The organism is Bradyrhizobium symbiodeficiens (assembly GCF_002266465.3).
GTDB classification, from domain to species: domain Bacteria; phylum Pseudomonadota; class Alphaproteobacteria; order Rhizobiales; family Xanthobacteraceae; genus Bradyrhizobium; species Bradyrhizobium symbiodeficiens.
In genome coordinates this window covers 4,231,383-4,673,992 of sequence record NZ_CP029427.2, presented here as the reverse complement: position 1 = coordinate 4,673,992, position 442,610 = coordinate 4,231,383, and the positions used below count along the sequence as shown (strand labels likewise).

The window sequence follows — 442,610 nt, the reverse complement described above, 5'->3', positions numbered from 1 at the left end:
GGTAGGCCAGCATGGGGTCCGGCTCCTTGTCGGCCGCCGGGATGACAGGCGCGAGGATGTTCTCCGTAAACTCCCGCGCAAACTTCTGAATCTTCCGCTGCTCCGGTGACATCGTGAAATCGATCGCCATTCGTGCTCTCCGTTGATTGCTCGTTACAGATCGTTGGAGGCGAGGCCGGCCGGGCTGCTTCAACGCTCCAATCATGGGACGTCGGGACAAAACGACAAGAAGATAGTTTAGGCAGTTAAATCTGTTTAAAGTATCTCAAGCGCTTTTGGCGCGTGCAATCTGTCGGCGTTTTGTGCATGATGTGATTGAAATTGACGCAGCGCCGGTCCGTTTCTTCGGATACATCTGGCGATGCAGCCGTAACTGGAGGCTTTGCGTGATCGTCGGCGATACCCAGCAAAAGCTGCTGGCCAAACTTCTGGAAGCCAAGGCCGGACTGACGGTGGACGAACTTGCCGGCGAGGTCGATCTCACGCGCAGCGCGGTGAAGCAGCATCTTTCGGGGATGGAGCGTTCCGGATACGTGCAGCACACGTCTTCGAAGAGCGGAGGCCGGCCACGCTTTCTATATACCTTGACCGAAAGCGGTATTGATCTGTTTCCGAAGCGCTATTCCTGGTTTTCGCGCGTCATGTTCGAGAGCTTGCGGAAGAAGATCGGCGCGTCGAAGTTCGGCGCCTACATGTTCGAATTGGGTGTGGACATGTCGGCGGCGGCGATTCCCCGTCTGGTGGGAAAGACCCGGGTCGAACGCGTCGTCGAGATCGTGAAGATCATGAACGAGACCGGGTTCGCGGCCCGCGTCACTTCCCCTGGCAAGGGTGAGAAGCTTCCCCGCATCGAATGCAAGAACTGCGTATTCCACGATCTTTCGAAGGACTACACCGAGGTCTGTCAATTCGACCTCGGCTTTCTGTCGGGCCTGATGGGCGCGCCCATCGAGCATCAGGAATGCATGCAGCGCGGCGGTCAGGCCTGCCGCTTCAGGTTCCTGCCGACGGCTTGAGTATCTGGCGGGGGCGCCTGCTTTCCGAAGGGCGTTGCAGCCGAGGCCGCGATGGAGCGCGGGTCGAAGGCGGGATCGGCCATGACCGCACAGATCTTCCGCATCTGCATGCCGACATTACCGGCGTCATAGAGCGGGAAAACCGAGGCTTCGCGGAGATAGCGCCCGAGAGGATTGGACGTGTCCAGTGCGTTGACGCCGACGACCTTCATCGCCTGAAACACGGCGTTGAACAGCATTTCGCTGCAAAACACCTTCGACATAGGGCCGATCGCATGACCGTTGGCGTCGTGAAGGTCGTGATAATGGGCCGCCTTCCAGGCGAACGCGCGTCCGGCCTCGACCTTCATCGCGACCTCCGCCAGCGTGTAGGCCACGATCTGGTGGTTGATGATCGGCTTGTCTCCTCCGCCGGTGTATTTTTTAGACCACGATAACGCGTATTCGTAGGCGGACCGCGCTACACCGACGGACGCGATCGCGGCCACGGGTCCCGACCAGGTAAAGGCCTTGTTGACGACGAGATCGCCGTTTCCTACCGCGAAGGCGTTTTCCTCCGGCACGCGGCAGTCCGAAAACACCACGGAATTATTTTGGCAGATGCGGTGCCCAAGTTTGCTGATCGGCGGCTCGTAGGTGACGCCAGGGGTCCCGCGTGGAATGATGATGGCGCTCAGCGCGCGAGATCCTTCAGCCTCGGGCGTGGTCCGAACGATGCAGACATTGACGTCTGCGCCCTGCAAATCCCAACCACCGGCATTTGCCGGCCAATGCTTTCGTCCGTTGAGGATGTACTCGCCGTTTTTCTTGTCGTGCACAGCGGTCAACGCGATGCCGGCGGGAAGGGACGCCGGGCCGTCGAAATTCGCCGTTCCCCCGGGGGTCCCGGCTGCTTCGCTCACGGTCCATCCGGCCAAATATTCACCGCGCGGATCGCTGGTCGCGGGCACCAGCCATTGTTGCTTCTGCCGTTCGTTGGCGAACCAGACCAGCGGCATCAAGGCCAGTCCGTTCACGAGCAGGATGGTAGCGAAGCCGGGATCGACTGCGCAGAGTTCTTCTACCACGATCTGGAGATCGACGTTTGAGATGCCGCCGCCGCCGTACTTCTTGGGAATGAACCCGGTAGCGAAGCCGAGTTTGTAGCTTTCGACGTAGGCGCCCTTGATCGACTGGAAAGCCTTCTGCGGATCGGCATTTTCGTCGGCCGGGCGCACCAGCGGGGCAAGGATCTCGTTGGCGAACTCGCGGGCCATCCGTTGCAGGCGCCGCTGATAAGACGTCAGCGTAAAATCGATCGGCATCATCGCCTCCGTCAGTTAAAACAGTTTTACATATCTAAAGTCCTCGCGGTTGTTCTTATTGTGGGCAACCCTGACCTATTGAAAGGCACGCGAGAAGGAGTCCGGGCGAAGCAGTCGGCCCGGCAGTGCACGTTCCCGGTGATCCGCGTTGTTCGCACCGGAGACAGAGGTTGGATTTCCGTAGCCCGGCTAGGGGGCCTAATTGGGCCTACTAGAATTTGACTCCCTGTCGGGCAAAACACCCCATCCATGGGTCGATACGGATCGGCAAAAATATTCCACTTTACCGAATTTCGGAAAGAGCGCATGTATCGCCTCGACCCGGCCCAAGGAAGAGGGGCGTATCGCGATCGTCACGAACGCGGGCCGGGCGGCGGTGGACGCAGATGACATCGGCGCGAAGGGTTTTGCAGGGCGGGCAACCGTGAGCAAGGCGCCTCGCGCACACGACCGGTGTGATCGGCGTACGGCAAAATCGTGTGGTCCTGGCGCCCGGGGTCTGTGCGCCAAGTCTTGTGGTGATGCATGTCGTCCAACCGGACGCACGCGTCAGCCATCCGCAAGGCGACGGGGGCAATAGCGCAACGCTCCCCGGGGAGAGCACGACATAAGCCGTAAAGCCACTGCGCAGGGAAGGCCGGGCTGTCCTGGCTACACCTGTATGCCGCTGTGCAGTTTCTCGTTACGCAGAATTCGCACAGTGGACCGCGGGTGCCAGCCGGCGCCCGGTCTTCCCTGCGCCCTCTTTCATTCGAGGGTGAAGCGATCAACAAAGCTCGGGCGAAATGCGCCGCGAGGATGATCAATCATGTGTGTCGTTGACCAAAAGTCTCGTGCCCCGGACGCGGCGCAGCGTCCCTTCGGCTCTGCGCCGCAACGCGAAGGGCGTTGCAGCGCGTCCGGGACAGAGAGACGCGCGTCCAAATTCGAGCGCACACACCCGAACGCATCCCTTCGTACGACCGTCACAGTCTCTAACACCCACTAACCAACACCTGACTTAAAACTGTCATAATCACCGAATGGAACCCGCGCCTGCGACCTTTTTACAGGTCGTTAAGCGCAGCTGCATTGGATGCAGCGGGAAAGTGCGTTGGGGACTGCCATGAATGCCGCGAAGAAAGTGTCGGGAAAACCGGCCGCCGAAATGTTCGACGACATCCCGGTGCTTCAGCGCAAATGGCGTGCCGCGCTGAAGCCGGGCGATCGGCTGCCGCGCTATGAGGACGTGATGCTCGGCAGTCTCGGACGGCTCGCCGATCACATTGCGCTGCTCAGGAACGACGGCACGCTCGAACGGTCGCGCAGCGGACGCTACGTGCAAAAATGGCTCGGCGAGGAGCGCTGGGACATTCCCGTCGCCGAATTGTCGCCGGATTGCGCCACCGCGCTGTCGGAAGCGGCAACGTCCGCGCTGGCCAATGGACGACCGCATCGGGCCAGCGCGCATTGCGTGCGCGACGGCATGGTGCGGACCTACGACGTGCTGGCGCTGCCGACGGCCTCGCGCTGGGGCGCCACGCTGGTCGGCGCTTACATCAACGAACGCGGCACGCAGTACAATCTGCTGGACGCGATCTTCGCCTCGACCGACGACGCGGTCATCTCGCTGGCGATGCTGCGCGATGCCGGCGGCAAACCATCCGATCTGCAGGTCGTGCACCACAACAGCAGCGCAAGCGCGCTGCTGAAGGTCGCGACCGGAAGCCTGTTGTGGCGGCGGATCGGCGAAGGCAGCACGTTGCTGGCCTTGCCCGAGATCATGAACTTCCTGCTCAGGGCCGTCGCCGGCGGCCGCGGCGAGCAGCTCGAGATCGAGAGCGAGGGCCGCCATCTCCGGCTCAGCGCGACGGCCTTCGCCGACGTGGTCTCGCTGACGATCTCCGACGTCACCGCGTTGAAGCGGCGCGACGCCTCGTTCCGCCTGCTGTTCGACAACAACCCGATGCCGATGTGGGTGTTCGACGCGCAGACCAGGGAGTTCCTCGGCGTCAACGACGCCGCGGTCCAGCATTACGGCTACAGCCGCACCGCTTTCCTGCGCATGAAGCTGCACGAGATATGGCCGGAGGACGAGTGGGACAGCCACGCCGAGGCACTCGAACGCCTCGGCGAGGCCTATCACTCCTCGCGCAACTGGCGGCATTTGCGCGCCGACGGCAGCGAGATCGAGGTGCTCACCTTCGGCCGCCGCGTCCCCTTCGACGATCGCGACGGCTATCTGGTCGCGGTCGTCGACATCACCGAGCGGCGCAAGGCCGAGGCGCGCATCGCGCACATGGCGCACCATGACGGGCTCACCGACCTGCCGAACCGCGAATATTTCCAGGAGCGCCTGAAGCAGGCGCTGGACCAGGCCGGCGACAAACGCGTCGGCGTGCTCTATATCGATCTCGACCTGTTCAAGAACATCAACGATTCCTTCGGTCATCCCGTCGGCGACCGCCTGCTCAAGGAAGTCGCCGAACGGCTCACCACCGCGGTCCGCGGCGGCAATCTGGCGGCCCGCCTCGGCGGCGACGAATTCGCGGTAATCCTCGCCGCCGACGTCTCGCCGAACGAGGCCAGCGCCTGCGCTGGCCTGCTGATCGACATGCTGAAGGCGCCCTATGATCTCGACGGTCAGGAGATGGTGATCGGCGCCAGCATCGGCATCGCGCTGTCGCCCGGCGATGGCACGACGCCGGAAGAGCTGATGCGAAATGCCGACATGGCGCTGTACCGGGCGAAGTCCGACGGCGGCGGCGTACACCATTTCTTCGAGCGCGCGATGGACCTGCGAGCGCAGAAGCGCCGCGCCATGGAGCTCGATCTGCGCCGTGCGTTCGCCAATGGCGAGTTCGAGCTGCACTACCAGCCGCTGGTGTCGATCGCCTCGGACCGAATCTCCGGCTTCGAGTCGCTGCTGCGCTGGCGTCATCCGGACAAGGGCATGATCTCGCCGGCGGAGTTCATCCCGGTTGCCGAGGACATCGGCCTCATCATCCAATTGGGAGAGTGGGTACTGCGCGAAGCCTGCGCCGAGGCCGTCAAATGGCCTGCCGACGTCAAGGTCGCGGTCAATCTGTCGCCGGCGCAATTCCGCAGCCGCAATCTGGTTCAAATCGTGATCTCGGCGCTGGCGCAGTCCGGCCTGTCGCCGCGGCGGCTCGAGCTCGAAATCACCGAGTCGATCTTCCTCGCCGAGACCGATGCCAATCTCGCCATCCTGCACCAGTTGCGCGAGCTCGGCGTCAGCATCTCCATGGACGATTTCGGCACCGGCTATTCCAGCCTCAGCTATCTCAGGAGCTTCCCGTTCGACAAGATCAAGATCGACCGCTCGTTCGTGAAGGATCTGGCAGAGCGGCCCGATTGCGGCGCGATCGTGCGCGCGATCTCCGGGCTCGGCCGCAGCCTCAACATCACCACGACCGCCGAGGGCGTCGAGACCGAAGACCAGCTCGACTGGCTGCGCGCCGAAGGTTGCAACGAGGTGCAGGGCTTTCTGTTCAGCGCGGCACGGCCTGCCGACGAGATCGCGAAGCTGCTCGCCGATTTCGGCCGGCGCGCCTCACGGGCGGCGTAGCCCTTCGGGGTAGCAATCGTAGACCAGCGCCTTGAAGGCGGGGGTGATGCGGCTGCGCTCGTTCTGGGTCTGCTGCATCATGAGATAGACCATGTCGAGCTTGGGATCGACGCCGAAATAGGTGCCGCTGCCACTGTCCCATTTCAATTCGCCGAGCGAGCCTGCCGGCGGCGGCTTCGCATTGCCTGGATCGGTACGCACACCAATGCCGTAGCCATAGCCGAAGCCGTCGCCCGGGAAATAGAAATAGTCGCGTCCGACGCCGGACCCGGGCCCGACATGATCGGTCGTCATGGCCTTGAAGGCGGCCGGGCTGAGGTAACGCCTGCCCTCGAACGCGCCGCCATTGAGCAGCATCTGGGAGAAGCGTTCATAGTCGGTGATGGTCGAGAGCAGCCCGCCGCCGCCCGACTCCCATTCGGGATGGGCGAGGCGGTCGCGCTCGCCTTCGAGCAGGATCAGGTCGCTCGGCAGCGGTCGCGCCATCCGCGCACGCTCCTCCGGCGTCTTCAGCACGAACTTGGTGCTGCTCATCCCGAGCGGATCGAGGATGCGTTGCTTGAGGAATTCGTACAGCGTCTGTCCCGAGATGATCTCGATGATGGCGCCGAGCACGTCGGTGGAATGGCCGTAGCGCCACAGCGTCCCCGGCTGGCGCGTGAGCGGCAGCCGGGCGATACGGTCGGCGAATTGCCTGTTGTTGAAGGGCCCCTCGAATATGTCAGCGGCCTTGTAAACCTGCATCACCCAGGGGGCGCCGATATAGTCGTAGCTGATGCCGGAGGTCTGCCGCAGCAGATCCTCGATGTTGACAGGGCGGATTGGCGGCTCGAGCTGGAGCTTCGAGGTGCCGTCCGGCTCGAGGCCCACCTTGGTGTCGGCAAAGAGCGGGATGTATTTCGACACGGGGTCGGTGAGCGCGAGCTTGCCCTCGTCGATCAGCATCATCGCGCCGAGGCAGGTGATCGGTTTGGTCATGGAGTGGATGGCGAAGATCGTGTCCGGCGTCATCGCAAGGCCGGTCCTGGTATCGCGCACGCCGAAGGACTTCAGATAGACCGGCCTACCGTGCTGCTGCACCAGGATCACCGCGCCCGGCAGGCGGCCGCTTCCGACTTCGTCGTTGAAATACGCCGTGATGCGCTCGAGCCCGTCCGGCGAGGGGGCGGGGATGTTGGCGGCGCGGCTTCGCGCCATCGTGCCGGCGAGCAGCGCGGCCCCGACCAGAAAATCACGACGTCTCATCAGGGCTTCCTCCCTCGGCGGGATCAAAGCCGCAAGACGCCGGGGGCGTCAACAAGCGTTGGATTAAAAACGCGTCACGATTTCCGAAAGGAACGGTCGCGGACGGTCTTCGCTCGGTTTGGTCGGCGTGCCCACGTGGATGAAGCCGGCGAGTTTTTCGTCCGGCTTGAGGCCGAGGCCGTCGAGCACGTCGCGGTCGAACGAGAACCAGCCGGTCAGCCAGCAGGCACCGTAGCCGAGCGCGGTCGCGGCCGTGACGATGTTCATGGCGCTGGCGCCGGCCGACAATTCCTGCTCGAACGCCGGCACCTTCGGATGCGGCCTGGTGAAGCTGACGATGGCGATCACCAGCGGCGCGTCCATGAAACGCTTGCGTTCGGTCTCGACGTCGGCCGCGGGCGCGCCGGGATTCTTCCGGGCGAACACCTTCGCGATCACCTCGCCGGCGCGCTGGCGGGCGTCGCCCTCGAAAATGATGAAGCGCCAGGGCGCGAGCTTGCCGTGGTCGGGCACGCGCGCGCCGATGGTGAGGATGGTCTCGAGCTCGGCCGCCGAAGGGCCGGGCCCGGTCATCTCGCGCGGCTTGACCGAGCGGCGGGTCTTCAGGAGTTCGATGGCGTCGGGCACTGCGATATCCTCTTCAAATGGTCGTCGGGCGTGCCATGCCGAGATAAGCATGCACGCCCGCGACCGGAAGCGAATTTAGATCGATTTCAGGAATCAGGCGATGCCGCGCGCCCGCTTGACGTCGGGCGGCGTCGCCTCGTCGACCAGGGCGGCGATCGCCTCCTCGGTCGTCATCACCTTCTGGCCGTCGCTGCCGAGCCGGCGGACCGAGACCGAATGCGTTTCGGCCTCTTTCTTGCCGACCACGAGCAGCGCCGGGATCTTGGCCAGCGAGTGCTCGCGGACCTTGTAGTTGATCTTTTCGTTGCGCAAATCGATCTCGACCCGAAGCCCTGCGCGCCGTGCCTGCTCCATCACAACCTTGGCGTATTCGTCGCCTTCCGAGGTGATGGTGGTGACCACCGCCTGCACCGGCGAGAGCCAGAGCGGGAAGTTGCCGGCATAGTGCTCGATCAGGATGCCGATATAGCGCTCCATCGAGCCGCAGATCGCACGGTGCACCATGACAGGCGGTTTCTTGCCGCCATCATGGTCGATGTAGAATGCGCCGAACCGCTCCGGCAGGTTGAAGTCGACCTGCGTGGTGCCGCACTGCCAGTCGCGGCCGATGGCGTCGCGCAGCACATATTCGAACTTCGGCCCGTAGAAGGCGCCTTCGCCCGGGTTGATCTCGGTCTTGATGTGATTGCTCTGCGACTGGATTTCGCGCAGCACGGTGGCCATCACGCGCTCGGCGTGATCCCACATCTCGTCGGTGCCGACGCGCTTTTCAGGCCGCGTCGACAGCTTCACGGTGAGGTCGCCGGTGAAGCCGAAATCAGCGTAGGTCGACAGGATGAGATCGTTGATCTTCAGGCATTCCTCGGCGAGTTGATCCTCGGTGCAGAAGATGTGCGCATCGTCCTGGGTGAAGCCGCGCACGCGCATCAACCCGTGCATGGCGCCGGAGGGCTCGTAGCGATGTACCACGCCGAACTCGGCGAGGCGCAAGGGCAGGTCGCGGTAGCTCTTCAGGCCGTGCTTGAAGATCTGGACGTGACCCGGGCAGTTCATCGGCTTCAGCGCAAACCAGCGCTTGTCCTCGGCCTCGTCGCCGGCCGACTGCGCCGCGAACATGTTCTCGCGGTACCAGCCCCAATGTCCCGATGTCTCCCACAAGGACTTGTCGAGGATCTGCGGCGCGTTGACCTCGCTGTAGTCGCCGGTCAGGCGCCGGCGCATATAGGCGATCAGCTGCTGGAAGATGGTCCATCCCTTGGCGTGCCAGAACACGACGCCCGGGCCTTCCTCCTGGAAGTGGAAGAGGTCGAGCTCGCGCCCGAGCTTGCGATGGTCGCGCTTTTCCGCTTCCTCGATCTGCTTCAGATAAGCGTCGAGGTCCTCCTGCTTGGCGAAGGCGGTGCCGTAGATGCGGGTCAGCATCGGATTGTTGCTGTCGCCGCGCCAATAGGCGCCGGCCACCTTCATCAGCTTGAAGGCGTTGCCGACCTTGCCGGTCGAGGTCATGTGCGGGCCGCGGCACAGGTCGAACCAGTCGCCCTGGTAGTAGATCTTGATCGGCTCGTTGCCGGGAATGGCATCGACCAGTTCGACCTTGAAGGCCTCGCCCTTGTCGCGGAACACCTGTTTGGTTTTCTCGCGGTCCCAGACTTCCTTCGTGAAAGGCTTATCGCGCGCGATCAGCTCGCGCATCTTTTTCTCGATGGCCGCAAAGTCGTCCGGCGTGAACGGCTCGTTGCGGAAGAAGTCGTAATAGAAACCGTTCTCGATCACGGGACCGATGGTGACCTGGGTGCCCGGCCACAGCGCCTGCACGGCTTCGGCGAGCACGTGCGCGCAGTCGTGGCGGATCAATTCCAGCGCGCGCGGGTCGTCGCGATTGACGAACTCGATCTTGGCATCGGCCTCGATCGCATCGTTGAGATCGGAGACCACGCCGTCGAGCGCCATCGCAACCGTGCGCTTGGCCAGCGACGGAGAGATGCCCTTGGCGATGTCGAGACCGGTGATTCCGTAGTCGAACTGGCGCTGGGCGCCGTCCGGGAAGGTGAGGGTGACTTTGGCGGCGGGGGTCACGGGCTTCAGATTGCTGAGGGAATATTGGAAGCCGGATTCGGATTTAGGCTCGGTCATTGCTTTTCTCCTGAGGCTCACTCCTGCGAACGAGCGCAGGTAAGCGGGAACGAGCGATATATCAGGCGATTCGGCCTGCGCAATCCGGCATTTCCAAGAAAGTGACGCGCAAAAGCCGGGGCGGCGCTTCAACTATTTCGAGCCGCGCCCTTTAACTGGTCACGGGGCTGTTCTACATGCATTTGCATGGAAAATCCGCCCGCCGCCGGCCGTTTGGCGCCGACCGCCTTGATGCTCGGCAATCTCGTCACCGGATGCTCGGTACTGGCCCCGGCGGGCATGCTGCCGGAGTTGGCGAGCGGGCTCGACGTCAGCATTCATGCGGCCGGGCTCCTCGTCACCTTCGGCGCGATCACGCTATGCATCGGCTCGCCGCTGACGGCCTGGCTGACCAGCCGCATCGATCGGCGGACGCTGCTCACGACAACGCTGGCGGTGCTTGCCTTCGGCAATCTCGCCTCCGCCTTTGCGCCCGATTACACGAGCCTCCTCGTCATCCGTCTCGTGATGCTCGCGGTCGGTGCGCTCTATACGCCGCAGGCTGCCGGTACCGCGGCGTTGATCGTGCCGGCCGAGCGGCGTGGCAGCACCATCGCCTATATCTTTCTCGGCTGGTCGCTCGCTGCCGCCGTCGGCCTTCCGCTGATCACCTTCATCGCCAGCCGCCATGGCTGGCACGCCGCCTATGGTGCGATCGGCGCGCTCGGTTGTGTCAGTTTCCTCTTGTTGCTGCTGCGGCTGCCGGCGGGCCTGAAGGGCGCGCCGGTGGACCTGAAGACCTGGCGCGATGTCGGCCGCAACAGCACGATCCTGCTGTTGCTGGCGATCACCATGCTGCAGATGTCGGGGCAGTTCGCGGTGTTCACCTTCATGGGCCCGCTGCTCAAGAAGCTCACCGGCGCCGGTCCCGATGCGATCGGCATGGTGTTCGCGCTCTACGGCGTCTGCGGCTTCCTCGGCGTCGTCGTCGCCACCCGCATCGTCGACACCTCGGGACCGTACCGGACCTCGTTGCTGTTCACCTGCCTGCTGCTCGCGGGCGTCACGGGCTGGGCGCTCGGTGCCGGCACGCTTGCTTTCATGACAGCCGGAGTCGCGATCTGGGGCCTCGGCTTTGCCTCGACCAATTCGATGCAGCAAGTGCGGCTGGTCGCGGTCGCGCCGCCGCTGGCATCGGCAACCGTCGCGCTCAATACGTCCGTCCTCTATATCGGCCAGGCGGTCGGCTCCGCCGTCGGCGGGCTGCTGTTCGCCCACGAATTCCTGCATGCGCTGGGCTTCGTCGCGGTCGGTTTCGTCGTGCTGGCGCTGATCCTGGTGGTCATGACCCGGCCCCGGCCTGCGGCCGCAACGGCCTGAATCCCGCATTTTCTTGTACGCAAGGTGCTTGGCAAACCGCGCGCTGGAGCGCTAGAAGGCCGGTCATGGGGACCAAAGAGAGTTGACTGAAATGAGGATGATTCTGGCGGTTGCCGCGGTGCTCTATTCAGCCTCCGCGTTCGCTCAAGCCGACAAGCCACCGATGGTGGGGGACAAGCCCCTGGTGCAGGTCAAGCCCAAGGGGACGAAAGAGGCAGCGGCCAAGCCGGCCGCAGCGCCGAAGGGTAAGCCGCAATCGATCGCGGTCCGGCTCCAGGCCTGCCTCGAACTCGACGACGGCACCAAGGACCGCCTCAACTGCTACGATGCCATCATCCCGCCGACGCCGAAGCCGAAGCCGGCGAAGGCCAAGGGCTACGCCGATTGCCGTTTCCTCAAGGAAGAGGACGAGCGGCTGGCCTGCTTCAACGGCTTTGCCGAGAGCATTCCGAAGCTGCCCAAGAGCTGAGACTTACAGGAGCTGATCGTGAACGATCTGAGGCTCAGTCGCTGATCCGGCTCAGCACCGCTCGGAAGGTAACGCCCGGCGCCTGCAGCGCGTTGCCCTCGAATTCCGCGGTGTCGCCGTCCTCCCGGCCGGCGAGCGCCAGCGTGATCCGATCGGCGCCGAACAGCCCCTTGAAGGACGGGTCGTCGTTATAGCGCTGGGTCGAGATCTTGACCTTGATGCTGCAGCCTTCGCCCGTGTAGGTGCCGATGAAGGCGAAAGCGGAATTGCCTCCGCGCATCTTGCCGTTCGTCACATAGACGACGCCGCAGCCCGTTCCATGAACGGTGTGGAAGTCGACCTTGTACAATCCCTGACGCACCGCCTGTCCCCACGCAATTCGAAACGCAACTCGGCCGCAAACTATGAGCTCCGCCGGCGGAAGCAATCCGGTGGCTTGCGGGGATGCCGGCCATCAACATCACATTTTGATCAGAGCCTGAGACAATTGCAGGCAGTGCTGTCAAATGCCGGCTCGCGCAATATCGGTTAGCGGCTCGATGCCGACGGGTTGGTCGCGGCGACGCGCGTCAGCGCCAACGCGGGCGTTGCCGACATCTTCACCAGCACGTCCTTGAGTGGATCCCGCGTCCAGGCGCGGGTGACATAGTCGCGATGGGTGATGCCGTCGGCGGTCTCGACGAACACCACGCTGCCGGGACGCAAGGGACCGTCCATGTCCTCGGCGACGCTGATGCCCTTCTGCCGCAGCATGCTCATCAGCTCGCGGTCGCGCCGCGCCGTGCCGCGGGTGTAGGCGCTGACGAAGAAGCCGGAGCGGTGGCTCTCGATCCAGGACGCGAACTTGTCCATCTCGCCATAGACGGCGTCGAGCAGCACGACGCCGCGGACGCGGTCGCTGATGCCGCCGACCTCCAGGCTCCACGCCGTCGGCAGGAAGCCGCCGCTATAGCCGACGACCACGATCGGCATGTTGGCGAAGGCGCGAGCGCTGTTGGGATCACCGGTGGCGCGGGCGAGGTGGTCGGCCGATTCCGCCATGAAGCGCTTGAAGCCGCCCGGCTGCCAGAACTTGCCGGCGCTGGAATCGGCGGCATCGACCGCCAATTGCGGGGCAAGCAGCACGGCATTGGCGCCGGAATCGGTGATCTGCTTCGGCACCAGCTGGCGATCACGCACGTCGCGTTCGAGCGTCGCGCCGTTGCCGTGGAAGAACACCACGATCACGCCCGGCTTGCGGACGTCGAAATGCTCGGGCACGTGCATCAGCACGCGGTTGTCATTGTAGGTCTCGTCCTGCCAGAACACGCGACCGGAATAGCTGCGGTGGCCGCGGCGATCGCCCTTGGAGATGTTGAGGAAGGGCGCGTCGGAGGCGGGGTTGGTGCCGAAATAGGGAAAGGCCGACGACTTCATGCTGACGAGGGTCGTCAGGTCGTCGCGCGGCGCGCGCTTGTAGGGGAGCTGCGGCTCGAGCGAAGCGACCTTGTAGGGGGCCTGCTCCGGCGACGGCTGCTGGACTGCGCGCTTCGGCGAGAAGTCCGACATCTGCCGTTGCAGGAAACTCTCGTTCGCCGAGGGGAAGCGCTCCCTGAATTGCGGAGCGGGGAAGCGATCCTCGAACGTGTCGCCGCTCGCGACTTGGGTATTGGTTTTGGCGACCATCTGAGTGCCGCCGTGGACATTGGCCTGCGAGTTCGCCGCGAGCGCCGCCGGGTTTGGCGCTTGGCCGCATTGAACCAGTGTCAGCGACAGCGGCACCAAGGCTGAGATCAGGCCGATCCGGAGCGCACGACCGCGCGCACCGGACGTCGTCCGGTCGGCACGCATGTCAGCTCTCGGTTTCGGAACGGCCCCGACCATCCACGCATGACCCCAAAGTCACGTCCATCGGCCTCTTCAAATGAGCCGACTGGCGTTTAGGCGACGTTAAGTGTCCGGAGAAACTTCCCCACATCCGGAACGCTCAAAAGGACCATGCAATCGTGTCCTGATTGTGGGGAAGCGGAGCGGGACTTCCCGGGTCTGACGCAGCTTTTTCATCCGGCAGCGGGAATAAGCGGTGCTGCAGTACCCGTTTCCCCCGCCTCATTTAACCCTTGTTAACCCTGCTTGAATTGACTGGGCGAAACTGCACGATGACCGGGCAGGCAAGGCGCCTGAGGCTAAGGACCCGGATGACGGCATCAGATGCGGGAACCGCACCCTGGACGAGCCGACTGCCAGGCAGCGGGACCGGGGTCTCGGTTCTGGTCGCAACCGCCATCGTCGTGGCCGACATGATCGGGGTCGGCGTCTTCACCAGCCTCGGCTTTCAGGTCAAGGACATCCCGTCCGGCTTCTCGATCCTGCTGCTGTGGACCGTGGGCGGCATCGTCGCGCTGTGTGGGGTGTTCGCCTACAGCGAGCTCGGGGCGATGTTTCCGCGCTCGAGCGGCGAGTACAATTTCCTCGGCCGTGCCTATCATCCCGCCTTCGGTTTTCTCGCCGGCTGGGTCTCGGCGACGGTGGGTTTTGCAGCGCCGGTCGCGCTGGCGGCGATGGCGTTCGGCGAATACGCGAAATCGGTCGTGCCCGATCTGCCGCCGATCCCGCTCGCGATCGCCGTGGTGTGGCTGGTCTCGCTCGTGCAACTGACCGGCGTCAGGCACTCCTCGACCTTCCAGCTGATCGCGACGATCATCAAGGTCGTGATGATCATAGCCTTCCTGGTCGCGGGCTTCGTCATCGGCGTGCCGCAGCCGATCGCCTTCACGCCGCAGCCGGGCGATCTCGCCCACATCGTCAGCGCGCCGTTCGCGATCGGGCTCGTCTTCGTGATGTATTCGTTCTCGGGCTGGAATGCCGCGACCTACATCATCGGCGAGATGAACATGCCGCAGCGGGATCTGCCGCGCGCATTGCTTTCGGGCACGCTGATCGTGCTCGTCCTGTATGTCGCGCTGAACGCGGTGTTCCTCTACTCCACGCCTGCAGGTGCGCTCGCCGGCCAGCTCGACGTCGCCAGCGTCGCCGGTAGCGCCATCTTCGGCAGTCTCGGCGGCCGTATCGTCGGCGCGATGATCTGCGTCGGCCTGATCTCCTCGATCTCTGCGATGATGTGGATCGGTCCGCGCGTGATGATGACGATGGGGGAGGACATTCCGGCGCTGCGCGTCTTCTCGAAGCGATCGACCAGCGGCGCGCCGGCCTATGCCATCCTGTTCCAACTCGCGGTCGCAAATTTGCTGCTGTTCACGCGCAGTTTCGAGGCGGTGCTCGACTTCATCCAGTTCGCACTCCTGTTCTGCTCGTTTTTCACGGTCGCCGGCGTCATCAAGCTGCGCATCACGGATCCCGATTTGCCCAGGCCCTATCGCGCCTGGGGATACCCGTTCACGCCGCTGCTGTTCCTGCTCGTGACGGGGTTCATGATGTACTACCTGTTGACCGAGCGTCCCCTGCAGTCGCTCGCGGGGATGCTCGTCATGCTCTTCGGCTTGTTGATTTATGCTGTTTTCCGCAGGCGGCCGGTCGCCGCTGGCAATTCACACGATCGCGCGTAGACATGCTTCACCCCTTTAGAATTGCGGCCGTTGCTCTCGCCCTGCTGGCTGCGGCCGTCTCGCCCGCGCATGCCGCCGAGGTGACTTTTGACGACACCGCGCGCTTCCTTGCGGGCATGCAGCCTTCGGCGGACTCGCCGCTGCTGCCGCTGACGAAGGATCCGGGCTGGCAGCGTCATGCAAAATTCTTCGACGGCGCCTTTGCCCAGCTCGAACAGCGCCAGCTCTCCAGGATTCGCGATTGGGCCGATGTCAATCTGGCCGCGCCCCGGCCGACCATGTTCTACATGTTCAGCGGCCCCGATTTCCTCTACGCCAACGCCTTCTATTCCAAGGCCAGCACCTACGTGCTCGGCGCGCTGGAGCCGGTCGGCGCCGTGCCCGATCTGACCCGGCTGCCGCGCGGCTCGGTCGGTGCCGCGCTCTACAATGTCGAGCGTTCGCTCGGCTCGATCCTGAGCTTTTCCTTCTTCATCACTAAGCAGATGAAGGTCGACCTGCGCGCCAACCAGGTCAACGGCACTTTGCCGATCCTCTATGTCTTCCTCGCGCGCTCCGGCAAGACTATCCGCAACGTCGAGATGATCGCGCTCGACGACAAGGGGGGCTTGCATGTCGGCAACGACAATCCGGGGCGTAACGCAGTGCGCGGCGTTCGCATCACCTTCGCCGGCAGCGATGGCGAAGCGCGCACGCTGTATTATTTCTCGACCGACCTCTCCAACGCCGGCGCGCGCAACACCGGATTCCTGAAATTCTGCGAGACGCTGGGGCCCGGCAACAGCCTGCTCAAGAGTGCATCCTATCTGCTGCACAAGAGCGACTTCGCGGTTGTCCGCAACTGGCTGCTCGCCAACAGCGCCACCATCATCCAGGACGATTCCGGCATTCCGCTTGCGAATTACGGCGCCCGGCAATGGCGGTTCTTCCCGTTCGGCCGCTATCTCGGGCCGATCGGGGAATTCCCCGGCCGCTACCAGGAGCGCTACGCCGAGTTGTTCACGCGGGCCCAGCCGATCGATTTCGGCGTCGGCTATCGCTGGCGGATGCATGAATCGAACTTGCTGCTGTCGGTGAGGGTGCCGGGCAGCGAGACCGCACCGGCGCCGGAGACAGTTTCGTCCGCCGAGCCGGCGCCGAAGCCGCGTCCGAAACGGCCGCGTCCTCCCGAATCCGTCCCGCCATCATCCGGACGGTCTTTCTGGTTCCGCTAGGATGCGCCGAAGCTCGACCGTCAGGTCGGGGTCTGGGCCACGACGACCAGCACTTCCGCCTTCTGCCGGCCGAGGCTCCTGACCTCGTGCGGGGTCTCGCCTGAAAAATACAGGCAGTCGCCCTTGCCGAGGGTGAGCTCCTCGCCGTCGAGCTTGATCGCGATCTTGCCGTTGATGACGAACAGTAGTTCCTCGCCCGCGTGCGAGGCACGCGTCGCCGCCTTGTGCGGCGGGCTCAGCAGGAACGGCTCCATCATCTTGCGGGTGCGGCCCGTGACCAGCGGGACCACGCCAAAGGTGTCCTGGAACAGGGGCACATTGCCGCCTTCGCGGCGGAACAGCGTGTAACGCGGTGCGGGCTCGGCGTTGGGGTCGAAGAAGTTCGCGACATTGACCTCGAGGGCCGCGGCCATCCGCAGCAGTGCGGCGAGCGAGGGGACCTTGAGATTGCGCTCGACCAGCGAAATGTAGCCGCGCGTGAGATCGCTCTGCTTCGCAAGCTGGTCCAGCGTCAGGCCCTTGGCGATCCGCGCCTGGCGGATATTGGCCCCGACTGCTGTCGCTTTGCTGACGTCAAGCACGCATGAGTCTCCCGAACGCTGAGGCTCCTTTTGCAACAGATGCGGCCGAACTGCCAGCCCGGCGCCCTGGATCGGGCGATCCGGCAGCTCGCAGGTGTATTCCAAAGGAAAACTTATGCGCGGAAATATAGAGCATGGTCGCGGATAATGTGAGCATTCTTGCTGGTATATCGCGCAAAATCGCTAAAGAATGGTGCAATTCAAGCTGCGTGCCTCGATCGTCGGCATTTGCCGCGTCTCGCGGCGTTGATTTCCAGTAGTAAACATGATCGATTTTTACCGTCCGCATTGGCCGATGGGCTCCGCGGACAAAGCCAAAAGCTTCCCCGTGGTGCCGGTGCCTTTCTGGAGAGATCGATGACCGTAGCAGACGACGTAACCCTGAACGTAGCGCCGGACGAGGCGGCGAGCTTGCGGCGGATCCTGTGGTCGAGTGTGATCGGCACCGCGGTCGAGTGGTACGACTTCCTGATTTACGGCGCGGCGACCGCGCTGGTGTTCAACAAGGTGTTCTTCGCCGCCGGCAACCCCACGCTCGCGACCATCGCGGCCTTCGGCACCTATGCCGTCGGATTCCTGGCGCGGCCGCTTGGTGCGGCGATCTTCGGTCATTACGGCGACCGGGTCGGGCGCAAGGCGATGCTCGCGGTCACCATCATGGTGATGGGGATCGGCACTTTCCTGATCGGCCTGCTTCCGACCTACCAGCAGATCGGCATCGCCGCACCGCTGCTCCTGATCGGCTTGCGCTTCCTCCAGGGCATCGGCCTCGGCGGCGAATGGGGCGGGGCGGTGCTGATGGTGGTGGAGAATTGTCCGACGCATCGTCGCGGCTTGCTCGGCAGCATGGTGCAGGTCGGCAATCCGATCGGCAATCTCGCGGCGATCGGCATGTTCGCGCTGGTAGCGAGCCTGCCGGAGAGCGACTTCATGGCCTATGGCTGGCGCATTCCGTTCCTGCTCTCGATCCTGCTGGTGGGCGTCGGCCTCTATATCCGCCTCAACATGGAGGAGACTGCGGCCTTCCGTCAGGTCCAGGCGAAGAAGGACGTTGCGAAACTGCCGGTGATCGAGATCTTCAAGCACCATCGCAGGCCGTTCTTCACGGCGGTCGGGCTGAAGATCTCGGAGATCGCCTATGCCAGCATCGGTGGGGTGTTCGTGATGTCCTACGCCACGGCCAATCTCGGCCTGTCACGCACAGTGGTGCTGAACGGCGCCTTCACGGCCTCCTTGGTCGCGCTGTTCGCCATTCCGCTGTTCGGCTGGCTGTCCGACCTGCTTGGCCGCAAGACCATGTTCTATGCGAGCTGCGCGTTCTCGGCGCTGTTTGCCTTCCCGCTGTTCTGGCTGCTCGACACCCGCGATCCCACCATTGTGATCTGCACAATCGTGGTTGCGATCACCTTCGGCCAGATGGTGATGTTCGGTATCGGCGCGCCCTGGTACTCCGAGTTGTTTTCCGCGCGACTTCGCTATAGCGGAGCCTCGCTCGGGTTTCAGGTCGGTGCCGCGATAAGCGGCGGGTTGACGCCGCTGATCGCGGCGTCTCTGATGGCATGGAGCGGCGGTGCCACCTGGCCGGTCTCGCTGCTGCTGATCGTCTGCGCTGCCATCACCGCGACCGCGACCACGTTCGCGCCGGAGATGGCGAACAAGGAACTGACCTGATCCCCGGGCGCGCCGCCTCCGGCGGCGCGCCATTGTTTCTCACAAGGATTTTGTCATGCTCGACACCACCATCGGCGCCGGGTCGGCGCAGGGCGCAACGCAACTCGGCTGGACCGGGGTGGTGCGCTTCCTTCACTTTACCCCGCGCGCGTTCCTGCCAATGCGCGCCGCGGAGGCAATCGCCCTCGTCGCCGGTCGAGGAATCGAAGGCGATCGCTACATGATCGGCAACGAAGAGGGTTTTTATTCGCACAAGCCCGAGGAGGGCCGGCAGGTCACCCTGTTCGAGCTCGAGACGCTGGTTGCGCTCAAGCGCGACGCCGGCATCGAGCTTGGCCCGGAAGAGCACCGGCGCAACGTGACGGTGGAGGGCGTGCCGCTGAACCACCTCGTCGGCCGCCGTTTCTGGCTGGGGGAGACCCTGCTGGAAGCGACGCGGTTGTCGGTGCCATGCCGGCACATCGAGGAGATCACCGGCAAGGCGATCTTCGATCCCCTGATCAACCGTTCGGGCCTCAATTGCAGGATTTTGCAAGGTGGCATCGTGAGGGTCGGCGACACCGTGCGGAACGCGGCATGACCGCGCGCCCGATCACCACGGTCAAGACGATCGTCACCGGCATCGAGGAGGCGGGAGCAGGCACAAAACTGTTCACGCTGGCCGATCCCGACCAGTGGGAACTGCCGCCGTTCAAGCCCGGTGCGCATATCGATCTGCATCTGCCGAACGGTCTCGTTCGCACCTATTCGCTGTGCAACGAGCCTGCCGATAATGCGCGCTATGTCATTGCGGTGAAGCGCGAGGCGGAGGGGCGCGGCGGTTCACGTGCGCTCCACGATGATGTCAGGGTCGGTGAGGTCATCGGCGTCTCGCTGCCGCGCGGCGGACTCGAGGCCGGAGCGGACATCGCACGCTGCGTGTTCGTGGCCGGCGGCATTGGCGTGACGCCGTTCCTGTCGATGGCGCTACACCTCGCGCGAACGAAGCAGGCCGACTTCAAGCTGCATCTGATCGTGCGCGAGGAGGTGCCGCTCGCCGCGCAGCTCGGCCCCCTGATCAAAGAGGGACGTGTCGTCGTGCATCGAACGTCCCGGACCGGGCGTCCCGATCTCGCGGCGCTCGTCGGAGAGGGCGGATCGGCGACGATGGTCGCCTGCTGCGGACCGGAAGGCATGATTGACGATTTCGAGCGGGTGACCGCCGCGTGGCCTGCGGCCAATGTTCATATCGAGCGCTTCATCGCCGCTGCGCCCGTGCTCGATCCCGACGCACAGCCCTTCACGTTGTCGCTGTCGCGCACCGGCACCGAGATCCAGGTCCGCGCCGGCCAGACCATGTTGGCGGCATTGCAGGAGGGAGGCATCGACATCGCGACCTCGTGCTGCGGCGGCATCTGCGGCGCCTGCAAGGTCGGCTGGCTCGAGGGCAAGCCGGTGCACCGCGACCGCATCCTGTCGCCGTATGAGCGCGAGCGCTATCTCATGGCTTGCGTGGCCGGATCAGATGCGGACCGGCTGGTGCTGGATCTCTGACGTCCAGCGCTACCAGTGCACGCTCTGGCTCGGCACGATAAACGCCGTCGTAGCCGGCGCGGTTGCAAGGCTCGTCGCCAGGTACCAGCCGGAGCCCAGCACGAGCGCCAGCAACGCGACGATCGCGAGCAGGTCCATGGTTCTGGGGTCATGCTGCCGCCTGGCGCCGGGCGTTGGCCCAGGCCTGACATGAAGATGTCTGACGTGAAGATGAGGGCTGATTTTCCAGCGCATTGTTGTTTCCTCCCGGGGGAGCGTCAAAACAACGCGGTAAGAAGGCTTGCGGTTCCGCTCAGGTCACCGACGCGCAAAGCACCGCAGCAATCTCACGATGCATTGACGCCGCGCCAGCGGGCGTAGCGCCATGGCAAATACCAGTGCGCGCCGGGTGGCGCGGTGAGCGGCACATTGTCGATGCCCGAGGTGCCAAACGGATTGCAGCGCAGCAAGCGGGCGAGCGTCATCCAGCCGCCCGCCCAGAGCCCGAACCGCTCGATCGCCTCGTCGCCATAGACGGAGCAGGTCGGCAGATGACGGCAATTGTAGCCGACCAGGGGCGACAGCGTGTGCCGGTAGAGCCAGATCAGCGCACGGCCGAATCTGCGCGGGAGCCGAAGCGCCCCTTCGACCGGACTGGAACAGTGCCCGCAGGCTGAATGCTTCATGTGCGATGTGCTGCGACGTTAGGCGAGGTGTTGTACGGTTCCGGCGCAGGGAACCGTAAGCTGTTGTTTGGGCGCCATATTATTCATGCTTTTTGGGAGCAGCGCAGCAAGTACCTATGGACGATCTGTATTCCCCCGGATACCATTTTTATGACGTCCATGTGTAGATTCATCGGACGCGAAACGGGGCGTGCCTGAATCGGCTTTGGCTAAGTGCTTGGGGCTTGGGGAAGGGACCAGTTTGAAAGTTCTGACGTCGCTCAATCTTCGCGGCTGGTTGCTGGTGGGAACCGCCGTCTGTGGAGTCGCGCTGGCTGGCGCCCTTGCGACATTCGGATCGTCGGCCCGCGCTGGTGCTGCTCTCGAAGAGCGCAAGCTGCCGATGAAGTTCAACTGGATCGCCTGTGAGCCGAACTGCCGCGGCTGGGTCAGCGCGGTCGGCATCATCACCGCGGACACACCGAAGGATTTCGAGGAGTTTTCCCGCGGACGCCAGCTCGGCGGCGCCACCGTGGTGCTCGATTCCAGCGGCGGTTCCGTCAACGACGCGATCACCCTCGGCCGGCGTTTCCGCAATCTCGGACTCCTGACCACGGTCGGCGTGAGTCTGCGCGGCGGGCAGTCGGCCCGTCCGGCGGTTGCGTCTGAGGCCTATTGCGAATCCATGTGCGTCTTCCTGCTGCTGGCCGGCAAGAAGCGTTACGTGCCGGAAGCTGCCCATGTCCGCGTGCACCAGATCTGGATGGGCGATCGCGCCGACGATGCCAAGGCGGCGAGCTACAGCGCGCAGGATCTGATGATCGTGGAGCGCGACATCGGCCGGCTCGCCAAATACACCTTCGACATGGGCGGTGCCGGTGACCTGCTGTCGCTCGCGCTCAGCGTGCCGCCCTGGGAAGACCTGCATGAGCTGGATTCCAGCGAACTGAAGCTCACCAATCTCGTGACGACCGACCTCGTTGCCGACGTGCTGCCGCATGTGGACAGCTCTGCGCCGGCCATGGCGCAGCTTGCGCCGAAGACGCAGGCGAGGTTCGGCGCGGAACCGGAACAGTCGCAGCCTGCCAAGTCGACCAAGACGGCGGAAGCCCTGGTGCCGACCGGCGGCGTGGCCCCACCGGCCCTGGCGACGCAGAAGTAAGCTCCTAAATCCTGGCGGTCACTGCCGGCGCGCGCGTGGCGCGAACCCGGCCTCAGCCCTGTGCCGCGGCCGGCTGCTTGGCCTCGGTCTTTGCTTTGGCTTCGATCTGGCCAATGGCGTCGACCACGGCATCGAAGGTCAGCAGCGTCGAGGCGTGCCGCGCCTTGTAGTCGCGGACCGGCTCGAGGAACTTGATCTCCTCCCATTTGCCTTCAGGAGGCGCACCGTTCTCCTTCAGCATCTTGCGAACAGTTTCGCGTAACTCACGGAGTTCGCTCGCAGTCGAGCCGACGATGCGACTTGCCATGATGGATGAAGAAGCTTGTCCGAGCGCGCAGGCCTTCACGTCATGGGCGAAGTCGGTGATCCTGTCGCCTTCCATCTTCAGGTCGACCTTCACGGTCGAGCCGCACAGCTTGGAGTGGGCGGTGGCGGTGGCGTCGGGGTCCGGCAGCCGCCCGAGGCGCGGAATATTGCCGGCCAGTTCGATGATCCGCTTGTTGTAGATGTCGTTCAGCATGTGAGGGAGTCCAACACGTCCACACCCATGTCCGGCCGGATCGGCCTTGGCGGGCGACGTCCAGGGTCCTATATAGGAGTGGAACTGGCGGAAAAACAGTCCAGCAGTGCGGTGGCGGTGATCCAGATCGGTGCTGCCCGCGTTATACCGCCAGGACCTTTTTCGCTGAAACTGTTCTCTACAGGCGTCCGGCGGCATTGCCGCCCCGTCTGCCGGTGACACTCCGGCCGCAAGGCCGTCGAACGGAGTCGACATGGACGCTACCATCAAAGCCATCCGCCCCAACAAGCCCTCCGACCGGCAGCCCGAGAGCCGCCCGGCCGAGCTTGACCCTGCCGAATTCCTCGCGGCCGCCGTGCGCGCCGATCAGCCGCGTCCCGCGCGCGCCGAGGCGGAAGCGGCGGTGAAGACGCTGCTCGCCTATATCGGCGAGAATACCGAGCGCGAGGGCCTGCTCGACACGCCGCGCCGCGTGGTCGAGGCCTTCGACGAGCTCTATCAGGGCTATCACCAGTGCCCGGCCGAGGTGCTCGACCGCACCTTTGGCGAGACCGCGGGCTATGACGATTTCGTCCTGGTGCGCGACATCGAATTCACCTCGCAATGCGAGCATCACATGATGCCGTTCTACGGCAAGGCGCACATCGCCTATACGCCGGTGGAACGCGTCGTCGGCCTGTCCAAGCTCGCGCGCCTCACCGACATCTTCGCCCGCAGGCTCCAGACCCAGGAGCATCTGACGGCCCAGATCGCGGCGGCGATCGACGAGGTCCTCAAGCCGCGCGGTGTCGCGGTGCTGATCGAGGCCGAGCATACCTGCATGTCGGTGCGCGGCGTCGCCAAGCACGGCGCCTCCACCTTCACCAGCCGCTTCACCGGCATGTTCCGCGACAATCCGGCGGAGCAGGCCCGTTTCCTGTCCCTGGTGCGAGGCCTGCAGCGCTGACCTCGCAAGTGTCTTAAGCGAGGTCGCCGTGTCCGCTCACTCCCACGAGATCGAGGAGGGTCTTGCCTTCCTCCCCAAGTTCGATGCTGCCGGTCTCGTGACGGTGGTCGCGACCGACGCCGCCACCGGTGACGTGCTCATGGTCGCGCACATGAACGACGAAGCGCTGCGCAAGACGATCGCGACCGGCGAAGCCTGGTACTTCAGCCGTTCGCGCAATGCCTTGTGGCGAAAAGGTGAGACCTCGGGTCAGACCCAGCGCGTGGTCGAGATCCGCACCGATTGCGACCAGGATGCCGTCTGGATCCGCGTCGAGCAGATCGGCGCGGCCTGCCACACCGGGCGAAGGTCGTGCTTCTATCGCAAGGTCGAAGCCGAGGGCGGCGGAGCCAGGCTCGTCTTCACCGATGCCGAGCGGCTGTTCGATCCCAGCGACGTCTATAAGAAGTAGCCCTCCGTCATTCCGGGTTCGCGATACGCGCGCCCAGGAATGGCCGAGAAGGCCGAATTAACTCCGCATTAACCATACCTGTCCCACGGTGAGACGATAGGGCGTCCGAATTGACGGCGCCGCTCAACGCCGCGCGGGGCGGGCACTTCATCATGTCGGTCGACAATTCCAGTGCCTCTCAGACGGCGGTTCTCGATCCGTCGCGGGCGCGCGTCGCCGGTGCGATCAAGCAGGCCTCGAACATCACCGGCGTCAGCTTCCAGTACATGCTGACCACCGCCAAGATGGAATCGGATTTCGATCCCGCGGCGGGCGCCACCACGTCGTCCGCGCACGGGCTCTATCAGTTCATCGACCAGACCTGGCTCGGCACGGTGAAGGAGGCGGGCCCCCAGCTGGGCTATGGCAATTATGCCAACGCGATCTCCAGGACGACCTCGGGCGGCTACACCGTCGACGATCCCGCGATGAAGCGGTCGATCATGAAGCTGCGCGACGATCCCGAGGCCGCCTCCAGCATGGCCGCGGCGCTGACGCAGTCGAACAGCTTCAAGCTGACGGGCCTGCTCGGACGCAGGCCGAGCGACAGCGAACTCTACATGGCGCATTTCATGGGCGTCGGCGGTGCCGCCAAACTGATCGCCAATGCCGAGGACAATCCGCAAGCCGTCGGCGCGCGGCTGTTTCCCAATGCGGCCTCCGCCAACCGCTCGATCTTCTACGCCAAGGACGGCCGCGCCCGTAGCGTCTCCGAAGTCTATTCGGTGCTGGACGCGCGCTATGCCAGCGCGGCCAATTCGAAAACGACCCGCAGCGCGATGGCGATGTATGGCGGCACGCCGTCGACCACCGAGGTTGCGAGCGCGACCGGCTTGCAGCCCACCGCGCCTGTCATCGACAACGCCGCCTACCTCCAGACCTTCCCGAACACGCGCGCGGTGACACCCGTCAGCGCGACATCACCGACGACGGTCGCGGACAATGCCCCGACCACGCCGGTGTTTCGTTCGATCTATCAGCCTGGCGATGCCACGCAGCCGGTCTCGACCACGGTGCAGCAATTGTGGGGCGACAACGCCTCGCTCACGTCGGTTGCATCGGCGACGCCGGATGTGCGTCCGCCGCAGCCGCTCGATCTGTTCAGCGATCGCAGCGGCACGTTCTCGAGCTAATACTCGCTCTCGTGTCCCGGACGCGCTGCAGCCTGAAACGTTGCTGCGCAGACCCAGGACCCATGCCGCGAACGCCTCTCGAAAATTCTGGGTCCCAGCTCAGCGACGCATCGCGCCGGACGATGCTTTGCATCGCCGGGAGCGCTGCGCCGCGTCCGGGACACGGCTTCCAAGCCCCTTTGTTCCCTTAACAAATCCTCAACAAAACCAGCCAGTTATGGTGAACGCTTTGTTAAGCGTCGTGGTTTATTTTGTGTTGCAGGTGACGAGCCGTCACCATTTTCGTTTGTTTGTGTAAGCCGGAAGCAGCATGATTGTTCGGCAGTTCATCAATTGGATCAGGACGGCGCCTGCCGGCGACCGGGCCGAGGCCACACGGGCGTTGGCCCGGGCCTGGCTGATCTCAGATCTTTCCCATGACGACCGCATCGCCGCCGAAGGCGCGCTTCTGATGCAGCTCGACGATCCCTCGCCGCTGGTGCGGCAGGCGATGGCTGAGGCCTTTGCGCGCAGCACGGATGCGCCGGCCTCGATCGTGCGGGCGCTGTCGGCGGACCAGCCGACCGTCGCGCTGCCCGTGCTCGAACATTCCCCGCTGCTGATCGATGCCGATCTCGTCGACATCGTCGCGACCGGCAATGACGAGGTGCAATGCGCGGTTGCCCGCCGTATCGCGCTGCCGGTCTCGGTCTGCGCCGCCATTGCCGAAGTCGGCTGCGCGGCGGCGGCGCTGGAGCTGATCGAGAATCCTCACGCGGAACTCGCGCCGTTCTCATGGCACCGCATTGTCGAGCGTCACGGCCATCTCGCTGCAATCCGAGAGGCGATGCTGGTGCTGGACGATCTGCCGGCCGCAACCCGCGCCGCGCTGGTGGCCAAACTCTCCGAGACGCTGGCGCAATTCGTCGTGGCGCGAAACTGGCTCAGCGCCGACCGCGCCGAACGCATCGCGCTCGAGGCACGCGACCGCTCCACCATGAATATCGCGGCGCGCTCGCGCGGCGAGGACATGCAGGGCCTGGTGCTTCATTTGCGCGTCACCGGCCAGCTCACCGCCGGCTTGATCCTGCGCGCGCTGCTGTCCAGCAATCTCGATTTGTTCGACGCGGCGCTGGCCGAGCTAGCCGACCTGCCGCTGGCGCGCGTCTCCGCGCTGCTGCACGACCGCGGCGGCAACAGCCTGCACGCGGTGCTCCGCCGTGCCGGGCTGCCCGAGGCGACATTCGCGGCGTTCCAGGTCGCGCTCGACGCGTGCCACGAGCAGGGCTTCGTCGACAGCGACGACGGCGCGGTGCGGCTGCGCCGGCGCATGGTCGAGCGCGTGCTCACCCATTGCGAGACCGACCGCGGGGCCACCGAACCGCTGATGGTCCTGCTGCGCCGCTTCGCCACGGAATCCGCGCGCGAGGAGGCGCGGCTGTTCTGCGACGAGCTGGTCGCGGATGATGCGATCGATGCGGAATATGACGATCTGATCGCGGCGTAACGAGCTGCCGTAGGGTGGGCAAATCAACGGCGCTCTTGCGCCGTGCCCACCACCTATCAGTATATTCGGGAATGAATCGTGGGCACGCTTCGCTTTGCCTACCCTACGAGATTGATCGTGGTGATAGAGACGGGCCTCTCGACACCGTTCTCGTAACGACGAGGAGAGAGCGGCCGACTATTCCGCCGGCACGATGCTCGGCGCCAGGATCACCTCGAGATGCTCGGGGCGGTCGCGGTTGACGTGGGCGAGATAGTCGTCGGCGACCTTGCGCAGGCGGCGGCTGAGCTCGGCGGAGACACTGATGCTGTCGAGCCTGGTATTCTCGTGCAGGATAGCGAGGATGGCGTTGATGTGGTGCGTGAACAGTTCGGCCGGGACCTTCTCGAGATCAGGCGCGTGCTCGATGACGCGGCACAGGCTCTCTGCAATTCCCGCCGCGGCCGGATAGCCGAATGTCACGGCGTCGCCCTTGATGTCGTGGGCGGCGTGGAACAGCTCGTCGCGCCGCTCCTTGGTGAAGCCGTCGTTGCGGATGGCGGCATAGGCGGCCGACAGGCGGTTGACCTCGGTCGTCATCCACTCCTTGAACTCGCCTGACAGGCTCGCGAGCGCCTGTTCGGCGCGGGCGACCGGATCGTCCGTGTCCTTTTCATCGACCCGGCGCAGAACCTTCCGCAGCGGGTTCGGCTGCGTGATGATCTGATGCGTGGCGAAGGCCGTGACCTCGATGTCCCTTGCGCTGTTCTTCGCCATGATGCCTGCCTCGCCTGAAGACGTTGCGCTAGATGGAAGAGCGGGCCTTGTCGAGCAGCGAGGGCTGCTGCAGCACCTCGTGCTTTTCGCCGACGCGGCGCTCGGGACCCATATAGGCGGAATTGGTGTTGCGGCGCCGGTCCGGCCCGAAATAGGTCTTGGTCTTGATGAAGGGGCGGGGATTGGCGACCACGTTGAGGATGCGCTGATAGAGCCCCTTGGCCGAGATCGGCTTGGCCAGGAATTCGGTGACGCCGGCATCGCGCGCCACGGTGACTCGGCGCTTTTCGGAATGGCCGGTCAGCATGATGATCGGCGCGTAAGGATTGCCCTTGGATTCCGGCTGCCGGATCATCTGCGCCAGTTCGAGGCCGTCGAAGATCGGCATCGCCCAGTCGGCGATGACGATGTCGGGCACGTAATGGCTGTACATTTCCAGCGCAGTGGCACCGTCCTCGGCCTCGTAGACTTCGCGCGCCCCGAACGAATGCAGCAGCGTCCGCAGGATGCGGCGCATATGCGGATTGTCGTCGCAGATGAGGAAGCGCAGCTTGTTGAAATCGATGCGGAACATGACGCCTGGGCCAGAGCGGTCAACCTTCGTTAACCATATCGCGGCGGGGGTTAACGAAGCGTTGCGTCCGAAGCTGCGGCGGCTGGCGGGAAGGCGGCTTCAGTAGCCGAACTGCTCGCGCAGGATCCGCTCTTCCAGGCTATGGCCGGGGTCGAACAGCATGCGCATCGAGATGCTCTTGTCGGAGAGGATCTCGACGCGCCGGACCCTGCGTACCTCCTCATGGTCGGCGACGGCCGCGACAGGGCGCTTGTCGTCCTCCAGCACCTCGATCACGACATAGGCGGTGTTGGGCAGCAGGGCGCCGCGCCAGCGCCGCGGGCGGAAGGCGCTGATCGGGGTCAGCGCCAGAAGGGCGGCGTTGATCGGCAGGATCGGGCCCTGCGCCGATAGATTGTAGGCCGTCGAGCCGGCCGGCGTCGCCACGATGATGCCGTCGGCGATCAGCTCGGGCATGCGCTCGCGCTCGTCGATCAGGATCCGGAGGTGCGCGGCCTGCGAGGTCTGCCGGAACAGGTAGACCTCGTTGATGGCGTGGTGCAGGTGGACGTGGTCGTTGATGTCGGTCGCGCGCATCAGGAGCGGATTGATCTCGGATTCATGCGCCGTCTCGAGCCGCGCGCGCAGATCGTGCGGCGAGTATTCGTTCATCAGGAAGCCGACGGTGCCGCGATGCATGCCGTAGATCGGCTTTCCAGTGTGCATGTTCTGGTGCAGCGTCTGGAGCATCAGCCCGTCGCCGCCCAGCGCGACCACGATGTCGGCCTCCTCTAGGTCGCAATTGCCATAGTCCCTGGTGAGCTGGCCGAAGGCGGCCTGCGCCTCGCTGCTCGGGCTGGCGACAAAGGCGATCCGGTCGTAGCGCGCTGGCTTGGTCATGGCTTCCGGGCAGGGCCGCTGGCTCGAGAAAGTTCCGCCGGGCTCGTCTATACACCCGGGCCTGCATTGTCGAGGATGACCGGGTCTCAGGGCAAACGGCTGATTGTCGACCCGGAGAACAAAACGGGTTGATTTGAGCCAGCCCCGGCGGCGCCATCGGACCGATGATCCCGCAAACCGTCGCAATTCCTCGCTAGCTTGGATGCGCGCCGGCTGTGACAGTCGGGCAGGGAGACCGATCATGCTCACGATCTTGCCGAGGCTGCGACGAACCGGGCTGGTGCTGGCCGTGTCCGCGATCGCGCTCACAAGCGTTGCGCGCGCGGAAGATGCGCCGCAGCCGCGTTCGGAGGCGGCATCACCGGCGGCACAGAAGGGTGGGCGCGCAGGCAGCGCTCAAAGCGCGACGCAGGCCTCGCCGTCCGCGGCCGAGCCGCACCGTCTCCCGCCGGATTCAACCACGAAGCAGACGCTGGATCTGCCCGGCCGCAGCCTCAACTTCACCGCGACGGCCGGCTCCATCCGGGTGTTCGACGGCAAGGGCGAGCCGCTGGCCGACATCGCCTACACGTCCTATCAGCTCGACGGCGCCGACCGGGCCACACGCCCGGTCACGTTCCTGTTCAACGGCGGGCCCGGCGCGTCCTCGGCGTGGCTCCAGTTCGGGGCTGCCGGTCCGTGGCGGCTGCCACTCGACGGCGAAGCGCTGTCGCCGTCAGCCTCGCCCGAGGTGAAGCCGAACGCGGAGACCTGGCTCGATTTCACCGATCTCGTTTTCATCGACCCCGTCGGCACCGGCTACAGCCGCTTCATCGCGAGCGGCGAGGAGGCGCGCAAGTCGTTCTATTCGGTCGATGGCGACGCCAACAGCATCGCGCTGGTGATCCGCCGCTGGCTCGAGAAGCACGACCGGCTGACCTCGCCGAAATACGTCGCGGGCGAGAGCTATGGCGGCATTCGCGGACCGAAGGTCGTGCGCCAGTTGCAGATCCAGCACGGCGTCGGCGTCAAGGGCCTGATCCTGGTGTCGCCGCTGTTGGATTTCCGCGAGTTCACCGGCACCAGCCTCCTGCAATATGTCGCGACGCTGCCGAGCTATGTGGCGGTGTCGCGCGAAGCCAAAGGACCGGTCAAGCGCGCCGATCTCGCCGACGTCGAGGCCTACGCGCGCGGCGAATTCCTGACCGACCTCGTCAAGGGCGAGGCGGACAAGGAGGCGACCAATCGTCTCGCCGACAAGGTCGCCGCGCTGACCGGCATCGACCAGGCGGTGAGCCGCAGGCTCGCCGGCCGTTTCGACGTCGGCGAATTCCGCCGCGAATTCGACCGCAAGAACGGCAAGATCACGGGACGCTACGACGCCTCCGTGCGCGGCTTCGATCCCTATCCGGATTCGAGCAGCTCGCGCTTCGGCGACCCCTCGGGCGATGCGCTGCAGGCGCCGCTGACCAGCGCAGCGGTCGACGTGCTCACGCGCAAGCTCAACTGGCGGCCTGACGGCTCCTACGAAGTCTTGAACGGCGCCGTGGAAGGTCACTGGGATTTCGGCCGTGGCATCAACCCGCCGCAATCGGTGTCCGATCTGCGCCAGATCCTCGCCACCGATGCCAAGCTGAACGTGCTGGTCGGGCACGGCCTGTTCGACCTTGCGACGCCCTATTTCGGCACCAAGCGGGTGCTCGATCAGATGCCGGCCTTCGCGACCCAGCGCGTGAAGTTGGTCGTCTATCCCGGCGGCCACATGTTCTATTCGCAAGGCGGCTCGCGGCAGGCGTTTCGCAGCGAGGTCGAGGCGCTGATCAGGGAGTAGGCCGGCGCTTGCGTGGCTTGTACCGACGGGCGATCTCTTTCGCGACGACGCCTGCAGGCTTGACGTTGGCGCCCGCGATCCAGATGTCGCTGATCCTCCCGCGCTTGTCGCGGATCCGGCGCACGGGCTCGCCATGGCTGGAATAGCCGGCAGCCCAGGCGATCTTGCCGGTGTCGCGGCCGGTGACCTCGATCTCGGCGGCATCCATGAACGGATTGATGAATTGCGGATTGGCGACGAGCACGCGGTTGCCCGCGGGCACGAGGTCGGTCGCGCCCCAGATCGTCCACCAGCGGCCGGTCCAGTCGCGCAGGCGGCGGTCGGCCGCGCCGCGCGTCTTGAACACGCGCAGGATCTGCATCGCGCCGTCCATCCAGAACGGCGCCCCACCGTCGATGGAGTTGCTGAGGATGCTGATCGTAAGCTCGCAAGCGGGAATGGCGCAGGTCCGGGAGATGTAGCCCTGGAAGCCGCCGCTATGGCCGAACCAGTCCCAGCCATCGGTCTTGCCGGCGTTGACGCCCAGGCCGTAATAGGCCTCGAAGCTTTGCGGGATGCGCCAGTGATGCCGCGTCATCTCGCGGCGGCTAGCGACCGAGAGCACGCTCTTCTTCGCATTGGGCGCAAGCTGCGCGAAGAAGCGCGCGGTGTCGGCGGCAGTGGCGGCGAAGCCGGTGGCTGACGCCATCGCCTGTGTGGGATTGTCGCCGGGGATCACGCAGCGCACGCCGAGCGGCAGCCGCCGCGTGTGGCCGCGCGCGAACGGCGCGCCCTTGGGGAGCGGCGCATCCGGCGCGGTCTCGCGCAGGCCGGCGGCCTCGATGATCTCGCGCTTGATCCAGGCCGGGTAGGGTTCTTTCGTTACGGCTTCGATGACGAGGCCGAGCAGGCCGAAGCCGTGATTGGAATATTTGAAGCGGATGCCGGGCTCGATCGCGGTCTGCAGCTGCAATTCCGCGAGCAGCTCCTTGGCGTCGAGATAGGGACGGCGGTCGATGAACTGGCCGGAATCGGCGCCGTCGCGCGTCAGCCCGGCGCTGTGCGACAGCACCTGCGCGAGCGTCGTCTCGGCGACGCGCGGATCGAGGCCGCCGACATATTGGCCGATCGTGTCGTCGAGCCGGAGCTTGCGTTGTTCGCGCAGCTTCATGATGCCGGCCGAGGTGAAGCTCTTGGAATGAGAAGCGATGCGGAAGCGGTGGCGCGGGGTGAGCTTCTCGCCGGTGTCGAGATTGGCGAGGCCGAACGCATGCTCGGCGACGATTTCGCCGCGATGGGCGAAGGCGACGATGACGCCTGGCTGTTGGATCGTCGTCAGTTGGAATTCGATCCAGGAGCCGATGTAGTCGATCGCGGATCGCAGCCACGGGTCCATTGCACACCAATTTGCTGGGAAAATCGATGCGAGAGGCTAGCCGAGAAAGCCGAACGGGCACAACCGAAAGGTTGTGCCCGTTCGCGAGGTTGAAGATGCGATTCTCAGTAGACGAGCGTCGCGCCGGTCGGCTTGTCGAGCGCCGTGGCAAGCGAGCGATACTCGGAGCTGTCGGTGCCGGCGAGCGAGGCGATCTTGTTCAGATGATACTGCGCCTGTTCGCGGTTGCCCTGCTCGAGCTGCCAGAGGCCGTAATACTGCCAGGTGCGGACGTGGTTCGGATCGTCCTTCAGCGCCAGCTCGTAATAGACCTTCGACGACTGGTAGTCGCCGAGCTTGCGATAGGAGTAGCCGATCAAATTGGCGACGTCGGCGACGTCGTCGCGCTTGAGGGACTTCAACTGACCGATCGCGCCGCTGTAGTCGTGGTTGTCGTAGATCGCCGTGTAGGCTGTGCGATAGGCGGCGAGGAATTTGGGATCGCTGACGGAAGAGCTCTTCTTCTTGCCCTTCTTGGATGAGGAGTCCGACTTCGGCGGCGACGAGGGCTCGTCACTGCCGGCGGCATAGGCGCTGGACAGCACCGGCGCGGCCGCCAGCGACATGGCGACCAATCCCGGCACGACAAGCATTGAGAGTTTGCGCATCTGAATTCTCCCGTATGGAACGTGGCGATCCTACACGATTGCCCGAAGACCTGAACACCCGTCTGCCGAAAACATTCCCGCTTCGCACGATCCATTCGCCCGGCACGGATGACAAACGCGTCATCGAGATGAACGGGAGCCTGCAAGGGGCTTCAGATCGGGTTCACCGCGCCGTCCCTAGGCTCCACCCATGATCGAAGGGTGGCGAGAGGGCGCCGCCTCGAGATCCTTCCAAGAGGAGACCTGCCATGTTGAAGACCATTTCCGCAGCCTTGCTCGCCGCTTCCGTGATCGCAGCCCCGGCCTTCGCTGCCGAGGCCGGCAAGACCACCACGGCCCCGGTGATCAAGGCCGACCAGAGCCAGACCAAGGCCTCGACCACCGCCGCGAAACCGGACGCCGCCATCAAGGCCGATGCCAAGATCGATGCCAAGACCGACACGAAGGCTGGCGACGTCAAGCCCGCCGACGTCAAGGCGGACGCCAAGGTCGACACCAAGTCGAAGGCGATGAATGCCAACGCCGCGGTCACCGCCGACGAGCACAAGACCGTGCACACCCATCGCCACCACCGCAAGCATCTGTCGGCGAAGAAGCTGAAGGCTCAGCCTGACGCGACCAAGCCGCTGTCCACCGAGAAGCGCAGCTAACGGTTGATCCTTACGCGGCGGCATCCATTGCCCGCCGCCGGGTGAGGACTTCAGGCCCGGCCGGCGTCCGTGCGAAAGCGCGGGCACCGGCCGCGGTGCGTTGCGCAGCAAGGCCTGCCGGCAGGACCGAATTCCCTTTGCGCGACCTTGCGGCTAGAACGTCCCTCGAGTCTGTTCGAGCGGGAGCGGGACCTGTGGGCCGATTGGCGAAACGTGCGGCGAGCTTGGCATCGGTCCTGGTATTGCCGCTGATGCTCGCGGCATGTTTCGGCAGTGACGGCGACCGTCCGACCATCATCGGTGGACCGCAAGCCGGAGGGCCGCAGCCGTTTCCCGACAATTTCCGCGGCGACATCCTGGCGCTGATGCGCACCTATTTGAACAACCCGGTCGGCGTGCGCGAGGCCAGCATGGCCGAGCCGGTCCAGCGCGAGGTCGGCGGCCGGCAGTTCTACGTGAGCTGTCTCCACTTCACCCCGCGCGAGACCGACGGCAGCTACAAGGCCATGCGGGAGCGCGCTGTGATCTTCGTGAACGGACGGGCGGACCGCGTCGTGGACCGGACGAGCGACCTCTGCGCCGGCGCGGTTTACGTACCCTTTCCGGAACTCGAAAAGATGACGCGGTAGCGCAAAGCCCGCTTTCATCTCGGGGTGCTAGACCCAGGGCTGCCGGAGCCGTTGGATCACATTTCGGGGAGCTTTGAACGGGGCGGTTTGACCGCGCGACAGATTGTTACGGCAGGTTCCGCGCAGGCGAAAAAAGCAGCCGGTGCAGGCAATTTGACGGAACAAAATCGCGTTGTTGCCACTCCGTCACAGTTACGAACGATCGACGTTCCCGGCATCGCCGCGAAGCAACCCAATTCACGCCACGTTGTTTCCTGAGTGTCGTAGATGAAAGAACGGGGATGATCATGAAATCGATTTTGCTGGGTGCAGTCGCTCTGCTTGCATTGGCAGCGCCAGCCGCAGCTGCGGACATGCAGGCGCGCACCTACACCAAGGCTCCGGCCTATACACCGCCGCAGGTGATTTATAACTGGACCGGTTTCTACATCGGCGGCCATGTCGGCGGCGCGTTTGCCGGCGACAGCAGCTTTCAGTCCAGCGACGCCCGCTTCCTTGGTGGCGTGCAGGGCGGTTTCGACTACCAGTTCGCGCCCAATTGGGTGGTGGGCATCGAGGCCCAGTATTCCTGGCTGCCGACCAACAACAACGGTGTCACGTTCCCGCTGGGCACGCAGGTGACCTCCAACACCGACCAGCTCGGGTCGGTGACCGGCCGCATCGGCTACACCTGGGGTCCGGCGCTGCTCTACGCCAAGGGCGGTTACGCCTGGCGCAATGGCGGCCTGGGCGTCAACATCGCAGGCGTGCCACAGGGCTTCACCACCACCGGCAACAGCAAGGACGGCTACACCGTCGGCGCCGGCCTCGAATACATGTTCGCGCCGAGCTGGTCGGCCAAGGCCGAGTACCAGTACTATAATTTCGGCAGCACCACCTTTACCTCCGGTCCGGCCGACATCGTCGGCGTTCGCGGCCGGGAGGACGAGCATACCGTCAAGGTCGGTGTGAACTACCGCTTCGGCTGGGGCGGTCCGGCAGCCTCGCGTTATTGACGCTCCACCGCGACCACGCTCTGACAAAGGCCGGCTTCCCGCCGGCCTTTCGTTTGTCAGCATCCCGCCTGCCGGCCCGATCTTTCCTTTGTGTGAACCATCTGGCGCGTCATTTGCAGGAAAACATTCCGGCACGCGCCTTCTCACGCGCGTCATGGGACTTGGATAAAGCAAAAATAATTTTTGCTGCTTACGGAACTCGCGCTCCGGAAAGCGTTATATGAAAGTTATCGGGCTGGTGGGACGACGAACATGCGTATCTTGGTGTCGGCAGTGTTGCTCTCTTGCTTCTCTGGCCTGCCGTGCTCTGCACAGACAATCCTCAAATCCGAGCCTCTGATGCTGGCACCTTATGAGGTGGCCTTCGTCAAGGATGCGTCCTGCCCGTCGGGCAAGGTGCTGAAGGTGACAGGCGCGATCCGCGGGCTGCATCGCCGCAAGGCCTGCGTGCCCATGCCGGGTGAGCAAGCCTCGCTGGCGGCCGCGACGCCCTGATCGCTTCGCGGCTTCCGCCGGCAGACCTCACGAGTTCAGCTCAAGCTCCATCTTCGACTGGCGGTCGGCCTCGGCCTTGTTCCTGGCGGGGTCCTCCCCCTCGGCGACCCGGCAGGGCTTGATCTCGTAATCGTTGTCGAGCACCCGGCGCGACCCGGGACGCTCCTCGTCGGCGCTGACATCCACGACCAGGCCGCTCCGATGCGCCAGTTTCCAGACGTCGGATTCGCTCGGATAGGCTTTGCTGATCTGGGCGTCGTTGCAGAACAAGGCGTAGGGCATTCTTCCCGCTCCAGGAAAGCCCGTTAACGACCTCATGGGCCGGCGGTTCCGGTAGGCGGGCGATCACGGGGCCGTGATCGGAAGGCCGGGCCCTTGAGTCCTTAACGAGTCCTGAATCGCGAAAAAAAGAATCCTTGGGACTCATTTGGCGGAATCAGCGGATGTTTTCGGCCATGACGAGCGACCTGAACACCTCCTGCGGGCACATGCTCCTGCCGCTGACTTTGGCGCTGGTCGGCGCCTGCGCGGCCAATCTTTGGCTGGTGTGGTCCTGGCTGTAAGCCCCTGACGGGGGGCGGCCTACTTTCTGACCGGTGGGCCGGAGGCGTCGCGGATGGCGGCACGCAATCTGGTCAGGGTTTCGGCGCAATATTCCTCGCGTTCGCGCTCGAACCGCTCCTGATGCTTGCGGAAATTGGCGATGCGGGCCTGCATCTCGTTGCGGAAATCGCCGATCGGGCGCGATGGCGGCAGGGGAGCGGGCGGGGGCGGCACCGGGGCTTGCGTCAGCGCGATCTCGACAGCGGCAGCCTCCACGGCAACGATCTCGAGCGCGACGGTCGTGGCAGCCGTTGTCCCATCCGGCTGAAGGACATCATCCTTCCCGCCGGTCACCGATTGGACGAAGGCCAGTGTCTGCGCGATCAGTGCGTCGCGTTCCCTGATCCATGTCATGATCCACCTCAGCAGCCCCCATTCCAGCAAAGCGGCTGCTTCGAATCAAGCAGGTTCGCAAGGGGGTTGCATATTTTTCCCGGTCGCCCGACATAAGGCGGATGGATTCCGGAACAGAACGATCGGACGAAGTGGAAGGCCTGAGGCTCATCCGCGCGTTCCTGTCGCTGCCGCCCGACAAGCGGGCGGAGGCGATCGCGTTCGTAGAGGGATTGGCGCTTGCGCAGGGCCGCCCCGAGAGGGGTACGGAGGCGTCGCCGAGGTGAGCGCTATCGCTCGCGCGGATTGACGTTGGGCTCGAACGGCGCGCCGACCACCCGAACCGGCGTTAGATCCGACGTCCGGGCGGCGTCGATCGTCGCTCTCTCGGCGACCAGCCTTTCGGGCTGCGGTCCAAGCATCGGGTCAAACAGTGTCAATGTGCCGGCCACGGCGCCACAGCACAGCGTCACCGACGCCAGCAGAAACATATTTCGGTTTTCTTCGCTGATGCGCATGGGTCGACAACGGCTGAGGCAAGCCTCGGTTCCGTGCCCGTCTTGACCGCGCCTCATGCGGCAGCAACGGGCCGCGCGAACGCGAACAGCATGGCCGTCATGACGATGCCGGTCACTGCGCCGGCGACGATCCTGGCTGTCTCTTTTCCGGTGGTACGGCGCATGAGACCTGATGAGCAGAGCAGATTCACTCGCCGGCATGTTCGCGACGGTCAATTGGCGGTAAATTGCGTGGTAGCGCCGGAGCTACGACCATAGATTTTGTCCGATGATCACCAATCGTCCTGCCGTGCTCGCCCACCAACGTTTCGTCGCCGACCGCAACAGCTTTGCCGGCCTCGATCTCGCGGCGCGGTTCGAGCGGATCGAGCGGACGAACCTCTGGGGCGCGGCCGGCTCCGTGTCCGGCCTCGGCTCGGAGGACCCTGCCACTGCCGCGATCCGGGACGCGCTTCCTTCGCTGCTGCGGCGGCTCGGCGCGCGCGCGCTGCTCGATGCGCCCTGCGGCGACGCCGGCTGGATCGGCCGCATCGAGCTCGCGCTAAATTACATCGGCATCGACATCGTGCCGTCGCTGATCGAGGCCAACAACGCGCGTGCGGCGCGCGGCGAACTGGCCGGCCGCTTCCTGGTGGCCGATATCACGCGCGATGCACTGCCGCGGACCGATCTGATCCTGTGCCGGGACTGCCTGGTACATCTGAGTTTTCAGAACATCGCCCGCGCTATTGCCCGGTTTCGCCAGAGCGGCGCGCAATTCCTGCTCGTCACGACGTTTCCGGAATTCGAGGACAATTGTGATTGCGAGGACGGCGACTGGCGCGCGCTCAACATGACGAAGGCCCCGTTCGACTGGCCGGCGCCGCGCGAATTGATCGACGAGCGCTGCGAGGAGGGCGATGGCGGCTGGCGCGACAAGAGCCTCGGGCTCTGGCGGCTGGACGAGTTGCCGGATCGCGTCCGCACCGCCACGGATGTGTGACAGAAGCGGGCGGAACGTCGATTGCGTCCCTGATCGTCCCGGCGATAGACTTCAGGTTGTGCCGAGATCTCCCGTCGCATGCCGGAGCCCACCATGAGAGCACGTGCTGTCCTGGCCGCGTTGTCGATCTGGTGCAGCGTGCCGGCGCTGGCACAGCAGGAGGGCGCCGCGCTCTATGCGACGCATTGCGCGCAATGCCACGACGGTGATGCGCAGAGCCGCGTGCCGGGCCGCGGCGCCATGCAGGCGATGTCGTTCGACCATGTGCTGGCGGCGTTGACCTCCGGCAGCATGGCGGCGATGGCAAAGGACCGCAGCGACGCGGAACGCCGCGCGATCGCGTCCTTCGTGACCGGCAAGATCGCGACTGGCGGCGTCGCGGCCGACGCGGAAGGCCGCTGCGCGCAGCAGGTGAACGGCTTTCCGCAATCCCTCGACGGCCCGCGCTGGAACGGATGGGGCGTGGACACCAACAACAGCCGGTACCAGCCCGCCGACATGGCAGGGCTGACGGCGGAGCAGGTGCCGCGCCTGCGGTTGAAATGGGCCTATGCATTCCCCGGCGCCTCGCTGTCGTTTGCGCCGCCGACCATCGTGGGCGGAATCCTGTTCATCGGCGGCACCGATCGCAAGGTGCACGCGCTCGACGCGCGCAGCGGCTGCACGCTGTGGACGCTGGCGATCGATGCGGCGGTGCGCGCCGCGATCAGCTTTGCGCCACTTCCAGGCTCCGACCAGTTCGCGATCTTCTTCGGCGATTTGCGCGCCAACGCCTATGCCGTGAATGCGCTGACCGGCGCGCTGATCTGGAAGACGAAGGTCGAGGAGCATGCCGCCGCGCGCATCACCGGTGCGCCGACGCTGCATGCCGGCGTGCTCTACGTGCCGGTGTCCTCGATCGAGGAAGCCGCCGGCTCGCAGGCCAGTTACGAATGCTGCACCTTCCGCGGCAGCGTGGTGGCGCTGGACGCCGCGACCGGCAAGCTGGTGTGGCAGGCCTATACGATTCCGGAAGTGCCGCACCCGACCGGCAAGAATGCCAGGGGCACGCAGCTGTTCGGTCCGTCCGGCGCTTCGATCTGGTCGGCGCCGACGATCGATGCGAAGCGCGGCGCCGTGTATGTGGCGACCAGCAATTCATATTCGAACCCGCCGGCGGCAACCGCCGACGCGGTCCTCGCTTTCGATCTCGCGACCGGAAAGTTGCTCTGGAAACAGCAGGCCACGCCGAAGGATGCCTTCGTCGTGGCGTGCTTCACTGCGGACAAGTCCAATTGTCCCGAGGATCACGGACCCGATCATGATTTCGGCCAGTCGCCGATCCTGGTGACCTTGCGCGACGGCAGGCGCATGCTCGTCATTGCGCAGAAATCCGGCGTCGTGCACGCGCTCGATCCCGATGACGGTGGCAAGTTCCTGTGGCAGACCCGGATCGGGAAGGGCGGTTCGCTCGGCGGCAGCGAATGGGGCTCGGCCGCGGACGGCGAGCGCATCTATGTCGCCAACTCCGACGTGCGCTTCATGCGTGACGGCACGCGGCGACTCGATTCCACGCAAGGCGGCGGCCTGTTCGGCCTCGACCTCGCGACCGGCAAGATCGCCATGGAAGTGCCGCCGGTCGCTTGCGGCGACCGCCGCCAGTGCAGCCCCGCGCTCTCGGCGGCGGTGAGCCTGATCCCCGGCGTGGTGTTCTCCGGCGGCGTCAGCGGTTTCCTGCGCGCCTATGCCACCGCCGATGGCAAGCTGCTCTGGGAGTTCGACACAGCGCAGGATTTCAAGGCCGTCAACGGCGTCCCCGCCCATGGCGGCGCGATCGACGGCCCCGGGCCCGTCATCGCCGGCGGCATGCTCTACACCAATTCCGGCTACGGCCAATGGAGCGGCGTCGCCGGCAACGTGCTGCTGGCGTTCGAAGTCGGGACGGAGTGAGGCTCGTCACCGAGGGCACGGCAGGACCAGCACCATCGTCGCCGGTTGCCCGACGACGCTCTCGACCGCGTCCGCGATCTGCGTGCTATATTCCGCACTGATGACGGCCGCCATGTACTCGCTGCGCGCATAGGCAATCACGACACCGCCGGACAATTCCGTGCAACGAAACCCTTGAAGGTATGTGTCGTATGCCTGCGCCCCCAGGCTGAAGTTGAGCTTGGCTTGGACGGCGAGATCCTCGTCGGCAGTTAAAACAATCATGCATGCTCCGAATCCAGCCCATTGAGATACGGAGCGAGGAGCGAGGCGTTGTGCATGAGGCCATGCTGAAATGGGACGGAACGAAACGCCCGAACGTTAAGGATTGCATTCAATGATCGAAGCCAGATGCAGCTGCGGTGCGCTTTCGCTGTCGCTGCCGGGACCATCGCAGCTCGTCGTCGCCTGTCATTGCCTCGACTGCCAGCGACGAACCGGCGCGCCGTTCGGCGTCGGTGCGTTCTACCCGGTGGAGGCAGTGACGATCTCAGGAACGCCGAATCCGTACGTCCGGACAGCCGCGAGCGGCGGCAAGGTCCGCAGCTATTTTTGTCCCGACTGCGGCTCGACGGTCTATTGGCAGGCCGACAATCTGCCCGCGATGATCGGCGTTGCCGTCGGCGCGATCGCCGATCCCGATTTTCCACCGCCGGTCAGGTCGGTGTTCGAGCAGTCGAAACATGGCTGGGTGGAGATCGAAGGTGCCGAACACTTCCAGCAAGGCAGCGTTCGCGCGGAGGTCTGAGCGTCAGTTGCTGGTGCCGGCTGAGGGGATTGAACCCCCGACCTTCGGTTTACAGAACCACTTTGCGGTACGTGCACCGTGATGCTTTCAAGCTTAGCGCCTCCGGCATCGGCAGCCGTTGGGAAGCTCTTGAGTGCGGTTGCTCACAGATGGCTCGATTGCCTCATGGCACTGATGTCCAACTCTCAAAAGGGGACGGCAATGAGCCACGACTGGACGATTCGGTGGAAGGGCCTGATCTTTGCTGGCCACGGCGTGATGCTTGCACTTGTCGTGAACAAATTTGTTTTCGACGGACCAGATTGGAGCAAGTTCTTCGTGATGCTCTTCCTTGCGGTCGTCTTCGGCGCGATCGGCCATCGCATTGGACGGAAGAAAATGCGCGATAATTTTTGACGTATGCGCTTTATCTCGGCAATCTTCACGGTAAGGCGGTGAGCATGCACCCTTGCCGCCCGACCATTGGGCGCCACACTCTAGGCCGCTGGATGCGCGCGAAGGGCGTTCCCAAGTGGGAGGTGCAAGGCCAGCTCGGCCACGGCAAAGGCGTCACCGAGCTGTATGCGGAGTTCGACCCCGCAGTCCCAGAAACAGGCTACTGCCGCCATTGAAGCATTCTGGCAGAAGGCTGCAGCGTGCGGGGGACAGTTTCGCCGACTATCTGGATAATGACTGGTAAGTTCTTGATTTCCGGCGACGAATGGTGCCGGCTGAGGGGATTGAACCCCCGACCTTCGGTTTACAAAACCGCTGCTCTACCGCTGAGCTAAGCCGGCGACGCCTTGAGGCGGGCAGGACCGGCATGGGCCGGCTGTCCACCCGTTGCGCGCCGCAATACCAGACTTGATCGGAAAGTGCCAGAACCGGAAAGGCGGTCGCCGCCGACATGAATCAGGCGGCCCGGAGGCCGCCTGATTGCTCGCATCGATTTGGATCGGCTTACTGGCAGATGTGCCGGCGGCCGTCTTCGCCCTTGAACCAGGTGCCGGGCGTGCAGACGAAGCCGTTACGCTGGGCGTAGGTGCGGGTGTCCCAGCCACGATTGTCCCAGCCGCGGTTGTCCCACGAATTGTTCCAGCTGTTGTCGGAAGCGTAGGAATTGTCCCAGGCGCGGAACGGCGCTGAGGCAATCGCGCCAGCGGTGCCGATCGCGGCGCCGGCTACGCCGGCCGCGACGTCGGTCGGCCAGAAGCTGGTGCGGCTCCTGTTCCAGTCGTTATTCCAGTCGCCATTGGTCTGACGATAGGACGCGCGGCGATGGCGGTATCCACTATCGGTGTAGGGATTGCCGGGGCCGAGGTTCTGGCAATTGGCATTGGGGAATTGGGCGCTGCAACGGCCCGGTTCATTGATGACCGCTTGCGCGTTGGCCGCGCCTGCCAGCATGGTCACTGCAATCGCCGTCGCTCCGAGAAGCTTGATGTTCATGATTGTTTGTCTCCCAAATTCTTGACGATGGCTAAACGCTGGCGGCGCCGGACGTTCCGCGAAGACTGACGATTTCGAGAGTCGGATGGTCACACCGATGTGAGCACGGTGCGGTTCCACCCTGGCTCGGACGCGCGCCGTTAACGCTTCACTGATAGGCTTGGCGGCATTTGAACGCCGCGCAATCCCTACACATTAGGCTTACCGGAAATTGGTGAGCGCGCCTTAACCCTCTTGTCGCCGCGGTCGGGTAGGTTGCCGGCGCATAACCGGGGTCCCCTGATGCGTGCTGTGGCGCTCGCTGCCTTTCTGATCGGACTGCCCGCGACGGCGTTTGCCGGCAGCGGCTTCGATATCGTCGTTCCCGGCCGGCCCGGCGTGCCGATCATCATCAACAATATCGACGCGTCCTATGCCGTGGTCGAGGGTGTCTGGGGCCTGGGCAAGAACCAGCAGGTGCAGCCCACGATCTATGGCGGACGCTATGTCCCCGAGCGGCAGCCGGCCGACGTCGGCCATTATTATCCGACGATGGGCCTGCGGCCCGGCTACGGCCGGCTCGAGGTCGAGCCGCCCACGAACCGCAAATTGCCGAAGCCCGCCGAGAGCTATTACCAGAGCTGGGGCGCGCAATCGGCGCCGCTGCCGGCGCAGATGAATGCGCCGGTCGACGCACCGCCGGTGATCCTCGCGCCCGAGATCAACGATCGTCCGCGGCCACCGCGCCCGCGGCCGCATGTCCAGGTGCCCGGCAGGCCGCCGGGTTAAGAAACGTCAAAATCCAACAAACGGAAATCAACAGGAGAGAGTAATGCGTCAGATGATTTCGGGACTGGTCGCGGCAGCTGCCGCGATGTTCGTCGCCACGGCACCCGCCGCGGCGTGCGGCTTCAATCCTTGCCAGCCGGTCGCACCGGTGTATTCCGGCTGCAACACCGGTTGCGGCGGCTACGGCTATGGTGCGGGTTATGGTTACGGTGCCGGCTACGGCTATGGCGCCTATGAGCGTCTCGCCGAGCCGACCACGCAATATTATCACGTCAACCAGGGCCCGACCTATACCGGCCCGGGCGCCTTCGCGCCGTATCCGACCTACCGTGAAGATGCGGTCGTCGCGCCCGCCAATTACGGCTACGGCTATGGCCGTGGTTACGGTTATGGAAACGGCTACGGCTATCGTGGCGCGGCGATTGTCGCTCCGGGCGCCTATCCCTACCGTCGGCCGTACTATCGCCCGTATCGCTACGGCTACGGTCCGCGCCACGGCTATCTGCCCCGCACGCATTACGGCTACGGCCCGCGCTATGGCTATGCCCACCGCGCCGCGCCGTACTACGGCGGCCATCGCGCGATGCGCCGCTATCACTGATCTCTGATCGGTCGAGCTGACGAGACGCCCGTTCGCGCGATGCGGACGGGCGTTTTGCTTTTTCGAATTACCGCTTCATCAGCCCCAGCCGGCTCGCGCCGACATAGAGCGAGAGCGCGGCGGCGTTCGACACGTTGAGGCTCTTGATCTCGCCGGGCATGTCGAGCCGCGCCACGACGCTGCAGGTCTCGCGGGTCAATTGCCTGAGGCCTTTGCCTTCGGCCCCCAACACCAGTGCCAGCGGCTCGCGCAGCGCGACCTCCGAGAGATCCTCGCTGCCTTCGCTGTCGAGGCCAACGGTCTGGAAGCCGGTCTCGTTCAGCGTGGTCAGGGCGCGCGCGAGGTTCTGCACGGTGATAACAGGCACCAGCTCCAGCGCGCCCGAGGCGGCCTTGGCGAGCACCCCGGTCGCTTCGGGACTGTGGCGCGCGGTGGTGACGATCGCTTTCACCGCGAAGGCTGCGGCCGAGCGCAGGATGGCGCCGACATTGTGGGGATCGGTGATCTGGTCGAGCACCAGCACCATGCCTTCCTGCGCCAGGTCCTCGATGTCGGGCGAGGGCAGGGGATCGGCCTCGGCGAGCAGGCCCTGGTGCACGGCGTCCGGCGAGAGCAGGCGGTCGATCTCCTGGGGACGGACGATTTCGGGGGCGACGCGGGTTGCGATGTTCTCGTCGGCGAGCCGCTTGGCTGCATTCTCGGTCAGCGTCAGCTTGCGGATCTGCCGCGCCGGATTGGCCAGCGCCAGGGTGACGGTGTGCCAGCCATAGAGGATGACCGGCCCGTCGGGGTGCGAATCGCGGTCGCGCCAGGCCGGCCGGCCGCCCGATTTCCCGGTTCTGTTGAAGGGCTTAGCCCCGCCGCGGGGGCCCCTGGGGGTGAATTTCTTGTCCTTCATGGGCTCGCTTGTGTCACGGGTCCCGGAATATGGCAATTTGGGTGGCTTCGGCGGCGATTTTAGCTGTTCGCCTCGGTTGACTTTACCCCACCGCTTCGCCGATAACCGCGCCCGGTCGCGCCCCCATCCGGGCTGTCGCGGCCTTCACGTTCCATGGCCGTCTTCGGTCGCCGGCAAGGTCCGGCCCGATTGTGCTGCCGTCGAGCGGGGGAGTGTCCCGAGTGGCAAAGGGAGCTGACTGTAAATCAGCCGCCTCATGGCTTCGCAGGTTCGAGTCCTGCCTCCCCCACCATCCTGCTTCGCGCTGACGCGCTTCGCAGGATTTGCAGCCTCCAGCTGCGCGAAGCAGGATGCCCTCCGAAGCCTTGGCGAAGGAGGGCGGCATCCATGCATTATGTCTATCTTCTGGAAAGCGAAGTGTTCGTCGGCCAGCGCTACATCGGCCTGACGACGGATCTTAGGCAGCGCCTGCGGGATCACAACGCAGGAAAATCGTCGCATACATCCAAATACGGACCGTGGCGCCTGGTCACGTACGTGGCCTTTTCAGATATTGAGAAAGCACGAGCTTTGGAGCGCTACCTGAAATCTGGTTCAGGTCACGCTTTTGCGAAGAAGCGACTTTGGTAGTCGATGGCGACAGATCGTCCCGTTTCTTTTGCTCCCCTCTACTTCCCATGCTCTTCCCGCTCGTGGATCACGTTCGCGCGCCCGACCAGGAGATCGTCGATCATGCCGACGCGTTTGCTGTCCTTGCCGGCATAGGGCATCGCATGAAGCACGTAGCGCATGGCGTTGAGGCGGGCGCGCTTCTTGTCGTCGGACTTGATGACGATCCACGGGCAGTCCGCCGTATCGGTGTGGAAGAACATGGATTCCTTGGCGCGGGTGTAATCGTCCCATTTGTCGAGCGAGGCGAGGTCGATCGGTGACAGCTTCCACTGCTTCAGCGGATGGCCTTCACGCTCCCTGAAGCGCCGGCGCTGCTCCTCGCGGCTGACCGAGAACCAGAACTTGATGAGGTGCAGGCCGCTGCGCGCGAGATTGCGTTCGAACTCGGGGACCTGACGCAGGAATTCGTCGTACTCTCCAGGCGAGCAGAAGCTCATCACGCGCTCGACGCCGGCCCGGTTGTACCAGCTGCGGTCGAACAGCACGATCTCGCCGGCGGTCGGCAGATGCTGCACGTAGCGCTGGAAGTACCACTGGCCGCGCTCGACCTCGCTCGGCTTTTCCAGGGCCACGACACGCGCGCCACGCGGATTGAGATGTTCCATGAAGCGCTTGATCGCGCCGCCCTTGCCCGCGGCGTCGCGGCCTTCGAACAACAGGACGACGCGCTGCCGGCTTTCCTTCATCCAGTTCTGCAATTTCAGCAGCTCGGTCTGAAGGACGAACTTCTGCTCCTCGTAGTCGCGGCGATACATTCGCGACTTGTAGGGGTAACCGCCCAGCCGCCAATCGTCGGCCAATTCGTCGCTGGTGGTGCGCCTTGCACGCTTGGCTTCCTTGCCGGCCAGCAGCGCCTGAAGACGCTCGGCATCATCAGGCGCCGCGCCGGTCAGAATGGCCTGAACCGGCTCGCTGTCCGGCGAAAGGGCGGGCGGCCCCTTCAGCACGCTGTCGAGCGCCGCCATCTCGGTTTGCAGCGCGGCCGAGGAAGACTGCTCGGCAAAAGACCTTTCGACCGCCGTCAGCTCGATCGCGCGCGTCCGCGCGCTTGCCGACTTGACCTGCGCTGCCGGTTTGCCGGGGGCCTTCTGGCGGCGCGCTTGCGGGGACTTCCTGGAAAGAGGTGCCATTCGCCTTGCTCGTCCTGATGCACGGGAATCCTCTTCTAGTGCGGAAACCCGATCGCGCGATTTGACGTGGATCAAGCGGCAAGCATCTCCCGCACCATCGGCACCACCTTGCGCCCGTAGAGCTCGATGCTCTTCATCAGCTTCTCGTGCGGCAGGGGCCCGGCCGAATATTTCAGCTGAAACCGCGAAATGCCGAGCGTCTTCGCCGTCCTGGCGATCTTGCGTGCCACCGTCTCCGGCGAGCCGGCATAGAGCGAGCCGTGCTCGACCTCGTTGACGAACTCGTCGCGGCCCATCGGCGGCCAGCCGCGCTCCTTGCCGATGCGGTCGCGCATCGCCTTGTAGTCGGGCCAGAGCTCCTCGCGCGCTTCTTCATCCGTCTCGGCGACATAGCCGGGCGAGTGCACGCCGATCGGCTGCGCGGTGCGGCCGAATTCCTTGGCGGCGCGGTGATGCAGATCGACGAAGGGCGCAAAGCGCGCGGGATCGCCGCCGATGATGGCGAGCATCAGGGGCAAATCGTAATGCGCGGCGCGCACCACCGATTGCGGGCTGCCGCCGACGCCGATCCAGGTCTTGAGCGTGCCGTGCTCGACCGGCGGATAGACCAACTGATCCCGCAGCGGCGGACGCAGCTTGCCCTCCCAGCTCACCGGCTTCTGCGGCAGGAGCGCGGCGAACAGGTCGAGCTTCTCTTCGAACAGCTCTTCGTATTTGCGCAGGTCGAAGCCGAACAGCGGAAAGGACTCGGTGAACGAGCCGCGGCCGAGGATCACTTCCGCGCGTCCGTTCGAGAGGGCATCCAGCGTGGCAAAGCGCTGGAACACGCGGATGGGATCGTCCGAAGACAGCACCGTCACGGCCGAGCCGAGATGGATGCGCTTGGTTCGCGCTGCGATCGCCGCGAGCACGGTCTCCGGCGAGGAGATCGCAAAATCGGCGCGGTGATGCTCGCCGAGGCCGATGAAGTCGAGGCCGAGCTCGTCGGCCAGCACGGCTTCGTCGACGACGTTGCGGATCACCTGCGCGTGCGGAAGCATGGCGCCGGCGGCGTCCTTCGTCACGTCGCCAAAGGTGTCCAGTCCGAATTGAAGCGGTGCGGTCATCGATCAGATCTCTGCGGGGAGGGATTGTCGAGATCTAATGGGTGGTTGCCGGGCGACAAGGCTGCATTCCGGAAATGCTCGGTTTCCGTTTGTGAGGTCTATCGCGCGATCCGCACCACCATCTTGCCGAGTGCTGCTCGCGTCTGCATCGTCTTGAACGCCTCGCGAAAATCTTCGAGCGCGAAGACGCGGCCGACCGCGGGCTTCAGCTTGCCGTCGGCGAGCCAGCCGATCAGCTCCGACATCAGACGCTTCTGAACGTCGGGCTCGCGGGTGGCTATCTGCGCGAGGTCGACGCCGAGCAGGGCGCCGCCCTTGAGAAGCGGCAGATTGAACGGCAATGCGGGAATGGCGCCGGCGGCAAAGCCGACCACGAGATGGCGTCCGCGCCAGGCGATGGACCGAAACGCCTGCACCGAAATTTCGCCGCCGACGGGATCGAAGATCACGTCGGCGCCGCGTCCGTCGGTCAACTCCTTGAGCGTGTCGCGCCAGCCGGTCTGCGTGTAGTCGATCACCGCGTCGGCACCGTGCGCCCGCGCAAAATCGCGCTTCTCCGGTGTCGATGCGGCCGCGATCACGCGGGCGCCGAGCAGCTTGCCGATCTGCACCGCCGCGGTTCCGGTGCCGCCGGCCGCACCCAGCACCAGCAGCTGCTCGCCGGCGACCAGCGAGGCGCGCGCGCTCAGCGCATAGAGGGCGGTGAGATAGTTGGCACGAAACGAGGCGGCGACTTCGGCCGCGACGCCGTCGGGCAGGCGATGGAGCGCTTCGGGTCTGACGACGATCTCCTCGGCCAGCGCGCCCGACCGCGTCATTCCCATCACGCGCATACCGGCTTGATAGCCGCCGGGTGCGCCGGGCGCGTCCGTCACCATGCCCGCGAATTCCGTGCCGGGAATGAAGGGCAGGGGATCTTTGGTCTGGTAGCGTCCCTCGATCTTCAGGCCGTCGACGAAGCCGATCCCGGCGGCCTCGACCTTGATGCGCAACTGCCCGGGCTCTACGCGCGGGGACGGAATGTCCTTCAGTTCGATCTGATCGATGGGCGCGTATTGCTCGACGACGACGGCTTTCATTCCGGACCTCTGTTGTTCCAGTTATCCTGACAGGTCCTGCGACGAGCCTCTTGCGTCTACCGCCACATCCCGCGCATCCGCGCCCCGATGTCGACCTTCGGGCCCTGTGCCGCGGTGCGGGCAGCGCCAGCGCCGGCCTTCGGCCAGGCGGTGCGCTCGAACAAATAGACCAGCTGCTCCGGGATGAAGCGCGTGCGCGAGGCGTAGACGTGGCGGTCGCCCTTGGCGGCCTGGCCGTGGGTGAAGAAGCGCTGGGGCACGACGAGGTGCAGATCGTCCTTGGCGCGCGTCATCGCGACATAGAGCAGGCGGCGCTCCTCTTCGAGCTCCGCGGAGGTGCCGGCGCCGAGATCGGACGGCATGCAGCCGTCGACGACGTTGAGCACGAACACCGATTTCCACTCCTGGCCCTTGGCGGAGTGGATGGTGGAGAGGATCAGATAGTCCTCGTCGCGCAGCGGTGGCCCGGATTTGTCGCTGGTCGCATCCGGCGGGTCGAGGGTGAGCTCGGTCAAAAACTTTTCGCGGCTGGCATAGCCGCTCGCGATCTGCTCGAGCTGCATCAGATCGGCGCGGCGCGTCTCGGACTCCTCGTGGAGGCGATCGAGATGCGGCTCGTACCACAGCCGCACGCGTTCGAGATCGACCGGCCATTCCGAGTAACGCAGATTCTCGACGGTGCGGACGAAGTCGGTCCAGTCGGCGCCGGTGCGTGCCGGCACCGGAAGCTGGCCGAGCACGGCAAGCGGGTCGGTGCTCTCCGCCATCTGGTCGAGCACGCGCTGCGCGGTCGCGGGCCCGATGCCCGGCAACAGATGCAGGATGCGGAAACCGGCGACGCGGTCGCGCGGATTCTCGGCAAAGCGCAGCAGCGCCAGCACGTCCTTGACGTGCGCGGCATCGAGGAATTTCAGCCCGCCGAACTTCACGAACGGAATGTTGCGGCGGGTCAGCTCGATCTCGAGCGGGCCGGAATGCGAGGAGGTCCGGAACAGCACGGCCTGGTGCTTGAGCAGCGCGCCTTGCTCGCGGTTCGCCAGCACCTCCTCGACGATGTAGCGCGCCTGATCGGCCTCGTTATGCACGGTGACGAGCTGCGGCTTGTGCGAGGCGGCTCGGTCGGTCCAGAGGTTCTTGGTGAAGCGTTCGCGCGCGAGCCCGATGACGCCATTGGCCGCCGCCAGCACGGTCTGCGTCGAGCGGTAGTTGCGGTCGAGCGTGATCATCTCCGCGCGCGGCGAGAAGCTCTGCGGAAAGTCCAGGATGTTGCGGACCGTGGCGGCGCGGAACGAATAGATCGACTGCGCATCGTCGCCGACCACGGTGAGCCCACGGCCGTCGGGCTTGAGCGCCAGGAGGATCGAGGATTGCAGGCGGTTGGTGTCCTGGTATTCGTCGACCAGCACGTGATCGAAGCGGCCGCCGATCTCCTCGGCGATCAGCGCATCGCTCATCATCTGCGACCAATAGAGCAACAGATCGTCGTAATCGAGCACGTGCTGGGCCTGCTTGGCCTCGACGTAAGCCGCGAACAGTCCCTTCAACTCGGCAGCCCAGCCCGCACACCAGGGATAGTGGAGCCCGAGCACCTTCTCGATCTCCAACTCGGCATTGACGCAGCGCGAGTAGATCGACAGGCAGGTGCCCTTGGCGGGGAAACGACTTTCGGTCTTCGACAGGCCGCGCTCGTGCCGGACCAGGTTCATCAGGTCTGCGGAATCCTCGCGGTCGTGGATGGTGAAGGCGGGATCGACGCCGATCCGTTCGGCATATTCGCGCAACAGGCGCGCGCCGATGCCGTGGAAGGTGCCGGCCCAGGTGAGAGCATCGCGCATGATCGCGGCGTTGTTCTCCCCTAACACCTTGCGGGCGATACGCTCGACCCGGCCGGCCATCTCCGCCGCGGCGCGGCGTGAGAACGTCATCAGCAGGATGCGGCGCGGATCGGCGCCGGCGACGATCAGATGCGCGACGCGATGCGCCAGCGTGTTGGTCTTGCCGGAGCCGGCGCCGGCAATGACCAGCAGGGGGGCGCCCACGGTCGCACCATCGGCCACGCCATGCTCGACGGCGCGGCGCTGCTCCGCATTGAGCGTGTCCAGATATGTCGCCACGAATCGCCCCGGTGAAAGGGCGAGAGTCGGCTATTGCCGCGCGAATCGCAATGCGGCTGGACGAAACTCGATTTAACACCTAGGGAAAAGAAGGTCCAAGGTTCCAGCCCGAAAAGCGCACAGCCGGCATGACCGACCCCAAGTTCGAGCCCAAGGCCGAGCCAAAGCCCGAGCAGTTCGAGATGCGGCGGCTGGAGTCGCTCAGCAACACCATCTTTGGCGTCGCCATGACGCTGTTGGCCTATGACCTGCCGAAGGCGGCTGTGTTTACCGGCGCCCCCGACTGGAACGATCTCGCCCGGGTCTATTCGGGCAAGCTGATCGGTTTCGCGCTCAGCTTCATCATTGCCGGCGTATTCTGGATCAGCCATCACCGGCGGCTGGCGCGTCAGCCGGTGGGCAGCCGCGGTGCGGTGATGCTCAATCTGTTTTTCCTGCTCTCGATCGTGCTGCTGCCGGTTACCAACGGCCTCTACACCAACTATCCCCTAAGCAGCGCGGTGGCGGTGCTCTATGGCCTGCATCTGAGCGCGATCGCCGGCCTCAACGCCTGGCTATGGTGGAGGATATTGGGCGGCTGGAGCCATGAGATCATGGCCTCGCTGTTTCCGCTGCTCGTGTTCATTCCAGGCACGATCGTGGCGGCCTTTGCGCCGCACGCCGCGCCCTTCCTGTGGTTCATCGCCTTCGGCGGCCTCCTGATCCAGCGCTTCTACGGTGCGCGGACCGGGCCGGGCGCGTGAGGCTGAGCCTCACCCGGACGTCGCGCCGAACCCATCGGCCGGCACGTAAAGCTTGACCGGGCGGATTTCGTAGACCGCACTCGGGTTGACCGCACGCAGCTTTCGCGCCGCCGCGATCGCCTCTTCTTCGGTGGCGCATTCCATCAAATGGAAGCCCAGAAGCTGCTCCTTGGTCTCTGCAAACGGGCCGTCCAGCACCATCCCCGGGCCGGGGCCGCGCAAGGTGCGGGCCTTCCGGGTCTCGTCCAGCCGAGCGGCCGGCCCGAACTGCCCGCTGGCCCGCAAGGGGGCCTGAACTTCGATGACCTTGGCGACGACCGCGGCGTCCTGCTCTGGCGTCCAGGACAGGATTTCGTCTTCCACATGGTAGGCCAGGATGGCGTACAGCATCGTCACCTCGTTGTCTTTCTGCACCGATCTCAAAGGACGTAGCACCGCAGGCGATGCCGACAATCCCCGCACATAAAATATTGCGTTGCCTTGCCGCGACGAAACCGTCCTGAAACCCGATTGCGCACCCGCCGTATGAACGCCGCCGGAAGTGGTCGCGACTGATGACCACAACAACAAGATTTCTGCTGGAGGCGGCAATGTCGAGTCATATCAAGATCATCTGCGACGCACGTCGGGCCGGACAATCTCAGGCGGCCGATCTGCACGACCAAAGCGGCCATCACCGCTATTACGGCAGCTCGGCCGAGAATGGCGGCGAGCGCATCGTCGAAAGCCGGCGCGGCAAGCGCCCGCGCGCGCTCGGTGTTTGCGGCTTCTGAAGCCTCGCGACCGATGACCGATATGGACGTCCTTCAAATATCGATCGCGGCGATGCCGTTCCTGCTCGCGCTGACGAGCCGCACGGGCAGGGCAATCGTGCCGTGCCTGCTGACGAGCATTGTCACGGTGCTGCTCGGCGCGGAGCCTCACCGCGCAGTCGTGGCCTGGTGCGTCGGCCTGCTGATCGCCGCCGTCGCGCTGCGCGAGCGGCTTCGCACGGGCTGACCTGGTTTTCCGATCCCAGGCATCTCAAGAAAAAGGCGCGGCGGGGAAGCCCCGTCGCGCCCGATTTCTTGCTCGCTGGTCCAGGGCTGAGAGCGCCCCGATGCCAGGCCCTTATTCAGAGCTTAGCGGGCGATCCCAGCGAGGTGACAGCGCTTGGTAAAAGACACTGGATCACCTCCTTTCGTTGGTTGCGGAAGACCTCAATATAGGCCGCATCGGCGCCGCTGTTAAGAGGCGGCGGCTCCGGAGGAACCGGGGCGGGTCGCAAGGCCGGGGAGACGCTGGAAAGCGACCTCCTGAGCAGTTGAGACCGCCGCCCGGCCGTGTTAGGGAGCCGGTAACGCGGGTGTAGCTCAATGGTAGAGCAGCAGCCTTCCAAGCTGAATACGAGGGTTCGATTCCCTTCACCCGCTCCAGTAATTTCAATGGCTTGCACCAGCCTCCCATTTTCCGTTCGGACAAGCACGCTGTTGCTCACTCGGACAATTGTCCGCCTTTCGTTCGCACCGCTCGCCTCTTCTTCGTCCCGGTCGTTATCTGCTTGGTGGTTCGTTTGACGTACTTGGGTAGCACCTTGACCGTGGTGTGCCGGCTCTGCGCCAGGATCTCACGATCGGTTAGCTCTGCGTCGCCGGTCTCCGTAAGTCCGCCGTGTCGGAAAGAGGTGAACGACAGCTCGTCGTGCAAGTTAGCGCGCCGAACGACCTCCTTAACCTTTCGACTCAGGTGTGTGAAATCTGGCATGTCGGGTTTCGGCCACGTGGGCCACGGCAGGCGTCCCCCCCAGTCGCGGACCAGCATCAACCCGCCAATCCGCTCCTGCTTTATAGCGTCGAGCTCGATCATCAGTTCGGGATAGAGGGCCATCCCGTCGTCGTCGAAGAGCGGCACCCAGCCTTCGGCGCGAGTCTTTTCATCTATGACTCGAACCATATCTGGCTTGTCTTTCGGTGTGTAATGCGACACGTCGAAGGTTGCAAAGATATCGGTTTCGCGTTGAAGCCACTCCCATCCGATCAACGCGGCGGTCGCTAGGGAGGAAAGGCCCATGCTGAGCGCCGAGCTTGTCGACGTTCTTAATCAGTTCGGCGTTCAGTCGCTCTGTACGGACAATTGCCTGGCGCGCGTTGTCGTGCGCGAGAAAGCCGAAGATAGCGAGGGCCCGTGCCCCGTCGACACCCAATGGCGATAGGTACTCTCGTCATAAGGCTGACCATTGTCCTCGTTGACCACGAACTCGGGTGGTACCTTATCCAGTTGAAGCCGAAGCTTGAGTTCCTTTATCGTGCACGCGAGGCATTTAGTCGTGCGCTGAGTTGTGGCGCCTCCTTGATGTCGACAAGCTCACCAGTCTTGCTCTGCCGAAACGCGTGCCGGCCCTCGACGTCGCTCTCATTGCGCATAACACCGACGCCCGCATCGTGAATGGACGCGAGGTCGGAAGTTGCTGCCCTCCGGTAAGAGAACAGCGCCTCCGCAGTAGTGGGTTTAGCCATGTAGTGGTCTAGTGACTCGAACCCCCGACCCCTGGCCTACGTCGGTCCGGTTGGATGTTTCATTGTAAGCCGTTGATCTGCAATGAATGGATTTTGGCTTAGTTGGAAAAATGTCCTTGAGAATAGGATGTCTCTTGATCAGCGGGTCCCAGGTTCGAGCCCTGGTGCGCCCACCACCCTAGACTCTAGGCGGTACAGGTCGATGACCCACCTGGAATCCATGCCGCCGACGACCCGGTCGGCTGAACCAGGAGGTCGTGCGTACAGCTGATTCCAGGGGCGCCATAACTATTTGTAGTTCGGGGTTTCCCGTCGCTGAGATGAACGCGGACGCGAAGAGACGGGATCACCGAGCAATTCCGAGAGCAGGCTTGTCAGAGCTGCAGCATCTGATGCGCCCAGCCTGTCCAGGATGTCCCGCTCGATGGACGAGATCTGCGGACCGATGTCCTCGAACTGCGTTGCTCCTTTGCGCGAGAGGAAGATGAGGACCCTGCGTCGGTCGTTCGGATCAGGGCCGCGATAGACCTCGGCCGCTTCGACCATCCTGTCGATGATCTTCGTGAGTGTCGGGCCATCGACAAACAGTCGGATGGCCAGCTCTCCCATCGGCAGTCCATTCCGTTCAGTCAGCGCCTCAAGCACGCGATACTGGTAAAGAGATGTTCCGCTTGGCTTGAGTTTCGCCTCGAGCGCCTGCTCGAGTCGGCGGTTCACGCCTCGGATGAGGTCGGGCAGCTGCACTTTGTTGGCCTTAACGAGATTATTTGATATTTCAATATTTGCCTTGGAATATAAAGTCGGACAAGTGGAAAACGCAGTCATTCCAGATTGCCCAATGAAGGGGCTGATTTGGCGACCGGCGCCGGAAAAAAAGGCAACCCTCCGGCCGAACTGAGCGCTTTCACTGCAAACCGGCCGTGCCGGGGCCCGGTTTGCCGCTGGCACGATTCGTGAGTGGTGTGTCCGAAAGTGCGGAGGCACCACTGTTGCGCAGTATTCGAATTTGCCTGCTCATACCGCGGAGTGGAGCAGCGGGGCTCTGGGCCCCGTCTGCCGAGGCCTGCGGTCGCTTGGCTATCGATGAAATCAACCGGATTTCCGGTATCCTGCGCCGTCCGGTTGAACTGCGCATCGTGAACGCCGGAGAGACCGGCGCCACCGCGGGCCGGGCCGCGCGCGACGCCATCGAAATTGACGGCGCCGACGGCATCGTTGGAATGCTGCCCAGTTTCGCGCGCGACTCCGTGGCGCGCGCAGCCCGCGGCCGCGTTCCTTTCATATACACGCCGCAGTTCGAGGGCCACTCTACGCTTGACGTCATGGCGACCGGAGAAACCGCCGAAGAGCTTCTGGTACCGGCGATCCAATGGCTTTCGGAAGAAAAGCGGGCGCGCCGCTATTTCCTGTGCGGCAACGACTACGTATGGCCGCGTGCATCCCACCATATCGCGCGCGCATTGATCGCCCGCTTTGGTGGAACCGTGACTGGCGAGTATTATCTACCCGTCGGCCAGCATGATTTCGACGAGATACTGGACCGGATCAAGGTCACGCGTTCGGACGTCGTTCTTCCTTATTTCCTCGGCAGCGACTGCATCGCATTCAATCGGGCCTTCTGCGCGGCGGGACTGAGTTCGCGCGTGCTGCGCTTTTCCTCGGCCATCGACGAGACCGTTGCGTACGGACTCGACGTGAACGAGACCGAAAACATCTACGCGACCTCCAGCTACTATGCGTCGATCCGCTCGCGCAACAATGGCGCGTTCCTGGAGCGTTACCATACGGCATTCGGCGATAGCCCCCCGCCCGTGAATGCCTTCGGTCAATCCTGCTACGAGGGCATTCATTCGCTCGCGGCCCTGATCGAGGAAGCCGCTTGCCTGGATGCGCGCCAGTTGACGCGGCTTTACGGCCGAACCTTCCAGCAGCGCACAGCGCGAGGCGATCAAGCACGATCCGTGGTCGGGGGACGGCACCCCATCCATCTCGCCCAAATCGACGGGTACGATTTCTCGATCATCTCGGGTCGATAAATTGCTTGCTTTTTCAAATATTGTATTATTAATATTTTCCATATCAAGAACACATGGGGACGTCTATGTCTTTCTCTCGTCGCCGCTTCCTGCGGCACTCGGCCCTCGCTACGACGACATTGATCGCGGCACCCGCGGTTTTCCGCTCCGGTGCGTATGGCGCCGAGAGCCCGATTGTCATCGGCAGTCTGCACGATCAGTCTGGTCCGATCGCGGCCTCCGGCACGCCAATGGTCTACGCACTGCAACTTGCCGTGGATGAACTCAATGCCGGTGGCGGATTGCTCGGCCGGCCATTGAAGGTGATCCATTACGACACCCAGTCGAACATCCAGATGTATTCGCAGTTCGCCCAGCAGCTTGCGGTGAAGGACAAGGTCGACGTCGTTCACGGCGGCATCACCTCGGCGTCGCGCGAAGCGGTGCGTCCGACCTTCGATCGCTTCAAGGTGCTATACTTCTACAACGTGCTCTACGAAGGCGGCGTTTGCGATCGCAACACTTTCTGTACCGGCACGACGCCGGCGCAGACCGTGGAGAAGCTGGTTCCGAGCGCGATGAAGAAGTCCGGCAAGAAGGCCTACATCATCGCTGCCGACTACAATTACGGTCAGATCACCGCGAAGTGGATGACCAAATACGTCAAGGACAATGGTGGAGAGGTGCTCTCGACCGACTTCTTCCCGCTCGACGTCACCAATTTCGGCACGACCATCTCGAAGATCCAGGCGGCGAAGCCCGACATCATCCTGTCGGCGCTCGTCGGCGGAAACCACACCGCCTTCTACCGTCAATGGACCTCGGCCGGCATGAAGGGGAAGATTCCGATCGCGTCGACCACCTTCGGCCTCGTCAACGAGCCGAGCACGCTCGATGCCGCCGAGAGCGATTCCATTCTCGGCGCCTACGGATATTTCGAGGAGCTCACCACGCCGGCCTCGAAGAGTTTCGTCGAGAAGATCAAGAAGGCGCATCCGGACACGCCCTACATCAGCGAACTCGCCGCCTGCACATACGAGGGTGTCATGCTCTGGGCGGCGGGCGTCAAGAAGGCCGCCAGCATCGATCGCATGAAAGTCATTGCGGCGCTGGAGGACTCCGTCGCGTTCGATGGCCCGAGCGGCAAGGTTTCGCTCGACAAGGCGACACATCACACCACGCGCAACGCGTTCCTCGCGGAAGTGAAGGACCGGAAATGGTCGGTGTTGGAGAGCTACTCCGACGTCAAGCCGGCTGATACCGCGAGCGTGTGCGACCTCGTCAAGAACCCGAACGATACCAAGCAGTACATCATCAATCTCTGACGTGGACCTGGCCCCGCCCACGGGCGGGGCCATTGCATCGACGGCCCGAAAGAATCTGAAGAATGGCGATCTACTTAATCGTCGCGCTCGACGTCCTGAACGGAATATCCTCGCTGTTCCTGCTGTGTCTCGGGCTGGCGATCATCTTCGGCATGATGAAGATCATCAATCTCGCACATGGCGAGTTCATCATGCTCGGTGCTTACGCGACGGTCATTTCGGCCAATGCCGGCGTCAACATCTGGATCGCGATGCTGGTGGTCGCGCCGCTCTTTGTCGGTCTCGTCGGCCTGGTCATCGAGCGATGTCTCATCCGCTTCCTCTATGGACGTCTCGTCGATTCGATGCTGGCGACATGGGGTCTGAGCCTCCTGATCATCGGCATCATCACGACGATCTATGGCAACACCCAGCAGGGCGTGCCGACGCCGCTCGGCGGATTTTCGATCGGATCCTATCAATCGAGCTATTATACGCTGTTCCTGGCCGGCATGGCGATCGTGATGATGGCGTTGGTCTACGGCATCATGAGCTTCACCCGCCTCGGCCTGATTGCCCGCGCGACGATGCAGAATCCGGCGATGGCGGCCACGCTCGGCGTCAATCCGGCGCGAGTCTATATGTGCACGTTCGCCGTGGGCGCGGCGGTCACGGGTCTCGCCGGCGGCCTGCTGGCGCCGGTGTCCGGCATCACTCCCGGCATGGGCGGCGCCTATGTCGCGAAAGCCTTCATGACCGTGGTCGGCGGCGGCGCCGCCATCCTGTCGGGCACGATGTCGGCGGCGAGCCTGTTCGGCGCGGTCAATCAGATCGGCGCGTATTTCACGACGCCGGTCTATGGCGAAGTCCTCGTGTTCACTGCGGCGATCGTCCTCATCCGGCTGCTTCCGCAAGGTATCTCCGGCCGCTTCTTCAAGGGGAATTTGTAATGCCCTTCCGCTTTCGCCTCGCGGCCCAGGCGGTAGCCGTCGTTCTCGCGATTGTCGCGATCGCGGTGATTCCGAGCACGATCGAGTTGTTCGCGATGATGCAGCTGACGCTGTTCGCCTCGATGGCGGTGTTGGCGCTCAGTCTTGCCTTCATCTGGGGTTTCGGCGGCATTCTGTCGTTTGGGCAGACGGCTTTCTTCGGCCTCGGCGGCTATGCCTACGCGATCGCCGCGATCAACTTCCAGGATTCGACGCCGTCGATCCTGCTCGCCATAGTCGTTCCCGCGGCATTTGCCGCGATTCTCGGCTATTTCATCTTCTTCGGCCGCATCTCCGACGTCTATCTCGGCGTCATCACGCTGACCGTCACCTTGATCCTGTTCAACTGCGTCAACTCGACCTCCGGCGACGAGTACAGGATCGGCAAGGCGCTGCTTGGCGGATTCAACGGCATGCCGGCGGTGCCGACATTCAACGTGCCGTTCTACCCGGATCAGGTGCTCTCGCCGGAACAGTCCTGGTGGGTGACGGGTGGAGCGTTGTTGGGAACGTTCCTGTTGCTGCGTCTCGTGCTGTCTCTTCCGGCCGGCCGCATCGTGGTGGCCGTGCGCGAAAATGAAGTCCGAGCATCCTTGCTCGGCTATGACCCGCGCAAGGTCAAGCTGCTCACATTCATTCTGAGCGGCGCGATCGCTGGACTGGCCGGCGCGCTCTACGTCAACTGGGGCGCGTTCGTCGGGCCGACCATCTTCAGTTTGTCGCTGTCGGCCGAGATCATCATCTGGATCACGGTAGGCGGTCTCGGGACCTTGCTCGGACCGATCGTCGGCTGCGTCCTGATCGAATACATCGTTGCCTATATCGGCTCGCAGCAGGCGATGAATTCGAACCTCGTGCTCGGTGCCGTGCTGATCGTGTTCGTGCTGCTGCTGCCCAAGGGCCTGGTGCCGACGGCGCGCGATCTGCTGATGCGGCTCGTGCCGGCGCCGAAGCCGAAGCTCGCGGACGAGCAGGTGCCGCCATCGGCGGCGGCCTCGCACATGGCCGGAGCGGAGTAACCATGGCGGACCTTGTCCCACTGCTCAAGGCTGAGCACCTCACGATGAGATTCGGCGGCGTCGTTGCCAACGACGACATCACCTTCACGCTGGAGGAAATGGAGCTCCGCTGCCTCATCGGCCCGAATGGAGCCGGCAAGAGCACCTTCTTCAAGACGCTGACGGGACAGCTCGTGCCGACCTCGGGCGCGATCTCGTTTCGTGGGCAGCCGATCGCCGGCAAGCTGTCGCATGAAATCGCCCGGATGGGGATCGGGATCAAGACGCAGGTGCCCAACGTTTTTAACGGTCTTTCGGTTCGCGAGAACATCTGGCTCGCCGTCCGCCGCAAGGCAACGCCGCGCGCTCAGGCGCCCGCAGTCAATGCCGTGCTCGAAATGATCCGGCTCACCGATCGCGCCGACCGCGTCGTCGCGACGCTGTCCCACGGCCAGCGCCAATGGGTCGAGATCGGCATGGTGCTGGCGGCCGAGCCGGAGTTGATCCTGCTCGACGAGCCAGCTGCGGGCATGACCGATGAGGAGACCTTCCACACCGCGGCGATCATCCGCGAGATCAACCGTGACCGGGCCATCATCGTCGTCGAGCACGACATGGAGTTCATCAAGCAGATCGCCAAGAAAGTGACCGTGTTCCATCAGGGACGCGTGCTGGTCGAAGACACCGTGGACAGGGTGCTGGCGGACCAGCGCGTGCGGGACGTCTATCTCGGTAAGAAGGTGGCGGCATGAGTACGCTCCTCGAGGTCAAGAATCTGCGCTCCGGCTACGGCCGCATTCCGATTCTGTTCGGCATCGACATGACGATGCAGGACGGCGAATATCTCGGTATTCTCGGCCACAACGGCATGGGCAAGACCACGACTCTGCGTGCGCTGATGGGGCATCTGCCGACGACGGGTGGCACGGTCAGCTTCGCCGGAAGGGACATCACCCATCTCAAGCCGCATGAGCGGTCCCGGCTCGGGATCGGGCTCGTGCCGCAAGGCAGAGAGATATTTCCCGACCTCAGCGTTCTCGAGAATCTGAGGATGGGCCTTGCTGCGGCTCCAAGGGAGGACCGTTCGGTGATCGACACCGTGCTGCAGGACTTTCCGCGCCTGTTGCGACTTCTCGACCGGCGCGGCGGAGCCTTGTCGGGCGGAGAGCAGCAATTGCTCGCGCTGGCACGTTGCCTCTGCACCAAGCCGCGGCTGATCCTGCTGGACGAGCCGACCGAGGGCATCCAGCCATCGATTATCGAGGAGATCATCGAGACTTTGCTGGTGCTGAAGAAACGCTGGAAGATGTCGCTGATCGTGGTCGAGCAGAATCTCGAGTTCATCACCTCGCTGTCTGACCGCGTACTCAACATCCAGAAGGGGCGCATCACCGAAGAGCTCGATCAAGCGAGCCTTCTGGCACGGGACGCCGCCATGCATCCGACCTAGCCTGAAATTCCGGCGCGGCTGCGCCGGACGTTACGATCGCCTGTTTTTATCTGCTGCCAAGCTTGTCCTAATAAGGAAGGATGACTCATGTCCATCAAACGCCCGAACGCCGAAGACGTCGCCGAGCTCGCTGCGAGCCTGCACATGAATATGTCGATCGAGGAGGCTGGAGAATATCTGTCGCTGATGGGCGGGATGTTCGATGCCTATGACGTCATCGACGAACTGCCGAACCCGCTGCCGCCGGTCAAATATCCGCGCACGCCGGGCGCAAAGCCGATGCCCAAGGACAACAAGTACAACGCCTGGGCGATCAAGACCGAGGTCAAGGGCGCATCGGACGGCAAGCTCGCCGGACGCACCGTCGTGCTGAAGGACAACGTCGCGCTGGCCGGTGTCCCAATGATGAACGGCTCCACGACACTCGAGGGCTTCATCCCCGCAGCTGACGCAACGATCGTCACCCGGATACTCGATGCCGGCGGCACCATCGTCGGCAAGGCCGTGTGCGAACATTTCTGCCTCTCCGGAGGCAGCCATACGTCCCATCCCGCGCCTGTCCACAACCCCTTGAAGATGGGCTATTCGGCCGGCGGCTCGTCATCGGGGAGCGCTGCACTGGTGGCTGCGGGCGAGGTCGACATGTCGATCGGCGGTGACCAGGGCGGCTCGATCCGCATCCCGGCATCCTACTGCGGCATCTACGGCATGAAGGCGACGCACGGCCTCGTGCCCTACACCGGCGTGATGCCGATCGAATCCACCATCGACCACACCGGCCCGATGACGTCCAACGTCGCCGACAATGCGCTGCTGCTGGAAGTGCTCGCCGGCGCCGACGGATTTGATCCCCGCCAGTATGCGCCGAAGGTCACGAGCTACACGGAGATGCTCGGCAAGGGCGTGAAGGGCATGAAGATCGGCATCCTCAAGGAAGGCTTCGCCGTGTCGAACATGCAGGAAGGCGTCGTGGACAAGGTCAAGGCCGGCGCAGAGCGCTTTGCCAAGCTCGGCGCCAGCGTATCCGAGGTGTCGATACCGGAGCACTTGCACGCGCTCGCAGCCTGGAATCCGATCACGCTGGAGGGCTTTCTGGTCCAGATGATGATCGGCAACGGCATGGGCTTCAACTGGAAGGGTCTCTATGACGTCGGCCTGCTCGATGCCCATTCCAGCTGGCGCAACCGCGCCGACGATCTGTCGGAAACGCTCAAGCTCACCATGTTGGTCGGGCAGTGGGGCGTCACTCATTATCGCGGCCGCTACTATGCCAAGTCGCGCAACATCGCGATTGCGGCCAAGGCCGCCTATGACGCGGTGTTCGGATCGTACGACCTGCTGCTGATGCCGACCCTGCCTTGCGTTGCCACGCCGATCCCGGCCAAGGACGCGCCGCTGTCCGAGATCGTCCAGCGCGCCTTCGAGATGACCGCCACCACCAGTCCTTTCGACGTCACCGGTCATCCCGCGATGACCGTCCCCTGCGGTCTTTCCGACGGCCTTCCTGTCGGTCTGATGCTGATCGGCAAGGATTACGACGAAGCGGCCATCTATCAGGCCGCCAGCGCTTTCGAAGCCGACGGTGACTGGAAGAAGTTCTGATGATCACCATCACGGCTGTCATCAAGGCGAAGTCGGGCAGCGAGGTTGCGATGCGCGATGCGCTCCTCGCTGTTGCCGCTCACGTCGCCGCCAACGAACCCGAGACGATCGGATTCTTCATTTCGCAGAGCGAGGATGACCCCCGGGTCTTCACGACCTACGAACGTTTCGGCGATAAGGCTGCGATGGATCGCCACAACGGCTCGGCAGCCGTCGCCACCTTCTTCGGGATCGCCAAGCCGATCCTGGATGGCGATGTCATCCTGGTGACGTCGAAGGAGGTCTCGGCGACGCTTCGCTAGATGTTCGGCTGGCGCAGCGGTTTCGACGGCAATGGCGGGAGGGCATCATGACGATGCGGATTCATGGCATTCTGGGGAGATCCGGCGACGCGGCCTTTGCCCGTCAGCTGCATCACCTCGAGCATCATGATGGTATCGAGCTCTTGTTCATCCCTCCCGCTGATGTCGGCCGCAAGCGCTTCCGGCTGACGACTGATCGCGGCACCGACTGCGCGGTGAGCCTTGACCGGGACGAGGAACTGACCGACGGCGCGGTGCTGTTTCTCGCAGCCGACCGTGCGATCATCGCGCGCTTCGGCGAGCAGGAGAGCTGGCGGCTGGCGCCGGTCGATCAGGCCGCGGCACTCAAGCTCGGATGGAACGCGGGCAATCTGCATTGGCGGGTGCGGTTCGAGGGCGATACTCTCGTCGTGCTCCTCGATGGACCGCTCGACGCCTACCGGGCGCGTATCAGGCCGCTGTTGGAGTCCGACGAAGTGGTGGAGTGCGATGCTGTTCGATAGGACGCAGGCGCTCACGCTGCTGCAGCTCGGGGACAGCGCCTATCCGGCCGGCGGCTTCGCCTTCTCCTGGGGGATCGAAGGTCTTGCGGCAGACGGCATGCTTGCCGACCGCAAGGAGCTCGACTGCACCATCGCCGATCAGCTCGTGCGACGCTGGGCGACGATGGACCGCATCCTGCTGCGCAGGGCCTTCCAGGCGAGCAATTGCGATTCGATCGCCGAGGTCGATCGCCTCGCCGAGGCCGGAACACCGTCCGCCGAGATGCGGGACGGCTCGCGCCGCGCGGGCAGGGCGCTGCTCGGCGTCTGGGTCAGGCTCGAAGGTCCGCTGTCGATTGAATATCGCGAGCGGGTCTCCACGGATGCGCGACTTGGTCATTTGCCAATCGTCCAGGCCGTCGTCGGCCGGGATGCGGGTTTCAGCCTGGACGCGGCCGAGCTGGTCTCGGGCTGGACGCTGGTGACCGGCCTCGTCAGCGCGGCCGTGCGCCTCGGGATCATCGGTCATATCGAGGCGCAGCAGAGCCAGGCTGCCGCGCGCGGCCTGCTCGCGGAGTTGCTGGCGGACACGCCGGGCGCCGATGCCGAGCCGGCGAGCTTTACGCCCTTCATCGACATCGCGGTCTCGCGTGGGCCGCTTCGGCACGTTCGCATGTTCACGACCTGAGAGAGGTGACCTCGCCATGATGAATCTGTCGCCGACGGAATTGGATCGTCTCGTGATCTTCAACGCTGCGCAGATGGCGCGGCGCAACCGGTCGCTGGGGATCAGGCTGAGCCACCCGGAGGCGGTCGCCTACATCACCGACGAGGTTATGACGGCGGCACGCCGCGATATTCCCTACGCCGAGATCCGCGATATGGCCGGCCGTCTCCTGACGTTGGACGACGTCGAGCCGGGCGTCCCGGGGATGATTCCGATGCTCTACATCGAATGCATGTTCGCCGAAGGCACCAAGGTGATGGCCGTGTTCGAGCCGATTGCGCCAGCAGATGCCGCCGAGGATATCGTCCCTGGCGAGATCATCCCAGGCGGCGACGATATCGAGCTGTTCGCCGACCTGCCGGCTATCACGATCGATGTCGTGAACACGGGCGATCGCGATGTTCAGGTCCGCAGCCACACCCATTTCTTCGAGGTCAACCGCGCGCTGCGCTTCGATCGTGCTGCTGCCTGGGGGATGAAAGTCGACCGGCCGGCCGGTGCTGGCGTGCGCTTCGAGCCGGGTGTCGCCAAGTCGGTGCGTCTGGTTCCGATTGCGGGGGCCCGGGTCGTGCATGGGCAGGCCGGTCTCGTGAACGGTCCGCTCGACGCGCCGTCGGCGCTGGAGCGGGCGCTCAAGCTCGCGGCCGACCGCGGCTATCAGGGAGCTTGAATCCATGGCTACACTCACGCGTCGCGCCTATGGTGAGCTCTACGGTCCCACCAAGGGCGATCTGGTCCGGTTGGCCGACACTAGCCTGCTTGCCGAGATCGAGCACGACTACACCACGTACGGACATGAATTGCTGGTTGGGGCCGGAAAGAACCTGCGCGACGGCGAGGGAGTCAATGCTTACCGGACTTCGTCGCACAAGGCCCTCGATGTCGTAATCAAGAACGCGACGATCGTCGATGCTGTCACCGGCATCGTAAAGGCCGACATCGGCATCCGCGACGGTCGCATCGTCGGCATTGGCAAAGCTGGCAATCCCGACGTGATGCCGGATGTCCATCCCGATATGGTCGTGGGTCATTCGACGGCGCCGATAGCCGGAGGACCCTTCATCGTCACAGCCGGGGCGATCGAGTCGCACGCCCATCTGATCTCACCGGAGCAGTCCGACCATGCCCTGGCCGGCGGGACCACGACGCTGGTCGGCAACGGATCAGGTCCGGTCTTCGATGTCGGCAGTGGCGCGGCCGCAGCCTTCGGGCGGTTTCTTCAGGCGATCGAATTCTCGCCTCTCAACTACGCCCTGTTCGGACGCGGAGGGTCCAATCCCGAGGCCGTCGAGGAGGCCGTGGCCTCTGGCGGCATGTCTGTCAAGATCCACGAGGATTTCGGCGCAGCTCCCGACGTGATCGACAAGAGCCTGGTTGCGGCTGATCGCAACGATTTCGCCGTCCACCTCCATACCGACTCGATCAACGAATACGGCTTCTGCGAGGATACAATGGCGGCCGTCGAGGGCCGCACGATCCACATGTATCACGTGGAAGGCGCAGGCGGCGGTCACGCCCCGGACCTGCTCAAGGTCGTGTCGTGGGATAACGTCATTCCATCCTCCACCAATCCGACCAATCCATACACCTCGTACGGCATGGAAGAGGGCGTGCCGATGACGATGATCTGTCATCAGCTCAACTATAATGCGCCGGAGGACGTCATGTTCGGCGAGGCGCGGGTGCGCGCCCAGTCGATGGCGGCGGAAGATTTTCTGCACGATATGGGGGCGATATCGATATTCGGAACGGATACGCAGGGAATGGGACGCCTTGCCGAGAACGTCGCCAAGTGCTGGCAGCTTGCCAGCGTAATGAAGGATCGGATCGGCCGTCTGCCTGAGGAAAAAACGCTGCGTGCTGATAACGAGCGCATCAAGCGTTACATCGCCAAGCTTACCATCAATCCAGCCATCGCGGTCGGCATCGACCACATGGTCGGCTCGATCGAGCCGGGCAAGATGGCCGATCTCGTTCTCTGGCCGCGCGCCTCCTTTGGCATCAAGCCTTATATGGTGATCAAGAACGGCTTTGTCGTCTGGGCTGCTATGGGGGACGGCAACGGCAGTCTCGGGCTGTCGGAACCTATGATTCAGAAGCGGATGTGGGGCGCGCTCGGCGCCGCGCCGCAGAGACTGGGCGTCAACTTCATGTCGAAGCTTGCGATGGAGGCCGATGTGAGCCGCAAGCTCGGCCTGTCTCGTGACCCCGTCCAGATCAAGAACGTGCGAAAGCTGCGCAAGTCCGACATGGTGCGCAACGCCGCGACGCCACATGTCGAGGTCGACCCCCAAACCTTTGAGGTCCGCGCCGATGGAAAGCTTCTGATGTGCCCACCTGCAACCAGGGTCCCGCTCGCTAGGCGGTATATGCTGCGATGAACAGGCTTTCGCTGAACGGTCCGACGGTCAACTCGCGCATTGCGGCCGCGCGCGTCGGGATCGGCGGACCGGTTGGCTCGGGCAAGACAGCGCTGGTCGAGCGCCTGATCCCGGCCCTCCTGAAACGCGGCATCGACATCGCCGTCATCACCAACGACCTCGTGACGGCGGAGGACGCCGAGCGGATCAGGCGCTCCGGGCTGATCGACCCGGCCCGTGTCTCAGCGGTCGAAGCGGGCGCATGCCCTCACACCGTCATTCGAGAGGATCCGACGCTCAACATCGAGGCCGCGGACGAGCTGGAGCGTCGTTTTCCCGGAGTTGAATTGATCCTGCTGGAAAGCGGCGGCGATAACCTCGCCTCGACCTTCTCGCGCGACCTGACCGACTTCTGGATGTTCGTCATCGACGTGGCCGGCGGTGACGATATCCCGCGCAAGCGCGGTCCGGGCGTCATCCGTGCCGATCTGCTTGTGATCAACAAGGTCGACCTCGCGCCGCATGTCGGCGTTGACCTGGCGCGCATGCATCAGGAGGCATTGAAGGTTCGGGACAACCGCCCGGTTCTGCTCACCAATTGCCGTCGCGGCGAAGGGATCGATACCGTGGTCGATCTGCTCGAGCGCGAGGTCCTTTTCAGGACATGAGGGCGTTGCGGCGGGAGAGCGTGCATTGTTCGATCTGAGCTTCGTCCGCCGCGGCGGGCGTACCGTGATCGACCGGCGCCTGTTTGCCTGGCCGTTTGTGCTGACGCGCAGCTTTCACATCGACCGGGACCGGCCGGATTGCCTCACCGTGATCGTCCAGACGGGAAGCGGGGCGGTTCATGGCGGGGACAATCTCGCGCAGCGCCTCACGCTTGGGCCCGGAACGGCCGTATGCCTGGTCAGCCAGGGCGCGACATCGGTGCATCGAGCGGCGCCGGCCACTCGCGCTACGGAGAGCGTTAACCTTCATGTGGAGAACGGCGCCAGCCTCGAATACCTGCCTGAGCCGCGCATTCTGTTTCCCGACGCGGCCTTGTCACAAACCATCGAACTGGACTGCGCGACCGACGCTTATGCGTTAATCTTCGATGCTTTCACGATGCACGACCCTATTGGTATGGGGCGTGACTTCCGCGAGTTGGCTTCGACGTTCTGCCTGAGGAGATCAGGTAGCGAGCCGCTGCTGATTGAGCGGACGCGTATATACCGACCCGAGCGTAGCATCTTTCGCGGCCATGGAGCTTTTGGATCAGCATTCATGGTGCTGCCCCCCGGTCATGATCTGGCGGATCTCCAAGAGAAGTTGACAACAGCGCTGGAGGGGATCCGAGGGCTCTATGGGGCAGCGACCACGTCGCCCGCGCAGGCAGGGCTCGGGATCCGTCTCGCCGCCCTGGAGCTGAGGTGCATCCGTCAAGCTTTCGAGAGCGTCAAAGTGATCTACCGGGAAACGCTACCAAGATCGTTGAACAAGCTCTCCCTATAAGATTCCATTCTCCATCGCGGTACCGTCGTGGGACGAGGTGGTCCGAAGTCGGGCTGGACGAAAAACTCTTTGATTAGATCAAACTTGCCCATGACGGATTGGACCGACGCGAGGGCGTGCCTCTTCTTTTGATCGACAAGACAAGACATGCCACCGACCACCGGTTGACCACCGAAACCCATGACCAAGCTGCGAAAAGGTGGTCAATGAAGCGCCAAGTTCATTTTTTTTGATCTTTTCGATCGTTATACTTACGTTATGAGCGGACGGCTCGTAGATGGGATGGTACGTCACGTGCAATATAGCTGGGTTGGCTACGCGCCTTTTTGCATTTCTCAGTGCGGTCGACCACGATAGGATGGGTCGCCGCAAACGAAGGGGACGATTGACTGATAAGGTTCGGTCGCAAAACGGAGTCAGCGCATCGACTGATAAGGTTTCATACGAAAGCTTATCAGTCGCCAAGGCTTGCCTGGAATGGCCGTCTCCTAGGCGCTGGGCGACTCTCTCCCCGTCGACGTGGCTCGCGATCGAGCTCGTCACGGTTTGGGGCACCTGCCTACCGAGTTGCGCGATCTGGATGTCGGTCTGGCCCTATGCTGACAACACCGGGAGCTGATCAGACGGACCACTGAGACGTCGCGCGCGATCACGGAGCGGTATGCTTCGACGGTCGCATCCATCTGCCAGCAGCGCAGCAAAATCACTTTAGACGATCTCAAGGCGGCGTGAGCGCCCTCGCCAATTCGCAGAACTCCTTTTCCCACGACTTGCCGGACAATCCCAGATCGCGACTAAACGCCGGCCGGAAGGGACAGAGAGACAAGGAAAGTCGCCTCAACAGCGCCCCTCCTCCAAACTCGATCCGCTTCTACCGTCGGCGTGTCGGGATGTCACTCGAGGACGTTGGCAAACTCGTCGGAGTGACCCGAGAAACCATTCGCCGTCTTGAGGAGCGCGATACCTGGCTCGATACCGATCGCGCCGACCAGATCGGCAAAGCCGTCAGTGTTCCGCTGGAAGTCTTGGGTTTCAGTTACGCTACAGACGCCTACAGCTCGGCCGCAAAGACCGTCCCGGTGGTAGGTTCGATCACCTCGGACGACAAGGTCCAGTTTGAGCAGACGGGTCGCCGCGTCGCTGGCGGCGCCCACTTGCCGGCCGGCTCAGTCGCGCTCGACATAAACCAAGGTAAGATGCGCGGTTGGCTTCTCGTATATCGGGAAGAGGCGATGGAGCCGATCAGTCAGTATGTTCTGCTTCGACAAGGCCAGAACGAGAATTTCATCTCGCATCTAGCCGACGGCACAACCTGGTGGCGACACATCAAGCCCGCTGCCAAGCAAGGCTTCTATCACCTCAACTCGCGCTATCTAGAACCGCTCGACGACGTTCAAATGCTGGATCTCGGAGTACTGTCAGAGCTGGGATGACAGCTTCGGGGTGTATTAGCTGGGAATCAACGCGGATAATGCTTCCATCGGAGTACTGGTAGCCAACGCCGTTTTCTTTGAAGCGGATGTTCAGTTCTGCGATTGCATCCTTACAAAGCTCCTCGTTGTTCCGGCGAGGGGATATGTAGTCGTGACGTGAACAAACTCGCTCGATCTTCCTGGCAGTTAGTTCAATCGCGTCCAAGACTCGATCGGTGTTTCCCTCCGTAAGAAACCATAGCTTCAGTTCATCGAAGGCATGTCGATCTTCGTCTGGATCCCGGTTGGTCTCTGTCAAAGTAAATACACGGTATTCACGCCGCAGAATTTTGGCGATCTGCTGATAGGTCGATTGAATTTTTTGGGTTGTTCCGCTGGGGCCAGAGGTGACATACGGAATACCGATGGTATCTCCCCAGATATGTACGACCTGAGTTCGAAGCCCCTCAGGAATTTCATCATAAGTGTAAACGTCATCAACTTGCCACCGCTCTCGCGCGCGGCGCTTCGAATACAATCGTAGACTGGCATCCCATTCCCCCGCGTTGCGTCGGCGCGACGCCAATTGCTCAAATATGAGCTACAATACAACCTGAGATCAACAATCAACGAAGCATCATGACTCCGATGGGGTACATCGATGGCAAGCCAGTATTCTGGGAAAGTAAGATAGAGCATCAGTCTGGTTTCTAGAGTATCGCGCCAGACAATTTTCCTATCCCAGCGGTGATGCCGAGTGCCAATGCTCCCCAGAACGTGACCCGGATCGTCGCGCGAAGGATATTCGCACCGCCTGCCTTTGCGCCGACCGCGCCGAGAAACGCAAGAAAGCCCAGGGACGCCGCTGACGTAACCGGGACCAGCACGTTCGAAGGTGACACGACGACCATCAGCAATGGCATTGCTGCTCCTACCGAAAATGTCAGGGCCGAAGTTACAGCTGCTTGCACGGGCCGTGCGGTGGTCATCTCTGAAATGCCAAGTTCGTCGCGAGCATGGGCGCCGAGCGCATCCTTCTTCATCAGTTGCGCTGCAACTCGCCGGGCAAGGTCAGCGTCGAGCCCGCGCCGGACGTAGATCTCTGCAAGCTCACCGAGTTCGCCGTCGGGATTACTGCGCAGTTCGCTTCGTTCTCTTGCGACATCCGCTCTCTCAGTGTCGGACTGCGAACTCACAGAGACATACTCGCCTGCGGCCATGGACATGGCGCCGGCGACCAGTCCCGCGACCCCTGCAATCAGCACGTCGTTCTGCTTCGCCGCAGCTGCCGCTACTCCGACAATCAGGCTAGCGGTTGATATGATTCCGTCGTTGGCGCCAAGCACCGCGGCCCTGAGCCATCCTATGCGATCGACCAGGTGGGTCTCGTTGTGGCGGGGACGGCTCATGGGTGTCTCCCTCAGCGTTTGGATCAGCCGTTTTGATCCGTCCAGAGCAAATCTGCGCTCGCCTGATGTTACGGCCGCAGCCCGGGTGTGTCTTGATTCCGATCAAGCTTGTGGCCGTTGCCAGACGCTAGCCAAAGCAGATCGGCATGACCTTTACGAAGAAGCAGATCGTGCTATCAAAGTCTGGTCTCTGTCTTTCCAGATGCACTGCCGCGAAGCGCTGGAACTTGCCTACCCACCGATCTGGTCTAGCGCCAGCAGTAGCGATGCGGTTGGCCGAAGCAGTCCACTCGGCGATCGCCCCAGAGCTGTCGGTAATCCAACTGAAGGCGCCTTGGACGACGACGAATGCCGCGGCGGCCTGGACGACCTCGCCGAGGGTCATCGTTCCGTCGATGTACTTTGGAGCGCAAAGCAGCAAGGCAATTAACGGAGTCAGCAGAAAACTCATGTGAGTAACCACCGTCATGCGCATCAGTTGCCAAAAGCAAGTTCTCCAAACTCAGTGCGTTTCACGCTTGATCGGCACCCGCCGCAGCTTGGGGAGTCTGCGTGAGTCCGGTCCGGATAGGCGTCCCTTGGCTTCCTTGATCTGTCGCAATGGATTCGCCGCGAAGCCTGCGATTATCCCGGTTCGCTCGTTGCATTGCAGCGGCCAGAATGGAGTCTGAAATGGCGATCAATGACATTGGCCCGAAGCCGCAATCGTTCAACATTGAACACGCGACGAAGGAAAATACAGATTATCGCGCGGTCGCTTGGAGCGGGCGCTATCTGCAAGTGACGCTGATGTCGATCCCCGTCGGCGGAGATATTGGCCTGGAAGCGCATCCGGAGACGGACCAGTTTCTGCGCCTCGACGCTGGCCACGGCCGGGTGCAGATGGGAGCCGCGAAAGACGAACTGACTTTTGAAAAGGAAGTCTCGGACGGTTGGTGTGTGCTTGTTCCGGCGGGGACCTGGCACAATATCACCAACGTAGGCGCAACGCCGATGCAGGTTTATGCGATCTATGCGCCCGCCCATCACAAGCCCGGCAAAGTGCAGGCGACCGCGGCAGCGGCCGAAGCAGACAAAGACGACGAGCCAGCCGCTTGGTCAGTGCAGCCAAAACATGCACAAGATAAGCATGGGTGACGGTAGAGCTGCTTCGATGGCATTTCATGTTTAGCCGGAGACCTGAAGTCTCACGGAACAACGGTCGCCTGAAAAGTCGGCATTACTCGGCACGTTTGAACTGACATCGCGATCCCTCAAAGGTCCGCCTTTAACAGGGGACCAATGCAAATTGCTTCGCGTCGCGCTCGCCCCGAGGATGGCAGATCCCAGGCTGATCCAGGTCAATGCCGGCGGTACCCGATGGTCTATCCATTGGTTGCAACTGCGGGAGAACCACGACATGACCGACAAGCCGATCGACTGGACGCCGGATCTCACGCTGCCGACCTCCAAATCCACCGTCCAGCACTTCACCGCAAATGCCGGCGGTGACCGCCTGGAGATCGACACTACGCCTTGGGGCGAAGCCGATCTCACGGTCAACGGTCAGTCGTTTGCTCACCTCGCGGCGGCGCCAGGCGCAGGGGATGCGTTTCGGACGCTGGAGGCGATCGCGGAAGATTTCGAGGCCGGCAAGGATGCGCGGCGCGACCAGGCGATCGAGGACGACGAGGTCCGCGAAAGGCTGGGTCTGCGGCGCAGCTAGGAACCATCGTCCCGCGCACGGGTTGGCAATCGGGCAGGACCGATAGTCACACGAGGCCAACCGTGCGAGACGACGTGCGCGTGCGCACCACCGCTGAGATCGCGGGTCATCCCATTCATCCGATGCTGGTGCCGATCCCGATCGCGTGCTTCATCGGAGCGCTGCTGACCGACATCGCCTATGTCGCCAGCGCCGAGATCATGTGGGCGGATTTTTCTGCGTGGCTGCTCGTTGTCGGCGTCATCTTTGGGGTAGTGGCGGCGATCGCGGGCCTGACCGATTTCCTCGGCAATCGCCTGGTGCGGGCGCAGACGCCGGCTTGGCCGCATCTGATCGGCAATGCGGTGGCGCTGGTCCTGGCGATCGTCAACACGCTGATCCACACCCGCGACGGCTGGACTTCGGTGTGGCCCATCGGCCTTGTTCTTTCACTCCTCACCGTCCTGATCCTGCTCGTCACCGGCTGGCTCGGTTGGGCCATGGTGTATCGTCACGGCGTGGGAGTTGCGCGATGATGTCGAAGCTTTCCCGCGCGCTCCTCTGCTCCTCCGTGCTGCTCTTGGGCGGCTGCGACGACGGCAGCGGTGATCCCAAAGTGCAGATCGGCGCCAAACCGAAACTCCCCGAAATCCAGCAATATCTGCTGCCGCCCATGCACATCGCGCGCATCGTCGGCTGGAAGAAAGACGAGACGCCTGATGTGGCTGAGGGCCTGCAGGTCAAGGCCTTCGCGACCGGCCTGCAGCATCCGCGCTTCATCTACGTGCTGCCCAATGGCGACGTGCTGGTCGCGGAATCCAAGGCGCCGAAGGGTGCCGGGATCAAACGCCCCAAGGAGATCGTCATGGGCTACATCGAGTCCTGGGCGACCTCGGGCGGCAACGATACCGGGCCGGGCAATCGCATCACGCTCTTGCGCGACAGCAATGGCGACGGCGTGCCGGATACGCAAGGCGTCTTCCTCGACCATCTCAATTCGCCGTTCGGCATCGCGCTGGTCGGCAACGAGCTCTACGTCGCCAATGCCGATGCGATCGTCAGATATCCCTACACCGAGGGCGACACCAGGATCACCGCGCCGGGTACGGTGCTGACGCCGCTGCCGGGCGGGCCGATCAACCACCATTGGACCAAGAGCCTCGTGGCCAGCCCCGACGGTTCGAAGCTCTATGCCGGCGTCGGCTCTAACAGCAACATCACCGAGAACGGCATGGAGGCCGAGCACAACCGCGCCGCCATCCTCGACGTCGACCGTGCCAGCGGCCGCTGGCGCGTGTTCGCAAGCGGCCTGCGCAATCCCAACGGGCTCAGCTTCGAGCCGCAGACCGGTGCGCTGTGGACGGTGGTGAACGAGCGCGACGAACTCGGGCCCGATCTGGTCCCCGATTACATGACCTCAGTGAAGGACGGCGGCTTCTACGGCTGGCCCTACAGCTATTACGGCCAGCACGTCGATCCCCGCGTCAAGCCGCAACGGCCGGATCTGGTCGCCAAGGCGATCATGCCGGATTATGCCCTGAGCTCGCACGTCGCTCCGCTCGGGATGGTGTTCTCCGCCGGCACGAGCCTGCCCGCCGCCTATCGCGGCGGCGCCTTCGTCGGTGAGCATGGCAGCTGGAACAGGCAAGTGCTGAACGGCTACAAGGTCGTCTACGTCCCGTTCGAGGGCGGCAAGCCCTCAGGACCGGCGCAGGACGTCGTCACCGGCTTTCTCAACAAGGACAATCAGGCGCGCGGTCGTCCTGTCGGCGTTGCGCTGGACAAGAGCGGCGCGCTGCTGATTGCCGACGACAGCGGCAACACCGTCTGGCGCGTCACCGCCGCGCATCCCCAACTCACGCAGCGTCAGGAGTGATCAATGAGCCTTGCACAATATGCCATCGTTTCCGTCGAGGACGAGTGGGGCGTGCTTCACGACGGCGATGTCAAGAACCGGTATGCCACCAAGGAAGCGGCGTTCGAGTCCGCGGTGTTGGCCGCGACGCTGGCGATTCGGCAGGGACATGAAGTTCACGTCAGCGTGCCCGGCCGCGAGGAGGGCGAGGGCACGCTCGGGTTCAAGGCGGCCCCTTAGCGGCGTGACCGAACAAGGAGAGTAACGCGATGACCAAGTCCCCTCAGCCGAACGGCGTCGAGCCATCCCGTTCCGAGGACGACATCCAGCGCGAACAGCTGGGTCCCCGCGGCGTGCCCGGTGCGCCCGATCCGGCCAGGATGACGCCGCAGCGCGAGAAGAAGACGCCGAAGCACGTCGATCCCGGACATACGGCGTGAGGACGGCTGCTCTGCGGCGGACGCAGCAGTGCCCATCCGGACCGACATTCCCGTGACCTCGATCTGCAGGTAAGACATGCTTGCCGGCGCGATCTGCGCCGCCGGGCAGGCGACGTTTGGAATGCGGTTCTTGAAATCTGACAGCAGGCTGATCGGCGTCCTGCTGGTGCTCGCGATCACCCAGCTCATTGGATGGGCTACGATTAGCCTCCCGGCCGTGGTCGGCCGCGACCTTGCGGCCGATCTCGGCTTGAGCCTGCCGGCCGTGTTCGCGGGCAATTCGGTGTTTTATGTCACGATGGGGCTGTGCGCGCCCTGGCTCGGCAAGGCTTTTGTGCGGCACGGCGCCCGCAACGTGATGATGGTCGGTACGGTCGTTATGGTGCCCGGCTACGTCGTCCTGTTCTTCGCGCACGATCCGATGCTGTATTTCGCTGGCTGGGTCATTCTCGGCATGGGCGGCAGCGCCACGCTCTCGACGGGCGCCTACATCTTGCTCAACGAGATTGCCGGGCGACAGGCCAAGAGTGCCATCGGTGCCGTGATGCTGGTGACGGGCCTGTCCAGCAGCGTCTTCTGGCCGACCACCTCGTTTCTCAGCGGCCATTTCGGCTGGCGCGTCACTTGCCTCGTTTATGCGGCGATGCTGATCCTGATCTGTCTGCCGCTGTTTGCCTTTGGCACGCCGCGCCAACGTGTGGTGAAGGAAGGCGCCGGAGTGGCGTCCAAGCTGTCTAAGCCGTCCAAGGCCGCCGCGATTCCGCGAAGCACGTTCAACCTCGTCGTCAGCGCGATCACGCTCAATGCCTTCGTCCAGTTCGGCCTCGGCGCGATCCTGATAGAGCTGTTGCGGGCCGAGGGGCTGGCGCCGGCGCAGGCCATCGCCTTCGGCTCGATGCTCGGCGTGATCCAGGTCAGCGCCCGAGGGCTCGACTTCCTCGGCGGCGGGCGGTGGGACGGCATCACGACCGGGCTCGTCGCGGGCACGGCGTTGCCTGTCGCCATGATGCTCCTGATCCTGAGCGAAGGGGCGATCTGGGCGGTCGCGGTCTTCATCCTGCTCTACGGCGCCGGCAGCGGCGCCATGGCGGTGGCGCGAGCGACCATCCCGCTGGTTTTCTATGACCAGACCGAATTCGCCAAGGCGTCGTCGATGATCGCGCTGCCGCTCAATCTCGCGTCCGCGCTCTCTCCACCTCTTTTGGCCGGTCTGCTCACCCAGTTCGGCGGCCGCGGCGCGCTTGGTCTCACCTTTGTGTTCTCCTGCGCGGCAGTGCTGATCCTGGTCTTGCTCGGTCGGCGGCGGCCGAGGGTGGCGGTCGCGGCGGCGACCTGAATCGATATTCGCGGCGCGGAATTCGGCCGCGATGCGCGCTTCCGTCGCGGCCGGGATAGCCGCATGAGCGGAGTGCAGTGCTCAGGGCGCCAAAATGGTGTATCCGCTGGGGAGCGCGGCCCCGCGATCGTCGCCGCGCCAAGATCAGTTCTCCGGAGGAAATCGACATGTCGGCCCTGCCGCTTTCAGGCATCAAGATCCTTGACCTCACCCGCGTGCTTGCCGGGCCCTTGTCGGCCCAGATGCTGGGTGATCTCGGCGCGGAGGTGATCAAGATCGAACGGCCGGGCACCGGCGACGACGCGCGCGCCTTCGGGCCGCCTTACCTCACCGATCCCGAGGGCAAGGCCAACAACAATAATTCGTTCTACCTCTGCGCCAACCGCAACAAGAAGTCGGTCACCGTCAACATCGCCAAGCCCGAGGGGCAGGCGATCATCCGCGAGCTTGCCAGGGACGTCGACGTCTTCATGGAGAACTACAAGGTCGGTGACCTCAAGCGCTACGGCCTCGACTACGAGACCATCAAGGCGATCAACCCCGGCATCATCTATTGCTCTGTGACCGGTTTCGGCCAGTCCGGGCCGTATGCGCCGCGCGCCGGCTATGACGCCATCCTGCAGGCGATGGGCGGCCTGATGAGCGTCACCGGTCATATCGACGGCGAGCCCGGCGAGGGTCCGATGAAGGTCGGCCCGTCAATCGTCGACTACATGACCGGCATGAACACCTCGATCGGCATTCTCTCCGCGCTCTACCATCGCGACGTCAATGGCGGGCAGGGACAGCACATCGACGTCTGCCTGTTCGACACCGTCATCGCCTCGCTGTCGCACTGGCTGCAGATCTATCTCGTCAACGGCAAGACGCCGCCGCGGCGCGGCACCTGGGGCAACGGCGGCATGCCGGCCGGCGTGTTCCGCTGCACCGACGGCGAGCTGATGCTGGTGGTCGGCAATGACGGCCAGTTCCAGCGCACCTGCGCCGTGCTCGGCGCGCCGGAGCTGGCGACCGATCCGCGCTTCATCAAGAACAACGACCGCGTCGTGCACGGCAAGGAGATCATGGCGATCTTCGCCGGCCTGTTCCTGAAGCAGAAGGTATCCTACTGGCTGGAGAAGCTTGAGGAGGCCGGCGTGCCCTCGGGCCCGATTAACAATTTCGAGCAGGTGTTTGCCGATCCGCACGTCCAGTCGCGCGGTATGCGGGTGAAGACCGAGCACAAGTTCGAGCCCGAGCTGTCGCTGATCCGCAACGCGCTGACCCTTTCGGGCACCCCGATCACCGAATATCGCGCCCCGCCGCTGCTCGGCGAGCACACGCAGGAAGTTCTCGGCGGCAAGCTCGGCTATGACGTTGGGAAGATCGAGGAGTTGAAGAAGCAGGGGATCATATAACCTCATGACCGGCAAAACCATCATCACCTGCGCCATCACCGGCAATCTCACCAAGCCCGAGCAGTCGCCCTATCTCCCAATCACGCCCGAGCAGATCGCGACCTCCGCGCTGGAAGCCGCCGAAGCCGGCGCTGCCATCGCCCACATCCATGTGCGCGATCCCGCCACGGGGCGTTCGTCGATGGAGATCGGCCTCTACCGAGAAGTGGTCGAGTTGATCCGCGCCCGCAACAAGAGCCTCGTCATCAATCTCACCACCGGTCCGGGCGGGCGCTTCGTGCCCTCGGTCGAAGACCCCCGCGTCGCCGGCCCCGGCACCACGCTGCTTCAGCCCGAGAAGCGCGTCGAGCACATCGAGCTGCTCAAGCCCGACATCTGTACGCTCGATCTCAACACCATGAATTCCGGCGGCGAGGTCGTGATCAACACCCCCCGCAATGTCCGCATCATGGCCGAGCGGATGAAGGCGGCCGGCGTGCTGCCGGAAATCGAGCTGTTCGATTCCGGCGATTGTCACTTGGCGCGCGACCTGTTCGCCGACGGCACGCTGAAGGGGCCGGGCCTGTTCTCGCTCGTGCTCGGGGTGAAGTACGGTTTCTCGGCGACGCCGGAGACGATGTTCTACGCCCGCAGCCTGCTGCCGCCGGGTGCGGTCTGGTCCGGCTTCGGCATCGGCCGCGCCGAATTCCCGATGGTGGCGCAGACCTTTTTGCTCGGCGGCCACGTCCGCGTCGGCATGGAGGACAATCTCTATATGTCCAGGGGCGTGCTGGCGAAGACCAATGCCGAGCTGGTCGCGCATGCTGCAGGCATCCTCGGGAGTCTCGGTGCGAGTGTTGCGACTGCGAACGAGGCGCGCGTGATGCTCGGCCTTGCCTGAGGCTTGCGCGCCATCCCCAGATAATCCCGGTCCGTAGTCGCACAGGCTTCCGCTTCGCGCCCGACTCTGATTCGATCTCTCCGCGAATGTCGGGAGGGAAGTGAATGTCCTACACGATCGGGTTTCAGGCCAAGAACCAGAAGGCAGTTCTCGCGACCGAGGCGGCAACGGCCAATCAAGCCATCGCCATCATTGCCGCGCTGCGGCAAAGCTCGGACGAAATAAAGTTCATCCGCTCGCCGCAGGAAGGCGACATGGGCATCGAGATGCTGCTCCTGCTCGCCAAGGAAGAGGCAGAGGAGATGCCGCAGCGGGCCTGAGCCCGCGGCTCCAACTACACTTCGACGAAAAGCGAAGCGTGCCGGCTGCAGCATCGTGTAGTCAGGCGTCGTTCCCGCTCGAACCGAAGGTGGCCGCCCATGAAACGCGAAGCGCTCCGCGTCGAACCGATCTCGTCCTTTCTCGATCGCCGCAACGCACCGGTCTCGCCGGTGACGCGCGCCGGCAACATGATCTTCGTCGCCGGCCTGCCGCCGTTCGACCCGGAGACGGGCGAAATCGCGCAAATGCCGATCGAGCGCCAGAGCGAGATCGTCATGGAGCAGATGAAGCTGTGCCTCCAGACGGCCGGAGCCTCGCTCGACAACGTCATGAAATGCAACGTCTATTGCACCTCGACGAAACATTTCGCCGCGTTCAATGCGGTTTACGCCCGCTATTTCCCCAACGATCCGCCGGCGCGGATCTTCGTCTGCACGCCGGAATGGTTCGGCCCCTTTGACGTCGAGATCGACTGCATCGCGATGATGTGACTCGCCCCAACAGCCCCTGGCGTCCTTGCCGCCATCCTTCGAGACGCCCGCCGGGGCGGGCTCCTCAGGATGAGGCCGGAGTGCGCGGCGACAGACTCCAGGAGCGACAAGGCTGGTTTCAGCCTCATCCTGAGGAGACCGCGAAGCGGTCGTCTCGAAGGACGAGGCGTGCGCTCGCTGTCAGCGCGCGTCCCTTGCCAGCGCCCTTGCCGGCGCCTTCGCCTCACTCCGTCCCGCCGTCAGCGCCATCGTCGCGACGCTGACGACGCGCGCGACCACGTCCTCGACGTCGTCGAGGTCGCATTTGCCTTCCGACAGCTTCGTCAGCCGCTCGCTTTCGCGGATGGTGTGGTGTGCCATCGCGAGCGCGAAGTTGAGGCCCCAGTAGATATCGACGTCGCTGCGGTCGGGCAGGGCGCGGCGCATCGCGCCTGCGAATTTGCGCAAATGGTCGATCTCGCGGTTCTTGATGCGGCGGATCGGCGGCACGGATTCGATCGAGGCGCGGATCATGAAGCGCGCCGCGGTCGAGCGCTGGTTCTCGGGGCCGAGGCAGCCGCGCAGCGTCGGCCCGACGAGGGCGTGCAGGATCACCTCGATCGGCGCACGGCCGCCGCCTTCTTCTTCCGCCGCCTTCAATTCGCGCAGGCGCTCGCGGTTGGTGGCGATCGAGCGAGTGACGAATAATTCCGCGATCAGTTCATCCTTCGAGCCGAAATGATAGTTCACCGCGGCGAGGTTGACACCCGCCTCCGCGACGATGTCACGCAGCGTCACGTCGCCGAAACCGCGATCGGCATAGAGCCGTTCGGCGGCGGCGAGAATGGCAGATCTCGTATGATCGCTGGCCATGGATGCCCCTGAGGGGAGGGAGTTGCAATTCAAACAGTTGTATGAAACTATCGTTTGAAGGCCGGAGATGTCAATCCGCAATCGGGACTCGTTCGCAACTCGCGAACAGGTTCCGAAGCGTCCGCAAGGCTCGCGCGTCAACGCACGCGCATTCGCTTGCGGGCCGCGCGCGGCGGGAGGACAGTTCGGTCAAAACAGCTTTGCAAAGAGAGACCGAGGAGCGTCCCATGGATTTCGATCTGTCCCCCAAGCAGAAGGAATGGCTCGACCGCGTGCAGTCGTTCATGACCAAGCACGTTCGTCCGGCGGTGCCGATCTATAACGAGCAGGACAAGGCCGGCGAGCGCTGGAAGGTCATCCCGGTGCTGGAAGACCTCAAGAAGAAGGCCAAGGCCGAAGGTCTCTGGAACATGTTCATGCCGCCGAACGAGCATGAAGACGATGAATTCCGCGGCGCGGGACTGACCAATCTCGAATACGCGCTGCTGTCGGAGCAGATGGGCCACATCTCCTGGGCCTCGGAAGTGTTCAACTGTTCCGCGCCCGACACCGGCAACATGGAAGTGTTCATGCGCTACGGCTCCAAGGAGCAGAAGCGCAAATGGCTGCGGCCGCTGATGGATGGCGAGATCCGCTCGGCCTTCCTGATGACGGAACCCGCTGTCGCCTCGTCGGACGCGACCAATATCGAGACCAGCATCGTGCGCGACGGCGATCACTACGTCATCAACGGCCGCAAATGGTGGTCGTCCGGCGTCGGCGATCCCCGCTGCAAGATCGCGATCCTGATGGGCAAGACCGATTTCAAGGCGGCCAAGCACCAGCAGCAGTCGCAGATCCTGGTTCCGCTCGACACCCCCGGCATCAAGGTCGAGAAGATGCTGCCCGTGTTCGGCTTCGACGACGCGCCGCACGGCCACGCCCAGGTGCTGCTCGAGAACGTGCGCGTGCCGAAGGAGAACATCCTGCTCGGCGAGGGCCGCGGCTTCGAGATCGCGCAGGGCCGCCTCGGTCCGGGACGCATCCATCACTGCATGCGCACCATCGGCAAGGCCGAGGAAGCGCTGGAGAAGATGGTCAAGCGCCTGATGTCGCGCACCGCGTTCGGCAAGAAGATCGTCGAGCACTCTGTGTGGGAGCAGCGCATCGGCGAGGCCCGCACCAACATCGAGATGACGCGCCTGCTGTGCCTCAAGGCCGCCGACATGATGGACAAGGTCGGCAACAAGACCGCGCAGGCCGAGATCGCCATGATCAAGGTCGCAGCGCCCAACATGGCGCTGAAGATCATCGACGAGGCGATCCAGGCCTTCGGCGGCGCGGGCGTCTCGGACGAAGCGGGTCTGGCCAAGGACTACGCCGGCATCCGCACGCTGCGGCTCGCCGACGGTCCGGACGAGGTGCACAATCGCGCCATTGCCAGGCTCGAGGTTCGGAAGTATGCCAACTCTCCCAAGCACTAAGAGCGTTTTAAAGCGAAGTGGATACCGGTTCGCGCTAGAAAACGCGTCAAGACAAGAATCCAGGGATTCCGTTCCGATTTATCGGAACGGAATCTTTGGGAGGGAGAGCCCGGCGGCGCTCCCGGCCTGAAGAAACGACAGGGCATGGTCCCATTCGGAATGACCGCTTGACGCAAGTGCGTCAGCGGTTACCGATTAGGATCATGCTCGACCTGAAATGGTCAGGACTGAAGAGGGAGCGTCACCGTGGCTGACGGCGTCAGGAAAGACGAAGAATTCTCCGGCACCAAGCCGGTCGAGGAGCGGCATCGTATCGACGAGATGCGGCTCGAAGCCTGGATGCGCGACAACGTCGAAGGCTTCGAGGGGCCGCTGGTCGTGCTCCAGTTCAAGGGCGGCCAGTCCAATCCGACCTACCGGCTAAACACGCCGAAGCGTTCCTACGTGATGCGCAGGAAGCCGTTCGGCAAATTGCTGCCCTCGGCGCACGCGGTCGATCGCGAATATCGCGTGATCGCAGCGCTCGGCAAGCAGGGTTTCCCGGTCGCGCACGCCTATGCGCTGTGCCAGGACGACGGTGTCATCGGCGCTGCCTTCTACATCATGTCGATGGAGGAGGGCCGGGTGTTCTGGGATCCGACGTTGCCGAGCCAGACTCCGGAAGATCGCCGCAAGATCTTCACCAGCAAGATCGAGACGCTGGCGAAACTCCACATGTACGACCCCACGGCGATCGGCCTCGGCGAGTTCGGCAAGCCCGGCAATTATTTCGCGCGCCAGATCGACCGCTGGACCAAGCAATATCGGGCGTCCGAGACCCAGCACATTCCCGAGTTCGAGAAGGTCGCCGAATGGCTGCCGCGCACGGTGCCGGAGCAGGCCCGCGTCTCCGTGGTGCACGGCGACTATCGCCTCGACAACATGATTTTCCATCCGACGGAACCGCGCGTGCTGGCCGTGCTGGACTGGGAACTGTCGACGCTCGGCGATCCCATGGCCGACTTCACCTATCTGCTGATGCAGTGGGTCATGCCGGGCCTCGACGGTGCCGACCTCAAGACGCTCAACATTCCGAGCGTGGAAGAAGCGGCGCAGATCTATTGCAACGTTACCAAGATGACGGTGCCCGATCTGAACTGGTACTTCGCCTACAATCTGTTCCGCCTCGCCGGCATCACCCAAGGCATCGCCGGCCGCGTCCGTGACGGCACCGCGGCGAACGCCAAGGCGCTGGAGTCAGCCAAGCGCACCGTGCCGCTGTCGAAGGCGTCATGGGAATACGCGCAAAAGGCGGGCGCGGTGTAAGTGCTCTTGTAGGGTGGGCAAAGGCGCGAAGCGCCGTGCCCACCATCTTTCCAGATCTATGGCGCAATCGGTGGGCACGCTTCGCTTTGCCCACCCTACCGGCATCATCGCCTACGACGCCGTCTTCACACAATGCGCGATCAGCTTCTCCACGAACCCCGCGCACTTCTCCAGCTCCGCCATCTCCACGAACTCATCCGGCGTATGCGCCTGCGCGATCGAGCCCGGGCCGATCACCACTGACGGCACATCGGCCATGCTGGCAAACAAGCTCGCTTCGGTGCCGAACGCGACCTTGGCGTGGTCGTTGCGCCCCGCGAGGCTCTTGGCGAGCGTGACGATCGCCGCGTCGGCCGCGGTGTCGAGCGCGGGGTAGTCGAGGATCTCCTCGAAATCGATGCCGCAGTCCGGATGTCGCGCCTTCATCGCCGGCTCAAGCTCGGCCTTGGCCCAGGCCACGATCGCATCCGTCACCTCCCGCGACTCGGTGATGCCGATGCCGCGGCATTCGAAATCCACCGTGCAGGTATCGGGCACGATGTTCAGTGCGGCGCCGCCATGCACGATGCTGGTGAGCAGCGTCGAGTGCGGAACGTCGTAGAGGCTGTCGGTTGCGCGCACGGCCGCAAGCGCCACGGCGCGGCGGCGGATCTCGACGATCAGCTCGGCCGCGTATTCGATCGCGTTGACGCCGTCGGGCGCAATCGAGGAATGGCGGGCGAGCCCGTGAAAGGTCGCGCGCACGCCGTGCTTGCCCTTGTGGCCGATGATGACCTTCATCTCGGTCGGCTCGCCGATGAAGGCGCCGAGCGGTTTGATCCGTTTCTTCGCGACCTCGCCGAGCATCGGCCGGACGCCGACGCAGCCGATCTCCTCGTCATAGGAGATGGCGAGATGGATCGGCGTCGTGAGCTTGGCCTCGACCATCTCCGGCACCATGGCAAGGCACACCGCGACGAAGCCCTTCATGTCGGTGGTGCCGCGGCCGTAGAGCTTGCCGTCGCGCTCGCCCAGCTTGAACGGATCATGGCTCCAGTCCTGGCCCACCACCGGCACGACGTCGGTATGGCCCGACAGCACCAGGCCCGGGCGGTCCGCGGGGCCGATCGTGACCCACAGCGAAGCTTTTTGCCCGGTTGCGTCCACAAAGCGCTCGCCCTTGATGCCGAACCCGGCGAGATAGCTCTCGATGTGTGCAATCAGCGGCAGGTTGGTGCGATCGCTGACGGTGTCGAAGGCGACGAGGTCGGCGAGGAGTTTTCGAATCCGGTCGGGTCTTGAGCTCTGCATTGTCTCGTTCTGTCAGGGGATGGAGGCCCAGTGCTTGCAGGAACCATACCAACGTGAGGGCCGGGCGGGCAAATCAACATAGGCCCAGAGACCAGTAGCCCGGGTGAGCGGAGCGATACCCGGGACCGCTCGTGCCGCGAATCCCGGATGTCGCTTCGCTCATCCGGGCTACAATCCCTTGCGTTGCCCGACGGGCAAAACACGCCATGGATCGGTCAACGCTCACGCCGAAAATATTCCACTTTACCGAAATTCGGAAAGGGCGTATGTGTCGCCTCAACCCGGCCCAAGGAAGAGGGGCGTATCGCGATCGTCACGAACGCGGGCCGGGCGGCGGTGGACGCAGATGACATCGGCGCGAAGGGTTTTGCAGGGCGGGCAACCGTGAGCAAGGCGCCTCGCGCACACGACCGGTGTAATCGGCGTACGGCAAAATCGTGTGGTCCTGGCGCCCGGGGTCTGTGCGCCAAGTCTTGTGGTGATGTATGTCGTCCAACCGGATGCGTGCGTCAGCCATCCGCAAGGCGACGGGGGCAATAGCGCAACGCTCCCCGGGGAGATCACGACATAAGCCGTAAAGCCACTGCGCAGGGAAGGCCGGGATGTCCTGGCTACACCTGTATGCCGCTGTGCAGCTTCTTGTAGCGCAACCTTCGCACAGTGGACCGCGGGTGCCAGCCGGCGCCCGGTCTTCCCTGCGCCCTTTTCCAATCGAGGGCGAAGCGATCAGGCAAAGCTCGGGCGAAAAGCGCCGCGAGGATGATCAATCATGTGTGTCGTTGAACAAAGGTCTCGTGCCCCGGACGCGGCGCTGCACGAAGTGATGTGCGGCAGAGCCGGGGCCCATGCATCAGCGGGTGCCGTGGCCTGCTGGGTCCCGGCCGAGCGCAGCAGCGTAAGTACGCTGCAGCGCGTCCGGGACACGCGAGTGTCAAACCGGCTTGCCCGTATACGGCATCGACGCGGTGAGGCCGCCGTCCACCGGGAACGCCTGGCCGTTCACATACGAGGCTTCGTCGCTGGCCAGGAACAGGCCCATCGCCGCGAGTTCGTGCGGCTGGCCGGGACGCTTGAGCGGATTGAGCTGGCCGATCTTGTCCTGTGTGCCGCGCTCCTTGGCGCGGTCGAAGATTGGCTTGGTCATGCCGGTTTCGATCAGGCCCGGGCATACCGCGTTGATGCGCACGCCGGTGCCAGTGAGCGAATACGCGGTGGTCTGCACCAGGCTGATGACGCCGGCCTTGCTCGCGGCATAGGGATGTCCGCTGGCGCCGGCCTTGAGGCCCGCGACGGAGGCTGTCAGCACGATTGCGCCGGACTGCTGCTTCACCATGTGCGGCATCGCATGCTTCACGGCGAGGAACGGCCCGATCAGATTGATGCGCAACACCTCCTGCCACTGCTCCACGGTCTGCTCGCCGAGCGGAACGAGCCCGCCGGAGACGCCGGCATTGGCCCAGATCACGTCGAGCCGGCCATGCGTCTTCACCGCCTTGTCGATCACGGCCATCACGTCGGTTTCGGAACCTGCGTCCGCGATCATGGCTTCCGCGATGCCGCCGGCCTTTTTCACCTCGTCGACGGTCTCCTTCACCGCCTCGGTGCGATCGACTGCGATCAGCTTGGCGCCTTCCCGGGTGAACAGCAGCGCGGCGGCGCGGCCGATGCCGCTGCCGGCGCCGGTGATGATGACGGATTTGCCTTGCAGGCGGCCCATGCGTTTCTCCCTCTGGTGGCTCGCGCGACGCTTGCCGCGCGACGGAATTTCAAACAAGATTTCAAACGGTAAAGTGTCTTGAGACACGTTCACACCTGACGTACAGCGACATCACACGGGATGGAAGGGTTTCGATGGCAGGCGCAGACAAGCCCAATGTGGTCACGACACGGTGGTGGTGGGTTCGGCACGCGCCGGTACGCAATGACGGTGGCAATATCTACGGGCAGAGCGATCTCGCCTGCGACACCAGCGACACCTACGTGTTCAATGCCGTTGCCAAGGTGCTGCCGCGCAAGGCGGTCTGGTATTCGAGCAATCTGATGCGCACGCACCAGACCGCGGCAGCGATCTGGGCGGCCGGCTACCCGAAGCCTGCGTCGATGCCATGGGAAGCAGATCTCGCCGAGCAGAATCTCGGGAAGTGGCAGGGCATGAACCGCGCCGCCTTCATCGCGAGCCGCCCCGTCGGCTCGAGCTGGTTCGCCGACATCAACGAGCCCGCGCCCGGCGGCGAAAGCTTCATGGACCTCTACAACCGCACGCGCCGCACCATCGAGCGGATCAACGCCGAGGCGGCCGGGCAGGACGTGATCGCGGTCGCTCATGGCGGCACGATCAAGGCGGCGCTCGGACTTGCACTCGAGGGTCAGCTTGAGAAGGCTCTGTCGTTCGACATCGACAATTGCTCGATCACGCGCATCGATCATTTTGCAAGCCCCGAACGCACGGTCTGGCGCCTGCCGATGGTGAACCAGCAGCCCTGGATCGCGGATGACGCGCATGCGGCGATGCATCAACTCGCGGGACCGGAAGTCAAGAAGCTCGCCTGAGCCGTTGTCCGCTCGCGCGACCGCGGCATAAGCTCAGGCCAATTCAAATCATACTCTGGGAGAGACACATGACCTTGTTCGACATGAAGGGAAAAGTCGCCGTTATCACGGGATCGACGCGCGGCATCGGGCTTGCGATTGCCGAGCGCATGGCCGAGCACGGCGCCAAGGTCGTGATCTCCTCGCGCAAGGCCGACGTCTGCGAGCAGGTGGCCAAGGGCATCAACGACAGATACGGCAAGGGCACCGCGGTCGCGATCGCCGCCAACATCTCGTCGAAAGAGAATCTGCAAAACCTCGTCGACGAGAGCAACCGCGCCTTCGGCAAGATCGACGTGCTGGTCTGCAACGCCGCCTCGAACCCGTATTACGGCCCGCTCGCCGGCATCTCCGACGATCAGTTCAGGAAGATCCTCGACAACAACATCGTCGCCAACAACTGGCTGATCTCGATGGTGGTGCCGCAGATGATCGAACGCAAGGACGGCTCCATCATCATCGTCTCCTCGATCGGCGGATTGAAAGGCTCGACCATCCTCGGCGCCTATGCGATTTCCAAGGCCGCCGACATGCAGCTCGCGCGCAACCTCGCCTGCGAATACGGCAAGGACAATATCCGCGTGAACTGCATCGCGCCCGGCCTGATCAAGACCGACTTCGCCAAGGCGCTGTGGGACAACCCGGAGAACCTGAAAGCCTCGACCGCACGCTCACCGCTGCTGCGCATCGGCATCCCCGACGAGATCGCCGGCGCGGCGGTGTTCCTGGGATCGAAGGCCGGCGACTTCATGACCGGCCAGACCATGGTGATCGACGGCGGCGCGACGATCAGCTGAAGGCGGCCCGCAACGGCGCAGGGCATGGGTGAGCAGGAACTAACCCCATGCCGGGCCGTTAGACCGCGCAGTCCTGGGGCATGACGCCAGGACCAGAAGCGAGTCCGATGATCCCTCCGGTGATCAAGCCGCAATCGACTGACGACGTCTTGGCAATCGTCGTCACGGTCGGCGTGGCGATCCTGAGCATCATCATCATCGGGGCGCTTTACCTGGGACGGGAGATCTTCGTCCCCGTCGCGCTCGCCATCCTGCTGAGCTTCGTCCTTGCGGCGCCCGTCAGGCTGGTTCAGCGTCTTCATGTTCCGCGCGCGGCGGCGGTGGTCGGGGTCGTGCTGTTCGCCTTCGCGGTGATTTTCGCGCTCGGCAGCGTGATCGCAACGCAGCTCAGCGGGCTGGCTGGAGATCTGCCGAAGTACCAGACCACAATCCTCTCCAAGATCCAGTCGGTGCGCGGCGTCGCCGGCGGCAGTTCCACGCTGGAGCGAGCCGCAGAGATGCTGCAGGACCTCGGCAAGGAGCTGGACAAGCCCAAATCCGTGGCGCCGGCCAATCCGCTGACCTCAGGCCCAGCTGCCAAGACCGGCGTCAAGCCGGTCCCGGTCGAGGTGCTGCAGCCCGATCCCGGGGCACTCGAGAGCCTGCGCTCGCTGATCGCACCCCTGGTATCGCCGCTGGCGACGACGGGGATCATCGTGATCTTCGTGATCTTCATCCTGATCCAGCGCGAGGACCTGCGCAATCGCCTGATCAGGCTGGCCGGCTCTCATGACCTGCAGCGCACCACCGCAGCGCTCGACGACGCCGCGGCACGACTGAGCCGGCTGTTCCTCAACCAGCTCATGCTCAACACCGGATTTGGCGTGTTGATCGGCAGCGGCCTGTGGCTGATCGGGATTCCCAGCGCGGCGCTGTGGGGCATTCTCGCAGCCGTGCTGCGCTTCGTGCCCTATATCGGTTCGATCATCGCGGCCGCGTTCCCGCTGGCGCTCGCAGTGGCGGTCGATCCGGGCTGGTGGATGCTGGCGTGGACCGCGGCACTGTTCTTCGTCATCGAGCCCTTGGTCGGACATGTGGTCGAACCGCTGCTATATGGCCGCACCACCGGGCTGTCGCCGGTGGCTGTGGTCGTCTCCGCGACGTTCTGGACCGCGCTTTGGGGACCAATCGGACTGGTGCTCGCGACGCCTCTCACCGTCTGTCTCGTCGTGCTGGGTCGCCACGTCGAACGGCTCTCCTTCCTCGACGTCATGTTCGGCGATCGTCCGGCGCTCGCACCCGCCGAGATCTTCTATCAACGCATGCTGGCGGGCGATCCGACCGAGGCGGCCGAGAAGGCCGAACTGTTTCTGAAGGAGCGGTCGCTTTCGGCCTATTACGACGAAGTGGCGATCAAGGGCATGCAGCTCGCCCAATCGGACTTCGACCGCGCCGCGCTGGACCAGACGCGGCTCGCCCGCATCCGCGACACGGTGATCGAATTCGTCGACGATCTCTCGGATCAGGATGACGGCCACCCCGTCGGTAACGGGCAGGTCGCAGATGCCGAGGTTGTCGATGCGATCGAGGCCGTCGCGCCTTCCAGCGATCAGCCGGACATCCCCGTGCTAGATCCGGAGGCGGTCGCGGAGCGATTCCGCGGCGAACATGCCGTGCTTTGCATCGGCGGCCGGACCATGCTCGATGAGGCTGCTGCCATCATGCTCGCGCAGCTCTGCCGTGCGCACGGCGTTGGCAGCCGCGTCGAAGGTCCCGAAGCGCTGTCGACGGCCAACATCTTCCGCCTCGAGACGTCGGGCGTGGCGCTGGTCTGCCTGAGCTACATCGGCATCACCAGCCCCGCGCATCTGCGCTATGCGGTGCGGCGGCTCCGGCGCAAGCTGCCCGGCGCCGCCATCATGATCGGATGCTGGGCCGAAGGGGTCACCAATATCGACGAGTTGCGCGAGACCGGGAAGGCAGATCTGTTCGCCACCTCTTTGCGCGAAGCGACGCAGATTATCGTCTCGATGGCGCAGGGCGACGATCATATTATCTCGCCAGAGTCGTCCGTTCGACAGGCCAGCGCCTGAACGCGCGCTACTCCACCGCCGCGTAAACGAGGTCCCGCACCAGCGTCCGCGTAAAATCGCGCTGGCCGGGGCCCTGGCTCATGAACACCGCGAACAGATCCTCCTGCGGATCGATCCAGAAGAACGTCCCCGCAATGCCGCTCCAGAAATACTGGCCGACGCTGCCGGGGAACGGTGCGATGCCGGCCTCGCGGCGCACCGCAAAGCCGAGGCCGAAACCATGGCCGGGCGAGAGCAGGGTGCCGTTGGTTACAACCTGCGGACCGAGGTGATCGGACGCCATCAACTCCAGCGTCTTGCGGCCGATGATCCTGTTGCCGTCGAGCGTGCCGCCGTTGCGCAGCATCAGGCAGAAGCGGGCATAATCCATCGTGGTCGAGACAAGGCCGCCGCCGCCTGACTCCATCACCGGCTGTTCGTGCATGTTGAACAGCGCGACCTTGTCGCCGGTCCACGGATCGGCCGCGAACGGCTCGGCAAGCCGGCCCGCATTGGCTTCGGAGGTCGAGAAGCCCGTCTCGGCCATCTGCAGCGGCGCGAGCACGCGCTCGCTGAGGAACGCACCGAGCGACTTGCCGCTGACGACCTCGATGATGCGGCCGAGGATGTCGGTGGAGCGGCTGTAGTTGAATTCCGCGCCGGGCTGGCAGACCAGCGGGAAGCTCGCGACCAGAGCGGCGTGCTCGGCATTGGTGATCTTGCGGCTGCGGACGCGGGACTCCTGGTAGAGCTTGTGCACCGGGCCGTCGCCCTGATGCTCGTAAGTCAGGCCCGAGGTGTGGCGAAGCAGGTCCTGCACGGTCATCGGCCGCACCGGCGGCACCAACTCCAGCTTGCCGTCCTTGACGATGCCGACCTGCTGGCTGGCAAACTCCGGGATGAACTTGGCGACGGCGTCGCCGAGCAGGAGGTGGCCGTCCTCGACCAGCGCCATGATGGCGACCGAGACGATCGGCTTGGTCATCGAGAAGATCCGGAAGATCGAATCCCGCGTCATTGGTGCGGCGGCCGCCGGGCTCTGCCTGCCGAGTGCCTCAAACCAGCCGATTTGGCCGCGCCGCGCTACCAGCACCGTGACCCCGGGGACAGTTCCCTTGTCGATCTCGCGCTTGAAGGCATCCGACATGGCCTGGAGGCGCGGGCGCGACAGCCCGAGCGTCTCCGGGCGAGCCTCCGGCAAGGGCGGGGTGTGCGGCCCGATCGTGGCCTGTGAGGCGGCTGTAGCGGTCGCTGTGGCGGTCATGGGCGCTCCCAATTGTTTTTCATTGTCGGGAGACAAGTGTGGCCCAGAAACCCCAGTACAAACAAGCGAAGTCGGCGCGGTTCACCCTTGCAAACCGGCCGTCGCCTGTGCTTGAAAGCGGCCTGATCCGAAGCGGCGACGCGGGGTCTGTAGGAGTGTAGCTCAATTGGTAGAGCACCGGTCTCCAAAACCGGGGGTCGCAGGTTCGAGCCCTGCCACTCCTGCCAGTCAAATCAACCACTTAAGTCAGCTGCTGGCAGGATAGGGACGAGGCGTCCCGCGGGCGAATCGCCACGCGTGAGCCCATCTCATCATGCGCGAGCCTATTCACCACGCGCGTGCCTATCCGCTTGACGTCCGGGGTCGGCAGGCCAAGCGGAGCCTAGCGCGCCGGGGCCCGCTCCGCGTCATCGGGAATTTGGCTGAGATCGACGTGCCGGATGGGAACGCGGCGCAGTAGCGACACGATGGTGCCGCCGAGCTCGAGATAGGTGCGCAGCCGCAGCGCGCGGGACGAGCCCTTCAGCTCCGCATTCAGGCTCACGGGCACCTGGACGTAAGTGAGGCCGAGCTGGAGCAGCGAGATCAGGGCGCAGATCTGGTAGCCGTAGCCGTCGGCCTTGACCGCGATCTGGCGCAGCCATTTCACGGGGTAGACGATCATGCTGTGGTAGTCGGACAGCCAGAAGCCGAACAGGCAGTTCAGGATGAACCGAAGCGAGTGCGACTGCAGCGAGCGGTTGACGGAGCGGTCCGACTGGTTGTCGCGATAGGTGATGACGAGGTCGGCGGCGCCCGCCGCCTTGAACATCTGCGCAATCCCCTCGTTCTGGAAGGCGTGATCGCCGGGAATGAGCGTGATGGCATCGAATTTCGCGCGCGACAGGGCGTATTCGAAGCCGGCCCCGACACCGCGCGGCTCGGCGTTATGCTGCACGACGATGCGCGGCTCGCCGGCCGCGAACTCGTCCATGATCGCACCGGTGGAGTCGGTGCTGCCGTCGTCGATCAGGAAAATCTCGAAATCGTCGAGCAGCTCGCGGGCGAGCGGCAACACGCCGTCAATGGTGTCGGCGATCTTGTCCTGCTCGTTCAGTGCAGGGATGACGATGGTAAGTTTCTTGGCCGCCCTGGAAGGTGTCATCTCATGCCGCCTGTTGCCGGCCACTCTACTGGTGGAACCCCACCGCAACTCTAGGTCATCTGGGCCGAGCGAACAATAAGGGGGCGCAGATATGCCCTGCAGAACCGGCACGAAGCCGCCGATGTGTGTGTTCCCGGCAACTATTCGGAAAAATCATAGAGACTGGTATCGCCGATGCCGAAGGCCCGGCGCAGCTGTCCGACGCGGCCTGCCATCTTGCGGCCCGCCGCCGTCGCCGCGAAGCGTGAATCCACCGGTTCGACCAGGCCGCCGTCGACCAGGTTCCTAATTCGTCCCTGGAACAGATCTGGAACCTGCCGTTCGATGATCTCGGACAGCGAAGCCCTCCGCTCGGGCCGGTCGACCACGCCGAGCAGAATCTCCAGGGAAACCGATTTGTACACTGCGCCAAAAGCGAAGACGTAACCCATCACGCAAAAACCGAAAATCGACGCGGCGTCCCAGTACTGAAATTGCGGGACAACGAGGATTCCGAGCAGCACGCCGAGACCATGGGTGAGGATCGCGGCGATCGCGAGCAGGGTGACGGCTCCAACCGACCATCCGCGTGTGCGGGCCATGAGCTGCAAGGCAGGCGACAGCAGGGCGAAGGTGACGGCGGCGAGGAATCCGACAACGAAGGACATCATGGCCTCTCACCCAAGGCCCGTCGACAGACGAACGAGTTTGACGAGGCGCGCGATCGCCACCCCCTTCGCCGTCGGAGCCAGCCTGCCGTCTGCCGCGATCACCATCCCCGCGCCGACCAGGAGTTTCAGGCGGTTGTGCGTGAAAGAACCGAGATCGCCGCCCTGCATGTAGGCTACGGCCCATTGCTCCAGGGTGAGGGGACGTTCGGCCTTAACGAGTGCCGTGAGCAGCGTCAGCGTGAAGCCCCAGGCCAGCAGGCTGAACAGGATGTAGCAAAACATCATCGCGGTCGCGAGCAGGAACAGGCCGCCAAGCACGTCGTCGAACTGGCGTTGACCGGGAAGCGCGATACAGGCGATCGCGTAGAGGGCCAGGATGCTGACGGAGCCGAGCCGGAAGCGGCGGCCGGATCCGCCGGTGGCGGCGATGCGCGCATAGCACAGCAACAGCAGCGGCAGCGCGACGCTGAGACCAATCGCAGCGGCTTGCGCCGGGCCCGGTAGCATGTTCATTGCGGAAAATCGCCCCGGAGGTCGCTCAGGCCCAGCCAGAGCGAAAGTCTATAAAAGGTCGAATTTTTCCGGTCAAGGGAGCCCATCGTCCCGCCCTGCATCCCGCCTTGCGGACGTCGCGCAGGCGTGCGACTCCTTGCCGGCGATGCCGTTCCTCCGTCCGAGATACCCCCATTGCTGCGTGCGATAGTCGTCCTCCTCGTCGTGCTGCTGGCTGCGCATGCGCCGATGCTCCTGAACGACGGTCCCTTCATGGACGACTGGCTGGTGCTCAAGCCGCGTCCGGACTATTTCATCGACATCGATTTCCTGCTGAACGGCGCCGGTCATCCGATCTTTTACAGCTACGACAAATTCGCGAACTGGACGGGCGCCCCTGTCGCCGTGATGGTCTCGCTGGCGTTCGCCGGGATCGTCTTTGGCGCAATGTCGCTCGTGCTGACCGCAACGCGTCTCGGTCTGCTCGACCGCGCCGAGGCGGTCGGTTTCGCGCTGATCGTCTGGACCTATCCCGGCTATCAGCTGTGGGCGGGCAAGGCGAACGCGGTCTACGTCTTCAGCTTCGGACTGCTGTTGATCGGCGCATGGCTGTTGACACTGGCGTTCAGCGCCCGCGGCCTGCGGCGCGTGCTGCTTCGCGTGGCCTGTTCGCTCGTGTTCCTGCTGAGCTTCGCGCTCAACTCGACGATCGTGCTCTATGCCTTCGTCGTGCTTGGTCTCTTCGTTGCGATATGGCGGGGCGGCAAGGCGGCTGACGGCTTGGTCCGCCGCACATGGCTCGCATCCTGGCGCTGCGCCCTGTTCTATCCGGAATTGATGGTGCTGCCCCTGATCTACTGGGGCACGCTCAATATCTGGTTCAAGCGGATCGGCGTCTACACGCAGCACTATGACGCCCATCTCCCGAGCTTGCGCGAATTGGCTGGAGGATGGTTGGCATTCTTCATCACCGGCTACAGGGACGTCGTGGTTCACGCGTTGCGCGCGGCGATCGCGGTCCCGGCGCTGTTCATCCTGGCGGCGATGCTCGTCGTCATTGTCCTGCTGCTGCGTGCCGACACGAAGCCGACCACGTCCAGACTCGCGATCGCCTTGCCGCTCGCACTCGCAGTGGTCCTGTTCCTCGCATTATCGTCGCCCTATCTGATCGCCGGCCTGCGGCCGTCGTCCACGCATTTCTACGAGAGCCGTCATCTGCTGATGTTCGGTGTGCCGTCGGCGCTGGTGTTTCTCGCATTCAAGCGGCTGGCCGAACGTTGGATCACGCCCAGCGTCGCCTTTGCGATCATGTTCGGATCGGGCCTGATCCTGTCGATCGGCATGCTGTGGAGCGACTACGTCTTCATGCAGGCGAGAACGCTGAAGCAGGAGGCCCTGACGCGCGACCTTGCCGGCCGGCCCCAGCCCGCGGCGACGGTCTATGCGCTCGATGACGGCTTTGTCGACTACCCGTCACGGCACGTCCCGTTCGGCCTCGCCGAGGTCACGGGCATGCTGCGCCTCGCCTGGGGCAATCAGCCCTTCTTCGGATTTGCACTGCGCGCCGAACGACCCGACATCCTGCGGGGCATGGACGAGGCGCGGACGGCTCCGGGAAGCGCATTCCATCATTTCGATCCGACGGGGCCGCAGGCGACGATCTCGTTCCAGCCGGGCCCTGGAGCGGCGCCGAACCAGACTCTGGTGCGGAAATACTATGCGTGCAGGCTGCTGGCGCGGTGCGATGTAGCGGAGTTCCTGGCGCAGCTGGCGCAGGTCACCATCAAGCTTGGACCCATCCCGGGCATCCTGCCGCTCGAGAAGGATGTCGCGCCTAGCCGCTAGAGCGCTGTTTCCAAACGGTCTCCGCAAGCGCGATGTCGGTCACTGAATCCGCGCCGGAGGCCAAGGGCACGCCTCGTGCGGCGACATCGAACACGAAGGCGTCGGCCTGGCGCCGGAATGCCCAGCTCGTTTCACCCGTCAGGTGCGTGCTCTGACCATCGTGCTCGACGATGACCTCCGCCTCTTGCTCGGCAAAGGGTGGAGGTAATTCCAGGGTCACTGCGCCGCGCTCGAAGTCGATCGTCAGTCCTTCGCGCCAGGCACCGTCTGATCCGTTCACGAGATCCAGCGTGCATTCGGTGCCGTCGAAATCGAGGATGATGCGCCCGGCACCCGAAGCCTCGATCGCGCTTTCGGCAACCGTCGGCGACGATCCGAGCAGGTAGCGCGCCAGATTGATGACATGGCTGAAGACGTTCAGAAAATTGTCGTAGCCGGGACGCATCGCGCGCGGCATCCAGTCGGGACCATCCTGCCAGAGTTCGATCCCGTCCGGTCGCGCTTCGCCGGTCATCACGAAATTGTCGTGCGAGCGGCCGGTGTCGCCGCCGAAGCACCAGCCTTTTGCCCGGACGATGCGACCGAGCGACTGGTCGTTGCGCAAGCGCGCCAAAACCTGCAGCGCCCGTGCCACGCCGGCATCGTGACGCTTCATGTAGCCGATACTGTAGACGAGGTCTTGCCGCCGCGCAGCTTCGACCAGCGAAATGGCCTGGGCCGTCGTGTAGGCCATCGGCTTTTCCGACAGCACGTGCCGCCCGCTGTTCAACGCGTCCAGCACGATCGGGCCCGTGGCGCGACGCTTGGTCACGACCACGACGGCGGACACCGCGCTGTCCGCGAGCAACTCGCGGTGCGTGCCGTAAACCCGGGGGATGCCGAATTTCTGCGCCGCGGCGGCAGCGAGGTCGGGCCGGAGATCGGCAATCGCCACGACGCGGCAGGCGGGATTGGCAGCGAAATTGGCGAGGTGGCACATCTGGCCGACCATGCCCGTTCCGATGATGCCAATGCCTGGCTTCACTGGCTACGATCCCTTAGCGCTTCCGGACCACGAGGAAATGCGCCGGCTGTCCCCAAATGTTGATGAACGCCGGATCCGCCTGGGTGAGGGCGGCGACCGCGGCCGCATCCCGTCGCCCGATCGCGCCAAAGATGCGATGGAAGCTGTCGAGTGTCGCCATGATGGCTTCGATGTCGGCGGTATCGTCGGCGAGGATGTCCGCGGTGCGGATCGTCTCGCGCAGGGCCGCAAGGCCCGAGATGACGCGCGGCAGATTGGCGCCGAAGGGATCGTCGATCATGCCATCGACGTCGAGAACCAGCGCCTCGATCGATGCCGAGATTGCCTGCACGGCATCGGTCTTGCCGACCAGATAGAGCTTTCGTCCGCCGAGGAAGCTCAGGCGGCTTCGGTCGAGATGGCGTCTGGCGCGATGCAGCTTGTCGTCGCCGGACAGCACCTTCTTGTGCCAGTAGATGTCCAGGCTGTCGCGATAGGCCGGCCATGCCGAATGGACGTCGAACCCCTGCTGATCCGCCGCCGCGCACAAGCTGGCCGCGTCGAGGAAGTAGCGATGCCGGACGAACGGATTTTCCAACACGTCCATCAGCCAGGATTCGAAGCTGCGGGTGTGCGGAATGCTGTCCCACTTCGCCTCGAACAGCATCTTCGCCGTATCGAGCGCGGCGCGACCGCTCAACGCCTTGCCGGCCGCATGGATCGCCTTGAGCGCGAGCTCGAAGAAGCCGCCATAGCGCTCGTAATAGGACACGACGGCATAACCGTCCGGATTGAGCAGCCGATGGAAGATGCCGAGCCATTTTTCGCTCGGCTGTACCGTGTAGATGAAGCCCTCGGCGTCGATGATGTCGAAGCGGCGATCGCTGCCGAAGCCCTCGACGTCGGCGAGTGCGAGTTCGCGGAGACGTTGGTTCAGGCCGAAATGCGCGAAGTAGGCTTCGATTTTCGGGTGTGCGTGCCGGTTCGGCTCGGCGAGCGTCATGTTCGCGCCCCAACCGGCGAACACCAGCGCGTTCTCGCCGGAATCGGGGCCGAACTCGAGCACATCGGCATCGCGGAACAGCCGCGGCGGCAGCACCAGCTTGTCCGAAAACAGCTCGCGCCGCTGGCTGGCGTAGGCCTCTAGCTCCGTTGACGATTTGAAATTCCCGAATGTCGGCAGAACATCCTGACGTTCGTAATAGTTGAAGAGCTTGTCCTCAGCCATGCTGCGACCTTAGCGCCGCTTCGAGACGATCGAGCCCGCTCCAGATGTCGTTCGGCGCGAAGATCGAAACGATCTCGAGCGGACGCTTCACGCTGTCGCGCAGCCGGCTGCTGACCTTGGCCTCGTTCTCCTCGTTCACGGCGAGGAGACAGATGAGGGGACCCGACTTGCCGGCGAGATCCTCGGGCGAGCGGATCGGAATGCCGGTGCCGGGCAGGAACAGCCCCTGGCGCTCTTTCTGGTCGTCGACCGAGAGGTCGACGAGATCCGCCAGCTCGTGGGCGTTGGTGAAAGTGCAGGCGCGGCAGCCGGCGCCGTAGATGGCGATCTCGGCGCCGTCGGCGCGGGCTTTCGCGAGAATCGGGCGGAGACGTGCGCCGTACTCCCGTGCGCGCTGACCGAATCTCTCGCCGACGCCGGATGGCGCGGGCGGAGGCGTCACGAGGTTCTTGGCGCGGCGGGCGGCGATCGCGAGGCTGCCGCCGCTGAAATTGTATTTCTTCACCGACACCGCCTCGAAGCCGTGGCGCGCCAGCAGCGCGAGCAGGGTCGGTTCGGTGAAATAGCTCACGTGCTCCTCCCAGAGAACCGAGAGGTCTCCCTGCGCCGAGCCGGGAGCGAAATCGGGCACGTCGATGAACAGCAGACCGTCGTCGCTGAGCGCGATCTTCACGCAGTCGAAGAAGTTCTCGAAATCGACGATGTGCTCCAGCACCTGGCGCGATATGACGAGATCGAACTTGCCGGACTGAGCGACGGCGTCGTGGGCCATCTCCGGGCTGAGCATGTCGGCATAGACCTTGATGCCGCGCTCGCGGGCGATCTTGCCCGACACCGGATTGGGCTCGACGCCGACCATGACCTTGGTGCCGCGCTCGCGAAGCTTGTCCATAAACAGGCCGTCGTTGCATCCGATCTCGAACACAGACTGATGCTTCGAGAATTTCGCGATGGTGTCGAGCTCGTCCGCCTGATGCGGCTCCGGCTTCCAACTGCTGAAATTGTAGTTGAACTGCCGGTACAGAATGTCGGGATCGATCGGCTTGACGATTTGCGGCAGTCCGCAATCGCCGCAGGCCAGCACCTCGAACGGATATCGTTCATCCTGCTCGTTTCGGCTGTGCCGAAGCCGATGCGCGATCGGCATCAATCCGAGGTCGATGACCGGACGCAGGTTGGTCGAATGGCAAAGGCGGCAATGATCGGTCACGGCTTTAACTCTTTGCAGGAGCAGGTCTGAAATCGGCGTCCCGGGCGACTACGGCCCGCGGCTGGCAGCCGATATAGGGCTATATAGGGCCACAGCGTGCACCTCAATTGATAAGTTGGGTTGCACACCGTCTGCGGGCATCTCAGAGGTGGCCGCGCAAAAACTGCATCGGCCGACTTCGGGATTGAATCTTGGCGACACGGCGCCGCTCGGCTAGTGCTGCGATACCATCCGATATTCGTTCGAATTCCCTGGTCATGTCATCGCGGTTCCGCGGAGTCGTCCTGGCGCCCAAAAGTTCGACATGTCGTTCGATGTAAAAGGCATTCACATCGCACCTGCAAGACGGGACTGCTGAGGATGTGAGGGCGCCGACGGATGCGGTCTACACGGCCCGGAAGCGGGGCAGGATCACTTCCGCCTCTCGTAGAGCGTCAGATTTCCCCGGGTCTCCACAGCCACGAAATCGCGATTGATCCACGCCATGGCTTCGCGAATGCGGGGATTGTCGGACCGGCGCGCGACGATGTCGTCGTAAAACAGCCGATTCGCGTTACTCATCGTGCGATCCATGAACTGCGCATCAAAGGCGACGAGGAGCGGCATGAAATAGGCTTGGGGGGCGCGATGCGCTTGCGCCAGATAAGCCCAATCCATCATCGCGATGACCAGGACACGTTCGTCTGACTTCGTATTGTCCTGGATGAATTTGGTTTCTGTCTCGGTGATCCGGCCAAAATCCTCTTGCCACGTGCCGGGGGTCGTCGAAACGAACGGCCAGTTCAGAAGGCTCGGATAGTTTGCGTAGGATCGCAGGCCGTAGAGGTGCGGATTGTAAATGTCCTGCACGAAGAGCAGCGCCAGAACCGCAGCAACGGCCGACAGGGCGCCGAGCGCACGCCGAAACGTGGGTCGCCATTCGATGGTGAGCTGATTGGCCCACCAGGCGGCAACAATGACCAGAGGCAAGGCATTCTGGTGCCAGACTGCGTCGAGCGTCCTGTTGACCCATTTGATCATCAGCGCAACGCCGATCATCGATAGTGCCAGCAGCACTCCAGTCACGAACCGGTCGCGTGCGGAGTCTGACGGCCGTGACAGCCGTATCGTGGCCCAGCCGATCGTGACGCAGCCAACGATCTGGAGCGGAAGATTATAGATCATGCTCCAGCGCAGAAACCATTTGATGGGTGCGCTTCCCCACCCCGTGCCGTAGAGCACGAGCGGACGGAAGCACTCGATCAGGAACGTCAGGGAAAGCGCTCTCGATCCGAACAGCAGCAGGCATATCAACATTGCGGTCGCAATCGAGGTGCCGACGAATACGGCCACGTTGCGGTAGTCCGGGAAGCCGCTGGCGACCGCGGCGACGAATGTGCCTGTGACGAGGAAGAACAGCCCGATCTCGGTTTGCCAGAGCAGCGAGAGCGCGCAGAAGACAGCGGACACGATCAGCCATCCCGGACGCCTGGGGGCGACACAGTGCAGGCCGATCGCGAGCACGAAGACGATCAGCAGAGGAAACCGGGTCGGATAGGCGGACGGAGAGTAGAAGTGGTTGGCGGTGGAGAAGGCCAGCACCGCCAGAGCCGAGACGATACCGATCGCGGCGAGCCTCGACCTGACCAAATAGGTCAGTAAGAAATAGGCCTGAATATAGGTCGCCAGCGTGATCGCAATGTTCAATCCGACCACCCGCATGGCCGCCGATTTCCAGCCATCTCCCATGATGAGATGGAAGAACCAGCCGAGCGCCGGGCCATAATGCGAATGGTAGTCCAATCCCGGAACAAGGCCGGGCGCGTAGCCGTAGAGCGCGGGTCCGATGAAGTAACTGACCTTATGCGCCTCGTCCCGCACGACGGACGTCACACGTTCCAGATCGGACGGTATCAACAACAGGGCGAGAAAAGCGATCGGAAGCAGATCGATCAGCCCGACGCGGAACGGAAAGCCCGCGGAAGATCTGGCGGGCGAGAAGGAGGGATTGGCCCGCCGGTTGAGTTCGACCGTGACGGCCGCGATCCCCAGAATGACCACCGCGAACGGGAAGTTGCCACGATCGTTGGCGAAATCGATTGCGAGATAGACCAGAAACGCAGTGAGCGCGCTCAGCAGCAGTGAGCCCGATGATCGATGCGACGCATACAACGCGGCCGCAGCCGCAATCGGCGCCGATAGAAAGAACGATCCGTAGAATGCCTTCTTGCAGAGGTCGCAATTCTTTTGGGCTGCAGTCAGATCAAAGCCATCGTCGAAATTCCATTGAAATGCCGGAAGGTGATCTTTCAGCAGCAGCAGTGCCAGGTAGACCGCGGCACACCCGAGCAGCGCGGCGACCACTGCCCTGGCGGCGATCGAGCATTCCCTCGCGCGGTCCACTAGGATAACTCGACGCCGGCAGCGATCGTGCAGGAAGAGACGTCAACGGCGGCAGCAAAACTCGGGCTCTCCGAAATCACGACCAATCTCCAATCGTCTTCAAGTCAGGTCCTGTGTTGCGCCTTTATCACCACGGCCTCGCTCAAACAATCCAGCAGGACTGTGGTCGATACTCGCCATCCGATGTTCGAACTCCCCGGGAACAGAGCTCACTGGCAGGTGAAGAGCTGATCGAGTACGGCGATATTCCCGCGTTCGCCGCGACGGGCCGAACCGTGCTTCATCACCTCGAACGGATCGGTGCCGTAGCCTTCCCGGTAGATGTCTTTCGATCTCGTCCTCAAAGCCGAAATGGCGGCTTCGATCTCGGGACTCAATGCTTGATCGCGATTCTTCCAGGTCAAGATCCAATAACCTGCAGTATCGCGATAGACGGTGAACCGCCGCGCCAGCTCGCCTCGTTCGAACAGGTCGGAGAATCCATTGAGCCAGAAATCGCAATTCTGTTTCTGGACATAGAAGAACTTTACGCCAAGGGATCGAAGGGTGGCCTCTGCCGTGTCGGCGCTTCCCAGTGCGATCTTCCTGAAGTCGCGCGCAACGTCACTCTGATAGGTGTGGATGATCTTGCCCCGCGTGAGCAGCGGCGAGAAATAGCAGGGCACCATTGCGCGGTAACCATTGAGGGCGAGGATGCGATCCGAGCCGGTCGATTGCTGCAGCTCGTCACAGCGCTGCCAGTTCAGTTTGACGTTGGGCATTCGATCGAGTGCCGCCCCCTGTACAAAGGTGATGGCCTCGTCATTCTGGAAGCTCTTCCAGGGATGTGCATTGGTCGCCCAGGCGCAGGCCACGAGGAGTGACACGAAGGCGACTGGGGGCGCGAAGCGATCGGCGAACCAGGCAGGCTTGACGCGCCGCACGAGGACCAGTCCCCAACAGACCATCCCGACGGTCGCAAGCGGGAATAATGCGTTGATATGGACGGATAACCTCATCAGACTCGGAATATTCAGCGTCAGATCCAGAAGTCGGACGCTGGCCAAGTAGGCGACGACAATGAAGAGCCCGACGGGATTGGACGATGTCCCCGGTTTCGAGACATCGGAGCGATCGGGGAACAGCCTCGAACCCGCGAACGTGACGGCACACATTGCGATTGTGATGAGAATTGCGACCAGCAGAACGGATCTCACCTGTTTCAGGAAAGCGAGCAATCCTGCCCTGCTGAGGAAATCGCTGACGTCCAGCGACTGCGCCAGCACGAAATAATCGAGAATATCGAGGCTGCCGAATTGCGAGAAACGCTCGACCGATGCGACCCGCCGGAACAGCGAGTACGGATTGGTTGCCGGAATTCCGAGATAGAAATAGTTGACGGAGAATGCCAGCACGCATCCGGCAATCGCCCCGAAGCCGAGCAGCACGCAGGTCTTGAGACCAGATCGGTCGCGCTGAAGCGCCTTGGTGAACGCTCCCAATGTCGAGATCAGGAAAACGAACGCTGCGTAGAGCGGATAAGACGCGGCAACGGCAAGGCCGCACATGCCGGCGGCAAGCCGATCCCGGCTCTGGGACGATCGAATGACGACCAACAGGAAGTAGACGAAGAAGGCGGCCGTCTGAAGGTGGTATTTGCCGAACTCCATGACGTAGAGGCCAGGCCTGAGGTTCGGCGTCGTCTGCGGCCATGCGAGCCCGAGGACCGCCAAGGCGAACGCGATCGGTATCGTCGCGTCTTCCCAGCGGCGTCCAAGTGCCTGCAACGGCAAAACGAGGCGGGCGAGCTCGAAGATCACCGCGCCGATCCCGACGAAGTAGAGAAACGAGATGATCTGGGCAACATGGGGCGGCAGAAACGTCGCCAGCATCAGATGCAGCCCGTTTCCGTGGCCGACCTCGAAGTCGGAGAAGATGGGATTGTCGGCCGCGAGCCAGATGCTGTGATTTCTCGCAACCTCGGCAAGATACGGGGCGTAGAGCTGCTGGACGTCGCTGGACATGACGTCAGGTATGAGAGCGCGATCGATGAACACCGTCGCCAGCAGCCATAGCCCGAGCACCGATGTTGCGAGCAGCGGCAAGGTCAGCGCAAATTTCCGCGGCTTTTTGAAGCTGCGGCTATCCCACAGCAGAACCGCGGCCGCAAATCCGAGAACGATTGGGGGGTACAGGATGGAAAGTGCGCCGAGTCCAAATCCCGTCAAGATGAGCGCGGCCGCGCCGACGAAGAACTCGTCGACGCGCTGAGTGGGCTCGCGCCTGATGAGCGAGAAGACCAGGCGTCCGGTCGCCATGATGAGCCAGCCGAGATACGGCGTCAGGACGATCCAGGCGAGGACGTAAAATCGAGTCGTCCAGCCGCCATCGAAGAGCAGGGTGCGGTAGGTGCCGGTTCGGTTGACGAACCAGATGGACAGTGCGGCAGTCACGAAGATGAGGACACGCAACGACCATGTCTCGACGCTGGCGCGCAGGCGCAGCCCGGTGGCTGCCATCGCTGGATCTTGTCTGGGGGCGCCCATGCTAGACCGGCGCTGCATCGGCTCGTTCGGTGATGGTCCGCGCCTGGTCGGGGCTGAAGCTGGCGCGCTCCGGCGCGATCAGCCATACCAGCCCGCCGAACAACCCGACGATCAGGGCGCCGAGACCCAGCAAGACCGATATCGCGAGCGCCTTGTCGGCTGCGATTCCAGCAAGACCGAGCGCAGCGACCATCGCGCCTTCGCGCACGCCCCATCCCCCGATCGAGATCGGAATCGCGGAGGACAGGATCACAAGCGGGACCAGGACGAAGGCGTCGAGTGCGGAGAGCGGCGCCTGCAGTCCGATCGCGAGGACATAGCAGGTCGCGACGGTGATGAGGTGGACGGCAATGGCGGACCCAATCAGCATCGCTCGCCCCTCGGCCGCCAGCAACGGAGCCCGGACCAGCATCGCGAACTGCACGACCCTGGACGGCACGGCCGCGATCACGCGCGGCGGCCACCAGTCCAGCGTTACCAGGGCGATTGCGCCGAGGCATGCGGCCGACAGAATGATTGCGATCGCGAACAGGAGCGAATTGTCGGGGACGCGCGCCAGCAGGAACGGCAATCCCGCCAGGAGGATGAAACCAAGAGCCAACAGGCCGAGAAAGCGATCGGCCACGATGCTGCCGATCGTTTGCGACCATTGCACGCCATTCCGCCGCAGCATCCAGATCCGGACCGCGTCACCGCCCGCGGGCAGCACCTGATTGAAAAAGGTGCTGATGATGAGAATGCGCCAGCCGGGCAGCCAGCCCATGGGCACGCTCATGGCGCGGAGGATCAGGATCCAGCGGTGGCAGAGAACGAAGGTCTGGGCGAACAGCAGCAGCACCGCGAGTGCCAGCATGTGCAATTTGACGGCAAGCAGATCGGCTTGCAGGGACGACAAATCCTGGGTCCGCAACAGCAATACCAGGATCCCGATCGACACCGCGAACTTGACCAGGGTAACCAGTGCTTTTGCGGGCAGCTTCATCGGCTGGTGTCGTCCTCGATCATTCGCGGGCGGGATCGTCGAGCAGCGCGTGTGGTCGAATCTACCGTCGCACCAGATGCTCCGCGGCGAGCGCGCCAGTCCGGGTGACGTAGTCCTGGACCTCGGTGGCGTCGCCGCCATCGGGGGCCCAGTCGGGAAATACCGTGCGTGAGGGATCGAACGGGCCGGCGGTGGTTTCGTGGAACACCAGCCATTCCGAGGTGATCAGGATCGAGTGGAAGACCTTCTCGGGCATTCGGTAATAGCAGCGCTTGCCCTGGCCGTAGGGCGCCATCTCGAGTACCTCGCGAATGCGGCCGTCATCCTCGAAGATCACGACCTGGGCAGTGCCCTCGATCACGTGAAACGATTCAGGTTTGCCGAGATGCTTGTGCGGCCGGACATAGGCCTCGCGGTGATGCACGATCAGCATTTCGTGCAGGCCGGACGAGGGATCCGGGTGCGTGCACAGCCGGCTGCGCAGACGTGGGTTGCCGGCGGCGATGCGCTTCAGCTCCGCGATCGTGGCGTCGTCCGCCGTGACGATGGCGTCGTCCGAATAGTACACTTCCGGATTCTGCGCGCGCAGCGATGTCGACCGGCGCAGGCCGGCTTCATTCGAAGAAGATGAACCCATGGTCGCCCCGATAGCCGCAATTGTCGTAGATCCAGGCCCAGGTTTCCGGGCCGTGGAAGCTCAGGCAGGTGAGCTGCCAGTAGAGCAGGTTCGCCTTCTCGCGCTCGTTGCGGAACGATTCCACCATCAGATATTTCGAGGCGCCGCGTCCGACGCGTTCGATCTCCCGCACCGCGCGGAAGACGTCCTCGAGCGGAAGGTTGTGCAGCACGCCGAGCGATACGACGAGGTCGAAGCCGTGATCGGGGTAGGGGAGCTCGACGGCGCTGCCGACCTGGAGCTGCGGCCGCACCTCCTCCTTGGCGTTGGCGATGCCGTAGTCGGAGATGTCGATGCCGGCGATCGTGAGGTCGGGGACGAGCTGGGTGAATTCATACAGTAGGTAGCCCTTGCCGCAGCCGACATCGAGCACGCTCATGCCGGGCTTGATGCCGTAGCGATCGATCAGGGTCTGGGCGAGTGGGCGCCAGCGTCCGTCATAGCGATAGCCGCCATAGCCGTAACGCCGCTCGCCGTCCCAGTAGTCGCGCCCCCATTTCCGCGCGACGGTGGCGGATTCCGCCTTGTCGTGCTCGACCACGCGCTGAACGTAGTTCCGCCTGGTCGAGGCGTGCATCGGCTGGAGCAGGTTGATCTCGGTCATGGGGGCCAACCGGTCCGCGACATCGTCACAGGATGGTGGCGTATTTATTGACCAGCAGGATGTCCTCGACGGCCTGGATGTCCTTCTGCGACGACAGCGTGATTTCCTCGACGGCGGCGTGCAGGTCGCAGCCTTCGCGCAGCACGCGGTCGTAGATCTGTCGCCGCCGTGCCTCGTCGGGCGGCAGCATGAAGATGCTGTAGAGGATCAGGCCATTCAGGCGGGGCAATTCGTCCATGATGTCCTCGAGCACCATGTAGCTGCCGGGCATGATGTGCTCGACGGCACTGAGGAGGAATTGCAGGTTCTTGCGCCGCGCGTAGTCGCGGATCACGATGTTCTGGACGTGCTGCGGGGTGCGGCTGCCGTTCAGGGGCCGGGCACCGATATAGCCGCGATGGCCGGCTCGCTCAGCCATGGAAGCCTCCCGGCAGCTTGTATTGCATGCCGACCCGCGTCGCCGGGCGCAGCAGGATCGGCTCGAAGAACTCGCCGAAGCGCTTGTCCGCGTAGGGCGACATGATGCTCTTGAACCGGCAATTCATGCTCCAGCGCGTGCCCGGCTCCTCGTTGACGCGATTGCCGTGCATCAGGGTCTGATTGAACAGCATCACGTGACCGTAGGGGATCTCGATGAAGGTCGCGTGCGGCTTGATCGTCTTGTACAGCTCCTCGGCGCTGCGCAGGTCGGCCATCCGGTCCTGCATGTCGCCGTTCAGGGATGGCGGCAGCAGATACATCGCCTTGGTGTGGTGGACGTCCACCAGCGGCACCCACACCACGACCTCGAACGGCGAATCGCCCGACCAGACGTCGGAATGGGTGGCGAGCAGCGACGAGCTGTCGCCGGGCATCTGGATGCTGAGATTGACGCGGCGCTGCATGCAGAGCTCGTTGCCGACGATGGTCTCGATCGTCGAGCGCGCCAGGCGGAAATAAGTCGGCCGGAACCAGGCTTCGGCGTTGAGGCCATTGAAGACGTGCAGCCGCAGGCCGTTGAGATCGTCCACGCTCACCCTGGTGTGGATGCTGTCGAGCATCGCATAGGGGTCGTTGCTGTGCGGCAGCTTGAGATAGTCGGCCGCGAGCTCGGCGGCGCGCCGCTGGATGCGGTCGAGGCCCGCGCGATCATCGGCCGGCGTGGTGACGAAGCCGTTGTCGATGAAGCGCTGCGCCAACGCCTGCTCATCGGCCTGAAGGAAGTCGGTATCCGTCATGCAAAATACTCCCGGGCGATCGCACAGATATAGCTGATATCGGCGGCCGACAGGAACTGGTTGATGGGAAGCGTGAGGATCTGGTCCGCCTGCCGTTCCGTCACCGGGAACGCGCCGCGGCCTTGACGGAGATGCGCCGCCGCCGGCTGCAAATGGATCGGGACCGGATAGTGGATGGCCGTCTCGATGCCCTTGTCGGCAAGATATTTCTGGAAATCGTTGCGGCGGTCGGTCTGCACCACGAAGGTGTGGAAGGTGTTGAACTCGATGTTGCGGCAGGGCGGAATGAACAGGGGGAGCCCTGCGAGCTCGGCGCGGTATTGCGTGGCGTTGCGGCGCCGGCGTTCGATCACCGAGGGCAAATGACGCAGGCGAATGCGCAGCACCTCGGCCTGAAGCGTGTCGAGCCGTGAGACGATGCCCCATTCCTGGACGTCGCTGCGGTTGATCAGGCCGTGATTGCGAAGGCGGCGGATGCGTGCGGCCATCTCGGCGTCGGCGGTGACGAGGAAGCCGGCATCGCCGGCAGCGTTGAGATTCTTCAGCGGATGGGCGGAGAAGCAGCCGAACGTGCCGATGGTGCCGCTCATCCGGCCGTCATAGGTCGAGCCGACGGCCTGGGCGCTGTCCTCGATCACGGCGAGCGCGTGCTTGTCCGCGATCGCCATCAGCGGGCCCATGTCGGCCATGCGTCCGGTCAGGTGCACCGGCATGATCGCCTTGGTGCGGGGCGTGACGGCGGCCTCGACCGCGGCCGGATCGATGTTCTGGTCCGGGAGCACGTCCGCAAACACGGGCGTGGCGCCGACCGCGACGATCGCGGCGGTCGATGCCACGAACGAATTCGGCGGGGTGATCACCTCGTCGCCGGGACCGATGTCGAGCGCCCGCAGGGCGAGGATCAGCGCGTCGGTGCCGGAGTTCAGCGTCACCACATGGGGCGAGCCGAGATAGGCGGACAATTCCTCCTCGAGCTTTCCGACCGCCGCGCCGCCGATGAAGTCGCCGCGCTGGAATACGCCTTCCACCGCCTGCATGATCTCGGTGCGCTCTTCCTCGAACTGGGCGGGAAGATTGACGTAACCGATGCGCCGGCGGCCGGTGTCAGCGTCCATGGCAGAACTTCCTGACGGTCTCGATGACGCGATCCTGCTGGGCGCGGGTCAGATGCTGGTCGACGGGGAAGCTGATGACTTCCTTGGCGTGGCGATCGGTGACCGGGAAGGTGCCGGGCGCGTAGCCGAGATGCTTCAGGCCTTCCTGCTGATACAGCGGGATCGGATAGTGGATCTTGGCCTCGATGCCGTTGTCCAGGCAGTATTGGTAGAGCTCATCGCGGCGCTCGGCGAACACCATGTAGAGATGGTAGACGTGCTTCACGTTGGGCCGGCGCTGCGGAACGCGCAAGCCGGGCAGGCCGGCAAGGCCGGCGTCGTAATACGCCGCGTTCTCGATCCGGCGGCGCGTGATCTCGCCGGTCTGGCCGATCAGCCAGTTGCCGACGACGGCCTGCAGGGAATCGAGCCGCGAGTTGCAGCCGAGGATCGAGATCTCGTCGCGGTTCTTCATGCCGTGGTTGCGGATCAGGCGGAGCTTCTCGTTCATTCCGTCGTCATTGGTGACGACGACGCCGGCGTCGCCCCAGACGTTGAGGTTCTTGAGCGGATGCAGCGAGAAGCCGGCGGCGATGCCGTGGGTGCCGGAGCGCTTTCCCGCGAACTCCGACAGGATGCCCTGGCAGGCGTCCTCGACCACGGGGAGGTTGTGGCGCTGCGCGATCGGCATCAGCTTGCCCATGTCGGTGACCTCGCCGGTCAGCTGGACCGGCATGATCGCCTTGGTCCTTTTGGTGATGGCGGCTTCGACCTGGTCGACGTTCATGCAGAAGGAATCGTCGCAGTCGACCAGCACCGGCGTGGCGCCGGTTTCCGCGATCGCGCCGACGGTGGCGATGAAGGTGTTGGCGGCGGTGATGACCTCGTCGCCGTGGCCGACGCCGAGCGCCTTGAGCGGCAGCTTGAGCGCGTCGGTGCCGGATCCGACGCCGATGGCGTGGCGCACGCCGATCAGCTCGGCGAAGCGCTTCTCGAATTCGGCGACGGGCTTGCCAAGGGTGAAGTCACCGGTCGCAACCAGCCGGCCGATCTCGGCCAGAATGGGGGCGGGGTCGGAGAATTGCTCGAGCAGATAGGAATATCGAACGTCGTACATGTGACCCGTCAGGTGGAATGGAGTTGAGGGGAGGATGTGCGCGACGCCGCGAGCGCGTGCTCGATCGAAGTCGCGATGGCATTGGGCGCGAGGCCGTGCTTCTTCAGCAGCGAGTCCTGCGAGCCGTAATTGTGCATGAAGCGGTCCGGCAGCGACAGCCGCAGCATCGCGGGCAGGCCCGAACCAAGCTTGTCGATCAGCGTCTCCGCGACTGCGCTGCCGAGGCCGCCGGAGGGCACGTGCTCCTCCAGCGTTACCAGGAGCTTGATGCCGCGGATGGCCTGCAGCAGCGCTTCGGTGTCGAGCGGCTTCACCGTATGCATGTGCAGGATGCCGGCGCGGACACCCTGCGCGGCCAGCAGGTCGGCTGCGGCGATGGCACGCTGGAGCATGATGCCGGTGGTCACCATGAGGACGTCGCCCGGCGGGCGCATCAGGATGGCCTTGCCGATCTCGAAGCCGTGCTCGGCCTTGGAGACGATGGCGTCGCCGCCCTTGCCGAGCCGGATGTAGATCGGTCCGGTCCAGTCGAGCGTCTTGTCCATCATGCGCGCGGCCTCGTCGGCATCGCACGGGCAGATCACCGTCATGTTCGGCAGCGCCCGCATGATGGCGATGTCTTCGATCGCCTGGTGGGTGGGGCCGAGCGGTGCGTAGACCAGCCCGCCGCCATTGGCGATCAGGCGCACCGGCAGATTGTGCAGACAGAGATCGACGGCGACTTGCTCGTAGCAGCGGCGGGTGAGGAAGGTCGCGATGGTATTGACGTAAGGCACGAAGCCTTCCATCGCGAGACCGGCCGACATGCCGATGATGTGCGCTTCCGAAATGCCCTCGATCAGATGGCGCTTCGGAAACTCCTTGCTCATCGCACGCAAGGTGCCGGCGCCCGGATCGGAGCCGATGTAGAGCACACGCTCGTCGCGCGCGGCGAGCTTGTGGACCATGTTCATCGCGGTGTTGCGCATGGGGAGCCGATCAAAAATCGCCGACGGCGACGCGGATGGCGTCGAGCTCGGTGTCGGACAGCTTGTTCTTGTGATGCCAGTCGGCGTTGGATTCCGCGGGCGGCAGACCCTTGCCTTTGACGGTATGGCAGATCACCGCGGTGGGTTTGCCCGGAACGGCCGGGACCTGCTTCAGGACGGTGCGCAGGGCGCCGACGTCGTGGCCGTTGAGCTCCTGCACGGCAAAGCCGAAGCTGCGCCATTTGTCTGCGAGCGGCTCCAGCGGCAGGACGTAGTCGGTGGGCCCGTAGCTCTGGAGCTTGTTGTAGTCGATCATCGCGACGAGGTTGTCGAGCCCGTGCTTGGCCGCGCCCATGGCGGCCTCCCACACCGATCCCTCGTTGATCTCGCCGTCGCCGAGCAGCACGAAGGTCCGGTAGCTGCGCTCGCGCATGCGGGCGGCGAGCGCGAGGCCGACGCCGATCGACAGGCCGTGTCCGAGTGCCCCGGTCGAGGCCTCGACCCCGGGCACCATGCCGTATTCGGGATGTCCGCCCAAAATACTGTCGGAGCCGCAAAAGCCGTCCAGCTCCGACAGCGGGAAGAAGCCGCGGTCGGCGAGCAGCGCGTAGAGCGCCAGACAACCGTGTCCCTTGCTGAGGATGGCGCGGTCGCGTTCGGGATCGCGCGGGTTCTGCGGGTCGATCCGCAGCACGTCGTCGTAGAGCACGCGGACCATCTCGATCAGCGACAGGGCTGGACCGACATGGCCGCGTCCGGCGGAGCGGACAGAACCGAGGACCAGGCGGCGCAAATAGAGACTGCGCTCGTCCAGCGTGCAGGTGAGGGCGGCTTCAGCGTGGGGTGAGATCTGGATCACGTTTGCAAATCATTTGATGAAGCCGGCGGGCTTTGTCGAGCTGACCGGCAAGGCGGACCGTCAGATCGCCACCTTGCGCAGCCAAGGCGCGCCGGGAGCGGCTTTCGGGCAAATAAGCATTCAGGACAATCAGGCACCAGATCGCCCCGAACACAGGATACAGTACGTCACGGCGGATCGCAAACGCGTCATCCCCAGCCTCGAAGGCGCGCGAGAGCCGTTCGATCAAGCGATTCGCGCTAGCCTCGGGCAGATCGCTGCCGGGGTGAATCGCGGTGTCGGACACGAGTTTGACCGGATCGTCCCAGCCGAAATATTCGAAGTCGATGAAGCGCAGCCTGCCGTCTTGGCCGCGCAGCGCATTGTGCAATCCGAAATCCGACGGGCTCAATGCGCGATGCGCGGGCAAAAGGTCCGCTGCAGGATCGCGCCCCAGTTCCGCATAGCGCCGGCGGAGCCGCTGAATGGCGGCGGCAGTGCTGGGAACCAGGCTGCCGTCGACGAAGGCGCGCAAGTCCGGATGATTGTCGGAGGCCCGCCTCAGTCCGTCCAGGCGCTGCTCGTACTGAGCGATGGCTTCTTCGGGTGAAAAGATGCTGGCTGACGCGTTCCGCAAGGTGCGCGCACCTACGGCGTCGCGCAGCTTCTGCAATTCGATCAGGAAATCGGCCAGCTGGTCGGCATCGTCGTCCTGGGGATGCAGCACCGCGGCGTCGCCGTCGAACCATTGATACAGCGCGCAGAACGCATCGGCGTCCTTTGCGATCGGCCGCGGCGTCGAGGCGATGCCGTGGCGCGACAGAAATGTGAGCGCGTCATATTCCTGTCCCAGGCGGTCGCGTCCGTCGGACGGATAATGCTTGAGGGCGAGGGGCGGTCCCTCCGCCATTTCCAGCCGAAACACCCTGTTGTTGCCGCCGGATCGCGCCGGCAGCGCGGCCGCGACCCGGGCCCCCGCCAGACGACTGCCGATCTCCACTGCATCCGCTGCGCCGATGTCGGGCTCGCTCATGCCGCAAACACCTCGTCATGGATGCCGGCCCATGTCGCGATCGGCTTGCAATGTTCGGGGTGCAGGGACCGCGAACGCGTGAACAGGATCGCTCGCGTGCCCTTCGGGAAATGCGGCTGCTCGAAGACCTCGACGAGATCGTCGATGAAGATGTCCAGCTCCAGGCTCGAGAGCCTGTCGACCTTGGCGGCCATCGTATCCTCGAAATAAACATCGCCGCTGGCCACCGCCGCGTCCGCAGCGTCGATGAGGCCGGCGCCACGGAGCCAGCCGCGTGCGGCCTCGCGCAGGTCGGTATGGTCGGGGTCCTGATGACCGAATCGGGTCTTGTGGCTGACGATGTACACCTTGGCGCCGGTCTGTCTGCACGCCACGAGGAATTCGCGAACGCCCGGATAGATCTCGGCGCCGCCAATGCCCTTGCCATAAACGAAGCCTTGCAGGCCTTGCCAGGCGAACTCGCCGCCCGTGCGGGATCGCAAGAGATCCCGCACATCGTTCTTCAGCCCCTCCCAGCCCTCCGGCACCAGGTCGCGCTGACGCGCCGCGGCGGCAAAGACCTTGTCGTAGCAGATGATCGTGTTGTCGAAATCGATGCCGATCCGCACGCCGCTCACTTCAGGCTGATGTTCTGCATCATCTTGATGTTGAAGTACCGGGGGTCGTTGAGCGAGTTCGGCAGGCGGCCGGACCTGAAGGCGTCCACCAGGCCGGACACGGCCTGCTCGATCGTGTGCGTCGGCGCAAATCCGAGCTCGCGGCGGATCTTCTCCGAGGAGACGTGATAGGAGCGCAGGTCGTCGGTCGGCTCGACGGCCACTTCGACGTTGTTTCCGACCACCGATTTGACGATGTCGGCGATCTTCATCAGCGAGTGGTTCTCGTAGCCGATGTTGTAGGTCTTGCCGTCGATCTTCGCGTCATCCTGCTGCAGCAGGAACAGATAGGCCGCCGACATGTCCTGGATGTGCAGGTTGGGCCGCTTCTGCGTTCCGCCGAACACCCGGATGCGGCCGGTGTTGACCGCGAGGTTGGTCAGGATGTTGACGACGACGTCGAGCCGCTGCCGCGGTGCGTAGCCGCAGACGGTGGCGGGTCGAACCGTGCAGGCGACGAAGCCGGAAGCGGCCTCTTCGGCGAGGTCGGTCTCGCACATCGCCTTGAACTTGGAGTAGTCGGTGAGCGGCTCGCAGGACAGTTCCTCGGTCACCTCGGCCTCGTCCTTGATGCCGTAGACGCTCGACGAGGAGGCGTAGATGAAGCGCTTGATACCGGCCTTCTTGGCGGCGCGCACCATCGGACGGAAGCAGTCGTAGTTGATGGACTTGCCGAGCCCCGGATCCAACTCGAACGAGGGGTCGTTGGAGATGCAGGCGAGGTGGATCACCGCGTTGTTGCCGCGCAGGGCCTCGTTGATCGCGGCCTCATCGCGGATGTCGCCCTTGATCAGGCGAAGGTTCGGATTGTTGCGAACCGCGTCGAAGACGGATTCGCCATACATGAACAGGTCGAGCACCGTGACCTTGTGGCCCGCTGCCAGCAACTGGGGAACCAGCACGCTGCCGACATAGCCGGCGCCACCGGTGACCATCACGTTCCATTTCTGATCAATCACTGTCGTTCTCCAGATTTCCGGTTCGCGTCACTTCAACAACGCGGTGACGAATTTGACCAGGGGCGCCTTTTCGACTGAGTTGCGGTGACCGACGATGCCGACCTTGATCGCGCCCGCCGCGTTGCCGATGAAGGCGACGTCCTCGATATTGCCGCCGGCCGCCACCAGCGGCGCCGTGATCGTCAGGAAGGCATCGCCGGCGCCGACCGTGTCGACCACGGTCTTGGTGAAAGCGGGCACGCGCGCGACGCCGGTCTTCGACGAGAAGGGATAGCAGCCAAAGGAGCCGTGCGTGATGATCATGTTGTCGCAATCGATCTTGCGGTGCAGGCCGTCCTCGATCACCGACGCGATGTCGTTGAACTTGTCGGTGGCGGCCAGCCGCGCTTCCGGCGCGTCGATGCAGACGTAGTCGGCTTTCGGATACTTCGTGATCAGGTTGTAGCCGTGGTTTCCGCTGTTGCTCTGGGCGTTGACCGCCAGGAACTTGGAGTTCGCGATCAGCGTGTCGATGGTGCTGGACGCGATCATGCCGTGACCGAAATCGGTGACGATCACCACGTCCCCGCCACGAACGCGCTCGGCGGTGACCCGGTCGATCTCCTTGCGCTCGGCCTCGTCGAGCGGCGTGTCGTCCATGGTGTAGACTTCGAAGAGCTTGTGCAGATAGCCCATCTCGACGTACCGCAATTTGCGGGTCGTCGGACGGCCCTGAATGCGGATCGGCGTCAGCGTGACGTTCGGGCGGACATGCGCGCGAATGAACTCCTCGGGGTAGTCGTTGCCACCCAGCGTCGTGACGATCTCCACCGACTTGCAGAAGCTCGCGACGTGATTGGCCGCGGCAATGACGCCGCCAGCAAATTGCTCGCCGTTCTTGAGCAGGGTGGCGACGATGTTCTCCTTCGAAGCCTTCCCGAGCGCCGTGACGTACTGGTATTCGTCGATGATGGTATCGCCGACCAGCACGACGTGCATGTCCTGGATCTTGTCGATCAGCTTCAGCAGGCGTTCGGCGCCGCCGCCTTCGCGCACCTTCTGGAGGTAGTCGCGCAGCGGGGGATCGTAGATGTCGAAATAGCGGTTCAGCAGTGACGACGAGCTGAAGGTGACGTCGCGCGTGAAGACGATTCGCCCGCCATGACGTTCGACGACCTCGCGCTCGGTGGCGATCTTGCCGGTGACGTCGTCCTCGGGGTTCTCGTAGTCCGAGCCCTTCACGTAGGTGTCGGGGCGCACGGTGTCGAGGACGGGCTCGGCGCTGGAAGTCCGGTTGATGCCGACCCAGTCGACCGTGCCGAGCGCGGCCAGCATCTCGGCGCGCATGTTCTCCGGGAAGATCGGCCGCCCCGGCCCCTTGTTGACGAAACGGTCGGCGGTGATGGTCACGATGACCACGTCGGCCTCGTTGCGCGCCGCCAGGATGTGCCGGACGTGGCCGAGATGCACCAGATCGAACACGCCGTGGCAGAGCGCGACGGTCAGGCCCTTGGCCTGCGCGGCGCGCGCAATCTCGCCCAGCTCCTCGATCGTCTTGATCTTGTCGTGCGGTGCCGGATGGCCGGTCGACTTGTCTGTCGCAGCATTACCCATGTGAATTACCTAAAGCGCCGGCAGCTCTCAGATGGCCGGACCGAAATGATCGACTCGCAGCAACGATATCCGGCGAGCCTGTTCAAGAGCTTGCCTTTTGCGGTGAGCCGTCGTCACCGAGATATTTGAACCAATCCTTGGTGGCGTCGGCGATCTTGTCGACCGTCCACAAGGGCGCATCCTTGTATTGATCCATCGACTTCAGCATCGTCGCGACGCCGTCCTCGAATTTCACTTTCGGCGTCCAGTTCAGGACCCGCTTGATCTCAGTGATGTCGGCGTAGGTGCAATCGGGCTCGCCCGGACGCTTGGGAATATGGACCTTGTCGCCGCCGAGAAGCTCGACCAGCCGGTTGACGCTGTAGGTGTTGTCCGAGCCGACGTTGAATACCTGGTGCGAGATATCGGAGCGCGCGGCGGTGACGAAGGCGTCCGCGACGTCGCTGACGAAGGTAAAATCGCGCGTCTGCTCGCCGTCGCCGACCACCGTGAAGGGCTTGCCGGCGAGCTTCTGCGCCATGAAGACACCAAACACGGCGCCGTAGGTGCCCGTGGTGCGATGCCGCGGCCCGTACACGTTGAACAGGCGCAGCGCCACCGCGGGAAGCTTGTAGACTTGGCACCAGTGCATGACGCACTGCTCACCGAGATTCTTGGTGAGCGCGTAGGGATACATCGGCCGGATCTCGGCGCTCTCGGGCGTCGGATAGACGTCGGGAATACCGTAGCAGGACGACGAGGCGGCGTAGACGAAGCGCTTGGCGCCGGCGTGCCGCGCCGCTTCGAGAACGTTGACCGTGCCGTCGACATTGGCGCGGTGATAGGGGATCGGGGACTCGATCGATGGAACGATGTCGGCCAGCGCCGCCAGATGGAAGACCCAGTCGATACCGTGGAAATACGGCTTGATCTGCTCGAGGTCGGTGACGTCGGCCCGCACGACCTTTAACCGGCTCGAACCGGCGCGTGCGGCCAGATTTTCGGGACGCCCGATGACGAAATTGTCGAGCGCGATGACCTCGTGGCCGTCGTCGAGGAGACGGTCGACGAGGTGACTTCCAATGAATCCGGCGCCGCCAGTAACGATGCATTTCATGAGGAACATCCGTGACGCGAATGCCCAGCGAAACAGGCCCGCCAATGGTGAGTGAAACCCGAAAGCCGACTACCAGCCGCTCGCTGACTTTGCAAGTATTATACCTTTGCAATCCTTGGTAATAGCCGGTATCACCCGGACATGTTGCAATCGAGCCGCCAGCCCATGCCCGCCGTGTCCGTCGATCCCGATCACAAGGCTTTCCTCGACGATTACGTGGGACGCCTCCATCGCGCGACAGCGGTCGACGACGGCGTTTTCGCCGCGATCTCCGCCACCCGCGCCCTCTGGTTGCGCGCGCGCGAGCAGGGCGGCCGCGTCATCTTCATTGGTAACGGCGGCTCGGCCGGCATCGCCTCGCACCTGGCGATCGATCTCGCGAAGAACGCGTCGGTGCCTGCGCTCTGCTTCAGCGACGCGAGCATGATGTCGTGCCTTGCCAACGACTACGGGTTCGAGGACTGGATCGCGCACGCGGTGCGGTTGAGCGCCCGTGCCGGCGACTGCCTCGTCGCGATCAGCTCGTCGGGGCGCTCGAAGAACATCCTCAACGCGGTTGCGCAGGCGCGGACGATGAAGCTCGACGTGATCACGCTGTCGGGCATGAACGCGGACAATCCGCTGCGCAATCTCGGCGACGTCAACTTCTTCGTCGACAGCCGCAGCTACAACATTGTCGAGACCACGCACCAGTTCTGGATGATGGCCGCGATCGACCTCGTGATCGGTCGCGCGGAATATCCGGCATCCTGAGGCGGGCATCCGATGCAGTCGCGGTTCAAACAGGCGGCCCTGTTTTCGATAAAGCTGCTGCTGTCGATCGCGGTGCTGGTCTACATCGCGCGCGGCCTCGATCTGCAGCGGTTGCGCAACCATCTCGTCTCGGTCGATCCTTTGCTGTTCGTCCTGGCGCTGTCGTTGATTTTCTTCCAGACCTTCGTGCTCAACGGCCGGTGGGAGCTGATCATGCGCGCGCTCGGCGTGTCGCTGGACTGGCTGGCGGGCTGGCGGATCCTGATGATCAGCCTCTGGTTCAATCAGGTGTTGCCGTCCTCGGTCGGCGGTGATGCGGTGCGGATGTGGCTGCTGCGCCAGCGCGGCGTGCAGTGGCCGGAGGCGGTCAAGGGCGTTGCGGCCGACCGTTTCACCGCGTTGATCGGGCTGATCGCGCTGATGGTGGCCGGATTGCCGTTCCTGTTGTCTCGCGTGTCCGATCATGCCGCGATTCTGGCCATCGGCGGGCTGACGCTGGCCGGCGTCGCCGGCACCGTGATTCTGTTGACGCTCGACCGGCTGCCCAAGCGCCTGATCGCCCATCGGGCGATCGCAAGCTTCGTCCGGTTCGGAGCGCTGGTCAGGTTTCTTCTCCTGCAGTCGGAGCGCCGCGCTTTGCTGTTCGGGTCGGCGCTGCTCATCCATGTCGTGACCGCGGCGGCCTGCTTCGCCTTGGCGCGCGGTGTCGGAGCACAGCTCTCGGTGGTGGACGCCGGCATCCTGATTCCGCCCGTGGTGCTGTTGACGGCGGTCCCGATCTCGATCAGCGGCTGGGGTGTTCGCGAGGGGGCGATGGTCGCCTGCCTCGGTCTGGCGGGGGTCCCCTCCGAGGAGGCCCTGTCGGTTTCGCTGCTGCTGGGTGCCATCAGCGTGATCATCGGGCTCGTCGGCGGCGCGATCTGGCTGGCAAGTCCGGAGCGCGGATCGTATTCAGCAGACAAGGCCGCCAAGGCGGCGAAGGAAGCTCCCGGCTACGACGGGCTGGGCAAGGAAGTCTCGAGCCACCCATGACCCGCTTGAGCCCGTTGCTGGCGGTCTGGTCTTCACGGGGTGGGATTGCCTCACCCGATCGCGTATCTCATTTTTCGGTTCCACGATGAAAAATCTGTTCTACGTCCGCCACACCTGCCGCCTCTGTCATTCGGACAAGCAGGAGCTGGTCGTCCCGATGGCAGGGATGCCGATCGGCACGCCGAACTTCCAGGTCCCCGATGCCAGCGTCGACGATCCGGTGTTCCGGGCCGCGGTGCCGATGGCGCTGCATCTGTGCAGGGATTGCGGCCATCTGCAGATTCTCCACGTCGGCAATCCCGAGATCCAGTACCGCAACTACGTCTACACAACCTCGCTCTCGCTCGGGCTGCGCGAGCACTTCGCCGGCTATGCCAACGACGTCGTCAGCCGCTTCGGCATCGCGCCGGGCTCCCTGGTCGTCGAGCTCGGCAGCAACGACGGATCGCTGCTCGGCTACTTCAAAGAGCGCGGCATGCGGGTGCTGGGTGTCGATCCCGCCGTCGACATCGCCAAGCGCGCGACCGAGGCGGGGATCGAGACCATCGGTGATTTCTTCACCGATGCCATTGGTCACCGCATCCTGCAGAGCCACGGCGCGGCGAGCGTCGTGATCGCCAACAACATGATCGCCAATGTCGACAATCTCGATCCGCTGGTGATCGGGGTTCGCGACGTGCTTGCGCCGGACGGGTTGTTCGTCTTCGAAACGCAATACGGCGTCGACGTCACCGAGAAGAACCTGCTCGACACGGTCTATCACGAGCATCTGTCGTATTTTAACATTAAGCCGCTGATCCGGTTCTTTGCCCGGCTCGGCATGGAGCTGATCGACGTCCAGCACATCTGGACCAAGGGTGGCTCGATCCGCGTCACCGTGCAGCGTGCCGGTGGCGCCAAGAAACCGTCGGCCGAGGTCGCGCGGTTCGTCGCAGAGGAAGAGCGGCTCGGCGTCGATCAGCCGGCCTATTATGGGCCCTATGTGAAGCGGATCGCTGCGATCCGCGACGAGCTGGTTGCGATGGCCGATGCCGCCCATGCGCGCGGGCAGCTCGTTGCCGGCTACGGCGTCTCGGTCGGCACCACGACGCTGCTGCCGCAGTTCGGCCTGGAGAACAAGATCGACTTCCTGGTGGACGACGACCCCAAGAAGGGCAATGTGATGGCCGGCCCGGGTTATGACATCCCGATCCTGCCGCCGGCCGCCCTCTACGAGCGCAAGCCGGCGTTCGTCGTCGTGTTCGCCTGGCGCTACGTCGACCCGATCCGGGCCAAGCACGCCCGCTATTTCGCCGAGGGCGGAAAGTTCGTGGTGCCGCTGCCGGGCATTTCCATGGTCGACCGGGCCGACTGATGGTGTTCCGCGGCTGCCGCCAGCGAGGAGGGCGGTTGGGACGGCCCGAACGGCAGAGGGGCGCGCGGCGTGGCCGGGTAACCCGTTGATTCGGATCGGCTCTGTTGGGGGCGTCCAGGCATCAGGGGTGGCTCGGCGGGCGCGGCGTGACCTTGACGTTTGGCCCCATCCGCAGTAGATACCCCGCACTCGCTGCCGGCCCGCTGAGATGCGGATATCCGGCGCGGCTTTGAAATCCCCGAACAATCGAGCCCGATTTCCGGCTCATCCTTCGAGACAGAGGGCTGGGCCAACGGCGGCTGTTCGGATCCCTGAAATTCATTCGCGTCTGTCGACAGACGTTGGACATCAAACGATGGCAGTCAGCCCCTTCAAGTTCTTGCAGGAAGTGCGCTCGGAGACCGCCAAGGTCACCTGGCCGACCCGTCGTGAGACCACGATCACCACCATCATGGTGTTCGTCATGGTCGCGGTGGCCTCGATCTTCTTCTTCGCCGCCGACCAGATCATCCGCGTCCTCATCACCTTCCTTTTGGGCATTCACTGATGGCTACAGCCGCTGCAACCCAATCGTCCGACAAGCGCTGGTATATCGTCCACGCCTATTCGAACTTCGAGAAGAAGGTTCAGGAATCGATCCGCGAACAGGCCAAGCAGCGTGGGCTTGAGGATCTCTTCGAGCAGATACTGGTCCCGACCGAGAAGGTCACGGAAGTGCGCCGCGGCCGCAAGATCGACGCCGAGCGCAAGTTCTTCCCAGGCTACGTGCTGGTGAAGATGAAGCTGACCGACGAAGCGTTTCACCTGATCAAGAACACGCCGAAGGTCACGGGCTTCCTCGGCGCGGAAAACAAGCCGATGCCGATTTCTGAATCGGAAGCGATGCGCATCCTGCACCAGGTGCAGGAGGGCGTGGAACGGCCGAAGGCGTCGGTGTCGTTCGAGATCGGCGAGAACGTGCGCGTGGCCGATGGCCCGTTCGCCTCGTTCTCGGGTGTGGTCGAGGAAATCGACGAGGCGCGCTCGCGCGTGAAGGTTGCGGTGTCGATCTTCGGCCGCGCCACGCCGGTCGAGCTGGAATTCGGGCAGGTCGAGAAGGTCTGACCGGGTAGCGCGTGAAGCCGAAAAGCTTCGCGCAAAGAGAGGCCGTGGGAGGGAGAGGGCGGTTGCCAGCCGCATCCGACCCAGACCACGAACCTGAACCGCCGGCGATGGCCGGCACAACAGGAGTGATAGATGGCAAAGAAAGTGACCGGATACCTGAAGCTTCAGGTCCCGGCCGGTGCGGCGAATCCCTCGCCCCCGATCGGTCCCGCGCTTGGTCAGCGCGGTCTCAACATCATGGAGTTCTGCAAGGCGTTCAACGCGCAGACCCAGAAGGAAGAGAAGAACACCCCGATTCCCGTCGTGATCACGATCTACGCCGATCGTTCGTTCACGTTCGAGATGAAGACGCCCCCGATGTCGTTCTTCCTCAAGCAGGCCGCCAAGATCCAGTCCGGCTCGAAGGCGCCGGGCCGTGACAAGGCCGGCGCGGTGACCAAGGCGCAGGTGCGCGAGATCGCCGAGAAGAAGATGAAGGACCTGAATTGCGACTCGATCGAGTCGGCCATGAAGATGGTCGAGGGCTCTGCCCGTTCGATGGGTCTGGAAGTGGCGGGGTAAGCGGCTATGGCAATCGGAAAGCGTTTGAACAAAGCCCGCGAAGGTGTTGATCGCGAAAAGCTTTACCCGCTCGCGGACGCCATCAAGATGGTCAAAGAACGCGCGAAAGCGAAGTTCGACGAGACCATCGAGGTCGCGATCAATCTCGGCGTCGATCCGCGTCACGCCGACCAGATGGTCCGTGGCGTTGTGACCCTGCCGAACGGCACCGGCCGTACGCTCCGCGTCGGCGTGTTCGCCCGTGGCGCCAAGGCTGACGAAGCCAAGGCTGCGGGTGCCGACGTCGTCGGCGCCGAAGACCTGGTCGAGAAGGTGCAGAACGGCTCGATCGACTTCGACCGCTGCATCGCCACCCCCGACATGATGCCGCTGGTCGGCCGGTTGGGTAAGGTGCTCGGCCCGCGCGGCCTGATGCCGAACCCGAAGATCGGCACCGTGACGATGGACGTCACCGGGGCGGTGAAGGGTGCCAAGGGCGGCTCGGTCGAGTTCCGCGTCGAGAAGGCCGGCATTCTGCAGGCCGGCGTCGGCAAGGCCTCGTTCTCCGAGGAGAAGCTGGTCGAGAACATCAAGGCTCTCGCCGATGCTGTCTCGAAGGCGAAGCCGGCCGGTTCCAAGGGCACCTACATCCAGCGCGTTGCGGTGTCCTCGACCATGGGACCCGGCGTGAAGGTCGAGCCGAACACGATTCTCGGCTAAGGTCGGCCTCGGCTAGAGGTTCGGAAATTGCATGAGGCGAGGGGCGGAATTGGGCAACCGATTCCGCCCCTCGTCGTTTGTGGCAGGGCTCAACGGAAACAAGAACAATGGCTGACAAGGTCCTGATCTATTCGCGCTTTCCCAAGACGATGATGGCGCGTTTCGCCGAGCGGTTCGAACTGCTCGACACCGGCGGCAAGCCCGCAGGCGAGGTGTTTTCTGCGGAGGAACTCAGTGGCATCCGCGCGATGCTGACGGCAGGCGGCTCCCCGCTCGGCGCGGAAGCGATGGACCTGTTTCCAAAACTCGGCGCCATCGTTTGCTACGGCACCGGCTATGACGGTGTCGACCTGACGGCCGCAGCCGCCCGCAACATCGCTGTCGGCCACAGCCCGGGCGCCAATGCCGCCTCGGTCGCCGACATCGCGATGACCCTGATGCTGGCAACGACGCGGCGGATCCTGGTCGCCGACCAATATGTCCGCAGCGGCGACTGGGCGGGGTCGAAGCAATCGCCGATGATGCGCCCGCAGGCGGGCATGCCCGGCCGCCGCATCGGCATCTACGGCATGGGCGAGATCGGCCGCAAGATCGCCGCGCGCTGCGCCGCCTTCGAGAGCGAAATCGGCTATTTCAGCCGGACTGAGTACGATCTGCCCTATCAATATTTCCCGACGCTGGAGGCGCTGGCCGATTGGTGCAGCGTGCTGATGATCGCGGTCCGGGCAGGAACCGACACCCAGCACGTCGTCAATGCCGACATCCTGAGGCGACTCGGGGTGGACGGCTATGTCGTCAACATCTCCCGCGGATCGGTGATCGACGAGCAGGCGCTGGTCAAGGCGCTGACCGACAAGACCATTGCGGGGGCCGGCCTCGACGTCTTCGAGAAGGAACCGCACGCCCCCGACGCCCTGACGGCGCTCCCCAACGTTGTGTTCGCCCCCCATATCGGCGGCCACACCCTCGAATCGCACGTCGCCATGCAGAACTGCGTCCTGGCCAACCTGACCGCGTTCTTCGAGGACAAGCCGCTGCCTTATGGGGTCAAATCGGCCTGAATCGGTCCTTATCGGCCCGGATCAAGCACCCAGGGCAACGGATTGGAACTGGTGTGAATTTTGCTCTTGGCAAGCAGGCTGCGAGCGGTTAAAGAACCGCTTCCGGACGTACCGGCCTCGGCTGGCGCGTTCGTGCACGCATTCCGAAAACCCGACAAGACAGGAGATCATTCCTTTTCAGGACGTCCGTGAGGATTTGCCCGAAGAGGAAGGAAAACCCGTCGGTTGGTGGAGTGCGGGCAGGGGTCGGGCGGTTCGCCGGCTGACCTTGTCCTGTCCAAGACTGCAGGCGCCTGCGGGAGATTTCGATTTCTCAACGGCTTAATCGCATGGCCTGCATAGACGGGTGAAGACCGGATTTCACTTCGCGTTCCGCCTTAAGGTGGTCGCGGAATGGGTTTGGTTCGGACCTCGACACGCCGTGGGCTCTCACGAGCTCCCGGAGGGCAGGCTTTGAATTGTCGTCTCGCCCGGCGCGTGTCCGATGGGTTTTGACCCGGAGGTTCAGGTTTTGGGTGGGGCGATGGGTGCAACCCGGCGGTCCCGCTTCTCGCGATGGCCGCCAACCGGAAAGAGCTTGCTGTGGAACGAGCGGCAAAAAAGGAAGCGGTCGAACAGCTCAATGGGGTCTTCAAGACCACGAGCGTTGCGGTCGTTGCCCAATATTCCGGCCTGACCGTTGCCCAGATGCAGAAGCTGCGGACGCAGATGAAGCAGGCTGGCGCCTCGGTGAAGGTCTCGAAGAACCGTCTCGCCAAAATTGCTCTTGAAGGCACTGACGTCGTTGCCATCGGTCCCATGCTGAAGGGGCCGACCGTGATCGCCACCTCGAACGATCCGGTAGCGGCGCCGAAGGTCGCCGTCGAATTCGCCAAGGCGAACGAAAAGTTCGTCATCATTGGTGGTTCGATGGGAACGACCGTCCTGAATGTCGACGGCGTGAAGGCTCTTGCCTCGCTGCCGTCGCTTGATGAACTGCGCGCCAAGCTCGTCGGCCTTCTTGTGGCTCCGGCGACCAAGATCGCTCAGCTCGCCAATGCGCCCGCGGGCAAGCTCGCGCGCGTCATCCAGGCTCATGCCTCAAAGGGCGAAGCGGCCTGACGCCCTTCGCAAAACTCAAACCCGAACCAGACTTACATCTAAGGAAACTGAACAATGGCTGACTTGCAGAAGATCGTTGACGACCTCTCGAGCCTCACCGTGCTCGAAGCTGCCGAACTGGCGAAGCTCCTCGAAGAAAAGTGGGGCGTTTCGGCTGCCGCGGCTGTCGCCGTGGCCGGCCCGGCTGGTGGTGGCGCTGCCGCCGCTCCGGCCGAAGAGAAGACCGAGTTCACGGTCGTCCTTGCCGCCGCCGGCGACAAGAAGATCGAGGTCATCAAGGAAGTCCGCGCCATCACCGGCCTGGGCCTGAAGGAAGCAAAGGACCTCGTCGAGGGCGCGCCGAAGCCTGTCAAGGAAGGCGTGAACAAGGACGAGGCCGAGAAGCTCAAGGTCCAGCTCGAGAAGGCTGGCGCGAAGGTCGAGCTCAAGTAAGCACCGCTTACTGGCGAGGTCTCGGGCGAGCGTCAGCGGGCCCGAGATCTCAGCTTTCCCCTCAACAAGGGGTGGGCCAGATGCAAAAGGCGTGCGACGGGACGTCCCGACGCAGGCCAAACACGAAAAAGTGTGGGGATTTGCGGGTTCACCCCTCGAATCTCCACTATTGTCGCCCCATATCGATTCGGCAGCACGAAAGCGCGGTGGGCAGGGATACCGGACCCCTGTAAGCCGTTGGGAGAGCAAGCTATTTCGGGCTTTTTCAGTCCGTGAAGGCGGTCGTTGTGACGGGCGGGCGCGCACCAGCGCCCCGCGCGTCGTTTTGCGTTTTGAAGGTCTGAAGAACAGATTCAGGACATTCCGGCCTGAATTTGAGTCTCCGGCCCCCAAAGCGGGTTCGAAAAAATTCAACCCGGGGAGCGGTGGCAGCCGCGTTCCGGAGGGCGCGCCCAGATCGGGCGACGAAAATGAGAGGCCACGATGGCGCAGCAGACATTTACCGGTCGCAAACGCGTTCGCAAGTTCTTCGGACACATCAAGGAAGTCGCAGAGATGCCGAACCTCATCGAGGTTCAGAAGGCATCCTATGACCAGTTCCTGATGGTCGATGAACCCGTAGGTGGGCGCCTCGACGAGGGCCTGCAGGCGGTGTTCCGCTCGGTGTTCCCGATCTCCGACTTCTCGGGCACCTCGATGCTGGAATTCGTCCGCTACGAGTTCGAGCAGCCGAAATATGACGTCGACGAGTGCCGCCAGCGGGGCATGACCTTCGCGGCTCCGCTCAAGGTGACGCTGCGCCTCATCGTATTCGATATCGACGAGGAAACCGGCGCGAAGTCGGTCAAGGACATCAAGGAGCAGGACGTCTACATGGGCGATATCCCGCTCATGACGATGAACGGCACCTTCATCGTCAACGGTACCGAGCGCGTCATCGTCTCGCAGATGCACCGGTCGCCGGGCGTGTTCTTCGACCACGACAAGGGCAAGACCCATTCGTCGGGCAAGCTGCTGTTCGCCGCCCGCGTCATCCCGTATCGCGGTTCCTGGCTCGACATCGAGTTCGACGCCAAGGACATCGTCTATGCGCGTATCGATCGTCGCCGCAAGATTCCGGTGACGTCGCTGATGTTCGCCCTCGGCCTCGACGGCGAGGCGATCCTGTCCACCTTCTACAAGAAGATCCTCTACAAGCGGACCAAGGAAGGCTGGCGCGTTCCGTTCGACGCCAACCGTTTCCGCGGTTACTCGACCGTCAACGACCTGATCGACGCCGATACCGGCAAGGTCGTGCTCGAGGCCGGCAAGAAACTCACCGTTCGTGCTGCCCGTCAGCTCCAGGAAAAGGGGCTGAAGGCGCTGCGCCTGGCCGATGAGGAACTGGTCGGCAATTACATCGCCGAGGACCTCGTCAACCCGAAGACGGGTGAGATCCACGCCGAAGCCGGCGAGGAAATAACCGACAAGTCGATGAAGGTGCTCAACGAGCACGGCTACAAGGAGCTGCCGCTCCTTGACATCGACCACGTCAATATCGGCCCCTACATCCGCAATACGCTCTCGGCCGACAAGAACATGACGCGCGAGGACGCGCTGTTCGACATCTACCGCGTGATGCGTCCGGGCGAGCCGCCGACGCTGGATTCGGCGCAGGCCATGTTCCAATCGCTGTTCTTCGACTCCGAACGCTACGACCTCTCCGCGGTCGGCCGCGTCAAGATGAACATGCGCCTCGACCTCGATGCACCCGACACCCAGCGCACGCTGCGCAAGGAAGACATCCTCTCCGTCATCAAGACGCTGGTGGATTTGCGCGACGGCAAGGGCGAGATCGACGACATCGACCATCTCGGCAACCGCCGCGTGCGCTCGGTCGGCGAGCTGATGGAGAACCAGTACCGCATCGGCCTCCTGCGCATGGAGCGCGCGATCAAGGAGCGCATGTCCTCGGTCGACATCGACACGGTCATGCCGCAGGACCTGATCAACGCGAAGCCGGCGGCTGCCGCCGTGCGCGAGTTCTTCGGCTCCTCGCAGCTCTCGCAGTTCATGGACCAGACCAACCCGCTCAGCGAGATCACCCACAAGCGTCGTCTCTCGGCGCTCGGACCGGGCGGTCTGACCCGCGAGCGCGCCGGCTTCGAAGTCCGCGACGTGCATCCGACGCATTACGGCCGCATCTGCCCGATCGAGACGCCGGAAGGCCCGAACATCGGCCTGATCAACTCGCTCGCGACCTTCGCGCGCGTGAACAAGTACGGCTTCGTCGAGACGCCGTATCGCAAGGTCAAGGACGGCCGCGTCACCGACGAGGTCGTGTATCTCTCGGCGATGGAAGAGGGCCGCTACACGGTCGCGCAGGCCAACGTGCCGCTCGACCCGAAGGGCCGCTTCACCGAAGACCTCGTGGTCTGCCGTCACGCCGGCGAAGTCTTGCCGGTGACGCCCGACAAGGTTGACTACATGGACGTGTCGCCGAAGCAGCTGGTTTCGGTTGCCGCGGCGTTGATCCCGTTCCTCGAGAACGACGACGCCAACCGCGCGCTGATGGGCTCGAACATGCAGCGCCAGGCGGTGCCGCTGGTTCGCGCCGAGGCGCCGTTCGTTGGCACCGGCATGGAAGGCGTGGTTGCGCGCGACTCGGGTGCCGCGATCGCGGCGCGCCGTTCGGGCGTGATCGACCAGATCGACGCCACCCGCGTCGTCATCCGCGCCACGGAAGATCTCGATCCGACCAAGTCGGGCGTCGATATCTACCGTCTGATGAAGTACCAGCGCTCAAACCAGTCGACCTGCATCAACCAGCGTCCGCTGGTGAAGGTCGGCGACATCGTCAGGAAGGGCGACATCATCGCCGACGGTCCGTCGACCGATCTCGGCGAACTCGCTCTCGGGCGCAACGTGCTCGTCGCGTTCATGCCGTGGAACGGCTACAACTTCGAAGACTCGATCCTGCTCTCCGAGCGGATCGTGAAGGAAGACGTCTTCACCTCGATCCACATCGAGGAGTTCGAAGTGATGGCCCGCGACACCAAGCTCGGGCCTGAGGAAATCACCCGCGACATTCCGAACGTGTCGGAAGAAGCGCTGAAGAACCTCGACGAAGCCGGTATCGTCTACATCGGCGCGGAAGTGCGCGCCGGCGACATCCTGGTCGGCAAGATCACGCCGAAGGGCGAGAGCCCGATGACGCCGGAAGAGAAGCTGCTGCGCGCGATCTTCGGCGAGAAGGCCTCCGACGTTCGCGACACCTCGCTGCGCGTTCCTCCGGGCGTGCAGGGCACGATCGTGGAAGTGCGCGTGTTCAACCGTCACGGCGTCGACAAGGACGAGCGTGCGCTGGCGATCGAACGGGAAGAGATCGAGCGTCTGGCCAAGGACCGCGACGACGAGCAGGCGATCCTGGACCGCAACGTCTACAACCGTCTTGCCGAGCTGCTCGAGGGACGGCAGGGCATTGCCGGTCCGAAGGGCTTCAAGAAGGACACCAAGATCACCCGTGCGGTGCTCGAGGAGTACCCGAAGTCGCAGTGGTGGCTGTTCGCCTCGCCGAACGACAAGCTGATGGCCGAGATCGAGGCCATGCGGAAGCAGTACGACGAGTCGAAGAAGGGGCTGGAACAGCGCTTCCTCGACAAGGTCGAAAAGCTTCAGCGCGGTGACGAATTGCCGCCCGGCGTGATGAAGATGGTCAAGGTCTTCGTCGCGGTGAAGCGCAAGATCCAGCCCGGCGACAAGATGGCCGGCCGCCACGGCAACAAGGGCGTGGTGTCGAAGATCGTGCCGATCGAGGACATGCCGTTCCTCGAAGACGGTACGCATGCCGATATCGTGCTCAATCCGCTCGGCGTGCCCTCGCGCATGAACGTCGGGCAGATCCTCGAGACCCATCTCGGCTGGGCCTGTGCCGGCCTCGGCAAGCGTATCGGCCAGACGGTCGATGCCTATCTGTCGAAGCAGGACATCAAGCCGCTGAAGGAAACCTTGAAGAAGGTCTACGGCGAGGACGAGACGATCAAGTCGCTCAACGACAGCGAACTGATCGAGCTCGGCCATAACCTCAGCCGCGGCGTGCCGATCGCGACGCCGGTGTTCGACGGCGCCAAGGAAGCCGACATCGAGGAGATGCTGAAGCTTGCCGGTCTGGACGCTTCGGGCCAGTCGACCGTCTATGACGGCCGTACCGGCGATGCGTTCGATCGCAAGGTGACGGTGGGCTACATCTACATGCTCAAGCTGCACCATCTGGTCGACGACAAGATCCACGCGCGTTCGATCGGTCCGTACTCGCTCGTCACCCAGCAGCCGCTGGGCGGCAAGGCGCAGTTCGGCGGCCAGCGCTTCGGCGAAATGGAGGTGTGGGCGCTCGAGGCTTACGGCGCGGCGTACACGCTCCAGGAGATGCTGACGGTGAAGTCGGACGACGTCGCCGGCCGTACCAAGGTGTACGAGGCGATCGTGCGTGGCGACGACACGTTCGAAGCCGGTATTCCGGAATCGTTCAACGTGCTGGTCAAGGAAATGCGCTCGCTCGGCCTCAACGTCGACCTGCACAATTCCAAGGTCGGGCCGGGGACGGCGGAAGCGGCCGAGTAACACGATCTATCATGCCCGGCCTTCACGGCCGGGCATCGGCGCCCCGTCCGAGGCCTTGAGGGCAGGGCGCCCCGCTCGAGTGATTTTCGAATTTGCTGCCGGAGGCGACCGGCATGCGAGGAGAAGACGATGAACCAAGAAATTATGAATCTCTTCAACCCGACGACTCCGGCTCAGGTCTTCGACCAGATCCGGATCTCGATCGCGTCTCCAGAGAAGATTCTGTCCTGGTCCTACGGCGAGATCAAGAAGCCGGAGACCATCAACTACCGTACCTTCAAGCCCGAGCGCGACGGCCTGTTCTGCGCCCGCATCTTCGGGCCGATCAAGGACTACGAGTGCTTGTGCGGCAAGTACAAGCGCATGAAGTACAAGGGCATCATCTGCGAGAAGTGCTCGGTCGAGGTCACGCTGTCGCGCGTCCGGCGCGAGCGCATGGGCCATATCGAGCTCGCAGCCCCCGTAGCGCACATCTGGTTCCTGAAGTCGCTGCCCTCGCGCATCGGCCTTCTGCTGGACATGACGCTGAAGGATCTCGAGCGGATCCTCTACTTCGAATATTACGTCGTGCTCGAGCCGGGTCTCACCGCGCTCAAGGACCGTCAGCTGCTGTCGGAAGACGAGTACCTGAAGGCGCAGGACGAGTACGGCCAGGACAGCTTCACCGCCATGATCGGCGCGGAAGCGATCCGCGAGCTGCTCAAGGGCATGGACCTCGAGAAGCTCGAAGCCACCTTGCGCCTCGAGATGCAGGAGACCGACTCCGACATCAAGCACAAGAAGCTCGCCAAGCGCCTGAAGATCGTGGAAGCGTTCCGCCACTCCGGCAACAAGCCGGAATGGATGATCATGACCGTGGTTCCGGTGATCCCGCCGGACCTGCGTCCGCTGGTGCCGCTGGACGGCGGTCGCTTCGCGACCTCGGACCTCAACGACCTCTACCGCCGCGTCATCAACCGCAACAACCGCTTGAAGCGACTGATGGAGCTGCGTGCGCCCGACATCATCATCCGCAACGAGAAGCGCATGCTTCAGGAAGCGGTCGATGCGCTGTTCGACAACGGTCGCCGCGGTCGCGTCATCACGGGTGCCAACAAGCGCCCGCTGAAGTCGCTCGCCGACATGCTCAAGGGCAAGCAGGGCCGCTTCCGTCAGAACCTGCTCGGCAAGCGCGTCGACTATTCGGGCCGTTCGGTGATCGTGGTCGGTCCCGAGCTGCGCCTGCATCAGTGCGGCCTGCCGAAGAAGATGGCGCTCGAGCTGTTCAAGCCGTTCATCTATTCGCGGCTCGACGCCAAGGGCCTGTCCACCACGGTGAAGCAGGCCAAGAAGCTGGTCGAGAAGGAGCGGCCGGAGGTCTGGGACATCCTGGATGAGGTCATCCGCGAGCATCCGGTGCTGCTCAACCGCGCGCCGACGCTGCATCGTCTCGGCATCCAGGCGTTCGAGCCCGTGCTGATCGAGGGCAAGGCGATCCAGCTTCACCCGCTGGTCTGCGCCGCGTTCAACGCCGACTTCGACGGCGACCAGATGGCCGTGCACGTTCCGCTGTCGCTCGAAGCGCAGCTGGAAGCGCGCGTCCTGATGATGTCGACCAACAACATCCTGCATCCGGCGAACGGCCAGCCGATCATCGTGCCGTCGCAGGACATCGTGCTCGGTCTCTACTACGTCTCGATCATGCGCGAAGGCCTGCCCGGCGAGGGCAAGATCTTCGGCGACATGGCCGAGCTCGAGCACGCGCTGCACGCGAAGGTCATCCACCTCCACACCAAGATCAAGTACCGGTGGCAGGGGATGGATGAGACCGGCAAGGTCTCGACGCGCTGGATCGAGACCACCGCCGGCCGCGTCATGCTCGGCAATCTCCTGCCGAAGAACCCGCGGATTTCGTACGAGATCATCAACAAGCTGATGACCAAGCGCGAAATCTCGGGCGTGATCGACCAAGTCTACCGCCACTGCGGCCAGAAGGAGACGGTGATCTTCTGCGACCGCATCATGGCGCTCGGCTTCTACAACGCGTTCAAGGCCGGCATCTCGTTCGGCAAGGACGACATGGTCGTACCGCACTCCAAGTGGAAGATCGTCGACACCACCCGTACGCTGGCGAAGGATTTCGAGCAGCAGTACAACGACGGTCTGATCACCCATGGCGAGAAGTACAACAAGGTGGTCGACGCCTGGTCGAAGGCCACGGAAGAAATCGCCAAGGCGATGATGAAGGAGATCTCCTCCACCAAGAAGACGGCAAGTGGAGCCGATGCCGACATCAACTCGATCTACATGATGGCACACTCCGGCGCCCGCGGTTCGCCGGCCCAGATGCGCCAGCTCGCAGGCATGCGCGGCCTGATGGCCAAGCCGTCGGGTGAGATCATCGAGACGCCGATCATCTCGAACTTCAAGGAAGGCCTCTCGGTGCTCGAGTACTTCAACTCGACCCACGGCGCCCGTAAGGGCCTCGCGGACACCGCGTTGAAGACCGCGAACTCGGGCTACCTGACCCGTCGTCTGGTCGACGTGGCGCAGGACTGCATCATCACGCAGAGCGACTGCGGCACCAAGCTCGGCATCAAGATGCGCGCCATCGTCGATGCCGGCACCGTGGTTGCTTCGCTCGGCTCGCGCATCCTCGGACGCACGGCCTGCGAAGACATCCGCGACAGCTCCGGCAAGGTGATCATCAAGCGCGGCACGCTGATGGAAGAGAGCCATCTGGACGCCATCCAGCAGGGTGGCGTGCAGGAGGTGAAGATCCGTTCGGCACTGACCTGCGAACTCGTCAACGGCATCTGCGGCATGTGCTATGGCCGCGACCTCGCCCGCGGCACGCCGGTCAACCACGGTGAAGCCGTCGGCGTCATCGCGGCGCAGTCGATCGGCGAGCCCGGCACCCAGCTGACCATGCGCACCTTCCACATCGGTGGTGCGGCGCAGCTCAACGAGCAGTCGTTCGTCGAATCCAACTTCGACGGCAAGATCGTGATCCGGAACAAGGCCATCGCCCGCAACAGCGAAGGTCACCTGGTCGCGATGGTCCGCAACATGGTGATCGCGATCGTCGATGCCGACGGGACCGAGCGTGCGACGCACCGTATTCAGTACGGCGCGCGCCTGCACGTCGACGAGGGCGACATGGTCAAGCGGGGCCAGCGCATCGTCGAGTGGGATCCCTACACGCGTCCGCTTCTCACCGAAGTGGAAGGCATCATCGGCTTCGAGGATCTGGTCGAAGGGCAGTCGATCACGGAAACGCTGGACGAGGCCACCGGCATCGCCAAGCGCGTGGTCATCGACTGGCGCTCGACTCGCGGCGGCGCGGATTTGCGTCCGGCCATCGTGGTCAAGGGCAAGGACGGCAAGGTGCTCAAGCTCGCCCGTGGCGGCGATGCCCGCTACATGCTGTCGGTCGACGGCATTTTGTCGGTCGACGTCGGAGCCAAGGTCAACCCGGGCGACATCCTCGCCCGTGTCTCGACCGAGAGCGCCAAGACGCGTGACATCACCGGCGGTCTGCCGCGGGTGGCGGAACTGTTCGAGGCACGGCGTCCGAAGGATGCGGCGATCATCGCCGAAATCGCGGGCACCATCCGGTTCGGGCGCGACTACAAGAACAAGCGCCGCATCTCGATCGAGCCGATGGACAAGACCGAGGAGGCGCGCGAGTACCTGATCCCGAAGGGCAAGCACATCCACCTTCAGGACGGCGACGTCGTCGAAAAGGGCGACTTCATCGTGGAAGGCAACCCGGCGCCGCACGACATCCTTGCGGTCAAGGGTATCGAGGAACTAGCGGCCTATCTGGTCAACGAAATCCAGGAGGTCTACCGGCTCCAGGGCGTGCTCATCAACGACAAGCACATCGAGGTGATTGTCCGTCAGATGCTCCAGAAGGTGGAAGTCACCGACCAGGGCGACACGGACATGATCTCGGGCGAGCAGGTCGACAAGATCGAGTTCGACGCGCTCAACGAGAAGGCCAAGGAAGAGGGCAAGAAGATCGCCACGGGGACGCCGGTTCTGCTCGGTATCACCAAGGCGAGCCTCCAGACCCGCTCCTTCTTCTCGGCGGCCTCGTTCCAGGAGACCACCCGCGTCCTCACGGAAGCGGCGGTCAACGGCAAGGTCGATCCGCTCGAAGGTCTCAAGGAGAACGTCATCGTCGGCCGGCTGATCCCGGCGGGCACCGGCGCCTCCATGGCCAAGATCCGCGAAGTCGCCGTGAAGCGCGACAAGATGATCCTGGACGAGCGCGAGAAGCAGGCGGCGGTCGTGTCGCCCGCGCCGGAAGCGGAGCTTCCTGCGCTACCTCCCGCGGAATGATCGTTCATCCGTAGGACTACCGAGGACAATGAAAAGGCCGGCGAAAGCCGGCCTTTTTGCTGCTTTGTTTGCCTGTTGCGATGCGGGATCAACCTTTGTTCATCTTTCCTTCAGGCGCAAAAGCGCTTGTGCTAAGGGAATTTAGACTGGTGGATCCCGTGACGGGGGGCGCGCCGGAGACCTCGGAACTCACATGCTTGATCTCGCAATCGTAGGTGGCGGCCCCGGCGGGCTGATGAGCGCTTGGTATCTGAAGCGCAAGCTTGGCGATCTCTGTCGCGTCACCATCTACGAGGCCTCCGATCGGCTCGGCGGCAAGATCGTCACGCGCAAGTTCGATTCCGCGCCCGCGATGTACGAGGCCGGCGTAGCCGAGATCTATGACTACTCGATGACCGGGCCGGATCCGCTGCGCGAGCTGATCCAGCATTTCGGGCTGCAGACGATTCCGATGGATGCCGAGCAGGTGCAGTTCGGCGGCGAATTCCTCAACGACGTGCCGGGCATGCGCCGCAGATACGGCGCCAAGACCGCCGCCGCGATCGAAGCGTTCCGCAAGCGCTGCGCCGATGCGATGACGCCGATGGAATATTACGAAGGCGTCGGCGCGCACGACAACGAGAACCCCTGGGCCTACAAGACCGCCGAGCAGGTGCTCGACGAGGAGGTCGAGGACGAAACCGCAAAGCGCTTCTTCAAGGTGATGGCGCGCTCCGACATCGCGACGGAGAGCCACAACACCAACGGCCTCAACGCGCTCAAGAACTATCTGATGGATGTCGACGGCTATATCGGCCTCTATTCCATCCAGAACGGCAACGAGCAGCTGATCGAGTGCCTGCAGTCAGAGGTCAACGCCGACATCCAGCTCAATCACCGCGTGCTTGCCGTCGGCAAGGAGCCGACCGGCCGCTACCAGCTCAAGATGATGAACGGCAAGGGACCGGAGACGCGCGACTTCGATCTCGTGCTGGTCTGCCTGCCGCATTCCTGGCTCGCCACCATGGGGTGGGAGGGCGAACAGCTCCGCAAGTCGATGGTCAAGCACGTCTCTTACTTCGACCGTCCGGCGCATTATTTGCGCGTCTCGATCCTGTTCGACACGCCGTTCTGGGGCGAGAAGATTTCCGGCGCCTGGTTCATGTCGGAAGCCTTCGGCGGCTGCTGCGTCTACAACGAGGGCGCGCGCCACGATGTCGGCAAGCACGGCGTGCTGAACTGGCTGATTCCCGGCTCCGACGCGCTGGCCTTCGCCAATCTGTCGGACCAGGAGCTGATCGATGCCGCGCTGAAATCGCTGCCGGCGTCGCTCGGCGATGCGCGGTCGCATTTCATGGAAGGCAAGATCCATCGCTGGCTGTCGTCCGTGAACGCTATACCGGGCGGCCTGCCGGTGCGCGACGTCATGACCAATCACCGGCCCGAGCCGAAGGAGCATCCCGGCATCGTGGTGGTCGGCGACTATCTGTTCGACTCGACGCTGAACGGCCTGCTCGACTCCTCGGATGCCGCGACCGACATCATCCTGACCGAGATGATGCGCCTGCGCCGCGCGCGCGCGCAGGACGACAAGCCGCTCTCCGACAAGATCGACCGTGACTATTTCGAGAATTATCGCGGCCTCGGTCCCTATCACGAGGCCTGGCGGCACTTCACCGATCCCGATTACCTCACCCGGCTGCTCGGCATCGTCTGGGGCAAGACGAAGGGCACCAGGCTGCTCGTCGCGGGCTCGGCCAGCGGCGAATTGGTCGGCGCGCTGCGCGACCGCGGCATCGATGCCTTCGGCATCGAGAACAACCGCGCCATCCACGCCAGGACCCCGAAGGCGCTGAAGAAGTACAACAAGCTCGGCTCGATCACCGACATGCCGTTCAAGGACGGCGCGTTCGACTTCGTGTTCGAGACCAGCCTTTGCCATGTTTCCCCGAAGCAGGTGGTCCGCGCGATCAAGGAACTGAACCGCGTGGTCAAGACCGGCCTCGTGTTCGGCTCTGTCACCTCGGACATGGCGCCGGCGCTGATCGACCGCTACGACCTCCTGCGTGGAGTCAAGAAACTCGGCACCTGGTGGGAATGGTCCGAACTGTTCTTCGGCAATGGTTTCGACCTCTCGATGCACCGCAAGGATTGCACCGATGCGCTCTGGGAGGCGACGCTCGCCGCCAACAAGGGGCCGGGGCAGTGGTACGCCGACGCCGACAGCCTGCGCTATTCCTTCTTCGACAAGGTCGAGGACGACGACGCGGACTAGCCGCGTGGCACGCTTGAATTCGCCAATTGTTTTGCCGAATTCATCCTGATCGCATAGAATCGGTGCGATATCGGCCTTCCGCTATGTCCTGCTTTCTCTGCGATCATGCCGGCCGTCAGCATCCGTTGGTTTCATGGCATCCAAGCCTTCCTCGCCCGACAAGCCTCTTTCGCCCGACAAACAGAAACTCGCCGCCGAAGAGGCGGGCGAGCTCGACGACAAGCTCGCCTCGGCTGCCAAGCCGGATCTCGAAGACGACGAGGATGCCGAAGACGAGGAGGATGACGAGCTGGAGCTCGATGACGACGACGAGGACGAGGACCTCGTCGTCTTTACCGCGCGCGAGGCCGCCGGCGCGCTCGCGACCATCGTCGGGTTCGTCAAGCCATTCCTGGCCAATTACAAACGTATGCTGTCATTCGTGGCGTTTGGCGTCTTCGTCGAGACGCTGTTCAACGTCATCATGCCGCTCAGCCTCAAGTTCCTGATCGACGACGCGCTCGGCGAGGAGGACTTCCAGGCGCTGTACAAGATCCTCGGCGTGCTCGCCGTCGCCGGCATCTTCACCTCGATCGTTGCGGTCTGGTACGAGCGCTGGGACGCGCGATTGGCGGCCTGCATCATCTCCGACGTCCGCGAGCGCCTGTTCGAGCACGTTCAGGACTTGCCGGCGGCGTATTTCGGCCGCACCAAGCGCGGCGAGATCCTGTCGCGCTTCTCCGTCGACCTCTCGGCCTTCGAAGGCTCGGTCAAGACGTTCGCCAACAGTGCGGCGCTGCCGTTTCTGGAATTGATCGCCGGCATCATCCTGATGGTGTTCCTGAACTGGCAGCTCGCGGCGGTCGCGCTGCTCGTGTTCCCGATCACGCTGATCGGCCCGCGGATCCTGACGCCGAAGGCGGTCCAGGCCAATTACGAACAGAAGCTCAACGAGAGCGCGCTGCTCGGCATGGTGCAGGAGAACGTGGCGGCGCAGGCCGTGATCAAGGCGTTCAGCCTTCAGCGCAAGATGTTCGGTTTCTTCACCTTCCGCAACCACGAGGCGCGCGACAAGATCGCCTCGGCCGCGTTCCTTTCGACCATGGTGGAGCGGACGGTCACCATCTCGGTGCTGATGCTGCACCTCGTGGTGCTCGCCATCGGCGCCTATCTCGCCACCAAGGGCCAGATCACCATCGGCACCTTCGTCACCTTCGAGAGCGCGTTCTGGGAGGTCTCCTACAACATCGCCCATGTCATGCATTTCATCCCGGTGTCGATCTCCTCGGCTGCCGCGATCCGGCACATGCAGGAGCTGCTGGACGAGCCGACCCGTGCCGCCGATCGCCCCGGCGCCCCCGATCTGCCGCGCATCACCAACGACATCACCTTCGATCACGTCTCCTTCCAGTACGAGGGTAGTCAGACGCCGGTGCTGGATAATCTCAGTCTCAAGCTCAATGCGGGCAAGCGCATCGCGATCGTCGGCCCGAGCGGCTCCGGCAAGAGCACGTTGCTCAACCTGATCCTGCGGCTCTATGTGCCCAACGAGGGCCGCGTCACCATCGATGGCGTCGACGTCCGCAAGGTGACGCTGGATTCGCTGCGCCGGAGCATGGCGGTGGTGTTCCAGGAGAACATGCTGTTCAACATGTCGATCCGTGAGAACATCCGGCTCGGCAAGGAGGGCGCGACCGACGAGGAAGTGGCGGAGGCGGCCAAGAAGGCCGAGATCCACCGCTACATCATGAGCCTGCCGCAGCGCTACGACACGCCGGTCGGCGAGCGCGGCGATACGCTGTCGGGCGGCCAGCGCCAGCGCATCGCGATCGCGCGCGCGATCATTCGCAATCCCTCGGTGCTGCTGCTGGACGAAGCCACCTCGGCGCTGGACCAGACCACGGAAGCCGCGATCAACCGCACGCTACTCAAGGTCGCCAAGGGCCGTACCATGATCTGGTCGACCCACCGCCTGACCTCGGTGGTGGAGATGGACGAGATCATCGTGATCTCAGGGGGCAGGGCGATCGAGCGCGGTTCGCATGCCCAGTTGCTCGCCAGGAACGGGACCTATCGCCAGCTGTGGAACGACCAGATCCACCAGCCGCACGCCGCGGCGGCTCACGCCGACGGAAGCGACGATGAGGAAGGCGACGAGGACGACCTCGATGAGGATGATGAGGACGAGGACGACGAGGAGTGACCGAGGAAGTTCGGCTCCAGATGGAACGCTCCTCCCAGCCGCCGCAATAAACCCTGGCTCGACCACGCCATGAAGCGCGCCGAGCGCTGCGCCGTCCAGTAGGGGCTCGTCGCGATCGAGACCGAGCGGAAGTCAAAGGCTTTCGCCGCCGCCCATTGATCACAATCCCGCTTCACCGGATCGGCGTAGAAGGCGGCGATCTTGTCCGCATCCATCCCGTTCATGGCCTTGGCGCAGATGCGCTCGACGGAAGCGGTGATTTCGTCGCGGCCGGCGTTGACCAGGGAATCGTAGAGGATGTTGAACTGCCGGCTCGGCGCCTTGTCGAGCAGGCGGCCGAAGCGGGCGATCCAGTTCTCACCGGCAAAGGTCGCCCGGCGCAGCACTGATTCTGCGATTCCGGTCCTCGAGAATCGCCCAAGCTGCTCCTGGCCACTGAGTTTCTCGACGCGAAAGTCCGCCGGATAGCTCTCATGCGGATCGATCAGGACCGTCGAAATGTCGGCCCGGCCGAGCATCGCGGCGGCGGTCGAGCCGGCCAATCCCCCGCCGATAATGGCAATGTCGGTGTACCGCATGGCGCCCATCCCCGCCGAAGGCCCCAGATTGAGGCCTCAACAGGAAAAAAAGCCTTAGCTTTGATTATAATAGTATTTTTCGCCCGGGTATAATTATTTTCAGGCTGGCGAAACGGTGACGACGTTCCCATATCGGAAGGAGGTGGCGAGCGCGGCAAACAGCGATTTTGACAGGCGCCTGAAGCGCTTCTGACTGTCGTTTCGCCTTGACTTGATCGATTCCCACTTATAGAAAGCGCCTCACTTAACGACAGGCGGTGAGCATCGCCAGCGTCGGAACGGGCCACCCGTTAGATCCCCAAGGACTAAAGCCTCAAGGGATCGCTCAAGACGGGCACCAACCTCGACGAATGCCGCTCAAACGCTGTCGATCATAGCTAGGCAATGCCAGTGCGACTTTAGGTCTCTTGAGCACGTTCTCTTGAGATCGAATTCGGATGCATGACCTCAGTGCGCGGGCCGCGGCTTTATGCTGACCGGCCTTGATACTGCGGTCCTCTGTGGCGTCGAAGCGCTTTCCGCCCGTTGATGGGGCGGTTGGCGCGATTTCGCTTTGTGCGGATTGTTCCGCGCAGGGTGACCCGGTCGGGCGGGGTGCTCGAAAGAATTTGCGGTCCCTTCAATGGACCGCGGCAAGACAGCGGATCCGCAAGGAGCCGCGATAACAAAGGGTAAGGCCAGGATGCCGACGATCAACCAGCTGATCGCTCAACCGCGTGAAGTGCAGAAGTCGCGCAAGAAGGTGCCGGCGCTGCAGCAGTCGCCGCAGAAGCGTGGTGTTTGCACCCGCGTCTACACCACGACCCCGAAGAAGCCGAACTCGGCGCTTCGTAAGGTCGCCAAGGTGCGCCTGACCAACGGCTTCGAGGTGATCGGCTACATCCCGGGTGAAGGCCATAACCTCCAGGAGCACTCGGTGGTCATGATCCGCGGCGGTCGCGTCAAGGACTTGCCCGGCGTGCGCTACCACATCCTCCGCGGCGTCCTGGATACCCAGGGCGTCAAGAACCGTAAGCAGCGTCGTTCGAAGTACGGCGCGAAGCGTCCGAAGTAAGCGGGAACCAGGTCCATGTCTCGTCGCCACTCAGCGGAAAAGCGCGAAGTCCTTCCGGATCCGAAGTTCGGGAACATCATCGTCACGAAGTTCATGAACTCGGTGATGTACGCCGGCAAGAAGTCGGTCGCCGAAGGCATCGTCTACGGTGCGTTCGGTATCATCGAAACCAAGACCAAGCAGAACCCGCTCGGCGTGTTCGAGCAGGCACTCGAGAACGTCATGCCGACGATCGAAGTGCGCTCCCGCCGCGTCGGCGGCGCGACCTACCAGGTTCCGGTCGAAGTTCGTTCGACCCGCCGTCAGGCGCTGGGCATCCGCTGGCTGATCTCGGCTGCGCGTGACCGCAACGAGAAGACGATGACCGAGCGGCTCTCGGCTGAGCTCCTGGACGCCTCGAACAACCGCGGTAACGCCGTCAAGAAGCGGGAAGACGTGCACCGGATGGCGGAAGCCAACCGTGCCTTCTCGCACTATCGCTGGTAACGGCGAAACACGGAATCTAAGGAACACTCAATGCCTCGCGTTCATGCCATAGAGAATTACCGCAACTTCGGTATCATGGCGCATATCGATGCCGGCAAGACCACGACCACCGAGCGCATCCTCTATTACACCGGCAAGAGCCACAAGATCGGCGAAGTGCACGAAGGTGCCGCGACGATGGACTGGATGGAGCAGGAGCAGGAGCGTGGCATCACGATCACCTCGGCTGCGACCACCGCGTTCTGGGCCGGCAAGCGCCTGAACATCATCGACACCCCCGGCCACGTCGACTTCACCATCGAAGTCGAGCGTTCGCTGCGCGTGCTCGACGGCGCCGTCTGCGTGCTCGATTCGAACCAGGGCGTCGAGCCCCAGACCGAGACCGTCTGGCGCCAGGGCGACAAGTACAAGGTTCCGCGCATCGTCTTCGCCAACAAGATGGACAAGACCGGCGCGGACTTCTTCAAGTGCCTGGCCGACATCGTCGACCGCCTCGGCGCCAAGCCGATCGCCATCCAGCTTCCGATCGGCGCCGAGAACAACTTCAAGGGTCTCGTCGACCTCGTGAAGATGCAGGGCATCATCTGGAACGATGAATCGCTCGGCGCGAAGTTCGACTATGTCGACATTCCCGAGGATCTGGTCGAGCAGGCCAAGGAATACCGCGAGAAGATGGTGGAGGCCGCCGTCGAGCTCGACGACGACGCCATGGCCGCCTATCTCGATGGCAAGGAGCCGGACGAAGAGACGCTGAAGCGGCTGATCCGCAAGGCGGTCCTGACCGGCGCATTCTATCCCGTGCTGTGCGGCTCGGCCTTCAAGAACAAGGGCGTGCAGCCGTTGCTCGACGCCGTCGTCGACTATCTGCCGTCGCCGGTCGACGTGCCCGCGATCAAGGGCACCGACGATCGCGGCAACGAAGTCGTGCGCAAGGCGGACGACAAGGAGCCGCTCGCGCTGCTCGCGTTCAAGATCATGGACGACCCGTTCGTCGGCACCATCACCTTCTGCCGCATCTACTCCGGCGTTCTGCAGAGCGGCACCGGCGTGGTGAACTCGACCCGCGAGAAGAAGGAGCGCATCGGGCGCATGCTGTTGATGCATGCGAACAATCGCGAAGACATCAAGGAAGCCTATGCCGGCGACATCGTCGCGCTGGCCGGCCTGAAGGAAGCGCGCACCGGTGACACGCTGTGCGATCCCGACAAGCAGGTGATCCTGGAGAAGATGGAATTCCCCGAGCCGGTCATCGAGATCGCGATCGAGCCGAAGTCCAAGGCCGACCAGGAAAAGCTGGGCGTGGCGCTGGCCAAGCTCGCTGCGGAGGATCCGTCCTTCCGCGTGTCGACCGACCAGGAGTCCGGCCAGACCATCCTCAAGGGCATGGGCGAACTCCATCTCGACATCAAGGTCGACATTCTCCGCCGCACCTACAAGGTCGACGCCAACATCGGCGCGCCCCAGGTTGCGTTCCGTGAGCGCGTCACCAAGAAGGCCGAGGTCAAGTACACCCACAAGAAGCAGACAGGCGGTACCGGTCAGTTCGCGGAAGTGTCGATCGTGGTCGAGCCGAATGAACCCGGCAAGGGCTACGAATTCGAGTCCAAGATCGTCGGCGGTGCGGTTCCGAAGGAATACATCCCCGGCGTCGAAAAGGGCCTCAACAGCGTGATGAGCTCTGGCGTCGTCGCGGGCTTCCCCGTGGTCGACGTCAAGGTTCAGCTCGTCGACGGCAAGTATCACGACGTCGACTCGTCGGCGCTCGCCTTCGAAATCGCATCGCGCGCGGCATTCCGCGAAGCCTTGCAGAAGGGCAAGTCCGTCCTGCTCGAGCCGATCATGAAGGTCGAAGTGGTGACCCCGGAAGACTATACCGGCTCGGTCATCGGCGACCTGAATTCGCGGCGCGGTCAGATCCAGGGTCAGGACATGCGCGGCAACGCCAACGTCATCAATGCGATGGTGCCGCTCATGAACATGTTCGGTTACGTGAATAACCTGCGCTCGATGAGCCAGGGTCGCGCAACCTTCACCATGCAGTTCGACCACTACGCAGAAGCGCCGGCCAACGTGTCGGCAGAAGTCCAGAAGAAGTTTGCCTGATTGTCGTCGGTCACGAACTGACGATTGAACGGAGAGTCAAATGGCCAAAGCAAAGTTTGAACGTAACAAGCCGCACTGCAACATCGGCACCATCGGTCACGTCGACCATGGCAAGACGTCGCTGACCGCGGCGATCACCAAGGTTCTCGCCGAAGCGGGCGGTGCGACGTTCACCGCGTACGACCAGATCGACAAGGCGCCGGAAGAGAAGGCGCGCGGCATCACCATCTCGACCGCGCACGTCGAGTACGAGACGCCGAACCGCCACTACGCCCACGTCGACTGCCCCGGCCACGCCGACTACGTCAAGAACATGATCACCGGCGCCGCCCAGATGGACGGTGCGATCCTGGTCGTGTCGGCCGCTGACGGCCCGATGCCGCAGACCCGCGAGCACATCCTGCTCGCCCGCCAGGTCGGCGTGCCCGCGCTCGTCGTGTTCCTCAACAAGTGCGACATGGTCGACGATCCGGAACTGCTCGAACTCGTCGAGCTCGAAGTCCGCGAGCTGCTCTCGAAGTACGACTTCCCGGGCGACAAGATCCCGATCATCAAGGGTTCGGCGCTCGCCGCTCTCGAAGATTCCGACAAGAAGCTCGGCCACGACGCCATCCTCGAGCTGATGAAGAACGTCGACGAGTACATCCCGCAGCCGGAGCGCCCGATCGACCAGCCGTTCCTGATGCCGGTTGAAGACGTGTTCTCGATCTCGGGCCGCGGCACCGTCGTGACCGGTCGTGTCGAGCGCGGCATCGTCAAGGTCGGCGAGGAAATCGAGATCGTCGGTCTCCGTGCGACCCAGAAGACGACCGTCACCGGCGTCGAAATGTTCCGCAAGCTGCTCGATCAGGGCCAGGCCGGCGACAATATCGGTGCGCTGCTCCGCGGCACCAAGCGCGAAGACGTCGAGCGCGGCCAGGTGCTGTGCAAGCCGGGTTCGGTCAAGCCGCACACCAAGTTCAAGGCTGAGGCTTACATCCTCACCAAGGAAGAGGGCGGTCGCCACACCCCGTTCTTCACCAACTACCGTCCGCAGTTCTACTTCCGCACCACCGACGTGACCGGTGTCGTGCACCTGCCGGAAGGCACCGAGATGGTGATGCCGGGCGACAACATCGCGATGGAAGTGCACCTGATCGTGCCGATCGCGATGGAAGAGAAGCTCCGCTTCGCGATCCGCGAGGGCGGCCGCACCGTCGGCGCCGGCGTCGTCGCCTCGATCATCGAGTAATACGAGAACAGGGATCGGCGAGTAGCGAATGGTGACATTCGCTATTCGCTATTCGCCACCCCACTGAAGAAAGACACGGCAATGAACGGCCAAAACATTCGTATCCGTCTCAAGGCGTTCGACCATCGTATCCTCGATACGTCGACCCGCGAGATCGTGAACACGGCGAAGCGCACCGGCGCGCAGGTCCGCGGACCCATTCCGCTGCCCACCCGCATCGAGAAGTTCACCGTCAACCGTTCGCCCCACGTCGACAAGAAGAGCCGCGAGCAGTTCGAGATGCGCACTCACAAGCGCCTGCTCGACATCGTCGATCCGACCCCGCAGACCGTCGATGCTTTGATGAAGCTCGATCTGGCCGCCGGTGTCGACGTCGAGATCAAGCTCTAAGATTTTTGGATCACGTTCGCGACTATAGCGGACAGAAAGAACAGGAAGCACGCCGATGCGCTCCGGAGTGATCGCACAAAAGGTCGGGATGACGCGGGTCTTTACAGAGGCCGGCGAACATATCCCCGTGACCGTGCTGAAGCTCGGCAATTGCCAGGTCGTAGGCCACCGCACTGAAGAGAAGAACGGTTACGTCGCGCTCCAGCTTGGTTCTGGCGCCCGCAAGACCGTTTACATGCCCAAGGCTGAGCGCGGCCAGTTCGCGGTCGCCAAGGTCGAGCCGAAGCGCCGGGTCGAGGAGTTCCGCGTCACCGCGGATGCCATGATCCCGGTCGGCGCCGAGATCCTTGCCGACCACTTCGTCGTCGGCCAGTTCGTCGACGTCACCGGCACCTCGGTCGGTAAGGGCTTCGCCGGCGGCATGAAGCGCTGGAACTTCGGCGGTCTGCGTGCCACCCACGGTGTGTCCGTCTCGCACCGCTCGATCGGTTCGACCGGTGGCCGTCAGGACCCCGGCAAGACCTGGAAGAACAAGAAGATGCCCGGCCACATGGGTGTCGACCGCATCACCACGCTCAACCTTCGCGTCGTTCAGCTCGATGTCGAGCGCGGCCTGATCCTCGTCGAAGGTGCCGTTCCCGGCTCCAAGGGCGGCTGGATTCGCGTGCGCGACGCGGTCAAGAAGCCGTTGCCGAAGGAAGCTCCGAAGCCCGGCAAGTTCAAGGTTGCGGGCGGCGAAGCCGAGGCTGCGGCCCAGCAAGAGGGTGCGTGAGATGGAATTGAAGGTCACCACCCTCGAAGGTAAGGAAGCCGGCTCGGTCCAGCTCTCCGACACCATTTTCGGTCTCGAGCCGCGCCAGGACATCATTGCACGTTGCGTGCAGTGGCAGCTCAACAAGCGCCAGGCCGGTACCCACAAGGCCAAGGGTCGCGCCGAGATCTGGCGCACCGGCAAGAAGATGTACAAGCAGAAGGGCACCGGCGGTGCTCGTCACGGCTCGGCCCGCGTGCCGCAGTTCCGCGGCGGCGGTCGTGCCTTCGGTCCGGTGGTGCGTTCGCACGCCACCGACCTGCCGAAGAAGGTCCGCGCGCTGGCGCTGAAGCATGCGCTCTCGGCCAAGGCCAAGGACGGCGATCTCGTCGTGATCGACAAGGCCGCGCTGGAAGCCGCCAAGACAAAGGCGCTGCTCGGTCACTTCTCGGGTCTGGGTCTGACCAACGCGCTGATCATCGACGGCGCAGAGCTCAACAACGGCTTCGCCGCTGCGGCCCGCAACATCCCGAACATGGACGTGCTGCCGATCCAGGGCATCAACGTGTACGACATCCTGCGCCGTCAGAAGCTCGTTCTGACCAAGGCCGCCATCGATGCGCTGGAGGCGCGCTTCAAATGACGAAGAACATCGAGGCCCGCCACTACGACGTGATCCTGTCGCCGGTCGTGACCGAAAAGGCCACGATTGCCTCGGAGCACAACAAGGTGCTGTTCAAGGTGGCCGCCAAGGCGACCAAGCCGCAGATCAAGGAAGCGATCGAGAAGCTGTTCGACGTCAAGGTCAAGAGCGTCAACACGCTGGTCCGCAAGGGCAAGACCAAGATCTTCCGCGGCAATCTCGGCTCGCAGTCGAACTCCAAGCGCGCGATCGTGACTCTCGAAGAGGGTCACCGGATCGACGTGACCACCGGTCTGTAAGGTCGCACGACGATGGCACTGAAGACATTCAATCCCACGACGCCGGGCCAGCGCCAGCTGGTCATGGTCGATCGTTCGGCCCTCTACAAGGGCAAGCCGGTCAAGGCGCTCACCGAAGGCAAGCACTCCTCGGGCGGTCGCAACAGCACGGGTCGCATTACCGTGCGCTTCCGCGGCGGTGGTCACAAGCGGACGCTGCGCACCGTCGATTTCAAGCGTGAGAAGATCGACGTTCCCGCGACCGTCGAGCGGCTGGAATACGATCCGAACCGCAGCGGCTTCATCGCGCTGATCAAGTATCAGGACGGCGAGCAGGCCTACATCCTGGCGCCGCAGCGCCTGGCGGTTGGTGATACCATCATCGCCGGCAACTACGTCGACGTGAAGCCGGGCAACGTCATGCCGCTCGGCAACATGCCGGTCGGCACGATCATCCACAACATCGAGCTCAAGATCGGGAAGGGCGGCCAGCTCGCCCGTTCCGCGGGCACCTATGCCCAGCTCGTCGGTCGCGACCAGGACTACGTGATCATCCGCCTGAATTCGGGCGAGCAGCGCCTGGTGCATGGCCGTTGCCGCGGCACGATCGGCGCGGTGTCGAACCCGGATCACATGAACACCTCGATCGGCAAGGCCGGCCGCAACCGTTGGCTGGGCCGCAAGCCGCATAACCGCGGTGTTTCGATGAACCCGATCGACCATCCGCACGGCGGTGGTGAAGGTCGTACCTCGGGCGGCCGCCACCCGGTTACCCCGTGGGGCAAGCCGACCAAGGGCAAGAAGACCCGCACCAACAAGTCGACCAACAAATTCATTCTCCTAAGCCGCCACAAGCGGAAGAAGTAAGGAACGCCGGACATGGTTCGTTCAGTCTGGAAAGGCCCGTTCGTCGAGGGTTCTCTGCTCAAGAAGGCAGATGCCGCCCGTGCGTCCGGCCGTCACGACGTCATCAAGATCTGGAGCCGTCGCTCGACCATCCTGCCGCAGTTCGTCGGCCTGACCTTCGGCGTCTACAACGGTCAGAAGCACGTTCCGGTGGCGGTCAACGAGGAAATGGTCGGGCACAAGTTCGGCGAGTTCTCGCCGACCCGGACCTTCCATGGCCACTCCGGCGACAAGAAAGCCAAGAAGGCTTGAGGATTAAACGATGAGCAAACCTAAGCGCGAACGGAGCCTCGCCGAGAACGAGGCCAAGGCGGTCGCCCGGATGCTGCGGGTGAGCCCGCAGAAGCTCAACCTGGTCGCCCAGCTCATTCGCGGCCGGAAGGCAGCTGCTGCGCTCGCCGATCTGCAGTTTTCGCGCAAGCGGATCGCGGTCGACGTGAAGAAGTGCCTGGAATCGGCTATCGCCAATGCTGAGAACAACCACGATCTCGACGTCGACGATCTCGTCGTAGCGCAGGCCTTCGTCGGCAACGGCCTCGTCATGAAGCGCTTCGCCGCCCGCGGCCGCGGCCGCTCGGGCCGTGTCTACAAACCATTTTCGCAGCTGACGATCATCGTTCGTCAGGTCGAAGCCGAAGCAGCCGCTTAAGGGCGCAGGAGAACACGATGGGTCAAAAGATCAATCCGATCGGTCTGCGTCTCGGCATCAACCGCACCTGGGATTCCCGCTGGTTCGCCGGCAAGCAGGAATACGGCAAGCTGCTGCACGAGGACGTCAAGATCCGTGAGATCCTGCACAAGGAGCTCAAGCAGGCGGCCGTCGCCCGCATCGTGATCGAGCGTCCGCACAAGAAGTGCCGCGTCACCATCCACTCGGCTCGTCCGGGCGTGGTGATCGGCAAGAAGGGCGCCGACATCGACAAGCTGCGCAAGAGGGTCGCGGACATCACCTCGTCCGACGTCGTCATCAACATCGTCGAAATCCGCAAGCCGGAGCTCGACGCGACGCTGGTGGCCGAGTCGATCGCGCAGCAGCTCGAGCGCCGCGTCGCGTTCCGCCGTGCCATGAAGCGCGCCGTTCAGTCGGCGATGCGTCTCGGCGCTGAAGGCATCCGCATCAACTGCTCGGGTCGTCTGGGCGGTGCGGAAATCGCGCGCATGGAGTGGTACCGCGAAGGTCGCGTGCCGCTGCACACGCTGCGCGCCGACATCGACTACGGCGTTGCGACCGCGTTCACGACCTTCGGCACCTGCGGCGTCAAGGTCTGGATCTTCAAGGGCGAGATCCTCGAGCACGATCCGATGGCCCAGGACAAGAGAATGGCCGAAGGCGAGAGCAGCGGCGGTGGTGATCGCGGTGGCCGTGGGCGCCGCGACAACGCTGCGGCCTGACGCCAGCACAGAGAATTTGAGGGCTCAAAGCCATGATGCAACCTAAGAAGACGAAGTTCCGGAAAGCGCATAAGGGCCGTATCCACGGCGTTGCGTCTTCGGGTGCGACGTTGGCCTTCGGCCAGTTCGGCCTGAAGGCGACCGAGCCTGAGCGCGTCACCGCGCGCCAGATCGAAGCCGCCCGCCGCGCGCTGACCCGTCACATGAAGCGTGCCGGCCGCGTCTGGATCCGCGTATTCCCGGACGTTCCGGTGTCGAAGAAGCCGGCCGAAGTCCGCATGGGCTCCGGCAAGGGTTCGCCGGAATTGTGGGTCGCGCGCGTCAAGCCGGGCCGGGTGTTGTTCGAGATCGACGGCGTCAACACCCAGACGGCGCGCGAAGCGCTGACCCTGGCGGCCGCCAAGCTGCCGATCAAGACGCGCTTCGTCGAGCGCATTGCGGAGTAATGGCCATGGCCCAGATGAAGATCGAAGACATCCGCGCGATGAGCCCCGACCAGCAGGATGACGCCGTCCTGAACCTGAAGAAGGAACGCTTCAACCTGCGCTTCCAGCGCGCCACCGGGCAGCTCGAGAACACCTCGCGCCTGCGCGAGGCTCGCCGTGACATCGCCCGTATCAAGACCGTCGCCGCGCAGAAGCGCGCGAAAGAGAAGTAAGGGGCTTACGAAGATGCCGAAACGTACTTTGCAAGGCGTGGTCGTCAGCGACAAGACTGCCAAGACCGTCGTGGTGCGCGTCGATCGCCGCTTCACGCATCCGATCTACAAGAAGACGATCCGCCGTTCGAAGAACTACCACGCGCACGACGAGGACAACCAGTTCAAGCCGGGCGACATGGTGTGGATCGAGGAATCGAAGCCGATTTCGAAGTTGAAGCGCTGGGTCGTGATCCGGGGCGAACACAAGAAAAGCGCCTGATCTGTTGGCTTTAGCCGACTGACTTCAGGAAAATGTTGAGCGCCGGCTGGGCTGGCGCAAGAGAGAAGAGGACGAGGTGCATCAATGATTCAGATGCAGACCAACCTCGACGTGGCCGACAATTCTGGCGCACGCCGTGTCATGTGTATCAAGGTGCTCGGAGGCTCCAAGCGCCGCTACGCCACGATCGGCGACATCATTGTCGTCTCGATCAAGGAAGCGATTCCGCGTGGCAAGGTGAAGAAGGGCGACGTGATGAAGGCCGTCGTGGTGCGCGTCCGCAAGGACATCCGCCGCGCCGACGGTTCGGTCATCCGTTTCGACCGCAACGCCGCCGTTCTGATCAACAACCAATCCGAGCCGGTCGGCACCCGTATCTTCGGGCCCGTGCCGCGCGAGCTGCGTGCGAAGAACCACATGAAGATCATCTCGCTCGCGCCGGAGGTGCTGTGATGGCTGCGAAGATCCGCAAGGGCGACAAGGTCGTCGTGCTGACCGGTCGCGACAAGGGCCGCACCGGCGAGGTGTTCGAGGTTCGCCCCGACGCCGGCACGGCGCTGGTGCGCGGCATCAACATGGTCAAGCGTCACCAGAAGCAGACGCAGGCCCAGGAGGGCGGCATCATCTCCAAGGAGTCGCCGATCCAACTGTCCAACATCGCGTATGTCGGCAAGGACGGAAAGCCGACCCGCGTCGGATTCAAGATTCTGGCGGACGGCAAGAAGGTCCGCATCGCCAAGAGCTCGGGAGCTGAGATCGATGGCTGAGGCCGCTTACACCCCGCGCCTGCGCGCGGAATACGATGCGAAGATCCGCACGGAAATGACCGAGAAGTTCGGTTATGAGAACGTGATGCAGGTTCCGCGCCTGGACAAGGTCGTGCTGAACATGGGCGTCGGCGATTCCGTCAACGACCGCAAGAAGGCCGAGACCGCCGCCAGCGAGCTGACCCAGATCGCAGGCCAGAAGGCCATCGTGACCTACTCGCGTATCGCGATCGCGACCTTCAAGCTGCGTGAAAACCAGCCGATCGGCTGCAAGGTCACGCTGCGCAAGGCCCGCATGTACGAGTTCATTGATCGCCTGGTGACGGTCGCGCTGCCGCGCGTCCGCGACTTCCGCGGCCTGAACCCGAAGAGCTTCGACGGCCGCGGCAATTATTCGCTCGGCATCAAGGAGCACATCATTTTCCCCGAGATCGACTTCGACAAGGTCACGGAAGCCCGCGGTATGGACATCACTGTCTGCACCACGGCCAAGACCGACGACGAGGCGAGGGCCTTGTTGACCGCTTTCAATTTCCCGTTCCGGCAGTGAGACGCTGACCTAAAGCCTCTCAAACGCGGATACCCAGGAGCCAAGCATGGCAAAGAAGAGTTCAATCGAGAAGAACAACCGGCGCAAGCGGATGACGAAGAACGCCGCCCCGAAGCGCGAGCGTTTGAAGGCGATCATCGCCGACAAGACGCTGCCGATGGAGGAGCGGTTCGCCGCGACCCTGAAGCTTGCGGAAATGCCGCGCAACTCGTCGGCGACCCGCATCCGCCTGCGTTGCGAGCTGTCGGGCCGTTCGCGTTCGAACTACCGCAAGACCAAACTGTCCCGCATCGCGATGCGCGAACTTGGCTCCAAGGGCATGGTCCCGGGCCTCGTGAAGTCCAGCTGGTAAGGAGGGTCGTTTAGATGTCTACGCACGATCCAATCAGCGATCTGATCACCCGCATCCGCAACGCGCAGATGCGCTCCAAGTCCAAGGTCTCGACGCCTGGCTCGAGGATGCGCGAGAACGTGCTCGAGGTCCTCAAGAGCGAGGGCTACATCCGCGGTTACGCCACGCTCGAGCATTCCTCGGGCCGCAGCGAGATCGAGATCGAGCTGAAGTATTTCGACGGCGAGCCCGTCATCCGCGAGATCGAACGTGTTTCCAAGCCCGGGCGTCGCGTTTACGCCTCGGTGAAGAACCTGCCGCGGGTCAACAATGGGCTCGGCATTTCGGTGTTGTCGACGCCGAAGGGGATCATGGCCGACCACAGCGCGCGCGAAGCGAATGTGGGCGGTGAAGTCCTCTTCACGGTGTTCTGAGAAGGATTTTTGATCCATGTCACGTGTTGGCAAAAGGCCTGTGCCGGTTCCGTCGGGTGTTACCGCGACCGTCGATGGGCAGACCGTCAAGATGAAGGGCCCGAAGGGCCAGCTTCAGTTCGTCGTTCATGACGACGTCGAGGTGAAGCTCGAGGACGGCCAGGTGAAGGTGAACCCGCGGGTCGAGACCAATCGCGCGCGGGCGCTGTACGGCACCGCTCGCGCCCAGGTCGCGAATCTGGTCGAAGGCGTCACCAAGGGCTTCGAGAAGAAGCTCGAGATCACCGGCGTCGGTTACCGCGCCGCGATGCAGGGCAAGAACCTGCAGCTCGCGCTCGGCTACAGCCACGACGTGGTCTATACGATCCCGGAGGGGATCACGATCACGGTGCCGAAGCCGACCGAGATCACGGTGACCGGCAGCGACATCCAGCGCGTCGGCCAGGTCGCCGCCGAGATTCGCTCGTATCGTCCGCCGGAGCCCTACAAGGGCAAGGGCGTGAAGTATGTTGGCGAATTCATCTTCCGCAAGGAAGGCAAGAAGAAGTAACGGAGCCGGTCATGTCGAAAGCCAAGGTTACGAATGCCCGGCGCAAGCGCAGTGTACGGCTGAAGCTGCGCCGCTCCGGTGGCGGCCGTCCGCGCCTGTCGGTGTTCCGCTCGTCCAAGCACATCTACGCCCAGGTCATCGACGACCTGAAGGGCGAGACGCTGGCCTCTGCCTCGTCGCTCGAGAAGTCGATGCGCGACGGCGGCAAGACCGGCGCCGACATCGATGCGGCGAAGGCGGTCGGCAAGCTGCTGGCCGAGCGCGCCGCCGAGAAGGGCGTCAAGGAAGTCGTGTTCGATCGCGGCAGCTACCTCTATCACGGGCGCGTCAAGGCTCTGGCCGATGCAGCGCGTGAGAGCGGGCTGAGCTTCTAACAGAATTTGAGGATTGGGGCGCAAGCCTCTGAAGGATTGGAAAAATGGCAGAACGCGAACAACGTGGTGGACGCGATCAACGCGGCGGCGGCGGACGTGAACGCAGGGAGCGCGAGGAGCGCGACAGCGAGTTCGTCGACAAGCTCGTCCACATCAACCGCGTTGCCAAGGTCGTCAAGGGCGGCAAGCGCTTCGGTTTCGCAGCGCTGGTCGTGATCGGCGACCAGAAGGGCCGCGCCGGCTTCGGTCACGGCAAGGCGCGCGAAGTGCCGGAAGCGATCCGCAAGGCCACCGAGTCCGCCAAGCGCAACCTGACCCGCGTGTCGCTGCGCGAGGGCCGTACGCTGCATCACGACATCGCCGGCCGTCATGGCGCTGGCCGTGTCTACCTGCGCGCGGCTCCGGCCGGTACCGGCATCATCGCCGGCGGCCCGATGCGCGCCGTGTTCGAGACGCTCGGCGTCCAGGACGTGGTAGCCAAGTCGATCGGCTCGTCGAACCCCTACAACATGGTTCGCGCGACCTTCGACGCGCTGAAGCATCAGGATTCGCCGCGTTCGGTCGCAGCCCGCCGCAACATCAAGGTGTCCACTCTGCAGTCGCGCCGGATCGGTGGCGATGCCGAGGCGGCTGCCGACTAACGGAAGCTCTGGAGTAGATTCTCATGGCCAAGGACGCAGCTAAGTCCAGCAAGACGATCAAGCTCGAGCAGACCGGCAGCGCGATCCGCCGCCATCACTCGCAGCGTTCGACGCTGATCGGGCTCAAGCTCAACAAGATCGGTCGCACCAGCGAACTGCAGGACACCCCGGCAGTCCGTGGCATGATCGAGAAGGTTCATCATCTCGTTCGCATCGTCGACGAGAAGTAAACAAGGAGAAGGGCGATGAAGCTCAGCGATATCGCCGACAACGCCGGCTCGCGCAAGAAGCGTATGCGCGTCGGCCGTGGCATTGGTTCGGGCAAGGGTAAGCAGTCCGGCCGCGGCGGCAAGGGCCAGACCGCGCGTTCGGGCGTGCGCATCAAGGGTTTCGAAGGCGGCCAGATGCCGTTGCATCGCCGTCTGCCCAAGCGCGGCTTCAACAACATCTTCCGCGTCGAGTTCGCCGAGATCAATCTCGACCGGCTCCAGGAAGCGGTCGATGCCAAGAAGATCGACGCCGGCAGCGTCGTGACCATCGAGTCCCTGGTGAAGGGTGGCGTTCTGCGCCGGCCCAAGGGTGGCCTGCGGCTGCTCGGCCGCGGCGAGCTCAAGTCCAAGCTCAACATCGAAGTCCACGGCGCCACCAAGACCGCGATCGCCGCGGTCGAGAAAGCCGGCGGCTCGGTGAAGATCCTCGCCCCTGCCAAGGAAGAAGGCGAGGCGGCGTAACAACTGCGTCATTGGCCCGCGGCTCGCGGGCCTTTACGCATGAAGGACGTGGACTTATCGAAGCCGAGCCCCAGATAATGTCCGGTGTCCGGTATAATGTAGCCCGGCCGCGGGCATGACGGCGCAATAGGCGGCGGGAGAAAGTCCAAGATGGCCTCTGCAGCGGAACAACTGGCAGCCAATCTCAATTTCGGTGCGTTCGCCAAGGCTGACGAACTGAAGAAGCGCATCTGGTTCACCCTGGGTGCGTTGCTCGTTTATCGGCTCGGGACCTACATCCCGCTCCCCGGCATCGACCCCAATATCTGGGAGCAGGTGTTCCGCTCCCAGGCGGGCGGCATCCTCGGCATGTTCAACATGTTCGCCGGCGGCGGCATCCACCGCATGGCGATCTTCGCGCTGAACATCATGCCGTATATCTCGGCCTCGATCATCATCCAGCTCCTCACCACCGTCTCGCCGCAACTCGAGGCGCTGAAGAAGGAAGGCGAGTCCGGCCGCAAGCTGCTGAACCAGTACACCCGCTATCTCACCGTGATCCTGGCCGCGTTCCAGTCCTACGGAATCGCGGTGGGCCTCGAGGGCGCCGGCAACGTCGTCAGCGACCCCGGCCTGTTCTTCCGTCTGTCCACTGCGATCACGCTGACCGGCGGCACCATGTTCCTGATGTGGCTGGGCGAGCAGATCACCTCGCGCGGCATCGGCAACGGCATCTCGCTGATCATTCTGTCCGGCATCGTCGCCGAGCTGCCCGCCGCGCTCGCCAACATGCTCGAGCTCGGTCGTCAGGGCGCGATGTCGACCGGCCTGATCCTGGTCGTCATCATCATGGCGGTCGCCGTGATCGCCTTCATCGTGTTCATGGAGCGCGCGCAGCGCCGCCTCCTGATCCAGTATCCGAAGCGCCAGGTCGGCAACAAGATGTTCGAGGGCCAGTCCTCGCATCTGCCGCTCAAGCTCAATACCTCCGGCGTGATCCCGCCGATCTTCGCGTCCTCGCTGCTCTTGCTGCCGACCACGGTGGCGAACTTCAACGCGGGAAGCGGGCCGGAATGGTTCCAGTGGATCACCACCCAGCTCGGCCACGGCCGTCCGCTGTTCCTGATCATGTATCTGGCGCTGATCGTGTTCTTCGCCTTCTTCTACACCGCGATCGTGTTCAACCCGACCGAGACCGCGGACAATCTGAAGAAGCACGGCGGCTTCATTCCGGGCATCCGTCCCGGCGAACGCACCGCGGAATATATCGACTACGTGCTGTCGCGCATCACCGTGCTCGGTGCGGTCTATCTGGCGATCGTCTGCTTGATCCCGGAAATCCTGATCTCCTATGCTTCGGTGCCGTTCTACTTCGGCGGCACCTCGCTGCTGATCGTGGTCAGCGTCACCATGGACACGGTGGCGCAGGTGCAGGGCTATCTGCTGGCGCATCAGTATGAAGGCCTGATCCGCAAGTCGAAGCTGCGCGGGCGCCGCCGCTAGAGGCCTATCGAGGCGGCGCGTCTGCGCCGCCGATTCGCCGCGCACCGACGGTGCGCGGCTTGCGCCAAGCGCAGCACGGACCTTCGATCGCATTGGCAGAGCACCCCGCACTGCGACGCAATCACTGATTTCAAAGCCCTTCTTGGCGTCTGCCCGTCCGCTCCCCTATGATATGGGTAGCGGTGCAGCGCCGATTATGGTTTGCACTGTTCTTGGACTTCAAACACGGGTGCGCGACGTATCGCTCACCAATCCGGGGGGGCATACGCGATGAGAATTATACTTCTTGGACCGCCGGGGTCGGGCAAGGGGACCCAGGCGCAGCTGCTGGTCGAGCGCTATGGCATCGTCCAGCTCTCGACCGGCGAGATGCTGCGTGCGGCCGTGGCGGCCGGAACGCCGGTCGGGCTGAAGGCCAAGGAGATCATGGCCAGCGGTGCTCTCGTGCCCGACGAGGTCGTGGTCGGAATCATCTCCGATCGGATCGATCAGCCGGACGCCCGCAACGGCTTCATCCTCGACGGTTTCCCGCGCACGGTGCCTCAGGCCGAGGCGCTGGACGATCTGCTCAAGCACAAGCACCTCAAGCTCGACGCCGTGATCGAGCTCCGCGTCAACGAGAGCGCGCTGCTGCACCGTGTCGAGACCCGCGTCGCCCAGATGCGTGAGCGCGGGGAGGAGGTCCGACTCGACGACACCCCGGAGGTCCTGACCAAGCGGTTAGCCAACTACCGCAACCAGACGGAACCGCTGATTCACTACTATTCCGAGCGGCGCAAGCTCTCGACCATCGACGGTATGATGGCCATCGACGAGGTCACCCGCGCCATCCATCGACAGCTCCTGGCGCTGGGGGCATTCGAAGCCAGGACCAACGCCAAAAGCGTAGCCAAGGCTGGCCCGGCCAAGAAGGCCAAGGCCAGCAAGAAGGCGAGCAAGAAGGCTGGGAAAGCAGCCAAAACGACCAAAAAGCCCGCCAAATCGGCTAAAAAGGCCGCCAAGGCGACGGTGAGGGGCCCCAAGAAGGCGGCCAAGAAGGCCGGCAAGAAGGCCGCCGGGAAGACCGTCAAGAAAGCCGCGAAAAAGGCGTCCCCAAAGACCGCCAGGAAGGCTGTCAAAAAGGGTGCCAAGAAGGCCGCAAAAAAGGTCACGAAAAGGCGAGCCAAACGCTAGCAGCGGTTGACGAAAGCCCCTGGAATCCCCTAATAAGCCCCGCATCCAAGTCGGATAGTTTCAAACGATGCCGGGCCCCAGGAAGACCGGGGGTGGGCGTCGTGTTCGCGTTTGTGAACACCTGCCCGAGAAACCAAGCACTTAAAGACCGGTTCCTGACGAGGGATCGGTAACAGGAGAGAAGGCCGTGGCCCGTATTGCCGGCGTGAACATCCCGACCAACAAGCGCGTGCTGATCGCGCTCCAGTACATCCATGGCATCGGCCAGAAGATCGCTGGCGAGATTCTCGAAAAGGTGAAGATCCCCGAGGATCGTCGCGTCAATCAGCTGAGCGATGCCGAAGTGCTCCAGATCCGCGAAGTGATCGACCGCGACTATCTCGTCGAGGGCGACCTGCGTCGTGAGGTCGGCATCAACATCAAGCGTCTGATGGACCTCGGCTGCTATCGCGGCCTGCGTCATCGTCGCGGCCTGCCGGTGCGCGGCCAGCGTACCCACACCAATGCGCGCACGCGCAAGGGTCCGGCCAAGGCCATCGCCGGCAAGAAGAAGTAAGTTTTCGAATCCAAATCGCAGCGTGTGGCGAACAGGGGCGACCCGTTCGCCGCACGCATTTCGTTCCACAGGTGTAGCCGCTGGCACTACGGCGGCGTTTGAGATCTTCAGGAAAGGTACTCTATGGGCAAGGAAGCCACCCGCGTTCGTCGTCGTGAGCGCAAGAACATCGCCTCCGGCGTCGCGCACGTGAACTCGTCGTTCAACAACACGACCATCACCATCACCGACGCGCAGGGCAACACGATTGCCTGGTCTTCCGCCGGCACGATGGGCTTCAAGGGCTCGCGCAAGTCGACCCCGTACGCCGCGCAGGTTGCCGCCGAAGACGTGTCCAAGAAGGCGCAGGAACACGGCATGCGCACGCTGGAAGTCGAAGTCGCAGGTCCCGGTTCGGGCCGCGAATCGGCGCTCCGCGCGCTTCAGGCCGCAGGCTTCACCGTCACCTCGATCCGTGACGTGACCACGATCCCGCACAACGGTTGCCGTCCCCGCAAGCGTCGGCGCGTTTGATACGAAATTGCGGGCGCATCGGCGCCCGCGATTGTTTTTTGCAAAGCCGCGGGAATGATCTGCGGCCTTTCTCCAACGCCAGTATCTGCAATCGCAGTATGACTGGCCTGTATGGGTGAAACAGTGACGATCCAGAAAAATTGGCAAGAACTGATTCGACCGAACAAGCTCCAGGTGCAGCCCGGCAGCGATCCCTCGCGTTTTGCGACCATCGTCGCCGAGCCGCTCGAGCGCGGCTTCGGCCAGACGCTCGGCAACGCGCTGCGCCGCATCCTGCTCTCCTCGCTCCAGGGCGCAGCGGTGCAGTCGGTGCACATCGACGGCGTGCTGCACGAGTTCTCCTCGATCGCGGGCGTTCGTGAGGACGTCACCGATATCGTGCTCAACATCAAGGACATCTCGATCAAGATGCAGGGCGAAGGCCCCAAGCGCATGGTCGTGAAGAAGTCCGGCCCGGGCGTCGTCACCGCAGGCGACATCCAGACCGTCGGCGACGTCGTCGTGCTCAACCCGGACCTGCAGATCTGCACCCTCGACGAGGGCGCCGAGATCCGCATGGAGTTCACGGTGGCCACCGGCAAGGGCTACGTGCCCGCCGAGCGCAACCGTCCCGAGGATGCGCCGATCGGCCTGATCCCGGTCGACAGCCTGTACTCGCCGGTCCGCAAGGTCTCCTACAAGGTCGAGAACACCCGTGAGGGTCAGATCCTCGACTACGACAAGCTGACCATGACGATCGAGACCAACGGCGCGCTGACGCCGGATGATTCGGTGGCCTATGCCGCTCGCATCCTCCAGGATCAGCTCAACGTGTTCGTCAACTTCGAAGAGCCGCGCAAGGAAGTCGCCCAGGAGATCATCCCGGACCTCGCCTTCAACCCGGCCTTCCTCAAGAAGGTGGACGAGCTCGAACTGTCGGTGCGCTCGGCCAATTGCTTGAAGAACGACAACATCGTCTACATCGGCGACCTCGTCCAGAAGAGCGAAGCCGAAATGCTCCGCACCCCGAACTTCGGCCGCAAGTCGCTGAACGAGATCAAGGAAGTGCTGGCCCAGATGGGTCTGCATCTCGGCATGGAAGTGCCGGGCTGGCCGCCGGAGAACATCGACGAGCTCGCCAAGCGCTTCGAGGATCACTACTGAGCGAATGGCGAGTAGGGGGTGGCGAATAGACGACTATTCGCCATTCGCTACTCATCACTCGCGTACTACGGGCGAACGCAGGCAGCCCACCTGAGCAACATGTCCGACGAACCGTCGCGGCAGTTTTTACGTAAGGAATAGTCACATGCGTCACGGCAAGGTTCATCGGAAGCTCAATCGCACGGCCGAGCATCGCCGCGCGATGTTCGCCAACATGTGCGCTGCGCTGATCAAGCACGAGCAGATCGTCACCACGCTGCCGAAGGCGAAGGAATTGCGTCCGATCGTCGAGAAGCTCGTCACCCTCGGCAAGAAGGGCGGGCTGGCGATGCGCCGCCAGGCGATCTCCGAGATGCGCGACAAGGACCAGGTCAGGAAACTGTTCGACGTGCTGGCGGCTCGCTACAAGGACCGTCAGGGCGGCTACACCCGCATCATCAAGGCCGGCTTCCGCTACGGCGACAACGCCCCGATGGCCGTGATCGAGTTCGTCGATCGCGACGTCGACGCCAAGGGCCAGGATTCCGGTCCGGTGCAGGAAAAGGAAGCCGAGGCGGCGTAAGCCGATCGGTATTTGGTTTTCGAAGAGCGGCGCCTCCGGGCGCCGCTTTTTTTATTGCGCTGCCATTGTCTTCTGACCATGGCCCATCGCCCTGAAAGCCACCTCGATTCGGTGGCCGGCCTCAGCGCGTGGAGCGATCAGCAAATCAAACGTGCGATTGCGCAAGGCATCGGATGCGACGGGTACAAGGTCGTGCCAGCATCCCGCGTCGACAGGGTGGGCACGCTACGCCTTGCCGACCTGTACCCACTGCTGTTGCGGCGGCCGATCCTCACGCGTCGGTGAGGGACGATTGAAGCTGCTTTCGCAGCGCACGATATCTCGGTGAACATCAAAGGAGCCCGCGCATGAACATCGACCTTTCCGGAAAGACCGCCCTCGTGACTGGCTCGACTGCCGGCATCGGTCACGCCATCGCCAAAGGCCTCGCCGGCTCGGGCGCCAGTGTCGTGATCAACGGCCGGGGCCAGGACAAGGTCGATGCCGCGGTGCGCAAGCTGGAAGGGACGGGCACGAAGGTGCGCGGAATCGCTGCCGACGTCTCGACTGCCGCAGGCTGCAAGGCGCTGGTTGCGGCGCTGCCTGAGGTCGACATCCTCATCAACAACGCCGGCATCTTCGAGCCCAAGGATTTCTTCGACATCCCGGACGAGGACTGGAGCCGCTTCTTCGAGGTCAACGTGATGAGCGGCGTGCGGCTGTCGCGGGCCTACATGAAGGGCATGCTCAAGCGCAACTGGGGCCGCATCGTCTTCATCTCTTCGGAGTCCGGGCTCAATATTCCCGTCGAGATGATCCACTACGGAATGAGCAAGACAGCCCAGCTCTCAGTCGCGCGCGGCCTGGCGCAGCTCACTCGCGGCACGGCTGTTACCGTCAATTCCGTGCTGCCGGGACCGACGATGTCGGAGGGCGTCGAGACCTTCGTGAAGGATCTTGCCAAGCAGAACGGGCAGTCGGTCGATGAGGCCGCCGCCAATTTCGTCGAGCAGCATCGCCCGAGCTCGCTGCTGCAACGCTTCGCCAGCGTCGACGAGATCGCCAACATGGTGGTCTATGTCGCCTCGAAGCAGGCGTCCGCGACCAACGGTGCGGCGCTGCGTGCCGAGGGCGGCATCGTCAATACGATCGCCTGAGGCGGCGCTGCTGCGGCGGCTGCTGCTGGTTGTCGAAGCGTTGTTCCAGTCTAGCTGGTTTGCGGGCCCGTGGGTTCCGTTCGGCGCGCAGTCGGCTAAGATCAGCTCTCATGCTCTGGCCCCTGTCGACCCGCCATAAACGCCTCTTCAAGCTGACGTCGGCGCGATGGCAGCGGCAGGCGATCTTCCTGCTCGGCGGGATCTGTGTCGGTGCCATAGCGGTGGCGCTGGCACAGCTCGCCGATCTCGCCCAGCATGCCTTCGGGCTGCTGCTCGCGAAGTCCCGCTATGCCGTGCTGGCGGTGACGCCACTCGGCTTCGTGCTCTCGGCCTATCTGACCATTCGTCTATTCCCGAACGCGCAGGGCAGCGGAATTCCGCAAGCCATCGCCGCACGGCATCTGACCGATCAGCGCGCGCGAGAGAGCCTGGTCTCGATGCGGATCGCGATCGGAAAGGTGATCCTCACTCTGTTCGGTCTGTTGTGCGGCGGCTCCGTTGGCCGGGAAGGTCCGACAGTGCAGGTGGGGGCATCCATCATGTTCGCGCTCGGCCGCGTCTCGCCGCGCCGCCAGCCCGGCTTGATTCTGGCCGGCGCCGCCGCAGGCGTCGCTGCAGCCTTCAATACGCCGCTGGCCGGAATCGTCTTCGGCATCGAGGAGATGAGCCGCGCCTTCGAGACCCGCACGTCCAGCCTCATCATTGCGGCCGTGATCGCGGCTGGCCTGACCTCGCTGGCGCTGGCGGGCAATTACGCCTATTTCGGCAGCAGCGCGATGTCGCTGGCGCGTGGCCCGGACTGGCTGGCCGTTCCGCTCTGTGGTGTGGCCGGCGGTCTGGCGGGCGGCCTGTTCAGCCGCATCGTCATCACGATGGCGCGGGGGGGCAAGAATTCGCTCGGACGCGCGATCAAGGGGCATCCACTCTGGTTTGCATTCGCATGTGGACTGGCCGTCGCGATCTGCGGCCTGGTATCCGGCGATACGATCTATGGCACCGGCTATGACCAGGTGAAGACGGCGCTGGAGCACGGCTCGCCGCTGCCGCAGGATTTCGGCGTGCTCAAGCTGCTGGCGACGGCCTTTGCCGCGATCAGCGGCATACCCGGCGGTATTTTCGCGCCGTCGCTTGCCGTCGGTGCCGGCATCGGCAGCAACATCGCCTCGTTCTTCCACGATGCGCCGCTCGGCGCGATCATGCTGCTCGGCATGGTCTCGTACTTCGCCGGCGTGGTTCAGGCGCCGATCACGGCGTTCGTGATCGTGACCGAGATGACGGACAATCACGGCATGGTCGTGCCATTGATGGCGGCCGCGCTGATCGCGCACGTGACCTCGCGAATGATCTGCGAGGAGGGCATCTATCACGCGCTGGCAAAAGGCTTTGTCGAACGTGCGACGCATCCGCAGGATGCGAAGGCGCCGCCCGCTTCGAACTGACGCCTACCACCCCTCCAGCACGATCTTGCCGCGCGACTTGCCGCTCTCGAGCAGCGCATGCGCGCGCTTGAGGTTGGCGGCGTTGATCGTGCCGAAAGTCTGGTCGAGCGTGGTGCGCAACACGCCCTTGTCGATGAGGTCGGCGACGTCGTTCAGCAGATGATGCTGCGCGATCATGTCCGCCGTCTGGAACGAGGAGCGCGTGAACATCGATTCCCAGTGGACCGAGATCGCCTTGCCCTTGAACGTGCTCATGTTGAACTCCGGGGGATCGTCGATCAGGCCGAACCGGCCCTGCGGCGCCATCAACTCGGCGATCGCCTTGTAGTGCTGGTCGGTGAAGGTGAGGCTCGCCACCAGCGCGACCGGCGGCAGCTTCAATTTTTCGATCTGCTCCTTCATCGGCTTGCCATGATCGATCACCGCATGCGCGCCGAGATCGAGACACCATTTCTGCGATTCCGGCCGCGTCGCGGTCGCGACCACCGTGAGACCGGTGAGGCGGCGGGCGAGCTGGATCAGGATCGAGCCGACGCCGCCGGCGCCGCCCGTGATCAGCAGCGTCCGCGGATCGACGCTCTTGCCGGGCACCGCGCCGAGCCGATCGAACAGCAATTCCCAGGCGGTGATGGAGGTGAGGGGAAGGGCAGCTGCCTGGGCAAACGAGAGCGACTTCGGCTTGAGGCCTGTGATGCGTTCGTCGACCAGGTGGAATTCGGCATTGGTGCCTTGGCGCAGGATCGAGCCTGCGTAGAACACTTCATCGCCCGGCTCGAACAGCGTGACCTCGGGTCCGACGGCATCGACAACGCCAGCCGCGTCGTAGCCCAGGATCTTGGTCTCGCCCTCGGGCGGCGCTGCGCGCTTGCGCACCTTGTAATCGACCGGATTGGCCGAAATCGCCTTCACGGCGACGCGAATGTCGCGTCCCTTGGGCTCGGGTTTTGCGGTCTCGAAATCGATCAGCGAATCCGCGTCCTCGATCGGAAGCGATTTCTTGTAGCCGACGGCTTTCATGGCTTGTCTCCATCAGATGGCGCGCAGCTTGGCATGAGCCCGCTTGGCCTGCTAACTGTCGCGCTAGCTCCGATTTGGCAAGTACTGTAAATTCGGGGATATAGTCCCTGTTTGGATACTATTGGAAAAACGCATGAAACGGCGCGATTTTGCCCGGCGCCCGGGCTGCTCGGTCGAGGCGACGCTGGATCTGATCGACGGCAAATGGAAGGGCGTGATCCTCTATCACCTGCAGAGCGGCACCCAGCGCTTCGGCGAACTGCGCCGCCGGATGCCCGGCATCACCCAGCGCATGCTGACCAAGCAGCTTCGCGCGCTGGAGGAGGACAAGCTTGTCATCCGCAAGGTCTATGCCGAGGTGCCGCCGCGCGTGGAATATTGTCTCTCCGAACTCGGCGAAAGCCTGCGGCCGGTCATCGACATCCTGAAAGCCTGGGGCGAGAGCCACCAGCAGCGGCTCTCCTGCGCGCCGCCGCCGGTGGTGGTGAGGAAGCCGAAGCGGGCTGCGTAATTCCAGCATGGTCCCGGGCTCGCGCTGCGCGCGCCCGGGATGACGGGAGATGTTAGAACGCGAACTGCGTGCGCATCGCGACCGCGTCGAACTTCGAGCCGACATCGGCGGTCGAGACCGGCGAAGCCTGCCGCGACACCGTGCCGTGCAGATAGTCGAGCATGAAGCGGACGTTGCCGTTGACGTACCAGTTCAGCGCCGCCGTGTAGACGGTCTGCCGCCCGCCGGCGATCCCGGTCGCCGTTCCCAGCTGGTTGTTGAGGTCGATCGTCGAGAAGCGCCCCGCGATTTCCCAGGCGCCCCAGCCGCCGCCGTCGAGCGAGAACGGGTGCGCCGGCTTGACGCCGTTGTAGGCCGCGTTCGCCGCATTGTAGCTCCGGCCTTCGCCCGTCAGCACGTAGCCCGCCTGCGCATAACCGCCCTGGAATTTCAGGCTGGGTGCGCCGATCGGCGCGAGGCCCGTGTTGGCAGTGCGATCGATATTGTACCAGAAGTACTCGCCCTGGAGGATCAGCGGTCCGTAGGTCGCGGCGGCTTCGACGCTGTAGACCTGCGCGCCCGAGGCATTGGCGATCGCGCCGGTCGAGATCAGCGTGGTCGGGTCGAGACGCAATTCCGGCCGGTCGCTGAGCGTGACCGTCTGCGTGTTGGCGATCAGATTGCGCGGCGGCTGGATCAGCCATTGCGCATCGGCGCCGATATGCACCGAATAGTCCTTTCCGCTGATCGGGTTGCCGGCAATACGCGCCACGGCGCCATATTGCTCGCTGGTGCCCGCCGGCGCCGCGCTCGAAGCCGAGTGGATCGCGCCAGTCGACGGCCCCGTGACATAGCCGCCGATCCAGAGCTGGTCGTTGTACCAGCGCGTACCGGCCGCGGAGCGGAAATCGCCGGCGGCGATATTGGTCGCGACGATGCCGGCCGAGGCGCGCTCCATGAACATGATGTCGTTCGAGCTGGTGGCTTCATCGAGCGTGTAGGGCAGGTCCATGATGCCGGCTTCGACCGCCATCTTGCCGCCGAACGGCTTCAGGCCGGTGTAGCTGATGTAGGCATTCTCGACGCCGGAGACGCCGCCGCCCGGCAGTGAGCCCGGCGCCGCGCCGCCAAAGCCGTCGGACGTGCCGCCGAAATCGTAGATCAGCGCGAAATTCCAGTCGTTGAAGAACTTGCCGGCAACGCCTATGCGCGCGCGGCGGACGTTCTGTCCGCTGTCGAGCTTTTGCGGTACGGTGGCCGCCGTGTTGGGTCGATAGTCATAGCCGCCGACGTCGTAGTGCAGGCGGCCGGTGATCGCGACGCAGTTTGCCTGATCGGCGGTGCAGATGGTCGGCCGGTTGTTCGGCATGGTCAGGACGACGCCGGACGCGGGTGCCGGTCCCTTGAGCGGGATGGCCGCGTTGGCGTTGGCGACGACCGCCTTCGCCTCCGAGCGCGCTTCGGCCTTTGCTTCCACTCTGGCCTTCGCGGTGGCAGCCGTGTTCGCCGCGGTCTGGCTCTGGAGCTTGTCGAGCTTTTGCTCCAGCATCCTCAACTGCTGCTTCAGCAGTGCGATCTCCTGCTCGCTGCTGTTTGCCGATTGAGCCTGGGCCTGCGAGGCCGCCAGCGCGCCGGCGAGACCAATCGCCGTGGCTGCAATTCTTGTCCTGCTCACGTCACGCCTCCATCGTTTGACGAACTTCCCCAAGTCGCAACGGGAGAGCCTAGGTGCGATCGATGACTGCCCCGCGACGCTGCGCTCCGGTTGTTTGGTTCCCACTGGTGCAAATTCGCCGCAACCGAATCCACCATCAGGTAGAATGCTGGATGATGCGCTTCATGCCAATCTGTCGCGACAGGAGGATTGCGAATTCGCACGGAGGCTTGCAGGCCGGACACACCGGGTATGGGCCGAATATTGCAGCCCGGCGCCCTTCTATTGGGGGGCGAACGCGCCTATATTCCGGCGTCTTTTCCAAGAGGTAGGAATGTTTCGATCGATCCGGACTGCCGTCGTGACGGCATTGTGCATAGCCTTTTCGGCCCACTTCAACCCGGCTGCGGCGCAGGACCGTCGGGTCCCGTCGTCGCCGGCCGAGCTGCGGCTGTCCTATGCGCCGATCGTGCAGCGGGTGCAGCCGGCCGTGGTCAACGTCTATGCCGCCAAGGTGGTGCAGAACCGCAACCCGCTGCTGGACGATCCGATCTTCCGCCGCTTCTTCGGCGTGCCGGGCCAGCAGCAGGAGCAGGTGCAGCGTTCGCTCGGCTCGGGCGTGATCGTCGACGCGTCCGGTCTCGTCGTCACCAACGTCCATGTCATCGAAGGCGCCGACCAAGTGAAGGTATCGCTGTCGGACAAGCGCGAGTTCGAGGCCGAGATCGTGCTGAAAGATTCCCGCAGCGATCTTGCGGTCCTGCGTCTGAAGGACACCAAGGAGAAGTTTCCTGCGCTCGAGTTCACCAATTCGGATGAGCTGCTGGTCGGTGACGTCGTGCTGGCGATCGGCAATCCCTTCGGCGTCGGCCAGACCGTGACCCACGGCATCATATCGGCGCTAGCGCGCACGCAGGTCGGCATCACCGACTACCAGTTCTTCATCCAGACCGATGCGGCCATCAATCCCGGCAATTCCGGCGGTGCGCTGGTCGACATGAACGGACGGCTCGCCGGCATCAACACCGCGATCTATTCGCGCTCCGGCGGCTCGCAAGGCATCGGCTTTGCGATTCCATCCAACATGGTGCGTGTCGTCGTCGCCTCCGCCAAGAGCGGCGGCAAGGCGGTGAAGCGTCCCTGGCTCGGGGCAAAATTGCAGGCGGTGACGCCCGAGATCGCCGAGAGTCTCGGCCTGCGCTCGCCGTCCGGCGCGCTCGTCGCGAGCGTGCTGCCGAACGGACCTGCGGCCAAGGCGGGCCTGAAATCCTCAGACCTGATCACCGGGATCGACAACCAGACTGTCGACGATCCCAACGCCTTCGACTATCGCTTTGCCACCCGTCCGATCGGCGGCACTGCGCAGATCGACGTGCAGCGCGGCGGCAAACCGCTCAAGCTGACGATCGCGCTGGAGACCGCGCCCGATGTGGGCCGCAACGAACTGGTCGTCACCGCGCGATCGCCGTTCCAGGGCGCCAAGGTCTCGACCATCACGCCCGCGGTCGCCGACGAGCTGCATCTGGACGCCGACACCGAAGGCGTCGTGATCACCGATCTCGGCGGCGACAGCGCAGCCGCGAATGTCGGCTTCCAGAAGGGCGACATCATCCTGGCCGTCAACAACCAGAAGATCGGCAAGACCGGCGACCTCGAAAAGGCCGCCGGCGAGCGCCCCCGGATCTGGCGCATCACGCTGGTGCGCGGCGGCCAGCAGATCAACGTCACGCTGGGCGGATGAGTCCGAAGCGACCACAAACGCCAACTCTCTTTGCCGCGGCGGGGCTCGACCACGAGGCTCCGCATCCGCTGCCGGACCGGCTGCGCCCGCGCACGCTGTCGGAGGTCGTCGGCCAGGACCACATCCTCGGTCCCGACGGCGCGCTGACGCGCATGCTGGAGACGCGCACGCTGGGGTCGCTGGTGTTCTGGGGGCCGCCTGGCACCGGCAAGACCACGGTGGCGCGGCTGCTGGCGGACGCCACCGACCTGCATTTCGAGCAGATCTCCGCAGTGTTCTCCGGCGTCGCCGATCTGAAGAAGGCGTTCGACGCCGCGCGCGCCCGCCGCGAGATGGGCAAGGGCACGCTGCTGTTCGTCGACGAGGTGCATCGCTTCAACCGCGCCCAGCAGGATTCGTTTCTGCCCGTGATGGAAGACGGCACGGTGGTGATGGTCGGCGCCACCACCGAGAACCCGTCCTTCGAGCTCAACGCGGCGCTTCTGTCGCGTGCGCGCGTCTTGGTGTTTCGCTCGCTCGACGCGGCCGCGATCGAAAAACTGTTCGCGCATGCCGAGGCGGTCGAGGGCAAGAAGCTGCCGCTCGATGCGGAGGCGCGCGCGGTGCTCGTGCGCATGGCAGATGGCGACGGAAGGGCGTCGCTGACGCTTGCCGAAGAGGTCTGGCGCTCGGCGCGGGCGGACGAGATTTTCAATGCCGCGCAGTTGCAGGAGATTTTGCAGCGCCGGGCGCCGATCTACGACAAATCGGCCGATGGCCATTACAACCTGATCTCGGCCCTGCATAAATCCGTGCGCGGCTCCGATCCCGACGCTGCGCTGTATTACCTCGCGCGCATGCTTGATGCCGGTGAGGACCCGTTGTTCCTGGCCCGCCGTGTCGTGCGCATGGCGGTGGAGGACATCGGGCTCGCCGATCCGCAAGGACTCGTCATCGCCAATGCGGCCAAGGACGCTTTCGACTTCCTCGGCCATCCCGAGGGCGAACTCGCCATCGCGCAAGCGGTCGTCTATCTCGCCACTGCACCGAAATCGAACGCGGTCTACACCGCCTTCAAGGCCGCGATGCAGACGGCCAAGCACGCTGGCTCGCTGCTGCCGCCCAAGCACATCCTCAATTCCCCGACCAAGCTGATGAAGTCCGAAGGCTACGGCGCCGCGTACGAATACGACCACGACACCCCTGACGCCTTCTCCGGCCAGGACTATTTTCCCGAAGCCCTGGGCCGCCAGACCTTCTACGACCCGCCCGAGCGCGGTTTCGAGCGCGAAATCCGCAAGCGGCTGGATTACTGGGCCAAGCTGCGGAAGGAACGGGGCGGCGGAGGCTAAAATTGCCGTTTCGTCGTGACGAAAGGGCACTTTTGAGCTAGGCAGGCATCATGAGCCGCCGCATCAAGAGAATGAATCCGAAGCCCCGCGAACGCGATGAGCGCAAGGAGGCGCGCCCGTTCAAGGCACGCAGCGCCAAGAAGGCCGGGCCGCGTCCCGGGGCCAAGCCGGGTGGCAAGCCGCCGCGCTTTGCGGCCGAGCCTGTCGAGCGGCGCGCACCCAAGGCTGAGCTGAAAAGGTCTGAGCTGGAAAGGCCCGCGCCCGAGAAGCCCGTCGAGGCGCTGCTGCCGACCAAGGTGCAGACCGTCAAGGTGACCGCCGACGAGAACAACATGCGCGTGGATCGTTTCCTCGAGGCGCGCTTTCCCGGCTTGTCGTTCTCCCACATCCAGCGCGTCGTGCGCAAAGGCGAGCTGCGCGTCGATGGCAAGCGCGTCGACAGCAAGGACCGGCTGGAGGAGGGCCAGAGCGTCCGCATTCCGCCCCTGAAGCTGGACACGCCGAAGGCCGCGAGCCCGCTCTCCGAAGCCGCGCAAAAGACGCTCGCCACGCTAAAGGAGATGACGCTGTACGAGGACGACGACGTCCTCGTGCTCAACAAGCCGTTTGGGCTTGCGGTGCAGGGTGGCTCCGGCACGACGCGGCACATCGACCAGATGCTGGAGGTGATGCGCGACTCCAAGGGGCAGAAGCCGCGGCTTGTGCACCGGATCGACAAGGACACCTCCGGATGCCTTCTGATCGCGAAGACCCGTTTCGCTGCCTCGCATCTGACCGGCGCGTTCCGCTCGCGGTCGGCGCGAAAAACCTATTGGGCGCTGGTGCCGGGCCTGCCGAAGCCGAAGCAGGGCCGCATCTCGACCTTCCTTGCCAAGGAGGAGAGCGAGGACGACACCATCATGCGCATCGCCCAGCACGGCGACGAAGGCGCGAGCCACGCGGTGACCTATTACGCAGTGGTCGAGACCGCCGGCAACAAGCTGACCTGGGTGTCGCTGAAGCCGGTGACAGGGCGCACACACCAGCTACGCGCCCACATGGAGCATATCGGCCATCCCATCGTCGGCGATCCCAAGTATTTCAACATCGAGAATTGGAAACTGCCGGGCGGCCTGCAAAACCGGCTGCATCTGCTGGCGCGCCGCATCGTCATTCCGCATCCGCGCGGCGGCGTGATCGACGCCACCGCGCCGTTGCCGCAGCACATGCAGCAGTCGTGGAATCTGTTGGGGCTGGATGCCTCCAGATTTGATCCCATCGAGAACGCGCCTGAAGAATAGCCGGGTTGAATGGGGACGGCGGACGTACGACATGTCCCCCATGACCCAGTTCCCGATCTGTCTTGTGCTGATGGCCGTGCTATGCCTGGACCAGGCTGCCTACGCGCAATATGTGGAGCCGGGCGCCTCGCGGCTCGCTCCACAGTCGCCTCAGCCGCCGCCGCCGCCAAAGATCGAGGTGCCCAAGGTTCCGCAATTCGACGCGCCACTGCGCTACAACTACCAGCCGCTTCCGCGCAATTCGTTCAGTGACCGCATCACAAGGTGCCTCGACGACGCCGCGGCTGCGGGTCTGGGCCCGGCTGATCGCGGCACTTATGCGCGCAGTTGCGTCAACTAGCAGCACTCATCGTCGTTCTGGCGGAGTCCTGACGACGCAGGTAATTTGGCTGACACAGGGATCGAAAAGACCGATGCGCGAATTGTTCGAAGAAGCAGCAAGCCAGCCTCCGCCGGATCCGCGGGAATCGGCGCGCGCGTCCGCGCGCACGCCGCAGCGCAAGCGCTTCTACAAGGAAGCCGGCGTCACCGAGGCCGAAGGCGGCTTCGCCATTACGCTCGACGGCAAGCCGATCCGGACGCCCTCCCGCCGCCAAGTGGTGATTCCGGCGCGCGAACTCGCCGATGCCGTGGCCGCGGAATGGGCGGCCCAAGGCGAGACGATCGATCCCGTGACCATGCCGCTGACGCGGGTGGCCAACAGCGTGGTCGAGGGCGTGGTCGATCGCGTCGAACTGGTCAGCGACGACCTCGCGAAATATTTCGAGTCCGATTTGCTGTTCTATCGCGCCGGCCATCCCGAAGGGCTGGTCGCCCGCGAGGCCGCGCATTGGGATCCCGTGCTGTTCTGGGCCGCGGAGACGCTGGGCGCGCATTTCATCCTGTCTGAGGGCGTCATGCATGTGAAGCAGCCCGACGAGGCGGTCGAGGCCGCGCGCGCCGCGCTGCCCGGCGACGCCTGGTCGGTCGCCGCACTCCACGTGGTGACGACCCTGACCGGCTCGGCGCTGCTGGCGCTGGCGCTGGCGCATGGCGTGCGCGACCCCGGCCAGGTCTGGGCCGCCGCCCATGTCGATGAGGACTGGAACATCGAGCAATGGGGCTTGGACGAGGAAGCGGCTGCTCGTCGGGCCACGCGCCTCCGGGATTTCGAGGCCGCCGTGGCGGTTCTGGCGGCGGTAAAGGCGTCCGGAGCCGAAGGTCCTTAACGAGAGGTTTACGACGGCGGCCTTATGGTGTGGCCAGCGCTGCATGGGCCCCCTGAGATGCCGACGCCGGTCACTTCCATCCTTCCCGTCAGTGCCGCCAGCCCCGCGGCTGATGCGACGACGCCCGATCTGGTGCTGCAGGCCGGCAGCGTCGTCGATGCCAGGGTCGTCAGCGTGATGGCCGACAATCTGGTGCGGATCGCGATCGCCAACCTCTCGATGGACGTCATGTCGGAGGTGGCGCTGACGCCTGGCCAGAATCTCCAGCTTGCGGTCTCGCAGAACGACGGCACCATCCGGCTGGCAGTCATGAGCGGGGCAGGCGAGGCGACGCCAGATCAGGTCTCGCTGACGCCGCGTGCGGCTTCGCTGGTGGAAAGCCCGCCGCTGGTGCCGTCCGCGACCGTGCCCCGCAACACGCTGACGCCATTGGAGCAGGTCGCCGTCACCGCGGCCTCGGCCGAGGCCGCCACGAAGCAGGGCAGCCAGGCGCCGCTGTTCGCCAATCTGGCATCCGTCGTCACCGGCAGCGATCTGCCTGCGGGCTTGAAGCAGGCGGTGCTGGACGTGCTGGCGCAGCAGACGCCGCTCAATCCCGGGCTCGATGGCGCCGATGTCGAATCCGCGTTCCAGAAATCCGGCTTGTTCTTCGAGGCTTCGCTGGCCGCGGGCGCGAGGCCGCCCGCCGGCACGACGCCCGACCTGAAGGCGGCGCTGCTGGTGCTGCGCCAGACGCTGACCACGCTCGAGACTGCCGCGCCACAAGCCGCCGCAATTCCGGCCGCGACCACGGGGACACCGCAGGTCGCCACCGGGCCTGCCCAGGCCACAGGCGAGGCCGCGCAGTCGGCGTCCCCTTCCGGCCCCGAGATCGCGCAGACGCCGCGCAACGCCAATCTCGCGGCCGCGGTGCTCGCGGACGTTGCCGGCAACGCTCAGCAGGCCGCGATGCCGCGCACCATGTCCGCCGGCCTTGCCGCGAGCCTGCTGCAGGAGGCCATGCAAAACCTGCCGCGCCTGACCGGCAATGTTCCCGGCTCCAACAAGGCGGTGCCCGACGGCCATAGCTTCGAAGCAGCCGCACGCGCGACGCCACCGCCGTTCCGCGGTGCATTGCCCTCGCCGCAGCCGATTGCCGCGCCCTCGCTCGCGCCGGACACGCCGCTGTCCGCAACCGTGCATCGCCTGCTCGATGAGACCGATGCCGCGATCGCGCGGCAGACATTGCTGCAGGTCGCTTCACTCCCCGATCGCGCCGACGCCAGCGGCCATCGCATCGACCCGGCCGCGCCGCAGTGGAATTTCGAGATTCCCTTTGCAACGCCGCGGGGCACCGCGATGGCGCAGTTCGAGATCTCGCGCGATGGCGCTGGCGAATCCGCCGATCCCGCCAGGCAAGCCTGGCGGGCGCGCTTCACGCTCAACGTCGAGCCGGCCGGCCCCGTGCACGCGCTGATCACGCTGAACGGCGACAAGACTTTCGTGCGGATGTGGGCGGAGCGGCCGGCGACGGTGCAGCAGCTCCGCGCCGGCATCGGTGAGCTCAACCAAGCCCTGACGCGGGCAGAGCTCAAGCCCGGCGACATCCTGGTCCGCGAGGGGACGCCACCGCAACCGGCGCCGGCCCGCGCCGGCCACTTTCTGGATCGGGCGACATGAGCGACCCATCCAAGCTCGCGATCGCGCTGCATTACGAAAAGGGTACGAACGCGCCCGTCGTCGTCGCCAAGGGCAAGGGCTCAATCGGCGAAAAGATCGTCGAGATCGCCAAAGCCCACGACATTCCGATCGAGGAGAACGAGGTCTTGGCCGGCGCGCTGTCCAAGGTCGAGCTCGGCGAAGAGATCCCGCCCGATCTCTACAAGGCGGTCGCCGAAGTGCTGGTGTTCGTGCTGCGGCTGTCGGGCCGGGGGCGATGACGCCCCCGGGGGCGCTGACGCCCGTCATCGTTTCACCAAGATAACGGTCGCATGGTCGCGGCGAAGTTCATCCCACAACGGACATTTCGTTTGATCACCCGCCGCTCCACTCTCGGTCTTTTCGCCGCTGCCGCCACATTGCCTTCGCGCGCGTTCGCCCATGTCGCACCGCCGCGCACTGAGATCCGTGACAGTCTCGCCAAGCGCTTCACCGACCTCGGCACGTCAGGAACCTTCGTCGGCTACAAAGTGGAGGACTACCTGATCGTCGCCAGCGACAAGGAGCGCTCCGGCGAGAGCAAGCTGCCGGCCTCGACCTTCAAGATCCCGAACTCGCTGATCGCGCTGGAGACCGGCGTCGTCACCGACCCAGACAAGGACGTGTTCCCCTGGGACGGCGTGAAGCGGCCGATCGAGGCCTGGAACAAGGATCACACGCTGCGCAGCGCGATCGCGGTCAGCGCGGTGCCGGTCTATCAGGAGATCGCGCGGCGCATCGGGCAGGAGCGCATGCAAAAATACGTCGATCTGTTCGACTACGGCAATCGCGATATCGGCGGCGGCATCGACCAGTTCTGGCTGACCGGTGCCTTGCGCATCGATCCGGTCGAGCAGGTCGATTTCGTCGATCGGCTGCGCCGCCGCACGTTGCCGGTTTCGAAGCGCAGCCAGGACCTCGTCGCTGACATTCTGCCGGTGACCAAGGTCGGCGACAGCGTCATTCGCACCAAGTCCGGCCTGCTGGGGGCCGAACGCGGCGAGCCGTCACTCGGCTGGATGGTGGGCTGGGCCGAAAAGGGCGGGGCGCACACCGTGTTCGCGCTCAACATGGATTGCAAGGAGCCGCGCCTCGTCGGCGAGCGCATGCCGCTGACGCAAGCCTGCCTTGCCGAGATCGGCGCGATCTAGCGCTGTCGCGCGGGCGCTGCGCGATTAGCATCCTTCCGGCCAAGAAAGAAAACCGGGAGGATAAGATGAACTCAACGCCGCTCTGGCTGTCGTCGCTCACGCTTGCCGCTGCTGGCGGCTGGCTCGCCGCCACCATGTTCGCCGGCCCCGCTACCAGTAAGGAGCCGCGCTTTCCGCAGCTTACGATGGACCAGCTTGACGCCAAGCAGAAGCCGCTCGGCGAGCAGATCATGAAGGTGTCGAGCGTCGGCATCGGCGGTCCCTACAATCCGATGATCCGCAGCCCCGTGCTTGGCCAGCGCCTGTTCGACCTGTTCCACTATCTGCGCTGGGAAACTTCGGTTCCGGTGAAGCTCAACGAATTCGCGATCCTCATCATCGGGCGGCAATGGCGTTCGCAGGTGGAATGGTTTGCGCACGCGCCACTGGCGGCGAAAGCGGGCCTTTCGCCCGACATCATCGCGGAGCTGAAAGCCAACAAGCGACCGTCGAAGATGGCCGAGGACGAGGCTGTGGTCTACGACTTCGTCACCGAGCTCACCACGACCAAGAAGGTCAGCGATGAGACCTATGCGCGGGCGAAGAAGGCGTTCAACGATCAGCAGATCGTCGATCTCACCGCAGTGTCCGGCAACTACGTGATGGTCGCGATGCTGCTGGCAATGGCGGAAGAGACGGTTCCGCCGGACAAGCAGGAGCCGTTCAAGCCGGGCGAGCCCTAGTCCCATCCAACGGCAAAAGGATCGTCATGGCCGGGCTTGTCCCGGCCATCCACGACCTTCTCTAGCAGCGCGAACAACGCGGAGGTCCGGGCCTTCGCCTCGCCGAAGCGGCTTCGGCCGCGCAGGCGGGACAAGCCCGGGCACGACGAGCCCGAATGCCTCAGCCCTGGTCGGCCGTCTTCTTCGCCGTCAGCGCTTGGTCGATCGCAAAGCCGCCGATCTCGCTCATCGCCTGCGAGATCACGTCACCCTTGCGGGCAAAGCCGGCGGAGAGGACATCGAACTGCGTCCGCGCCAGCCGCAGCACTTCGATCGGCACCGAAACCGCGGTCGCGTTGAAGCTGTCGACGGAGGCGCGCAAGCCGTCCAGCTCGGTTGTGAGCTTGCCGATATGGCTCTCGGCACTCTGCATCAGGCCGATCAGCTTGCCGCGCTCGGCGTCGAATGCGGCGCGCTCGGCTGCGGCTGTCGCGGTGACCTCGGCAAGCTGCGCCCGCAACGCCTCGATCTGGCCGACCATGGCATCGGAGGCGAGCTCGGCGGCCTCCCGCAACGCGGTGCTGCGCGTGTGCTCTTCCTGTTGCTGGTGAAACAGTCGCTCGGCCGTCATCGCCCGTTGCGCCAGCGACTCGATCAATGCGGCGGCACGCAGCAGCATCTCGCCGTTCCGCCCCGACACCATGCTGGCCATGCGGCGCAGGAAGTCGGTGGTTTCAGACGATGAGTTCGGCGGCAGTGGGACGACCGTCGCGGACATGGGGATGATGCTGGAGCCAGGGCAGAATGGCAGCCGCCGTACCGACTGAGCTCACGCAACACTCGGCGCCTGATCGCACGCCCTGAGCAAGCCTGAATCGTCCGGTCGGGTCAACCAAGCAGCACGCATAAAATCGACTGTCCCGCCGCAAAGCGAGTGTCAGGCGTCCTTCTGCCGCCCGATCCGCCCCAGATGGGTGAATCCGAACCCGGCAGAATATTTCAGGCCATAGCCCAGCGCCCGGTCGATGCCGATATGGGCGAGCCAGATCAAGGCGATGGACAGAGTGAGGGGCGAGGCGAGGCCGAAGCCCAGCGTCAGCAGCGACACCGGCGCCATGTAGCTGTGGGCCGCATTGTAGACCAGCGCGCCGAATTTGGCGTCGGCAAGGTATGCCAGGAAGCTCAGATCGGGGACCAGGAAGAGCAGGGCAAAGACCAGCCAGGAGCCGTCCCAGGCCCAGTAGAGCATCACCATCCCGATAAACAGGGTCAGGCCTTCCATCCGCAGCAGGATGTTGACCCCGCCCGTTGCCGCGCCAGTCTCGGCCGTTCCGTCGCTCATGCTCGTCTCCCCAGGCAAAACTTTGTAATCCCTCAAGCTTTTAGGCCGGACAAGGCAGCCTTGCGGCGCGGAAAGGCGCTTTCCGGGCCGCAAAATGCCGTGTTAGAACCCCGCATCACTTAAGAACTGGCGGGAGCAAATGAAACACATCCTGGACGCCCTTGAAGATCGTCGCGCCGGCGCCAAGCTCGGCGGCGGGGAGAAGCGCATCGAGGCGCAGCACGCCCGCGGCAAGCTGACCGCGCGTGAGCGCATCGAGCTGCTGCTCGACAAGGGGTCGTTCGAGGAGTTCGACATGTTCGTCGAGCACCGCTCCACCGAATTCGGCATGGAGAAGAACAAGGTGCCCGGCGACGGCGTCGTCACGGGGTGGGGCACCGTCAACGGCCGCAAGACTTTTGTCTTCGCCAAGGATTTCACCGTGTTCGGTGGCTCGCTGTCCGAGACCCACGCGCTGAAGATCACCAAGCTGCAGGACATGGCGATGAAGGCGCGGGCGCCCATCATCGGCCTCTATGATGCGGGCGGCGCCCGCATCCAGGAGGGCGTCGCAGCGCTCGCCGGCTATTCCTACGTGTTCCGCCGCAACGTGCTCGCCTCGGGGGTGATCCCGCAGATCTCCGTCATCATGGGCCCCTGCGCCGGCGGCGACGTCTATTCGCCCGCCATGACCGACTTCATTTTCATGGTGAAGAACACCAGCTACATGTTCGTCACCGGCCCCGACGTGGTGAAGACCGTCACTAATGAGGTGGTCACCGCCGAGGAGCTCGGCGGCGCCTCGGTGCACGCGACGCGCTCCTCGATCGCCGACGGCGCCTTCGAGAACGATGTCGAGACCCTCTTGCAGATGCGTCGCCTGATCGACTTCCTGCCGTCCAACAACAGCGACGGCGTGCCGGAATGGCCGAGCTTCGACGATATCGAGCGGGTCGACATGTCCCTGGACACGCTGATCCCCGACAATCCGAACAAGCCCTACGACATGAAGGAGCTGATCCTGAAGGTCGTGGACGAGGGCGATTTCTTCGAAATCGCGGATTTGTTCGCCAAGAACATCGTCACCGGCTTCGGTCGCATCGCCGGCCGCACCGTCGGCTTCGTCGCCAACCAGCCGATGGTGCTGGCCGGCGTGCTCGACTCTGACGCTTCGCGCAAGGCTGCGCGCTTCGTCCGCTTCTGCGACGCCTTCAACATCCCGATCGTCACCTTCGTCGATGTGCCGGGCTTCCTGCCGGGCACCGCGCAGGAATATGGCGGCCTGATCAAGCACGGCGCCAAGCTGCTGTTCGCCTATTCGCAGTGCACCGTGCCGCTGGTGACCATCATCACCCGGAAGGCCTATGGCGGCGCCTTCGACGTCATGGCGTCCAAGGAAATCGGCGCCGACATGAACTACGCCTGGCCGACCGCCCAGATTGCGGTGATGGGCGCCAAGGGCGCGGTCGAGATCATCTTCCGCAGCGACATCGGCGACCCCGACAAGATCGCCGCCCGCACCAAGGAATACGAAGACCGCTTCCTGTCGCCCTTCATTGCCGCTGAGCGCGGCTACATCGACGACGTCATCATGCCGCACTCGACCCGCAAGCGGATCGCTAGGGCGCTGTCGATGCTGAAGGACAAGAAGGTGGAAACACCGGCGAAGAAGCACGACAATTTGCCGTTGTGAGGGAAGGGCACGCCGGTGGCAATTTGGCGTCGTCGATCGAGATCATGGCGGTGCGCCATTGGATCGTGCGGCCTGATATTGGGCGTGTCGTCCGCGGTCCTGGCGATGGACATATCGTGCTTTGCCCAGGACAGCGAGATGACCGTCACCGCCCGAACGGCGGAAGAGACCGTGATCGAAGGCTACGCCGACGCCGACAATACCTGCGCGCCGGTCGAGCTTCCCCGGCTCTTGCTCATGAAATCACCGGAACATGGGGTCGTCTGTTATCGTATCGAGGACTTCGAGGTGGCGAGCGACTCTGGAAGCGACCGAGCTTGTATTGGGCGCTGGGTCCGCGGCATAAGCATTTTCTATCTGGCTCGACCTGGTTACAGCGGGCCGGATAGTCTCCGATACGAAGCAATCACCGATCGAAGGCGGGACAGGGTGGCTGTTCGGGTCAGGGTCTTGCCCGGCTTCGGAAACGATGCGGCCAGCCCAAACGATTCTCCGCCCGAGCCCGCTATGTCGCTCGGGCCTATTCCTGCATGCGTTGGGCCGGTGTCTTAGGCCGTCGCGTGCTCTATCATCGAAGTTCGTTTGTTCCCCGAACTGCTCGCTCGCAAATGTGATGACCGAAGATAATCCGACCGACGAAATCTCCGACATCGAGGATCGCATCGCGCGGCTCGCCGAGATCGCCGAGCGGTGCCGGAAGTACATCCTGGCGTCCAAGATCGCGATCGGGGGCGGCGCCGCGCTGTTGGTGGTGACGATCCTCGGTGTGTTCGGCTTCGGTCAGACCGCTGCGCTTGGCTCGATTGCGCTGGTGCTCGGCGGGATCGTGTCGCTCGGCTCGAACGTCAGCACGTTGCGGCAGACGGACGACGCCATCAGCGCTGCGGAGGCGCGCCGTGCGGCGTTGATCGGCAGCATCGACCTGCGCGTCGTCGCCGATGCGCCGCTGAAGCTGGTGTGATGCGTAGGGCGGATTAGCGCCAGCGTAATCCGCCACTGTCCGTATCGGCGGATGAAGGCCTTGGCGGATTACGGCTTCGCCTAATCCGCTCTACGAATTACGAGCGCGCTCTATCCGCCGCAGCGAAATGCGCCATCTGGTCGGCATGGGCCTTGGCGAACGCCGGGCGGGCCGTCGCACGCGCGACGTAGGCGCGGCAGGCAGGGCTGTCCGCCAGCGCGTCGAAGCCATCGATGACGCGCAGCACGTCCGCCATCAGGATGTCGGCGACGGAGAAGGATCCCGCCAGCCATTCGCGCCCTGCCAGCACCGGGTCGAGATGCTTGAGGCGCAGCTTGAGGAAGTCATCGACGAATTTCCACGCCGCCGTGTCGGTCGGATGTCCCATGAACTTCGACATTCCCCAGGGCAGGCTGGCCATCTCCACCGAATTGAGCGCCGCGAACACCCATTCCGTCGTCTCTGTGCGACCGCGCGGATCGGTGGGCATCAGCTTCTCGCTGAGCCCGCCGAGATGCAGCAGGATCGCGCCGGTCTCGAAGATCGAGAGATCGCCATCGGTCAGCCACGGCACCTGGCCGAACGGCTGGTGGGCGAAATGTGCGGCCCCGCGATCGTCAAACGGGGCGCTGGCGACGCGATAGGGCAAGGCGGCCTCTTCGAGCGCCCAGCGCACGCGGAGGTCGCGCACGAACCCGCGCGGCGCTTGGGGAACCCAATTGAAGGTGGTCAGGGTAAGGTCGGCCATTTGCTGTCTCCATGTCTTGATTCAAGAAATGTCCTGGTTCGAAACAAAGGACGAGCGAAGGGCGCCCGTTCCGACACCGGTGCCAACTCTTTTTTGCCGCCGGTCACTGGAGCGGCTAAGCTTGCCTCAAACAACAGGAGGAAATCCGATGCCGGCAGCTTTCTTCGTCGTCCGTGCCACCGTCGCCGATCCCGCCCAGCGCGCCGCGTTCGACAGATGGTACGAGACGGAACATGTACCCGACGCGGTGAAGGCATTCGGCGTGAGCAAGGCGTGGCGGTTCTGGAGTCTCGATGATCCCGCGCTGCATCAGGCGATGTATCAGTTCGATGACGAGGCCAAGCTTGCGGCGATGCTGAAGGGCGATGCGCTGAAGCAACTCGTCGCCGATTTCAACCGCGACTGGCCCGACGTCAAGCGCTCGCGCGAGACGCTGGTGCTGGCGCAGGAGTTTTTCAAATAGGGCGCACCGAATGTTCGCCTCGCAACGAATCTGAACACGCGATTCAGCCTTGGTTCATGCCGCGACCGCGACACTTCCTCTGCATCACTTGCCAGGTAGCCTAGAGGATATGTCATGGAGCGCCGGAATTTTTTGAAACTTGCATTGGGTGTGACGGCGGGTGCCGCCGCCTTCGCCGCGACCGCGCAGGCCGCGCCGTTGTCGCCGCAGCCGGTCGGCGATCCCACGCGCATGCCGCAAGGCAACCCCGACGCTCATCCTGCCGTCACCACCAGCGAGGAAGCCGCCAAGCTTGCGCCCGAACAGGTGCACTGGCATGGCCATCACCGCCACTGGGGCTGGCACCGCCGTCATTGGCGCCGGCATCACCGGCGCTGGCACCGTCGCCATTGGTAAGCAGCGGCAAGCCGTGAAATGGACGGGGATCGCAGCCGCGGTCCCCGTTTCGACTCGAGGTCGCTCAAATTAGACGGCGGACGAATCGTCGGCAGCAAGCCTGAACGAAAATGGCCGCGCAGGCTGAACCTGCGCGGCCATCTTGCGACGCAAGGAGATCAGAACGGGCGGCAGCGGCCGGCGTACCAGCGGAAGCCATACGGGCACACGCGCGCGCGGGGCACGACGACGACCGGCGGGGCTACATACACGGGGGCCGGGCGCACCACGACCGCGCCGCGCATCGGGCGGCAATGTCCATAGGGACCGCGATAGAACCCTCGGCCGCAGCCCTCGGCGGCGCTGGCGGCCTCGCTGAAACCGACGACCGCGCTGGCGAGCATGGCGGCGGCTAACAGGTATTTCATGTGATCTTCCTTCTCGTCCTTGGAGCAAGTCTTTGGGGGTGGCGCTTGAGGCGCACAATGAATCAAAAGACACGATTCGACATGTCAAATCTTGCAACACATCGACACGGCGCGATCCAAACCTGCCAATCATGACCTGAATGCGGCATGAACGTTCGCCGCATCCTGCCTGAGACGACACGCAAGTGTCGCTAGCGGCCGAGAAAACTAAGCACCAGCTCCTTGAACTTCTCGGGCGCCTCCAGGAAGACGAGATGTCCGGTGTTCGGGATCACTTCAGCCCGCGCATTCGGCATCTTGGCGGCAAGCGCTTTCGCCAGTTCGGCGTTCTGCCCCATCTTGGCCCGCAGCGCCTCGGGCGCGTTCGGCCGGCCCGGCGCGTTGTGGTCGTCGGCGCCCATGATGAACAGCGTAGGTTCGGTGACGAGAGGAATCTCATGCGCGACCGGCTCGCGATAGATCATCTGCCCGGAACTGACGAAGGCGCGCAGCCAGCGCGGGTAGTCGGGGCTGCTCTTGATGTTGAAGCGGGCGTCGATATACGGCGTGATCGCATCAGGGGGCAGCTTGATTGCGTAGTTGGTTTGCAGCTGCTTGCGATAACCCTCGGCGGTGAGCTTGTCCTCGGTCGCGATGATCGCCTCGGTCGGCGTCGGCGGCACGTAGAGGCGGTAGTCCTCCAGCCCGATCGGCGCAGTCAGCACGAGGTGGGCGACGCGGTCAGGGTAGGCGCGGGCGATGCGCACGCCCAGCATGCCGCCGAGTGAATGGGCGACGATGTCGGCCTTGTTGATCTGCAAGTGATCGAGCAGCGCGATGGTGTTGCGCGCCAGCGTGTCGAAATGCAGTTCGCCCGCAGGCTTGGAGGATTTGCCGAAGCCGATCTGGTCCGGGACCACGACGCGGTAGCCGGCGTCGTTGAGCATCCTGATGACAGGGGCCCAATAGCTCGACGGAAAATTGCGCCCATGCAGCAGCACCACGGTGCGGCCGTTCGGCTGTGCAGGCGCGACGTCCATATAGGCCATGCTGAGCTGCTCGCCGTCGTTGACGAGCGGCAATTGGTGCACGGGGTAGGGATAGGCAAAACCCTCGAGTGCGATGCCATAGGGCTCGCGTGGCGGTGTGTCTGCGGCGTGCGCGGTGGTGAGCAGGGAAGCAAGAAGAGCGGCGGCGAGGGCGGCCGGGACGATGCGGATCATGGTGGGTCTCTCACGGTCACGGAATGACCGTTCGCATAAGCGCGTGGATGGCCGGGTCAAGCCCGGCCACGACGAGACTGAGAGTTCACACGCAAATGTGCGATGTCACGCGAATGGCGTGATCAGTCCTTCCCGTCGCCGAACAACGCGGCAAACTGCTTCTCGCCGGTGCGCATCCCGGGCATTGTCGTGCCGGTGGCGGCCGGAGGAAGCGTTTGGATGCATCATTCGATCTTCGGCGAGGTCTCGAAATTGCCGTCGGTATTCATCGTGTACAGATGCTTCAAGCGGCCGCCTTCGCCGAGCAGGTAGTAGTGATTGCCGATGACGCCGGTTTCGTTGCGCGCGCCACGGAAGACGATGAGACGGCTGCTGGCACGGCTGACTACGGCGTCGAAATCGTCGCCGACTTCCCGCCAGCCGGACACCGTGAACAGCTCGGTGATGCGGCCGGTGCGGGCATCCAGCAGTACGGGGGCGACGCAGGCCGAACCGCAGGGCAGCTTGACGACGTAATAGTGGCCGGCCGCGCTGACCTTGTCGTCACCGATGGCGTGATCAAACTGCTCGCGAACGTCGCGCAGGTATTGGTTGTGCAGGCGCGGCCTCGCCGGTTTGCCGGTGAAGACCTTGGCCGGATAGTCGGCGAATTTGGGAACGATATCCGCATGGGCCGGCAGGATGTACCCCGCAATGAGCAGGGCGGGAAGCAGACGTAGCAGGTGGTACATGGGGGTCTCGAAAGCGTCTTCGCCCCGATTGGTCGCCCGGCGGGGCGAATGGTTCAAGAGTTGCGAGGGCTAGCCAGCATCATCGCCGAACAGCGCGGCAAACTGCTTCTCACCGGTGCGGGTGAAGTTGACGACGCGGCTGCCGGGCGTGGCGTCGCGCGCCGCCCATTTCAGCTCGGCGAAGCGCTGCATCATGGCGGCCCCCAGCGTGCCGGCGAGATGATGGCGCCGCTCGCTCCAGTCGAGGCAGGCCTTGCACACGGGCCGCCGCGGATGGGTGAGCATGCCGGGCGAGATCTGCAGATGCTTGGCAAGGAAGCGTTCGCCTTCGGTCGTCAGCTCGATGTCCTGCTTTTTCTGCCTGACCAGATTTCGATCGCGCAGAGAATCCAGCATCTGCACGCCGAGATCGCCGGCGAGATGGTCGTAGCAGATCCGCGCGCGTCGCAGCGCCGGATCCTTCGGCCCGGTACGCACCCGCATGTGCCCGGTGCGCGCGGCAAGGCCTGCGAGGCCTTCGAGCACGCTGGCGACATCGTCGTCGGTGAGGCGATAGTAGCGGTGCCGGCCCTGCTTCTCCGGCTCGACCAGCCCGCCCGCCTCGAGCTTGGCCAGATGCGAGCTCGCGGTCTGCGGCGTGATGCCGGCCTCCTGCGCCAGCTCGCTCGCCGTGAGCGCGCGGCCGTTCATCAGCGCGGTGAGCATGTTGGCGCGCGCGGGATCGCCGACCAGCGAGGCGACCAGGGCGATGTCGGGACCTGATTTCATGCTTCGATGGTAGCCGAAGCATTGTGGTCGGACAAGATGTAACCTTTCACTACGCTGTCATCGCGGGAGCGCGGCCGTAGGGTGGGCAAAGGAGCGCAGCGACGTGCCCACCGATCGTCGTTGCGGACCTAGGACGTGGGCACGCTTCGCTTTGCCCACCCTACGAAACTTCGCGACTCACGATGACTGTTTGGAAACAGGAGCCCATCATGTCCGTCACCGTCTTCATCCGCTATCAGATCGACCCGTTCAAGCGCGCGCAGTTCGAGGACTATTCGAAGCGCTGGCTCACCATCATCCCGAAATGCGGCGGCGACCTGATCGGCTATTTCATGCCGCACGAGGGCACCAACAACATCGCCTCCGCGCTGATCAGCTTCGAGAGTCTGGCCGCCTATGAAGCCTATCGCGCCCGGCTGCGGCAGGACGCGGAGGGCATGGCGAATTTCCATTTCGCCGAGGAACACAAATTCATCCTCGCCGAAGAACGCACATTCCTGCGCAAGGTGGTATTGTAGGCGAAGCAGCAGCAGGAGATGCCCATGATCGCCGTGATCTTCGAGGTCTGGCCGAAGCCGGAACACCGCCAGGACTATTTCGACCTCGCAGCCGATTTGAAGCCGATCCTGCAAAGCATCGACGGCTTCATCTCGGTCGAGCGTTTCGAGAGCCTGACCGACAAGGGCAAGATCCTGTCGGTGTCGTTCTGGCGCGACGAGGCCGCCGTGCAGGCCTGGCGCAACACGATGGAGCACCGTCGCACGCAGGCGAAGGGCAGGGCGCAGATCTTCGCCGACTACCATCTGCGCATCGCCAGCGTGGTCAGGGACTACGGCATGAATGATCGCGAGCAGGCGCCGAAGGACAGCCGGGCGGTGCACGACGCGCACTAGCGCGCTGAACGGGGCGCGCCTATGTCTGCGCGGCCAACAAGGGAGAGAAACATGCACGTCACGACCGCGGACAAGCGCGCGAGCTTCAGGAAGATGCACGAGAGCGGGTGCTTCATCCTGCCCAATCCGGTCGATATCGGCAGCGCCAAGGCGTTGCAGCATCTCGGTTTCAAGGCGCTCGCCTCATCGAGCGCGGGCTTTGCCTGGACCATCGGCAAAGCCGACAACCACGTCAGCGTCGAGGATGTCTGTCAGCATCTGGCAGCATTGAGCTCGGCGGTCGACATCCCCATCAACGCCGATTTCGAGGGCGGCTTTGCGGTCGAGCCTGACAGGGTCGCCGACAATGTAGAGCGCTGCGTGCGCACCGGCGTCGCAGGCCTGTCGATCGAGGATTCCACCGGCGACAAACAGAATCCGATCTATGAGCGCGCGCTCGCGGCCGAGCGCATCAAGGCCTCGCGCAAGGCGATCGGCGACAGCGGCGTGCTGCTGGTCGGCCGCTGCGAAGCCTTTTTGTGGGGCGTGACTGACTTGAAGCTCGTCATCGACCGGCTCACCGCTTACGCGGACGCCGGCGCTGATTGCCTCTACGCGCCGGGCCTGAAGACCCGCGATGACATCGCAGCCGTGGTGAAGGCTGTCGCACCAAAACCGTTCAACCTCCTGATCGGCGCCTCCGGCCTGTCGTTGCAGGAAGCCGAGGATCTCGGCGTGCGCCGGATCAGCGTCGGCGGCTCGCTCGCCCGCGCCGCCTGGGGCGGCTTCATGCGCGCGGCCAAGGAGATGGCGGAGAAGGGGACGTTCACCGAGCTCGGCAGCGGCTATCCCGGCGGCGAGCTCAACAAGATGTTCAGCTAGAGGCCAACGAAAAGCGGCGGGACATTGTCCCGCCGCTCTCAAATCTCATTGCGAATTGTTACTTCGCGCCATCAGACGGCGTCTGCGTATCCGGCGCCGGCTTTGCCGCCGGCGTATCCGGCGAAGGCGCGGCCGGCCGGCTCGGCGCCGCACCCGTGGTCACGCCCGGCTCGGTGTTGTTGCGCGGCGTCACGTCGCGCATGCCGGGAGGCGCGGCCGGATTGGTCGCAGGCGCCTGCTGGGCGGTCTGCGTCGCCGGCGCGGTGCTTGCCTGGTTCGTCGTGCTGGAGTTGTTCAGGCCGTAGAACACGGCACCCAGCACAAGGGCGATCGCAACGGCGAACATCGCAACCTTGCCGCTCGAGGCGGGGCCTTCGCTGAGCTCGGGGTCGGCCTGCAGGTCGGCATCCCGGCGCGCCGCGCGAACATACTCATCGTCGGCGAGGTTCGGGCGGTACGGATCGTTGGGAAAACGGTCGTCAGCCATCGGTTGGGTCTCCTCGTTTGTGACATCCGGACAACCCGTGGATGCGAGATTCTGTTCCGCGCCTCCTTATGCTTTCGTCGCATGTTGCCCTCGTTGCGGGAATCGGGAACCTGTCTGGCAGGGAACAGCACGCGGGTTCCATGGCCGCAACGAAGGGAACAGCCGATGTGGAGCCTGCCGCCGACGGATAGCGTCCTGCATCTTCTGGCGCTCGTCGCCATCACGGCAGAGGGGATGACGGCGGCACTGGCTGCCGGCCGGCGCAGCATGGACTATGTCGGCGTTTGTCTTCTCGCCTGCGTGACCGCACTCGGCGGCGGCACGCTACGCGACCTGTTTCTCGGTCACTATCCGCTGGTGTGGGTGGCCAACCCGATCTACCTCGTGCTGCCGGGTGGCGCGGCGCTGCTGACGATCCTGATCGCACGGCTGGTGCATCGGTTGCACCTCGCGTTCATCGTGCTCGATGCCATCGGTCTCGTCGTCTTCACCATGATCGGCTGCAACGTCGGCTGGCAGATGGATGCCTCGCTGCCGATCGTGATCGTGTCGGGCATGGTGACGGGCTGCGCCGGCGGCGTGCTGCGCGACGTGCTCTGCAACGACGTGCCGCTGCTGTTTCGATCCGAACTCTACGCCAGCGTCTCGGTGGTGACGGGACTGTTCTACGCCACCGCCTTCGGCCTCAACCTCAATGCCGAGCTCTGGACGATCCTGACCTTCGTGCTCGGTCTCAGCTTCCGCCTGCTCGCGGTGCGCTACAAATGGGAGATGCCGAAATTCGTCTTCACGGGAGATGAGGAGCGGTGAGCGCTGTCGCGTGCGAATGGCGATATCTGGCCATTCGCTACTCACTACTGCCCATTCGCCTCTCCCTTGCGCGCCTTCGCCACCTGCGCCGGCGTCACCAGCGGCGCCGCGTTGCCCCAGGAATTGCGGATGTAGTTCGTCACCGCCGCGATTTCCTCATTGGACAATTGCCTGGCGTAGGGCGGCATCTCGCCGGTGTTGGGCGCGCGCGGGGTCGTCACGGTGTGGGCGCCGTCGAGGATGATGCGCAAGGTGGAGGACGGATTGACCGATTGCAGCAGCGCATTTCCGGGCAGCGGCGGATAGATCCGCGGGCTGCCCGAGCCGTCGGCTTCGTGGCAGGCGACGCAGAGCTTTGCGTAGACCGCCTGGCCGGCCCTCATTTCGGTCTCGTCAGGCGGCGTCACGATGGTCTCGCGCCGCGCCGGCGGCAGGCTTTTCAGGTACACCGCGATCGCGCGCACATCGGCATCGCTCATCTTCGACGTTGAATTGACGATCACTTCGGCCATCGGCCCGCCGGCATGGCTCTTCCCATTGCGCCCGCTCTGCAGATACTCGGTGATGTCCTCCTCGCTCCACGATTTCAATCCCGTGCGCGCAGCGCCATCGAGTCGGGGAGCAAACCAGCCCGCGACCTTATTGCCTGACAGTGCCTGCGCGCTCTTGTCGGCGCCGAAATAGTTCTTCGGCGTGTGGCAGGCGCCGCAATGACCGAGCCCGGTGACGAGATAGCCGCCTCTGTTCCAGGCCGCGCTCTTGCTCTGGTCCGGCTCGAACAGGCCGGGCTTGAAATACATCGCGTTCCAGACCCGCATCAGCCCGCGATAGCCGAACGGCCAGCGCAGCTCCGGCGGCTTGTTGCGGCTGATGACGGGCGCAAGTGTGCCGAGATAGGCGCGGATCGCCAGCGTGTCGTCCTTCGTCATCTTGGTGAAATAGGGATAAGGAAACGCCGGGTAATAGTTCGAGCCGTCGGGCGCGATACCGGTGCGCATCGCGCGCACGAAATCGGCATCCAGCCAGGCGCCGATCCCGGTGTCGCGGTCCGGGGTCAGGTTCGGCGCATAGATCGCGCCGAAGGGCGTGGCGATACGCTTGCCCCCCGCGAACGGTTTTGCCGGATCGGCGGTGTGGCAGCCCGCGCAGTCGCCGGCCTCGACCAGCGTCTTGCCGTAAGCGATCAGCTCCGGCGAGGGCTCGGCGGCGCGGGCCACGCCTGCAACCGCACTGCACAACGCCAGACCGACAAGAGCGGAGCCTGCCAGAATCGTCCGCATCGAAAGTCTCTCCTGCGACCAATCGCCCGCATCCGGCACGACGGGGGCATCAGTTCATTTCGCCACAGTGGGGGTATGGTGACACAAATTGAAAACGGCACGCATGTTTCAGGCCACGAAGTTGCGATTTTAACCCGACACCCCCTTTGGTCCAGATTTGTGATGCGGATCGTGAAATATCCGACATAGAGTGGCGAGATTGGTCGGCGCGCCCTAACTAAAAATAACGGGACGGCAACGGCTTAGGTCAGCAAGACCTGAACAGGGCGATAAAAGAGGACGGCATGGGCATCAACCAGGGTCCGATCAGTCTCGATCAAAAATACACCCAGGAAACCGGGCACGTCTTCACCACGGGCATCCAGGCCCTGGTTCGCCTGCCCATGGCCCAGATCCGGCGCGACCGCGCGGCGGGGCTCAACACCGCAGGCTTTATCTCCGGTTATCGTGGCTCGCCGCTCGGCGGCTACGACCAGCAGCTGTTCGCCGCGCGAAAACACCTCGAACAGTACAACATCAAGTTCCAGCCCGGCGTGAACGAGGATCTTGCGGCCACCGCGGTCTGGGGCTCGCAGCAGCTCAACCTCTCGCCCGGCGCCAAATACGACGGCGTGGTCGGCATCTGGTACGGCAAGGGTCCCGGCGTCGACCGCTGCGGCGACGTGTTCCGCCACGGCAACGCGGCCGGCTCCGCCAAGAACGGCGGCGTGCTGTGCCTTGCCGGCGACGACCACGGCGCGAAATCCTCGACTGTCCCGCATCAGTCCGACCATGCCTTCATGTCGGCGCTGATGCCGTATCTTTATCCCTCGAGCATCCACGAGATGATCGAGATGGGCCTGCTCGGCATCGCGATGTCGCGCTATTCGGGCTGCTGGGTCGGCATGAAGGTGATCACGGAGACGGTGGAGACCACCGCCGAGATCGATCTCAGCGACGAGATGAAGCCGTTCATCATCCCGACCGATTTCGAGATGCCGCAAGGCGGCCTCAACCTGCGCTGGCCCGACGACCGCTTCGAGCAGGACCGCCGTCTGCAGGACTACAAGGGATTTGCCGCGATCGCCTTCGCGCGCGCCAACAAGGTCAACCGCATCACCATGGATTCGCCGAACGCCCGCTTCGGCATCATGGCCTCGGGCAAGAGCTACGAGGACGTCCGGCAGGCGCTGCGCGAGCTTGGCATCACCGAAGAGGTCGCGGCCAGGATCGGCCTTCGCCTCTACAAGATCGGGATGCCCTGGCCGCTGGAGCCGGAAGGCGTGCGCCAGTTCGCGGTCGGGCTGGAAGAGATATTCATCATCGAAGAGCGCCGCGAGATCGTCGAGAACCAGGTCAAGCAGGAGTTGTTCAACTGGCGCGACGACGTGCGCCCGCGCATCGTCGGCAAGATGGACGAGCACGACAAGCGATTCCTGACGTTCTCGGCCGAGCTCAGCGTCGCCTCGCTCGCGACCTCGCTGACCGAACGACTTCTCCGGCTTGATCTCAACCCGGAGATCGCGGAGATGCTCCGCGCCAAGGCCGATTGGTTCAACGGCCGTCAGGCGACCCAGATGCAGGCGGTGGCGCCTGTCTCCCGCACCCCGTATTTCTGCTCCGGCTGTCCCCACAACACCTCCACGAAAGTCCCCGAAGGAAGCCGCGCGCTGGCCGGCATCGGCTGCCACTTCATGGCGCTGTGGATGGATCGCTCGACCGAGACCTTCACGCATATGGGCGGCGAGGGCGTGCCGTGGGTCGGCATCGCGCCGTTCACCAACGAAAACCACATCTTCGCCAATCTCGGCGACGGCACCTACTTCCACTCCGGTCTTCTCGCGATCCGCCAGGCGGTCGCCTCCAAGACCAACATCACCTACAAGATCCTCTACAACGACGCTGTCGCCATGACCGGCGGCCAGCGCCACGACGGCGATCTCTCGCCGCAGCAGATCACCTTCCAGCTCCACGCCGAAGGCATCCGCGAGATCTATCTGGTCTCTGAGACGCCCGATGCCTATCCCTCCGACAGCATCGCGCCCGGCGTGAAGCTCTATCATCGCGACGAACTGCAGAACGTCATGAAGATGTGCCGGGAGCACCAGGGCACATCGGCGATCGTTTTCGTCCAGACCTGCGCCGCCGAGAAGCGCCGCCGCCGCAAGCGCGGCCTGATGGAGGATCCGGCGCGCCGCGTCATGATCAACCCGGCCGTCTGCGAGGGCTGCGGCGACTGTTCGGTGCAGTCGAACTGCATCTCGGTCGAGCCGCTGGAGACCGAGTTCGGCCGCAAGCGTGCCATCAACCAGTCGTCCTGCAACAAGGACTATTCCTGTGTGAAGGGCTTCTGTCCGTCCTTCGTCACCGTGGACGGCGGCAAGCCGCGCCACCGCGCGCCGGCTGAGCTCGCCGATATCGGCGCGCTGCCCGAGCCGGTCTCGCGCCCGACGCTCGACAAGCCCTACAACATCGCGGTCGGCGGTGTCGGAGGCACCGGCGTTCTCACCATCGGCGCGCTGCTCGGCATGGCCGCCCATATCGAGGGCAAGGCCTCGATGATCCTCGACATGTCGGGCTTGGCCCAAAAGGGCGGCGCGGTGCTCAGCCATGTCCGCCTGTCCGATCACCCGGCGGAGGTGACCTGTTCGCGCATCGTCACCGGCACGGCTGATCTCGTGCTCGCCGCCGACGAGGTGGTCGCAGTCGCCAAGGACACGATCTCGCTCTGCGACTCCGCCCGGACCCGCGGCATCATCAACAGCCACGTCATACCCACCGCCGATTTCGTCCTCAATCGCGACTTCAACTTCCAGACTCGGAAGCTGAATGGATTGCTGGAGACGGCGCTGCACAAGGACTCGGTGTTCTTCGATTTTAGCAAGCCGGCCGAGCAACTGCTCGGCGATGCCATCGCCACCAACATGATGATGATGGGCTATGCCTATCAGAAGGGCCTGTTCCCCCTGTCCGCGGAATCGATCGAGCAGGCCATCGAGATCAATGGCGTCTCGATCAAGATGAACAAGGAAGCCTTCCGGCTCGGCCGCCTCGCGGTCGCTGATCCCGCGCGCCTCTCCGGCATGCTGAAGGGAACGGACGAGGTCGTTGCTCCGAAGACGCTGGACGCCATGACGCTCGACGAGGTCATCGAGCATCGCACCAGGCATCTGACCGCTTACCAGAACAACGGTCTCGCCCGGCGCTATCGCAAGCTGGTCGATCAGGTGCGGGATGCCGCGGTCAAGGGTGGCTACGACGAGGCGCTGCCGCGCGCGGTCGCGGTGAACTACGCCAAGCTGCTGGCCTACAAGGACGAATATGAGGTCGCGCGCCTTTACACCGATGGCGCCTTCGCCAAGCAGCTCCGCGATCAATTCGAAGGCGACTTCACGTTCAACTTCAACCTCGCCCCGCCGATCCTCGGTGGTGGCCTCGACCCGCTCGGCCGTCCGAAGAAGCGCGCCTTCGGCCCGTGGATGCTCAACGTCTTCGGCGTGCTGGCGAAGCTCAAATTCCTGCGCGGCACGCCGCTCGACATCTTCGGCCGCAGCCCCGACCGCAAGCTCGAGCGCGATCTGATCGCCGGCTACGAGAAGGACGTCGCAACCGTGCTCGGCCTGTTGTCGCCGGTCACCATCGACACCGCGGTGGAATTGCTCTCGCTGCCCGACCGCATCCGCGGCTACGGCCCGGTGAAGGAGAAGGCGGTGGCAGATGCGAAAGCGCGTTATGCCCAGCTCGCCGCCGACCTCGCGAGCCCGCCGCCCGCACCGAGGCAGATCGCGGCGGAATAGGCAGTCCCGTAGGACGGATTAGCGAAGCGTAATCCGCCATTCCGGGTCGAGATCAAAGTGGCGGATTACGCCTTCGGATAATCCGCCCTACGAGCCAGCAAAGTCGCTTTGTCGGTCGTGGAAATTCTCAAGTGAAATCAACCACCGCTCTACTGTGCATGGGGTTGTTTTTCAAAAAATGGGTACCTCCGCGGGCGCTGTGAGCTCGATCATGATCACCCACTTGCGCCAACCCGCTGCCCTCTCGCAGGGCGGAATATTTACGCGCTTGCCAATCCGCCCACCGCGGTTCAGAAAAACGGAGCAATAAGAAACGCCAGCGGAGACCTCTGTTTTGACCATCAAGGGCAAGGCCTACATTGCCGGGATTTACGAACACCCGACCCGGCATGCGCCGGACAAATCCACCGCGCAGCTCCACGCCGAGGTCGCCAAGGGGGCGATCGAGGATGCCGGGATCAGCAAGGATGATGTCGACGGCTATTTCTGCGCCGGCGATGCGCCCGGCGGCGCCTGGCCGATGGTCGATTATCTCGGTCTCAACACCAAGAAGCTCCGCCACGTCGATTCCACCGAGACCGGCGGCTGTTCCTACATCATCCATCTCGGCCATGCCGCTGAAGCCATCGCGGCCGGCAAGTGCTCGATCGCGCTGATCACATTGGCCGGCAAGCCGCGCACCGGCGCGATGCCGCCACGCGCATCCGGCGCCGAGGCCGATTTCGAGTTGGCTTACGGCGCGACCACGCACAATGCCTATGGCATGTGTGCCATGCGCCATATGCACGACTACGGCACCACGAGCGAACAGCTCGCCTGGATCAAGGTCGCAGCCTCGCACCATGCGCAGTACAATCCGCATGCGATGCTCAAGGACGTCGTCACCGTCGAGGACGTCCTGAACTCGCCGATGATCTCCGATCCCTTGCATCGCATGGATTGCTGCGTCGTCTCCGACGGCGGCGGCGCGCTGATCGTGACGACGCCCGAGATTGCGAAGAGCCTGAAGAAGCCGCTGGTCAAGCTGATCGGCCACGGCGAAGCCATGAAGGGCCCGCGTGGCGGCAAGGATCTCGATCTTACTTACTCTGCCGGCATCTGGTCCGGCCCGCGTGCGTTCGAGGAAGCCGGCATCACGCCGCAGGACATCAAGTACGCCTCGATCTATGACAGCTTCACCATCACGGTGCTGATGCAGCTGGAAGACCTCGGTTTCTGCAAGAAGGGCGAGGGCGGCAAGTTCGTCGCCGACGGCAATCTGATCTCGGGCGTCGGCAAGCTGCCGTTCAACACCGACGGCGGTGGCCTCTGCAGCAACCATCCCGTCAACCGCGGCGGCATGACCAAGATCATTGAGGCCGTGCGGCAGCTGCGCGGCGAGGCGCATCCGAAGGTGCAGGTCAAGAATTGCGATCTGGCCATCGCCCACGGCACCGGCGGCCTTCTGGGTGTTCGCCACGCCGCTTCGACGGCCATTCTGGAGCGCGTGTGATGGTAGATGCAAAGAAATATCCGGCCCCGGTGACGAACCCCGAGACCGCAGCGTTCTGGGATGCGGCGAAAGAGGGCAAGTTCATGATCAAGCGCTGCACCGCGTGCGGCGAAGCCCATTACTTCCCGCGCTCGATCTGCCCGTTCTGCTACTCCGACAAGACGGTGTGGGAGGAAGCCTCGGGCGAGGGCACCATCTACACCTGGAGCCTCATGCGGAAGTCGCCGACCGGTCCCTACGCCATCGGCTACGTCACGCTGAAGGAGGGCCCGTCGGTGCAGACCAATTTCGTCGACTGCGATCTGGAGAAGCTGAAGATCGGCCAGAAGGTGAAGGTAGTGTTCAAGCCGACCGACGGCGCGCCACTGCCGTTCTTCACGGTGGCGTAGGACGGTCCTCATCCTGAGGAGCTTGCGAAGCAAGCGTCTCGAAGGATGGCCACAACAAAGAAGCGTTTCGGGCATCCTCATGGTTCGAGACGGCGCAAGAGCGCCTCCTCACCATGAGGATGAGAACCACCGGGAGGAAACAAAACCAAGATGTCCGCCAGATACGAAGAGCTCAAAGGCCTGAACAACCTAGGCCAGAAATACGCCTACGCCGATCGCGAAGTGATGCTCTATGCCTACGGCATCGGCCTCGGCGCCGATCCGATGGATGAAAAAGAACTCGCCTTCGTCAACGAGGGCACGCTGACGCCGCGGCCGCTCAAGGTGGTGCCGACCTTCGCATCCGTCGCGGCCTGGGGCTCGGGTCCCGGCGAGATGAACCTCAACCGCGTGATGGTGGTCGACGGCGAGCGCGACATCACCTTCCACCAGCCGCTGCCGGTCGCTGCACACATCACCGCCGACTCCTCCGTGGTCGAGGTCTACGACAAAGGCAAGGACAAGGGCGTCGTCATCGTGCACCAGACCGTGCTGAAGAACGAGAAGGGCGAGAAGCTGGCAACGCTGGTCGCCTCGCGCTTTGCCCGCGGCGACGGCGGCTTCGGCGGGCCGAGCCTGACCCAGCCCGATCCGCACAAGATCCCGTCGCGCGCACCCGACAAGACCATCGACATCACCACGCGTCCCGACCAGGCGCTGGTCTATCGCCTCTGCGGCGATCGCAACCCGCTGCACAGCGATCCGGAGTTTGCGAAGAAGGCTGGCTTCCCGCGCCCGATCCTTCACGGCATGTGCACCTACGGCATCACCTGCCGCGGCGTGCTGCAGACCTATGCCGACTACGACGCTTCCGCGTTCCGCCAGCACGTCGCGCGGTTCTCCTCGCCGGTCTATCCCGGCGAGACCGTGACCATGGACCTCTGGAAGGACGGCAACGTCATCTCGTTCGAAGCCAAGGTGAAGTCGCGCGGGGTGACGGTGATCAAGAACGGCAAGACGGTGCTTGGGTGATGATGCCGCTCGACGCGCTCTGAGTTATCTCGTCATGCCCGGGCTTGTCCCGGGCATCCACGTTCTTCGCGCGGTTGGCGACCAAGTTCGTGGATGGCCGGGACTAGCCCGGCCATGACGGAGCCAAAAGCAACAGGGAGAGGCCACCATGGGATTACTCGATGGCAAGGTTGCGCTGATCACCGGCGCGGGCGGCGGGCTCGGTGAGGCCTACGCGAAGCTGTTCGCGCGGGAAGGGGCCTCGGTCGTCGTCAACGATCTCGGCGGGCCCCGTGACGGCTCCGGCGCCGACAAATCGATGGCGCAGCTCGTGGTGGACGCGATCACGGCCGAAGGCGGCAAGGCGGTCGCCAACGGTGCCGATATCTCCACCATGGAAGGCGGCCAGTCGGTGTTCGACGACGCCATCAAGCATTTCGGCCGTGCCGACATCCTCGTCAACAATGCCGGCATCCTCCGTGACCAGACCTTTCACAAGGCCTCCGAGGCCGACTGGGACAAGGTCATCAAGGTGCACCTGAAGGGCACCTTTTGTTGCACCATGCCGGTGTTTCGCTGGATGCGGGAAAACGGTGGCGGCGTCATCGTCAACACCGCCTCGACCTCGGGCCTGATCGGCAATTTCGGCCAGACCAATTACGGCGCGGCCAAGGGCGGCATCTGGGGCCTGTCCAACGTGCTGGCGATCGAGGGCCGCAAGTACAACATCCGGATCTGGACGCTCGCTCCGGGCGCCCTGACCCGCATGACCGCAGACCTGCCCCGCTATAAGGAGAACCCGGGCGCCGCGCTGGGGCCGGACGGCATCGCGCCGGCCGTGCTATACATGGTCAGCGACTTGTCGGGCGACCAGACCGGCAAGGTGCTGGGCGTGTCCGGGCCCCGCGGCGTGCGCGAAATGCGGATGATGGAAATGGAAGGCTGGAAACCGCCGCACACGGGCTGGAACGCCCGGGACATCGCCGATCACGCCAAGGAGATCTTCTTCTCCGAGGAGCAGATCAAGATGGGCGCACGGAGGTTTTAGCCATCGACAGAGAGAAACAAGGAAGACGATGAAACTCACCGCCGACGCCAAGGGCACCTTCGCAATCGCGCCGACGCCGTTCCACGACGATGGCCGGATCGACGAGCGCTCGATCGACCGCCTCACCGATTTCTACGAGGAAGTCGGCTGCGACGGCGTCACGGTGCTGGGCATCCTCGGCGAGGCGCCGAAGCTCGATGCCACTGAAGCCGAGCAGGTCGCGGTGCGCTTCGTCAAGCGCGCCAAGAAGATGCAGGTGATCGTCGGCGTCTCCGCGCCGGGCTTTGCCACCATGCGCTCGCTGGCCAAGGCCTCGATGGACGCGGGCGCGGCCGGCGTGATGATCGCGCCGCCGCCATCCTTGCGCACCGACGACCAGATCACCGGCTATTTCAAGCAGGCGGCCGAGGCGATCGGCCCCGATATTCCCTGGGTGCTGCAGGACTATCCGCTGACGCTCTCGGTGGTGTTCACTCCCGCCGTGATCCGCAAGATCGTCATGGACAATCCGAACTGCGTGATGCTCAAGCACGAGGATTGGCCAGGGCTGGAGAAGATCACGACCCTGCGCGGCTTCCAGAAGGACGGCTCGCTCCGTCCGCTCTCGATCCTCTGCGGCAACGGCGGCACGTTCCTGGATTTCGAGATGGAGCGCGGGGCCGACGGCGCCATGACCGGCTACGCCTTCCCGGAGCTTCTGATCGACGTCGTGAACCTCTCCAAGGCCGGCAAGCGCGACGCCGCGCACGATCTGTTCGACGCGCATCTGCCGCTGATCCGTTACGAGCAGCAGCCCGGCGTCGGCCTGACCATCCGCAAATACGTGCTGCAGAAGCGCGGCATCATCGCCTCCAGCGCCCAGCGCAAGCCGGGCGCGACCATCACGGCGACGGCGAAGGCGGAGGTCGAGTACCTGCTGTCGCGCGTTGCCCGGGTCGACAAGCGCGCCAATCTCGGCCCGCAATCCAGCGCCGCAGGTTAGTTGCATGGCCGAGACATCAGCATCACGCCCGGCCTCGACGATCCTCCTGCTGCGCGACGGCGGGAAGGCCGACGGCACGGGCCGCGGCGAGATTGAGGTCTTCATGATGGTCCGCCATCATCAGATCGAGTTCAACTCGGGCGCGCTGGTGTTTCCCGGCGGCAGCGTCGACGCCGGCGACAACGAGATCGTCGCGCGCACCGATCTCTATTCGGGCGGCGAGGGTCTGAGCGAAGCGGATCGTGGTTTTCGCATCGCCGCGATTCGCGAGACCTTTGAGGAGAGCGGCATCCTGCTGGCGCGCGCGAAGGGGACCGGCACGCCTGTTGATGCCAAGCGTGCCGGCGAGCTTGCAGATGGCCATCGCATCGCGCTCAACGAGCACAAGATCAGCTTCCTGAAAATTCTCGATGACAACGGCCTCCAGCTCGCGCTCGACACGCTCGTTCCCTACGCGCACTGGATCACGCCGGAGGGCATGCCCAAGCGGTTCGATACCTGGTTCTTCCTCGCCGCGGCGCCGCCGGATCAACTCGGCGCCCATGACGGCCGGGAGTCCACCGACTCGATCTGGGTCTCGCCGCGCGAGGCCGTGGAGGGCGGCGAGAGCGGCCGCTTCAAATTGCCGTTCCCGACCACGCGCAATCTGATCCGCCTCGCCAAGCAGGGCAGCGTGGGCGCCGCGCTGGACCATGCCAAGGGCCTATCGATCGTCACGGTGATGCCCGTCATGACCAAGACCGAAACCGGCCGCCAGCTGCGCATCCCCCGCGAGGCCGGCTATGACGGCGAGGTGTTCGAGGTCGGGGCGGTGGGCTAAGACACTTCGACGCCAGCCGAAGTATTGAGGCCCGCGACCGCGCTAGGTTCCGTCCACAAGGGAGGACGGAGCGGCCATGGACACAAGGCAGGACACCAACATCGCCGCCGAGCTCGCGCTCCTCGTCGCCCTCGCAACGCTCTGGGGCGGCTCGTACACCTTCATCAAGCTCGGCGTCGCCACCATTCCGCCGATCACGCTGATCGCGGCGCGGACTACGATCGCGGGCCTCCTGTTGCTCGTCGTGATGTGGGCGCGCGGCATCAGGATGCCCACGGACGCGGCGACCTGGCAGCGCTTCGCCTTCCAGGCCGTGCTCAACAGCGTCATCCCCTGGACGCTGATCGCCTGGGGCGAGCGCCATGTTGACGCCGCGCTCGCCACCATCCTCAACTCGGCCGGCCCGATCTTCACCTTCCTGCTCACGGCCGTGGTGACGCGTCACGAGACGACCACATCGCGAAAGCTGTTGGGCGTGGTTGCCGGCATGGCCGGCATCCTGCTGATCGTCGGCGTCGATGCCTTCCACGACATCGGTAGCGGCCTCCTTGCGGAGGCGGCCATCGTCGCCGCCACGATCTGCTATGCCTGCGCCGCGATCTTCGGCCGCAGTTTCAAAGGCCTCGATCCCATGGCGCCCGCTGCCGGCTCGCTGCTGGCGGGCGCCGCAGTCCTGATCCCGGCCTCGCTCGTGGTCGAGCAGCCCTGGACGCTGTCGCCGTCGCAAAGTTCAGCGCTGGCATTGCTCGCGCTCGCCGTATTCTCGACGGCCGCGGCATTCGCGATCTACTTCCGCCTGATCCAGACCCTGGGGTCGGTCGGCACCACTGCGCAGGCCTATCTGCGGGTGCCGATCGGGGTCGCCATCAGCGTCGCCTTCCTCGGCGAGAGCCTGAGCCGGACCGCCTGGATCGGGCTTGCCTGCGTCGTCTTCGGCGTCGCCGCCATGACGATCCCGGCCCGGAGGCAGGCGAGCGTCAAACCGTCATAGATCGGGGAAGGGGCTCCGAAGCCCCATATTAAGGATAATCGGCGGCCCGAGGCATGTTTCCCCGGGGCGGCAATACGTCGTATATTGGGGCTCCAGTATCCCGGTCCTCACAGCCCAATGTCCGCCGAATTGACGCCGACCCCTGAGAAAAAGCGAATATTCTCGCTCTCCATCGGCCAGCTCACTTTCGGCAGCTTCCTGTTGGTGCTGGCGGTGATCATCGTCACGTCGGCCGCGAGCGTAATCGCGATCCGGCACATCGACACGACCTTCGCCGAGCTGCAGCGGCTCCAGAGCGTCGGCGACCTCGCCGAGGACATCGACCGCCGCATGAACGAGCTGCGGCTTGCCGCGCGCGACTTCGTTACAGATCCGGGCGCCGGCATCCAGTTCAAGCAGGTGGGCGAAGCGGCCTCGACGCTCAGCGACATCCTGAAGAAGACCCGCATCGAGCTCGCGCCCGAGCAGCAGGACATGATCGACGGGGTCACCGAGCGGCTTGCGACCTATCGGAACGGCCTCGAGCGGATCTCGACCCTGATCGATCGCCGCGCCCAGCTGCTCGGCGGCCTGCCGCCGCTGCGCGAACAGTTCGATCTGGCCGTCTCCGGCACCGCCGACCGTGAGCTGGCCTCGCGCCTGTCGGAGGCGCAGAGCCGGATCGCGCTCGGGCTGCTCGCGCGCAACCCGTCCGCGGCGGAGCAGGCCGCGCAGAGCATGCGGGCCCTGAACATTGGCGATGCCGGGCTGAGATCGGCGGTGAACGGTTATGCCGAGGCCATCATGGCCGTGGCGGTTCGCGAGCGGCAGATCGCCGACATCGACCGCGAGGTGCTGGGGACCGAGGGCCGGCTGATCGGCCGCGTCACCGAATTGCTGCGCGAGGTCAGTGCCCGGCGCGGCCACGTGCTGTCGCGCGACTTTGCCCGGACGCTGACGGAGGCGCGATGGCAGAGCATCGTGCTCGGTACCATCGGCGTGCTGATCGGCATCGGCGCTGCCTTGTTCGTGGTGCGCAGGACGGTGCGTCCGCTCGCCCAGATCGCACGCTCGATTCGCGCGCTTGCGGCCGGTCGTAAGGACACCTCGATCCCGTCCGCCGACCTCGACAACGAGATCGGTGACATCGCCCGCGCCGCCGAGGTGTTCCGCCGCGCGCTGGAGGAGGCCGACACGGCGCGCGAGGCGGCGGTGCGCGCGCTCACCGAGCAGCGCCTCGCCGAGGAGAGCTACCGGAAACTGTTCGAGGGCTCGGTCGACGGCATCTACGTCACGACGCCGGCCGGCGATCTCCTCAACGCCAATCCGGCGCTGGCGCGGATGATGGGCTATGACAGCCCGGAGCAGCTGATCGACAGCATCAACGACATCGCCCACACCATCTACGTCCACCCCGAGGCGCGCGTCGAATACCAGCGGCTGATGACGCGCGACGGCATGGTACGCGAGTTCGAATATCAGGTACGCCAGCGCAGCGGCGACATCCTGTGGCTCTCCGACAGCGCCACCGGCGTGCGCGACGAGGCGGGCAACATCGTGCGCTATGAGGGCACGCTGCGCGACATCACCGACCAGAAGCGGGCGGAGGACGCCATCGCCGAAGGCCGGCGCCTGCTGCAACAGGTCATCGACACCGTGCCCGCGGTCATCAACGTCAAGGACCGCGACCTGCGCTACGTGCTGATGAACCGCTACATGGCCGGCATCTTCGGCATCGAGCCCGGCGACGCGCTCGGCCGCACCACCGCCGATCTGATGTCGCGCTACGGCGCGGCCAAGACCGACGAGAATGACAAGCGCGTGCTCAATCTCCGCAGGGGCCTCGGCTTCTACGAGGAGGAGTACAAGGATTCCTCCGGCAACATGCGGCAATGGCTGGTCAACAAGCTGCCGCTGCTCGATGCCGAGGGTGAGATCGAGCGGATCGTCACCGTGGCGCTCGATATCGGCGAGCGCAAGCGTGGCGAGCAGGAGATGCGCAAGGCCAAGGAATCCGCCGAGACCGCGCTGCGCAATCTGCGCGAGACCCAGGCCTCGCTGATCGAGGCCGAGAAGCTTGCCGCGCTCGGGCGGCTCGTTGCCGGCGTCGCTCACGAGGTCAACAACCCCGTCGGCATCAGCCTCACGGTCGCCTCCGCGCTGGAGCGCAAGACGGCGCTTTTCACCGCCGAGGTCGAGCGCGGCGAGCTGCGCCGCTCCTCGCTCAACGACTTCCTCAGCACCAGCCGCGACGCGTCCTCGCAGCTCGTCTCCAATCTCAACCGCGCCGCCGAGTTAATCCAGTCGTTCAAGCAGGTCGCCGCCGACCGCAACTATTCGGATCAGCGCAGCTTCGATCTCGGAGACCTCACCGAGCAGGTGGTGATGAGTCTGAGGCCGGGCCTGCGCAAGCACAATCTGACGCTCAACGTCGAGTGCCAGCCCGACCTGACGATGAACAGCTATCCGGGCCCGTACGGTCAGGTGCTGACCAATCTGTTTCTCAATTCGGTGGCGCACGCCTTCCCGGACGGGCGGCCGGGGACCATCGACATCCAGGTGCGGGAGTCCGGCAAGGACAATGTCGAGATCCTCTTCGCAGACAATGGCTGCGGCATGTCGCTCGACGTCCGTCGCCGTGCCTTCGATCCGTTTTTCACGACGCGGCGCGACCAGGGCGGCACGGGTCTTGGTTTGCACATCGTCTACAGCATCGTCACCAACCGGCTCGGCGGGCGGCTCGATCTCGATTCCGAACCGGGGAGCGGCACCCGCATCCAGATCATCCTGCCGCGCATCGCGCCGCTGGAGCAGGCCGCGGAATAACAGCGTTTTCGAGCGAAGTGGTTGCCGGTTCGCGTCAAGAAAACGCGTCAAACAAAAAAACGCGTCAAACAAAATGTAGAGCCCCGTTCCGATAGCATCGGAACGGAATCGGCTCTAATCGACGTCCGCGAGCTTTTGCAGGGTCGCGCCGAAAATCTGGCTGGCCTTGCCGACCAGCGCGGTGCCGGTCATCTCCCCGCGTGTCTCCGTGAAGGTGCCAGTGACGCCGATGCCGACCGGGGCAGGGCCGCCGAACAGCGGATTGTCGTCGCCTCGCGGGGAGGTGTGGCGTTGCACCAGCACTTCGCCTTTGAAGGTGTTGTTGTCCTTCACGACGTAGCTGCCGGTGTAATAGAGGTAGGCATCGCCGCCGAGGATCTTGCCGTCGCGAAAAAGAATCACGCCGCTGCCCTTGCCGGCTCGACCATCGAGCAGGGTCACGTGAATCGAATAGAGACCGTTTTTCATAACGTCCCGCAGGCCGGCCGCCATCGCCCAATGGCGTAACCGGTCCGGCTTTTATGCCAAAGCGTATCGCCTCGCGCAACGCGGCAGTTTGCCGGCGGCCACGGGAAGTTGCCGCCGCGAGCCGTTGTTGTCCCGGCTTGTGCGTGACGCCGTCATGACGGTCTGATGACGGGGTGAGGCCGGTCGTCTGCGAATCAAGGTTGGCCCGCGAAATGCATGACAATTGTTGCACTGGCCGCGGAGTGCTGGAGCAAGATGATGAGCAACTGGATCGATTCCGGCGGCGACGAGCCGCGTCTGTACAGTGCGCGTCCCACCAATTGCAAAAGCGAACGACGGCGTTCCGGCAACGCAACACGCTGGCGAAGCGTGACGAGGCTAGCGGGTGCCCTGGTCCTGGTTGCGTTCGCGGCACCCTTCGGGCACGCGCGCGACCGCGGCCAGTTCGCCAACACCAATGCCGATCTGAAGGCCTGGTTCGACGGCCTGCGCAGCGGCAAGGGGCCGTGCTGCTCCGATGCCGACGGTTCGGCGCTCTCGGACACCGACTGGGACAGCAAGGACGGGCACTATCGTGTCCGCCTCCCACGCTATGCCTCAGGGCTTGAAGGGCGGCCGCAGGAGCTCGTCTGGGTCGAGGTGCCTGAAGAGGCCGTGATCTCCGAGCCCAACCGGGTGGGGCGCACCATGGTATGGCCGATCTACGGCTATATGGGCGTCAGCATCCGCTGCTTCATGCCCGGCAGCATGACTTAGCCGCGCATCGTCCGGTGGGCTTGCGCCGGTTCAGGTATATTTCTTGTCGCGCTCGAGCAGCTCGATGGAGATGCCTTCGGGGCCGCGGATGAAGCAGATGCGCACGCCGGGCCGGATCGTGGTCGGTTCGCGCGTGAAGGTGACGCCCTTGGCCTTGATCTCGGCTGCAACGGCATCGATGTCCTTCACCGCCAGGCCGAAATGGTCGAGCCCCTGATGCGGGTGCGGCGGCGGCGGGTTGACGGCGTTGTCGCCCTCGAGCGGCGCGATGAAGATCCTGGCACCGCCAAGGTTTACCTCGATCCGCCCCGGCGCACCAACGATCTCGCCACCGAGGATATCGCGTAGCCAGGCCGCCGTGGCCTCCGGATCGGGGCTGCGCAGATGGACGTGATCCCAAGTGACGACTGGCATTTCAGTTTCTCCCGACGGGCCTTCGATGTTGCAGCGCATGTTAGCGGCCGCAGGCGGTGATCGCCACCGTCCTTGCCGATTCGCGACTACGCGGGAACCTTAGGTCGTCTTCCGGATTAAGGTAAGGCCGTGGGTACTCCGTCGTTGACGAGCTTCGGCCGCGATCGGTGATGCAACCATGAACGCCAGGCTCGACCGGATCGGATTAGGGCGCTTCGCCGGGACCGGCGAGCGACTGGCGCGGATCATAACGATCGCGAGCGTCTCGTTTGGACGCAGCCTTCTTTGGTTGCTGGCGGCCATCATCGTCGGCTGCGGCGCCTGGATGCTGCTGCCCCTGTCCAAGGGCAATAGTGCTGAGCCCGCGAAGGCGGAGTTGGCGGCCGTCGAGGCAGCTCCTTCAGCCGATGCGGCCGCAGCGGTGTCGCCGGTTTCGGAAGCCCAGGCAGCGGCCAGGTCACCTGCCGTGGCAGAACTCGGTCGTCTCAGGATTTCATCGCAGACCTGGCGCCGCGGAGGCCTTGGCTCGAGAGCCCTGGTGACGTTCACGCTGCGAAACGACAATGACTATGCCGTAAAAGATGTCGAGATCGTCTGCGCCTTTGCGCGGCGCGACGGCAGTCATCTCACCGACCGCAGCCGTGTGCTGGCGGATCCAGTCAGCATGAAGAGCCGCAAGACCTTTGCGCGTGTCCCCGTCGGCTTCGTCAACGTGAACGCCGATCAGGCAAAATGTTCGCTGGTTGCCGCACGCCGCGCATACGGTGGCACGTTCCGGTAGCGGAAAAGTTACCCTCTTTGGTCCTTGGCTAAAAAACCTCGCGTCGCCATTTGAACCGAACGGCTGGGCCAGGAACCAATTAGCAGATCGCCTGTTGAGGCGTAGAGCCCACGCGCGGATGCGGGGGGCGGAGCGCGGCAGATGCCCATCTTTCGGTATTTCGTCTTTGTTGGTGGAGCCCTGCTCGCACTGCTGTTCGCGGCGAATTTCGTTTACCCGGCGGCGCCCGTGGCGCAGGCCGTTGCGACCGCAAGCAACGATCAGCCCCTGATCCGAATCCGGTCCGATCGGCACCTGCCTGAGCGCGTCGTCCTCGACACCAGCCAGCCGACGATCGCCGCGCCAGCGGTGAAGACCGCCGCTGTCGTTTCACCCCAACCGCCGGTGCAAGACAGCACGTCGGCGGCGCTTGCCGAAATATCGGCCAAGGCGCGGGTGCGCGACACGTTCGCCCAGTTCACGCCGCCGCTGAGGACGGATACCGCCGCAACGGGGAAGCCCGAAGCCAAGCCGCAGGCCGCTCAGGCTCAGACATCCCAAGGGCGCGTTTCCACTCAGGCTTCTCCGGTCCAGGCGCAGCCCAAGCGCAAAGTCGCCAGGACGCGTCCGGCACCGCAGCAGGGGCGACCGATGATGCTGGTCGCCCAGCAGCCTCATTTCGGGCTCTTCGACACGACCTGGTGAGAGCATCTCCGACCCGCCTCGAAACCGAGCGGGGAGGGCTTTTTATTGGTCGGTCTCTCTGCTAATTCGAACCCATCCGAACCGCCGTCCGGTGTGCTGGCTTGTCAGCCGCCGGTCCGGCAAGTCTCGGTTTGCGGCCCGGTACCCCGGGCCAGGGCGCTCGTAGCTCAGCTGGATAGAGCATCGGATTTCGATTCCGAGGGTCGGGAGTTCGAATCTCTCCGAGCGCGCCATTTCGGTACGAGAGTCTCGAGCTTCTCGACCCAGGGTTGCAACTCAAGGCAGTTCTTGACATGAACGGGTCTTCTTGATGCCCCAGGCGCCGGCCGCTTCGCGTGAAAGGATCGGTCGTATTCGCCTGGGGATGCCATCTGCTGCAGAGCCGGAGATACAACTCGTTCCTCGATTGAGGTTCGAGAATGAGAATGCCGCGTCAAGTCGCGCCCGAACGCTTCAGTTCATCGAGGACGGGTAACACGTCCGAAGGCTCCGGCCGGCGCGTATAGTCCGGATTGATTTCCGCATAGGCGATGACACCGTCCTGCCCGATCACGTATCGCGCCGGCATCGGCAGCGTCCAACTATCCTCACCATTGAAGGCGACGAGGTCGGCGCCGAGCTGCTTGTGGATCGCCTGCAGGTCTTCGGGCAGGTGCCAGCGGATCCCGAATTTCGCGGCCAGTTCGCCGCCCTTGTCGCCGACAATGGGGAATCCGAGCCGGTTGTTGCGCTGAGACTTGCGACTGTTGGCGGCCGTCTGTTGGGACACGGCCATGAGCAGCGCACCGCGCGCTTCGATGTCAGGCCGAACCTCCTCGAGCGCCTGGAGATCGAGATTGCAGAACGGGCACCAGGCGCCGCGATAGAATGTCAGGACGAGCGGACCTCTGGCCAGCAAGTCTTGCGAAGACACGAGCTTGCCGTCCGGATCGGGCAGCGCAAACACCGGGGCGAGGTCGCCCGCGTGTAGAGCACGGCCAGCCTGACCCGAGGCGATCAGTTCGTCGGTGACGCGGTGCATGACCGCCACGACATCAGGCGGAGCCATTTCGGTTTCGAATTTTGTCTTGAGGGCATCCAATTTGTCTTGAAGGGACATCGCTTTTTCCTCGGTTGCGACGCATTTGCGTCCGGTGACCGGGAAAGTGATCTATTCAATTCGAAGGCGGTAGACGAAGAATATGGCTTTGAGTTATTCATAATAGCCATGAATGATCACCTCTCGTCGTTGCGTCTGTTCGTTCGCGTCGCCCGGCGGGGGAGCTTCTCGGCCGGAGGCCGCGAATTGAATATCCCGCAGCCGACGGTGTCCCGCATGGTCGCGGCCCTCGAGCGCAAGGTGGGCGTTGCTCTGTTCACACGCACGACGCGCGCCGTCACCCTGACCGAGGCCGGCGCCCACTTTCTGGCACGGGTCGAACCGATCCTCAGCGCGCTCGACGAAGCCGAATACGCGGTGCGCGGGACCGGCGAATTGCGCGGCGTTTTACGCGTCGGCCTTTCATCCACCTTCGCGATCCGGGAGATCGCGCCGCGCCTTCCAACTTTCATGGACCAGCATCGGGCGCTGCGGGTTGAACTCGTGGCCGACGACATGCGGCAGAACTTCGTGAGTGAAAGCATCGATATCGGGCTGAGATTTGGGTCGCTTCCGGACTCGACGGCCGTGGCGCGTCGTATCGCGGCATGGCCACGCGTGATCGTCGCTTCGCCGGCCTATCTCGAACGGTTCGGCGTCCCCCAGACGCCGGCCAACCTCGCGGCACATTCCGTCATCGTGGGACCGTCGCGCCTCGGCCCCGCCTGGACGTTCCGCAAGAACGGCAAGGTGACGTCGGTGCGAGTGGGTGGCCGACTGACGGCGACCGTCAATGAAGTCGCGACAGCAGCAGCAGTTGCGGGCCTCGGCCTGACCTCGATGGCAAGCGTCGGTTGCAGAGGCGAGATCGAGAACGGCTCTCTCGTTCGGGTGTTAGCCGACTGGGATATGGGTTCGGTCGAACTGCACGCCGTGTTTCCGGACGGCAGAGGTGCGAAACCCTCCGCAAGGACCTTCGCCGATTTCCTTGTCGCCGATTCCGCCAGATGGTCGGCTGTCTAGGTTAGCACCCGCGTCCCTTGCCTTGCCGGCCTTACAGCAAAATTTCAACGGCATGAGAATTCGCGTTGTTATTCTGAATGGCACGCCAATTCATTGGATTGCCAAAATGGGCCATCGCACTCGATACGAGAGCTTCCTCGTTTCGAGCTGAACTGCCTGGAGCCCCCGTCTATTTGCCCTGGATCTTCAGTCCGTTCGGTCCGACGTTGATCTGCAGTCCGTCCGGCTGCTTCTTCTCCTGGTAGAGATTGTAGCCAAGCGCGCCTGCGGTGACGACCAGAGCGCCGATAATCAGAAACAGTACGTTACGGTTGATGGACATTCGTTTCCCTGAACCACTGCATGCAAACCCCGCGCGGCGGTCGCGCGGGGGTGCCTCCATGCGCTCCGGGCGGGCCGGCGGCGCACTACTCTGACGGGTAACGCGGTTTGAGGGAACCGGTTCCCTGGCCGCTTTGATGTGCAGGATGTCCGTCAGTCAGCGTGACGGGACGCCGCCTTGCCGTCCCCGCGCCAGAGTATCGGAGGGCGCCTCGTGGAACGTCGCGCGGTAGGCTGCGGCGAATTCGCCCAGATGATGGAAGCCCTGCGCGCGCGCGCACGTGGCCACGGTGGCGCCGCCGCCCTTGAGCAGGCGGGCGCGGGTCGCCCACAGCCTCTTGAGGCGAATGTACTGGTGCAGGCTCATGCCACGCACCTTGCTGACCGCGCCGCCGAGCGTCCGGATCGAGACGCCGAACTCACCGGCGAGATCGGCCGTGTAGATCGGGGCTGTGGGGTAGGCCGCGACGTAATCGTCGATCCGCTGTACCAGCTTGATCGAGCGCTCGCCCTGGCCCGAGGTGCTCCGATCCGACATCGAATCGATCCGAAACAGATCATCGAGTGCGAGCAGCAAGCCCTCCTGGAGATGGGCCGCCACCTCGGTGGATTCGAACAGGAGCGGCTGCACTGACGCGGTTCGCAGGATGTCGAGCAGGAGCTGCCGCGTGTGGAGCAGGGCAGGCCGGTTCGCGACATGGGCCCGCAAATCGTCGCCCTGATCGAACCAGCCCCGGTCTCTCAGCGCCGGGGACAAGATGATCATTGCATGACGATTGGTCTGAGGTTCGACGAAATGGCATTCATCGTTGCCGCGGAGCGTCACGAAATAGCGGGCGTCGAGATCCAGGCTATTGAGGTTGACCCGGAGGTCGTCGGTCATGGACAGGATCACCATCCCGCCCGGCATCCGGTAGGCGGTGTCGAGGATGCGCGCGAACGATCTCATCATGATGATGCGGCACGCCGGCAGGGCGACGACGGCGCGGACCGCGGCGAAGTTCGAGATGTCGAGCGGAATGCTTCTCGCGTCTTCCATCGTCTCGATCGGCCGAAACGCATCGATGTCGGAAAAGCCGATCAGTTGGAGGGCGGAGGACGGAGCGAGGGCGTCGAACAACATGGGTCTGGCCGGCTGCCGAAATGTGACAATCAAATGAACGTCGATCCACCGCCATCAATGGCGAAACATCGCGTGTCAGTAAACCGAATTCCAGGCCGTAGTATTGCGGACATCATGCCATGACGTCCGCCGGATCAATGTCACCGTCAACGTTCCCGGCTCATCGGCTGGCCGGAGGTGAGGTCAATCAAATGCAGACTCGTGCAGGCGGGACAGGCGAAGGATACAAGGCTCCGTCTCTCCTGTCTCACCTGCTTCTCGAGATGCGTCTGTACGTTCATGCCCGTCTGAGGGCATCGAAAAACGATCAACTCCGCCATCGCGGTAGAATGACGCTGCGGGCGCATTCATCTTTGATCTAGATCAGTTTTGGACGCTCCAAGACGGCAATGACCGTGCAAGGAAGTATCTCGCAACAGCGAAGGGGCCCCCGGGGGCCCCTTCAGACGTCACCAGCGGCGATAGCGCGGGCCATAATAGCGTGGACCGTAACCGTAATAGCGCGGCGCATAATACCGGGGGCCGTAATACGGCCGAGGCGCGTAATACCCATAGTAGTTCGGGCGCCAAAAGCAGCGTCCCCAGGCGTCGCAGACCATGCGGACCTGCTCGATGCCGGAGGCCTGCGGCGTCGCAGGTGCGGGCGCGATGGGCATTGCGGACGCCGCCGGCGACGCCGCCAAAGCACCAAACATGGCGCCGGACAGGGCTGCGGCGACGAGGCCGATCTTGAGATTCATGATGTCTTCCTCTGCTTACGCGATCCAGGATATCGAACTTGTTCGGATCAAATTGTGGCGGAACCGAAATGTAATGCTGATGAACAAATCTTCAGCCGGTCCGCCGCAGAGCCGACCTCAACCCTGCCCGAGTAGCCCAGGTTCGAGCGAGTGACCAAGGCTGTGCCTGCGCGGCACTTGTCCCACAGGACATCCGATGCGTTCTTGATCCTGCGCAATTCGCCGTCGATGCATCGTTCGTAGTCTTGTCAGGTGGCCGGTGCTTCGACGAATTCGAAGGGCTGGCTCACAGGTTGCTTGGAGCTGTGCAATGGACAAGATGAGACTAGACAAGGGCGACTGGCTGGTCGTGTGCGATGGGCGCAAGGCGCTCATTCTGGAAAACCTCGGCGACGAGATGTTTCCGAACCTTCACACCAGGGAGGTGCACGAGCAGCCCAATCCCTCGACCAGCGCGCAAGGCAGCGACGCGCCGGGGCGATTGCACGCCGCGGCCGGCGGCGCCCGCAGCTCGGTCGAACAGACCGATTGGCACGACGAGGCCGAGCGCGCCTTCCTGCGAAGCCTGGCCGGCCGGCTCGATGCCGCCGTCAGCTCCGGCGAGACCACGGCCCTGACCATGGTGGCCTCACCGCGCGCGCTCGGCATGATCCGCGCCGATTACTCCGACGTCATGCGCAAGGCGCTGCGGGGCGAGGTCGGCAAGGATCTCGTCAAGCTGCCGGTCTACGAGATCGAGAAGCAATTGCTGCTGTCGGGCGCCGCCGAATAAGTGGCACCCTCGCAGAGACCGTGCCGGCGTCCCCCGGGGACGCGGTAGCGCCCCTCAATAGCAGGGGTGCCGGCGGCGGTCCTGGCCGACATAGGCGGCCGCGCTCTGGTAGCAGTGGTTGGTCGACGGGCCATCATAGAAGGCGAATGTGCCGGGGGTGATGCCGGGGCCGTAATTGTGCACATAGCTGATCGGGTAGGGCAGCGGATTGGCGTAAGAGCGGTGGTACCGGTGATGTCCCCGCGCCTCCGCGAGGCCAGGGGCTAGGATTGCGGCCGACAGGGCAGCAACCGCGGCTACAAGCGTCAACTTGCTCATCTTGATTCTCCGGAACCCGCGTAGTGGTCAGTCATCTATAGCTACTTCGGACGCCCGGGGCACCCGTCCGGCACCGGCAAATCCGGGCCAATCCCGCAGATTCCCGGGGGGTGTGACAGAATTGCCGGAGATGCGGCCGAAGCCTGCCCATTTTTGGCCTTTTCGGGATGCTTAACGGATTCCCCACACAAGTATGACCAAAGACTATTCGGTTAAAAATCCTGCCGCCGGCTTTTGGGGCTCCCTTCGAGGCCGGTCCATTCCTGAAGGCTTCGCCGTCACGCCGCCATGCGCATCACGCTTCTGAGCCTGCTGTTGCTCTGCCTCGCCGCCGCCACGCCGGCGCGGGCCGAGCTGCATATCACCCGGGACCACGGCGGCTATGTCGAGGAATACAAGACCAAGTACAAGCGCGTCCGCGAGAAGGGCGAGCGCGTCATCATCGACGGCATCTGCAATTCGGCCTGCACGCTGGTGCTCGGCATCGTGCCGATGAACAAGATCTGCGTGACGCCCCGGGCCAGCCTCGGCTTTCATCAGGCCTATTACGACAAGGCCTTCACCTTCGGCATCAAGGTCACGAGCTCGGAAGGCACGTCCGACTTGATGTCCTACTACCCGGATACGGTGAAGGACTGGATCCGCCGCAATGGCGGGCTCACCACCGACATGAAGAAAATCAAGAACGGCGTCGAGCTCTGGAAGATCATCAACCCCTGTCCGGACGAATGGTGAGCGGCTGAACTGAGCCGCATCGTCCGTCGCAGCGCAGCATCGTCTCGGGCGAAATTCGCATTGCCGCATAGCCCTTGGTGGGGCAATGAGGGCGGCAATGAACCATAATCAAGAAGCCCTGACCGCCCGCATTGCGCCGATCCTGTTCGTCCTGCTCTGGAGCACCGGATTCATCGGCACCAAATACGTCGTTAACAATGCCGATCCCTTGACCTATCTCGCCATCCGGATGGCGATCGTGGTCGGCCTGATGGCGATGATCGCTGCGATCGCGCGGCCGAAATGGCCTGATCGAACCGGCATCGCGCACAGCGCCGTCGCCGGCATTCTCGTCCACGGCTTCTATCTCGGCGGTACCGCGATCGCGATCGCGCATTCGATTCCGGCCGGGCTCTCGGCGCTGATTCCCGGCCTGCAGCCGATCCTGACTTCGACCATCGCCAACCGCTGGCTCGGCGAGAAGGTAACGCCGGTGCAATGGGCCGGGCTCGTGCTCGGCCTCGGCGGCGTGGTGCTGATCCTGCACAACCGCCCCATGACGGGTGAAGCCGGGCTCGGCTGGCTCGCCTCGGTGGTCTCGCTGATCAGCATCACGCTCGGCACGCTCTATCAGCGCCGCTACTGCAACCAGATCGACTGGCGCGCCGGCAATCTCGTGCAATATGTCGCCGTCACCGTCTTCTTCGCGATCGGCGCCTTCCTGTTCGAAGACCGCGTGGTGCATTGGACGCGGGAGTTCGTGCTCGCGCTCGGCTGGCTCGCGGTCGCGCTCTCGATCGGATCGATCGGGCTGCTGTACTGGCTGATCCGCCACGCCGCGGCGACGTCGGTCGCGAGCCTGTTCTATCTGGTGCCTGCGGTGACCGCGCTGATGGCTTATTTGCTGTTCGGAGAGAAGCTCGACGCGCTGGCGATTGCCGGAATGGGGATGTGCGCAGCCGCCGTGTTCGTGGTCAACCGGCGCTCGTAGGCGAGGGAATCCATCCCTGACGTGAAGCATCATCCGGGCCGGCGCGCATCCAAGCCGTGAGGGCAGGGTATCCCGGGAGCAGGTCTCCGGGCGCGCCCGCACCCGGAGACCTGCTCGCGCGTTGCGATCAGCGCTTGGCCTTGCCGGCCTTCTTTTTCGACTTGGCGGCTTTCTTGCCGGACTTCTTGGGGGACTTCTTGACGGTCTTCTTCGCAGTTTTCTTGGTCACCTTCTTGGCCGCTTTCTTCGACGACTTCTTTGCAGCCTTCTTCGAGCTCTTCTTCGAGGCCTTCTTCTTCGGCGCTACTTTCTTCGCGACCTTCTTGGCGGCTTTCCTGACCTTCTTGACGGCGGTGATCGCCGCGTCCTTGGTCGCTTCCACGGCGCTGGTGATCGTCTCCATCGCCTGTTCGGTGATCGGCTTGTCGTCGTCCATATCGTCCCCCACGGTTTGTACGGAGCGATGACGATATCCGGTTTCGAATTTGTGTCAAAGCAGCGCTCAACTTCTGCGGATCTTTGCGTAGGCGGCGAGCGCACGCTCGCGTCCCCTGGCATGATCGACGATCGGCTGCGGATAGGTCTTGCCGAGCGTGATGCCGGCACTCGCAAGCTCGATCGGCGTGGCCTGCCACGGCTGGTGGATCAGCTTGGTTGGCATGTCCTTCAGTTCCGGCACCCAGCGCCGGACGTAGGTTCCATCCGGATCGAACTTCTCGCCCTGCAGCTGCGGGTTGAACACGCGGAAATAGGGCGCTGCGTCGGCGCCGCAACCGGCGACCCATTGCCAATTGGCGGGATTGCTGCCGGCATCCGCGTCGACCAGCGTGTCCCAGAACCAGCTCTCGCCGTCGCGCCAGTCGATCAGCAAGTGCTTGACCAGGAACGACGCCACCACCATCCGCACCCGGTTGTGCATCACGCCGGTGTGCCAGAGCTGGCGCAGGCCGGCGTCGACGATGGGGTACCCGGTATGCCCGCGCTGCCAGGCGGCGAGCGCGGTGTTGTCGCCCTTCCACGGGAAGCCGTCGAAGTTCGTTTGCAGGTTTTCGGTGGCGAGGTCGGGATGGTCGTGCAGCAGGTGACGGCAGAACTCGCGCCAGCCGAGCTCGCTCAGGAACTTCTCGATGCCGGGCCCGAGGGCCGGCTCTTCCGCCGCAGCAAACCGCGCCGCATGCCAGACCTGGCGCGGGCTGAGCTCGCCGAACCGCAGATGCGGTGACAGGCTCGAGGTGCCCTCGCGGTCCGGGCGGTCGCGGTCGCCGACATAGACGCGCGCGGTGCGCTTGAGAAAGTCGCGCAGGCGTGCCCGCGCGGAGGCTTCGCCCGGGCTCCATGTCTCGCGGAGACCGCCCGCCCAATCCGGCCTGGTCGGCTCGAGCTTCCAGCTCTCCAGCGCATCGCTGGCAAGCCTCGGCGCAGGGCGCAGCTCTTTCGGCGCAGGCAGCGGCTTTGGCGGATCGCCGAGCGACAACACCCGCCGCCAGAACGGCGTGAATACGCGCAAGGCCCGGCCTTCCTTGTTACGGATTGCCGAGGGCTGGACCAGGAGATCGCCGGGGAAGATTTGCGAATTGATGCCGAGCCTTGCCAGCGCCGCTTCGAGCTGCCGCTCAACCGCCTGATGGGGCGCTTGCGCTATCTCATTCCAGTGGACGGCGCAGGCGCCGCTTTCGCGTGCCAGCTCAGCGACGACCTTGGCCGCCGGTCCCTTGCGCAGGACCAGCGATCCACCGCGCGCAGCAATTTCGGCGCCGAGCGCCCGCAACGACTGCGCCAGCCACCAGCGCGCAGCCGCGCCGGATGGCCGTCCGGCTGTATCGTCCAGCACATAAAGGCAGATCACCGGCGAGCCGGTTTTGGCGGCGGCGTGGAGGGCGGGATGGTCGGACACGCGAAGGTCATCGCGGAACCAGACGATGACCGGCTGTGGAGTGGGCATGATCGGGGATGGGTCTCGCGGGGCGGGTCCTCAATATACGGGACACCGCCGCGAAGTTTCATGCCCCGGTTGCCCCCGGAGGACGCGCCTGGCGTGCTCCGGGGATGTCGGATCGTTCACTGGCGCAACGGGCAGGTCTTTATTTCGGCTGCGGCACGATGCGGATGTAGGGCTTCGGCTCTTTCCAGCCCTGCGGATAGATCGTCTTGGCCTCGTCGTTGGAGACCGAGCCCGCGATGATGACGTCGTCGCCCTGCGCCCAGTCGGCCGGCGTCGCGACGCGATGCTTGGCGGTGAGCTGGAGCGAGTCGATGACCCGCAGGATCTCCTGGAAGTTCCGGCCCGTGGTCATCGGATAGACCAGCACCAGCTTGACCTTCTTGTCTGGGCCGATGACGAAGACGTTGCGGACGGTCTGGTTGTCGGCGGCGGTGCGGACGAGGGGATCGCCCGAGATCGCGGCCGGCAGCATGCCGTACAGCTTCGAGACGTTGTAATCGGTATCGGCAATCATCGGAAAGTTCGGAGCCGCCCCTTGCGTCTCCTTGATGTCCTCCGACCATTTGGCATGACGATCGACGGGGTCGACCGAAAGGCCCATCAGCTTGACGCCGCGCTTGTCGAATTCCGGCTTCAGCCTGGCGAGCGCGCCGAGCTCGGTCGTGCACACCGGCGTGAAGTCCTTCGGGTGCGAGAACAGCAGCGCCCAGCTGTTGCCGATCCAGTCGTGAAACTTGATCTTCCCCTCGGTGGTCTCGGCCTCGAAGTCGGGTGCGGTGGCGCCGATCGGAAGTGTCATGATGTTACCTCATCGCATTGAATTGACTGGATAATTCGTTTCTGCCGTCGATCCCAGTATAGGGGCCTTGCGGGCCCAAGTGAACGCCAACTGAACCGCTTCAAGTAAAATGTGAATTCCTTGCTTGAAGGGCCGATTTCCTAGCAACTTATTGTTACAGCAGCACCTGCGGCGAAACATCCCCATCCGGGGTGACACGGTCTCGCTCGCCCCGATAATGCCTTTTATGACTTCCATCACGCTCGCCCGGCGCGTCCTAGAACCTAAGAGGTCCTGACAGCGACCAATTGGCAACCATCTCGAAAAGTCGCGACTCCCGTATCGAATCGTTAACCACCCCTTTACGTCGGCATGAAAATGCTGACCGGTCAGAAGAAATCTGGAAGTGAACTATGTCCGCCGCTGCGCCTAAATCTGTCGAACCGTCGTCCCTCGAACCGTCCTGCCGCGACACCGCGGCTCATGCACTCTCCATCGTGCGCGACGGCGTGATCACGGGCGAAGGCCCGACCACCAAGGGAAGGGTTCATTTCTCCCGCTCGCTCGATGCCGACGACACCGCCTGGTGCACGCGCATCCTGACCGCCACCGCCGTCAACGACCAGCCGGTCAGCCGCGCCGAGGCCGAGGTCCTGTTCGAGATCAACGAAGCCGCCACCGAACGCACCGATGGCGGCCGCTTCGACGATCTGCTCGCCAAGGCGGTTGCGCACTATGCCGCAAGCGCCTCGGGCCTGAAAGTGCCGCCGCGCAGCGTCGCGCTGTCGGCCGACACCGACATCGAGAGCTGGGCGCCGTCCTATGCCTCCAAGGTCAACAGCGAGATGCTGGAGTGGATCGCGGGCCAGATGCGCGGCAAGCGCCACAACAACCGCCGCCTGATGGCGATGGTGGCGACCTTCCTCGGCGCCACCGCGCTGCCCCTGGCGGGCCAATTGCCGAACGTGTTCGACATTGGAATGTAAAGATCCGGGCATGTAACAACCGGGATATTCTCGCGCCCCGTGCGGGGCGCGAGCGAAAGCGGCGGGGTTATTTCCCCGCCGTTTTTTGTTTGCCGGCTTCCGCCTCGAGCCCGAGCGTGCGGCCCGGGAAGCCGGCGGCGTCGAAATAGCGCTGGCTGCCGACGCGCTGGAAATTCAGCACGGTGGTCAGACCGCCCTCGGCGGGCTTGGATTTCATCGTGCCGGCATAGGCCTTCGGCACGGTGCCGTTGGGCATGGCCTCCGACATCACGCGGCCGACCAGGTCTCCCTTCTCCGAGGCGCGCAGCCCCATCAGCCGGGCGGCCGTCACGCCGACATCGGCATTGCTGACCGGGATCGCGCTGACATAGCCGGCTTTGAAGTCCGGGCCGATCGCCGCCATGAAGTTCATGGTGTCGCCGCGGCTGAAGCTGCCATGCATGCCCTGGCCCTGGCGCAGCACGGTGTCGGCGACCTGCACCGAGCAATTGGTCGGTGCCTCGCCGCAATTGCTGGCGTAGGAGCGGAAGTTGACGACGATCGACGGCGTCGGCGTCGCCGCCTTGCCGCGCAGATTGATGCTCGACAGCGGCAGGGTGCCGGGGAAGCGGCCGAGCGAGTCCTCGACGAACAGGCCGGAGACGTAGTCCTGCGCGAGCAGTGCCTTGATGGTCTTGGCCGCCAGCTGCTTGTCCTTGTTCGGGAGATAGACGAGGTCAGAGCCACCATTGGTGGCGACGACGAGGTCGGGCTTTTCCGGATTCTTGCCGAGCACGCCGTTGCCGGCCCTGGGATGCTTGTTGCCCTCGATCTTCGCATTCTTGTCGTTGGGGTCGAACAGCGGCAGGTCGAGCGCCTTGGCGAGGTCGAGCGCCAGGAAGCCCATCGGCAGGAAGTCCTTCGGCGTGTCGTCATAGCTGGCCATGGCCGAGGGGCTGGTCTTGCTTTCCTTGGAGATGGTCGAGAAGCCGTGATCGGCCGAGACGATGATGTTGGTGGAGGCCGCAAGCCCGAGTTCGTCCAGCGCCTTGCGGATTTCGGCGAGGTTGGTGTCGGCGTTCTTGATGCCGGCCATCGAGGTCGGACCGTTGATGCCGGGCAGGATCTGGTTGAGGCTGTCGCCGGTGTTGTGCTGGCTGCCGTCGGGGTCGCGCGACCAGAACACCAGCACGAACGGCTTGTTGCGCGCCTTGAACATCGGCAGCACCACCTTGGCGGCGACGTCGGCAAAATAGGCCTGCTGCGCGACGTTGGCGACGATGGTGCCGGGTGTCTTGGCATCGCCCGCCTTGGAATTGTCGCCGCGCGGCGGCGTGGCGAGGGGCAGGCCCGCCTTGGTGAGCGCGTCCTTCACCTCGTCCGACAGTGCCACGCCGTTCTTGCCGCCGGTGGAATCGTCGAACACGACGGAGTGCAGGCCGGTCTTCTCGGGCTTGTCGGTGTGGTCGAACTGATAGGTCGGGCCGACCTTGCCGATCGCGGCGGTGCTGAGGCCCTTGTCGCGGGCCAGCTTCAGGATGGTGTCCTCGTTGATGTAGTTACCCCCAAAATGCTCGTCGATGTCGCCGAGCACGGCGTCGTTCTCGATGAAGGGGACCACGGTGTTGCCGGCCGGAGCCGAGGTGTAGCTGGTCCAGATCGTGTTGGAGAACACCCCGGTATCGCCCAGATAATGACCGGTCGACATCGCCGAGCCGTTGGCCATGGTGAAGGTCGGGAACAGCGAGTGCGAATTCTTGAAGTTGACGCCCTTGTCGCGGATTTCGGCCATGGCGGGCGCCGTTTCGGGGGTGACCTTCAGCGCGCGCAGACCGTCAGGAATGAACAGGATCAGATTGCGCGGCGTGTTGTTCTGGGCGGAAGCAAATCCGGTGGATAGCACTGTCAGTCCGGCGGACAGCAACACCAGTGAACGGCGCATCGAAATCTCCCTGCGAAGGCGGCACGGCCGCAACCCGCGGCCCCCGGGGCCGCAACTCGCGGTCCCCCGTTCGTTTAGTTTCGCTGCATGACCGTTTTGTTACAAGGCCCGTCGCCGGTGCAAGAGGGTTGGGGAGGGGGCACGAGATTTTTGTTCAACGACACACATGATTGATCATCCTCGCGGCGGATTTCGCCCGAGCTTTGCTTGATCTCTTCACCCTCTTGAATGGAGAGGGCGCAGGGAAGACCGGGCGCCGGCTGGCACCCGCGGTCCACTGTGCGAAGGTTGCGCTACAAGAAGCTGCACAGCGGCGTACAGGTGTAGCCAGGACATCCCGGCCTTCCCTGCGCAGTGGGTTTACGGCTTATGTCGTGCTCTCCCCGGGGAGCGTTGCGCTATTGCCCCCGTCGCCTTGCGGATGGCTGACGCGTGCGCCCGGTTGGACGACATACATCACCACAAGACTTGGCGCACAGACCCCGGGCGCCAGGACCACACGATTTTGCCGTACGCCGATCACACCGGTCGTGTGCGCGACAGCCTTGCTCACGGTTGCCCGCCCTGCAAAACCCTTCGCGCCGATGTCATCTGCGTCCACCGCCGCCCGGCCCGCGTTCGTGACGATCGCGATACGCCCCTCTTCCTTGGGCCGGGTTGAGGCGACACATACGCCGTTTCCGAATTTCGGTAAAGTGGAATATTTTCGACCGAGCGCGTTGACCGGCATCTTGTGTGTTTTGCCCGTCGGGCAGCGCAAGGGATTGTGGCCGGACGTTCAATCCGGCGCGGTTTGCACCCCTGGATTCTGTGCGGGGGCCTGCGCGGGCTTCGGCGCCGGCGGATGGCGGTCGGCCCTGGCGAGATCGCGGCGTAGCGACAATGGCGCGGCGTGCAGGGCAAATGCGATCGCGATCTGGGTTCTGTTCTGAAGCCGGTATTTGCGCATGATGTTGCCGATATGCGCCCGGACCGTGTTTTCCGAGATCTTGAGCTCGTAGGCGATGTTCTTGTTCTGCAGCCCGCGCGCGATCAGCATCATCAGCTCACGCTCGCGCGGTGTCGGTGTGATCGAGTCGTTTTGATCTCGGCTCATGGCTGACTCCTCCGTGGCCTGCGGGTTGTTGTGGCCATCCCCAGCATGTCGTCATTCCGTTTTGAGCGCCTCGATCGGGCTGAGCCTGGATGCCTTGTGTGCGGGATAGAAACCGAAGATGAGGCCGGTGGCGATCGAGAAGACGAGGGCGAGGGCGATCGCCTGACCGTCGATCGAGGTCACCCATCCCGCCATGCGGGCGACCGTCATCGAGAGCGTGACTCCGCCGGCAACCCCGATGGCGCCGCCGAGCAGGCAGAGCACGAGCGCCTCGCAGAGAAACTGCAGACGGATGTCGCGCATCCGCCCTCCGAGCGCGCGGCGGATTCCGATCTCCCGCGTGCGTTCCGTGACCGACACGATCATGACATTCATGATGCTGATGCCGCCGACCAGCAGCGAGACCGAGGCGATGGCGACGAGCAGCAGCGCGACAGTGCGGATCGCACCCTGCTGCGCTTCCATCGCGGCGGCGGGATCCTGGACCTTGAAGTCGTCCTCCTGGCCGGCGGGGACCCGGTGGCGCTGGCGCAGCAGGTTCTCGATCTCCGATCGCGCGCCCGCCATCTGTCCGTCGCCGGCCACCTTGGCGATGATGTAGGCCACCGAATCCCGATTGATGTTGCTGGCACTGCCGAGGAAGCGCAGCTTGGCGGTGGTGAGCGGCACGAAGGCGACGTCGTCCTGCGCTGGATCCTTGCGATCGAGAACGCCGACCACTTCGAGCGGGACCTTCATGATCCGGATCTGGGCGCCGATCGGGTCGTCGCCGGCCGCGAACAGCTCGCGGGCGACCGTGCTGCCGAGGATCACAACCTTGCCGGCTCCTGCCTCCTCGGGGCCGGAAAAATAACGGCCGGCGGCGAGCTGCCAGTCGCGCACCATGAAATGGGCCGTCGTCGTGCCGTTGATCGTCGTGTTCCAGTTCTTGCCCTCGTGGATGACCTGGGCCGTCCCGGCGATCGAGCCGGCCGCGGCCTGTACTTCCGGAATCTGCTCCAGGATGGCCTGCACGTCGCTCTCGGTCATGGTGAGCTTGCTGCCGTCCTTGAGGCGCACGCCGCCCTGGTATACCGCGCCGGGGATGATCATCAGCACGTTGGCGCCGATCGATCGGATCTGTTCCTGCAGGCGCAGCTGTGCGCCGGCGCCGATAGCAAACACGGTCACGATGGAGGCGACGCCGATCACGATGCCGAGCATGGTGAGGAAGCTGCGTAACGGATTGAGGCGCAAGGCATGCAGCGCGATCTGAAAGCCCTGGAGCATCGTCATGGCGCGGCGCTCCGCTTCGGCAGGATCGTGGCCTGCTTTTCGTCGGCGACGAGCTCGCCGTCATGCAGGCGGATGGTGCGGCGGCACTGCGTCGCGATGCCGGGATCATGCGTGATCATCACGATGGTCTGGCCAGTCCGGTTGAGCGCTGCGAACAGCGCCAGGATCTCGGCGCCGGTCCGGCTGTCGAGCGCACCGGTCGGCTCGTCAGCGAGCACGATCAGCGGGGAGGCGATCAGTGCGCGCGCAATCGCGACGCGCTGCTGTTCGCCGCCGGAGAGCTGCCGCGGGAAGTGATGGGCCCGGTGCAGCATGCCGACGGCCTGAAGGCTCTCTTCGGCGCGCGCCAGGCGTTCCCTGCGACCTACGCCGCAATAGACCAGCGGTAGCGCGACGTTCTCGATCGCATCGTGACGCGCGAGCAGATTGTAGGATTGGAACACGAAGCCGATGCTGCGGGCCCGCAAGGACGACCGTCGGTCCTCCGAGAGACCGGCGACGTCCGCGCCCTCGAGATAGACGGCGCCCTCGCTCGGCAGGTCGAGCAGCCCGATCATGTTCATCAGTGTCGATTTGCCGGAGCCGGACGGCCCCATCACGGCCGCGATCTCGCCTTGCGCGATGTCGAAGCTGACATTGCGCACCGCGGTCACCGCAATCCCGTCGGTGCGGTAGGTTCTGCTGACCGAGCGGAGGCTGATGAGGGGCGGGGAGGCGCTCATGATCCGAACCTGATTCCGAGAATTTCAAAGCCCGCCGGACGAATGGCCTGGCCGACGGCCACCTGGCTGCCCTCGTCGAGATCTCCGGCCTTGAGCGCGACTTGCTCGGTACCGGCTGCGCCGACCGTCACGGCGATGCGCTGGAGCGAGCCGCTGGCAGTGCGCACCCACACGCCGCTGTGCGTGCCGGCCGGTTCCGGCCGAGTGCCGGAGGGCTGGAAGCGCAGCGCGGCGAGCGGCACCTTCAGAACGTCGTCCTGCCGCTCGATCACGATCTTCACCAGGGCGGTCATTCCGGGGAGCAGCGCGCCGTCCAGATTGGAAGTCGCCAGGACCACGGTGTAGGTAACGACGTGCTGCTGGGTCTGCGGTGCCTTGCGCACCTGCCGCACCACCGCCTCGAAGCGGCGGTCCGGGTAGGAGTCGACGGTGAAATGCGCGCGCTGACCGGCGACGATGCGGCCGATATCGGCCTCGTCGACTTGCGCGTGGATCTCCATGTCCTCCAGGCGGTGGGCGACCACGAAGGTGGTGCGCGATTCCAGTCCGACCGCGAGTGTCTGGCCCTCGTTGACGAACCGGCCGACTACGACGCCGTCGATCGGCGAGCGGATCACGGTGCGGTCGAGATCGGCCTGGGCTGCAGCGAGAACGGCCGCTTTTTCCGGCACCGCCATGCGGGCCTGCTGCAGCTCCGCCTCGATGCGGCGGACGTCGGCCTGCGCGCCTTCCACCGAATAGGAGTTGAGGGACATCAGGACCTCGGCCTCGCGCTCCTGGGCCGTGCGGGCGGTGAACTCGGTCTGCGCGTCGTCGACCGCCGTCGTCGCCACCACGTTTTGCGCCTGCAGCGCCAGCTTGCGCTGCAGGGTCTTATGCGCCGAGCTTTTGACTGCCTGGGCGCTCTCGACCTTGGCGGCGAGCACGTCGCGGTTGCCCCGGGCGTTCTGCAGGTCGATCCGTGCGCGATCGAGCTTGGCCCTGGCGATGTCGACCAGGGAATTGGCGACGGCGAGGGAGGCCGTGGCTTCGTCGACCTTCGCCGCAAAGCTGCGCGGATCGATCAAGGCGAGCGGCTGGTCCTTGGCGACGGTGTCGTTGAAATCGACATAGACCCGGGCGAGCTGCCCGGACAGTTGGGAGCCGACCTCGATCGTCTTGACCGGCTGCAGGGCGCCGGTGACGGTGACGGTCTGCTCGATGCTGCCGCGCTGGATCGCGGCGTAGCGGAATACTGGCGCATCCGACCCGAAAGTCGGGACTTCGCGCCCGGCGGGCACGAGCAGGCGCCTGGCCGATTCCAGGGCGTGCGACGCCCTGTCCGCAGCGCTGCCGGCCGCGCCGATGACGGCCGGCCCAGCGCTGTAGACCGCGGCGAGGCTGCATGCAGTTCCGAGCAAGGCAATAATTGGTACAAATCGCATATCAAAAACCCGCCTCTTGAAATGGCTTCGCTGGCGGCACGGATAAAGATCGCGCTATGGTTGTAAATCCACCAAAGCAATATCGATCGTCAGTATGTCGCCGCTGCCGGGGCGACGGTCGGGCGCGCGCCATGATTAAAAAGTAAAGCTCGCGTAGTGCTACTATTCGTGATTTGAAGACAATGCATGCCGGGCGTATCGATGTGAGGCGCGCGGTATCGAACTCGATAGGCCGATCGAACGTCCCGTATGGTCTGGCCGAAAGCGGCCACTTGCCGACGTTCGAGACTGTGGATGGGTGGCGATGCCATGACCCAGCCGGCGATATCACGACTCAGGAATGCCGCACTCTCGATAACAGTCCGCCGCGGTCCCGCCGGCGGCGCGACCGCATCCTTTCAATCACGAAGCCCGATATGTGAACGCCTTCACTCGTCTCCAGCGTGTGTTGGCTCTATGAGGTCGAACCGGCGTCGCGCGGCGCCACGTTCGATCTCCGCGATTCCATCGAAGCACCTTGATCACGCTTGCAAGAAGATTGGACGGCTCGTTGCTTTTCCATCGAGCCCCAAGCCGGGGAGGCCGTTGCCCATGAGTTCAGGTCAAGCCACAGTCTATGTCGTTGATGACCAAGTCCAGATCCGAACCGCGATCGGAAGTCTCTGCGAGGAGACCGGTCATCAGGTGAAGCTGTTTGCGTCGACGGACGAGTTTCTCACGGAGAACATTTCCGGCGGGCCATCCTGCCTCGTGCTCGACGTCCGCTTTCCCGGGACGTCGCCGACCGGCCTCGAGCTGCAGCGCCGGCTCGCCGACACGGGCGTGCCCATCCCTATCGTCTTCATCAGCGGTCATTCAGACGTCCGCGTCTCGGTCGAAGCCATGAAGCGCGGCGCGGTCGAGTTTCTGCCAAAACCCTTCCGGGAGCAGGAGATCCTCGACGCGATCAGGCATGGCATCGAGCGCGACCGCAGGCGGCTGGAGCGCGAAGATACGGTGCGTGAAGCCCGCCAGCGAGTCGAGACGCTGACGGCGAGAGAGCGCGAGATCATGCTGCTGATGGCCGAAGGGCTCGTCGCCAAGCAGATCGCGGCGCGACTTGGCGTCAGCGAAGTGACGGCGAAGGTGCATCGCGCCAGGATGATGCGAAAGCTGGAGCTGCGCACGCCGATCGAGGTGGTGCGGCTGATCGACAGCATGGGGCGCGAAACGGAGACGACGCGAGCCGGTGCGGGATAGCGCTGCTCCCGAACTTTCATGTGCCGGCATTTCTCGCAACGTCTAGTCCGTACCGCTTAGCATGAACTGCAGTCTGTCGCGCAGGCCGGGATCGGTTCAAAGTTGTCCCTACGATGTCGGGCTCTTCCAAGACGGCATCCGAACTTAGTCAGACAACTTTTGCCAGAAAGGGATTCTCCATGCGCAAATTGTTTTTTGCTTCCGTTGCATTGTTCGCCCTGTCCTCCGCAGCGCAGGCCGCCAACACCTCGACCACGGTGCAGGTCGGTCTCGTGAACGGCTCCAGCGTCACCCAGAACGGTTTCACCAATTCGAGCTCATCGACCAGCCAGCTCGGCCTCGTGAACTCCGCGACCACGATGCAGGGCACCAGCTCGGCCTCGCTGAACAATGGCAGCACCGTGACCCAGATCGGCGTGCAGAACTCGGCGAGCACCGGCCAGGTGGCGTTCGGCAACAACTCCAGCGGGATCACCCAGGACTCGTTCGGGCCTGCCGTGCTGCAGAACAACGCGGCCGGCGTCGGTCAGCTCAGCGTGTTCGGCACCAACGGCAGCACCGTCACGCAGACGGCGCACTGAGGCACGTATCGTTCGGCCGGACGCACCTGACACGGTGCGTCCGGACCGTTCTCGAAGTACCGCAACCGGCCGGCCGATCAATTGCGACGGCTCGCTTCTTCTCGCGGAGGAAATGACATGCGGATCACCTATTTCATTGCAACCGCCGCGGCGCTCTGTGCGCTGACGGCTGCCGATGCACAGGCCGGCAACAGCGCCAGCGTGCTGCAATTCGGAACCACCAACACTTCGTTCATTTCGCAGAGCGGCGGCACCAGCAACACCGCCACGACCCTGCAGTTCGGCGCGACCAATACCGCGACGACGTTGCAGTCCGGCTCGCTTCTCACCGTCAACAATTCGGTGATCGGGCAGGGCGGCACGACCGCGACGGCGATCAATATGGCGCTCGCCGGCCAGGTCGGTGGCTCCAACTCGAGCCTGATCGGTCAGATCGGAGCGAACAACACGGCCGGCGTCGGCCAGCTCGGAATCCTGAATGGCTCGACCATTCTGCAGCAGGCGCCGTAGGCAGGCGCGACGTAATGAGGCATGTCATGAAATATTCTTCGGGATGCGCGGGCGCCGTCATGCTCGCTCTGTGCTCGGTCGGCGCCGGGGCGGCCGGTGCCCAGACCGCCGACATCAGGACCATCGTCTCGATCGGCGGTCCGCCGGTCGTGCTGAACCAGAGTAGCCAGCTCAACATGGCGGGCGTGTTCATGATCGGCGGCAGCACCAGCGCGACCGTGACGCAGAACGGTACCAACAATGCGACGGGCGTCCTGCAATTCGGCGGAACGAATTCCGCATCAATCGGGCAGACGGGAGCGAACAATCTCGCCTATGTCGGTCAGATCGGCCAGTCGGCGTCCAGCCTGATATCGCAGCTAGGCACGATGAATGCCGGCACGGTGGCGCAATTCGGCACGGTTAACGCGTCGACGATCATGCAGACCGGCCCGTAAGCCGCGAGCGAACTCATCGTCGTCGGGAATCAGCGGGGAAGCGCGATGCGGCGTGGCAGAGAGATCTTGAAGCGGGTTCCGGCCGTGGCAGCGTTGTTGGCCGCCGCCTGCACGGCGACGCCGGCGTCGGCCGGCTCGGTCCAGCGCAGCGTGACCAACCGGAACGTCAGCATCGAGACGGTCGTGCAGTTCGGCGACAATGTTCAGCCTGTGACGATCGAGGAGAGCAGCCGCATCAACATCGCGCGGGTGATCCAGATCGGCGGGACCGGGACGGTGGATGCGACCATCATCCAGAACGGCACGCGCAACTATGCCAATGTGATCCAGGTGGGCGGCACCACCAATGCGATCATCGGCCAGTCAGGTGTGAGCAATACCGCCGACATCACCCAGATCGGCAATTCCACCAACGCGCTCCTGCTTCAGGTCGGCGACATGAACAGTGGAGCGGTGAGACAGTTCGGGCGTTTCAACTGGCTGGCGATCTTTCAGTTCGGCCGCTGATGGAGGTGAGACATGAAGTTGCTCCTGCTCGCATCCGGAATAGGACTCATGAGCGTGATCGCGGCGGCGCCGGCGGGCGCTGCCGACGGTCACACCACGGTGGTCCAGGACGAGAACGGCACATCGGTGATCACGCAAAGTGGTGATCCCGCGCAGGCCCAGGTCAGAATCGAGAAGGAACCCGGGCGTACGACGGTCTACCGCCGAAGCGGCGGCAACACTGCCATCGTGACGCAGGGCACTGGAAACGCGCAGGACATGCTCGACTGGCTGCACAAGCAGCAAGGACGCTGACGCGTGAAGGCCCACCGTTCGTGATGAACGGTGGGCCTGATCGCGGGCGGTGCTTACCAGCGATAAGCGCCGGTTAGCGTGCCGTTGTTGTTGCCGTCAGGGCCGACGTCGCCCTGCGTCGAGCTCGGGGTCGGATGGTTGGTGCCGTTGAGCGCGCCATAGGGTCCCACAACATCCGGATAATAGGCGCGCGGTTGAACCGGTTCATAGGCAGGCGCCGTGCGGTCCCAGCCGATGCGCGGGCCGTTCCAATCATAGTCCTGCGCCGAGGCTGCCGCTGTGCCGGCGATGAGGGATGCGGTGATCAGACCGAGGAGTTTCGACGTGTTTTGCATTGGAGCTGCTCCTTCTTGTGTCGGGAGCCAACGGTTGCACTGCGGGAGCGTTCCGGGTGGCGTCTGGCGACGCGATCAAACTCCAATCACCTGGTTATGAAGTGTGCGTGATGAAGAGGGACGCGTTTCCGACGATTCCGGGCGCTCTTGTCGCACCGGTTCCCGCGCCAGGACCGTGTCTTAACCAATAATTAATTATAGGTTTGCGGGTGGGCGCCGGGCCGGCCTAGCGTGGCCCCGGGGGGGGCCGCGATCCGCTTAAGTCAAACGAGTTGGTGCGTAACATGACCTATCAAATTCATGGGGCCTTGCTCGCCTCGCTCAGCGCAGCCGCGCTGCTCCTTCATCCCAACGACAGTTTTGCCCGAGCCGGCGGCGGCGCGCCGCATGGGGTGACCGCTGCGCCTTCCGGCGCCATGGCGCGTGCGCCGATCGGGCCGGGCGCCCGGTTCCACCGGCGGAATAGCCCCTTCGTCTACTGGCCGGGCGGCGGCGGGTTCTACGACGGCGCCGGCTACAGCCAGCCCTTCGTCGATGCCGGGCAGCCTGTCTCCACCGACGTGCGCTACACCTACACCTATGACGTCCCCTGGGACTGGTCGCATCGCTTCCCGCCGAACGTCGTGCCGTCCGACCGGCCCTATGTGCCGAGCTGCCCGACGGAGCAGGTGACGGTGCCCGGCCGCGGCGGCAGTGAGCACACCGTCAACATCATGCGCTGCTACTGAATTAGCCGAGCTCGAAGCTGGTCACGCCGAAGACGCGATCGATGCGCAACGGCGGGATCGCTCCGGTGTACATCCGTGCCGTCTCAAACACCGGCTTGAGGCCAAGCGCTTCCGCGAGCGCGATCGCCTCGCGATTGACGGCGGGAACGTCGAGGAAGATTTCGCCGCCGTCGGCGCTCGCCAGCAAAGCCTGAACGACCGCCTCCGCCGCTGCGCGATCGTCGGCGACGAGCGGGCCGATCTTGCGGCCGGTCCGGCAGGGCCGGATCACGCCCCATGCGGCGAGCCTGCCGTCACGCACGAGCGCACGGCCGACATGCCCTGATGTGCCGATCCAGGCGCGCAGGAAGGCGCTGCGCCGGGCCGGGAAGACGGTGGCATCGTCGGCCTCCACCAGCGCAAACGGAATCGTATCGAGCGCGACGATTTCAGCGGGCGACCTCAATGGCGCGGCTACGATGCCGCCGTAGCGGATGTTGGCGTAAGCGAGCTGGAAGCCCGACTTCCTGTAATTGTCCTGCTGCGCCACGACGCCGTCGAGCCCGATCACCCGCGCGCCCGCGTGGGCGATCGCCGCGTTCCAGATGCGCAGGCCGTGGCCGGAGCCGCGAAGATCTGCCCGCACGATGTAGAAGCCGAGGAAGGCGAAGCGATCATCGTAATTGACGCAGGAGACGGTCGCGACCGGCTCGCCATCGATCTCGCCGACGAAGAAGCCTTGCGCGTCGGGAATTGCAAAGCAGGCGGCATCCGAGAGGCCCGGATTCCAGCCTTCGGCCGCGGCCCAGTCGACGGCGAGGGAGATGTCCTCGGGGCGCAGATTGCGGATCAGCAAATCACTCATCTCGGGTTGCTCATGACGGATGCTTTCGACCATGGACCTGCCGACAGGTCTGGCTGTAGAAGGCCGCATGATAGGCCGAGCCTGCGGCTCGCCTCAACTGAAGGGATGATCGGTCATGGCATCAGAGAAGGTTGCGCTCGTTACCGCCGGCGGCAGCGGCATGGGGGCAGGGGCTGCGCGGCGGCTGGCGGCGGACGGGTTTCGCGTCGCGATCCTGTCGTCCTCCGGCAAGGGCGAGGCGCTCGCGGCCGAGCTCGGCGGGCTGGGCGTCACCGGCTCCAACAAGGAGAATGACGATGTGAAGCGCCTCGTCGACGGCGCCATGGCCAAGTGGGGACGGATCGACGTGCTCGTCAACAGCGCCGGCCACGGGCCGCGTGCACCCATCACCGAGATTACCGACGAGCAGTGGCAAACCGGCCTCGACACTTATCTCCTGAACGTGATCCGTCCGACCCGGCTGGTGACGCCGATCATGCAGGCGCAAAAGGGTGGCGCGATCATCAACATCTCGACGGCCTGGGCGTTCGAGCCGAGCGCGATGTTCCCGACCTCGGCGGTGTTTCGCGCAGGGCTCGCCGCCTTCACCAAGATCTTCACCGACGCCCATGCGGCCGACAACATCCGCATGAACAACGTCCTGCCGGGCTGGATCGACAGCCTGCCGCAGCAGGATTCGCGCCGCGACAGCGTGCCGATGAAGCGCTACGGCAAGGTCGAGGAGATCGCCGCGACGATCGCGTTCCTGGCCTCCGAGGGCGCTGCCTATATCACCGGCCAGAACATCCGCGTCGACGGCGGGCTGACGCGCTCGGTCTGAGGCAGGCGAGAGGTCGATGATTATCTACTTCGACACCTTGTGGCGGGTCGGAGCCACCGCGCTTGCGGGCGCGGCTTCAGAGATCGAGAACGTCAGCCAGGTGTTCCAGCCCGACGGCCGGTTCGCCGCGTCGAATTCGCCATAGCCCTTCAGACCGAGAAACGCCTGATTGCTGCCGATCGGGAAAATGTACCCGATCTGCGGACCCACGCCGAGAACGCGCGAGCGGAAGCTGCCGAGAACGGCCGGCTGGCCGAAGTCGTCAGTGACCTGCTGATAGGCGTAACCAACGAAGCCGACGAAAACCTGCTTGGACAGAAACTGCGACACGCCCCAGTCCAGATGGAAATCGATGCCACTTTGGTATTGGGTGTCGGGGTTCTTGAAATTATAGGTCAGGCCACGAATTCCGTGCCTGACGTCGGATTCAAATAGGTGTAGCCGCCGCCGAAGTCGATGGCGCCATGACCGATGCCAATATTGGCCAGCCGGTTCGGATTTTAGTCGCCGACGGGATATCACCGGCGCCTTAGACCATGTAATTGTGAAGGCCGTTATTCCGCTTCAGCTTCAGGGTCGGATAGAGATCGCCGTAGGAAACGAGCGCGTCCTCGAGGAATCCGTTGCGCGTGGTGACGATCGGCCCAACGGCGGCCGTCAACGTGCCGGCTATGCTCGCGGAATTTCTGCCATAGACGCTGGCCAGCGTTGCCGACAACTAGCGCCACCGAGTACCGGCGTCGCAAAGGTATAGGTCGGTGCGATGAACATCAGATCGGCCTGGCCGCGCAGGGACAGGTTGAGATCGACGTTCACGGTCGGGGAAAATCTTCCAACCTGAACTCGCGCACCGCTGCGGCGCCGCCCGAGGCGTTCACGTTCGTATGATAGTAGATGGTAGCCAACGACCAGCCCGGCGTGGCCGGCGTTGCGGCAAGGCTACCGTATGAGCCCGGCAGCCAGAACGAAATGCCGCTCTCGTCTGCGCGGGCGATTTGAGGCGAGACCGAAGCAACAGCAGCGGCCGCTGCAATGAATGCGCGCCATCCAGCAAGTGACATATCGCTCCCCGCGAAGCCCCGGCGTTGAAACCGGAGCTTGGTTCGCTGGTAATGAATTCAATCTACTATTGTATTTCGATTTTCCCAAGTCGCCATGGCTTGTCGAACCATGGCTCCAGCGGGCCATCGATCCATCGACTACAGTATTGATCTGCGTCAACGTTACGGAAAAGCGATAGAGCGACAGTGGCCGACGTTTTCCAGGGGAGGCATTGCAATGAACTCCACTCGATCGTTGGTCGCTGCGCTTGCACTTGCATTTTCCATTTCAGCGCCAGCATTCGCGCAACGAGTTGCGTCACCGCAGGGCTCGCCGGGCGCAACGAGACCGATCGATGGAAAGCAGCTTCCGCCGCCCGACCAGAAGTTCGGCGGGGAGATCAAGGATGATGCGCTGCAGTCGAAGCCCTGGTGGGCCCCGCGTGTCGTCCCGCCGAAGGGTGCGCCCAACGTGTTGCTGATCATCACCGACGATTCCGGCTTTGGCGTACCGAGCACATTTGGCGGCGTGATTCCGACGCCAACAATGGATCGGATCGCCAATGAGGGTTTGCGCTACAATCGGATGTTCTCCACCGCGTTGTGCTCGCCGACGCGCGCCGCGCTGATTACCGGACGCAATCATCATTCGGCCGGGTTCGGAGTCATCTCGGAGCAATCCACCGGCTTCCCCGGCTACAATAGCATCATCGACCGCGACAAGGTCACGATCGGCCGCATGTTGAAGGATAATGGTTACGCCACCGCGTGGTTCGGCAAGGACCACAACGTGCCGGCTTTTGCGGCCAGCCAATCCGGGCCGTTTGATCAATGGCCGACCGGCATGGGGTTCGAATATTTCTACGGTTTCATCGGCGGCGATGCCAACCAGTGGCAGCCCAACTTGTTCCGCAATACCACCCAGATCTATCCGTTCCAGGGAAAGCCGCCGGGCACATGGAATCTGGTTACCGCGATGGCCGACGACGCCATCGACTACATGACGCGGATGCACCAGATCCAGCCGGAAAAGCCGATTTTGATCAAGTACGCGCCTGGTGCCACGCATGCACCGCACCACCCGACCAAGGAGTGGGTCGACAAGATCGGCGCGATGCACCTGTTCGACGATGGCTACGAGAAGCTGCGCGAGCGCATCTTGGAGAACCAGAAGCGGTTGGGCGTCATCCCGAAGGACACCAAGCTGGCGTCCTGGCCCGCGGACATGCTCAAGCCGTGGGACCAACTGAGCGCCGACGAAAAGAAGCTGTTTATTCGTCAGGTTGAGGTATTCGCCGCCTACTCGGCCTACAACGATCACGAGATCGGTCGCGTCATCCAGTCCTTCCAGGACCTGGGAAAGCTCGAAAACACGCTCATCATCTATATCAACGGCGACAATGGCACCAGCGCCGAGGGCGGACCTATGGGCACGCCGAACGAGGTTGCGTTCTTCAACGGGCTCAACAAATTGTCCGCCGAAGTCCAGCTGAAGTGGTACGACGTCTGGGGAACGGAGCAGACCTACAACCACATGTCGGCCGGCTGGTCGTGGGCGTTCGACACACCGTTCGACTGGTTCAAGCAGAATGCCTCGAGGCTCGGCGGCATCAATCAGAACATGGTGGTGTCGTGGCCTGCGCGCATCAAGGACAAGGGCGGTTTGCGCGAACAGTTCGTGCACGTCATCGACGTCGTGCCGACCATTCTCGAAGCGGCGGGCATCAATGCGCCCGAAGTCGTCGACGGCATCAAGCAAAAGCCGATCGAGGGCACCAGCTTCATCTACACCTTCGATGCGAAGAATGCCAAGGTGGCGTCGCGCCATTCGACCCAGTATTTCGAAATGATGGGCCAATGGGCGCTCTACAAGGATGGCTGGATGCTCAGCACCAAGGTCAATCGAGCACCATGGGAAGCGTTCGGTCCAGCCAATCCGGATCCGCTGAACAACCAGGTGTTCCAACTCTACAATTTGAACGCCGACTTCAGTCAATCCACCGACATTGCCGCCAAGAACGCGGACAAGGTCAAGGAGATGAGGGCCCAGTTCCTCGGTGAGGCGAAGAAATACCAGGTATTCCCGATGGACGCGTCGGTCGCGGCACGCATCGTTGCGCCGCGACCAAACATCACCGCGGGGCGTACGGAATTCGTGTACACCCAGCCGATGGTCGGCCTGCCGCAGGGCGACTCGCCGCTGTTGCTCAACACATCCTACACGGTAACGGCCGATATCGAGGTGCCGCAAGCTGGTGCAGAGGGAATGATCCTTACCTCGGGAGGACGTTTCGGCGGTTACGGCTTTTACCTGCTCAACGGCAAGCCGGTCTGGTTGTGGAATCTGGTCGATCTCAAGCGCGTCAAATGGGAAGGCGCGGACACGCTTGCGCCGGGCAAGCACATGGTCGAGTTCGAGTTCAAATACGACGGATTGGGCCCGGGCACGCTGGCGTTCAACAATTTCTCCGGCGTCGGCGCCTCCGGCACCGGCACTCTGAAGGTGGACGGCAAGGTTGTCGACACCAAGAAGATGGAAAAGACCCTGCCCATGATCCTTCAATGGGACGAGAGCTTCGATATCGGTTCCGACACGTTGACGGGCGTCAACGACGCCGATTACAAGCCGCCGTTCGCGCTGACTGCGAAGCTGAACAAGCTCACGCTCAAGCTCGATCGGCCGAAATTGTCTCCGGAGGACATCAAGAAGTTCGAGGGCGCAATGAGGGCCGCGGCGGACGGTCCGGTCTCGGAAGACCTGACCGTCGTGCAGAAACTGGAAGCGCGGTTCGACAAGAGAGAGGATTGCCGCAAGCGGGCTGATGCGAAAAAGCTCGGTCCGATTGAACGTATCCAGTTCGTAAAAACGTGCTTGCAGTGATGCATCGCGTAACGGCTCGGAAGGGGCGCTTCGGAGCCCCTTCTCACTCGATGGCGCATTTGGAGGAAATCATGAAAATCGGTCGTCCGACGGGCATCCCGGCACTCATGCTGGCCGCCGTCCTGGCTCCCGGCGCAGTTTGCGCGCAGGGTGACGGCGAGACCGTGCGAAGCATGCTCGCCGCGCAAATCCGTTCGCAAGGCTTTGTCTGCGAGAAGTCGCTCGGAGCGACGCGAGACGCAAGGCGCTCCAAACCCGATCATGCCGTCTGGGTCCTCAAATGCAGTAACGCGAATTATCGGGTGAGCCGTGCGCCCGATATGGCTGCGAAGGTTGAACCGCTTCGGTAGGCGCCGCTGCTCTGAGCCGCGAAACGAGAATCTCAACGGGGGCAGACCGCCGATGCCGAAGCCGAGTACAAGGCGGCGCTGAAACTCAGCCCGCAATACGCGACAGCAGCGATCAATCTGGCCGACCTCTATCGCCAAATTGGCCGCGACGGCGACGGCGAAAGCGTTCTCCGCAAGGCTATTGCGGCATCATCAGCCGACGCGGCGGCGCATCACGCGCTCGGCCTGACCTTGACCCGGATGAGGCGACCCGACGAGGCGTTCGCCGAGTTGCGGAGAGCAACCGAATTAGAGCCTGATCGCTCGCGCTACGCCTATGTCTACGCCGTGGCACTGCATTCCGGCGGGCGTGCCGACGAGGCAATGAAGGTCCTAAAGGAAGCTCTGGAACGCCATCCCAATGATAGGGATGTGCTGTCGGCTCTGGTTTCGTTCAACCGCGCGACAGACGATGCGAAGGCGGCACTGGGCTACGCCGAAAGGCTCGCAATCATTACGCCGGAGGACCGGAATCTGGGAGCGTTAATCGGGGAGATCAAGCGGCAGCTTGACAAGCCAAACTATGGCGTCTGGCTTTCTTGGTTCAGCTCACAGAACGGACGCTGGAATGACAAGCCGCGACCGTTGTGAAGGCCAGAGCCTATGGTCCAAGCTGGCAGACTCGGAGCTTGGAATTATGCACTATCCGGAATTCACTTAGCTGGTCGGCTAACAATTATTGACGCGGGTGCACGACGGGGTCTATAGTTAGCCTCATGGCTAACCAATTGTCCCGCCTCGACCAGGTTTTCGCAGCGCTTGCCGATCCGACGCGGCGGGCGATCGTGATGCGGCTGTGTGGCGGCGAGGCCTCCGTCGGCGAGCTCGCCGATCCCTTCGACATGGCGCTGCCGAGCTTCATGAAACACATCCATGTGCTGGAGACGAGCGGGCTCCTGCTGTCGGAGAAATCCGGCCGCGTGCGCACCTGCCGCCTCAGCCCGGATGCGCTGCTCGGCGCGGAGGACTGGTTCCAGCAGCAGCGCGCGATCTGGGAGGCGCGGCTCGACCGGTTCGAGGCCTATGTGATGAAGCTCAAGAAAGAGAAGGAGAGGGCGGCCGCCAGGCGGCCGTCCCGTACAACCAAACGGAAAGGTTCTTGATGATGACGAGTTCTGCCAATCCCGCTCTGTCGCAATGGTCGCTCGACCGCGAGATCGTGATGTCGCGCGTGATCGACGCGCCGCGCGATCTGGTGTTCGAGGCGTGGTCCGACCCGAAGCATCTGCCGCAATGGTTCGGGCCGAAGGGGTTCAAGGTTGAGACCTTCGAGATCGACGTCCGCGTCGGCGGCGTCTGGCGCTTCAACATGATCGGCCCCGACGGCACGGTCTATCCGAACCGCATGCGCTTCCGCCGCATCGAGCGGCCGTCGCTGATGGAGATGGATCACGGCGTCGACCAGGACGAGGATCCCGGCATGTTCCGCTTCACCGTCACCTTTGCCGAGCAGAGCAACGGCAAGACCGTGCTGATGATGCGCCAGCTGGCATCGAGCACCGCGCAACGCGACGGCATGATCGGCTTCGGCGCCGTCGAATACGGCTATCAGACGCTGGACAAGCTGGCGGCCTATGTAGCGGGCATGAAGCGTTGAGGAGCCAGGCGGTCCCGGCGACCGGGACCGCCTTCGCACACTTGAAGCCAATTCCGCTTTAGCGCTGCAGTGTGGTGCCGTTTGAGCGCGGCAGTGGCGGCATCACCCATACCGAGCGCGGCGAACAAGGCGCTTCCGGTGTTCCTGTCGCATCAGCGCCAGGCGGCGTAGCCACGCAATCCTTGTCAACACGGACCACCGGCACGCCAGGGCGGCCGGTGGTTTCTTATGTCCCGGTGCGGCAAGGCGCTCGTAAAAGGAACGATCGCGCTGCTCCGGCTTTTCTGATGATGACGCACATCATCTTCAGCGATTACCGCAACCCCGCCGCCGAACAGGCCTACGAGATCGCCTGGGATTTCCTGCTGCGCACGGGTGCCGTCGGCGAGGAGTTCGAGACTTGTGTGTTCCTGGCGCAACGCATTAGCGCGATGGTCGAGCAGGGGCACACGAACCGGATCCGCATGGCCAACCGGGCCATCTCCGAATATCAGCGCCATGTCGATCAACGCGACGGCGACATCCGCAGCGGCAGCCTCCTCGCGAGAGGGCGATGAGCGCCGCAGCGGAATTAGGCCTCGCGCCGCATCACTCCCTGGCTTCGTCGGTCACGATGTCGCCGAGCTTCTGCCAGCGCTGGCCATCGAACTGCACCATCTGGAACTGCTTGTTGACGCGGTAGTCGGTCGGCGAGGTCGTGACCGAGATCCCCGGCAGTGTCAGGTCGAGCACGACGTTCTTGAGGTTGGCGGCCTGCCGCATCACGTTGTCGCGGGTCAGATCGTCGCCGCATTGCTGCAGCACCTGCACCAGGAGCTGGGCCGTGATGTACCCGTAGACGTTCAGGTTCGAATCCTTGTCGCCCTCGGGGTAGTATTTCGCCATGAAGGCGAGGTAGCGCTTCATGCCGGCATCGTCCTTCCATTCGGGATCGGCGGCATCCTTGACGTAGCCGACGCTGACGACGCCCTTGGAATTCTCCAGGCCCGCCGGCTTCAGCACGGCGCTGACCGAGGAGGCGTTGATGTCGATGATGTGCAGCGGCTTCCAGCCGATCTCGGCGACCTTCTTGATCGCCTGCGCCGCCTGCTTCGGCGTCGTGGCGCTGAACAGCACGTCGGCGCCGGCATCCTTCAGCCGCAGGATCTGCGAGTCGATGGTCGGCTCGGTGATCTCGTAGGACGTCTCGGCCACGATCATCTTCCCCGCCTTGTCGCCGAGGCCAACCTTGAGGCCGGCGAGATAATCCTTGCCGAGGTCGTCGTTCTGGTAGAGCACGCCGATCTTGGCGTTCGGATGGGTCTTCAGCAAATATTGCGCGTAGATCCGGCCCTCGACGAGGTAGGAGGGGTTGAAGCCCATGGTCCAGGGAAAGTTCTTGGGATCGGTGAAGCGCGCCGCGCCGGTCGCCGCGAACAGCTGCGGGATCTTCTTGGCGTTGAGATATTTCTGCACGGCGACGTTCGGCGCGGTGCCGATGATCTGGAACGTCAGCAGCACCTCGTCGCTTTCGACCAGCTTGCGGGTCTGCTCCACAGTCTTCGGCGGCGAATAGGCATCGTCGTACTGGATCAGTTCGACCTTGCGGCCGTTCACGCCGCCCTCGTCGTTGATCATCTTCATGTAGGCGGCCTGGGTCTTGCCGATCACGGCATAGGCCGAGGCCGGGCCGCTGAGCGGCACGGTCTGGCCGACCTTGATCGCGGTGTCGGACGCGCCGACATCGTATTTCTTCTGCGCCTGCGCTGCTGAGATCGACAGCGCGAGAAGCAAGGCGGAGGCTGCGATGTGTTTGAGAGAAACGCTTGTCATGTCCGGTCCTTCCCGATTGTCATTCGCCCTTGAGACCAGCATCGCGGATCAGCTTGGTCCATTTCTTGGTCTCGGCGTCGATGAACTGGCCGAACTCGGCCCCGGTGCCGGCACGCACTTCGAGGCCCTGGGCGGTCAGCTTGTCCTTGATCGCTGGCTCGGCGAGCGCGCGCAAAATCTCGGCCTGGAATTTGTCGACGATCGCGCGCGGCGTCGTGGCGGGCGCCATGAAGCCGTACCAGCCCGCGGCGGCCACGTTGGGAAAGCCCTGCTCGCGCAGGGTCAGGGCCTGCGGATAGAGCGCGCTGCGCTCGGCCGAGGCGACGCCGAGCACGGTGAACTTGCCGCTCTGGATATAGGGCAGGGCGGTCGGCAGCGCCGTCAGCGTGGCGTCGACGCGGCCGGCGAGCAGTTCGGTGTAGGAGGCGGCATCGCCCCGGAACGGGATGTTGAGACCCTTGACCCCGGCGTCGCGGAACAGCAGCTCTCCGGCGAGGTGCGGCTGCGAGCCGGCGCCGGGAGAGGCGAAGGTCAGCCCGTCCGGTTTCGACTTGCCATAGGCGATCAGCTCGGGGAGCGTCTTGAACGGCGCATCGGCGCTGATGATGAGGAACAGCGGCGCGACCACGACCATCGCGATCGGCTGCAGATCCTTGCGGTCATAGGTCAGCTTGCCGAACAGCGCCTCGGCGGTCGCGTAGGGGGCCGCGACGTAGAGAAGGGTGTAGCCGTCGCCCGGTGCATGGGCGACCATGTCGTTGGCGATGCGGGTGCCGGCACCCGGCTTGTTCTCGACGATGAACTGCTGGCGCAAGCTGCGGCCGAACTCTTCGGCCAGCAGGCGCAGCGAGATGTCGTTGGAGCCGCCGGGTCCATAGGGCGAGATCAGCCGTACCAGGCGCGTCGGCCATGCGTCTTCGGCCTGGGCCGTCAGGCTCGAGCCCGCGACCAGTCCGCCTGCGAGCGTGCCCAGCAGGGTTCTGCGTGTGACCTTGAATGATGTCACTGTCTTCTTCCTCCCTATTTTCTTGTCTGCTTTTTATTGGTCTTGTTGTTGTGCTCAGATCACCTTTCGCTCGGTGAGCCTTTCGACCTCTTGGTCGGAAAGGCCGAGCCAGTTGCGAAACACCTCGTCGTTGTCCTGGCCGACGTTGCCGGCGGCGTGGCGCATTTGCGCGGGATCATTGGTGAAACGCGGAACGACGTTGGCCATCGCAACCGTGCCGAAATCCCGGTCGGGGACGCGGGTGATGACCTCGCGCGCTTTCACCTGCGGGTCGTCGGCGATCTGGTCGATCGAATAGATCGGAGCGAGCGTGCCCTGCGCGGCATTGAATCGCGCGAGGACCATTTCGAGGGGATGGGCGGCACACCAGCCGGCGAAGATGCCGTTGAGCTCGGAAGCGTGCGCGACGCGCCGGTCGTTGCTGGCAAAGCGCGGGTCGGTGATCAGGTCGGGCCGTTCGATCGCCCGGCAGTTCGCGGCAAACAGCGCGTTGGTCGACCCTGCCAGCGTCACCCAGTGATCGTCGCTGGTGCGGAACACGGCGGCCGGCGCCGAATAGCCGTTGGCATTGCCGATCCGGCTGCGAACGGTGCCGAGCTGGTCGTGCTCGATGGCGAGGACGTCGAGCAGGCGGAAGGTCGCCTCCGTCAGCGAAAGGTCGATCTCCTCGCCGGGCGCATCGGGGTCGCGCGCCCGTTTCCACAGCGCTGCGAGCACGCCGACGGCGCCGAACAGGCCGCCGATCGAATCCCCGATCGGGTATCCCGGATGGGTCGGTTCGCCGTCGCTCTCGCCAGTGATGTAGGTGAGCCCGCCCATGGCCTCGAAGATGCGGGCAAAGCCGGGCCGCTCGCGATAGGGCCCGTCCTGCCCGAAGGCGGTGGCGCGCAGGATCACGAGGCGCGGCTGGATCGACCACAGTACCTCACTCGACAGGCCCCAGCGATCGAGCGTTCCCGGACGGAAATTCTCGATCAGCACGTCGAAGCGAGGAAGCAGCTGCTTGAACAGTGCAAGTCCGTCCGGCATGCGCAGATCGAGCGTGACGAACTTCTTGTTGCGATTGGCCGCCTTCCACCACAGCGGCTTGCCGTCCTTGAACGGCGGAAACGAGCGTACGCCGTCACCGTTCCCGGGCATCTCGATCTTGAGGACGTCGGCGCCGTAGTCGGCCAGCAGCGTCGCGGCAAAGGGCGCGGCGATGATGGTTGCGATATCGAGAACCTTCAAACCTTCGAGCGGACCAGCCATCTTATGCCCTGCCGCTCGTGATTTTCCTGGCCTTGCGCGGCGGCGCGAGCTCTGCCTGTCCGACGATGGCGCGGATGCTGTCGGCGAGCGCGGCGATGCGCGGACCGATCTCGGCCTCGAGCTGGCCCGGCTGGAGCCGGAAGGCGGGGATGCCGCAATTGATCGAGAACGACTGCCTCGATTCGCCCGCGTGAAACAGCGGCGCGGCAACGGCATGGATCGAGGCCATGTACTCGCCCCAGCAGGTGGCGAAGCCGCGGCTTTTGCATTGCGCGATGCCGGCCCGGTATTTGTCGCGAAACGCCGACCACAGCTCGCCGTCTTCGGCGGCGATGATCCGTTCGAGCCGCTCTGAATCGGCCGGCGGCAAGGTCGCTGCCGCGGCGCGTCCCATGGCGGTCATCACTACGGGAATCGGCATGCCGATGTCGGGCGCGTGCGGCCCGACGTCGCCGGAGCGCGCGGTCTCGACATAGATCATCGATGTCGCGTCGAGCAGGCCGATCGAGACCGTGCCGCGGACGCTGAGCGCCAGTTCCTGCATCATGGGCCGCGCCATCTGGCGGAATTGCATTCCGGCAAGCAGCGGATGGGCGATCCGCAGCGCCCGCGCACCGACGCGGTACTTGGCCCGCTCGGCGTCGTAGCGGAGGTAGCCGAGCTCGGCCAGCGTGTGGGTCAGCCGCGCCACCGTCGGCCGCGGGATGCCCGTCAGTGTCGACAGCTCCATGTTGCCCAGCAATGTGCTTCCGGCCTTGAACGCCTCGAGCACGACCAGCCCCTTTGCCAGCGTCGTGGCGAAGGCGGCGTCATCGACGCTTTCCGCCAGCACTGCGGCGGCGGAGGAGGGCGGATGTCGCGGTCTGGATAGATCTCTCGGGGCCATTCCCGAATATCAGACGGCGAAATTGGGTCTGTCCAATAAATTCGACAGAAATCAAAAAATTGTCCGATATGTGGACACCAATATCGCGTCGATATTTCCGTTGGAGGACGCGCCGAGCGGGCCCAACACACGGATTTTTGTCGTGATTGCATGTCTTCCTGTGACAAGATTATTACGACGACATGTCAGATCGATAATTTTCGGAGCGGTTCATGTTGCAGTGGCAGGCGCGGTCAAATCCCCTCGCGTGGTGGTGGGGATCCCTCACGCTCGTGAGCGGCGCCAACATCCTGGTGTGGTTCATGCTGTACCGCGAATTCTACCCGACGCCTGCGGGCAGCCTCAGCGGCGGCTCGGACATCGGGCTGATGTTGCTGCTGTGCGCCGGCTATGTATTCGGCTGCGCGTTCCGCTCGTTCCTGCCGCGCGCCGACGTGCAGCGCATCTGCCTGTTCGACACCTGGCTGTCGAGCGTCGTCGTCGGCCGCACCGTCGCGACCGTGGCCGAACTCTGCTTCGTCGCGCAATGGGCCATCATCCTGCATCAGCTCGGCAAGATGACGGGCGCGGAGACCGCGGTGAACATCGCGCTCGTGATCGTGCCCATCATCATCATCGCGGAGTGCTTCTCCTGGTACGCGGTGGTGACGACGAATTTTCTCTACAACGCGATCGAGAACTCGCTGTGGGCGGTGACTTTCTTCCTCGCGGGCCTCGCGCTGTGCCGCCTGATGCCGGAATTCCAGGGCGTGGTGCGCTGGGCGCTGATGTCGGGCATCGTCGGCATCGCCTGCTTCCTCGCCTTCCTCGTCACCGTCGACGTTCCCATGTATCTCAGCCGCTGGCGGGCCGGGCACGCCGAGGGCAACAGGTTCCTTGGCTTCCTCGAAGGCCTGCACGACGTCTCGACGCGCTGGGTGGTGACCCACGACATCGCCCATTGGAAGGGCGAGCTGACCTGGATGTTCCTGTATTTCAGCGCCGCGGTGTGGTCGAGCCTGGCGCTCTGCGCGCTCTATGCGATGCAAGGTTATGTGGTGCAGTATCTGGCCTGAGCGCTGAAGCACCGTTCCGACGGAATGGTGCTTCAGGTGTTAGTTTAACGCGTTTTCTTCACGCGAACCGGTATCTACTTCGCTTGAAAACGCTCTACTTCCCCACCAAACCGCACTTGCTGCGGTCGAGCGGACGGAAGGCCTGGTCGGGCGGGATCGTCGCGACCAGCTTGACGAAATCCCAGGGGCCTTTGGATTCCTCGGGCGTCTTGACCTGCACCAGGTAGAGGTCGTGCACCATGCGCTGGTCCTCGCGGATGTGGCCTTTGGGCGTGTAGGCATCCGACACCGGCGTCGCCTTCATCTTCGCCATCACGGCTGCGCTGTCGTCGGAATCGGTGTCCTTGATGGCTTGCAGATAATGGCGCACGGCGGAATAGACGCCGGCCTGGATCTGCGAGGGCATCGCCTTGCGACGCGCATAGAAGGCGTCGGAGAATTTCCGGGCGGCCGGCGAGACGTCCTCGAAGAACGAGGTGACGATGAGATCGCCGCGCGTCGCCTTCAGCCCGACCGCTGCGATATCGACGTTCTGGAACGACATCGGCACGATCTTCATGCCTTGCGCCGCGAGGCCGAATTCCTCCGCCTGCTTGATCGCGGTGGCATTGTCGCCGGCGACGTTGATCGCGAGGATCTTGGCGCCCGAGGACTGCGCCTGAAGCAGGAACGATGAATAGTCGGGGGTGCCGAGCTGCGCCTTGACGCTGCCTGCGACCTTGCCGCCGAGCTCGCCGATGCGCGCGCGTGCCGTCGCCTCGATCGAATGGCCGAAGGCATAATCACCGGTGATGAAGAACCACGGCTCCTTGCTGGTCTGCATGATGCCGGAGACGACGGCAGTCGCCGTGGAATAGGCGTCCTGGGTCCATTGCACGCTGGTCGGTGCACAGGCCTCGTCGGTGAGCTGGTTGGCACCGGCGCCGGAGACGAGGAATATCTTGCCGTTACCGCGCACCAGCTCCTGCACCGCGAGCGCGGCGCCGGAGCTGCCGCCGTCGGCGATGGCCTGCACACCCTCACTGAACCATTTGCGGGCGAGCGAGGCCGCAAGATCCGGCTTGTTCTGGTGATCGGCCTGCAGGATCTCGATCAGCTTGCCGTTGATCTTGCCGCCGAACTCCTCCGCGGCCATCCGCGCGGCCTCGACCGAGCCCGGGCCCATCGCGGTTGCGAACACACCGTTCATGTCGGTGAGCACGCCGATGCGGATGGCATCGCCCTTGATCTCGGCGCGCGCAGGCGGGCCTGCGAGCGCCAGCGTGACCAGCAGGGTGGCGGCGGATGTCGTGCGGAGGTTGGCCATGGCGTTTCCCGGTTTTGTCGTTTTTGATTGTTCGAGGATTTGGTCAGGCCGGTTCGGCGACGACCTTGTTGCGCAAGGTTCCGATGCCCGAGATTTCGACCTCGACGGTGTCGCCGGGACGCATCCACAGCGGCGGCGTGCGCTTGGCGCCGACGCCGCCCGGCGTGCCCGTCACGATGACGTCGCCGGGGACGAGCGGGCAGATCGTGGAGATGTAGGCGATCAGCTCGGGGATCGCGGTGATCAGGAGGTCGGTGGTGGTGTTCTGCACCACGGTGCCGTTGAGGCGCGTCTGCAAGCTGAGCTTGGAGGGATCGGGAATCTCGTCCGCCGTCACCAGCCACGGACCGAAGCTGCCGCTCTCCGCGAAGGTCTTGCCGGAGAGGAACTGGCTGGTGTGGCGTTGCCAGTCGCGGATGCTGCCCTCGTTGTAGCAGGAATAGCCGGCGATGTGATCGAGCGCGTGGCCGGCCGGGATGTGCCGGCCCTGCTTGCCGATCACCAGCGCGAGCTCGCCTTCATAATCGAAATCGTCGCTCACCCCAGGCTTCACGATCGGCTGGAGATGGCCGACCTGGCTGCAGGGAAAGCGCACGAACAGCGCCGGCTTCTCGGTGACGGTGCGTCCGGTCTCGGCGACGTGATCGCGGTAGTTCAGGCCGACGCAGATGATCTTGCCGGGATCGGGTATCACGGGGGCGAAGCTGATCTTGTCGAACGGATGGTCAGGCGCGGTGGATGCGACCAGCTTCGCCGCCTCGGCGAGGCGACCGGCTTCGAGCAGCTGCCGCAGCGAGGTGCAGGGCGCCATGCGCGCGCCGAGATCGACGACACCGTTGTCCTTGACGGCGCCGAAGGAGGCGCGGCCGTCGGCGATGAAAGAGAGCAGCTTCATGGGGTATCCTTCAGATCACGCCGCGGACGGCACAGGGTTGGGGGGAATGGCGGCGGCAGCGAGTCGTTCGAGCTCGATCTCGTTGCGGGCGGTGCCGCGGATGTAGCGGTCGGGACCAACCAGTGCGGCGATGATGCCGTGTTCGCGCAGCCAGTCGCCGATGCCCTTGGCATCGTCGACAGTGAGGATCTCGATTCCGGCCCGCGCCAGAGCGGGGCGCGACGGCAGGGCGACCGTGGTCTCGACGAGCAGCACGTGGCGGTAGCCGGTGCGGTCGTCGCTGCGCTCTCCATGGCCGAGCACGAATTGAGGAGCGAGATGGCGAGACAGCGGCAGATCCGCCAGCGCCAGCCCAGGGCCAAGCAGGGGCTTTTTCACCTCCAGTTTAGCCGGCGCATTCGGACGCGCTTCGCCCACGGCGAGGCCAGCCTCGATCGCCCTTGTGTTGATGATGCCGCCGAGCCGGATGGCGAGCTCGATGAACTCGCGCACATGCGGTTGACGTTCGCTCTGGTAGGTGTCGAGCAGATCGGGCGCGGTGCCGCCCTGAATGATTGCGGCGAGCTTCCAGGCGAGGTTGGCGGCATCGCGGATGCCGGCGCACATGCCCTGGCCGAGGAAGGGCGGGGTCTGGTGCGCAGAATCGCCGGCCAGCAGCAATCGGCCGCTGCGCCATTTTTGTGCGATCACCGAATGAAAGGTGTAGACCGCGGCGCGTTCGAGCGCGGCGTCATCAGGCGTGACCCAACGCGACAGCAGCTCCCACACCTTCGCCGGCTGGGCAACGTCCTGGGAATCCTCATGCGGTAGCACCGTGATCTCCCAGCGCCTCCGCGTTCCGGTGCCGCGCACGTAAGTCGCGGGCCGGGCGGGGTTGCAATGCTGGATGCTGTAGTCGCCAAGGTCCTCGCGCGCGCGCTTGAGCAGCACGTCGATCACGAGCCAGCGCTCGTGGAAGCCGAGATCGTCCATGCCGGAGCCGATGAAGCGGCGAACCAGGGAACGCGCGCCGTCGCAGCCGATGACATAGGCCGCGCGGACCTCGCACAGCTTGCCGTTGGAGAGATCCTCGTAGCGGACGCGCACGCCGTGCTCGTCCTGGTCGAGCGCGAAGACCTCGCAGCGGCTCTGCAAGGTGACGTGGGCAAAGCGGGCCAGGCCGCCGATCAGCACGTCCTCCAGGTCGGGCTGGTGAAAGCGGTAGCTGAGATTCCAGCCCATCGGCGTAGGGGTTTGCGGCCGCGACCAATCCAGCAGCATCTTGCCGTCGGCATCCAGAAACAGCATCCCGGGGCTGAGGATTGTCTGCGGCAGGATCGCCTCGGCGAGACCGATGGTCTGGAACACGCGCATGCATTCGTCGTCGAAATGCACGGCACGCGGCAAATGATAGGTCCGCGCCTCGCGCTCGAGCACCAGCGCGCGAACGCCGCAAAGACCGAGCAAATTGGCGAGCGTGGCGCCGACCGGCCCGCGGCCGACGATCACGACGTCATAATATTCAGGGGCGGATATATCTTGCATGGGGGTATCTCTTCGCCGAGCCGCGCCGCAGCATCAACGGCGCCGCGCCAAGTGTCCGCCCTGCGGACGAGGAGCTGCGAACAGACCCTGTCCGCCAGCCGGACATTTCGGCAATTAGGCTGTCTTGAACAGGTTCGGCCCGGCTACCTAACGGCAGGAAAAAAAGTGCAGGTTGTCGAATGAGGCAGCCGCGGAGGAACGACGATGCTGAAATACGCGGGAGCGGCCTGTCTTGCGATCCGACTGTTGGTGACGCCGGCGCTGGCAGCGGACATCAATGTTGGAATTCTGCTGTCTGCCACCGGCCCGGCCGCGGCGATCGGCAATGCCGAGCGCAACGGGACCAGCTTTGGCGCGACCGAAATTGCAGGACACAAGATCAACTATCTGTTTCTCGACGAAGCCTCGGACAGCACGGCGGCGGTCGCGGCGCTGCGGAAACTGTTCCAAGGCAGCCAGATCGACATCCTCGTCGGTCCGACCACGACGCCAGGGTCCTTTGCCGTGATTGATCCGGCGGTCGAATACCGCCTTCCTGTCATCACCCTGGCGCCCGTCAACGCGCTGGTCGCGCCGGTCGATGCGCGCAAGCGCTGGATATTCAAGACGACCACCAACGACGATCACGAAGCGACACCGTTGTTCGCCCACATGAAGAAGAACGGCGTCAAGACGCTCGCCCTGATCGGCTTCGGCGATTCCTACGGCGATGCCTGGAGCAAGGTCGGCGCGGACATGTCTGCGGCCAATGGCATCAAGCTGCTTGCCGACGAGAAATTTGCACGCACGGACACCACCGTCAGCGGGCAGGTGCTCAAGATCGTCGCCGCCAATCCCGACGCCGTTCTCATTGCAGCCTCCGGCGCGCCTGCGGCGCTGCCGTTGCTCCAGCTTCGCGAAAAGGGATATGAGGGCAAGGTGTACGGCACGCTCGGTGCGACCTTCGGCGATTTTCGTAAGCTGACCGGCGCTCAGGGCGACGGGATCTTCGTGCCGCTGAGCCCGGCGGTCGGGGCGGCCTCGTTGCCGGATGAGCATCCCGCCAAGCGGGCCGCATTGGAATTCATTCAGCGCTACGAGGCCAAGTTCGGCCCGGGAAGCCGCAACATCTTCGCGGGCTCCGCCTATGACGCGCTGCTCCTGATCGAGCGTGCCGTGCCCGCGGCGCTCAAGACGGGAGAACCCGGGACCGCCGAATTCCGGGAAGGACTCCGCAGTGCCATCGAAGAGCTCAAGGGCGTCGCGGGCTCGCGTGGCGTCTACAATTACGGAGCCAACGACCACACCGGCCTCGACCAGAGCGCGTTGACGCTCGGTCGGCTCGAGAAGGGCGAATGGGTGGCGGTGCACTGAGGCATGCCCGGAGGCGTGCCCCGAGGCATGCTCTTGGCTGATCAGGGAGGATAGAGGATGCCGGCCGTTCCCGGACAACCGGTCTATGACGTCGATCTCTACAGCGATGAGGTCTTGCATGACCCATATCCGCATTATCGCGCCCTGCGCGAACTGGGCGCCGTGGTCTGGTTGCCCCGAAACGGGCTCCATGTGGTCGCCCGCTTCGACGACGTCCGAGCAGCGTTGCGGAACCCGTCCGTGTTCTCGTCGGCCCAGGGGGTTGCGGCGAACGATCATGTCAACGAGATCTCGCGCGGCACGACGCTGGCGAGCGATGCGCCTCTGCATGACCGGTTGCGTGCCATCATCGCGGCGCCCTTGCTGCCGCGGGCCCTGGAGGACATCGCGCCGCAGATCAGGGCGGAGGCCGGTCTGCTGATCGACGATCTCGTCGCCCGCGGCGCGTTCGATGCGGTCACCGATCTGGCTCAGCACCTGCCCCTGACGATCGTCTCGAAACTCGTCGGTCTGGAGGATTACGGCCGCAGCAGCATGTTGCGATGGGCTGCGGCGACCTTCAATGTGCTGGGCGGGATGAACGATAGAGCGTGCGCGGCGCTCGAGGACGTTCACGATATGCGCGCCTATCTCGGCGGAGAGGAGATCAGGACCCGTCTGCGGCCCGGCAGCTGGGGCGACCGGATATTTGCAGCGGCGGATCGGGGCGAGGTCGAAGCTGAACGCTGTCCGGTCCTGATGCGGGATTATCTCGGACCAAGTCTGGATACGACCATCTTCGCAACGGCCAACCTCATCCTGCTGTTCGGCCGCCATCCCGCCCAATGGGATCTCGTCCGAAACGATCCGGCCCTGATCCCCAACGCGATCAACGAGGCATTGCGGCTGGAATCGCCGGTCCGCGGGTTCACACGGCACCTCGTGGCCGATGCGACGATTGGCGATGTGACCATCCCGCGCGACAGCCGGCTACTGCTGCTCTACGCGTCAGCCAATCGCGACGAGCGAAAATGGCGGGATCCCGAGCAGTTCGACGTGAAGCGCCGTGCCAACGATCATCTCGGATTCGGCAACGGCACGCACATGTGCGCAGGCCTGCACCTGGCCCGGCTGGAGATGACGGCGCTGCTGGAGGTTCTCGTGGAACGCGTCGCCGGTTTCCGGATTGGCGAACCCGTGCTCGCGATGAACAACGTGTTGCGCGGCCTGGCGTCTCTACCGGTCCAGGTCGTGCGCGCGTAGCCGACGCCGGGCGCGATTGTCGACCCCTGCCAAGTGAGGCACCAATTCAGCTCCCCACGTCGATGGTTGCCGCGGCGCTGCGTATCGGCTCGACAAAGGTGGCGACGGCCTCCTCGATTCCCAATGCCGAACGGATCCAGATGATGGAGATGCAGCCGAACACGGCATCGTTGCGCACGATGGGCACGGCGATCGAAGCCGTCTTGGGATTGAATTCGCCCTCGCTGCGGATCGCATAGCCGCGGGCCTGCGTCTCGGCGATCATGCGGTCGAGGCGGGCTTCGTCGAGAAAGGGGCGGTCGTCGGCCTCGTCGATGCGGCGCAAATGATTGAGGATCAGTTCGCGCTCGCGGGCGGGGCAGGCGGCGAGATAGGCGCGGCCCGCGGAGGTCCGCAGCATCGGCAGGCGCTTGCCGATCATGCCGCGGTCGATCGAGAGCGGGCTGCGTGAATGCGTGGTCTCTTGCACGACCATCGCCGCGTTCTCGTACGTGGAGAGATCGACCGGCCAGACCAGGGTCCTGCTGAGCTCGGCGAGATAGGGCGCCGCCGCCTGGCAGATCACCACGCCGGGATCGTAGCCGTCGCCGAGGCTCAGCGCGCGCCGGGTGACGCGAAAGCGGTCGTCGCTGGCACTGCGGGCGATATAGCCAAGTTCCTCCAGCGTTTCGAGCAGGCGGTAGACGGTGGGGCGGGGCAGGTCGAGTGCGCGGGCGACGTCGCCGGCACGGATGCCCCCCGAGCGGTTGACCTCCCGCAGCACGTCAAGCCCGCGCTTGAAGGCGCGGACGCCTTCCGACTGCCGGGGGACAGCCTTGTCCGTCCGCTCCTTGGACACTTCGCATTTCCTCCCTTGTGGCGCACAGTCTCGCGATTATCGTTGCGAACGCGAAGCGATTGCGGAACGCCACGTTAAGATCGTGGGCGGCCGGTATCAAGTTCGCCGCATTGCGGCACACGCGATGCTTTCGGGAGAAATTCGATGGAAATCACCGCGCTCGGTTATATCGGGATCAACTCATCGCAGCTCGACCAGTGGGGTCGGATGGCGACAGGGCTGCTCGGCATGCAACAGGTCGATCGCGGCGGCAAGATGCGCGCCTTCCGCATGGACGATCGCAAGCAGCGGCTGATCGTCGACGGCAACAGCGACGCGGGCCTTGCGGTGATGGGCTGGGAAGTTCCGTCCTTGACCGCCCTGGACCAACTGGCCGCGCGGCTGGAAAGTCATGGCGTCAAGGTGACGCGCGGCTCGCGCGCGCTTGCCGACGAGCGGCATGTCGCCGAGCTGATCGCGTTTGCCGATCCCGCCGGCAACCGGCTCGAGGCCTTCTGCAAGCCGGAGCTTGCGAGCGAGCCGTTCAAGCCGGGCCGGCCCATCTCGGGATTTCGCACCGGCGCGCTCGGCATGGGGCATGTCGTGCTCAATGTGGAGGATGTCGAGCCGCTGTTGCCGTTCTACCGCGACGTGCTCGGCTTCCACGTCTCGGATTTCGGATTGAAGCCCTATGGGCTGTATTTCTTCCACGTCAACGGCCGCCACCACAGCTTTGCGATGGTCGGCTCGGGGCGCAAGGCAATGCATCACTTCATGGTCGAGCTCGGCAGCCTCGACGATGTTGGCCAAGGCTACGACCTCGCGCAGCTGGACGAGGGCCGTATCGCCTATACGCTGGGCCGGCACACCAACGACCACATGACCTCGTTCTACGTGAACACCCCCTCAGGCTTCTTCATCGAGTATGGCTGGGGCGCGCGCGTGATCGATCCCGAGACCTGGCAGCCGCATGAGACGTTCGATGGGCCGTCGCTGTGGGGTCACGAGCGGCTTCATATGCCGGAAGAGCAGCGCAAGCGCCTGCGTGACATGCGGCTCGATGCAGCAGCGCGCGGCGTGCGCGTCGCCGATCCCCGCGTGCCGCCACTCAACTGCGCGTGGCTGGACCAGGTGATCGCGCGCGAATGATCCGCGGCCGCACGGCAATGATCTGACATCGAAGGAAAGAAAGACATGCTCACAACCCTCGTGAGGGCAGGCCTCGTGCTGCTCGCGTTCAGTACCCCGACTTTGGCCGAACCGATGAAGGTCACGCTGCTCGGCACCGGCGTGCCGACGCCCCGGCCGACGAGCTTCAGTGCGTCGACATTGGTGGAGGCGGGGAGCGAGAAGCTGCTGTTTGATCTTGGCCGCGGCTCGACCATGCAGCTCTACAAGCTGAAGATCCCGCTCGGCGCGATCACCGCCAATTTCATCACCCATCTGCATTCCGACCACCTCGTCGGCCTTCCCGACATGTGGTTGACCGGCTGGCTCGCCACGCCCTGGGCGTCCCGCAAGGGACCGATGAAGCTCTACGGACCCAAGGGCACCGTTGCGATGACGGAGAACCTGACGAAGGCCTTTGCGGACGACATCCGCATTCGTATCGATGACGAGCACCTCGATCCCGTCGGGATCACATTTGCCGCAAAGGATATCGAGGCCGGGACCGTCTACGACAGCAACGGCGTCAAGGTCACCGCGATCGAGGTCAATCACGGCGAGAAGATCAAGCCGTCGTTCGGTTACGTCGTCGAATATGGCGGCCACAAGGTCGTGCTGTCGGGCGACACCAAATATGACGAGCGGATCGCGAAGGCGGCCGAAGGCGCCGATCTGCTGATCCACGAGGTCGCGGTGATCGAGCCGGAGCTGTTGGTCAAAAATCCTGTCTACAAGGACATTCAGGCGCACCACACCTCGCCCGAGGAGGCCGGCCGGATCTTTGCGACCGCGAGGCCGAAACTCGCCGTTTACTCCCACATCGTGTTCGGAACGGTGAAGCCTGCGCCCGACATTCCGGAAGAGCCGCTGATCCTGCGCACACGCGCGACTTATAAAGGACCTCTGCTCGTCGGCCGTGACATGATGTCGTTCAGGATCGGCGATATGGTTGAGGCATTTGCGCCTGACGGAACGAATCTTGCGCCTTAACGGCAGGTGCGCGATCAGGCCTCGCCGAGATCGGGCTCCGTCAACAGTCCCTGGCGCAACGCGAGGCGGACCAGCTCGATGTCGGAGCCGACGCCGAGCTTGTCCTTGATCAGGGAATGCAGGTTCGCCACCGTCTTCGGGCTGACGTGCAGCGTCTCCGCAATCTCGTCGGTGGTCTTCTCGGCGAGCAGCAGCCGCAGCACCTCGAACTCGCGGGCGGTGAGGACGTCGGCGGCCGAGCTTTCGCCGCCGAGCCGGCTCAGCGCCAGCTCGTGGTCGATGTCGGGGCTGATGGCGATCTTGCCGGCGAGCACGTCCATCACGGCCCGCACCAGCGTTTCCGGCGGGCTGGTCTTGGTGACGTAACCCCTGGCGCCGGCGCGGATCGCCTGCACGGCGAAGCCCGCATTCTGATGCATGGTGAAGATGAGGATCCTTGCGCCCTTGTCCCACTGCCGGATCCGCCTGACGGCCTCGATGCCGCCGATGCCGGGCATGCTCAAATCCATGATGACGAGGTCGGGTGCCTCGGATTTGTACAGACGATAGGCCTCCTCGCCGTCGGCGGCTTCGGCGATGACGCGCAGGCCCGGCTGCTTCTGCAGCACGGAGCGATAGCCCTCGCGGACCACGGAATGGTCGTCGACCAGCAGGATAGAGGCATCGGCCGCGCTCATGCCGCTTGCCCCAGCGGGTGTCGCTCGGCAGCGGTGAGCGGAATGACGACGCGCAGCGCCGAGCCGCCGTTGGCGCCGACTTCGAAGCTCATCCGGCCGCGCAAGGCCGCCACGCGCTCGCGCATGCCGAGCAGGCCCATGCCGGATTTGCTGGAGGCATCGTTCGGCCGGCCGTCGTCGTCGATGGCAAGCGCGATCTCGTTTGCCGCCATCGTCAGATGCAGGTCGACCTTGGTGGCGCCGGCATGCTTGGCGGCGTTGGTGAGCGCCTCCTGGACGATGCGGTATAGGTTGGCGCTGATGGCGGCGGGCAGGGTCTCGAACGCGCCGTCGAATCGAATCGAAAAGCGCGTCTCGCCGCGGCTGCGTCCGTTCCAGCCCGCGACGAGGCCTTCCAGGCTCGCAACCAGCCCGAGCTCCTCGACGTCGGGCGGGCGCAGCCGGAACAGTGTGCCGCGCAGCGTCTCCATCATGCCGGTCGCTGTCCGCGCGATACCGTCGCACTCGGAAAGCAAAGCGGGGCAGTCCTGCACCGCGGTCTGGCGGGCGGAGGAGGCCAGCGCGCGGATGGCGGCGAGCGACTGGCCGAACTCGTCGTGAAGCTCGCGCGCCAGATGGCGGCGCTCGTCGTCCTGCAGCGCGATCAGCTTGCGCGTCAGCTCGCTGCGTTCGGCGAGCGCATTGTCGAGGCTTTCGGCGAGATGGTTGAAGCCGTCGCGGATCGCGGAGAGTTCGGCGAGATCGAACGGCGGCAGCCGCGCCGAGAGGTCGTTGGCGGCGATCCGCTCGAGGCCGGTGCGGATCAGACGAGTCGGCCGCAGCGCGCGCGCCAGCGCGGCGTAGACCAGCAAGCACAACAGCGGCAGCGCGATCGCAAGCGCAATCATCAGCCGGCCGGCCTCGTGCCAGGCCTCCGCCGTCTGCACCGCCGGATCGACCGAGACCACGGTCTCGCCAAGCCTGGTTCCGCGTACGATCACAGGCCGTGTCGCTTCGCGGCCGGGATCGAACAGGCTGCGATAGAAGGCCGCGAAGACCTGCGGCGACGGGCTCGCCGGGGCAGGCGCACCGCTGCAGAACCGCTGCAGCATCTCGCCGCTCGGGCCACGAAATGCCAGACAGAGGCCGGGCGTCATCACATAGGCCGCGACGGGATCGAGGTTGGGAAAGTCGCGCGGGCTCGCCGCCCACTGGATCTTGCCCTGTTGCAGCTCCAGCGACTTCGCCACGATCGCCGCGATGCTATCGATGCGCGCATGAGCCTCGCGATCGGCCGTGATCAGGAAATAGGCGGAGATTGCGGCGAAGCAGGCGGCCGATATCGCGGCCACGCGCAACGTCAAGCGGACCTTGAGGTCGAATCTCGGGCGGTTCCACATCGGGCGGGCACCTTGCGCGAACGGGTTTGTCGCCGCCGCATTAAACGGCAGAACGCCGGCCTCGGATAGCGCCAGGCTTTACTGCAGTGCAATGGCGTGAAATTTTCCCGGCGCTCGCCGGGATGCTCCCCGTTGCCAGGCCGAGGGCGGCCGCCGAGATTTGCGCACTGCTCCATCTCGCGAGGCACCGCGCATGCCCTTCTCCCGGCTGGCTCTCTCGGCTGTTCTCCTGGTGGTCCTGTCCTGCTCGCCGGCTGCGGCCGAGGCGGCTATCGGCGTCGCCATGGACGATTTCAGCTATACCGATACGTCGGCCGAGCCGGCCAATCAGACCGCAGCCCATGAGCGGCGGCTATCGGCATTCATGGCCGCGCTCAGGCGGGACATCGGGGAGGGCGGGCGCTATCGGCTGGTGCCCTCGGCAAAGGACGGCGCCGCGTTCAAGGTCGTCGGTGGCATCCAGAAGACGAGCACGCTGGTGCAGTGGGCCAAGGTCGCGGTGATCGACGTCGGCACCAGGAAGCTCGTGATGGACAAGCTCTACACGTTCCGCGGCGACAACGACGAATCCTGGGAGCGCGCGGAGATATTCGTCTCCCGCGAGGTCATGGCGGCGCTTGCGACGCCCGCGCCCGTGACGTTGGCAGTGTTCGAGTTCGAGCTCGAGGATACGACCGCGGCCTCGGTGGGCGCGTTAGCCGCGTCGGACGCATCATACCTCGCCGAGGTCACCGGCGGCGTGCGTGAGGCGCTCGGCCATTCCGGCCGTTACCGGATCGTCGATGTTGGCCGGGAGGCGGCGACGGCGGGCGCGCTGCGTGACTGCGGCGGATGCGAGGCTGCGATTGCGAAAGGACTCGGTGCTGATCAGTCACTGATCGGCGTGGTGCGCCGCGTCAGCCGCACCGAATACACGCTCGGCTTCCAGGTTCGTGATGCCAGCACCGGCGCGGTGCTGGCGCGCGGCGACAGCGGCTTGCGCCTTGGCGCGGACTATTCCTGGAAGCGCGGCGCTGTGCGGCTGGTCAAGGACCGGCTGGTCGAGAGCCAGCAGGCCACCGACGCCGCTAGAAGGTAAGCTGGACCTTCATCGATTGCGAGCGGTCGCTGGCGAGCTCGAAGGCGGCGACCGCGTTCTCGAACGGCATGGTCGCCGTGATCAGCGGCTTGACGTCGATCAGGCCTTCGCCCATCAGCCGCACCGCTAGCTCGAACTCGGGATCGAAGCGGAAGGTGCCGCGCAGCTGCAATTCCTTGGCGACGATGGTGTTGATCGGCAGCGTCATCTCGCCGCCGAGGCCGAGCTGCACCAGCGTCGCGCCGGGCCTGAGCACGTCGAGAGCTGTGCGCAGCGCGGCCTGATTGCCGGAAGCTTCGAACAGCGTGTCGAACACGCCCTTGCCGGCGCGCCAGGGATCGAGCGCATTGGCGTTCGTCGCGACGTTGATGGCGTGCGTCGCGCCGAGCTTTTTGGCGACGGCCAGTGGCGCGTCGGCCACGTCAGTCACCACGATCTCGGCCGCACCGCCGAAGCGCGAGACCAAAATCATCAGCGCGCCGATCGGGCCGCAACCGGTGATCAGCACGCGCTTGCCGAGCAGGGGACCGGCCTGCCTGCCGGCATGCAGGCACACCGCGAGCGGTTCGGCGACCGCAGCCTCCGCCAGCGAGAGCTTGTCCGCAATCGGTACGGCTTGCGTGGCATCGACGGTGATGAACTCGCGGAAGCCGCCCTGCACATGGGGAAAACGCATCGCGCTGCCGAGGAAGCGCATGTCCAGGCACTGGTTGCGCATGCCTTCCTGGCAATGCAGGCACGCCCCGCAAGGCCTGCTCGGATTGACCGCAACGCGCGTGCCTGATTTCACGCCTGTGACGCCGTCGCCGACGGCCGCCACGACGCCGGCGATCTCGTGCCCCAGCGCCATCGGCTGCTGGATGCGCACGACGCCGAAACCACCGTGGTGGTAGTAGTGCAAATCGGAGCCGCAGATGCCGCCATTGGCGATCTTGACGCGGACCTCGCCTGGGCCGGGGGCCGGATCGGGGTAGTTGTCGATCCGCAGATCCTTCGGGGCGTGGATGACGACGGCGCGCATGGCTTGCTCCCTGTTTGCGATCACATCGCGGCGATCATGCCGCCATCGACATAGATGATCTGGCCGTTGACATAGGTCGAGGCGTCCGACGCCAGGAAGATTGCCGCGCCCACCAGCTCGTCCGGCTTGCCCCAGCGCTTGCTGGGGATGCGGCCCATCAGCCAATTGTTGAAATCGGTGTTGTTGACCAGCGCCTCGTTCATGTCGGTGAGCATGTAGCCGGGGCCGATCGCATTGGCCTGGATGCCGTGCTGGGCCCATTCCACCGCCATCGAGCGGGTCAGGTTCTTGATACCGCCTTTTGCCGCCGTGTAGGGCGCGATGGTGGGACGCGCAAGCTCGCTGCCGAGCGAGCCGATATTGATGATCTTGCCGTGCTTGCGCGGGATCATGCGCTTGCCGGCCTCGCGGCCGATCACGAAAGCGCTGGTGAGGTCGGTCTCGATCACCTTGCGCCATTCGTCGGTGGTGAACTCGACCAGCGGCTTGCGGTGCTGAATGCCGGCGTTGTTGACGAGAATGTCGACCTCGATTCCTTCGCGGTCGAAGCGCTCGAAGGCGGCGACGATGGCGGGCTCGTCGGTGACGTCAAAGGCTGCGCCTTCGGCCAGATGACCGAAGGCACGGAACTCGGCGACGGCTTGCTCGACGCGCTTGGGATCGACGCCGTTGACGATGATTTTGGCGCCGGCCTTGGCCATGCCTTCGGCGATGGCGCGGCCGAGTCCGCGGAGGAGCCGGTCACGAGGGCGGTGCGGCCGGACAGGTCGAACAAGGCGGTGCTCATCTCGAGAAATCCTCAGACGTTGGAACGGCGCACGGTCAGATCGGAGCGGTCGAATACCGCGGGCAGAAGGTCGACGCCGAGGCCGGGTCCTTCCATCGGATAGACGAAGCCGTCCTTGATCGTCGGCATCGTGGTGACGAGCTCATTGTACCAGCCTTTGTAGAAGGCGCGCACCGATTCCTGGATCAGCGTGTTGGGCTGGCTGAACGACATGTGGATGGCGGCGATGAAGCCGATCGGGCCGATGCAATCGTGCGGCGCGAAGGGCCGGTGATAGGTCTCGGCCATCGCCGCGATCTTGCGCCCCTCGGTGAGGCCGCCGGTCCAGCACAGATCCGCCATCACCACGTGCATGGCGTCGCGGTCGAGCATGTCCTTGTAGGGGAAGCGCGAGCCCAGCGTCTCGCTGGCGCAGACCCAGACGTCGGTCGAACGTGCATATTCGGCCAGCGCCTGCGGCGAGTTCATCCGGATCGGGTCTTCGTACCAGGTCGGCTTGTAGGGCTCGAGCGCGCGCGCGATCTGCTTGGCGGTCGGCAGGTTCCAGAGCGAGTGGAGCTCGACCATGATCTCCATCTTGTCGCCGACCGCCTTGCGGATCTTCTCGAACGGCTCGATCGCGTGCTTCATCTGTGCGGCGGTGATGTAGAGGCCCTTGTTCTCCTGCGCCGCCGGATCGAACGGCCAGATCTTCATCGCGGAGATGCCGCTTTCCAGCAGGCTTTCGGCGAGTGCATCGGCGCGGTTCATGAAGCCGTCGAGATCCTCGTACGGTCCCTTGTTGCCACCGAGATTCCAGTTCGCGACCGGGCTGATATTGGTCGAGCGCACGTATTGCGTGCCGGCGCAGGTGTTGTAGATGCGCTGCTTGTCGCGGCAGAGGCCGCCGAGCATCTGGTGCACCGGCTGATTGCAGACCTTGCCGAACAGATCCCACAGCGCGATGTCGATCGCGGACGCCGCGCGATATTCGACGCCGGTGGAGGACTGTGCCATCGGCAGGTTCAGCATGTCGCGGTGGATGGCTTCGATGTGCAGGGGATTGCGGCCGAGCAGGCGGCCGGCAAATGTGTCGTGGATCTGCGCCTCGACCGCGCCCGCGCCGTAGAAGGTCTCCCCGAGACCGATCATGCCCGTGTCGGTGTGAACGCGCACCCAGATGACGTTGGAGAATTCCTCGGTACGCAGCGTCTCGATCGACGTGATCTTCACGGCAATTCCCTCCCGTCACAGGCGCCTCGCACCCGTCGTCTCATTTTGCGCTGCAACATGTTGCAGAACGCGCCGACGTCTTACCGCTGCTTGTAATATATCACAACATGTTTTAAGGAGCCGACAATTAAAGCGCCATCAAGCAACGAGAGCGCGGGCAGACGGGGAGAGAACGGCATGGCACGCAAGCGCGCACTCGAGGTGGTCAAAAACGACGAAGACGTCGAGGGCAAGCCCTCGCGACGAAACCGGCTCAACTTCTTCGAGTTGGCCTATCAAAAGATCGAAGAACTGCTCGTGCACTGCGAGCTCAAGCCCGGACAATTCATGACGATGCTGGAGTTGCAGCAGATCACCGGCTTCGGACGCACCCCGGTGCATCACGCCATCAATCGTCTGTCCGCCGACACGCTCATCATCATCCGTCCGCGTCACGGCCTGCACATCGCGCCGATCGATCTCGCGCGTGAGCGCATGCTGCTGGCCCTGCGCCGCGACATGGAGCGCTTCGTCGTCCGCCTTGCGGCCGATCGCGCCAGCCTCTCGCATCGCAACCAGGCGCTTCACATCGAGCGCGTCCTGCGCGAACGCCGTGCCAGCCTGACTCTCGATGAATTCAACAGCATCGACCGCCGCATCGACGCACTGGTGCTGGAAGCTGCCGGCGAGCCCTTCCTGGTGCATACGCTGCGGCCGCTGCACACGCTGTACCGCCGCATCGGCTACATCCATCACCGCTTCATGCCGGGACAAACCGACCTGTCGGGCACGATCGACCGTCATCTCGCCATTCTCAGTGCGGTCGCCGGCCGCCACGTCGAGGACGCGGTGACGGCGAGCGATGCGCTGATCGACTACATGGACCAGATGTTCACGGGCATGGAGGCGGGGATCGATCCGCGCCTGCTCGATTGCAGCATCGAGCCGCTGCTGGGTGCATAGAGAGTTTCGAAGAGAGGACCCAAGAAAATGTCAACGATGGCAATGCCACAACCGACCGCGAGCGAAGCTGCGGTCCGCTACCTCATCACCAACTACAGTCCCAAGGGCAACAAGGTCGGCTGGCTGATGATGGCCTCGATCCTGGTCGAAGCCTGGGACCTCTATTCGATCGCCTTCGTGCTGATCTTCATCAAGGAGCAGTACAATCCCGATCCGCTGATGCTCGGTCTCGCCGCTGCCGGCACGCAAGGCGGCGCCCTGATCGGCGCGCTGCTCGGCGGCTGGCTCTCCGACAAGATCGGCCGCCGCGTCATGTTCCTGGCCACGATGGTGCTGTTCATCGTGCTCGCACTGGCGCAGGCCTTCGTGCCCAATGTGTTCTGGCTCGTCGTGGTCCGCTTCCTGCTAGGCATTCCGCTCGGTTCGGACATCTCGACCGGCTACACCTACATCATGGAATCCATGGCCAAGGGTGAGCGCGAGGTCATGGGCAACCGCTGGCAGTTCATGTTCGCCGTCGGCGAGGTGCTGACGATCGGCGTCATCGTGATCTTCCTGCTGCTCGACATCCACCATGAGACGCTGTGGCGGGTGACGCTCGGCCTCGGCGCGCTGCCGGCGCTGATCATCCTGATCATGCGCCACGACGTACCGGAGACGGCGGTTTGGCTGGTGCAGAAGGGACGCTACCGCGAGGCCAAGCAGGTCGCGCGCGAGATGTTCAACGACGATCTCGCCATGCTGCCGGACCATGACGTCAAGGTGCCCAAGGTCTCCACCCGCGCGTTCCTCGCCGACCTCAAGAAGGATCCGATCCGCTGGCGCGCCACGATCTACGGCTGGATCGCCTGCTTCGCGCAAGCCAGCGAGTTCTCGACCTTCGCGTTCTATCTGCCGGTGCTTTTCGTCATGGTCGGCGTGTCGAGCGTGCTCGGCATCAATCTGGTGACGATGGCGCTATTCTCCTTCGCCGCCGTGTCGGGCTGGGTCGGTCCGCTGCTGACGCCGAAGATCGGCCACCGCGGCATCTCGATCGCGGGCTTTTCGATCGTTCTGGTCTCGCTGCTGGTCGCAGCCTTCGCGCTCTACACCGACAACAAGATACTGCTGCCGTTCGCGGCGGCCGCGATGCTGTGGGGCCATTATTGGGACGCCTCGAACTGCATGACGATCCCGACCATGGTCGCCAAGCCGCAATATCGCGGCACCGCCAGCGGCTTCGCCTACATGTTCGTGAAGCTGCCGTCGTTCCTGGCGATCTTCCTGTTCCCGTCGCTGTTCGCGGCGATCGGGCAGGCCAACGCCACGCTGTTCGTCGCGATCTTCCCGCTGATCGGATTGCTCGCCGCAATCTTCGTCCTGCCGGAAGTCTACGGCTACGAGAACGACTGATAACGCGCAGCCCCGATCGCGGCCATGGCCGCGATCGGGGCTGTCCCGACCGGCGCTACGGGCTGAGGAAGACGGGATCAATCCCGGTGCCGTGGCCGAGCAGCCCGATCGCCTGGAGTTGGGCGCTGTGAAGATCGACCTCCACCATTGCGAACAGGGTCAGCAACACCACGGCCGCAACGAGCAGCAACGGGTGGGCCGTTTCCGTCCGGCTCCGGTTCGGTGCGATGAAGCTCTGAAACGAGCGGCGCAGGGAAAAGCTCTGCGGCAACGCCTTCGACTGGATCTGCATGATGAACCTCCTTGCCACGCGCGATGGAGCCGCGCGACAAGGTAAAGTCTAGCTCCCGCACCAGCGGCGACATTGATGCGCCGCAAAAAGCGGAAGATTATCGGATCGCCGCCGCCAGGGCCGCGATCAAAGCAGGCGGCGTCACCAGCAGGCCGAGCTTGAGGAACGGCCAGGCGCCGACCTCGATCTTCTCCCTGCGCAGTGCGACCAGCCAGAGGATGGTGGCGAGCGAGCCTGTCACCGACAGATTGGGGCCGAGATCGACGCCGATCAGGATGGCGCTGACGACGGGCGCCGGCAAATGGTCGCTGGCGGCGACCGAGCCGGCGACGAGGCCGACGGGCAGGTTGTTGGCGATGTTGTCGGCGATCGCGGTGGCAATGCCGACGCTCCAGGCCGCCTTCGGCACCGACTGCGCCACCGCTTCATGCAGCAGCGCGCTGAGCTGCGCGATCACGCCGGTCTTGACCAGCGCTTCCACCATCACGAACAGCCCGCCGACCAGCGGCAGCACGCTCCAGGACACGCCGCGCAGTACGGGTAGCGGCGACTGGCGGCTGATCAGCAACACGATCGCAGCCGTCACGCAGCCGCAGATGAAGGTCGGCAAGCCCAGCTGCTTGTCGAGCGCGGACGCCGTGACCAGCACGACGCCGATCGCGACGATGCCGATCGCCGTCAGCTTGCCGCCGCGGCCGAGCTTGGGATGCGGCACGCTGGACGCAATCGTCTCCTCCTTCAGGGCGCGGTGCTGGGTCAGCCGCAGCACGTTGTAGGTCAGCAGGATCGACGCCGCTGAGGGAAGGGCGAACATGCGCAGCCATTCGGTGAGCTCGGGCATGCGCGCGCCGAACACCACGAGATTGGCGGGATTGGAGATCGGCAGCACGAAGCTCGCGGCATTGGCGATGAAGGCGCAGACGAACAGATAGGGCAGCGGTTTGGCGCCGGCCGCGCGTGTCGCGGCGTAGACGGCGGGCGTCAGCACGATCGCGGTGGCATCGTTGGAGAGCAGCACCGTGACCAGCGTGCCGACGAGATAGACCAGCAGGAACAGCCGCTGCGGCGAGCCGGCCGCATATTCCACCGCGAGCGCGGCGAGATAGTCGAACAGGCCTTCGAGGCGTGCAAGCTCGGCGATCAGCATCATGCCGATCAGGAAAAGGTAGACGTCGAGGCCCTTCTCGATGCCGGTGAGCGCGTCCCGCCACGGCAGCAGGCCTGACAGCACCAGGGCGCCCGCACCGATCACGGCCCAGATCGCCTCGGGCAGGCGGAACGGCCGGATGATGACGCAAGCGGTCGCGACGACGATGATGCTCCAGGCCCAGATGGCGTCAGACGGCACGGTCAGTCCTTGACGTGAAGTGTGGTCATTCGGCAGCGATAGCGGATGCCGGCGCCGCTGTCTCCCCCCGTCGGCGTGGGCCGCCATGTCGTGTCTCGGGCAGCGCGAGAAGGCAGATCACGGCGCCGATCGCGGCGACAACGCCGAGAGTGATGAACGCCGCGCTGTAGCCCGCGCCGACCACGACGAAGCCGGCCAGTGTGGTCGATAGCGCGGCGCCGATGCTCTGGGCGGTGATGACGGCGCCTTGCGCGACGTTGAAGCGGCCGGTGTTGCGCATGAGGTCGGCAACGATGACGGGAAAGATCGCGCCGAAAATGCCGGCACCGACGCCGTCGAGAAGCTGCACGCCGACCAGCCAGAACGGATTGTCGGAGAGCGTGTAGAGCGCGCCGCGGATCGGCAGGATCAGCAGGGCGGCGAGAAAGAATCGCTTGTGTCCCCATGTGTCGGCCTTGGCGCCAACCAGCATCGCAAACGGCACCATCACCAACTGCGCCGCGACGATGCAGGCGGACATCAGGCTGGTGCCGAGATTCTTGTCCTGTAACGCCAGCTTCTGCCCGACCAGCGGCAGCATCGCCGCGTTGGAGAGGTGAAACAGGAGCGCGCAGATGGCGAAGACGAGCAGGGGTCGGGAGGTCAGCAGCACTTTCAGCCCCGAAGGCTGTTCGTGGTGCTCGGCGTCGTTCGCCCCGTCCAGCCCGCGCGCAAGATCGTGGTCGATCGCCCGTTCAGGAATGGCGAGGATGCTGACAAGACTTGCGATCGCCATGCCGCCGAGCAAATAGAACACGACCGTCGGTCCGAACCAGTAGGCCGACAATCCGGCCAGGCCCGCCGCGACGGCGTTGCCGGCATGGTTGAAGGTCTCGTTGCGGCCGATCCGTCTGGTGAAGGCCCGATGTCCGAAGATGCCGAGCGAGACGGCGGCGATCGCCGGCGGAAAGATGACGCCGGCCGCCTGCGCGATCCCTTGCGAGATCGCGACCGGTAGGAAGCTCGGAAACAAGGGCAGCGATAATGACGCGAGCGTCACGAGGATCGCTGCCACCGCCATCACCGTCCGCTTCGCGCGGGTCGCATCGACCAGCGCACCGGCCGGCGTCTGGGCGAGGATGCCGGCGATGGTCGCGACCGACATCACGAGGCCGATCCGCGCCTCGTCCCAGTGCTGCTCGGTCAGCAGATAGACGGCAAGGTACGGACCGAGCCCGTCGCGGACGTCGGCGAGGAAGAAATTGGCCGCATCCAGCGCGCGGCCGGCTCGCCTGGTCAGATCGGGGTCTTGGGTCGACATCAGTTTCTCGAACGTCCTTTGTGTAGACCACAGCCTTTCAAAGCCTCAGCGGCCGTCGCGGACAAGTCTAAACGCGGATCCGGCCTCATGACCGCAGGGTCACATTTTACGATGACATGCGGCTATCAGCTGGCGATACAACTCCCTCCCGGAAGTATCGGTCCCGGATCTGCCGACGCTACGCCTTGTCTGAAGCTGTGCTTGTCCCGGACGAAGATGGCGAGTGAATCACCGTGCCATCGAAATCTTCTCGCTGATCGCCTTTCGCAGAATCCGCGACAGCGATTCCACCGAATACGGCTTCTGGATCAATTCGAAACCGCGATGGGCGTTCTCGGCGAGCACGTTGCTGTAGCCGGACGTCAGCACCACGGGCAGGCCGGGATAGCGCTCGCGGATGATGCCGGCGAGCTCGACGCCGTTCATGCCGGGCATGATGACGTCGGAGAATACGAGGTCGACGGCGAATTCGTTCTCACCAAGGATCGCCAGCGCCGCATTGGCGTTGGCGACGCGGCGAACGATATAACCGAGATCTTCCAGGAGCTCGGTCGAGAACTGGCCGACATCGTCATTGTCCTCGACCACGAGCACGCGATATCCACGCCCGGTGGTCGCGGTCTCACTGGTGAGTGCCGCCGCCTGGCTTTCGGCGACGGGGCTCTGTGCCTGCGGCAGATAGATGGTGAAGGTCGCGCCCTTGCCCTGGGTGCTCGTCACTGCGACGTCGCCCTCGGACTGCTTGGCGAAACCAAAGGCTTGGCTGAGGCCGAGGCCGGTGCCCTTGCCGACTTCCTTGGTGGTGAAGAAGGGCTCGAAGATCGAGTCGAGATGTTCCGGCGCGATGCCGCTGCCGGTGTCGGTGACGGAGATCGCGACGTAGTCGCCGCCGCGCGCCGATTGCGCGCGCAGGCTCGGGATGCCGGAGACCTTGTGCACGCCGATCACGAGGCGGCCTTCGCCGTCCATGGCATCGCGGGCGTTGATGGCGAGGTTGATCAGCGCGGTCTCGAATTGGGCGATGTCGGCCACCGTGAAGCAGTCGGGATCGTGAATCTCCACCGCGATGTCGATACGCCCGCCGACCAGCGGCCGGACCAGCTGCGCGACGCCCTCGACCTGGCTGCCGACGTTGAAGATCTGGGGCTTCAGCGGCTGCCGGCGCGCGAACGCCAGCAGCTGGGCGGTCAGCTTTGAGGCGCGCTCCACGGTATCGGAGATGGCATCGACATAGCGGCGGCGGCGCTCTTCCGGCAGCTCGCGGCGGCGCAGGAAATCGGTGGCAGAGCGGATGATGGTGAGGAGATTGTTGAAGTCGTGCGCGACGCCGCCGGTGAGCTGGCCGATCGCCTCCATCTTCTGCGACTGCCGCAGCGCTTCCTCGCCGCGGCGGCGCTCGGTGATGTCGACGGCTTCAGGCACGGCGCCGGTGATGTTGCCGTGGCGGTCGAGCACGGGGCGCATGCCGAAGTCGAAATCGCGCTCGCCGACGGGAAGGCGCAGGCGCATCTCCAGCCGCACGGCTTCGCCCTTCAGCACGGTGTAGAAGGCCTCGCGCACCAGCGTGCCCATGCCCTCCGTCGCGCTGAACCACGGCGTCTCCCACAACGGCTTTCCGATGACATCCGAAGAGCTCGCCCCCATACCGTCGAGTGCGGTCTTGTTGGCGTAAAGCAGCTCGCCCCTGAGATTGACCAGGCCCTGATACTGGTTGCTGGTCTCCAGGATCGCGCGCAGCCGCGCTTCATTGGATTCGAGCTCGGCGGTGCGCTCGGCGATGCGCTCTTCCAGCGTCTCGTTGAGCTGCCGCAGCTCGATCTCGGCCTGCTTGGCGACGGTGATGTCGTGGGCGACGCCGATGAAGCCGATATGCCTGCCGGTCGGGTCCCAGCGCGGCTGCGATTCCGAGCGAAGCCAGCGCCATTCGCCGTCGGCGTTCTTGTAACGCGCCTCCAGCACGAAAGGCTTGAGCGACGCTTCGCCCTGAACGGATTGCTGCAGCACGCGCGGCAGGTCGTCGGGATGCAGCACCTTGCGCCAGTCGAAGTCGATCGCCTGGTCGTAGGGCAAGCCGACGAAGTCGACATAGGCCTGGTTGGCGAAGGACCGCTTGCGGTCGAGCTTGGTCACCCAGATCGGCACGGGCGCGCTGTCGGCGATCAGCCGAAATCGCTCCTCACTCTCGCGCAGGGTCTCGCGCGCAAGCATCTGGTCGGTGATGTCGATGTGGGCGCCGACGAGGCGGATGGCGCGGCCATCCTGGTCGCGCTCGATCTTGGCGACGACCCGGATCCAGCGGGTCTCGCCGTCATTGGGGCGGACGATGCGGTACTCTGCGGTGTAGTCTTCGCTGGTCCCGGCGAGCGCATCGATGAAGTGTTTGACCGCGGCGTCGCGGTCGTCGGGATGGATGCGATTGACCCAATCCTCGTGCGATTCCCCGGCCGCCTCCGGCGGCAGGCCGTGGATGATGAGGTATTCCGGCGAGCGGCGGTTCTTGAAGCCGTCGCGGAAATCGACCTCGACGCCGCCGACCTTGGCGATGCGCTGGATGCGCGCCAGCTCGGCCTCGCGCTCCTGCAGCGCGCGATAGGCGTTGTCGCGCTCGCGCGCGACGTCTTCGAGGTGCTGGCGCAGCCTTTCGGCGGCGATGGTCTCGGGCAGGGGATCGTTCAAGGCATCGGCCGTTGTCATGCGGGAGCGCACGTGCCGGACCGATATTCACACAGACAGAGCGTGATGGCCATTGTTTAAAGGGATTGGTATGGAAAGACGCCACTGAACGGGCGGCGATGCGTATCAATCAAACGCCGCGTCTGGCAATTTGTTCCGGAGACTGGAACGATCGGCCGGCAGGCGCGTCTTTCGCGAGGCGCCACCAATGCCTTTTTTGATAAAGGCTCCCTTTCCGAAGAGGATAGATCTTGAAGCTCTTTGTCTGCCAGGCCTGCGGCAACGTTCTCTATTTCGAGAACCGTGCCTGCGAACGCTGCGGCCATCAGGTTGCCTTCCTGCCAGAAAAGGAGACGATGTCGGCGATCGAGCCCGACGGCGAGGCCTGGAAGATCCTGGCCGAGAAGGGCGAAAGCCGGATGCTGTGCCGCAATGCCGAGTACGATGCCTGCAACTGGCTGACGGACACGGGCGATACCACCGGCTATTGCCGCGCCTGCCGTCACAACGGCATCGTGCCGGATCTGTCCGATCCCGCCCAGCTTGCCGGCTGGCGCGAGCTGGAGGTGGCGAAACACCGCCTGTTCTACTCCCTGATCCGCTGGAAGCTGCCGCTCCGGACCCGGCAGGACGACCCCGAGCATGGCCTGATCTTCAATTTCCTCGCCGACGATCCGCAGAGCGGCGAGAGGGTCATGACAGGCCATGACAACGGCCTGATCACGATCGCACTGACCGAGACCGACGAGATCGAGCGCGAGCGGCGCAGGCTCGAGATGGGTGAGCCCTATCGGACACTGCTCGGCCATTTCCGCCACGAGGTCGGCCACTATTTCTGGGACGTACTGGTGCAGGGCGGCGGCAAGCTCGATGAATGCCGCGCGGTATTCGGCGACGATTCCACCGATTACGGCCAGGCCTTGCAGCGTCACTATGCCGAAGGCGCGCCACCGGACTGGCAGCAGAGCTACGTCTCGGCCTACGCCACCATGCATCCCTGGGAAGACTTCGCCGAGACCTGGGCGCACTACCTCCACATCGTCGACACCCTGGAGATGGCGGCCGAGTTCGGCATGGAGGTGCGCCCCAAGGTCGACCGCGACGGGGACTTGACGGCCCGCATCCGGTTCAACCCTTACGAGGCGAGGGACGTCCAGGCGCTGGTCAACGCATGGCTGCCTTTCACCTTCGCCATGAACAGCGTCAACCGTGCCATGGGCGCGCGCGACCTTTATCCCTTCATCCTGTCGCAGGCCGTGGTCGCCAAGCTGGACTTCATTCACAGCCTGGTTCGGGACGTGGCCAAATCGGCGTCCTTGCCCAGGAAGGGGTAGGGCCCCCGGGCGCCGCCAGCCCCGTTCCCGAGCCCGTTTCGGTCTTGCGCTGGTACGCCAGATGGCCCGGATTTAGACCGTTGCCTCCAGCCCATTTTGATGTACCACGGGAGCCACACGGCCCGTCCCCATAGGCCCCAACGGCCAGGGAAGGGTCCCGCCCAAGGTCGAGACTCAAGAGAAGCATGTTCAAACGCATTCTGATCGCCAATCGCGGCGAAATCGCCTGCCGGGTCATCAAGACCGCGCGCCGCATGGGAATTGAGACGGTTGCGGTCTATTCCGAAGCCGACCGCGACGCCCTCCATGTCGAGATGGCCGACGAGGCCGTGCTGATCGGCCCGCCGGCCGCGGCGGAGAGCTACCTGGTCATCGAGAAGATCGTCGAGGCCTGCCGTAAGACGGGCGCGCAGGCCGTGCATCCCGGCTACGGCTTCCTGTCCGAGCGCGAGGCGTTTCCGCGCGCGCTGGAAGCCGCCGGCATCGTCTTCATCGGCCCGAACCCGGGCGCGATCGCGGCGATGGGCGACAAGATCGAGTCGAAGAAGGCCGCCGCCAAAGCAAACGTCTCGACCGTGCCCGGCTATCTCGGCGTGATCGAGGACGACAAGCACGCGGTCAAGATCGCCGACGAGATCGGCTATCCCGTGATGATCAAGGCATCCGCGGGCGGTGGCGGCAAGGGCATGCGCATCGCGCATTCGACCTCCGAGGTCGCGGAAGGTTTCAACCTCGCCAAGGCCGAGGCCAAGGCCTCGTTCGGCGACGACCGCGTCTTCGTCGAGAAGTTCATCGTCGATCCCCGCCACATCGAGATCCAGGTGCTGGGCGACAAGCACGGCAACGTCGTCTATCTCGGCGAGCGCGAGTGCTCGATCCAGCGCCGCAACCAGAAGGTCATCGAGGAGGCGCCGTCGCCGTTGCTCGACGAGGCCACCCGCCGCAAGATGGGCGAGCAGGCCGTCGCGCTGGCCAAGGCCGTGAACTATGATTCCGCCGGCACCGTCGAGTTCGTCGCAGGGCAGGACAAGAGTTTCTACTTCCTGGAGATGAACACGCGCCTCCAGGTCGAGCATCCCGTCACAGAGCTCGTCACCGGCATCGACCTCGTCGAGCAGATGATCCGTGTTGCCGCCGGCGAGAAGCTCGGCATCGCTCAGAAGGACGTCACGCTGACCGGCTGGGCGGTGGAATCGCGCCTCTATGCCGAAGATCCGTTCCGCAACTTCCTGCCTTCGATCGGGCGGCTTGTGAAATACCGGCCGCCGGCGGAAGTGAGCAAGGACGGCATCACCGTGCGCAACGACACCGGCGTGCAGGAGGGCGGCGAGATCTCGATCCATTACGATCCGATGATCGCAAAGCTCGTCACCCACGCGCCGTCGCGCGCGGCCGCGATCGAGGCGCAGGCGACCGCGCTGGACTCGTTCTACGTTGACGGCATCCGCCACAACATCCCGTTCCTGTCGGCGCTGATGCATCATCCGCGCTGGCGCGAGGGGCGGCTGTCGACCGGCTTCATTGCCGAGGAATTCCCCAAGGGCTTTGCGGTGCGCGTACCCGAAGGCGAGGTCGCCCGGCGCATCGCCGCGGTCGGCGCCGCCATCGATCACGTGCTGGGTGAGCGCAAGCGGCAGATTTCGGGCCAGATGGGCGGCCGCGTCGTGCAGCGCGAGCGCCGCCGCGCGGTCTGGCTCGACCGTCAGGAGATCCAGCTCGAGGTCGCTCGCGAGGGCGACGCCATCGCGGTGCGCTTCGTCGACGCCGAGGGTAAGGCCGGCAATTCGCATCTGCTGGCCTCGCCGTGGAAGCCGGGCGATCCGGTCTGGCAGGGCACGATCGACGGCCATTTGGTCGCAGTGCAGGTGCGTCCGATCCCCAACGGCATCCGCCTCGCGCATCAGGGCGTCGAGGTCCCGGTCTATGTCTGGACCGAAGCGGAGGCGGCTTCGGCGCGGCTGATGCCGGTGACGACGGCCTCCGACACCGGCAAGAAGCTGCTGTGCCCGATGCCCGGGCTCATCGTCTCGATCGCGGTGACGGAAGGGCAGGAGGTCAAGGCCGGCGAGACGCTGGCGGTGGTCGAAGCCATGAAGATGCAGAACGTGCTGCGCGCCGAGCAGGACGGCACCGTGAAGAAGGTCCATGCCAGCGCCGGCGCGACGCTCGCGGTGGACGCGCTGATCCTGGAGTTTGCGTAAAGCGCTCCGAGTACGACAGTCGACCCTCACCCTGAGGAGCCGCGCTTGCGCGGCGTCTCGAAGGGCGAGGCCACAGCCGGGCCTGCATCCTTCGAGACGCGCGCAAGAGCGCGCTCCTCAGGATGAGGAATTGAGAGTGAGGCACCCATGGCCTTTCGTACCCGCCGCCAGAAACTGCGCCTCATCCTGTCGGGCTCGGCCTGCGTCCATCCCGGCTCGGTCTATGACGCGATCTCGATCCGCATCGCCGAGGATCTCGGATTTCCGCTCGGCATGTTCGGCGGCTCGGTCGCTTCGCTCGCGGTGCTCGGCGATCCCGATATCACGCTGATCACGCTCACCGAGCTTTGCGAGCAGATGCGGCGGATGTCGCGCGCAGCCAGCCTGCCGGTGCTGGTCGATGCCGATCACGGCTATGGCAATGCGCTCAATGTCCGCCGCACGGTGCAGGAGCTGGAGGCGGCGGGCGCCGCCGGCCTCACCATCGAGGACACGCTGCTGCCGGCGGCCTTCGGCGAGGCCAAGGCGCAGCTGATCTCGCTCGAGGAAGGCGTCGGCAAGATGAAGGCGGCGCTCGATGGTCGCAGCGATCCTTCGCTGGTCATCATGGGCCGCACGGGAGCTGCCTCGATCACCTCGATCGAGGACGCGATCAAGCGTGCCAAGGCGTATGAGGCGACGGGCGTCGATGCGCTGTTCTTCACCGGAATCAAGTCGCGCGCCGAACTCGAGGCGATCGCCTCTGCAACGCGTCTCCCCATCGTGCTCGGTGGTGCGCCAGACGAGTTGAATACGCTCGACTATCTCGCCGGCCAGCGCGTGCGCATCGCGCTTCAGGGCCACGCGCCGATCGCGGCGGCAACGCGGGCCGTCTACGACACGTTGAAAGCGTTGCGTGAAGGCACGGCGCCGAAGGAGCTGAAGGGATTGCCGTCGGCGGACCTGACCAACCGCGTCATGCGCGAGGCCGAGGTCAAGGCGCGTAGCGCCGACTTGCTCGGGCTGAAAAAATGAGCCGGGCGATCCTCCAGGTCATGATCCGCGGCCGCGTGCAGGGCGTCGGCTACCGGGGCTGGGTCGAGTACCAGGCGACGGCGTGCGGCCTCGAAGGTTGGGTGCGCAATCGCCGCGACGGCTGCGTCGAAGCGCTGTTCGCGGGAGCGCCGAAGCAAGTTGCCGACATGGTCGCGCTGTGCCGCCACGGCCCGCCGTCCTCACGCGTGGACAGCGTGACGAGCGAGACGGCGAACGCGGATGAGCTGAACCTGCGCAGGGCAGGGGAAGCGTTTTCGGTGTTGCCGACGGTGTAAGTGCTGTCTGTGCTCCGGCCGTATGGGACAGGTAAATGCCGAGCAGCCAAGTTTGTCTCGTAGGGTGGGCAAAGGCGCTCTTGCGCCGTGCCCACCACGACTTTCGCGATCGTCGTAAAATGGTGGGCACGCTTCGCTTTGCCCACCCTACGAAGGGTTCACCTCTCGAGAACCTCACCTTGGCAGCTTGGCGATCGCCTCGCTCAGCTCGTGGATTTCGTACGGCTTGCGCAGGATCGGAAAATCGCCGCGCACGCCGGCGGCGACCTCGCTGTAGCCGGTGGCGAGCAGGATCGGCAGGCCAGGGCGGATCTCGCGGAGATGATGGGCGAGGGTGAGGCCGTCCATTTTGCCGGGCATGACGATGTCGGAGAACACGAAGTCGACGCCGTTGCTCTCGATCTCACGCAAGGCGGCTTCGGCGTCCGCGACCCGGCGCACCTGGTAGCCGAGCTGTTCGAGCAGGCCGATGCTGACCAGCGCGACGTCCGGATTGTCCTCTACCAGCAATACTGTGCCGCTGCCGCGGAACGCCGGCTCTCCCGTCATCTCTTGTGATGGGGCTTCGTTCCCGCGCGGCAGCAGGATCGTGAACGTCGTGCCCTTGCCGAGCTCGCTTGCAACCTTCACCGTGCCGCCGGCCTGATGGGCGAAGCCGTGGACCTGGGACAGGCCGAGGCCGGTGCCTTTTCCGATCGGCTTGGTGGTGAAGAACGGCTCGAAGATCTTGTCGAGAACGTCGGAGGGAATGCCGAACCCGGTGTCGGTGACGTCGATTGCGACGAAATCGCCGGCGCGCGGCGCCTCGTCCAGCACGACATTGCGCGCGCCGATCGTCACCGTGCCGCCGTCGGGCATCGCGTCGCGGGCATTGATGACGAGGTTGAGCAGCGCAGTCTCGAGTTCTGATGCGTCGGTCTTGAGCGGCCAGACGTCGCCGCCGATCTCGAAGTCCAGGCGCACGGAGCTGCCGACGCCGGCATCGAGCACCTCGCGGATCGCCGCGATGCGTTCGGCAAAATCGATCGCCTGCGGATTGACGCTCTGCCGCCGCGCGAAGGTGAGGAGCTGGTTGGTGAGCGCAGCGCCGCGCTTGGTGGCGGTTTCGATCGCCGAGATCGCGCGCTGAAGCTTGGTCGGGTCGTCGGCGCCCCGCTTCAGCATGTGCAGGCTGCCGCTGATGATCATCAGCAGGTTGTTGAAGTCGTGGGCGACCCCGCCGGTGAGTTGTCCCAGCGCATCGAACTTCTGGGACTCGGCGAGCTGCTTCTGCATCGCCTCGAGCTTGAGCTGGGTATTGCGGCGTTCGGTGATGTCGCGCGTGATCTTGGCGAAGCCGACCAGCTCGCCGCCCTCGTAGATCGGGTCGATCACCACGCTCGCCCAGAAGAAGGTGCCGTCCTTGCGGACCCGCCAGCCTTCCTCCTCGTAGCGGCCCTTTTCCCTGGCGATGCCGAGCGCACGGGCGGGCTTGCCGTTGGCGCGGTCGGTCTCGGTGTAGAAGCGGGAGAAATGCTGGCCGAGGATCTCGTTTGGCGAGTAGCCCTTGATGCGTTCGCCGCCGATGTTCCAGCTGGTGATGATCCCCCTGGGATCGAGCATATAGAGGGCGTAGTCCGCAACTCCCTCAACCAACAGCCGGAAACTGCGCTCGCTCTCGAACAAGTCTCTCTGTTGACTGAATTTTTCGACCATTCCCGGACCCTGCCTCAACGGGGGCAAACGCCGCAAGGGGGAGATGGTTCCCCGATGTTGGAACATTTTTAGGCATATGTCCGCCTCCGTATACGGGGAGAAGCCAACCTGACAAGGGAGTGGTCACCGAGGAACTCGGCCGCCCGCCTGCGTCGGCCCGCGGTGTTCCGCATTCCCGGCGGTCTGCTCCGCCGGCTCGGTGGCGGCTTCGCCGACGAGCTCCTACTTGGCGGTCAGCGCGTGCTGCCGAACAAGGCGCTGAGCCGCGGCTTCGTGTTCAGGCACGAAACGCTGCGCAGCGCATTCGAAGCGATCCTGTGAAGTATCAGGCGGTCGCCGCGCTCCGGAACGTCGCCGCCACCGCACGCAGCGCTGCAAGCTTCGCGGGATCGCTGACCTTGGAATGCAGCATCACCTTCGAGCTGCCGAGCTTCGGCAGCTTGTGCGCCGGCCCGATGTCGATCAGCCCGGAAGGTGCGATCCGCCGCGCCAGCGGCGCGATCGCAAGTCCGGCCAGCGCGGCGGCGACCACCGCCGTAACGCCGCCGCCGACGAAGCGCTCGCGCCAGGCGATGCCGGCCTTGTCGAGCGCGCGCACGGCAATGGCGCGGACGCCGCAGGGGGGAGCGAGGGTCGCAAGCGGCAGCGGCTCGCCCTTCGGCAGGGTGAGGCGTCGTGATGCGAACCAGCCAAAATCGTCCTCGGTGAGCTTCTCGCCGCCGCGGCGGCTGCCTTCCTGGCGGACGATCACGGCATCCAGCTCGCCCGCGTCGTAGGCGTCCTGCATCTCGCGCGAGAAGCCGATGGTCACGGCAAGGGTGAGGTTTGACGACATCGCGTGCAGGCGCTCCAGCAGCGGCACCAGTTCGGGCCCCGCCGCGTGGTCGGAGATGCCGAGCGAGAGCGATTGCGCGGCGGGGGCCTCACCCGACAGCGCGCGATCGTGCGCTGCCATCAGCGCGCGGGCGCGGTCGAGGAAGCTGGCGCCGTCGGCGGTGAGCCGGACGGCGCGCGGCGAGCGCTCGACGAGGCGTCTTGCCAGCAACGTCTCCAGCCGTTGCAGCTTGAGGCTGACCGCGGCCTGCGTGGTGCCGAGCGCTTCAGCGGCGCGGGTAAAGCTCTGAAGCTCGGCGACCAGCAGGAAGGCTTTGATCGTGGCGATGTCGAGGGTGGATGTCATTATGAATTGTTATCACTGGTATCAACAGAGATAAGATACCAAAATGACGAGAGGAGGTCTAGCTTCTCATCAACGCCGCGCAAATCCCGCGCTGCATCTCGAGGAGAGCCACCATGCCCCTGATCACCGTGTCCTACACCTCGTCCCGCCAGTCGCCCTCGCTGAAGGCCGACATCGCCAACGCCGTGTCCGAGCTCACCGCAAAGATTTTGCACAAGGATCCCAAGGTAACCGCCATCATCGTGAAGTCGGTCGAGGCCGGCGATTGGTTCGCCGGCGGCAAGTCGCTCGCCGAGCAGAAGCTTGCGAGCTACTGGATCGACATCCACGTCACCGAAGGCACCAACACCAAGGACGAGAAGGCCGCTTATCTCGTCGCCATGTTCAAGCGCATGGCCGAGATTTTGGGGCCGCTGCATCCCGAGACCTATCTGCATGTCGACGAGGTCAAGGGCGACGCCTACGGTTTCGGCGGCCTCACCCAGGAGCGCCGCTACATCGCCGGCAAGCTCGACGTGTCGCTGCAGGCGGCGTGAGGCTGCAAGCCGCGGGTGAGACATCTCACCCGCGGCCTGACCGTCAGCTTGCTGCCCGGAACTGGACTTCGGAATTGTTCAGGAAGCACGTCTTGTCGAACAGCTTCAGGTCGAGCGGATTTGGCAAGCGGACATCGTCGAGATCGGGGCAGGGCTTGACTGCGGGATCGTAGGACCGGTCGATCTGCGAGATGAAGACGACGATCAGTCCCTTGTCGCGTGCGAAGGATTTCAGCGCGCGGACCTGAACGGAGAGGTCGGGGTTTTCCCGCCGCTGGTCGAGCAGTTGCAGATAGTCGATCACCACGACTGTGCCGCGTGGCGCCGCGGCCATCTCCTTGACGATGTAATCGGCGCTGATGGCGTCGGAGCAATCGACCTCGAACATGTCAGCGAATTGCGCAGGGCTCGCGCCGATCGCCCGGATGCGCTCCAGCACATCTTTCTCGGTGTATTCGAGCGAGAAGAACGCAGCGCGATGGCCCGAGCGCATGGCTTCCACGGCCAGTTCGAGGCTCATCAGCGTCTTGCCATGGCCGGGCCGTGCGCCGACCAGCACCAGATCGCCCGGCCGGAATTGCGGAAACAGCCTGTTGGCCGGCGTGACGGCAGCGGCTTTCGCTGCGAGCATGCTCCAGGCGGAAAACCCTTCCGTCGTCGCGATGCGGTCAAGTGCATCGTGCAGCGGAATGCCTTCCTCGCGGGACAGGCGCTTCGCCTTGCGCTTCAGTTGGTAGATCGGTGCAGACAATCTCATCGTCAAAACCTCCCATGCGAGCTGAAAGCGCAATCCCTCCTTGTGCCTGGCGCTCGAACAGTCGGCCGATGATCAACTCGCCCGGCATGAATTCTGCTTTCCCGGCGGAGGGGGGAGGCGTGGGCGACGCCTGAGGCGAGCATAGCCGATTCCGCGAGGAGGGGAGAGCAGGCGCGATCAGGCCCGGGGAGAAAATTGTTAGACGGCCGCTTCCGGCACTAACGCGTTGGTCGGCCCGAACAGCTCCTCGAACGCCTGCCGAAGCGCGATGTCGACGTCGGCCATGGTCACGAGCTGGCCGAGATCGACCAGCGAGGTGACGCCATAGCGGGCGTCAGTAACGCCGCACGGCACGATGCCGTCGAAATGCGACAGCTCCGGCTCGACATTGATGGCGATGCCGTGGAACGAGACCCAGCGCTTCAGCCGCACGCCGATCGCCGCGATCTTGTCCTCGAAACCTTCGCCCTTGTCGGGCCGCTTCACCCAGACGCCGACCCGGTCCTCGCGCCGCTCGCCGCGGACGTTGAAGGCGGCGAGTGTGCGCAGAATCAGCTCCTCCAGGCTCGCGACATAGGCCCGGACGTCCGGCCGGCGGCGCTTGAGATCGAGCATGACATAGGCCACCCGCTGGCCGGGCCCGTGATAGGTCAGCTGGCCGCCGCGCCCGGTGGCGAAGATCGGGAAGCGGGGATCGCGCAGGTCGGCTTCCTTGCCCGAGGTGCCGGAGGTGTAGAGCGGGGGGTGTGCGAGCAGCCAGACCAGCTCCGGGGCCTCGCCCGCAGCAATGGCGGCGACCCGGGCTTCCATCGCGGCGACCGCCTCCGGATAGGGCACCGGCGCGTCCGAGATCCGCCACTCCACGGGCTGGCCGTGGGACGCCGAAAACGACGTCAAATCCAGCTCTTGGCGCGGGTTTTGGGGTAAATTAACCATTGGCTAACCATAACGTGGTGATCATTGCAGGTGCAAATGCCAAGTCCTTGTCCGAAGTCCTTGGTCCTTAGTCCCTGTTGCGGCGGTGCTGACAGTGCCTACTCTCGATAAAGTCACCGTGGATCTCATGGTCGTCCTCGGGACGACCACCATGCCGATCCATCAGGTATTACGTCTTTCCCGCGGCGCCATCATCGAGCTGGACGCAACCGAGGCCGACGAGGTCAAGGTTTTGGCCAATAATCTGCCGGTCGCCTCCGGCGTCGTGCTGGTCGACCGCAACCGGATCGCGGTCGAGGTCAAGCAGATGCTGCCGCGTACGCCGGGCACGCGGTAGCGGCCGGGGCACGCGGTAGCGGCCCGGGGATCCGATAGGGCACGGCAGCGGCCTGGGCCTGCGGCAAGAGCCGATTCGGGGGAGGAGCCGGAACTTTCCTGCAAAGCTGTGGAATTCAGGGCCTTTGCAGGCTTGTACCCCTCTGATGGATTTGTTAGATCGGCGCCGTTGATCCGGCTGGCCTTCAGGCCTCAAGCCGGCATCCCCAAAGCGCTCGTGGCGGAATTGGTAGACGCGCTGCCTTGAGGTGGCAGTGAGTAAAATCGTGGGGGTTCGAGTCCCTCCGAGCGCACCACCTTCATCTTATCGTTGTTTGGACTGGATTTCGGCGGCCGCCTCGTGCGCCGCCGGTTGATCCGACCGATCATGCGCGCCGCCGCCGGCAGGGACGTCCGGCGGGAAGATGCTGTCGTAGATCGCACGCGCCTCGCGGATGAGGCGCTGCCGCTCGAGGTCTGATTTGGAGGCGAAGCGGACGATTTTGGTCATTCGCGTTCCAGAATTTCGTTCGCGCGTCGCCAGACTGGAAACGGGTCTGCGAGCTTCGCCCATTCCGCGACGTTCATGGCCGGCTTGCCCGGGACCAGGCAGGCGTCCAAGCGTGCGCGAAGCGCGCTCTCGTCCATGCCCGCGCCGATGAACACGATTTCCTGGCGACGATCGCCATAGACGTCGTCCCAATTTGCGCGCAACCGCTTGCGCCAAAACGGGTCGTCCGGCCAGCGTTCCGTAGGCACGCTCGCCCACCAGAATCCGAGAGCCTCGGTGCGCGTGATCGCGCCGGCCTGGCTGATCTCGCCAAGCCATTGCGGGCGCGTCGCCAGCCAGAAATGTCCCTTGCCGCGAATGACACCGGGCCAGGGTTCTCGCACGAACTTGTCGAATTTTTCGGGGTCGAACGGCCGGCGCGCGCGATAGACGAAACTGGTGACGCCGTATTCCTCCGTCTCCGGCACATGATCGGCGAAGCCGTAGAGTTCCCTGAACCAGAGCGGATGCGCTTGCGCCTTTTCGAAGTCGAACCGGCCGGTGTCGAGAATGCGATCGAAGGGGACCCGGCTGTGATTGGCTTCGATCAGTTCTGCTTCCGGATTGAGCGCCCGGATGATCTTTCGCGCGGCTTCGCGTTGCGCCGGCGAGGCGTCATCGACCTTGTTGAGCACGATCACGTCCGCAAACTCGATCTGCTCGACGAGGAGATCGACCAGCGTGCGCTTGTCGTTCGCCAGCGCTTCGCCGCGTTGCTCCAGGAAATCCGTCGATGAATAATCCCTCAACAGATTCACCGCGTCGACCACGGTGACCATGGTGTCGAGGCGTGCCACGTCGGAGAGGCTTTCGCCATCCTCGGAGCGGAAGTCGAAGGTCGCCGCAACCGGCAGCGGCTCGGAGATGCCGGTGGATTCGATCAGCAGATAGTCGAACCGGTCGTTTTCGGCGAGGGCGCGGACCTCCTTCAGGAGGTCGTCGCGCAGCGTGCAGCAGATGCAGCCGTTGGTCATCTCGACCAGCTTCTCATCAGTCCTGGACAGGTTCGCACCGCCATCGCGGACCAAATCCGCATCGATGTTCACCTCGCTCATGTCGTTCACGATCACCGCCACCTTCAGGCCGTGCCGGTTGTTCAGGACGTGGTTCAGCAAAGTGGTCTTTCCAGCCCCGAGGAAGCCGGACAAGACGGTGACGGGGAGTTTTCGCATGGAGATCGAACAGTCTTTTCAAGGGGATACGGGGAGGGCGAGGCATTGGCACCGGATATGTAATGTTATAACATTACATTCGTTATCGGCGGCGTCGTCAAGCCGCTTTGCGCTTCAGCCGGAGTTACGAACGTTCAAGTGATTGTTCTTTGCCCGTACGGAGCGGTCGTGGCAGGCAAAATGCCGAGACCAGCGGCGAGATCGAAGGGCGGGCAGAGTAACCCCAGCGGCCCGGCGTAGAAATCGAACTGAACGTCAAGCCGGTTGCGCATGATTGCGGCAAGTACACCTTGGCACGCGTCACAAGCTCGGCGGCTTCTCGCTCGGAGAAGGGTTCATTTCGCGCGATAGAACAGCGCGCGCCCTGCTGGAATGAGCTGGAGTAGAATATCGTAGTCGCCGACGTTCGCGGTCAGAACAACCAGACCTAGCTTTTGCGCTTGAAGGAATAGCACGCAATCCTGGAGCGCGCGAAGCTTGGCGTCTTTCTCGTAGCCTTGGGGACGGCAGAGTATCCCCGACAACAGCGCAGCGCGTCCGAGAACCTCGGTGTCCGGCGCAAAGATACGATGTGGTGGCATTGCTCTGATCTGCCTGCCGATCACTTCAATAACACCAGCGGTTCGCGCGTCGAATGGATCCAATACGCTGACCGTGTGCATCAATTTCAAGGTCTGCCCTGCTCGACGAACAGCGTGCACACCTTCGGATCGCTCCGCTCCCAGCTCCATGATTTGACGCTGGCCTATTGCGGCTCGATCCCGGCCGCGGCGGCGGTTCGGAACCAAAACCTTCGCCTTCGCATTCGCTATGAACAGCCGAATGCGCCTGACGGTGGAGGACGATGAGAGACAGCACGTCGGAAGTGGCCGAGATCAGGGAGGCGGTTCACCTCTGCATCGACATGCAGAACATTTTCGCCCCCGGCGGTCTGTGGGCAACGCCGTGGATGGAGCGGGTTCTGCCGACGATCGCCTCGATCGTCGCGCACCATCGGGCCAGGACGATCTTCACGCGTTTCATCACGCCGCAGGATCCGGAAGATCGACCTGGTCAGTGGCAGAACTATTTTCGCCGCTGGAGCCAGGCGACCCGCAGGCAGCTTCCGCCATCCGCACTCGAGCTCGTGCCCGCTCTGAGCAAGTTCGTTCCGCCTGCGGCCGTGATCGACAAGCCGGCCTATTCCGCATTCAGCAATCCGGCTCTCGCGAGCCTGCTGGTCGACAAGAAGATCGGCACGGTCGTGATCTCGGGCGCGGAGACGGACGTCTGCGTGCTCTCGACGGTGCTGAGTGCGGTCGATCTCGGCTTCAGGATCGTCATCGTCGAGGACGCATTGTGCAGCTCGTCCGACGTCGGGCACGACGCGCTCATGACGATGTATCGCACCCGCTTTCACGGCCAGGTCGACCTGGTGACCGCGGAGGAGCTTGCGGAGTTCTGGCGCGAGTAGGGGCGTTCAATTGACGTTGTCGGCGAGCATGTCGCGAACCTGCCTCCCGACCCACGCCGCTGACCCCGGCGCCTGAAGGGGTGGTGACGCCGGGGTCGCGGTTTCGCGTAGTCTGCCTCCGGCAGGGGGGACGTCGGAGGTGATGATCAGACGCGCCGACGCGCGGATGGTTCCTCGCGGCCTCTGCGCGGATCGAGCCTGAGGTCACGCCTTGGCGGGCGCTGCGATCTGCCTGGCCGCGTTTCGCGCGCCCTCGATGCCATTGGGGAAGCCGCTGCGGTTCGGATACAGCTTGCGCCGTGCATCCCGCGCCGGCCGCCTCGGCTTGGTATCCTGTGCGGCGCGATAGTCGAGAAGCGCGATGCCGCCGACCGCCAGCAGCGCCAGCGCGATGTTGCCCTTCTTGGGATTGTCGGCTGTCAGCCCCGATAGCAGCGCGGCGGCATCGAGCCCGTCGCCGCCGACGCGGGCCCACAGACCTGCATTCTTGTCGACCGACAGCGACATGATCCCTGCCATGATCTCGCGCACGCCGAAGGCGCGGACCATGGTCTCATGGCCTTCCATGCCCAGCGTCTCCGTGACGCGCCGCGGCGCGAACAATTCGACGACGCCAAGGCCGATGCTGAACCAGCCAAGCGCGCGGGCAAGTTGGTCTTCCGGCCGCTTCAGGCTCGGTCCACCCTCGATAATCTTCGGGTCGCCCTTGGTGCGGACGATGTTGGAGAAATGAAACATGGCTTGCTCCTTCAGGGCTTCAGCACGACCTTGACGCAGGAGTCGCGCTTGTCGCGAAACACCTGGTACATCTCCGGTCCCTGTTCGAGCGGGACGGTGTGGGTGATGACGAAGGACGGATCGATCTCGCCCCCCTCGATGCGGTGGAGCAGGTCGTCGGTCCAGCGGTTGACGTGGGTCTGGCCGGTCCGCATCGTGAGCCCTTTGTTCATGAAAGCGCCCATCGGCAGCATGTCGGACAGGCCGCTGTACACGCCCGGCACCGAAATGATGCCGCCCGGCCTGCACACATAGATCATCTCACGCAGCACGTGGGGCCGGTCGCTCTCGGCCATCACCATCTGCTTGGCGCGGTCGAGCAGCGTGTCGGGCAGCGAGGCCATCACATGCGATTCCATGCCGACGCAGTCGATGCATTTTTCCGGTCCCCTGCCGTCGGTGAGATCGTTCAGCCGCTCCAGCACGCTTTCGGTCTCGAAGTTGATGGTGGTGGCGCCGCCGGCTTCCGCCATGCTCAGTCGTTCGGGCAGGCAGTCGATCGCGATCACCTGGTTAGCGCCGAGCAGGACGGCGCTGCGGATTGCCATCTGTCCCACGGGGCCGCAGCCCCAGATCGCGACCGTGTCGGTCGGCTCGATGTCGCATTGCGCCGCGGCCTGCCAGCCCGTCGGGAAGATGTCGCTGAGGAACAGCAGCTGCTCGTCGGGGATCCCTGACGGCACCTTGATGTGGGTGGCGTCGGCAAAGGGCACGCGGAGATATTCGGCTTGGCCGCCGGGATAGCCGCCGGTCAGATGGGTGTAGCCGAACAGGCCCGCGGTGGCGTGACCGAAAGCCTTGTCGGCAAGATGGCGCTTGCGGTTGGTGGTCTCGCACACGGAAAAATTGCCGCGCTTGCACTGGTCGCATTCGCCGCAGATGATCGTGAACGGCACGACGATGCGGTCGCCCTTCTTCAGCTTGCCGTCGACGCCGGAACCGACCTCGACCACTTCGCCCATGGTCTCGTGGCCCATGATGTCACCGGGCAGCATGCCCGGAATGAAATTGTGGAAGAGATGCAGGTCGGAGCCGCAGATGGCGCAGCTCGTGACCTTGATGATGGCATCGCGCGGATCCTGGATTTCGGGATCGGTGACGGTGTCGCAGCGGATGTCCTCCTTGCCGTGCCAAACCAGCGCCTTCATCTTGCATTCTCCCGACTGAGCCAGTTGGCATCTAAGTCGAGGGGTGAACGATGGTTGCTAGCCGATGTGCAATTCTTCGCCCTGCACCGGCTCGCGCAAACACCGAAGCAAATAGGAACGAGAGCGCAGAACGATGATTGGGCATCATCAGCCCAATCATCGCGCTGCGCGACAGCGGCGTCACCGTTACCTGCCTGATGCCGGGCGCAACCGACACCGAGTTCTTCCGCCGCGCCGGGATGATGGATACCAAGGTTGACCCCGAGAAGAAGGACGGCACCTACGGCGTCGCCAAGGCGGGCTTCGATGCGATGCTGCGCGGGGAGTCCGATATCGTTACCGGGCTGAAGAACAAGATCCAGACCACGGTCGCCAACGTCACGCCGAACGAGCTGCTGGCCAGGCAGCACCGCAAGATGGCGGAGCCGGGCACGGCGAAGTCCTAGGGCAATACCGGTCGCGTTCTTCGCGGCGCGCCATTTCGTCGACAATGTTCGGTGATTTGCACTGGGGTCAAGCAGTGCGTCGAGACGAGGTGCGATGATTTTTTTCGTCGCCGCCGCGCAACCGTCCGGCGTCGGAGACGTTTATCGTTCGTCGGCTCGGATTGGCCGAGAGCCAGTTTAGAACGGAACGCAACGGCGCGCTCGGCCTCATGCACAGGGGAGGACGCTTCGTGACGACACGCCATCGATTCAAGCAGAGAGACGTTCTCGAGGTGCGGCTCGCCGCTGAGGCCGAGAGACTACGCGAAGAAGCCAAGTCGCTTCCGCCCGGAGTAGCTCGCGACGAGATGTTGCGAAGGGCGCGTCAGGCGGAAACGGGGTCGCAGATGAGCGAGTGGCTGCGCTCGCCCGGCCTGCAGCCGCCGGACTAGGCGGCCGCCGTGGGAGCCGGCCCGGCGGCCACTTCCGTCACCGCCGCTTTGCCGTCTTGGCCCGTCGGTTGTAGGGAGAGCGGTTGACCGGACGCAACGAAATCCCCTCGCGCTGCGCCTGCTGCGAATGGCTGCGACCGGACGCTGCAGCTTGAGACTCATGACGCCCGTCGGCGTGTTGCCCTTCGCGAGCTGCTTCAGCTTGCTCACATCCGCGGGCGTCCACGGCTGGCGCGAGCGGCGCTTGTATGCGGGGTTGGCCTTACGTGGCCCTTTGCGGCCGATCGGTGATCCCGGCCGTTTCCATGCTGTCTTGGCCATGACGTTTCTCCTTCAGTCGCTTCTGCAACTCGTTCTTGAACATACGAATCGGTATTTCGGTTCCGTCGCAGCGCGTTTCGGGCAAAATCCCGTGGCGTTAACATATTGAAATGCCGGAACCGTCGGGCGCGGCGGAAGCTACGGACATCAGCAGCGGGTTGCCGCTGTCCGCCCATCGAAAAGCAAAGCCGTGAAAGACGATGACCGCCACACGCAACCGCAGGAAACAGACCCAATCGCTTCAGGAACGGTTGGCCGCATTCGCCGAGAACGCTCGCAAGCGCGCACTCAGCCTGCCGCCCGGCAAGGAGCGCGAGTTGCTGCTGCAGCGCGCCAAGCAGAACGAAGTGACCTCGAACCTGACGGATTGGCTGAGCGCACCGGTTTGCCCGAAACGCGGATGATGACGATGCGGAGCTTCAAGCACTACCGCGCGTTCCAGATCGATCCGGACGGGCACGTGTTCGGATGCATCAATCTCGTCTGCGACGACGACGAGCAGGCCAAGCGCGAGGCCGCCGCACTCGTGCTGGCGCACCGCATCGAGCTGTGGCGGCTGGACCAGCGCATCGCGAAATTCGACGCGCCACTGGAAGCGGTCCGCCAGTAAGGCCAAGGAACCGCGCGGAGCGCCCCGGGTTGGTCGCAGGACCCACCTTGCCGGGAGCCAGCATGACGGATGCCGAAATTCGCAAAGGGATGCCGCCCGTCAAGCTGTCGCGCGGTGAATTCGAACAGCGTTACAAGGGCCAGTTCGTCGATCCCGCCTTCGCCCCGCTCCAGCGTGAGCTCGATGCCATCACCGAAGCCGCCTGGGACGCCTACAGCCATTCGCGCAAGGCGCCGTTGACGCGGAAGGCGGGCGCAGGCTTTTCCGATCCCGACTACGACATCGCCATCGACTGGCTCGACGCGCGTGCCAGGATTCTCCAGGCACAGCGACGGCACGACGATGCGAACGAGACGCCGCGAATCCTGATCATCAACGGTTCGGCCCGCAGCGAGCACACCTGTCCCGGCGAGATGTCCAAGACCTGGCGCCTGGTCAAGCTGGCCGAACCTGTGTTCGTCGAGATGGGGTTTGCCGTGGATATCCTGGATCTGTCGCGCCTCGCCTCGGAGTTCGGCAAGACGATCCATCCCTGCAAATCCTGCGTCTCGACCGCGATGCCGCTCTGCCACTGGCCCTGCAGCTGCTATCCGAACTATTCGCTGGGGCAGACCGACGACTGGATGAACGAGATCTATCCGCTGTGGGTCGCCGCCCACGGCATCCTGATCGTGACGCCGGTGAACTGGTATCACGTGCCCTCGGGGCTCAAGGCGATGATTGACCGCATGGTCTGTGCCGATGGCGGCAATCCCGACCCGACCTCGACGCACGGCAAGAAGGCCGATGAAGCCAAGGCGCTGGAGCTGAAGGGATGGCCCTATCCGCGTCATCTCGCCGGCCGTCATTTCGGTGTCGTCGTTCACGGCGATGCCGTCGGTGCCGAGGGCGTGCGCCGCGGCTTGTCGGATTGGCTGACCGACATGCAGCTGATCTCGGCGGGCCGCTTCGCCGAACTCGACGGCTATGTCGGCTACATGGAGCCCTATGCCACCGCGCATCACGCACTCGATGAAGACTGCGAATTCCAGCAGGAGGTGCAGAACGCGGCGCGCGCGCTGGGCAACGCCGTCCGGCTGGCGCGGAGCGGACACCTGCAGGAGCCCGGCCGCGGTCTTGCGGACCCGAATCCCAAATGACGCCCGCGCGGTTTGACTGCCTGGTCGTCGGTGGCGGCCCCGCCGGGCTGATGGCCGCGATCTATCTGGCACGCTTCCGCCGCAGCGTCTGTGTGGCGGACGCCGGCGCCAGCCGGGCTGCGCTGATCCCGCGCAGCCACAATGTTCCGGGCTTCGTCCACGGACTATCAGGCACGGACCTGATCGCGCGCATGTCGGCGCAGTTGGGCGAGCTCGCTGTTGTGCGTGTGGAAGCCGAGGTCACCGCCCTGCAGCGACGCGACGGCGGCTTTCAGGCGATCTGGAACGGCGGCGCGCACGAAGCCACCACCGTCATCCTCGCCAGCGGCATCGTCGACATCCATCCTCCGTTCGAGCAGTGGCGCGCTGCGGTCGCGGACGGACTGCTGCGCTATTGTCCCGTCTGCGACGCCTTCGAGGCGATCGACCGCCGCATCGGCATCGTCGGCCCGCTTCGCCGGGCTGCCGGCAAGGCGCTGTTCCTGCGCGGTTACTCGCGCGAGGTGACGCTGCTCGCAACCGGAGAAGACCACGACGAGAGCGCGAGATCGGAGCTGGCCGAGGCCGGAGTCGAGATCGTGTCCGCGCCCGACCTGCGTCTGCGGCGGAGGGTGGGAGGCCTCGAGGCTGTCCTGGCCTGTGGCCGGACGATGCAGTTCGATGTGGTCTATCCGGCGATGGGGGCCGAGGTGCGTTCGCAGCTCGCGGTCTCGCTGGGCGCCGAGCATAGCGGGGAGGGCTTTCTGAAGGTCGACGACCATTTGCGCACCTCGGTTGACGGTCTTTACGGCATCGGCGACGTCGTCACCGACCTGCACCAGATCTCTGTCGCATTCGGTCACGCCGCGCTTGCCGCCTGCACGATCCACCACAGCCTGCCGCGCCGCCTGGCGTGACCCTAGGTTCGACCGGCCGCTTCGCTTACGCTTCGCGCCGAGCGTCGCAGCGACTGCGGCGGCTGGCCGAATGCGCGGATGAAGGCTCTGCGCATCCGCTCGGGGTCGCGAAAGCCCGTGGACTGGGCGACGCGCTCGATGGCCTCTCCGGAGGACTGCACCCGCTCGCGCGCCACCTCGACCCGCAAGCGCTCGACCGCCTTGGTCGGCGTCGATCCGGTCTCGGCGATGAAGGAGCGGACGAAATGCCGGGTGCTCAATCCGGCGCGTTCGGCCAGCGCCTCCACCGTGAGATGCGCATCCAGATTCTCGCGCACCCATGAAAGAAGGCTGCCGAAGCGGCCGTTCGGCGTCTTGAGCTCCAGCAAGGTCGAGAACTGCGATTGTCCGCCGCTGCGGCGATGATAGAGCACCAACTGCCGCGCGGTCGCTTGCGAGACCTCCTCGCCGTGGTCCTGTGCGATCATGGCGAGCGCCAGATCGATCCCGGCCGTGATGCCGGCCGACGTCCACACTCGATCGTCGCGGATGAAGATCTGGTCCGGTTCGAGCCTCACCTTCGGGTAGCGTCCGATGAAGTCGCGGGTGCAGGACCAGTGCGTGGTCGCGCAGCGGCCGTCCAGCAGTCCGGCCTGCGCGAGCAGATAGGCGCCGTTGCAGACGCTGGCGATGCGCACGCCGCGGCTCGCGAGTCGTTGAATGAAGGCGATCGTCGTCTTGCAGCGTGCCGCGGCCTCAACACCCTCTCCACCCGCGACGAACAGCGTCGTCACCGCGCTTGCCGATCGCAGATTGCGCGCCAGCATCTCGATGCCCGACGAGCTGCGCACGGCGCCCGCCTTCGTTGCGACCGTGATCACGCGCGGCGCGTCCGGCGTGTGACGCCTGGCGATCTCGAACACCGAGATCGGACCGGCCGCATCCAGCAACTGGAATTCGGGAAAGATCAGGAAGCCGATCATGGGCGTGTCCAGAATTGAGGGAATTAAGCCATTTCGACCGCAAGGCCAACATGGCAGGCTGCAACCGTCAAGCGCGTTGTCGAGGTTGGACATGTCGGGCCCGTTGCAGATCGGTCTTCTGGTTTTCCCGCGTGTCACCCAGCTCGATCTCACCGGGCCCGCCCAGGTCTTCTCCAGCCTGCCCGACGTGACGGTGCATCTGATCTGGAAACGCATCGAGCCCGTGCCGAGCGATTCCGTGATCGCGCTGACGCCGACCGTCACCTTCGCCGATTGCCCGCAGCTCGACGTGATCTGCGTCCCCGGCGGCTACGGCACCGACGAGCTGATGCTGGACGACGACGTCCTCGCGTTTCTGCGAAAGCAGGAGAGGGGCGCGAAATATTTGACGTCGGTCTGTACCGGCTCACTCGTGCTCGGTGCGGCCGGTCTGCTGAAGGGATATCGCGCGGCCACGCACTGGACGGCGAGGGATGCGCTGCCGTTGTTCGGAGCCGAGCTGTCGCTGGAGAGGGTCTGCATCGATCGCAATCGCATGACCGGCGGCGGCATCACCGCCGGTATCGATTTCGCGCTCACCCTGGTGTCGATGTTGCGAGGCCGTGATGCGGCGGAGATGATCCAGCTGCGCATGGAGTACAATCCCGCACCGCCCTTTGCCGCCGGCTCGCCGGACACGGCGCCCGCCGCAATCGTCGCCGCCATGAAGGAACGGGTTGCGCCTGCGCAGGCGCGGCGGCTGGAGTTCGTCAGGAAGGCCGTCCAGCGGCAGGGATAGCGAGGCAGCTTCGACCGGCCGAGCCGCCGCGGGAATCGGTGCACGGTGCGCTGTCGGCGAGGGGACATCGATCGATCATCGCCGACATGCCGTCGCGATGTCACAGCGGAGGGGGCAATGGCGCCTTGTCGTGTTGGAGAATTGCTATCGTCGCGCGGCTGGCTTTGCCGCATGAGCTTCGGCCTCATCCTGGCGCTGGGTTCGGCAGCGCTGGCGGAGCGAAGTGCGGCTGCCGACTTCTCCGGCGGCGTCGTCAGGATCGGCATTGTCAACGATCAATCCGGACCGCTGTCGGACCTGGCCGGGCCCGGCTCCGTCATCGCCGCAAAGTTGGCCGTCGAGGATTTCCAGAAGGCGACCCCGGACATCAAGGTGGAGATCATCGTCGCCGACCATCAGAACAAGCCGGACATAGGGGCCCAGATCGTTCGCAAATGGTTCGACGTTGACGGCGTCGACATGGTCGCCGACGTCGGCAATTCGGCGGTGGCTCTCGCCATCCAGTCGATTGCGCGCGACAAGAACAAGATCGTCATCTATTCGGCGGTCGGCACCACCGAGATCGGCGGCAAGCAATGTTCGCGCACCGGCCTGATGTGGCTGCACGACAATTACAACCTGGTCGCCGGATCGGTCCGAAAGCTGGTGTCGCAAGGCTACGACAGCTGGTTCTTCATCGCGGCCGACTACGCGTTCGGACGCAATATGGTGGAAGTGTCCCAGCGTGTGCTTGCGGAAGGAAAGGCAAAGTCGCTTGGTGCCGTCTTTCATCCGCTCGGAAATGCCGATTACGGCTCCTTCCTGCTGCAAGCCCAGGCCTCGAAGGCCAAGGTCGTCGCCTTTGCCAATGCCGGTGAGCAGCTCGTGACCGTGATGAAGCAATGGCACGAGTTCGGCATGAACGTCGGGACGCAGAAACCGGTCGCCGAGCTGATGTTCCTGACCGACGTGCACGCCATGGGCGTCGAAACCGCCAAGGGGCTGACGACCGTGACCGCCTGGTACTGGGCCCTGAACGAGGAGACGCGCGCGTTCGGCGAGAGATTCTACAAGCTCCACAAGGCCATGCCGACCGCGCCGCAGGCCGCCGTCTATTCCGCGGTGCTGCAATATCTGAGAGCGGCTGCGGCAACTGGAACGGACGAGACCAACGCGGTGCTCGACAAGATGCGCGCGATGCCGGTCGACGATTTCTACGCCCGCGGCGCGCGGCTGCGCGCCGACAACAAGCTGGTGCACGATTTCTATCTCGTCGAGGTCAAGAAGCCCGCGGACGTGAAGACGCCCTGGGACTATTACAACGTCGTCGAGAAGATACCTGCCGCGGACGCCTTCATGCCGCTGAGCGAGAGCGAATGCCCGTTGCTCAAGACGTCACGAAACTAGCATAAGGACAGGGCGGGCGGCCGGCCCCGTCAGCCATATTCCTCGCCGATGCCGTATTCCCGGTAGATCTGCAGCGGGTCGAGGTCGGGAAACAGGCGGCATTTGGCCTGGGCGAGGTGCAGGCTCACTGCCGCGGGCTCCTTGCCGTTCGCGAGCATCTTGCGGATGTCGTCCATATGCGCGTTCGGCTGGTGCTTCGGTTCGAGCTGCTCCAGCGCGACTAGGGCGGTCGCGAGGGCCTCGGTCAGAACCCAATCGTCGTGGCCGGTGATTCCCTTCTTCGGCATCGGCGGACCCCGGATGTGGCTGCAACGTCCAGTCTATCGCGACTTCCGCCAAATCGCCATTGAGAGGTCGCGGGCGCGCTGCAAGGCATCTCCGGCTTGCATTATGGCGACGTGTGGCTAAAAGGCGGCGACATGCAGTATCTTTGTTGAAACAAAGTTGGCGTAGACGGGCCGTCTCAACCCAGCCCCCGGTCTGGGTCCCGATCCCGCATTCGCAGCACCATCCGGCTGCGTACCCTTCAAGGCCCGAGCCAGCATGGTTTTCCTCAGCTTCGTCTATCGCTTCTTCACCAACTTCGCGTTCATGGCGGTGGTCTATTTCAGCCTGAACTTCATGGAGAAGTATCCCAACCGGGCGATCCTTGCGATCCTGGTGCTGGTCTATGCCGCGATGCGCGCCGCCTCGACGCTGCGCGCGTTCTACTTCTTCCAGAAGATCGAGAAGCTGGAAGCGGAGACGCGGCGCCTTCAGGGCCCGATCAATGACGGTTCCGGAGGAACGAACGCGCGCAAGCAGGTGATCGCCGACGTTGCCCGGATGCGCCGCGACGGCGAGCTCAAATCCTATATGGATCTGTTCTTCCTGGCGCTGATCGTGCTGCTCTGCGTCGCCGCCATCATGCGGCAGTGAGGGTTTAAGCGCGCTTCTTCGCGCTGGTGGCGACGCGGGTCGAGCGCGGCGTCGCGCTCTTGGCCGGCGCGGCAGGCTTTGGCGCGGCCGCTGCCGCATGCGCGATGTGCCGGCCCTGGAGCCTGGCTACCTTACCCTTTGCCGTCTTGCCCCTGGCCGCATGCGGCGTCTCGGCGGCCATTGCCAGCCGCGCCGCGGCACGCCGCGACAATGTCGTCGACAGCAGCACCTCGACCGAGCCTTCCGGAATCGCAAACAGGGCGCGGCCGGGCACGGGCAGGGCGGATGCGACGTCTAATTGCCCCTTGGTCCGGCGCGGCAGCAGCGGCTGATGCCCGGTCTGCGCATTGAGGTCGGCGAGCGCGGGCGCCGGAAGCGTCCTGGTCTGCGTGAACACGAAGCTCGGAACGGAAGGCCAGCGCGCGATAGGCACGGTCTCGGTCGGCGGATGCAGCAGCCATTCCACCGGCGTGGTCGGCGTCGCCGGCCGCTCGGGGGTCGCCGGTACAACATGGACGATGCGATAGCCGCGCGCCTTGAGGTCGCGGATGATTTTTGGCAGCGCCGCGACCGTGCGGGCCTGGATGTCGTGCAGCAGCAAGATGCCCTTGCCCTTGGCCTCCAGTCGCTGGATCGCGAGCTGATAGACGCGGTCGGACGACACATGGCGCCAGTCGTCGGCCGGGAAGTCGGCGCTCCACACCTGGATGCCGCGCGAGATCAGATAGTCCTCGACGCCCTCGGCGCGCATCAGGCCGGGAATGCGGAAGAACGGCGCCAGCTTGGACGGATCGGTCATCGCGGCCGAGGTCCACTCGATGCCGCCGTTGATCTCGGGTTCGAATTTTTCGGCCGGCATCCGGTTGAAGGTCAGCGGATGGTTCATGCTGTGGGTGCCGACGGTGTGGCCCGCCGCCACCAGCTTGCGCACGCCTTCGGGGTTCGCCTTGGCCTGGCTGCCGATGATGAAGAAGGTCGCCTTGATGCACTCGTCGTCGAGCATCTTGAGGACCTGATTGGAATATTTCGGCAGCGGACCATCGTCGAAGGTCAGGACGACCTCATGGTCCTTCAGGGGCAGCGTCTCGCGGTACTGCATGGTGCCGATCCGCGGATGCTCGCGCGGATCGACCACCAGGGTGCGGGAGGTCCCGAGCGCGTCGGGATGGCCGGGACAGTCGGCCGCAAGCGCCGCCGGTGCACCGACCGTCAGGAATCCGAGGCAAAGGACGATCCACGATCGCGTCCGCAGGACAACGCCACTTCCGATCATGAACCCGTCTGCCTCATACGCGATTGCCGCCATAGTAGGTCGGAGACAGCAGGAAACGGTTCAGGCACCAAGAGCCTTTCCCATTGCAAAGTCCCATTCCATTTGCATCGGGTAGCATGAACGGAGTGTTAATAGGGCTCGGATCACCCCATTTTGCGCCGGCGTGACTTTCCGGCATCAGCGCGCATCGGCATTCTTCTGAGGCGCGCCGGCCGGCACGATGTGGACCACCCGATATCCGTTCTCCCTCAGATACCGCAGGAAGGCAGGCATGATCGCGGCGGTCCGCGCCTTGGGGTCGTGAAACAGGATGATGCCCTTGCCGGCCGCCGCAAGGCGCTCCGTGACCAGCTTCAGTTCCTGCTCCGGCGTCATCTCGTTCCAGTCGCTGGCCCAGAGGTCGGCGCCGAATACCACGATGCCGCGCGACTGGAGCAGGTCGAGCTGCGCTTGCGTCGCATCGAAATAGGGGAAGCGGAAGAACGGCGTCGAGGGCGTCGTCGTCGAGGTGCCGTGCAGCGCCATCTCGTCGGCCGCGATGCCGCGGTCGATCTCGCTCTTGGCCTTGTCGAACGGGATCCGCGCCATGAACGGATGCGAGAAGGTGTGGTGGCCGATGGTGTGGCCCTCGCGGGCGATGCGCTTGACCATGTCCGGCTGCTGGCTGGCGTGCAGGCCGATCAGGAAGAAGGTCGCACGCACGCATTCCTGCGCCAGCGCCGCCAGCACCTTCGACGTCGTCGGCGGGTTCGGTCCGTCGTCGAAGGTCAGCACGACCTCGTGATCGGCGAGTGGCAGCGTCTGCGGAAAGCTCTTCAGGCCCACGCGCGGCGTGGTCCTGGCATCGACGCTCAGCACGCGCGAGGTGCCGAGCGCGTCCTTGCGCGGACACTCGGCGGCCACGGCCGAAGCGATGCCGATCAAGGTAGCGAGGGCTGCGCCCGATGACATCGAGGTCCACCTCCGTCGAAGCATCTTTGTCATTGCGCTCGGCTTTGCCTTGTGGGTATTGCCTGACCGTCAGCTCAGGCCACCAGATCCAACCTGTCAAACGGCGAGGCGCACCATGGATGAACATATGGACGGTGCCCCGACCGCTGCGGATTCGGTACTCGACCACGTGCCGATGCGCAATGAAGACGGCGATATCAGGCACGAATTCGTCGAGGAAATCGCCCGTGCGATCGAGGCCGGCGACAGCGCCTCGCTACGCGCCTGCGTCGCCGAGCTGCACGAGGCCGATCTCGGCGATCTCATCGGCGCGCTCGAGCCCGACGACCGGGTCCGCCTGGTCGAGCTGACCGGGCGCGATTTCGACTTCTCCGCACTGAACGAGCTCGACGAGGGCGTACGCGAGGACATCCTCGAGGAACTGCCGCCGGAGACCGTCGCGGAAGGCGTTCGCGAGCTCGAATCCGACGACGCGGTGGAGCTGCTCGAAACCCTCGACCAGGCGGATCAGGAGGAGATCCTCGAGAAGCTGCCGCTCAAGGAGCGTGTCGCGCTCGAACGCAGCCTGCTGTATCCGGAGAACTCGGCCGGACGCCGGATGCAGAACGAGTTCATCGCGGTGCCCCAGGATTTCACGGTGGGCCAGGCGATCGACTACATGCGCGAGACGCCGGATCTGCCGGACCGCTTCTACGAGATCTACGTCGTCGACAAGGATCAGCACTGGCAGGGTGCGGTCTCGCTCGACGTGCTGCTGCGGGCGCGCCGCCCGGTGCCGCTCACCGAACTGACCGACGAGGACCGCCGACGCGTCTCCGTCCTGGAGGACCAGGAGGAGGTGGCGCGCATGTTCGGCAAGTACAATCTCGTCGCCGCGCCCGTGCTCGACACCCAGGACCGCCTCGTCGGAGTCATCACCGTCGACGACGTCGTCGACGTCATCGAGGAGGAGGCGGAGGAGGACCTCAAGGCGCTCGGCGGCGTCACCAGCGACGAAGAATTGTCAGACACCGTGTTCACCATTGCGCGCGCGCGGTTCAACTGGCTGCTGGTCAATCTCGCCACCGCCTTCCTGGCGTCCTCCGTGCTCGGCCTGTTCGAGGGGCAGCTGGAGAAGATGGTCGCGCTCGCCGTGCTGGCGCCGATCGTCGCGAGCCAGGGCGGCAATGCCGCCACCCAGACCATGACGGTCGCGGTGCGGGCTTTGGCGACGCGCGAACTCGGCGCTTCCAACGCCTGGCGCGTGGTGATGCGCGAAGGCATGGTCGGTCTCGTCAACGGGCTCGCCTTTGCCGTGATCACGGGGATCGCGGCGGTAGCCTGGTTCAAGATCCCGGGCCTCGGCATCGTCATCGGGCTTGCGATTATCGTCAACCTCGTCGCCGGCGCGCTCGGCGGCATCCTGATCCCGATGGCGCTCGAACGCGTCAGGGCCGATCCGGCGGTGGCGTCGGGGACATTCGTCACCACGGTGACGGATGTGGTCGGGTTCTTCTCGTTCCTCGGGATCGCAACGCTCTGGTTCGGGCTGAGGTAGGTCTCACCCCACCGTCATTCCGGGGCGCGCCACTTGGCGCGAGCCCGGAATCCATTTGTCGACGTACTCCGGTTCACGATGGATTCCGGGCTCGCGCTCCGCGCGCTCCGGAATGACGCCAACTATCTTTAATCCCACCTTAAGCGACCTGCCGCATCATCGCCCGCGCTTGGGGGACTGGACATGCGGTTGCGGCTGAAGGCGGACGGACGGGTCGTCGAGATGCGGGACGGACAGGAATTTCCGGTCCAGCCGTCTCCGGTCGAGCCCACGGTCGCTGCCGCTCCGGCCGATACTTCTTCGCTCGCGGTGCGCGATCTGCGCCGCCGCGCCTGCCTGACCCAGATGGAGTTCGCCGCCAAGCTCGGCGTTCCCGTCGAGACCATCCGCAATTGGGAACAGGGCAAGCGCGCTCCGCGGGGACCGGCCCGCGCGCTGCTCGCGGTGATCGCGCACGCCCCGGATACGGTGTTCCAGGCGCTCGCCAAAGCCTGACGCCAAAGCCCTGACGTTGAGGGCTGCCAGGCCCGACGCGAACCTCCCGTTAGCATTGCGGCAAATATCCCGCTGAACTGCCGCGGCCTTCCGTTGGCAGCGTCGTGGGCCGGGTCCATAATGAGGCCTGATGATGTCAGGGGCTGCGCAACAGAAAAGGAGCCCTCATGCTGTTCGTCGAGGCCAATGGCGCACGGATCCCGGCGATCGGGCTCGGGACCTGGGAGCTGAGCGGAAGACCTGCCGCCCGCGTGGTCGAGCAGGCGCTGCGGCTCGGCTATCGCCACATCGACACCGCGCAGGCCTACGACAATGAACGCGAGGTCGGCGACGGCTTGCGCGCCTCGGGCGTGCGCCGCGACGATGTCTTCCTCACCACCAAGGTCTGGACCACCCATTTCGCGCCGCACGATCTCGAGCGCTCGGTCAAGGAGAGCCTGGCTCGCTTACGGCTTCCCTCCGTCGATCTGTTGCTGCTGCACTGGCCCAATTCGCACGTGCCGCTGGCGGAGACGCTAGGCGCGCTGTCGCATGCGAAGACGATGGGGCTGACCCGTCACATCGGCGTCTCCAATTTCACGGTGGCGCTGATCGAGCAGGCGGTCGCGCTGTCGCCGGAGCCGCTGGTCTGCAACCAGGTCGAGTATCACCCCTATCTCGACCAGTCGAAGGTGAGGGCGGCCTGCGACCAGCACGGGCTTGCACTCGTCGCCTACAGCCCGATCGCCAGAGGACGCATCAAGTCGGATCAGACGCTCGGCGAGATCGGACGCGCCCACCACAAGTCGCCGGCACAGGTCTGCCTGCGCTGGCTGGTGCAGCAGAACGTCGCTGCGATCCCGCGCACCTCGCGCGTCGAACGCCTGTCCGAGAACATCGAGATCTTCGATTTCGAGCTGTCGGAAGACGAGATGAGCCGGATCGCCGCGCTCGCCAGTCCGAAGGGCCGGCTGACCGACTTCGGCTTCGCACCAAAATGGGATTGAGAGGGAGCTGGGGTATGCTAGGACCGCGACGGCAACCCAAGATCGGTCGATGGAACTGCGGAAGATCATACGGACGGACATTGCGGCGTCAGCAATCGCGCATCTGACGCTGGTGGCGCTGATCATCGTGATCAGCGAGGTCCATCCGTTTCGCAGCCAGCAGCCGGAGGCCGTGACCGTCGACATCGTCACGCCGGAGCAGGTGAAGGAAGAGATCAAGCAGCAGGGGGCGAAGGAGGCGGCCAAGGAGAAGCCGCCGGAGCCCGAGTTCAAGCTGCCGAAGCTGGATGTCACCGACAAGGCAGACCCAGCGCCGAAGCCCGCGGACAAGCCGCAGGCTTCGCCGCAATCGTCGCAGCAGCCGGCGCAGCAGAAGCAGCCGCAGCCCGCGCAGACGCCTAAGCCGCGCGAGGCCGCCGCGCAGCCGCAACAGTCCCCGCCGCAACAGCAGCCGCCGCAGCAACAACAGCCTCAGCCGCTGCCGCAACCGCCTCAGGCGATGCCGCAGCCGGAGGCACAGCAACCGCCGCCCCAGTCCGCGCCACCGCCGGCCTATCAGGCTGCGCAACCTGACGTCACCGTCAAGTACGGCGTCATGCTAGGCCTGCCGCCGGAATTGCCGCCGGAGCTGCCGAAGGAATCCCCCAAGGACGATGGCGGCGATGCCAAGGATTCGATCGCAGCCAAGTTGCCGGCTGAAGTCATCGCCGAGCTTCGTCGCCATTTGCGCAGCTGTGCGAAATTGCCGGCCGGACTAAGCCCCACCGACGCCGTTCGCATCAAGCTGCGCGCGGTGTTTGCGACCGACGGCACGCTGGCGCGCGAGCCGATCCTGATCGAGGCGCCGCCGTCCGCGAAAGGCGTGGCGCTCATGAAGTCCGCCATGAGCGCGCTCCAGGACTGCCAGCCTTACAAGATGCTGCCGGCCAATCTGTACGGCGAATGGAAGGTCATGGACCTGCCGTTCAGCCCGCGCGATTTCGGCGGGTAGCTCCCGTAGCCCGGGTGAGCGCAGCGATACCCGGGACAGTGCCCGTCGAAATCCCGGGTATCGTTCCGCTCACCCGGGCTACGGCACCGCGCCTGTGTCGCCCTCTGTCAATCCACGCGCGCAAAAATATTCCACTTTACCGAAATTCGGTTTCGGCGTATGTGTCGTCCATCCCGGCTCACCCAAGAGGGGCGACGTGTCGTCGTCATGTTCGCGAGCCGGGGTTGCGGTGGACGCGGCAGCGTCGGCATGAGAGGTGCGGGCAGGGCGGGTAGTCCCTGTGAGTCCGTAACCGCGTGCGGACGACGGCGCTGCTAGGCTTCGTCTCGCTCGTAAGTTTCCGGCTCTGTCGACGGAGCTCGGGAATACTGCGGCGACATGGCGGGCCGTGCGTACGGCAAAACCGTGTGGTCCTGGCCGTCGTTGCCACGGTCAAGTCTTTCGCGAAGGTGCGAGCGAGCCCAACCGGGCAGACTGCATCATCCAAATTCGCGGGGCGAGGGAGGCCAGAAGGAATGGTCGGCTCCCGGGAGATCACGGCATAAGCCGTCCAGCCACTGCGCAGGGAAGGCCGAGTGATCGGCGACACCTGTATGCTGCTGTGCGGTCTTTTTTGCGCGTGCATTTCGCGCAGCGGACCGCGGGTGCCAGCCGGCACCCGGCCTTCCCTGTGCCCTCTTGGATTGAGGGTCGAGCGATGAAGCAAAGCTCGGGCGAAATGCGCCGCGAGAACGAGAAGCCGTGTCTGCAAGCCGAACTGCCTGCCACAAGCCGAATCTCGTAGGGTGGGCAAAGCGCAGCGTGCCCACGCCTTGTTGCTCATGGAGGGAGATGGTGGGCACGGCGCTGGCGCCTTTGCCCACCCTACGGCACCGCCGCTGGGATCTGCACTCGCGTATTGCAATGACGATGTGGAGAACACGTGCGCGACGGACGCCTCAATGACCGCGCTTCATTCCCGCATCGCCATCCGCCACCTCCGGCGCCATCGCCGCCCATGCGCTGGACGCGAACTGCCGCCGCCACGTCACCACCACCACGGCGGCCGTGGTCACAAACAGCAGCCAGGGGCTGACGAACCAGCCGAGATAGCCGAGCGCGAAGAAAAAAGCGCGCTGGCCGCGGTTGAAATGGCGGCCGGCGGATTCGAACAGGCGTGCCGTGCGGATAACATGGGCCTCGGCCTCCGGTGTGTCGCGCCGCTCGGCCGGCGGCATGCCGCCGAACAGGATCGCGACATAGTTGAACAGGCGATAGGCCCAGGCGAATTTGAAGAAGGCATAGACGCAGATCAGCACGAGGCCGACGCATTTCAGCTCCCACATCGCCGGCGAAGTGCTGAGGTCGATCGGCAGCTTGCTCAAAATCATGATGGCGTCGTTGGTGGCGTGCAGCAGCGCCAGCGCGCCGCCGAGCGCGATCAGGCTGGTCGAGGCGAAGAAGGCGGTTCCGCTCTGCAGCGAGGCCATGATCTGCATGTCCACCATGCGCGTCTCACGATCGAGCAGCCGGCGCACCCAGACCTCGCGATAGCGGTTCATGCGCGCCGACAGGCTGTCGCGGCCGTAGGCCGAATGCTCAAGCGTCAAGGCATAGACCAGCCATTCGATGATGAAGAAGCCGACGGCGGTGATGTCGACCCAATGCCTGCTCATGTCTGTCTCATGTCCGTCTCTTGGCGAGGACGGCAACGATTGCCACGCACGGCGGGGCGCAGCAACGATTGATTGGCGGCAGGCGATGGCGTTAAAAGCGGCTCGCTCCAGCACGTTTCGGGAAGGACTGATGACATGGCTGCGCTGAAACTCGCGATCGGCAACAAGAACTACTCGTCATGGTCGATGCGGCCCTGGCTCGCGCTTCGCGCCAACGACATCCCGTTCGTGGAGACGCTGATCCCGCTCTACACCGACGACCCCGCGGACAAGGAGCAGATCCTGTCCTTCAGCCGTGCCGGCAAGGTGCCGGTGCTGGTCGACGGCGACGTCACGGTGTGGGACTCGCTTGCCATCATCGAATACATCGCCGAGCGCTATCCCGAAGTGAAGCTGTGGCCCGACGATGTCGCCGCGCGCGCGCATGCCCGGTCGGTTTGCGCCGAGATGCATTCCGGATTCGTGCCCCTGCGCAATGAATGCGGCATGAACCTGCACCGGCCGATCCGGCCCGTGGCGCTGTCGGCCGACGCCAAGGCCAACGTCGCGCGTATCGAGGAGATCTGGCGCGAATGCCGCACGCGCTACGGTGCCAAGGGTCCATTCCTGTTCGGCCGCTTCGGCGCGGCGGACGCGATGTACGCGCCGGTGGTGCACCGCCTGCGCACCTATGCGATCGACGTCGCGCCCGACACCACGGCCTACATGGAGACGATGATGGCGCTGCCGGCGTTCCAGGAATGGACCCGCGACGGGCTGGCCGAAACCCTCGTCATCGCGAAGTTCGAGGACGCCTGACTGCCGGTTCCGAACGAGGCCGCTGGCTGTGTGCCCGCTGGCGGCGCTCGGGTTCCAGACATCGACGGTGCCATGGGATACCCGGGCTGCGACCGGCCCTGCGACATGCCGCCTGAACATGCGGCCCCCGACGGTATCATCGGCCCGCCGGTTGCATCCCTATCATTATGAAAAGACTGCAGGATTTGCGCGTTTGCCATGCTGGCATCGCACTGGCCAAAACGGCTGGCTGCGTGCTATACAGCACGTGGGTTTCTAGTCGGCCGTCGCAGTGGGACCATGGGCGAGGCAGGCGCTGTTTGAGTGATGGAGAGGGTGTTGAAGCACAAATTTCCGATTGGAACGCGCGTTTTGTTCACGGCAAGCAACGTCGCGCGCCCAGCTGCCAGCGGCTCGTACGAGGTCATCCGCCTGCTGCCGACCGACGGCGACGACTGCCAGTACCGGATCAAGAGCTCGACCGAAGCCTTCGAACGCGTCGCCAAGGAAAGCCAGCTCGCGCTCTCCTGAAGACTGACGCCCCCCGCGCATTCGCGCCTCCTGCGGAAATTGTGTTCTGCCGCCGTCAAAAGGCCAGCTTCACCTTCGCAAGCTGGGCGTGGGGGCAGTTGCCGACTCGCGGTGCTCGCTTGACCATTTGCTCTCTGCTCGCGTGAGGGGACGTCGCGCATGAACTGGGCTTGGGCCACTTCGCTCGACCAAATCTGGCGCTCGCCGGCCTTTCCGATGTGGATGACGCTGGCGGCTGCGGGATTCTTCGGATTGATCCTGCTGATCACGCTGTCGCGCGCCGACAGGTCGATCGCCAATGGTGCGCTGACGGTGATCACGCTGCTGTCCATCGCGATCGCCGGAGCGGCCACCATGCGCGTCTACGGACCGTCGGGGCAGGACGCGCCGACCGAGGCGCGCGCGCAAAACAACACGGTCATCGCGAGCCTGCCGGCTCTGTCCTGTCTCGACGATCTCGCCGGCGATACGGTCGCCATTGGTTGCGAGAAGGCCCTGTTCGGCTCGCCGGATGCCGCGGCTGCGGCCGTCTCCTATACCGCGGCCCGAATCGACCGGCTGACCGCGCTCGGTGACGCCGCGACCGCCGAGAAGAGCCTGACGACGGACATGAAAGTGCTGCGCAAGGCGCTGGAGCGCGATCGCTACGGCCTCGTGGCGCAGGTGCTGGTCGTGCGGGACGGCTGCACGCAGTTCGACTGCGCCGCGTTCCGCTCGCTGACCGACCAGCAGCAGGTTGCCGCCAACATGGATTCCCATCTCTACGACACGCTGGTCGCGCGCCATGCGCCGACCTGGAACGCGCCTGCAACGGTGCCGATGCCGGCCACTGCCGCGCTCGCCGGGCTGCCGCCCTCGATGCCGACGGGCAAGCCGACCAGCGCTGAGTTCCCGAGCGCCGCGTCGACACCGCCGGTGAGCATCATGAATCCGGAGCCCACCGCGACGACGCGTCAGGCGGCGCCGGCACCGCGCGCGCCGGCAGCCGCTTCGGCACAAGCCGCCGCGCCGGCCGCGAAGAAGCCGCCGGCTCCGAAGGCTGCGCGTGCCCCTGCGGCACCGGTTCCGCTCGCACCGCCGCCGGCGTCGGTTGCGGCTCCCGCGGCTGCGGATAACGAGTAGATCGGCATTCCAAATGCGGTGCTGCCCGGCTAATGCTTGGGCATGCCGCTACATCTGATCAAGCTCGCCGTTGGCTGCGAATCCGTCAAGGAATTGAAGGAGTGGATCGCCGAACGGATGCAGACCGCCAAGAAGAAGGGTCTGCCGCAACATCACATCCACATCACCCGCATGGTGCCCAAGCGCGACGCCGAGATCCTCGCGGGCGGGTCGCTCTACTGGGTGATCAAGGGCGAGATCGCCGCGCGGGAAAAAATCATCGGCATCGAGCCGTTCCGCGACAAGGACGGCATCGGGCGCTGCCGCATCGTGATGCAGCCGAAGGTCGTCTCGGTGTCGCCGCGGCCGATGCGTCCGTTCCAGGGCTGGCGCTATCTCACTGATGATTCCGTGCCGACCGATCTCGGCAAATCCGCCGCCGGCTCCATCGCGGCGATGCCGGAGCCGATGCGGCGCGAATTGCGCGATCTCGGGCTGCTCTAGACCGCGATATTGTCGATCAGCCGGGTCGTGCCCAGCTTGGCCGCGACCAGGATCCGCAGCGGGCCGTCCTTGCGTGAAGTGACCGGCGCCAGCGTCTCGGCATGGCGCGCCTCGTAATAATCGAGCGCAAAGCCGGCTGCCTCGATCGTCGCGGCGCCGCGCCTCATGGCCGACGCGACCGCTTCGCCGGCACGGATGCGGCCGGCGCTGTCCTTCATGGCACGGTAGAGGACGGCGGCGGTCTGCCGCTCCTCGGGCGACAGATAGACGTTGCGCGAGGACATAGCGAGCCCGTCGCGCTCGCGCACGGTGCGGGAGCCGACGACCTTCACCCCGAGGTCGAGGTCCCGCGCCATCTGCGTCACCACCCGCAACTGCTGAAAATCCTTTTCGCCGAAGATCGCGAAGTCCGGCCGGACTTGCGTGAACAGCTTGCCGACCACGGTGGCGACGCCGCCGAAGAAGTGCGGGCGGAATCGGTCCTCGAGGCCGGCGAGCGCCGGTCCCTCCGGCACGATTCGCGTGGCGAAGCCCTCCGGATACATCGCCGCGATGCCGGGGTGCCAGACGATATCGACGTCCTCGGCCGCGAGCTTGGCGATGTCGGCCTTCCAGGTGCGCGGATAGTTGCCGAAATCCTCGGTCGGGGCGAACTGGGTCGGGTTGACGAAGATCGAGACCACGACGCGGCTGGCGCGCCGCTTGGCGAGGCGGACGAGAGACACATGCCCGTCATGGAGGGCCCCCATGGTCGGCACCAGCGCGATGGTGGCCTTTCGCTTGCGGAGATTGTCGACAGCGCGGCGCAAGGTCGGGACCGTGCGGGTGATCAAGGGGCTTGCTGACATCAGGACTCGACAGGGTTTTAGAATCGGCGCGCCATGACCTGGCGCCAGGGCGACTAACCTTAACAAGCGGCGATCGTGGACGCCATGCATCCCGATGCGGCACAGCATCCCGCATGGTCGCGCACGGCTTCGCGGCATTGTGGTCTGGATTACACACGAAGATTGGCGCTGCTATTCATGATCAAGAACGGCGCAGCACGATTTGCATGACCTGTCACGCATTTCACTTGACCGCAGACGCGGCCAACTCGAAGATATTCACTTGAGGTGTTGAGGATCGCCATGCTTGTGCAGGCTAGCCAAGGCCAATCCGGCTCGGCGCATGTGGTCGTGCTCGGCAACGAGAAGGGCGGCTCCGGCAAGTCGACCACCGCCCTGCACATCGCCGTTGCGCTCCTCAAGGCCGGCCAGCGCGTCGCCACCATCGACCTCGACTGTCGTCAGCAGAGCTTCACGCACTACATCGGCAACCGTGCCGCCTGGGCGCGACGCACCGGGCTCGGGCTCGAGTTGCCGACGCACCGCTGCATCAAGCTCGGCGAGACCATGCAGGTCGCCGAGAACGAGAACTCCGAGTTCCAGCAATTCATGGAGGCCGTCTCGGCGGTCGAGAGCAGCTTCGACTTCATCGTCATCGATACGCCGGGCACCGACAGCTACCTCATGCGCCTCGCACACTCGATGGCCGACACGCTGGTCACGCCGATCAACGACAGCTTCCTGGATTTCGACGTGCTCGGCACCGTCGATCCCGCCACCTACGCGGTGACGGGCGAGAGCCATTACGCCGAGATGGTGCGCGACGTCAGGCGCAAGCGCCGCCAACTCGATGGCGCGACCACCGACTGGATCGTCGTGCGCAATCGGCTGTCCATGCTCGGCTCGCGCAACAAGCAGCTGGTCGCCGAGGGGTTGAAGGATCTGTCGCTGCGGCTCGGCTTCCGCTACGTCGACGGCTTCGCCGAACGCGTCGTCTATCGCGAATTTTTCCCGCGCGGCCTGACCGCCCTCGATGAGATCGACGAGGCTACGCTCGGCATGCGGCCCAATCTCGGCCATCTCACCGCGCGGGAGGAGGTGACGAGCCTGCTCCGCCAGCTCAAGCTGCCGCTGGATGAGCGCGGCCGCCGTCGCGCCGCCAATCGGGCCGAGTGGTTCAACCAGGTCGACAAGCCGCTCGAAGTCCACGACATCCTCGGCGCCTGAGACGGCGGTATATCACTACTTCCGATCGACCTGAGGGCCGGGTTCTCGCGGGAACTGAGGCTGCGTTCGGCCGTTTTCACCTTACGTTGACCCTGAAATTGAACCCAATCGAGACCGGTTGCGTCGGATGGTGACGTGCACCCTGAAATAACTTGGCGAGGATGGGGTGCCCAGAAAACGTGTGCGCCGCACAACGAAAGGGCTGCAGGTTCACAATATTTAGCCTTCCTGTCACGCGCCTGTGACATATATTAGCGATAGGCGACAAGGGGCCAAAGAGCTCCGGAAGAACACGATTTTCAACAGGGATTCAGGCCGAAGCGCCTGAGGCTGAGGACGAAAATGAAGCGTGGAATTGCCGTTCTGGTTTCCGTCAGTGCTCTCTGCGGCATCGCCTATTTCACGGCGAGCAAGTGGGCCATCAAGCACGAGACCATCACCTTCTACGACGCCTCGCGCGATAATCGCCCGGTGCCCGTGCAAATCGCGGTGCGCCGCGACAAGGAGATGCAGGCCAATGCCGGCATGATCACGCTGCCGGTCGCAGTGATCAATCACGGCAACACCGTCAAGAACACCGAGTACGGCTTCCTCGCCAACATCTTCGCTGCGCGCGGCTACATGGTCCTGAGCCCGCAGCACGATCTGCCGACCGATCCTCCGATGGTGACCAAGCCCGGCGAGCTCTACGTCGGCCGCCTGCCGCAGATCCTGCGCGGCGTCGCCAACATCCATCTCGCCGTGCAGGAGATGAAGAAGGTTCAGCCCAACGCCGACTACGACAAGGTCACGATGGTTGGCCATTCCATGGGCGGCGACATCACGATGTATTTCGCCAAGCAGTATCCGGATGAGGTCAAGAAGGTCGTCACGCTCGACAATCTGCGCGTGCCCTTCGTCACCGCCGGCAAGTTCAAGATCCTGTCGTTCCGCTCGCACGATCCGCAGTTCAAGACCGATGCAGGCGTGATTCCGACCGACGAGGAATGCGAGAAGGCGGGCATCCAGGTCGTGAAGACCGAATTCCAGCACAACGACATGCGCGACACCGGTCCGGATGTCGCCAAGAGCTCGATCCAGGGCATGCTCGACAAATTCCTGAGCGCGACCGACAGCGAGGTTGGACCGGTCGATACGCATTCGTCGCCGCCGAAAATCCTCGAGCCCGGTCCGGTCGCCTTGATGGCGCCTGCCAAGAGCTGACGCCTTCTCCCGACGGCGCCCCCATCGTCAGTCACGATCTGCAAAGCCCCCGCCAGCCTCTGCCGGCGGGGGCTTTGCACATTGACCGGGCTGTTTGCGCTAACCACATTAACCGCCCACGCAGGGTCAAGGGATGTCGGGAGAACCCATCAAACCGCGCAGCGGCGATGCCGTCTCGGCGCAAGCAGGCCGCGCGGTGCCGCAGGCCGGAACGTCGACTGCGGAAGACATCGCCGCCTTCGTGGCCAAGGCGCATGCGCTGTCGCCGCATGCGCCGGGGGCGAAGGGGCGGCTGATCTTCGCGCTGGATGCGACGATGAGCCGGCAGCCGACCTGGGACATGGCCTGCGCGCTGCAGGCCGACATGTTTCGTGAGACCGCCGCGCTTGGCAGTCTCGACATCCGGCTGGTCTATTATCGCGGCTTCAGCGAGTGTCGCGCCACCGGGTGGATCTCCGACAGCACCAGGCTTGCGGCGTTGATGAGCAAGATCGATTGCCGCGGCGGCGACACCCAGATCGGCAAGGTGCTGACCGAAGCGCGGCGCGAGGCGGTCGCATCGGGCGTGCGCGCCGTCGTCTTCGTCGGCGATGCCATGGAGGAGAAGGTCGACGAGCTCTGCGCCAAGGCCGGCGAGCTCGGCATGCTCAACGTGCCCGTGTTCGTGTTTCAGGAGGGGCATGACGCCGTCGCCGAGCAGGCCTTTCGCGAGATCGCGCGCCTGACCGGCGGTGCCTGGTGCCGGTTCGATCCGGGCGCTGCAGCGCAGTTGCGCGAGCTGCTGCGGGCTGCTGCGGCCTATGCCGCCGGCGGTCGCGAGGCCCTGTTGAAGCTGGCGAAGACCGCGAGCGGAGCGGCCAGGCTGATCGGCCAGATGAAGTAGCGCTCGGGCGTCGCGGCCGGGCGTATGCCATGCATTTTGCCGCGAGGGCGACTATATTCCGGTCATGACCCTGATTGCCGGCGCTATCGCAATTATCACGCTCTACTTGCTGCTCCAGATGTTCCGCTCGGCCAACCCGGCGGCGCTGGCGCGCGCGGTCAAATTCGGCGGCGGCGTGGTGGCGCTGGCGGTCGCAGCCTTCACGGGGCTGAAGGGCGAACTGGTGGTAGCGATCCCGCTCGGGATTTTCGGCGCCGGGCTGCTGGGCTGGACGCCGCTGGCAAATGCCAGTTTCGGCAATGTCGGGGGGCTGTTCGGCGGCGGCGCTGCGCCCGCGTCAGGGCAATCCTCGCGCGTGCGCTCGCAATTCCTGGATATGCGGCTCGACCACGGCTCCGGCCAGCTCGGCGGGCAGATCGTCGTCGGGCCTCACGCCGGGCGCGATCTCGGCGAGTTCGATCTCGCCAGCCTGCTGGCCATGGTCCCGACGTTCGATGCCGAGAGCGTAGCCTTACTTGAAAGCTATCTGGACCGCCGGTTTCCCGCCTGGCGTCAGAACGCGCAGGGCGACGCGGCAGGGGGGCAGCGCCGCCCGGCGGCGAGCGGCAAAATGACGGCGGAGGAGGCCTATCAGATCCTTGGCCTGCAGCCGGGGGCGGGGCGCGACGACATCAGCCGGGCCCACAAGTCCCTGATGAAGAAACTCCATCCCGACCAGGGGGGGTCGAACTACCTGGCTGCCCGTGTAAACGAGGCCAAGGATACTCTGCTTCGCACGCATAACGGCTAACTCCGGCACCACGCTACAAACGCCCGTACCGCGTGAGCTCCGCTTGCTCTGTCTGCCGTCGCCCTGACACCCGCCTTGTCGGCGTGGTTGATCTCTTGCGTAAAGTTTTAACCGTAAATCCTTGACGAGAGGTTGTCGCGGAACTGAGTTCTCACGAACCGCTCTGGGCATCACCGCATCCCCAAAACAAAAATGCCCGCGCAGGGCGCGGGCATTTGATCGGAGGGTTGCGAAAGATCAGTTGCGGACGGTCATGCAGGAGATCTCGGCGCGCTTCAGGGTGCGGCAGACCGCTTCGGCCTGGTCGCGATCGAGCCCGGCGAAGCGGGCGCGGTAGAGCTTGCGGTTGTCCTTGGCGACGACAGGCTCGGTGAACGGATCGGCCTTGCTGAGCAGGCCGCGGGCCGAACTGCGCGCGGCGTCGATGCGCTGCTGGGCCTCGTTCTCGCTCTCGAGCGCACCGACCTGGACGATCCAGCCGCTGTGGGTGACCACCGGCTTGGTGGTGGCGCTCATCTGGATCGACATCGGATCGGCGGAGGCGAGCTTCGGAGCGGACGGGACGGGCGCGGCGGCCGTTGCGGCCGGCAGCACCCCGAGGATGCCGTTGCCGGTGCCGAAGCCCGTCGGCTGACGCGGCAACTCGGTGCGGGCCATCTCGGCCTTCGGCGCTTCCGACTGGCTGACGATTTCGGGCTTGTTGATGAGATCGGCCCGGGCGACGACGGCGCCGGAGGTTTCCGCGACGTCGGACCGGGTCGGAATGGCGTTGGTGATCGGCGGGGCGACCTGAGCGGAGGCGGCGGAGGCGATCTTCACGGCGCCGCCCTTGACCTGAACCGTCTTGACCCGAACCGGCTTCATCGGCTCGGACGAGCCGGGGATGATGGAGAGCGGCTGGCTCGAGATCACGCCGTTGGTGAGCGGCGCCGGCTCGATCCTGGATTCCGTCGCCCGGACTTCGGGCTTGATCGGGGCCGGCGGCACCGCGGCCGTCGCAGCCGCGAGCGTCGACAGCCGTGCGGCGAGACGCGACTGAGCGGATTCAGGAGCAGGGGCAGAAGCGGCCTGAACCTGCGGGACCGGACGGGCCGGCGCAGGCGAAGCGTCGGCGATTTCCGTGCTGGCGTCAGCGCCGTTGCGCTCCGTGACCGCGGCGACGGTGTGGGTGGTCGCGCCCTTCTCGAGGTTCTCCGCGAGCAGGTTGCGCATGATCGCATCACGCGAGCCGCCGCTGCGGCCGCCGAGCACGACACCGATCAGATGACGGTTGCCGCGGCGCATCGAGGTCACGAGATTGAAGCCGGAGGCGCGGGTGTAGCCGGTCTTGATGCCGTCCACGCCCTCGACACTGCCGAGCAGGTGATTGTGGTTGCGGATCGACTGTCCGCGCCAGTTGAACGTCGAGGTCGCGAAATAGCGATAGTAACGCGGGAAGCGCTCCTGGATGGCGCGGCCGAGCGTGGCCTGGTCGCGCGCGGTCGTCACCTGCTCGTCGTTGGGAAGGCCGTTGGCGTTGCGGTACACCGTCTTGGACATGCCGAGCGAGCGCGCCTTGCGCGTCATCATCTGGGCGAAGTCGTCTTCGTCGCCGCCGATCGCTTCCGCGATCACGACGGCTGCGTCGTTGGCGGAGCGGGTGACGAGACCCTTGATCGCGTCCTCGACGCGAATGGTCTGGCCGGCGCGCAAGTTCAGCTTGGTCGGATCCTGATCGGCGGCGTGCTGGGACACCGGCATCTCGGTGTCGAGCTTCATCTTCCCGGACTCGAGACGCTCGAACAGCAGATAGAGCGTCATGATCTTGGTGAGCGAGGCGGGGTGGCGGATCCCGTCCGGGCTGGTCGCCTGCAGCACCGCGCCGGAATTGCCGTCGACGATGATGGACGCGAATTTCGGGCTGGAACTCTCGGACACATCGCGCTGCACCCGGTGGTGCGCGTAATGGCGGCGATGACGCCGCGCCTCGGCGGCATCAGTGGTGAAGATGACCGCGGTGGTGACCGTAAGAAGCCCGAAAACGCCAACCCGCGCCAAGCGCGAGGAAGACAAGTTTTTACGAAGCATGGAACCCCGTCCCCGTTTCTCAACTGATCACCGGCTCGTGAGGCGAAATTGTGCCCAATGGACCCGGGATCATTACCTGCTCAGGCTGTCCGTCCGCTGGTGTTCGCCGCGGGGGACGTTGGGCCTGAACCGCTATTCTGGCTAAGGTGATGTTCTCAAACGGCTTTTGACCGTCTGCGGAAGCTGAACACGTCCAGGAATCAGGGTAGGGGCCCGGAGTTTCCAAAAGCTTAAAGAACCCTTGCGGGAAACCCCGGGAATTTCCGCGATTTGCGTCGAATTTTGTGCGACGCACAAATTTATTGACTTTTTTGTGCGTTGCACTAATTGTGGGCAGAGTCAGGGAGCCGGGGCTTCCCGACGCGAGCCAGGGAAAAGGATTCCGAAATGTTCAAGGTTGAAGACTTTCAGAGCTACGGGAAAGAGCACTTCGAGCAGTACGTCGCCTCCGCGACCTCGGTGCAGCACGGCCTCCAGGCGATCGCCAGCGCCTATGGCGACTATACGAAGAAGTCGTTCGAAGACACCAAGTCCTTCGTCGAGAAGCTTTCCGGCGTGAAGTCGCTGGACAAGGCCATGGAAGCGCAGACCGATTTCGCCCGTTCCGCCTACGAGACCTTCGTTGCGGAATCGCAGAAGATCGCCGGCCTCTACAGCGACCTCGCCAAGCAGGCGTTCAAGCCGGTCGAGACCATCGTGTCGAAGTTCACCCCGGCCGCTCAGTAATTTTTTCAGGACGTCCTGGAATCGAAAAGCCCGGCTGAACCAGCCGGGCTTTTTATTTGCACGCGGTCGATCCGTCAGCGCGCCACGCGCAGCTTCGACAGCGATGTGCCGATGTCCTTGAACACCGAAACGGTCTGGCTGGCCGACGTCACGAGATAGAACTTGTCGGCACTGCTGGCGCAATATTGCAGCACGCTCGAGGTCGGATCGCCGCCGGTGTTGACCTGGACCGAGTAGATCGTGATGTTGCTGGGTTGGGCCTTGGCGTTGTCGCAGAGCTTCTTCTGTCGCGCGTCGATCTGCGAGGCGTTGCTGTACCAGCGGTTCTGCGTGTTGAGACCGTCGGAGAGCAGCACGATTGCGTCCTTGTAGGTGTAGTTGGTGTCCTTGGCCGGCGCGTTCATGGGATCGCCGGTCGAGAGCGTCATCCAGCCCCAGGCCAGGCCGATGCCCTGGTTGGTGTTGCCGGTGGGCTTCATGGCGTCGATCCGGGTCTTGAGTGCGGACCAGTCGTAGCTCAGCGGCATAACCGGCTGCAGATAGGCCGAACTGCCGGTGTTGCAGTAGGAGTACTGCTCCGCCGGGAACAGCGTGCCGACATTGCCGCTGGTCGGCGTGGTGTTCTTGGTGTCGTAATCCTGGTCGCGGTCGGTCACGCATCCGTTCCAGGTGTTGTGGTTGGCCGGCTTCCAGCTTGTGCATTGTCCCCAGTAGTTTTTCGCGTTGCAGGTGCCGTTGGCCGCATCCCAATCGCTGAAATCGATCCACGATTTGTTGTAGTTGCTAGCGCCGACATTGACGTCCTTCGCGAAGGGGACGATCGAGATGTAGACGTCGCCGGTATTCTTGGCGAGCGTGCTGAGCTGGTCGACGAGGTTTTTCGCGGCCGTCTGCATCGCCGCCATCTTGCCGTCCTGGGCCATCGACCCGGTGTTGTCGAGCACCAGGGCCACGCGCATTCGCGTCAGGCCCCACGCGCTGGTGGAGCTGGTGTCGATGCCGAGTGTCGGAAAGCCGGCGATCTTCATGAAGCTGGTCGTGTAAGTGCCGGTTCCGGTCAGCTGGATTGTCGAGCCGATGCTGGTGCTCGCGTTATAGGTGGCTCCGACGCTGACCGATGGCAGGGTCGTGGTGTTGGTGAACAGCGCATTGAAGTAGGTCTGCGCCTTGCTGCTGATCTGCGACGTCGTGATCGTGCCGGCCGACAGATCTCTGGAAAGCATCAGCGCGGTGGAGTCCAGGGCCGACTGCATGGAGGCGCGGGCCTGGGCGGCGCGGCTGTAGTCGATTGCGGCGCCGACGAAGCTCAGCACCGGGACCAGCGCGATGGCGAAGATCACGGCGATATTGCCTTGCTCGGCCGCTGCGAAGCGGGCGAATTGTCGACCAAGGCGGCTGACGAGCGGTAGGCGAGACATGACAATCCCCGAGATCGGTGTTTTGCCCGATTTCGCGCCACGCCATTGAACGGCAGGTAAACTCGACCGTAGAAAGCCGGAGGTACCGCGTGAAACCGTCGCATCCGGGTTAACAACCGCGGTTCCTAGTCAACAGGTTCTAAAGGCGCGGTGGCGAAATTTTTGTCAAATCGGTCCGGATTGTTTAACCTTGCTCCGATCGCCCGAACCGGGAATCGGGACCGCTATGGCCGCATCGGCCGGACCTCTGCAAGCTTGCGGCGAGCCGGGGGCAGGCCCATATTGCTGGCGAACGATCCGGTTTGGACCGGATTGTCGGGAGCGGCGATCCAACAAGGCGGCGCGCCTGCGACAGGCTCCGAAGGCGGAGTCGCGTGGCGACCGCCATTCGCTTCCATGGGGAATTTGAACGCCTGAGCCATGCCGCAATTGACTTCCAGACCCGACCCGTCCGCGCCAGCCGCTGCCGACGCTCCTCGCATGAGCAATGACGAGAACCGTTCGGGCACCCCCTCGGGTCCGAACACTTCGGTCATCACCAAGGTCAAGCCCAAGACCAAACGGCCGAACCTCTACCGCGTGCTGATCCTGAACGATGACTACACGCCGATGGAGTTCGTCGTCCACGTGCTGGAGAAGTTCTTCAACAAGGACATCGAGGCGGCGACCAAGATCATGCTGCACGTCCATCATCATGGCATCGGGGAGTGCGGCGTGTTCACCTACGAGATCGCCGAGACCAAGGTGACGCAGGTGATGGATTTCGCCCGCAAGCATCAGCATCCGTTGCAATGCGTGATGGAAAAGAAGTAGGGCGCCCTAGCGTATTCTTTGCGCTTGTCCTTGGCGCGTGTCCTTGAAGTGTGAAGCCGGCGCGCGTGTCGGCCGCAGTGTGATTGCCGCGTGATGCCGCCGCGCGACGTCCGTGAGTCGGCAAAACTACGGATTCTCCACCGGCGCCGATGCCGACCGAGATCGGAACGGGTTTTGCATCGAAAATACCGCAGGGCTGTCGCCTGCCGGAGTCGCGGAACCGGTCTTTCGCCGCGGTTTTGTATAACTATATGTGACAAAGGTTGTTGTTGCCTGACCGGGCGATGGCGATCATGATGGTGGGGGCCATAGAGGACGCGAATGCCGACTTTTTCTCAAAGCCTTGAACAATCCCTGCATCGTGCACTGGCGATCGCAAACGAGCGTCATCACCAATACGCGACGCTCGAGCATCTGTTGCTCTCCCTGATCGACGATTCCGATGCAGCCGCGGTCATGCGCGCCTGCAGCGTCGATCTCGACAAGCTCCGCACGAGCCTAGTCAATTATCTTGAGACCGAGTTCGAGAATCTGGTCACCGATGGCGCCGACGACGCCAAGCCGACCGCCGGCTTCCAGCGCGTGATCCAGCGCGCGGTGATCCACGTGCAATCCTCCGGTCGCGAAGAGGTGACCGGTGCCAACGTGCTGATCGCGATCTTCGCCGAACGCGAGAGCCACGCCGCGTACTTCCTGCAGGAGCAGGACATGACGCGCTATGACGCGGTCAACTACATCAGCCACGGCATCGCCAAGCGTCCGGGCGTCTCCGAGGCGCGGCCAGTGCGCGGCGTCGACGAGGAAACCGAAGCCAAGGGCGCCGAGGACACCAAGAAGAAGGGCGAGGCGCTCGAGACCTATTGCGTCAATCTCAACAAGAAGGCGCGCGACGGCAAGATCGATCCGGTGATCGGACGCAATTCCGAGATCAACCGCGCGATCCAGGTGCTTTGCCGCCGACAGAAGAACAACCCGTTGTTCGTCGGCGAAGCCGGCGTCGGCAAGACCGCGATCGCGGAGGGCCTCGCCAAGCGCATCGTCGACAGCGAGGTGCCGGAAGTACTGGCGGCCGCCACCGTGTTCTCGCTCGACATGGGCACTCTGCTCGCGGGCACGCGTTACCGCGGCGACTTCGAAGAGCGCTTGAAGCAGGTGCTGAAGGAGCTCGAGGCGCATCCCAACGCCATCCTGTTCATCGACGAGATCCACACCGTGATCGGTGCGGGCGCGACCTCGGGCGGGGCGATGGATGCCTCGAACCTGCTCAAGCCCGCGCTGGCCTCGGGCACGATCCGCTGCATGGGCTCGACCACCTACAAGGAATACCGCCAGCATTTCGAGAAGGACCGCGCGCTGGTGCGGCGATTCCAGAAGATCGACGTCAACGAGCCGACGGTCGAGGACGCGATCGCGATCCTCAAGGGCCTCAAGCCCTATTTCGAGGACTATCACCGGCTGAAGTACACCAACGAGGCGATCGAGGCTGCGGTGCAATTGTCCTCGCGCTACATCCACGACCGCAAGCTGCCGGACAAGGCGATCGACGTGATCGACGAGTCGGGTGCGGCGCAGATGCTGGTGGCCGAGAACAAGCGCAAGAAGACAATCGGCATCAAGGAGATCGAGACCACGATCGCCTCGATGGCGCGGATCCCGCCGAAGAGCGTGTCGAAGGACGATGCCGAGGTGCTCAAGCATCTCGAAACGACCCTGAAGCGCACCGTGTTCGGCCAGGACAGGGCGATCGAGTCGCTCGCGGCATCGATCAAACTGGCGCGCGCCGGCTTGCGTGAGCCGGAGAAGCCGATCGGCTGCTATTTGTTCTCGGGTCCGACCGGCGTCGGCAAGACCGAGGTTGCAAAGCAGCTCGCGGCAAGCCTCGGCGTCGAGCTGTTGCGCTTCGACATGTCCGAATACATGGAGCGTCACACGGTATCGCGCCTGATTGGCGCGCCTCCCGGCTATGTCGGCTTCGACCAGGGCGGCCTGTTGACCGACGGCGTCGACCAGCATCCGCATTGCGTGGTGCTGCTCGACGAAATCGAGAAGGCGCATCCCGACCTCTACAACGTGCTGCTGCAGATCATGGATCACGGCCGGCTCACCGACCACAACGGCAAGCAGGTCAATTTCCGCAACGTGATCCTGATTATGACCACGAACGCGGGCGCTTCCGATCTCGCCAAGCAGGCGTTCGGCTTCACGCGCTCCAAGCGGGAGGGCGACGACCACGAGGCGATCAACCGGCAGTTCGCGCCGGAATTCCGCAACCGCCTCGATGCCATCGTCTCGTTCGGCCATCTCAGCGTCGAGGTGATCGGCACCGTGGTCGAGAAGTTCGTGCTTCAGCTCGAAGCCCAGCTTGGCGATCGCGACGTCACCATCGAGCTGTCCGAACCCGCCAAGGCCTGGCTGGTCCAGCACGGTTACGACGAGCAGATGGGCGCACGTCCCATGGCCCGCGTGATCCAGGAGCACATCAAGAAGCCGTTGGCTGACGAGGTGCTGTTCGGCAAGCTCAAGGGCGGCGGCCACGTCCGCGTCATCCTGGCCAAGGACGAGGCCGACGAGACCAAGGACAAGATCGGCTTCGAATTCGTCGAGGGGCCGGTCACGCCGAAGCAGGAGAAGCTCCCCGGCGCCCGCAAGCGCCCGCCTGGCAAGTCCAAGCCGGGCGGCCCGAAGGGGCCGGCCTCCAAGGGCCCGCTGGTCAAGGCTTGATCGGCACCGAATTGAAAAAGGCCGGCTGAAAAGCCGGCCTTTTGTTTCTGAGGCTGTGCGTGATCCGTTACGTCCCTGCTTCGGGCGCTGGCGCCGGTGCCGGCGTTCGCTGCCTCTTCGGAGCGACGGGCCTGGCGCGGACCGTTGGCTGCATCGTCACGATGACTGGATTGGGCTTGTGATCGGTGGCCGCTCCCGTCGCGGCGTCGACGCCCATGCCGACCACGCCGCCAAGCAGGAGATTGCCGGCAAAGCCGGCGGCGCCCGACGTCGGGATATCCCTGCTGAGCGGCACGATCTGCGGTTCATAGCCTTCCTTCTGGAAGGTGATCGAAATGTCTGCGTTCCGCTTGACGACCACGGAGCAGGGCGTCGTGCAGGTGGTCGGAACTTCCAGTCCGCTGACGACGGCTTCCACGCCTGAAGGTGTCGATGAGATGCTGATGTTCTCGGTCGTGCCGCGCGTGACAGACGCGCAGCCGCCCAGCATGACGCCGAGCGCCGCAATTCCCACGAAACGCATGAAATGCCCCTTATTCCCCGCGCCAATCAAGCGCAACCGGAGCGCGAGCGCAAGAGGTCATTGGTCCGGATAGTTAAGCTGCGCGGGGGTTGTGCACGGGAATGGTAGGCACCGGAAGGTGGGGTCCGTCAGTCGCCCCGCAGGCGCTGATCGTCCTGCACGCGGACGTGCTCGGCGCCGCGCGCGCCCGCGGGAGACAGCCGCAGCATGCTCAGGACTGCACCGCACAGCGCAAAACCGACGCCGGTGAGAAGCGCGATCCGGGTTCCCTCGATCGGGTAGCGGCCGAGGAACAACGCCACCAGCGCAGCGCCGGTGGTCTGGCCGAGCAGGCGCGCGGTGCCAGCATGCCGCTGGCGCCGCCGGCGCGTTCGCGCGGGGCGGCCGCGATCATGGTGCGGTTGTTGGGGGTCTGGAACAGGCCGAAGCCGGCGCCCGCCAATGCCATGCGCCAGATCACGTCGAACGTCGAAGGGTCCGCAGGGACGAAGGCGAGCGCGGCGAGGCCGCAGGCGAACAGCGTCAGCCCGATGCCGCCGAGCAGGCCGGCCGGATAGCGCTCGACCAGGCGGCCGGCGAGCGGCGCCGCGAAGGCCACGGCGATCGGCCATGGCGTGATCAACAGGCCCATATGCACCGCCGAATAGCCGAAGCGGCTCTGGAGGTAGAAGGGCATCGCGACGAAGGCCAGCATCTGCCCGCAGAACGAGGCGATCGAGGTCGCGATCGACAGCGCGAACACCGGGATTCGCAGCAGATCGACCGGCAGCAGCGGCGAGGTCATGTGGGTTTCGCGCCAGATCAGCAGCGCACCGGCGACGAGCGCGATGGCGAACTGGATCAGGCAGGTGATGGCGGCCTCGCCGTGACCGACGCTGTCGACGGCCGCGATGCCGACGCCGAAGGTGATCGCGGAAAGCCCCGCGCTCTGCCAGTCGAACGAATGGCTGGCGGGCTTGGTGTGCGGTAGGCTGCGCAGGCCCAGCAGCAGCGTCACCGCCCCGAGCGGCACGTTGATGGCGAACAGCCACGGCCAGCTTCCGACCGCGAGGATGCCTGCGGCGATCGTCGGGCCGATGGCGGCCGAGAAGGCGACGACGAGCGCGTTGAGCCCGATGCCGCGGCCGAGCTGGCTGCGCGGGTAGGTGAAGCGCACCAGCGCCGAATTGACGCTCATGATGCCGGCGGCGCCAAAGCCCTGGATGATGCGCGCGGCCGTCAGCAGCGGCAGCGTATGCGCCAGCGCGCAGAAGGCGGATGCCAACGTGAACAGCACCAGCCCGACCAGATAGACGCGGCGATAGCCGATGATCTCGCCGAGCGAAGCCAGCGGCAGCAGCGAGATCGTGATGGCGAGCTGGTAGCCGTTGACGATCCAGATCGAGAAGGCCGGGCTCGCGTTCAAGTCAGCTGCGATCGTCGGCAGCGCGACATTGGCGATGGCGCTGTCGACCACCGCCATGATGATGCCGAGCGCAATGGTCAGCACCGCCTGGTTGCGCTGTGGCTGCGGCAGGCCGTCGGCGTGCTCGATTGTGATTGACGACATCGTGAAGCGTATTCGGTTGAGGCGCGTTTGCTGGTCCGCAACTTGGTCCGACCCGGGATGGTTCCAGCCGAAGCTGCAGCCGTTTTGGCCCTATCTCGGCTTCCGCGGTTCCTGAATCGCCCTGAGGTAGCTTACCACGGCCTCCGCGTCATCGCGGCCGAATCGGGCCGTCGGCATGGCGCGGTGAATGCTGCTGTAGCCGTCCTGGAGGCGCTGCATGAAGTCGGGGTCGTAGAGTTTGTTCTCGCCGAGATACCGGAACGGCGGTGCCAACTCATTCGGGCTCGTGCCCGTCCGGCCGACCGCGTGGCAACGCGCACACATCTGCTGCAGCATTGCTTCAGCGCGGCGCTGTTCGAGGTCCAGGGCCTCACTCCCGGTGCTCCACAGAACGCCAACGGCCAGCAGCGCCGGCGCGAACCTGTTCATCGCGCGCACTCCGTCATTCCCAGCGCGAGGTTGCTTTGGCCCAGACGTAGAGTGCGATCAAGGCGATCGTGACCCCCGTCGATAAGATCAGGATGCGGCGATCCCAATCGATCCGCGTCCGCTCCGCTCTACTTAAAGAGAGGGCCGTGAACAGGGCCTTCATCGCAAATCGGTGCATCGGGGGCCTCGCGAGAAGGCACGGTGCCACGGCTGCAATGCGCCGGCTTGATGCAGCTCAAGGGCTGGCCGCTACACCGCCGGCGGGTTGCGGTCGGTGAAGGTCGTGCGCTGGTGCCAGTAGGGATAGGGCAGCGTCACCTTGCTCGCCGCGTCGAGCTTTGCGATCTGGTCCTTGGTCAGGGACCAGCCGACCGCGCCGAGATTTTCGCGCAGCTGCGCCTCGTTGCGCGCGCCGATGATCAGCGTCGACACGGTGGGGCGCTGCAGCAGCCAGTTCAGCGCGATCTGCGTGACGCTCTTGCCAGTTTCCTTGGCGACCTCGTCGATGGCGTCGACGACGCGATAGACGTGTTCGTCCGGCACGGGCGGGCCGAACTCGGCGGTCTTGGGCAGGCGGCTCACCTCGGGCTTCGGCTGACCCCGGCGAAGCTTGCCGGTGAGGCGTCCCCATCCGAGCGGCGACCAGACCACGGCACCCAGCCCCTGGTCGAGGCCGAGCGGCATCAACTCCCATTCGTAATCGCGCCCGATCAGCGAATAATAGGTCTGGTTGGCGACGTAGCGCGGAAAACCGTGCTTGTCGGCGACAGAGAGCGACTTCATTAGGTGCCAGCCGGAAAAATTGGAAACGCCGACATAGCGGATCTTGCCGGCGCGCACGAGCACGTCGAGCGTTGAGAGGACTTCTTCGGGCGGAGTGAAGGCATCGAAGCCGTGAAGCTGGAACAGGTCGATGTAATCGGTGCCGAGCCGGCTCAGCGAAGCGTCGATGGCTGCGAGCAGATGTTGCCGTGACGAGCCGATATCGTTGGGGCCGTCGCCGAAGCGGAAGGTGGCCTTGGTCGAGACCAGCACCTTGTCGCGGCGGCCCTTGATGGCTTCGCCGAGCACCCGCTCGGACTCGCCGAGCGAATAGACGTCGGCGGTGTCGAACATCGACACGCCGGCCTCGAGGCAGATGTCCAGCAGGCGCCTCGCTTCGGTCGCATCCGTCGTGCCCCACGCCGCGAGGCGGCCGACGCCGCCGAAGGTGCCGGTGCCAAGGCTCAGAGCGGGCACCATGAGGCCTGACCGGCCCAAGCGTCGGTATTCCATCGATATGCTCCTTGGCTGAGCGCTGGTTGCGGCGCGCATCTGCGTTGTCCGATGGTAGCGCAGGGATTCAGCCCGGACCATCGCGTGCGCACATGGCGGCCCTGCGTTCAGTCGACGCGCTACGCCGTTGTGATTTGCAGGCTCGCGGCCGTGATCGCCGCGCGCGGCCGGACCTCAGCGACTAAGGTCGTCGAGAAGCCTGAGCACGTCCGTGGACGCCTCTTCGACGAGCGCGATTTCCCTGAGCGCGCCGGCGAGGTCGCCGTCCGCGAAGAGCTTCGCAGCCCGTTTTCCGCGGTCGTGAACGAGGGCGTGCGGCCTTTCGAGCGGTCCGAACGCCCGATGACTGCGCATCGTCAGAGATCCGTCGCCGTAGTACCATTTGCCCAATCGGCAGGAATGATGATCTGCGAGTTCGTCGGCCTTCAGCGTCACGCGGCCGATCGCCATGTCTGCGAGGCGCTTCTTCCAGATGACGTGGTCCGCCTTGGCGAGTCGCGGAATCTTGTTGTCGAAGGACAGGCCTGCAATGTCCTGAAGCTGCCTCCCGGCGATCCCCTGGGAGACGTCGAGCTGAGAGGAAATGCTCTTGATCTGATCGACGTTCGCCAGCGTCATGCGCGCAATCGCCGCGATGCCTTCGGCCACTTCGCGAGAGGCCTCGGTCTGCTGATTGAGGATGTTGGCGATCTCGTCCATGCCGCCCGTCAGGGTGACTGTCCGAGCTTCGACGCTGGACATCTCCTCGCCCAGTTGCGTAACGACGCCCTTGCTCTCGGCGGCCGCTGACTTGCAACCGGCCATGGCGGTCACGATGAGTTCGACCTCATCTCTCAGGCGTTGTATCCGCTCGCGAATGTCCTCGGTCGCCTTGCCGGTCTGTTGCGACAGTCCCTTGACCTCCGAGGCAACCACGGCAAAGCCACGTCCAGCTTCGCCGGCGCGTGCGGCTTCGATCGTCGCGTTCAGCGCCAGAAGGTTGGTTTGCCTCGCGATCGCATCGATCGAGCCCACGATGGCGCCGATTTCTTCGGACGCCGCGCTGAGGGCCAGGATCTTGTCCGACGCGTCGTTCGCAGTCGCCTCTACGCGCTCCATCGCCTTCGATGCAAGCCGGACGGTGGACATTCCCTGTTCGGCGCCGACCTTCATCTGGGCGGCGCTTGCAGCCGCATCCTCCGCATTGGATCGGATCTGGCCCACCGAAGCGACCATCTCTTCGCTGGCAGCGGCAAGGGCTTGCGTGCGTTGGTCGACCTCGCCGCAGGCGGTGAGCATCCGGGCTGCGGAAATCGCGGTTTCATTGCTCTGGACGTTGAGATCCACGATGGCGTCGAGCTTGTTCGAGGCATCGCCGGCCAATCTGGCCGCGAGCTTCGAGACGGCCTTGGACAGGCGATCGTTTCCGCCGCAGCCGGGTGCGAGGAAATTGCCTTCGGTCAAGGCCTCGATGTACGTCGCCAGAGCCTCGTCGCGGGCTTGCAACGCCGTCAGCTGGTCCGGCGCGGCATTAGATACCTTCAGTCCGGCGATCGAGCGCTTGCGGTCAGCACTGGCGAAGAGGGACATGCGGCATTCCGGCAAAGCTTGGTGGATGAACCTCTTCATTTTAGGCGCCGAAGCTGAACGGCTCGTAAGCTTTCCTATCGGAATTCTGCAAATGGAGGGCGCTCGGCCGCGTTATGTCCCGAGGTGCGAGGCGTGCTGCATCGCAGCATCCGCCTTCGTGCCAGAGGTCGCCAGGGACGCTCCCCCTGACCGATCTCAGTGACGCAGCTGGCTCTGCCTGAAATCGCGCGGCGACATGCCGAAATGGTCGCGGAAGACGCGGCCGAAATGCGAGAGGTCGTTGAAACCCCAGGCAAAGGCGATCTCGCTGATGTGGCGATGGACGAGCGCCGGCGAGGCGAGGTCGCGACGGCATTGCGCAAGGCGCTCGGCGAGGACGTAACGCTGGAACGAGGTCTGCTCGTCGGCGAGAAGGTCGTTCACGTAGCGCGGCGAGATGCCGAGCGCAGCCGCGGTGTCCGACAATGTAAGGTCGGGATCGGCCAGGTGGGCGCGGACGTGCGCCTTGAGCCGGTAGACCAGCGCGGAGCGGTGGGTCGATGACGGCAGCGACGTCTTGCCGAGCCGCTCGCTCAGCGCCATCGCGAGCAGGTCGACGGCCTGTTCGGACAGAACGGCGGCATTGCCGGGGGCGAGGCCGTCGGCGCTCTGACAAAGCCGGAAGATGAAATCATAGGCGAGCCGCTCGAGCGGCGCGTCAGCGCCGAACGACATCGCCGTCAGGGTTTCACTGCCGCCGAGCCGGCGCCGCAACATCTCGTGCGGCACCTTGAAGATGGTCTGCGTAAAGGCGTCGTTGAACTTCAGCTCATAGGGACGCGTGGTGTCGTAGAGCGCGAACTCGCCGGGATGGATCACAGTCTCGCGGCCGTCCTGCACCACGCCGCCGTCGCCGCGATGGCCGAGCGCGACCAGGACGAAGTCCTGATCCGAACGCGCGATGCGGGAGGGCGTGCGGAAGACGTGCTGGCGGTCGGAGCAGACCTCGGAGCAGACGGCCTTGCCGAGCGGGACTTGCGTGACCGAACCGCGAAAGGCGCTGCCGAGATCGGACTTGCAGTCGAGCCCCACGAAGACGTCGCAGACGATGTCCTGCCAGAGGGCGAGCCGCCGATAGCCGGGGCTGCCGTCCGTCGTGAACTGGATTGGCATCTGGCGAGCCTCCCTTTTCCCATCCAGCAAACCGCCCGTGGGCGGATCCGGCAAGACCGGAGGCAAATCCCGTACCGGGTCTAAATCCTGGCCGGTCGAGTTTTTGTTCCGCCGCGGTCGAGCGTCCGGTCGCGCGCTTTGGCCCAATAGACTGCATCGGAGACGGCTTCCGATCAACCGGCAATGGAGGCGGCAATGGGCATCGAACATCCGAAATACAAGGTGGCGGTGGTGCAGGCGGCGCCGGCCTGGCTCGATCTCGACGCCTCCATCGACAAATCGATCGCGCTGATCAAAGAAGCGGCCGAGAAGGGCGCCAGGCTGATCGCCTTTCCGGAGGCCTTCATCCCCGGTTACCCCTGGCATATCTGGATGGACTCGCCGGCCTGGGCGATCGGGCGCGGCTTCGTGCAGCGCTATTTCGACAATTCGCTGTCCTATGACAGCCCGCAGGCCGAGCGGCTGCGCGATGCCGTGCGGAAAGCAAAACTCACCGCCGTGATCGGCCTGTCCGAACGCGACGGCGGCAGCCTCTATCTGGCACAATGGCTGATCGGGCCCGATGGCGAGACCATCGCCAAGCGCCGCAAGCTGCGGCCGACCCATGCCGAGCGCACCGTCTATGGTGAGGGCGACGGCAGCGATCTCGCCGTGCACGCGAGGCCGGACATCGGCCGCATTGGCGCGCTGTGCTGCTGGGAGCATCTTCAGCCGCTGTCGAAATACGCGATGTACGCCCAGAACGAGCAGGTGCATGTCGCGGCCTGGCCGAGCTTCTCGCTCTACGATCCCTTCGCGCCGGCGCTTGGCGCGGAGGTCAACAACGCCGCCTCGCGCGTCTATGCGGTGGAGGGCTCCTGCTTCGTGCTCGCGCCGTGCGCGACGGTGTCGCAAGCCATGATCGACGAACTCTGCGACCGGCCGGACAAGCACGCGCTGCTGCATGCCGGCGGCGGCTTTGCCGCGATCTACGGGCCCGACGGCAGCCAGATCGGCGACAAGCTGGCGCCGGATCAGGAGGGGCTATTGATCGCCGAGATCGATCTCGGTGCCATCGGCGTCGCCAAGAACGCGGCGGATCCGGCCGGTCATTATTCGCGCCCCGACGTGACGCGGCTGCTGCTCAACAAGAAGCGGTACCAACGCGTCGAGCAGTTCGCATTGCCGGTGGATACCGTCGAGCCCACGGACATTGCCGCGGCGGCGAGCTGATCAACGGGATCGAGGGGAGGGTACGATCATGGAATCTGCAATTCCTCAGCATCTCGAGACTGAGCGCTCGCGCCACAAGCGCGTGCCGGATGATTACCAGCCGCCATATCCGTCTTTCGTGGCGCGCTACAAACCGGCCGTGAGCCGCGTCGTGATGGCTTACTTCGGCGTGCAGTATCGCGGCACTGCGCCGGCGGCCGCAACGGAGGCGCTGCTCGAGATCGCGAAGCGCTTCTCGGCGGAGAGCGGGCCTTTGCATTGGGATCGCGCGCGCTATGTCGACCAGGCCGGCCATGAGACCATCGTCTCGGTCGCCTATTGGGACGACACCGCACGCTTCGACGCCTGGTTCGAACCGGAACGCGCGGCATGGACCGGACGGCAGCGCGACGGCGTCGGCACCTTCATCGAGGTGCTGCGTCCCGTTGTGGCGCGGCACGAGACGCTGTTCTCCTCGCCCGACCGGACCGAGGGTGTCGCCGCCATCGCCGCCGGCATGAGCGGGGAGGTGCAGGAGCACGCTTATTGGGGCGGCATGCGCGACCGTATTCCGCTGTCGCAAACCGACGCGATGGCGCCCGGCGGTAGGCCGGAGCTGATCCGCGACGGTGCGCGGCTGCGGGTGGCGGCGCATGACAATCTCTGCCTGATCCGATCCGGACAGGATTGGAGCGATACCGAGGCGTCGGAACGAAAGCTCTATCTCGACGAGGTCGAGCCGGTGCTGCGCGAGGGCATGGATTTCCTGCGCGACGACGGGCTTGCGATCGGCTGCTATGCCAACCGCTACATGCAGGTGCTTCAGGCCGATGGCAGCGTGAGCGAAAAATCCTATGGCCAGAGCTGGTGGAAGAGCCTGGCGGCGCTGGAACGCTGGGCGGAATCGCATCCGACCCATGTCAGGATTTTTGGTGCCGCGATGAAATACCTGTCGACGCTCGGGCCGTCAGCCAGGCTGCGGCTCTATCACGAGGTCACGGTGGCAGCCGCGGACGAGCAGTTCTTCGAATACCGGGATTGTCACCCGAAGACGGGCATGCTGGCCGCGGTCGAGACGGTCGCCGCTTAGGCCACGCAATGGCCGAGCAGCTCGGGATGCGCGGCGCAGATGTGATGCGCGCCGGCGTCCCTGAGCTCGGCCTCGCTGCCATAACCATAGAGCACGCCGATCGCGGTCATGCCGTTGGTGCGGGCGCCGACCACGTCGTGGCTGCGGTCGCCGATCATGATCGCGCTGCCGGCATCGACCTTTGCTTCGTCGAGCGCGTAGCGCAGCAGGTCGCGCTTGTCGACGCGTGTGCCGTCGAGCTCGGAGCCGAACACACGCTCGAAATAGGGTTTCAGGCCGAAATGATCGACGATGCGGGTGGCGTAGACCGCCGGCTTGCTGGTGGCGACGAACATGCGCGGCGTCGTCGCGGCGAGTGTCGTCAGCGTGTCCACGATGCCGGCATAGGCCTCGTTCTCGAACAGGCCGATATCGGAAAAGCGCTCGCGATAGAGCAGTAGCGCGCGGTCGGCGAGTTCGTCGGTTCCTGTGAGTTTCTTGAGGCTGGCGTGCAGCGGCGGCCCGATGCACCAGGTCAGCTCGTCCTCGCTCGGCACCGCGACGTCCAGCCGCTCCAGCGCGTACTGGATCGAGCGCGTGATCCCCGGCTTCGGGTTGGTGAGCGTGCCGTCGAGATCAAAGAAGATTGTAACCATCACGGCAGGCCCAGGTTGAAAGCGCCGCCCCCGTTGCGCGGGCGTGACGCATATGTGCGAATTGGCGGCTCCGAGTTCCTGCCACCGTGTTTGAACATCGCGACAGGTCTGACGAAGTACCGCCCAGACCGACGAAACGTGGCATGACGTAAACGAGGCGGGCAGGCGGCGCAACTCTGGACCTCCAATGAATGGCCCGTTACGCCGACATCGGGGGCTCGCTGACGTCGTACGGCACTTTAAAAGCTCGCTATTCGCAGAACCAAAGCGTAGGGTAACTGCATCACCGCCCTTCCCACGGCTTCCATCGGTGACTGAGGGTCACGAGCGCTCCCGCCGACTGAGGAGGAGGGTGCATGCCTCGATTTCGCTTGGCCGATTGGATCGTGCCGCCGGTGATGGTGCCGCTATTTCTCCTGCTCGCGATGGCGGCGGCGGCTCTCCTGCATGGATAGGACGCCGCAACTGCAATATCTGGTTAGCGGTCGCGATCAAAGCGGCTATGTGAGCTTGAGCCGTGACACAACCAGTGCTGCCCTGAAGAAGGCGCGGGAACTTTTGCAGGAAGGCTATCTCGATGTGCGGATATGCACACCACAAGGCCGGCTGCTGCTATCTGACGAGTTCGATGGGTTCGAGACATGAGAACCCTCCTGGTCGCATTGGCGCTCGGCACGTTCGCGCAAGGCGCGCTCGCCGCTGAATCCGATTGTCGCGCAATCGAAAGCTCGAGCGGACGGCTCGCCTGTTACGACGCCGCGTTTCCTCCGGCATTGAAGAAGCCCAGTGCCGTGGAGAACGACCCATCTCGGCCTCCTTACAAGGACCCGTTCGTTGCAGAAGAGGCTCGAACCGCGGCGAAGCTGAAGAACATCTGCCGCGGTTGTTGAGGTCTGTTAACCGAGCGGCGCGGGCTTGGCAGACGGCCGATGGCGCGAACAGGCGCCATGAACAGGAGGATCTGCCATGCTTGAGTCGGACAACAGATGACCATCGAGCATGCCTCGGTAGAGATCGCTCGCAAACCCTGGGCCGCCTCGATCTGCGACCCTGGAGCAGCATCGACGCTTCGACTGATCCGGTCGGAGAGTTGTGGCTCGAGCGGACGGACAAGAGCGCGCCCAACCCGGCACTCCTACTCAAGCTGCTGTTCACCAGCGAGCCCTTGTCGATCCAGGTTCATCCGAATGATGCATTCGCGCGCTCCATCGGCTTGCCGAACGGGAAAACTGAAGCGTGGTACATCCTTTCGGCGCTGCCGGGCGCGCGGATTGCGTTGGGATTGAATCGGCATCTCACGCCGCAAGAGTTACGCGAAGCGATCGGGGACGGCTCGATTGCGGATCTCGTGCAATGGCGTCCTGTGGCGCAAGGCGACGTCATCTTCGTTCCCGGCGGTACGATCCACGCCATCGGCGCCGATATCGTGCTCGCCGAAATCCAGCAGCGCAGCGACGCGACATTCCGCTTGTTCGATTTCGGCCGGCATCGCGAATTGCACGAGGACAGCGTCGTGGCTGCCTCCGAAGCGGGGCCACCTCCGACACAACCGCCTCCGAGACGCCTCACCGATGCGCGACTGGTTCTCGTCGCGAGTTCGTATTTCGTGTTCGAGCGGATCGACCTTCGGCGAATTCGCTCTGGGGACTCCAGACCGATCGGGAAGCCTGGATTCTCGTGATCGAGGGGGAGGGACGCATCGGACGGGCAAAGGCAACGGTCGGGGACGCAATCTTCATGGAATCCGATAGTGCCGGCATCGACGTTGGCTCAAGCGGGATGAGCATCCTGATCGCCTATCCGGGACCGGATCCAGTTGCATCCTTGCTGCAAGATCGCAGCGAACGCATGACACAACCCACCGACGCTCTCTCCGGCAGTGAAATCATCGAGGTGCTGACATGACGCCGCTCCGCCGTATCGCCGTCATCGGCAACTCGTTGCCTCGCCGGTGCGGAATTGCGACCTATACGACCGACCTGAAGAACGCGATATCGATTGCGCGCCCGGACCTGGAGGCTTGCATCGTGGCGATGACCGATCGCGGCCAGACCTATGATTATCCTCCGGCGGTCGCTTTCCAGATCAGGGATAACAATATCGAAGACTACATGCGTGCCGCGATTTCCTCAATGCCGGTCAGTTCGACACCGTCTGCCTGCAGCACGAGTTTGGCATTTTCGGCGGTGAAGCCGGGGCACACATCCTGGTGCTGCTGTCTCGCCTTGCCATGCCGGTGGTGACGACGTTCCATACGGTGCTGGCCAAACCGTCACCCGCCCAACGGACGGTGATGGAGCGCATCGTCGATGCGTCGTCGAAGGTCGTGGTGATGGCCCACAAGGGCCGCGAGTTGCTGCACGATGTCTATCTGGTGCCCGACGACAAGATCGAGGTCATCCCCCACGGCATTCCCGATGTCGCCTTCGCCGAGCCCGATGCCGCGAAGGCCAGGCTCGGATTCGAGCAAAAATCGGTGATCCTGACATTCGGCCTGCTTTCGCCCAACAAAGGCATCGACGTGATGATCGACGCGATGCCTTCGATTCTGAGGCGCTGCGAGAACGCGGTGTACGTCGTGCTCGGCGCGACGCACCCCAACCTGGTTCGGAACGAGGGCGAAGCCTATCGCGAAGGCCTGATGGCGCGGGTCCGTGAACTCGGAATAGACGATCACGTCGTGTTCCTCGACCGGTTCGCCGATTTGGCGACGCTGCTCGAATTCATCTCGATGTGCGACGTCTATGTCACGCCTTATCTCAACGAGGCCCAGATGACGTCGGGCACCCTGGCCTACAGTTTTGGAATGGGGAAGCCGGTTGTCTCGACGCCATATTGGCACGCACGCGAGCTGCTTGCCGACGAGTGTGGAGTTCTGGTGCCGTTCGGCGACGCTGCAGCGATCGGCAGCGAGATCGCCAACCTGCTGACCGACGCCGCCCGCCGGCAGGCGATGTCTCGGCGTGCCTATGCGGCGAGCCGGATGATGACCTGGGAGCGGGTGGCTGAGCGCTACGCGGCCGTCTTCGAGACTGCACGGCAGGGACATAGGTTGAAGGTCTTCGTGCGCTCCGACGTGGGCGCGCCGGAACTACGTAGTCCGGCGCCGCCCGATATGCAGATCGGCTACTTTCTATCGATGTGCGACGATGTCGGCCTGTTCCAACATGCGGTACATTCGGTGCCTGATCGCGCGCACGGCTATTGCGTCGATGACAACGCGCGAGCGTTGCTCCTAGCCTGCGCTCTCAATGGTCCGGGCGAACGGCCGCTGCCGGATGTCCTGACGACCCGATTTGCAGCCTTCGTACAGCATGCCTGGAATCCCGACACCAGGCAGTTTCGCAACTTCATGGGCTTCGATCGAACCTGGCTCGAGGACAGGGGCTCCGAAGACAGTCACGGACGGACGCTATGGGCGTTGGGTGAGGCCGCGCGCAGAGACGCGAGCCCGGCCCGGCGCCTATGGGCTGCTGCCTTGTTCGCCCAGGCATTGTCGATCGCGGAGAGCTTCCGCTCGCCCCGTGCGTGGGCGTTCATGCTGCTGGGTCTGGACGCTTACTGCGCCGTAGCCCCAGACGATGTTCACGCCAGGGAAGTCCGGCATTCCCTGGCCGACAGGTTGATGTCCTGCCTGACGTCGGTCGAGACGCCGGATTGGATATGGTTCGAGGAAGGGCTGGCCTACGAGAACGCGCGATTGCCGCAGGCCCTGATCCTCACGGGTATGGCGACACAGATGCCTCGATATCTCGATGCCGGATTGAGGTCTCTGCGCTGGCTCATGACGCAGCAAACGTCCGCGGCGGGCTATTTCCGGCCGGTCGGTACCGCTGGCTTCGGAGAGCAGCGGCAGCCCCCCCGTGCCTTCGATCAGCAGCCGGTGGAGGCGACGGCGACGATTGCCGCGTGTCTGGCCGCGTGGCGTGGCGAAGGCGATGCCGAATGGAAAGCCATGGCCATGCGGGCCTTCGCCTGGTTTCTTGGCAGGAACGACCTCTCGGTGGCGCTGGCTGATCCGATCACCGGCAGTTGCCGTGATGGATTGCACCCCGATCGGGCGAACGAAAACCGCGGCGGCGAGTCGGTCGTTTGCTATCTCCTCGGCCTTGCCGAGATGCGTCAGCTCGCGCGTGCCCAGAGCCTGATGACAAAGCCCGCACCCTTGCGTGCCGTGGGCGCCTGAATTTCCCCCTCCCATGCAGCTAGCCGAGGACACCCGTGCCATACGCTTCTTTCCTAAACCGGCAGGCGCTCCACCTGCGGCCCGATCCAGCGCGGGTCATCGTGCGGCCGTTCAAGCCGGCAACCGAACCCCGCGACTTGAATCCGACCGACAAGATGCGCGCAAACCATATCGTCGACCGGGTTCTGGCGCTTAGTTCGGAAGCCGTCGCAGCGCAGCTGGCGGACGTCCTGGACAATTTCCAGGGGCGACATCGTAACCTCCTGGAGAGCTTCGAGGCCCGCGCCGACGAGATGGAAGATGCTTTCATGAAGCATGGCGCATTCTCAAAGACCCAGCGCCAGCTGGTCGGCGCCTATTTTCTCAGCGAGTATTCGTTCGAGGCGTCTGCCTTGTTCAACCCCAGCATCGTGCCACACCCCGACCAAACGGGGACGCCGCACGGGGCGGTACGCTTCATCATGAGTCTCCGTGCCATCGGCGAAGGCCACGTATCGTCGCTGACGTTTCGAACCGGAACGATTGCGGTCGACGGAAGCCTGGCCGTCGATCCGACGGTGCGCCTTGCCTCGGTTCCCCGGATCAACCGTCGCATATCCGGCCCGGACGGCGAGTCCGTGGAATTGACGTTCAGGCCCGAGCAAGACCTCAGCGAGCGAGTCATCTTTCCCGTGACCGAATCCCAATCGAACGGCATCGAGGATGTGCGGTTTGTCAAATTCAACGACGGCGATCGGGAAGCGTACTACGCGACCTACACGGCTTACAGCGGTCGGGCGATTCGATCCGAGTTGATCGAGACCAGCGATTTCATGTCGTTTCGACTGACGCCTTTGCGGGGCGCTGCGGCACACAACAAGGGGATGGCGTTGTTCCCGCGCAAGATCGGCGGCCGCTATGCCATGATCGCGCGACAAGACAATGAGAACCTGTATCTGATCTATTCGGATGACCTCTACACGTGGGAAAGCGGCCAGCTCCTTCTGAAACCCCAATTTCCATGGGAGTTCGTGCAGATCGGCAATTGTGGGTCGCCGATCGAACTCGACGAGGGCTGGTTGCTGCTGACGCACGGGGTCGGGCCGGTCCGCAAATACTCGATCGGAGCGGCGCTGCTCGACAAGCGTGACCCATCGAAGGTGCTGGCGCGTTCGAGCGAGCCGCTGTTGCGGCCTGAGCCGTCCGAGCGCGAAGGGTATGTCCCCAACGTCGTCTACACCTGCGGTGCGATGAGGCACAATGACCAGATCATCCTGCCATATGCCGTGTCCGACACCTTCTCCAGTTTCGCGACGATCAAAATTGCGGCGCTCATGGATGCGATGCGGCGCTGAGCGCGGCTTCGCAGTCGTTGACGTTACCTGGATCCATCAATCGGCAAAGGAGGCTTCGTGATGCGAGCAACAACCTACGTGGTGCAGGCATTCAACGCCGGCAAGGGTGGAAATCTGAAGGCCGACGCACCGATCGTCTGCAAATCGGAAAGTGGCGCTCTGCGAACCGCGGAGAGGCTGGCCTTGAGCAGGCTCGGCGTGGTTGGGTTCTCGTCCAGCGGCGATCCGGAAATGGGGGACTATGACGATGAACCCGTGGTGTTCTTCCGGAAGGGCGAGCTGCCGCCGGGCTTCGACTGAGAGCTTGGTCGGGATCGAACAGATCTGCGCAGAGGAGACTCCATGAGCGAGCAACTTGAGATACTGAAGAAGGCCCGTGATCGCATGATCGAGGACAGGGACGCGCACGCGAAAGTGCTGGCGGCGCCTTTCGAGCGTGACACGGCCGAGCGGGCGCGCAACAAGTTCGTCGAATTTCAGGCGCTGATTGACGCCCTTGACCGCGCCATCAGCGGCGCAAGCCTGGTCCCGGTCAAAAATTAACAACGAAAGGCGAGGCCGGCTGTTGTTTCAACACAGTGAGCCGTAGGCATGCCAACGGCGGGCGTGCTCGCGTCATTGCTGCCGGGCCCATTCGACGATCGCGGCGGCGTCCGCACCGGCCTGCGCTTCCCAGGCGGTGACCGCGGCCGTTGCGGCCTTCCGGAGCGCGGCGAGCAGGGATTGCGGCGCCGGTTCGGCGATGGCGACGCCGTTGTCGCGCATGCGCGCGTAATTATCGGAGGTGCGGTGGGCCAATAGCGCGAACTGGCTTTGCTCGGTTTCTGCGGCCGCGGCCAGCACCTCGCGCTGCATCGGCTCGGGCAGCGCGGTAAAGACGTCGCTGCGGACGAACGCGATCGAGACCGGCATCGCATAGTTGATGGCGGTGAAGTGCGGCAGGAAGTCCCAGAGCTTGCGCCCTGCGCCGCCGTCGCCGGAGGTGAGGAACGCGTTCAGCCGATGCTCCTTCAAACCCGCAAGCGCGGCATCTCGCCGGAATTGATCTTGAGCCGGTTGTCGAAGGCGTTGGTCGCGGTCACGAAACCGTTCGTGCGCTCGGAACCCCGGCTGGCAAAGGTGGTGAGCCCGATCCCGGAGATGTTATTCTCGGGGTATTCCGTGGTCATTTGCCAGGTGACCTGAGAGGTGACCTGAGCGAACCGCCGGCGCGAGGCTCAGCACCAGTGCGACAAGGGCGAATATGACGCGGATCCGTTTGGCGGGGTAACGCATTGGGAGAGACAGGTCAGGCAGCATAGAACTCATCGAACCATGGCAGGATGCCACGACTGGGCAGATCACCTTGTTGCATGCCGCACCGGGGCGCGCCACAGCGCCGCCTACCCATGGTTGAGGCGGATTGCATGGCCCGTGATCGCTGCGCTGCTCGTCTCGGCGATTCCGGCACTGGCGGCGGATGATCCGCCCGCAAAGCCCGACACGGCGGTGCCGAGCGCCGAGGAGCCCGCGAAACCGCCGGAGAAATCCGAGGCGCGCGAGAGCGACACGCGGGAGTCGATCTGCCTGATCGTGGAGGCCGCCGCGCGCGATGCCAATCTCCCGCTGGAATTCTTCGCCCGGGTGATCTGGCAGGAAAGCCGCTTCCAGGCCGATGCGGTCGGCCCCACGACACGCAGCGGCGCGCAGGCACAGGGGATCGCGCAGTTCATGCCGGGCACGGCAAGCGAGCGCGGGCTGCTCAATCCGTTCAATCCGGTGCAGGCATTGCCGAAATCGGCGGAATTCCTCAACGAGCTGCGCAACCAGTTCGGCAATCTCGGTCTTGCCGCGGCGGCGTACAATGCCGGCCCGCGGCGCGTGCAGGAATGGCTCGCCGGCACCGGCGGAATGCCGGAGCAGACCCGCAACTACGTCCTCGCCATCACCGGCACGAGCGTCGATGCCTGGGCCAAGGCGGGCGCCACCGGCAAGGGACCGCCGAGCGCGCCGCCGACGAGCTGCCGAGACCTGATGGCGCTGCTCAAGCGCGCGCCGAATGCCTTTGTGGCCGAGCTCGAGCAGCACGTCGAGCTTGCGGCCGCAAAGGCCTGGGGCGTGCAGCTCGCCGCCGGCTTCGACCGCAACAGGGCGCTGGCGATGTATTCCCGCGCGGTCACGCGGCTCGGCGCCGCGATCGGCGAGCGCGATCCGAGCCTGCTGAGTTCGGTGATGCGCAGCCGCGGCACGCGTGCGTTCTATCAGGTCCGCATCGGCGCAGACACGCGCAGCGAGGCGGATGATCTCTGCAACCGGATCAGGAAGGCCGGCGGGGCGTGCTTCGTGCTCAAGAACAAGGGTGTGAGCGGGTAGGGCGGCGGTGGGGGTGTCGCGCATGCCAGCCCCGCCACGCGGTTCCTTGACGCGAGCCGCCGTATTGCCCGTTATGCGGGCACGATTCCGCAACCCATCCAAAAAGCTCCGTGGCACTTCCTCCACTCGACTCACCGCAATGGAATAGTTCCTGGCTTGCCTTCGGCTGGGGTCTGCGCTCGGTCACGCAGACGATCCTCACGCTCGTCCTGTTCGCGACCTATCTCGGTATCGGCGCGCTCGCCCACGACACCCATTTCAGCCTGCTCTGGGCGCTCTGCTCGACGCTGTTCGTCTGGGCCGGTCCGGCGCAGATCATCCTGATCACCACGCTCGGCTCCGGCGCCACCATCATCCAGTCGGCGATCGCGGTCACCGTCAGCGCCATCAGGCTGTTTCCGATGGTGGTTTCGGTGCTGCCCTTGATGCGCACGCCGACCACCAGGCGGCGTGAGTTGTTCTTCGCGGCGCATCTCACGGCCGTGACGCTGTGGGTCGAATGCCATCGATTCCTGCCGCTTGTGCCGCGCGAGCGGCGGATCGCCTTCGTCAACGGACTTGGCTTTGGCCTGGTCTCGGTGTGTCTCACCGCCAACACGGTAGGCTATTTCCTCGCCGCCAACCTGACGCAGACGCTTGGCGCCGCGATCCTGATGCTGACGCCTCTGTCCTTCCTGTTCTCGACCGCGCGCAACAGCCGCGAAGCCGCCGACGTGGTCGCGCTGGCGCTCGGTGTCTTGCTCTATCCGCTGGCCGCGAAGATGAACTCCGGCGTCGACATCCTCGTCAGCGGGCTTGCGGCCGGTACGATCGCCTATGGCGTGCACTGGTGGCGGGAGGTGCGCGCATGAGCTACGCGCAGCTCATCGGCGACTGGCAGGCGCTCGTCGTGCTGTTCGTCGCCGGCGTCGTTCCCAACCAGATCTGGCGCATGCTCGGCCTGTGGTTCGGCAGCGGCATCGACGAGGGCTCCGAGCTGCTGGTCTGGGTGCGGGCGATTGCAACCGCGATCCTGGCCGGCGTCATCGCCCAGATCGTGGTCGAGCCGCCGGGCGCGCTGGCAAGCGTGCCTGATACCCTGCGCTATGGCGCCGTTGGCGCCGGCCTCGTCGTGTTCCTGCTGACCCGCCGTTCGATCTTCGCGGGTGTCGTGACCGGCGAAGTCTTCATGCTGGCCGGCAAGTGGTGGTTGGGCTAAAATCCTGCCCACCAGCAAGGAATCGGAAATATGGTTCGCAAGAACGAGCTCCGCGAGGGCGAGGTCGCCATCGAGCTGCCGCCCGCGCAGGATGCCGGCCTGGTCTTCATTGGCCGCGTCCGCACGCCCTGGACCTCGCGGCTGGAGACGCCGCGGCAGGGACGTCAGGACGGCCCGATCTGCCGGCTTGAGATCTTCGAGCCGTTCGTGCCGGCCATCAAGGGCGTGGATTTCTACAGCAATCTCGAAGTGCTCTACTGGCTCGACCAGTCGCGCCGCGACATCATCCTGCAAAGCCCGAAGAACAACGAGAAGACCCGCGGCACCTTCTCGCTGCGCTCGCCGGTGCGTCCCAATCCGATCGGCACTTCGATCGTGAAGCTCGTCGGCATCGAGGGCAACGCGATCCTGGTACGCGGGCTCGATTGTCTCGACAACACGCCGCTGATCGACATCAAGCCCGACCGCTGCGAGTTCACGCCGCTGGCGGCGCCGCAGAAGGGCGATTTCGAGACGGAATGACGCGTGGATAGAGCTACCCCTTCAACGCCGCGATCAGCTTCGCCGCATGCTCTTCCAGCACCTTGGCGTCTTCCTTGCGGCTGGCGGGCGGCAGCATGGCCACGCCGTCATGGCGCGGCATCACATGCATGTGCAGGTGAAACACCACCTGCCCACCGGCGGGCTCGTTGAACTGCTGGATGGTGATGCCGTCGGCCTTGAAGGCCTGCATTGCGGCGGCGGCGATCTTGTGCGCGCCGCGAGCGACGTAGGCGTAGTCGTCGGGCTTGATGTCGAGGATGTTGCGGGCAGGAGCCTTCGGGATCACCAGCGTGTGGCCGGGCACGCGCGGCATGATGTCGAGGAAGGCGAAGACGTGCTCGTCCTCGTAGACCTTGGAGCAGGGCAGCTCGCCGCGCAGGATTTTTGCGAAGATGTTGTTGGTGTCGTAGGCGGTCATGTGGGCGGCTCCCGAGAAACTTGCGCTTGGATTTTGCGCTTACTGTCACCAGCCGCAGCAAACCGTCAAGGCGCCTCGTCGATGCCTTTGCGGAACGGCCCGAGCTCGGCGAGCTCCCGTCCCGCCTCGGCGACGTAGGCGCGCTCCCGCTTGAGGTAATCGTCGATGGCGCGGCGCAGGCCGGGATCGGCGATGAAGTGCGCGGAATGGGTTGTGCGCGGCAGGTAACCGCGCGCGATCTTGTGCTCGCCTTGCGCGCCGGCCTCGACATGGGTGAGGCCGCGTTTGATGGCGAAGTCGATCGCCTGGTAATAGCAGACCTCGAAATGCAGGAACGGGTGATGCTCGACCGCGCCCCAGTTGCGGCCGAACAGCGTGTCCGAGCCGATGAAGTTGATCGCGCCCGCGATCCAGCGTTCGTTGCGGCGGGCCATCACCAGCAGCACGTCCTCGCTCATGGTCTCGCCGATCAGCGAGAAGAATTCGCGTGTGAGATAAGGCCGGCCCCATTTGCGCGAGCCGGTCTCCATGTAGAATTCGAAGAAGGCGTCCCAGGCATCCTCGGTGATGTCCTTGCCCGTCAGCCAGTGGATGGTGATTCCGGCGGGGAGGGCATCGCGCCGCTCGCGCTTGATCGATTTGCGGTGGCGCGAGTTCAGGGTGCTGAGGAAGTCATCGAAGCTCGCAAAGCCCTCATTGCGCCAGTGGAACTGCTGGTCGGTGCGCTGCAGGAAGCCGTGCTCGGCGAGCAGCTTCCATTCGTCCTCGCGCGCGAAGGTGACGTGGACGGAGGAGGCCTTGCTGACGCCGCATAGCGCCACGAGGCCGCTCGCCAACGCGTCCATGATGCGCTCGCGATCCACGCCGTCGCGGACCAGCAGGCGCGGGCCCGTCGCCGGAGTGAAGGGAACCGAGACCTGGAGCTTCGGATAGTAACGCCCGCCGGCGCGCTCATAAGCGTCGGCCCAGCCGCGGTCGAAGACGTACTCGCCTTGCGAATGCGATTTCAGATAGCAGGGCACGACCCCGGCGACGCGGCCATCGACCTTGGCCACGAGATGCCGCGGTCCCCAACCGGTGCGGATAGTAGCCGAACCCGATATCTCGACGGCCGAGAGAAAGGCGTGTGAGACGAACGGGTTATAGGCGGGTTTTGAGAGCCCAATGGAATCGCCTGGAAGGGTGGATGAGGTTCCCGCGCCAAGCCCACATTTGCTGCTGGGATTGGCGCAGGCGTCCCAATCTTCGGCAGACACCTCGCCAATGGAAGGTACGGCCTCGAGCGTGATTTCAGATGATGCCATCGTCGTCCAAGATCGTGCATTGCAGCAGCGACTTCAAGGGGGCGAGGGCTGGTACTCTCGTGCCCCGGCTCAGCGCGGCAACGCTTGCGCGTTGCGGCTTGTCCGGGACGCGAGCGAGGCCTACGGCACGAACCCCTCAAAGATCATCTGATCGGCATATTGCCCGACCCGCCTCCGCTGCTCCGTGGTGCGAACGGTCCAGCCGAGCAGGGCACAGCCAAAGACGTTGCGGGCGATCCAGGGGGCGGGGGCCGGGAGGTCGTCGACCCTGAAGGCGACGAAGTGGGGCCGGGTCCGAAAGCCGTGGCGCAGGTACAGCATGCTGTCGCGCTGCGGCTGCGTGAGCTTGGCCCAATAGTCGTCCTCATAGGTCCGCTGCGCGACGATGCCGCGCGGGCGGGAGGGCAACAGCTCGCGCAACGCCAGCACCTGGTCGGGATCGAAGGACATGCCGACGGCACGCCCCTGATAGGCCGCCAGCACCTCGGCCATCCGCTTCACCAGCTTGCGGTCGCCATCAAAATGGCTCTTCACCTCGATCACCAGCGGCACGCGGCCGGCGACCATGGCGCAAAGGTCGGAGAGCGACATCATTCGCTCGTCCGTGTCTTTGAATTTGACCGCCTTCAGCTCCGCGGCGGTCTTCGACACCACCTCGCCGGTGGCTTCGGTGAGTCGGCCGAGCGCATGGTCGTGATGCACCATGGCCTCGCCGTCGGCGGAGAGCTGAATGTCGACCTCGATCGAGAAATTGCCCGCAATCGCAGTCTGCACCGCGCCCGGCATGTTCTCGACGATGCCACGGGAAATGTCGTGCAGGCCGCGATGGGCGACCGGCCGGGCTGTCAGCCAATCCGGAGCGCGCATGCTCGTCAGGCGACCTCGAACACGCCCTCGACCTCGACCGCCGCGTCCGCGGGCAGCGAGGCGACACCGACGGTGGTGCGGGCGTGGCGGCCCTTGTCACCGAAGGCCGCGACCATCAGGTCGGAGGCGCCGTTGAGCACCTTCGGTCCGTCCAGGAAGTCCGGCGCCGAGTTGATGAAGCCGCCGAGGCGAACCACGCGCACCACCTTGTCGAGGTCGCCCAGCGCCGCCTTGACCTGGGCCAGCAAATTGACCGCGCAGCCGCGGGCCGCCGCAGCGCCGTCCTCGATGGAGACGCCGGCGCCCAGCTTGCCCTTGGCGATCAGCTTGCCGGAGGGGTCGAAGCAGACCTGGCCGGAGACGAACAGCAAATTGCCGGTGCGCACGAAGGGCACGTAATTGGCCACGGGGGTGGGGGCCTCGTGCAGCTTGATGCCCTGTTCCGCCAGCTTTTGCTCGACCGTGCCCGCCATGTTCGCCCTCGTTGTCCAGAAATTCCATTCGCCCCGGCGCATCCGTCGGAGGCCGGCCGCGCCCTGTTTCGCCCATCGTGCCGCTACATGCAAGCAACCCGCGAGAGGCTGCCTTTTGTCGAGGCGAGGCCGCAGGTTCAACGGCAGGGCCGCAACTTTACGTGAAACGGCCTCAGTTGCGACGCAATGGAACGGTCAGTAAAATGTCGAATCTGCGCATCCCCAAGGATTACCCAAGGACGCGTCTCCAAGGATCAGACATGGTGCACCTTTTCCGGACTTCGCTCGGTGTCATGGCGCTCGCCGCGGCCAGTTTGGGCCTTGGCGATTTAGCCCTTGGCGGCGCCGCACAGGCCGCCAATGGTCCGTTCCTCGCGCATCAGGCGCTCTACGACCTGAGCCTGGTGAAATCGCGCTCCAACTCGGTCAACAGCGCGCGCGGCCGCATCCTCTACAACTTCACCGGAAGCTCGTGCGAGGGCTACACCTCGGAATTCCGCCAGGTCTCCGAGCTCGACAGCGGCGAGGGCAAGGTCACGCTCAGCGACCTCCGCTCCAACTCCTGGGAAGATGCCGCGGGCAAAAGCTACCGCTTCAAGATCGAGACCCGCATGAACGAGGCGGATGCCGGCCGCGTCGATGGTTCGGCCGAGCGCGACGGCGACCACATCAACGTCAAGCTGAAGCTGCCGGCGCCCAAGAGCTTCACCCTCGACGGCAAGATCGTATTCCCGACCGAGCAGATCCAGCGCATCATCGCCGCCGCCAAGGACGGCAAGTCGCTGCTCGAACTCTCCGTCTATGACGGCTCCGACGATGGCCAGAAAGTCTACAACACGCTGACCGTGATCGGCCAGCCGATCCCCACCGACCGCGCCGCCTCGCCGGATCCGTCGACCTCCGACGAGCACATGAAATCACTGAAGCGCTGGCCCGTCACGGTCAGCTATTTCGACCGCGAGGCCCAGCAGAAAGAGGGCGAGCAGACGCCGGTCTATGCGATGTCGTTCGAGCTCTACGAGAACGGCGTCTCGCGCCAGCTCATGCTCGATTACAACGATTTTGTGATTTCGGGCGCGATGGGGAAATTCGACGTGAAGGACAGCAAGCCCTGTAATTGAGGGCGAAACGTCTAGCCCTTGTGGCACTCTCCGGCTACGCTCCCTCCCAACCACAAACTCCGGGAGCAAGCCCATGCCCAAGCTCGACCATCTCCGTCCCAGCGGCCTTCACAACAATCCCGCTTATTCCCACGTCGTGACCGCCACGGGCGCACGCACCATTTACATCTCCGGCCAAGTGGCTGTGGACGAGGAGGGGCGGATCGTCGGCGAAGGCGATATCGCCGCGCAGACCACGCAGGTGATGCAGAATCTCGGGCACGCGCTGAAGGCGGCCGGCGCGAGCTATTCCAACATCGTGAAGATCACGACCTTTGTCGTGAACTACAGACCGGAGCTGCGCCCGATCATCGGCAAGGCCCGCTCGGCCTTCTTTGAGGGCATGGAGCCGCCGGCCTCGACCCTCGTCGGCGTCTCCGCGCTCGCCGCCCCGGAATGGCTGATCGAGATCGAGGCGATCGCGGTCGCGGATTGAGGTCGTAGCCCGGATGGAGCGTAGCGTAATCCGGGAAGCCTGCCACTGAGGCTGCTCCGCCCCGGATTGCGCTGCGCTCCATCCGGGCTACAAGGGCTTCGCATCCGACATCTCTTGCAGCAGCAACATCACTTCGTCGGCTCTGTCAGCAGGCACGAACAGATGGTCATGATGAAAGGCCGAAACCGCATTCACGCTGATGCCGGCTTCGGCCAGACGCGCCGTGATGGCCGCCAGGAAGCCGACCGCATCGAGCGCGGAGTGAACCGTCAGGGTGATCAGGCGTGAAGGGAATGCGTAGCGTAGTCCTGCGGCCTCAGCCTCTTCGCGAGGCATCACGAGCGTCGTTCCTTCCTGCTCGCGGAACATCAGCAGCGGATTGAGTGCTGCGGGAACGCCTTCGTTCGCCGCGATCGTGCAGAACACGAAAGTGCCCGGCCGCAGCTCCGGCTTCATGTGTCTCAGCAGCGCGGTGAGGTCACGTTCACCTTTCATCACTCCTGCGCTTTCTCCGGCCCATCATACGCGATGCCGCGGATCACTGCGGCGCTGCCGAATTTCTTGCGCAGGCTGTCGACCGCGCGCTCGGCATGGGCGGCGCGGCGGTCGAGCATGTCGGTGTCGTCGGCGACCGAGCCCTCGCGCAGCGCGCTGACGCCGGCGCCCATCAAGCGGAAGGCGGTGCCGTCGATCTCTTTCGCCAGCATCTCGCGGCAGATCGCGAAGATCTTTGCGGCAAGCTGGGTCGGCGCCGCAATCGATTGCGAGCGGGTGCGCTGGCGGAAATCGGCGGTCTTGAGCTTCAGCGTGACGGTCGAGCCGCCGAGCTCGCTGCTCTTCAGCCGCGACGAGGTCTTCTCGCAGAGACGCCACAGGATCTTCTCCAGCGTCGCGAAATCGCGGATGTCGGTCTCGAAGGTGGTCTCGCTGGAAATGGTCTTGGCGCCCCGGTCGGGCTCGACGCGGCGGTCGTCGATGCCGCGCGCGAGCCGCCACAGCCTGCGGCCGTCGCTCGGAAATTGCCGCATCATCTCGATCTCGTCGGCCTTCTGCAGGTCGGCGATGACGCGGAAGCCGCGCTGCCCCAGGCGCTCCTGGGTGGCGGGGCCGACGCCGAAGATGAAGCCGACGGGCTTCTCGGCAAGCATCGATCGCGCTTGCTCCTGGTCGAGCGCGGCGAAGCCGCGGGGCTTGTCGAGGTCGGAGGCGATCTTGGCCAGGAACTTGTTGCAGGACAGGCCGACCGAGACGGAGATGCCGATGTCGCGTTCGACCTCGCGGGCAAAGCGCGCCAGCACCTTGGCCGGGATCATGCCGTGCACCCGCTCGGTGCCGGAGAGATCGAGAAAGGCCTCGTCGATCGAGAGCGGTTCGACCAGTGGCGTCAGTGCCTGCATGGCCTGCCGCACCTCGCGACCGACGCGGACGTACTTTGCGATGTCGGGCGGGATCACGGTCGCGTGCGGACAGGCTTCCAAGGCTTTGAACATCGGCATGGCCGAGCGCACGCCGTAGGTGCGCGCGATGTAGCAGGCGGCCGAGACCACGCCGCGTTTTCCCCCGCCGATGATGACCGGCTTGTCGGCAATGTCGGGATTGTCGCGCTTCTCGACCGTCGCATAGAAGGCGTCGCAGTCGATGTGGGCGATGGTCAGGCCCGCGAGTGCGCGGTGGCGGACCAGGCGAGGGGAACCGCACGCGGAGCAGCGCCGCATGCCACAATCCAGGTCGGCCAGACAATCCCGGCAGAAGCAGCGGGGGCCGGCCGCCTCAGGAGCGGTCACGGCACGTCGTGCTCCCAGGAGCGATCACCCAGCGCGTCGCCAAGGACCTGCCGCGCCGCTGCGACGTTGGTTGGATGCAGTTCCGCCGAGCTGGCAAAGGCTTTCACGGTGGCGTCGTCGCGCATCACGAAATCGAGCACGCTGAGGAGGAAATTGGGGTCGGCGGCGGCATTACGCAGGGTCTCCGGACCCACCCCCGTCTCAGCCAGGAACAGGCCCAGCCTTTCAGGGTCGCCCGCAACAAAGGATAGCGCCTGAATCGCAACGATTTCAGCGACTTCGCGAGGGTTGTGAACAGGCTTTTTCAAGGGGACGGTTTGCCTTTCCGTTAACTTTCGGTGTCTACTTTAGGGTCATCATGCCCGAGTCTCGGCCCCAAGTCTTCCGACCCGGCAAGCAGCTGGAAACCACATCGCATAAAGTCGCCCCTCGGGTTTAACGAAACTCAAGCGAATCTGAGGCTAGTTTGAATCCAGTTTTCAAAACGCCGGAAAGCGGCGTCTGAGGCGTTACATGTACCGGTCTGCGGACCAATCAGGAGGGCGGGATGGCTAAGACCGTCCTGATCGTGGAAGACAACGAGCTCAACATGAAGCTCTTCCGCGACCTGTTGGAGGCGCACGGCTACCAGACCACGGGCACCAGCAACGGCTACGAGGCGCTGGATCTCGTTCGAAAACTGCGGCCCGACCTCGTGCTGATGGACATCCAATTGCCGCAGGTCTCCGGCCTGGAGGTGACGCGCTGGATCAAGGACGATCCGGAGCTGCGTTCCATTCCCGTCGTCGCGGTCACCGCGTTCGCGATGAAGGGCGACGAAGAACGCATCCGCGAGGGCGGCTGCGAGGCTTATTTGTCCAAGCCGATCTCGGTCGGCAAATTCATTGAGACGGTCCGGCGTTTTATCGGATAGGAAGTGAGTTCACAGTGTCCGCGCGTATCCTGGTCGTCGACGACGTCCCTGCCAACGTCAAGCTGTTGGAGGCTCGCCTCTCCGCCGAATATTTCGACGTGATGACCGCCTCGAACGGCACCGAGGCGCTGGCGATGGCCAGCCGCGCCGAATGCGACATCATCCTGCTCGACGTGATGATGCCCGACTTGGACGGTTTCGAAGTCTGCCGCCGGCTCAAGACCGATCCGGCCACGCACCACATTCCCGTCGTCATGGTCACCGCGCTCGACAGCCCGTCCGACCGTAATCGCGGGCTGGAAGCCGGCGCCGACGATTTCCTGACCAAGCCGGTCTCCGACGTCGTGCTGATCGCGCGGGTGCGCTCGCTGACGCGGCTGAAGATGATGACGGACGAGCTGCGCATGCGCGCCATCACCTCGCTCGAGATCGGCATGCAGGCGCCCGAGCGCAGCGCTGTGTCCGACACCGGCAAGGGCGGCCGCATCCTGCTGGTCGACGACCGCGAGTCCTCCTATGAGCGGCTGGCGACGATTCTCGCCGCCGAGCACACCATCGACGTCGAGCCGAACCCGACGGAAGCGCTGTTCCACGCCGCCGAGGGCAATTACGACCTGCTGATCGTCTCGCTCGACCTCAATAATTTCGACGGCCTCAGGCTCTGCAGCCAGGCGCGCTCGCTGGAGCGCACGCGCCACGTGCCGATCCTGGCGATCGCCGACCCCGAGAACTCGACGCGGCTGCTGCGTGGGCTCGAGATCGGCGTCAACGACTATCTGCTGCGCCCGATCGACAAGACCGAGCTGCTGGCGCGCGCGCGCACCCAGATCCGCCGCCGCCGTTACACCGATCATTTGCGCGACAACGTGCAGAACTCGATCGAGATGGCGATCACGGATGCGCTCACCGGCCTGCACAATCGCCGCTACATGGAGAGCCATCTGGCGACGCTCGCCGAGCAGGCCGCGACCCGCGGCAAGCCGCTGGCGCTGATGATCCTGGACATCGACTTCTTCAAGTCGATCAACGACAATTACGGCCACGACGCCGGCGACGACGTGCTGCGCGAATTCGCGGTGCGAGTGCGCAAGTCGATCCGAGGCATCGATCTCGCCTGCCGCTATGGCGGCGAGGAGTTCGTCATCGTGATGCCCGAGACCGATCTCCACGTCGCCGGCATGGTCGCCGAGCGCCTGCGCCGCTCGATCGCAGGCGAGCCGTTCTCGGTGCACAAGGGCACCAAGCGCATCGAGGTCACGATCTCGATCGGCCTGACCACGCTGGAGCAGAAGGGCGAGGCGGTCGCCGACGTCCTCAAGCGCGCCGATACCGCGCTGTACCGCGCCAAGCACGACGGGCGCAACCGGGTGGTGTCGCAGGCGGCGTGACCGGCCAGTCGTACAAAAAGTGCGAAAACAACCCCATGCACAGTAGAAGACGTTAGTCGGATCAAGGGCTTACGCGTGAGGCCAGCAGGAGCCTTTTTGACACGTCGGGCAAAACAGGGCATCGCCTCACTGTTGCGCAAGGCGGTGCACGCCATTGCTGCTTCCGGGCCTTTGTCGCGATGCGAACCGGCTAGCGCGACCTGCTTTTGCGCCGCTTGTAGAGCGCGTTGAAGCCGCCTGCCATGAACGTCACGAAGCGCTCGCGAACGGCTTCGAAATCATCGGACCGACACAGATTCTTCGAAAGGCGGTCGATGCGGCCCGTGCGCGACATGAGCAGCGAATAGGCTCCCGAGGTGAACTGGAAGCCCCAGAACAAATCCTCGCTCTTGGCGTCGGGCAGCGCCTTCTGCAGCAGGCCGATCAGCCTCAGCACGAGTGGATCGAGATAGGCTTCCATCTTCTCCGCGCCGTAGCCGGGCGCGTTGTTGACCTGGGCGAAGATGCGGCCGAAATTGCGCCAGGCTTCCTCGTCATTGATATAGACGTCGAAGGCGCCATCGTAATAGGCGCGAAGCGCGCCTTCGACGGTTGGCCGGCCCTTGATCCTCGCTTCGTAAGCGTCGAGTTCGGCGGTCCGCAAGGTGACCGCATACCCCACGCGGCGTTCGAACACGGCGTCGAACAGCGCCTTCTTGCCATCGAAATAGTAGTGAATGAGCGCGGGATGGATGCCCATCCTGTCGGCGACGTCCTTGATCGTCACCCCGAAATAGCCGAACTGCGCGAATAGCTCCTCGCTCGTGTCGAGGATCAGCTTCATGCTCGCGGCCCGCTGCTCGGCGCGAGTCCGGCGTCCCTCGAGTTTCACCGCTGCTGGCATGGTCTCCGTCGTCCTGGTCGGAGGCGTCCGGGAGGACGGCGTTTGATCCGGCCGATTCACACTTTCACGATGGGATGCGGGCGCGGCCTGGTCAAGCCGCGGGTGGGCCGTCGTGCCACTTAAATTCATTTAGTGATAAATGAATGAACTTGACCTGTCCCTGACCCCAAGGTACTGGCGAGGAGTCGGACCACGCTTCCGGCAGTTGCCAACACTCCGCAATCGTCCGGCGCACGCTGGCGTGAGCGCAATGCAGAACAACGGCTGGCGATGACCGGCTGCCTTGGGAGGACTCCATGACCGGCTTGAAGTCGATGGCAGCAGCCATGCTGATGCTCGGCACCGCACTTGCTGTGCCCGCCTTTGCGCAAAAGAAATACGACACCGGCGCAACCGACACCGAGATCAAGATCGGTCAGACCAATCCGTTGAGCGGCCCGGCGTCCGCATTCGGGGCCATCGGCAAGGCGGAGGCCGCCTACATCCGCATGATCAACGAGCAGGGCGGGGTCAACGGTCGCCAGATCAATCTCATCCAGTACGATGACGGCTACAGCCCGCCGAAGACGGTCGAGCAGGTGCGCAAGCTGGTCGAAAGCGATGAAGTGCTCACGACGTTCCAGATCATCGGGACGCCGCCGAACTCGGCCGTGCAGAAATATCTGAACGCCAAGGGCGTCCCGCAACTCCTGGCTGGAAGCGGCGCTTCGCGCTTCACCGACCCCAAGAACTTTCCATGGACGATCTCCGCCAATCCGAACTACCAGTCGGAAGCGCACATCTACGCCAAGTACATCCTGGAGAACTATCCGAACGCCAAGATCGGCATCCTCTATCAGAACGACGACCTCGGGAAAGACTACGTCAAGGGCCTGAAGGAAGGGCTCGGCGCCAAGACGAGCATGATCGTCAAGGAGTTGTCCTACGAACTGTCCGACCCGACCGTCGATTCCCAGATGGTGACGCTGAAAGCGTCGGGCGCCGATCTCTTCTACAACATGTCCACGCCGAAATTCGCCGCGCAATCGATCAGGAAGGCGGCGGAGCTCGGCTGGAAGCCCGTCCATATCCTGGAGGTCAACGCGACGGCCGTGGGCCAGGTGCTGGTCCCGGCGGGTCTCGAGAATGCCAAGGACATTATCTCGGTCAACTACGGCAAGGATCCGCTCGATCCGCAATGGGCCAATGACGAGGGCATGAAGCGCTACAAGGCCTTCATGGCAAAGTACGCGCCCGGCGAGGATGCCAACAGCGGCTTTGCCACCTATGGCTACTCGACGGCGGCGCTGCTGGTCCACATCCTGAAGCAATGCGGCGACGAACTCACCCGCGCCAACATCATGAAGCAGGCGACCAGCATCAAAGGCTTCGTGCCGGATCTGGGATTGCCGGGAATGTCGATCAACACCAGTCCCGACGACTATCGCATCAACAAGCAATTCCAGATGATGAAGTTTGACGGGCAGCGCTGGGTGCTATTCGGGCCGATCCTGACCGACGAGTTTAGGGCGGACTGAAGCGTCCCTGCATGAGCGATGATGTCCTCGGCCGCGTTCGCGGCTTCGATCCCGCAAAGCTTGCCGAGGTCGGCCCGGCGCTGCAGCAATTCATCGATCGGAGCGAACTCGCGGCCATCGTGACCCTGACCTCGCATCGTGGCGACATCGTTCACTCCGAGGCGCTGGGCTGGTCCGATATCGAAACGAGGACGGCGACGCGACCGGACACCCTGTTCCGCATCGCCTCGATGACCAAACCGATCACCTCGGTGGCCGCTTTGATGCTGGTGGAGCAGGGCAGGATCGCGCTGTCAGACCCGATATCGCACTGGATTCCAGAACTTGCCGAGCCAAGGGTCTTGCGAAATGCTGCGGGGTCGCTGGAAGACACGGTGCCCGCGCAGCGCGAGATCACCCTCGAGGACCTGCTGACGCACCGTTCGGGAATTGCCTACGCGTTCTTCTCGGAGGGCCCCCTCAAGCAGGCCTATGAGGAGGCGCTTGGCGATCCCGCGATGAATCGATTGACGCCGGACGAATGGCTGGCCGCGCTCGGCACGTTGCCGCTGGCCTATCAGCCCGGCGAATTGTTCCACTACGGCCATTCGACGGACGTTCTCGGCTTCCTGATCGGGCGGCTCCTCGGCATGCCGCTGGGTCGCGTTCTCCGCGAGATGATCTTCGCGCCGCTGGGCATGGACAGCACGGACTTCTGGCTTCCGCGCGACAAGCGGAGCCGTCTCGCCAGCCTCTACAGATATGACGAGGCGAGCGGCCGGCTCGCGAAAGTCGTGCCCGATATGTACGACGAACCGCCGGCCTATACGCCGGGCGGGGGTGGCTTGATTTCGTCAGCGCCGGATTATCACCGGTTCGCGCGCATGCTGCTCGGCGAGGGCGAACACGGCGGCGTTCGCTTGCTGAAGCCTGAGACTGTTCGACTGATGCGGACGAACCGGCTGACCGATGCCCAACGCCAGGTTCCTTTTGCGGGTATGCCGCTGTGGCAGAAATCCGGTTTTGGACTGGGGCTTTCGATTGCCGAAGATCCCGTCGACAATCCCTATGCGTGCGGGGCGCCTGGCTCGATCACCTGGCCCGGCATCTTCGGGACCTGGTGGCAAGCCGATCCGGTGCACGATCTTGTCATGATCTATCTGATCCAGCATCAAGTGCCCGTTTCGGCGAACTCAGGCGCCACGATCGCGACCGGCCGCGGCGCCGCCGGCCGCAGGGCGCTGCCGGTGTATCAACACGCGATCTACGGCGCGTTGCGGGATGGCTTGGTCAAGCCGGACGACGACCGCAAAGCCGAAGGGCGGAGATCGCTAGTGTGATGCGGCCACAGCGGCTAACGCTGTGGTCACCTCGCACTCGGTCTTGCGCAATCGAGCCGTCGACCAGCAGCGCAAGGCCGCGTCGCGAATGCGTCCGGATAGAGAGGTTGAAACAATCAGGCCATGGCGGCGCCTGTCCACGCCAAGCCAACTCGGCCAAGCGTGGACCAGTTCCTTTGATCAGACGGTCGGGACGGTGCCGCCGTCGATAACAAACTCGGCGCCGTGGATCGAGGCAGCGCGATCCGAGGCCAAGTAGGCGATGACGTCGGCGACTTCATACGGTTCTGCCGCACGCCCGATGGAAATCCCGCCTAGGCTATCCAGGACGACTTGCCGTGCCTGCTCGATCGTGCCGCCATTGGCGATCTGCAGACGCTTCAACAGTTCGACGGAGGACTCGGTATGATCCAGCCGGGAGAGACAACGTTGACCCGCACGCCCTTCGGTCCCAGCTCCTTCGAGATCGATTTGCTGTAGGTTCTGAGCGCCGCTTTGGCGGCCGCGTAAGCGGTCGTCGCCTCGGGCAGAGGCAGGACCGACTGGATGGAGGCGACGTGCACCACCGCGCCCGCGCCCCGCTCGATCATCTGCGGAACCAGGAGACGATCAAGGCGGACGGTGGCCAGAAGGTTCAGGTTCAGTTCGGAGAGCCAGTGCTCGTCCGTGAGAGCGACAAAGCCGCCGCCTGGTGTGGACGAACCGCCGATGACGTGGGCCAGAATGTCTACGCCGCCCATGCGCTCGAGCGCCGCCTTGGCCAGTGCTTCCCCACCCTCGGAAGTTGTCAGGTCCGCCTGGACGAACTCGACGCTGTCGACAGGCTCCATCGCTCCGCGGGCAGCGGTGATCACCCGGGCGCCGCCCGCTAGAAAGCGGTCGACGGTGGCACGGCCCAGACCCTTGCTGTCGCCGCTGATGAGCACGCGCTTGCCCGCGAACTCTGTAGGATCAGCTGCGATGCTCATGACGTGATCTCCAGGGCTTTGATGGCGTCATTTTCGAGCGTGAAGCGGTAGGTGAAGCGGATCGGACTGCCCTTGAAGTCGCCATGGGCGGGACCTTCGAGGACGACCTGACCGCCCTCGTGCCGGAGGTTGTCCGGCGTAAAGATCGCCTTTGCGGCACCACCGCTTCCTTAAGCAAACGCCTGATTTCAGCCCGCCCCCGAAAAACGGCACCGTTGTCGAGAAGGACGGCGTCGGCTGGGAAGGGCTTCAGCATGCCATCGGCGTCCAGGCGGGCGTTCGCAGCCACATACGCTGCGACCGGGGTAGGTAATTCGAGCGACATTGTCTTTGTGCTACTTGTTGCGGTCGCCGCCTGGAGCGGCTGCAAGTGCGCTTGCCAGCCAAGATAGCGATGGACATCTAGCGCGATAATCAGGACAATTCGGAACGTTTCATCACGAAAATCGGGACAATGTGCAGAGCAGCCTGAGCGAATTGGGCGCCGTCCTCATGGTCGCCCGCCGAGGTAAGTTCCGAACGGCGGCGATCGAGCTCGGGGTCTCAACGACCGCGCTCAGCAATGCGGTCGGAAAGTTGGAGCGCACGCTTGGCGTAAGGCTTTTCAACCGGACGACGCGGAGCGTTTCCTTGACAGAGGCAGGCCAGCAGTTCGTCGCGCAGGTCGCGCCCGCCGTGCAAGACATTCATGCGGTGATGGATCTCGCGCGCTCTCAACAGGCCATGCCTTCAGGCACACTTCGCATTAACGCCTTTCCTACAGCGGCACGGGAAATCTTCTCTTGGCTTGTCCTACCGTTCCTGCGCGCTCACCCTCAGGTCCACATCGACATCGTCACAGAGGGGCGCTTGGTTGACATCGTCGCGGGCGGCTTCGACCTTGGCGTCCGTAGTGCCGACCTCGTGCCGGCCGACATGATCGCACTCCCATTGGGGGCTCTGCGGTGCAATGTAGTGGTCGGCACACCTAGCTATCTGAAAGCGCATGGGACGCCCCGAACTCCCCAGGACCTCACCGAGCATACTTGTCTCCGCGTCCGGCTCCCTAATGGCGCGATCCATCGCTGGCCGTTCGAGAAGAATGGACAATCGGTCCATATCGACGTCCAGGGCGCCATCACTCTCGACGAGGCGAGTCTCGCACGCACCGCAGTCCTCGCGTCCGCCGGTTTGGCCCTGGCAATGGAATCCGACGTACGAGACGACATCGAGGCAGGCCGCCTTGTGCGCGTGCTCGAGGATTGGACGCCCAACCTGTCGCCGTTGAGCCTCTACTATCCGAGCCGACGCAACCCGACCGCCGCATTCAAGGCATTCGTCGACTTCGCGCGGCGGCACAGTGGAGCCAGCGTTGCCCGACACAGTCCATAGGTCCGGACGCGCCAGTAACGGAGATTCCACCGCTGTAAATTCAACGCCGGTTATGGGGCCACAAGCGGAACTGATGCTTCAGAAGTGGCATACGTCTACGCGTGTTCCTTACGTCGAAAAACGCGCAGATCCATCTCGCGCCAACGCATCATCACCTTTTGCTCGAAGCGATCCTCTCTAATTCTAACGCGATAGACGCCCTCGAAAACGAAGATATCATCCTTGGTTGCTACCGCTTCCAAGAAGCGGGGAGACAGAACGGTGAGATTGATGGCATCGTCGCGCCCCGACATTTGACCGACTAATTGCCAGAAGGTGAACATTGCGTAGCAATAGTTGTCGAAGGTCTCGAACGCTGAAAAGTCCGCGACATGACATTTCTCCAAGGTCATCAAAGGGTAGCTATACGCACTCCTCATGTTCGGATCAGGCTTGATGAACTTGAGAGCGGGTGGGGGCGATTGCAGGGTCTTGGTGACGCCGGCCTCCTCCAAGACGGAAGTGCTCCACTCCCAGCAACTCGTGGAGTTGTGGCAGAACGCTTCGCGCAGCACGCCGTCTTCATCAGGGAGCCACAGATTATGCCCCCGCTCAGCTTCGATGAGCCGGTAAACGTCGAATAAAAACTCGTATATGAGCGCCCCTACCGCCGCGTTTCGCATCACGCTCAGCATCTAATAACCTCGAACTAGCCCGGCTCGTCATGCGCCTAGAGGCTATTCAGCAATCCCTAACAAAGAGGGATCGCAGCCAAAGTCCGTATCGGGTCACAATCCACCATGCCGCGTTCATCGTTATAGGTCCGCTGCGAGGACGGAGCCGACCCGCCAATACGCTGCTTCAGGGATTCCCAGTCACACCCTTGCGTTCTTTCACCACCTTCGCATCATCCCCCACATCCACCCCCGCATTCCGCAACAACACCTTCGCCGCTTGCTTCGCTGCTCTTGCCATCGCGGGATCATCGCGCACGAGGTCCTGCGCGATCGAGCCGTCGACCAGCAGCACCAGCTGCGTCGCCAGCGCCTCCGCCTCCGCCACGCCGAGCTCGGTCAGGCGATCGCGAAACCAGAGGCGGCGGCTTTCCTTGAAGGCGACCGCGATCTTCTTCACGGCGCGGTCGGCAGGGCCGAGTTCTGCGACGGCGTTGACGAACGGGCAGCCGCGAAAGTCCTTGGCCGCAAAGCGCCGCTCCAGCGAATCGAAGGTGGCGAGGATTTGCTCGGCCGGGGGCTTGTCGGACGGGCGCTGAGCTACGAAGCGGCGCTCGAGATAGGCCGCGATCAGCGCGTCCTTGGACGGGAAGTGGTTGTAGAGCGTGCGCTTGGAGATGCCGATCTCGGCCGCGATGGTGTCGACGCCGATGGCGCGAATGCCCTGCAGATAGAACAGCTTGTCGGCGGTCTGAAGGATCCGCTCTTTCATCGTCTGTGGGGCGGGCGGGGGAGCCATGCGGCGAAGCGCATCCTCTTGGCTTGACAGTTGGGGCCCAACATAGCCTAAGTACACAGGTCTGTGTAACCAAAATCAACCGATATTGCAGACGACGGCATTTGCGCCGTGCCCATGAGGGAGACGAAAATGCCCCTGCTGCAGGTCCTGCGTCCGACATTGCCCATCCTGATCGGCGCCTCGATCATGCTGACGCTGAGCATGGGGCTGCGGCAGAGCCTCGGCATCTTCATGCAGCCGCTGACGCACGACATCCATCTGTCGATCTCGGATTTCACGCTGGCGCTGGCGGTGCAGAACCTCGCCTGGGGCTTCCTCCAGCCGCTCGCCGGCGCGATGACCACGCGCTACGGCTTCCGTCCGATCATGATCGTCGGCTCGTTCATGTACATCGCAGGCCTCGTTCTGATGGCGACCGCGAACGGACTCGTCGCCATCATGATCGGCGCCGGCGTGCTGATCGGCACCTCGCTCGCCTGCACCGCGGCTGCGATCGCGATGTCGGTGGCGGCGCGCGCGGTGCCTGCGACGGTGCGCTCCACTGTGCTCGGCATCGTCTCCGGTGCGGGCTCGCTCGGCGCGCTGCTGTCGGCGCCGATCGGGCAGATGCTCAACGAAGGCTTCGGCTGGCGCGTCGGCCTGGCCGGCTTCGTCGTGATGTCGGTGCTGATGATCCCTGCGGCCTGGTATGCCGGGCGCGTCGACGCGGTCCCGCTGCCGAAGCCCGCGACTGACGAGATCGTCGATGCCACGGCGATGATTGCAGCGAAGACCGCCTTCGGCAATGCGTCCTTCGTGGTGATGACCTGCGCCTATCTCGTCTGCGGCATGCAACTGGTGTTCCTCACCACGCACTTGCCGTCATACCTCGCGATCTGCGGCCTCGATCCGATGCTGAGCGCGCAGACGCTCGGCATGATCGGCGGCTTCAACGTGCTGGGATCGCTGTTCTTCGGCTGGGCCGGCCAGCGCTGGAACAAGCTCGCGCTGCTCGGCGGTATCTACGTCCTGCGCTCGCTCGCGCTCGCCTGGTATTTCATGCTGCCGGCGACGCCGTTCTCGACGCTGCTGTTCGGCGCCATCATGGGCTTCCTCTGGATGGGCGTCGGCCCGCTGGTCGCCGGCGCCGTGGCGGAGATGTTCGGCCTGCGCTGGCAGGCGATGATCCAGGGCCTCGCCTTCATGAGTCACCAGATCGGCAGCTTCCTCGGCGCGTACGGAGGAGGGGTGCTCTACGACGCGCTCGGCTCCTACACCATGGCCTGGCGCATCGGTGTGGCGCTGGGCTTGGCAGGGGGCATCGTGCAGGTGGCGTTTGCGCTCGTCAGGCCGTCGCAGCCACCGGCGCCGGTGTTGGGGACGGCGTAACGGCGGCGTCTGGTCGCTAGCGTCGGCTGACGAGCTCTGGGCGGACGCCGCTCTGCCTAGTCGTGACGGACAGCTTGTGCCCCAGGGCTGATCTGCCCAATGCGCTCCTGAAACGTACCGAATTCGCACTTAATTCCCATATATGAAGCTGGGTGAGGGAACTTTAGCGGGTGCCGGTACTTGCCTCTGTTGAAAGCAGGGCCGCATGTTCATTCTCAATGAGAAGATCGCGCCTCCACCCCGTCAGCAAATATTCAACGATTACGACCGTCAAGACGCCGCCATTGCAAAGCGGGCGGAGGACGAACGTTGGATGGAGCACTTCATTGAAGCTTTCCTCGGAAAACTAAAACTGATTTGGAAGTAGTCGCGCTCAAGTCCGTATTTGCAAGTCCGTATTTGACAGTGAGATGGTTGACGAAGAACGGCGCATAGGACGCGCCCGATCCTCGCAAGATTCGCGCGACGAGAGACCCTCCAACGAGCTGTGTGATCCCCGGCCGGACTGAGGCGTCAGTTCGCTATCAGTACACACCGACCTCAGCTCTCGTCGGGTGTCGAGGACGGCGTAGCAGGGCAACAGACTCTCATGGGAGCATTGGCTACGACGCCGCGACGTTCACCTTCACCGGTACGGGCAGCGGAAGGCGCGGCCCCCGAGCCAATGCAGGGCGTCTGGACGCAGACTGCCTCTTCGGCAGCTTGCCAAAATGCGCGAGGGCTTGCATCAAGGCGCATCGCACGGCGGGCTCGATTTTCGCGCAGATAAACCAGCAGACCAGGACGAGCAGACCCAGCGCGATCCACAAGGCTGAGGTGGCGTCGAGCCCGGCGTCGACCAGCGCACGAATGATCGCCGCGCCGATCACGTTGTGGGTGAGATAGAGCGGATAGGTGATCAGCCCGAGCGTTCTCAAATACGCCGGTGCTTCAGGAGAAGCGGTGCCCGCCAAGCGCCTGCTTCGTTTCGCGGCAAGGGCAATAACGAGCACCGCGGCCGCCCAGACCATGATCGGAACGAGGGCTGACTGATCCGCGATGGCGGGTATCGACGTCAAAAAGAAATCGGCGAAGAAATAGATTTCCACGGCGCCCGAAAGACAGGTGACGGCGACGGCGACCTGTTCGAGCGCCGTCAATTGCCTGTTGGCGGAGATGAACACCCAGATCCCCAGCGCGAAGAAGCAGCCATGGCTCAGCAGGAATGCCGCGCACGGCACCCGGAACATCAGGATGACGAGATAGGGCAGGTCGGATGGCGTCGTGCATGACGCGACCAGCAGCGCGACGGCATTGAACATCGCGCTGTAGATGGTGAGACCAAAGGCCAGGTGCCGCAGCGTGATCTTCCGCGTCAGCATCGCGCAAAACACCAGCCCGTAAAAAGCCGTCTCGGCGGCCAGCGTCCAGTATACCTCGTCGAGCCACTGGCCCGTGACGCCCTTGGGGACCATCAGCATGGCGTGGATGTAGGGCAGGATGAGTTCGGAGGCCGGCCCGCTGCCGAAGAGCAGCAGCACGAGCAAGGTCGCGGTGGCGCAGACCCAGACTGCCGGATAAAGCCTGAGCGCGCGGCCAAGAAGAAACGCGCCCGGCGAAGACTGGCTCGCGGAATTGGCAATGACGAAGCCGGAAATGACGAAGAAGATCTCGACGCCGACCCAGCCGAACCACGTGAAGGGCGCAGCGGAGGGGTAGAGAACGTCGGCGGCGACGGTGCGCTCGAAGCCGGGGACGCCGATCGAGGTCCAGGCCCAGGACCAGAACATCTGGTGAAAAATGGCGACGCCGAGGGCGGCGGCGAAACGCAGCGGATCCAGCAACGGCAAATGGCTCTTCACGGCAATGGACCAGATTCATGCAACGATCCTGCTGGAGATAGAGAAGCCGGTCATGGCCCTCTGCGAGGTGGGTCACACTTGTGAAGCTGAACCAACGGACGGAGGATCAGCCGGCAAAGTAACGGCCATGTTTGGCCCAAAGCGGAGTTGCGTGATCTCCTATTCCAGCAAGTCAGGAACTGAGCGCGTCGTAAACCATGCCCAGGACTACGCTGTAAGTCAGGAGCATCGCCAGCGAGAAGAATGCCGGCAAAATGCCGAGTCCAGCCTGGAATGCGAATAACCCAAGCCCGATCATGGGAAAGAACACCGTCCCCATGATCGCCCATCCGAGCACGCCGTATGCCATTCCCTTGATCGCGCCGATCTTGCCTGGCAGCCACCGATAGAGATGTCCAAAGGCGAGACTGACGAAGGTTGAGCCGTTCAGGAATGAAAGTAGCCAAGGCACCACGGGATGGATTGCAGTGCCGGTCACATGGCTCAGCGTCGTCTGGAGACTTTCGTAGGGCTCGAACGACGGAAGTAGTCCGGCCCAGGACTTGAAATACATCAGCAGCGAATGCGCAATGCTTCCGCACGCCCCTGCAACGACTGCCTTCCAAATCCTATTGCCTGAAGGCATGCCATGTTGCCCGTTCTCAGCGGTCGCTGCTGCCCGTCGCGATCATGGGCGCAATTCGATTGAAGGCGTCAATCTGGCCTCGTCAGCTGCGGCGCGTGCATGTCGGTTGCCGATGACGAGGATCGGAACGGCAATGAAGCCACTCGCCAAGAGCAGCCAATCCTGCCGAACGTCCAGGAGGATAGCAGCGCTCCCGCCGATGACTGACCATATGAAGGGGATCACCAGAAGCCAGTACGAGAAGCGGCCGGTCGTCATAAGCAACAGACCGAAGGTGAAGATCGTGACAGGGCAGGGAGAAACTCCGAACATCGGCAACGTCGGCCAGGGATGCCCCGTCGCGATCCCGATCAGCGGATAAACGAGAGATGCGTAGAGAATGAACCCCGCGCCGATCGCCGCTCGAAAGCCGTAATTGATCGCGAAGCGAAGACCATCGCGGACGATACCAGTGTAGAGGAGTGCCGCGCCCTCTGCCACGAACAAGGCGCCAAAGGCGAACGCGGCCTTGTTTATCAACGAGGAGAAGACGCCGTGATAGAAAATGCCGGTGCTTAGCCACATCAATCCAAGGACGGCTGAGACTATGCGGTCGGAGGCACGGCCTTTCCGAAAAAGGGCGGCCACGGCGACGGCTCCGAGCACGTAAGCCAAAATTTGCGCGGGCCAGATCGCCTTGTTGTAGGTCGCGAAAACGTTGAGGAACTGCTCAAGCGTAAAGGGAAGCATGGTGCGCTTCTCCTGGACAATTTCGGTTGAGCGTAGAGGACTGCGCTGCTTCGCCGCTTGATGAGGATCAACGTCGTCACTCGAGGTCCGCTCGCTGCCCGAGGTCGACATGGATCGTTCGGCTTCGACGTCGTCCTCTGCGCGCACGGCGGAGCCAACACTTCGACGGTACGCCTAGCTCAGCACTCGTGCCCCGGACGCCGCGCAGCGTTTCCGCGATGCGAAGCATCGTCCGGTGTGGTGTGCTGCAGAGCCGGGGCTCATGTATCCGCATGGTGTCGTGTCGCGTTTTGGATCCCAGAGCAGCGTTGCATGCTGCACCGCGTCCGGGACACGAACGGAGTCGAAAACGAAAACGGGGCCCGTAAGGGCCCCGTCAAAGTCGGTAACGTCCGCGATCTTACTTGATCTTCTTACTTGATCTTGGCTTCGCGGAATTCGACATGCTTGCGCGCGACGGGGTCGTACTTCTTCTTGACCAGCTTGTCGGTCATGGTGCGCGAATTCTTCTTGGCGGTGTAGTAGAAGCCGGTGTCGGCCGAGGACACGAGCTTGACCTTGATGGTGACCGCTTTGGCCATGTTCTGAACCTCAGGAATGAAAGGAATCTGGAGCGGGCCAAACGGCCCACGTTGGCCGGCAACCTAGCCAGAAACCGCCTGATGTCAAGGTTTTGGGGCCGGAAAACCACTCAATTCGGTCCCATCAGATATCAACGGAGCTATCGCAGAGCCGCTCGACCTGCCGGTCACTCTTGTAAAAGCTTATGTACAATGATATGTACGATTATCTGTACAATGCGGACGAGGAAGAATTGCTATGGCGCACGTTTCGTACACGGAGCTGCGGGGAAATCTTGCGGCCTACATGGATCAGGTCTGCGACGATCGCGCGCCTCTCGTTGTGACGCGCCAGAACGCCCGCAGCGTGGTGATGCTCTCGGAGGAAGAGTATGAGGGTCTTGTGGAGACGGTCCATCTTCTGAAGAGCCCGGCCAATGCCGCACGCCTTCTGCGCTCCATCAAGGAGGCCGACGAAGGCAAACTCGTCGCGCATGAATTGATCGAGCCCGGCTCGACCGGCTAGGCGACATGCTGATCGCCTGGACCGAGATCGCCTGGCAAGACTACCTGCGATGGCAGCAAGAGGACGAAAAAATCCTCTCGGCCATCAACGATCTGATCAAGGACATTAAGAGAGATCCGTTCAAGGGGATCGGAAAGCCGGAGCCCCTCAAACATGATCTGCGCGGCTGGTGGTCTCGCCGCATCACGGGCGAACACCGGCTGGTGTATCGCCTTCAAGGCAAGGATGACGCGCAACAACTCGTCATTGCCCAATGTCGATACCACTACTGAGAACTATGAGGCCTCGAAGAACCGGTTTTTCGGCCGGGGCAGGCCGAGATTCTCCCTCAAAGTGGGCCCTTCATACTCCTTCCGGAAAATCCCGCGCTGCTGCAGCTCCGGGACCACCTTGTCGACGAAATCGTCGAGGCCGGCGGGCAGGAACGGGAACATGATGTTGAAGCCGTCGGAGCCGCGCCCGACCAGCCATTCCTCCATCTGGTCGGCGATGGTCTTGGCCGTGCCGACAAACGAGAGCCCGCCATAGCCGCCGACGCGCTGGGCGAGCTGGCGCACGGTCAGCTTGTCGCGCCTGGCGAGGTCGACCATGCGCTGGCGGCCGCTCTTGCTGGCGTTGGTTTCGGGGATATCGGGCAGCGGTCCATCCGGATCGAAGCCGGAGGCATCGGTGCCGAGGACGACGGACAGCGAGGCGATGGCGCTGTCGTAATGCACGCGGCTGTCGAGCAGCGCGCGCTTCTCCCTGGCTTCATCGACGCTGTCGCCGACCACGACGAAGGCACCGGGGAGAATCTTGAGATGTTCAGGATCTCGGCCAACCTTCTCCATGCGGCTCTTGATGTCGGCGTAGAGCTTTTGGCCGTCGGCGAGGCTGCCGCCGCCGGTGAACACGGCTTCCGCCGTTTCGGCCGCGAGCTGCTTGCCGTCTTCGGACGCGCCCGCCTGTACGATCACGGGCCAGCCTTGCACCGGGCGAGCTATGTTGAGGGGGCCGCGCACCTTCAGATATTTGCCGTGGTGGTCGAGCGTGTGCATTTTCGATGGATCGAAGAACAGGCCGCTCTCGACATCGCGCACGAAGGCGTCGTCGGCGAAGGAATCCCACAGGCCCGTGACGACGTCGTAGAACTCGCGGGCGCGCTTGTAGCGCTCGGCGTGCTCCATGTGGTCGTCGAGGCCGAAATTCAGCGCCGCGTCCGGGTTCGACGTCGTGACGATGTTCCAGCCGGCGCGGCCGCCGCTGAGATGATCGAGCGAGGCGAAGCGGCGCGCGACATGATAGGGCTCGTCGAACGTGGTCGAGCCCGTGGCGATCAGGCCGATCCGCTCGGTGACCGCCGAGAGCGCCGACAGCAGCGTGAACGGCTCGAACGAGGTCACGGTGTGGCTGCGCTTGAGCGCATTGATCGGCATGTTCAGTACGGCGAGGTGATCGGCCATGAAGAAGGCGTCGAACTTGCCGGCCTCGAGCTTCCTGATCAGCGTCTTGATGTGACCGAAGTTGAAATTGGCGTCGGGCCAGGCCCCGGGATAGCGCCAGGCGCCGGTGTGGATGCTGATCGGGCGCATGAACGCGCCAAGCTTGAGTTGCCGTTGTGCCATCGCCCGGTGTCCGTTTTGGTGACGTTGGGGAAAGACATAGGCATGAGTGGGAACTCCGCCATCGGGGGAGGCGGGAAGATTATTTTGTTTTTGGATGGTCTCTCAGCACGTCATTCCGGGGCGCGCCTCTTGGCGCGAGCCCGGAATCCATCGGGCCGCAGCGGCTGCCGATGGATGGATTCCGGGCTCGCGCTACGCGCGCCCCGGAATGACGAAAGGAGAGCCAATCAGCCCAGAATATCCTTCTGCATCTTGCCGCCGTAGAAATGGAAGAACGGCACTGGCGCGTCGTGGCGGAGCGGACCGGTGGCGAGGCGGCTGTGGAGCTCGTTGAGCACGTTGCGCGTCATCGGATGCAGATCGGCGAGCGGCTTGGAGCCGAGCTCGACCCAGACCAGCTCGACCAGCTCGGCATCGGCATGGATCACGCCGTCGACGCGGTGGGTGATCGCGGAGGCATCCGCCGTGAAGAAGCGCGTGTCGAACCGTTTGACCCGGCCGGGCGGGGTGATCGCGCGCGCGATCAGGAACAGGCTCGAGGGATCGGGCAGAAGGCCCGCATCGGCGAACGGCTGCCAGGGACCTTCGAGCTTCGCCTTGATCTCCGCCTTGCGGCCGAGGCAGAGACCGGTCTCCTCGCAGGCCTCGCGGATTGCAGCGATGGCGAGCGACTTCGCGCGCGAAGCCGGCGTCTTCGGGCTGCCCTTGGCGAGGTTGGCTTCCAGCTCGGCCGTGACGGGCGCGGCACAGGGCACGCGATAGTCGGTCTTGTCGACGCGCCCGCCCGGGAAGACGAATTTGCCGGGCATGAACACCACCTTGTCGTGGCGCTTGCCGACCAGGACTTTTGGTGTAGTGCTGCTGCGGTCGACCAGGATCAGCGTCGCCGCATCCCTCGGGCGAAAATAGGGATGGTGGTCGGCTTCCTTGCCCTCGTGGATCTTTGCCTTCTCAGCGGCCTGCGCAATATCCGTCATGTCCTCACCCAAACGCTTTTTGCTTCTTGATTACACAGGTGGAATACCATCCGGAGGGGTGTCGTCAAACCCGTGCATGCGCAGAGCCCATTGCAGGCCGACCACAGCTCCCTTGACGGGCTGCAGCAGCGCGAGCGAGGCGACGAAGGTGAAGGGCAGATAGGCTGCGAAGCTGAGCCACACCGGCGTCGTGTAGTTGGTCTCGATCCAGAGGATACTGGGCACCACGATGTGGCCGACGATGACGATGACGAGATAGGCTGGCAGATCGTCAGCGCGGTGCGGCGTGAAATCGAGGTCGCACACCGAGCAATTGTCCGCCGTCTTCAGGAAGGCGCGGAACAGTTTGCCCTCGCCACACCGCGGGCAGCGGCCGCGAAAGCCGCGCTTCATCGCCGTCCAGAGATCGCGCTTCTCGACGAGACCTGTCTCGCGCGTCCAGATTTTCGGGGCCGTGCTGATGGTCACCATGCCTTGCCCTTCTTGCCCTTACTCTTGCCTTTGCCCTTCTTGCCGGGCTTTGGCTTCGGCGGCTTGCGTTTTCTGTCTGGGCTGCGGCCGGGATGCGCCTTGAGCGAGGGGCGGCGTTGCGGACCGGATGTCCTGCGTTCGCGCGGCGCGGCCTCACTGGAGGACGACAGCAGCTCGAAGCGCAGCGCGCCTGCGATCGGGGCTGCTTCGATCAGGCGGACATCGACCACGTCTCCCAGCTGATACATGGTGCGGCTGCGCGTGCCGACCAGGGCGTGTCGGCTCTCGTCATAGTTGAAATATTCCGTGCCGAGGGATCGGATCGGGATCAGGCCGTCGGCACCTGTTTCAGCCAGCTTGACGAAGAGCCCCGCGCGGGTGACGCCGGAGACGCGGCCCTGGAAGCTCGCGCCGATGCGGTCGGCCAGGTGATGCGCGATCAGCCGGTCGACGGTCTCCCGCTCCGCCTTCATCGCACGCCGTTCGGTCACCGAGATGTGGGCGGCGACTTCGCTCAAGGTTTCCGGTGTCTCGCTGTCGGGCAGGGCGCCTTCGCCGAGGCCGAGTGCGCGGACCAGCGCGCGATGCACGACGAGATCGGCATAACGGCGGATCGGCGAGGTGAAATGCGCGTAGCGGCGCAAATTCAGGCCGAAGTGCCCGTAGTTCTCGGAGGAGTATTCGGCCTGCGCCTGGGCGCGCAGCACGACTTCGCTGACCAGCGGATAGTAATCATGGCCTTCGAGCTGGGCCAGCACGCGGTTGAACGTGGTGGGACGCAGCGCACCTGATTTGGCGAAGGGAACGTCGAGCGTCTCCAGAAATTCCGCGAGCGCGTGGACCTTCTCCAAGGTCGGCTCGTCGTGCACGCGGTAGATCAGCGGAAGCGATTTCTTCTCCAGCATCTCGGCGGCTGCGACGTTGGCGAGGATCATGAACTCCTCGATCAGCTTGTGCGCATCGAGACGTTCGGGCACCACGACGCGGTCGACCGTGCCGTCGCTCTTCAGGAGGATCTTGCGTTCGGGCAGATCGAGATTGAGCGGATCGCGCTCGTCGCGCGCGCGCTTGGCGCAGGCATAGGCTGCATAGAGCGGTTTCAAGATTGGATCGAGCAGGGGACCGGTGGTGCCGTCGGGCCGGCCGTCGATCGCGGCCTGCGCCTGCGCGTAGCTGAGCTTTGCCGCCGACCGCATCAGGATGCGGTGAAAACTGTGCGAGCGCTTGCGGCCGTCGGGCCCGAGCACCATGCGCACCGCGAGCGCGCCGCGCGGCTCGCCCGGCACCAGCGAGCAGAGATCGTTCGAGATCCGCTCGGGCAGCATCGGCACGACGCGGTCGGGGAAATAGACCGAGTTGCCGCGATCGAGCGCGTCGCGATCGAGCGCGCTGCCCGGCCGGACGTAGAAGCTCACATCGGCAATGGCGACGTTGACGATGAAGCCGCCCTTGTTGTTGGGATCGTCATCCGGCTGCGCATGCACCGCGTCGTCATGATCCTTGGCATCCGGCGGATCGATGGTGAGAAGCGGCACGTCGCGCCAATCCTCGCGGCCCTTCAAATTGGCCGGCTCGGCCGCTTCCGCATCGCGCATCGCGGCGGGCGAGAATTGCAGCGGGATGTCGTGGGCATAGATCGCGATCAGGCTGATCGCCTTCTCCGACTTGACGGAGCCGAGCTTATCCTTCACGCGGCCGGAGGCGAGGCCAAAGCTGCGGGTGCGGACGATGTCGACGCTGACGAGATCGCCGTCCTGCGCGCCGTTCGTGTCGGCCGAGGCGATGTTCAGCTCGCGGTCGGCGGACTTCTTGTCGACGGGGACAAGCCGTCCGCCACCTTCGGGAAGTGCGCGGAACACGCCGAGGATGCGGCTCTTGGCCTTGTCGAAGACCTTGATGATGTGGCCGAGCCAGGCCGGGCCTTCGGTCTCGGAGATCGGCTCGACGCGCAGCAGCACGCGGTCGCGGACGCCGGCGACGGTGCCCGGCTTCGGCCGGCGCGGCATCTGGATGCGGATTTTGGGGGGCTCGCCGCTTTCGACCTCGTCCCATTCGGTGGGGGAGGCGATCAACTCGCCGTCAGCGTCGCGGCCGGTGATGTCGGCGACCAGGGTCGGCGGCAGTGCGTCCGGTTCGGACACCTTGTGGCGCTTCTTCTTAACGGTTCCGTCGTCGGCGAGTTCGCGCAATATGCGCTTGAGCTCGACGCGATCGGCGTTCTTCAGGCCGAACTCGCGCGCAATTTCGCGGGTCCCGACCTTTCCGGGATTTGCCTTGATGAAGGCGACGATGGCTTGCCGCTCGGGAAAGCCATGGTCATTCTTGCGTTTCACTTAACCTCTACTTCTTGATCTCAAGTCTTGCCGGCACTCTTCTTGGCCGGAGCCTTGGTGGCGGCGGCCTTGGTCGGCGACGTTTTTGCGGTCGACGACACGGCTGCGCGCGCCTTGCTGGTGGATCCGGATTTGGTTTTGGCCGCCTTTTTCGCGGCCGGTTTCTTCTTTGGCGCGGCGTCATCGCCGTCCGCAGTCTTCTTGGCCTTGGCGGGCTTCGCCGCCTTCTTCGGCTTCTTGCCGCCGCCCTTGGCCGCGCGCTCGTCGATCAGCGCGATCGCCTGCGGCAGCGTGATGGCGTCTTTTTCGATGTCGCTCGGGATCGTCGCGTTGACGCCGCCGGCCGTGACATAGGCGCCGTAGCGGCCGCTCTTCACGGTGACGGTGCCGAGCGTCGGATGATCGCCGATCGCCTTGCCGGGATCGGCGCCGAAGCGTCGGCTCGGGCCCTTGGCGACCTTTTCCGCGATCAGCGTCACCGCGCGATTGAGGCCGATGTCGAACACCTCGTCGCCAGCTTCCAGGCTGGCATAGGTCTTCTCATGCTTGACGAATGGCCCGAAGCGGCCGAGGCCTGCGGTGATCGGCTCACCGGTCTCGGGATGCTTGCCGATCTCGCGCGGCAGCGACAGCAGCTTGAGCGCAAGTTCGAGTTCGACATCCCCGGGCGAGGTGCCCTTCGGGATGCCGGCGCGCTTCGGTTTCTCGCCTTCCGCGTAATCCTTCTGCTCACCGAGCTGGATATAGGGACCGAACCGGCCGGCCTTGACCCAGACATCGCGACCGGTCTCGGGGTCCTGGCCGAGCGAACGATCGGCACTGGCCTCGCCATCGGCGGCGAGCTGACGGGTGTAGCGGCACTCCGGATAGTTCGAGCAGCCGACGAAGGCGCCGAACTTGCCGGCCTTGAGATTGAGACGGCCGTTGCCGCAGTTCGGGCACTGCCTGATATCGCCGCCGTCCGTCCGCGGCGGATAGATGTGCTGTCCCAGCATCTCGTCGAGCACGTCCAGCACCTGGGCTACGCGCAGATCCTTGATCTCGTCGACGGCGCCGATGAAGCCGGTCCAGAAATCCTTCAGCACCTGCTGCCAGGAGATCTCGTTGTTGGAGATGCGGTCGAGCTGCTCTTCCAGATTGGCCGTGAAGTCGTATTCGACGTAGCGGGCAAAGAAGCTTTCGAGGAACGCGACCACGACGCGGCCCTTGTCCTCGCCGTGCAGGCGCTTCTTCTCCAGCTTGACGTAGCCGCGGTCCTTCAGGACCTGGAGGATCGAAGCATAGGTCGACGGCCTGCCGATGCCGAGCTCTTCCATGCGCTTGACCAGCGAGGCCTCGGAGAAGCGCGGCGGCGGTTCGGTGAAATGCTGGGTGACGGACAGCGATTGCCGCTTGAGCGCATCGTTCGGGCTCATCGCGGGCAGGCGGCGGGAATCTTCGTCCTCTTCGTCGTCGCGGCCTTCCTGGTAGAGCGCGAGGAAGCCGTCGAACTTGACGACCTGGCCGGTGGCGCGGAGCTCAAGCGTGCGGGAACCTGCCTTCGCCGTGATGTCGACCGTGGTGCGCTCGAGCTCGGCCGATTCCATCTGGCTCGCGATGGTGCGTTTCCAGATCAACTCATAGAGCCGGGCCTGATCGGAATCGAGCTTGCGGCTCATGCTGTCGGGGCGACGCGACATGTCGGTCGGGCGGATCGCTTCGTGCGCTTCCTGGGCGTTCTTGGCCTTGGCCTGGTACTGGCGTGGCGCGTCCGGCACGTAGGCGTTGCCGTAATCCTCGCCGATCACCTTGCGGGCCTGGGTGATCGCGGACGGATCGATCTGCACGCCGTCGGTCCGCATATAAGTAATGAGTCCGGTGGTCTCGCCGCCGATGTCGATGCCTTCATAGAGGCGCTGGGCGATGCGCATGGTGTGCGCCGGCGCAAAGCCGTATTTGCGGCTGGCTTCCTGCTGCAGCGTCGAGGTGGTGAAGGGCGCCTGCGGATTGCGCCGGGCGGGCTTCGCGTCGACCGAGGTCACGGCGTAGACGGCCGTCTCCAGCGCCTTCTTGAAGTCTTCGGCTTCCGCGCCGGTGCCGATGTCGAGGCGCTGGATCTTCTTGCCGTCGGCGCCGACCAGGCGGGCCTCGAAGGCATCGCCGCGCGGCGTCAACAGGGTTGCGATCAGCGACCAATATTCGCGGGCGACGAATTTTTCGATTTCGAGTTCGCGGTCGCAGACCAGGCGCAGCGCCACCGACTGCACCCGGCCGGCCGAGCGGGCGCCCGGCAGCTTGCGCCACAGCACGGGGGAGAGGGTGAAGCCGACCAGATAGTCCAGCGCACGGCGCGCCATATAGGCGTCGACCAGCGCACCGTCGATCTGGCGCGGATGCTTCATCGCGTCCGTGACCGCCTGCTTGGTGATGGCGTTGAACACCACGCGCTCGATCTTCTGGTCCTTCAGCGCGCGCTTTTCCTTCAGCACCTCCAGCACGTGCCAGGAGATGGCCTCGCCCTCACGATCAGGGTCGGTGGCGAGAATCAGGCGGTCGGCGTTCTTCAGGGACTTGGCGATGTCGTTGAGCCGGCCGGCCGCCTTGGGGTCGACCTCCCAGATCATCTTGAAATTGGCATCGGGATCGACGGAGCCGTTCTTCGCGGGCAGGTCGCGGACATGGCCGAACGAGGCCAGAACCTCATAGGACGAGCCCAAATACTTGTTGATCGTCTTGGCTTTCGCCGGCGACTCCACAATGACGATATTCATGTAGTTCCAGTAACTTATGGGAAAATTGGGGGCCGAAAACGAAAGGACTCGGGTCGGCCGTTTCGACCCGAACATGGGTGGTGAGGCCTCCGCTGTCAAATCGGAGGCTGTTGAAAGCCCCCCGGATGGGAAAAGTTTCATATCGAGAAAGTTGCAAAATACCACCTTGGAGTTGCGATCGCTATCGGCGTAATGTTTCCACGGGGCATGGATTCGGGTGGGGTCTGTTGACTAGGCCGGGAAAGAAACGGGCGCGCGCCGTATCAGGCGCGCCGGGAGGCTCGCGTCACGACGAACCGGGGGAGGGCGGCGCGGACGAGGCTGTCACCTTCATCGCCGAGCAGGTCGGCGCGTTGCGCAAGCTTGCCGAGCGTCACGAGCTCGACGTGCTGCATTATCTCCTTGGCATGACCAAGCTGGAGGCCGACGAGCACCTGCGGCTGCGGAGCAAGCGCAAGCTGTCGTGAGGCTTGCGCCTCAGGATGACGGTGATGGTTGGGAGTGCGCTTCAACCGTCTTCGCAATGACAATGCGGTGGCAGTTGTGCGCGGTCAGGCCGACCGCCGTCGCGGCGCCGGTCGCGGCTTCAGCATCGTATCCGCCGGGCTGAGCAGCCGTCCGTCCTCCGCACGCATTTCGAGCCTCTTCACCGGCCGGCCTTTTTCGCGATCCACCAAAATGGTCGCGATCTCCTCTGGGCGGTCGTCGAACGCCTCGCTCCATTGCCGCAGCGCTACCAGGATCGGGAAGGTGCCGCGGCCCTTCGCGGTCAGCACGTACTCTTGATAAGCGCTGCCGTCAGAGGCGGGGGCGGTTGCCAGGATGCCGTGATCGACGAGCGAGCGCAGCCGCGCCGCCAGGATATTCTTGGCCATGCCGAGCTTGCTCTGAAATTCGCCGAACCGACGCAGGCCGAACAACGCCTCGCGGATGATCAGCAGCGACCACCAATCGCCCAGCGCATCCAGCGACCGCGCGATCGGGCAGGCATCGCCCTCGAAGCTCGTTCGTTTCACCATCGTTTTCGGTCCTGTCGCGTTCGCACGATTGGCGTGCCGATCACGCGCTTGTGTGGTTGCATAATAAAACCATATGCCCTAGATGGCAACATGGTTTTATGATGCAACCACTGGAGGCGAATGTGAGACTGAAGAACAAGACGGCCCTGATCACCGGGGGCAATAGCGGAATCGGGCTGGCAACGGCCAAGCTGTTCGTGGCCGAAGGCGCCAGGGTGGTGGTCACCGGACGCAACAAGCAGACGCTGGAGGCGGCGGCGAAGGAGCTGGGGCCCAATGCGCTCACGCTCGCTGCGGACGCCACCGACATCGCCGCGACCGAAGCCGCCATCAAGCAGGGCGCCGAGAAATTCGGCAAGTTCGACATCGTGTTCGCCAATGCCGGCATCGCCGGCGGCACGCCGCTCGGCTCAGCCGCGCTCGAGGTCTTCGAGAAGGTCATCAGCACCAACCTGACCAGCGTGTTCTTCACTGTGCAGTCGGCGCTGCCCTACCTCAACGACAACGCTTCGATCATCCTCAACGGTTCGGTCATCTCCGTGCTCGGCATTCCCGGCTACTCCGCTTACGGCGCGGCGAAGGCCGGCGTGCGGGCGATGGCGCGGATCATGGCCTCGGAGCTGTCGCCGCGCGGCATCCGCGTCAACGTGGTCGCGCCCGGCGCGATCCGCACGCCGATCTGGGGACCTGCAACGGCAACGCCGGAAGCCGAGAAGGAATTCGAGAAGCGGATCGCGCTGTCGACGCCGCTGGGGCGCCTCGGCGAAACCGATCACGTTGCGAAGACGGTGCTGTTCCTCGCTTCCGATGATTCCGCGCATGTGCAGGGCCAGGAGATCTTCGTCGACGGCGGCGCGGTGGCCTCGCCGAGCGGCGCGCCGATCTATCGCGGCTGATCGCGTGAAGTGAAGATTGAATCGGCCGGCGCGATCCTCGCGGGTTGCGCCGGCCGGTTCCCGCGTCTTGCGGGCGGCGGCCGATCTTGCCGAAGCCTCAGGCCGCGCGCAGGGTCGTTGCCGATTGCAGCGCGCCGGCAATCGCCTTTTCGCGGTGCTCCGGGCCGAGCTGGATGCCGTCTGCGAAGATGAATTCGGGATTGGTGATGCCGATGAAGCCGAACACCCAGCGCAGGTAGGTTTCAAGATGCTCGCCAGCGGCGGTCGGCATGTCCGCGCCGTAATGGCCCCCGCGCGAGATTGCCACGATCACACGCTTGGCGCCGGCAAGGCCCTGCGGCCCATTCGCCCCGTAGCTGAACGTCTTGCCCGCCACCAGGATGCGATCGATCCAGGCCTTGAGCTGGCTCGGGATCGTGAAATTGTACATGGGCGCGCCGATCACGATGATGTCGGCGGCCAGAAATTCGTCCAGCGCGGCCGCACTTGCGGCAAGGTCGGGTCCGAGTTCTGCGGGGGCAGGAGCGCCTTGCGCAACCGCGAGGTGCGAGCCGGAGAGGTGGGCCAGCGGGGTCAGGGTCAGGTCGTGGTAGACGATCTCCAGCGAAGGCGTCGCCTGCCGGAGCCGGTCGACGATGGCTGCGGACACCTGTCTGGAGACGGAATGGGGGCCGAGCACGCTGGAGTCGATATGGAGCAGTTTCATTTGGGATCACCCTGGTATAAGTTTGTAACCAGAGCTACATGAGTGACTGCCGAAATCCCCGCAAGAACGCACTTTTTTGAGCCATGGGCACATCCTTGAAACCTGAGAACACCGGTTTGCCTGCACCGCGGCTGCCGGATCCGGACCACGCCGACTGCCGCGGCGTGGCTTCGGTCCTGTCGCGCGTCGGCGACAAATGGAGCGTGTTCGTCATCATGATGCTCAGCGATGGGCCGAAACGCTTCAACGAGCTCAAGCGCATGATCAACGGCATCTCGCAGCGGATGCTGACCTTGACGCTGCGCGGGCTGGAGCGCGACGGCCTGGTCACGCGCACGATCTTTCCGACCATTCCGCCACGCGTCGATTACGAGCTGACCGATCTCGGTCGCGGGCTGCAACAGCCGGTGAAAGAGCTCGGGCAGTGGGCGATCGACCATCTGATGCAGATCGAGGCGGCCCGCACGAAGTTCGATCAGCGCAACGACAGCTAAAGCAGAGACACCAGCCCGCCGCCGTGACGCTCCAGCTTGCCGGCAAGCTCGAGCTCCAGCAGCACGGTGCGCACGATCGCGGGCGAGGCGCCGGACATCCGCACCAGATCGTCGATCGAGATGGGCGTGGGGCCGAGCAGGCCGGTGATCTGGACGCGGTCGTGGCCTTGCGGATCGGTCTCGAACGGCTCGCTGTCGGGCTCGCTCATCGGGTGCATCAGCGGCCGTTCCATGATCGGCGCGATCGCGTTGACGATATCGGCAGCTTCCGTGACGAGGGTCGCGCCCTGCTTGATCAGATCATTGGCGCCGGCGGCGCGCGGATCGAGCGGCGAGCCCGGCACCGCGAACACCTCGCGGCCCTGTTCGGCCGCCATGCGCGCGGTGATCAGCGAGCCGGAGCGGTGCGCGGCTTCCACCACGACGACGCCGAGCGAGGCGCCCGAGATCAGCCGGTTGCGGCGGGGGAAGTCGCGGGCGTGCGGCTCGTGGCCGAGCGGCATCTCGGAGATCGCAGCGCCCGCGTTGTCGAGGATCGCCATGAGGAGGTCGCCATGCTCGGGCGGATAGATGCAGTCGTGGCCGCCGGCCAGCACCGCGACGGTGCCGCTTGCGACGCTGGCGCGATGCGCGGCCTGATCGACGCCGCGCGCGAGCCCGGAGATGACGATAAAACCGGCTTCGCCGAGCTCGCGCGCCAGCAGGCCTGCGAATTTCAGCCCGGCGCCGGAGGCGTTGCGCGAGCCGACGATGGCAATCATCGGCCGCATCAAGGTCTTCGTATCGCCGCGCACCGCGAGCAGCGGTGGCGCATCGTCGATCATCGCCAGCCGCGCCGGATAGCCGTCCTCGCCGGGCGCACGCCAGGCAATGCCGAATTTGCGGCTCGCGGCGAGCTCGGCCTTGGCCTCGTCCGCACTGCAGATGCGCCCCGACCGCTGCGCGCCGCCGCGGCGCGCCAGATCAGGCAGCCGCTCCAGCGCCGCCCGCGAGCTGCCGAAATGATCGACCAGCGAGCGAAAGGTGCGCGGGCCCACATTGTCGGAGCGGATCAGCCGCAGGCGGTCGATCCGCTCAGCTTCGGTCAGCTCTATGCTCGGATTGATGGCGTCCACGGCGGCTCCTTGCAGGGACAGCATGGAACAACCAGAGGGCGTTGCGCAACAGTGGCGTGCGCTTGCGTGGCCCCGCTCCGATGCTAAAAGCGATGCCAATAAGAAGGATATTGCCATGATCTCACTCGCCGACCTCCAGCGCCGCATCGAAGCCGGCGAGCTTTCGCCTGAAGCCGCCATCGCCCAGTCGCATGCGGCGATCGAGGCGCGCGAGAAGGACGTCCACGCCTTCGTCCGTCACGACAAGGCCGCGAAGGCGCAAGCCTCCGGCCCGTTGCGCGGCATCGCGGTCGGCATCAAGGACATCATCGACACCGCTAATATGCCGACCGAGATGGGCTCGGAGATCTATCGCGGCTGGCAGCCGCGCGCCGATGCGCCGGTCGTCATGATGCTGAAGCGGGCAGGCGCCACCATCATCGGCAAGACCACGACCACCGCGTTTGCCTCGCGCGATCCGACGCCGACGCTCAATCCGCACAATCTCGGGCATACGCCGGGCGGCTCGTCCTCGGGCTCGGCGGCAGCGGTCGGTGCCGGCATGATTCCGCTGGCGCTGGGCACCCAGACCGGCGGCTCGGTGATCCGGCCGGCGGCCTATTGCGGGACCGCCGCGATCAAGCCGTCGTTCCGGATGCTGCCGACGGTCGGCGTGAAGTGCTATTCGTGGGCGCTCGACACCGTCGGCCTGTTCGGATCGCGCGCGGAAGATCTTGCGCGCGGACTGTTGGCGATGACGGGGCGCACCGAGTTTGCCGGCATCGTTCCGGCGAAATCGCCGCGCATCGGCGTGGTCAGGCAGGAGTTTGCCGGCGCCGTCGAGCCGGCCGCCGAAGAGGGCTTGCAGGCCGCGATCAAGGCGGCGGAGCGCGCCGGTGCCCGCGTGCAGGTCATCGATCTGCCCGAGGCGGTGCAGGAGGCCTGGCGCATCCATCCCATCGTCCAGGATTTCGAGGCGCATCGCGCGCTGGCCTGGGAATTTTCGGAGCGTCACGACGAGATCGCGCCGATGCTGCGGGCAAGCCTCGATGCCACCGCTCATCTGACGCCGAAGGAATACGACGAGGCGCGCCGGATCAGCCGCCGCGGCCGCCGCGAGCTCAGCGAAGTATTCGAGGGCGTCGACGTGCTCCTGACCTATTCCGCGCCAGGCACGCCGCCGGCCAAGGAGCTCGCGAGCACAGGCGATCCCCGCTACAACCGGCTCTGGACGCTGATGGGCAATCCTTGCGTCAACGTGCCGGCGCTGAAGGTGGGTGGCCTGCCTGTCGGCGTGCAGGTGATCGCGCGCTTCGGCAACGATCCCGTCGCACTCGCGACGGCGTGGTTCCTGGAGGACGCGCTGGCGAATTCAGGCTAGCGCGGGTTCGAAGGCGACAGCGGCGGGCGCGGCGAACGTTGCGCCGGCCTTTGCATCTTGCCCGAGCCAGCGCTCGGCGGCTGCGCGACCGCTCCGGTGCAGGAGCCGAATGAAGCCGCGGCCGAGATCGGTCGATGAGCGTTGCGCCAGGCCGTCAACGGAATCTTCCGCTGCGATCCTGGTGAGGCGCAGCGAGGGCGCGGCATGCGCCTGCGCCCATTCGATCGCGGCGATCTCGGCATTGAGCGCGGCGTTAGCTGCGATCTGGTCGAGCCTGCGGTCGGTCGCGGCGAGCGTGATCGGCACGTAGCTGTCGCGCGCCGGTGTGACCTGAACGAGCAGGACGTCGGCCGTCGAGGTCTCCTGCGCCAGCCGCAGCAACGGCGGATTGCCGCCGAAGCCGCCGTCCCAATAGGCTTCGCCCTCGATCTCGACGGCGCAGTGAACCAAGGGTGGACAGGTCGAGGCCAGCGCGACGTCGGCGGTGATGGCCTCGTTGCGGAAGATCTGCTGCTGGCCGTCGCGGATCCGTGTCGCCGCGATCAAGAGCTTCGGGCAGTCCGGATTGAGCAGGGCGGCGAAATCGATATCGCGCGACAGCGCCAGCCGCAGCGGATCGAGATCGATCGGATCGAACCGGCCGGAGCGCAAGGTCGGGCCGAACGCGACCGAGCTTCCCGCCGGCGAGAAGCCACCGACCAGCATCAGCGAGCGGAACGAGGCCTCGTGCATCAGGCGGAGCCAGAATCGGCTCAGCCGTGCCCGCGCAGCTTCGCGGCCGCCCTCCGCGAGGCCGGAGGCGAGCAGGAGCGCATTGATGGCGCCGGCGCTGGCGCCGCTGACGGTGTCGATCTCGATCGGCTCTTCCAGCAGCCGTTCCAGCACGCCCCAGGTGAAGGCGGCAAAGGTGCCGCCACCCTGCAGCGCCAGCGAGAGCTTTCGCGGCGGCCATGGGGTGAAACGAGCCTGCTCAACCGGAGCAGCCGCCGTGACGGCCTCGACCGGCGCAGGTGCGGCGGGCGCGGGCGGCGAAACGGCTGTGGGCGCTGGAGGCGGTGCGGCGGCATCGGACCAGATGCAGGTCGTCGACAGCAGCCGGCTCGCTGCAGTGCCCTGCAAGCCAGCTTCGTCATGGATGCCGTCGATCTTTTCGCTCATTCCGAGCAACCGCGTAACGTCATTTCCACTGTCAGGATGACAGGCATGGAGCCTGTTCGCTACTCCCGGCCGCGAGAAGGTCGGCAGTTGCGAACAGGATTTGACATATAATGCGCAGAGGAGCCTCGGTATCCGTAGATGCCCCGGCTTCAGAGGCTTTGCCGCCGCGGTTCGGGACGCGACTACGCCTTCTCGCCGATCCGGCTCTCCTTGCCGGTCTGCAAGCGCTTGATGTTCTCGCGGTGCGCGTAGAACGTCAGCAGCGTCAGCAACGCCGTCAGCGCGGCCAATGCGAGATGCCCGAACCACCACAGGAACATCGGCGTGACGAACGCCGCCACCAGCGCGGAGAGCGAGGAGTAGCGGGTGGTGAAGGCGGTCGCCAGCCAGATCAGGCAGAACACCACCATGCCGGGCCAGAACAGGCCGAGCAGGATGCCGATATAGACGGCCACGCCCTTGCCGCCTTTGAATTTGAGCCAGACCGGGAAGAGATGGCCGAGGAAGGCGCCGAGCCCGGCCACCATGGCGGCATTGGGGCCTGCGATGTAGCCGGCGATCACCACCGCCGCCGTGCCCTTAAGCGCATCGAGCAACAGCGTGCCGGCGGCAAGAGCCTTGCTGCCCGTGCGCAGCACGTTGGTGGCGCCGATGCTGCCGGAGCCGATCGAACGGATATCCTGGGTGCCGGCGAGCCTGGTCAGGACCAGTCCGAACGGGATCGAGCCGAGGAGGTAGCCGATGACGAAGGCCACCGGCAAAAATGCTTCAAGCCCCAAGGCTACGTCTCCCCACATGGCTGCGTCTCCAAAGTCCTGACTTCCAAGCCGAACGATTGCGCACGTCAGACATGCTCAAACACCGTTCGACCGCCGACAATGGTGCGCACCACGCGGCCTGTAAAGCGGGCCTCGTCGAACGGGGTATTCTTGCAGGGCGATTTGAGCTCGGCGGGATCGACCACCCACGGCACGTCGGGATCGATCACGATGACGTCGGCCGGGCTGCCCACGCGCAGGGTTCCGCCAGGAAGGCCGAGCAACTCGGCCGGGCGGGTCGACATCGCGCGGATCAGCGTCTTCAGGTCCAACTCGCCATTGTGCACGAGGCGGAGGCCGGCGGGCAGCATGGTTTCCAGACCGACGGCGCCGGGAGCGGCTTCGGCGAAGGGGAGGCGCTTGACCTCGACGTCCTGCGGATTGTGGTCGGACATGATGACGTCGAGGAGGCCGGAGGCGATTGCGGCAACCAGCGCACGGCGGTCATCCTCGGTGCGCAGCGGCGGTGACAGTTTCAGGAAGGAACGATAGGGACCGATGTCGTTCTCGTTCAGCGCAAGATGGTTGATCGAGACCGAGGCGCTGACGGCGAGACCGGCGTCGCGGGCACGTTGGAGGACCTCCAGCGAGTCCGTGCAGGTCAGCGAGGCCGCGTGATAGCGGCCCCCAGTGAGCGCGACGAGGCGCATGTCGCGTTCGAGGATCACAGCCTCGGCGGCATTCGGGATGCCCATCAGGCCGAGCCGCGATGCGAACTCGCCCTCGTTCATCACGCCTTCGCCGACGAGATCGGGGTCCTCGGTGAAGTGCACGATCAGCGCGTCGAAATCGCGGGCGTAGGTCAGCGCACGGCGCATCACCAGCGCGTTCGTCACGCTTCGGACGCCGTCGCTGAAGGCGATGGCACCCGCGGCCTTGAGCAGACCGAACTCGGTCATCTCGTGGCCGTGCATACCCTTGGTGAGGGCTGCCATCGGCTGGATGTTGACGATCGCGGTGTCGCGGGCGCGGCGCATCACGAAGTCCACGGTCGCCGAATTGTCGATCACGGGGGAGGTGTCGGGCTGGCAGATGATGGTGGTGATGCCGCCTGTCGCGGCCGCCTGGCTTGCGGTGGCAAAGGTCTCGCGATGGCTGAAGCCGGGTTCGCCGACGAAGGCGCGCATGTCGATCAGGCCGGGCGCGACGATCTTGCCGGCGCAGTTGACGATGTCGGTGCCTTCGGGGACGCCGGCAGCTCCGATGCCGCGGCGGGTCTCGCGGATGGCGCCGTCGGCGATCAGGACGTCGCCGACACCGTCGAAATCCCTGGAGGGATCGACGACGCGGGCATTGGCGAGCAGGATGGGGCGGCGATCGGTCAACATCGGCATCACGCGTTCGGCAGGTTACGGGCGAGCGCTTCCAGCACCGCCATGCGCACGGCGACGCCCATCTCCACCTGTTCGCGGATCAGGGACTGGGCGCCATCGGCCACGATCGAGTCGATCTCGACGCCGCGGTTCATGGGTCCGGGATGCATCACGAGCGCGTCGGGCTTGGCGTAGGCGAGCTTCTTCTGGTCGAGCCCGAAATAGTGGAAATATTCCGAGGTCGACGGCACGAAGGAGCCGTTCATGCGCTCGCGCTGCAGCCGCAGCATCATGACGATGTCGGCGCCGTTCAGCCCCTCGCGCATGTCGCGGGCCACCTCGACGCCCATCCGCTCGATGCCCGGCGGCAGCAGCGTGGTGGGGCCGACCACGCGGACGCGGGCGCCCATCGTATTGAGCAGAATGATGTTGGAGCGGGCGACACGCGAATGCAGCACGTCGCCGCAGATCGCGACCACGAGGCCTTCGATCCGGCCCTTGTTGCGGCGGATCGTGAGCGCGTCGAGCAGGGCTTGCGTGGGATGCTCATGGGCGCCGTCGCCGGCATTGATCACGGAACCGTCAACCTTGCGCGCCAGCAGTTCCACCGCGCCGGAGGCGTGGTGGCGCATCACCAGGATATCCGGGTGCATCGCGTTCAGCGTCATCGCAGTGTCGATCAGCGTCTCGCCCTTCTTGATGGACGAGGACGCGACCGACATGTTCATGACGTCGGCGCCGAGTCGCTTTCCCGCGAGCTCGAATGAGGACTGGGTCCGGGTGGAGGCCTCGAAGAAGAGGTTTATTTGCGTCCGTCCCCGCAGGACGGTGCGCTTCTTGTCAACCTGGCGGTTGAGCTCGACATATTCTTCGGACAGGTCGAGGAGGCCGCTGATGTCGGCCGCGGAAAGGCCCTCGATGCCCAGCAAATGCCGGTGGCCGAGGACGAAGGTCGATTTCGATGTCATTAAAGCGAGAGCTATAGGCGCGGATGGCTGAGGGGGCAAGGGCCAATGCCGGGGCGGGGAGTTATCCCCTGAGGAGTCTGGTAAGACGTCGATCGTCATGCCCGGGCATAGCCGTCCGAAGGACGGCGTCGCTTCCGCTTGCCTATGTCCCGGGCATCCACGTTCTTCTATCGCATTTGACGCAAATAAGGCCGTGGATGGCCGGGACAAGCCCGGCCATGACGATGTGGAGGCTCCCATTGAAGACAACTCTGACAGCGCTCTTGGTTGCAGCATTTGTTGGCGCCGCCCACGCCCAATCGCTCCCCGGCGGATTCGTGTACCTGCGCGAGATCGATCCCAGCATCATCCAGGACATCCGCTACGCCACCGCGAACAATTTCGTCGGCCGTCCGCTCGCCGGCTACAATGCCGGTGAATGCGTGGTGAAGCGGGAGGTGGGGCTGCGGCTGAAGGCGGTGCAGCAGGAGCTGACGGCGCAAAATCTTTCGCTGAAGATGCTCGACTGCTACCGGCCGGCGCGGGCCTCGCTCGATATGGTCAAGTGGTCGCAGAACGGTCATGAGACCGCCGCCGAGCGGCGCTACAATCCGAAAATTCCCAAGACCGAGCTGTTCCGCCTCGGCTATATCGCGAGCCGCTCGCAGCATTCCACCGGCGCGGCGCTGGACCTTACGCTGGTCGATCTCAGGGCCGACAATTCCGGCAAATACGACCCGTCGAAAACCTATGCCGACTGCACGGCGGCGGTTGAGGCGCGACTGCCTGAGGGCAGCGTCGACATGGGCACCGGCTACGACTGCACCGACACGAAAGGCCATACCGCGGCACCGTCGATCACGCCGGAGCAACGCGCTTGGCGCAGACGGCTGGTGGCTGCGATGGCCAGGCAAGGCTTTGTGAACTATGCGAAGGAGTGGTGGCATTTTTCGCTGCCGGGGGCCGGCGGGGCGCCCTATGATTTTCCGATCCAGCCGCGGCGGAACTGATTCCGCCCCGAGGAAACCTGATGAACCAGCCGAGCTTTGCGACCCACGAGGTCTTCAACCAATCGCCGCCGTTCGAGGATGTCGATCTGTTCACTGTCGATCGGCCGCTGGTCGATGCGGTGAAGGCCAACGGTGGTGCGGCGGCGGAACGCGAGTTGTCCGAGTTCGGCAAGCAATGGGGCTCGGCCGCGATGGTAGATCTCGGGCGCGTCGCGAACGAGAATACGCCGAAGCTGCGCAGCTTCGACGCAAAAGGCAATCGCCGCGACCAGGTCGAGTTTCACCCGGCCTATCACGAGCTGATGGCGTACAGCGCCCATGCCGGTGTGCACAATTCGACGTGGACTGCGAACGGCAAACCGGCGGGCGATGCCGCCGAAGTGATCCGCGCGGCAAAATTCTACATGGCGGCCCAAGTCGAGACCGGCCATCTCTGTCCGATCACGATGACGCGCGCCTCGGTCGGTGCGTTGGCGATGCAGCCGGATCTGCTCGGCCGCGTGATGCCGGTGCTGTCGACCAAGAGCTACGATTCCACGTTCGCGCCGTGGTGGGACAAGCGCGGCATGACGCTCGGCATGGGCATGACCGAGAAGCAGGGCGGCACCGACGTGCGCGCCAACATGACGCGCGCCGTCCGTGACGGCGAAGCCTATCGCATCACCGGCCACAAATGGTTCATGTCGGCGCCGATGTGCGATGCGTTCCTGGTGCTGGCGCAGGCCGAGCAGGGCCTGACGTGTTTCTTCATGCCGCGCTTCGCGCCGGACGGTTCCGTGAATGCGATCCAGTTCCAGCGATTGAAGGACAAGCTCGGCAACCGCTCCAATGCCTCGTCCGAGGTCGAATTCACGGGTGCCTACGCCGAACGGGTCGGCGAGGAGGGCAAGGGCATCCGCACCATTATCCAGATGGTGCAGCTGACGCGGCAGGATTGCGCGATCGCCTCGGTCGGTCTGATGCGCTCGGGGCTCGCGCATGCACTGCATCACGCCCGTCACCGCAGCGTGTTCCAGAAGCATCTGGCCGACCAGCCCCTGATGCAGGCGGTGCTGTCGGACATGGCGCTGCATGTCGAGGCGAGCACGGCCCTGGTGATGCGGCTCTGCCGCGCCTTCGACCGCACGCCGCACGATGCGGCGGAGGCCGCCTATATGCGGCTGCTGACGCCCGCGATCAAATACTGGACCTGCAAGAGTGCGCCGCCGTTCCTCTATGAAGCCATGGAGTGCCTCGGCGGCAATGGCTATGTCGAGGACGGCATCCTGGCGCGACATTACCGGGAGGCGCCGGTCAACGCGATCTGGGAAGGCTCGGGCAACGTGATGTGCCTCGACGTGCTCCGGGCGCTCTCGCGCGAGCCGGAGGCGGCGACGGCCGTGTTGCAGGCGTTAGCGGCCGAGACGAAGGGTTTGCCTGGGGCAGGCGAGGCGGCCAGCTTCATCGGCAAGACTTTTCGGCGCGCCGATGGCGAGCGCGTCGCGCGCCTCGCCGTCGAGAAGCTGGCGCTGCTGGCCGCTGCGGCGGCGCTGAACAGCGTGTCGCCGCGCAATGCCGAACTGTTCGCGAGCACGCGCCTTGCGGCCAATCACGCCAGCATGTACGGCGCGGTCGAGCTCGACAGCGGCGGGGCTCGCGGGCTGCTGGAGCGGGCGCTGCCGTGAGTGTTCCGAACGAAAGCCCATTGATGGACTCCCTCAATCCCGACCATCCGCCGCTGACCGTGACGCCTGCGCCGCCGCGCGTCTGGCTGTTCTGGGGCACGGCGTTGTGGGGCCTCGTCATCTTCGCCGCAATGTTCGTCGGGCAGATCGGCGCCGTCGTCCTGCTGGCGGCGCTGCGTGGTCTTCCCATGGACCTCGCCTCGGTCCAGGCGATCGGCCACGAGCCGCAGGCGCTCGCGCTCTCGGTCATCATGGGACTGCCGGCAACGCTTCTGGCGGTGTGGCTGGCCATTGCCATCAAGAAGGCCTCCTTCGTCGATTATCTCGCGCTGCACTGGCCGTCCTGGAAGCAACTGCTGTTCGGTGCCGTCGGCCTCATCCTGATCGTGGTGGTCTGGGAGACGATGTCGCGCGCGCTCGGCCGCGAGGCGACGCCGGGCTTCATGACCGATCTGTTGAAATCGGGCCGCGACAAGGGCGCGGCGCTGTTGCTGCTGTTCGCCTTCAGCGTGGCCGCGCCGATGTCGGAGGAGATCCTGGCGCGCGGCTTCCTCTATCGCGGCTGGTCGGCGAGCTTTTTGCGCGTGCCGGGCGCGATCCTGCTGTCGTCGCTGGTCTGGACGGTCGTGCACCTGCAATACGACATCTACTTCCTCGCCGAGGTCTTCACCATCGGACTGTGGTTCGGCTACATGCGCTATCGCGCGAATTCACTCTGGCTCACCATCGCGCTGCACGCGATGAACAATCTGACCGCTGTGGTGCTGACGATGTGGCTGGGGAGCTAGGCCACCAGCGCGATCGCGATCGGCATGGTGATCGCCGCCAGGATCGTCTGCAGCGTGATGATTTGCGCCAGCAGCGGTGCGTCACCGCCCATCTGGCGGGCGAGGACATAGGCGCTGGGAGAGGTCGGGACCGCCGCGCAGATCGCGACGATCGCAAGACTGTTGCCCGATAGCCCAAACCACAAGGCGAGCGCCAACGCGAGCAAGGGCATCAGCACCAGCTTGAACGCCACGCCGAGCGTCGCGCCGAGGCTGGGGCGGAGCAGTCCCTTGAGCTGCAGGCCCGCGCCGGTGACGAGCAGGCCGATCGCGAGCGAGGAGCGGCCGAGCGCGTCGGCCACCTCGTGCCAGATCTTCGGCAATGGGAGATGCATGACGTTGATGGCAAGGCCGATGACACAGGCCCAGATCAGGGGATTGCGGATCACCGTCATGGCGATGGTCCGTGCTGACTGCTTCTCCGGCGCTGCGTAATGTGCGAGCACCGCGACGCTGAAGACGTTGACCAGCGGAATGATCGCGACCATTGCCACCGACGCCAGCGCCAGCCCGACATCGCCATACAGGTTGGCGGAGACCGACAGCGCCACGTAGGTCTGCCACCGCGTCGCGCCCTGGAAGATCGAGGTGAAGGCGGGGCCGTCGATATCGAGCCGCGCCAGGGCCGGGCGCAGCGCGAGGCAGAGCAGCGACATCGCCAGCGCCGACAGCAGCAGCGCGCCGCCGACACCGGCGACCGGCACCCTGGAGAGGTCGGCCTTCACCAGCGTCTGGATCAGCAGCATTGGAAACAGCACGAAATAGGTCAGCCGCTCCAGCCCGTGCCATTGCGTGTCGAGCCGCATCAGGCTGCGCTTCAAGACCACGCCGAGCACGATGAGGATGAAGACCGGCAGCAGCGCCGCGATCACGACGGCCATCGGTCAGGCAGCTCCTGGACGGAGATTGGCGAGGCGGTCGAGCGCACCCTGCAGGATGAAGATCGCGGCGTGCTCGTCGATCACCTCGGCGCGCTTGGCGCGGCTGACATCCATGCCGATCAGCTCGCGCTCGACCGCCGCAGTCGAGAGGCGCTCGTCCCACAGGCCGATGGGGAGGGGTGTGAGGCCGGCAAAATTGCGGGCGAAGGCGCGGGTGGATTGCGCGCGCGGACCCTCGCTGCCGTCCATGTTGATGGGCAGGCCGAGCACGAAGCCGACCACCTTGCGTTCGGCCGCGATCGCCAGCAACCGGGCCGCGTCGTGCTTGAACGCCTTGCGCTGGATCGTCTCGACTCCGGTTGCGAGCCGACGGTCCGCGTTGGATACGGCAACGCCGATGGTCTTGGTGCCGAGGTCGAGCCCGACCAGCGCGCCGCGCGCGGGCCAGTGGGTTGCAGCATCGACGAGGGGCAGGATAAGAGCGGGCATGACGTAGCGCATATCACGCGTGGCGCCGCGGAGTGAACCCGGAACATGGATGCACTGACATTATTCGGCCTGTTCGCCGTCACGGCGATGCTGATCAGTTACGCCCTGGAAGATCGCAGCCATTGGTTCGTTCTGCTGTTCGCCGCGTCCTGCGCGCTCGGTTCGGCTTACGGCTTTCTGCAGGGCGCCTGGCCGTTCGGTCTGGTCGAAGCGATCTGGGCCGTCGTGGCGCTGCGGCGATGGCAGCTGAAGCGGTAGATCGTCCGACGGCAGCAACAAGCGCGCGAAATCGTGACGCACATTTGCATCGGGCGATTTGTGGCAAATCTCACACGAGTGAAGGCGCAGGCCATGGCATGATGCCGCGGCTCCGGCTGCGCGCATCGATTGACGCTATGATTGCGTGAGAGTAGATTAACAATCCTAAAGTGTGGGGACGCGTACCCCGATTTTCAGAACGATCGGCAGCGAACGGCAATTCAGGCTCGCGCTGCAACCTTGGCGTAATTTTTAAGGCGTCCCGACCACGTCCCATATTCGCCCAGTCATTTGAGAGGTCACATGCTCATCAAGCCAAGCCTGATCGCGGGCTCAGAAAGGCGATTCAAGCAAGCCGAATTCTCACCTGAAGCCTTGAACCGGAAACTGGGCGACGGTCCGATCGAGATGACCGTCGAAAAGATGCGCGTGCGCCAGCGCCAGCTGCTGGCCGAGACGCAGGACGTGGAGAAGGCCGAGATCGGCCTGGAGCGGATCATCCAGGGCAATGATCTCGACAGCATCAACTATCTCGCCAAGGGGACTGGCGCCTCGCGCTCGGTCTGCCGCATTCAGCTCAGGGATCTCAAGTCGAACCTGCTCGGCTACGGCTCGGGCTTTCTGATCGGGCCGGGCCTGCTGCTGACGAACCATCATGTCTTCGGCAAGCCGGCCGACGCCGCCAATTCGATCGCCGATTTCAACTACGAGCTCGACATCGCGGGGCAGGAGCGTGTGCCGGTGCGGTTCGGCTTCGAGCCGGGCAAATTCTTCTACACCAATGACAGGCTGGATTTCTCGATCGTCGCGGTGGCGCCGACCTCACTGTCGGGCGGGGAGAAGCTCGAGGACTTCGGATGGTTGCCGCTCAGCGGCGCGCCCGGCAAGGCAGATCCCGGCGAGTACCTCACCATCGTCCAGCATCCCAGCGGGCAGATGAAGCAGGTCTGCGTCCGCGAGAACAAGCTGCTCAAATATGTCGGCGACTTCCTCTGGTACAACACCGACACGACGTCGGGCTCGTCGGGCTCGCCGGCATTCAACCGCTTCTGGCAGGTGGTCGCGCTGCATCACAGCGGCGTGCCCCGGAAGGATGGGCAGGGCCGCACCCTGACCAAGGACGGCAAGGTGTGGAAAGCGTCCATGGACGAGTCGCTGATCGACTGGGTGGCCAATGAAGGCATCCGGATCAGCGCGATCGTCGCCGATCTCAAGGTTGCCGTCGGCTCCCATCCCCTGATCAAGCCGGTGCTGGATGAGGAAGAGCCGCCGGTCCGGCTCGAGGTCGAGAACGCTCGGCCGCCGGTCGCCGCGCCCGCTTTCGGCGCCAATTTCTGGGTCGAGCAGTCCCTGGACGGGACCTCGCTGGTGGTCCCGATCCGCGTGCCGTTGCCGACATTCAGGAAGGACATTCCGTTCGCGCCGCCGGCGCCCCTGCCGGTTCCCGCGGGGAGCAACGGCGGAGGCCCGAACGGCGGCATGCAGAACGGCGGCAAGCCGTTGCTCGTTCCGCCGTCCCGCCTCCCGTCAAACCTCAGTGCGAACGGCCTGCCGATGGAGGCCGTGCATATCAATCAGAGCACGCTGAAATCGCGCCCCGGATACAAGGCGAATTTTCTCGGCACCGGGAAATTTTCGGTGCCCTTGCCGAAGATTCCAACCGCTCTCAAATCCGAGATCGCGACGCTCAAGGGGAATTCAAAGCAGTCCGAGCTGAAATATTTCAACTACAGCGTGGTCATGAACAAGCAGCGCCGGCTCGCCTTCTTCAGCTGTGTCAATATCGACGGCGGGCAGCAGCAGGACGTCGGCAAGCGCGAGGGCGATTCCTGGCTGCGCGATCCGCGCATCGATGACGATGCCCAGATCGGCAACGAGTTCTACCGCAAGCAGGCGACCCTCGAGGCGGACCGCAGCAAGAACCCGTTCGACCGCGGCCACCTCGTGCGCCGTCTGGACGCGACCTGGGGCGACACCGTCGCCGCGGCCAAGCAGCATGGTGACGATTCCTTCCACTTCACCAATTGCTCACCCCAGTTCTTCTCGTTCAACCAGGGCAAGCAGGTCTGGGCGGGACTGGAGGATTACACCCGCGATGTCCTGCTCGAAGGCCAGGAGAAGGGCATCGTCATGAATGGTCCTGTGTTCGACGGGCCGGATGCCGATGGCTCCGATCTGCCCAATCCGGCCGGGCGGCCGCACAAGGATCCGAGCTTCGGCGGCGTTCAAATTCCGAAATATTTCTGGAAGATCCTGATCCGGCGCAACGAGGATGACGACGCGCTCAAGGCGGCGGCATTCCTGATGAGCCAGCGAAAGCTGATCATGGACATCGATCGCATCCAGGAGGTGGATCTGCGCGAGAAGATGTCGGAGGAGGATGTCAGCGTCTTCCAGGTCTCGATCGCGGACCTCGCGAAATTGACCAGGCTCGACTTCGGCAATCTCGCTGATGCGGATTCGCACGAGGCAACCTCGGTCGGTCCGCGGCGGATCGAGTCCTATGAGGACATTCGACTCTAGAACGGCGCAGCCTGACGCGGCGTCACCGCGTCAGGCTGCGATGACGTCCTCGTCGGTTTTCAGGCAAGCGGCAAAGCCGGCCAGCGCGCTGGATTGATGTCCGGTGCGACGCTGGATGAAGAGTGTCTCGACCCGGGCATGCGAAGCGCTGAGGGTGTGGATCGAGACGGTGCCATTCATCGCGCTGCGTTCGACGACTGCGCGCGGCAGCAACGTCACGCCCATGTCGGCGGCGACGCAGCCGATCATGCCGTCGAGTGTGCCGAGCTCGAAGCGCGCGGCGGAAGGCCAGCCGAACTCGACGAAGATCTGCTCGAGGCGCTGGCGGTAGGTGCAGCCGGTGCGGAACACCAGCGCGGTCGGGCCGGACTCCGGCGTGCCGGCGCGCAGCTCGGCAAGCGAAGCCCAGCGCCGCGCGCTGACCAGCACCAGCTCCTCGCGGAAGGCGCTCGTCGCAGTGAGGTCGTCGTGGGCGATCGGCCCTGCGATGAAGGCACCATCGAGCGCACCTTCGAGCACGCTTGCGACGAGGTCGGCGGTCGGTGCGGTACGCAAGGAAAGGCGCACGGCGGGACAGCGGCGGTGGAAATCGGCGAGCAGCGGCGGCAGCCGCACCGCCGCGGTCGTCTCCATCGAGCCGATCGCAAGCGGTCCCTTCGGCTCGCCGTCGTCGCGCGCGGCCAGCACGGCCTCGCGCGAGAGCGCGGCCATCCGTTGCGCGTAAGGCAAAAGGCGCTTGCCGGCGCCGGTCAGTGTCATGCCGCGGCTGTGGCGTTCGAACAGCGGCGTGCCGATCTCCGCCTCCAGCGCCTTGACGCGCTGGGTGACGTTGGATTGCACGGTGTTCAGCTCTTCCGCAGCGCGGGTGATGCCACCGCTGCGGGCAACTGCGGCAAAGGTCTTGAGGTCGCCGAGTTCCATGATGTCGTTTCGCTTTTCAGATGGCAGCGTTCGCTACAATTCATTTTCCGAGAATGCTAGTCGGACCTAGTCTCGCTGTCCAGATCAGGAAAGAGCCATGCCGATCGCGACATCGCTGACCACGCTACTTGAGATCAGCCATCCCGTCCTGCTGGCGCCGATGGATGTCATCGCGGGCAGCCGTCTGGTCGCGGCGGTGAGCTGTGCCGGCGGCTTTGGCATTCTGGGCGGCGGCTATGGCGAGAGGATTTGGCTGGAGCAGGAGACGGCGAAGCTCGCCTCCCTGTCCGCGCCGTTCGGGATCGGCTTCATCACATGGAGCCTTGCCAAGCGGCCCGAGCTTCTCGACATCGCGCTGGCGGCAAAGCCTTCGGCGATCATGTTGTCGTTTGGCGATCCCGCGCCGTTCGCAGCCAGGATCAAGTCAGCCGGCGCGCGTCTGATCTGCCAGGTTCAGGACGAAGCGATGGCGCGACAGGCGCTCGATGCCGGCGCCGATATTCTGATCGCGCAGGGAACGGAGGCGGGCGGTCACGGCGCCTCCCGCACCACGGTCGATCTCGTGCCTGCGATCGTCGATCTTGCCGCGGGCGTGCCGGTGGTCGCTGCCGGCGGCATTGCCGACGGGCGCGGGCTCGCCGCCATGATGATGCTGGGCGCGAGCGGCGTGCTGCTCGGCACGCGCTTCTATGCGAGCGTGGAGGCTGACGGTGCGGAGGAGGCCAAGCGGCGCATCTGCGCGGCGAACAGCGGTTCGACGTTGCGCGGCATTATCTTCGATCTCTCCCGCAACAATGTCTGGCCGGCGCCGTTTACCGGCCGATGCCTGGTCAATGATCACGCCCGGCGCTGGATCGGCCGCGAAGTCGAGCTGATGCAGAATGTCGCCGCAGTCGCGGCGGAATATACGGCGGCAAAAGCCGCCGGAAATTTCGACGTCGCGGCCGTCATCGCGGGCGAGGCGGTCGGACTGATCCATGATATTCCACCGGCAGCCGAGATCGTCGGTCGGATTGCGGTTGAAGCGGAGCAGCTTCTTGCCGGCCGCCGCAACTCCATCGCGTCCGTCGCCCGAATCTAGAGAGAACAACCATGTGGCCTGACCGTCGACTGATCGACCTCTTCAAGACCGAATTTCCGATCGTGCTGGCGCCGATGGCCGGCGTGATGGATGCGGAACTGGTGATCGCCGTGGCGGAGGGCGGTGGGCTCGGCTCGCTGCCGAGTGCGATGCTGTCGCCGGAGAAGGCGCGCGAGCAGGTCAACATCATTCGCCAGCGCGTGAAGGCGCCGGTGAATATGAACTTCTTCTGCCATACGCCGGTTGACCTTTCGACCGAGGGCGAGGCGCGCTGGAAGCAGCGGCTCACGGGCTATTACACCGAGCATGGTCTAGATCCCGCAGCGCCGATCTCGGCGGCGAACCGCGCGCCTTTCGACGCTGCCTTCTGCGAGGTCGTCGAGGAGCTGAAGCCCGAAATCGTCAGCTTCCATTTCGGCCTGCCGGAGCAGGCGCTGCTCACGCGCGTCAAGGCGGCCGGCTGCCTCGTCATCTCGTCGGCGACAACGGTGAGGGAGGCCGTCTGGCTCGAACAGCACGGCGTCGATGCCGTAATTGCGCAAGGCGCCGAGGCGGGCGGCCATCGCGGCATGTTCCTGACCGACAAGATCTCCGAGCAGCCCGGCACGTTTGCGCTGGTGCCGCAGGTCGCCGATGCCGTGAAGGTGCCGGTGATCGCGGCCGGTGGCATCGCGGATGGACGCGGCATCGCCGCCGCCTTCGCGCTCGGCGCCTCCGGCGTGCAGATCGGCAGCGCTTACTTGCGTTGTCCGGAATCCAAGGTCTCGCCGGGAGGCCGCAAGGCGCTGGCTGAAGCGCGGGACGATTCCACCGTGATCACCAATGTCATGACCGGGCGCCCGGCGCGCGGCCTCCAGAACCGCCTGATGCGCGAGGCCGGTCCGATCTCGCCGGACGCACCGCCGTTCCCCCATGCGGCGACCGCGCTGGGGCCGCTGAAAGCGGCTGCCGAAAAGCAGGGCAGGGTGGATTTCACCAATCTCTGGGCCGGCCAGGCCGTGGCGCTGGGCCGCGAGGTCCCCGCGGCCGAATTGACCCGGGATTTTGCCAAATCCGCTCTGGCCCGGATGAAGGCGCTGGCTGGCTAGGGCCAGTCACCCGGTTGCGGCGCAAAACCGGCCTCTGCTATACGGCACATAGGTTTTGCCGTGAGAGGCCTTATATAATGTCCGTCGACGCCGCTACCGTCCGCCGCATCGCGCATCTGGCGCGCATTGCGGTTTCCGAAGGCGAGGTTCCGCATCTGCAGGGCGAGCTCAACGCCATGCTCGCCTTTGTCGAGCAGCTCTCGGAGGTCAATGTCGAGGGCGTGGAGCCCATGACCTCGGTCACCCCGATGCGGATGAAGAAGCGGCAGGACGTGGTCGATGACGGCGAGATCGCCGACGATATCGTTGCCAACGCGCCTGCGACCGAAGGCCACTTCTTTCTGGTGCCGAAGGTCGTCGAGTAGTTTTTAGGACCCGTGTCATGTGCATGCTTTGCGACGACGAGAAGGCCTATCAGGCCTACATGAACTATCTCGACAAGATGGAGCGGCAGGGCAAGGCTGCCGATCCCAACGTCGCCGTCAATGCCGTGCTCGACGAGATCGAGGCTGCCGCGAACGCCGCCGCCAAGAAAAAAGACGACCCGGCCAACGACAAGACCCTGTCTCCGTTCTTCTGCAGCCCGATCAATAAATGACCGATTTGACATCGCTGACGCTCGCCGAGGCCCGCAAGGGTCTCGCGGCCAAGACTTTCACGTCCCTCGAACTGACCGATGCGCATCTGAGCGCGATCGAGGCAGCGCGGGTGCTCAATGCCTTCGTGATGGAGACGCCGGAGCAGGCGCGCGACATGGCGCGGGCCGTGGACGGGAAGATCGCCAAGGGCGATGCCGGCCCGCTCGCCGGCATCCCGCTCGGCATCAAGGATCTGTTCGCGACCAGGGGCGTGCGCACCACGGCGTGCTCGAAGATCCTCGGCAATTTCGTGCCGACCTACGAGTCCACCATCACCTCGCAGCTGTGGCGCGACGGTGCAGTGATGCTAGGCAAGCTCAACAATGACGAGTTCGCGATGGGCTCGGCCAACGAGACCTCGTGCTTCGGTCCGGTCGGCAATCCCTGGCGGCGCGAAGGAAGCAACACGACGCTGGTGCCGGGCGGTTCGTCCGGCGGCTCGGCCTCGGCCGTGGCGGCGCTGCTCTGCATGGGTGCGACCGCGACCGACACCGGCGGCTCGATCCGTCAGCCGGCGGCATTCACAGCGACCGTCGGCATCAAGCCGACCTATGGCCGCTGTTCGCGCTGGGGCATCGTCGCCTTTGCCTCCTCGCTCGACCAGGCGGGTCCGATCGCACGCAGCGTCCGCGACAGCGCGATGCTGCTGCGCTCGATGGCCGGTCATGATCCCAAGGACACGACCTCGGTCGACATCCCCGTGCCGGATTACGAGGCCGCGATCGGCAAATCCGTGAAGGGCATGAAGATCGGCATCCCCCGGGAATATCGTCTCGACGGCATGCCGGCCGAGATCGAAAAACTCTGGAGCGAGGGCGCGGCCTGGCTGAAGGCGGCCGGCGCCGAACTCGTCGAGGTCTCGCTGCCGCACACCAAATACGCGCTGCCGGCCTATTACATCGTGGCGCCGGCGGAGGCGTCCTCGAACCTCGCGCGTTATGACGGCGTCCGCTATGGCCTGCGCGAGCAGGGCAAGAACATCAACGAGCTCTACGAGAACACCCGCGCCGAGGGGTTCGGTGCGGAGGTCCGCCGCCGCGTCATGATCGGCACCTATGTGCTCTCGGCCGGCTATTACGATGCCTATTATCTGCGCGCGCAGAAGGTGCGTACGCTGATCAAGAAGGATTTCGAGGATTGCTTCGCGCGGGGCGTCGACGCGATCCTGACGCCTGCGACACCGTCGGCGGCCTTTGGCATCGGCGAGAAGGGCGGCGCGGATCCGGTCGAGATGTATCTCAACGACATCTTCACGGTGACCGTGAACATGGCGGGCCTGCCCGGCATCGCCGTGCCCGCCGGCAAGGACGCGCAGGGCCTGCCGCTCGGCCTGCAATTGATCGGCCGTCCGTTCGAGGAGGAGACGCTGTTCTCGCTCGGCGAGGTGATCGAGCAGGCCGCCGGCCGCTTCACGCCCGCGAGGTGGTGGTGAATGCCGCCGCGTTCATCGCGAGCCTCGATGGCGCGGCGCCCGCGCCTGGGCTGAACGCGCCGCTCGAAGGTCTCTGGTGGGCCGCCAAGGGCGATTGGGACCAGGCGCACAGGATCGTCCAGGACGACAACAGCCGTGACGCCGCCTGGGTGCATGCCTACCTGCACCGCGTCGAAGGCGATCTCGGCAATGCCGGCTATTGGTACCGCCAGGCCGGCCAGCCCGCTGCAAAGGATTCATTGGAAGCGGAGTGGGAGCGGATCGCTGCCACGCTGCTCGGGAGCACGACATGAGCACGGCCACGCACAAGCTTCTCAAGGGCGCCACCGGTGACTGGGAGGTGGTCATCGGCATGGAGATCCATGCCCAGGTGACGTCGAAGTCGAAACTGTTCTCCGGCGCGTCCACCGCGTTCGGCGGCGAGCCGAACTCGCAGGTGTCGCTGGTCGATGCCGCGATGCCGGGCATGCTGCCCGTCATCAACGAGGAATGCGTCAGGCAGGCTGTCCGGACCGGGCTCGGTCTCAACGCGCAGATCAACCTGCGCTCGGTGTTCGACCGCAAGAACTATTTCTATCCGGACCTGCCGCAGGGCTACCAGATCAGCCAGTACAAGTCGCCTGTCGTGGGCGAGGGCGAGGTGATCGTCGATCTCGACGGCGGCCGCAGTGTCTCCATCGGCATCGAGCGGCTGCATCTGGAGCAGGATCCCGGCAAGATGCTGCACGACCGGTCGCCGTCGCTGTCCTACATCGATTTCAACCGGTGTGGCGTGGCGCTGATGGAGATCGTCTCGAAGCCGGACATCCGCGACGCCGAGCAGGCCAAGGCCTATGTCACCAAGCTGCGCTCGATCATGCGCTACCTCGGCACCTGCGACGGCGACATGGAGAAGGGATCCTTGCGCGCCGACGTCAATGTGTCCGTGCGCAAGCCCGGCGCGCCGCTGGGCACCCGCTGCGAAATCAAGAACATGAACTCGATCACCTTCATCGGCCAGGCGATCGAGTATGAAGCGCGGCGCCAGATCGAGATTCTGGAGGACGGCGGTCAGATCGAGCAGGAGACGCGCCGGTTCGATCCCAACAAGGGCGAAACGCGCTCGATGCGGTCCAAGGAAGAGGCGCACGACTATCGCTACTTCCCCGATCCCGACCTGCTGCCGCTCGAATTCAGCCAGGAGTTCGTCGACGAGCTGAAGGCAAAGCTGCCGGAGCTGCCGGACCAGAAGAAGACGCGCTTCGTCGCCGATCTCGGCCTCTCGGCCTATGATGCGAGCGTGCTGGTCGCCGAGCGCGAGAGCGCGGTGTTCTACGAGACGGTGCTCGACAAGCTCGGCAACCGCGCGCGCGACGGCAAGATGGCGGCGAACTGGGTGATCAACGAGCTGTTCGGCCGTCTCAACAAGGAAGGCCGGGATATTACGGACTCTCCGGTGAGCGCCGAGCAGCTCTCGGGGATCATCGACCTGATCGGCGAGGGCACGATCTCGGGCAAGATCGCCAAGGATCTGTTCGAGATCGTCTGGCAGGAGGGCGGCGATCCCCGCGCGCTGGTCGAAAGCCGCGGCATGAAGCAGGTCACCGATCTTTCGGCGATCGAAAAGGTTGTCGACGACATCATCGCGGCCAATCCCGACAAGGCCGCGCAGGTCAAGGACAAGCCGCAGTCGCTCGGCTGGTTCGTCGGCCAGGTGATGAAGGCGTCCGGCGGCAAGGCCAACCCGCAGAGCGTCAACGACCTGCTGAAGTCGAAGCTCGGCGTCTGACCTCGCACGTTCGAACGAGGTGACGGATAAGTTCGTCACCGCGTTTTCGTTCCTCGGCTGCGACGCTCGCGCGCATTCTCGGCGGTAAACTTCATCCCATCGATGGCGACGCCGCGACCGAATCGCCGTCACGCGATTCGCGCAAAACGGCGGCTCGCAGACGCTCCGACGAGCGCTCGCGCCATTAATCATGAAAATATTTTCGTTGCCAAAAATCGCGACTCAGAGTCCGCGAAACGCCTTTGCAAGGTGATCTCGACCGTCACCATGCGCACCGACGGGTCGATCGTGCGCGATACGCGCGTGCAGAAAAATACTTGCTGCATAGAGTTTTCTGTAATCGCATCTCTCGCAGACATCGACGATGCGGGCACTCCGCGCGATCGTGCAAACGCATCATGCAGCGTGCTTGCATCGCGCTCGCCAAGCGCACGCGCCTTGCGTCGTCAACACTTCTTTAAGCGAGACGCTGTTTTTTTCGTTGTGTTGGTGTATTCGGGATGAGTGTGCACTCGATCCCCGAATGCATGCAGCGATTAAGCCATCTCACACATCGGAGGGCAACATGGCCAAGAAAGCTAAGAAGGCAAAGAAGGCGAAGAAGGCGAAGAGCGCAGTGAAGAAGACTGCGAAGAAGACCCGCAAGGTCGCCAAGAAGAAGTAACTTCGCTTCTGAAGTTGCCGGCTCCTCGAGAGCCGGCACGTCATCAGCGCCTCCTGGAGGTTCTGGTCGACGATAGAGGGTGTCGGCGAGACATCAGGTCAACGGTCGGACCGTTCTCTTTTGCGGTCCGGCAGAAGAAACGAGTTTTCTTCGTTCGGTGCGGGGCCGGTTCTCCGGTTCTGCAATTTCACGAGTAGCCTCGCGGTCAAAGTGGAATCTGGTCCTGACGTGTTCGCCGACGCCCTCGTTCTCCTGAGGCCGGGGTATTGCCGGCATTCCTTTTCCCCACATTGCTGATCCGACCACGGCGTGATCGTTGCGCTGGCCGCTCCACCTTGGGCTGGTGAAGGCTGCGGCCCGATTGCGCGCTGCTCGCACGCCGCTTCTGCCATTCGCGCTGTCATCGCCGGGCCTCGACCGGGCGATCGAGTCCGCTGCGGCTTCTCGTGCGACATGGCTGTCTCCTGAATGCCGTCATCCGCCTGCCGCCTTCGCTGAAGCTTCGGCGCTCCAGACGATGAGCCCGGCGAAAGCCTGGACAGTGGCCGGCGCGGGTGCCGATAGCGCGTGGGAGCGCCACGGGATCCGTCCCACCGCGCGCGATGGTTATCGATGTCCCAAAATTCCAGGGTAAACCAAATCTGACGAATCGCATAAGTGCCTGCAAATCAGGGACTTTTTGAATTCTGCGCGCCGGCGCCGCGCGCTCGCGTTTACGTCTGCTTCATCGCGATGCTTAAACTGCCATTCAAATTTGCCCGCCATCATCACCTCCAACAAGCCGGCAAACGGCCTTGAGCAAGAAGACTAAGGGATGAGTTGAACAGTGCAGGGTCCCAGAAAGGGTCATGCACATTCAGAGTTGGACGGGAGCCGCGCTCGGGGGAGCAAGGCACAAGAAAAAAGGGGATGCGTTATGTTTCAGGGTACTTTCGATCTGGAGACGGCAACGCCGATCGACGCGACTGCACTGTCGGACGTGTTGTTCGAGCGCGGGATCTATTGGGCGAGCGGCCGGTCCGGGCTCGTCGATCTTGTCGCCGCGCACAAATGGTTCAACCTCGCCGCCCTGAAGGGCCGCAAGGACGCTGTGACGCTGCGCCAGGAAGTCGCCGGGCAGATGTCGGAGGCCGAGATCTCGGCCGCCCAGCGCGAGGCGAGGGCGTGGGTCTCCACGCACTGAACCGAGCATCGCATCCGCACCGTGTTCGCACGGGTGGGCGTGATTGCGCTGAATCAAGTTTTTACGTCGTGCCGCGACATAAGACCCGTGCGGCATGAGCGGGCCCGACACCGATGAACGATGGCTGCCGATTCAGATCGCTCCCGATGAGTGCGATCTGGAACTCGGACGTCCGCACAAGACGGGGATTCTGCCCTGGTCGTTTCCGTGCCGGCGCAGGTCCGGCGTCTGGTACAATGTCTGGGCCGGCGAGGCGGTGCTGATTTCGCCCTCGCATTGGCGGATCTGGCGGTTCCGCCGCTAGACGCGGACCCAGGCACCTACCCACACATATAAGGTGGTGCGAATCGAGCTGAGTTCGCGGCGCCGATCCTTGCGCCAGGCTTTCGCACCAGCCCTCACGACTGCCTTCAGGTGAAAGAACGCAAAGGCCTTGATTGATTCTGCTGCTGGGTGGCGGAGAGGGAGGGATTCGAACCCTCGATACAGCTTGAGACCGTATGACGCTTTAGCAAAGCGTTGCCTTCAGCCACTCGGCCACCTCTCCGGTGCGAGCCTTATGCATCTAATTGCTTGGGCTGGTCAATTTGGAAGCGCGTGTTTTCGTTCGAATATTCCCAGCGATTTTCGCAACAAGGCAATTTGCTCCCGGAGCATGACCGTAACGCTGCGAGAATGGGCGCCGAGCTCGAGCGTCCAGGGACGGTTTCGCCGATGACAACCATTGCGCTCGCGTAAGAGGCTGAATTTTCTGGAAGAATCAAGGATTCGGGCGGGGCGGTCGAAGGTTCGAATCTTGTCGTCTCCGCCAGCCCGCCCCATAACCTCCGCTATCCGCAGGCGGTGTGCGTCGCGCATCTCAAGGCCGTGCCTGCATCAGGCCGGGAAGGCGGGGAGCAGGTCGATGCCTTGCTGCTTGAGTCTCCTGTGATTCCACGATTCGAGTGCGTCAAAGCCTCTCCCGGCCAGGATCTCGCCCGCGGCGCCTTAAGTGGGGAACTTTGATGGCAGATGGAACCGCGTCGAAAATGTCAGTAAAAACAATGCATTGCGGAGGCGGCTTGATCACATCTGCGTGTTATTTGTGCAACACCCGTCGGAAAACCCGCTTCTCAGGCCCGTTTCGAAGCGTTCTCTTGTTGTGTGTGCAAGGACGTTCGGTAATTGTGACTGAGCGACGGAGGGGGGCATCCCGAGGTCGTCCCGTTTAGGTCAATTCGCTTAAGTCCCTCGCGTTCATGCGGGTGTGTCCGAAGACGCGAAGGAGCCCGAAGCGGTGATTTAAAGGGGGTTGGGGAATTGGCCGTCCGGTCAGTGACCTTCCCTGAAGAGCAACTTGGAGGTTTAACATGAAGTTGGTTAAGAGCCTTTTGCTCGGCTCAGCGGCGGGTCTGATCGCCGTGGGCGGAGCTCAAGCAGCCGATCTGCCCGTGAAGGCCAAAGCGGTCGAATACGTGAGGATCTGCTCGCTGTACGGCGCGGGTTTCTACTACATCCCGGGCACCGACACTTGCATCAAGCTGGGTGGTTATCTGCGCGCTGAAGTCGCGCTGAACACCAACAGCGTCTACAATGGCCAGTTCAGCGGCGTCGGTGGGGCGCACAATCGCCTCAGCAACTACTACACCATGCGGTCTCGCCAGGACCTCAACATCGATACCCGTACCGCGACCGAGTACGGCGTGGTCCGCACGTTCTTCGATGCGACCTTCAGCTGGACCACGGGCGGCTATGCTGGCGCCGGTGCTGGTTTGACCGGTGGCACGACCGCGTACGACGCGGCTCCCGCGGGTACATCGGGCAGCGGCTCGGTGGCTGGTGGTGCGCTCGGCGTGTACTACGCCTTCATCCAGTTCGCTGGCTTCACGATGGGTAAGGCGGTCTCCCAGTTCTCCGCTCCCTGGACCAACTATCCCGGCAACAACTTCGATGGTCTCGTCGGTGGTGGCGGTACGGTCACTGGTGTCAATCAGTTCACCTACACCGCTGACTTCGGTCAGGGCATTACGGCCGCAATCTCGGCTCAGGATCAGGCTCAGTACTACCAGGCTGGCGTCATCAACGCCTCCGGCATCACCGCTGCCGGCATTCTCGGTGGCGCCTACGGAGTAGGCGATTACGGCGGATCGCGCATGCCGGATATCGTCGGTATGGTTCGTATTGACCAGGCTTGGGGTCTGTTCCAGTTGTCGGCCGCCGCGCACGAGAACCACGTTGGCTATTACGGCGCCTCCGAGGTCACCGGCCATCCGGATGACAAGTGGGGCTGGGCAGTCCAGGCGGCCCTGTCGATCAAGAACATCCCGACTGGTGCGGGTGACTCGATCAACCTCCAGGGCGTCTACACCGACGGAGCGACCCGTTACAATATCCAGGACCTCGCATCGGTGAGCTATTCGATGTTCGGCAGTTCCGGCTTGGCCGGCGCTTACCAGAGCATCGGCTTCGCCAGCGCACCCGATACCGTCTTTATTGCGGGCGGCTCTCAGGAGTCGATCAAAACGTGGGGCTTCCGTGGTGCTTATACGCACAACTGGGATCCCTACTGGAATACGGCGATCTACGGTGCTTACGCCGGTATCCAGTACACGGGCGCTTCAAAGACCTTCATTTGCGGAAGCGGCGCGATGGCTGCTGCCCTCACTGCTGGTTCGACCTGCGACCCGGACTTCAACATCGCTCAGCTGGGTCTCATCACCCGCTGGACACCGGTCAAGAACCTGACCTTCTCTGCTGACTTCACCTGGACGCATCTCGACCAGAAGTATTCCGGTGTGGCGGCCTATGCAGGCAACGCGGCTACTGCCAAGCCCGCAGCCTTCTACGAGCTGAAGGATCAGGACAGCCTGAACCTTCTCCTCCGCGCTCAGCGCAACTGGTAAGTTCGGTCTAACGACCTGACAGAGAGCCCCGGCGGGAAACCGCCGGGGCTCTTGCTTTTGTGCGGTCTTCTGGCGGGCAGCGGGCGAGCGGGGGACGCCAAGCGAGGCTCGTCGAAGGTCGTGAAGCCAAGAGCGTTTCGGCAATTCTGGACCGTGGCTTGGACCGTTGCTTGTTTTGACTTCGACTTTCGTGGTGGGTGCTCAACGGCACGATCGACATGAAGACGAGAGCGGACGGCGGCAACGTCTTTCCCGGCTTTCCTCCTCGTCTTGTTGCCCGGGATAGCCAAGATCTCTCCCCAGACGGACGCGACCAAGGCGGGGCATGGAGCGTGTCACTTAAATCCAGGCATATTTGGCGATCGCGCAGGGCATGCCTTCGAACGGGAGAGACGCCGCCGCTATTCCACGCTGCCGGCGCCGCGGCGCAAATCGGCCTCGATCTGCAGGCGCGTGCCGCCGCCGAAGCGGGCCCGGTAGACCTGCAGGTTCTCCATGATCCGCTGCACGTAATTGCGCGTCTCGGAGAACGGAATCAGCTCGACCCAGTCGACCGCGTCGACCTTGGGGTCGCGCGGATCGCCGTAGCGCTCGACCCACTTCCTCACGCTGCCGCGGCCGGCATTGTAGGCGGCGAAGGTCATGATGTAAGAGCCGCGATAATCCTCGAGCAGTCCGCCGAGTTCGGCCGAGCCGAGCGTGGCGTTGTAGACCGAATCGTTCTTCAGCCGCCCCAGATCGTAAGTCGCACCGTGCCGCTTGCAGACATAGCGCGCAGCGTCGGGCGTCACCTGCATCAGGCCGTAGGCCTGTGCCGGTGAGACCACACGGGGGTTGAACGCGCTCTCCTGGCGGGCGATCGCATAGACGATGCTGCGCTCGACTTCGGGACCGATCGGCGTGAACTGCGGAATGCCGTTGACGGGGTAGGCGTAGAAATCGAACGGAAGGCCGCGATTGAGTGCTGCCTTGCCGAGCAGCAGCATGCCGCGTGCATCGTTGTAGCGCTGGGCCATCTCGCCGAGGCCGGCGAGCGCTTCGGGATCGCCGTTCTCGCCCATGTCGGCCAGCAGCGGTATCGCCATCTCGCGCTCGTCAAGCTCGTAGAGCAGTTGCGCGGCGCGCACGATCTCCAGCCGTTCGGCGCCACGGCCGCGCGGCTGACTGTTGAGCTCGATCTGCGGCAGGCCGAGCTTGGCCCGGGCGAGCTGGCCGTAATAGCTGGTCGACTGTTCGGCGGCGCGGGCATAGGCGTTGCGCGCCTCCTGCTGGCGCCCCGCCGCTTCCGCGGCGCGGCCCTGCCAGTAGCCGGCACGCGCCAGCGCGGTCGGATTGACGCTGCCGACGCCGATGCGGGCAAAATGCTGGGTGGCGGCTGCGGGGTCGTTGAGGAAGCGCAACGCGATCCACCCGGCCGTGAACTCCTGCTCGGTCTTGTAGATGTCGCGCGAGGGCAGTGCGGCGTCGCGCGCGATCAGATAGGCGCTGCGGAATTCCTCGGTGTCGATCATCTTTCGCGCCAGGAGACGCCGCTCGATCCACCATTCGTCGAGATTGTGGAGACGACCCGGATCCTTCGGCGCCGAAAGCATGAGCTGTGCTGCCTCGGCGAATTTCTCTTCGCGGCGCAGCAACTGGATCTTGCTGAAGATGAAGCCTGGGTCGTTGTGCAGCTCGCGGGGCACGGCGTCGAGCAGCGCGCGCGCGTTCGGCGCCTTCTTGACCGCGGCGATGCGGGCCCTGGCGAGCGCGACATAGCCGGCGCCCAGGCGCTTTGCGGCGCGCATCGCGGCTTCGTTCTCGCTGCCGTAGAGCAGGGTGTCCATCCGCGCCTTCTGGTCGCCCGGCGTCAGCAGTGCGCCGAACTGGTCGAGCACGTTGTTCTCGGTGTCCTCCGACATCGGATCGCTGCGCCACGCCTCGCGCACCAGCCGTTCGGCATTGGCGCGGTCGCCGCGCGCCAGCATCGCCTTGGCGAGCGCGAAACGGCCCTTGGCGGACACGGGAGATTCGTTCTCGAACCACGACCACGCGACGGACTCGTCGCGCCTGTCGTCCCACATCGCGGCCTCGAGGCGCCGGCGCAGGAAGGTCTGCGACGGCCAGCTCGGATTGGCGGAAAGGAAGGCGCGGTAGCGCTCCACGGTCGCGCCATTGTCCTCGCTGCGCAGGATGATCCATTCCGCGAGTTTTCGCGCGACCGGATCCGAGATGCCTGCTGCGACGTCGCTGGCGTCACCCGCCTTGCGCTTGCGCACGAGCTCGATGACGCTCTCGAGGGCGTCCTTGTCACCCTGCGGCGTCGAGGAGGTCGCCGCGACAGCGGCCGGGATGACCGGCTTGCGCGGCGCGGCATGCTGGCGGGTCGCCGGAGCCAGCACGGGCGCTGCGGCCGGCCTGGCGGCGGGGGCGGAAGGTCTGACGGTGGCCGTCACGGCCGGCGCGGGTGCGGTTTTCGGCGGCGAGGCGCTGGCGGCCGGATGCGATTTCGACCGAGCTGCCGCTGCGGCAGGCTTGGGCTTGTCCTTCGCGGGCTCTTTTGCGGCGCTCTTGCCGGCGTCCTTGCCAGTCTCCTTGGCCGGCTTCTTCGCGGCGTCCTTGGCCGGAGCGCCGGCGGCACCCTTGCTCGCCCCTTTGGCCGCGTCTTTCGCAGTTTCCTTGCCGGTTCGCTTGGACGCGCCCTTCGCAGTATTCTTGGTGGTGTTCTTGGCGGCTGGCTTCGCGGTGTCCTTGCCCGCTTCCGCGGTCGTCTCATTGGACTTGGCCAGGGCGGCGCAGCCGACCGTCAGCCCTGCCATCAGGGACAGGATCAGGCCGGTGGATCGCCAAGCGGCACGAGGGAATGAGGTCACGGCGTTTCGTTGCCCCGAATCAGTCAACTGGCCCAAGACCTACCTGTACAAGATCCAGCTGTATTTGATTGAATATGCGGACAAAATACCAACAGCCGCTTACCTTCGCCCGGTTTGCACCACCACCGCGGCAAAATCGCGGCCTAAACGGTGCGTCACACGGAAGCGGGCCTTTTACCGGCGGGATAGACCCGATATGAAAGGGCTTGCTCAAGAGATAGCCGCGTACGGAGGAAGTCCATGGCAGCCAAGACGAAATTCCGGGGGTCGTTCACCGCCTTGGTCACGCCGTTCAAGAACGGCTCGCTGGACGAGGCGGCTTTCCGATCCCTGGTCAACTGGCAGATTTCGGAAGGCACCAACGGCCTGGTCCCGGTCGGCACCACCGGCGAGAGCCCGACGCTCAGCCATGACGAGCACAAGAAGGTGGTCGAATGGTGCATCGCTGAAGCCAAGGGTCGCGTGCCCGTCGTTGCCGGCGCCGGCTCCAACTCGACCAAGGAGGCGATCGAGCTCGCCCAGCACGCCGAGAAGGCGGGCGCGGATGCCGTGCTGGTGGTGACGCCTTACTACAACAAGCCGACCCAGGAAGGCATGTACCAGCACTTCAAGGCCATCAACGACGCGATCGGCATTCCGATCATCATCTACAACATCCCGCCGCGCTCGGTAATCGACATGTCGGTCGACACCATGACGCGGCTGTGGGAGCTGAAGAACATCGCCGGCGTCAAGGACGCCACCGCCAGCATGGTGCGCGTGTCGCAGCAGCGTGCGGCGATGGGCGAGGATTTCAACCAGCTCTCCGGCGAGGACGCCACCATCCTCGGCTACATGGCGCATGGCGGCCATGGCTGCATCTCGGTGACCTCGAACGTCGCGCCGCGCCTGTGCTCGGAGTTCCAGGCCGCCTGGGCGAAGGGCGACGCCAAGGCGGCGCTCGCGATCCACGACAAGCTGATGCCGCTGCACAACAACCTCTTCATCGAGAGCAACCCGGCGCCGATCAAGTACGCGATGTCGCTGCTCGGCAAGCTCGACGAGACGCTGCGCCTGCCGATGGTGCCGGTCTCCGAGCCGACCCGCGTTGCCGTGCGCAGTGCCATGGTGCACGCTGGCCTGATCAACTGATGGGTTGACCAAACCGGGGAGGCCGTTCATGAGCGTCGATGACAAGGGCAGGCGGATGCTCACGGAGTTCCGCGAATTCGCCATGAAGGGCAACGTCGTCGATCTCGCGGTCGGCGTCATCATCGGTGCGGCCTTCGGCGCCATCGTCACCTCGCTGGTCGGTGACATCATCATGCCGATCATCGGCGCGGCGACCGGCGGCCTCGACTTCTCGAACTACTTCGCCCCCTTGTCGAAGGCGGTGACCGCCACCAACTTAGCGGATGCGAAAAAGCAAGGCGCCGTACTTGCTTACGGCAGCTTCCTGACGCTGACGATCAACTTCATCATCGTCGCCTTCGTGCTGTTTCTGGTGATCCGCGCCATGAACACTCTGAAGCGGAAGGAAGAGACCAAGTCCGCGGAGCCGCCGAAGCCGTCGGCGGAGGTCGTGCTGCTGACCGAGATCCGCGATCTCCTCAAGAAGTGACGCGCGCGCTTCATCCAAACTGTTAGCATCGCTGCGCATCGCGCTCAGGTCTCACCGCCATGGCTGATAAGAACGAACGTCCGATCAAGGTCATGGCGGAGAATCGCAAGGCCCGCTTCAACTATGCGATCGAGGATACGATCGAAGCGGGGATTGCGCTGACCGGCACCGAGATCAAGTCGATCCGCAACGGCAAGAGCACGATCGCGGAATCCTACGCCGACTCGAAGAACGGCGAGATCTGGCTGATCAACGCCACCATTCCCGAATATCTCCAGGGCAACCGCTTCAATCACGAGCCCAAGCGGCCGCGAAAGCTGCTGCTGCATCGCAAGCAGATCAACAAGCTGATGGGCGCCGTCGACCGCGAGGGCATGACGCTGATCCCGCTCAAGCTCTACTTCAACGAGCGTGGTCGCGCCAAACTGCAGCTGGCGGTTGCAAAGGGCAAGAAGCTGCACGACAAGCGCGAGACCGAGAAGAAGCGCGACTGGAGCCGGGAGAAGGGCCGCCTGATGCGGGCGAGAGGATAGCGAGATGAACCAGCGCAACCTGCTCGAGGTCGATTGGAGCCAGATCCCCGCACCTGAAGACGACGGCGCCGCCGCGCATCTGGTCGGCATGACGCTGCCGCCAATCGGCCTGCTTGCGACAGACGACACCTCGGTGACGCTGTCGTCGATGCGTGGCCGGACCGTGGTGTTCGCATATCCCCGCACCGGCGAACCCGGCAAGATTGCGTTGGTCGACGATTGGGACATGATCCCGGGCGCGCGCGGTTGCACGCCGCAGACTTGCGCGTTTCGCGACCTGTTCGCCGAGCTGAAGGCCGCCGGCGCGGCCCAGGTGTTCGGTCTTTCGACGCAGAGCAACGCCTACCAGACCGAGATGGCGTCGCGGCTGCATCTGCCGTTCCCCGTGCTGTCGGACGAGAAGCTGGCGCTGACGCGCGCCCTGAAGCTGCCGACCATGGAGGTCGCTGATCTCACGCTGATCAAGCGTCTCGCGCTGATCGTCGACGACGCCCGCATCATCCACGTTCTGTATCCGGTGTTCCCGCCGGACCGGAACGCCGGCGACGTGCTCGACTGGCTGAAGGCCAATCCGGTCCGCGCCTAATCCAGATCCGCCTTCACCTTCGCGAACACCGAGCGGAACATGTCCGGCGTCAGCACGCGGGTGTTCGTGTTGTAGCGCGAGCAGTGATAGCTGTCGTAAAGCTTGAACGCGCCGGCCTGATGCACGGCGCCGTGGCTGAAGGGGGCCTGCGAGGCCTTCAGGTTCAGCGGCTTGAGCACGCTGTCGTGCGCAATCCGCCCGAGCGCGATGATCGCGCGCAGCTTTGGCATCGTTGCGAGATTCGCGACGAGGAACTGCCGGCAGGTGTTGATCTCGACCGGCAGCGGCTTGTTCTGCGGCGGAACGCAATGCACTGCGTTGGCGATCCGGCAGTCGACCAGCTTCAGGCCGTCATCGGGACGCGCCTGATAGGTGCCCTTGGCAAAGCCATATTCGAGCAGCGTGGCGTAGAGCAGGTCACCGGCGTAATCGCCGGTGAACGGCCGCCCCGTGCGGTTGGCGCCCTGCATCCCCGGCGCGAGGCCGACGATCAACAGGCGGGCTTTGATGTCGCCGAAGGGCGCAACGGGCGCATTGTGCCATAACGGCTCGCGCGCCCGGTTCGCCTCGCGAAAGGCGACCAGGCGCGGACAGAGCGGACAATCGCGGTCGGGAACGACGTTGGGAGACTGGCGGCTTGACCGGGCCGCCTCACTCCTCGAAGTCGTCATCGCCCCTCGGCGCCATCGTGGTTGCGCGCTGGAGGAATTGCGGGGCGTGGTGGCGTCCCTCACCACGCTCGCCGCGGTCACGCGGGGCGGGGCGTTCGGACGGATCGCGGCCGAGCTTGGATTGCAGCTCGACGAGATCGGTGAAGACGTCGGCCTGCCGGCGCAGCTCGTCGGCGATCATCGGCGGCTGGCTGGCGATGGTGGAGATCACCGTGACCCGCACCCCGCGGCGCTGCACGGCCTCGACCAGGGAGCGGAAGTCGCCGTCACCGGAGAACAGCACCATCTGGTCGATGTGCTCGGCAAGCTCCATGGCGTCCACGGCGAGCTCGATGTCCATGTTGCCCTTGACCTTACGGCGGCCGGAGGCGTCGATGAACTCCTTGGTCGCCTTGGTCACGACGGTGTAGCCGTTGTAATCCAGCCAGTCGATCAGCGGGCGGATCGAGGAGTACTCCTGATCCTCGATGATCGCGGTGTAGTAGAACGCCCGAAGCAGCGTTCCGCGGCTCTGAAACTCCTTCAGCAGGCGCTTGTAGTCGATGTCGAAGCCCAGAGTTTTCGCCGTTGCGTAGAGATTGGCTCCGTCGATGAAGAGCGCGATCTTGTCGGTAGAGGAAGGTGACATTCAGTTTGCTCGCGTAGCGTTCGTGATTGATGTTTTATTGTTGGCGCGGCGGCAGCATTGCCGCGCATTTCCAGAGTGCCGCCGAGACCCGTCGAAACCGCAAATCCGGAGAAGTCGGGGCAAACAAGGTATAGTTATGACGGACATGCATACACCCGGCGCCGCCCTCGATGGCAGCCCGGGACACCACCCATTCCAGCCCCAATGTGGGGGTAGCAGAGCCGTTTGGCGAGGCCAAATCACAAATTGGCCTTGCGAAATCGCCCCGGCCCCTATAACTAGCGCCAATCATCCACATATTTCGTCCCACCCACAACGGAGCGACAGTTCATGGCTCGCGTCACCGTAGAAGATTGTATCGACAAGGTCGACAACCGGTTTGACCTGGTCCTGCTGGCCGCCCACCGTGCCCGCATGATTTCGTCCGGATCACAACTAACGGTTGACCGCGATAACGACAAGAACCCTGTTGTGTCTTTGCGCGAAATTGCTGACACGACGATTTCGCCCGAGGACCTCCGCGAGGAGTTGGTGCACTCGCTCCAGAAGTTCGTCGAGGTCGACGAGCCCGAGCCGGATACGGTGCCGCTGATTGGTTCCGCAGGTGCGAGCGTCGATGCGGACGATACCGAAGTCGCCGTCGAGCGCATGACCGAAGAGGAGCTCCTGAAGGGCCTCGAAGGCCTTGCGCCGCCCGAGGAGCAGCCCGAGGAAGACGAGTAAATCGTCCGTCGCGATCGTTGATGTCCTGTGATCCCGTCAAAGGCCCGAACCATTGTTCGGGCCTTTGCTTTTGTTGACGTTTTGGTGGTTACCATAACGTTGCGGTTGGCGATGTGTCCTGTCACCGAATTGATCGGACACAGGCGCGATCGGAGCTAAGATGTATACGACGGGCAGGCTGGGGCTCGTTTGAAGGCAGGACGGGGATGGTATATCGGCGCCGCAGATTCATGCAGATGCAGGCCGCAACCGAATCGGTTGCCGCGGCCCCGACTGCGCCGGTCGCGCGCCCGGCCAAGCCCCGCGCGCGAATGATGCGTCAATATGACCTCGTCGAGCGTGTCAGGTCCTACAATCCCAACACCGACGAAGACCTGCTGAACCGCGCCTATGTCTACGCCATGAAGGCGCATGGCTCGCAGACCCGCGCCTCGGGCGATCCGTATTTCTCGCACCCGCTCGAAGTGGCGGCGATTCTCACTGACCTGAAGCTCGACGACGCCACCATCGTGGCCGCGCTGCTCCACGACACCATCGAGGACACCGAAGCGACGCGGGCCGAGATCGACCAGATCTTCGGGCCCGAGATCGGCGCCCTGGTCGAGGGCCTGACCAAGCTGAAGCGGCTCGAGCTGGTGTCGCGGGAGGCCAAGCAGGCCGAGAACCTTCGCAAATTGTTGCTGGCCATTGCCGACGATGTCCGTGTGCTTCTGGTCAAGCTCGCCGACCGCCTGCACAACATGCGCACGCTGGATTTCGTGCCGCCGGAATCGCGCAGGCGCATTGCCGAGGAGACGCTCGACATCTATGCGCCGCTGGCGGGGCGCATGGGCATGCAGGAGATGCGCGAGGAGCTGGAGGATCTGTCCTTCCGCACCCTCGATCCCGAGGCCTATTCGGTGGTGATGCAGCGCCTCGACGCGCTGGCCGAACGCAACCGCAATCTGATCGGCGAGATCGAGGACCAGCTCTCCAACAATCTGCGCCACCGGGGCTTGGGCGCGCGGGTCTATGGCCGCCGCAAGAAGCCGTTTTCGATCTGGACCAAGATGGAGCGCAAGTCGGTCGGCTTCGAGCAATTGTCCGACATCTTCGGCTTTCGTCTCGTCGTCAACGATATCGAGGCCTGCTACCGCGCGCTCGGCATCGTCCACACCACTTGGCCCGTCGTGCCGGGGCGCTTCAAGGACTATATCTCGACGCCGAAGCAGAACGACTACCGCTCGATCCACACCACGGTGATCGGCCCCGGCAACCAGCGCGTCGAGTTGCAGATCCGCACCGAGGCGATGGACCAGATCGCCGAGCGCGGCATCGCCGCGCACGTGTTCTACAAGGAGGGCGTGGGGTCGCCGACCGAATTCCTCAAGCGCGAGTCCAATGCGTTCGCCTGGCTGCGCCACACCATCGGCATCCTCTCGGAGAGCGCCAACCCCGAGGAATTCCTCGAGCACACCAAGCTCGAGCTGTTCCACGACCAGGTGTTCTGCTTCACTCCCAAGGGCAAGCTGATCGCGCTGCCGCGCCATGCCAACGTGATCGACTTCGCCTATGCCGTTCACACTGACGTCGGCAACAGCGCGGTGGGCTGCAAGATCAACGGCCAGTTCGCGCCGCTGTCCTCGGAGCTTCAGAACGGCGACGAGGTCGAGGTGCTGACCTCGGAAGCGCAATCGGCGCCGCCTTCGGCCTGGGAGACGCTTGCGGTCACCGGCAAGGCGCGCGCCGCGATCCGCCGCGCCACGCGCACGGCCGTGCGCGATCAATATGCCGGGCTCGGCCGGCGCATCGTGGAGCGCCTGTTCGAGCGCGCCAAGATCGAATATGCCGACGACAAGCTCAAGGGCGCGCTGCCGCGGCTCGCACGCACCTCGATCGAGGACGTGATGGCGGCCGTGGGGCGCGGCGAGATCAAGGCCTCCCATGTCGCGCGGGCGATGTATCCCGACTACAAGGAGGAGCGCATCGCGCGCTACGGCGTCAAGAAGGGGCTCGCCGCCAAGCTCAAGGAGAAGTCGTCGGAGCCGCCGCGCAGTCCGGTCGCGATCCCGATTCGCGGCATCAATTCCGACCTGCCGGTGAAGTTCGCCCCCAACGGCGGCGCCGTGCCCGGCGACCGCATCGTCGGCATCGTCACGCCGGGCGAGGGCATCACGATCTACCCGATCCAGGCGCCGGCGCTGAAGGATTTCGAGGAGGAGCCCGAGCGCTGGCTCGACGTCCGCTGGGACATCGAGGACTCCGCGCCGCAGCGCTTCCCCGCCCGCATCCGGGTCGAGAACGTCAACGAGCCCGGCGCGCTGGCCCAGATCGCGACTGTGATCGCCGAGCACGACGGCAACATCGACAACATCAGCATGCAGCGCCGCTCGCCGGATTTCACGGAAACGACGATCGATCTCGAAGTCTACGATCTGAAACATTTGAGCGCGATCCTGGCCCAGTTGCGCGCCAAGGCGGTCGTCGCCAAAGTCGAACGTGTTAATGGATGATGCTGGTCGTTGCCGGGCTTGACCCGGCGACCCATCTCTTCGAAGAGGATGGATGCGCGGGTCGAGCCCGCGCATGACAAGTTGAGAAATGTCACCGTCGTGAGTCCTGAAATGCCCGCTTCGAAGCTTCGCCTCGGCGTCAATATCGATCACGTCGCAACCGTGCGTAACGCGCGCGGCGGCCGCCATCCCGATCCGGTGCGCGCGGCGCTGCTGGCGATCGAAGCCGGTGCCGACGGCATCACCGCGCATCTGCGCGAGGATCGCCGCCACATCCGCGATGAGGACATGGCGCGGCTGAAGGCCGAGATCTCCAAGCCGCTCAATTTCGAGATGGCGGCGACCGACGACATGATGCGCATCTCGCTCGCCACCAAGCCGCACGCGGTGTGCCTGGTGCCGGAGCGCCGGCAGGAGGTGACCACCGAGGGCGGGCTCGATGTGGTCGGTCAGCACAATCCGCTCGCGCCCTACATCGCGCGGTTGACCGATGCCGGCATCCGGGTCTCGCTGTTCATCGCTGCCGATCCCGCCCAGATCGAAATGGCCGCGCGGTTGCGCGCGCCGGTGATCGAGATCCACACCGGCGCCTGGTGCGACGCTGTGGTCGACGGTCACACCGAAAAGGCCGCGGGCGAATGGCAGCGGATCGTGGCGGGCGTGAAGCTGGCCAAGGCCGCCGGGCTCGAGGTCCATGCCGGCCACGGGCTCGACTACGAGACGGCGGAGACGATCGCAGCGCTGCCTGACATCATGGAGCTCAACATCGGCTATTACATGATCGGCGAAGCGCTGTTCGTCGGTCTCGCCGAGACGGTGCGCAGCATGCGCGCGGCAATGGACCGAGGCCGGAGCCGGGCATGATCATCGGCATCGGCTCCGACCTGATCGACATCACCCGCGTGGCGAAGGTGATCGAGCGCCATGGCGAGCGTTTCCTCGACCGCATCTTCACAACGGCCGAGCGGGCCAAGGCGGAGCGGCGGGCCAAGAACGAGAAGATGGTGGTGGCGACCTATGCCAAGCGTTTCGCCGCCAAGGAGGCCTGCTCCAAGGCGCTCGGCACCGGGATCCGGCGCGGCGTCTGGTGGCGCGACATGGGGGTGGTCAACCTGCCAGGCGGGCGGCCGACCATGCAGTTGACCGGCGGGGCGCTGGCCCGGCTCCAGGCCCTGACCCCGGAGGGGTTCGAGGCGCGGATCGACCTGTCGATCACCGACGACTGGCCCCTGGCGCAGGCCTTCGTCATCATTTCTGCCGTCCCGCTGCGGAAACCCTGAGACGGCTCGCGGCGGTTTTATGATTTGTGTTATAAATCAGTGTCTTATGCAGTTTTGATGCGATCCTTGATTGCGTGGCCTCCGACAACCGTCTAAAAGTCCGCGGACGCAAATCAGCTTGGGTTAATTCGGCTTTACGCCGGAATTGGCCCTCACTATCAGAATCAGGACAATCTCCTTGGGCCGCGAACCGATGGGCCGTTCGCGGGAGGAGGGCGCTCTGTGATCGCCGGCCGGAATTGAGAGAGCAATGAGCGTGACTTCGGGAACAAAAACTGAGAGCGGCATCGGCGAAACGATCCGGGTCGTGATCCACGCTCTCCTGATCGCGCTTGTGATCCGCACCTTCCTGTTCCAGCCCTTCAACATCCCGTCCGGCTCGATGAAGGCGACGCTGCTGGTCGGCGACTATCTGTTCGTCTCGAAATATTCCTACGGCTACAGCCACTATTCGATTCCGTTCTCGCCGCCGCTGTTCTCCGGGCGGATCTGGGGCTCGGATCCTGCCCGCGGCGACATCGTCGTGTTTCGGCTGCCGAAAGACGATTCCACCGATTACATCAAGCGCGTGATCGGCCTTCCCGGCGACCGCATCCAGATGCGGGACGGGCTGCTCTACATCAACGACACGCCGGTCGAGCGGCAGCGGATGAGCGAATATGTCGGCGAGGAGCCCTGCGGTTCGGAAGGCGGCGGCATCTCCCGGGTGAAGCGCTGGAAGGAGACGTTGCCGAACGGCGTGTCCTACGAGACGCTCGACTGCGCCGACAACGGTTACGTCGACAACACCAACGTCTACACCGTGCCATCGGGCCATTTCTTCATGATGGGCGACAACCGCGACAACTCCACCGACAGCCGCTTCCTCGGCCAGGTCGGCTATGTTCCGCAGGAGAATCTGATCGGCCGCGCGCAGATGATCTTCTTCTCCATCGGCGAAGGCGAGCATGCCTGGATGTTCTGGCGCTGGCCGTGGGCGGTGCGCTGGAATCGCTTCTTCAAAATCGTCCGATGAAAGACGAAGCCAAGGACATCGCAACCGAACCGATCGAGGCACAAGCGGGCCTCGACGGCGAAGCTGCGACCAAGAGCCTTGCAACCAAGGCTGCTGCAGGCAAGGCGCCCGCGAAGAAGAAGCGGACGCGGAGCAGCAAGGCCAAGGCTGCCACCGATGCGAACGCGGCGCTCGAGGCGCGCATCGGCCACAGCTTCGCCGACCCCAACATGCTGATGCAGGCGATCACGCATGTCTCGGCGCTGAAGTCCGGGCGCAAGCGCGGCGACAGCTATCAGCGCCTGGAATTCCTCGGCGACCACGTGCTCGGGCTGGTCGTCTCCGACATGCTCTATCATGCGTTCCCGAACGCCGATGAGGGCGAGCTGTCCAAGCGACTTGCCGAGCTCGTGCGCAAGGAAAGCTGCGCCGACGTCGCCAAGTCGCTCGGTCTGCTCGACGACATCAAGCTCGGCTCGGTCGGCTCCAGCGCCGACGCGCGCCTGCGCAAGTCCATCCTCGGCGACATCTGCGAGGCCGTGATCGGCGCCGTCTTCCTCGACGGCGGCTACGCGGCGGCGTCCGAATTCGTCAAGCGCAACTGGACCGAGCGCATGCACAAGCCGCGCCGTCCCTTGCGCGATCCCAAGACCGTGCTGCAGGAATGGGCGCAGGGCAAGGGACTGCCGACGCCGGTTTACCGCGAGGTCGAGCGCACCGGCCCGCATCATGATCCGCAATTCCGCGTCGCGGTGGACCTGCCGGGGCTCGCGCCGGCCGAAGGCATCGGCGGCAGCAAGCGCGCGGCAGAGAAGGTGGCAGCTTCAGTGATGATCGAACGAGAAGGTGTTGGCGGCAGCAATGACGGCTGAAGCAAGCGGCGAGACGCCCCCTGCGACGCGCTGCGGTTTCGTTGCGCTGATCGGCGCGCCGAATGTCGGCAAGTCCACGCTGGTCAATGCGCTGGTCGGGGCCAAGGTCACGATCGTCTCGCGCAAGGTGCAGACCACGCGCGCGCTGATCCGCGGCATCGTCATCGAGAACAACGCGCAGATCATTCTGGTCGATACGCCCGGTATCTTCCTGCCGAAGCGGAGGCTCGACCGGGCCATGGTCTCGACCGCCTGGAGCGGGGCGCATGACGCCGATCTCGTCTGCGTGCTGCTCGACGCCAAAACAGGGATCGACGAGGAGGCCGAGGCGATCCTCACCAAGGCGGCCAGCGTCAACCACGAGAAGATCCTCGTCATCAACAAGGTCGATCTGGTCCAGCGCGAGAAGCTGCTGGCGCTGGCGCAGGCCGCCAACGAGCGTATGAAGTTCGCACGGACCTTCATGATCGCGGCGATCTCGGGCGACGGCGTCGACGACCTCCGCAAGACGCTGTCCGAGATGGTGCCGGCAGGTCCGTTCCTTTACCCCGAGGACCAGATGTCGGACGCGCCGATGCGGCAGCTCGCGGCCGAGATCACGCGCGAAAAAATCTATCAGAAGCTGCACCAGGAATTGCCCTACCAGTCCACGGTCGAGACCGAGAAGTGGGAGGAGCGCAAGGACAAGTCGGTGCGGATCGAGCAGACGATCTTCGTCGAGCGCGAAAGCCAGCGCAAGATCGTGCTCGGCAAGGGCGGCGCCACCATCAAGTCGATCGGAGCGGACTCGCGCAAGGAATTGATGCAGATCCTGGACGTGCCGGTCCACCTGTTCCTGTTCGTCAAGGTGCGCGAGAACTGGGGCGACGATCCCGATCGCTACCGCGAGATGGGCCTGGACTTTCCGAGAGAATAACCAAGAACAGATCGGTATCCGATGAGCGTGCCCAGCAATGTCCGGCGCTTCGAAGCGCTGCTTTATGCATCGTTGATGCTGGACGCCTTGTCCGTTGCTGTGCAGGACCGCACGCCCAGCGCCGAGCTGACCGAGCAGATGATCATGACGGGGACCTTGCTTGCCGGCGGCATGATCCTGCTCCTGGTCTATTTCGTCCGGCTCGCCGCGCATGGGCGCAAGAACTGGCCGCGCTGGGTGCTGGCGGCAGCGCTCGTGCTGTCGGTGATCTCGCTCGGCCAAATCATCGGGGAGAAGGGCATGGAGCTCGACAGCGCCATCGAGATCGTTTCCTGCGTGCTGACGACGATGGGATTGTATTTCTCTTTCACTGGCGACGCCCAGGGCTGGTTCAACGCGTGACGTTTGGGTGGGCAAAGGCGCGCTCTTGCGCGCCGTGCCCACCATCTCACCATGGTCGCAAAAAATGCGTGGGCACGCTTCGCTTTGCCCACCCTACGACAGCTCGAAATGCGATAAGATTCCTTCCATGGAATGGACCGACGAAGGCATCGTGCTGGGCGTGCGGCGGCATGGCGAATCCAGCGCCATCGTCGAGCTCTTGACGCGCGGGCACGGCCGCCACCTCGGCCTCGTGCGCGGCGGCGCCGGCTCGCGGATGCGGCCCTTGCTGCAGCCGGGGAACAGCGTCAGCGTTGTCTGGCGGGCGCGGCTCGACGAGCATCTCGGCACCTACGCGATCGAGGGCTTGAAGCTGCGCGCGGCCACGTTGCTGGGATCGTCCCACGGCGTCTACGGCGTCACCCATCTCGCCTCGATTGCACGCCTCCTGCCAGAGCGCGATCCGCATGAGGAGATATTCACGCAGCTCCAGCATTCGCTCGATGATTTCGACGACATCGGCAGCGCCGCCGTGCACGTCATCCATTTCGAGCTGGCGATGCTCGGCGAGCTCGGCTTCGGGCTGGCGCTGGAGAATTGCGCGGTGACCGGCGAGCCCACGGACCTGATCTACGTCTCGCCGAAATCCGGCGGCGCGGTGTCGCGCGGCGCGGGCGAGCCGTGGCGCGACCGCCTGTTGCGCCTGCCGCCTTTTCTACGCCAGGGCGAGGTGCAGGGGGAGCTTACCGACGAGGATCTCCAGGATGGCTTTCGACTCACCGGCCTGTTCCTGCTGCGCCATGTGCTGGAGCCGCGCGGGCAGGTCCATTCCGACGCGCGGGCCGGCTTCATCAACGCGCTGACGCGACAGCAGGCCAGAGCCGCAATTTCCGCGCCATGAGCCAAGCGGGACTCTGCCTTGTCCCTCGACATGGAGTTCCCCGGAACGAAATCGGGTTCAATGGACTTGGCCCCTCAGGTTCCACCACGGGGATAGCCCAAATGTTGATCAGGGGATTCGCCTTGTCTGCGGCGCTGCTCGCGTTTGCGCCTGATGCCATCGCCGGCGAGCCGCAACCCGGCGTGTTTCGCCGGGCATCCTGCACGGTCGTCCGGTACTATGTGGCCAAATATTCCGCTGCGGCCGCAGAGACATGGGCGCGGTCGAAGGGCGCGACGGAGGCCGAGATCGAGGTCGCCCGGCGCTGCCTGACCAATGCTCCGACCACCACACAGGCCCAAAAGGGCCAGACCACCCAGCCTGTGACAGCCGGCTGGGCAGGCCATTAGGCCGCCCACAGGGAACCAATCCATCCTTGCCCGATTCGCTTCCACGGTTTAACCGGGCGGCATGGGAAAACGAATCGTTCCGCCGGAAGAACCGGCCGAAATTCACGAGGTGCCGCTGCGTGAAGCGCTCGAGGAGCGCTATCTCGCCTATGCGCTCTCCACCATCATGCACCGCGCGCTGCCCGACGCGCGCGACGGCCTGAAGCCGGTTCACCGCCGCATCCTCTACGGCATGCGCCTGCTCAGGCTCGACCCCGGCACCGCGTTCAAAAAATCCGCCAAGATCGTCGGCGACGTAATGGGCTCGTTCCATCCGCACGGCGACCAGGCGATCTACGATGCCATGGTCCGCCTCGCGCAGGACTTCTCCTCGCGCTATCCGCTGGTCGACGGCCAGGGCAATTTCGGCAATATCGACGGCGATAATCCCGCCGCCTACCGCTACACCGAAGCGCGCATGACCGACGTCGCGCGGCTTCTGCTCGAAGGCATCGACGAGGACGGCGTCGAGTTCCGCCCCAATTACGACGGCCAGTCGAAGGAGCCGATCGTGCTGCCCGGCGGCTTCCCGAACCTGCTCGCCAATGGCGCGCAGGGCATCGCGGTCGGCATGGCGACCTCGATCCCGCCGCACAACGCGGCAGAGCTCTGCGAAGCCGCGCTGCACCTGATCGAGAAGCCCGACGCCAAGTCCAAGGCGCTGATGAGGTGGGTCAAGGGCCCCGATTTCCCGACCGGCGGCATCTGCGTCGATTCCAAGCAGTCCATTGCCGAGGCCTACACCACCGGCCGTGGCTCGTTCCGCGTCCGCGCGCGGTGGGAGCAGGAGGAGGGCGCGCGAGGCGCCTGGGTCGTCGTCGTCACCGAGATTCCCTTCCTGGTGCAGAAGTCGCGACTGATCGAGAAGGTCGCCGAGCTGCTCGACCAGAAGAAACTGCCGCTGGTCGGCGACATCAGGGACGAATCGGCCGAAGACGTCCGCATCGTCATCGAGCCGAAATCGAAGAACGTCGATCCCGCCTTGATGATGGAATCGCTGTTCCGTCTCACCGAGCTCGAAAACAAGATTCCGCTGAACCTCAACGTTCTGATCAAGGGCCGCGTCCCCAAGGTGGTGGGCCTGGCCGAGTGTCTTCGCGAATGGCTCGACCATCTGCGCGACGTCCTGATCCGCCGCAGCAATCATCGCAAGGCCGAGATCGAGCGCCGGCTCGAGATTCTCGGCGGCCTGTTGATCGCCTATCTCAACATCGACGAGGTGATCCGGATCATCCGCAACGAGGACGAGCCGAAGCCGGCGCTGATCAAGGCGTTCAAGCTCACCGAGGTGCAGGCCGAAGCCATCCTCAACATGCGGCTTCGCTCCTTGCGCAAGCTCGAGGAAATGGAGATCCGCACCGAGGAAAAGGATCTGCGCAAGGAGCTGAAGGGCCTCGAGGGGCTGCTGGCCTCCGAGCCCGAGCAATGGAAGAAGGTCGGCGAGCAGGTCGGCAAGGTCCGCGACATGTTTGGACCGAAGACGCCGCTCGGCAAGCGCCGCACCACTTTTGCCGACGCGCCCGAGCACGATCTCGCCGCGATCGAGGAGGCCTTCGTCGAACGCGAGCCGGTGACGGTCGTGGTCTCCGACAAGGGCTGGATCCGCACCATGAAGGGCCATGTCGAGGATCTCTCGGGGCTGGCCTTCAAGCAGGACGACAAGCTCGGCTTTGCGTTCTTCGCCGAGACGACCTCGAAGCTGCTGCTGTTCGCCACCAATGGCAAGTTCTACTCGCTCGACGTCGCCAAGCTGCCGGGCGGCCGCGGCCACGGCGAGCCGATCCGCCTGTTCATCGACCTCGAACAGGAGGCGGCGCCCGTCGCGCTGTTCGTCAACAAGGGCGGACGCAAATTCCTGGTCGCGAGCCACGAGGGCCAGGGTTTCGTGGTCAACGAGGACGATTGCGTCGGCACCACCAAGAAGGGCAAGCAGGTCCTCAACGTCGACATGCCGAACGAGGCGCGCGTGGTTACCGAAGTGCTCGGTGACACCGTCGCGGTCATCGGCGAGAACCGCAAGATGCTGATCTTCCCGCTCGACCAGGTGCCGGAGATGGCGCGCGGCCGCGGCGTTCGTTTGCAGAAATACAAGGATGGCGGTCTCTCCGACATTGCCGTGTTCGAGGCGAAGGCCGGCCTGACCTGGAAGGATTCCGCCGGCCGCGAATTCAGCGCGACCACGAAGGAGCTCGCGGAGTGGAAGGGCACCCGCGCCGACGCCGGCCGCCTGCCGCCGAAGGGATTCCCGAAGTCGAACAAGTTCGGCCGGGTGATCGGGTAGGCGCCTTCTTGTCCCGGACGCGCTACAACGCTCTTTGCGTTGCTGCGCAGAGCCGGGACCCACGGGATGCGGGAGCCGCGCTCTCCAACTCTAAGTGCGCATCTCCGCAAACGCGCGGCAGATAGTCGTGGGCGCATACGTTGCCCCGCCGCGTGGGCACGAACATTGCTTTTTCCTGGCGACTGCGAACGTTTCAGTCAAAAGGCGAAACCACACCAATGTTCAAATTGAAGGCTTTCATTCCGGCGTTGCTTGGGCTCGCGATCGTTGCGGCACCTGCGCATGCCGCAGGCAATCTCGTCGCTGTGCTCGAGGCGGAGATCGTCACGCTCGATCCGCACTTCTCGACCGCCTATATTACGCGCACGTTTGGCTACATGGTGTTCGACACGCTGTTCGCGAAAGACTCCAAGGGCGACGTCAAGCCGCAGATGGTGCAGGACTGGAAGGTCTCTCCGGATGGATTGACCTACAGCTTCACGTTGCGTGACGGCCTGAAATGGCACGATGGTCAGCCGGTCACCGCCGCCGATTGCGTGGCCTCGTTGCGCCGCTGGGGCACCCGCAGCGCGCTTGGCCGCCGCATCTTTGCGATCACGGCCTCGCTCGAGCCGACCGATGCGAAGACCTTCGTGCTGACGTTGAAGGAGCCCTCCGGCCTCGTCATCGACGCGCTCGGCAATCCCGTCAGCCCCGTCGCCTTCATGATGCCCGAGCGCATCGCGAAAACACCCGGCGACCAGCGCATCACCGAGATCGTCGGCTCCGGCCCGTTCGTCTACAGCAAGGCCGATCACCGCACCGGCGATCGCATGATCCTGAAGAAGTTCGCCGACTATGTGCCGCGCTCTGAGCCCGCCGACTTCCTCGCCGGCGGCAAGCGCGTCAACGTCGACACGCTGGAGATCCGCGTCATTCCTGACGGTGCGACCGCAGCCTCCGCGCTGCAGGCCGGCGAAATCGACTTCATGCAATACGCACCGTTCGACCTGCTGCCGACGCTGGAGAAGAATTCGCGCGTCAAGCTTGTGAATTTCACCGGCGGCAACATGTTCGCAGGCGCCTATCGCCTCAACGCCGCGTCAAAACCGTTCGACGATCCCGCCATCCGGCGCGTGCTGTGGAAGCTGGTCGACCAGCGCGAGGTGCTGGATGCGCTCGGCCTCGATGCGAAATACGCGACGCCTTGCGCGACATACTTCACCTGCGGCACCACCTACGAGAGCAAGGCCGGCACGGACGCGGCCGCCAAGCCGTCGATCGAAGCGGCGAAGGCCGCGCTGAAGGCGACCAAATATGCCGGCGAGCCCGTCGTCGTCATGGAGGCCAACGATCTCGAAGCCCCTCGCGTCTCGGCGCAGGTGCTGGCCGAGCGGCTGAAGGCCGCCGGCTTCAACGTCGATCTCCAGGTGATGGACTGGGCCAGCGTGCTGGCGCGCCGCGCCAAGAAGGAGGGCTGGAGCGTGTATGGCGTTCACGCCGGCGGTTTTGACCTCGGCTCGCCGCTGACCAACGTCATGGTCGCCTTCAATTGTGCCGACTTCAGCGGTTGGCAATGCGATCAGCGCATCACACCGCTGCTGGAAGCCTTCGCCAAGGCGCCGGCCGAGGAGGACCGCAAGAAAATCGCCGGGGAGATCCAGAGTGTGATGTACGATCAGACCCCCGCGATCCCGTGGGGACAATTTGCGCAGCCGGCTGCCTATCGCGCCACCCTGCGTGGTCTGATACCGTCCGCCATCCCGGTGTTCTGGAACGTTGAGAAGTAACGCGATGTACGATGTCATTGTTGTCGGCGGCGGCTCTGCCGGCGCCGCTGTTGCGGCACGGCTCTCCGAGGATCCTGCACGACGTGTCCTGCTGCTCGAAGCAGGTCTCGACTGGCGCGCCGATGAAGCGCCGTGGGAGGTCAGGACGCCGAATCCGATCCCGATCATCCACAAGCGCGAGTACCAGGAGAAATGGCAGTGGCCCGATCTCTTGTCGCGCCGGGTGGCCGGGCAGGAGCCGCGCTTCTACTGGCGCGGCAAGGGGCTCGGCGGAAGCTCGATGATGAACGGTCAGATCGCCATCCGCGGCGTTGCCGACGCGTTCGACGAATGGGCGGCCAATGGCTGCACCGGCTGGTCGGCGAAGGACGTGATGCCCCTGTTCTCGGTGATCGAGGACGATTTTGAGTTCGGCGACGGCGAGGGCCATGGCCGCGGCGGGCCACTGCCGGTCTATCGCGCGTCGCTCGAGACTTGGGGCCCGATCGATCGCGGCTTGCGCGATGCGGCGCTGGCGAGCGGCTATCCCGGGTGCGATGACGTCAACGGTCCTGACGGCGAGGGCGTCGCCTGCTATCCCATCAACAGCCGCGACTTGCGCCGCATCAGCACCAATGAGGGTTATCTGGAGCCCGCGCGCGGGCGCGCCAATCTGGAGATCCGTGGCCATGCGCTGGTCGATCGAGTCTTGATCAGCGACGGCCGGGCAACTGGCGTCCGTGTTCATGTCGAAGGGCAGGGCACCCAGGAGATCAGCGCGCGCCAGATCGTGCTCTGCGCCGGCGCCATCCACAGCCCGGCGATCCTGCTGCGCTCGGGCATTGGCCCGGCGGAGGAGCTGAAGGCGATGGGAATTGGCGTCGCGCGCGACCTGCCGGTCGGCCGCCACTATTTCGACCATCCGCTGTTTCGCGCCACGATCCAGCTCCGCGAAAATCTGCGGCCGACCGATCCGGACACCCGCCACACCAATTGCTGCGTGACCTATTCCTCGGGCCTTGCGGACGGCGGCAAGCGCGACATGATCCTGATCGCTTTCAACCATCGCGGCATCGGCGTGCCGGGCGCGATCGGCGCGGGCTTGTTCAACGCCTACTCGCGAGGCACGCTCAAGCTCGCCTCGGCAGACCCTACGATTGATCCTGTTGTCGAGGAGAACATGCTGGCCGATCCGCGCGACATGCTGCGCATGATCGACGCGGTGAGGCGGCTCGCCGTGATCACATCCCAGCCGGCACTCTCGGGCATCGCGGACTGGATCAGGCTTGCCGACACCGATCTGACCTTGCCGCAGGCCGCCGCGCTGCCGGATCATGAGCTCGATGCGGTGCTGCGCCGTGAGACCGGCGACATCCAGCACGCCGCCGGCAGCTGCCGCATGACCAGCGTTGGCGATGCCGACGGAGTGGTCAATCCGGACGGTACGGTGAAGGGCATCTCCGGCTTGCGTGTCGCCGACGCTTCGATCATGCCGTCGGATTGTCGGGCTAACACGCATTTCACCACGGTGGTGATCGGGGAGGCGATCGCGCGGATGATGATGAAGTAGCCACCTTTCAAACAGCAGGCGAGAGTATGCCTTCTCGCGGCGCATGTCGCCCGAGTTTTGCTTCACGGCGCACCCTCGAAAGGACGAGGGCGCAGGGAAGGCCGGGCGCCGGCTGGCACCCGAGATCCGTGCGCGATAGAAATGCACACGGGGTGGACCACAGGTGTTGCCGGTCGCCCGGCCTTCCCTGCGCGAATGGTTTTAACGGTGTCCTTCGTGCTCTCCTCGGGGAGCGTTGCACTATTGCCCCCGTCGCCTTGCGGGATGGCTGATGCGCGCGCCCGGTCGGGCCGCTACATCACCGCAAGACTTGGCGCCAGAACCCCGGGCGTCGGGACCACACGACTTCTCCGTCCGCGCACGTCCTCGCTGGGAATCCGGGGGGTGGCGTGTGCTCGCCCCCGAAGCCATGCGAAGACGCTGTCGGCGCCGTGTCGTATGCGCGAAGGCAGTTGCTCACGGCCGAAGCCGCCCTGCAATGCCTGTTGCGCCCGACGCCGTCGCGTCCATCGCTGCCCAGCCCGCGGTTCGTGACGATCGCGATCCGCCCCTCGTCTCGGGCCAGGGTGTTTCGTGTGTACGACAAATCCGAATTTCGGTAAAGTAGAATATTTTATGAGCCGGGGCTTGACAAGCAGTCATCCCGCGCGCGGCGGGTGCTTTGCCCGACGGGAGCATTCTCTTGTCTGGAGGCATCGATAAGTTCCGCTGAGGAACTGAGCCGAAGAGCGCAGCCGCGTGATGTCCGCTGTCGCTGGTCAACCGAACCCAGGGCTGCACTGGCTTGGACCGCCCACTTTTGCCTCGATCTGGACATGAGCCGCTATGCCGACGGCGCTCCAAGCCATCACTACGTGCTCCGGTTCAAGGCAACCGCGCAGTTTTCGTGGTGTTCGGCCATCGGCGCTCGGATCAGCGAGCGCAGGAAATGCCTCGAAGTTAACCTCGCCCGTGCGACCTGGTCTGCTGCCGAATTATGTATCTATTTCGGGCGAATAGGCGCCTAGTGGATTTCATCACCGGCCCATCATGGCGCCTATCGGTGACTGAGAGCCCCGTGCTCCCGCCAAGTACGCGGAGCCATTCATGCTCAAGCCAACCACTTCCCTGACGGAACGCCTCACTCAAATGGCGAGTGTCGCTCGCAGCCGTGCAGAGACAGCGCCTCCTGGCCCCGAGCGGGAAGCTTTGTTAAAGGCCGCGCAACTGAATGAGAACGCCTTGCATATCCAGCAATGGCTGCGCCCTCGTGGGTCCGCCACAACCTGAAGCCTACCGTTCGATGAGAACGCAGCCTTACGTGACGGCGTTTTCCAATACTCGCTGTGGCCGTAGCCGAAGCTCGCTTGGCTCGGTGTCATGTGGGCCGTCCCCGCCACCTTTTGCTCCGAGGCCGACCGCGATGGAGCGCTGAGCATGTCTGCTCTGCCTGGTCGGTGCAGACGTCCCGTCGATGTGCTCGGCGAAAGTGGCTGGCTGAACTAACGGGAGAACTGAGCCTGATGTCTCCTGGCACGTGACTATGCCCGTATGGAACGAAAAACACCTGCGAGCCGCGACGCGCGCCGCTGGCGTCGCGTTGTGGTCCTGGAACGTCGATACTGACGCGATCACGATGGATGAGGCGGCATATGAGCTTTGGGATCTCGGCGGCACAATAGCCTTCGACTGGTCAGACGAGGGTGTGGTTGTTGCTTTGCGAATGAGTAAGAACAGTCTCGCGCTTTGAAGCCGCATCCTGCGCCGCTTATGACGCAAAGCGCAAAGCAGCACGAATTCAACGAATAAGTGAAAATATGGAACGATCTCCCGTTTTGGTTGTTGTTCTGCAGATCCCCGGACGTCGAGGATCGAAGACCAAGAAGTCAGCAGTCTCTAATGATCAAATCCCTACTGCCCCTCACGATCTTTATCCTCCTCGGAGCTTCAGTGATCGCTTTGCCGGGGTTTGCACCTAAAGTGCAAGCGGATGAAGTCGCGGCGCTGGCCAAAGGCGACCGGCTTGATCTGCGGGTCGTTGATTCGAACTGCTCGACCCAGGTCTGGCCGGACTTTGCCACTTCCTGCTTGCGACATGCCGGCTCTGGAGCGAAGCTTCAGGAAGCTCGCCTGGTAACTGCCCGTCGATAGTCTCTTTCCAGCACTTGCCGCAAAGCGAGAGTGCGCTTCCTGCTTCTAGCCCGTCAGGACAACGGTGATCGTGTCGAGATGCGCTCGTGCGCTTCCGACTGGGCCGCTGTCGTTTCCAAAGTGGAGCAACGGCAAGCGGTTGCTCCCAGTGGTTGGCGGGAAATCGGAAGAGTCTGGCTCTCCGTTGGCAGGACCGCATCGGTCGCCGTGAAATAGGGAGATATTGCCATGTCTACAAATCCTACTCAGGTGCCGAACGTTCTGATCGTGGAAGACGAGATGATCCTGCGCATGCGTGCCGTCGATATCGTGGAGGACGCCGGTTTCTGCCCCGTCGAGGCCGTCAATGCCGACGAGGCAATCTCGGTCCTCGAATCCCGCTCGGATATTTCGTTGCTTCTCACCGACATTCAAATGCCTGGCAGCATCGACGGCCTGAAACTCGCCCATGCGGTGTGCGAACGCTGGCCATCGATCAAGATCATACTGGTTTCCGGTCAAGTGAAGCCGTCCGAGGAAGAGAGGCCAGCCAACAGCCGCTTCTTCGGCAAACCGCTCGGTGTCGAGCAAATGATCACCGAGTTGCAGGGGATGATCGGTGCAGGTGCGCTGCAGATCATTCCGACTGCAGCCGATTGGATGACCGGTGAGGCGGCTCACCCGACGCAAATGGTCGATCCTTCATCCCGATCAACACACGAAACCATTTTGACGGCAGAAAACGACAGTCTCCGCCTGCTGCTCGAACAAGCCGAGATAGACGCCCGGGCACTCATCATCCAAGCCGGGATCGACGCCGAGCAGCGAACCGCGGCCGACAAACTGCAGAAGCTGATCCTGGGCGAGCTTCATCACCGCGTCAAAAATACGCTTGCCATGGTCAGTGCCATCGCGTCCCAAAGCTTCCGCGGAGCGCTGAGTATCGAGCACGGACAGAAGGCCATGGAGGGAAGGCTGCTCGCATTGGGGCGAGCCCACGATCTGCTGCTGCAAGTCAGTTGGGCGGATGCAAGCCTTACTCACACGCTGAGCAGCGCGACGGAACCTTATGACAGCCATGGCGACCGACGTTTTCATTTCAATGGACCAGATATCAAGATCAGCTCCGTAGCTGTCATCGCGCTTGCGATGACGATGAACGAGCTGTGCACGAACACGACCAAATTCGGAGCGCTGTCGGTCCCCACAGGCCGCGTGGAAGTGGCGTGGGGACTCGACGGCGCAAAGCAGAGACTTCGCCTTGTGTGGACGGAAAGGGGAGGCCCCACGGTCGAGCCGCCGGTGCGGCGGAGCTTCGGCACCCGGATGATGGGGTCTCTCGGACAGCAATTGGCAGGTCAGGTGGGCCTTGCCTACGAACCAAGCGGCTTCATTTATTCGCTGGATGTGCCGCTGAGCTCGGTTGTTGCAGCCGCCTGAACTGGCGCTGCCGGTCTCGATGATTTGCCGACCGGCATAGGCAACGTCCACGTCGCCTCGACTGCGCTTTTGCGGATCATGCTTTAGATCCATCCCACCAGCCGGAGCGCCACGCCTGCGGCGCAGCTTCCCGCCAGCACCGTCAGCATCCCCAGCTTGAACCGGAAGATCGCAGTGGCCGCCGCGATCGCCAGCAGCATCGCCGGGATATCGACGCTCGTCAGCACCGGCCTGTCGAAGTCCAGCGGAAACGCGTGCACCGGCACTGTCTCGCGGAACAGCGTGTGCAGGGCGAACCAGATCGACAGGTTGAGGATGACGCCGACGACGGCGGCGGTGATTGCGCTGAGCGCGCCGGCCAAACCCGCGTTGCCGCGCAGGCGCTCGATATAGGGTGCGCCGACGAAGATCCAGAGGAAGCAGGGCGTGAAGGTGACCCAGGTCGCGAGCAGGCCGCCGAGCGTGGCCGCCAGCATCGGCGACAGGCCGCCGGGATCGCGGAACGCGGCCATGAAGCCCACGAACTGGAGCACCATGATCAGCGGGCCCGGCGTGGTCTCGGCCATGCCGAGGCCGTCCAGCATCTCGTGCGGCTTCAGCCAGTGATAATGCTCGACCGCCTGCTGGGCGACATAGGCCAGCACGGCATAGGCGCCGCCGAAAGTCACCAGCGACATTTTCGAGAAGAACAGCGCGATCTGGCTGAACACGTTGCCTTGGCCGAGCGCGATCAGCAACACGGCGACCGGCACCAGCCAGAGCGCCAGCCACAACGCACTGAGGCGGATCGTTCGCGCGGTGTCGGGACGCACATGATCGGGCACGGCGTCGCCGAGCATGCTGTCGATGACGGCGCTGCCGCCGCCATGGCCGTGACCGGCGGGCGCGAATTCCGGACGGCCGCTGCGTGCGCCGCCGTAACCGATGAGGCCGGCGGCGATGATGATGATCGGGAAGGGGACCGCGAAGAAGAAGATCGCGACGAAGGCGATGGCCGCCAGCGCGATCATGACGCGGTTCTTCAGCGCGCGCTTGCCGACGCGGACCACGGCCTCGACGACGATGGCGAGCACGGCGGCCTTCAGCCCGAAAAACAGCGCCTCGACGAAGCTGACATTGCCGAAAGCGGCATAGATGGTGCTCAGGCCCATGATGGCGATGATGCCGGGCAGGATGAACAACCCGCCCGCCATCAGGCCGCCGGCGGTACGATGCATCAGCCAGCCGATATAGGTCGCGAGCTGTTGCGCCTCCGGTCCCGGCAGCAGCATGCAATAGTTCAGCGCGTGCAGGAAACGGCCCTCGGAGATCCACTTCTTCTCCTCGACCAGGATGCGGTGCATCACCGCGATCTGACCCGCGGGCCCGCCGAAGCTCAGGCAGGCGACGCGAAGCCAGACGCGAAACGCCTCGTTGAAGCTGATGCCGTGATCGGCATCAGCTCCCGTTTGATTGACCCGGGTATCCATCACGTCTTCACTTTGTTGGTCGGCCAATTGTGGGTCTCGCCAGTGGCGTCGCGGCACCAGCGGTAGAAGGCGTCGTAGAGCAGCATGCCGGCCTCGAGCTGTTCGATGTCGTCGTCGTACATCCGCGACAGCCCGAGCGAGGCCGCGAGCAGGCCGGGCGCCTCCGGCGCGAGGTCCGGTCGCGCGGTGTCGGCGCCGCGCACCAGCGTTGCCAGCCGCAGCAAGGCCGGGGTCGCGATCCCGAACTCCTCGATCATGACGTCGAAGGTGCAGAGCTCGCCGCGGTGACTCCAGAACACGTTCTGGATGTCGAAGGGAGCCGCGCCAAACCGCTCGCCGACGGCGACCACTTCGGACGGCGCCACATACAGGAACACCGCGTTGGGATCGACGAAGCGGCGGATCAGCCAAGGGCAGGCGATACGGTCCACCTTCGGCCGCGCCCGCGTCACCCAGACGGTGCGCCCCTTGGCATCGCGCGGCGGCAATTTTGCCGCGTCGATCAGCGGCAGCCTGGCGTCCTTCCAGCCCTCGAAGCCGCCCTCCAGCGTCTCGGCCTGCACGCCGAGCTGCCGCAGCCACGCCGCCGTGCCCTGCGCGAGCTTTGCGCCGCGCAGGCAGGCGACAATGGCGGAGCGGCCGGACAGCTCGCAGCCCCAGTCGGAGACAGTGTCGTGGCTGAGCTTGATGGAGCCGGGGATCAGCCTTGGGTCGGCGGCAAAATCCTCGTCCGTGCGCACGTCGATCAGGACAGGGGCATTCGCCGTGCCGATCAACCGTGTCAATTTGTCAGATGATATGGTCGTAAACGTTGACATGATGCGTCCTCGCATAAACGAAACGGGACGCGATACTTGGGCATGTCGCCTCGTGGGGAGATCGCTCAAATCCCCATGGCGCCATTACAGCCAAATCGCGCGGGCCTGTCAATCGGCGGTTTTGGAGGCGGTGAGCGTTAGAAAGATCGGCTGCGGCGGCCTATATTGGGCGGAGGAATCTGTTCCCGGAGCCTGACCTGATGCATTCCCATTCCATCGAACAATGGACCCACGACCACGCTTTCCTCGGCGAGAAGCACGACGAGAACGAGCGGCGCACCTGGCTCGTGGTCGTGCTGACGCTGGTCATGATGGTCGGCGAGATCGTCGCCGGCTCGCTGTATGGCTCGATGGCGCTGCTCGCCGACGGCTGGCACATGGGCACGCATGCGGCCGCGCTCGGCATTGCCGCCTTCGCCTATCGTTTCGCGCGGCGGCATCTGGGGAATGCGCATTTCACCTTCGGCACCGGCAAGTTCGGCGATCTCGCCGCCTTCGCCAGCGCAATCATCCTCGGCCTCATCGCGGTCGAAATCGCCTATGAGAGCGTGCTGCGGCTGATCAATCCGGTGCCGATCGTCTACGGCGAGGCCATCGCGGTGGCCGTGCTCGGATTGTGCGTTAATCTCGCGAGCGCGTGGCTGCTGCGCGACAGCCATGCTCATCACCATCACGGCCATGATCATGGCCATGCCCATGACGATCACGATCACCACGGCCATCACCACCATCATCACGACAACAATCTTCGCGCCGCCTATGTCCATGTCATGGCCGATGCCGCGACCTCGGTGCTGGCGATCGCCGCGCTCGCGGTCGCCATGTATTCGGGCTGGGTTTGGGCCGATCCCGCCGTCGGCCTGATCGGCAGCGCGGTGATCGCGAGCTGGGCGTTCGGCCTGGTCAAGACGTCGGGCGCGGTGCTGCTCGACGTGCGCGCCGACGAGAAGCTGGAGCGGGTGATCCGCGCACGCATGGAGGTCGGCGACGACCGCGTGACCGACCTCCATCTCTGGCAGGTCGGCCCCGGCCATTGTGCCGTGCTGCTCTCGGTGGTGTCGGACAAGCCGAAGCAACCGGATGTGTACAAGCGGCGGCTGGTCGGGCTGAAGGGGCTTAGCCATGTCACCGTCGAGGTGGAGACGTGTCCGCATTAGCGGCGAATGAACGTGACTTCTCGTGTAGAGAAGATGTCTATTCTATTTTGAGTTGTGCATAACCGCCGCGGAGGCAACCGGCGCAGGCATCTCGCAAATCGTGATCTGGTTCATAACCGGGCGGCCGCGTGCGCAGTATGCATTTGCGTGCGCTCTATGAGGGCATCCGCCGAATTGGCGATTGCCGGGGCAAGGTCCCGGTCGACATCAGGTAAGTGGAATAGCATCGGCCTCGAGAGGCCATTCACCTGAGAGCCCGGCAGCGGAGGCCGTGCTTCGGAGAGACGAGCATGGGCCTCGTGCAGCAGGACACAGTGGTCCTCTTGGTCGACCTCGTCGAGTCCGTGCGGCTGATGCGGGAGCATGAGGCATCCGCCGTGCATCGGTGGACAGACTTCGTCCAATTTGCCACCGACCAAATTCTGCCCCGTTATCGCGGCGGCCTCGTGAAAAGCCTCGGAGACGGGCTGATGGCCCGCTTCGAGTCGGTGCCTGACGCTGTCAATGCCGCGGCCGACATGCACCGGAGCATAGCTGTTCAGAACACGGGGCGTCCCGAGGATCAACACTTCCAGCTTCGTGCAGGGATCAACGCTTCCACTGCGTGGAGCGACGGTATCGACATCTATGGCACCGGTATCAATCTTGCAGCCCGGCTCGCAACCCTTGCCGGTCCCGGTGAAACGATCGCCAGCGAGGCGGCCCATGAGCAATTGGCGGCAGCTCTTGCCAGCCTTGCCAATCCCGGCGAGACGATTGGCAGCGCCGCGGCGCGCGACGAGCTGACGCACGGTGTGGATGCGTTATGCGAAGATCTGGGCGATTGTATCCTCAAGCACTTTGACAAGCCGGTTCGCGCCTACCGAGTTGGTCGGGCCAGTCTGCACCCGAGCCTCGCCGTTCGGCGAGACTATGGAACTCCCATGGAGCCGACGATCGCCGTCATCCCCTTCGACGCGCGCAAGGACGCGGAGGAACATCTCGACATCGGTAACCTGATCGCGGACAGCGTGATCTGGCGCCTATCCAAATCGGCGAACCTCAAGGTGATCTCGCGTCTGTCGACCAATACATTTCGCGGCAGAGTCAGCGATGTCGCGGAAGTGTCGGCGCATCTCGGTGCCACCTACATTCTCAGCGGCAGCTACGTGGTCGCTGCGGGCCGGATACTGGTGACAGCGGAGCTGTCCGCGGCGCGAACCAACCAGGTCGTCTGGACCGACCGCCTGAGCGGGGATATCGGCGACCTGCTGCAGCCGGAGAGCGAACTGGCGCACCGCATCGCCGCTGCAGTGCATCTGTCGGTCTTCGATGCCGAGGTCGAGCATATCCTGACCCAGCCGTTGCCGACGCTGGAGAGCTATTCGCTGCTGCTTGGCAGCATCCGCCTGATGCACCGGTCGAACAAGGATGAGTTTCTCCAGACGCGCAAGGCTCTGGACGAACTGATCAATCGCCACGGCCGGATAGCTGCCCCACGCGCCTGGCTCGCCAACTGGTACATCCTACGCATGACGCGCGGCTGGTCCGAAGACCGCAAGCGCGAGGCCGCCGAAGCATTGAGCGCCACTCGCGCGGCGCTCGACCGCGACCCCTCCGATGCGCTTGCGCTTGCGACCGAAGGCTTCGTCTATTGTCACATGTTGAAGGACCTGGACACCGCTCGAAAGCGGTGCGAGCAGGCCGTCGATGCCAACCCCAGCCACGCGCTGGGCTGGCTCTACCGCGGCACCGTCAACGCCTTCAAAGGCGAAGGCGAGGCGGCCGTTGCCGCAACGCAGCGTGCGATGGAGCTGTCTCCGCTCGATCCGCAGCGTTATTATTTCGAGTCCCTTGGAGCCACGGCTCTCCTTTCGGCACGTCGATGCGGCGAGGCGGAAAAGCTCGCGCGCTCATCCCTCGTCCTCAATCGCATGCATCCGTCCACCTGGCGGGTCCTTACCATCGCACTCGTTTCGCAGGGACGGATTGAGGAGGCGCGCGCAGCGTTGGGCAGGATGCGCGAGCTCGAGCCGCAATTGACCGTGGATCGATACATCGGGCGCCTCCCGAATGCGCAGCTCGAAACAGGCAGGCACTGGGCCCGCTGCCTGAAAATCGCGGGTTTACCGACGACAGGCTGACTAACGACTTGTTTTCATAAGGAGGCAGGCAATGGCTCAACTAGGCGGAGCGGGAGGAGCAGGCGGCGCAGGTGGTGCTGGCGGAGCTGGCGGCGCAGGGGGAGCAGGCGGTGCGGGCGGAGCAGGCGGCGCCGGAGGGGCGGTCCTTGGCACACTCGGCGACGTCTGGGCCAATCCCATCATGGTGGATGCACTCATCCACGCCCGCGAAGGGACAATCGTTGTTCCCGAAATTTCGACGTCTCCATACTATTACTTTCACGCGCCTGTCTTGCCGACAACGATCGACGATCCCGCCCAACTGGATCGCTGGGAGCCGTGGGTGCGCGCCTTCACGGCGGTCGGGGAAATGCTGCAGGGCATCACCTTTCAGGTGTCGGCCGCCGATCCCAACTCATTCCTGGTTCGGTCGCCCGCATACGTGATTGCGGAGATAGGGCGTCCGGGCGAGTCGACGTTTAAGAACCAGATTGCGATGGTCCTGAGTTGGGCCGAGCTGCGCAACGAACGCGCCACGGAAATCATGGCGCAGGTCGATCCACAATATGCCTTCTGGTCTTCGATCGTTTATCTGCATCCCGAGAGGACCAGGCGCACGTTCGAGCTCATCAACATGGTCCTGCAGTTCTGCGTTTACGTGGAAATGCGCTTCAAGCATGCGCTGGCGTGCTGGCGGCCGGTCGAATACAACGCCGAGGTGCAGCCGATGATCACGACGCCGGGACACGGAAGTTTCCCGAGCGGACATGCGACGCAGGCCTACGCGGTAGCCTACGTGCTCAAACGGCTATTGAGCCTGCATAAGGCGACATCCGGATTCCCCCAGATCATCGAGCAGCTCGATCGCCAGGCGGCACGGATCGCAACCAACCGGGTCGTGGCCGGCGTCCATTTTCCGGTCGATAGCATGGCAGGGCGGATGTTGGGCATCGCCCTTGGCGAGTACTTCGTCGGGCGTTGTCTGGGGAGCACGGCAACCAAGAGGCGCACGTTCGACGCGGGCTACGTCGACAGTAACCCCAGCACGGATTTCAACCCCTTCCATGCTGACCAGGCGCTCAATGCCAACAAGTTCTATTCGGAAACCACCGGCGGGACCGTCACGCAGTCCCTCCTGATGAAGGAGCTGTGGGACAAGGCCTACTCCGAAGTGTCGACGAGATTCCCGTAGGAAACACGTTCCTGAAACGGAAGTGGAGAGCATTCCATGGCCGGAGAATTACCGACATGCTTCGACCCGTACCTTCGGTACGCAATCGCGAGCGAATTCAAAAACTTCGAGTTTTTCGACGAGCAGAAGTCCAAGCTATTCCTGTTTGTGGAGCTCAAGAGGGCCGATCTGGCTTCTGACTTTATGAGAGCTATGAGTCCTCACTGCTTCGGTGCCGAGTTCGGACGGATCAGTCCGAATTCGCGATATCTGACCATGCGGGCTTACAAGAAGGCGGTCGAGGCAAACTTCCAGGCATGGAACGACAATGTATTCAGGGTCGAGTTGTCGCTTCCATCGGAGCCGACGGCCATACAAAAGAGCGTGCGGCTCGATAGGTTCTCGAGCGAACAACCACCAACGTCTCTGCTCATCGGCGTGATCGATGATGGCTGTCCGTTCGCGGCAGCTCAGTTTGTCAAGCGGATCGCGGGTGTCGCAACCGGGACACGCGTGCGCGGTGTCTGGGATCAGAACGAGCACGCAGACAGAGTCCCGATCCCCGCAGGTGCAGACGTCTTTGGCGAGAAGCCGTTCGATTTCAATTACGGCCTCGAATTCCTTCGAGACTCCGTATCCGGCGTGGTCGGGCTCAACGACTGGATCCAGTTGCACAAGAGAGCAAACGTGATCGACGAGGATGGCTGCTACGCGGATGCGGGTTTCAAGACGCTCAAGCATCGGGGCTCGCATGGTGCACATGTGATGGATGTCCTCGCCGGACGCATTCCGCTCTCGGCACGCATCGCGCGCGGCGATCCGCCAAGTTGGCAGCCCGAAGATCCCCGAACCGATCCTGCTTGCGAAGCCGATATCGTGTTCGTGCAGTTTCCTGAGAGCTGCCTTCGCGACGCGACCGGCGTCTGGCTGAAGGGTTACGTCGCCGACGCAATCGACTACATCATGTCATTTGTCGATTCCGGCACAAAGAACGTGGTGATTAATGTCAGCTATGGGCCGACCACCGGACCTCATGATGGCACCGCAGCGCTTGAGGGCAAGCTGAGGGAGCTTGTCATCTACTACGACGGTACTTCCGGACGTCCAAAGCTTGATATTTTCCTGCCTGCCGGCAACAACTATCTGAGCGATGGGCAGGTCCGTTTCGTCAGGCAAACCGTGGCAGACGCCGACCATGTCGAATGGACATGGCGCCTTCCTCCCGACAACACCGTGCTCTGCTTCGCTGAAGTCTGGATGAAGATGAACCACACGGGCGGTGTCGTTGTGACGCTGACGTCGCCCAGTGGTCTTAGCTCCTCGTCGACTACCGGTCCTGCGCCCCCCGGCCTCCCATCTCCGCCGCCCGCTGTACCCGCGCTTCCGCCTTACACCGGCGCGTATGCCCCGGTTGACTGGGGTGACAGCAGGGTGTGGCTGATTGCGGTCGAGCCCACCGTTGCCGGTGCCGGCATGGTGCCCGAGCATGGGAGTTGGAGGATCAAAGTCGAGGGCATCGAGGTGGGGAGCGAGGTTCATGCCTATGTGGCACGTACCGATCCGAACATGAACATGCGCACCGGTGCGAAGCGTTCGTATTTCGTCGATGCCGGATGGGAGGCGGGCCGCGCGGCCGAGGCCGGCTGCACGTATGCCGGTGGGGAGTTCGACAAGACCGGATCGCTTGTTTCGCGCCTGGGCACCCTTAACGGGATTGGTACGGACGCCGTCGCGGGTGTGCACGTGGCCGGCGGTCACATTCTTTCGGCGCCAAAACGCAAGTCGCCTTATTCGTCGGCGGGCCGCTCACGAACCGGGCCCCTCCCGCGGCGAGTTGGTCCCGACTACGCGCTGTTCTGCGACGAGTCGGATGCTCTCCAGGGGGTACGCGCCGGGGGCAATCGAAGCGGTATCGTGTTTCGTCTCATCGGTACCAGCGCAGCCGCGCCGCAACTCGCACGATTGGTTGCGGATCTGCGACCGTTAACGGTACACGATGCTCCAGCCAGTCCTCCGGACGAGAAGCGAGGTTGGGGCGATCTCTATCCGCCGTGACCTGTGGCGAGGCGCGCGAACAGGATTCGCGTTCCTTTTGCGCAAGCAAGGTCAGCGACGTCCAGAAGACGTCACCCGAGGTCTATGACTGAGATAGGTAGCGAAGCTGCTGCCATGATGCTGGCAGCAGCCACGTGTTAGCGCCGTGCGAAGACTCCGCAACAGGAGCTGATCGTGGGAGAGTGGGTCGGGGTCGCGATCGCACTGCTGTCGAGCAGCATCGGCGGGACAGCTGCGGCGATCACCCGCTATCTCGTCGGCGGGGCTGATCCCATCCTGCTGGCGCTCCTGCGCTGGGGGATCGGCTTTCTCTGCCTCTTGCCCTGTGCGCTTCTGCTCGGCGTGCGCTGGCCGCAAAGGTCCGACTGGCCGGCCGTGGCGGGGCTCGGCGTCTGCTTCTTCGGCCTGTTCTTCATCCTCTACAACATCGCGGTGTCCTACACGACGGCCGCGCGCGCGAGCCTCGCGCTGGCGACGCTGCCGCTCCACACCATGGTGGTCGGCGCGCTTCTCGGCGTCGAACGTCTGACCGCACGCAAGATCACCGGCGTCGGCATCGCGGTGCTCGGCGTGGCGGCGGCGCTGGCCGTGGGCCTCGCGCAGAGTCCGCCCGGCGCCTGGCGCGGTGAATTGATCATGACCGGCGCAGTGTTCTGCATGGCGTTCTACAACGTGCTGTCGCGGCCGCTGATGCGGCGCTCCAGCGCGCTCGGTTTCCTCACGGCCGGGATGGGTGCAGGCGCGCTCGTGCTGGTGCTGGCAGGTCTGGTGAAGGGCAGCTTTGCGGCGCTCGAGCAATTCACGTCGGCGCAGTGGATCGCCGGCATTTATCTGGGCGTCGGCGGCGGTGCGCTCGCCTTCATCCTCTGGGTGATGGCGCTGGTGCGCGCGACGCCGACCCGCGTCGCCAATACGATGACGGTGAATCCGATCGCTGCCACCTTGCTCGCCGCGCTGCTGATCGGCGAGCCGATTACGGCCAACCTTCTGGTCGGGCTGGTCGCGGTGTTCGCCGGAATATGGATCGCAACCAGCGAGGCGAAGCCAGCCTAGCCCTTCGGTGCCGTCACCGTCGCAGGGCTCGCGTCCGGCGTCTTCTTCGGCTTCAACATGCCGGCGTAGAACGAGACCAGCCACACCAGGATGATGGCGAGCAGGTAGACGCCCCACGCCTGTGGCGGCGTGGTCGCCCAGCGCAGGAGTCCCTTGAATGTGCGGGGCGGGCTGTTGTCTTGGCTCATGGCTCGCTTGTGCGCGAAAGCCTCGGTCCGGTCAATCCGGCCGCGGCTTGGTGCGGATCAGGAACAAGGCCGCCAGCGCCGAGAGGCTGAGCGCGGAGGAGACGATCAGCACCTTGGCGCCCATGACGTCGATCAGCAGGCCGAAGGCCAGCGGCGCCACCGCCTGCGCCATCCGTGCGGGGGCGCCGATGATGCCGAGACGGTAGCCGAAATCCTTCGGCCCGAAGATCGACAGCGGCAGCGTGCCGCGCGCGATCGTCAGAATGCCGTTGCCCGAGCCGTGGAACAGCGCAAACGCGCTCGCCGCGGCGCCGCCGAAGATCGCCACGATTACCGCGCCGATCGGATGGGTGAGGCAGGCGAGCCGGGTCGACCACAGCGGATGGAAGCGGCTGAGGAAGCCGGCCTCCAACATGCGGGCCCCGACTTGCGCCGGGCCGATCAGTGCACCGGCCGCGATGGCTTCGGCAGGCGTCGCCCCCGTCGTCTCCAGGATGCGCGGGAAATGCGCGGCCATGGCGCCGGTGACGGTCCAGACCGCCGCGAAGATGAAGGCCAGCAGGACCATGGTGCGGTCGAGCGGCAGATGCGGCTTCTCGGCCGTCGCCGCCGCCTGTTTGGCGCCCTTGATCGCCGGCAGCATGAAGAAGTTCAGCGGCAGGCCGATCAGGATGTTGGCGGCGGCCCACGCAAAGCAGGTCTCGCGCCAGCCGATATGCGACAGGCCCCAGGCGGTGAGCGGCCAGCCGACGGTGGAGGCGAAGCCCGCCATCAGCGTGATGCCGGTAATGGGCCTGCGCGCCTCGGTGCCGTAGATGCGCCCCAGCGCGGCGAAGGCGGCGTCGTAGAGCCCCATCGCCATGCCGATGCCGAGCACGAGCCAGGCGAACACCATCACCGGGACGGAATGTGCGAAGCCGAGCAGCGCGAGGCCGGCGGCGATCGTCAGGTTCGAGGCGGACAAAACCTGCCGGCCGCCGACGAGATCGATCTGCCGTCCGATGCGCGGCCCGAGCATCGCCGAGATCACCAGCGAGGCCGAGAACGCGCCGAAGATCCAGTTGGAGGAGACGCCGAGGTCGCGCGCCATGGGATCGGCGATCAGCGCCGGCAGATAATAGCTGGAGGCCCAGGCCAGGGTCTGCGTGGTGCCGAGCGCCAGGATGATCGGAAGCTGGCGCTGGCTCATATTGCTGTATTTCTGGTCGGCGGTGTCATCGGTTCCATTTGCAGCGGCAACGACAGCGCGTCAACCGCGGCTGCGGCATATTGGACCTGCTGCGGACGAGAGCCTTGAGACGGGAGCCTTGGTCGCATGACGTTCGCACGCGGCCTTCCGCTCGTCACGAATGCACGCCATAATGGCGCATGCAATTGACCTCGCGCCTTGCGCTGATGAACTGGCTGACCGGCCAGGGGCTCACGGGCCTTCCCGAAATCGACCTGCTCCGCGGCTTCTGCGAGCGCTGCTGCGCCGAAGGGCTCGACCTGTCGCGCGCGCTGGTGGTGATCGACACGCTGCATCCGATCTACGAGGGCCGCGGCTTCCGCTGGAGCGACCGTCCCAGCAACGAGAGCGACGCGTTCGAATACGGCTCGACCGCCGACGGCGACGCTGCCGCAAGCTGGCGCCGCTCGGTGTTCTTCCACATGCTCGAGAACGGCCACGACGAGATGGTGATCGATCTCGCCGAGGCGCCGTCGCTGGATTTCTCGCAGATCGGCGAGCTCGCCGAGAAAGGCCACAAACATTATCTCGCCTTCGTGCATCGCTTCGGCGAGAACGGCGCGCTCGGCCTGATGGACTGCCTCTATTCCTGCTGGACCACGCGCCGCGACAGCGGCTTCAGCGACGGTGAGCTGGAGGCTTTGCGCGATCTCGTGCCGGTGCTGGGGCTCGCGATCAAATCGGCGCAGCAGGTCGATATCGCCCGCACGCTCGGGCGCGTCTATCTCGGCCGCGACGCCTCCGCGCAGGTCTTGCGCGGGCGCATCTCGCGCGGCGTCACCGAGCGCATCAACGCCGTGCTGTGGTATTCGGATTTGCGCGGCTCGACCGGGATCAGCGAGAGCATCGCGCCCGACGAGATCATCCCGTTCCTCAACGACTATGCGCAGGCCGTGATCGACCCGATCCACGAGGCCGGCGGCGACGTGCTCAAGCTGATCGGGGACGGCGTGCTCGCGATGTTCTGGGGTGAGGACATGGCGGATGCGCGCCGCGCCGCGCTGCGCGCCGAGCATCTGTTCCGCAAGAACATCGCGGCGCTGAACAAGCGGCGCGAGGCCGACGGCCGTCCCACCACGTCGGCCTATATCGGCCTGCATGTCGGCGAGGTTTTCTACGGCAATATCGGCAGCGAGGACCGGCTCGACTTCACCGTGGTCGGCCCGACCGTCAACGAGGTCAGCCGCATCGCCTCGATGAGCCGCTCGGTCGACCGCGAGCTGCTGGCCTCATCCGAGTTCTACCAGGGCCTCGATGCCGCCGGGCGACGCTATCTCGTCTCCACCGGCCGCTACGCGCTGCGCGGCATCGGCCGCGCGCAGGATCTCTACACGCTCGATCCCGAAGTCGACGCCAGTGAGCCGGTGACGGGAAGCTACGAGCGGTATCTGGCGAATTAGGGCCTATACTCATTAAGGTCAGCTGCCGAGGGTTGTGCGGAAGTCGCCCGCTCGGCCTGCGTCGGACGCTTATGGACCCGAAGCGGTCGATGTCGAGCTTGTCCCGAGCTATTATCAGCCTAGCTGATCGACCAGCGCCGACCAAAGAGCCCATTGTTCGCCTCGATGTGCCGGGTCCTCAATTGCCGTATGCACCATGACGACCTTAGAGGTCGGATCAACGCAAATACACTGGCCCTTGAATCCTAACAACGCGAACTGCCGCCTCTCACCGGGAAACAGCCACAAGAGATAACCGTAGCCAAATCTCTTCGTCTCCACGACCGGTCGCAGATAGTCATCCGAAGCTCGAACGGTGGTCGCATCGATCATCCATTGCGTCGGAACGATCTGCTTGCCATCCCATGCGCCATCATGCGCCAGCAAACGTCCTAGCCGGGGCGTAATCGCGCAGAACGGCATTGAAGCCAAAGTGCCCCAGTTCGAATCCTTCTGCGTCCACCAGCCAATTGGCGTCCGCTTCCGCGCCGATCGGTTCCCAGACTTTCTCATGCAAATAGTCGGACGCTGACTTGTTGACCGCACCGTGAAGCACCATGCCGAGCACGTCGGCTTCTATGCTCGCGTAGTAAAATCTTGTTCCCGCTGGGGCGACACGCTGATTGAATTGCAAGATGCTCCCAACCGTGCCCAACTTGGAGTTCGGGGACGCGATCCCCATGCCATTCCACAAGCGATTGAGGTCACGTCCTCCGTCTCTTGTTTCACCGAAATCAACGCCTGAGGACATGTGCAGCAGATCGCGAATTGGTGTCCTGCCGTACTCGCTACCAATAAAACCCGGTACGTAACTTTCGGGGATGTCGTCGACCGACTTAATCGCCCCCTCCGAGATGGCGATCCCGATCAACAGCCCGGTTATCGTCTTGACCATCGATTGGGATACGAACCGATCTTGATCAGTTCGTGCGTACTGATAGCCCTCGAAGACAATCTGGTCGTCCTTGGCGATTAGCAGGCCAGTGGTCGGATTGCGGGACATGTAGTCGAGGGGCGAAAACTTGCTCCCCTGAAAAATGTAATGAACGTCTGCCCGCGAGCACTTGAATTTCCAGGGTGTCACAGCTCGCCTTATGAGCCGCGTTGGATAGATCTGATCGATGTGGGTGAATGCACCGACACGAAATTTTGGTTCCCAAGGGTCGCCTTGCCTCCGCGCCTCCGCAATGTCGGGAAGTGGATAACCATCTTTGGCGCCGTAAAGCTCGGCGTTTGGACCTGTTGCGGAGACAATCGGACCGGCGCAGTCTTGCGTCGCGCCAGGGGAAACTAGTTCTGCGGTTGCGGGAATGAGATCAGCAAACGCACAAGCGACTGTAGCAGCCAGCGATGACACAGCCCTGCGACGGGAATATTGCGGCGCCGACACGACGTCCCCCAAAAAAGGTTTCCCTTAAGTAGAGATCAAATCGGGTGAAAACTTCAAGGAGTATGTCTCCTATCGACTCGGCGCGGAAGTCCAGCGACAATTCCGATTGCGGGGGCATAGCGGACGTCAAGCGCCGCCCCCTATTTATGAGTAACTCCCTAGCTCGCCTGTCTCTACATACTCCGTCTTTGCGAGCGCAGCGAAGCAATCCGACTGTCTCCGGCTGAAGGATTCTGGATTGCTTCGCCGCGAAGTGCTACTCGCCCCGACGGTTGTGACTAACACGTCACCGCCACTTCATCCCCGACCATGTCCGGCTGGCGATCCAGCGCCACCGCCGGCGACAGCCAGATCACCAGCGCCTGCACGCCGAATACGGCGGCTGCGAGATAGAGGCACGCTTCCGCGCTCCAGAGGCCGCCGACGACCGCGCCCAGCGCCGAGCCGAGCGGGCGGGCGCCGTAGCTCATGATGTTGATGGCGGAGACGCGTCCGAGCAGGCGCGGCGGCGTCACCGACTGGCGCAGCGTGGTGGTCGAGATCACCCACAGGATCGGTCCGACGCCAAGCAGGAAGAAGCTCAACGCGGCGAGAAAGGGCGAGGGGACCAGCACCGTCAGCGCCATCACCACCGCCGCAACGAAGCCGGTGACCGGGCCGAGGCCGACCACGGTGCCGAACGCGATGCGCCGCATCACGCGGGTGGCAAGCAGCGCGCCGATCACCATGCCAACGCCGTACATGGTCAGCACGGTGCCGATTCCGGCGGCGGTCAGGCCGAGATGGCGCACGGCATAGGGCACGAACACCGCGATCTGCAGGAACCAGCCGGTGTTGAAGATGAACTGGGTGACGAACACCGGCCGCAGCAGCGGATGGTGAAACACGAACGCCGCGCCTTCGCGGATGTCCTGGAACGGATGGCGCCGCGGGACGGGCGCGCGTGCGGGTTCGTAGATGCCGGAGAGCAGCACGACAGCAATGGCGGAGAGTGCCGCGGCAAAGCCGAAGGCCGGGCTTGCGCCCCACCATCCGACCAGTGCGCCGCCAAGCGCAGGGCCGCTGGCAAAGGCGACGGTGCGCGCGAGCTCGATGCGGGCATTCGCCGCTGGCAGGAGGTCGGAGCTCACCAAGGACGGCACCAGCGCCGGCGCGGCTACGCTGTAGACCACGGTGCCACAGACGGCTGCGAAGCCGAGCAGCGCCAACAGCGGAAGATTGAGCGCGCCGAGCGCGAGCAGCAGCACGATGGTGGCGAGGGCTGCGGCCCGCAGCGCCTCGGCGCCGGCCATCAGCGAGCGGCGCGAGATGCGGTCGGCGAGCAGGCCGGCCGGAATTGCGAACAGCACGAAGGGCAGGGTCAGCGCGGTCTGCAGCAGCCCGGTCTGGCCTTCCGCGACCCCGAGCGTGAGCACGGCGACGATGGGGGCCGCGGCCAATGCGATCTGCTCGGCCGACTGCGCCGCGAGGTTGGACCAGGCGAGGCGGGCAAAGGTGTCGGGAAGGCGAGGCGGGTTTGACATGGCTCAGTTCCTGCAAAGTCGGTTGGCGCCACTATCCGCCGCCAAGGGCCGCCGGGCCCACCCGCTTCCCGACACGGCGGCGAATAACGGCAGGAGCGGGAACCCATGCCACTAGATGCAGTTGCAAATGAGTTGCAATAAGCCTCGAACTCGGTATTCTCCTCGCATGGATGCCCGATCGCCTGATTTGACCCCCGACGCCGCCGGCTGGCGCGCTGACGCGCCCGTCACCAAGAGCCTCCCCGAGGTCAACGCCACGGTCGCCGTTCCGCTCGGTGGCCGCTGGTGGCGCCGGCTGCTCGCCTTTGTCGGTCCCGGCTATCTGGTCTCGGTCGGCTACATGGACCCCGGCAATTGGGCGACCGATCTCGCCGGCGGTTCGAAGTTCGGCTACACGCTGCTCTCGGTCATCCTGCTCTCGAATTTGATGGCGATCCTGCTGCAGTCGCTGGCGGCACGGCTCGGCATCGTCACCGACCGCGATCTCGCGCAGGCCTGCCGCGGCACCTATTCGCCGCCGGTGAATTTCCTGCTCTGGATCGCTTGCGAGGCCGCGATCATCGCCTGCGATCTCGCCGAAGTCATCGGCACCGCGATCGCGCTGAAGCTGCTGTTCGGCATTCCCCTGATCGGCGGCGCGCTGCTCGCGGCACTCGACGCCTTCCTGCTGCTGCTCCTGATGAACCGCGGCTTCCGTTTTCTCGAAGCCTTCGTCATCGCGCTGCTGGGGGTGATCGCGGTCTGCTTCGCGGTCCAGATCGTGGCCGCGGCGCCGCCGGTCGCCGAGGTCCTGCACGGCTTCATGCCGAAGAGCGAGATCTTCACCAACCCCGAGATGCTCTACATCGCGATCGGCATCATCGGCGCGACGGTGATGCCGCATAATCTCTATCTGCACTCCTCGATCGTGCAGACGCGCGCCTATGAACGCAACGACGAGGGCCGCCGCGAGGCGATCAAATGGGCGACGACGGACTCGACCATCGCCCTGATGCTGGCGCTGTTCATCAACGCAGCGATCCTCATCGTGGCGGCGGCGACCTTCCATAAGAGCGGCCATTCCGACGTCGCCGAGATCGGCCAGGCCTTCGAGCTGCTGTCGCCGCTGCTCGGTCTCGGCATCGCCTCGACGCTCTTTGCGATTGCGCTGCTCGCCTCCGGCCTGAACTCGACGGTGACGGCGACGCTCGCCGGCCAGATCGTGATGGAGGGCTTTCTCGACCTGCGCCTGCCGAGCTGGGCGCGCCGCCTGCTCACGCGCGGCATCGCCATCATTCCGGTGATCGTCGTCACCGCGATCTACGGCGAGCGCGGCACGGCCGACCTGCTGGTGTTCAGCCAGGTCGTGCTGTCGATGCAGCTGCCCTTCGCGGTGATCCCGCTGGTCCGCTTCGTCTCCGACCGCCGCAAGATGGGGCAGTTCGCGATTCCGGGATATGTCGCGGCGATCGCCTGGATCGTCGCGGGCGTCATCGTGGTTTTGAACGTGAAGCTGCTGGTGGATACGCTGTTCGGGTGAGGGCGGCGGCGATCCGCCCGGCCCGTTCAAGTGGACCGTGCTCGACGGGCCTCCCGATCAGACAGCGGGCATGACCCTCCCGAACGCGAGCCTCCGCCCAGTGAGATGTGTCGGCTGGCGAGTTTGTTCCCCGTTTTCGGGCGCAGGTTTGCCGCGGAAGACATCGGGGTCGATTTGGCAAACTGTCACTTTTCAAGTTGTGCGACACGCGTATACTAGTTGCAATTGCTGACCGGGCGTACAATACTGACGCCTGTTTCAGCATTGATTTTGCTTCCGGCGGGATGATCGGCGGGTCCCGCGCCGGACCAGAGCGGCCACTGCAGTTCTCCGGATTCATCTATCGGTTGTGCGCAAATATGGTTGCCGCACGAAATACTTGGTTTGATCGTTTGGATTGATCGACAGCTTGTTTTTCTACTGAGCGGGTTCACGCCTCGAAGGGGCGATGTTCAAGGCAGAACGCATTTGTAATTTGTTCAAGTCATTGATGAGTGTGTGCTGCCGTGACCAGGTGTCCCGCTTGTTCAGCCTATATTTCCCGTGAGCATCGCTTCTGCTCTCAATGCGGCGCGAGCCTCAATCGCAACGCGGAAGAGCCGGGCGCCCCGAACCGCGATGCGCACGTCGTCCAGCTGCACCATCCTATTCCGGTTCGCTCGCAGATGCTGACTGAAAACAAGCAGGTCAGCGTGCTGTTCGTCGACGTCTGCAATTCGACCTCCCTGGTGCAGCATGTCGACCCCGAGGAAGCCCGCGCCTATCTCGGCAGGGCGCTGGACCGGTTGGCCGAGGCGGTCGAGACCTATGGCGGCACGGTGAGCCAGTTGCTCGGCGATGGCCTCGTCGCCTTGTTCGGCGCGCCCGTGGCCCAGGAAGACCACGCCCTGCGGGCGTGCCTTGCCGCTCTCAAGATGCAGAGAGCATCCATCCCAGGCCATGACGTCGGAGGCATCGTCAGCCCGACGCTGCGCATCGGTATCAATTCGGGCGAGGTGCTGGTCGGGATCGTCGGACAGTACCGGTGGTCCCATTACGGCGCGGACGGAAAGACGATCCATCTCGCCTCGCGGCTCGAGAAGATGGCGCCGCCCGGCGGCATCCTGATCAGCGCCGCGACGCAGCGGCTGGTCGCGCAGCAGATCGACACGCGTACGGCCGGCATGCGGACCGTGCGTGGACTGGATGTTCCGATCGAAGTGCATGAAGTCGTGGTGGAGACCGAAAGTTCGGCGGCCGCGCCATTGACGCGGAAGCCGCGCTGGGCGCCTCTGATCGGACGCGAACACACGCTGAGAATCCTGGAAGGGACGCTGGAGACTATTCAGAAGTCCGGCATGCGAACGATCGGGTTGTGTGGCGATGCCGGGATCGGCAAGTCGCGCCTGATCGTCGACTGGATGGACAGCCTCGCGCGAGAGGGGATCGAGATCTGCTTTTCGCAGGCGAGAGGATATGCGAGCACGCGTGCCTACAGCACCGCCACCGATCTGACCGCAAGTTTGGTCGGGCTTCCGCAAACGAGTGCGGCCGACATTCGGCATTCGGCCAAGCAGGCGTTGATTGCGGAATGGCCCGATGACGGCGCCGAGCATTGGGCGGCGGTCAATGATCTCCTGGGACTTGCTGCGCCGGACGAGGCCTGGCTGGCGCTGAACCCGGCGCAACGACGGCGCCGGATCGGCGAGGCGTTGCTCTGGCTCGTGCGCAGACGCGTGCGGTCCGGCGCCTTCGTGCTCGTGCTCGAGGATGTCTTCCTGGCCGATCGCGAGAGCCGGCGGCTGTTCGAGGGCTTGCTTCCCAAACTTCAGGGGCTGCCGGTCCTGATTTGCGTCACCTATCGTCCGGATTTCGAGCACCAGTGGCGGCGGGCGTCCTGGTTTGCCGAGCACATGATCGAGCCGCTGGGAGATGGAGAAATGCTCCGGCTCGCGCGCGCCTGTCTCGGCGATGATCCGTCCGTGCTCGGCATCACGACAGAACTGGTCTCGCGCGCCGACGGCAATCCCTTCTTCCTGGAACAACTGGTCTTCACGCTGATCGATGACGGGTCGCTGGAAGGAACCCCTGGCGCCTACCGCTTGCAGAGGCCTTTCGGCGAGCTGCGCGTGCCGGGCTCCATCGCGGCGGTGATCGGCGCGCGGGTCGACAGGCTGCCCGACGCTGCCAAGTCAGCGATCGAGGCCGCGGCCATCCTCGGGGATCCCATCACGCACGACCTGGTTGCCGCAATGCAGGCCGTGGACCTCGATCGCGCCGAAGAGCTGTTGGGTCTTTGCGTCGCGTCCGGCTTGCTGACGGGGCCGGATCAGGCGAGGAGCTCGCGCGGGTCGCACGCCTTCGCATTCCGTCATGCGTTGGTCCGTGACGTCGTGCTCGGGGTACTCACGCGCGCCAGGCTCAAGGCACTGCATCGCCAGGCCTTCCTGGCGCTGCACGCCCAGCCCGGCGCCGCCGATGTCGATGCCGCGCCGGCACTGGCGCATCATGCCTTCGGGGGCGAGGAATGGGAGCAGGCGGCAAAATTCGCCGCCAAGTCGATGGCTCGTGCCATCTCGCGCTCGGCCAATCGGGAGGCCGTCCAATTGCTGGAGAACGGCATCCAGGCGGCACAGCGCGTCGAGGGAGCGACGACCGCCCAGACCCTGGAGCTCGCGCTTCGGCTGGAGGCCATTGGTGCAATGCTGGCTCTCGGGCAGATCGACGAGATCTTCGACAACATGGAGCGGGCTGGAGCCATCGCCGTGCAACTGAACGATCAGCGTGCAAGGGCTGCGGTTTCGACCGAGACGGCTGTATTTCTGTGGATGCGCGGACGTTTCGAGCAAGGTCTGCGCTACGCTTCGCAGGGCCTGGAAGCGGCACGCCTCGCACAGCGTCGTCACATGATGATGGCGGCGCATCAGACCCGCCTCATGCATCTGCATGCGCTCGGGCGATACGCCGAAGCGGCGGCCGAAGGCCAAATCCTGCTGTCCGATTACGAACCGGAACTGTCGGCCCACTATGTCCAGCCCGGCTGGGCCGCGATTCCGATCATCAACCTGTACGCCTTTCATGCCAGCACGCTCTGGCGCCTCGGGGATGGCGGCGCTGCGGACGATTTCTGCGCTAAGGCCTACGAGATTCTATCCAGCATCGATCATCCGTATTCCCGGCTGTTGATCGACACGGTCCAATCGCAGATCTGGGTCGAACGCGAGGAACTCGACCGTGCCGAGTCCTTGATGCGCAAGGGTGTGCAGCAATGCTTGATGCACAACGTGCCGACCATGCTGTCCGTGTGCACCGGCGTTCTCGGCAGCGCGCTGGCGCGCAACGGCAAGGCCGCCGAAGCGGTGCCCATGCTGGAGAAGGGATTCGCCGATCGCATCTACGAGGCGGCCGGCCCCTATGGCAGGACATTCATGCGCGTGAGCCTGGGGATCGCCTATCGCAAGCTCGGACGACTGGACGACGCGATGGCTGTCGGACGCAAGGCGGTCGAGCAGGCCGCCGAGGAATACGGACACCAGACCGAAGCCCTGTACGAGCTTGCGGAAACCTTGCGGCAGGCCGGCGATCTGGCAGGCGCCGAAGCACATTTCAAGCGAGCCGCCGAGGCAGCGGAGCGTCTGGGCATGCCTCACTATCAGAGACGGGCCGCCGCGGCGCTCGCAGATTGGCGCAAGGACGGGTACGCAGCATGAAACTCTCGGCTGGCACTCCCGATGCAATGCCGCCGGGGCTCCGGAGCCTCTCCTATGGGATCTTCTGTTGGGCCAATCGCCATCCGGGCGCATTGCGAGCCCTTGGTGCCGTGTTTCGGCTTTTGCCGTTCGTGGGGGGCTGGCTCGGCATGGCGGCACGGGCCAGCGCCGTCAAGGGTGTGCTGACAAGGCCGCAGAGTTTCTCGAACTCTGCCCATGCGGCCAATCTGGCCGCCGGCGATTACCTGATTGGCATGGATCCCGGTCCCACCTACCACGACGACAGGCGTCTGCTCGATGATCGGTTGGCTTTGCTGGCTGCGAGCTTGCCGGCCGCGGCCGATCAGGAGGTTCAGCGACGCGTCCAGCAGCTTGGGCAGCTCGGGACGAATAAGTCGTTCGACCTGATCGAGGACTACCTGATGTGGATCGTTTTCCGAGCGATGGATCCGCTGTTCGGGGCGGCAACGGGCAAGGTGGTGGCGGGCGCGAATGGCAACGCCAACGACCCAGGGTTGCAACGGCAATATCTCCTGGAAATCAGGTATGTCGCAGGCCAGCTTCTTGCCGGAAGCACTGCGACGCTGAGGGTTCAGCGACGGGCAGAGCTCTGCTCGGATGCGTTGCGTGCACGTATCGCCGCCGTGAACCGCGACATCGAACAGGCTTGGGGCGTCCAGAGTACGGCCAGCACGATCACGCGGAATGCCGCCGGTCTTGCCTGGATTTCGCATCCGGTCACGGTGCAGTCGGGGGCACTCGCGGTGCAGGAACTGCTCGGGCGTACCAAGGTTCACCGGGCCCTGCGGGCGGAAGCCCAGCGGCTCGGGGCGGCCGGCGTTTGGCACGACGCCAGGTTCCGCGATCTGGTGCGCCAGCACATGCTCGAGCTGATGCGCTTTCGGCCCATCTTTCCGCTGCTCGCGCGCGACGTGCCGCGTGATACGGAATTTGAGACCGGCGCGCGGCACAACGCGCCGTGTTCCGCTGGCGGCAAGATGGCGATCTGGTCGATCGCCGCCCTGTTTGATTCCAGGGTGGTCAAGAAGAGCGGTCAGTTCTGCCCCGCCCGCAATTGGGGTCCACATCAGGATTTGCGCTGGCTGATGTTCGGATACGGCACGCGCCAATGTCCCGCCAAGGACTACGCGGTCGAAATCCTGACGAGTGCGCTGATTGGTCTGCTGATCCTGCCAGAGCTGCGGCTAACGCGAGGCGAGGGCAAGGCTATTGCCTACGACGGCGCACTGATGTCTCGCATGCGCGTGAACTTCGTCTGACGGATTGAGGAAGGACAGTCCATGCTCGAAATGGTCCGGCAGCAAATGATCTGCATCATTGCGCCAGGCTGGCGCGGCGCGGTGGATTTTTCCGATTCGGGAGACATGCAGCCCGCGTTGAATGCGCTCCTTGAGGATGTTGCGGTCATTCAGTTCGCGTCCATCGCGCTGTTGCCAGCGCGAACGGACGCGCAGGAGCAGACGCCGTCGCTGATGCTCGAGCTTGCCATCGAGGAAGGCATCGATCCCAAGGACATGCTGTACAGGCTCGTGCATCATCCCAGCGGCACGATGTGGTCGCTCTTCGGCTCCTACTGGCCCGGCGGGGGGCCTCCGCTGGCGAGCGCGCGCAACGGACAATTGTTCGACAAGCTTGTCGGGTGGCTCAGTCTCGCCGATGGCGGCTTCGTCGGTCCTCGCGACCGAACGGCCCGGCAGATCAGGAAGGAGCGCGATCTGCTGATATGGACCCGGGACGAGGGGCGCAAGTTGAGAGCCATGTACGGCGATGACCGTGCGTCGTTCGCGCTTGCGCTAGCGCAGCGGGCATTCCAGGACCCGCGCTTCGACTGGGCGATGCAGCCTTCACCGCGGTCCTATTGGCGTGGGAAGGGTGCCAGCATCTCGGCAAAAGTCGGCTATGGGCTCGTGGTTTTCGGCCTGTGGCTGGCCCTGGTCTGGCTCCTGGGCGCGCTGCCGCGAGGCTTGCTCGGCGCCTACACCTGGTTCGTCGGCGTATCCTATCCCGAAGTGCAGTCCGTGGTGGATGTCATAAGCAGTGTGAGCATGTGGATCGTGTGGGCGAGCGTCAGGGCACTGCTCGCCCTTGTCGGGCTCCTGTTCCTGGGATGGCTGCTCCTGGTCGCGTTGCCGGCCCTGTCCGTGCCGTGGCGGCGCTGGGTGGACAGCGTCCGCCGCGAACTCGAACGGCCAACCGAGACCTGGTCGTCATTCTCCACCTGTGTAGTCGGCTGGATCGTGGTCGTGCCGTTGCTCGTTGCCATCCTGGTGTGCGCGGTGGTCTTCGTCTTCTATCCGAAGCCGATCATGGAAGGGATCACGGCTTTGACTGCGCGGGTTCCGGGGTGGGAGCTCGCCGTCTTCGGCGTGCTTGCGATCGTCGCGCTGCTCGTCATCGGGACCTTCTTCTCCTGGATCAATCGCCGGTTCGAGGCCTTGAGCAAGTGGTTCTTTCATCCCTACGAAGAGGATGTCACCCGGGCCCAGCAGGTCCATCCGTCAATCGACCAGTGCGAAGCGCTGTTGGCCGGCGGGACTGCGCACATGGTCAGCCTGACTGATATCCGCAGCCCGAACGGCTGGAGCGCCTGGTGGATCCGCGTGTCCCTGCGTATCGTGACGTTCTTTGGACGGGTGTTCTTCACCGAAGGGCGGCTGGGTGATGCACCGGGTATCCATTTTGGTCATTGGCACATCATCGAGGGCGGTCGGCGCTTTCTATTCTGCTCGAACTATGACGGCAATTTCGGCGGCTACCTCGACGATTTTATCAACGGAGCGACCATCGGGACCACGTTGGCCTGGCGATGGACGACGCTGAGGCCGCGGGGATCGGCTGCCGTCGGGCAGCCGGACGTCAAGGAGCCGCGCGATTTTCCACCGACGCGTTTCGTGCTTTTTCGCGGCGTGAAGTGCGAGTTGAAATTCAAGTCCTACGCCCGCGACAGCATGCTTCCGCACATGTATCGCTTCGACGCGTGCAACGCGACGATCGACGAGATCAACCTCGCAACCGGGCTGCGTAACGCCCTGTTCGGTGAGCGCAACGACAGCAACGACGACTTCATCATGAGGGCGATCGAAACATGAAGGCCTCGCATCTCTCCGAACAGCTCAAGGACATTCAGGGAATGCTCGGAAGCGGCTATGGCTGGTTGAAGACCAGCCGCTTCTGGCTGCTGACGATCAAGGCGGGCCGCGAGAACGATGCGCGAGCGTGGCTCGCAAACCTCGTCGACAAGAAACTGGTCGTCAGCGCCGCGGATGTCAGAAAATCGAGGAAGCACCCGGTCGACGACGCCGTCGCAATCGCTTTCAGCTATTTGGGGCTGGCAAAGCTCGGATGCGAGGAGACCGCTGCGCATCCGTTCCCGTCCCCGTTCAGCAGCGGCATGGGCTGCGACCTGCGCGCGTTGCTGTTGAGGGACAGCCCGCGAGATTGGCGCTGGTCCGATGTTGATGACGGTGTCCGCAGCCCCGTGCATGTCCTGGTGGCCGAATGGAGAAAGCGACGGAGCGCTGCTGAAACGGCGAGCGCGCCGGAGAAGACGGCAGAACTGGATCCTGATCCGGACGTGTTCGATGTCATCAAGGTCGACAACGATCCCTGCGCCTTCCAGCAGAAGGAGGGGGACAAGGAAGAGAAATTGTACGAGTCGTTCGGGTTTCGCGACGGGCTCGCGCAGCCCGTGGTCAGCGAACTCAGGGAAGAGCGCGGCGACGGGCTCCGGCGGGTCAGAGACGATGCCGGCCCCCTGTATGAGGATCGCGTCGTCGCCCCGGGCGAATTCATTCTGGGCTATCGCAACGAATACGACGAGCTGACCTATTGCCCCAACGTCAAGCGATGGCCGGGCGACGCCACGCATACCGGCGGCCGCTTCGCGCTGAACGGAACCTATCTCGCGGTTCGCCAGATTGAGCAGGATGTCGAAGCGTTCGAGAAGTTTGAAGCGGTATACGGCGAGGCCGTCTGCGAGAAGGTGATGGGCCGTCGAAGGAACGGGCGGCCGTTGTCATGGCAAGGCGGTGCCGGCGTTTCGATTTCGGATTCGCAGGCCGATGCATTTCGGTTTCGTGTCGACGACGCGAACGGCTTTGGCTGTCCGAAGGGAGCCCATATCCGCCGGGTCAATCCGAGGGATACGCTGGGCGTCGACGTGCAATCGAGCGTCAAGTCGGTCAAGTTGCATCGGCTGCTACGCCGAGGTCGACCCTATCGCGAGGAGGTTGCGAACGAGAAGCCGCGCAAGGGCATCTTCTTCATCGCGTGCAACGCGGATCTCGAGCGGCAGTTCGAGTTCATCTATCAGCGCTGGTTGCGAAATCCCCGGTTCGTCGGTCTGCACGACCAGGATGACCCACTCGTCGGCAAGCCGGCCGCCGCGAAGAGCTTCTCCATGCCGGGATTGGCGAGCGGCGAGGAAGTGTCCCTGGCTGCTTTTACGCGAACGCTGGGGGGAGGCTACTTCTTCCTTCCCGGAATCTCTGCGCTCAAATTCATCCTTGGGCGCGAGGGCATTTCCAAAGCGGTCGGCTCAGAGGCCGTCGCTTTGGCGCCCTAAAAGCGGGCACGATCCCGGAAGGGCTTTAATCCTGCGGCTCGGACGCCGCATCGCCCTGCGCGTCGATGCGCAGCCAGCCCGAAGGCGCGAGGCGCTGCTGCGGCAGGAAGCGGGCCTTGTAGTCCATCTTCTTGGAGCCTTCGATCCAGTAGCCCAGATAGACGTAAGGCAGCCCTTGCCGGCGGGCGCGGGCGATGTGGTCCAGGATCATGAAGGTGCCCATCGAGCGGCTGACCTGGCCCGGTTCGAAGAACGAATAGACCATCGACAGCCCGTCGCTGAGCACGTCGGTGAGTGCGACCGCGATCAGCTCCTCGCCGCGGCCGGTGATGCCGCTGTCGGGGCCGCGCTTGCGGTATTCGATGATGCGGGTCTCTACATGGCTGTCTTCCACCATCATGGCGTAGTCGAGCACGGTCATGTCGGCCATTCCGCCATGGCGGTGGCGGGCGTCGAGATAGGCGCGGAACACCGAATATTGCTCGGAGGTCGGCACCGCGCTGCGCTGCTCGCCGATGATGTCGGCGTTGCGCGCCATCACCTTGCGGAAGTTGCGGGAGGGGCGGAACTCGTTGGCGACGACCCGGACCGAGACGCAGGCGCGGCACTGGTCGCAAGCCGGCCGGTAGGCGATCGACTGGCTGCGGCGGAAGCCGCCATGGGTCAGGAGGTCGTTGAGGTCACCGGCGCGCTCACCCACGAGGTGCGTAAATACTTTTCGCTCATGCCGGCCCGGCAGATAGGGGCAGGGCGAGGGCGCCGTGAGGTAAAATTGGGGGGTGTCGCGCGAGTGCTGGGTCAAGGGACGTCGTGGGCCTCCGAAGTGAATATCAGCATCGCGCTACGGAAGCCCACGGTCAATTGGCCAGCTCGGCAGGTCAGGTCAGCGGTCAGCTTAGCGGATCCCGGTTAGCAGGCCGTTGATCACCAAGTCCTCCTGTGATCACCAGGTTCTTGCCGTCTGTGCCACCGGCGCGCGAACGGAATTGTTGATCACGACCGTTCCCAGCACGAAATCCTGCAGCAGGCGCCGGCGGCTGTTGAACAGGCCGAGCAGCACCACGAAGGGCGTCAGGAACGAGACCGTTACCCAGAACAGCACTGCGTGGGTGGCGCCGAGCACGAAATAGCCCGGCGCGCCGTACCAGGTGCGCAGCTCCAGATCCATCACCCGCATCCCGATCGTCGCGGAGGAGGGGCCACCAATGCAGGCGCCGTAATAGACGATGGCCCAGATCACGGAGGCCGGCCAGGCCAGCCAGAACAGCGCCCAGCCGATGCCGAGCGTGACCACGCCGAACAAGGCGATGAAGATGTAGCCGAGGATGACCGGCACGGAGATCACGACCATGTCGATCAGGAACGCGAACACCCGCCGCGTCGCAACACCGCGGAACAGTTCCGGATGCAGATAGGGGTCGTAGGCGTGCGGCTGCGCCCCGCCGTCATTGCGCCACGTATTGCCCGAATCCGAATACGACATGTCCGTCTCCCAAGGAGTACTCCCGTGGCAGGACATGGGAACAGGCCATCTCCGTGCCAAGGGCACCCGGACATTAACAAGCCGAAATATTCCGGCAATTCGGGGGCGGGGATGCGCGGTGCCAGCCTAGCCTTGGCTGCGCAGCTTCTCCGCCGCCTTCGGCGCGAAATAGCTCAGCACACCATCGGCGCCGGCGCGCTTGAACGCCAGCAGGCTCTCCATCATCGCGCGCTCGCCGTCGAGCCAGCCGTTGTTGGCGGCAGCCGCGATCATCGCGTATTCGCCGGAGACTTGGTAGGCGAAGGTCGGCATCGCAAAGGTGTCCTTCACGCGACGCACCACGTCGAGATAGGGCATGCCGGGCTTCACCATCACCATGTCGGCGCCCTCGGCGATGTCGAGCTCGACCTCGCGCAGCGCCTCGTCGGTGTTGGCGCTGTCCATCTGATAGGTGCGCTTGTCGCCGGTGAGCGTCTTGGCCGAGCCGATGGCGTCGCGGAACGGGCCGTAGAAGGCGGAAGCGTATTTGGCGGCGTAGGCCATGATCTGCACGTCGGACAGGCCGGAGTGATCCAGCCCCTCGCGGATCGCGGCAACGCGGCCGTCCATCATGTCGGAGGGCGCGATAATGTCGCAGCCGGCCTCGGCCTGCACCAGCGCCTGACGCACCAGGACGGCGACCGTCTCGTCGTTCAAGATCCTGCCGTCCGAGATCAGGCCGTCATGACCGTGGCTGGTGAAGGGATCGAGCGCGACGTCGCAGAGGATGCCGATGTCCGGGAATTCCTTCTTGATCGCCCGCACGGCCTGGCAGACCAGATTGTTCGGGTTGGTCGCTTCCGAGCCTTCCTCGTCGCGCAAAGACGGCTCGGTGTAGGGAAACAGCGCGAGGCAGGGGATGGTGAGCTTCATGGCGCGCTCGGCCTCGCGCACGGCCTGGTCGACGCTGAGGCGCTCGACGCCGGGCATCGAGGCGATATGCTCGCGCTTGTTGTGGCCGTCGATCAGGAACAGGGGCCAGATCAGGTCGTCGGTGGTGAGCACGTTCTCCCGCACCATCCGCCGGGCCCATTCAGCCTTGCGGTTGCGGCGCGGCCGGACGGTCAGATCGAGGGCATGGGGCACCGCAGCACCCTCCCGGCGCGAAACCTCGCGCAATTCGATCGGACGTCCGTATTTGATCGCCATCACTCTTCCTCCGGCTGGAATTATTCTTATACCAGCTCGCATGGTTCCCGTCACCGCGGCTTGACCTGCCGCAAGGCAGAATTGACCTGACGGGCCGCCGATTGATTTTGCGTGCCGAAGCAGCCAGAAGGGGCCATGTCCGAGATCACCACCCGCGATGCGGCCCGCGACGGCAGCCCCAGGGACGCCGTCAGAGACAGCGCCAGAGACAGCGCGATGTCGGTGGCTGCGATCTCGTCGGAGCGTCCGGAGTCCGACGACAATGTCTGGACGCGCCGCCTCGTGCTGTTCCTGCGCGTGATGGCACTGCTCTCGATCCTGAAGGGCCTCTATCACTGGGCGCAGGTGACGGGCTTCGTCGGCGGCGAAGATGAGGCGTTCGAGAACCAGTCGATGGCCTGGCAGGCCGCCACCGTCTATTTCGCGGTGATCGAGCTCGTCGCCGCAGTCGGCCTGTGGCTGGCGACGCCGTGGGGCGCGGTGGTGTGGCTCACGACCGTGGTGTCGATGGCGGTGATCGAGCTGATGTTCCCGGGGATCTACGGCGGCAGCCTGATCGTCGTCGCCGTCGAAGCCTTCATGCTCGCGGCCTATCTCGCGCTCGCCTGGATGGCCGCGCGCGAACGACCGCCATAGCGCGCAGACGATTTCAACGTTCACCACTCTCTTATTCAGCGTTCACTCTCGTGCCCCCGGACGCAGCGCAGCACGCAGTGATGCGCTGCTGAGCCCGGGCCCATCTCTCCACGAGCTCGTTTGTGGCCGTGGGTCCCGGATCTTTCGCTGCGCTCGTCCGGGACTCGAGGGCGCAGTTGTGCCGATTTGGTTGACCGCTGGTTGCCTAAAATTCGAGGTAACTTTTCATTGACCTCATGCATCCCGCCACAGCTGTTACGCGCCCGTTTCGAAACGGAGCGGGGCTGTTCTGGAATGCGACAAGGGGGGCGGACGGAGGGTGAACAGGACCTTGCGAAGGTCAACAGAGCGTTGCGAAAAGCCCTTGTGGCACAGGCTTAATCCGCAATTCACTGTCTTAAATTCATGATCTCTTTATTCTCTTATTTAAGCCGATCTTCAAACGCCCCCCTTAAGTTGCACCTATCAGACGGGACACAAGTTTCGTCGAATAAGTGTCGATAAAAACGACAACAGGGGAAGTGTCATGATGAAAGCCGTCGCAACTGCGGCAGATACCGCGGAGCGCGTCTCCGGCCAGCAGGGTTCGGTGCAGTCGCTCTACCTGGAAGCCTTGACTCTGGTGGAGCGGCTGCATCGCCGGCTGCTCGACGTGATCAAGGACGAATTCGATCGCCGCGGCCGCGCGGACATCAACTCGGTGCAGGCTCTCCTGCTCTACAACATCGGCGACAAGGAGCTCACCGCGGGCGAGCTGCGCACGCGCGGCTACTATCTCGGCTCCAACGTCTCCTACAATCTGAAGAAGCTCGTCGAGCTCGGCTTCCTCGATCATCAGCGCTCGCGCGTCGATCGCCGCTCGGTGCGCATCCGCCTGACGCCGCAGGGCCAGGAAGTCCGCCGCATCGTCGACTCCCTCTACCAGAAGCACGTCAAGACGGTGGAGCAGGTCGGCGGCATCTCGGGCGAGGAATTCTCGACCCTCAACAAGTCGCTGCACCGCCTCGAGCGGTTCTGGACCGACCAGATCCTGTATCGGCTCTGAGTTCTAACGGGATAGGCCAAGCCGGCCCGCAACAAGACCGGCAAGCCGCCCGAACGTGCCTCAACTTCCCCAGCGCACCGGCCCGGAGTTGCCCCCGGACCGGTGCGCTTTGCATTTTTGCACATGCGAAGAAAATCTTGCGGCGCCAGGGAACCAGTTCCGGGCTTTGCGCTTATCTCCTTCGGATCGGAGACAGGGCGATGCTGGTCGAGCGCGGGCTTCAGGCGATGAACGTGGAACTCGTGAGCGAGGCCTATGCCATCGCCGCGAATTACCTTCGCCGCTCCGGCGCGATCCCCGATACGCTCGTCACCGATGAACGCTTGCTCGGGATCATCATCAAGCTGCTGCACAACGGCGAAATCAACAAGATCAGGCTCGCAAACAAGGCGATCGCCCGGTTCCAGGCGCAGGCCGAGGCCCGCGCGGTTGCCTGATCGACAATCCCAAAACATCGACCAACCAGAGGGTGCCATGGAAGCCGCCATCGACCGCATCATGCAGACCTACGACATGCTCGCCAACCGCACCGCCGCGGCCAGCGAGGAGGCGCGGGCCAAGGTCACGAACTATCTCAACACCCTGATGGAAGCCGGCGAGAAGGACACCCACAGGTTGACGGTGTGCGGCCTGACCTATCTGCGCCAGCTCGACGGCAGCGTGGACCCGGTGAAGGCGGGTTATACCGGCCTGTGACAGGCAGCCGACGGCTCCAAGGATGAGGAATTAGGGCCAAAGCGGCCCCCATTCGGGAGGCGGCGGACGGGCGGTTCCCCCAGGGCCGGCCCAAGCGCCGCAAACCTCCACCCTCCACCATATCTTGCACAAATATCCAGCCCGACCCGCAACTACTTGGCCTGTTGCGGGCGATGTGGTAGATCGCGCTCGCCGCTTCCGATCGCCACACCAGACCGCCCGTAGCCCGCCAAAAGGCTGCGGCGGTGGAGATATTCGCAAGATGACCTTCGCCAAGACCGCCTCCGCGCCCGATTCGTTTTTCTCCGCCTCGCTCGAGCAGGCCGACCCGGAAATCGCCGCCGCCATCAAGGGCGAGCTCGGCCGCCAGCGCCACGAGGTCGAGCTGATCGCCTCCGAGAACATCGTGAGCCGGGCCGTGCTGGAAGCGCAGGGTTCGGTGATGACCAACAAATACGCGGAAGGCTATCCGGGCGCCCGTTACTATGGCGGTTGTGAATGGGTCGACGTCGCCGAGAACCTCGCGATCGACCGCGCCAAGAAGCTGTTCGGCGCCAAATTCGCCAACGTGCAGCCGAACTCCGGCAGCCAGATGAACCAGGCGGTGTTCCTGGCGCTGCTGCAGCCCGGCGATACCTTCATGGGCCTCGACCTCGCGGCCGGCGGCCATCTCACCCACGGCTCCCCCGTCAACATGAGCGGCAAGTGGTTCAAGGCCGCGCACTACACCGTGCGCCGCGAGGACCAGATCATCGACATGGATGCGGTCGCCAGGCAGGCCGAAGAGGTCAAGCCGAAGCTGATCGTCGCGGGCGGCTCGGCCTATTCGCGCGCCTGGGACTTCAAGCGCTTCCGCGAGATCGCGGACAGCGTCGGTGCCTATCTGCTGGTCGACATGGCGCATTTCGCGGGCCTCGTCGCCGGCGGCGTGCATGCCTCGCCGGTGCCGCATGCCCACATCACCACCACCACGACGCACAAATCGCTGCGCGGTCCGCGCGGCGGCCTGATGCTGTGGAATGACGAGACGCTGACCAAGAAGTTCAACTCGGCGATCTTCCCCGGACTGCAGGGCGGGCCGCTGATGCATGTGATCGCGGCCAAGGCGGTCGCCTTCGGCGAGGCGCTGCGTCCGGACTTCAAGGTCTACGCCAAGAACGTCGTCGAGAACGCCAAGGCGCTCGCTGAAGCCATGAAGAGTCACGGCTTCGATATCGTTTCCGGCGGTACCGACAACCATCTGATGCTGGTCGATCTCAGGCCGAAGGGGCTGAAGGGCAACGCCTCGGAGAAGGCGCTGGTTCGCGCTGCCATCACCTGCAACAAGAACGGCATTCCGTTCGACCCCGAGTCGCCGTTCGTCACCTCCGGTATTCGTCTGGGCACGCCGGCGGCGACCACCCGCGGCTTCGGCGTCGCCGAATTCCAGCAGGTCGGCGGCATGATCGCCGAGGTCCTCAACGCGGTCGCGCAGTCCGACGACGGCAAGGCGCCGCTGGTCGAGGCCGCGATCAAGGAGCGGGTCAAGGCGCTCACCGACCGGTTCCCGATCTACCAGTAAAGGCTTGGGTAAACGGATGCGCTGTCCGAACTGCAACAGTCTCGATACGCAGGTAAAGGACTCGCGTCCGACCGAGGACTCGTCCGTGATCCGCAGGCGGCG

The 442,610-nt window shown here is 64.3% G+C and carries 449 protein-coding genes, 7 tRNA genes and 7 pseudogenes (2 of these 463 cut by a window edge); 286 read left to right on the top strand and 177 right to left on the bottom strand.

The annotated features are described in order from the left end of the window. Positions 1-130 carry the 5' portion of an acyl-CoA dehydrogenase family protein gene (locus CIT39_RS21970; protein ID WP_094972110.1) on the bottom strand. It extends 1,217 nt beyond the left edge of the window, so only the first 130 of its 1,347 coding nucleotides appear in the window; its start codon is at positions 128-130; its stop codon lies off the left edge, out of view. A 145-nt stretch (positions 131-275) separates the two neighbouring features. Here CIT39_RS21970 and CIT39_RS21965 point away from each other — a divergent pair, with 145 nt between their 5' ends. Further along, positions 276-1,016: a helix-turn-helix transcriptional regulator gene (locus CIT39_RS21965; protein WP_244607429.1), complete on the top strand. Its 741-nt coding sequence runs from the start codon at positions 276-278 to the stop codon at positions 1,014-1,016. Here CIT39_RS21965 and CIT39_RS21960 read toward each other — a convergent pair. After that, the gene (locus CIT39_RS21960; protein WP_094972508.1) at positions 980-2,320 is read right to left on the bottom strand and encodes an acyl-CoA dehydrogenase family protein; all 1,341 of its coding nucleotides are present in this window, start codon (positions 2,318-2,320) and stop codon (positions 980-982) included. The genes CIT39_RS21965 and CIT39_RS21960 overlap by 37 nt on opposite strands. Positions 2,321-3,425: 1,105 nt before the next feature. On the opposite strand from CIT39_RS21960, the gene CIT39_RS21955 reads away from it, so the two are divergent. After that, positions 3,426-5,888, top strand: coding sequence for a putative bifunctional diguanylate cyclase/phosphodiesterase (locus CIT39_RS21955; protein WP_094972109.1), 2,463 nt, complete (start codon positions 3,426-3,428; stop codon positions 5,886-5,888). Here the strand turns inward: CIT39_RS21955 and CIT39_RS21950 are convergent. The 3 genes from CIT39_RS21950 to thrS form a co-directional block, all read right to left on the bottom strand. Next, positions 5,874-7,133 carry a serine hydrolase domain-containing protein gene (locus CIT39_RS21950; protein ID WP_094972108.1) on the bottom strand — a complete coding sequence of 420 codons (1,260 nt, stop codon included), beginning with the start codon at positions 7,131-7,133 and terminating at the stop codon, positions 5,874-5,876. The two genes, CIT39_RS21955 and CIT39_RS21950, sit on opposite strands and share 15 nt — an antisense overlap. A 63-nt stretch (positions 7,134-7,196) precedes the next feature. Next, positions 7,197-7,760, bottom strand: a complete 564-nt coding sequence (locus CIT39_RS21945) for a nitroreductase family protein (protein ID WP_162308613.1) — start codon at positions 7,758-7,760, stop codon at positions 7,197-7,199. A 93-nt stretch (positions 7,761-7,853) separates the two neighbouring features. Next, complete coding sequence (gene thrS / locus CIT39_RS21940) at positions 7,854-9,893, bottom strand: threonine--tRNA ligase (protein WP_162308612.1); 2,040 nt, start codon at positions 9,891-9,893, stop codon at positions 7,854-7,856. Positions 9,894-10,079: 186 nt separating this feature from the next. Here thrS and CIT39_RS21935 point away from each other — a divergent pair, with 186 nt between their 5' ends. Beyond that, positions 10,080-11,252: an MFS transporter gene (locus CIT39_RS21935; RefSeq protein WP_094972105.1), complete on the top strand. Its 1,173-nt coding sequence runs from the start codon at positions 10,080-10,082 to the stop codon at positions 11,250-11,252. 91 nt (positions 11,253-11,343) lie between these two features. Further along, a complete protein-coding gene (locus CIT39_RS21930) occupies positions 11,344-11,721 on the top strand; it encodes a hypothetical protein (RefSeq protein WP_094972104.1) in 378 nt (125 codons plus the stop codon). A 34-nt stretch (positions 11,722-11,755) separates the two neighbouring features. On the opposite strand, the gene CIT39_RS21925 is transcribed toward CIT39_RS21930, so the two are convergent. Then, a complete protein-coding gene (locus tag CIT39_RS21925; protein WP_094972103.1) occupies positions 11,756-12,082 on the bottom strand; it encodes a GrlR family regulatory protein in 327 nt (108 codons plus the stop codon). 167 nt (positions 12,083-12,249) lie between these two features. Continuing rightward, positions 12,250-13,551 carry an alpha/beta hydrolase gene (locus CIT39_RS21920; protein ID WP_244607427.1) on the bottom strand — a complete coding sequence of 434 codons (1,302 nt, stop codon included), beginning with the start codon at positions 13,549-13,551 and terminating at the stop codon, positions 12,250-12,252. Positions 13,552-13,898: 347 nt separating this feature from the next. Between CIT39_RS21920 and CIT39_RS21915 the strand changes: the two genes are divergently transcribed. Next, on the top strand, positions 13,899-15,266 hold the full coding sequence (locus CIT39_RS21915) for an APC family permease (RefSeq protein WP_094972101.1): 1,368 nt from the start codon (positions 13,899-13,901) through the stop codon (positions 15,264-15,266). A 2-nt stretch (positions 15,267-15,268) separates the two neighbouring features. Continuing rightward, complete coding sequence (locus CIT39_RS21910) at positions 15,269-16,480, top strand: hypothetical protein (protein ID WP_094972100.1); 1,212 nt, start codon at positions 15,269-15,271, stop codon at positions 16,478-16,480. 20 nt (positions 16,481-16,500) lie between these two features. Here the strand turns inward: CIT39_RS21910 and CIT39_RS21905 are convergent, their stop codons facing one another. After that, positions 16,501-17,061, bottom strand: a complete 561-nt coding sequence (locus CIT39_RS21905) for a helix-turn-helix domain-containing protein (protein WP_094972507.1) — start codon at positions 17,059-17,061, stop codon at positions 16,501-16,503. A 357-nt stretch (positions 17,062-17,418) separates the two neighbouring features. Between CIT39_RS21905 and CIT39_RS21900 the strand changes: the two genes are divergently transcribed. The 3 genes from CIT39_RS21900 to CIT39_RS21890 are packed head-to-tail and all read left to right on the top strand — an operon-like array spanning position 17,419 to position 20,265. Further along, complete coding sequence (locus tag CIT39_RS21900; protein ID WP_094972099.1) at positions 17,419-18,732, top strand: MFS transporter; 1,314 nt, start codon at positions 17,419-17,421, stop codon at positions 18,730-18,732. A 55-nt stretch (positions 18,733-18,787) separates the two neighbouring features. After that, the gene (locus CIT39_RS21895) at positions 18,788-19,312 is read left to right on the top strand and encodes an MOSC domain-containing protein (RefSeq protein ID WP_094972098.1); all 525 of its coding nucleotides are present in this window, start codon (positions 18,788-18,790) and stop codon (positions 19,310-19,312) included. Further along, on the top strand, positions 19,309-20,265 hold the full coding sequence (locus CIT39_RS21890; RefSeq protein ID WP_094972097.1) for a PDR/VanB family oxidoreductase: 957 nt from the start codon (positions 19,309-19,311) through the stop codon (positions 20,263-20,265). The genes CIT39_RS21895 and CIT39_RS21890 overlap by 4 nt, the downstream gene beginning before the upstream one ends. Before the next feature lie 9 nt (positions 20,266-20,274). Here the strand turns inward: CIT39_RS21890 and CIT39_RS21885 are convergent, their stop codons facing one another. Together CIT39_RS21885 and yidD are read right to left on the bottom strand one after the other, a co-directional pair. Further along, positions 20,275-20,499 (bottom strand): hypothetical protein, encoded by a 225-nt coding sequence (locus tag CIT39_RS21885; protein WP_094972096.1) that lies wholly within the window; start codon positions 20,497-20,499, stop codon positions 20,275-20,277. 92 nt (positions 20,500-20,591) lie between these two features. Next, complete coding sequence (gene yidD, locus CIT39_RS21880) at positions 20,592-20,930, bottom strand: membrane protein insertion efficiency factor YidD (protein ID WP_094972095.1); 339 nt, start codon at positions 20,928-20,930, stop codon at positions 20,592-20,594. A gap of 241 nt (positions 20,931-21,171) precedes the next feature. On the opposite strand from yidD, the gene CIT39_RS21875 reads away from it, so the two are divergent. Further along, positions 21,172-22,071, top strand: coding sequence for a COG3904 family protein (locus CIT39_RS21875; RefSeq protein ID WP_162308611.1), 900 nt, complete (start codon positions 21,172-21,174; stop codon positions 22,069-22,071). 52 nt (positions 22,072-22,123) lie between these two features. Here the strand turns inward: CIT39_RS21875 and CIT39_RS21870 are convergent, their stop codons facing one another. Beyond that, positions 22,124-22,591 carry an iron-sulfur cluster assembly scaffold protein gene (locus CIT39_RS21870; RefSeq protein ID WP_094972094.1) on the bottom strand — a complete coding sequence of 156 codons (468 nt, stop codon included), beginning with the start codon at positions 22,589-22,591 and terminating at the stop codon, positions 22,124-22,126. Positions 22,592-22,844: 253 nt separating this feature from the next. Here CIT39_RS21870 and folE point away from each other — a divergent pair, with 253 nt between their 5' ends. The 4 genes from folE (at position 22,845) to CIT39_RS21850 (ending at position 26,646) form a co-directional block, all read left to right on the top strand. Then, on the top strand, positions 22,845-23,537 hold the full coding sequence (gene folE, locus CIT39_RS21865) for a GTP cyclohydrolase I FolE (protein ID WP_094972093.1): 693 nt from the start codon (positions 22,845-22,847) through the stop codon (positions 23,535-23,537). Between the two features lie 28 nt (positions 23,538-23,565). After that, positions 23,566-23,988, top strand: a complete 423-nt coding sequence (gene hisI / locus CIT39_RS21860) for a phosphoribosyl-AMP cyclohydrolase (RefSeq protein ID WP_094972092.1) — start codon at positions 23,566-23,568, stop codon at positions 23,986-23,988. Positions 23,989-24,098: 110 nt separating this feature from the next. Then, positions 24,099-25,160: a transglycosylase gene (locus CIT39_RS21855; RefSeq protein ID WP_094972091.1), complete on the top strand. Its 1,062-nt coding sequence runs from the start codon at positions 24,099-24,101 to the stop codon at positions 25,158-25,160. 310 nt (positions 25,161-25,470) lie between these two features. Then, entirely contained in the window at positions 25,471-26,646 is a 1,176-nt protein-coding gene (locus CIT39_RS21850) for a DUF2336 domain-containing protein (RefSeq protein WP_094972090.1), read from the top strand. Positions 26,647-26,823: 177 nt separating this feature from the next. On the opposite strand, the gene CIT39_RS21845 is transcribed toward CIT39_RS21850, so the two are convergent. The 3 genes from CIT39_RS21845 to CIT39_RS21835 form a co-directional block, all read right to left on the bottom strand. Then, complete coding sequence (locus tag CIT39_RS21845) at positions 26,824-27,402, bottom strand: Hpt domain-containing protein (RefSeq protein ID WP_094972089.1); 579 nt, start codon at positions 27,400-27,402, stop codon at positions 26,824-26,826. A 28-nt stretch (positions 27,403-27,430) separates the two neighbouring features. Then, a complete protein-coding gene (locus CIT39_RS21840; protein WP_094972088.1) occupies positions 27,431-27,976 on the bottom strand; it encodes a response regulator in 546 nt (181 codons plus the stop codon). Between the two features lie 99 nt (positions 27,977-28,075). Next, a complete protein-coding gene (locus CIT39_RS21835; protein ID WP_094972087.1) occupies positions 28,076-28,855 on the bottom strand; it encodes an NAD kinase in 780 nt (259 codons plus the stop codon). A gap of 241 nt (positions 28,856-29,096) precedes the next feature. Here CIT39_RS21835 and CIT39_RS21830 point away from each other — a divergent pair, with 241 nt between their 5' ends. After that, on the top strand, positions 29,097-30,665 hold the full coding sequence (locus tag CIT39_RS21830) for a S10 family peptidase (RefSeq protein ID WP_094972086.1): 1,569 nt from the start codon (positions 29,097-29,099) through the stop codon (positions 30,663-30,665). Here the strand turns inward: CIT39_RS21830 and CIT39_RS21825 are convergent. Both CIT39_RS21825 and CIT39_RS21820 read right to left on the bottom strand, forming a co-directional pair. Next, complete coding sequence (locus CIT39_RS21825) at positions 30,655-32,040, bottom strand: serine hydrolase domain-containing protein (RefSeq protein WP_094972085.1); 1,386 nt, start codon at positions 32,038-32,040, stop codon at positions 30,655-30,657. The two genes, CIT39_RS21830 and CIT39_RS21825, sit on opposite strands and share 11 nt — an antisense overlap. A 104-nt stretch (positions 32,041-32,144) precedes the next feature. Continuing rightward, on the bottom strand, positions 32,145-32,687 hold the full coding sequence (locus CIT39_RS21820) for a tetratricopeptide repeat protein (RefSeq protein ID WP_094972084.1): 543 nt from the start codon (positions 32,685-32,687) through the stop codon (positions 32,145-32,147). Positions 32,688-32,935: 248 nt separating this feature from the next. Here CIT39_RS21820 and CIT39_RS21815 point away from each other — a divergent pair, with 248 nt between their 5' ends. From CIT39_RS21815 to CIT39_RS21800, 4 genes are all read left to right on the top strand, one after another. Beyond that, on the top strand, positions 32,936-33,337 hold the full coding sequence (locus tag CIT39_RS21815; RefSeq protein WP_094972083.1) for a His-rich protein BRANT: 402 nt from the start codon (positions 32,936-32,938) through the stop codon (positions 33,335-33,337). Positions 33,338-33,588: 251 nt separating this feature from the next. Beyond that, a complete protein-coding gene (locus CIT39_RS21810; RefSeq protein WP_094972505.1) occupies positions 33,589-33,966 on the top strand; it encodes a hypothetical protein in 378 nt (125 codons plus the stop codon). Positions 33,967-34,253: 287 nt separating this feature from the next. Then, positions 34,254-34,961: an outer membrane protein gene (locus CIT39_RS21805; protein ID WP_162308610.1), complete on the top strand. Its 708-nt coding sequence runs from the start codon at positions 34,254-34,256 to the stop codon at positions 34,959-34,961. A 252-nt stretch (positions 34,962-35,213) separates the two neighbouring features. Beyond that, complete coding sequence (locus CIT39_RS21800; protein WP_094972081.1) at positions 35,214-35,456, top strand: DUF6719 family protein; 243 nt, start codon at positions 35,214-35,216, stop codon at positions 35,454-35,456. Positions 35,457-35,483: 27 nt separating this feature from the next. Here the strand turns inward: CIT39_RS21800 and CIT39_RS21795 are convergent, their stop codons facing one another. From CIT39_RS21795 to CIT39_RS21785, 3 genes are all read right to left on the bottom strand, one after another. Continuing rightward, entirely contained in the window at positions 35,484-35,738 is a 255-nt protein-coding gene (locus CIT39_RS21795) for a hypothetical protein (RefSeq protein ID WP_094972080.1), read from the bottom strand. A 300-nt stretch (positions 35,739-36,038) separates the two neighbouring features. After that, entirely contained in the window at positions 36,039-36,413 is a 375-nt protein-coding gene (locus CIT39_RS21790) for a hypothetical protein (protein WP_094972079.1), read from the bottom strand. A 269-nt stretch (positions 36,414-36,682) separates the two neighbouring features. After that, positions 36,683-36,910, bottom strand: coding sequence for a hypothetical protein (locus CIT39_RS21785; protein WP_244607425.1), 228 nt, complete (start codon positions 36,908-36,910; stop codon positions 36,683-36,685). Between the two features lie 268 nt (positions 36,911-37,178). On the opposite strand from CIT39_RS21785, the gene CIT39_RS21780 reads away from it, so the two are divergent. Then, positions 37,179-37,892, top strand: a complete 714-nt coding sequence (locus tag CIT39_RS21780) for a class I SAM-dependent methyltransferase (RefSeq protein ID WP_094972078.1) — start codon at positions 37,179-37,181, stop codon at positions 37,890-37,892. Positions 37,893-37,985: 93 nt separating this feature from the next. Then, positions 37,986-39,821 carry an outer membrane protein assembly factor BamB family protein gene (locus tag CIT39_RS21775; protein WP_094972503.1) on the top strand — a complete coding sequence of 612 codons (1,836 nt, stop codon included), beginning with the start codon at positions 37,986-37,988 and terminating at the stop codon, positions 39,819-39,821. A gap of 6 nt (positions 39,822-39,827) precedes the next feature. Here the strand turns inward: CIT39_RS21775 and CIT39_RS21770 are convergent, their stop codons facing one another. Then, a complete protein-coding gene (locus CIT39_RS21770; RefSeq protein ID WP_094972077.1) occupies positions 39,828-40,085 on the bottom strand; it encodes a hypothetical protein in 258 nt (85 codons plus the stop codon). Positions 40,086-40,197: 112 nt separating this feature from the next. On the opposite strand from CIT39_RS21770, the gene CIT39_RS21765 reads away from it, so the two are divergent. Beyond that, a complete protein-coding gene (locus tag CIT39_RS21765) occupies positions 40,198-40,608 on the top strand; it encodes a GFA family protein (RefSeq protein ID WP_094972076.1) in 411 nt (136 codons plus the stop codon). Positions 40,609-40,773: 165 nt separating this feature from the next. Beyond that, positions 40,774-41,004 carry a hypothetical protein gene (locus CIT39_RS21760; RefSeq protein WP_094972075.1) on the top strand — a complete coding sequence of 77 codons (231 nt, stop codon included), beginning with the start codon at positions 40,774-40,776 and terminating at the stop codon, positions 41,002-41,004. Between the two features lie 305 nt (positions 41,005-41,309). Here CIT39_RS21760 and CIT39_RS21755 read toward each other — a convergent pair. Together CIT39_RS21755 and CIT39_RS21750 are read right to left on the bottom strand one after the other, a co-directional pair. Further along, positions 41,310-41,384: transfer RNA gene (locus CIT39_RS21755), tRNA-Thr, on the bottom strand. Positions 41,385-41,547: 163 nt separating this feature from the next. Continuing rightward, positions 41,548-42,036 (bottom strand): hypothetical protein, encoded by a 489-nt coding sequence (locus CIT39_RS21750; protein ID WP_094972074.1) that lies wholly within the window; start codon positions 42,034-42,036, stop codon positions 41,548-41,550. 282 nt (positions 42,037-42,318) lie between these two features. Between CIT39_RS21750 and CIT39_RS21745 the strand changes: the two genes are divergently transcribed. Both CIT39_RS21745 and CIT39_RS21740 read left to right on the top strand, forming a co-directional pair. Continuing rightward, positions 42,319-42,804, top strand: a complete 486-nt coding sequence (locus tag CIT39_RS21745; protein ID WP_094972073.1) for a hypothetical protein — start codon at positions 42,319-42,321, stop codon at positions 42,802-42,804. 43 nt (positions 42,805-42,847) lie between these two features. Then, on the top strand, positions 42,848-43,405 hold the full coding sequence (locus CIT39_RS21740; RefSeq protein WP_094972072.1) for a hypothetical protein: 558 nt from the start codon (positions 42,848-42,850) through the stop codon (positions 43,403-43,405). Positions 43,406-43,472: 67 nt separating this feature from the next. On the opposite strand, the gene rlmB is transcribed toward CIT39_RS21740, so the two are convergent. Next, entirely contained in the window at positions 43,473-44,303 is an 831-nt protein-coding gene (rlmB, locus tag CIT39_RS21735; RefSeq protein WP_162308609.1) for a 23S rRNA (guanosine(2251)-2'-O)-methyltransferase RlmB, read from the bottom strand. 206 nt (positions 44,304-44,509) lie between these two features. On the opposite strand from rlmB, the gene CIT39_RS21730 reads away from it, so the two are divergent. Together CIT39_RS21730 and CIT39_RS21725 are read left to right on the top strand one after the other, a co-directional pair. Next, positions 44,510-44,595, top strand: a tRNA-Tyr gene (locus CIT39_RS21730). A 95-nt stretch (positions 44,596-44,690) separates the two neighbouring features. Beyond that, the gene (locus CIT39_RS21725) at positions 44,691-44,933 is read left to right on the top strand and encodes a GIY-YIG nuclease family protein (RefSeq protein ID WP_094972070.1); all 243 of its coding nucleotides are present in this window, start codon (positions 44,691-44,693) and stop codon (positions 44,931-44,933) included. A gap of 38 nt (positions 44,934-44,971) precedes the next feature. Here the strand turns inward: CIT39_RS21725 and ppk2 are convergent, their stop codons facing one another. The 4 genes from ppk2 to CIT39_RS21705 all read right to left on the bottom strand — a co-directional run bounded on the left by ppk2 (position 44,972) and on the right by CIT39_RS21705 (position 50,404). Then, on the bottom strand, positions 44,972-45,940 hold the full coding sequence (ppk2, locus tag CIT39_RS21720; protein WP_244607630.1) for a polyphosphate kinase 2: 969 nt from the start codon (positions 45,938-45,940) through the stop codon (positions 44,972-44,974). Between the two features lie 236 nt (positions 45,941-46,176). Next, positions 46,177-47,211 carry an LLM class flavin-dependent oxidoreductase gene (locus tag CIT39_RS21715; protein ID WP_094972068.1) on the bottom strand — a complete coding sequence of 345 codons (1,035 nt, stop codon included), beginning with the start codon at positions 47,209-47,211 and terminating at the stop codon, positions 46,177-46,179. 98 nt (positions 47,212-47,309) lie between these two features. Continuing rightward, positions 47,310-48,290 carry an NADPH:quinone oxidoreductase family protein gene (locus tag CIT39_RS21710; protein WP_094972067.1) on the bottom strand — a complete coding sequence of 327 codons (981 nt, stop codon included), beginning with the start codon at positions 48,288-48,290 and terminating at the stop codon, positions 47,310-47,312. Positions 48,291-48,346: 56 nt separating this feature from the next. Beyond that, positions 48,347-50,404, bottom strand: coding sequence for an ATP-dependent helicase (locus CIT39_RS21705; RefSeq protein WP_094972066.1), 2,058 nt, complete (start codon positions 50,402-50,404; stop codon positions 48,347-48,349). 128 nt (positions 50,405-50,532) lie between these two features. Here CIT39_RS21705 and CIT39_RS21700 point away from each other — a divergent pair, with 128 nt between their 5' ends. Beyond that, positions 50,533-51,147, top strand: a complete 615-nt coding sequence (locus CIT39_RS21700) for a TMEM175 family protein (protein WP_094972065.1) — start codon at positions 50,533-50,535, stop codon at positions 51,145-51,147. A 9-nt stretch (positions 51,148-51,156) separates the two neighbouring features. On the opposite strand, the gene CIT39_RS21695 is transcribed toward CIT39_RS21700, so the two are convergent. After that, positions 51,157-51,537, bottom strand: coding sequence for a YciI family protein (locus tag CIT39_RS21695; protein WP_162308608.1), 381 nt, complete (start codon positions 51,535-51,537; stop codon positions 51,157-51,159). A gap of 200 nt (positions 51,538-51,737) precedes the next feature. Here CIT39_RS21695 and CIT39_RS21690 point away from each other — a divergent pair, with 200 nt between their 5' ends. The 3 genes from CIT39_RS21690 to CIT39_RS21680 all read left to right on the top strand — a co-directional run bounded on the left by CIT39_RS21690 (position 51,738) and on the right by CIT39_RS21680 (position 52,562). After that, positions 51,738-51,920: a hypothetical protein gene (locus CIT39_RS21690; protein ID WP_181955108.1), complete on the top strand. Its 183-nt coding sequence runs from the start codon at positions 51,738-51,740 to the stop codon at positions 51,918-51,920. 22 nt (positions 51,921-51,942) lie between these two features. After that, entirely contained in the window at positions 51,943-52,146 is a 204-nt protein-coding gene (locus CIT39_RS21685; RefSeq protein WP_094972502.1) for a hypothetical protein, read from the top strand. Positions 52,147-52,488: 342 nt separating this feature from the next. Beyond that, positions 52,489-52,562, top strand: a tRNA-Gly gene (locus CIT39_RS21680). A 58-nt stretch (positions 52,563-52,620) separates the two neighbouring features. Here CIT39_RS21680 and CIT39_RS21675 read toward each other — a convergent pair. Beyond that, complete coding sequence (locus CIT39_RS21675; protein ID WP_094972062.1) at positions 52,621-53,196, bottom strand: site-specific integrase; 576 nt, start codon at positions 53,194-53,196, stop codon at positions 52,621-52,623. Here CIT39_RS21675 and CIT39_RS21670 point away from each other — a divergent pair. Continuing rightward, a complete protein-coding gene (locus tag CIT39_RS21670) occupies positions 53,195-53,338 on the top strand; it encodes a hypothetical protein (protein ID WP_334273001.1) in 144 nt (47 codons plus the stop codon). The two genes, CIT39_RS21675 and CIT39_RS21670, sit on opposite strands and share 2 nt — an antisense overlap. A gap of 592 nt (positions 53,339-53,930) precedes the next feature. Here the strand turns inward: CIT39_RS21670 and CIT39_RS21665 are convergent. Then, complete coding sequence (locus CIT39_RS21665) at positions 53,931-54,467, bottom strand: MarR family winged helix-turn-helix transcriptional regulator (protein ID WP_244607424.1); 537 nt, start codon at positions 54,465-54,467, stop codon at positions 53,931-53,933. A gap of 164 nt (positions 54,468-54,631) precedes the next feature. On the opposite strand from CIT39_RS21665, the gene CIT39_RS21660 reads away from it, so the two are divergent. The 15 genes from CIT39_RS21660 (at position 54,632) to CIT39_RS21590 (ending at position 68,798) form a co-directional block, all read left to right on the top strand. Further along, complete coding sequence (locus tag CIT39_RS21660) at positions 54,632-55,678, top strand: substrate-binding domain-containing protein (RefSeq protein ID WP_094972501.1); 1,047 nt, start codon at positions 54,632-54,634, stop codon at positions 55,676-55,678. A gap of 65 nt (positions 55,679-55,743) precedes the next feature. Beyond that, positions 55,744-56,982, top strand: a complete 1,239-nt coding sequence (locus CIT39_RS21655) for an urea ABC transporter substrate-binding protein (RefSeq protein ID WP_094972059.1) — start codon at positions 55,744-55,746, stop codon at positions 56,980-56,982. 62 nt (positions 56,983-57,044) lie between these two features. Further along, the gene (locus CIT39_RS21650) at positions 57,045-57,911 is read left to right on the top strand and encodes a branched-chain amino acid ABC transporter permease (RefSeq protein ID WP_094972058.1); all 867 of its coding nucleotides are present in this window, start codon (positions 57,045-57,047) and stop codon (positions 57,909-57,911) included. Beyond that, positions 57,911-58,969, top strand: coding sequence for a branched-chain amino acid ABC transporter permease (locus tag CIT39_RS21645; protein ID WP_094972057.1), 1,059 nt, complete (start codon positions 57,911-57,913; stop codon positions 58,967-58,969). Before CIT39_RS21650 ends, CIT39_RS21645 begins: the two co-directional genes overlap by 1 nt. A gap of 2 nt (positions 58,970-58,971) precedes the next feature. Beyond that, positions 58,972-59,700: an ATP-binding cassette domain-containing protein gene (locus tag CIT39_RS21640; protein WP_094972056.1), complete on the top strand. Its 729-nt coding sequence runs from the start codon at positions 58,972-58,974 to the stop codon at positions 59,698-59,700. Further along, positions 59,697-60,398: an ABC transporter ATP-binding protein gene (locus CIT39_RS21635; protein ID WP_094972055.1), complete on the top strand. Its 702-nt coding sequence runs from the start codon at positions 59,697-59,699 to the stop codon at positions 60,396-60,398. The genes CIT39_RS21640 and CIT39_RS21635 overlap by 4 nt, the downstream gene beginning before the upstream one ends. Positions 60,399-60,485: 87 nt before the next feature. Further along, positions 60,486-62,000 carry an amidase gene (locus CIT39_RS21630; RefSeq protein WP_094972054.1) on the top strand — a complete coding sequence of 505 codons (1,515 nt, stop codon included), beginning with the start codon at positions 60,486-60,488 and terminating at the stop codon, positions 61,998-62,000. After that, positions 62,000-62,302, top strand: coding sequence for a putative quinol monooxygenase (locus CIT39_RS21625; protein WP_094972053.1), 303 nt, complete (start codon positions 62,000-62,002; stop codon positions 62,300-62,302). Before CIT39_RS21630 ends, CIT39_RS21625 begins: the two co-directional genes overlap by 1 nt. Before the next feature lie 47 nt (positions 62,303-62,349). Then, on the top strand, positions 62,350-62,805 hold the full coding sequence (gene ureE, locus CIT39_RS21620) for an urease accessory protein UreE (RefSeq protein ID WP_414645225.1): 456 nt from the start codon (positions 62,350-62,352) through the stop codon (positions 62,803-62,805). Further along, positions 62,792-63,472, top strand: a complete 681-nt coding sequence (locus CIT39_RS21615; RefSeq protein WP_244607423.1) for an urease accessory protein UreF — start codon at positions 62,792-62,794, stop codon at positions 63,470-63,472. The genes ureE and CIT39_RS21615 overlap by 14 nt, the downstream gene beginning before the upstream one ends. Before the next feature lie 19 nt (positions 63,473-63,491). Further along, positions 63,492-64,181 carry an urease subunit beta gene (gene ureB, locus CIT39_RS21610; protein ID WP_244607422.1) on the top strand — a complete coding sequence of 230 codons (690 nt, stop codon included), beginning with the start codon at positions 63,492-63,494 and terminating at the stop codon, positions 64,179-64,181. A 4-nt stretch (positions 64,182-64,185) separates the two neighbouring features. Further along, on the top strand, positions 64,186-65,892 hold the full coding sequence (ureC, locus tag CIT39_RS21605; protein ID WP_094972051.1) for an urease subunit alpha: 1,707 nt from the start codon (positions 64,186-64,188) through the stop codon (positions 65,890-65,892). Then, on the top strand, positions 65,889-66,539 hold the full coding sequence (gene ureG / locus CIT39_RS21600; RefSeq protein ID WP_094972050.1) for an urease accessory protein UreG: 651 nt from the start codon (positions 65,889-65,891) through the stop codon (positions 66,537-66,539). Before ureC ends, ureG begins: the two co-directional genes overlap by 4 nt. 25 nt (positions 66,540-66,564) lie before the next feature. Beyond that, positions 66,565-67,365, top strand: a complete 801-nt coding sequence (locus CIT39_RS21595) for an urease accessory protein UreD (protein WP_094972049.1) — start codon at positions 66,565-66,567, stop codon at positions 67,363-67,365. A gap of 890 nt (positions 67,366-68,255) precedes the next feature. Then, positions 68,256-68,798, top strand: coding sequence for a helix-turn-helix domain-containing protein (locus CIT39_RS21590; RefSeq protein WP_094972048.1), 543 nt, complete (start codon positions 68,256-68,258; stop codon positions 68,796-68,798). On the opposite strand, the gene CIT39_RS21585 is transcribed toward CIT39_RS21590, so the two are convergent. The 3 genes from CIT39_RS21585 to CIT39_RS21575 all read right to left on the bottom strand — a co-directional run bounded on the left by CIT39_RS21585 (position 68,725) and on the right by CIT39_RS21575 (position 70,637). Further along, complete coding sequence (locus CIT39_RS21585; protein WP_162308607.1) at positions 68,725-69,315, bottom strand: AbiJ-NTD4 domain-containing protein; 591 nt, start codon at positions 69,313-69,315, stop codon at positions 68,725-68,727. The two genes, CIT39_RS21590 and CIT39_RS21585, sit on opposite strands and share 74 nt — an antisense overlap. A gap of 172 nt (positions 69,316-69,487) precedes the next feature. Further along, entirely contained in the window at positions 69,488-70,186 is a 699-nt protein-coding gene (locus CIT39_RS21580) for a VIT1/CCC1 transporter family protein (RefSeq protein WP_094972047.1), read from the bottom strand. A gap of 127 nt (positions 70,187-70,313) precedes the next feature. Continuing rightward, positions 70,314-70,637: a hypothetical protein gene (locus tag CIT39_RS21575; RefSeq protein WP_148667335.1), complete on the bottom strand. Its 324-nt coding sequence runs from the start codon at positions 70,635-70,637 to the stop codon at positions 70,314-70,316. Between the two features lie 221 nt (positions 70,638-70,858). On the opposite strand from CIT39_RS21575, the gene CIT39_RS21570 reads away from it, so the two are divergent. The 11 genes from CIT39_RS21570 (at position 70,859) to CIT39_RS21520 (ending at position 78,590) form a co-directional block, all read left to right on the top strand. Continuing rightward, positions 70,859-71,323, top strand: a complete 465-nt coding sequence (locus CIT39_RS21570; protein WP_094972045.1) for a cupin domain-containing protein — start codon at positions 70,859-70,861, stop codon at positions 71,321-71,323. 262 nt (positions 71,324-71,585) lie between these two features. Next, entirely contained in the window at positions 71,586-71,891 is a 306-nt protein-coding gene (locus tag CIT39_RS21565; RefSeq protein WP_140480222.1) for a hypothetical protein, read from the top strand. A 62-nt stretch (positions 71,892-71,953) separates the two neighbouring features. Then, positions 71,954-72,406 carry a DUF2231 domain-containing protein gene (locus CIT39_RS21560; RefSeq protein ID WP_094972043.1) on the top strand — a complete coding sequence of 151 codons (453 nt, stop codon included), beginning with the start codon at positions 71,954-71,956 and terminating at the stop codon, positions 72,404-72,406. Continuing rightward, positions 72,403-73,746 carry a PQQ-dependent sugar dehydrogenase gene (locus tag CIT39_RS21555; protein WP_094972042.1) on the top strand — a complete coding sequence of 448 codons (1,344 nt, stop codon included), beginning with the start codon at positions 72,403-72,405 and terminating at the stop codon, positions 73,744-73,746. Before CIT39_RS21560 ends, CIT39_RS21555 begins: the two co-directional genes overlap by 4 nt. A gap of 3 nt (positions 73,747-73,749) precedes the next feature. Then, a complete protein-coding gene (locus CIT39_RS21550; RefSeq protein WP_094972041.1) occupies positions 73,750-73,965 on the top strand; it encodes a hypothetical protein in 216 nt (71 codons plus the stop codon). A gap of 29 nt (positions 73,966-73,994) precedes the next feature. Continuing rightward, the gene (locus CIT39_RS21545) at positions 73,995-74,165 is read left to right on the top strand and encodes a hypothetical protein (protein WP_162848664.1); all 171 of its coding nucleotides are present in this window, start codon (positions 73,995-73,997) and stop codon (positions 74,163-74,165) included. Positions 74,166-74,286: 121 nt separating this feature from the next. Then, positions 74,287-75,501, top strand: a complete 1,215-nt coding sequence (locus CIT39_RS21540) for an MFS transporter (protein ID WP_094972498.1) — start codon at positions 74,287-74,289, stop codon at positions 75,499-75,501. Between the two features lie 167 nt (positions 75,502-75,668). After that, a complete protein-coding gene (locus CIT39_RS21535) occupies positions 75,669-76,898 on the top strand; it encodes a CaiB/BaiF CoA transferase family protein (RefSeq protein ID WP_094972040.1) in 1,230 nt (409 codons plus the stop codon). A 4-nt stretch (positions 76,899-76,902) separates the two neighbouring features. After that, entirely contained in the window at positions 76,903-77,778 is an 876-nt protein-coding gene (locus tag CIT39_RS21530; protein ID WP_094972039.1) for a beta-keto acid cleavage family enzyme, read from the top strand. A gap of 104 nt (positions 77,779-77,882) precedes the next feature. Then, complete coding sequence (locus CIT39_RS21525; protein WP_094972038.1) at positions 77,883-78,098, top strand: hypothetical protein; 216 nt, start codon at positions 77,883-77,885, stop codon at positions 78,096-78,098. A 99-nt stretch (positions 78,099-78,197) separates the two neighbouring features. Then, positions 78,198-78,590, top strand: coding sequence for a RidA family protein (locus CIT39_RS21520; protein ID WP_094972037.1), 393 nt, complete (start codon positions 78,198-78,200; stop codon positions 78,588-78,590). A gap of 180 nt (positions 78,591-78,770) precedes the next feature. On the opposite strand, the gene CIT39_RS21515 is transcribed toward CIT39_RS21520, so the two are convergent. After that, positions 78,771-79,442 (bottom strand): TetR/AcrR family transcriptional regulator, encoded by a 672-nt coding sequence (locus CIT39_RS21515; protein WP_094972036.1) that lies wholly within the window; start codon positions 79,440-79,442, stop codon positions 78,771-78,773. Positions 79,443-79,669: 227 nt separating this feature from the next. Between CIT39_RS21515 and CIT39_RS21510 the strand changes: the two genes are divergently transcribed. Together CIT39_RS21510 and CIT39_RS21505 are read left to right on the top strand one after the other, a co-directional pair. Next, a complete protein-coding gene (locus CIT39_RS21510; RefSeq protein ID WP_094972035.1) occupies positions 79,670-80,905 on the top strand; it encodes an acyl-CoA dehydrogenase family protein in 1,236 nt (411 codons plus the stop codon). A gap of 246 nt (positions 80,906-81,151) precedes the next feature. Beyond that, positions 81,152-82,210, top strand: a complete 1,059-nt coding sequence (locus CIT39_RS21505) for a phosphotransferase family protein (protein ID WP_094972034.1) — start codon at positions 81,152-81,154, stop codon at positions 82,208-82,210. 111 nt (positions 82,211-82,321) lie between these two features. Here CIT39_RS21505 and argE read toward each other — a convergent pair whose 3' ends face one another. Together argE and CIT39_RS21495 are read right to left on the bottom strand one after the other, a co-directional pair. Further along, positions 82,322-83,500, bottom strand: a complete 1,179-nt coding sequence (gene argE / locus CIT39_RS21500) for an acetylornithine deacetylase (RefSeq protein WP_094972033.1) — start codon at positions 83,498-83,500, stop codon at positions 82,322-82,324. A 931-nt stretch (positions 83,501-84,431) separates the two neighbouring features. After that, positions 84,432-85,217, bottom strand: coding sequence for an SDR family NAD(P)-dependent oxidoreductase (locus CIT39_RS21495; RefSeq protein WP_094972032.1), 786 nt, complete (start codon positions 85,215-85,217; stop codon positions 84,432-84,434). Positions 85,218-85,351: 134 nt separating this feature from the next. Between CIT39_RS21495 and CIT39_RS21490 the strand changes: the two genes are divergently transcribed. From CIT39_RS21490 to CIT39_RS21480, 3 genes are all read left to right on the top strand, one after another. Further along, positions 85,352-86,050: a histidine phosphatase family protein gene (locus CIT39_RS21490; RefSeq protein WP_162308606.1), complete on the top strand. Its 699-nt coding sequence runs from the start codon at positions 85,352-85,354 to the stop codon at positions 86,048-86,050. 68 nt (positions 86,051-86,118) lie between these two features. Then, entirely contained in the window at positions 86,119-86,886 is a 768-nt protein-coding gene (locus CIT39_RS21485) for an SDR family NAD(P)-dependent oxidoreductase (protein ID WP_094972030.1), read from the top strand. A gap of 107 nt (positions 86,887-86,993) precedes the next feature. Further along, positions 86,994-88,958, top strand: a complete 1,965-nt coding sequence (locus tag CIT39_RS21480; protein ID WP_094972029.1) for an AI-2E family transporter — start codon at positions 86,994-86,996, stop codon at positions 88,956-88,958. 7 nt (positions 88,959-88,965) lie between these two features. Here CIT39_RS21480 and CIT39_RS21475 read toward each other — a convergent pair whose 3' ends face one another. Beyond that, positions 88,966-90,201, bottom strand: coding sequence for a serine hydrolase domain-containing protein (locus tag CIT39_RS21475; protein WP_094972028.1), 1,236 nt, complete (start codon positions 90,199-90,201; stop codon positions 88,966-88,968). 151 nt (positions 90,202-90,352) lie between these two features. Between CIT39_RS21475 and CIT39_RS21470 the strand changes: the two genes are divergently transcribed. Continuing rightward, positions 90,353-90,428: transfer RNA gene (locus CIT39_RS21470), tRNA-Trp, on the top strand. A 155-nt stretch (positions 90,429-90,583) separates the two neighbouring features. On the opposite strand, the gene CIT39_RS21465 is transcribed toward CIT39_RS21470, so the two are convergent. From CIT39_RS21465 to CIT39_RS21455, 3 genes are all read right to left on the bottom strand, one after another. After that, on the bottom strand, positions 90,584-91,345 hold the full coding sequence (locus tag CIT39_RS21465; RefSeq protein ID WP_094972497.1) for a glycosyltransferase family 2 protein: 762 nt from the start codon (positions 91,343-91,345) through the stop codon (positions 90,584-90,586). A 140-nt stretch (positions 91,346-91,485) separates the two neighbouring features. Beyond that, on the bottom strand, positions 91,486-91,995 hold the full coding sequence (locus tag CIT39_RS21460) for a hypothetical protein (RefSeq protein WP_244607421.1): 510 nt from the start codon (positions 91,993-91,995) through the stop codon (positions 91,486-91,488). Between the two features lie 6 nt (positions 91,996-92,001). After that, the gene (locus tag CIT39_RS21455; protein WP_094972027.1) at positions 92,002-92,508 is read right to left on the bottom strand and encodes a hypothetical protein; all 507 of its coding nucleotides are present in this window, start codon (positions 92,506-92,508) and stop codon (positions 92,002-92,004) included. Positions 92,509-92,682: 174 nt separating this feature from the next. Here CIT39_RS21455 and CIT39_RS21450 point away from each other — a divergent pair, with 174 nt between their 5' ends. Next, a complete protein-coding gene (locus tag CIT39_RS21450; RefSeq protein WP_162848663.1) occupies positions 92,683-94,332 on the top strand; it encodes a hypothetical protein in 1,650 nt (549 codons plus the stop codon). On the opposite strand, the gene CIT39_RS21445 is transcribed toward CIT39_RS21450, so the two are convergent. The 19 genes from CIT39_RS21445 to CIT39_RS21355 form a co-directional block, all read right to left on the bottom strand. Beyond that, positions 94,322-95,356 (bottom strand): Gfo/Idh/MocA family oxidoreductase, encoded by a 1,035-nt coding sequence (locus tag CIT39_RS21445; protein WP_094972026.1) that lies wholly within the window; start codon positions 95,354-95,356, stop codon positions 94,322-94,324. The genes CIT39_RS21450 and CIT39_RS21445 overlap by 11 nt on opposite strands. A 13-nt stretch (positions 95,357-95,369) precedes the next feature. Continuing rightward, a complete protein-coding gene (locus CIT39_RS21440) occupies positions 95,370-96,563 on the bottom strand; it encodes a class I SAM-dependent methyltransferase (protein ID WP_094972025.1) in 1,194 nt (397 codons plus the stop codon). Beyond that, positions 96,556-97,773 carry a class I SAM-dependent methyltransferase gene (locus CIT39_RS21435; RefSeq protein WP_094972024.1) on the bottom strand — a complete coding sequence of 406 codons (1,218 nt, stop codon included), beginning with the start codon at positions 97,771-97,773 and terminating at the stop codon, positions 96,556-96,558. The genes CIT39_RS21440 and CIT39_RS21435 overlap by 8 nt, the downstream gene beginning before the upstream one ends. 411 nt (positions 97,774-98,184) lie before the next feature. Beyond that, positions 98,185-100,155, bottom strand: coding sequence for a hypothetical protein (locus CIT39_RS21430; RefSeq protein WP_094972023.1), 1,971 nt, complete (start codon positions 100,153-100,155; stop codon positions 98,185-98,187). Positions 100,156-100,364: 209 nt separating this feature from the next. Further along, positions 100,365-102,653 (bottom strand): hypothetical protein, encoded by a 2,289-nt coding sequence (locus tag CIT39_RS21425; RefSeq protein ID WP_094972022.1) that lies wholly within the window; start codon positions 102,651-102,653, stop codon positions 100,365-100,367. 28 nt (positions 102,654-102,681) lie between these two features. Next, positions 102,682-103,662, bottom strand: a complete 981-nt coding sequence (locus CIT39_RS21420) for a lysylphosphatidylglycerol synthase transmembrane domain-containing protein (protein WP_094972021.1) — start codon at positions 103,660-103,662, stop codon at positions 102,682-102,684. Positions 103,663-103,723: 61 nt separating this feature from the next. Further along, the gene (locus CIT39_RS21415; protein WP_094972020.1) at positions 103,724-104,299 is read right to left on the bottom strand and encodes a WbuC family cupin fold metalloprotein; all 576 of its coding nucleotides are present in this window, start codon (positions 104,297-104,299) and stop codon (positions 103,724-103,726) included. Continuing rightward, on the bottom strand, positions 104,277-104,942 hold the full coding sequence (locus tag CIT39_RS21410) for a class I SAM-dependent methyltransferase (RefSeq protein WP_094972019.1): 666 nt from the start codon (positions 104,940-104,942) through the stop codon (positions 104,277-104,279). Before CIT39_RS21410 ends, CIT39_RS21415 begins: the two co-directional genes overlap by 23 nt. A 25-nt stretch (positions 104,943-104,967) precedes the next feature. Next, positions 104,968-105,360 (bottom strand): LIC12192 family sporadic carbohydrate cluster protein, encoded by a 393-nt coding sequence (locus tag CIT39_RS21405; RefSeq protein ID WP_094972018.1) that lies wholly within the window; start codon positions 105,358-105,360, stop codon positions 104,968-104,970. After that, positions 105,353-106,159 carry a sporadic carbohydrate cluster 2OG-Fe(II) oxygenase gene (locus CIT39_RS21400; RefSeq protein ID WP_094972017.1) on the bottom strand — a complete coding sequence of 269 codons (807 nt, stop codon included), beginning with the start codon at positions 106,157-106,159 and terminating at the stop codon, positions 105,353-105,355. Before CIT39_RS21400 ends, CIT39_RS21405 begins: the two co-directional genes overlap by 8 nt. Beyond that, positions 106,156-107,274 (bottom strand): DegT/DnrJ/EryC1/StrS family aminotransferase, encoded by a 1,119-nt coding sequence (locus tag CIT39_RS21395; RefSeq protein WP_094972016.1) that lies wholly within the window; start codon positions 107,272-107,274, stop codon positions 106,156-106,158. The genes CIT39_RS21400 and CIT39_RS21395 overlap by 4 nt, the downstream gene beginning before the upstream one ends. Continuing rightward, entirely contained in the window at positions 107,264-108,370 is a 1,107-nt protein-coding gene (locus CIT39_RS21390) for a DegT/DnrJ/EryC1/StrS family aminotransferase (RefSeq protein ID WP_094972015.1), read from the bottom strand. Before CIT39_RS21390 ends, CIT39_RS21395 begins: the two co-directional genes overlap by 11 nt. 8 nt (positions 108,371-108,378) lie before the next feature. Next, a complete protein-coding gene (locus tag CIT39_RS21385; protein WP_094972014.1) occupies positions 108,379-109,338 on the bottom strand; it encodes a transketolase family protein in 960 nt (319 codons plus the stop codon). Positions 109,339-109,348: 10 nt separating this feature from the next. Continuing rightward, positions 109,349-110,197 carry a transketolase gene (locus tag CIT39_RS21380; RefSeq protein ID WP_094972013.1) on the bottom strand — a complete coding sequence of 283 codons (849 nt, stop codon included), beginning with the start codon at positions 110,195-110,197 and terminating at the stop codon, positions 109,349-109,351. Further along, complete coding sequence (locus tag CIT39_RS21375) at positions 110,172-111,209, bottom strand: phosphotransferase (protein ID WP_094972012.1); 1,038 nt, start codon at positions 111,207-111,209, stop codon at positions 110,172-110,174. Before CIT39_RS21375 ends, CIT39_RS21380 begins: the two co-directional genes overlap by 26 nt. Beyond that, a complete protein-coding gene (locus CIT39_RS21370) occupies positions 111,206-111,817 on the bottom strand; it encodes an HAD family hydrolase (RefSeq protein ID WP_244607420.1) in 612 nt (203 codons plus the stop codon). Before CIT39_RS21370 ends, CIT39_RS21375 begins: the two co-directional genes overlap by 4 nt. A 5-nt stretch (positions 111,818-111,822) precedes the next feature. Beyond that, positions 111,823-112,824: an NAD-dependent epimerase/dehydratase family protein gene (locus CIT39_RS21365; protein ID WP_094972010.1), complete on the bottom strand. Its 1,002-nt coding sequence runs from the start codon at positions 112,822-112,824 to the stop codon at positions 111,823-111,825. 27 nt (positions 112,825-112,851) lie between these two features. After that, the gene (locus tag CIT39_RS21360; protein WP_094972009.1) at positions 112,852-114,417 is read right to left on the bottom strand and encodes a PfkB family carbohydrate kinase; all 1,566 of its coding nucleotides are present in this window, start codon (positions 114,415-114,417) and stop codon (positions 112,852-112,854) included. A gap of 82 nt (positions 114,418-114,499) precedes the next feature. Then, positions 114,500-115,513 carry an SDR family oxidoreductase gene (locus tag CIT39_RS21355; RefSeq protein ID WP_094972494.1) on the bottom strand — a complete coding sequence of 338 codons (1,014 nt, stop codon included), beginning with the start codon at positions 115,511-115,513 and terminating at the stop codon, positions 114,500-114,502. 165 nt (positions 115,514-115,678) lie between these two features. Here CIT39_RS21355 and CIT39_RS21350 point away from each other — a divergent pair, with 165 nt between their 5' ends. From CIT39_RS21350 to CIT39_RS21285, 14 genes are all read left to right on the top strand, one after another. Next, positions 115,679-116,266 (top strand): SIS domain-containing protein, encoded by a 588-nt coding sequence (locus CIT39_RS21350; protein WP_244607419.1) that lies wholly within the window; start codon positions 115,679-115,681, stop codon positions 116,264-116,266. Between the two features lie 12 nt (positions 116,267-116,278). Then, positions 116,279-117,298 (top strand): lysylphosphatidylglycerol synthase transmembrane domain-containing protein, encoded by a 1,020-nt coding sequence (locus tag CIT39_RS21345; protein WP_094972007.1) that lies wholly within the window; start codon positions 116,279-116,281, stop codon positions 117,296-117,298. 85 nt (positions 117,299-117,383) lie between these two features. Then, positions 117,384-118,652 carry a class I SAM-dependent methyltransferase gene (locus CIT39_RS21340; RefSeq protein WP_094895393.1) on the top strand — a complete coding sequence of 423 codons (1,269 nt, stop codon included), beginning with the start codon at positions 117,384-117,386 and terminating at the stop codon, positions 118,650-118,652. Between the two features lie 355 nt (positions 118,653-119,007). After that, positions 119,008-119,199 (top strand): preprotein translocase subunit SecE, encoded by a 192-nt coding sequence (gene secE / locus CIT39_RS21335; RefSeq protein WP_007602984.1) that lies wholly within the window; start codon positions 119,008-119,010, stop codon positions 119,197-119,199. Next, on the top strand, positions 119,199-119,756 hold the full coding sequence (nusG, locus tag CIT39_RS21330) for a transcription termination/antitermination protein NusG (RefSeq protein WP_094972006.1): 558 nt from the start codon (positions 119,199-119,201) through the stop codon (positions 119,754-119,756). Before secE ends, nusG begins: the two co-directional genes overlap by 1 nt. Before the next feature lie 132 nt (positions 119,757-119,888). Beyond that, a complete protein-coding gene (gene rplK, locus CIT39_RS21325) occupies positions 119,889-120,317 on the top strand; it encodes a 50S ribosomal protein L11 (RefSeq protein ID WP_007602986.1) in 429 nt (142 codons plus the stop codon). 6 nt (positions 120,318-120,323) lie between these two features. Continuing rightward, positions 120,324-121,016, top strand: coding sequence for a 50S ribosomal protein L1 (rplA, locus tag CIT39_RS21320; RefSeq protein WP_094972005.1), 693 nt, complete (start codon positions 120,324-120,326; stop codon positions 121,014-121,016). Between the two features lie 107 nt (positions 121,017-121,123). Next, a complete protein-coding gene (locus CIT39_RS21315; RefSeq protein WP_094972004.1) occupies positions 121,124-122,077 on the top strand; it encodes a 2-hydroxyacid dehydrogenase in 954 nt (317 codons plus the stop codon). Between the two features lie 582 nt (positions 122,078-122,659). Next, the gene (gene rplJ, locus CIT39_RS21310) at positions 122,660-123,178 is read left to right on the top strand and encodes a 50S ribosomal protein L10 (protein ID WP_094972493.1); all 519 of its coding nucleotides are present in this window, start codon (positions 122,660-122,662) and stop codon (positions 123,176-123,178) included. A gap of 54 nt (positions 123,179-123,232) precedes the next feature. Next, complete coding sequence (rplL, locus tag CIT39_RS21305) at positions 123,233-123,610, top strand: 50S ribosomal protein L7/L12 (RefSeq protein ID WP_094895389.1); 378 nt, start codon at positions 123,233-123,235, stop codon at positions 123,608-123,610. Positions 123,611-124,093: 483 nt separating this feature from the next. Further along, positions 124,094-128,209, top strand: coding sequence for a DNA-directed RNA polymerase subunit beta (gene rpoB, locus CIT39_RS21300; RefSeq protein WP_094972003.1), 4,116 nt, complete (start codon positions 124,094-124,096; stop codon positions 128,207-128,209). A 129-nt stretch (positions 128,210-128,338) separates the two neighbouring features. After that, entirely contained in the window at positions 128,339-132,535 is a 4,197-nt protein-coding gene (rpoC, locus tag CIT39_RS21295) for a DNA-directed RNA polymerase subunit beta' (protein ID WP_094972002.1), read from the top strand. A gap of 193 nt (positions 132,536-132,728) precedes the next feature. After that, the gene (locus tag CIT39_RS21290) at positions 132,729-134,789 is read left to right on the top strand and encodes an FAD-dependent oxidoreductase (RefSeq protein ID WP_094972001.1); all 2,061 of its coding nucleotides are present in this window, start codon (positions 132,729-132,731) and stop codon (positions 134,787-134,789) included. Between the two features lie 133 nt (positions 134,790-134,922). Continuing rightward, positions 134,923-136,971: an ABC transporter ATP-binding protein gene (locus tag CIT39_RS21285; protein ID WP_094972000.1), complete on the top strand. Its 2,049-nt coding sequence runs from the start codon at positions 134,923-134,925 to the stop codon at positions 136,969-136,971. On the opposite strand, the gene CIT39_RS21280 is transcribed toward CIT39_RS21285, so the two are convergent. After that, positions 136,890-137,549 (bottom strand): FAD-dependent oxidoreductase, encoded by a 660-nt coding sequence (locus CIT39_RS21280; protein ID WP_094972492.1) that lies wholly within the window; start codon positions 137,547-137,549, stop codon positions 136,890-136,892. The two genes, CIT39_RS21285 and CIT39_RS21280, sit on opposite strands and share 82 nt — an antisense overlap. A gap of 682 nt (positions 137,550-138,231) precedes the next feature. Between CIT39_RS21280 and rpsL the strand changes: the two genes are divergently transcribed. The 34 genes from rpsL (at position 138,232) to CIT39_RS21110 (ending at position 160,085) form a co-directional block, all read left to right on the top strand. Next, positions 138,232-138,603, top strand: a complete 372-nt coding sequence (gene rpsL, locus CIT39_RS21275) for a 30S ribosomal protein S12 (protein ID WP_007603006.1) — start codon at positions 138,232-138,234, stop codon at positions 138,601-138,603. A 15-nt stretch (positions 138,604-138,618) separates the two neighbouring features. Beyond that, positions 138,619-139,089 (top strand): 30S ribosomal protein S7, encoded by a 471-nt coding sequence (gene rpsG / locus CIT39_RS21270; RefSeq protein ID WP_018322260.1) that lies wholly within the window; start codon positions 138,619-138,621, stop codon positions 139,087-139,089. 30 nt (positions 139,090-139,119) lie between these two features. Then, a complete protein-coding gene (gene fusA, locus CIT39_RS21265) occupies positions 139,120-141,192 on the top strand; it encodes an elongation factor G (RefSeq protein WP_094971999.1) in 2,073 nt (690 codons plus the stop codon). A 40-nt stretch (positions 141,193-141,232) separates the two neighbouring features. After that, positions 141,233-142,423, top strand: a complete 1,191-nt coding sequence (gene tuf / locus CIT39_RS21260; protein WP_008136415.1) for an elongation factor Tu — start codon at positions 141,233-141,235, stop codon at positions 142,421-142,423. Between the two features lie 81 nt (positions 142,424-142,504). Further along, the gene (rpsJ, locus tag CIT39_RS21255; protein WP_002712302.1) at positions 142,505-142,813 is read left to right on the top strand and encodes a 30S ribosomal protein S10; all 309 of its coding nucleotides are present in this window, start codon (positions 142,505-142,507) and stop codon (positions 142,811-142,813) included. A gap of 55 nt (positions 142,814-142,868) precedes the next feature. After that, positions 142,869-143,585, top strand: a complete 717-nt coding sequence (rplC, locus tag CIT39_RS21250) for a 50S ribosomal protein L3 (RefSeq protein WP_018322262.1) — start codon at positions 142,869-142,871, stop codon at positions 143,583-143,585. Position 143,586: 1 nt separating this feature from the next. After that, a complete protein-coding gene (gene rplD, locus CIT39_RS21245) occupies positions 143,587-144,207 on the top strand; it encodes a 50S ribosomal protein L4 (RefSeq protein ID WP_074116741.1) in 621 nt (206 codons plus the stop codon). Then, positions 144,204-144,506 (top strand): 50S ribosomal protein L23, encoded by a 303-nt coding sequence (locus CIT39_RS21240; RefSeq protein WP_063195096.1) that lies wholly within the window; start codon positions 144,204-144,206, stop codon positions 144,504-144,506. The genes rplD and CIT39_RS21240 overlap by 4 nt, the downstream gene beginning before the upstream one ends. Positions 144,507-144,518: 12 nt before the next feature. Then, positions 144,519-145,352 (top strand): 50S ribosomal protein L2, encoded by an 834-nt coding sequence (gene rplB, locus CIT39_RS21235; protein WP_091957434.1) that lies wholly within the window; start codon positions 144,519-144,521, stop codon positions 145,350-145,352. Between the two features lie 12 nt (positions 145,353-145,364). Further along, a complete protein-coding gene (rpsS, locus tag CIT39_RS21230) occupies positions 145,365-145,643 on the top strand; it encodes a 30S ribosomal protein S19 (protein WP_008136357.1) in 279 nt (92 codons plus the stop codon). Positions 145,644-145,653: 10 nt separating this feature from the next. After that, positions 145,654-146,040 (top strand): 50S ribosomal protein L22, encoded by a 387-nt coding sequence (gene rplV / locus CIT39_RS21225; RefSeq protein ID WP_008136353.1) that lies wholly within the window; start codon positions 145,654-145,656, stop codon positions 146,038-146,040. A gap of 17 nt (positions 146,041-146,057) precedes the next feature. Further along, entirely contained in the window at positions 146,058-146,783 is a 726-nt protein-coding gene (gene rpsC, locus CIT39_RS21220) for a 30S ribosomal protein S3 (protein WP_008136351.1), read from the top strand. Positions 146,784-146,815: 32 nt separating this feature from the next. Beyond that, on the top strand, positions 146,816-147,229 hold the full coding sequence (rplP, locus tag CIT39_RS21215) for a 50S ribosomal protein L16 (protein ID WP_008136349.1): 414 nt from the start codon (positions 146,816-146,818) through the stop codon (positions 147,227-147,229). A gap of 5 nt (positions 147,230-147,234) precedes the next feature. Next, on the top strand, positions 147,235-147,441 hold the full coding sequence (gene rpmC, locus CIT39_RS21210; protein WP_094895733.1) for a 50S ribosomal protein L29: 207 nt from the start codon (positions 147,235-147,237) through the stop codon (positions 147,439-147,441). Between the two features lie 13 nt (positions 147,442-147,454). Further along, positions 147,455-147,703 carry a 30S ribosomal protein S17 gene (gene rpsQ, locus CIT39_RS21205; protein WP_008136346.1) on the top strand — a complete coding sequence of 83 codons (249 nt, stop codon included), beginning with the start codon at positions 147,455-147,457 and terminating at the stop codon, positions 147,701-147,703. An 84-nt stretch (positions 147,704-147,787) separates the two neighbouring features. After that, positions 147,788-148,156 (top strand): 50S ribosomal protein L14, encoded by a 369-nt coding sequence (gene rplN, locus CIT39_RS21200; RefSeq protein ID WP_007603030.1) that lies wholly within the window; start codon positions 147,788-147,790, stop codon positions 148,154-148,156. Continuing rightward, positions 148,156-148,470 (top strand): 50S ribosomal protein L24, encoded by a 315-nt coding sequence (gene rplX, locus CIT39_RS21195; protein WP_007603031.1) that lies wholly within the window; start codon positions 148,156-148,158, stop codon positions 148,468-148,470. The genes rplN and rplX overlap by 1 nt, the downstream gene beginning before the upstream one ends. Then, the gene (gene rplE / locus CIT39_RS21190; RefSeq protein WP_094895382.1) at positions 148,463-149,020 is read left to right on the top strand and encodes a 50S ribosomal protein L5; all 558 of its coding nucleotides are present in this window, start codon (positions 148,463-148,465) and stop codon (positions 149,018-149,020) included. The genes rplX and rplE overlap by 8 nt, the downstream gene beginning before the upstream one ends. Before the next feature lie 46 nt (positions 149,021-149,066). Continuing rightward, the gene (rpsN, locus tag CIT39_RS21185) at positions 149,067-149,372 is read left to right on the top strand and encodes a 30S ribosomal protein S14 (protein WP_094895381.1); all 306 of its coding nucleotides are present in this window, start codon (positions 149,067-149,069) and stop codon (positions 149,370-149,372) included. 14 nt (positions 149,373-149,386) lie between these two features. Beyond that, complete coding sequence (gene rpsH / locus CIT39_RS21180) at positions 149,387-149,785, top strand: 30S ribosomal protein S8 (protein WP_094895380.1); 399 nt, start codon at positions 149,387-149,389, stop codon at positions 149,783-149,785. 16 nt (positions 149,786-149,801) lie between these two features. Further along, on the top strand, positions 149,802-150,335 hold the full coding sequence (gene rplF, locus CIT39_RS21175; RefSeq protein ID WP_094971998.1) for a 50S ribosomal protein L6: 534 nt from the start codon (positions 149,802-149,804) through the stop codon (positions 150,333-150,335). Between the two features lie 11 nt (positions 150,336-150,346). Beyond that, positions 150,347-150,709 carry a 50S ribosomal protein L18 gene (gene rplR / locus CIT39_RS21170; protein ID WP_007603036.1) on the top strand — a complete coding sequence of 121 codons (363 nt, stop codon included), beginning with the start codon at positions 150,347-150,349 and terminating at the stop codon, positions 150,707-150,709. Between the two features lie 44 nt (positions 150,710-150,753). Further along, positions 150,754-151,350 (top strand): 30S ribosomal protein S5, encoded by a 597-nt coding sequence (gene rpsE, locus CIT39_RS21165; RefSeq protein ID WP_018322271.1) that lies wholly within the window; start codon positions 150,754-150,756, stop codon positions 151,348-151,350. Between the two features lie 23 nt (positions 151,351-151,373). Further along, positions 151,374-151,580, top strand: a complete 207-nt coding sequence (gene rpmD, locus CIT39_RS21160) for a 50S ribosomal protein L30 (RefSeq protein WP_094895379.1) — start codon at positions 151,374-151,376, stop codon at positions 151,578-151,580. A gap of 15 nt (positions 151,581-151,595) precedes the next feature. Then, on the top strand, positions 151,596-152,081 hold the full coding sequence (gene rplO, locus CIT39_RS21155; protein WP_094971997.1) for a 50S ribosomal protein L15: 486 nt from the start codon (positions 151,596-151,598) through the stop codon (positions 152,079-152,081). A 150-nt stretch (positions 152,082-152,231) separates the two neighbouring features. Next, on the top strand, positions 152,232-153,563 hold the full coding sequence (gene secY, locus CIT39_RS21150) for a preprotein translocase subunit SecY (protein ID WP_094971996.1): 1,332 nt from the start codon (positions 152,232-152,234) through the stop codon (positions 153,561-153,563). Positions 153,564-153,833: 270 nt separating this feature from the next. Next, a complete protein-coding gene (locus CIT39_RS21145) occupies positions 153,834-154,736 on the top strand; it encodes an adenylate kinase (protein WP_094971995.1) in 903 nt (300 codons plus the stop codon). A gap of 187 nt (positions 154,737-154,923) precedes the next feature. Next, positions 154,924-155,292, top strand: a complete 369-nt coding sequence (gene rpsM / locus CIT39_RS21140; RefSeq protein WP_014494511.1) for a 30S ribosomal protein S13 — start codon at positions 154,924-154,926, stop codon at positions 155,290-155,292. Positions 155,293-155,415: 123 nt separating this feature from the next. After that, positions 155,416-155,805 carry a 30S ribosomal protein S11 gene (rpsK, locus tag CIT39_RS21135; RefSeq protein WP_007603045.1) on the top strand — a complete coding sequence of 130 codons (390 nt, stop codon included), beginning with the start codon at positions 155,416-155,418 and terminating at the stop codon, positions 155,803-155,805. 111 nt (positions 155,806-155,916) lie between these two features. Continuing rightward, positions 155,917-156,948, top strand: coding sequence for a DNA-directed RNA polymerase subunit alpha (locus CIT39_RS21130; protein WP_094895375.1), 1,032 nt, complete (start codon positions 155,917-155,919; stop codon positions 156,946-156,948). 145 nt (positions 156,949-157,093) lie between these two features. After that, positions 157,094-157,510, top strand: a complete 417-nt coding sequence (rplQ, locus tag CIT39_RS21125) for a 50S ribosomal protein L17 (RefSeq protein WP_094971994.1) — start codon at positions 157,094-157,096, stop codon at positions 157,508-157,510. 12 nt (positions 157,511-157,522) lie between these two features. Beyond that, a complete protein-coding gene (locus CIT39_RS21120) occupies positions 157,523-157,795 on the top strand; it encodes a hypothetical protein (RefSeq protein ID WP_334273000.1) in 273 nt (90 codons plus the stop codon). A gap of 62 nt (positions 157,796-157,857) precedes the next feature. Then, positions 157,858-158,646 carry an SDR family NAD(P)-dependent oxidoreductase gene (locus CIT39_RS21115; protein WP_094971992.1) on the top strand — a complete coding sequence of 263 codons (789 nt, stop codon included), beginning with the start codon at positions 157,858-157,860 and terminating at the stop codon, positions 158,644-158,646. A 110-nt stretch (positions 158,647-158,756) separates the two neighbouring features. Then, positions 158,757-160,085, top strand: coding sequence for a chloride channel protein (locus tag CIT39_RS21110; protein ID WP_094971991.1), 1,329 nt, complete (start codon positions 158,757-158,759; stop codon positions 160,083-160,085). Positions 160,086-160,088: 3 nt separating this feature from the next. Here CIT39_RS21110 and CIT39_RS21105 read toward each other — a convergent pair whose 3' ends face one another. Then, on the bottom strand, positions 160,089-161,102 hold the full coding sequence (locus CIT39_RS21105; protein WP_094971990.1) for a zinc-binding alcohol dehydrogenase family protein: 1,014 nt from the start codon (positions 161,100-161,102) through the stop codon (positions 160,089-160,091). Positions 161,103-161,235: 133 nt separating this feature from the next. Between CIT39_RS21105 and CIT39_RS21100 the strand changes: the two genes are divergently transcribed. After that, positions 161,236-161,613 carry a winged helix-turn-helix transcriptional regulator gene (locus CIT39_RS21100; protein WP_094971989.1) on the top strand — a complete coding sequence of 126 codons (378 nt, stop codon included), beginning with the start codon at positions 161,236-161,238 and terminating at the stop codon, positions 161,611-161,613. Between the two features lie 52 nt (positions 161,614-161,665). Here the strand turns inward: CIT39_RS21100 and CIT39_RS21095 are convergent, their stop codons facing one another. After that, positions 161,666-163,267: an OprO/OprP family phosphate-selective porin gene (locus tag CIT39_RS21095; protein WP_094971988.1), complete on the bottom strand. Its 1,602-nt coding sequence runs from the start codon at positions 163,265-163,267 to the stop codon at positions 161,666-161,668. Positions 163,268-163,580: 313 nt separating this feature from the next. On the opposite strand from CIT39_RS21095, the gene CIT39_RS21090 reads away from it, so the two are divergent. The 9 genes from CIT39_RS21090 to CIT39_RS21050 all read left to right on the top strand — a co-directional run bounded on the left by CIT39_RS21090 (position 163,581) and on the right by CIT39_RS21050 (position 172,356). After that, a complete protein-coding gene (locus tag CIT39_RS21090) occupies positions 163,581-164,987 on the top strand; it encodes a DegQ family serine endoprotease (protein ID WP_162308605.1) in 1,407 nt (468 codons plus the stop codon). Next, positions 164,984-166,318 (top strand): replication-associated recombination protein A, encoded by a 1,335-nt coding sequence (locus CIT39_RS21085; RefSeq protein ID WP_094971987.1) that lies wholly within the window; start codon positions 164,984-164,986, stop codon positions 166,316-166,318. Before CIT39_RS21090 ends, CIT39_RS21085 begins: the two co-directional genes overlap by 4 nt. Positions 166,319-166,368: 50 nt before the next feature. Continuing rightward, positions 166,369-167,598, top strand: coding sequence for an RluA family pseudouridine synthase (locus CIT39_RS21080; RefSeq protein ID WP_094971986.1), 1,230 nt, complete (start codon positions 166,369-166,371; stop codon positions 167,596-167,598). 31 nt (positions 167,599-167,629) lie between these two features. Next, on the top strand, positions 167,630-167,938 hold the full coding sequence (locus CIT39_RS21075; protein WP_244607418.1) for a hypothetical protein: 309 nt from the start codon (positions 167,630-167,632) through the stop codon (positions 167,936-167,938). Positions 167,939-168,011: 73 nt separating this feature from the next. Continuing rightward, on the top strand, positions 168,012-168,806 hold the full coding sequence (locus CIT39_RS21070) for an ATP12 family chaperone protein (RefSeq protein WP_094971984.1): 795 nt from the start codon (positions 168,012-168,014) through the stop codon (positions 168,804-168,806). A gap of 57 nt (positions 168,807-168,863) precedes the next feature. After that, positions 168,864-170,465 (top strand): flagellar hook-length control protein FliK, encoded by a 1,602-nt coding sequence (gene fliK, locus CIT39_RS21065; protein ID WP_162308604.1) that lies wholly within the window; start codon positions 168,864-168,866, stop codon positions 170,463-170,465. Next, a complete protein-coding gene (locus tag CIT39_RS21060; protein ID WP_094971983.1) occupies positions 170,462-170,725 on the top strand; it encodes an EscU/YscU/HrcU family type III secretion system export apparatus switch protein in 264 nt (87 codons plus the stop codon). Before fliK ends, CIT39_RS21060 begins: the two co-directional genes overlap by 4 nt. 90 nt (positions 170,726-170,815) lie before the next feature. Further along, positions 170,816-171,634, top strand: coding sequence for a class D beta-lactamase (gene blaOXA / locus CIT39_RS21055; RefSeq protein WP_094971982.1), 819 nt, complete (start codon positions 170,816-170,818; stop codon positions 171,632-171,634). A gap of 65 nt (positions 171,635-171,699) precedes the next feature. Beyond that, a complete protein-coding gene (locus tag CIT39_RS21050) occupies positions 171,700-172,356 on the top strand; it encodes a carboxymuconolactone decarboxylase family protein (protein ID WP_094971981.1) in 657 nt (218 codons plus the stop codon). Between the two features lie 160 nt (positions 172,357-172,516). Here CIT39_RS21050 and CIT39_RS21045 read toward each other — a convergent pair whose 3' ends face one another. Both CIT39_RS21045 and CIT39_RS21040 read right to left on the bottom strand, forming a co-directional pair. Beyond that, positions 172,517-173,113 (bottom strand): hypothetical protein, encoded by a 597-nt coding sequence (locus CIT39_RS21045; protein ID WP_094971980.1) that lies wholly within the window; start codon positions 173,111-173,113, stop codon positions 172,517-172,519. 159 nt (positions 173,114-173,272) lie between these two features. Continuing rightward, entirely contained in the window at positions 173,273-173,677 is a 405-nt protein-coding gene (locus CIT39_RS21040) for a DUF4260 domain-containing protein (protein WP_094971979.1), read from the bottom strand. Between the two features lie 139 nt (positions 173,678-173,816). Between CIT39_RS21040 and CIT39_RS21035 the strand changes: the two genes are divergently transcribed. Continuing rightward, on the top strand, positions 173,817-175,349 hold the full coding sequence (locus CIT39_RS21035) for an acyl-CoA carboxylase subunit beta (protein ID WP_094971978.1): 1,533 nt from the start codon (positions 173,817-173,819) through the stop codon (positions 175,347-175,349). Positions 175,350-175,962: 613 nt separating this feature from the next. Then, positions 175,963-176,310 carry a hypothetical protein gene (locus CIT39_RS21030; RefSeq protein ID WP_094971976.1) on the top strand — a complete coding sequence of 116 codons (348 nt, stop codon included), beginning with the start codon at positions 175,963-175,965 and terminating at the stop codon, positions 176,308-176,310. Positions 176,311-176,407: 97 nt separating this feature from the next. Here CIT39_RS21030 and CIT39_RS21025 read toward each other — a convergent pair whose 3' ends face one another. After that, the gene (locus CIT39_RS21025) at positions 176,408-177,058 is read right to left on the bottom strand and encodes a glutathione S-transferase family protein (RefSeq protein ID WP_094971975.1); all 651 of its coding nucleotides are present in this window, start codon (positions 177,056-177,058) and stop codon (positions 176,408-176,410) included. A 148-nt stretch (positions 177,059-177,206) separates the two neighbouring features. On the opposite strand from CIT39_RS21025, the gene CIT39_RS21020 reads away from it, so the two are divergent. Further along, positions 177,207-177,521, top strand: coding sequence for a hypothetical protein (locus CIT39_RS21020; protein ID WP_162308603.1), 315 nt, complete (start codon positions 177,207-177,209; stop codon positions 177,519-177,521). 114 nt (positions 177,522-177,635) lie between these two features. After that, a complete protein-coding gene (locus CIT39_RS21015; RefSeq protein WP_094971974.1) occupies positions 177,636-177,917 on the top strand; it encodes a twin-arginine translocation signal domain-containing protein in 282 nt (93 codons plus the stop codon). 158 nt (positions 177,918-178,075) lie between these two features. Here the strand turns inward: CIT39_RS21015 and CIT39_RS21010 are convergent, their stop codons facing one another. The 4 genes from CIT39_RS21010 to CIT39_RS20995 form a co-directional block, all read right to left on the bottom strand. Further along, positions 178,076-178,324, bottom strand: a complete 249-nt coding sequence (locus tag CIT39_RS21010) for a GCG_CRPN prefix-to-repeats domain-containing protein (protein WP_094971973.1) — start codon at positions 178,322-178,324, stop codon at positions 178,076-178,078. Between the two features lie 191 nt (positions 178,325-178,515). Then, positions 178,516-179,526, bottom strand: coding sequence for an alpha/beta fold hydrolase (locus CIT39_RS21005; protein ID WP_094971972.1), 1,011 nt, complete (start codon positions 179,524-179,526; stop codon positions 178,516-178,518). Between the two features lie 224 nt (positions 179,527-179,750). Next, positions 179,751-180,257 (bottom strand): hypothetical protein, encoded by a 507-nt coding sequence (locus CIT39_RS21000; RefSeq protein WP_094971971.1) that lies wholly within the window; start codon positions 180,255-180,257, stop codon positions 179,751-179,753. Between the two features lie 69 nt (positions 180,258-180,326). Next, positions 180,327-181,025 (bottom strand): ArsR/SmtB family transcription factor, encoded by a 699-nt coding sequence (locus CIT39_RS20995; protein WP_094971970.1) that lies wholly within the window; start codon positions 181,023-181,025, stop codon positions 180,327-180,329. A 209-nt stretch (positions 181,026-181,234) separates the two neighbouring features. Here CIT39_RS20995 and CIT39_RS20990 point away from each other — a divergent pair, with 209 nt between their 5' ends. The 3 genes from CIT39_RS20990 to CIT39_RS20980 are packed head-to-tail and all read left to right on the top strand — an operon-like array spanning position 181,235 to position 182,779. Further along, entirely contained in the window at positions 181,235-181,543 is a 309-nt protein-coding gene (locus CIT39_RS20990; protein WP_094971969.1) for an NIPSNAP family protein, read from the top strand. Positions 181,544-181,567: 24 nt separating this feature from the next. Beyond that, positions 181,568-181,918 (top strand): antibiotic biosynthesis monooxygenase family protein, encoded by a 351-nt coding sequence (locus tag CIT39_RS20985; RefSeq protein WP_094972489.1) that lies wholly within the window; start codon positions 181,568-181,570, stop codon positions 181,916-181,918. A gap of 51 nt (positions 181,919-181,969) precedes the next feature. Beyond that, a complete protein-coding gene (locus tag CIT39_RS20980; protein WP_094971968.1) occupies positions 181,970-182,779 on the top strand; it encodes an isocitrate lyase/PEP mutase family protein in 810 nt (269 codons plus the stop codon). 58 nt (positions 182,780-182,837) lie between these two features. Here CIT39_RS20980 and CIT39_RS20975 read toward each other — a convergent pair whose 3' ends face one another. After that, positions 182,838-183,266 carry a hypothetical protein gene (locus tag CIT39_RS20975; RefSeq protein ID WP_094971967.1) on the bottom strand — a complete coding sequence of 143 codons (429 nt, stop codon included), beginning with the start codon at positions 183,264-183,266 and terminating at the stop codon, positions 182,838-182,840. Positions 183,267-183,431: 165 nt separating this feature from the next. Here CIT39_RS20975 and CIT39_RS20970 point away from each other — a divergent pair, with 165 nt between their 5' ends. Then, positions 183,432-184,076, top strand: a complete 645-nt coding sequence (locus CIT39_RS20970; RefSeq protein ID WP_094971966.1) for a trimeric intracellular cation channel family protein — start codon at positions 183,432-183,434, stop codon at positions 184,074-184,076. Positions 184,077-184,120: 44 nt separating this feature from the next. Here CIT39_RS20970 and CIT39_RS20965 read toward each other — a convergent pair whose 3' ends face one another. Continuing rightward, positions 184,121-185,356 carry a c-type cytochrome gene (locus CIT39_RS20965; RefSeq protein ID WP_094971965.1) on the bottom strand — a complete coding sequence of 412 codons (1,236 nt, stop codon included), beginning with the start codon at positions 185,354-185,356 and terminating at the stop codon, positions 184,121-184,123. A 284-nt stretch (positions 185,357-185,640) separates the two neighbouring features. On the opposite strand from CIT39_RS20965, the gene CIT39_RS20960 reads away from it, so the two are divergent. The 9 genes from CIT39_RS20960 to CIT39_RS20920 all read left to right on the top strand — a co-directional run bounded on the left by CIT39_RS20960 (position 185,641) and on the right by CIT39_RS20920 (position 198,649). Further along, positions 185,641-189,132: an indolepyruvate ferredoxin oxidoreductase family protein gene (locus CIT39_RS20960; RefSeq protein ID WP_094971964.1), complete on the top strand. Its 3,492-nt coding sequence runs from the start codon at positions 185,641-185,643 to the stop codon at positions 189,130-189,132. Between the two features lie 334 nt (positions 189,133-189,466). Beyond that, positions 189,467-190,624 carry a thiolase domain-containing protein gene (locus CIT39_RS20955; RefSeq protein WP_094971963.1) on the top strand — a complete coding sequence of 386 codons (1,158 nt, stop codon included), beginning with the start codon at positions 189,467-189,469 and terminating at the stop codon, positions 190,622-190,624. Beyond that, positions 190,624-191,013, top strand: coding sequence for a Zn-ribbon domain-containing OB-fold protein (locus CIT39_RS20950; RefSeq protein WP_094971962.1), 390 nt, complete (start codon positions 190,624-190,626; stop codon positions 191,011-191,013). The genes CIT39_RS20955 and CIT39_RS20950 overlap by 1 nt, the downstream gene beginning before the upstream one ends. A 150-nt stretch (positions 191,014-191,163) precedes the next feature. Next, on the top strand, positions 191,164-192,024 hold the full coding sequence (locus CIT39_RS20945) for a MaoC family dehydratase (RefSeq protein WP_094971961.1): 861 nt from the start codon (positions 191,164-191,166) through the stop codon (positions 192,022-192,024). Between the two features lie 148 nt (positions 192,025-192,172). After that, positions 192,173-193,051: an SDR family oxidoreductase gene (locus CIT39_RS20940; protein WP_094892034.1), complete on the top strand. Its 879-nt coding sequence runs from the start codon at positions 192,173-192,175 to the stop codon at positions 193,049-193,051. A 28-nt stretch (positions 193,052-193,079) separates the two neighbouring features. After that, the gene (locus CIT39_RS20935) at positions 193,080-194,033 is read left to right on the top strand and encodes a dihydrodipicolinate synthase family protein (RefSeq protein ID WP_094971960.1); all 954 of its coding nucleotides are present in this window, start codon (positions 193,080-193,082) and stop codon (positions 194,031-194,033) included. A gap of 4 nt (positions 194,034-194,037) precedes the next feature. Then, positions 194,038-194,853, top strand: a complete 816-nt coding sequence (locus CIT39_RS20930; RefSeq protein WP_094971959.1) for an NUDIX hydrolase — start codon at positions 194,038-194,040, stop codon at positions 194,851-194,853. 76 nt (positions 194,854-194,929) lie between these two features. Beyond that, on the top strand, positions 194,930-195,844 hold the full coding sequence (locus tag CIT39_RS20925; RefSeq protein WP_094971958.1) for a DMT family transporter: 915 nt from the start codon (positions 194,930-194,932) through the stop codon (positions 195,842-195,844). Between the two features lie 117 nt (positions 195,845-195,961). Beyond that, positions 195,962-198,649 carry a PAS domain S-box protein gene (locus CIT39_RS20920; protein ID WP_094971957.1) on the top strand — a complete coding sequence of 896 codons (2,688 nt, stop codon included), beginning with the start codon at positions 195,962-195,964 and terminating at the stop codon, positions 198,647-198,649. A gap of 114 nt (positions 198,650-198,763) precedes the next feature. Here CIT39_RS20920 and CIT39_RS20915 read toward each other — a convergent pair whose 3' ends face one another. After that, a complete protein-coding gene (locus tag CIT39_RS20915; protein ID WP_162308911.1) occupies positions 198,764-199,117 on the bottom strand; it encodes a GrlR family regulatory protein in 354 nt (117 codons plus the stop codon). A 258-nt stretch (positions 199,118-199,375) separates the two neighbouring features. Between CIT39_RS20915 and CIT39_RS20910 the strand changes: the two genes are divergently transcribed. Beyond that, complete coding sequence (locus tag CIT39_RS20910; RefSeq protein ID WP_094972488.1) at positions 199,376-199,873, top strand: hypothetical protein; 498 nt, start codon at positions 199,376-199,378, stop codon at positions 199,871-199,873. Between the two features lie 30 nt (positions 199,874-199,903). On the opposite strand, the gene CIT39_RS20905 is transcribed toward CIT39_RS20910, so the two are convergent. Then, the gene (locus CIT39_RS20905; RefSeq protein ID WP_094971955.1) at positions 199,904-200,287 is read right to left on the bottom strand and encodes a VOC family protein; all 384 of its coding nucleotides are present in this window, start codon (positions 200,285-200,287) and stop codon (positions 199,904-199,906) included. A 178-nt stretch (positions 200,288-200,465) separates the two neighbouring features. On the opposite strand from CIT39_RS20905, the gene CIT39_RS20900 reads away from it, so the two are divergent. The 3 genes from CIT39_RS20900 to CIT39_RS20890 all read left to right on the top strand — a co-directional run bounded on the left by CIT39_RS20900 (position 200,466) and on the right by CIT39_RS20890 (position 201,985). Continuing rightward, entirely contained in the window at positions 200,466-201,068 is a 603-nt protein-coding gene (locus tag CIT39_RS20900; RefSeq protein ID WP_094971954.1) for a hypothetical protein, read from the top strand. A gap of 141 nt (positions 201,069-201,209) precedes the next feature. Continuing rightward, positions 201,210-201,752, top strand: coding sequence for a hypothetical protein (locus tag CIT39_RS20895; protein ID WP_094971953.1), 543 nt, complete (start codon positions 201,210-201,212; stop codon positions 201,750-201,752). Between the two features lie 156 nt (positions 201,753-201,908). Next, a tRNA-Arg gene (locus tag CIT39_RS20890) sits at positions 201,909-201,985 on the top strand. Between the two features lie 200 nt (positions 201,986-202,185). Here the strand turns inward: CIT39_RS20890 and CIT39_RS20885 are convergent. Then, positions 202,186-202,851, bottom strand: coding sequence for a peroxiredoxin-like family protein (locus CIT39_RS20885; RefSeq protein WP_094971952.1), 666 nt, complete (start codon positions 202,849-202,851; stop codon positions 202,186-202,188). Here CIT39_RS20885 and CIT39_RS20880 point away from each other — a divergent pair. Then, positions 202,840-203,853, top strand: coding sequence for a LysR family transcriptional regulator (locus CIT39_RS20880; RefSeq protein WP_244607417.1), 1,014 nt, complete (start codon positions 202,840-202,842; stop codon positions 203,851-203,853). The two genes, CIT39_RS20885 and CIT39_RS20880, sit on opposite strands and share 12 nt — an antisense overlap. 169 nt (positions 203,854-204,022) lie before the next feature. Here CIT39_RS20880 and CIT39_RS20875 read toward each other — a convergent pair whose 3' ends face one another. The 3 genes from CIT39_RS20875 to CIT39_RS20865 all read right to left on the bottom strand — a co-directional run bounded on the left by CIT39_RS20875 (position 204,023) and on the right by CIT39_RS20865 (position 206,037). Beyond that, positions 204,023-204,175 carry a hypothetical protein gene (locus tag CIT39_RS20875; protein ID WP_162848662.1) on the bottom strand — a complete coding sequence of 51 codons (153 nt, stop codon included), beginning with the start codon at positions 204,173-204,175 and terminating at the stop codon, positions 204,023-204,025. 156 nt (positions 204,176-204,331) lie between these two features. Continuing rightward, complete coding sequence (locus tag CIT39_RS20870) at positions 204,332-205,297, bottom strand: AraC family transcriptional regulator (protein WP_162308602.1); 966 nt, start codon at positions 205,295-205,297, stop codon at positions 204,332-204,334. A 449-nt stretch (positions 205,298-205,746) separates the two neighbouring features. Next, on the bottom strand, positions 205,747-206,037 hold the full coding sequence (locus CIT39_RS20865; RefSeq protein ID WP_094971949.1) for a hypothetical protein: 291 nt from the start codon (positions 206,035-206,037) through the stop codon (positions 205,747-205,749). 310 nt (positions 206,038-206,347) lie between these two features. Between CIT39_RS20865 and CIT39_RS20860 the strand changes: the two genes are divergently transcribed. Continuing rightward, the gene (locus CIT39_RS20860) at positions 206,348-206,809 is read left to right on the top strand and encodes a host attachment protein (RefSeq protein ID WP_094971948.1); all 462 of its coding nucleotides are present in this window, start codon (positions 206,348-206,350) and stop codon (positions 206,807-206,809) included. A 54-nt stretch (positions 206,810-206,863) separates the two neighbouring features. On the opposite strand, the gene CIT39_RS20855 is transcribed toward CIT39_RS20860, so the two are convergent. Continuing rightward, positions 206,864-207,127, bottom strand: coding sequence for a hypothetical protein (locus CIT39_RS20855; protein ID WP_094971947.1), 264 nt, complete (start codon positions 207,125-207,127; stop codon positions 206,864-206,866). A 288-nt stretch (positions 207,128-207,415) separates the two neighbouring features. Here CIT39_RS20855 and CIT39_RS20850 point away from each other — a divergent pair, with 288 nt between their 5' ends. Both CIT39_RS20850 and CIT39_RS20845 read left to right on the top strand, forming a co-directional pair. Continuing rightward, positions 207,416-207,862: a hypothetical protein gene (locus tag CIT39_RS20850; protein ID WP_094971946.1), complete on the top strand. Its 447-nt coding sequence runs from the start codon at positions 207,416-207,418 to the stop codon at positions 207,860-207,862. A 97-nt stretch (positions 207,863-207,959) separates the two neighbouring features. Beyond that, positions 207,960-208,832, top strand: a complete 873-nt coding sequence (locus tag CIT39_RS20845; RefSeq protein WP_094971945.1) for a DMT family transporter — start codon at positions 207,960-207,962, stop codon at positions 208,830-208,832. 127 nt (positions 208,833-208,959) lie between these two features. Here the strand turns inward: CIT39_RS20845 and CIT39_RS20840 are convergent, their stop codons facing one another. From CIT39_RS20840 to CIT39_RS20830, 3 genes are all read right to left on the bottom strand, one after another. Further along, a complete protein-coding gene (locus CIT39_RS20840; RefSeq protein ID WP_162308601.1) occupies positions 208,960-209,268 on the bottom strand; it encodes a histone in 309 nt (102 codons plus the stop codon). 66 nt (positions 209,269-209,334) lie between these two features. Next, positions 209,335-210,774: a cryptochrome/photolyase family protein gene (locus CIT39_RS20835; protein WP_094971943.1), complete on the bottom strand. Its 1,440-nt coding sequence runs from the start codon at positions 210,772-210,774 to the stop codon at positions 209,335-209,337. Between the two features lie 139 nt (positions 210,775-210,913). Continuing rightward, positions 210,914-211,573 (bottom strand): peroxiredoxin, encoded by a 660-nt coding sequence (locus CIT39_RS20830; RefSeq protein ID WP_094971942.1) that lies wholly within the window; start codon positions 211,571-211,573, stop codon positions 210,914-210,916. Positions 211,574-211,965: 392 nt separating this feature from the next. Here CIT39_RS20830 and CIT39_RS20825 point away from each other — a divergent pair, with 392 nt between their 5' ends. After that, positions 211,966-212,538 carry a hypothetical protein gene (locus tag CIT39_RS20825; protein WP_094971941.1) on the top strand — a complete coding sequence of 191 codons (573 nt, stop codon included), beginning with the start codon at positions 211,966-211,968 and terminating at the stop codon, positions 212,536-212,538. A 67-nt stretch (positions 212,539-212,605) separates the two neighbouring features. Here CIT39_RS20825 and CIT39_RS20820 read toward each other — a convergent pair whose 3' ends face one another. The 6 genes from CIT39_RS20820 to CIT39_RS20795 form a co-directional block, all read right to left on the bottom strand. Next, a complete protein-coding gene (locus CIT39_RS20820; protein WP_094971940.1) occupies positions 212,606-214,459 on the bottom strand; it encodes an alkaline phosphatase family protein in 1,854 nt (617 codons plus the stop codon). 367 nt (positions 214,460-214,826) lie between these two features. Further along, the gene (locus tag CIT39_RS20815) at positions 214,827-215,189 is read right to left on the bottom strand and encodes a hypothetical protein (RefSeq protein ID WP_094971939.1); all 363 of its coding nucleotides are present in this window, start codon (positions 215,187-215,189) and stop codon (positions 214,827-214,829) included. A 48-nt stretch (positions 215,190-215,237) separates the two neighbouring features. Then, the gene (locus CIT39_RS20810) at positions 215,238-215,555 is read right to left on the bottom strand and encodes a response regulator transcription factor (RefSeq protein ID WP_094971938.1); all 318 of its coding nucleotides are present in this window, start codon (positions 215,553-215,555) and stop codon (positions 215,238-215,240) included. Positions 215,556-215,606: 51 nt separating this feature from the next. Continuing rightward, entirely contained in the window at positions 215,607-216,830 is a 1,224-nt protein-coding gene (locus CIT39_RS20805; protein ID WP_094971937.1) for an ABC transporter permease, read from the bottom strand. Continuing rightward, positions 216,827-217,552 (bottom strand): ABC transporter ATP-binding protein, encoded by a 726-nt coding sequence (locus CIT39_RS20800; RefSeq protein WP_094971936.1) that lies wholly within the window; start codon positions 217,550-217,552, stop codon positions 216,827-216,829. The genes CIT39_RS20805 and CIT39_RS20800 overlap by 4 nt, the downstream gene beginning before the upstream one ends. Then, positions 217,549-218,976: an efflux RND transporter periplasmic adaptor subunit gene (locus CIT39_RS20795; RefSeq protein ID WP_094971935.1), complete on the bottom strand. Its 1,428-nt coding sequence runs from the start codon at positions 218,974-218,976 to the stop codon at positions 217,549-217,551. The genes CIT39_RS20800 and CIT39_RS20795 overlap by 4 nt, the downstream gene beginning before the upstream one ends. Positions 218,977-219,567: 591 nt before the next feature. Here CIT39_RS20795 and CIT39_RS20790 point away from each other — a divergent pair. The 6 genes from CIT39_RS20790 to CIT39_RS20765 all read left to right on the top strand — a co-directional run bounded on the left by CIT39_RS20790 (position 219,568) and on the right by CIT39_RS20765 (position 222,544). After that, the gene (locus tag CIT39_RS20790; protein WP_094971934.1) at positions 219,568-220,215 is read left to right on the top strand and encodes a response regulator transcription factor; all 648 of its coding nucleotides are present in this window, start codon (positions 219,568-219,570) and stop codon (positions 220,213-220,215) included. 179 nt (positions 220,216-220,394) lie between these two features. After that, on the top strand, positions 220,395-220,796 hold the full coding sequence (locus tag CIT39_RS20785) for a curlin subunit CsgB (RefSeq protein ID WP_094971933.1): 402 nt from the start codon (positions 220,395-220,397) through the stop codon (positions 220,794-220,796). A gap of 117 nt (positions 220,797-220,913) precedes the next feature. Further along, complete coding sequence (locus CIT39_RS20780; RefSeq protein WP_094971932.1) at positions 220,914-221,306, top strand: curlin; 393 nt, start codon at positions 220,914-220,916, stop codon at positions 221,304-221,306. Positions 221,307-221,332: 26 nt separating this feature from the next. Further along, a complete protein-coding gene (locus CIT39_RS20775; RefSeq protein ID WP_162308600.1) occupies positions 221,333-221,743 on the top strand; it encodes a curlin in 411 nt (136 codons plus the stop codon). 84 nt (positions 221,744-221,827) lie between these two features. Further along, the gene (locus tag CIT39_RS20770) at positions 221,828-222,250 is read left to right on the top strand and encodes a curlin (RefSeq protein WP_274542487.1); all 423 of its coding nucleotides are present in this window, start codon (positions 221,828-221,830) and stop codon (positions 222,248-222,250) included. A 12-nt stretch (positions 222,251-222,262) separates the two neighbouring features. Then, positions 222,263-222,544 (top strand): hypothetical protein, encoded by a 282-nt coding sequence (locus CIT39_RS20765; RefSeq protein WP_094971929.1) that lies wholly within the window; start codon positions 222,263-222,265, stop codon positions 222,542-222,544. A gap of 53 nt (positions 222,545-222,597) precedes the next feature. Here the strand turns inward: CIT39_RS20765 and CIT39_RS20760 are convergent, their stop codons facing one another. After that, positions 222,598-222,879, bottom strand: a complete 282-nt coding sequence (locus CIT39_RS20760) for a hypothetical protein (protein WP_094971928.1) — start codon at positions 222,877-222,879, stop codon at positions 222,598-222,600. Positions 222,880-223,163: 284 nt separating this feature from the next. On the opposite strand from CIT39_RS20760, the gene CIT39_RS20755 reads away from it, so the two are divergent. Beyond that, a complete protein-coding gene (locus CIT39_RS20755) occupies positions 223,164-223,607 on the top strand; it encodes a hypothetical protein (RefSeq protein WP_162308599.1) in 444 nt (147 codons plus the stop codon). Position 223,608: 1 nt separating this feature from the next. Here the strand turns inward: CIT39_RS20755 and CIT39_RS20750 are convergent, their stop codons facing one another. Next, positions 223,609-224,451 (bottom strand): GNAT family N-acetyltransferase, encoded by an 843-nt coding sequence (locus CIT39_RS20750; protein WP_094972485.1) that lies wholly within the window; start codon positions 224,449-224,451, stop codon positions 223,609-223,611. Positions 224,452-224,566: 115 nt separating this feature from the next. Here CIT39_RS20750 and CIT39_RS20745 point away from each other — a divergent pair, with 115 nt between their 5' ends. Then, positions 224,567-225,271, top strand: a complete 705-nt coding sequence (locus CIT39_RS20745) for an SDR family oxidoreductase (protein ID WP_094971927.1) — start codon at positions 224,567-224,569, stop codon at positions 225,269-225,271. Positions 225,272-225,295: 24 nt separating this feature from the next. Here CIT39_RS20745 and CIT39_RS20740 read toward each other — a convergent pair whose 3' ends face one another. Together CIT39_RS20740 and CIT39_RS20735 are read right to left on the bottom strand one after the other, a co-directional pair. Continuing rightward, entirely contained in the window at positions 225,296-225,793 is a 498-nt protein-coding gene (locus tag CIT39_RS20740; RefSeq protein WP_334272998.1) for a SphA family protein, read from the bottom strand. Between the two features lie 7 nt (positions 225,794-225,800). Further along, positions 225,801-225,989, bottom strand: coding sequence for a hypothetical protein (locus tag CIT39_RS20735; protein ID WP_334272997.1), 189 nt, complete (start codon positions 225,987-225,989; stop codon positions 225,801-225,803). Between the two features lie 560 nt (positions 225,990-226,549). Between CIT39_RS20735 and CIT39_RS20730 the strand changes: the two genes are divergently transcribed. The 6 genes from CIT39_RS20730 to CIT39_RS20705 all read left to right on the top strand — a co-directional run bounded on the left by CIT39_RS20730 (position 226,550) and on the right by CIT39_RS20705 (position 231,735). Continuing rightward, a complete protein-coding gene (locus tag CIT39_RS20730; protein ID WP_094971926.1) occupies positions 226,550-229,192 on the top strand; it encodes an arylsulfatase in 2,643 nt (880 codons plus the stop codon). A 71-nt stretch (positions 229,193-229,263) separates the two neighbouring features. Then, positions 229,264-229,542, top strand: a complete 279-nt coding sequence (locus tag CIT39_RS20725; protein WP_162848660.1) for a hypothetical protein — start codon at positions 229,264-229,266, stop codon at positions 229,540-229,542. A gap of 78 nt (positions 229,543-229,620) precedes the next feature. After that, positions 229,621-230,172: a tetratricopeptide repeat protein gene (locus CIT39_RS20720; protein WP_094971925.1), complete on the top strand. Its 552-nt coding sequence runs from the start codon at positions 229,621-229,623 to the stop codon at positions 230,170-230,172. A gap of 125 nt (positions 230,173-230,297) precedes the next feature. Continuing rightward, entirely contained in the window at positions 230,298-230,684 is a 387-nt protein-coding gene (locus CIT39_RS20715; RefSeq protein ID WP_094971924.1) for an ArsR/SmtB family transcription factor, read from the top strand. Positions 230,685-230,686: 2 nt separating this feature from the next. Further along, complete coding sequence (locus CIT39_RS20710; protein WP_162308910.1) at positions 230,687-231,178, top strand: SRPBCC family protein; 492 nt, start codon at positions 230,687-230,689, stop codon at positions 231,176-231,178. A 287-nt stretch (positions 231,179-231,465) separates the two neighbouring features. Beyond that, entirely contained in the window at positions 231,466-231,735 is a 270-nt protein-coding gene (locus CIT39_RS20705) for a hypothetical protein (protein ID WP_414645224.1), read from the top strand. 31 nt (positions 231,736-231,766) lie between these two features. On the opposite strand, the gene CIT39_RS20700 is transcribed toward CIT39_RS20705, so the two are convergent. Genes CIT39_RS20700 through CIT39_RS20685 form a run of 4 tightly spaced genes read right to left on the bottom strand, consistent with a single transcriptional unit; the run spans position 231,767 to position 236,133 of the window. Then, a complete protein-coding gene (locus CIT39_RS20700) occupies positions 231,767-232,990 on the bottom strand; it encodes an ABC transporter substrate-binding protein (RefSeq protein ID WP_094971922.1) in 1,224 nt (407 codons plus the stop codon). Between the two features lie 19 nt (positions 232,991-233,009). Then, positions 233,010-233,996: a Bug family tripartite tricarboxylate transporter substrate binding protein gene (locus CIT39_RS20695; protein ID WP_094971921.1), complete on the bottom strand. Its 987-nt coding sequence runs from the start codon at positions 233,994-233,996 to the stop codon at positions 233,010-233,012. Positions 233,997-234,050: 54 nt separating this feature from the next. Then, the gene (locus tag CIT39_RS20690; protein ID WP_094971920.1) at positions 234,051-235,247 is read right to left on the bottom strand and encodes a CaiB/BaiF CoA transferase family protein; all 1,197 of its coding nucleotides are present in this window, start codon (positions 235,245-235,247) and stop codon (positions 234,051-234,053) included. A 1-nt stretch (position 235,248) separates the two neighbouring features. Continuing rightward, positions 235,249-236,133: an IclR family transcriptional regulator gene (locus tag CIT39_RS20685; RefSeq protein ID WP_094971919.1), complete on the bottom strand. Its 885-nt coding sequence runs from the start codon at positions 236,131-236,133 to the stop codon at positions 235,249-235,251. 212 nt (positions 236,134-236,345) lie between these two features. Between CIT39_RS20685 and CIT39_RS20680 the strand changes: the two genes are divergently transcribed. Further along, positions 236,346-237,188, top strand: coding sequence for a hypothetical protein (locus tag CIT39_RS20680; RefSeq protein ID WP_094971918.1), 843 nt, complete (start codon positions 236,346-236,348; stop codon positions 237,186-237,188). A 94-nt stretch (positions 237,189-237,282) separates the two neighbouring features. On the opposite strand, the gene CIT39_RS20675 is transcribed toward CIT39_RS20680, so the two are convergent. The 3 genes from CIT39_RS20675 to mhpA are packed head-to-tail and all read right to left on the bottom strand — an operon-like array spanning position 237,283 to position 240,913. After that, positions 237,283-238,494 carry an ABC transporter substrate-binding protein gene (locus CIT39_RS20675; protein WP_094971917.1) on the bottom strand — a complete coding sequence of 404 codons (1,212 nt, stop codon included), beginning with the start codon at positions 238,492-238,494 and terminating at the stop codon, positions 237,283-237,285. 43 nt (positions 238,495-238,537) lie between these two features. Continuing rightward, positions 238,538-239,389, bottom strand: a complete 852-nt coding sequence (locus CIT39_RS20670) for a fumarylacetoacetate hydrolase family protein (RefSeq protein ID WP_094971916.1) — start codon at positions 239,387-239,389, stop codon at positions 238,538-238,540. A gap of 15 nt (positions 239,390-239,404) precedes the next feature. Next, entirely contained in the window at positions 239,405-240,913 is a 1,509-nt protein-coding gene (gene mhpA, locus CIT39_RS20665; RefSeq protein ID WP_094971915.1) for a bifunctional 3-(3-hydroxy-phenyl)propionate/3-hydroxycinnamic acid hydroxylase MhpA, read from the bottom strand. Positions 240,914-241,117: 204 nt separating this feature from the next. On the opposite strand from mhpA, the gene CIT39_RS20660 reads away from it, so the two are divergent. Together CIT39_RS20660 and CIT39_RS20655 are read left to right on the top strand one after the other, a co-directional pair. Beyond that, on the top strand, positions 241,118-242,266 hold the full coding sequence (locus tag CIT39_RS20660; RefSeq protein ID WP_094971914.1) for an ABC transporter substrate-binding protein: 1,149 nt from the start codon (positions 241,118-241,120) through the stop codon (positions 242,264-242,266). A 57-nt stretch (positions 242,267-242,323) separates the two neighbouring features. Further along, positions 242,324-243,508: a cytochrome P450 gene (locus tag CIT39_RS20655; RefSeq protein WP_094971913.1), complete on the top strand. Its 1,185-nt coding sequence runs from the start codon at positions 242,324-242,326 to the stop codon at positions 243,506-243,508. Between the two features lie 46 nt (positions 243,509-243,554). On the opposite strand, the gene CIT39_RS20650 is transcribed toward CIT39_RS20655, so the two are convergent. Next, positions 243,555-244,346: a DNA-binding transcriptional regulator gene (locus CIT39_RS20650; RefSeq protein WP_094971912.1), complete on the bottom strand. Its 792-nt coding sequence runs from the start codon at positions 244,344-244,346 to the stop codon at positions 243,555-243,557. Between the two features lie 144 nt (positions 244,347-244,490). Here CIT39_RS20650 and CIT39_RS20645 point away from each other — a divergent pair, with 144 nt between their 5' ends. Together CIT39_RS20645 and CIT39_RS20640 are read left to right on the top strand one after the other, a co-directional pair. Then, positions 244,491-245,474, top strand: coding sequence for a VOC family protein (locus CIT39_RS20645; protein ID WP_162308598.1), 984 nt, complete (start codon positions 244,491-244,493; stop codon positions 245,472-245,474). Positions 245,475-245,519: 45 nt separating this feature from the next. Further along, on the top strand, positions 245,520-246,482 hold the full coding sequence (locus CIT39_RS20640; protein WP_094971911.1) for an MBL fold metallo-hydrolase: 963 nt from the start codon (positions 245,520-245,522) through the stop codon (positions 246,480-246,482). A 14-nt stretch (positions 246,483-246,496) separates the two neighbouring features. Here the strand turns inward: CIT39_RS20640 and CIT39_RS20635 are convergent, their stop codons facing one another. Further along, positions 246,497-247,159: a response regulator gene (locus tag CIT39_RS20635; protein ID WP_094971910.1), complete on the bottom strand. Its 663-nt coding sequence runs from the start codon at positions 247,157-247,159 to the stop codon at positions 246,497-246,499. Next, complete coding sequence (locus CIT39_RS20630) at positions 247,156-248,538, bottom strand: sensor histidine kinase (RefSeq protein ID WP_094971909.1); 1,383 nt, start codon at positions 248,536-248,538, stop codon at positions 247,156-247,158. Before CIT39_RS20630 ends, CIT39_RS20635 begins: the two co-directional genes overlap by 4 nt. 193 nt (positions 248,539-248,731) lie before the next feature. Between CIT39_RS20630 and CIT39_RS20625 the strand changes: the two genes are divergently transcribed. Then, complete coding sequence (locus CIT39_RS20625) at positions 248,732-249,616, top strand: DUF3280 domain-containing protein (RefSeq protein ID WP_094971908.1); 885 nt, start codon at positions 248,732-248,734, stop codon at positions 249,614-249,616. Here the strand turns inward: CIT39_RS20625 and CIT39_RS20620 are convergent. From CIT39_RS20620 to CIT39_RS20610, 3 genes and pseudogenes are all read right to left on the bottom strand, one after another. Beyond that, a complete protein-coding gene (locus tag CIT39_RS20620; RefSeq protein WP_094971907.1) occupies positions 249,606-250,637 on the bottom strand; it encodes an L-idonate 5-dehydrogenase in 1,032 nt (343 codons plus the stop codon). The two genes, CIT39_RS20625 and CIT39_RS20620, sit on opposite strands and share 11 nt — an antisense overlap. Before the next feature lie 20 nt (positions 250,638-250,657). Continuing rightward, positions 250,658-251,424: pseudogene (locus CIT39_RS20615) on the bottom strand (SDR family oxidoreductase). A 12-nt stretch (positions 251,425-251,436) separates the two neighbouring features. Next, positions 251,437-252,636, bottom strand: a complete 1,200-nt coding sequence (locus CIT39_RS20610; protein ID WP_094971905.1) for a mandelate racemase/muconate lactonizing enzyme family protein — start codon at positions 252,634-252,636, stop codon at positions 251,437-251,439. A gap of 177 nt (positions 252,637-252,813) precedes the next feature. Between CIT39_RS20610 and CIT39_RS20605 the strand changes: the two genes are divergently transcribed. Together CIT39_RS20605 and CIT39_RS20600 are read left to right on the top strand one after the other, a co-directional pair. Then, on the top strand, positions 252,814-253,578 hold the full coding sequence (locus CIT39_RS20605) for a GntR family transcriptional regulator (RefSeq protein WP_094971904.1): 765 nt from the start codon (positions 252,814-252,816) through the stop codon (positions 253,576-253,578). A gap of 27 nt (positions 253,579-253,605) precedes the next feature. After that, positions 253,606-254,970, top strand: a complete 1,365-nt coding sequence (locus CIT39_RS20600; protein ID WP_094971903.1) for an MFS transporter — start codon at positions 253,606-253,608, stop codon at positions 254,968-254,970. Positions 254,971-255,025: 55 nt separating this feature from the next. Here CIT39_RS20600 and CIT39_RS20595 read toward each other — a convergent pair whose 3' ends face one another. From CIT39_RS20595 to CIT39_RS20580, 4 genes are all read right to left on the bottom strand, one after another. Beyond that, on the bottom strand, positions 255,026-255,262 hold the full coding sequence (locus tag CIT39_RS20595) for a hypothetical protein (RefSeq protein WP_094972481.1): 237 nt from the start codon (positions 255,260-255,262) through the stop codon (positions 255,026-255,028). 97 nt (positions 255,263-255,359) lie between these two features. Continuing rightward, on the bottom strand, positions 255,360-256,610 hold the full coding sequence (locus tag CIT39_RS20590; protein WP_162308597.1) for an arsenic transporter: 1,251 nt from the start codon (positions 256,608-256,610) through the stop codon (positions 255,360-255,362). Positions 256,611-256,635: 25 nt separating this feature from the next. Continuing rightward, positions 256,636-257,910 (bottom strand): MFS transporter, encoded by a 1,275-nt coding sequence (locus tag CIT39_RS20585; RefSeq protein ID WP_094971901.1) that lies wholly within the window; start codon positions 257,908-257,910, stop codon positions 256,636-256,638. A 228-nt stretch (positions 257,911-258,138) separates the two neighbouring features. Continuing rightward, the gene (locus CIT39_RS20580; RefSeq protein WP_094971900.1) at positions 258,139-260,616 is read right to left on the bottom strand and encodes a hybrid sensor histidine kinase/response regulator; all 2,478 of its coding nucleotides are present in this window, start codon (positions 260,614-260,616) and stop codon (positions 258,139-258,141) included. Positions 260,617-260,834: 218 nt separating this feature from the next. Here CIT39_RS20580 and CIT39_RS20575 point away from each other — a divergent pair, with 218 nt between their 5' ends. From CIT39_RS20575 to CIT39_RS20560, 4 genes are all read left to right on the top strand, one after another. Continuing rightward, positions 260,835-261,917 carry a zinc-binding metallopeptidase family protein gene (locus tag CIT39_RS20575; protein ID WP_094971899.1) on the top strand — a complete coding sequence of 361 codons (1,083 nt, stop codon included), beginning with the start codon at positions 260,835-260,837 and terminating at the stop codon, positions 261,915-261,917. Between the two features lie 185 nt (positions 261,918-262,102). After that, complete coding sequence (locus CIT39_RS20570; protein ID WP_094971898.1) at positions 262,103-264,118, top strand: acetyl-CoA carboxylase biotin carboxylase subunit; 2,016 nt, start codon at positions 262,103-262,105, stop codon at positions 264,116-264,118. A gap of 147 nt (positions 264,119-264,265) precedes the next feature. Next, positions 264,266-265,132, top strand: a complete 867-nt coding sequence (locus CIT39_RS20565; RefSeq protein ID WP_094971897.1) for an isocitrate lyase/PEP mutase family protein — start codon at positions 264,266-264,268, stop codon at positions 265,130-265,132. Further along, positions 265,129-265,428 carry an acylphosphatase gene (locus tag CIT39_RS20560; protein WP_094971896.1) on the top strand — a complete coding sequence of 100 codons (300 nt, stop codon included), beginning with the start codon at positions 265,129-265,131 and terminating at the stop codon, positions 265,426-265,428. Before CIT39_RS20565 ends, CIT39_RS20560 begins: the two co-directional genes overlap by 4 nt. A gap of 174 nt (positions 265,429-265,602) precedes the next feature. On the opposite strand, the gene CIT39_RS20555 is transcribed toward CIT39_RS20560, so the two are convergent. Then, positions 265,603-267,123 carry a PAS domain-containing sensor histidine kinase gene (locus CIT39_RS20555; RefSeq protein ID WP_094971895.1) on the bottom strand — a complete coding sequence of 507 codons (1,521 nt, stop codon included), beginning with the start codon at positions 267,121-267,123 and terminating at the stop codon, positions 265,603-265,605. A gap of 162 nt (positions 267,124-267,285) precedes the next feature. On the opposite strand from CIT39_RS20555, the gene CIT39_RS20550 reads away from it, so the two are divergent. Further along, positions 267,286-267,444 carry a DUF1731 domain-containing protein gene (locus CIT39_RS20550; protein ID WP_244607414.1) on the top strand — a complete coding sequence of 53 codons (159 nt, stop codon included), beginning with the start codon at positions 267,286-267,288 and terminating at the stop codon, positions 267,442-267,444. A gap of 4 nt (positions 267,445-267,448) precedes the next feature. Here the strand turns inward: CIT39_RS20550 and CIT39_RS20545 are convergent, their stop codons facing one another. Further along, on the bottom strand, positions 267,449-268,303 hold the full coding sequence (locus CIT39_RS20545; protein ID WP_094971894.1) for a LysR family transcriptional regulator: 855 nt from the start codon (positions 268,301-268,303) through the stop codon (positions 267,449-267,451). Positions 268,304-268,416: 113 nt separating this feature from the next. On the opposite strand from CIT39_RS20545, the gene CIT39_RS20540 reads away from it, so the two are divergent. Next, positions 268,417-268,839: a tautomerase family protein gene (locus tag CIT39_RS20540; protein ID WP_094971893.1), complete on the top strand. Its 423-nt coding sequence runs from the start codon at positions 268,417-268,419 to the stop codon at positions 268,837-268,839. A gap of 43 nt (positions 268,840-268,882) precedes the next feature. Here CIT39_RS20540 and CIT39_RS20535 read toward each other — a convergent pair whose 3' ends face one another. Further along, entirely contained in the window at positions 268,883-269,596 is a 714-nt protein-coding gene (locus CIT39_RS20535) for a DNA helicase (protein WP_101635005.1), read from the bottom strand. A 198-nt stretch (positions 269,597-269,794) separates the two neighbouring features. After that, the gene (gene lipB, locus CIT39_RS20530) at positions 269,795-270,532 is read right to left on the bottom strand and encodes a lipoyl(octanoyl) transferase LipB (RefSeq protein WP_094971892.1); all 738 of its coding nucleotides are present in this window, start codon (positions 270,530-270,532) and stop codon (positions 269,795-269,797) included. A gap of 94 nt (positions 270,533-270,626) precedes the next feature. On the opposite strand from lipB, the gene CIT39_RS20525 reads away from it, so the two are divergent. Together CIT39_RS20525 and CIT39_RS20520 are read left to right on the top strand one after the other, a co-directional pair. Further along, positions 270,627-270,869, top strand: a complete 243-nt coding sequence (locus tag CIT39_RS20525; RefSeq protein ID WP_011088012.1) for a FliM/FliN family flagellar motor switch protein — start codon at positions 270,627-270,629, stop codon at positions 270,867-270,869. Between the two features lie 210 nt (positions 270,870-271,079). After that, positions 271,080-271,164, top strand: a tRNA-Leu gene (locus CIT39_RS20520). Positions 271,165-271,172: 8 nt separating this feature from the next. Here the strand turns inward: CIT39_RS20520 and CIT39_RS20515 are convergent. The 3 genes from CIT39_RS20515 to CIT39_RS20505 all read right to left on the bottom strand — a co-directional run bounded on the left by CIT39_RS20515 (position 271,173) and on the right by CIT39_RS20505 (position 273,231). Next, positions 271,173-271,358 carry a hypothetical protein gene (locus tag CIT39_RS20515; RefSeq protein WP_094971891.1) on the bottom strand — a complete coding sequence of 62 codons (186 nt, stop codon included), beginning with the start codon at positions 271,356-271,358 and terminating at the stop codon, positions 271,173-271,175. Continuing rightward, on the bottom strand, positions 271,355-272,569 hold the full coding sequence (zigA, locus tag CIT39_RS20510; RefSeq protein ID WP_094971890.1) for a zinc metallochaperone GTPase ZigA: 1,215 nt from the start codon (positions 272,567-272,569) through the stop codon (positions 271,355-271,357). The genes CIT39_RS20515 and zigA overlap by 4 nt, the downstream gene beginning before the upstream one ends. 335 nt (positions 272,570-272,904) lie before the next feature. Beyond that, positions 272,905-273,231, bottom strand: a complete 327-nt coding sequence (locus tag CIT39_RS20505; protein WP_414645252.1) for a DNA-binding protein — start codon at positions 273,229-273,231, stop codon at positions 272,905-272,907. 182 nt (positions 273,232-273,413) lie between these two features. Between CIT39_RS20505 and CIT39_RS20500 the strand changes: the two genes are divergently transcribed. Beyond that, positions 273,414-274,022, top strand: a complete 609-nt coding sequence (locus CIT39_RS20500; RefSeq protein ID WP_094971888.1) for a cysteine hydrolase family protein — start codon at positions 273,414-273,416, stop codon at positions 274,020-274,022. A gap of 204 nt (positions 274,023-274,226) precedes the next feature. On the opposite strand, the gene CIT39_RS20495 is transcribed toward CIT39_RS20500, so the two are convergent. Together CIT39_RS20495 and CIT39_RS20490 are read right to left on the bottom strand one after the other, a co-directional pair. Continuing rightward, the gene (locus CIT39_RS20495) at positions 274,227-274,760 is read right to left on the bottom strand and encodes a hypothetical protein (RefSeq protein ID WP_094971887.1); all 534 of its coding nucleotides are present in this window, start codon (positions 274,758-274,760) and stop codon (positions 274,227-274,229) included. An 11-nt stretch (positions 274,761-274,771) separates the two neighbouring features. Continuing rightward, complete coding sequence (locus tag CIT39_RS20490) at positions 274,772-275,947, bottom strand: zinc-dependent alcohol dehydrogenase (protein ID WP_094971886.1); 1,176 nt, start codon at positions 275,945-275,947, stop codon at positions 274,772-274,774. A gap of 164 nt (positions 275,948-276,111) precedes the next feature. Here CIT39_RS20490 and CIT39_RS20485 point away from each other — a divergent pair. The 6 genes and pseudogenes from CIT39_RS20485 to CIT39_RS20460 form a co-directional block, all read left to right on the top strand. Continuing rightward, positions 276,112-276,393: pseudogene (locus CIT39_RS20485) on the top strand (SDR family NAD(P)-dependent oxidoreductase); the annotation flags it as partial. 230 nt (positions 276,394-276,623) lie between these two features. Then, positions 276,624-276,824 carry a hypothetical protein gene (locus tag CIT39_RS20480; protein ID WP_094972480.1) on the top strand — a complete coding sequence of 67 codons (201 nt, stop codon included), beginning with the start codon at positions 276,624-276,626 and terminating at the stop codon, positions 276,822-276,824. A 521-nt stretch (positions 276,825-277,345) separates the two neighbouring features. After that, positions 277,346-277,549 carry a hypothetical protein gene (locus CIT39_RS20475; protein WP_094971885.1) on the top strand — a complete coding sequence of 68 codons (204 nt, stop codon included), beginning with the start codon at positions 277,346-277,348 and terminating at the stop codon, positions 277,547-277,549. 5 nt (positions 277,550-277,554) lie between these two features. Next, positions 277,555-277,755 carry a hypothetical protein gene (locus CIT39_RS20470; protein ID WP_094972479.1) on the top strand — a complete coding sequence of 67 codons (201 nt, stop codon included), beginning with the start codon at positions 277,555-277,557 and terminating at the stop codon, positions 277,753-277,755. Positions 277,756-277,817: 62 nt separating this feature from the next. Further along, positions 277,818-278,894 carry a flavodoxin family protein gene (locus CIT39_RS20465; RefSeq protein WP_094971884.1) on the top strand — a complete coding sequence of 359 codons (1,077 nt, stop codon included), beginning with the start codon at positions 277,818-277,820 and terminating at the stop codon, positions 278,892-278,894. Beyond that, positions 278,891-279,790 (top strand): NAD(P)/FAD-dependent oxidoreductase, encoded by a 900-nt coding sequence (locus CIT39_RS20460; protein ID WP_094971883.1) that lies wholly within the window; start codon positions 278,891-278,893, stop codon positions 279,788-279,790. The genes CIT39_RS20465 and CIT39_RS20460 overlap by 4 nt, the downstream gene beginning before the upstream one ends. Positions 279,791-279,792: 2 nt before the next feature. On the opposite strand, the gene CIT39_RS20455 is transcribed toward CIT39_RS20460, so the two are convergent. Then, on the bottom strand, positions 279,793-280,752 hold the full coding sequence (locus CIT39_RS20455; protein WP_094971882.1) for a GlxA family transcriptional regulator: 960 nt from the start codon (positions 280,750-280,752) through the stop codon (positions 279,793-279,795). Positions 280,753-280,843: 91 nt separating this feature from the next. Here CIT39_RS20455 and CIT39_RS20450 point away from each other — a divergent pair, with 91 nt between their 5' ends. Both CIT39_RS20450 and CIT39_RS20445 read left to right on the top strand, forming a co-directional pair. Then, positions 280,844-281,530: a DJ-1/PfpI family protein gene (locus tag CIT39_RS20450; protein WP_094971881.1), complete on the top strand. Its 687-nt coding sequence runs from the start codon at positions 280,844-280,846 to the stop codon at positions 281,528-281,530. A gap of 171 nt (positions 281,531-281,701) precedes the next feature. After that, the gene (locus CIT39_RS20445) at positions 281,702-282,916 is read left to right on the top strand and encodes an ABC transporter substrate-binding protein (protein ID WP_094971880.1); all 1,215 of its coding nucleotides are present in this window, start codon (positions 281,702-281,704) and stop codon (positions 282,914-282,916) included. A 29-nt stretch (positions 282,917-282,945) separates the two neighbouring features. Here CIT39_RS20445 and CIT39_RS20440 read toward each other — a convergent pair whose 3' ends face one another. Continuing rightward, complete coding sequence (locus tag CIT39_RS20440) at positions 282,946-283,203, bottom strand: hypothetical protein (RefSeq protein ID WP_162308596.1); 258 nt, start codon at positions 283,201-283,203, stop codon at positions 282,946-282,948. 256 nt (positions 283,204-283,459) lie between these two features. On the opposite strand from CIT39_RS20440, the gene CIT39_RS20435 reads away from it, so the two are divergent. Next, the gene (locus CIT39_RS20435; protein WP_094971879.1) at positions 283,460-283,834 is read left to right on the top strand and encodes a hypothetical protein; all 375 of its coding nucleotides are present in this window, start codon (positions 283,460-283,462) and stop codon (positions 283,832-283,834) included. A gap of 4 nt (positions 283,835-283,838) precedes the next feature. Here the strand turns inward: CIT39_RS20435 and CIT39_RS20430 are convergent, their stop codons facing one another. Both CIT39_RS20430 and CIT39_RS20425 read right to left on the bottom strand, forming a co-directional pair. Beyond that, the gene (locus CIT39_RS20430; RefSeq protein WP_094972478.1) at positions 283,839-285,107 is read right to left on the bottom strand and encodes a polysaccharide deacetylase family protein; all 1,269 of its coding nucleotides are present in this window, start codon (positions 285,105-285,107) and stop codon (positions 283,839-283,841) included. A gap of 177 nt (positions 285,108-285,284) precedes the next feature. After that, complete coding sequence (locus tag CIT39_RS20425; protein ID WP_162308595.1) at positions 285,285-286,058, bottom strand: polysaccharide deacetylase family protein; 774 nt, start codon at positions 286,056-286,058, stop codon at positions 285,285-285,287. Positions 286,059-286,173: 115 nt separating this feature from the next. Here CIT39_RS20425 and mgtE point away from each other — a divergent pair, with 115 nt between their 5' ends. The 4 genes from mgtE to CIT39_RS20405 all read left to right on the top strand — a co-directional run bounded on the left by mgtE (position 286,174) and on the right by CIT39_RS20405 (position 290,067). Then, positions 286,174-287,595, top strand: coding sequence for a magnesium transporter (gene mgtE / locus CIT39_RS20420; protein WP_094971877.1), 1,422 nt, complete (start codon positions 286,174-286,176; stop codon positions 287,593-287,595). Positions 287,596-287,772: 177 nt separating this feature from the next. Continuing rightward, on the top strand, positions 287,773-288,090 hold the full coding sequence (locus tag CIT39_RS20415) for a helix-turn-helix domain-containing protein (RefSeq protein WP_094971876.1): 318 nt from the start codon (positions 287,773-287,775) through the stop codon (positions 288,088-288,090). 167 nt (positions 288,091-288,257) lie between these two features. Then, the gene (locus CIT39_RS20410) at positions 288,258-289,076 is read left to right on the top strand and encodes an aldo/keto reductase (RefSeq protein ID WP_094971875.1); all 819 of its coding nucleotides are present in this window, start codon (positions 288,258-288,260) and stop codon (positions 289,074-289,076) included. A gap of 49 nt (positions 289,077-289,125) precedes the next feature. Continuing rightward, on the top strand, positions 289,126-290,067 hold the full coding sequence (locus CIT39_RS20405; RefSeq protein WP_094971874.1) for a hypothetical protein: 942 nt from the start codon (positions 289,126-289,128) through the stop codon (positions 290,065-290,067). A gap of 938 nt (positions 290,068-291,005) precedes the next feature. Here CIT39_RS20405 and CIT39_RS20400 read toward each other — a convergent pair. Next, positions 291,006-291,722 (bottom strand): DUF599 domain-containing protein, encoded by a 717-nt coding sequence (locus CIT39_RS20400; protein WP_094977471.1) that lies wholly within the window; start codon positions 291,720-291,722, stop codon positions 291,006-291,008. Between the two features lie 135 nt (positions 291,723-291,857). Here CIT39_RS20400 and CIT39_RS20395 point away from each other — a divergent pair, with 135 nt between their 5' ends. The 4 genes from CIT39_RS20395 (at position 291,858) to CIT39_RS20380 (ending at position 294,635) form a co-directional block, all read left to right on the top strand. Beyond that, a complete protein-coding gene (locus CIT39_RS20395) occupies positions 291,858-292,520 on the top strand; it encodes a glutathione S-transferase family protein (protein ID WP_094977472.1) in 663 nt (220 codons plus the stop codon). Positions 292,521-292,826: 306 nt separating this feature from the next. Then, positions 292,827-293,030 carry a hypothetical protein gene (locus tag CIT39_RS20390; protein ID WP_018321158.1) on the top strand — a complete coding sequence of 68 codons (204 nt, stop codon included), beginning with the start codon at positions 292,827-292,829 and terminating at the stop codon, positions 293,028-293,030. Between the two features lie 159 nt (positions 293,031-293,189). Continuing rightward, a complete protein-coding gene (locus CIT39_RS20385) occupies positions 293,190-294,152 on the top strand; it encodes a hypothetical protein (protein WP_094977473.1) in 963 nt (320 codons plus the stop codon). 42 nt (positions 294,153-294,194) lie between these two features. After that, the gene (locus tag CIT39_RS20380) at positions 294,195-294,635 is read left to right on the top strand and encodes a DUF1489 family protein (RefSeq protein WP_094977474.1); all 441 of its coding nucleotides are present in this window, start codon (positions 294,195-294,197) and stop codon (positions 294,633-294,635) included. On the opposite strand, the gene panC is transcribed toward CIT39_RS20380, so the two are convergent. Next, entirely contained in the window at positions 294,632-295,483 is an 852-nt protein-coding gene (panC, locus tag CIT39_RS20375; protein ID WP_094977475.1) for a pantoate--beta-alanine ligase, read from the bottom strand. The genes CIT39_RS20380 and panC overlap by 4 nt on opposite strands. Positions 295,484-295,765: 282 nt before the next feature. On the opposite strand from panC, the gene CIT39_RS20370 reads away from it, so the two are divergent. The 4 genes from CIT39_RS20370 to CIT39_RS20355 all read left to right on the top strand — a co-directional run bounded on the left by CIT39_RS20370 (position 295,766) and on the right by CIT39_RS20355 (position 299,565). Further along, positions 295,766-296,689 (top strand): division plane positioning ATPase MipZ, encoded by a 924-nt coding sequence (locus CIT39_RS20370; protein WP_094977476.1) that lies wholly within the window; start codon positions 295,766-295,768, stop codon positions 296,687-296,689. Between the two features lie 342 nt (positions 296,690-297,031). Next, positions 297,032-297,892 (top strand): alpha/beta fold hydrolase, encoded by an 861-nt coding sequence (locus CIT39_RS20365; RefSeq protein ID WP_094977477.1) that lies wholly within the window; start codon positions 297,032-297,034, stop codon positions 297,890-297,892. 133 nt (positions 297,893-298,025) lie between these two features. Beyond that, entirely contained in the window at positions 298,026-298,775 is a 750-nt protein-coding gene (locus tag CIT39_RS20360) for a vWA domain-containing protein (RefSeq protein ID WP_094977478.1), read from the top strand. Positions 298,776-298,839: 64 nt separating this feature from the next. After that, complete coding sequence (locus CIT39_RS20355; protein WP_094977479.1) at positions 298,840-299,565, top strand: DnaJ domain-containing protein; 726 nt, start codon at positions 298,840-298,842, stop codon at positions 299,563-299,565. Between the two features lie 237 nt (positions 299,566-299,802). On the opposite strand, the gene CIT39_RS20350 is transcribed toward CIT39_RS20355, so the two are convergent. After that, a complete protein-coding gene (locus CIT39_RS20350; protein ID WP_094977480.1) occupies positions 299,803-301,632 on the bottom strand; it encodes a D-alanyl-D-alanine carboxypeptidase in 1,830 nt (609 codons plus the stop codon). A 387-nt stretch (positions 301,633-302,019) separates the two neighbouring features. On the opposite strand from CIT39_RS20350, the gene CIT39_RS20345 reads away from it, so the two are divergent. Further along, on the top strand, positions 302,020-302,358 hold the full coding sequence (locus CIT39_RS20345) for a phasin family protein (RefSeq protein ID WP_094977481.1): 339 nt from the start codon (positions 302,020-302,022) through the stop codon (positions 302,356-302,358). A 74-nt stretch (positions 302,359-302,432) separates the two neighbouring features. On the opposite strand, the gene CIT39_RS20340 is transcribed toward CIT39_RS20345, so the two are convergent. Continuing rightward, a complete protein-coding gene (locus CIT39_RS20340; RefSeq protein WP_094977482.1) occupies positions 302,433-303,776 on the bottom strand; it encodes a TadE/TadG family type IV pilus assembly protein in 1,344 nt (447 codons plus the stop codon). A 480-nt stretch (positions 303,777-304,256) separates the two neighbouring features. Between CIT39_RS20340 and clpS the strand changes: the two genes are divergently transcribed. Beyond that, positions 304,257-304,589: an ATP-dependent Clp protease adapter ClpS gene (gene clpS, locus CIT39_RS20335; RefSeq protein WP_063194953.1), complete on the top strand. Its 333-nt coding sequence runs from the start codon at positions 304,257-304,259 to the stop codon at positions 304,587-304,589. Between the two features lie 321 nt (positions 304,590-304,910). Next, on the top strand, positions 304,911-307,310 hold the full coding sequence (gene clpA / locus CIT39_RS20330) for an ATP-dependent Clp protease ATP-binding subunit ClpA (protein WP_094977484.1): 2,400 nt from the start codon (positions 304,911-304,913) through the stop codon (positions 307,308-307,310). A gap of 67 nt (positions 307,311-307,377) precedes the next feature. On the opposite strand, the gene CIT39_RS20325 is transcribed toward clpA, so the two are convergent. From CIT39_RS20325 to CIT39_RS20300, 6 genes and pseudogenes are all read right to left on the bottom strand, one after another. Next, positions 307,378-307,833, bottom strand: coding sequence for a PEGA domain-containing protein (locus tag CIT39_RS20325; protein WP_094977485.1), 456 nt, complete (start codon positions 307,831-307,833; stop codon positions 307,378-307,380). A 128-nt stretch (positions 307,834-307,961) separates the two neighbouring features. Further along, positions 307,962-309,382, bottom strand: a pseudogene (locus CIT39_RS20320) (MFS transporter). 90 nt (positions 309,383-309,472) lie between these two features. Then, a complete protein-coding gene (locus tag CIT39_RS20315; RefSeq protein WP_094977486.1) occupies positions 309,473-309,811 on the bottom strand; it encodes a c-type cytochrome in 339 nt (112 codons plus the stop codon). Positions 309,812-310,060: 249 nt separating this feature from the next. Next, positions 310,061-311,086, bottom strand: coding sequence for an aldo/keto reductase (locus tag CIT39_RS20310; protein ID WP_162308594.1), 1,026 nt, complete (start codon positions 311,084-311,086; stop codon positions 310,061-310,063). 174 nt (positions 311,087-311,260) lie between these two features. Next, a complete protein-coding gene (locus tag CIT39_RS20305; RefSeq protein WP_094977488.1) occupies positions 311,261-312,655 on the bottom strand; it encodes a methyl-accepting chemotaxis protein in 1,395 nt (464 codons plus the stop codon). A gap of 195 nt (positions 312,656-312,850) precedes the next feature. Next, positions 312,851-313,807: an AraC-like ligand-binding domain-containing protein gene (locus CIT39_RS20300; RefSeq protein WP_094977489.1), complete on the bottom strand. Its 957-nt coding sequence runs from the start codon at positions 313,805-313,807 to the stop codon at positions 312,851-312,853. Between the two features lie 195 nt (positions 313,808-314,002). Here CIT39_RS20300 and CIT39_RS20295 point away from each other — a divergent pair, with 195 nt between their 5' ends. Both CIT39_RS20295 and CIT39_RS20290 read left to right on the top strand, forming a co-directional pair. After that, on the top strand, positions 314,003-315,019 hold the full coding sequence (locus tag CIT39_RS20295; protein WP_094977854.1) for a carbon-nitrogen hydrolase family protein: 1,017 nt from the start codon (positions 314,003-314,005) through the stop codon (positions 315,017-315,019). Positions 315,020-315,047: 28 nt separating this feature from the next. Next, entirely contained in the window at positions 315,048-316,088 is a 1,041-nt protein-coding gene (locus CIT39_RS20290; protein WP_094977490.1) for a phenylacetaldoxime dehydratase family protein, read from the top strand. Here CIT39_RS20290 and CIT39_RS20285 read toward each other — a convergent pair. Beyond that, the gene (locus CIT39_RS20285) at positions 316,085-316,723 is read right to left on the bottom strand and encodes an HAD family hydrolase (protein ID WP_094977491.1); all 639 of its coding nucleotides are present in this window, start codon (positions 316,721-316,723) and stop codon (positions 316,085-316,087) included. The two genes, CIT39_RS20290 and CIT39_RS20285, sit on opposite strands and share 4 nt — an antisense overlap. 447 nt (positions 316,724-317,170) lie before the next feature. On the opposite strand from CIT39_RS20285, the gene CIT39_RS20280 reads away from it, so the two are divergent. The 8 genes and pseudogenes from CIT39_RS20280 (at position 317,171) to CIT39_RS20245 (ending at position 322,786) form a co-directional block, all read left to right on the top strand. After that, complete coding sequence (locus CIT39_RS20280) at positions 317,171-317,368, top strand: hypothetical protein (protein ID WP_244607412.1); 198 nt, start codon at positions 317,171-317,173, stop codon at positions 317,366-317,368. Next, on the top strand, positions 317,365-317,613 hold the full coding sequence (locus CIT39_RS20275) for a type VI secretion system-associated protein TagO (protein WP_094977492.1): 249 nt from the start codon (positions 317,365-317,367) through the stop codon (positions 317,611-317,613). The genes CIT39_RS20280 and CIT39_RS20275 overlap by 4 nt, the downstream gene beginning before the upstream one ends. Further along, entirely contained in the window at positions 317,607-318,404 is a 798-nt protein-coding gene (locus tag CIT39_RS20270; protein WP_334272996.1) for a class I mannose-6-phosphate isomerase, read from the top strand. The genes CIT39_RS20275 and CIT39_RS20270 overlap by 7 nt, the downstream gene beginning before the upstream one ends. Positions 318,405-318,460: 56 nt before the next feature. After that, positions 318,461-318,628, top strand: coding sequence for a hypothetical protein (locus CIT39_RS20265; RefSeq protein ID WP_334272995.1), 168 nt, complete (start codon positions 318,461-318,463; stop codon positions 318,626-318,628). Continuing rightward, positions 318,625-320,909, top strand: a pseudogene (locus tag CIT39_RS20260) (glycosyltransferase family 4 protein). Before CIT39_RS20265 ends, CIT39_RS20260 begins: the two are co-directional and overlap by 4 nt. Before the next feature lie 35 nt (positions 320,910-320,944). Then, positions 320,945-322,243 carry a glycoside hydrolase family 130 protein gene (locus CIT39_RS20255; RefSeq protein ID WP_094977495.1) on the top strand — a complete coding sequence of 433 codons (1,299 nt, stop codon included), beginning with the start codon at positions 320,945-320,947 and terminating at the stop codon, positions 322,241-322,243. A gap of 60 nt (positions 322,244-322,303) precedes the next feature. Next, entirely contained in the window at positions 322,304-322,543 is a 240-nt protein-coding gene (locus CIT39_RS20250) for a hypothetical protein (RefSeq protein WP_244607411.1), read from the top strand. Between the two features lie 42 nt (positions 322,544-322,585). Next, positions 322,586-322,786 (top strand): hypothetical protein, encoded by a 201-nt coding sequence (locus CIT39_RS20245; protein ID WP_094977497.1) that lies wholly within the window; start codon positions 322,586-322,588, stop codon positions 322,784-322,786. Positions 322,787-322,858: 72 nt separating this feature from the next. On the opposite strand, the pseudogene CIT39_RS33220 reads toward CIT39_RS20245, so the two are convergent. Next, positions 322,859-323,542 (bottom strand): annotated as a pseudogene (locus CIT39_RS33220) (type 2 periplasmic-binding domain-containing protein). A gap of 15 nt (positions 323,543-323,557) precedes the next feature. On the opposite strand from CIT39_RS33220, the gene CIT39_RS20230 reads away from it, so the two are divergent. From CIT39_RS20230 to tsaA, 4 genes are all read left to right on the top strand, one after another. After that, positions 323,558-324,595, top strand: coding sequence for a transglycosylase SLT domain-containing protein (locus tag CIT39_RS20230; RefSeq protein WP_094977498.1), 1,038 nt, complete (start codon positions 323,558-323,560; stop codon positions 324,593-324,595). A gap of 110 nt (positions 324,596-324,705) precedes the next feature. Continuing rightward, positions 324,706-325,446, top strand: coding sequence for an AzlC family ABC transporter permease (locus CIT39_RS20225; RefSeq protein ID WP_094977499.1), 741 nt, complete (start codon positions 324,706-324,708; stop codon positions 325,444-325,446). Next, on the top strand, positions 325,443-325,793 hold the full coding sequence (locus CIT39_RS20220; protein WP_094977500.1) for an AzlD domain-containing protein: 351 nt from the start codon (positions 325,443-325,445) through the stop codon (positions 325,791-325,793). Before CIT39_RS20225 ends, CIT39_RS20220 begins: the two co-directional genes overlap by 4 nt. Positions 325,794-325,823: 30 nt before the next feature. Further along, the gene (tsaA, locus tag CIT39_RS20215; RefSeq protein ID WP_094977501.1) at positions 325,824-326,315 is read left to right on the top strand and encodes a tRNA (N6-threonylcarbamoyladenosine(37)-N6)-methyltransferase TrmO; all 492 of its coding nucleotides are present in this window, start codon (positions 325,824-325,826) and stop codon (positions 326,313-326,315) included. Positions 326,316-326,328: 13 nt separating this feature from the next. Here the strand turns inward: tsaA and CIT39_RS20210 are convergent, their stop codons facing one another. The 4 genes from CIT39_RS20210 to CIT39_RS20195 all read right to left on the bottom strand — a co-directional run bounded on the left by CIT39_RS20210 (position 326,329) and on the right by CIT39_RS20195 (position 329,398). Next, complete coding sequence (locus tag CIT39_RS20210; RefSeq protein WP_094977502.1) at positions 326,329-326,754, bottom strand: HIT family protein; 426 nt, start codon at positions 326,752-326,754, stop codon at positions 326,329-326,331. A gap of 65 nt (positions 326,755-326,819) precedes the next feature. After that, the gene (locus tag CIT39_RS20205) at positions 326,820-328,058 is read right to left on the bottom strand and encodes a GNAT family N-acetyltransferase (RefSeq protein WP_094977503.1); all 1,239 of its coding nucleotides are present in this window, start codon (positions 328,056-328,058) and stop codon (positions 326,820-326,822) included. A 120-nt stretch (positions 328,059-328,178) separates the two neighbouring features. Beyond that, on the bottom strand, positions 328,179-328,925 hold the full coding sequence (locus tag CIT39_RS20200; protein WP_094977504.1) for a glycerophosphodiester phosphodiesterase: 747 nt from the start codon (positions 328,923-328,925) through the stop codon (positions 328,179-328,181). 5 nt (positions 328,926-328,930) lie between these two features. Then, positions 328,931-329,398, bottom strand: coding sequence for a RidA family protein (locus CIT39_RS20195; RefSeq protein ID WP_071913057.1), 468 nt, complete (start codon positions 329,396-329,398; stop codon positions 328,931-328,933). Between the two features lie 260 nt (positions 329,399-329,658). Between CIT39_RS20195 and CIT39_RS20190 the strand changes: the two genes are divergently transcribed. Both CIT39_RS20190 and CIT39_RS20185 read left to right on the top strand, forming a co-directional pair. After that, on the top strand, positions 329,659-330,519 hold the full coding sequence (locus tag CIT39_RS20190; RefSeq protein WP_155526030.1) for a cell envelope integrity EipB family protein: 861 nt from the start codon (positions 329,659-329,661) through the stop codon (positions 330,517-330,519). Positions 330,520-330,592: 73 nt separating this feature from the next. Then, a complete protein-coding gene (locus CIT39_RS20185; protein ID WP_094977506.1) occupies positions 330,593-330,994 on the top strand; it encodes a RidA family protein in 402 nt (133 codons plus the stop codon). Positions 330,995-331,081: 87 nt separating this feature from the next. On the opposite strand, the gene CIT39_RS20180 is transcribed toward CIT39_RS20185, so the two are convergent. From CIT39_RS20180 to CIT39_RS20170, 3 genes are read right to left on the bottom strand one after another with little or no spacing between them, the layout of a single operon-like run. Beyond that, on the bottom strand, positions 331,082-331,489 hold the full coding sequence (locus CIT39_RS20180) for an ACT domain-containing protein (protein WP_094977507.1): 408 nt from the start codon (positions 331,487-331,489) through the stop codon (positions 331,082-331,084). After that, positions 331,489-332,778 (bottom strand): DNA polymerase IV, encoded by a 1,290-nt coding sequence (locus CIT39_RS20175; protein ID WP_094977508.1) that lies wholly within the window; start codon positions 332,776-332,778, stop codon positions 331,489-331,491. The genes CIT39_RS20180 and CIT39_RS20175 overlap by 1 nt, the downstream gene beginning before the upstream one ends. After that, entirely contained in the window at positions 332,775-333,086 is a 312-nt protein-coding gene (locus CIT39_RS20170) for a DUF3572 domain-containing protein (protein WP_094977509.1), read from the bottom strand. Before CIT39_RS20170 ends, CIT39_RS20175 begins: the two co-directional genes overlap by 4 nt. Before the next feature lie 239 nt (positions 333,087-333,325). On the opposite strand from CIT39_RS20170, the gene CIT39_RS20165 reads away from it, so the two are divergent. Continuing rightward, on the top strand, positions 333,326-333,691 hold the full coding sequence (locus CIT39_RS20165; protein WP_094977510.1) for a response regulator: 366 nt from the start codon (positions 333,326-333,328) through the stop codon (positions 333,689-333,691). A 14-nt stretch (positions 333,692-333,705) separates the two neighbouring features. Beyond that, complete coding sequence (locus tag CIT39_RS20160; RefSeq protein ID WP_094977511.1) at positions 333,706-335,079, top strand: PleD family two-component system response regulator; 1,374 nt, start codon at positions 333,706-333,708, stop codon at positions 335,077-335,079. 190 nt (positions 335,080-335,269) lie between these two features. Here CIT39_RS20160 and CIT39_RS20155 read toward each other — a convergent pair whose 3' ends face one another. Then, on the bottom strand, positions 335,270-335,962 hold the full coding sequence (locus CIT39_RS20155) for a TetR/AcrR family transcriptional regulator (RefSeq protein ID WP_094977512.1): 693 nt from the start codon (positions 335,960-335,962) through the stop codon (positions 335,270-335,272). 296 nt (positions 335,963-336,258) lie between these two features. Between CIT39_RS20155 and CIT39_RS20150 the strand changes: the two genes are divergently transcribed. Further along, positions 336,259-337,479 (top strand): ABC transporter substrate-binding protein, encoded by a 1,221-nt coding sequence (locus CIT39_RS20150; RefSeq protein ID WP_094977513.1) that lies wholly within the window; start codon positions 336,259-336,261, stop codon positions 337,477-337,479. A 119-nt stretch (positions 337,480-337,598) separates the two neighbouring features. Then, a complete protein-coding gene (locus tag CIT39_RS20145; protein WP_244607408.1) occupies positions 337,599-338,798 on the top strand; it encodes a serine hydrolase domain-containing protein in 1,200 nt (399 codons plus the stop codon). 180 nt (positions 338,799-338,978) lie between these two features. Here the strand turns inward: CIT39_RS20145 and CIT39_RS20140 are convergent. Next, positions 338,979-339,766: pseudogene (locus tag CIT39_RS20140) on the bottom strand (SDR family oxidoreductase). Positions 339,767-340,222: 456 nt separating this feature from the next. Between CIT39_RS20140 and CIT39_RS20135 the strand changes: the two are divergent. Next, a complete protein-coding gene (locus CIT39_RS20135; protein ID WP_244607407.1) occupies positions 340,223-341,137 on the top strand; it encodes a LysR family transcriptional regulator in 915 nt (304 codons plus the stop codon). 95 nt (positions 341,138-341,232) lie between these two features. On the opposite strand, the gene CIT39_RS20130 is transcribed toward CIT39_RS20135, so the two are convergent. Both CIT39_RS20130 and CIT39_RS20125 read right to left on the bottom strand, forming a co-directional pair. Further along, positions 341,233-341,811, bottom strand: coding sequence for a hypothetical protein (locus CIT39_RS20130; RefSeq protein ID WP_244607406.1), 579 nt, complete (start codon positions 341,809-341,811; stop codon positions 341,233-341,235). A 166-nt stretch (positions 341,812-341,977) separates the two neighbouring features. Continuing rightward, positions 341,978-342,589 (bottom strand): TetR/AcrR family transcriptional regulator, encoded by a 612-nt coding sequence (locus tag CIT39_RS20125; RefSeq protein WP_094977515.1) that lies wholly within the window; start codon positions 342,587-342,589, stop codon positions 341,978-341,980. Between the two features lie 129 nt (positions 342,590-342,718). On the opposite strand from CIT39_RS20125, the gene CIT39_RS20120 reads away from it, so the two are divergent. After that, a complete protein-coding gene (locus CIT39_RS20120) occupies positions 342,719-343,957 on the top strand; it encodes an MFS transporter (RefSeq protein WP_094977516.1) in 1,239 nt (412 codons plus the stop codon). Positions 343,958-344,162: 205 nt separating this feature from the next. After that, the gene (locus CIT39_RS20115; RefSeq protein WP_155526029.1) at positions 344,163-344,324 is read left to right on the top strand and encodes a hypothetical protein; all 162 of its coding nucleotides are present in this window, start codon (positions 344,163-344,165) and stop codon (positions 344,322-344,324) included. A gap of 235 nt (positions 344,325-344,559) precedes the next feature. Here the strand turns inward: CIT39_RS20115 and CIT39_RS20110 are convergent, their stop codons facing one another. The 4 genes from CIT39_RS20110 to rpmG form a co-directional block, all read right to left on the bottom strand. Beyond that, positions 344,560-345,780, bottom strand: a complete 1,221-nt coding sequence (locus CIT39_RS20110) for an acyltransferase family protein (RefSeq protein ID WP_244607405.1) — start codon at positions 345,778-345,780, stop codon at positions 344,560-344,562. A gap of 190 nt (positions 345,781-345,970) precedes the next feature. Beyond that, positions 345,971-346,351 (bottom strand): DUF6789 family protein, encoded by a 381-nt coding sequence (locus CIT39_RS20105; protein WP_244607404.1) that lies wholly within the window; start codon positions 346,349-346,351, stop codon positions 345,971-345,973. A 114-nt stretch (positions 346,352-346,465) separates the two neighbouring features. Continuing rightward, positions 346,466-347,263, bottom strand: coding sequence for a DUF6064 family protein (locus CIT39_RS20100; protein WP_244607403.1), 798 nt, complete (start codon positions 347,261-347,263; stop codon positions 346,466-346,468). Between the two features lie 302 nt (positions 347,264-347,565). Next, the gene (rpmG, locus tag CIT39_RS20095) at positions 347,566-347,733 is read right to left on the bottom strand and encodes a 50S ribosomal protein L33 (protein WP_008139339.1); all 168 of its coding nucleotides are present in this window, start codon (positions 347,731-347,733) and stop codon (positions 347,566-347,568) included. A gap of 238 nt (positions 347,734-347,971) precedes the next feature. Here rpmG and CIT39_RS20090 point away from each other — a divergent pair, with 238 nt between their 5' ends. Together CIT39_RS20090 and CIT39_RS20085 are read left to right on the top strand one after the other, a co-directional pair. Beyond that, a complete protein-coding gene (locus tag CIT39_RS20090) occupies positions 347,972-348,238 on the top strand; it encodes a type II toxin-antitoxin system Phd/YefM family antitoxin (RefSeq protein WP_094977520.1) in 267 nt (88 codons plus the stop codon). Between the two features lie 5 nt (positions 348,239-348,243). Next, positions 348,244-348,510, top strand: a complete 267-nt coding sequence (locus CIT39_RS20085; RefSeq protein ID WP_094977521.1) for a Txe/YoeB family addiction module toxin — start codon at positions 348,244-348,246, stop codon at positions 348,508-348,510. 3 nt (positions 348,511-348,513) lie between these two features. Here the strand turns inward: CIT39_RS20085 and CIT39_RS20080 are convergent, their stop codons facing one another. The 5 genes from CIT39_RS20080 to topA all read right to left on the bottom strand — a co-directional run bounded on the left by CIT39_RS20080 (position 348,514) and on the right by topA (position 356,373). After that, the gene (locus CIT39_RS20080) at positions 348,514-349,842 is read right to left on the bottom strand and encodes an LLM class flavin-dependent oxidoreductase (protein WP_094977522.1); all 1,329 of its coding nucleotides are present in this window, start codon (positions 349,840-349,842) and stop codon (positions 348,514-348,516) included. Between the two features lie 227 nt (positions 349,843-350,069). Then, positions 350,070-350,819 (bottom strand): NUDIX hydrolase, encoded by a 750-nt coding sequence (locus CIT39_RS20075; protein ID WP_094977523.1) that lies wholly within the window; start codon positions 350,817-350,819, stop codon positions 350,070-350,072. A 30-nt stretch (positions 350,820-350,849) separates the two neighbouring features. Then, positions 350,850-351,290 carry a DUF983 domain-containing protein gene (locus CIT39_RS20070; RefSeq protein WP_094977524.1) on the bottom strand — a complete coding sequence of 147 codons (441 nt, stop codon included), beginning with the start codon at positions 351,288-351,290 and terminating at the stop codon, positions 350,850-350,852. Beyond that, positions 351,284-353,623, bottom strand: coding sequence for a ribonuclease R (gene rnr, locus CIT39_RS20065; RefSeq protein ID WP_094977525.1), 2,340 nt, complete (start codon positions 353,621-353,623; stop codon positions 351,284-351,286). Before rnr ends, CIT39_RS20070 begins: the two co-directional genes overlap by 7 nt. A gap of 20 nt (positions 353,624-353,643) precedes the next feature. After that, entirely contained in the window at positions 353,644-356,373 is a 2,730-nt protein-coding gene (topA, locus tag CIT39_RS20060; protein ID WP_094977526.1) for a type I DNA topoisomerase, read from the bottom strand. A 227-nt stretch (positions 356,374-356,600) separates the two neighbouring features. On the opposite strand from topA, the gene CIT39_RS20055 reads away from it, so the two are divergent. After that, positions 356,601-356,840 (top strand): hypothetical protein, encoded by a 240-nt coding sequence (locus CIT39_RS20055; RefSeq protein WP_094977527.1) that lies wholly within the window; start codon positions 356,601-356,603, stop codon positions 356,838-356,840. An 84-nt stretch (positions 356,841-356,924) separates the two neighbouring features. Here CIT39_RS20055 and CIT39_RS20050 read toward each other — a convergent pair whose 3' ends face one another. Further along, positions 356,925-357,392: a winged helix-turn-helix transcriptional regulator gene (locus tag CIT39_RS20050; RefSeq protein WP_094977528.1), complete on the bottom strand. Its 468-nt coding sequence runs from the start codon at positions 357,390-357,392 to the stop codon at positions 356,925-356,927. A gap of 122 nt (positions 357,393-357,514) precedes the next feature. Here CIT39_RS20050 and CIT39_RS20045 point away from each other — a divergent pair, with 122 nt between their 5' ends. Continuing rightward, positions 357,515-358,288: an SDR family oxidoreductase gene (locus CIT39_RS20045; RefSeq protein WP_162308592.1), complete on the top strand. Its 774-nt coding sequence runs from the start codon at positions 357,515-357,517 to the stop codon at positions 358,286-358,288. Between the two features lie 97 nt (positions 358,289-358,385). Here CIT39_RS20045 and CIT39_RS20040 read toward each other — a convergent pair whose 3' ends face one another. Continuing rightward, on the bottom strand, positions 358,386-358,994 hold the full coding sequence (locus CIT39_RS20040; protein ID WP_094977530.1) for an FMN-dependent NADH-azoreductase: 609 nt from the start codon (positions 358,992-358,994) through the stop codon (positions 358,386-358,388). Positions 358,995-359,077: 83 nt separating this feature from the next. Between CIT39_RS20040 and CIT39_RS20035 the strand changes: the two genes are divergently transcribed. Continuing rightward, entirely contained in the window at positions 359,078-359,488 is a 411-nt protein-coding gene (locus CIT39_RS20035; RefSeq protein ID WP_094977531.1) for a winged helix-turn-helix transcriptional regulator, read from the top strand. On the opposite strand, the gene dprA is transcribed toward CIT39_RS20035, so the two are convergent. Beyond that, positions 359,485-360,627 carry a DNA-processing protein DprA gene (dprA, locus tag CIT39_RS20030; protein ID WP_094977532.1) on the bottom strand — a complete coding sequence of 381 codons (1,143 nt, stop codon included), beginning with the start codon at positions 360,625-360,627 and terminating at the stop codon, positions 359,485-359,487. The two genes, CIT39_RS20035 and dprA, sit on opposite strands and share 4 nt — an antisense overlap. A gap of 91 nt (positions 360,628-360,718) precedes the next feature. Here dprA and CIT39_RS20025 point away from each other — a divergent pair, with 91 nt between their 5' ends. Next, positions 360,719-361,963 carry an amidase gene (locus CIT39_RS20025; RefSeq protein WP_094977533.1) on the top strand — a complete coding sequence of 415 codons (1,245 nt, stop codon included), beginning with the start codon at positions 360,719-360,721 and terminating at the stop codon, positions 361,961-361,963. Here the strand turns inward: CIT39_RS20025 and CIT39_RS20020 are convergent. The 4 genes from CIT39_RS20020 to CIT39_RS20005 form a co-directional block, all read right to left on the bottom strand. Next, entirely contained in the window at positions 361,955-363,121 is a 1,167-nt protein-coding gene (locus CIT39_RS20020) for a patatin-like phospholipase family protein (RefSeq protein WP_162308591.1), read from the bottom strand. The two genes, CIT39_RS20025 and CIT39_RS20020, sit on opposite strands and share 9 nt — an antisense overlap. Positions 363,122-363,303: 182 nt before the next feature. Further along, positions 363,304-363,900 carry a glycerol-3-phosphate 1-O-acyltransferase PlsY gene (plsY, locus tag CIT39_RS20015; RefSeq protein ID WP_094977534.1) on the bottom strand — a complete coding sequence of 199 codons (597 nt, stop codon included), beginning with the start codon at positions 363,898-363,900 and terminating at the stop codon, positions 363,304-363,306. Between the two features lie 65 nt (positions 363,901-363,965). Beyond that, the gene (locus CIT39_RS20010) at positions 363,966-365,273 is read right to left on the bottom strand and encodes a dihydroorotase (protein ID WP_094977535.1); all 1,308 of its coding nucleotides are present in this window, start codon (positions 365,271-365,273) and stop codon (positions 363,966-363,968) included. Then, entirely contained in the window at positions 365,273-366,220 is a 948-nt protein-coding gene (locus CIT39_RS20005; protein ID WP_094977536.1) for an aspartate carbamoyltransferase catalytic subunit, read from the bottom strand. The genes CIT39_RS20010 and CIT39_RS20005 overlap by 1 nt, the downstream gene beginning before the upstream one ends. Positions 366,221-366,459: 239 nt before the next feature. Here CIT39_RS20005 and CIT39_RS20000 point away from each other — a divergent pair, with 239 nt between their 5' ends. The 3 genes from CIT39_RS20000 to CIT39_RS19990 are packed head-to-tail and all read left to right on the top strand — an operon-like array spanning position 366,460 to position 369,661. Beyond that, positions 366,460-367,209 carry a M15 family metallopeptidase gene (locus CIT39_RS20000; RefSeq protein ID WP_244607402.1) on the top strand — a complete coding sequence of 250 codons (750 nt, stop codon included), beginning with the start codon at positions 366,460-366,462 and terminating at the stop codon, positions 367,207-367,209. A gap of 20 nt (positions 367,210-367,229) precedes the next feature. Next, positions 367,230-368,873, top strand: coding sequence for an isovaleryl-CoA dehydrogenase (locus tag CIT39_RS19995; protein ID WP_094977538.1), 1,644 nt, complete (start codon positions 367,230-367,232; stop codon positions 368,871-368,873). Between the two features lie 23 nt (positions 368,874-368,896). After that, positions 368,897-369,661, top strand: a complete 765-nt coding sequence (locus CIT39_RS19990; protein ID WP_094977539.1) for a CPBP family intramembrane glutamic endopeptidase — start codon at positions 368,897-368,899, stop codon at positions 369,659-369,661. Here the strand turns inward: CIT39_RS19990 and CIT39_RS19985 are convergent. Beyond that, entirely contained in the window at positions 369,658-370,581 is a 924-nt protein-coding gene (locus tag CIT39_RS19985; protein WP_094977540.1) for an AEC family transporter, read from the bottom strand. The two genes, CIT39_RS19990 and CIT39_RS19985, sit on opposite strands and share 4 nt — an antisense overlap. A gap of 3 nt (positions 370,582-370,584) precedes the next feature. Then, a complete protein-coding gene (gene ruvX / locus CIT39_RS19980) occupies positions 370,585-371,070 on the bottom strand; it encodes a Holliday junction resolvase RuvX (protein ID WP_094977858.1) in 486 nt (161 codons plus the stop codon). 45 nt (positions 371,071-371,115) lie between these two features. Here ruvX and CIT39_RS19975 point away from each other — a divergent pair, with 45 nt between their 5' ends. Then, a complete protein-coding gene (locus CIT39_RS19975; RefSeq protein WP_094891879.1) occupies positions 371,116-371,328 on the top strand; it encodes a hypothetical protein in 213 nt (70 codons plus the stop codon). A 303-nt stretch (positions 371,329-371,631) separates the two neighbouring features. Continuing rightward, positions 371,632-373,851 carry a DNA/RNA non-specific endonuclease gene (locus CIT39_RS19970; protein ID WP_094977541.1) on the top strand — a complete coding sequence of 740 codons (2,220 nt, stop codon included), beginning with the start codon at positions 371,632-371,634 and terminating at the stop codon, positions 373,849-373,851. Positions 373,852-373,881: 30 nt separating this feature from the next. Here the strand turns inward: CIT39_RS19970 and CIT39_RS19965 are convergent, their stop codons facing one another. Then, the gene (locus tag CIT39_RS19965; RefSeq protein WP_094977542.1) at positions 373,882-374,772 is read right to left on the bottom strand and encodes a LysR family transcriptional regulator; all 891 of its coding nucleotides are present in this window, start codon (positions 374,770-374,772) and stop codon (positions 373,882-373,884) included. Between the two features lie 97 nt (positions 374,773-374,869). Here CIT39_RS19965 and CIT39_RS19960 point away from each other — a divergent pair, with 97 nt between their 5' ends. From CIT39_RS19960 to CIT39_RS19920, 9 genes are all read left to right on the top strand, one after another. Continuing rightward, positions 374,870-375,853, top strand: coding sequence for an NAD(P)H-dependent flavin oxidoreductase (locus CIT39_RS19960; protein ID WP_094977543.1), 984 nt, complete (start codon positions 374,870-374,872; stop codon positions 375,851-375,853). An 11-nt stretch (positions 375,854-375,864) separates the two neighbouring features. After that, entirely contained in the window at positions 375,865-376,941 is a 1,077-nt protein-coding gene (locus tag CIT39_RS19955) for an NAD(P)H-dependent flavin oxidoreductase (RefSeq protein WP_094977544.1), read from the top strand. Positions 376,942-377,018: 77 nt separating this feature from the next. Continuing rightward, positions 377,019-377,306 (top strand): Asp-tRNA(Asn)/Glu-tRNA(Gln) amidotransferase subunit GatC, encoded by a 288-nt coding sequence (gene gatC / locus CIT39_RS19950; RefSeq protein WP_094977545.1) that lies wholly within the window; start codon positions 377,019-377,021, stop codon positions 377,304-377,306. A 17-nt stretch (positions 377,307-377,323) separates the two neighbouring features. Next, complete coding sequence (locus CIT39_RS19945; protein WP_014494728.1) at positions 377,324-377,539, top strand: hypothetical protein; 216 nt, start codon at positions 377,324-377,326, stop codon at positions 377,537-377,539. Then, positions 377,536-379,011 (top strand): Asp-tRNA(Asn)/Glu-tRNA(Gln) amidotransferase subunit GatA, encoded by a 1,476-nt coding sequence (gene gatA, locus CIT39_RS19940; RefSeq protein WP_094977546.1) that lies wholly within the window; start codon positions 377,536-377,538, stop codon positions 379,009-379,011. Before CIT39_RS19945 ends, gatA begins: the two co-directional genes overlap by 4 nt. Further along, a complete protein-coding gene (locus tag CIT39_RS19935; RefSeq protein WP_094977547.1) occupies positions 379,002-379,304 on the top strand; it encodes a hypothetical protein in 303 nt (100 codons plus the stop codon). The genes gatA and CIT39_RS19935 overlap by 10 nt, the downstream gene beginning before the upstream one ends. Next, entirely contained in the window at positions 379,301-380,779 is a 1,479-nt protein-coding gene (gene gatB, locus CIT39_RS19930; protein WP_094977548.1) for an Asp-tRNA(Asn)/Glu-tRNA(Gln) amidotransferase subunit GatB, read from the top strand. The genes CIT39_RS19935 and gatB overlap by 4 nt, the downstream gene beginning before the upstream one ends. A gap of 1,580 nt (positions 380,780-382,359) precedes the next feature. Then, positions 382,360-382,626 carry a hypothetical protein gene (locus CIT39_RS19925; RefSeq protein WP_094977549.1) on the top strand — a complete coding sequence of 89 codons (267 nt, stop codon included), beginning with the start codon at positions 382,360-382,362 and terminating at the stop codon, positions 382,624-382,626. A 94-nt stretch (positions 382,627-382,720) separates the two neighbouring features. Then, positions 382,721-382,930, top strand: a complete 210-nt coding sequence (locus CIT39_RS19920) for a hypothetical protein (RefSeq protein WP_094977550.1) — start codon at positions 382,721-382,723, stop codon at positions 382,928-382,930. A 150-nt stretch (positions 382,931-383,080) separates the two neighbouring features. Here CIT39_RS19920 and CIT39_RS19915 read toward each other — a convergent pair. After that, positions 383,081-383,173 (bottom strand) — tRNA-Ser (locus CIT39_RS19915). Between the two features lie 802 nt (positions 383,174-383,975). Between CIT39_RS19915 and CIT39_RS19910 the strand changes: the two genes are divergently transcribed. Next, entirely contained in the window at positions 383,976-385,508 is a 1,533-nt protein-coding gene (locus CIT39_RS19910) for a porin (protein WP_094977551.1), read from the top strand. 401 nt (positions 385,509-385,909) lie between these two features. Here the strand turns inward: CIT39_RS19910 and CIT39_RS19905 are convergent, their stop codons facing one another. Further along, a complete protein-coding gene (locus tag CIT39_RS19905) occupies positions 385,910-388,306 on the bottom strand; it encodes a lytic transglycosylase domain-containing protein (RefSeq protein WP_162308907.1) in 2,397 nt (798 codons plus the stop codon). 294 nt (positions 388,307-388,600) lie between these two features. On the opposite strand from CIT39_RS19905, the gene dapA reads away from it, so the two are divergent. The 4 genes from dapA to CIT39_RS19885 are packed head-to-tail and all read left to right on the top strand — an operon-like array spanning position 388,601 to position 391,079. Beyond that, positions 388,601-389,491 (top strand): 4-hydroxy-tetrahydrodipicolinate synthase, encoded by an 891-nt coding sequence (gene dapA / locus CIT39_RS19900; protein WP_094977553.1) that lies wholly within the window; start codon positions 388,601-388,603, stop codon positions 389,489-389,491. 55 nt (positions 389,492-389,546) lie between these two features. Further along, a complete protein-coding gene (mscL, locus tag CIT39_RS19895; protein WP_162308906.1) occupies positions 389,547-389,960 on the top strand; it encodes a large conductance mechanosensitive channel protein MscL in 414 nt (137 codons plus the stop codon). A 59-nt stretch (positions 389,961-390,019) separates the two neighbouring features. Continuing rightward, positions 390,020-390,493, top strand: a complete 474-nt coding sequence (smpB, locus tag CIT39_RS19890) for an SsrA-binding protein SmpB (protein WP_094977555.1) — start codon at positions 390,020-390,022, stop codon at positions 390,491-390,493. A gap of 4 nt (positions 390,494-390,497) precedes the next feature. Continuing rightward, positions 390,498-391,079 carry a peroxiredoxin gene (locus CIT39_RS19885; protein WP_094977556.1) on the top strand — a complete coding sequence of 194 codons (582 nt, stop codon included), beginning with the start codon at positions 390,498-390,500 and terminating at the stop codon, positions 391,077-391,079. Here CIT39_RS19885 and CIT39_RS19880 read toward each other — a convergent pair. Both CIT39_RS19880 and CIT39_RS19875 read right to left on the bottom strand, forming a co-directional pair. Beyond that, on the bottom strand, positions 391,076-391,750 hold the full coding sequence (locus CIT39_RS19880) for a uracil-DNA glycosylase (RefSeq protein WP_094977557.1): 675 nt from the start codon (positions 391,748-391,750) through the stop codon (positions 391,076-391,078). The two genes, CIT39_RS19885 and CIT39_RS19880, sit on opposite strands and share 4 nt — an antisense overlap. Then, entirely contained in the window at positions 391,731-392,378 is a 648-nt protein-coding gene (locus CIT39_RS19875) for a LabA-like NYN domain-containing protein (RefSeq protein ID WP_094977558.1), read from the bottom strand. The genes CIT39_RS19880 and CIT39_RS19875 overlap by 20 nt, the downstream gene beginning before the upstream one ends. A gap of 330 nt (positions 392,379-392,708) precedes the next feature. On the opposite strand from CIT39_RS19875, the gene rpoZ reads away from it, so the two are divergent. The 17 genes and pseudogenes from rpoZ (at position 392,709) to CIT39_RS19795 (ending at position 410,513) form a co-directional block, all read left to right on the top strand. After that, a complete protein-coding gene (rpoZ, locus tag CIT39_RS19870; protein WP_008133017.1) occupies positions 392,709-393,101 on the top strand; it encodes a DNA-directed RNA polymerase subunit omega in 393 nt (130 codons plus the stop codon). A gap of 206 nt (positions 393,102-393,307) precedes the next feature. Further along, positions 393,308-395,593, top strand: coding sequence for a RelA/SpoT family protein (locus CIT39_RS19865; protein WP_094977559.1), 2,286 nt, complete (start codon positions 393,308-393,310; stop codon positions 395,591-395,593). A 111-nt stretch (positions 395,594-395,704) separates the two neighbouring features. Beyond that, positions 395,705-396,457 carry a pyridoxine 5'-phosphate synthase gene (locus tag CIT39_RS19860; RefSeq protein WP_094977860.1) on the top strand — a complete coding sequence of 251 codons (753 nt, stop codon included), beginning with the start codon at positions 395,705-395,707 and terminating at the stop codon, positions 396,455-396,457. Beyond that, complete coding sequence (gene acpS / locus CIT39_RS19855; RefSeq protein ID WP_094977560.1) at positions 396,454-396,873, top strand: holo-ACP synthase; 420 nt, start codon at positions 396,454-396,456, stop codon at positions 396,871-396,873. Before CIT39_RS19860 ends, acpS begins: the two co-directional genes overlap by 4 nt. 250 nt (positions 396,874-397,123) lie before the next feature. Beyond that, on the top strand, positions 397,124-397,888 hold the full coding sequence (gene lepB / locus CIT39_RS19850; protein ID WP_094891858.1) for a signal peptidase I: 765 nt from the start codon (positions 397,124-397,126) through the stop codon (positions 397,886-397,888). Next, the gene (gene rnc, locus CIT39_RS19845) at positions 397,885-398,739 is read left to right on the top strand and encodes a ribonuclease III (RefSeq protein ID WP_094977561.1); all 855 of its coding nucleotides are present in this window, start codon (positions 397,885-397,887) and stop codon (positions 398,737-398,739) included. Before lepB ends, rnc begins: the two co-directional genes overlap by 4 nt. Then, positions 398,729-399,655: a GTPase Era gene (gene era / locus CIT39_RS19840; protein WP_094977562.1), complete on the top strand. Its 927-nt coding sequence runs from the start codon at positions 398,729-398,731 to the stop codon at positions 399,653-399,655. Before rnc ends, era begins: the two co-directional genes overlap by 11 nt. Positions 399,656-399,676: 21 nt before the next feature. Beyond that, positions 399,677-400,057 (top strand): hypothetical protein, encoded by a 381-nt coding sequence (locus tag CIT39_RS19835; RefSeq protein ID WP_094977563.1) that lies wholly within the window; start codon positions 399,677-399,679, stop codon positions 400,055-400,057. 127 nt (positions 400,058-400,184) lie between these two features. Then, positions 400,185-400,937, top strand: a complete 753-nt coding sequence (gene recO / locus CIT39_RS19830; RefSeq protein ID WP_094977564.1) for a DNA repair protein RecO — start codon at positions 400,185-400,187, stop codon at positions 400,935-400,937. A 101-nt stretch (positions 400,938-401,038) separates the two neighbouring features. After that, the gene (locus tag CIT39_RS19825; RefSeq protein ID WP_094977565.1) at positions 401,039-401,326 is read left to right on the top strand and encodes a hypothetical protein; all 288 of its coding nucleotides are present in this window, start codon (positions 401,039-401,041) and stop codon (positions 401,324-401,326) included. 61 nt (positions 401,327-401,387) lie between these two features. Further along, a complete protein-coding gene (parC, locus tag CIT39_RS19820) occupies positions 401,388-403,646 on the top strand; it encodes a DNA topoisomerase IV subunit A (RefSeq protein WP_094977566.1) in 2,259 nt (752 codons plus the stop codon). A gap of 218 nt (positions 403,647-403,864) precedes the next feature. Further along, positions 403,865-405,415: an ABC transporter substrate-binding protein gene (locus CIT39_RS19815; RefSeq protein ID WP_094977567.1), complete on the top strand. Its 1,551-nt coding sequence runs from the start codon at positions 403,865-403,867 to the stop codon at positions 405,413-405,415. Between the two features lie 4 nt (positions 405,416-405,419). Then, positions 405,420-406,964 (top strand): GMC family oxidoreductase, encoded by a 1,545-nt coding sequence (locus tag CIT39_RS19810; RefSeq protein ID WP_094977568.1) that lies wholly within the window; start codon positions 405,420-405,422, stop codon positions 406,962-406,964. 815 nt (positions 406,965-407,779) lie between these two features. Further along, entirely contained in the window at positions 407,780-407,971 is a 192-nt protein-coding gene (locus CIT39_RS19805; RefSeq protein ID WP_148667334.1) for a hypothetical protein, read from the top strand. A 515-nt stretch (positions 407,972-408,486) separates the two neighbouring features. After that, a pseudogene (locus CIT39_RS33215) lies at positions 408,487-408,612 on the top strand (histidine kinase); the annotation flags it as partial. 230 nt (positions 408,613-408,842) lie between these two features. Continuing rightward, positions 408,843-409,094 carry a hypothetical protein gene (locus CIT39_RS19800; protein ID WP_094977570.1) on the top strand — a complete coding sequence of 84 codons (252 nt, stop codon included), beginning with the start codon at positions 408,843-408,845 and terminating at the stop codon, positions 409,092-409,094. 228 nt (positions 409,095-409,322) lie between these two features. After that, positions 409,323-410,513, top strand: a complete 1,191-nt coding sequence (locus CIT39_RS19795; protein ID WP_094977571.1) for an HWE histidine kinase domain-containing protein — start codon at positions 409,323-409,325, stop codon at positions 410,511-410,513. An 83-nt stretch (positions 410,514-410,596) separates the two neighbouring features. Here the strand turns inward: CIT39_RS19795 and chrA are convergent, their stop codons facing one another. Continuing rightward, positions 410,597-411,982, bottom strand: coding sequence for a chromate efflux transporter (gene chrA / locus CIT39_RS19790; protein ID WP_094977572.1), 1,386 nt, complete (start codon positions 411,980-411,982; stop codon positions 410,597-410,599). Beyond that, positions 411,982-412,800, bottom strand: coding sequence for a chromate resistance protein ChrB domain-containing protein (locus tag CIT39_RS19785; protein ID WP_148667333.1), 819 nt, complete (start codon positions 412,798-412,800; stop codon positions 411,982-411,984). The genes chrA and CIT39_RS19785 overlap by 1 nt, the downstream gene beginning before the upstream one ends. A 200-nt stretch (positions 412,801-413,000) precedes the next feature. Here CIT39_RS19785 and dmeF point away from each other — a divergent pair, with 200 nt between their 5' ends. From dmeF to CIT39_RS19760, 5 genes are all read left to right on the top strand, one after another. Then, positions 413,001-413,957: a CDF family Co(II)/Ni(II) efflux transporter DmeF gene (dmeF, locus tag CIT39_RS19780; protein ID WP_094977574.1), complete on the top strand. Its 957-nt coding sequence runs from the start codon at positions 413,001-413,003 to the stop codon at positions 413,955-413,957. A gap of 290 nt (positions 413,958-414,247) precedes the next feature. Next, positions 414,248-416,080 (top strand): adenylate/guanylate cyclase domain-containing protein, encoded by a 1,833-nt coding sequence (locus CIT39_RS19775; RefSeq protein WP_094977575.1) that lies wholly within the window; start codon positions 414,248-414,250, stop codon positions 416,078-416,080. Positions 416,081-416,111: 31 nt separating this feature from the next. Next, on the top strand, positions 416,112-417,251 hold the full coding sequence (locus CIT39_RS19770; RefSeq protein WP_202975537.1) for a phosphatase PAP2 family protein: 1,140 nt from the start codon (positions 416,112-416,114) through the stop codon (positions 417,249-417,251). 36 nt (positions 417,252-417,287) lie between these two features. Then, the gene (locus tag CIT39_RS19765; protein ID WP_094977577.1) at positions 417,288-419,285 is read left to right on the top strand and encodes a S8/S53 family peptidase; all 1,998 of its coding nucleotides are present in this window, start codon (positions 417,288-417,290) and stop codon (positions 419,283-419,285) included. Between the two features lie 174 nt (positions 419,286-419,459). Continuing rightward, the gene (locus CIT39_RS19760) at positions 419,460-420,338 is read left to right on the top strand and encodes a DMT family transporter (protein WP_094977578.1); all 879 of its coding nucleotides are present in this window, start codon (positions 419,460-419,462) and stop codon (positions 420,336-420,338) included. On the opposite strand, the gene CIT39_RS19755 is transcribed toward CIT39_RS19760, so the two are convergent. Together CIT39_RS19755 and CIT39_RS19750 are read right to left on the bottom strand one after the other, a co-directional pair. After that, positions 420,335-420,526: a hypothetical protein gene (locus CIT39_RS19755; RefSeq protein ID WP_094977579.1), complete on the bottom strand. Its 192-nt coding sequence runs from the start codon at positions 420,524-420,526 to the stop codon at positions 420,335-420,337. The two genes, CIT39_RS19760 and CIT39_RS19755, sit on opposite strands and share 4 nt — an antisense overlap. A gap of 31 nt (positions 420,527-420,557) precedes the next feature. After that, positions 420,558-421,715: an MFS transporter gene (locus tag CIT39_RS19750; protein ID WP_094977580.1), complete on the bottom strand. Its 1,158-nt coding sequence runs from the start codon at positions 421,713-421,715 to the stop codon at positions 420,558-420,560. A gap of 179 nt (positions 421,716-421,894) precedes the next feature. Between CIT39_RS19750 and CIT39_RS19745 the strand changes: the two genes are divergently transcribed. Continuing rightward, a complete protein-coding gene (locus CIT39_RS19745; RefSeq protein WP_094977581.1) occupies positions 421,895-423,154 on the top strand; it encodes an adenylate/guanylate cyclase domain-containing protein in 1,260 nt (419 codons plus the stop codon). 114 nt (positions 423,155-423,268) lie between these two features. On the opposite strand, the gene CIT39_RS19740 is transcribed toward CIT39_RS19745, so the two are convergent. From CIT39_RS19740 to CIT39_RS19730, 3 genes are all read right to left on the bottom strand, one after another. Next, positions 423,269-423,580, bottom strand: a complete 312-nt coding sequence (locus CIT39_RS19740; protein ID WP_094977582.1) for a hypothetical protein — start codon at positions 423,578-423,580, stop codon at positions 423,269-423,271. Next, positions 423,567-424,583: a serine hydrolase domain-containing protein gene (locus tag CIT39_RS19735; RefSeq protein ID WP_148667332.1), complete on the bottom strand. Its 1,017-nt coding sequence runs from the start codon at positions 424,581-424,583 to the stop codon at positions 423,567-423,569. Before CIT39_RS19735 ends, CIT39_RS19740 begins: the two co-directional genes overlap by 14 nt. Positions 424,584-424,861: 278 nt before the next feature. Then, on the bottom strand, positions 424,862-426,106 hold the full coding sequence (locus tag CIT39_RS19730; RefSeq protein ID WP_094977584.1) for an MFS transporter: 1,245 nt from the start codon (positions 426,104-426,106) through the stop codon (positions 424,862-424,864). 166 nt (positions 426,107-426,272) lie between these two features. Between CIT39_RS19730 and CIT39_RS19725 the strand changes: the two genes are divergently transcribed. The 5 genes from CIT39_RS19725 (at position 426,273) to CIT39_RS19705 (ending at position 435,899) form a co-directional block, all read left to right on the top strand. Beyond that, complete coding sequence (locus tag CIT39_RS19725) at positions 426,273-427,625, top strand: Nramp family divalent metal transporter (protein ID WP_094977585.1); 1,353 nt, start codon at positions 426,273-426,275, stop codon at positions 427,623-427,625. Between the two features lie 665 nt (positions 427,626-428,290). Then, positions 428,291-431,314: an ATP-binding protein gene (locus CIT39_RS19720; RefSeq protein WP_244607401.1), complete on the top strand. Its 3,024-nt coding sequence runs from the start codon at positions 428,291-428,293 to the stop codon at positions 431,312-431,314. Continuing rightward, the gene (locus CIT39_RS19715) at positions 431,311-432,594 is read left to right on the top strand and encodes a cytochrome P450 family protein (RefSeq protein ID WP_094977587.1); all 1,284 of its coding nucleotides are present in this window, start codon (positions 431,311-431,313) and stop codon (positions 432,592-432,594) included. The genes CIT39_RS19720 and CIT39_RS19715 overlap by 4 nt, the downstream gene beginning before the upstream one ends. Before the next feature lie 21 nt (positions 432,595-432,615). Beyond that, entirely contained in the window at positions 432,616-434,424 is a 1,809-nt protein-coding gene (locus CIT39_RS19710) for a hypothetical protein (RefSeq protein WP_094977588.1), read from the top strand. After that, complete coding sequence (locus CIT39_RS19705; RefSeq protein ID WP_094977589.1) at positions 434,421-435,899, top strand: Dyp-type peroxidase; 1,479 nt, start codon at positions 434,421-434,423, stop codon at positions 435,897-435,899. The genes CIT39_RS19710 and CIT39_RS19705 overlap by 4 nt, the downstream gene beginning before the upstream one ends. A 25-nt stretch (positions 435,900-435,924) precedes the next feature. Here CIT39_RS19705 and CIT39_RS19700 read toward each other — a convergent pair whose 3' ends face one another. The 3 genes from CIT39_RS19700 to hemB all read right to left on the bottom strand — a co-directional run bounded on the left by CIT39_RS19700 (position 435,925) and on the right by hemB (position 438,570). Further along, complete coding sequence (locus CIT39_RS19700) at positions 435,925-436,701, bottom strand: arginyltransferase (RefSeq protein ID WP_063194860.1); 777 nt, start codon at positions 436,699-436,701, stop codon at positions 435,925-435,927. A 141-nt stretch (positions 436,702-436,842) separates the two neighbouring features. Next, positions 436,843-437,382, bottom strand: a complete 540-nt coding sequence (locus CIT39_RS19695) for an RDD family protein (protein WP_162308589.1) — start codon at positions 437,380-437,382, stop codon at positions 436,843-436,845. Between the two features lie 126 nt (positions 437,383-437,508). Next, the gene (gene hemB, locus CIT39_RS19690; RefSeq protein ID WP_094977591.1) at positions 437,509-438,570 is read right to left on the bottom strand and encodes a porphobilinogen synthase; all 1,062 of its coding nucleotides are present in this window, start codon (positions 438,568-438,570) and stop codon (positions 437,509-437,511) included. 135 nt (positions 438,571-438,705) lie between these two features. On the opposite strand from hemB, the gene CIT39_RS19685 reads away from it, so the two are divergent. The 6 genes from CIT39_RS19685 to nrdR form a co-directional block, all read left to right on the top strand. Next, positions 438,706-439,206: a DUF6163 family protein gene (locus CIT39_RS19685; protein ID WP_094977592.1), complete on the top strand. Its 501-nt coding sequence runs from the start codon at positions 438,706-438,708 to the stop codon at positions 439,204-439,206. Positions 439,207-439,732: 526 nt separating this feature from the next. Next, on the top strand, positions 439,733-440,251 hold the full coding sequence (gene ldtR / locus CIT39_RS19680) for a transcriptional regulator LdtR (RefSeq protein ID WP_011087797.1): 519 nt from the start codon (positions 439,733-439,735) through the stop codon (positions 440,249-440,251). Positions 440,252-440,451: 200 nt separating this feature from the next. Further along, on the top strand, positions 440,452-440,688 hold the full coding sequence (locus tag CIT39_RS19675; RefSeq protein WP_094977593.1) for a hypothetical protein: 237 nt from the start codon (positions 440,452-440,454) through the stop codon (positions 440,686-440,688). Between the two features lie 37 nt (positions 440,689-440,725). Beyond that, positions 440,726-440,947 (top strand): hypothetical protein, encoded by a 222-nt coding sequence (locus CIT39_RS19670; protein ID WP_094977594.1) that lies wholly within the window; start codon positions 440,726-440,728, stop codon positions 440,945-440,947. 262 nt (positions 440,948-441,209) lie between these two features. Then, the gene (gene glyA, locus CIT39_RS19665) at positions 441,210-442,508 is read left to right on the top strand and encodes a serine hydroxymethyltransferase (RefSeq protein WP_094977595.1); all 1,299 of its coding nucleotides are present in this window, start codon (positions 441,210-441,212) and stop codon (positions 442,506-442,508) included. A 16-nt stretch (positions 442,509-442,524) separates the two neighbouring features. Then, positions 442,525-442,610 carry the start of a transcriptional regulator NrdR gene (gene nrdR, locus CIT39_RS19660; RefSeq protein ID WP_094891832.1) on the top strand. 397 nt of this gene lie beyond the right edge of the window, so 86 of the gene's 483 nt are visible here — the first part of the coding sequence; its start codon is at positions 442,525-442,527; its stop codon lies beyond the right edge, outside the window.

What these genes read in the sequence shown, in the direction of transcription:
- CIT39_RS21960 (WP_094972508.1), bottom strand. Translation starts at nt 2,320, where the DNA reads ATGCCGATCGATTTTACGCTGACGTCTTATCAGCGGCGCCTGCAACGG.
- CIT39_RS21955 (WP_094972109.1), top strand. Translation starts at nt 3,426, where the DNA reads ATGAATGCCGCGAAGAAAGTGTCGGGAAAACCGGCCGCCGAAATGTTC.
- CIT39_RS21950 (WP_094972108.1), bottom strand. Translation starts at nt 7,133, where the DNA reads ATGAGACGTCGTGATTTTCTGGTCGGGGCCGCGCTGCTCGCCGGCACG.
- thrS (WP_162308612.1), bottom strand. Translation starts at nt 9,893, where the DNA reads ATGACCGAGCCTAAATCCGAATCCGGCTTCCAATATTCCCTCAGCAAT.
- CIT39_RS21935 (WP_094972105.1), top strand. Translation starts at nt 10,080, where the DNA reads ATGGAAAATCCGCCCGCCGCCGGCCGTTTGGCGCCGACCGCCTTGATG.
- CIT39_RS21930 (WP_094972104.1), top strand. Translation starts at nt 11,344, where the DNA reads ATGAGGATGATTCTGGCGGTTGCCGCGGTGCTCTATTCAGCCTCCGCG.
- CIT39_RS21920 (WP_244607427.1), bottom strand. Translation starts at nt 13,551, where the DNA reads ATGCGTGCCGACCGGACGACGTCCGGTGCGCGCGGTCGTGCGCTCCGG.
- CIT39_RS21915 (WP_094972101.1), top strand. Translation starts at nt 13,899, where the DNA reads ATGACGGCATCAGATGCGGGAACCGCACCCTGGACGAGCCGACTGCCA.
- CIT39_RS21910 (WP_094972100.1), top strand. Translation starts at nt 15,269, where the DNA reads ATGCTTCACCCCTTTAGAATTGCGGCCGTTGCTCTCGCCCTGCTGGCT.
- CIT39_RS21900 (WP_094972099.1), top strand. Translation starts at nt 17,419, where the DNA reads ATGACCGTAGCAGACGACGTAACCCTGAACGTAGCGCCGGACGAGGCG.
- CIT39_RS21895 (WP_094972098.1), top strand. Translation starts at nt 18,788, where the DNA reads ATGCTCGACACCACCATCGGCGCCGGGTCGGCGCAGGGCGCAACGCAA.
- CIT39_RS21890 (WP_094972097.1), top strand. Translation starts at nt 19,309, where the DNA reads ATGACCGCGCGCCCGATCACCACGGTCAAGACGATCGTCACCGGCATC.
- CIT39_RS21885 (WP_094972096.1), bottom strand. Translation starts at nt 20,499, where the DNA reads ATGCGCTGGAAAATCAGCCCTCATCTTCACGTCAGACATCTTCATGTC.
- yidD (WP_094972095.1), bottom strand. Translation starts at nt 20,930, where the DNA reads ATGAAGCATTCAGCCTGCGGGCACTGTTCCAGTCCGGTCGAAGGGGCG.
- CIT39_RS21870 (WP_094972094.1), bottom strand. Translation starts at nt 22,591, where the DNA reads ATGCTGAACGACATCTACAACAAGCGGATCATCGAACTGGCCGGCAAT.
- folE (WP_094972093.1), top strand. Translation starts at nt 22,845, where the DNA reads ATGGACGCTACCATCAAAGCCATCCGCCCCAACAAGCCCTCCGACCGG.
- CIT39_RS21850 (WP_094972090.1), top strand. Translation starts at nt 25,471, where the DNA reads ATGATTGTTCGGCAGTTCATCAATTGGATCAGGACGGCGCCTGCCGGC.
- CIT39_RS21845 (WP_094972089.1), bottom strand. Translation starts at nt 27,402, where the DNA reads ATGGCGAAGAACAGCGCAAGGGACATCGAGGTCACGGCCTTCGCCACG.
- CIT39_RS21840 (WP_094972088.1), bottom strand. Translation starts at nt 27,976, where the DNA reads ATGTTCCGCATCGATTTCAACAAGCTGCGCTTCCTCATCTGCGACGAC.
- CIT39_RS21835 (WP_094972087.1), bottom strand. Translation starts at nt 28,855, where the DNA reads ATGACCAAGCCAGCGCGCTACGACCGGATCGCCTTTGTCGCCAGCCCG.
- CIT39_RS21830 (WP_094972086.1), top strand. Translation starts at nt 29,097, where the DNA reads ATGCTCACGATCTTGCCGAGGCTGCGACGAACCGGGCTGGTGCTGGCC.
- CIT39_RS21825 (WP_094972085.1), bottom strand. Translation starts at nt 32,040, where the DNA reads ATGGACCCGTGGCTGCGATCCGCGATCGACTACATCGGCTCCTGGATC.
- CIT39_RS21820 (WP_094972084.1), bottom strand. Translation starts at nt 32,687, where the DNA reads ATGCGCAAACTCTCAATGCTTGTCGTGCCGGGATTGGTCGCCATGTCG.
- CIT39_RS21815 (WP_094972083.1), top strand. Translation starts at nt 32,936, where the DNA reads ATGTTGAAGACCATTTCCGCAGCCTTGCTCGCCGCTTCCGTGATCGCA.
- CIT39_RS21810 (WP_094972505.1), top strand. Translation starts at nt 33,589, where the DNA reads ATGCTCGCGGCATGTTTCGGCAGTGACGGCGACCGTCCGACCATCATC.
- CIT39_RS21805 (WP_162308610.1), top strand. Translation starts at nt 34,254, where the DNA reads ATGAAATCGATTTTGCTGGGTGCAGTCGCTCTGCTTGCATTGGCAGCG.
- CIT39_RS21800 (WP_094972081.1), top strand. Translation starts at nt 35,214, where the DNA reads ATGCGTATCTTGGTGTCGGCAGTGTTGCTCTCTTGCTTCTCTGGCCTG.
- CIT39_RS21795 (WP_094972080.1), bottom strand. Translation starts at nt 35,738, where the DNA reads ATGCCCTACGCCTTGTTCTGCAACGACGCCCAGATCAGCAAAGCCTAT.
- CIT39_RS21790 (WP_094972079.1), bottom strand. Translation starts at nt 36,413, where the DNA reads ATGACATGGATCAGGGAACGCGACGCACTGATCGCGCAGACACTGGCC.
- CIT39_RS21785 (WP_244607425.1), bottom strand. Translation starts at nt 36,910, where the DNA reads ATGCGCATCAGCGAAGAAAACCGAAATATGTTTCTGCTGGCGTCGGTG.
- CIT39_RS21780 (WP_094972078.1), top strand. Translation starts at nt 37,179, where the DNA reads ATGATCACCAATCGTCCTGCCGTGCTCGCCCACCAACGTTTCGTCGCC.
- CIT39_RS21775 (WP_094972503.1), top strand. Translation starts at nt 37,986, where the DNA reads ATGAGAGCACGTGCTGTCCTGGCCGCGTTGTCGATCTGGTGCAGCGTG.
- CIT39_RS21770 (WP_094972077.1), bottom strand. Translation starts at nt 40,085, where the DNA reads ATGATTGTTTTAACTGCCGACGAGGATCTCGCCGTCCAAGCCAAGCTC.
- CIT39_RS21765 (WP_094972076.1), top strand. Translation starts at nt 40,198, where the DNA reads ATGATCGAAGCCAGATGCAGCTGCGGTGCGCTTTCGCTGTCGCTGCCG.
- CIT39_RS21760 (WP_094972075.1), top strand. Translation starts at nt 40,774, where the DNA reads ATGGCACTGATGTCCAACTCTCAAAAGGGGACGGCAATGAGCCACGAC.
- CIT39_RS21750 (WP_094972074.1), bottom strand. Translation starts at nt 42,036, where the DNA reads ATGAACATCAAGCTTCTCGGAGCGACGGCGATTGCAGTGACCATGCTG.
- CIT39_RS21745 (WP_094972073.1), top strand. Translation starts at nt 42,319, where the DNA reads ATGCGTGCTGTGGCGCTCGCTGCCTTTCTGATCGGACTGCCCGCGACG.
- CIT39_RS21740 (WP_094972072.1), top strand. Translation starts at nt 42,848, where the DNA reads ATGCGTCAGATGATTTCGGGACTGGTCGCGGCAGCTGCCGCGATGTTC.
- rlmB (WP_162308609.1), bottom strand. Translation starts at nt 44,303, where the DNA reads ATGAAGGACAAGAAATTCACCCCCAGGGGCCCCCGCGGCGGGGCTAAG.
- CIT39_RS21725 (WP_094972070.1), top strand. Translation starts at nt 44,691, where the DNA reads ATGCATTATGTCTATCTTCTGGAAAGCGAAGTGTTCGTCGGCCAGCGC.
- ppk2 (WP_244607630.1), bottom strand. Translation starts at nt 45,940, where the DNA reads ATGGCGGCGCTCGACAGCGTGCTGAAGGGGCCGCCCGCCCTTTCGCCG.
- CIT39_RS21715 (WP_094972068.1), bottom strand. Translation starts at nt 47,211, where the DNA reads ATGACCGCACCGCTTCAATTCGGACTGGACACCTTTGGCGACGTGACG.
- CIT39_RS21710 (WP_094972067.1), bottom strand. Translation starts at nt 48,290, where the DNA reads ATGAAAGCCGTCGTCGTCGAGCAATACGCGCCCATCGATCAGATCGAA.
- CIT39_RS21700 (WP_094972065.1), top strand. Translation starts at nt 50,533, where the DNA reads ATGACCGACCCCAAGTTCGAGCCCAAGGCCGAGCCAAAGCCCGAGCAG.
- CIT39_RS21695 (WP_162308608.1), bottom strand. Translation starts at nt 51,537, where the DNA reads ATGCTGTACGCCATCCTGGCCTACCATGTGGAAGACGAAATCCTGTCC.
- CIT39_RS21690 (WP_181955108.1), top strand. Translation starts at nt 51,738, where the DNA reads ATGTCGAGTCATATCAAGATCATCTGCGACGCACGTCGGGCCGGACAA.
- CIT39_RS21685 (WP_094972502.1), top strand. Translation starts at nt 51,943, where the DNA reads ATGGACGTCCTTCAAATATCGATCGCGGCGATGCCGTTCCTGCTCGCG.
- CIT39_RS21670 (WP_334273001.1), top strand. Translation starts at nt 53,195, where the DNA reads ATGCTGAGCGCCGAGCTTGTCGACGTTCTTAATCAGTTCGGCGTTCAG.
- CIT39_RS21675 (WP_094972062.1), bottom strand. Translation starts at nt 53,196, where the DNA reads ATGGGCCTTTCCTCCCTAGCGACCGCCGCGTTGATCGGATGGGAGTGG.
- CIT39_RS21665 (WP_244607424.1), bottom strand. Translation starts at nt 54,467, where the DNA reads ATGACTGCGTTTTCCACTTGTCCGACTTTATATTCCAAGGCAAATATT.
- CIT39_RS21655 (WP_094972059.1), top strand. Translation starts at nt 55,744, where the DNA reads ATGTCTTTCTCTCGTCGCCGCTTCCTGCGGCACTCGGCCCTCGCTACG.
- CIT39_RS21650 (WP_094972058.1), top strand. Translation starts at nt 57,045, where the DNA reads ATGGCGATCTACTTAATCGTCGCGCTCGACGTCCTGAACGGAATATCC.
- CIT39_RS21645 (WP_094972057.1), top strand. Translation starts at nt 57,911, where the DNA reads ATGCCCTTCCGCTTTCGCCTCGCGGCCCAGGCGGTAGCCGTCGTTCTC.
- CIT39_RS21640 (WP_094972056.1), top strand. Translation starts at nt 58,972, where the DNA reads ATGGCGGACCTTGTCCCACTGCTCAAGGCTGAGCACCTCACGATGAGA.
- CIT39_RS21635 (WP_094972055.1), top strand. Translation starts at nt 59,697, where the DNA reads ATGAGTACGCTCCTCGAGGTCAAGAATCTGCGCTCCGGCTACGGCCGC.
- CIT39_RS21630 (WP_094972054.1), top strand. Translation starts at nt 60,486, where the DNA reads ATGTCCATCAAACGCCCGAACGCCGAAGACGTCGCCGAGCTCGCTGCG.
- CIT39_RS21625 (WP_094972053.1), top strand. Translation starts at nt 62,000, where the DNA reads ATGATCACCATCACGGCTGTCATCAAGGCGAAGTCGGGCAGCGAGGTT.
- ureE (WP_414645225.1), top strand. Translation starts at nt 62,350, where the DNA reads ATGACGATGCGGATTCATGGCATTCTGGGGAGATCCGGCGACGCGGCC.
- CIT39_RS21615 (WP_244607423.1), top strand. Translation starts at nt 62,792, where the DNA reads ATGCTGTTCGATAGGACGCAGGCGCTCACGCTGCTGCAGCTCGGGGAC.
- ureB (WP_244607422.1), top strand. Translation starts at nt 63,492, where the DNA reads ATGAATCTGTCGCCGACGGAATTGGATCGTCTCGTGATCTTCAACGCT.
- ureC (WP_094972051.1), top strand. Translation starts at nt 64,186, where the DNA reads ATGGCTACACTCACGCGTCGCGCCTATGGTGAGCTCTACGGTCCCACC.
- ureG (WP_094972050.1), top strand. Translation starts at nt 65,889, where the DNA reads ATGAACAGGCTTTCGCTGAACGGTCCGACGGTCAACTCGCGCATTGCG.
- CIT39_RS21590 (WP_094972048.1), top strand. Translation starts at nt 68,256, where the DNA reads ATGTCACTCGAGGACGTTGGCAAACTCGTCGGAGTGACCCGAGAAACC.
- CIT39_RS21580 (WP_094972047.1), bottom strand. Translation starts at nt 70,186, where the DNA reads ATGAGCCGTCCCCGCCACAACGAGACCCACCTGGTCGATCGCATAGGA.
- CIT39_RS21575 (WP_148667335.1), bottom strand. Translation starts at nt 70,637, where the DNA reads ATGAGTTTTCTGCTGACTCCGTTAATTGCCTTGCTGCTTTGCGCTCCA.
- CIT39_RS21570 (WP_094972045.1), top strand. Translation starts at nt 70,859, where the DNA reads ATGGCGATCAATGACATTGGCCCGAAGCCGCAATCGTTCAACATTGAA.
- CIT39_RS21565 (WP_140480222.1), top strand. Translation starts at nt 71,586, where the DNA reads ATGACCGACAAGCCGATCGACTGGACGCCGGATCTCACGCTGCCGACC.
- CIT39_RS21555 (WP_094972042.1), top strand. Translation starts at nt 72,403, where the DNA reads ATGATGTCGAAGCTTTCCCGCGCGCTCCTCTGCTCCTCCGTGCTGCTC.
- CIT39_RS21550 (WP_094972041.1), top strand. Translation starts at nt 73,750, where the DNA reads ATGAGCCTTGCACAATATGCCATCGTTTCCGTCGAGGACGAGTGGGGC.
- CIT39_RS21545 (WP_162848664.1), top strand. Translation starts at nt 73,995, where the DNA reads ATGACCAAGTCCCCTCAGCCGAACGGCGTCGAGCCATCCCGTTCCGAG.
- CIT39_RS21540 (WP_094972498.1), top strand. Translation starts at nt 74,287, where the DNA reads ATGCGGTTCTTGAAATCTGACAGCAGGCTGATCGGCGTCCTGCTGGTG.
- CIT39_RS21535 (WP_094972040.1), top strand. Translation starts at nt 75,669, where the DNA reads ATGTCGGCCCTGCCGCTTTCAGGCATCAAGATCCTTGACCTCACCCGC.
- CIT39_RS21530 (WP_094972039.1), top strand. Translation starts at nt 76,903, where the DNA reads ATGACCGGCAAAACCATCATCACCTGCGCCATCACCGGCAATCTCACC.
- CIT39_RS21525 (WP_094972038.1), top strand. Translation starts at nt 77,883, where the DNA reads ATGTCCTACACGATCGGGTTTCAGGCCAAGAACCAGAAGGCAGTTCTC.
- CIT39_RS21520 (WP_094972037.1), top strand. Translation starts at nt 78,198, where the DNA reads ATGAAACGCGAAGCGCTCCGCGTCGAACCGATCTCGTCCTTTCTCGAT.
- CIT39_RS21515 (WP_094972036.1), bottom strand. Translation starts at nt 79,442, where the DNA reads ATGGCCAGCGATCATACGAGATCTGCCATTCTCGCCGCCGCCGAACGG.
- CIT39_RS21510 (WP_094972035.1), top strand. Translation starts at nt 79,670, where the DNA reads ATGGATTTCGATCTGTCCCCCAAGCAGAAGGAATGGCTCGACCGCGTG.
- argE (WP_094972033.1), bottom strand. Translation starts at nt 83,500, where the DNA reads ATGCAGAGCTCAAGACCCGACCGGATTCGAAAACTCCTCGCCGACCTC.
- CIT39_RS21495 (WP_094972032.1), bottom strand. Translation starts at nt 85,217, where the DNA reads ATGGGCCGCCTGCAAGGCAAATCCGTCATCATCACCGGCGCCGGCAGC.
- CIT39_RS21490 (WP_162308606.1), top strand. Translation starts at nt 85,352, where the DNA reads ATGGCAGGCGCAGACAAGCCCAATGTGGTCACGACACGGTGGTGGTGG.
- CIT39_RS21485 (WP_094972030.1), top strand. Translation starts at nt 86,119, where the DNA reads ATGACCTTGTTCGACATGAAGGGAAAAGTCGCCGTTATCACGGGATCG.
- CIT39_RS21480 (WP_094972029.1), top strand. Translation starts at nt 86,994, where the DNA reads ATGATCCCTCCGGTGATCAAGCCGCAATCGACTGACGACGTCTTGGCA.
- CIT39_RS21475 (WP_094972028.1), bottom strand. Translation starts at nt 90,201, where the DNA reads ATGACCGCCACAGCGACCGCTACAGCCGCCTCACAGGCCACGATCGGG.
- CIT39_RS21465 (WP_094972497.1), bottom strand. Translation starts at nt 91,345, where the DNA reads ATGACACCTTCCAGGGCGGCCAAGAAACTTACCATCGTCATCCCTGCA.
- CIT39_RS21460 (WP_244607421.1), bottom strand. Translation starts at nt 91,995, where the DNA reads ATGATGTCCTTCGTTGTCGGATTCCTCGCCGCCGTCACCTTCGCCCTG.
- CIT39_RS21455 (WP_094972027.1), bottom strand. Translation starts at nt 92,508, where the DNA reads ATGAACATGCTACCGGGCCCGGCGCAAGCCGCTGCGATTGGTCTCAGC.
- CIT39_RS21440 (WP_094972025.1), bottom strand. Translation starts at nt 96,563, where the DNA reads ATGGCTGAGGACAAGCTCTTCAACTATTACGAACGTCAGGATGTTCTG.
- CIT39_RS21425 (WP_094972022.1), bottom strand. Translation starts at nt 102,653, where the DNA reads ATGGCAGCCACCGGGCTGCGCCTGCGCGCCAGCGTCGAGACATGGTCG.
- CIT39_RS21420 (WP_094972021.1), bottom strand. Translation starts at nt 103,662, where the DNA reads ATGAAGCTGCCCGCAAAAGCACTGGTTACCCTGGTCAAGTTCGCGGTG.
- CIT39_RS21415 (WP_094972020.1), bottom strand. Translation starts at nt 104,299, where the DNA reads ATGGGTTCATCTTCTTCGAATGAAGCCGGCCTGCGCCGGTCGACATCG.
- CIT39_RS21410 (WP_094972019.1), bottom strand. Translation starts at nt 104,942, where the DNA reads ATGACCGAGATCAACCTGCTCCAGCCGATGCACGCCTCGACCAGGCGG.
- CIT39_RS21405 (WP_094972018.1), bottom strand. Translation starts at nt 105,360, where the DNA reads ATGGCTGAGCGAGCCGGCCATCGCGGCTATATCGGTGCCCGGCCCCTG.
- CIT39_RS21400 (WP_094972017.1), bottom strand. Translation starts at nt 106,159, where the DNA reads ATGACGGATACCGACTTCCTTCAGGCCGATGAGCAGGCGTTGGCGCAG.
- CIT39_RS21395 (WP_094972016.1), bottom strand. Translation starts at nt 107,274, where the DNA reads ATGGACGCTGACACCGGCCGCCGGCGCATCGGTTACGTCAATCTTCCC.
- CIT39_RS21390 (WP_094972015.1), bottom strand. Translation starts at nt 108,370, where the DNA reads ATGTACGACGTTCGATATTCCTATCTGCTCGAGCAATTCTCCGACCCC.
- CIT39_RS21385 (WP_094972014.1), bottom strand. Translation starts at nt 109,338, where the DNA reads ATGCGCAACACCGCGATGAACATGGTCCACAAGCTCGCCGCGCGCGAC.
- CIT39_RS21375 (WP_094972012.1), bottom strand. Translation starts at nt 111,209, where the DNA reads ATGAGCGAGCCCGACATCGGCGCAGCGGATGCAGTGGAGATCGGCAGT.
- CIT39_RS21360 (WP_094972009.1), bottom strand. Translation starts at nt 114,417, where the DNA reads ATGGGTAATGCTGCGACAGACAAGTCGACCGGCCATCCGGCACCGCAC.
- CIT39_RS21355 (WP_094972494.1), bottom strand. Translation starts at nt 115,513, where the DNA reads ATGAAATGCATCGTTACTGGCGGCGCCGGATTCATTGGAAGTCACCTC.
- CIT39_RS21350 (WP_244607419.1), top strand. Translation starts at nt 115,679, where the DNA reads ATGCCCGCCGTGTCCGTCGATCCCGATCACAAGGCTTTCCTCGACGAT.
- CIT39_RS21345 (WP_094972007.1), top strand. Translation starts at nt 116,279, where the DNA reads ATGCAGTCGCGGTTCAAACAGGCGGCCCTGTTTTCGATAAAGCTGCTG.
- CIT39_RS21340 (WP_094895393.1), top strand. Translation starts at nt 117,384, where the DNA reads ATGAAAAATCTGTTCTACGTCCGCCACACCTGCCGCCTCTGTCATTCG.
- secE (WP_007602984.1), top strand. Translation starts at nt 119,008, where the DNA reads ATGGCAGTCAGCCCCTTCAAGTTCTTGCAGGAAGTGCGCTCGGAGACC.
- nusG (WP_094972006.1), top strand. Translation starts at nt 119,199, where the DNA reads ATGGCTACAGCCGCTGCAACCCAATCGTCCGACAAGCGCTGGTATATC.
- rplK (WP_007602986.1), top strand. Translation starts at nt 119,889, where the DNA reads ATGGCAAAGAAAGTGACCGGATACCTGAAGCTTCAGGTCCCGGCCGGT.
- rplA (WP_094972005.1), top strand. Translation starts at nt 120,324, where the DNA reads ATGGCAATCGGAAAGCGTTTGAACAAAGCCCGCGAAGGTGTTGATCGC.
- CIT39_RS21315 (WP_094972004.1), top strand. Translation starts at nt 121,124, where the DNA reads ATGGCTGACAAGGTCCTGATCTATTCGCGCTTTCCCAAGACGATGATG.
- rplL (WP_094895389.1), top strand. Translation starts at nt 123,233, where the DNA reads ATGGCTGACTTGCAGAAGATCGTTGACGACCTCTCGAGCCTCACCGTG.
- rpoB (WP_094972003.1), top strand. Translation starts at nt 124,094, where the DNA reads ATGGCGCAGCAGACATTTACCGGTCGCAAACGCGTTCGCAAGTTCTTC.
- rpoC (WP_094972002.1), top strand. Translation starts at nt 128,339, where the DNA reads ATGAACCAAGAAATTATGAATCTCTTCAACCCGACGACTCCGGCTCAG.
- CIT39_RS21290 (WP_094972001.1), top strand. Translation starts at nt 132,729, where the DNA reads ATGCTTGATCTCGCAATCGTAGGTGGCGGCCCCGGCGGGCTGATGAGC.
- CIT39_RS21285 (WP_094972000.1), top strand. Translation starts at nt 134,923, where the DNA reads ATGGCATCCAAGCCTTCCTCGCCCGACAAGCCTCTTTCGCCCGACAAA.
- CIT39_RS21280 (WP_094972492.1), bottom strand. Translation starts at nt 137,549, where the DNA reads ATGCGGTACACCGACATTGCCATTATCGGCGGGGGATTGGCCGGCTCG.
- rpsL (WP_007603006.1), top strand. Translation starts at nt 138,232, where the DNA reads ATGCCGACGATCAACCAGCTGATCGCTCAACCGCGTGAAGTGCAGAAG.
- rpsG (WP_018322260.1), top strand. Translation starts at nt 138,619, where the DNA reads ATGTCTCGTCGCCACTCAGCGGAAAAGCGCGAAGTCCTTCCGGATCCG.
- fusA (WP_094971999.1), top strand. Translation starts at nt 139,120, where the DNA reads ATGCCTCGCGTTCATGCCATAGAGAATTACCGCAACTTCGGTATCATG.
- tuf (WP_008136415.1), top strand. Translation starts at nt 141,233, where the DNA reads ATGGCCAAAGCAAAGTTTGAACGTAACAAGCCGCACTGCAACATCGGC.
- rpsJ (WP_002712302.1), top strand. Translation starts at nt 142,505, where the DNA reads ATGAACGGCCAAAACATTCGTATCCGTCTCAAGGCGTTCGACCATCGT.
- rplC (WP_018322262.1), top strand. Translation starts at nt 142,869, where the DNA reads ATGCGCTCCGGAGTGATCGCACAAAAGGTCGGGATGACGCGGGTCTTT.
- rplD (WP_074116741.1), top strand. Translation starts at nt 143,587, where the DNA reads ATGGAATTGAAGGTCACCACCCTCGAAGGTAAGGAAGCCGGCTCGGTC.
- CIT39_RS21240 (WP_063195096.1), top strand. Translation starts at nt 144,204, where the DNA reads ATGACGAAGAACATCGAGGCCCGCCACTACGACGTGATCCTGTCGCCG.
- rplB (WP_091957434.1), top strand. Translation starts at nt 144,519, where the DNA reads ATGGCACTGAAGACATTCAATCCCACGACGCCGGGCCAGCGCCAGCTG.
- rpsS (WP_008136357.1), top strand. Translation starts at nt 145,365, where the DNA reads ATGGTTCGTTCAGTCTGGAAAGGCCCGTTCGTCGAGGGTTCTCTGCTC.
- rplV (WP_008136353.1), top strand. Translation starts at nt 145,654, where the DNA reads ATGAGCAAACCTAAGCGCGAACGGAGCCTCGCCGAGAACGAGGCCAAG.
- rpsC (WP_008136351.1), top strand. Translation starts at nt 146,058, where the DNA reads ATGGGTCAAAAGATCAATCCGATCGGTCTGCGTCTCGGCATCAACCGC.
- rplP (WP_008136349.1), top strand. Translation starts at nt 146,816, where the DNA reads ATGATGCAACCTAAGAAGACGAAGTTCCGGAAAGCGCATAAGGGCCGT.
- rpmC (WP_094895733.1), top strand. Translation starts at nt 147,235, where the DNA reads ATGGCCCAGATGAAGATCGAAGACATCCGCGCGATGAGCCCCGACCAG.
- rpsQ (WP_008136346.1), top strand. Translation starts at nt 147,455, where the DNA reads ATGCCGAAACGTACTTTGCAAGGCGTGGTCGTCAGCGACAAGACTGCC.
- rplN (WP_007603030.1), top strand. Translation starts at nt 147,788, where the DNA reads ATGATTCAGATGCAGACCAACCTCGACGTGGCCGACAATTCTGGCGCA.
- rplX (WP_007603031.1), top strand. Translation starts at nt 148,156, where the DNA reads ATGGCTGCGAAGATCCGCAAGGGCGACAAGGTCGTCGTGCTGACCGGT.
- rplE (WP_094895382.1), top strand. Translation starts at nt 148,463, where the DNA reads ATGGCTGAGGCCGCTTACACCCCGCGCCTGCGCGCGGAATACGATGCG.
- rpsN (WP_094895381.1), top strand. Translation starts at nt 149,067, where the DNA reads ATGGCAAAGAAGAGTTCAATCGAGAAGAACAACCGGCGCAAGCGGATG.
- rpsH (WP_094895380.1), top strand. Translation starts at nt 149,387, where the DNA reads ATGTCTACGCACGATCCAATCAGCGATCTGATCACCCGCATCCGCAAC.
- rplF (WP_094971998.1), top strand. Translation starts at nt 149,802, where the DNA reads ATGTCACGTGTTGGCAAAAGGCCTGTGCCGGTTCCGTCGGGTGTTACC.
- rplR (WP_007603036.1), top strand. Translation starts at nt 150,347, where the DNA reads ATGTCGAAAGCCAAGGTTACGAATGCCCGGCGCAAGCGCAGTGTACGG.
- rpsE (WP_018322271.1), top strand. Translation starts at nt 150,754, where the DNA reads ATGGCAGAACGCGAACAACGTGGTGGACGCGATCAACGCGGCGGCGGC.
- rpmD (WP_094895379.1), top strand. Translation starts at nt 151,374, where the DNA reads ATGGCCAAGGACGCAGCTAAGTCCAGCAAGACGATCAAGCTCGAGCAG.
- rplO (WP_094971997.1), top strand. Translation starts at nt 151,596, where the DNA reads ATGAAGCTCAGCGATATCGCCGACAACGCCGGCTCGCGCAAGAAGCGT.
- secY (WP_094971996.1), top strand. Translation starts at nt 152,232, where the DNA reads ATGGCCTCTGCAGCGGAACAACTGGCAGCCAATCTCAATTTCGGTGCG.
- CIT39_RS21145 (WP_094971995.1), top strand. Translation starts at nt 153,834, where the DNA reads ATGAGAATTATACTTCTTGGACCGCCGGGGTCGGGCAAGGGGACCCAG.
- rpsK (WP_007603045.1), top strand. Translation starts at nt 155,416, where the DNA reads ATGGGCAAGGAAGCCACCCGCGTTCGTCGTCGTGAGCGCAAGAACATC.
- CIT39_RS21130 (WP_094895375.1), top strand. Translation starts at nt 155,917, where the DNA reads ATGGGTGAAACAGTGACGATCCAGAAAAATTGGCAAGAACTGATTCGA.
- rplQ (WP_094971994.1), top strand. Translation starts at nt 157,094, where the DNA reads ATGCGTCACGGCAAGGTTCATCGGAAGCTCAATCGCACGGCCGAGCAT.
- CIT39_RS21115 (WP_094971992.1), top strand. Translation starts at nt 157,858, where the DNA reads ATGAACATCGACCTTTCCGGAAAGACCGCCCTCGTGACTGGCTCGACT.
- CIT39_RS21110 (WP_094971991.1), top strand. Translation starts at nt 158,757, where the DNA reads ATGCTCTGGCCCCTGTCGACCCGCCATAAACGCCTCTTCAAGCTGACG.
- CIT39_RS21105 (WP_094971990.1), bottom strand. Translation starts at nt 161,102, where the DNA reads ATGAAAGCCGTCGGCTACAAGAAATCGCTTCCGATCGAGGACGCGGAT.
- CIT39_RS21100 (WP_094971989.1), top strand. Translation starts at nt 161,236, where the DNA reads ATGAAACGGCGCGATTTTGCCCGGCGCCCGGGCTGCTCGGTCGAGGCG.
- CIT39_RS21090 (WP_162308605.1), top strand. Translation starts at nt 163,581, where the DNA reads ATGTTTCGATCGATCCGGACTGCCGTCGTGACGGCATTGTGCATAGCC.
- CIT39_RS21085 (WP_094971987.1), top strand. Translation starts at nt 164,984, where the DNA reads ATGAGTCCGAAGCGACCACAAACGCCAACTCTCTTTGCCGCGGCGGGG.
- CIT39_RS21080 (WP_094971986.1), top strand. Translation starts at nt 166,369, where the DNA reads ATGAGCCGCCGCATCAAGAGAATGAATCCGAAGCCCCGCGAACGCGAT.
- CIT39_RS21075 (WP_244607418.1), top strand. Translation starts at nt 167,630, where the DNA reads ATGTCCCCCATGACCCAGTTCCCGATCTGTCTTGTGCTGATGGCCGTG.
- CIT39_RS21070 (WP_094971984.1), top strand. Translation starts at nt 168,012, where the DNA reads ATGCGCGAATTGTTCGAAGAAGCAGCAAGCCAGCCTCCGCCGGATCCG.
- fliK (WP_162308604.1), top strand. Translation starts at nt 168,864, where the DNA reads ATGCCGACGCCGGTCACTTCCATCCTTCCCGTCAGTGCCGCCAGCCCC.
- CIT39_RS21060 (WP_094971983.1), top strand. Translation starts at nt 170,462, where the DNA reads ATGAGCGACCCATCCAAGCTCGCGATCGCGCTGCATTACGAAAAGGGT.
- CIT39_RS21050 (WP_094971981.1), top strand. Translation starts at nt 171,700, where the DNA reads ATGAACTCAACGCCGCTCTGGCTGTCGTCGCTCACGCTTGCCGCTGCT.
- CIT39_RS21045 (WP_094971980.1), bottom strand. Translation starts at nt 173,113, where the DNA reads ATGTCCGCGACGGTCGTCCCACTGCCGCCGAACTCATCGTCTGAAACC.
- CIT39_RS21040 (WP_094971979.1), bottom strand. Translation starts at nt 173,677, where the DNA reads ATGAGCGACGGAACGGCCGAGACTGGCGCGGCAACGGGCGGGGTCAAC.
- CIT39_RS21035 (WP_094971978.1), top strand. Translation starts at nt 173,817, where the DNA reads ATGAAACACATCCTGGACGCCCTTGAAGATCGTCGCGCCGGCGCCAAG.
- CIT39_RS21030 (WP_094971976.1), top strand. Translation starts at nt 175,963, where the DNA reads ATGACCGAAGATAATCCGACCGACGAAATCTCCGACATCGAGGATCGC.
- CIT39_RS21025 (WP_094971975.1), bottom strand. Translation starts at nt 177,058, where the DNA reads ATGGCCGACCTTACCCTGACCACCTTCAATTGGGTTCCCCAAGCGCCG.
- CIT39_RS21020 (WP_162308603.1), top strand. Translation starts at nt 177,207, where the DNA reads ATGCCGGCAGCTTTCTTCGTCGTCCGTGCCACCGTCGCCGATCCCGCC.
- CIT39_RS21015 (WP_094971974.1), top strand. Translation starts at nt 177,636, where the DNA reads ATGGAGCGCCGGAATTTTTTGAAACTTGCATTGGGTGTGACGGCGGGT.
- CIT39_RS21010 (WP_094971973.1), bottom strand. Translation starts at nt 178,324, where the DNA reads ATGAAATACCTGTTAGCCGCCGCCATGCTCGCCAGCGCGGTCGTCGGT.
- CIT39_RS21005 (WP_094971972.1), bottom strand. Translation starts at nt 179,526, where the DNA reads ATGATCCGCATCGTCCCGGCCGCCCTCGCCGCCGCTCTTCTTGCTTCC.
- CIT39_RS21000 (WP_094971971.1), bottom strand. Translation starts at nt 180,257, where the DNA reads ATGTACCACCTGCTACGTCTGCTTCCCGCCCTGCTCATTGCGGGGTAC.
- CIT39_RS20995 (WP_094971970.1), bottom strand. Translation starts at nt 181,025, where the DNA reads ATGAAATCAGGTCCCGACATCGCCCTGGTCGCCTCGCTGGTCGGCGAT.
- CIT39_RS20990 (WP_094971969.1), top strand. Translation starts at nt 181,235, where the DNA reads ATGTCCGTCACCGTCTTCATCCGCTATCAGATCGACCCGTTCAAGCGC.
- CIT39_RS20985 (WP_094972489.1), top strand. Translation starts at nt 181,568, where the DNA reads ATGATCGCCGTGATCTTCGAGGTCTGGCCGAAGCCGGAACACCGCCAG.
- CIT39_RS20980 (WP_094971968.1), top strand. Translation starts at nt 181,970, where the DNA reads ATGCACGTCACGACCGCGGACAAGCGCGCGAGCTTCAGGAAGATGCAC.
- CIT39_RS20975 (WP_094971967.1), bottom strand. Translation starts at nt 183,266, where the DNA reads ATGGCTGACGACCGTTTTCCCAACGATCCGTACCGCCCGAACCTCGCC.
- CIT39_RS20970 (WP_094971966.1), top strand. Translation starts at nt 183,432, where the DNA reads ATGTGGAGCCTGCCGCCGACGGATAGCGTCCTGCATCTTCTGGCGCTC.
- CIT39_RS20965 (WP_094971965.1), bottom strand. Translation starts at nt 185,356, where the DNA reads ATGCGGACGATTCTGGCAGGCTCCGCTCTTGTCGGTCTGGCGTTGTGC.
- CIT39_RS20960 (WP_094971964.1), top strand. Translation starts at nt 185,641, where the DNA reads ATGGGCATCAACCAGGGTCCGATCAGTCTCGATCAAAAATACACCCAG.
- CIT39_RS20950 (WP_094971962.1), top strand. Translation starts at nt 190,624, where the DNA reads ATGGTAGATGCAAAGAAATATCCGGCCCCGGTGACGAACCCCGAGACC.
- CIT39_RS20945 (WP_094971961.1), top strand. Translation starts at nt 191,164, where the DNA reads ATGTCCGCCAGATACGAAGAGCTCAAAGGCCTGAACAACCTAGGCCAG.
- CIT39_RS20940 (WP_094892034.1), top strand. Translation starts at nt 192,173, where the DNA reads ATGGGATTACTCGATGGCAAGGTTGCGCTGATCACCGGCGCGGGCGGC.
- CIT39_RS20935 (WP_094971960.1), top strand. Translation starts at nt 193,080, where the DNA reads ATGAAACTCACCGCCGACGCCAAGGGCACCTTCGCAATCGCGCCGACG.
- CIT39_RS20930 (WP_094971959.1), top strand. Translation starts at nt 194,038, where the DNA reads ATGGCCGAGACATCAGCATCACGCCCGGCCTCGACGATCCTCCTGCTG.
- CIT39_RS20925 (WP_094971958.1), top strand. Translation starts at nt 194,930, where the DNA reads ATGGACACAAGGCAGGACACCAACATCGCCGCCGAGCTCGCGCTCCTC.
- CIT39_RS20920 (WP_094971957.1), top strand. Translation starts at nt 195,962, where the DNA reads ATGTCCGCCGAATTGACGCCGACCCCTGAGAAAAAGCGAATATTCTCG.
- CIT39_RS20915 (WP_162308911.1), bottom strand. Translation starts at nt 199,117, where the DNA reads ATGAAAAACGGTCTCTATTCGATTCACGTGACCCTGCTCGATGGTCGA.
- CIT39_RS20910 (WP_094972488.1), top strand. Translation starts at nt 199,376, where the DNA reads ATGAGCAACTGGATCGATTCCGGCGGCGACGAGCCGCGTCTGTACAGT.
- CIT39_RS20905 (WP_094971955.1), bottom strand. Translation starts at nt 200,287, where the DNA reads ATGCCAGTCGTCACTTGGGATCACGTCCATCTGCGCAGCCCCGATCCG.
- CIT39_RS20900 (WP_094971954.1), top strand. Translation starts at nt 200,466, where the DNA reads ATGAACGCCAGGCTCGACCGGATCGGATTAGGGCGCTTCGCCGGGACC.
- CIT39_RS20895 (WP_094971953.1), top strand. Translation starts at nt 201,210, where the DNA reads ATGCCCATCTTTCGGTATTTCGTCTTTGTTGGTGGAGCCCTGCTCGCA.
- CIT39_RS20885 (WP_094971952.1), bottom strand. Translation starts at nt 202,851, where the DNA reads ATGTCCCTTCAAGACAAATTGGATGCCCTCAAGACAAAATTCGAAACC.
- CIT39_RS20875 (WP_162848662.1), bottom strand. Translation starts at nt 204,175, where the DNA reads ATGTCCATCAACCGTAACGTACTGTTTCTGATTATCGGCGCTCTGGTC.
- CIT39_RS20870 (WP_162308602.1), bottom strand. Translation starts at nt 205,297, where the DNA reads ATGTTGTTCGACGCCCTCGCTCCGTCCTCCGCCCTCCAACTGATCGGC.
- CIT39_RS20865 (WP_094971949.1), bottom strand. Translation starts at nt 206,037, where the DNA reads ATGAATCTCAAGATCGGCCTCGTCGCCGCAGCCCTGTCCGGCGCCATG.
- CIT39_RS20860 (WP_094971948.1), top strand. Translation starts at nt 206,348, where the DNA reads ATGGACAAGATGAGACTAGACAAGGGCGACTGGCTGGTCGTGTGCGAT.
- CIT39_RS20855 (WP_094971947.1), bottom strand. Translation starts at nt 207,127, where the DNA reads ATGAGCAAGTTGACGCTTGTAGCCGCGGTTGCTGCCCTGTCGGCCGCA.
- CIT39_RS20850 (WP_094971946.1), top strand. Translation starts at nt 207,416, where the DNA reads ATGCGCATCACGCTTCTGAGCCTGCTGTTGCTCTGCCTCGCCGCCGCC.
- CIT39_RS20845 (WP_094971945.1), top strand. Translation starts at nt 207,960, where the DNA reads ATGAACCATAATCAAGAAGCCCTGACCGCCCGCATTGCGCCGATCCTG.
- CIT39_RS20840 (WP_162308601.1), bottom strand. Translation starts at nt 209,268, where the DNA reads ATGGACGACGACAAGCCGATCACCGAACAGGCGATGGAGACGATCACC.
- CIT39_RS20835 (WP_094971943.1), bottom strand. Translation starts at nt 210,774, where the DNA reads ATGCCCACTCCACAGCCGGTCATCGTCTGGTTCCGCGATGACCTTCGC.
- CIT39_RS20830 (WP_094971942.1), bottom strand. Translation starts at nt 211,573, where the DNA reads ATGACACTTCCGATCGGCGCCACCGCACCCGACTTCGAGGCCGAGACC.
- CIT39_RS20825 (WP_094971941.1), top strand. Translation starts at nt 211,966, where the DNA reads ATGTCCGCCGCTGCGCCTAAATCTGTCGAACCGTCGTCCCTCGAACCG.
- CIT39_RS20820 (WP_094971940.1), bottom strand. Translation starts at nt 214,459, where the DNA reads ATGCGCCGTTCACTGGTGTTGCTGTCCGCCGGACTGACAGTGCTATCC.
- CIT39_RS20815 (WP_094971939.1), bottom strand. Translation starts at nt 215,189, where the DNA reads ATGCCGGTCAACGCGCTCGGTCGAAAATATTCCACTTTACCGAAATTC.
- CIT39_RS20810 (WP_094971938.1), bottom strand. Translation starts at nt 215,555, where the DNA reads ATGAGCCGAGATCAAAACGACTCGATCACACCGACACCGCGCGAGCGT.
- CIT39_RS20805 (WP_094971937.1), bottom strand. Translation starts at nt 216,830, where the DNA reads ATGACGATGCTCCAGGGCTTTCAGATCGCGCTGCATGCCTTGCGCCTC.
- CIT39_RS20800 (WP_094971936.1), bottom strand. Translation starts at nt 217,552, where the DNA reads ATGAGCGCCTCCCCGCCCCTCATCAGCCTCCGCTCGGTCAGCAGAACC.
- CIT39_RS20795 (WP_094971935.1), bottom strand. Translation starts at nt 218,976, where the DNA reads ATGCGATTTGTACCAATTATTGCCTTGCTCGGAACTGCATGCAGCCTC.
- CIT39_RS20790 (WP_094971934.1), top strand. Translation starts at nt 219,568, where the DNA reads ATGAGTTCAGGTCAAGCCACAGTCTATGTCGTTGATGACCAAGTCCAG.
- CIT39_RS20785 (WP_094971933.1), top strand. Translation starts at nt 220,395, where the DNA reads ATGCGCAAATTGTTTTTTGCTTCCGTTGCATTGTTCGCCCTGTCCTCC.
- CIT39_RS20780 (WP_094971932.1), top strand. Translation starts at nt 220,914, where the DNA reads ATGCGGATCACCTATTTCATTGCAACCGCCGCGGCGCTCTGTGCGCTG.
- CIT39_RS20775 (WP_162308600.1), top strand. Translation starts at nt 221,333, where the DNA reads ATGAAATATTCTTCGGGATGCGCGGGCGCCGTCATGCTCGCTCTGTGC.
- CIT39_RS20765 (WP_094971929.1), top strand. Translation starts at nt 222,263, where the DNA reads ATGAAGTTGCTCCTGCTCGCATCCGGAATAGGACTCATGAGCGTGATC.
- CIT39_RS20760 (WP_094971928.1), bottom strand. Translation starts at nt 222,879, where the DNA reads ATGCAAAACACGTCGAAACTCCTCGGTCTGATCACCGCATCCCTCATC.
- CIT39_RS20755 (WP_162308599.1), top strand. Translation starts at nt 223,164, where the DNA reads ATGACCTATCAAATTCATGGGGCCTTGCTCGCCTCGCTCAGCGCAGCC.
- CIT39_RS20750 (WP_094972485.1), bottom strand. Translation starts at nt 224,451, where the DNA reads ATGAGTGATTTGCTGATCCGCAATCTGCGCCCCGAGGACATCTCCCTC.
- CIT39_RS20745 (WP_094971927.1), top strand. Translation starts at nt 224,567, where the DNA reads ATGGCATCAGAGAAGGTTGCGCTCGTTACCGCCGGCGGCAGCGGCATG.
- CIT39_RS20730 (WP_094971926.1), top strand. Translation starts at nt 226,550, where the DNA reads ATGAACTCCACTCGATCGTTGGTCGCTGCGCTTGCACTTGCATTTTCC.
- CIT39_RS20725 (WP_162848660.1), top strand. Translation starts at nt 229,264, where the DNA reads ATGAAAATCGGTCGTCCGACGGGCATCCCGGCACTCATGCTGGCCGCC.
- CIT39_RS20715 (WP_094971924.1), top strand. Translation starts at nt 230,298, where the DNA reads ATGGCTAACCAATTGTCCCGCCTCGACCAGGTTTTCGCAGCGCTTGCC.
- CIT39_RS20710 (WP_162308910.1), top strand. Translation starts at nt 230,687, where the DNA reads ATGACGAGTTCTGCCAATCCCGCTCTGTCGCAATGGTCGCTCGACCGC.
- CIT39_RS20705 (WP_414645224.1), top strand. Translation starts at nt 231,466, where the DNA reads ATGATGACGCACATCATCTTCAGCGATTACCGCAACCCCGCCGCCGAA.
- CIT39_RS20700 (WP_094971922.1), bottom strand. Translation starts at nt 232,990, where the DNA reads ATGACAAGCGTTTCTCTCAAACACATCGCAGCCTCCGCCTTGCTTCTC.
- CIT39_RS20690 (WP_094971920.1), bottom strand. Translation starts at nt 235,247, where the DNA reads ATGGCTGGTCCGCTCGAAGGTTTGAAGGTTCTCGATATCGCAACCATC.
- CIT39_RS20685 (WP_094971919.1), bottom strand. Translation starts at nt 236,133, where the DNA reads ATGGCCCCGAGAGATCTATCCAGACCGCGACATCCGCCCTCCTCCGCC.
- CIT39_RS20680 (WP_094971918.1), top strand. Translation starts at nt 236,346, where the DNA reads ATGTTGCAGTGGCAGGCGCGGTCAAATCCCCTCGCGTGGTGGTGGGGA.
- CIT39_RS20675 (WP_094971917.1), bottom strand. Translation starts at nt 238,494, where the DNA reads ATGGCCAACCTCCGCACGACATCCGCCGCCACCCTGCTGGTCACGCTG.
- CIT39_RS20670 (WP_094971916.1), bottom strand. Translation starts at nt 239,389, where the DNA reads ATGAAGCTGCTCTCTTTCATCGCCGACGGCCGCGCCTCCTTCGGCGCC.
- mhpA (WP_094971915.1), bottom strand. Translation starts at nt 240,913, where the DNA reads ATGCAAGATATATCCGCCCCTGAATATTATGACGTCGTGATCGTCGGC.
- CIT39_RS20660 (WP_094971914.1), top strand. Translation starts at nt 241,118, where the DNA reads ATGCTGAAATACGCGGGAGCGGCCTGTCTTGCGATCCGACTGTTGGTG.
- CIT39_RS20655 (WP_094971913.1), top strand. Translation starts at nt 242,324, where the DNA reads ATGCCGGCCGTTCCCGGACAACCGGTCTATGACGTCGATCTCTACAGC.
- CIT39_RS20645 (WP_162308598.1), top strand. Translation starts at nt 244,491, where the DNA reads ATGGAAATCACCGCGCTCGGTTATATCGGGATCAACTCATCGCAGCTC.
- CIT39_RS20640 (WP_094971911.1), top strand. Translation starts at nt 245,520, where the DNA reads ATGCTCACAACCCTCGTGAGGGCAGGCCTCGTGCTGCTCGCGTTCAGT.
- CIT39_RS20635 (WP_094971910.1), bottom strand. Translation starts at nt 247,159, where the DNA reads ATGAGCGCGGCCGATGCCTCTATCCTGCTGGTCGACGACCATTCCGTG.
- CIT39_RS20630 (WP_094971909.1), bottom strand. Translation starts at nt 248,538, where the DNA reads ATGTGGAACCGCCCGAGATTCGACCTCAAGGTCCGCTTGACGTTGCGC.
- CIT39_RS20625 (WP_094971908.1), top strand. Translation starts at nt 248,732, where the DNA reads ATGCCCTTCTCCCGGCTGGCTCTCTCGGCTGTTCTCCTGGTGGTCCTG.
- CIT39_RS20620 (WP_094971907.1), bottom strand. Translation starts at nt 250,637, where the DNA reads ATGCGCGCCGTCGTCATCCACGCCCCGAAGGATCTGCGGATCGACAAC.
- CIT39_RS20605 (WP_094971904.1), top strand. Translation starts at nt 252,814, where the DNA reads ATGGCACGCAAGCGCGCACTCGAGGTGGTCAAAAACGACGAAGACGTC.
- CIT39_RS20600 (WP_094971903.1), top strand. Translation starts at nt 253,606, where the DNA reads ATGTCAACGATGGCAATGCCACAACCGACCGCGAGCGAAGCTGCGGTC.
- CIT39_RS20595 (WP_094972481.1), bottom strand. Translation starts at nt 255,262, where the DNA reads ATGCAGATCCAGTCGAAGGCGTTGCCGCAGAGCTTTTCCCTGCGCCGC.
- CIT39_RS20585 (WP_094971901.1), bottom strand. Translation starts at nt 257,910, where the DNA reads ATGTCGACCCAAGACCCCGATCTGACCAGGCGAGCCGGCCGCGCGCTG.
- CIT39_RS20570 (WP_094971898.1), top strand. Translation starts at nt 262,103, where the DNA reads ATGTTCAAACGCATTCTGATCGCCAATCGCGGCGAAATCGCCTGCCGG.
- CIT39_RS20565 (WP_094971897.1), top strand. Translation starts at nt 264,266, where the DNA reads ATGGCCTTTCGTACCCGCCGCCAGAAACTGCGCCTCATCCTGTCGGGC.
- CIT39_RS20560 (WP_094971896.1), top strand. Translation starts at nt 265,129, where the DNA reads ATGAGCCGGGCGATCCTCCAGGTCATGATCCGCGGCCGCGTGCAGGGC.
- CIT39_RS20555 (WP_094971895.1), bottom strand. Translation starts at nt 267,123, where the DNA reads ATGGTCGAAAAATTCAGTCAACAGAGAGACTTGTTCGAGAGCGAGCGC.
- CIT39_RS20545 (WP_094971894.1), bottom strand. Translation starts at nt 268,303, where the DNA reads ATGACATCCACCCTCGACATCGCCACGATCAAAGCCTTCCTGCTGGTC.
- CIT39_RS20540 (WP_094971893.1), top strand. Translation starts at nt 268,417, where the DNA reads ATGCCCCTGATCACCGTGTCCTACACCTCGTCCCGCCAGTCGCCCTCG.
- CIT39_RS20535 (WP_101635005.1), bottom strand. Translation starts at nt 269,596, where the DNA reads ATGAGATTGTCTGCACCGATCTACCAACTGAAGCGCAAGGCGAAGCGC.
- lipB (WP_094971892.1), bottom strand. Translation starts at nt 270,532, where the DNA reads ATGGTTAATTTACCCCAAAACCCGCGCCAAGAGCTGGATTTGACGTCG.
- CIT39_RS20515 (WP_094971891.1), bottom strand. Translation starts at nt 271,358, where the DNA reads ATGACCAAAATCGTCCGCTTCGCCTCCAAATCAGACCTCGAGCGGCAG.
- zigA (WP_094971890.1), bottom strand. Translation starts at nt 272,569, where the DNA reads ATGCGAAAACTCCCCGTCACCGTCTTGTCCGGCTTCCTCGGGGCTGGA.
- CIT39_RS20505 (WP_414645252.1), bottom strand. Translation starts at nt 273,231, where the DNA reads ATGCACACGGTCAGCGTATTGGATCCATTCGACGCGCGAACCGCTGGT.
- CIT39_RS20500 (WP_094971888.1), top strand. Translation starts at nt 273,414, where the DNA reads ATGAGAGACAGCACGTCGGAAGTGGCCGAGATCAGGGAGGCGGTTCAC.
- CIT39_RS20495 (WP_094971887.1), bottom strand. Translation starts at nt 274,760, where the DNA reads ATGTTTCATTTCTCCAACATCGTCCGCACCAAGGGCGACCCGAAGATT.
- CIT39_RS20490 (WP_094971886.1), bottom strand. Translation starts at nt 275,947, where the DNA reads ATGAAGGCGCTGGTTTGGCACGGCAAGGAGGACATCCGCTGCGACACC.
- CIT39_RS20475 (WP_094971885.1), top strand. Translation starts at nt 277,346, where the DNA reads ATGACCGCCACACGCAACCGCAGGAAACAGACCCAATCGCTTCAGGAA.
- CIT39_RS20470 (WP_094972479.1), top strand. Translation starts at nt 277,555, where the DNA reads ATGCGGAGCTTCAAGCACTACCGCGCGTTCCAGATCGATCCGGACGGG.
- CIT39_RS20465 (WP_094971884.1), top strand. Translation starts at nt 277,818, where the DNA reads ATGACGGATGCCGAAATTCGCAAAGGGATGCCGCCCGTCAAGCTGTCG.
- CIT39_RS20460 (WP_094971883.1), top strand. Translation starts at nt 278,891, where the DNA reads ATGACGCCCGCGCGGTTTGACTGCCTGGTCGTCGGTGGCGGCCCCGCC.
- CIT39_RS20455 (WP_094971882.1), bottom strand. Translation starts at nt 280,752, where the DNA reads ATGATCGGCTTCCTGATCTTTCCCGAATTCCAGTTGCTGGATGCGGCC.
- CIT39_RS20450 (WP_094971881.1), top strand. Translation starts at nt 280,844, where the DNA reads ATGTCGGGCCCGTTGCAGATCGGTCTTCTGGTTTTCCCGCGTGTCACC.
- CIT39_RS20445 (WP_094971880.1), top strand. Translation starts at nt 281,702, where the DNA reads ATGAGCTTCGGCCTCATCCTGGCGCTGGGTTCGGCAGCGCTGGCGGAG.
- CIT39_RS20440 (WP_162308596.1), bottom strand. Translation starts at nt 283,203, where the DNA reads ATGCCGAAGAAGGGAATCACCGGCCACGACGATTGGGTTCTGACCGAG.
- CIT39_RS20435 (WP_094971879.1), top strand. Translation starts at nt 283,460, where the DNA reads ATGGTTTTCCTCAGCTTCGTCTATCGCTTCTTCACCAACTTCGCGTTC.
- CIT39_RS20430 (WP_094972478.1), bottom strand. Translation starts at nt 285,107, where the DNA reads ATGATCGGAAGTGGCGTTGTCCTGCGGACGCGATCGTGGATCGTCCTT.
- CIT39_RS20425 (WP_162308595.1), bottom strand. Translation starts at nt 286,058, where the DNA reads ATGTCATCGGGCGCAGCCCTCGCTACCTTGATCGGCATCGCTTCGGCC.
- mgtE (WP_094971877.1), top strand. Translation starts at nt 286,174, where the DNA reads ATGGATGAACATATGGACGGTGCCCCGACCGCTGCGGATTCGGTACTC.
- CIT39_RS20410 (WP_094971875.1), top strand. Translation starts at nt 288,258, where the DNA reads ATGCTGTTCGTCGAGGCCAATGGCGCACGGATCCCGGCGATCGGGCTC.
- CIT39_RS20405 (WP_094971874.1), top strand. Translation starts at nt 289,126, where the DNA reads ATGGAACTGCGGAAGATCATACGGACGGACATTGCGGCGTCAGCAATC.
- CIT39_RS20400 (WP_094977471.1), bottom strand. Translation starts at nt 291,722, where the DNA reads ATGAGCAGGCATTGGGTCGACATCACCGCCGTCGGCTTCTTCATCATC.
- CIT39_RS20395 (WP_094977472.1), top strand. Translation starts at nt 291,858, where the DNA reads ATGGCTGCGCTGAAACTCGCGATCGGCAACAAGAACTACTCGTCATGG.
- CIT39_RS20390 (WP_018321158.1), top strand. Translation starts at nt 292,827, where the DNA reads ATGGAGAGGGTGTTGAAGCACAAATTTCCGATTGGAACGCGCGTTTTG.
- CIT39_RS20385 (WP_094977473.1), top strand. Translation starts at nt 293,190, where the DNA reads ATGAACTGGGCTTGGGCCACTTCGCTCGACCAAATCTGGCGCTCGCCG.
- CIT39_RS20380 (WP_094977474.1), top strand. Translation starts at nt 294,195, where the DNA reads ATGCCGCTACATCTGATCAAGCTCGCCGTTGGCTGCGAATCCGTCAAG.
- panC (WP_094977475.1), bottom strand. Translation starts at nt 295,483, where the DNA reads ATGTCAGCAAGCCCCTTGATCACCCGCACGGTCCCGACCTTGCGCCGC.
- CIT39_RS20370 (WP_094977476.1), top strand. Translation starts at nt 295,766, where the DNA reads ATGCTTGTGCAGGCTAGCCAAGGCCAATCCGGCTCGGCGCATGTGGTC.
- CIT39_RS20365 (WP_094977477.1), top strand. Translation starts at nt 297,032, where the DNA reads ATGAAGCGTGGAATTGCCGTTCTGGTTTCCGTCAGTGCTCTCTGCGGC.
- CIT39_RS20360 (WP_094977478.1), top strand. Translation starts at nt 298,026, where the DNA reads ATGTCGGGAGAACCCATCAAACCGCGCAGCGGCGATGCCGTCTCGGCG.
- CIT39_RS20355 (WP_094977479.1), top strand. Translation starts at nt 298,840, where the DNA reads ATGACCCTGATTGCCGGCGCTATCGCAATTATCACGCTCTACTTGCTG.
- CIT39_RS20350 (WP_094977480.1), bottom strand. Translation starts at nt 301,632, where the DNA reads ATGCTTCGTAAAAACTTGTCTTCCTCGCGCTTGGCGCGGGTTGGCGTT.
- CIT39_RS20345 (WP_094977481.1), top strand. Translation starts at nt 302,020, where the DNA reads ATGTTCAAGGTTGAAGACTTTCAGAGCTACGGGAAAGAGCACTTCGAG.
- CIT39_RS20340 (WP_094977482.1), bottom strand. Translation starts at nt 303,776, where the DNA reads ATGTCTCGCCTACCGCTCGTCAGCCGCCTTGGTCGACAATTCGCCCGC.
- clpS (WP_063194953.1), top strand. Translation starts at nt 304,257, where the DNA reads ATGAGCAATGACGAGAACCGTTCGGGCACCCCCTCGGGTCCGAACACT.
- clpA (WP_094977484.1), top strand. Translation starts at nt 304,911, where the DNA reads ATGCCGACTTTTTCTCAAAGCCTTGAACAATCCCTGCATCGTGCACTG.
- CIT39_RS20325 (WP_094977485.1), bottom strand. Translation starts at nt 307,833, where the DNA reads ATGCGTTTCGTGGGAATTGCGGCGCTCGGCGTCATGCTGGGCGGCTGC.
- CIT39_RS20315 (WP_094977486.1), bottom strand. Translation starts at nt 309,811, where the DNA reads ATGAACAGGTTCGCGCCGGCGCTGCTGGCCGTTGGCGTTCTGTGGAGC.
- CIT39_RS20310 (WP_162308594.1), bottom strand. Translation starts at nt 311,086, where the DNA reads ATGGAATACCGACGCTTGGGCCGGTCAGGCCTCATGGTGCCCGCTCTG.
- CIT39_RS20305 (WP_094977488.1), bottom strand. Translation starts at nt 312,655, where the DNA reads ATGTCCCTCTTCGCCAGTGCTGACCGCAAGCGCTCGATCGCCGGACTG.
- CIT39_RS20300 (WP_094977489.1), bottom strand. Translation starts at nt 313,807, where the DNA reads ATGCCAATCCAGTTCACGACGGACGGCAGCCCCGGCTATCGGCGGCTC.
- CIT39_RS20295 (WP_094977854.1), top strand. Translation starts at nt 314,003, where the DNA reads ATGGGCATCGAACATCCGAAATACAAGGTGGCGGTGGTGCAGGCGGCG.
- CIT39_RS20290 (WP_094977490.1), top strand. Translation starts at nt 315,048, where the DNA reads ATGGAATCTGCAATTCCTCAGCATCTCGAGACTGAGCGCTCGCGCCAC.
- CIT39_RS20285 (WP_094977491.1), bottom strand. Translation starts at nt 316,723, where the DNA reads ATGGTTACAATCTTCTTTGATCTCGACGGCACGCTCACCAACCCGAAG.
- CIT39_RS20280 (WP_244607412.1), top strand. Translation starts at nt 317,171, where the DNA reads ATGGATAGGACGCCGCAACTGCAATATCTGGTTAGCGGTCGCGATCAA.
- CIT39_RS20275 (WP_094977492.1), top strand. Translation starts at nt 317,365, where the DNA reads ATGAGAACCCTCCTGGTCGCATTGGCGCTCGGCACGTTCGCGCAAGGC.
- CIT39_RS20265 (WP_334272995.1), top strand. Translation starts at nt 318,461, where the DNA reads ATGGAATCCGATAGTGCCGGCATCGACGTTGGCTCAAGCGGGATGAGC.
- CIT39_RS20250 (WP_244607411.1), top strand. Translation starts at nt 322,304, where the DNA reads ATGCGAGCAACAACCTACGTGGTGCAGGCATTCAACGCCGGCAAGGGT.
- CIT39_RS20245 (WP_094977497.1), top strand. Translation starts at nt 322,586, where the DNA reads ATGAGCGAGCAACTTGAGATACTGAAGAAGGCCCGTGATCGCATGATC.
- CIT39_RS20230 (WP_094977498.1), top strand. Translation starts at nt 323,558, where the DNA reads ATGGCAGGATGCCACGACTGGGCAGATCACCTTGTTGCATGCCGCACC.
- CIT39_RS20220 (WP_094977500.1), top strand. Translation starts at nt 325,443, where the DNA reads ATGAGCTACGCGCAGCTCATCGGCGACTGGCAGGCGCTCGTCGTGCTG.
- tsaA (WP_094977501.1), top strand. Translation starts at nt 325,824, where the DNA reads ATGGTTCGCAAGAACGAGCTCCGCGAGGGCGAGGTCGCCATCGAGCTG.
- CIT39_RS20210 (WP_094977502.1), bottom strand. Translation starts at nt 326,754, where the DNA reads ATGACCGCCTACGACACCAACAACATCTTCGCAAAAATCCTGCGCGGC.
- CIT39_RS20205 (WP_094977503.1), bottom strand. Translation starts at nt 328,058, where the DNA reads ATGGCATCATCTGAAATCACGCTCGAGGCCGTACCTTCCATTGGCGAG.
- CIT39_RS20200 (WP_094977504.1), bottom strand. Translation starts at nt 328,925, where the DNA reads ATGCGCGCTCCGGATTGGCTGACAGCCCGGCCGGTCGCCCATCGCGGC.
- CIT39_RS20195 (WP_071913057.1), bottom strand. Translation starts at nt 329,398, where the DNA reads ATGGCGGGCACGGTCGAGCAAAAGCTGGCGGAACAGGGCATCAAGCTG.
- CIT39_RS20190 (WP_155526030.1), top strand. Translation starts at nt 329,659, where the DNA reads ATGGTGCACCTTTTCCGGACTTCGCTCGGTGTCATGGCGCTCGCCGCG.
- CIT39_RS20185 (WP_094977506.1), top strand. Translation starts at nt 330,593, where the DNA reads ATGCCCAAGCTCGACCATCTCCGTCCCAGCGGCCTTCACAACAATCCC.
- CIT39_RS20180 (WP_094977507.1), bottom strand. Translation starts at nt 331,489, where the DNA reads ATGAAAGGTGAACGTGACCTCACCGCGCTGCTGAGACACATGAAGCCG.
- CIT39_RS20165 (WP_094977510.1), top strand. Translation starts at nt 333,326, where the DNA reads ATGGCTAAGACCGTCCTGATCGTGGAAGACAACGAGCTCAACATGAAG.
- CIT39_RS20155 (WP_094977512.1), bottom strand. Translation starts at nt 335,962, where the DNA reads ATGCCAGCAGCGGTGAAACTCGAGGGACGCCGGACTCGCGCCGAGCAG.
- CIT39_RS20150 (WP_094977513.1), top strand. Translation starts at nt 336,259, where the DNA reads ATGACCGGCTTGAAGTCGATGGCAGCAGCCATGCTGATGCTCGGCACC.
- CIT39_RS20130 (WP_244607406.1), bottom strand. Translation starts at nt 341,811, where the DNA reads ATGCTGAGCGTGATGCGAAACGCGGCGGTAGGGGCGCTCATATACGAG.
- CIT39_RS20125 (WP_094977515.1), bottom strand. Translation starts at nt 342,589, where the DNA reads ATGGCTCCCCCGCCCGCCCCACAGACGATGAAAGAGCGGATCCTTCAG.
- CIT39_RS20120 (WP_094977516.1), top strand. Translation starts at nt 342,719, where the DNA reads ATGCCCCTGCTGCAGGTCCTGCGTCCGACATTGCCCATCCTGATCGGC.
- CIT39_RS20115 (WP_155526029.1), top strand. Translation starts at nt 344,163, where the DNA reads ATGTTCATTCTCAATGAGAAGATCGCGCCTCCACCCCGTCAGCAAATA.
- CIT39_RS20105 (WP_244607404.1), bottom strand. Translation starts at nt 346,351, where the DNA reads ATGTATTTCAAGTCCTGGGCCGGACTACTTCCGTCGTTCGAGCCCTAC.
- CIT39_RS20100 (WP_244607403.1), bottom strand. Translation starts at nt 347,263, where the DNA reads ATGTCGACCTCGGGCAGCGAGCGGACCTCGAGTGACGACGTTGATCCT.
- rpmG (WP_008139339.1), bottom strand. Translation starts at nt 347,733, where the DNA reads ATGGCCAAAGCGGTCACCATCAAGGTCAAGCTCGTGTCCTCGGCCGAC.
- CIT39_RS20090 (WP_094977520.1), top strand. Translation starts at nt 347,972, where the DNA reads ATGGCGCACGTTTCGTACACGGAGCTGCGGGGAAATCTTGCGGCCTAC.
- CIT39_RS20085 (WP_094977521.1), top strand. Translation starts at nt 348,244, where the DNA reads ATGCTGATCGCCTGGACCGAGATCGCCTGGCAAGACTACCTGCGATGG.
- CIT39_RS20080 (WP_094977522.1), bottom strand. Translation starts at nt 349,842, where the DNA reads ATGGCACAACGGCAACTCAAGCTTGGCGCGTTCATGCGCCCGATCAGC.
- CIT39_RS20075 (WP_094977523.1), bottom strand. Translation starts at nt 350,819, where the DNA reads ATGACGGATATTGCGCAGGCCGCTGAGAAGGCAAAGATCCACGAGGGC.
- CIT39_RS20070 (WP_094977524.1), bottom strand. Translation starts at nt 351,290, where the DNA reads ATGGTGACCATCAGCACGGCCCCGAAAATCTGGACGCGCGAGACAGGT.
- topA (WP_094977526.1), bottom strand. Translation starts at nt 356,373, where the DNA reads ATGAATATCGTCATTGTGGAGTCGCCGGCGAAAGCCAAGACGATCAAC.
- CIT39_RS20050 (WP_094977528.1), bottom strand. Translation starts at nt 357,392, where the DNA reads ATGGTGAAACGAACGAGCTTCGAGGGCGATGCCTGCCCGATCGCGCGG.
- CIT39_RS20040 (WP_094977530.1), bottom strand. Translation starts at nt 358,994, where the DNA reads ATGAAACTGCTCCATATCGACTCCAGCGTGCTCGGCCCCCATTCCGTC.
- CIT39_RS20035 (WP_094977531.1), top strand. Translation starts at nt 359,078, where the DNA reads ATGGGCACATCCTTGAAACCTGAGAACACCGGTTTGCCTGCACCGCGG.
- dprA (WP_094977532.1), bottom strand. Translation starts at nt 360,627, where the DNA reads ATGCTGTCCCTGCAAGGAGCCGCCGTGGACGCCATCAATCCGAGCATA.
- CIT39_RS20025 (WP_094977533.1), top strand. Translation starts at nt 360,719, where the DNA reads ATGATCTCACTCGCCGACCTCCAGCGCCGCATCGAAGCCGGCGAGCTT.
- CIT39_RS20020 (WP_162308591.1), bottom strand. Translation starts at nt 363,121, where the DNA reads ATGAGCGAAAAGATCGACGGCATCCATGACGAAGCTGGCTTGCAGGGC.
- CIT39_RS20010 (WP_094977535.1), bottom strand. Translation starts at nt 365,273, where the DNA reads ATGCCGATGTTGACCGATCGCCGCCCCATCCTGCTCGCCAATGCCCGC.
- CIT39_RS20005 (WP_094977536.1), bottom strand. Translation starts at nt 366,220, where the DNA reads ATGACATCGAAATCGACCTTCGTCCTCGGCCACCGGCATTTGCTGGGC.
- CIT39_RS19995 (WP_094977538.1), top strand. Translation starts at nt 367,230, where the DNA reads ATGAACCAGCCGAGCTTTGCGACCCACGAGGTCTTCAACCAATCGCCG.
- CIT39_RS19990 (WP_094977539.1), top strand. Translation starts at nt 368,897, where the DNA reads ATGGACTCCCTCAATCCCGACCATCCGCCGCTGACCGTGACGCCTGCG.
- CIT39_RS19985 (WP_094977540.1), bottom strand. Translation starts at nt 370,581, where the DNA reads ATGGCCGTCGTGATCGCGGCGCTGCTGCCGGTCTTCATCCTCATCGTG.
- ruvX (WP_094977858.1), bottom strand. Translation starts at nt 371,070, where the DNA reads ATGCCCGCTCTTATCCTGCCCCTCGTCGATGCTGCAACCCACTGGCCC.
- CIT39_RS19975 (WP_094891879.1), top strand. Translation starts at nt 371,116, where the DNA reads ATGGATGCACTGACATTATTCGGCCTGTTCGCCGTCACGGCGATGCTG.
- CIT39_RS19970 (WP_094977541.1), top strand. Translation starts at nt 371,632, where the DNA reads ATGCTCATCAAGCCAAGCCTGATCGCGGGCTCAGAAAGGCGATTCAAG.
- CIT39_RS19965 (WP_094977542.1), bottom strand. Translation starts at nt 374,772, where the DNA reads ATGGAACTCGGCGACCTCAAGACCTTTGCCGCAGTTGCCCGCAGCGGT.
- CIT39_RS19960 (WP_094977543.1), top strand. Translation starts at nt 374,870, where the DNA reads ATGCCGATCGCGACATCGCTGACCACGCTACTTGAGATCAGCCATCCC.
- CIT39_RS19955 (WP_094977544.1), top strand. Translation starts at nt 375,865, where the DNA reads ATGTGGCCTGACCGTCGACTGATCGACCTCTTCAAGACCGAATTTCCG.
- gatC (WP_094977545.1), top strand. Translation starts at nt 377,019, where the DNA reads ATGTCCGTCGACGCCGCTACCGTCCGCCGCATCGCGCATCTGGCGCGC.
- CIT39_RS19945 (WP_014494728.1), top strand. Translation starts at nt 377,324, where the DNA reads ATGTGCATGCTTTGCGACGACGAGAAGGCCTATCAGGCCTACATGAAC.
- gatA (WP_094977546.1), top strand. Translation starts at nt 377,536, where the DNA reads ATGACCGATTTGACATCGCTGACGCTCGCCGAGGCCCGCAAGGGTCTC.
- gatB (WP_094977548.1), top strand. Translation starts at nt 379,301, where the DNA reads ATGAGCACGGCCACGCACAAGCTTCTCAAGGGCGCCACCGGTGACTGG.
- CIT39_RS19925 (WP_094977549.1), top strand. Translation starts at nt 382,360, where the DNA reads ATGTTTCAGGGTACTTTCGATCTGGAGACGGCAACGCCGATCGACGCG.
- CIT39_RS19920 (WP_094977550.1), top strand. Translation starts at nt 382,721, where the DNA reads ATGAGCGGGCCCGACACCGATGAACGATGGCTGCCGATTCAGATCGCT.
- CIT39_RS19910 (WP_094977551.1), top strand. Translation starts at nt 383,976, where the DNA reads ATGAAGTTGGTTAAGAGCCTTTTGCTCGGCTCAGCGGCGGGTCTGATC.
- CIT39_RS19905 (WP_162308907.1), bottom strand. Translation starts at nt 388,306, where the DNA reads ATGGCAGGGCTGACGGTCGGCTGCGCCGCCCTGGCCAAGTCCAATGAG.
- dapA (WP_094977553.1), top strand. Translation starts at nt 388,601, where the DNA reads ATGGCAGCCAAGACGAAATTCCGGGGGTCGTTCACCGCCTTGGTCACG.
- mscL (WP_162308906.1), top strand. Translation starts at nt 389,547, where the DNA reads ATGCTCACGGAGTTCCGCGAATTCGCCATGAAGGGCAACGTCGTCGAT.
- smpB (WP_094977555.1), top strand. Translation starts at nt 390,020, where the DNA reads ATGGCTGATAAGAACGAACGTCCGATCAAGGTCATGGCGGAGAATCGC.
- CIT39_RS19885 (WP_094977556.1), top strand. Translation starts at nt 390,498, where the DNA reads ATGAACCAGCGCAACCTGCTCGAGGTCGATTGGAGCCAGATCCCCGCA.
- CIT39_RS19880 (WP_094977557.1), bottom strand. Translation starts at nt 391,750, where the DNA reads ATGACGACTTCGAGGAGTGAGGCGGCCCGGTCAAGCCGCCAGTCTCCC.
- CIT39_RS19875 (WP_094977558.1), bottom strand. Translation starts at nt 392,378, where the DNA reads ATGTCACCTTCCTCTACCGACAAGATCGCGCTCTTCATCGACGGAGCC.
- rpoZ (WP_008133017.1), top strand. Translation starts at nt 392,709, where the DNA reads ATGGCTCGCGTCACCGTAGAAGATTGTATCGACAAGGTCGACAACCGG.
- CIT39_RS19865 (WP_094977559.1), top strand. Translation starts at nt 393,308, where the DNA reads ATGGTATATCGGCGCCGCAGATTCATGCAGATGCAGGCCGCAACCGAA.
- CIT39_RS19860 (WP_094977860.1), top strand. Translation starts at nt 395,705, where the DNA reads ATGCCCGCTTCGAAGCTTCGCCTCGGCGTCAATATCGATCACGTCGCA.
- acpS (WP_094977560.1), top strand. Translation starts at nt 396,454, where the DNA reads ATGATCATCGGCATCGGCTCCGACCTGATCGACATCACCCGCGTGGCG.
- lepB (WP_094891858.1), top strand. Translation starts at nt 397,124, where the DNA reads ATGAGCGTGACTTCGGGAACAAAAACTGAGAGCGGCATCGGCGAAACG.
- rnc (WP_094977561.1), top strand. Translation starts at nt 397,885, where the DNA reads ATGAAAGACGAAGCCAAGGACATCGCAACCGAACCGATCGAGGCACAA.
- era (WP_094977562.1), top strand. Translation starts at nt 398,729, where the DNA reads ATGACGGCTGAAGCAAGCGGCGAGACGCCCCCTGCGACGCGCTGCGGT.
- CIT39_RS19835 (WP_094977563.1), top strand. Translation starts at nt 399,677, where the DNA reads ATGAGCGTGCCCAGCAATGTCCGGCGCTTCGAAGCGCTGCTTTATGCA.
- recO (WP_094977564.1), top strand. Translation starts at nt 400,185, where the DNA reads ATGGAATGGACCGACGAAGGCATCGTGCTGGGCGTGCGGCGGCATGGC.
- CIT39_RS19825 (WP_094977565.1), top strand. Translation starts at nt 401,039, where the DNA reads ATGTTGATCAGGGGATTCGCCTTGTCTGCGGCGCTGCTCGCGTTTGCG.
- parC (WP_094977566.1), top strand. Translation starts at nt 401,388, where the DNA reads ATGGGAAAACGAATCGTTCCGCCGGAAGAACCGGCCGAAATTCACGAG.
- CIT39_RS19815 (WP_094977567.1), top strand. Translation starts at nt 403,865, where the DNA reads ATGTTCAAATTGAAGGCTTTCATTCCGGCGTTGCTTGGGCTCGCGATC.
- CIT39_RS19810 (WP_094977568.1), top strand. Translation starts at nt 405,420, where the DNA reads ATGTACGATGTCATTGTTGTCGGCGGCGGCTCTGCCGGCGCCGCTGTT.
- CIT39_RS19805 (WP_148667334.1), top strand. Translation starts at nt 407,780, where the DNA reads ATGAGCCGCTATGCCGACGGCGCTCCAAGCCATCACTACGTGCTCCGG.
- CIT39_RS19800 (WP_094977570.1), top strand. Translation starts at nt 408,843, where the DNA reads ATGATCAAATCCCTACTGCCCCTCACGATCTTTATCCTCCTCGGAGCT.
- CIT39_RS19795 (WP_094977571.1), top strand. Translation starts at nt 409,323, where the DNA reads ATGTCTACAAATCCTACTCAGGTGCCGAACGTTCTGATCGTGGAAGAC.
- chrA (WP_094977572.1), bottom strand. Translation starts at nt 411,982, where the DNA reads ATGGATACCCGGGTCAATCAAACGGGAGCTGATGCCGATCACGGCATC.
- CIT39_RS19785 (WP_148667333.1), bottom strand. Translation starts at nt 412,800, where the DNA reads ATGTCAACGTTTACGACCATATCATCTGACAAATTGACACGGTTGATC.
- dmeF (WP_094977574.1), top strand. Translation starts at nt 413,001, where the DNA reads ATGCATTCCCATTCCATCGAACAATGGACCCACGACCACGCTTTCCTC.
- CIT39_RS19775 (WP_094977575.1), top strand. Translation starts at nt 414,248, where the DNA reads ATGGGCCTCGTGCAGCAGGACACAGTGGTCCTCTTGGTCGACCTCGTC.
- CIT39_RS19770 (WP_202975537.1), top strand. Translation starts at nt 416,112, where the DNA reads ATGGCTCAACTAGGCGGAGCGGGAGGAGCAGGCGGCGCAGGTGGTGCT.
- CIT39_RS19765 (WP_094977577.1), top strand. Translation starts at nt 417,288, where the DNA reads ATGGCCGGAGAATTACCGACATGCTTCGACCCGTACCTTCGGTACGCA.
- CIT39_RS19755 (WP_094977579.1), bottom strand. Translation starts at nt 420,526, where the DNA reads ATGAGCCAAGACAACAGCCCGCCCCGCACATTCAAGGGACTCCTGCGC.
- CIT39_RS19750 (WP_094977580.1), bottom strand. Translation starts at nt 421,715, where the DNA reads ATGAGCCAGCGCCAGCTTCCGATCATCCTGGCGCTCGGCACCACGCAG.
- CIT39_RS19745 (WP_094977581.1), top strand. Translation starts at nt 421,895, where the DNA reads ATGCAATTGACCTCGCGCCTTGCGCTGATGAACTGGCTGACCGGCCAG.
- CIT39_RS19730 (WP_094977584.1), bottom strand. Translation starts at nt 426,106, where the DNA reads ATGTCAAACCCGCCTCGCCTTCCCGACACCTTTGCCCGCCTCGCCTGG.
- CIT39_RS19725 (WP_094977585.1), top strand. Translation starts at nt 426,273, where the DNA reads ATGGATGCCCGATCGCCTGATTTGACCCCCGACGCCGCCGGCTGGCGC.
- CIT39_RS19720 (WP_244607401.1), top strand. Translation starts at nt 428,291, where the DNA reads ATGCTGACTGAAAACAAGCAGGTCAGCGTGCTGTTCGTCGACGTCTGC.
- CIT39_RS19715 (WP_094977587.1), top strand. Translation starts at nt 431,311, where the DNA reads ATGAAACTCTCGGCTGGCACTCCCGATGCAATGCCGCCGGGGCTCCGG.
- CIT39_RS19710 (WP_094977588.1), top strand. Translation starts at nt 432,616, where the DNA reads ATGCTCGAAATGGTCCGGCAGCAAATGATCTGCATCATTGCGCCAGGC.
- CIT39_RS19705 (WP_094977589.1), top strand. Translation starts at nt 434,421, where the DNA reads ATGAAGGCCTCGCATCTCTCCGAACAGCTCAAGGACATTCAGGGAATG.
- CIT39_RS19695 (WP_162308589.1), bottom strand. Translation starts at nt 437,382, where the DNA reads ATGTCGTATTCGGATTCGGGCAATACGTGGCGCAATGACGGCGGGGCG.
- hemB (WP_094977591.1), bottom strand. Translation starts at nt 438,570, where the DNA reads ATGGCGATCAAATACGGACGTCCGATCGAATTGCGCGAGGTTTCGCGC.
- CIT39_RS19685 (WP_094977592.1), top strand. Translation starts at nt 438,706, where the DNA reads ATGTCCGAGATCACCACCCGCGATGCGGCCCGCGACGGCAGCCCCAGG.
- ldtR (WP_011087797.1), top strand. Translation starts at nt 439,733, where the DNA reads ATGATGAAAGCCGTCGCAACTGCGGCAGATACCGCGGAGCGCGTCTCC.
- CIT39_RS19675 (WP_094977593.1), top strand. Translation starts at nt 440,452, where the DNA reads ATGCTGGTCGAGCGCGGGCTTCAGGCGATGAACGTGGAACTCGTGAGC.
- CIT39_RS19670 (WP_094977594.1), top strand. Translation starts at nt 440,726, where the DNA reads ATGGAAGCCGCCATCGACCGCATCATGCAGACCTACGACATGCTCGCC.
- glyA (WP_094977595.1), top strand. Translation starts at nt 441,210, where the DNA reads ATGACCTTCGCCAAGACCGCCTCCGCGCCCGATTCGTTTTTCTCCGCC.